Annotated in this window: 439 protein-coding genes, 5 tRNA genes, 1 other RNA gene, 8 pseudogenes and 1 other annotated feature (1 of these 454 cut by a window edge); of the genes and pseudogenes, 240 read left to right on the top strand and 213 right to left on the bottom strand. The window is 53.4% G+C overall.

Annotation, left to right across the window (positions count from 1 at the left end; translation table 11 throughout):
* From ACMYSL_RS14130 to narI, 6 genes are all read left to right on the top strand, one after another.
* Window positions 1-506: the 3' portion of a TetR family transcriptional regulator gene (locus ACMYSL_RS14130; RefSeq protein WP_181486150.1), read on the top strand. Its footprint begins 70 nt before the window's first position; 506 of the gene's 576 nt are visible here — the last part of the coding sequence; the start codon falls outside the window, past its left edge; the stop codon is at window positions 504-506.
* A 188-nt stretch (window positions 507-694) separates the two neighbouring features.
* Window positions 695-2,083, top strand: a complete 1,389-nt coding sequence (locus ACMYSL_RS14125) for a NarK family nitrate/nitrite MFS transporter (RefSeq protein ID WP_304259369.1) — start codon at window positions 695-697, stop codon at window positions 2,081-2,083.
* A gap of 123 nt (window positions 2,084-2,206) precedes the next feature.
* Window positions 2,207-5,947: a nitrate reductase subunit alpha gene (locus tag ACMYSL_RS14120; RefSeq protein ID WP_434663637.1), complete on the top strand. Its 3,741-nt coding sequence runs from the start codon at window positions 2,207-2,209 to the stop codon at window positions 5,945-5,947.
* Window positions 5,944-7,488 (top strand): nitrate reductase subunit beta, encoded by a 1,545-nt coding sequence (gene narH, locus ACMYSL_RS14115; RefSeq protein WP_110276571.1) that lies wholly within the window; start codon window positions 5,944-5,946, stop codon window positions 7,486-7,488. The genes ACMYSL_RS14120 and narH overlap by 4 nt, the downstream gene beginning before the upstream one ends.
* Window positions 7,488-8,183 (top strand): nitrate reductase molybdenum cofactor assembly chaperone, encoded by a 696-nt coding sequence (gene narW / locus ACMYSL_RS14110; RefSeq protein ID WP_434663633.1) that lies wholly within the window; start codon window positions 7,488-7,490, stop codon window positions 8,181-8,183. Before narH ends, narW begins: the two co-directional genes overlap by 1 nt.
* The gene (narI, locus tag ACMYSL_RS14105) at window positions 8,180-8,860 is read left to right on the top strand and encodes a respiratory nitrate reductase subunit gamma (protein WP_142465938.1); all 681 of its coding nucleotides are present in this window, start codon (window positions 8,180-8,182) and stop codon (window positions 8,858-8,860) included. The genes narW and narI overlap by 4 nt, the downstream gene beginning before the upstream one ends.
* A gap of 139 nt (window positions 8,861-8,999) precedes the next feature.
* On the opposite strand, the gene nhoA is transcribed toward narI, so the two are convergent.
* From nhoA to ACMYSL_RS14085, 4 genes are all read right to left on the bottom strand, one after another.
* A complete protein-coding gene (gene nhoA, locus ACMYSL_RS14100) occupies window positions 9,000-9,845 on the bottom strand; it encodes an N-hydroxyarylamine O-acetyltransferase (RefSeq protein ID WP_434663630.1) in 846 nt (281 codons plus the stop codon).
* A 76-nt stretch (window positions 9,846-9,921) separates the two neighbouring features.
* Window positions 9,922-11,577 carry an ABC transporter permease gene (locus ACMYSL_RS14095; RefSeq protein ID WP_304259377.1) on the bottom strand — a complete coding sequence of 552 codons (1,656 nt, stop codon included), beginning with the start codon at window positions 11,575-11,577 and terminating at the stop codon, window positions 9,922-9,924.
* Window positions 11,578-11,878: 301 nt separating this feature from the next.
* A complete protein-coding gene (locus ACMYSL_RS14090; protein ID WP_434663627.1) occupies window positions 11,879-12,847 on the bottom strand; it encodes an ABC transporter substrate-binding protein in 969 nt (322 codons plus the stop codon).
* The gene (locus ACMYSL_RS14085; protein ID WP_434664080.1) at window positions 12,844-13,548 is read right to left on the bottom strand and encodes an ABC transporter ATP-binding protein; all 705 of its coding nucleotides are present in this window, start codon (window positions 13,546-13,548) and stop codon (window positions 12,844-12,846) included. The genes ACMYSL_RS14090 and ACMYSL_RS14085 overlap by 4 nt, the downstream gene beginning before the upstream one ends.
* 211 nt (window positions 13,549-13,759) lie before the next feature.
* On the opposite strand from ACMYSL_RS14085, the gene ACMYSL_RS14080 reads away from it, so the two are divergent.
* Complete coding sequence (locus ACMYSL_RS14080) at window positions 13,760-14,341, top strand: flavin reductase family protein (protein ID WP_110274163.1); 582 nt, start codon at window positions 13,760-13,762, stop codon at window positions 14,339-14,341.
* 276 nt (window positions 14,342-14,617) lie between these two features.
* On the opposite strand, the gene ACMYSL_RS14075 is transcribed toward ACMYSL_RS14080, so the two are convergent.
* A complete protein-coding gene (locus ACMYSL_RS14075) occupies window positions 14,618-15,598 on the bottom strand; it encodes an IS110 family transposase (RefSeq protein ID WP_434663922.1) in 981 nt (326 codons plus the stop codon).
* Between the two features lie 500 nt (window positions 15,599-16,098).
* Here ACMYSL_RS14075 and ACMYSL_RS14070 point away from each other — a divergent pair, with 500 nt between their 5' ends.
* The 3 genes from ACMYSL_RS14070 (at window position 16,099) to ACMYSL_RS14060 (ending at window position 17,619) form a co-directional block, all read left to right on the top strand.
* Window positions 16,099-16,599: a MarR family winged helix-turn-helix transcriptional regulator gene (locus tag ACMYSL_RS14070; RefSeq protein ID WP_139538247.1), complete on the top strand. Its 501-nt coding sequence runs from the start codon at window positions 16,099-16,101 to the stop codon at window positions 16,597-16,599.
* 88 nt (window positions 16,600-16,687) lie between these two features.
* Window positions 16,688-16,963: a DUF6616 family protein gene (locus tag ACMYSL_RS14065; RefSeq protein ID WP_434663625.1), complete on the top strand. Its 276-nt coding sequence runs from the start codon at window positions 16,688-16,690 to the stop codon at window positions 16,961-16,963.
* A 137-nt stretch (window positions 16,964-17,100) separates the two neighbouring features.
* The gene (locus ACMYSL_RS14060; RefSeq protein ID WP_434663622.1) at window positions 17,101-17,619 is read left to right on the top strand and encodes a ClbS/DfsB family four-helix bundle protein; all 519 of its coding nucleotides are present in this window, start codon (window positions 17,101-17,103) and stop codon (window positions 17,617-17,619) included.
* An 8-nt stretch (window positions 17,620-17,627) separates the two neighbouring features.
* Here ACMYSL_RS14060 and ACMYSL_RS14055 read toward each other — a convergent pair whose 3' ends face one another.
* Entirely contained in the window at window positions 17,628-18,452 is an 825-nt protein-coding gene (locus ACMYSL_RS14055; protein ID WP_434663620.1) for a helix-turn-helix domain-containing protein, read from the bottom strand.
* Between the two features lie 203 nt (window positions 18,453-18,655).
* On the opposite strand from ACMYSL_RS14055, the gene ACMYSL_RS14050 reads away from it, so the two are divergent.
* The 3 genes from ACMYSL_RS14050 to ACMYSL_RS14040 are packed head-to-tail and all read left to right on the top strand — an operon-like array spanning window position 18,656 to window position 23,283.
* A complete protein-coding gene (locus tag ACMYSL_RS14050) occupies window positions 18,656-20,227 on the top strand; it encodes a sugar hydrolase (RefSeq protein ID WP_434663618.1) in 1,572 nt (523 codons plus the stop codon).
* Window positions 20,228-20,252: 25 nt separating this feature from the next.
* Window positions 20,253-21,635: a glycoside-pentoside-hexuronide (GPH):cation symporter gene (locus tag ACMYSL_RS14045; protein WP_434663616.1), complete on the top strand. Its 1,383-nt coding sequence runs from the start codon at window positions 20,253-20,255 to the stop codon at window positions 21,633-21,635.
* Between the two features lie 43 nt (window positions 21,636-21,678).
* A complete protein-coding gene (locus ACMYSL_RS14040) occupies window positions 21,679-23,283 on the top strand; it encodes a carbohydrate porin (RefSeq protein ID WP_434663614.1) in 1,605 nt (534 codons plus the stop codon).
* Between the two features lie 129 nt (window positions 23,284-23,412).
* Here ACMYSL_RS14040 and pptA read toward each other — a convergent pair whose 3' ends face one another.
* Together pptA and ACMYSL_RS14030 are read right to left on the bottom strand one after the other, a co-directional pair.
* Entirely contained in the window at window positions 23,413-23,640 is a 228-nt protein-coding gene (gene pptA, locus ACMYSL_RS14035) for a tautomerase PptA (RefSeq protein ID WP_434663611.1), read from the bottom strand.
* Window positions 23,641-24,318: 678 nt separating this feature from the next.
* Entirely contained in the window at window positions 24,319-25,323 is a 1,005-nt protein-coding gene (locus ACMYSL_RS14030) for a LacI family DNA-binding transcriptional regulator (RefSeq protein WP_304259388.1), read from the bottom strand.
* 303 nt (window positions 25,324-25,626) lie between these two features.
* Here ACMYSL_RS14030 and ACMYSL_RS14025 point away from each other — a divergent pair, with 303 nt between their 5' ends.
* Window positions 25,627-26,823 (top strand): L-talarate/galactarate dehydratase, encoded by a 1,197-nt coding sequence (locus ACMYSL_RS14025; protein WP_434663608.1) that lies wholly within the window; start codon window positions 25,627-25,629, stop codon window positions 26,821-26,823.
* A 232-nt stretch (window positions 26,824-27,055) separates the two neighbouring features.
* Window positions 27,056-28,366: an MFS transporter gene (locus tag ACMYSL_RS14020; RefSeq protein WP_434663605.1), complete on the top strand. Its 1,311-nt coding sequence runs from the start codon at window positions 27,056-27,058 to the stop codon at window positions 28,364-28,366.
* Between the two features lie 64 nt (window positions 28,367-28,430).
* On the opposite strand, the gene ACMYSL_RS14015 is transcribed toward ACMYSL_RS14020, so the two are convergent.
* From ACMYSL_RS14015 to sad, 8 genes and pseudogenes are all read right to left on the bottom strand, one after another.
* A complete protein-coding gene (locus tag ACMYSL_RS14015; protein WP_182238901.1) occupies window positions 28,431-29,324 on the bottom strand; it encodes a transporter substrate-binding domain-containing protein in 894 nt (297 codons plus the stop codon).
* A complete protein-coding gene (locus tag ACMYSL_RS14010) occupies window positions 29,321-30,100 on the bottom strand; it encodes an amino acid ABC transporter ATP-binding protein (protein ID WP_182238903.1) in 780 nt (259 codons plus the stop codon). The genes ACMYSL_RS14015 and ACMYSL_RS14010 overlap by 4 nt, the downstream gene beginning before the upstream one ends.
* On the bottom strand, window positions 30,084-31,010 hold the full coding sequence (locus ACMYSL_RS14005) for an amino acid ABC transporter permease (protein WP_434663603.1): 927 nt from the start codon (window positions 31,008-31,010) through the stop codon (window positions 30,084-30,086). The genes ACMYSL_RS14010 and ACMYSL_RS14005 overlap by 17 nt, the downstream gene beginning before the upstream one ends.
* Window positions 31,011-31,019: 9 nt before the next feature.
* Window positions 31,020-31,529, bottom strand: a complete 510-nt coding sequence (locus ACMYSL_RS14000) for a GNAT family N-acetyltransferase (protein WP_182238907.1) — start codon at window positions 31,527-31,529, stop codon at window positions 31,020-31,022.
* Window positions 31,530-31,540: 11 nt separating this feature from the next.
* Window positions 31,541-33,814: pseudogene (locus ACMYSL_RS13995) on the bottom strand (NtaA/DmoA family FMN-dependent monooxygenase).
* 24 nt (window positions 33,815-33,838) lie between these two features.
* Window positions 33,839-34,960, bottom strand: a complete 1,122-nt coding sequence (locus ACMYSL_RS13990; RefSeq protein WP_434663600.1) for a M20 peptidase aminoacylase family protein — start codon at window positions 34,958-34,960, stop codon at window positions 33,839-33,841.
* Window positions 34,957-35,958: an MsnO8 family LLM class oxidoreductase gene (locus ACMYSL_RS13985; protein WP_434663598.1), complete on the bottom strand. Its 1,002-nt coding sequence runs from the start codon at window positions 35,956-35,958 to the stop codon at window positions 34,957-34,959. The genes ACMYSL_RS13990 and ACMYSL_RS13985 overlap by 4 nt, the downstream gene beginning before the upstream one ends.
* A 238-nt stretch (window positions 35,959-36,196) precedes the next feature.
* Complete coding sequence (sad, locus tag ACMYSL_RS13980) at window positions 36,197-37,582, bottom strand: succinate-semialdehyde dehydrogenase (RefSeq protein ID WP_304259404.1); 1,386 nt, start codon at window positions 37,580-37,582, stop codon at window positions 36,197-36,199.
* 105 nt (window positions 37,583-37,687) lie between these two features.
* Between sad and ptrR the strand changes: the two genes are divergently transcribed.
* Window positions 37,688-38,566: a putrescine utilization regulator PtrR gene (ptrR, locus tag ACMYSL_RS13975; protein ID WP_142513863.1), complete on the top strand. Its 879-nt coding sequence runs from the start codon at window positions 37,688-37,690 to the stop codon at window positions 38,564-38,566.
* Here the strand turns inward: ptrR and ACMYSL_RS13970 are convergent.
* Window positions 38,520-39,002 (bottom strand): GNAT family N-acetyltransferase, encoded by a 483-nt coding sequence (locus ACMYSL_RS13970; RefSeq protein ID WP_142513864.1) that lies wholly within the window; start codon window positions 39,000-39,002, stop codon window positions 38,520-38,522. The genes ptrR and ACMYSL_RS13970 overlap by 47 nt on opposite strands.
* Window positions 39,003-39,147: 145 nt before the next feature.
* Between ACMYSL_RS13970 and ACMYSL_RS13965 the strand changes: the two genes are divergently transcribed.
* Complete coding sequence (locus tag ACMYSL_RS13965; RefSeq protein ID WP_112214264.1) at window positions 39,148-40,092, top strand: L-lactate dehydrogenase; 945 nt, start codon at window positions 39,148-39,150, stop codon at window positions 40,090-40,092.
* A gap of 13 nt (window positions 40,093-40,105) precedes the next feature.
* On the opposite strand, the gene ACMYSL_RS13960 is transcribed toward ACMYSL_RS13965, so the two are convergent.
* The 3 genes from ACMYSL_RS13960 to dtnK are packed head-to-tail and all read right to left on the bottom strand — an operon-like array spanning window position 40,106 to window position 43,086.
* Window positions 40,106-40,867 carry a DeoR/GlpR family DNA-binding transcription regulator gene (locus ACMYSL_RS13960; RefSeq protein WP_434663597.1) on the bottom strand — a complete coding sequence of 254 codons (762 nt, stop codon included), beginning with the start codon at window positions 40,865-40,867 and terminating at the stop codon, window positions 40,106-40,108.
* 1 nt (window position 40,868) lies between these two features.
* The gene (locus tag ACMYSL_RS13955) at window positions 40,869-41,855 is read right to left on the bottom strand and encodes a D-threonate 4-phosphate dehydrogenase (protein WP_434663594.1); all 987 of its coding nucleotides are present in this window, start codon (window positions 41,853-41,855) and stop codon (window positions 40,869-40,871) included.
* Window positions 41,848-43,086, bottom strand: a complete 1,239-nt coding sequence (dtnK, locus tag ACMYSL_RS13950; RefSeq protein WP_434663593.1) for a D-threonate kinase — start codon at window positions 43,084-43,086, stop codon at window positions 41,848-41,850. Before dtnK ends, ACMYSL_RS13955 begins: the two co-directional genes overlap by 8 nt.
* Before the next feature lie 176 nt (window positions 43,087-43,262).
* Between dtnK and ACMYSL_RS13945 the strand changes: the two genes are divergently transcribed.
* The 6 genes from ACMYSL_RS13945 to ACMYSL_RS13920 all read left to right on the top strand — a co-directional run bounded on the left by ACMYSL_RS13945 (window position 43,263) and on the right by ACMYSL_RS13920 (window position 49,269).
* Window positions 43,263-44,408, top strand: a complete 1,146-nt coding sequence (locus ACMYSL_RS13945) for an iron-containing alcohol dehydrogenase (RefSeq protein ID WP_434663592.1) — start codon at window positions 43,263-43,265, stop codon at window positions 44,406-44,408.
* Window positions 44,409-44,427: 19 nt separating this feature from the next.
* Window positions 44,428-45,312 carry a dihydrodipicolinate synthase family protein gene (locus tag ACMYSL_RS13940; RefSeq protein WP_110274136.1) on the top strand — a complete coding sequence of 295 codons (885 nt, stop codon included), beginning with the start codon at window positions 44,428-44,430 and terminating at the stop codon, window positions 45,310-45,312.
* A gap of 225 nt (window positions 45,313-45,537) precedes the next feature.
* The gene (locus ACMYSL_RS13935) at window positions 45,538-46,299 is read left to right on the top strand and encodes a TerC family protein (protein WP_434663590.1); all 762 of its coding nucleotides are present in this window, start codon (window positions 45,538-45,540) and stop codon (window positions 46,297-46,299) included.
* Window positions 46,300-46,329: 30 nt separating this feature from the next.
* Window positions 46,330-47,505 (top strand): sialidase family protein, encoded by a 1,176-nt coding sequence (locus ACMYSL_RS13930; RefSeq protein WP_182238943.1) that lies wholly within the window; start codon window positions 46,330-46,332, stop codon window positions 47,503-47,505.
* On the top strand, window positions 47,502-47,972 hold the full coding sequence (locus ACMYSL_RS13925) for a YhcH/YjgK/YiaL family protein (protein WP_182238945.1): 471 nt from the start codon (window positions 47,502-47,504) through the stop codon (window positions 47,970-47,972). The genes ACMYSL_RS13930 and ACMYSL_RS13925 overlap by 4 nt, the downstream gene beginning before the upstream one ends.
* Window positions 47,973-47,988: 16 nt before the next feature.
* The gene (locus ACMYSL_RS13920) at window positions 47,989-49,269 is read left to right on the top strand and encodes an SLC13 family permease (RefSeq protein WP_182238947.1); all 1,281 of its coding nucleotides are present in this window, start codon (window positions 47,989-47,991) and stop codon (window positions 49,267-49,269) included.
* 278 nt (window positions 49,270-49,547) lie between these two features.
* Here ACMYSL_RS13920 and ACMYSL_RS13915 read toward each other — a convergent pair whose 3' ends face one another.
* Window positions 49,548-50,339, bottom strand: coding sequence for a PhzF family phenazine biosynthesis protein (locus tag ACMYSL_RS13915; RefSeq protein ID WP_304259424.1), 792 nt, complete (start codon window positions 50,337-50,339; stop codon window positions 49,548-49,550).
* A 205-nt stretch (window positions 50,340-50,544) separates the two neighbouring features.
* On the opposite strand from ACMYSL_RS13915, the gene ACMYSL_RS13910 reads away from it, so the two are divergent.
* Window positions 50,545-51,744: a sugar transporter gene (locus ACMYSL_RS13910; protein WP_112214275.1), complete on the top strand. Its 1,200-nt coding sequence runs from the start codon at window positions 50,545-50,547 to the stop codon at window positions 51,742-51,744.
* A 255-nt stretch (window positions 51,745-51,999) separates the two neighbouring features.
* Here ACMYSL_RS13910 and ACMYSL_RS13905 read toward each other — a convergent pair whose 3' ends face one another.
* The gene (locus tag ACMYSL_RS13905; protein ID WP_110274128.1) at window positions 52,000-52,668 is read right to left on the bottom strand and encodes a MarC family NAAT transporter; all 669 of its coding nucleotides are present in this window, start codon (window positions 52,666-52,668) and stop codon (window positions 52,000-52,002) included.
* Window positions 52,669-52,929: 261 nt separating this feature from the next.
* Between ACMYSL_RS13905 and marR the strand changes: the two genes are divergently transcribed.
* From marR to ACMYSL_RS13885, 4 genes are all read left to right on the top strand, one after another.
* The gene (gene marR / locus ACMYSL_RS13900; RefSeq protein WP_110274127.1) at window positions 52,930-53,364 is read left to right on the top strand and encodes a multiple antibiotic resistance transcriptional regulator MarR; all 435 of its coding nucleotides are present in this window, start codon (window positions 52,930-52,932) and stop codon (window positions 53,362-53,364) included.
* Window positions 53,365-53,381: 17 nt separating this feature from the next.
* Window positions 53,382-53,762 carry an MDR efflux pump AcrAB transcriptional activator MarA gene (gene marA, locus ACMYSL_RS13895; RefSeq protein WP_004102351.1) on the top strand — a complete coding sequence of 127 codons (381 nt, stop codon included), beginning with the start codon at window positions 53,382-53,384 and terminating at the stop codon, window positions 53,760-53,762.
* A gap of 30 nt (window positions 53,763-53,792) precedes the next feature.
* Window positions 53,793-54,011 carry a multiple antibiotic resistance protein MarB gene (gene marB, locus ACMYSL_RS13890; protein WP_112214277.1) on the top strand — a complete coding sequence of 73 codons (219 nt, stop codon included), beginning with the start codon at window positions 53,793-53,795 and terminating at the stop codon, window positions 54,009-54,011.
* A gap of 302 nt (window positions 54,012-54,313) precedes the next feature.
* Window positions 54,314-54,859 carry a hypothetical protein gene (locus ACMYSL_RS13885; RefSeq protein WP_434663583.1) on the top strand — a complete coding sequence of 182 codons (546 nt, stop codon included), beginning with the start codon at window positions 54,314-54,316 and terminating at the stop codon, window positions 54,857-54,859.
* Window positions 54,860-54,922: 63 nt separating this feature from the next.
* Here the strand turns inward: ACMYSL_RS13885 and eamA are convergent, their stop codons facing one another.
* Window positions 54,923-55,816, bottom strand: a complete 894-nt coding sequence (eamA, locus tag ACMYSL_RS13880; protein ID WP_434663581.1) for an O-acetylserine/cysteine exporter — start codon at window positions 55,814-55,816, stop codon at window positions 54,923-54,925.
* A gap of 193 nt (window positions 55,817-56,009) precedes the next feature.
* Between eamA and ydeE the strand changes: the two genes are divergently transcribed.
* Entirely contained in the window at window positions 56,010-57,203 is a 1,194-nt protein-coding gene (gene ydeE, locus ACMYSL_RS13875) for an efflux MFS transporter YdeE (protein ID WP_434663579.1), read from the top strand.
* Between the two features lie 117 nt (window positions 57,204-57,320).
* Window positions 57,321-57,791 carry a helix-turn-helix domain-containing protein gene (locus ACMYSL_RS13870; protein ID WP_434663576.1) on the top strand — a complete coding sequence of 157 codons (471 nt, stop codon included), beginning with the start codon at window positions 57,321-57,323 and terminating at the stop codon, window positions 57,789-57,791.
* Window positions 57,792-58,126: 335 nt separating this feature from the next.
* Here the strand turns inward: ACMYSL_RS13870 and urtE are convergent, their stop codons facing one another.
* The 7 genes from urtE to ACMYSL_RS13835 all read right to left on the bottom strand — a co-directional run bounded on the left by urtE (window position 58,127) and on the right by ACMYSL_RS13835 (window position 65,459).
* A complete protein-coding gene (urtE, locus tag ACMYSL_RS13865; RefSeq protein WP_434663574.1) occupies window positions 58,127-58,825 on the bottom strand; it encodes an urea ABC transporter ATP-binding subunit UrtE in 699 nt (232 codons plus the stop codon).
* 9 nt (window positions 58,826-58,834) lie between these two features.
* Window positions 58,835-59,632 carry an urea ABC transporter ATP-binding protein UrtD gene (gene urtD / locus ACMYSL_RS13860; RefSeq protein WP_434663572.1) on the bottom strand — a complete coding sequence of 266 codons (798 nt, stop codon included), beginning with the start codon at window positions 59,630-59,632 and terminating at the stop codon, window positions 58,835-58,837.
* Window positions 59,632-60,705, bottom strand: a complete 1,074-nt coding sequence (gene urtC, locus ACMYSL_RS13855) for an urea ABC transporter permease subunit UrtC (RefSeq protein WP_181486105.1) — start codon at window positions 60,703-60,705, stop codon at window positions 59,632-59,634. The genes urtD and urtC overlap by 1 nt, the downstream gene beginning before the upstream one ends.
* Complete coding sequence (gene urtB / locus ACMYSL_RS13850; protein WP_434663571.1) at window positions 60,705-62,279, bottom strand: urea ABC transporter permease subunit UrtB; 1,575 nt, start codon at window positions 62,277-62,279, stop codon at window positions 60,705-60,707. The genes urtC and urtB overlap by 1 nt, the downstream gene beginning before the upstream one ends.
* An 84-nt stretch (window positions 62,280-62,363) precedes the next feature.
* Window positions 62,364-63,635 (bottom strand): urea ABC transporter substrate-binding protein, encoded by a 1,272-nt coding sequence (gene urtA, locus ACMYSL_RS13845; RefSeq protein WP_110274118.1) that lies wholly within the window; start codon window positions 63,633-63,635, stop codon window positions 62,364-62,366.
* A gap of 178 nt (window positions 63,636-63,813) precedes the next feature.
* Window positions 63,814-64,917: a cobalamin-independent methionine synthase II family protein gene (locus ACMYSL_RS13840; RefSeq protein WP_434663567.1), complete on the bottom strand. Its 1,104-nt coding sequence runs from the start codon at window positions 64,915-64,917 to the stop codon at window positions 63,814-63,816.
* A gap of 149 nt (window positions 64,918-65,066) precedes the next feature.
* Complete coding sequence (locus ACMYSL_RS13835) at window positions 65,067-65,459, bottom strand: rhodanese-like domain-containing protein (RefSeq protein WP_434663566.1); 393 nt, start codon at window positions 65,457-65,459, stop codon at window positions 65,067-65,069.
* Window positions 65,460-65,526: 67 nt separating this feature from the next.
* Between ACMYSL_RS13835 and ftrA the strand changes: the two genes are divergently transcribed.
* The 7 genes from ftrA to ACMYSL_RS13800 all read left to right on the top strand — a co-directional run bounded on the left by ftrA (window position 65,527) and on the right by ACMYSL_RS13800 (window position 71,889).
* The gene (gene ftrA, locus ACMYSL_RS13830) at window positions 65,527-66,537 is read left to right on the top strand and encodes a transcriptional regulator FtrA (protein WP_434663565.1); all 1,011 of its coding nucleotides are present in this window, start codon (window positions 65,527-65,529) and stop codon (window positions 66,535-66,537) included.
* A gap of 134 nt (window positions 66,538-66,671) precedes the next feature.
* Window positions 66,672-66,767, top strand: coding sequence for a protein MgtS (gene mgtS, locus ACMYSL_RS13825; RefSeq protein WP_049089018.1), 96 nt, complete (start codon window positions 66,672-66,674; stop codon window positions 66,765-66,767).
* Window positions 66,768-67,054: 287 nt separating this feature from the next.
* On the top strand, window positions 67,055-68,086 hold the full coding sequence (locus ACMYSL_RS13820; RefSeq protein WP_434663564.1) for a hypothetical protein: 1,032 nt from the start codon (window positions 67,055-67,057) through the stop codon (window positions 68,084-68,086).
* A gap of 375 nt (window positions 68,087-68,461) precedes the next feature.
* The gene (locus ACMYSL_RS13815) at window positions 68,462-68,929 is read left to right on the top strand and encodes a DUF2846 domain-containing protein (RefSeq protein WP_434663563.1); all 468 of its coding nucleotides are present in this window, start codon (window positions 68,462-68,464) and stop codon (window positions 68,927-68,929) included.
* A gap of 345 nt (window positions 68,930-69,274) precedes the next feature.
* Window positions 69,275-69,931, top strand: a complete 657-nt coding sequence (locus ACMYSL_RS13810; RefSeq protein ID WP_434663561.1) for a hypothetical protein — start codon at window positions 69,275-69,277, stop codon at window positions 69,929-69,931.
* Between the two features lie 36 nt (window positions 69,932-69,967).
* Window positions 69,968-70,531 (top strand): hypothetical protein, encoded by a 564-nt coding sequence (locus tag ACMYSL_RS13805; protein ID WP_434663559.1) that lies wholly within the window; start codon window positions 69,968-69,970, stop codon window positions 70,529-70,531.
* Between the two features lie 44 nt (window positions 70,532-70,575).
* Entirely contained in the window at window positions 70,576-71,889 is a 1,314-nt protein-coding gene (locus ACMYSL_RS13800; protein ID WP_434663556.1) for a murein L,D-transpeptidase catalytic domain-containing protein, read from the top strand.
* A 158-nt stretch (window positions 71,890-72,047) separates the two neighbouring features.
* Here the strand turns inward: ACMYSL_RS13800 and ACMYSL_RS13795 are convergent, their stop codons facing one another.
* Window positions 72,048-72,500: a GNAT family N-acetyltransferase gene (locus tag ACMYSL_RS13795; RefSeq protein WP_434663553.1), complete on the bottom strand. Its 453-nt coding sequence runs from the start codon at window positions 72,498-72,500 to the stop codon at window positions 72,048-72,050.
* Window positions 72,501-72,879: 379 nt separating this feature from the next.
* Window positions 72,880-73,950 carry a LacI family DNA-binding transcriptional regulator gene (locus tag ACMYSL_RS13790; protein ID WP_434663550.1) on the bottom strand — a complete coding sequence of 357 codons (1,071 nt, stop codon included), beginning with the start codon at window positions 73,948-73,950 and terminating at the stop codon, window positions 72,880-72,882.
* A 207-nt stretch (window positions 73,951-74,157) separates the two neighbouring features.
* Between ACMYSL_RS13790 and ACMYSL_RS13785 the strand changes: the two genes are divergently transcribed.
* Both ACMYSL_RS13785 and ACMYSL_RS13780 read left to right on the top strand, forming a co-directional pair.
* Window positions 74,158-77,265 carry a beta-galactosidase gene (locus tag ACMYSL_RS13785; RefSeq protein ID WP_434663547.1) on the top strand — a complete coding sequence of 1,036 codons (3,108 nt, stop codon included), beginning with the start codon at window positions 74,158-74,160 and terminating at the stop codon, window positions 77,263-77,265.
* A gap of 55 nt (window positions 77,266-77,320) precedes the next feature.
* The gene (locus ACMYSL_RS13780) at window positions 77,321-78,571 is read left to right on the top strand and encodes an MFS transporter (protein ID WP_434663545.1); all 1,251 of its coding nucleotides are present in this window, start codon (window positions 77,321-77,323) and stop codon (window positions 78,569-78,571) included.
* A 53-nt stretch (window positions 78,572-78,624) separates the two neighbouring features.
* Here ACMYSL_RS13780 and ACMYSL_RS13775 read toward each other — a convergent pair whose 3' ends face one another.
* The 3 genes from ACMYSL_RS13775 to ACMYSL_RS13765 form a co-directional block, all read right to left on the bottom strand.
* A complete protein-coding gene (locus tag ACMYSL_RS13775; protein ID WP_434663542.1) occupies window positions 78,625-79,713 on the bottom strand; it encodes an AAA family ATPase in 1,089 nt (362 codons plus the stop codon).
* Between the two features lie 103 nt (window positions 79,714-79,816).
* Window positions 79,817-80,077: a hypothetical protein gene (locus ACMYSL_RS13770; protein WP_182240782.1), complete on the bottom strand. Its 261-nt coding sequence runs from the start codon at window positions 80,075-80,077 to the stop codon at window positions 79,817-79,819.
* A 28-nt stretch (window positions 80,078-80,105) separates the two neighbouring features.
* Window positions 80,106-80,360 carry a hypothetical protein gene (locus tag ACMYSL_RS13765; protein WP_182239046.1) on the bottom strand — a complete coding sequence of 85 codons (255 nt, stop codon included), beginning with the start codon at window positions 80,358-80,360 and terminating at the stop codon, window positions 80,106-80,108.
* Window positions 80,361-80,637: 277 nt separating this feature from the next.
* Between ACMYSL_RS13765 and ACMYSL_RS13760 the strand changes: the two genes are divergently transcribed.
* On the top strand, window positions 80,638-80,964 hold the full coding sequence (locus ACMYSL_RS13760) for a hypothetical protein (protein WP_434663538.1): 327 nt from the start codon (window positions 80,638-80,640) through the stop codon (window positions 80,962-80,964).
* A 108-nt stretch (window positions 80,965-81,072) separates the two neighbouring features.
* Window positions 81,073-81,345: a DUF883 family protein gene (locus ACMYSL_RS13755; RefSeq protein WP_110274104.1), complete on the top strand. Its 273-nt coding sequence runs from the start codon at window positions 81,073-81,075 to the stop codon at window positions 81,343-81,345.
* A 42-nt stretch (window positions 81,346-81,387) separates the two neighbouring features.
* On the opposite strand, the gene ACMYSL_RS13750 is transcribed toward ACMYSL_RS13755, so the two are convergent.
* Window positions 81,388-81,699, bottom strand: coding sequence for a hypothetical protein (locus tag ACMYSL_RS13750; RefSeq protein ID WP_434663535.1), 312 nt, complete (start codon window positions 81,697-81,699; stop codon window positions 81,388-81,390).
* A 209-nt stretch (window positions 81,700-81,908) separates the two neighbouring features.
* On the opposite strand from ACMYSL_RS13750, the gene ACMYSL_RS13745 reads away from it, so the two are divergent.
* Window positions 81,909-82,448 (top strand): DUF2058 domain-containing protein, encoded by a 540-nt coding sequence (locus tag ACMYSL_RS13745; RefSeq protein WP_110274102.1) that lies wholly within the window; start codon window positions 81,909-81,911, stop codon window positions 82,446-82,448.
* A 135-nt stretch (window positions 82,449-82,583) separates the two neighbouring features.
* Here the strand turns inward: ACMYSL_RS13745 and dcp are convergent, their stop codons facing one another.
* A complete protein-coding gene (gene dcp / locus ACMYSL_RS13740) occupies window positions 82,584-84,632 on the bottom strand; it encodes a peptidyl-dipeptidase Dcp (RefSeq protein ID WP_434664077.1) in 2,049 nt (682 codons plus the stop codon).
* A 160-nt stretch (window positions 84,633-84,792) separates the two neighbouring features.
* Here dcp and ydfG point away from each other — a divergent pair, with 160 nt between their 5' ends.
* The gene (gene ydfG, locus ACMYSL_RS13735; protein ID WP_112214300.1) at window positions 84,793-85,542 is read left to right on the top strand and encodes a bifunctional NADP-dependent 3-hydroxy acid dehydrogenase/3-hydroxypropionate dehydrogenase YdfG; all 750 of its coding nucleotides are present in this window, start codon (window positions 84,793-84,795) and stop codon (window positions 85,540-85,542) included.
* A gap of 88 nt (window positions 85,543-85,630) precedes the next feature.
* Entirely contained in the window at window positions 85,631-86,317 is a 687-nt protein-coding gene (locus ACMYSL_RS13730; protein ID WP_434663532.1) for a GntR family transcriptional regulator, read from the top strand.
* Window positions 86,318-86,373: 56 nt separating this feature from the next.
* Here the strand turns inward: ACMYSL_RS13730 and ACMYSL_RS13725 are convergent, their stop codons facing one another.
* The 10 genes from ACMYSL_RS13725 to ACMYSL_RS13680 all read right to left on the bottom strand — a co-directional run bounded on the left by ACMYSL_RS13725 (window position 86,374) and on the right by ACMYSL_RS13680 (window position 97,586).
* A complete protein-coding gene (locus ACMYSL_RS13725) occupies window positions 86,374-86,805 on the bottom strand; it encodes a universal stress protein (protein WP_112214301.1) in 432 nt (143 codons plus the stop codon).
* A gap of 246 nt (window positions 86,806-87,051) precedes the next feature.
* Entirely contained in the window at window positions 87,052-88,458 is a 1,407-nt protein-coding gene (gene uxaC, locus ACMYSL_RS13720; RefSeq protein WP_434663529.1) for a glucuronate isomerase, read from the bottom strand.
* Between the two features lie 89 nt (window positions 88,459-88,547).
* On the bottom strand, window positions 88,548-89,825 hold the full coding sequence (locus ACMYSL_RS13715) for a TRAP transporter large permease (protein WP_304259471.1): 1,278 nt from the start codon (window positions 89,823-89,825) through the stop codon (window positions 88,548-88,550).
* Window positions 89,816-90,295 (bottom strand): TRAP transporter small permease, encoded by a 480-nt coding sequence (locus tag ACMYSL_RS13710; RefSeq protein WP_304259473.1) that lies wholly within the window; start codon window positions 90,293-90,295, stop codon window positions 89,816-89,818. Before ACMYSL_RS13710 ends, ACMYSL_RS13715 begins: the two co-directional genes overlap by 10 nt.
* Before the next feature lie 48 nt (window positions 90,296-90,343).
* Window positions 90,344-91,327 carry a C4-dicarboxylate TRAP transporter substrate-binding protein gene (locus ACMYSL_RS13705; RefSeq protein WP_304259474.1) on the bottom strand — a complete coding sequence of 328 codons (984 nt, stop codon included), beginning with the start codon at window positions 91,325-91,327 and terminating at the stop codon, window positions 90,344-90,346.
* Between the two features lie 364 nt (window positions 91,328-91,691).
* Window positions 91,692-93,155, bottom strand: coding sequence for a mannitol dehydrogenase family protein (locus ACMYSL_RS13700; RefSeq protein WP_434663524.1), 1,464 nt, complete (start codon window positions 93,153-93,155; stop codon window positions 91,692-91,694).
* Between the two features lie 231 nt (window positions 93,156-93,386).
* Window positions 93,387-94,763 carry an MFS transporter gene (locus ACMYSL_RS13695; RefSeq protein WP_434663522.1) on the bottom strand — a complete coding sequence of 459 codons (1,377 nt, stop codon included), beginning with the start codon at window positions 94,761-94,763 and terminating at the stop codon, window positions 93,387-93,389.
* A gap of 43 nt (window positions 94,764-94,806) precedes the next feature.
* Window positions 94,807-95,826 (bottom strand): Zn-dependent oxidoreductase, encoded by a 1,020-nt coding sequence (locus tag ACMYSL_RS13690; RefSeq protein ID WP_434663519.1) that lies wholly within the window; start codon window positions 95,824-95,826, stop codon window positions 94,807-94,809.
* A gap of 10 nt (window positions 95,827-95,836) precedes the next feature.
* Window positions 95,837-97,051, bottom strand: coding sequence for a starvation-sensing protein RspA (rspA, locus tag ACMYSL_RS13685; RefSeq protein WP_182239058.1), 1,215 nt, complete (start codon window positions 97,049-97,051; stop codon window positions 95,837-95,839).
* 208 nt (window positions 97,052-97,259) lie between these two features.
* The gene (locus ACMYSL_RS13680; RefSeq protein WP_110274092.1) at window positions 97,260-97,586 is read right to left on the bottom strand and encodes a YnfA family protein; all 327 of its coding nucleotides are present in this window, start codon (window positions 97,584-97,586) and stop codon (window positions 97,260-97,262) included.
* Window positions 97,587-97,724: 138 nt separating this feature from the next.
* Here ACMYSL_RS13680 and ACMYSL_RS13675 point away from each other — a divergent pair, with 138 nt between their 5' ends.
* Window positions 97,725-98,066 (top strand): DUF1283 family protein, encoded by a 342-nt coding sequence (locus ACMYSL_RS13675; RefSeq protein ID WP_142513889.1) that lies wholly within the window; start codon window positions 97,725-97,727, stop codon window positions 98,064-98,066.
* A 67-nt stretch (window positions 98,067-98,133) separates the two neighbouring features.
* Window positions 98,134-98,694 carry a spermidine N1-acetyltransferase gene (speG, locus tag ACMYSL_RS13670; protein WP_110274090.1) on the top strand — a complete coding sequence of 187 codons (561 nt, stop codon included), beginning with the start codon at window positions 98,134-98,136 and terminating at the stop codon, window positions 98,692-98,694.
* Here speG and ACMYSL_RS13665 read toward each other — a convergent pair.
* Window positions 98,688-99,398 (bottom strand): YnfC family lipoprotein, encoded by a 711-nt coding sequence (locus ACMYSL_RS13665; protein ID WP_182239062.1) that lies wholly within the window; start codon window positions 99,396-99,398, stop codon window positions 98,688-98,690. The genes speG and ACMYSL_RS13665 overlap by 7 nt on opposite strands.
* Window positions 99,399-99,500: 102 nt before the next feature.
* On the opposite strand from ACMYSL_RS13665, the gene ACMYSL_RS13660 reads away from it, so the two are divergent.
* The 6 genes from ACMYSL_RS13660 (at window position 99,501) to clcB (ending at window position 105,913) form a co-directional block, all read left to right on the top strand.
* Entirely contained in the window at window positions 99,501-99,752 is a 252-nt protein-coding gene (locus ACMYSL_RS13660) for a DUF1161 domain-containing protein (RefSeq protein ID WP_434664075.1), read from the top strand.
* A 151-nt stretch (window positions 99,753-99,903) separates the two neighbouring features.
* Window positions 99,904-102,339, top strand: a complete 2,436-nt coding sequence (ynfE, locus tag ACMYSL_RS13655) for a selenate/tellurate reductase subunit YnfE (protein WP_304259483.1) — start codon at window positions 99,904-99,906, stop codon at window positions 102,337-102,339.
* Window positions 102,340-102,349: 10 nt separating this feature from the next.
* Window positions 102,350-102,967, top strand: a complete 618-nt coding sequence (locus tag ACMYSL_RS13650) for a DMSO/selenate family reductase complex B subunit (RefSeq protein WP_182239066.1) — start codon at window positions 102,350-102,352, stop codon at window positions 102,965-102,967.
* A 1-nt stretch (window position 102,968) separates the two neighbouring features.
* Window positions 102,969-103,826, top strand: a complete 858-nt coding sequence (locus tag ACMYSL_RS13645; RefSeq protein ID WP_434663514.1) for a DmsC/YnfH family molybdoenzyme membrane anchor subunit — start codon at window positions 102,969-102,971, stop codon at window positions 103,824-103,826.
* A 40-nt stretch (window positions 103,827-103,866) separates the two neighbouring features.
* The gene (dmsD, locus tag ACMYSL_RS13640; protein WP_434663511.1) at window positions 103,867-104,475 is read left to right on the top strand and encodes a Tat proofreading chaperone DmsD; all 609 of its coding nucleotides are present in this window, start codon (window positions 103,867-103,869) and stop codon (window positions 104,473-104,475) included.
* 142 nt (window positions 104,476-104,617) lie between these two features.
* Window positions 104,618-105,913, top strand: coding sequence for a voltage-gated ClC-type chloride channel ClcB (clcB, locus tag ACMYSL_RS13635; RefSeq protein WP_434663508.1), 1,296 nt, complete (start codon window positions 104,618-104,620; stop codon window positions 105,911-105,913).
* Here clcB and bioD read toward each other — a convergent pair.
* The 3 genes from bioD to ACMYSL_RS13620 form a co-directional block, all read right to left on the bottom strand.
* A complete protein-coding gene (bioD, locus tag ACMYSL_RS13630; protein ID WP_110274082.1) occupies window positions 105,866-106,561 on the bottom strand; it encodes a dethiobiotin synthase in 696 nt (231 codons plus the stop codon). The two genes, clcB and bioD, sit on opposite strands and share 48 nt — an antisense overlap.
* Before the next feature lie 127 nt (window positions 106,562-106,688).
* Window positions 106,689-107,909, bottom strand: coding sequence for a sugar metabolism global transcriptional regulator Mlc (gene mlc, locus ACMYSL_RS13625; RefSeq protein ID WP_110274081.1), 1,221 nt, complete (start codon window positions 107,907-107,909; stop codon window positions 106,689-106,691).
* A 124-nt stretch (window positions 107,910-108,033) separates the two neighbouring features.
* The gene (locus ACMYSL_RS13620; protein WP_182239074.1) at window positions 108,034-108,936 is read right to left on the bottom strand and encodes a LysR family transcriptional regulator; all 903 of its coding nucleotides are present in this window, start codon (window positions 108,934-108,936) and stop codon (window positions 108,034-108,036) included.
* A 118-nt stretch (window positions 108,937-109,054) separates the two neighbouring features.
* Between ACMYSL_RS13620 and ACMYSL_RS13615 the strand changes: the two genes are divergently transcribed.
* Entirely contained in the window at window positions 109,055-110,305 is a 1,251-nt protein-coding gene (locus ACMYSL_RS13615) for an MFS transporter (RefSeq protein WP_181486072.1), read from the top strand.
* A 34-nt stretch (window positions 110,306-110,339) separates the two neighbouring features.
* On the opposite strand, the gene ACMYSL_RS13610 is transcribed toward ACMYSL_RS13615, so the two are convergent.
* From ACMYSL_RS13610 to ACMYSL_RS13595, 4 genes are all read right to left on the bottom strand, one after another.
* Window positions 110,340-110,432, bottom strand: a complete 93-nt coding sequence (locus ACMYSL_RS13610; protein WP_220022287.1) for a KPN_01571 family protein — start codon at window positions 110,430-110,432, stop codon at window positions 110,340-110,342.
* 178 nt (window positions 110,433-110,610) lie between these two features.
* Window positions 110,611-111,201, bottom strand: a complete 591-nt coding sequence (locus ACMYSL_RS13605; protein ID WP_434663502.1) for a LysE family translocator — start codon at window positions 111,199-111,201, stop codon at window positions 110,611-110,613.
* A gap of 44 nt (window positions 111,202-111,245) precedes the next feature.
* Entirely contained in the window at window positions 111,246-112,085 is an 840-nt protein-coding gene (locus ACMYSL_RS13600) for an AraC family ligand binding domain-containing protein (RefSeq protein WP_434663499.1), read from the bottom strand.
* Window positions 112,086-112,174: 89 nt separating this feature from the next.
* Window positions 112,175-113,176 carry a RelA/SpoT domain-containing protein gene (locus ACMYSL_RS13595; protein ID WP_304259493.1) on the bottom strand — a complete coding sequence of 334 codons (1,002 nt, stop codon included), beginning with the start codon at window positions 113,174-113,176 and terminating at the stop codon, window positions 112,175-112,177.
* A gap of 332 nt (window positions 113,177-113,508) precedes the next feature.
* Between ACMYSL_RS13595 and ACMYSL_RS13590 the strand changes: the two genes are divergently transcribed.
* The 3 genes from ACMYSL_RS13590 (at window position 113,509) to ACMYSL_RS13580 (ending at window position 115,687) form a co-directional block, all read left to right on the top strand.
* Window positions 113,509-114,996, top strand: a complete 1,488-nt coding sequence (locus ACMYSL_RS13590) for a carboxypeptidase M32 (protein ID WP_434663494.1) — start codon at window positions 113,509-113,511, stop codon at window positions 114,994-114,996.
* 173 nt (window positions 114,997-115,169) lie between these two features.
* Window positions 115,170-115,535 carry an acid resistance repetitive basic protein Asr gene (gene asr, locus ACMYSL_RS13585; protein ID WP_110274073.1) on the top strand — a complete coding sequence of 122 codons (366 nt, stop codon included), beginning with the start codon at window positions 115,170-115,172 and terminating at the stop codon, window positions 115,533-115,535.
* A gap of 23 nt (window positions 115,536-115,558) precedes the next feature.
* Complete coding sequence (locus ACMYSL_RS13580; RefSeq protein ID WP_112214323.1) at window positions 115,559-115,687, top strand: hypothetical protein; 129 nt, start codon at window positions 115,559-115,561, stop codon at window positions 115,685-115,687.
* Here the strand turns inward: ACMYSL_RS13580 and ACMYSL_RS13575 are convergent.
* Window positions 115,681-116,289 carry a LysE family translocator gene (locus ACMYSL_RS13575; protein ID WP_434663490.1) on the bottom strand — a complete coding sequence of 203 codons (609 nt, stop codon included), beginning with the start codon at window positions 116,287-116,289 and terminating at the stop codon, window positions 115,681-115,683. The genes ACMYSL_RS13580 and ACMYSL_RS13575 overlap by 7 nt on opposite strands.
* A gap of 125 nt (window positions 116,290-116,414) precedes the next feature.
* On the opposite strand from ACMYSL_RS13575, the pseudogene ACMYSL_RS13570 reads away from it, so the two are divergent.
* Both ACMYSL_RS13570 and ACMYSL_RS13565 read left to right on the top strand, forming a co-directional pair.
* Window positions 116,415-117,283: pseudogene (locus tag ACMYSL_RS13570) on the top strand (LysR substrate-binding domain-containing protein); the annotation flags it as partial.
* Between the two features lie 562 nt (window positions 117,284-117,845).
* Complete coding sequence (locus ACMYSL_RS13565; protein WP_181486067.1) at window positions 117,846-118,658, top strand: trypsin-like serine peptidase; 813 nt, start codon at window positions 117,846-117,848, stop codon at window positions 118,656-118,658.
* Between the two features lie 4 nt (window positions 118,659-118,662).
* Here ACMYSL_RS13565 and ACMYSL_RS13560 read toward each other — a convergent pair whose 3' ends face one another.
* From ACMYSL_RS13560 to mdtJ, 3 genes are all read right to left on the bottom strand, one after another.
* Window positions 118,663-120,819, bottom strand: coding sequence for a putative bifunctional diguanylate cyclase/phosphodiesterase (locus ACMYSL_RS13560; RefSeq protein WP_434663486.1), 2,157 nt, complete (start codon window positions 120,817-120,819; stop codon window positions 118,663-118,665).
* A 105-nt stretch (window positions 120,820-120,924) separates the two neighbouring features.
* On the bottom strand, window positions 120,925-121,254 hold the full coding sequence (gene mdtI, locus ACMYSL_RS13555; protein WP_181486065.1) for a multidrug/spermidine efflux SMR transporter subunit MdtI: 330 nt from the start codon (window positions 121,252-121,254) through the stop codon (window positions 120,925-120,927).
* Window positions 121,241-121,603: a multidrug/spermidine efflux SMR transporter subunit MdtJ gene (gene mdtJ / locus ACMYSL_RS13550; protein WP_182239095.1), complete on the bottom strand. Its 363-nt coding sequence runs from the start codon at window positions 121,601-121,603 to the stop codon at window positions 121,241-121,243. The genes mdtI and mdtJ overlap by 14 nt, the downstream gene beginning before the upstream one ends.
* A 520-nt stretch (window positions 121,604-122,123) precedes the next feature.
* Between mdtJ and ACMYSL_RS13545 the strand changes: the two genes are divergently transcribed.
* From ACMYSL_RS13545 to mdcH, 9 genes are all read left to right on the top strand, one after another.
* Window positions 122,124-123,158, top strand: a complete 1,035-nt coding sequence (locus ACMYSL_RS13545) for an AI-2E family transporter (RefSeq protein ID WP_181486064.1) — start codon at window positions 122,124-122,126, stop codon at window positions 123,156-123,158.
* 452 nt (window positions 123,159-123,610) lie between these two features.
* Window positions 123,611-125,266: a malonate decarboxylase subunit alpha gene (mdcA, locus tag ACMYSL_RS13540; RefSeq protein WP_434663483.1), complete on the top strand. Its 1,656-nt coding sequence runs from the start codon at window positions 123,611-123,613 to the stop codon at window positions 125,264-125,266.
* Window positions 125,266-126,108: a triphosphoribosyl-dephospho-CoA synthase gene (locus ACMYSL_RS13535; RefSeq protein ID WP_434663480.1), complete on the top strand. Its 843-nt coding sequence runs from the start codon at window positions 125,266-125,268 to the stop codon at window positions 126,106-126,108. The genes mdcA and ACMYSL_RS13535 overlap by 1 nt, the downstream gene beginning before the upstream one ends.
* Before the next feature lie 17 nt (window positions 126,109-126,125).
* The gene (gene mdcC, locus ACMYSL_RS13530; RefSeq protein ID WP_142463105.1) at window positions 126,126-126,425 is read left to right on the top strand and encodes a malonate decarboxylase acyl carrier protein; all 300 of its coding nucleotides are present in this window, start codon (window positions 126,126-126,128) and stop codon (window positions 126,423-126,425) included.
* Entirely contained in the window at window positions 126,418-127,251 is an 834-nt protein-coding gene (locus ACMYSL_RS13525; protein ID WP_304259510.1) for a biotin-independent malonate decarboxylase subunit beta, read from the top strand. Before mdcC ends, ACMYSL_RS13525 begins: the two co-directional genes overlap by 8 nt.
* Complete coding sequence (gene mdcE / locus ACMYSL_RS13520; RefSeq protein ID WP_434663475.1) at window positions 127,251-128,051, top strand: biotin-independent malonate decarboxylase subunit gamma; 801 nt, start codon at window positions 127,251-127,253, stop codon at window positions 128,049-128,051. Before ACMYSL_RS13525 ends, mdcE begins: the two co-directional genes overlap by 1 nt.
* Before the next feature lie 130 nt (window positions 128,052-128,181).
* On the top strand, window positions 128,182-129,141 hold the full coding sequence (locus ACMYSL_RS13515) for an AEC family transporter (protein WP_434663472.1): 960 nt from the start codon (window positions 128,182-128,184) through the stop codon (window positions 129,139-129,141).
* 2 nt (window positions 129,142-129,143) lie between these two features.
* Window positions 129,144-129,764 carry a malonate decarboxylase holo-ACP synthase gene (locus tag ACMYSL_RS13510; protein WP_434663470.1) on the top strand — a complete coding sequence of 207 codons (621 nt, stop codon included), beginning with the start codon at window positions 129,144-129,146 and terminating at the stop codon, window positions 129,762-129,764.
* The gene (gene mdcH, locus ACMYSL_RS13505) at window positions 129,761-130,663 is read left to right on the top strand and encodes a malonate decarboxylase subunit epsilon (protein ID WP_434663467.1); all 903 of its coding nucleotides are present in this window, start codon (window positions 129,761-129,763) and stop codon (window positions 130,661-130,663) included. The genes ACMYSL_RS13510 and mdcH overlap by 4 nt, the downstream gene beginning before the upstream one ends.
* Here the strand turns inward: mdcH and ACMYSL_RS13500 are convergent.
* The 4 genes from ACMYSL_RS13500 to ACMYSL_RS13485 all read right to left on the bottom strand — a co-directional run bounded on the left by ACMYSL_RS13500 (window position 130,653) and on the right by ACMYSL_RS13485 (window position 135,837).
* Window positions 130,653-131,579 carry a LysR family transcriptional regulator gene (locus ACMYSL_RS13500; protein ID WP_181486056.1) on the bottom strand — a complete coding sequence of 309 codons (927 nt, stop codon included), beginning with the start codon at window positions 131,577-131,579 and terminating at the stop codon, window positions 130,653-130,655. The two genes, mdcH and ACMYSL_RS13500, sit on opposite strands and share 11 nt — an antisense overlap.
* 130 nt (window positions 131,580-131,709) lie before the next feature.
* Window positions 131,710-132,885 carry a multidrug effflux MFS transporter gene (locus ACMYSL_RS13495; RefSeq protein WP_434663462.1) on the bottom strand — a complete coding sequence of 392 codons (1,176 nt, stop codon included), beginning with the start codon at window positions 132,883-132,885 and terminating at the stop codon, window positions 131,710-131,712.
* A gap of 297 nt (window positions 132,886-133,182) precedes the next feature.
* Window positions 133,183-134,793 (bottom strand): malate dehydrogenase (quinone), encoded by a 1,611-nt coding sequence (gene mqo, locus ACMYSL_RS13490; protein ID WP_434664072.1) that lies wholly within the window; start codon window positions 134,791-134,793, stop codon window positions 133,183-133,185.
* A 303-nt stretch (window positions 134,794-135,096) separates the two neighbouring features.
* Window positions 135,097-135,837 carry an SDR family NAD(P)-dependent oxidoreductase gene (locus ACMYSL_RS13485; RefSeq protein WP_434663459.1) on the bottom strand — a complete coding sequence of 247 codons (741 nt, stop codon included), beginning with the start codon at window positions 135,835-135,837 and terminating at the stop codon, window positions 135,097-135,099.
* A gap of 107 nt (window positions 135,838-135,944) precedes the next feature.
* Between ACMYSL_RS13485 and ACMYSL_RS13480 the strand changes: the two genes are divergently transcribed.
* The 7 genes and pseudogenes from ACMYSL_RS13480 to ACMYSL_RS13450 form a co-directional block, all read left to right on the top strand.
* A complete protein-coding gene (locus ACMYSL_RS13480; protein ID WP_304259523.1) occupies window positions 135,945-136,841 on the top strand; it encodes a LysR family transcriptional regulator in 897 nt (298 codons plus the stop codon).
* Window positions 136,842-136,969: 128 nt separating this feature from the next.
* A complete protein-coding gene (locus tag ACMYSL_RS13475) occupies window positions 136,970-138,589 on the top strand; it encodes a sensor histidine kinase (protein ID WP_434663456.1) in 1,620 nt (539 codons plus the stop codon).
* The gene (gene dcuR / locus ACMYSL_RS13470; protein ID WP_434663454.1) at window positions 138,586-139,305 is read left to right on the top strand and encodes a two-component system response regulator DcuR; all 720 of its coding nucleotides are present in this window, start codon (window positions 138,586-138,588) and stop codon (window positions 139,303-139,305) included. Before ACMYSL_RS13475 ends, dcuR begins: the two co-directional genes overlap by 4 nt.
* A gap of 1,172 nt (window positions 139,306-140,477) precedes the next feature.
* On the top strand, window positions 140,478-141,800 hold the full coding sequence (gene potE / locus ACMYSL_RS13465; RefSeq protein ID WP_434663452.1) for a putrescine-ornithine antiporter: 1,323 nt from the start codon (window positions 140,478-140,480) through the stop codon (window positions 141,798-141,800).
* 11 nt (window positions 141,801-141,811) lie between these two features.
* A pseudogene (gene cadA / locus ACMYSL_RS13460) lies at window positions 141,812-143,949 on the top strand (lysine decarboxylase).
* A 123-nt stretch (window positions 143,950-144,072) separates the two neighbouring features.
* The gene (gene speF / locus ACMYSL_RS13455) at window positions 144,073-146,241 is read left to right on the top strand and encodes an ornithine decarboxylase SpeF (RefSeq protein ID WP_434663449.1); all 2,169 of its coding nucleotides are present in this window, start codon (window positions 144,073-144,075) and stop codon (window positions 146,239-146,241) included.
* A gap of 236 nt (window positions 146,242-146,477) precedes the next feature.
* Window positions 146,478-146,732 (top strand): annotated as a pseudogene (locus ACMYSL_RS13450) (IS1-like element transposase); the annotation flags it as partial.
* Between the two features lie 90 nt (window positions 146,733-146,822).
* Here the strand turns inward: ACMYSL_RS13450 and lysS are convergent.
* Window positions 146,823-148,310 (bottom strand): lysine--tRNA ligase, encoded by a 1,488-nt coding sequence (gene lysS / locus ACMYSL_RS13445; RefSeq protein WP_434664070.1) that lies wholly within the window; start codon window positions 148,308-148,310, stop codon window positions 146,823-146,825.
* A 438-nt stretch (window positions 148,311-148,748) separates the two neighbouring features.
* Window positions 148,749-149,756 (bottom strand): LacI family DNA-binding transcriptional regulator, encoded by a 1,008-nt coding sequence (locus ACMYSL_RS13440; protein ID WP_434664068.1) that lies wholly within the window; start codon window positions 149,754-149,756, stop codon window positions 148,749-148,751.
* Between the two features lie 189 nt (window positions 149,757-149,945).
* Between ACMYSL_RS13440 and ACMYSL_RS13435 the strand changes: the two genes are divergently transcribed.
* Both ACMYSL_RS13435 and ACMYSL_RS13430 read left to right on the top strand, forming a co-directional pair.
* Window positions 149,946-151,037, top strand: coding sequence for a cellulase family glycosylhydrolase (locus ACMYSL_RS13435; RefSeq protein WP_434664066.1), 1,092 nt, complete (start codon window positions 149,946-149,948; stop codon window positions 151,035-151,037).
* A gap of 59 nt (window positions 151,038-151,096) precedes the next feature.
* Window positions 151,097-152,491 carry an MFS transporter gene (locus ACMYSL_RS13430; RefSeq protein WP_434663447.1) on the top strand — a complete coding sequence of 465 codons (1,395 nt, stop codon included), beginning with the start codon at window positions 151,097-151,099 and terminating at the stop codon, window positions 152,489-152,491.
* A gap of 54 nt (window positions 152,492-152,545) precedes the next feature.
* Here the strand turns inward: ACMYSL_RS13430 and pcaC are convergent, their stop codons facing one another.
* From pcaC to ACMYSL_RS13400, 6 genes are read right to left on the bottom strand one after another with little or no spacing between them, the layout of a single operon-like run.
* Window positions 152,546-152,932 (bottom strand): 4-carboxymuconolactone decarboxylase, encoded by a 387-nt coding sequence (gene pcaC, locus ACMYSL_RS13425; RefSeq protein WP_110274039.1) that lies wholly within the window; start codon window positions 152,930-152,932, stop codon window positions 152,546-152,548.
* Complete coding sequence (pcaD, locus tag ACMYSL_RS13420; protein WP_434663444.1) at window positions 152,922-153,689, bottom strand: 3-oxoadipate enol-lactonase; 768 nt, start codon at window positions 153,687-153,689, stop codon at window positions 152,922-152,924. The genes pcaC and pcaD overlap by 11 nt, the downstream gene beginning before the upstream one ends.
* On the bottom strand, window positions 153,679-155,031 hold the full coding sequence (locus ACMYSL_RS13415; protein WP_434663441.1) for a 3-carboxy-cis,cis-muconate cycloisomerase: 1,353 nt from the start codon (window positions 155,029-155,031) through the stop codon (window positions 153,679-153,681). Before ACMYSL_RS13415 ends, pcaD begins: the two co-directional genes overlap by 11 nt.
* Before the next feature lie 9 nt (window positions 155,032-155,040).
* Entirely contained in the window at window positions 155,041-156,243 is a 1,203-nt protein-coding gene (gene pcaF / locus ACMYSL_RS13410) for a 3-oxoadipyl-CoA thiolase (protein ID WP_434664064.1), read from the bottom strand.
* A gap of 10 nt (window positions 156,244-156,253) precedes the next feature.
* The gene (locus tag ACMYSL_RS13405; protein ID WP_434663438.1) at window positions 156,254-156,910 is read right to left on the bottom strand and encodes a 3-oxoacid CoA-transferase subunit B; all 657 of its coding nucleotides are present in this window, start codon (window positions 156,908-156,910) and stop codon (window positions 156,254-156,256) included.
* A gap of 10 nt (window positions 156,911-156,920) precedes the next feature.
* The gene (locus tag ACMYSL_RS13400; RefSeq protein ID WP_181486046.1) at window positions 156,921-157,607 is read right to left on the bottom strand and encodes a 3-oxoacid CoA-transferase subunit A; all 687 of its coding nucleotides are present in this window, start codon (window positions 157,605-157,607) and stop codon (window positions 156,921-156,923) included.
* 167 nt (window positions 157,608-157,774) lie between these two features.
* Between ACMYSL_RS13400 and ACMYSL_RS13395 the strand changes: the two genes are divergently transcribed.
* Complete coding sequence (locus tag ACMYSL_RS13395) at window positions 157,775-158,581, top strand: IclR family transcriptional regulator domain-containing protein (protein WP_110274033.1); 807 nt, start codon at window positions 157,775-157,777, stop codon at window positions 158,579-158,581.
* Here the strand turns inward: ACMYSL_RS13395 and smrA are convergent.
* Window positions 158,578-159,141 carry a DNA endonuclease SmrA gene (gene smrA / locus ACMYSL_RS13390; protein WP_112214360.1) on the bottom strand — a complete coding sequence of 188 codons (564 nt, stop codon included), beginning with the start codon at window positions 159,139-159,141 and terminating at the stop codon, window positions 158,578-158,580. The two genes, ACMYSL_RS13395 and smrA, sit on opposite strands and share 4 nt — an antisense overlap.
* 166 nt (window positions 159,142-159,307) lie before the next feature.
* Here smrA and ogt point away from each other — a divergent pair, with 166 nt between their 5' ends.
* The 3 genes from ogt to uspE all read left to right on the top strand — a co-directional run bounded on the left by ogt (window position 159,308) and on the right by uspE (window position 161,861).
* Window positions 159,308-159,823 (top strand): methylated-DNA--[protein]-cysteine S-methyltransferase, encoded by a 516-nt coding sequence (gene ogt, locus ACMYSL_RS13385; protein ID WP_434663434.1) that lies wholly within the window; start codon window positions 159,308-159,310, stop codon window positions 159,821-159,823.
* A 195-nt stretch (window positions 159,824-160,018) separates the two neighbouring features.
* Window positions 160,019-160,771, top strand: coding sequence for a fumarate/nitrate reduction transcriptional regulator Fnr (fnr, locus tag ACMYSL_RS13380; protein WP_004102577.1), 753 nt, complete (start codon window positions 160,019-160,021; stop codon window positions 160,769-160,771).
* Between the two features lie 139 nt (window positions 160,772-160,910).
* On the top strand, window positions 160,911-161,861 hold the full coding sequence (gene uspE, locus ACMYSL_RS13375; protein WP_110274030.1) for a universal stress protein UspE: 951 nt from the start codon (window positions 160,911-160,913) through the stop codon (window positions 161,859-161,861).
* 127 nt (window positions 161,862-161,988) lie between these two features.
* Here uspE and ACMYSL_RS13370 read toward each other — a convergent pair whose 3' ends face one another.
* From ACMYSL_RS13370 to pntA, 3 genes are all read right to left on the bottom strand, one after another.
* Window positions 161,989-162,177, bottom strand: a complete 189-nt coding sequence (locus ACMYSL_RS13370) for a YdiH family protein (protein WP_110274029.1) — start codon at window positions 162,175-162,177, stop codon at window positions 161,989-161,991.
* Between the two features lie 149 nt (window positions 162,178-162,326).
* On the bottom strand, window positions 162,327-163,715 hold the full coding sequence (gene pntB / locus ACMYSL_RS13365; protein ID WP_112214364.1) for a Re/Si-specific NAD(P)(+) transhydrogenase subunit beta: 1,389 nt from the start codon (window positions 163,713-163,715) through the stop codon (window positions 162,327-162,329).
* A gap of 10 nt (window positions 163,716-163,725) precedes the next feature.
* Entirely contained in the window at window positions 163,726-165,255 is a 1,530-nt protein-coding gene (gene pntA / locus ACMYSL_RS13360; RefSeq protein ID WP_181486410.1) for a Re/Si-specific NAD(P)(+) transhydrogenase subunit alpha, read from the bottom strand.
* A 521-nt stretch (window positions 165,256-165,776) separates the two neighbouring features.
* Between pntA and ydgH the strand changes: the two genes are divergently transcribed.
* The 3 genes from ydgH to folM all read left to right on the top strand — a co-directional run bounded on the left by ydgH (window position 165,777) and on the right by folM (window position 169,051).
* Complete coding sequence (ydgH, locus tag ACMYSL_RS13355; RefSeq protein WP_434663428.1) at window positions 165,777-166,727, top strand: DUF1471 family protein YdgH; 951 nt, start codon at window positions 165,777-165,779, stop codon at window positions 166,725-166,727.
* Window positions 166,728-166,906: 179 nt separating this feature from the next.
* Window positions 166,907-168,289 carry an amino acid permease gene (locus ACMYSL_RS13350; RefSeq protein ID WP_434663425.1) on the top strand — a complete coding sequence of 461 codons (1,383 nt, stop codon included), beginning with the start codon at window positions 166,907-166,909 and terminating at the stop codon, window positions 168,287-168,289.
* A 36-nt stretch (window positions 168,290-168,325) separates the two neighbouring features.
* Window positions 168,326-169,051, top strand: a complete 726-nt coding sequence (gene folM, locus ACMYSL_RS13345) for a dihydromonapterin reductase (protein ID WP_434663422.1) — start codon at window positions 168,326-168,328, stop codon at window positions 169,049-169,051.
* On the opposite strand, the gene ACMYSL_RS13340 is transcribed toward folM, so the two are convergent.
* Window positions 169,048-169,383, bottom strand: a complete 336-nt coding sequence (locus ACMYSL_RS13340) for a GlpM family protein (protein ID WP_004119621.1) — start codon at window positions 169,381-169,383, stop codon at window positions 169,048-169,050. The genes folM and ACMYSL_RS13340 overlap by 4 nt on opposite strands.
* 127 nt (window positions 169,384-169,510) lie before the next feature.
* Here ACMYSL_RS13340 and rstA point away from each other — a divergent pair, with 127 nt between their 5' ends.
* The 3 genes from rstA to tus all read left to right on the top strand — a co-directional run bounded on the left by rstA (window position 169,511) and on the right by tus (window position 172,552).
* Complete coding sequence (gene rstA, locus ACMYSL_RS13335; protein WP_181486038.1) at window positions 169,511-170,227, top strand: two-component system response regulator RstA; 717 nt, start codon at window positions 169,511-169,513, stop codon at window positions 170,225-170,227.
* Between the two features lie 15 nt (window positions 170,228-170,242).
* Window positions 170,243-171,544, top strand: coding sequence for a two-component system sensor histidine kinase RstB (rstB, locus tag ACMYSL_RS13330; RefSeq protein WP_434663419.1), 1,302 nt, complete (start codon window positions 170,243-170,245; stop codon window positions 171,542-171,544).
* A gap of 75 nt (window positions 171,545-171,619) precedes the next feature.
* Window positions 171,620-172,552, top strand: coding sequence for a DNA replication terminus site-binding protein (gene tus / locus ACMYSL_RS13325; protein WP_434663416.1), 933 nt, complete (start codon window positions 171,620-171,622; stop codon window positions 172,550-172,552).
* Here the strand turns inward: tus and fumC are convergent.
* Window positions 172,542-173,942, bottom strand: a complete 1,401-nt coding sequence (gene fumC, locus ACMYSL_RS13320) for a class II fumarate hydratase (RefSeq protein ID WP_434663414.1) — start codon at window positions 173,940-173,942, stop codon at window positions 172,542-172,544. The genes tus and fumC overlap by 11 nt on opposite strands.
* Window positions 173,943-174,084: 142 nt before the next feature.
* On the bottom strand, window positions 174,085-175,731 hold the full coding sequence (gene fumA / locus ACMYSL_RS13315; RefSeq protein WP_434663411.1) for a class I fumarate hydratase FumA: 1,647 nt from the start codon (window positions 175,729-175,731) through the stop codon (window positions 174,085-174,087).
* A gap of 197 nt (window positions 175,732-175,928) precedes the next feature.
* Between fumA and manA the strand changes: the two genes are divergently transcribed.
* The 3 genes from manA to ACMYSL_RS13300 all read left to right on the top strand — a co-directional run bounded on the left by manA (window position 175,929) and on the right by ACMYSL_RS13300 (window position 180,155).
* Window positions 175,929-177,104, top strand: a complete 1,176-nt coding sequence (manA, locus tag ACMYSL_RS13310; RefSeq protein ID WP_434663409.1) for a mannose-6-phosphate isomerase — start codon at window positions 175,929-175,931, stop codon at window positions 177,102-177,104.
* 101 nt (window positions 177,105-177,205) lie between these two features.
* The gene (locus ACMYSL_RS13305; RefSeq protein ID WP_434663406.1) at window positions 177,206-178,765 is read left to right on the top strand and encodes a YdgA family protein; all 1,560 of its coding nucleotides are present in this window, start codon (window positions 177,206-177,208) and stop codon (window positions 178,763-178,765) included.
* Between the two features lie 217 nt (window positions 178,766-178,982).
* Complete coding sequence (locus ACMYSL_RS13300; RefSeq protein WP_434663403.1) at window positions 178,983-180,155, top strand: MalY/PatB family protein; 1,173 nt, start codon at window positions 178,983-178,985, stop codon at window positions 180,153-180,155.
* A 50-nt stretch (window positions 180,156-180,205) separates the two neighbouring features.
* Here ACMYSL_RS13300 and ACMYSL_RS13295 read toward each other — a convergent pair whose 3' ends face one another.
* On the bottom strand, window positions 180,206-181,234 hold the full coding sequence (locus ACMYSL_RS13295; protein ID WP_182239160.1) for a CorA family divalent cation transporter: 1,029 nt from the start codon (window positions 181,232-181,234) through the stop codon (window positions 180,206-180,208).
* A gap of 307 nt (window positions 181,235-181,541) precedes the next feature.
* Here ACMYSL_RS13295 and ydfZ point away from each other — a divergent pair, with 307 nt between their 5' ends.
* The 3 genes from ydfZ to yedF all read left to right on the top strand — a co-directional run bounded on the left by ydfZ (window position 181,542) and on the right by yedF (window position 183,514).
* A complete protein-coding gene (gene ydfZ, locus ACMYSL_RS13290; RefSeq protein WP_181486030.1) occupies window positions 181,542-181,745 on the top strand; it encodes a putative selenium delivery protein YdfZ in 204 nt (67 codons plus the stop codon).
* A gap of 327 nt (window positions 181,746-182,072) precedes the next feature.
* Complete coding sequence (yedE, locus tag ACMYSL_RS13285) at window positions 182,073-183,284, top strand: selenium metabolism membrane protein YedE/FdhT (protein ID WP_181486029.1); 1,212 nt, start codon at window positions 182,073-182,075, stop codon at window positions 183,282-183,284.
* The gene (gene yedF / locus ACMYSL_RS13280; RefSeq protein WP_110274012.1) at window positions 183,281-183,514 is read left to right on the top strand and encodes a sulfurtransferase-like selenium metabolism protein YedF; all 234 of its coding nucleotides are present in this window, start codon (window positions 183,281-183,283) and stop codon (window positions 183,512-183,514) included. The genes yedE and yedF overlap by 4 nt, the downstream gene beginning before the upstream one ends.
* Before the next feature lie 59 nt (window positions 183,515-183,573).
* Here the strand turns inward: yedF and metQ are convergent, their stop codons facing one another.
* Window positions 183,574-184,389 (bottom strand): methionine ABC transporter substrate-binding lipoprotein MetQ, encoded by an 816-nt coding sequence (gene metQ, locus ACMYSL_RS13275; protein WP_110274011.1) that lies wholly within the window; start codon window positions 184,387-184,389, stop codon window positions 183,574-183,576.
* 272 nt (window positions 184,390-184,661) lie between these two features.
* Here metQ and add point away from each other — a divergent pair, with 272 nt between their 5' ends.
* Window positions 184,662-185,663 carry an adenosine deaminase gene (gene add, locus ACMYSL_RS13270; protein WP_434663398.1) on the top strand — a complete coding sequence of 334 codons (1,002 nt, stop codon included), beginning with the start codon at window positions 184,662-184,664 and terminating at the stop codon, window positions 185,661-185,663.
* Between the two features lie 34 nt (window positions 185,664-185,697).
* Here the strand turns inward: add and ACMYSL_RS13265 are convergent, their stop codons facing one another.
* A complete protein-coding gene (locus ACMYSL_RS13265; protein WP_434663395.1) occupies window positions 185,698-186,738 on the bottom strand; it encodes an oxidoreductase in 1,041 nt (346 codons plus the stop codon).
* A 177-nt stretch (window positions 186,739-186,915) separates the two neighbouring features.
* Between ACMYSL_RS13265 and blr the strand changes: the two genes are divergently transcribed.
* The 13 genes from blr (at window position 186,916) to gstA (ending at window position 198,769) form a co-directional block, all read left to right on the top strand.
* Window positions 186,916-187,065 carry a division septum protein Blr gene (gene blr, locus ACMYSL_RS13260; protein ID WP_112214386.1) on the top strand — a complete coding sequence of 50 codons (150 nt, stop codon included), beginning with the start codon at window positions 186,916-186,918 and terminating at the stop codon, window positions 187,063-187,065.
* A gap of 103 nt (window positions 187,066-187,168) precedes the next feature.
* Window positions 187,169-188,539: a GH1 family beta-glucosidase gene (locus ACMYSL_RS13255; RefSeq protein WP_434663392.1), complete on the top strand. Its 1,371-nt coding sequence runs from the start codon at window positions 187,169-187,171 to the stop codon at window positions 188,537-188,539.
* Between the two features lie 220 nt (window positions 188,540-188,759).
* Window positions 188,760-188,975, top strand: a complete 216-nt coding sequence (gene ydgT / locus ACMYSL_RS13250; protein WP_004134363.1) for a transcription modulator YdgT — start codon at window positions 188,760-188,762, stop codon at window positions 188,973-188,975.
* An 80-nt stretch (window positions 188,976-189,055) separates the two neighbouring features.
* Complete coding sequence (locus ACMYSL_RS13245) at window positions 189,056-189,496, top strand: DUF2569 domain-containing protein (protein ID WP_434663390.1); 441 nt, start codon at window positions 189,056-189,058, stop codon at window positions 189,494-189,496.
* Between the two features lie 77 nt (window positions 189,497-189,573).
* A complete protein-coding gene (rsxA, locus tag ACMYSL_RS13240; RefSeq protein WP_110273996.1) occupies window positions 189,574-190,155 on the top strand; it encodes an electron transport complex subunit RsxA in 582 nt (193 codons plus the stop codon).
* Window positions 190,155-190,733, top strand: a complete 579-nt coding sequence (gene rsxB / locus ACMYSL_RS13235; protein ID WP_434663387.1) for an electron transport complex subunit RsxB — start codon at window positions 190,155-190,157, stop codon at window positions 190,731-190,733. The genes rsxA and rsxB overlap by 1 nt, the downstream gene beginning before the upstream one ends.
* Window positions 190,726-192,927, top strand: coding sequence for an electron transport complex subunit RsxC (gene rsxC / locus ACMYSL_RS13230; protein ID WP_434663384.1), 2,202 nt, complete (start codon window positions 190,726-190,728; stop codon window positions 192,925-192,927). The genes rsxB and rsxC overlap by 8 nt, the downstream gene beginning before the upstream one ends.
* Window positions 192,928-193,980, top strand: coding sequence for an electron transport complex subunit RsxD (gene rsxD / locus ACMYSL_RS13225; RefSeq protein WP_434663381.1), 1,053 nt, complete (start codon window positions 192,928-192,930; stop codon window positions 193,978-193,980).
* Window positions 193,981-193,990: 10 nt separating this feature from the next.
* A complete protein-coding gene (rsxG, locus tag ACMYSL_RS13220) occupies window positions 193,991-194,611 on the top strand; it encodes an electron transport complex subunit RsxG (RefSeq protein WP_304259571.1) in 621 nt (206 codons plus the stop codon).
* Window positions 194,612-194,614: 3 nt separating this feature from the next.
* The gene (locus ACMYSL_RS13215) at window positions 194,615-195,313 is read left to right on the top strand and encodes an electron transport complex subunit E (protein WP_110273991.1); all 699 of its coding nucleotides are present in this window, start codon (window positions 194,615-194,617) and stop codon (window positions 195,311-195,313) included.
* Window position 195,314: 1 nt separating this feature from the next.
* Entirely contained in the window at window positions 195,315-195,950 is a 636-nt protein-coding gene (gene nth, locus ACMYSL_RS13210) for an endonuclease III (RefSeq protein ID WP_112214393.1), read from the top strand.
* A 599-nt stretch (window positions 195,951-196,549) separates the two neighbouring features.
* On the top strand, window positions 196,550-198,055 hold the full coding sequence (gene dtpA, locus ACMYSL_RS13205) for a dipeptide/tripeptide permease DtpA (RefSeq protein WP_182239181.1): 1,506 nt from the start codon (window positions 196,550-196,552) through the stop codon (window positions 198,053-198,055).
* 108 nt (window positions 198,056-198,163) lie between these two features.
* Window positions 198,164-198,769 carry a glutathione transferase GstA gene (gene gstA / locus ACMYSL_RS13200; RefSeq protein WP_112214395.1) on the top strand — a complete coding sequence of 202 codons (606 nt, stop codon included), beginning with the start codon at window positions 198,164-198,166 and terminating at the stop codon, window positions 198,767-198,769.
* A gap of 42 nt (window positions 198,770-198,811) precedes the next feature.
* Here the strand turns inward: gstA and pdxY are convergent, their stop codons facing one another.
* The 5 genes from pdxY to anmK form a co-directional block, all read right to left on the bottom strand.
* On the bottom strand, window positions 198,812-199,672 hold the full coding sequence (gene pdxY, locus ACMYSL_RS13195) for a pyridoxal kinase PdxY (protein WP_434663376.1): 861 nt from the start codon (window positions 199,670-199,672) through the stop codon (window positions 198,812-198,814).
* 61 nt (window positions 199,673-199,733) lie between these two features.
* The gene (gene tyrS, locus ACMYSL_RS13190) at window positions 199,734-201,008 is read right to left on the bottom strand and encodes a tyrosine--tRNA ligase (protein WP_112214397.1); all 1,275 of its coding nucleotides are present in this window, start codon (window positions 201,006-201,008) and stop codon (window positions 199,734-199,736) included.
* Between the two features lie 126 nt (window positions 201,009-201,134).
* On the bottom strand, window positions 201,135-201,791 hold the full coding sequence (gene pdxH, locus ACMYSL_RS13185) for a pyridoxamine 5'-phosphate oxidase (protein ID WP_181486408.1): 657 nt from the start codon (window positions 201,789-201,791) through the stop codon (window positions 201,135-201,137).
* Window positions 201,792-201,848: 57 nt separating this feature from the next.
* Window positions 201,849-202,172 (bottom strand): C-type lysozyme inhibitor, encoded by a 324-nt coding sequence (gene mliC, locus ACMYSL_RS13180; RefSeq protein ID WP_112214429.1) that lies wholly within the window; start codon window positions 202,170-202,172, stop codon window positions 201,849-201,851.
* A gap of 92 nt (window positions 202,173-202,264) precedes the next feature.
* Window positions 202,265-203,389 (bottom strand): anhydro-N-acetylmuramic acid kinase, encoded by a 1,125-nt coding sequence (gene anmK, locus ACMYSL_RS13175; RefSeq protein ID WP_181486010.1) that lies wholly within the window; start codon window positions 203,387-203,389, stop codon window positions 202,265-202,267.
* A 268-nt stretch (window positions 203,390-203,657) separates the two neighbouring features.
* Between anmK and slyB the strand changes: the two genes are divergently transcribed.
* On the top strand, window positions 203,658-204,125 hold the full coding sequence (slyB, locus tag ACMYSL_RS13170) for an outer membrane lipoprotein SlyB (RefSeq protein WP_434663373.1): 468 nt from the start codon (window positions 203,658-203,660) through the stop codon (window positions 204,123-204,125).
* A gap of 213 nt (window positions 204,126-204,338) precedes the next feature.
* Window positions 204,339-205,266 (top strand): annotated as a pseudogene (locus ACMYSL_RS13165) (MASE4 domain-containing protein).
* A gap of 45 nt (window positions 205,267-205,311) precedes the next feature.
* On the opposite strand, the gene slyA reads toward ACMYSL_RS13165, so the two are convergent.
* Window positions 205,312-205,752: a transcriptional regulator SlyA gene (slyA, locus tag ACMYSL_RS13160; protein WP_110273982.1), complete on the bottom strand. Its 441-nt coding sequence runs from the start codon at window positions 205,750-205,752 to the stop codon at window positions 205,312-205,314.
* A 170-nt stretch (window positions 205,753-205,922) separates the two neighbouring features.
* Between slyA and ACMYSL_RS13155 the strand changes: the two genes are divergently transcribed.
* The 3 genes from ACMYSL_RS13155 to ACMYSL_RS13145 are packed head-to-tail and all read left to right on the top strand — an operon-like array spanning window position 205,923 to window position 209,090.
* Window positions 205,923-206,159 carry a DUF1656 domain-containing protein gene (locus ACMYSL_RS13155; protein WP_110273981.1) on the top strand — a complete coding sequence of 79 codons (237 nt, stop codon included), beginning with the start codon at window positions 205,923-205,925 and terminating at the stop codon, window positions 206,157-206,159.
* Between the two features lie 10 nt (window positions 206,160-206,169).
* A complete protein-coding gene (locus ACMYSL_RS13150) occupies window positions 206,170-207,066 on the top strand; it encodes an efflux RND transporter periplasmic adaptor subunit (RefSeq protein ID WP_434663368.1) in 897 nt (298 codons plus the stop codon).
* The gene (locus ACMYSL_RS13145) at window positions 207,066-209,090 is read left to right on the top strand and encodes an FUSC family protein (RefSeq protein WP_434663366.1); all 2,025 of its coding nucleotides are present in this window, start codon (window positions 207,066-207,068) and stop codon (window positions 209,088-209,090) included. The genes ACMYSL_RS13150 and ACMYSL_RS13145 overlap by 1 nt, the downstream gene beginning before the upstream one ends.
* On the opposite strand, the gene sodC is transcribed toward ACMYSL_RS13145, so the two are convergent.
* The 3 genes from sodC to ACMYSL_RS13130 are packed head-to-tail and all read right to left on the bottom strand — an operon-like array spanning window position 209,083 to window position 210,900.
* Window positions 209,083-209,604, bottom strand: a complete 522-nt coding sequence (gene sodC, locus ACMYSL_RS13140; protein ID WP_181486005.1) for a superoxide dismutase [Cu-Zn] SodC — start codon at window positions 209,602-209,604, stop codon at window positions 209,083-209,085. The genes ACMYSL_RS13145 and sodC overlap by 8 nt on opposite strands.
* Before the next feature lie 60 nt (window positions 209,605-209,664).
* Window positions 209,665-210,561: an aldo/keto reductase gene (locus tag ACMYSL_RS13135; RefSeq protein ID WP_112214405.1), complete on the bottom strand. Its 897-nt coding sequence runs from the start codon at window positions 210,559-210,561 to the stop codon at window positions 209,665-209,667.
* A 48-nt stretch (window positions 210,562-210,609) separates the two neighbouring features.
* Complete coding sequence (locus ACMYSL_RS13130; RefSeq protein WP_182240796.1) at window positions 210,610-210,900, bottom strand: DUF1289 domain-containing protein; 291 nt, start codon at window positions 210,898-210,900, stop codon at window positions 210,610-210,612.
* A 91-nt stretch (window positions 210,901-210,991) separates the two neighbouring features.
* On the opposite strand from ACMYSL_RS13130, the gene ACMYSL_RS13125 reads away from it, so the two are divergent.
* The 4 genes from ACMYSL_RS13125 (at window position 210,992) to rnt (ending at window position 213,991) form a co-directional block, all read left to right on the top strand.
* Window positions 210,992-211,591, top strand: coding sequence for a TetR/AcrR family transcriptional regulator (locus ACMYSL_RS13125; RefSeq protein WP_112214407.1), 600 nt, complete (start codon window positions 210,992-210,994; stop codon window positions 211,589-211,591).
* A 53-nt stretch (window positions 211,592-211,644) separates the two neighbouring features.
* Window positions 211,645-212,742 carry an alkene reductase gene (locus ACMYSL_RS13120; protein WP_434663364.1) on the top strand — a complete coding sequence of 366 codons (1,098 nt, stop codon included), beginning with the start codon at window positions 211,645-211,647 and terminating at the stop codon, window positions 212,740-212,742.
* A gap of 85 nt (window positions 212,743-212,827) precedes the next feature.
* Window positions 212,828-213,235 carry a lactoylglutathione lyase gene (gene gloA / locus ACMYSL_RS13115; protein ID WP_004862713.1) on the top strand — a complete coding sequence of 136 codons (408 nt, stop codon included), beginning with the start codon at window positions 212,828-212,830 and terminating at the stop codon, window positions 213,233-213,235.
* A 111-nt stretch (window positions 213,236-213,346) separates the two neighbouring features.
* Window positions 213,347-213,991 carry a ribonuclease T gene (gene rnt / locus ACMYSL_RS13110; protein WP_434663362.1) on the top strand — a complete coding sequence of 215 codons (645 nt, stop codon included), beginning with the start codon at window positions 213,347-213,349 and terminating at the stop codon, window positions 213,989-213,991.
* A gap of 54 nt (window positions 213,992-214,045) precedes the next feature.
* Here rnt and ACMYSL_RS13105 read toward each other — a convergent pair whose 3' ends face one another.
* Window positions 214,046-214,393: a Grx4 family monothiol glutaredoxin gene (locus ACMYSL_RS13105; RefSeq protein ID WP_110273973.1), complete on the bottom strand. Its 348-nt coding sequence runs from the start codon at window positions 214,391-214,393 to the stop codon at window positions 214,046-214,048.
* Between the two features lie 339 nt (window positions 214,394-214,732).
* On the opposite strand from ACMYSL_RS13105, the gene ACMYSL_RS13100 reads away from it, so the two are divergent.
* Window positions 214,733-215,617, top strand: coding sequence for a C40 family peptidase (locus ACMYSL_RS13100; RefSeq protein WP_181486001.1), 885 nt, complete (start codon window positions 214,733-214,735; stop codon window positions 215,615-215,617).
* A 247-nt stretch (window positions 215,618-215,864) separates the two neighbouring features.
* On the top strand, window positions 215,865-216,446 hold the full coding sequence (gene sodB / locus ACMYSL_RS13095; RefSeq protein ID WP_004102696.1) for a superoxide dismutase [Fe]: 582 nt from the start codon (window positions 215,865-215,867) through the stop codon (window positions 216,444-216,446).
* A 77-nt stretch (window positions 216,447-216,523) separates the two neighbouring features.
* On the opposite strand, the gene ACMYSL_RS13090 is transcribed toward sodB, so the two are convergent.
* Complete coding sequence (locus tag ACMYSL_RS13090; RefSeq protein WP_182239199.1) at window positions 216,524-217,690, bottom strand: MFS transporter; 1,167 nt, start codon at window positions 217,688-217,690, stop codon at window positions 216,524-216,526.
* Window positions 217,691-217,857: 167 nt separating this feature from the next.
* A complete protein-coding gene (locus tag ACMYSL_RS13085) occupies window positions 217,858-217,947 on the bottom strand; it encodes a YnhF family membrane protein (RefSeq protein WP_110273969.1) in 90 nt (29 codons plus the stop codon).
* 296 nt (window positions 217,948-218,243) lie between these two features.
* Here ACMYSL_RS13085 and purR point away from each other — a divergent pair, with 296 nt between their 5' ends.
* Window positions 218,244-219,269 carry an HTH-type transcriptional repressor PurR gene (gene purR, locus ACMYSL_RS13080; protein WP_110273968.1) on the top strand — a complete coding sequence of 342 codons (1,026 nt, stop codon included), beginning with the start codon at window positions 218,244-218,246 and terminating at the stop codon, window positions 219,267-219,269.
* A gap of 18 nt (window positions 219,270-219,287) precedes the next feature.
* On the opposite strand, the gene punR is transcribed toward purR, so the two are convergent.
* Complete coding sequence (gene punR, locus ACMYSL_RS13075; protein WP_304259591.1) at window positions 219,288-220,199, bottom strand: DNA-binding transcriptional activator PunR; 912 nt, start codon at window positions 220,197-220,199, stop codon at window positions 219,288-219,290.
* Between the two features lie 121 nt (window positions 220,200-220,320).
* Here punR and punC point away from each other — a divergent pair, with 121 nt between their 5' ends.
* Entirely contained in the window at window positions 220,321-221,505 is a 1,185-nt protein-coding gene (gene punC, locus ACMYSL_RS13070) for a purine nucleoside transporter PunC (RefSeq protein WP_181486406.1), read from the top strand.
* A 298-nt stretch (window positions 221,506-221,803) separates the two neighbouring features.
* Complete coding sequence (cfa, locus tag ACMYSL_RS13065) at window positions 221,804-222,952, top strand: cyclopropane fatty acyl phospholipid synthase (RefSeq protein ID WP_182239203.1); 1,149 nt, start codon at window positions 221,804-221,806, stop codon at window positions 222,950-222,952.
* 40 nt (window positions 222,953-222,992) lie between these two features.
* Here cfa and ACMYSL_RS13060 read toward each other — a convergent pair whose 3' ends face one another.
* Entirely contained in the window at window positions 222,993-223,535 is a 543-nt protein-coding gene (locus ACMYSL_RS13060) for a PadR family transcriptional regulator (RefSeq protein WP_434663357.1), read from the bottom strand.
* 216 nt (window positions 223,536-223,751) lie between these two features.
* Here ACMYSL_RS13060 and ACMYSL_RS13055 point away from each other — a divergent pair, with 216 nt between their 5' ends.
* Complete coding sequence (locus ACMYSL_RS13055; RefSeq protein ID WP_434663354.1) at window positions 223,752-224,993, top strand: L-lactate MFS transporter; 1,242 nt, start codon at window positions 223,752-223,754, stop codon at window positions 224,991-224,993.
* 18 nt (window positions 224,994-225,011) lie between these two features.
* Entirely contained in the window at window positions 225,012-226,967 is a 1,956-nt protein-coding gene (locus ACMYSL_RS13050; RefSeq protein WP_434663352.1) for an NAD(P)/FAD-dependent oxidoreductase, read from the top strand.
* A gap of 52 nt (window positions 226,968-227,019) precedes the next feature.
* Here the strand turns inward: ACMYSL_RS13050 and ACMYSL_RS13045 are convergent, their stop codons facing one another.
* The gene (locus ACMYSL_RS13045; protein ID WP_142513954.1) at window positions 227,020-227,655 is read right to left on the bottom strand and encodes a riboflavin synthase subunit alpha; all 636 of its coding nucleotides are present in this window, start codon (window positions 227,653-227,655) and stop codon (window positions 227,020-227,022) included.
* A gap of 231 nt (window positions 227,656-227,886) precedes the next feature.
* On the opposite strand from ACMYSL_RS13045, the gene mdtK reads away from it, so the two are divergent.
* From mdtK to ACMYSL_RS13025, 4 genes are all read left to right on the top strand, one after another.
* The gene (mdtK, locus tag ACMYSL_RS13040; RefSeq protein ID WP_434663348.1) at window positions 227,887-229,260 is read left to right on the top strand and encodes an MdtK family multidrug efflux MATE transporter; all 1,374 of its coding nucleotides are present in this window, start codon (window positions 227,887-227,889) and stop codon (window positions 229,258-229,260) included.
* A gap of 397 nt (window positions 229,261-229,657) precedes the next feature.
* Window positions 229,658-229,734, top strand: a tRNA-Val gene (locus tag ACMYSL_RS13035).
* 4 nt (window positions 229,735-229,738) lie between these two features.
* Window positions 229,739-229,815: transfer RNA gene (locus tag ACMYSL_RS13030), tRNA-Val, on the top strand.
* Between the two features lie 4 nt (window positions 229,816-229,819).
* A tRNA-Val gene (locus ACMYSL_RS13025) sits at window positions 229,820-229,896 on the top strand.
* Window positions 229,897-230,055: 159 nt separating this feature from the next.
* Here the strand turns inward: ACMYSL_RS13025 and ACMYSL_RS13020 are convergent.
* Both ACMYSL_RS13020 and ACMYSL_RS13015 read right to left on the bottom strand, forming a co-directional pair.
* Window positions 230,056-230,433 carry a RidA family protein gene (locus tag ACMYSL_RS13020; protein WP_304259595.1) on the bottom strand — a complete coding sequence of 126 codons (378 nt, stop codon included), beginning with the start codon at window positions 230,431-230,433 and terminating at the stop codon, window positions 230,056-230,058.
* 63 nt (window positions 230,434-230,496) lie between these two features.
* Window positions 230,497-230,988, bottom strand: a complete 492-nt coding sequence (locus ACMYSL_RS13015; protein ID WP_181486137.1) for a GNAT family N-acetyltransferase — start codon at window positions 230,986-230,988, stop codon at window positions 230,497-230,499.
* Between the two features lie 190 nt (window positions 230,989-231,178).
* On the opposite strand from ACMYSL_RS13015, the gene ACMYSL_RS13010 reads away from it, so the two are divergent.
* The 5 genes from ACMYSL_RS13010 (at window position 231,179) to ACMYSL_RS12990 (ending at window position 238,731) form a co-directional block, all read left to right on the top strand.
* Window positions 231,179-232,177, top strand: a complete 999-nt coding sequence (locus ACMYSL_RS13010; protein WP_434663345.1) for a LacI family DNA-binding transcriptional regulator — start codon at window positions 231,179-231,181, stop codon at window positions 232,175-232,177.
* 45 nt (window positions 232,178-232,222) lie between these two features.
* Window positions 232,223-233,887 (top strand): glycoside hydrolase family 13 protein, encoded by a 1,665-nt coding sequence (locus tag ACMYSL_RS13005; protein WP_434663343.1) that lies wholly within the window; start codon window positions 232,223-232,225, stop codon window positions 233,885-233,887.
* A gap of 7 nt (window positions 233,888-233,894) precedes the next feature.
* A complete protein-coding gene (locus tag ACMYSL_RS13000) occupies window positions 233,895-235,292 on the top strand; it encodes a PTS transporter subunit EIIC (RefSeq protein ID WP_434663340.1) in 1,398 nt (465 codons plus the stop codon).
* Between the two features lie 123 nt (window positions 235,293-235,415).
* The gene (locus tag ACMYSL_RS12995) at window positions 235,416-236,987 is read left to right on the top strand and encodes a carbohydrate porin (protein WP_304259603.1); all 1,572 of its coding nucleotides are present in this window, start codon (window positions 235,416-235,418) and stop codon (window positions 236,985-236,987) included.
* A gap of 133 nt (window positions 236,988-237,120) precedes the next feature.
* Window positions 237,121-238,731 (top strand): FAD-NAD(P)-binding protein, encoded by a 1,611-nt coding sequence (locus ACMYSL_RS12990; RefSeq protein WP_182239217.1) that lies wholly within the window; start codon window positions 237,121-237,123, stop codon window positions 238,729-238,731.
* Window positions 238,732-238,924: 193 nt separating this feature from the next.
* Here ACMYSL_RS12990 and ACMYSL_RS12985 read toward each other — a convergent pair whose 3' ends face one another.
* A complete protein-coding gene (locus tag ACMYSL_RS12985; RefSeq protein ID WP_182239220.1) occupies window positions 238,925-239,074 on the bottom strand; it encodes a hypothetical protein in 150 nt (49 codons plus the stop codon).
* A 407-nt stretch (window positions 239,075-239,481) separates the two neighbouring features.
* Here ACMYSL_RS12985 and ACMYSL_RS12980 point away from each other — a divergent pair, with 407 nt between their 5' ends.
* Entirely contained in the window at window positions 239,482-240,366 is an 885-nt protein-coding gene (locus ACMYSL_RS12980; protein ID WP_182239222.1) for an SDR family oxidoreductase, read from the top strand.
* A gap of 131 nt (window positions 240,367-240,497) precedes the next feature.
* Here ACMYSL_RS12980 and ACMYSL_RS12975 read toward each other — a convergent pair whose 3' ends face one another.
* On the bottom strand, window positions 240,498-241,133 hold the full coding sequence (locus tag ACMYSL_RS12975) for a carbonic anhydrase (RefSeq protein WP_110273955.1): 636 nt from the start codon (window positions 241,131-241,133) through the stop codon (window positions 240,498-240,500).
* A 235-nt stretch (window positions 241,134-241,368) separates the two neighbouring features.
* Here ACMYSL_RS12975 and ACMYSL_RS12970 point away from each other — a divergent pair, with 235 nt between their 5' ends.
* Window positions 241,369-241,998: a LysE family translocator gene (locus tag ACMYSL_RS12970; protein WP_434663335.1), complete on the top strand. Its 630-nt coding sequence runs from the start codon at window positions 241,369-241,371 to the stop codon at window positions 241,996-241,998.
* A 45-nt stretch (window positions 241,999-242,043) separates the two neighbouring features.
* On the opposite strand, the gene ACMYSL_RS12965 is transcribed toward ACMYSL_RS12970, so the two are convergent.
* A complete protein-coding gene (locus ACMYSL_RS12965) occupies window positions 242,044-242,814 on the bottom strand; it encodes a DeoR/GlpR family DNA-binding transcription regulator (RefSeq protein WP_434663332.1) in 771 nt (256 codons plus the stop codon).
* A 91-nt stretch (window positions 242,815-242,905) separates the two neighbouring features.
* Between ACMYSL_RS12965 and ACMYSL_RS12960 the strand changes: the two genes are divergently transcribed.
* From ACMYSL_RS12960 to ACMYSL_RS12950, 3 genes are read left to right on the top strand one after another with little or no spacing between them, the layout of a single operon-like run.
* Entirely contained in the window at window positions 242,906-243,289 is a 384-nt protein-coding gene (locus ACMYSL_RS12960) for a VOC family protein (RefSeq protein ID WP_181485985.1), read from the top strand.
* 30 nt (window positions 243,290-243,319) lie between these two features.
* Window positions 243,320-243,958, top strand: coding sequence for a CatA-like O-acetyltransferase, family 1 (locus ACMYSL_RS12955; RefSeq protein WP_434663330.1), 639 nt, complete (start codon window positions 243,320-243,322; stop codon window positions 243,956-243,958).
* 9 nt (window positions 243,959-243,967) lie between these two features.
* On the top strand, window positions 243,968-244,354 hold the full coding sequence (locus tag ACMYSL_RS12950) for a GFA family protein (protein WP_434664061.1): 387 nt from the start codon (window positions 243,968-243,970) through the stop codon (window positions 244,352-244,354).
* 3 nt (window positions 244,355-244,357) lie between these two features.
* Here ACMYSL_RS12950 and ACMYSL_RS12945 read toward each other — a convergent pair whose 3' ends face one another.
* From ACMYSL_RS12945 to ACMYSL_RS12890, 12 genes are all read right to left on the bottom strand, one after another.
* Window positions 244,358-244,870, bottom strand: coding sequence for a DUF1543 domain-containing protein (locus ACMYSL_RS12945; RefSeq protein ID WP_182239230.1), 513 nt, complete (start codon window positions 244,868-244,870; stop codon window positions 244,358-244,360).
* 215 nt (window positions 244,871-245,085) lie between these two features.
* Window positions 245,086-246,354 (bottom strand): PTS sugar transporter subunit IIC, encoded by a 1,269-nt coding sequence (locus ACMYSL_RS12940; RefSeq protein WP_434664060.1) that lies wholly within the window; start codon window positions 246,352-246,354, stop codon window positions 245,086-245,088.
* Window positions 246,355-246,390: 36 nt separating this feature from the next.
* A complete protein-coding gene (locus ACMYSL_RS12935) occupies window positions 246,391-247,080 on the bottom strand; it encodes a 6-phosphogluconolactonase (protein ID WP_434663328.1) in 690 nt (229 codons plus the stop codon).
* A 16-nt stretch (window positions 247,081-247,096) separates the two neighbouring features.
* Window positions 247,097-248,419 carry a 6-phospho-beta-glucosidase gene (locus ACMYSL_RS12930; protein WP_434663326.1) on the bottom strand — a complete coding sequence of 441 codons (1,323 nt, stop codon included), beginning with the start codon at window positions 248,417-248,419 and terminating at the stop codon, window positions 247,097-247,099.
* The gene (locus tag ACMYSL_RS12925) at window positions 248,416-249,171 is read right to left on the bottom strand and encodes a MurR/RpiR family transcriptional regulator (protein ID WP_182239239.1); all 756 of its coding nucleotides are present in this window, start codon (window positions 249,169-249,171) and stop codon (window positions 248,416-248,418) included. Before ACMYSL_RS12925 ends, ACMYSL_RS12930 begins: the two co-directional genes overlap by 4 nt.
* Before the next feature lie 287 nt (window positions 249,172-249,458).
* Window positions 249,459-251,864 carry a membrane-bound PQQ-dependent dehydrogenase, glucose/quinate/shikimate family gene (locus tag ACMYSL_RS12920; RefSeq protein ID WP_434663322.1) on the bottom strand — a complete coding sequence of 802 codons (2,406 nt, stop codon included), beginning with the start codon at window positions 251,862-251,864 and terminating at the stop codon, window positions 249,459-249,461.
* 402 nt (window positions 251,865-252,266) lie between these two features.
* Window positions 252,267-253,139, bottom strand: coding sequence for an AraC family transcriptional regulator (locus tag ACMYSL_RS12915; RefSeq protein ID WP_434663320.1), 873 nt, complete (start codon window positions 253,137-253,139; stop codon window positions 252,267-252,269).
* A gap of 148 nt (window positions 253,140-253,287) precedes the next feature.
* Entirely contained in the window at window positions 253,288-254,721 is a 1,434-nt protein-coding gene (locus tag ACMYSL_RS12910; RefSeq protein ID WP_434663318.1) for a sugar porter family MFS transporter, read from the bottom strand.
* Window positions 254,722-254,804: 83 nt separating this feature from the next.
* Window positions 254,805-255,437 carry a sugar phosphate isomerase/epimerase family protein gene (locus ACMYSL_RS12905; protein WP_434663315.1) on the bottom strand — a complete coding sequence of 211 codons (633 nt, stop codon included), beginning with the start codon at window positions 255,435-255,437 and terminating at the stop codon, window positions 254,805-254,807.
* Window positions 255,438-255,467: 30 nt separating this feature from the next.
* Window positions 255,468-255,746, bottom strand: coding sequence for a hypothetical protein (locus ACMYSL_RS12900; protein ID WP_434663312.1), 279 nt, complete (start codon window positions 255,744-255,746; stop codon window positions 255,468-255,470).
* A gap of 16 nt (window positions 255,747-255,762) precedes the next feature.
* Window positions 255,763-256,554: an SDR family NAD(P)-dependent oxidoreductase gene (locus ACMYSL_RS12895; protein WP_434663310.1), complete on the bottom strand. Its 792-nt coding sequence runs from the start codon at window positions 256,552-256,554 to the stop codon at window positions 255,763-255,765.
* 805 nt (window positions 256,555-257,359) lie between these two features.
* On the bottom strand, window positions 257,360-258,271 hold the full coding sequence (locus ACMYSL_RS12890; RefSeq protein WP_434663307.1) for a DUF535 family protein: 912 nt from the start codon (window positions 258,269-258,271) through the stop codon (window positions 257,360-257,362).
* A 415-nt stretch (window positions 258,272-258,686) separates the two neighbouring features.
* Between ACMYSL_RS12890 and ACMYSL_RS12885 the strand changes: the two genes are divergently transcribed.
* Both ACMYSL_RS12885 and ACMYSL_RS12880 read left to right on the top strand, forming a co-directional pair.
* Window positions 258,687-258,827: a hypothetical protein gene (locus tag ACMYSL_RS12885; RefSeq protein ID WP_004102786.1), complete on the top strand. Its 141-nt coding sequence runs from the start codon at window positions 258,687-258,689 to the stop codon at window positions 258,825-258,827.
* A gap of 280 nt (window positions 258,828-259,107) precedes the next feature.
* A complete protein-coding gene (locus ACMYSL_RS12880) occupies window positions 259,108-260,418 on the top strand; it encodes a serine dehydratase subunit alpha family protein (protein ID WP_434663304.1) in 1,311 nt (436 codons plus the stop codon).
* Window positions 260,419-260,591: 173 nt separating this feature from the next.
* Here ACMYSL_RS12880 and ACMYSL_RS12875 read toward each other — a convergent pair whose 3' ends face one another.
* From ACMYSL_RS12875 to ACMYSL_RS12860, 4 genes are all read right to left on the bottom strand, one after another.
* Window positions 260,592-261,584 (bottom strand): D-cysteine desulfhydrase, encoded by a 993-nt coding sequence (locus ACMYSL_RS12875; RefSeq protein ID WP_434663301.1) that lies wholly within the window; start codon window positions 261,582-261,584, stop codon window positions 260,592-260,594.
* Window positions 261,585-261,648: 64 nt separating this feature from the next.
* Window positions 261,649-262,035 carry a RidA family protein gene (locus tag ACMYSL_RS12870; RefSeq protein WP_181485972.1) on the bottom strand — a complete coding sequence of 129 codons (387 nt, stop codon included), beginning with the start codon at window positions 262,033-262,035 and terminating at the stop codon, window positions 261,649-261,651.
* Window positions 262,036-262,061: 26 nt separating this feature from the next.
* The gene (locus ACMYSL_RS12865; RefSeq protein WP_182239250.1) at window positions 262,062-263,480 is read right to left on the bottom strand and encodes a Na+/H+ antiporter NhaC family protein; all 1,419 of its coding nucleotides are present in this window, start codon (window positions 263,478-263,480) and stop codon (window positions 262,062-262,064) included.
* Entirely contained in the window at window positions 263,473-264,660 is a 1,188-nt protein-coding gene (locus ACMYSL_RS12860; RefSeq protein ID WP_182240800.1) for a trans-sulfuration enzyme family protein, read from the bottom strand. Before ACMYSL_RS12860 ends, ACMYSL_RS12865 begins: the two co-directional genes overlap by 8 nt.
* 493 nt (window positions 264,661-265,153) lie before the next feature.
* On the opposite strand from ACMYSL_RS12860, the gene ACMYSL_RS12855 reads away from it, so the two are divergent.
* The gene (locus tag ACMYSL_RS12855) at window positions 265,154-265,324 is read left to right on the top strand and encodes a YnfU family zinc-binding protein (RefSeq protein WP_220022285.1); all 171 of its coding nucleotides are present in this window, start codon (window positions 265,154-265,156) and stop codon (window positions 265,322-265,324) included.
* 375 nt (window positions 265,325-265,699) lie between these two features.
* Here ACMYSL_RS12855 and ACMYSL_RS12850 read toward each other — a convergent pair whose 3' ends face one another.
* Both ACMYSL_RS12850 and ACMYSL_RS12845 read right to left on the bottom strand, forming a co-directional pair.
* Window positions 265,700-266,770, bottom strand: coding sequence for an ABC transporter ATP-binding protein (locus ACMYSL_RS12850; protein WP_182239252.1), 1,071 nt, complete (start codon window positions 266,768-266,770; stop codon window positions 265,700-265,702).
* A complete protein-coding gene (locus ACMYSL_RS12845; RefSeq protein WP_182239254.1) occupies window positions 266,763-268,532 on the bottom strand; it encodes an ABC transporter permease in 1,770 nt (589 codons plus the stop codon). Before ACMYSL_RS12845 ends, ACMYSL_RS12850 begins: the two co-directional genes overlap by 8 nt.
* Before the next feature lie 119 nt (window positions 268,533-268,651).
* Between ACMYSL_RS12845 and ACMYSL_RS12840 the strand changes: the two genes are divergently transcribed.
* Complete coding sequence (locus ACMYSL_RS12840) at window positions 268,652-269,782, top strand: RNA-guided endonuclease InsQ/TnpB family protein (protein WP_434663294.1); 1,131 nt, start codon at window positions 268,652-268,654, stop codon at window positions 269,780-269,782.
* Window positions 269,783-269,900: 118 nt separating this feature from the next.
* Here the strand turns inward: ACMYSL_RS12840 and ACMYSL_RS12835 are convergent, their stop codons facing one another.
* Window positions 269,901-270,989, bottom strand: a complete 1,089-nt coding sequence (locus tag ACMYSL_RS12835; RefSeq protein WP_434663291.1) for an ABC transporter substrate-binding protein — start codon at window positions 270,987-270,989, stop codon at window positions 269,901-269,903.
* A gap of 573 nt (window positions 270,990-271,562) precedes the next feature.
* Here ACMYSL_RS12835 and ptsP (ACMYSL_RS12830) point away from each other — a divergent pair.
* Genes ptsP (ACMYSL_RS12830) through ACMYSL_RS12815 form a run of 4 tightly spaced genes read left to right on the top strand, consistent with a single transcriptional unit; the run spans window position 271,563 to window position 276,349 of the window.
* Window positions 271,563-274,064 (top strand): phosphoenolpyruvate--protein phosphotransferase, encoded by a 2,502-nt coding sequence (gene ptsP, locus ACMYSL_RS12830; RefSeq protein ID WP_434663290.1) that lies wholly within the window; start codon window positions 271,563-271,565, stop codon window positions 274,062-274,064.
* 23 nt (window positions 274,065-274,087) lie between these two features.
* Window positions 274,088-275,107, top strand: a complete 1,020-nt coding sequence (locus tag ACMYSL_RS12825; RefSeq protein WP_304259639.1) for a PTS fructose transporter subunit IIC — start codon at window positions 274,088-274,090, stop codon at window positions 275,105-275,107.
* A gap of 1 nt (window position 275,108) precedes the next feature.
* Complete coding sequence (locus ACMYSL_RS12820; RefSeq protein ID WP_434663287.1) at window positions 275,109-275,963, top strand: helix-turn-helix transcriptional regulator; 855 nt, start codon at window positions 275,109-275,111, stop codon at window positions 275,961-275,963.
* Complete coding sequence (locus ACMYSL_RS12815; RefSeq protein WP_110273933.1) at window positions 275,960-276,349, top strand: PTS fructose transporter subunit IIB; 390 nt, start codon at window positions 275,960-275,962, stop codon at window positions 276,347-276,349. The genes ACMYSL_RS12820 and ACMYSL_RS12815 overlap by 4 nt, the downstream gene beginning before the upstream one ends.
* Before the next feature lie 123 nt (window positions 276,350-276,472).
* Here the strand turns inward: ACMYSL_RS12815 and ACMYSL_RS12810 are convergent, their stop codons facing one another.
* From ACMYSL_RS12810 to ACMYSL_RS12800, 3 genes are all read right to left on the bottom strand, one after another.
* Window positions 276,473-277,213, bottom strand: coding sequence for a phosphatase (locus ACMYSL_RS12810; protein WP_434663285.1), 741 nt, complete (start codon window positions 277,211-277,213; stop codon window positions 276,473-276,475).
* Between the two features lie 180 nt (window positions 277,214-277,393).
* Entirely contained in the window at window positions 277,394-279,388 is a 1,995-nt protein-coding gene (tkt, locus tag ACMYSL_RS12805; RefSeq protein ID WP_434663283.1) for a transketolase, read from the bottom strand.
* The gene (locus tag ACMYSL_RS12800; protein ID WP_434663280.1) at window positions 279,389-280,054 is read right to left on the bottom strand and encodes an HAD-IA family hydrolase; all 666 of its coding nucleotides are present in this window, start codon (window positions 280,052-280,054) and stop codon (window positions 279,389-279,391) included.
* Window positions 280,055-280,385: 331 nt separating this feature from the next.
* Here ACMYSL_RS12800 and ptsP (ACMYSL_RS12795) point away from each other — a divergent pair, with 331 nt between their 5' ends.
* The 5 genes from ptsP (ACMYSL_RS12795) to tal all read left to right on the top strand — a co-directional run bounded on the left by ptsP (ACMYSL_RS12795) (window position 280,386) and on the right by tal (window position 286,850).
* Window positions 280,386-282,896 (top strand): phosphoenolpyruvate--protein phosphotransferase, encoded by a 2,511-nt coding sequence (ptsP, locus tag ACMYSL_RS12795; protein WP_434663278.1) that lies wholly within the window; start codon window positions 280,386-280,388, stop codon window positions 282,894-282,896.
* A 61-nt stretch (window positions 282,897-282,957) separates the two neighbouring features.
* Entirely contained in the window at window positions 282,958-283,278 is a 321-nt protein-coding gene (locus ACMYSL_RS12790) for a PTS fructose transporter subunit IIB (protein WP_181485960.1), read from the top strand.
* 170 nt (window positions 283,279-283,448) lie between these two features.
* Window positions 283,449-284,552, top strand: a complete 1,104-nt coding sequence (locus ACMYSL_RS12785; protein WP_434663275.1) for a PTS fructose transporter subunit IIC — start codon at window positions 283,449-283,451, stop codon at window positions 284,550-284,552.
* Between the two features lie 9 nt (window positions 284,553-284,561).
* Window positions 284,562-285,815: a class II D-tagatose-bisphosphate aldolase non-catalytic subunit gene (locus ACMYSL_RS12780; RefSeq protein ID WP_139537463.1), complete on the top strand. Its 1,254-nt coding sequence runs from the start codon at window positions 284,562-284,564 to the stop codon at window positions 285,813-285,815.
* Window positions 285,816-285,899: 84 nt separating this feature from the next.
* Entirely contained in the window at window positions 285,900-286,850 is a 951-nt protein-coding gene (gene tal / locus ACMYSL_RS12775) for a transaldolase (RefSeq protein WP_434663273.1), read from the top strand.
* 108 nt (window positions 286,851-286,958) lie between these two features.
* Here tal and ACMYSL_RS12770 read toward each other — a convergent pair whose 3' ends face one another.
* The 8 genes from ACMYSL_RS12770 to nqrC all read right to left on the bottom strand — a co-directional run bounded on the left by ACMYSL_RS12770 (window position 286,959) and on the right by nqrC (window position 295,513).
* Complete coding sequence (locus tag ACMYSL_RS12770; RefSeq protein ID WP_434663270.1) at window positions 286,959-287,444, bottom strand: TlpA family protein disulfide reductase; 486 nt, start codon at window positions 287,442-287,444, stop codon at window positions 286,959-286,961.
* Window positions 287,431-288,126, bottom strand: coding sequence for an ABC transporter ATP-binding protein (locus ACMYSL_RS12765; protein WP_064176584.1), 696 nt, complete (start codon window positions 288,124-288,126; stop codon window positions 287,431-287,433). Before ACMYSL_RS12765 ends, ACMYSL_RS12770 begins: the two co-directional genes overlap by 14 nt.
* 4 nt (window positions 288,127-288,130) lie before the next feature.
* On the bottom strand, window positions 288,131-289,261 hold the full coding sequence (locus ACMYSL_RS12760) for an ABC transporter permease (RefSeq protein ID WP_304259659.1): 1,131 nt from the start codon (window positions 289,259-289,261) through the stop codon (window positions 288,131-288,133).
* Entirely contained in the window at window positions 289,251-290,534 is a 1,284-nt protein-coding gene (locus ACMYSL_RS12755; RefSeq protein WP_304259661.1) for an ABC transporter permease, read from the bottom strand. The genes ACMYSL_RS12760 and ACMYSL_RS12755 overlap by 11 nt, the downstream gene beginning before the upstream one ends.
* Window positions 290,535-290,536: 2 nt before the next feature.
* Entirely contained in the window at window positions 290,537-291,916 is a 1,380-nt protein-coding gene (locus ACMYSL_RS12750; protein WP_434663266.1) for a Fe-S-containing protein, read from the bottom strand.
* Window positions 291,917-292,003: 87 nt separating this feature from the next.
* Complete coding sequence (locus ACMYSL_RS12745) at window positions 292,004-292,531, bottom strand: iron transporter (RefSeq protein WP_064176588.1); 528 nt, start codon at window positions 292,529-292,531, stop codon at window positions 292,004-292,006.
* A gap of 27 nt (window positions 292,532-292,558) precedes the next feature.
* Window positions 292,559-294,499: an FTR1 family iron permease gene (locus tag ACMYSL_RS12740; protein WP_434663263.1), complete on the bottom strand. Its 1,941-nt coding sequence runs from the start codon at window positions 294,497-294,499 to the stop codon at window positions 292,559-292,561.
* 252 nt (window positions 294,500-294,751) lie between these two features.
* Complete coding sequence (nqrC, locus tag ACMYSL_RS12735; protein WP_434663260.1) at window positions 294,752-295,513, bottom strand: NADH:ubiquinone reductase (Na(+)-transporting) subunit C; 762 nt, start codon at window positions 295,511-295,513, stop codon at window positions 294,752-294,754.
* Between the two features lie 415 nt (window positions 295,514-295,928).
* On the opposite strand from nqrC, the gene ACMYSL_RS12730 reads away from it, so the two are divergent.
* A complete protein-coding gene (locus ACMYSL_RS12730; protein WP_434663257.1) occupies window positions 295,929-296,816 on the top strand; it encodes a helix-turn-helix domain-containing protein in 888 nt (295 codons plus the stop codon).
* A 20-nt stretch (window positions 296,817-296,836) separates the two neighbouring features.
* On the opposite strand, the gene ACMYSL_RS12725 is transcribed toward ACMYSL_RS12730, so the two are convergent.
* Window positions 296,837-296,938: a small membrane protein gene (locus ACMYSL_RS12725; RefSeq protein WP_142670573.1), complete on the bottom strand. Its 102-nt coding sequence runs from the start codon at window positions 296,936-296,938 to the stop codon at window positions 296,837-296,839.
* 263 nt (window positions 296,939-297,201) lie between these two features.
* Between ACMYSL_RS12725 and ACMYSL_RS12720 the strand changes: the two genes are divergently transcribed.
* Window positions 297,202-298,284 carry a malate/lactate/ureidoglycolate dehydrogenase gene (locus ACMYSL_RS12720; protein WP_110277284.1) on the top strand — a complete coding sequence of 361 codons (1,083 nt, stop codon included), beginning with the start codon at window positions 297,202-297,204 and terminating at the stop codon, window positions 298,282-298,284.
* Window positions 298,285-298,522: 238 nt separating this feature from the next.
* The gene (gene fdhF, locus ACMYSL_RS12715; protein ID WP_182239295.1) at window positions 298,523-300,673 is read left to right on the top strand and encodes a formate dehydrogenase subunit alpha; all 2,151 of its coding nucleotides are present in this window, start codon (window positions 298,523-298,525) and stop codon (window positions 300,671-300,673) included.
* A gap of 147 nt (window positions 300,674-300,820) precedes the next feature.
* Here the strand turns inward: fdhF and ACMYSL_RS12710 are convergent, their stop codons facing one another.
* A complete protein-coding gene (locus ACMYSL_RS12710; RefSeq protein ID WP_434663254.1) occupies window positions 300,821-301,972 on the bottom strand; it encodes a M20 aminoacylase family protein in 1,152 nt (383 codons plus the stop codon).
* Between the two features lie 472 nt (window positions 301,973-302,444).
* Between ACMYSL_RS12710 and ACMYSL_RS12705 the strand changes: the two genes are divergently transcribed.
* A complete protein-coding gene (locus ACMYSL_RS12705; RefSeq protein ID WP_434663251.1) occupies window positions 302,445-303,650 on the top strand; it encodes an MFS transporter in 1,206 nt (401 codons plus the stop codon).
* A gap of 48 nt (window positions 303,651-303,698) precedes the next feature.
* On the opposite strand, the gene ACMYSL_RS12700 is transcribed toward ACMYSL_RS12705, so the two are convergent.
* The 6 genes and pseudogenes from ACMYSL_RS12700 to ACMYSL_RS12675 form a co-directional block, all read right to left on the bottom strand.
* The gene (locus ACMYSL_RS12700; protein WP_434663248.1) at window positions 303,699-304,148 is read right to left on the bottom strand and encodes a methyltransferase family protein; all 450 of its coding nucleotides are present in this window, start codon (window positions 304,146-304,148) and stop codon (window positions 303,699-303,701) included.
* A gap of 78 nt (window positions 304,149-304,226) precedes the next feature.
* Window positions 304,227-304,949, bottom strand: coding sequence for an amino acid ABC transporter ATP-binding protein (locus tag ACMYSL_RS12695; RefSeq protein ID WP_434664058.1), 723 nt, complete (start codon window positions 304,947-304,949; stop codon window positions 304,227-304,229).
* Entirely contained in the window at window positions 304,936-305,700 is a 765-nt protein-coding gene (locus tag ACMYSL_RS12690) for an amino acid ABC transporter permease (protein WP_283826540.1), read from the bottom strand. The genes ACMYSL_RS12695 and ACMYSL_RS12690 overlap by 14 nt, the downstream gene beginning before the upstream one ends.
* Before the next feature lie 65 nt (window positions 305,701-305,765).
* On the bottom strand, window positions 305,766-306,533 hold the full coding sequence (locus tag ACMYSL_RS12685) for a basic amino acid ABC transporter substrate-binding protein (RefSeq protein ID WP_182239302.1): 768 nt from the start codon (window positions 306,531-306,533) through the stop codon (window positions 305,766-305,768).
* A gap of 95 nt (window positions 306,534-306,628) precedes the next feature.
* A pseudogene (locus ACMYSL_RS12680) lies at window positions 306,629-306,976 on the bottom strand (MurR/RpiR family transcriptional regulator); the annotation flags it as partial.
* Between the two features lie 198 nt (window positions 306,977-307,174).
* Window positions 307,175-307,942, bottom strand: coding sequence for an XRE family transcriptional regulator (locus ACMYSL_RS12675; RefSeq protein ID WP_434663244.1), 768 nt, complete (start codon window positions 307,940-307,942; stop codon window positions 307,175-307,177).
* A 133-nt stretch (window positions 307,943-308,075) separates the two neighbouring features.
* Between ACMYSL_RS12675 and ACMYSL_RS12670 the strand changes: the two genes are divergently transcribed.
* The 26 genes from ACMYSL_RS12670 (at window position 308,076) to ACMYSL_RS12545 (ending at window position 320,658) form a co-directional block, all read left to right on the top strand.
* Window positions 308,076-308,333, top strand: a complete 258-nt coding sequence (locus ACMYSL_RS12670) for a helix-turn-helix domain-containing protein (protein WP_071599317.1) — start codon at window positions 308,076-308,078, stop codon at window positions 308,331-308,333.
* A 38-nt stretch (window positions 308,334-308,371) separates the two neighbouring features.
* On the top strand, window positions 308,372-310,378 hold the full coding sequence (locus ACMYSL_RS12665) for a Mu transposase C-terminal domain-containing protein (protein ID WP_434664055.1): 2,007 nt from the start codon (window positions 308,372-308,374) through the stop codon (window positions 310,376-310,378).
* A gap of 12 nt (window positions 310,379-310,390) precedes the next feature.
* Window positions 310,391-311,284: an AAA family ATPase gene (locus ACMYSL_RS12660; protein ID WP_434663241.1), complete on the top strand. Its 894-nt coding sequence runs from the start codon at window positions 310,391-310,393 to the stop codon at window positions 311,282-311,284.
* A gap of 8 nt (window positions 311,285-311,292) precedes the next feature.
* Window positions 311,293-311,511 carry a hypothetical protein gene (locus ACMYSL_RS12655; protein ID WP_434663239.1) on the top strand — a complete coding sequence of 73 codons (219 nt, stop codon included), beginning with the start codon at window positions 311,293-311,295 and terminating at the stop codon, window positions 311,509-311,511.
* A 15-nt stretch (window positions 311,512-311,526) separates the two neighbouring features.
* Window positions 311,527-311,760, top strand: coding sequence for a hypothetical protein (locus tag ACMYSL_RS12650; protein ID WP_020804713.1), 234 nt, complete (start codon window positions 311,527-311,529; stop codon window positions 311,758-311,760).
* 1 nt (window position 311,761) lies between these two features.
* Window positions 311,762-311,974: a hypothetical protein gene (locus tag ACMYSL_RS12645; RefSeq protein WP_434663236.1), complete on the top strand. Its 213-nt coding sequence runs from the start codon at window positions 311,762-311,764 to the stop codon at window positions 311,972-311,974.
* Window positions 311,946-312,584, top strand: coding sequence for a DUF3164 family protein (locus ACMYSL_RS12640; protein ID WP_434663235.1), 639 nt, complete (start codon window positions 311,946-311,948; stop codon window positions 312,582-312,584). Before ACMYSL_RS12645 ends, ACMYSL_RS12640 begins: the two co-directional genes overlap by 29 nt.
* 1 nt (window position 312,585) lies before the next feature.
* Window positions 312,586-312,774 (top strand): hypothetical protein, encoded by a 189-nt coding sequence (locus tag ACMYSL_RS12635; RefSeq protein ID WP_434663232.1) that lies wholly within the window; start codon window positions 312,586-312,588, stop codon window positions 312,772-312,774.
* A gap of 253 nt (window positions 312,775-313,027) precedes the next feature.
* The gene (locus ACMYSL_RS12630) at window positions 313,028-313,219 is read left to right on the top strand and encodes a DUF7448 domain-containing protein (protein ID WP_434663230.1); all 192 of its coding nucleotides are present in this window, start codon (window positions 313,028-313,030) and stop codon (window positions 313,217-313,219) included.
* A gap of 11 nt (window positions 313,220-313,230) precedes the next feature.
* Window positions 313,231-313,392 carry a hypothetical protein gene (locus ACMYSL_RS12625; protein WP_434663227.1) on the top strand — a complete coding sequence of 54 codons (162 nt, stop codon included), beginning with the start codon at window positions 313,231-313,233 and terminating at the stop codon, window positions 313,390-313,392.
* The gene (locus tag ACMYSL_RS12620) at window positions 313,393-313,911 is read left to right on the top strand and encodes a hypothetical protein (protein WP_434663224.1); all 519 of its coding nucleotides are present in this window, start codon (window positions 313,393-313,395) and stop codon (window positions 313,909-313,911) included. It abuts the gene before it with no gap.
* 11 nt (window positions 313,912-313,922) lie between these two features.
* Entirely contained in the window at window positions 313,923-314,147 is a 225-nt protein-coding gene (locus tag ACMYSL_RS12615) for a hypothetical protein (protein WP_049593289.1), read from the top strand.
* On the top strand, window positions 314,144-314,683 hold the full coding sequence (locus ACMYSL_RS12610; protein ID WP_434663221.1) for an HD family hydrolase: 540 nt from the start codon (window positions 314,144-314,146) through the stop codon (window positions 314,681-314,683). Before ACMYSL_RS12615 ends, ACMYSL_RS12610 begins: the two co-directional genes overlap by 4 nt.
* Before the next feature lie 55 nt (window positions 314,684-314,738).
* Window positions 314,739-315,287, top strand: a complete 549-nt coding sequence (locus tag ACMYSL_RS12605; RefSeq protein WP_434663218.1) for a hypothetical protein — start codon at window positions 314,739-314,741, stop codon at window positions 315,285-315,287.
* Window positions 315,288-315,425: 138 nt separating this feature from the next.
* Window positions 315,426-316,064, top strand: a complete 639-nt coding sequence (locus ACMYSL_RS12600) for a hypothetical protein (RefSeq protein WP_434663215.1) — start codon at window positions 315,426-315,428, stop codon at window positions 316,062-316,064.
* Window positions 316,045-316,260, top strand: a complete 216-nt coding sequence (locus ACMYSL_RS12595; protein WP_020804757.1) for a hypothetical protein — start codon at window positions 316,045-316,047, stop codon at window positions 316,258-316,260. Before ACMYSL_RS12600 ends, ACMYSL_RS12595 begins: the two co-directional genes overlap by 20 nt.
* Window positions 316,261-316,319: 59 nt before the next feature.
* Entirely contained in the window at window positions 316,320-316,796 is a 477-nt protein-coding gene (locus ACMYSL_RS12590; protein WP_434663212.1) for a gp16 family protein, read from the top strand.
* Entirely contained in the window at window positions 316,741-317,175 is a 435-nt protein-coding gene (locus tag ACMYSL_RS12585; protein ID WP_434663210.1) for a hypothetical protein, read from the top strand. The genes ACMYSL_RS12590 and ACMYSL_RS12585 overlap by 56 nt, the downstream gene beginning before the upstream one ends.
* Before the next feature lie 9 nt (window positions 317,176-317,184).
* Window positions 317,185-317,676, top strand: coding sequence for a hypothetical protein (locus ACMYSL_RS12580; protein ID WP_434663207.1), 492 nt, complete (start codon window positions 317,185-317,187; stop codon window positions 317,674-317,676).
* A gap of 81 nt (window positions 317,677-317,757) precedes the next feature.
* Complete coding sequence (locus tag ACMYSL_RS12575) at window positions 317,758-318,411, top strand: glycoside hydrolase family 19 protein (RefSeq protein WP_434663204.1); 654 nt, start codon at window positions 317,758-317,760, stop codon at window positions 318,409-318,411.
* Window positions 318,393-318,641, top strand: coding sequence for a DUF2644 domain-containing protein (locus tag ACMYSL_RS12570; protein ID WP_047935294.1), 249 nt, complete (start codon window positions 318,393-318,395; stop codon window positions 318,639-318,641). Before ACMYSL_RS12575 ends, ACMYSL_RS12570 begins: the two co-directional genes overlap by 19 nt.
* Complete coding sequence (locus tag ACMYSL_RS12565) at window positions 318,631-319,266, top strand: hypothetical protein (protein WP_434663201.1); 636 nt, start codon at window positions 318,631-318,633, stop codon at window positions 319,264-319,266. Before ACMYSL_RS12570 ends, ACMYSL_RS12565 begins: the two co-directional genes overlap by 11 nt.
* Window positions 319,263-319,508, top strand: coding sequence for a hypothetical protein (locus ACMYSL_RS12560; protein ID WP_064360196.1), 246 nt, complete (start codon window positions 319,263-319,265; stop codon window positions 319,506-319,508). Before ACMYSL_RS12565 ends, ACMYSL_RS12560 begins: the two co-directional genes overlap by 4 nt.
* Window positions 319,505-319,819 carry a hypothetical protein gene (locus ACMYSL_RS12555; RefSeq protein WP_049593300.1) on the top strand — a complete coding sequence of 105 codons (315 nt, stop codon included), beginning with the start codon at window positions 319,505-319,507 and terminating at the stop codon, window positions 319,817-319,819. Before ACMYSL_RS12560 ends, ACMYSL_RS12555 begins: the two co-directional genes overlap by 4 nt.
* A 1-nt stretch (window position 319,820) precedes the next feature.
* Window positions 319,821-320,321: a DUF1804 family protein gene (locus ACMYSL_RS12550; RefSeq protein ID WP_023158168.1), complete on the top strand. Its 501-nt coding sequence runs from the start codon at window positions 319,821-319,823 to the stop codon at window positions 320,319-320,321.
* A complete protein-coding gene (locus tag ACMYSL_RS12545) occupies window positions 320,314-320,658 on the top strand; it encodes a hypothetical protein (RefSeq protein WP_434663198.1) in 345 nt (114 codons plus the stop codon). The genes ACMYSL_RS12550 and ACMYSL_RS12545 overlap by 8 nt, the downstream gene beginning before the upstream one ends.
* On the opposite strand, the gene ACMYSL_RS12540 is transcribed toward ACMYSL_RS12545, so the two are convergent.
* The gene (locus tag ACMYSL_RS12540; RefSeq protein WP_434663195.1) at window positions 320,633-320,875 is read right to left on the bottom strand and encodes a hypothetical protein; all 243 of its coding nucleotides are present in this window, start codon (window positions 320,873-320,875) and stop codon (window positions 320,633-320,635) included. The genes ACMYSL_RS12545 and ACMYSL_RS12540 overlap by 26 nt on opposite strands.
* Window positions 320,876-320,912: 37 nt before the next feature.
* Here ACMYSL_RS12540 and ACMYSL_RS12535 point away from each other — a divergent pair, with 37 nt between their 5' ends.
* The 28 genes from ACMYSL_RS12535 to ACMYSL_RS12400 all read left to right on the top strand — a co-directional run bounded on the left by ACMYSL_RS12535 (window position 320,913) and on the right by ACMYSL_RS12400 (window position 345,910).
* Window positions 320,913-321,143: a hypothetical protein gene (locus tag ACMYSL_RS12535; RefSeq protein WP_434663192.1), complete on the top strand. Its 231-nt coding sequence runs from the start codon at window positions 320,913-320,915 to the stop codon at window positions 321,141-321,143.
* Entirely contained in the window at window positions 321,122-321,451 is a 330-nt protein-coding gene (locus ACMYSL_RS12530; protein WP_434663189.1) for a DUF6527 family protein, read from the top strand. Before ACMYSL_RS12535 ends, ACMYSL_RS12530 begins: the two co-directional genes overlap by 22 nt.
* 3 nt (window positions 321,452-321,454) lie before the next feature.
* Window positions 321,455-321,814 carry a hypothetical protein gene (locus ACMYSL_RS12525; protein ID WP_434663187.1) on the top strand — a complete coding sequence of 120 codons (360 nt, stop codon included), beginning with the start codon at window positions 321,455-321,457 and terminating at the stop codon, window positions 321,812-321,814.
* Window positions 321,815-321,818: 4 nt separating this feature from the next.
* Window positions 321,819-323,522, top strand: coding sequence for a phage terminase large subunit (gene terL / locus ACMYSL_RS12520; protein ID WP_434663184.1), 1,704 nt, complete (start codon window positions 321,819-321,821; stop codon window positions 323,520-323,522).
* Window positions 323,522-325,090, top strand: a complete 1,569-nt coding sequence (locus ACMYSL_RS12515) for a DUF935 domain-containing protein (RefSeq protein WP_434663182.1) — start codon at window positions 323,522-323,524, stop codon at window positions 325,088-325,090. The genes terL and ACMYSL_RS12515 overlap by 1 nt, the downstream gene beginning before the upstream one ends.
* Entirely contained in the window at window positions 325,083-326,354 is a 1,272-nt protein-coding gene (locus tag ACMYSL_RS12510; protein WP_434663179.1) for a phage head morphogenesis protein, read from the top strand. The genes ACMYSL_RS12515 and ACMYSL_RS12510 overlap by 8 nt, the downstream gene beginning before the upstream one ends.
* The gene (locus tag ACMYSL_RS12505; RefSeq protein ID WP_434663177.1) at window positions 326,344-326,889 is read left to right on the top strand and encodes a phage virion morphogenesis protein; all 546 of its coding nucleotides are present in this window, start codon (window positions 326,344-326,346) and stop codon (window positions 326,887-326,889) included. Before ACMYSL_RS12510 ends, ACMYSL_RS12505 begins: the two co-directional genes overlap by 11 nt.
* A 234-nt stretch (window positions 326,890-327,123) precedes the next feature.
* Window positions 327,124-328,209: a phage protease gene (locus tag ACMYSL_RS12500; RefSeq protein ID WP_434663175.1), complete on the top strand. Its 1,086-nt coding sequence runs from the start codon at window positions 327,124-327,126 to the stop codon at window positions 328,207-328,209.
* Window positions 328,202-328,597, top strand: coding sequence for a hypothetical protein (locus ACMYSL_RS12495; RefSeq protein ID WP_434663172.1), 396 nt, complete (start codon window positions 328,202-328,204; stop codon window positions 328,595-328,597). The genes ACMYSL_RS12500 and ACMYSL_RS12495 overlap by 8 nt, the downstream gene beginning before the upstream one ends.
* Before the next feature lie 11 nt (window positions 328,598-328,608).
* Window positions 328,609-329,517, top strand: coding sequence for a Mu-like prophage major head subunit gpT family protein (locus ACMYSL_RS12490; RefSeq protein ID WP_064360188.1), 909 nt, complete (start codon window positions 328,609-328,611; stop codon window positions 329,515-329,517).
* Window positions 329,518-329,874 (top strand): HI1506-related protein, encoded by a 357-nt coding sequence (locus ACMYSL_RS12485; protein WP_434663170.1) that lies wholly within the window; start codon window positions 329,518-329,520, stop codon window positions 329,872-329,874.
* A 9-nt stretch (window positions 329,875-329,883) separates the two neighbouring features.
* On the top strand, window positions 329,884-330,312 hold the full coding sequence (locus tag ACMYSL_RS12480) for a gp436 family protein (RefSeq protein ID WP_117252886.1): 429 nt from the start codon (window positions 329,884-329,886) through the stop codon (window positions 330,310-330,312).
* Complete coding sequence (locus ACMYSL_RS12475) at window positions 330,309-330,968, top strand: DUF1834 family protein (RefSeq protein WP_434663168.1); 660 nt, start codon at window positions 330,309-330,311, stop codon at window positions 330,966-330,968. The genes ACMYSL_RS12480 and ACMYSL_RS12475 overlap by 4 nt, the downstream gene beginning before the upstream one ends.
* Entirely contained in the window at window positions 330,949-331,146 is a 198-nt protein-coding gene (locus ACMYSL_RS12470; RefSeq protein ID WP_117252888.1) for a DUF2635 domain-containing protein, read from the top strand. The genes ACMYSL_RS12475 and ACMYSL_RS12470 overlap by 20 nt, the downstream gene beginning before the upstream one ends.
* Window positions 331,146-332,564 carry a phage tail sheath C-terminal domain-containing protein gene (locus tag ACMYSL_RS12465; protein ID WP_434663165.1) on the top strand — a complete coding sequence of 473 codons (1,419 nt, stop codon included), beginning with the start codon at window positions 331,146-331,148 and terminating at the stop codon, window positions 332,562-332,564. The genes ACMYSL_RS12470 and ACMYSL_RS12465 overlap by 1 nt, the downstream gene beginning before the upstream one ends.
* Before the next feature lie 11 nt (window positions 332,565-332,575).
* Entirely contained in the window at window positions 332,576-332,950 is a 375-nt protein-coding gene (locus tag ACMYSL_RS12460; protein WP_434663163.1) for a phage tail protein, read from the top strand.
* Entirely contained in the window at window positions 332,950-333,345 is a 396-nt protein-coding gene (locus ACMYSL_RS12455; RefSeq protein WP_434663160.1) for a hypothetical protein, read from the top strand. The genes ACMYSL_RS12460 and ACMYSL_RS12455 overlap by 1 nt, the downstream gene beginning before the upstream one ends.
* Window positions 333,346-333,458: 113 nt before the next feature.
* The gene (locus ACMYSL_RS12450; protein WP_434663158.1) at window positions 333,459-335,636 is read left to right on the top strand and encodes a phage tail tape measure protein; all 2,178 of its coding nucleotides are present in this window, start codon (window positions 333,459-333,461) and stop codon (window positions 335,634-335,636) included.
* Window positions 335,636-336,949, top strand: a complete 1,314-nt coding sequence (locus ACMYSL_RS12445; RefSeq protein ID WP_434663156.1) for a DNA circularization protein — start codon at window positions 335,636-335,638, stop codon at window positions 336,947-336,949. The genes ACMYSL_RS12450 and ACMYSL_RS12445 overlap by 1 nt, the downstream gene beginning before the upstream one ends.
* Window positions 336,933-338,168 (top strand): phage baseplate assembly protein, encoded by a 1,236-nt coding sequence (locus ACMYSL_RS12440; protein WP_434663154.1) that lies wholly within the window; start codon window positions 336,933-336,935, stop codon window positions 338,166-338,168. Before ACMYSL_RS12445 ends, ACMYSL_RS12440 begins: the two co-directional genes overlap by 17 nt.
* Window positions 338,152-338,733, top strand: coding sequence for a phage baseplate assembly protein V (locus tag ACMYSL_RS12435; RefSeq protein ID WP_434663152.1), 582 nt, complete (start codon window positions 338,152-338,154; stop codon window positions 338,731-338,733). The genes ACMYSL_RS12440 and ACMYSL_RS12435 overlap by 17 nt, the downstream gene beginning before the upstream one ends.
* A gap of 65 nt (window positions 338,734-338,798) precedes the next feature.
* On the top strand, window positions 338,799-339,155 hold the full coding sequence (locus ACMYSL_RS12430) for a phage GP46 family protein (protein WP_434663151.1): 357 nt from the start codon (window positions 338,799-338,801) through the stop codon (window positions 339,153-339,155).
* A complete protein-coding gene (locus tag ACMYSL_RS12425) occupies window positions 339,155-340,216 on the top strand; it encodes a baseplate J/gp47 family protein (RefSeq protein ID WP_434663149.1) in 1,062 nt (353 codons plus the stop codon). Before ACMYSL_RS12430 ends, ACMYSL_RS12425 begins: the two co-directional genes overlap by 1 nt.
* The gene (locus ACMYSL_RS12420; protein WP_434663148.1) at window positions 340,213-340,869 is read left to right on the top strand and encodes a YmfQ family protein; all 657 of its coding nucleotides are present in this window, start codon (window positions 340,213-340,215) and stop codon (window positions 340,867-340,869) included. The genes ACMYSL_RS12425 and ACMYSL_RS12420 overlap by 4 nt, the downstream gene beginning before the upstream one ends.
* A gap of 11 nt (window positions 340,870-340,880) precedes the next feature.
* On the top strand, window positions 340,881-341,624 hold the full coding sequence (locus ACMYSL_RS12415; protein ID WP_434663146.1) for a tail fiber protein: 744 nt from the start codon (window positions 340,881-340,883) through the stop codon (window positions 341,622-341,624).
* On the top strand, window positions 341,624-342,247 hold the full coding sequence (locus ACMYSL_RS12410; protein WP_434663144.1) for a tail fiber assembly protein: 624 nt from the start codon (window positions 341,624-341,626) through the stop codon (window positions 342,245-342,247). Before ACMYSL_RS12415 ends, ACMYSL_RS12410 begins: the two co-directional genes overlap by 1 nt.
* Window positions 342,240-344,525, top strand: coding sequence for a right-handed parallel beta-helix repeat-containing protein (locus ACMYSL_RS12405; protein WP_434663141.1), 2,286 nt, complete (start codon window positions 342,240-342,242; stop codon window positions 344,523-344,525). The genes ACMYSL_RS12410 and ACMYSL_RS12405 overlap by 8 nt, the downstream gene beginning before the upstream one ends.
* A 2-nt stretch (window positions 344,526-344,527) precedes the next feature.
* Window positions 344,528-345,910 carry a hypothetical protein gene (locus ACMYSL_RS12400; RefSeq protein WP_434663139.1) on the top strand — a complete coding sequence of 461 codons (1,383 nt, stop codon included), beginning with the start codon at window positions 344,528-344,530 and terminating at the stop codon, window positions 345,908-345,910.
* Window positions 345,911-346,022: 112 nt separating this feature from the next.
* On the opposite strand, the pseudogene ACMYSL_RS12395 reads toward ACMYSL_RS12400, so the two are convergent.
* The 5 genes and pseudogenes from ACMYSL_RS12395 to ACMYSL_RS12375 form a co-directional block, all read right to left on the bottom strand.
* Window positions 346,023-346,577, bottom strand: a pseudogene (locus ACMYSL_RS12395) (MurR/RpiR family transcriptional regulator); the annotation flags it as partial.
* Window positions 346,574-347,521: an ABC transporter substrate-binding protein gene (locus ACMYSL_RS12390; protein ID WP_434663137.1), complete on the bottom strand. Its 948-nt coding sequence runs from the start codon at window positions 347,519-347,521 to the stop codon at window positions 346,574-346,576. The pseudogene ACMYSL_RS12395 and the gene ACMYSL_RS12390, both read right to left, overlap by 4 nt.
* Before the next feature lie 16 nt (window positions 347,522-347,537).
* The gene (locus tag ACMYSL_RS12385) at window positions 347,538-348,590 is read right to left on the bottom strand and encodes a FecCD family ABC transporter permease (protein ID WP_434663134.1); all 1,053 of its coding nucleotides are present in this window, start codon (window positions 348,588-348,590) and stop codon (window positions 347,538-347,540) included.
* Window positions 348,587-349,612, bottom strand: coding sequence for a FecCD family ABC transporter permease (locus tag ACMYSL_RS12380; RefSeq protein ID WP_434663131.1), 1,026 nt, complete (start codon window positions 349,610-349,612; stop codon window positions 348,587-348,589). The genes ACMYSL_RS12385 and ACMYSL_RS12380 overlap by 4 nt, the downstream gene beginning before the upstream one ends.
* Window positions 349,609-350,430 carry an ABC transporter ATP-binding protein gene (locus ACMYSL_RS12375; protein WP_434663129.1) on the bottom strand — a complete coding sequence of 274 codons (822 nt, stop codon included), beginning with the start codon at window positions 350,428-350,430 and terminating at the stop codon, window positions 349,609-349,611. The genes ACMYSL_RS12380 and ACMYSL_RS12375 overlap by 4 nt, the downstream gene beginning before the upstream one ends.
* 505 nt (window positions 350,431-350,935) lie before the next feature.
* On the opposite strand from ACMYSL_RS12375, the gene ACMYSL_RS12370 reads away from it, so the two are divergent.
* Window positions 350,936-353,008, top strand: a complete 2,073-nt coding sequence (locus ACMYSL_RS12370; RefSeq protein ID WP_182240804.1) for a TonB-dependent siderophore receptor — start codon at window positions 350,936-350,938, stop codon at window positions 353,006-353,008.
* Between the two features lie 218 nt (window positions 353,009-353,226).
* Here ACMYSL_RS12370 and ACMYSL_RS12365 read toward each other — a convergent pair whose 3' ends face one another.
* The 9 genes and pseudogenes from ACMYSL_RS12365 to ACMYSL_RS12325 all read right to left on the bottom strand — a co-directional run bounded on the left by ACMYSL_RS12365 (window position 353,227) and on the right by ACMYSL_RS12325 (window position 363,976).
* Entirely contained in the window at window positions 353,227-354,960 is a 1,734-nt protein-coding gene (locus ACMYSL_RS12365) for a tetratricopeptide repeat protein (protein WP_434663126.1), read from the bottom strand.
* A gap of 14 nt (window positions 354,961-354,974) precedes the next feature.
* Window positions 354,975-356,828: a hypothetical protein gene (locus tag ACMYSL_RS12360; protein WP_434663124.1), complete on the bottom strand. Its 1,854-nt coding sequence runs from the start codon at window positions 356,826-356,828 to the stop codon at window positions 354,975-354,977.
* A 104-nt stretch (window positions 356,829-356,932) separates the two neighbouring features.
* Complete coding sequence (locus ACMYSL_RS12355; RefSeq protein WP_434663122.1) at window positions 356,933-357,721, bottom strand: ABC transporter ATP-binding protein; 789 nt, start codon at window positions 357,719-357,721, stop codon at window positions 356,933-356,935.
* Window positions 357,715-358,710: an ABC transporter permease gene (locus ACMYSL_RS12350; RefSeq protein WP_434663120.1), complete on the bottom strand. Its 996-nt coding sequence runs from the start codon at window positions 358,708-358,710 to the stop codon at window positions 357,715-357,717. The genes ACMYSL_RS12355 and ACMYSL_RS12350 overlap by 7 nt, the downstream gene beginning before the upstream one ends.
* On the bottom strand, window positions 358,691-359,728 hold the full coding sequence (locus ACMYSL_RS12345) for an ABC transporter substrate-binding protein (RefSeq protein WP_434663117.1): 1,038 nt from the start codon (window positions 359,726-359,728) through the stop codon (window positions 358,691-358,693). Before ACMYSL_RS12345 ends, ACMYSL_RS12350 begins: the two co-directional genes overlap by 20 nt.
* Window positions 359,725-360,699, bottom strand: coding sequence for an ABC transporter substrate-binding protein (locus ACMYSL_RS12340; protein ID WP_182239320.1), 975 nt, complete (start codon window positions 360,697-360,699; stop codon window positions 359,725-359,727). Before ACMYSL_RS12340 ends, ACMYSL_RS12345 begins: the two co-directional genes overlap by 4 nt.
* A gap of 11 nt (window positions 360,700-360,710) precedes the next feature.
* The gene (locus ACMYSL_RS12335) at window positions 360,711-361,799 is read right to left on the bottom strand and encodes an acyl-CoA dehydrogenase family protein (RefSeq protein WP_434664051.1); all 1,089 of its coding nucleotides are present in this window, start codon (window positions 361,797-361,799) and stop codon (window positions 360,711-360,713) included.
* Between the two features lie 34 nt (window positions 361,800-361,833).
* Window positions 361,834-362,938: pseudogene (locus ACMYSL_RS12330) on the bottom strand (LLM class flavin-dependent oxidoreductase).
* Window positions 362,939-363,082: 144 nt separating this feature from the next.
* A complete protein-coding gene (locus ACMYSL_RS12325) occupies window positions 363,083-363,976 on the bottom strand; it encodes a LysR family transcriptional regulator (protein WP_434663114.1) in 894 nt (297 codons plus the stop codon).
* Between the two features lie 107 nt (window positions 363,977-364,083).
* Between ACMYSL_RS12325 and ACMYSL_RS12320 the strand changes: the two genes are divergently transcribed.
* Together ACMYSL_RS12320 and ACMYSL_RS12315 are read left to right on the top strand one after the other, a co-directional pair.
* Complete coding sequence (locus ACMYSL_RS12320; RefSeq protein ID WP_434663112.1) at window positions 364,084-364,680, top strand: cysteine dioxygenase; 597 nt, start codon at window positions 364,084-364,086, stop codon at window positions 364,678-364,680.
* A gap of 1 nt (window position 364,681) precedes the next feature.
* Window positions 364,682-366,262, top strand: a complete 1,581-nt coding sequence (locus tag ACMYSL_RS12315) for a rhodanese homology domain-containing protein (protein ID WP_434663110.1) — start codon at window positions 364,682-364,684, stop codon at window positions 366,260-366,262.
* 132 nt (window positions 366,263-366,394) lie between these two features.
* On the opposite strand, the gene ACMYSL_RS12310 is transcribed toward ACMYSL_RS12315, so the two are convergent.
* The 9 genes from ACMYSL_RS12310 to ACMYSL_RS12270 all read right to left on the bottom strand — a co-directional run bounded on the left by ACMYSL_RS12310 (window position 366,395) and on the right by ACMYSL_RS12270 (window position 376,512).
* Window positions 366,395-367,798, bottom strand: coding sequence for a CBM96 family carbohydrate-binding protein (locus ACMYSL_RS12310; protein WP_434663108.1), 1,404 nt, complete (start codon window positions 367,796-367,798; stop codon window positions 366,395-366,397).
* Window positions 367,799-367,861: 63 nt separating this feature from the next.
* Window positions 367,862-368,617 carry a polyphenol oxidase family protein gene (locus ACMYSL_RS12305; protein ID WP_434663105.1) on the bottom strand — a complete coding sequence of 252 codons (756 nt, stop codon included), beginning with the start codon at window positions 368,615-368,617 and terminating at the stop codon, window positions 367,862-367,864.
* A 241-nt stretch (window positions 368,618-368,858) separates the two neighbouring features.
* Window positions 368,859-370,055: a 3-(3-hydroxy-phenyl)propionate transporter MhpT gene (mhpT, locus tag ACMYSL_RS12300; protein WP_434663103.1), complete on the bottom strand. Its 1,197-nt coding sequence runs from the start codon at window positions 370,053-370,055 to the stop codon at window positions 368,859-368,861.
* Between the two features lie 191 nt (window positions 370,056-370,246).
* Window positions 370,247-371,263 carry a 4-hydroxy-2-oxovalerate aldolase gene (gene mhpE, locus ACMYSL_RS12295; protein ID WP_434663101.1) on the bottom strand — a complete coding sequence of 339 codons (1,017 nt, stop codon included), beginning with the start codon at window positions 371,261-371,263 and terminating at the stop codon, window positions 370,247-370,249.
* On the bottom strand, window positions 371,260-372,210 hold the full coding sequence (gene mhpF, locus ACMYSL_RS12290; protein ID WP_434663098.1) for an acetaldehyde dehydrogenase: 951 nt from the start codon (window positions 372,208-372,210) through the stop codon (window positions 371,260-371,262). The genes mhpE and mhpF overlap by 4 nt, the downstream gene beginning before the upstream one ends.
* Window positions 372,203-373,009, bottom strand: coding sequence for a 2-keto-4-pentenoate hydratase (gene mhpD, locus ACMYSL_RS12285; RefSeq protein ID WP_434664050.1), 807 nt, complete (start codon window positions 373,007-373,009; stop codon window positions 372,203-372,205). The genes mhpF and mhpD overlap by 8 nt, the downstream gene beginning before the upstream one ends.
* A 9-nt stretch (window positions 373,010-373,018) precedes the next feature.
* Window positions 373,019-373,885 (bottom strand): 2-hydroxy-6-oxonona-2,4-dienedioate hydrolase, encoded by an 867-nt coding sequence (gene mhpC / locus ACMYSL_RS12280; RefSeq protein ID WP_304259713.1) that lies wholly within the window; start codon window positions 373,883-373,885, stop codon window positions 373,019-373,021.
* 16 nt (window positions 373,886-373,901) lie between these two features.
* Window positions 373,902-374,846, bottom strand: coding sequence for a 2,3-dihydroxyphenylpropionate/2,3-dihydroxicinnamic acid 1,2-dioxygenase (mhpB, locus tag ACMYSL_RS12275; protein WP_434663096.1), 945 nt, complete (start codon window positions 374,844-374,846; stop codon window positions 373,902-373,904).
* 1 nt (window position 374,847) lies between these two features.
* Entirely contained in the window at window positions 374,848-376,512 is a 1,665-nt protein-coding gene (locus ACMYSL_RS12270) for a bifunctional 3-(3-hydroxy-phenyl)propionate/3-hydroxycinnamic acid hydroxylase (protein ID WP_434663094.1), read from the bottom strand.
* Window positions 376,513-376,704: 192 nt separating this feature from the next.
* On the opposite strand from ACMYSL_RS12270, the gene ACMYSL_RS12265 reads away from it, so the two are divergent.
* From ACMYSL_RS12265 to ACMYSL_RS12250, 4 genes are all read left to right on the top strand, one after another.
* On the top strand, window positions 376,705-377,511 hold the full coding sequence (locus ACMYSL_RS12265; RefSeq protein WP_434663092.1) for a DNA-binding transcriptional regulator: 807 nt from the start codon (window positions 376,705-376,707) through the stop codon (window positions 377,509-377,511).
* 98 nt (window positions 377,512-377,609) lie between these two features.
* The gene (locus tag ACMYSL_RS12260; protein WP_434663089.1) at window positions 377,610-378,671 is read left to right on the top strand and encodes an ABC transporter substrate-binding protein; all 1,062 of its coding nucleotides are present in this window, start codon (window positions 377,610-377,612) and stop codon (window positions 378,669-378,671) included.
* Window positions 378,661-379,665 carry a FecCD family ABC transporter permease gene (locus ACMYSL_RS12255; protein ID WP_182239360.1) on the top strand — a complete coding sequence of 335 codons (1,005 nt, stop codon included), beginning with the start codon at window positions 378,661-378,663 and terminating at the stop codon, window positions 379,663-379,665. Before ACMYSL_RS12260 ends, ACMYSL_RS12255 begins: the two co-directional genes overlap by 11 nt.
* The gene (locus tag ACMYSL_RS12250) at window positions 379,665-380,414 is read left to right on the top strand and encodes an ABC transporter ATP-binding protein (RefSeq protein WP_434663086.1); all 750 of its coding nucleotides are present in this window, start codon (window positions 379,665-379,667) and stop codon (window positions 380,412-380,414) included. The genes ACMYSL_RS12255 and ACMYSL_RS12250 overlap by 1 nt, the downstream gene beginning before the upstream one ends.
* Here ACMYSL_RS12250 and ACMYSL_RS12245 read toward each other — a convergent pair.
* The 4 genes from ACMYSL_RS12245 to ACMYSL_RS12230 form a co-directional block, all read right to left on the bottom strand.
* Window positions 380,398-381,138: a substrate-binding domain-containing protein gene (locus ACMYSL_RS12245; RefSeq protein WP_434664047.1), complete on the bottom strand. Its 741-nt coding sequence runs from the start codon at window positions 381,136-381,138 to the stop codon at window positions 380,398-380,400. The two genes, ACMYSL_RS12250 and ACMYSL_RS12245, sit on opposite strands and share 17 nt — an antisense overlap.
* 58 nt (window positions 381,139-381,196) lie before the next feature.
* Window positions 381,197-382,033 (bottom strand): shikimate dehydrogenase family protein, encoded by an 837-nt coding sequence (locus tag ACMYSL_RS12240; protein ID WP_434663084.1) that lies wholly within the window; start codon window positions 382,031-382,033, stop codon window positions 381,197-381,199.
* Window positions 382,034-382,062: 29 nt separating this feature from the next.
* Window positions 382,063-383,382: an MFS transporter gene (locus ACMYSL_RS12235; protein WP_434663081.1), complete on the bottom strand. Its 1,320-nt coding sequence runs from the start codon at window positions 383,380-383,382 to the stop codon at window positions 382,063-382,065.
* Window positions 383,383-383,458: 76 nt separating this feature from the next.
* A complete protein-coding gene (locus ACMYSL_RS12230; protein ID WP_434663078.1) occupies window positions 383,459-385,315 on the bottom strand; it encodes a bifunctional sugar phosphate isomerase/epimerase/4-hydroxyphenylpyruvate dioxygenase family protein in 1,857 nt (618 codons plus the stop codon).
* Between the two features lie 126 nt (window positions 385,316-385,441).
* On the opposite strand from ACMYSL_RS12230, the gene ACMYSL_RS12225 reads away from it, so the two are divergent.
* On the top strand, window positions 385,442-386,080 hold the full coding sequence (locus ACMYSL_RS12225; RefSeq protein ID WP_110275752.1) for a TetR/AcrR family transcriptional regulator: 639 nt from the start codon (window positions 385,442-385,444) through the stop codon (window positions 386,078-386,080).
* A gap of 26 nt (window positions 386,081-386,106) precedes the next feature.
* Here the strand turns inward: ACMYSL_RS12225 and fumD are convergent, their stop codons facing one another.
* Entirely contained in the window at window positions 386,107-386,319 is a 213-nt protein-coding gene (gene fumD / locus ACMYSL_RS12220) for a fumarate hydratase FumD (RefSeq protein WP_110275751.1), read from the bottom strand.
* A gap of 93 nt (window positions 386,320-386,412) precedes the next feature.
* Here fumD and ynhH point away from each other — a divergent pair, with 93 nt between their 5' ends.
* The 3 genes from ynhH (at window position 386,413) to lpp (ending at window position 388,792) form a co-directional block, all read left to right on the top strand.
* Window positions 386,413-386,823, top strand: a complete 411-nt coding sequence (ynhH, locus tag ACMYSL_RS12215; protein ID WP_434663076.1) for a protein YnhH — start codon at window positions 386,413-386,415, stop codon at window positions 386,821-386,823.
* Window positions 386,824-386,830: 7 nt separating this feature from the next.
* Window positions 386,831-388,243, top strand: a complete 1,413-nt coding sequence (gene pykF, locus ACMYSL_RS12210; RefSeq protein WP_112213429.1) for a pyruvate kinase PykF — start codon at window positions 386,831-386,833, stop codon at window positions 388,241-388,243.
* 312 nt (window positions 388,244-388,555) lie between these two features.
* On the top strand, window positions 388,556-388,792 hold the full coding sequence (lpp, locus tag ACMYSL_RS12205) for a murein lipoprotein Lpp (protein ID WP_003029373.1): 237 nt from the start codon (window positions 388,556-388,558) through the stop codon (window positions 388,790-388,792).
* Between the two features lie 66 nt (window positions 388,793-388,858).
* On the opposite strand, the gene ldtE is transcribed toward lpp, so the two are convergent.
* The 8 genes from ldtE to sufA all read right to left on the bottom strand — a co-directional run bounded on the left by ldtE (window position 388,859) and on the right by sufA (window position 396,939).
* Window positions 388,859-389,842: a L,D-transpeptidase LdtE gene (ldtE, locus tag ACMYSL_RS12200; protein WP_182239370.1), complete on the bottom strand. Its 984-nt coding sequence runs from the start codon at window positions 389,840-389,842 to the stop codon at window positions 388,859-388,861.
* 291 nt (window positions 389,843-390,133) lie between these two features.
* Window positions 390,134-391,294 (bottom strand): RNA-guided endonuclease TnpB family protein, encoded by a 1,161-nt coding sequence (locus tag ACMYSL_RS12195; RefSeq protein WP_434663072.1) that lies wholly within the window; start codon window positions 391,292-391,294, stop codon window positions 390,134-390,136.
* Window positions 391,295-391,375: 81 nt separating this feature from the next.
* The gene (gene sufE / locus ACMYSL_RS12190; protein WP_434663069.1) at window positions 391,376-391,831 is read right to left on the bottom strand and encodes a cysteine desulfuration protein SufE; all 456 of its coding nucleotides are present in this window, start codon (window positions 391,829-391,831) and stop codon (window positions 391,376-391,378) included.
* A gap of 11 nt (window positions 391,832-391,842) precedes the next feature.
* A complete protein-coding gene (gene sufS / locus ACMYSL_RS12185; protein WP_434663067.1) occupies window positions 391,843-393,063 on the bottom strand; it encodes a cysteine desulfurase SufS in 1,221 nt (406 codons plus the stop codon).
* A complete protein-coding gene (gene sufD, locus ACMYSL_RS12180) occupies window positions 393,060-394,334 on the bottom strand; it encodes a Fe-S cluster assembly protein SufD (protein ID WP_434663064.1) in 1,275 nt (424 codons plus the stop codon). The genes sufS and sufD overlap by 4 nt, the downstream gene beginning before the upstream one ends.
* A complete protein-coding gene (gene sufC, locus ACMYSL_RS12175) occupies window positions 394,309-395,055 on the bottom strand; it encodes a Fe-S cluster assembly ATPase SufC (RefSeq protein ID WP_142514038.1) in 747 nt (248 codons plus the stop codon). Before sufC ends, sufD begins: the two co-directional genes overlap by 26 nt.
* Window positions 395,056-395,071: 16 nt before the next feature.
* A complete protein-coding gene (gene sufB, locus ACMYSL_RS12170) occupies window positions 395,072-396,559 on the bottom strand; it encodes a Fe-S cluster assembly protein SufB (RefSeq protein WP_304259737.1) in 1,488 nt (495 codons plus the stop codon).
* Window positions 396,560-396,561: 2 nt separating this feature from the next.
* Window positions 396,562-396,939 carry a Fe-S cluster assembly scaffold SufA gene (sufA, locus tag ACMYSL_RS12165; protein WP_181485908.1) on the bottom strand — a complete coding sequence of 126 codons (378 nt, stop codon included), beginning with the start codon at window positions 396,937-396,939 and terminating at the stop codon, window positions 396,562-396,564.
* Window positions 396,940-397,716: 777 nt separating this feature from the next.
* Between sufA and ACMYSL_RS12160 the strand changes: the two genes are divergently transcribed.
* Window positions 397,717-398,034 (top strand): hypothetical protein, encoded by a 318-nt coding sequence (locus ACMYSL_RS12160; RefSeq protein WP_434663060.1) that lies wholly within the window; start codon window positions 397,717-397,719, stop codon window positions 398,032-398,034.
* 117 nt (window positions 398,035-398,151) lie between these two features.
* Here ACMYSL_RS12160 and ACMYSL_RS12155 read toward each other — a convergent pair whose 3' ends face one another.
* Window positions 398,152-398,400: a GlsB/YeaQ/YmgE family stress response membrane protein gene (locus tag ACMYSL_RS12155; RefSeq protein ID WP_110275741.1), complete on the bottom strand. Its 249-nt coding sequence runs from the start codon at window positions 398,398-398,400 to the stop codon at window positions 398,152-398,154.
* Between the two features lie 165 nt (window positions 398,401-398,565).
* Between ACMYSL_RS12155 and ACMYSL_RS12150 the strand changes: the two genes are divergently transcribed.
* Window positions 398,566-398,754 (top strand): YegP family protein, encoded by a 189-nt coding sequence (locus tag ACMYSL_RS12150; protein WP_181485907.1) that lies wholly within the window; start codon window positions 398,566-398,568, stop codon window positions 398,752-398,754.
* Window positions 398,755-398,787: 33 nt separating this feature from the next.
* Here ACMYSL_RS12150 and menI read toward each other — a convergent pair whose 3' ends face one another.
* A complete protein-coding gene (gene menI / locus ACMYSL_RS12145; protein WP_112213422.1) occupies window positions 398,788-399,198 on the bottom strand; it encodes a 1,4-dihydroxy-2-naphthoyl-CoA hydrolase in 411 nt (136 codons plus the stop codon).
* Complete coding sequence (ydiJ, locus tag ACMYSL_RS12140) at window positions 399,195-402,251, bottom strand: D-2-hydroxyglutarate dehydrogenase YdiJ (protein ID WP_434663056.1); 3,057 nt, start codon at window positions 402,249-402,251, stop codon at window positions 399,195-399,197. Before ydiJ ends, menI begins: the two co-directional genes overlap by 4 nt.
* Window positions 402,252-402,454: 203 nt before the next feature.
* Between ydiJ and ydiK the strand changes: the two genes are divergently transcribed.
* Window positions 402,455-403,576: an AI-2E family transporter YdiK gene (gene ydiK, locus ACMYSL_RS12135; RefSeq protein WP_434663054.1), complete on the top strand. Its 1,122-nt coding sequence runs from the start codon at window positions 402,455-402,457 to the stop codon at window positions 403,574-403,576.
* Window positions 403,577-403,904: 328 nt separating this feature from the next.
* Window positions 403,905-404,012: antisense sRNA RprA (rprA, locus tag ACMYSL_RS12130), an RNA gene on the top strand.
* On the opposite strand, the gene ACMYSL_RS12125 is transcribed toward rprA, so the two are convergent.
* From ACMYSL_RS12125 to ppsA, 3 genes are all read right to left on the bottom strand, one after another.
* Window positions 404,012-406,381, bottom strand: coding sequence for a glycoside hydrolase family 3 N-terminal domain-containing protein (locus tag ACMYSL_RS12125; protein WP_434663053.1), 2,370 nt, complete (start codon window positions 406,379-406,381; stop codon window positions 404,012-404,014). The two genes, rprA and ACMYSL_RS12125, sit on opposite strands and share 1 nt — an antisense overlap.
* Window positions 406,382-406,385: 4 nt before the next feature.
* Window positions 406,386-407,783, bottom strand: coding sequence for an MFS transporter (locus ACMYSL_RS12120; RefSeq protein ID WP_434663051.1), 1,398 nt, complete (start codon window positions 407,781-407,783; stop codon window positions 406,386-406,388).
* A 238-nt stretch (window positions 407,784-408,021) separates the two neighbouring features.
* Window positions 408,022-410,400: a phosphoenolpyruvate synthase gene (gene ppsA, locus ACMYSL_RS12115; RefSeq protein WP_182239389.1), complete on the bottom strand. Its 2,379-nt coding sequence runs from the start codon at window positions 410,398-410,400 to the stop codon at window positions 408,022-408,024.
* 342 nt (window positions 410,401-410,742) lie between these two features.
* Here ppsA and ppsR point away from each other — a divergent pair, with 342 nt between their 5' ends.
* The 3 genes from ppsR to hemP all read left to right on the top strand — a co-directional run bounded on the left by ppsR (window position 410,743) and on the right by hemP (window position 413,120).
* Complete coding sequence (ppsR, locus tag ACMYSL_RS12110) at window positions 410,743-411,576, top strand: posphoenolpyruvate synthetase regulatory kinase/phosphorylase PpsR (protein WP_110275732.1); 834 nt, start codon at window positions 410,743-410,745, stop codon at window positions 411,574-411,576.
* 154 nt (window positions 411,577-411,730) lie between these two features.
* A complete protein-coding gene (gene aroH / locus ACMYSL_RS12105) occupies window positions 411,731-412,777 on the top strand; it encodes a 3-deoxy-7-phosphoheptulonate synthase AroH (RefSeq protein ID WP_304259750.1) in 1,047 nt (348 codons plus the stop codon).
* 163 nt (window positions 412,778-412,940) lie between these two features.
* Complete coding sequence (gene hemP / locus ACMYSL_RS12100; RefSeq protein ID WP_181485900.1) at window positions 412,941-413,120, top strand: hemin uptake protein HemP; 180 nt, start codon at window positions 412,941-412,943, stop codon at window positions 413,118-413,120.
* A gap of 35 nt (window positions 413,121-413,155) precedes the next feature.
* On the opposite strand, the gene selO is transcribed toward hemP, so the two are convergent.
* The 4 genes from selO to ACMYSL_RS12080 all read right to left on the bottom strand — a co-directional run bounded on the left by selO (window position 413,156) and on the right by ACMYSL_RS12080 (window position 416,559).
* Window positions 413,156-414,598: a protein adenylyltransferase SelO gene (selO, locus tag ACMYSL_RS12095; RefSeq protein ID WP_434663048.1), complete on the bottom strand. Its 1,443-nt coding sequence runs from the start codon at window positions 414,596-414,598 to the stop codon at window positions 413,156-413,158.
* Between the two features lie 114 nt (window positions 414,599-414,712).
* Window positions 414,713-415,177, bottom strand: a complete 465-nt coding sequence (locus tag ACMYSL_RS12090; protein WP_112213414.1) for an NlpC/P60 family protein — start codon at window positions 415,175-415,177, stop codon at window positions 414,713-414,715.
* 81 nt (window positions 415,178-415,258) lie between these two features.
* Window positions 415,259-416,008 carry a vitamin B12 ABC transporter ATP-binding protein BtuD gene (gene btuD / locus ACMYSL_RS12085; protein WP_182239397.1) on the bottom strand — a complete coding sequence of 250 codons (750 nt, stop codon included), beginning with the start codon at window positions 416,006-416,008 and terminating at the stop codon, window positions 415,259-415,261.
* On the bottom strand, window positions 416,008-416,559 hold the full coding sequence (locus ACMYSL_RS12080) for a glutathione peroxidase (RefSeq protein ID WP_182239399.1): 552 nt from the start codon (window positions 416,557-416,559) through the stop codon (window positions 416,008-416,010). The genes btuD and ACMYSL_RS12080 overlap by 1 nt, the downstream gene beginning before the upstream one ends.
* A gap of 223 nt (window positions 416,560-416,782) precedes the next feature.
* Between ACMYSL_RS12080 and ACMYSL_RS12075 the strand changes: the two genes are divergently transcribed.
* The gene (locus ACMYSL_RS12075; RefSeq protein ID WP_434663046.1) at window positions 416,783-417,583 is read left to right on the top strand and encodes a MetQ/NlpA family ABC transporter substrate-binding protein; all 801 of its coding nucleotides are present in this window, start codon (window positions 416,783-416,785) and stop codon (window positions 417,581-417,583) included.
* A gap of 49 nt (window positions 417,584-417,632) precedes the next feature.
* On the opposite strand, the gene btuC is transcribed toward ACMYSL_RS12075, so the two are convergent.
* From btuC to ACMYSL_RS12055, 4 genes are all read right to left on the bottom strand, one after another.
* A complete protein-coding gene (gene btuC, locus ACMYSL_RS12070) occupies window positions 417,633-418,619 on the bottom strand; it encodes a vitamin B12 ABC transporter permease BtuC (protein WP_434663043.1) in 987 nt (328 codons plus the stop codon).
* Between the two features lie 152 nt (window positions 418,620-418,771).
* A complete protein-coding gene (locus ACMYSL_RS12065) occupies window positions 418,772-420,373 on the bottom strand; it encodes a glycoside hydrolase family 43 protein (RefSeq protein ID WP_434663041.1) in 1,602 nt (533 codons plus the stop codon).
* A gap of 33 nt (window positions 420,374-420,406) precedes the next feature.
* A complete protein-coding gene (locus tag ACMYSL_RS12060) occupies window positions 420,407-421,762 on the bottom strand; it encodes a glycoside-pentoside-hexuronide (GPH):cation symporter (protein ID WP_434663038.1) in 1,356 nt (451 codons plus the stop codon).
* Window positions 421,763-422,078: 316 nt separating this feature from the next.
* Window positions 422,079-422,975, bottom strand: coding sequence for a helix-turn-helix domain-containing protein (locus ACMYSL_RS12055; RefSeq protein WP_434663036.1), 897 nt, complete (start codon window positions 422,973-422,975; stop codon window positions 422,079-422,081).
* 227 nt (window positions 422,976-423,202) lie between these two features.
* Here ACMYSL_RS12055 and ACMYSL_RS12050 point away from each other — a divergent pair, with 227 nt between their 5' ends.
* Window positions 423,203-424,228: a zinc-dependent alcohol dehydrogenase gene (locus ACMYSL_RS12050; protein ID WP_434663033.1), complete on the top strand. Its 1,026-nt coding sequence runs from the start codon at window positions 423,203-423,205 to the stop codon at window positions 424,226-424,228.
* 86 nt (window positions 424,229-424,314) lie between these two features.
* Here the strand turns inward: ACMYSL_RS12050 and ihfA are convergent, their stop codons facing one another.
* The 8 genes from ihfA to thrS form a co-directional block, all read right to left on the bottom strand.
* Complete coding sequence (gene ihfA, locus ACMYSL_RS12045; RefSeq protein ID WP_004102960.1) at window positions 424,315-424,614, bottom strand: integration host factor subunit alpha; 300 nt, start codon at window positions 424,612-424,614, stop codon at window positions 424,315-424,317.
* A 4-nt stretch (window positions 424,615-424,618) separates the two neighbouring features.
* On the bottom strand, window positions 424,619-427,006 hold the full coding sequence (pheT, locus tag ACMYSL_RS12040) for a phenylalanine--tRNA ligase subunit beta (protein ID WP_434663030.1): 2,388 nt from the start codon (window positions 427,004-427,006) through the stop codon (window positions 424,619-424,621).
* Window positions 427,007-427,021: 15 nt separating this feature from the next.
* Window positions 427,022-428,005, bottom strand: a complete 984-nt coding sequence (gene pheS / locus ACMYSL_RS12035; protein WP_181485890.1) for a phenylalanine--tRNA ligase subunit alpha — start codon at window positions 428,003-428,005, stop codon at window positions 427,022-427,024.
* Window positions 428,006-428,174: 169 nt separating this feature from the next.
* Window positions 428,175-428,300, bottom strand: a sequence feature (Phe leader region).
* On the bottom strand, window positions 428,251-428,295 hold the full coding sequence (pheM, locus tag ACMYSL_RS12030; protein ID WP_001386830.1) for a pheST operon leader peptide PheM: 45 nt from the start codon (window positions 428,293-428,295) through the stop codon (window positions 428,251-428,253). (Overlaps the previous feature by 45 nt.)
* Before the next feature lie 118 nt (window positions 428,301-428,418).
* Window positions 428,419-428,775, bottom strand: coding sequence for a 50S ribosomal protein L20 (gene rplT, locus ACMYSL_RS12025; RefSeq protein WP_004102963.1), 357 nt, complete (start codon window positions 428,773-428,775; stop codon window positions 428,419-428,421).
* A gap of 50 nt (window positions 428,776-428,825) precedes the next feature.
* Complete coding sequence (gene rpmI, locus ACMYSL_RS12020) at window positions 428,826-429,023, bottom strand: 50S ribosomal protein L35 (RefSeq protein WP_001124225.1); 198 nt, start codon at window positions 429,021-429,023, stop codon at window positions 428,826-428,828.
* Window positions 429,024-429,119: 96 nt separating this feature from the next.
* Window positions 429,120-429,662, bottom strand: coding sequence for a translation initiation factor IF-3 (gene infC / locus ACMYSL_RS12015; protein ID WP_071830666.1), 543 nt, complete (start codon window positions 429,660-429,662; stop codon window positions 429,120-429,122).
* A gap of 3 nt (window positions 429,663-429,665) precedes the next feature.
* Window positions 429,666-431,594, bottom strand: a complete 1,929-nt coding sequence (gene thrS, locus ACMYSL_RS12010) for a threonine--tRNA ligase (RefSeq protein ID WP_110275722.1) — start codon at window positions 431,592-431,594, stop codon at window positions 429,666-429,668.
* A gap of 215 nt (window positions 431,595-431,809) precedes the next feature.
* Here thrS and ACMYSL_RS12005 point away from each other — a divergent pair, with 215 nt between their 5' ends.
* On the top strand, window positions 431,810-431,956 hold the full coding sequence (locus tag ACMYSL_RS12005) for a hypothetical protein (RefSeq protein ID WP_434663027.1): 147 nt from the start codon (window positions 431,810-431,812) through the stop codon (window positions 431,954-431,956).
* A gap of 90 nt (window positions 431,957-432,046) precedes the next feature.
* On the opposite strand, the gene ACMYSL_RS12000 is transcribed toward ACMYSL_RS12005, so the two are convergent.
* Window positions 432,047-432,280, bottom strand: a complete 234-nt coding sequence (locus tag ACMYSL_RS12000; RefSeq protein WP_434663024.1) for a hypothetical protein — start codon at window positions 432,278-432,280, stop codon at window positions 432,047-432,049.
* Window positions 432,281-432,549: 269 nt separating this feature from the next.
* Window positions 432,550-433,308 (bottom strand): DUF481 domain-containing protein, encoded by a 759-nt coding sequence (locus ACMYSL_RS11995; RefSeq protein WP_110275668.1) that lies wholly within the window; start codon window positions 433,306-433,308, stop codon window positions 432,550-432,552.
* A 288-nt stretch (window positions 433,309-433,596) separates the two neighbouring features.
* Between ACMYSL_RS11995 and pfkB the strand changes: the two genes are divergently transcribed.
* From pfkB to ACMYSL_RS11980, 3 genes are all read left to right on the top strand, one after another.
* Window positions 433,597-434,529: a 6-phosphofructokinase II gene (gene pfkB / locus ACMYSL_RS11990; RefSeq protein WP_434663022.1), complete on the top strand. Its 933-nt coding sequence runs from the start codon at window positions 433,597-433,599 to the stop codon at window positions 434,527-434,529.
* A gap of 92 nt (window positions 434,530-434,621) precedes the next feature.
* On the top strand, window positions 434,622-434,906 hold the full coding sequence (ghoS, locus tag ACMYSL_RS11985; RefSeq protein ID WP_434663020.1) for a type V toxin-antitoxin system endoribonuclease antitoxin GhoS: 285 nt from the start codon (window positions 434,622-434,624) through the stop codon (window positions 434,904-434,906).
* Window positions 434,907-435,012: 106 nt separating this feature from the next.
* The gene (locus tag ACMYSL_RS11980; RefSeq protein WP_304259770.1) at window positions 435,013-435,885 is read left to right on the top strand and encodes a fructosamine kinase family protein; all 873 of its coding nucleotides are present in this window, start codon (window positions 435,013-435,015) and stop codon (window positions 435,883-435,885) included.
* Between the two features lie 12 nt (window positions 435,886-435,897).
* On the opposite strand, the gene tonB is transcribed toward ACMYSL_RS11980, so the two are convergent.
* Window positions 435,898-436,623 (bottom strand): TonB system transport protein TonB, encoded by a 726-nt coding sequence (gene tonB, locus ACMYSL_RS11975; RefSeq protein WP_112213402.1) that lies wholly within the window; start codon window positions 436,621-436,623, stop codon window positions 435,898-435,900.
* Window positions 436,624-436,834: 211 nt separating this feature from the next.
* Between tonB and ACMYSL_RS11970 the strand changes: the two genes are divergently transcribed.
* Window positions 436,835-437,131 (top strand): YciI family protein, encoded by a 297-nt coding sequence (locus tag ACMYSL_RS11970; RefSeq protein ID WP_110275659.1) that lies wholly within the window; start codon window positions 436,835-436,837, stop codon window positions 437,129-437,131.
* A 56-nt stretch (window positions 437,132-437,187) separates the two neighbouring features.
* Here ACMYSL_RS11970 and ACMYSL_RS11965 read toward each other — a convergent pair whose 3' ends face one another.
* Window positions 437,188-437,361, bottom strand: a complete 174-nt coding sequence (locus ACMYSL_RS11965) for a YciY family protein (protein ID WP_130624366.1) — start codon at window positions 437,359-437,361, stop codon at window positions 437,188-437,190.
* Window positions 437,362-437,504: 143 nt separating this feature from the next.
* On the opposite strand from ACMYSL_RS11965, the gene cls reads away from it, so the two are divergent.
* The gene (gene cls, locus ACMYSL_RS11960; RefSeq protein ID WP_181485884.1) at window positions 437,505-438,965 is read left to right on the top strand and encodes a cardiolipin synthase; all 1,461 of its coding nucleotides are present in this window, start codon (window positions 437,505-437,507) and stop codon (window positions 438,963-438,965) included.
* A gap of 34 nt (window positions 438,966-438,999) precedes the next feature.
* The gene (locus tag ACMYSL_RS11955) at window positions 439,000-439,329 is read left to right on the top strand and encodes an HI1450 family dsDNA-mimic protein (protein ID WP_110275588.1); all 330 of its coding nucleotides are present in this window, start codon (window positions 439,000-439,002) and stop codon (window positions 439,327-439,329) included.
* A 191-nt stretch (window positions 439,330-439,520) separates the two neighbouring features.
* On the opposite strand, the gene ACMYSL_RS11950 is transcribed toward ACMYSL_RS11955, so the two are convergent.
* The 7 genes from ACMYSL_RS11950 to ACMYSL_RS11920 all read right to left on the bottom strand — a co-directional run bounded on the left by ACMYSL_RS11950 (window position 439,521) and on the right by ACMYSL_RS11920 (window position 447,385).
* Window positions 439,521-440,357, bottom strand: a complete 837-nt coding sequence (locus tag ACMYSL_RS11950) for an ion transporter (RefSeq protein ID WP_182239416.1) — start codon at window positions 440,355-440,357, stop codon at window positions 439,521-439,523.
* Between the two features lie 44 nt (window positions 440,358-440,401).
* Complete coding sequence (oppF, locus tag ACMYSL_RS11945; protein ID WP_434663014.1) at window positions 440,402-441,406, bottom strand: murein tripeptide/oligopeptide ABC transporter ATP-binding protein OppF; 1,005 nt, start codon at window positions 441,404-441,406, stop codon at window positions 440,402-440,404.
* A complete protein-coding gene (locus tag ACMYSL_RS11940; protein ID WP_110275585.1) occupies window positions 441,403-442,416 on the bottom strand; it encodes an ABC transporter ATP-binding protein in 1,014 nt (337 codons plus the stop codon). The genes oppF and ACMYSL_RS11940 overlap by 4 nt, the downstream gene beginning before the upstream one ends.
* Window positions 442,417-442,427: 11 nt before the next feature.
* Window positions 442,428-443,336: an oligopeptide ABC transporter permease OppC gene (gene oppC, locus ACMYSL_RS11935; RefSeq protein ID WP_434663011.1), complete on the bottom strand. Its 909-nt coding sequence runs from the start codon at window positions 443,334-443,336 to the stop codon at window positions 442,428-442,430.
* Window positions 443,337-443,350: 14 nt separating this feature from the next.
* Complete coding sequence (oppB, locus tag ACMYSL_RS11930; protein WP_110275583.1) at window positions 443,351-444,271, bottom strand: oligopeptide ABC transporter permease OppB; 921 nt, start codon at window positions 444,269-444,271, stop codon at window positions 443,351-443,353.
* Window positions 444,272-444,355: 84 nt separating this feature from the next.
* Window positions 444,356-445,987: an oligopeptide ABC transporter substrate-binding protein OppA gene (gene oppA / locus ACMYSL_RS11925; RefSeq protein WP_182239422.1), complete on the bottom strand. Its 1,632-nt coding sequence runs from the start codon at window positions 445,985-445,987 to the stop codon at window positions 444,356-444,358.
* A 750-nt stretch (window positions 445,988-446,737) separates the two neighbouring features.
* Entirely contained in the window at window positions 446,738-447,385 is a 648-nt protein-coding gene (locus ACMYSL_RS11920; protein ID WP_110275581.1) for a YchE family NAAT transporter, read from the bottom strand.
* Between the two features lie 477 nt (window positions 447,386-447,862).
* Between ACMYSL_RS11920 and adhE the strand changes: the two genes are divergently transcribed.
* Complete coding sequence (gene adhE, locus ACMYSL_RS11915) at window positions 447,863-450,538, top strand: bifunctional acetaldehyde-CoA/alcohol dehydrogenase (protein WP_304259781.1); 2,676 nt, start codon at window positions 447,863-447,865, stop codon at window positions 450,536-450,538.
* A gap of 176 nt (window positions 450,539-450,714) precedes the next feature.
* Here the strand turns inward: adhE and tdk are convergent, their stop codons facing one another.
* Window positions 450,715-451,332, bottom strand: a complete 618-nt coding sequence (tdk, locus tag ACMYSL_RS11910) for a thymidine kinase (protein WP_110275756.1) — start codon at window positions 451,330-451,332, stop codon at window positions 450,715-450,717.
* Between the two features lie 558 nt (window positions 451,333-451,890).
* On the opposite strand from tdk, the gene hns reads away from it, so the two are divergent.
* Window positions 451,891-452,298, top strand: coding sequence for a histone-like nucleoid-structuring protein H-NS (gene hns, locus ACMYSL_RS11905; protein ID WP_041146073.1), 408 nt, complete (start codon window positions 451,891-451,893; stop codon window positions 452,296-452,298).
* Window positions 452,299-452,434: 136 nt separating this feature from the next.
* On the opposite strand, the gene galU is transcribed toward hns, so the two are convergent.
* From galU to rssA, 3 genes are all read right to left on the bottom strand, one after another.
* A complete protein-coding gene (gene galU, locus ACMYSL_RS11900) occupies window positions 452,435-453,337 on the bottom strand; it encodes a UTP--glucose-1-phosphate uridylyltransferase GalU (RefSeq protein WP_112213394.1) in 903 nt (300 codons plus the stop codon).
* Window positions 453,338-453,533: 196 nt separating this feature from the next.
* A complete protein-coding gene (gene rssB, locus ACMYSL_RS11895; RefSeq protein WP_182239426.1) occupies window positions 453,534-454,547 on the bottom strand; it encodes a two-component system response regulator RssB in 1,014 nt (337 codons plus the stop codon).
* 89 nt (window positions 454,548-454,636) lie between these two features.
* The gene (gene rssA / locus ACMYSL_RS11890) at window positions 454,637-455,536 is read right to left on the bottom strand and encodes a patatin-like phospholipase RssA (RefSeq protein WP_181485876.1); all 900 of its coding nucleotides are present in this window, start codon (window positions 455,534-455,536) and stop codon (window positions 454,637-454,639) included.
* Window positions 455,537-455,647: 111 nt separating this feature from the next.
* Between rssA and ACMYSL_RS11885 the strand changes: the two genes are divergently transcribed.
* The 4 genes from ACMYSL_RS11885 (at window position 455,648) to ACMYSL_RS11870 (ending at window position 457,356) form a co-directional block, all read left to right on the top strand.
* The gene (locus ACMYSL_RS11885; RefSeq protein WP_112213391.1) at window positions 455,648-456,106 is read left to right on the top strand and encodes a YchJ family protein; all 459 of its coding nucleotides are present in this window, start codon (window positions 455,648-455,650) and stop codon (window positions 456,104-456,106) included.
* 42 nt (window positions 456,107-456,148) lie between these two features.
* Window positions 456,149-456,991, top strand: a complete 843-nt coding sequence (purU, locus tag ACMYSL_RS11880; protein ID WP_110275575.1) for a formyltetrahydrofolate deformylase — start codon at window positions 456,149-456,151, stop codon at window positions 456,989-456,991.
* A 159-nt stretch (window positions 456,992-457,150) separates the two neighbouring features.
* Window positions 457,151-457,235 (top strand) — tRNA-Tyr (locus ACMYSL_RS11875).
* Between the two features lie 36 nt (window positions 457,236-457,271).
* Window positions 457,272-457,356: transfer RNA gene (locus ACMYSL_RS11870), tRNA-Tyr, on the top strand.
* Window positions 457,357-457,531 lie beyond the last annotated feature (175 nt).

Raw genomic sequence — 457,531 nt, 5'->3', positions numbered from 1 at the left:
GCGGACTGGGCGCGATGACCGTCCGTCAGATAGCGGCTGAAGCTGGCGTTGCCGCCGGGCAGTTGCATCACCACTTCACCTCCACTGGCGAGTTAAAAGCCCATACCTTTGTGCGCCTGATCCGAGAAATGCTCGATATGCCGCTGGTCAGCAATGATGCCAGCTGGCGCGAGCGCCTGTTTTCAATGGTCGGGAGCGATGACGGCAGGCTTGAGCCCTATATTCGCTTATGGCGCGAAGCACAGCTGCTGGCCGACAGCGACAGCGATATCAAAGGCGCATACCTGTTAACCATGAGCATGTGGCATGAAGAGACGCTGAAGATTATCCTGGGCGGAATCGAGGCGGGTGAGTTTCAGCCCAAGGACAACGCGGAAAGTATCGCCTGGCGGCTGATCGCCCTGGTCTGCGGCCTCGATGGTATTTACGCGTTGGGGATGCAGGAAATTGATGATGCCACCTTCAACCGTTATATAAACCATTATATATCAATGGAGTTATTTTAATTCAACGTTACATTCTGTAACAAATAATCCCCCCCGATTATTCGCGCGTCTTCTTATGACGCGCTTTTCTTATCTATTCTTCAATCATTACAACGGATAAAAAAACCACCTCTGCATACAGTATTTTCTTAATTTACTGTTTTTACTTATTTATTCTTTTCACTGAATACTGTTCATTCGAGGGCAATATGTCGACAGAAAATGAGAAGAAGAATCATTACCTTTTAAAAGAGTGGAAACCAGAAAACGCGGCATTCTGGGAAAATAAGGGCAAGAAAATAGCGCGGAGGAATCTTTGCATTTCCGTGGCTTGTCTGCTACTCGCCTTTTGCGTGTGGATGTTATTTAGTGCCGTCGCGGTCAATCTCAATAAAGTCGGATTTAATTTCACCACCGATCAACTCTTTTTATTAACCGCCCTGCCTTCACTTTCCGGAGCAATATTACGCGTACCCTACTCCTTTATGGTGCCTATATTTGGCGGGCGCTACTGGACGGTATTAAGCACGATTATTCTGGTGGTGCCCTGCATCTGGCTGGGAATTGCTATTCAAAATACCGCTACTCCATTTTGGGTATTTATCACCATTGCCCTGCTGTGCGGTTTTGCTGGTGCCAACTTTGCTTCCAGCATGGGAAATATCAGCTTTTTCTTTCCCAAAGCCAAACAGGGCAGCGCGCTGGGGGTGAACGGCGGGCTCGGCAACCTCGGCGTCAGCGTGATGCAGATGATTGCTCCGGCAGTGATCTTCCTGCCGATATTCGCGTTCCTCGGCGTTCACGGAGTTCCCCAGGAAGATGGCTCCATCCTCGCGCTAAGCAACGCGGCTATTGTCTGGGTACCGCTGCTGGTCATCGCCACCATTGCTGCCTGGGTGGGCATGAACGATATCGCCAGCTCAAAGGCTTCGGTTCGCGATCAGCTCCCGGTCCTGAAACGCCCGCATATGTGGCTGTTAAGCCTGTTATATCTGGCGACGTTTGGTTCTTTTATCGGCTTTTCTGCCGGCTTTGCGATGCTGGCGAAAACGCAGTTTCCGGACGTCAATATTCTTAAGCTGGCCTTCTTCGGTCCGTTTATCGGCGCGCTGGCGCGTTCATTCGGCGGCATTATCTCCGACCGTCTCGGCGGCGTCCGGGTCACCCTAATCAACTTTATCCTGATGGCGCTATTTACCGGCCTGCTGTTCCTCACCCTGCCTGGCTCCGGTTCCGGCAGCTTCCTCGCCTTTTACGTGGTGTTTATGGGGCTGTTTCTGACCGCCGGTCTCGGCAGCGGCTCCACCTTCCAGATGATCGCCGTAATTTTCCGTCAGATCACTATCGAGAGCGTTAAGAAGCGCGGCGGCAGCGACGAACAGGCCCAGCATGAAGCGGTTACCGATACCGCGGCGGCGCTCGGGTTTATCTCGGCCATCGGCGCGATTGGCGGCTTCTTTATCCCGAAAGCCTTCGGTACATCGCTGGCAATGACCGGTTCTCCGGTCGGGGCCATGAAAGTGTTCTTTGTCTTCTACGTCGTGTGTGTGCTGGTGACGTGGTTGGTCTATGGCCGACGCACACCGGCAAAAAAATAACGAGAAATTTGCCGGATGGCAGCTAACGCCTTATCCGGCCTACGGGATCGAGCGGTCTTGTAGGCCGGATAAGCCATCCGGCAATGGCACGATGCCGTACATTATCGAAGCAGGAGAAATGTCATGAGTAAACTACTGGATCGCTTTCGCTACTTTAAGCAGAAAGGCGAGACCTTTGCCAACGGTCACGGTCAGGTGTACAACACCAACCGCGACTGGGAAGATAGCTACCGTCAGCGCTGGCAGTTCGACAAGATTGTCCGCTCAACGCACGGTGTGAACTGTACGGGCTCATGCAGCTGGAAGATTTACGTTAAGAACGGGCTGGTCACCTGGGAAACCCAGCAAACCGACTACCCGCGCACCCGCCCTGACCTGCCCAACCACGAACCCCGCGGCTGCCCGCGCGGCGCAAGCTACTCCTGGTACCTTTACAGCGCTAACCGCCTGAAGTATCCGCTGGCGCGCAAGCGGCTGATCGAGCTATGGCGCGAGGCGCTGGCTCAGCATCCAGATCCGGTGATGGCCTGGGACAGCATCATGCAGGACCCGGTCAAAACCCTCAGCTACAAACAGGTGCGCGGCAAAGGCGGCTTTATCCGCTCCAGCTGGAAAGAACTGAACCAGCTGATTGCCGCCGCCAACGTCTGGACGATTAAAAACTACGGCCCGGACCGCGTCGCTGGCTTCTCGCCGATCCCGGCGATGTCGATGGTCTCTTACGCCGCCGGTACCCGTTACCTGTCGCTGCTTGGCGGTACCTGCCTGAGCTTCTACGACTGGTATTGCGATCTGCCTCCCGCATCGCCAATGACCTGGGGCGAGCAAACCGATGTCCCGGAATCCGCCGACTGGTACAACTCCAGCTACATTATCGCCTGGGGTTCCAACGTTCCGCAGACCCGTACGCCGGACGCCCACTTCTTTACCGAAGTGCGCTATAAAGGCACGAAAACCATCGCCATTACCCCGGATTATTCGGAAGTCGCCAAGCTTTGCGACCAGTGGCTGGCCCCGAAACAGGGAACCGACAGCGCGCTAGCGATGGCGATGGGCCACGTGATCCTCAAAACATTTCACCTTGATAACCCCAGTGATTACTTCCTCAATTACTGCCGCACCTATACCGATATGCCGATGCTGGTGATGCTCGACCCGCGCGAAGATGGTAGCTACGTACCGGGGCGTATGGTACGGGCCTCCGATCTGGTTGACGGGCTGGGCGAAAGCAACAATCCGGAATGGAAAACCGTGGCGTATAACCGCGCAGGCGAGCTGGTCGCGCCTAACGGTTCAATTGGCTTCCGCTGGGGTGAAAAAGGTAAATGGAACCTTGAGCAGCGGGCTGCCGGGCAAGAAACCGAATTAACGTTGTCGCTGCTGGAAAGCCATGATAGCGTCGTTTCGGTTGGTTTCCCCTACTTCGGCGGCAACGAAAATCCGCACTTTCGTAGCGTCAAACAAGATCCAGTGACGATTCATCAGCTCCCGGTCAAACAGCTGCCGCTGGCTAATGGCGAAACCGGCCTGGTGGTGAGCGTTTATGACCTGATACTTGCCAACTACGGACTCGATCGCGGCATAGAGGACGCCAACGCGGCAAAAGATTTTGCTGAAGTGAAAGCTTATACCCCGGCGTGGGCCGAGCAGATCACCGGCGTACCGCGCCAGCATATCGAGCAGATCGCCCTGGAATTCGCCGATACCGCACATAAAACCCATGGTCGGTCGATGATTATCCTCGGAGCCGGTGTCAACCACTGGTATCACATGGATATGAACTACCGCGGGATGATCAATATGCTGGTGTTCTGCGGCTGCGTTGGTCAGAGCGGCGGCGGCTGGTCGCACTACGTCGGCCAGGAGAAGCTGCGCCCGCAAACCGGCTGGCTACCGCTGGCGTTCGCCCTCGACTGGAACCGCCCGCCGCGCCAGATGAACAGCACCTCCTATTTCTACAATCACGCCTGCCAGTGGCGCTATGAAAAACTTACCGCCCAGGAGCTGCTGTCGCCGCTGGCGGACGCCAGTAAATTTAGCGGTCATTTAATCGACTTCAACGTCCGCGCCGAGCGTATGGGCTGGCTGCCCTCTGCGCCGCAGTTGGGCGTCAACCCGCTCACCATCAAACAGCAGGCCGCCGCCGCAGGTCTTTCCCCAGCCGACTTTACCGCTCAGGCGCTGAAGTCCGGCGATATCCGCTTTGCCTGCGAGCAGCCGGATAACGGCAAGAACCACCCACGTAACCTGTTTATCTGGCGCTCCAACCTGCTGGGTTCCTCCGGCAAGGGCCACGAGTATATGCTCAAATATCTGCTGGGTACCGACAGCGGGATTCAGGGCGATGAGCTAGGTGCGACCGATGACGTGAAGCCCGAAGAGGTGGAGTGGCAGACCGCCGCCATCGAGGGCAAGCTCGACCTGCTGGTGACCCTTGATTTCCGCATGTCCAGCACCTGCCTGTTCTCCGATATCGTTCTGCCGACCGCCACCTGGTACGAAAAAGACGATATGAACACCTCGGACATGCATCCGTTTATCCACCCGCTCTCCGCCGCCGTCGACCCGGCGTGGGAGGCGAAAAGCGACTGGGAAATCTATAAGGATATCGCCAAAACCTTCTCGGAAGTCTGCGTTGGTCATCTCGACAAAGAGACCGATGTGGTGCTGGTGCCGCTGCAGCACGACTCCCCGGCGGAGCTGTCGCAACCCTTTGACGTGCTCGACTGGCGCAAAGGCGAATGCGATTTAATCCCCGGTAAAACCGCCCCGTCGATTGCCGTCGTTGAACGTGACTATCCGGCCACTTACGAGCGTTTCACCTCTCTCGGCCCGCTGCTCGACAAGCTGGGCAACGGCGGCAAAGGCATTTCGTGGAACACCCAGAGCGAGGTCGATTTCCTCGGCAAGCTTAACTACGTCAAGCTCGATGGCCCGGCGAAAGGCCGCCCGCGTATTGATAGCGCCATTGACGCCTCGGAAGTGATCCTCGCCCTCGCTCCGGAAACCAACGGTCAGGTGGCGGTGAAAGCCTGGCAGGCGCTCGGCGAATTTACCGGGCGTGAACATACCCATCTGGCGCTGAATAAAGAGGATGAAAAAATCCGCTTTCGCGATATTCAGGCCCAACCGCGCAAGATTATCTCCAGCCCAACCTGGTCAGGCCTGGAAAGCGAACACGTTTCATATAACGCCAGCTACACCAACGTTCATGAACTGATCCCCTGGCGTACGCTGTCCGGTCGCCAACAGCTGTATCAGGATCACCCCTGGATGCGCGCCTTTGGTGAAAGCCTGGTGGCCTATCGCCCGCCAATCGACACCCGCAGCGTCAGCCACATGAAGGAGATCCCCCCTAACGGATTCCCGGAGAAAGCGCTTAACTTCCTGACGCCGCATCAGAAATGGGGCATCCACTCCACCTACAGTGAAAACCTGCTGATGCTGACCCTGTCGCGCGGCGGGCCGATTGTGTGGCTTAGCGAAACCGACGCCAAAGAACTGGGCATTGAGGATAACGACTGGATTGAAGCCTTTAACGCCAACGGTGCGCTCACCGCCCGTGCGGTGGTCAGCCAGCGCGTACCGCCGGGCATGACCATGATGTATCACGCTCAGGAACGCCTGATGAATATTCCGGGCTCGGAAGTCACCGGTCGGCGCGGCGGGATCCATAACTCGGTCACCCGCGTGTGTCCGAAACCGACGCATATGATCGGCGGCTATGCCCAACTGGCCTACGGTTTTAACTACTACGGCACCGTCGGCTCCAACCGCGATGAGTTCATCATGATCCGCAAAATGAAAAATATTGACTGGCTGGATGACGAAGGTCGCGATCAGGTTCAAGAGGCGAAAAAATGAAAATACGCTCACAGGTCGGCATGGTACTTAATCTCGACAAATGCATTGGCTGCCACACCTGCTCGGTCACCTGTAAAAACGTCTGGAGCAGCCGTGAAGGGATGGAGTACGCATGGTTTAACAACGTGGAAACCAAACCGGGTATCGGCTATCCGAAGAACTGGGAAGATCAGGAGGCGTGGCAAGGCGGCTGGGTTCGCAGCATTACCGGCAAGCTCACTCCGCGCCTCGGCAACCGTGTCGGCGTACTGTCTAAAATCTTTGCCAACCCGCTGATTCCGGGCATTGATGACTATTACGAGCCGTTCACTTACGACTACCAGCACCTGCACAATGCGGCTGAAGGTAAACACCTGCCCACCGCCCGCCCGCGTTCGCTGATCAGTGGCCAGCGTATGAACAAGATTGAATGGGGCCCGAACTGGGAAGAGTTGCTCGGCGGCGAGTTTGAAAAGCGTGCCCACGACCAGAACTTTGCCGCAATGCAAAAGGAGATGTACGGTCAGTTCGAAAACACCTTCATGATGTATCTCCCGCGTCTGTGCGAACACTGTCTCAACCCAAGCTGTGTCGCTACCTGCCCGAGCGGCGCCATCTACAAGCGTGAAGAAGACGGTATCGTACTGATCGACCAGGACAAATGCCGCGGCTGGCGACTGTGCATCAGCGGCTGTCCGTACAAAAAAATCTACTTTAACTGGAAGAGCGGCAAGTCGGAGAAATGCATCTTCTGCTACCCGCGTATCGAATCCGGACAACCGACGGTCTGCTCCGAAACCTGCGTCGGGCGCATCCGTTACCTCGGGGTGCTGCTGTATGACGCGGACCGCATCGAAGAAGCGGCCAGCACCGAACATGAAACCGATCTCTACGAGCGCCAGTGCGACGTGTTCCTCGATCCGCATGACCCGGCGGTGATCGAAGAGGCGTTGAAACAAGGCATTCCGCATAACGTGATTGACGCAGCGCAGAAATCCCCGGTCTACAAGCTGGCGATGGACTGGAAGCTGGCCCTACCGCTGCATCCGGAATACCGCACTCTGCCGATGGTCTGGTACGTCCCGCCGCTGTCGCCGATTCAGTCGGTGGCCGATGCGGGCGGCCTGCCGAGCAACGGCAATATTCTCCCGGCGGTGGAAAGCCTACGCATTCCGGTGCAATACCTCGCAAATCTGCTCAGTGCGGGCGATACCGGCCCGGTGCTGCGCGCCCTGAAACGCATGATGGCGATGCGTCACTACAAACGCTCCCAGACAGTGGAAGGCGTCACCGACACCCGCGCCATCGAAGAAGTCGGCTTAAGCGTGGAACAAGTTGAGGACATGTACCGCTATCTGGCGATAGCCAACTACGAAGACCGCTTTGTGATCCCAACCAGCCACCGCGAAATGGCGGAAGACGCTTTCCCGGAAAAAAACGGCTGCGGCTTCACCTTCGGCGATGGCTGCCATGGGTCGGATACCAAGTTCAACCTCTTCAACAGTCGGCGCATCGACGCCATTGACATCGGTGGCGTGCGCAAACACGGGGAGGGAGAATAATGCAGATCCTCAAAGTCATTGGTCTGCTGCTGGAGTATCCGGACGAGGTGCTGTGGGAGAACCGTGAGGAGGCGCTGACGCTGGTCAGCGCCGATGCTCCGGAGCTGCTACCTTTCGTCGGGCCGCTGCTGGCAGCGAAGCTCCTCGACCGACAGGCCGAATGGTGCGAAGTGTTCGAGCGCGGGCGTGCTACTTCGCTGCTGCTGTTCGAACACGTCCACGCCGAATCCCGCGATCGCGGCCAGGCGATGGTTGATTTAATGGGCCAGTATGAACAGGCCGGTTTGCAGCTAAACAGCCGCGAACTGCCGGACCACCTGCCACTCTATCTGGAGTATCTGAGCATCTTACCGGAGAGCGAAGCCCGCGAAGGGTTACAGAACGTCGCGCCGATTCTGGCGCTGCTCGGCGGGCGCTTGAAGCAAAGAGAGTGTGAATACTATCGGCTGTTTGACGTACTGCTGTCGCTGGCTGATAGTCAGTTAAACAGTGACAGTGTCACGAAGCAGGTGGCGGGGGAAAAGCGCGACGATACCCGCCAGGCGCTGGATGCAGTGTGGGAGGAGGAGCAGGTGAAGTTTATCGAAGATAACGCCACCGCCTGCGACAGCTCCCCAATGCAGTCTTATCAACGACGCTTTAGCCAGGACGTGGCACCACAGTATGTCGACGTCCGTGCCGGAGGCCCGAAATGATACAGTACCTTAACGTCTTCTTTTACGATATCTACCCCTACCTCTGCGGCACGGTTTTCCTGATCGGCAGCTGGCTGCGCTACGATTACGGACAGTACACCTGGCGCGCCTCGTCAAGCCAGATGCTGGATAAGCGCGGGATGGTGCTTTGGTCGAACCTGTTCCATATCGGCATTCTCGGGATCTTCTTCGGCCACTTCTTCGGCATGTTGACGCCGCATTGGGTCTATTCCTGGTTCCTGCCGATGTCGCAGAAGCAGCTGATGGCGATGATCCTTGGCGGGGTTTGCGGTGTGCTGACGTTAGTCGGCGGCATCGGGCTGCTGGTTCGTCGTCTGACGAATCCGCGCATTCGCGCCACCTCCACCACCGCGGATATCCTGATTCTGAGCATTCTGCTGATTCAGTGCGCGCTCGGCCTGACGACCATTCCGTTCTCCGCGCAGCACCCGGACGGTAGCGAAATGCTAAAACTGGTGGACTGGGCGCAGGCGGTCGTGACCTTCCACGGCGGCGCGTCGGCGCATCTTGACGGCGTGGCGTGGATTTATCGTGTCCATCTGGTGCTTGGGATGACCATCTTCCTGATATTTCCGTTCACCCGCCTGGTGCACGTCTGGAGCGCCCCGGTGGAGTATTTCACCCGCCGCTATCAGGTGGTACGTTCAAGGCGCTGAGTCTTTCCCCTCACCCCGACCCTCTCCCCAAATGCGGGGAGAGGGAGAAAGGCAGACCGGCGCAGAACGCAAACTCCACACCGTACGATCCCCTCTCCCTTCCAGGGGGAGGGTTAGGGTGAGGGTAAAACGTCAAAACCTACTTCCCCGCCTCCGGATGCGTATCAAACGCCGCCATCACCGCCGCTAAATCCGCTTCGCTAAAGCCATATTTCGCATCGTCAACACCGAGGCCGAAACGTGTTTGCAACGCTTCGTACAGCGCCGGAACGTCCGGTAAGTCCAGCTTTTCGACCACATGGTTTTTATCCCAATGGGTAAAGTGGAAATTGGTTAACGTCATCTTGCCACCGTCCGGTAAATGGCGACACATCAGCAGATGGTGACGGAAGTGCGACTGCGGCCAGTGCGCCGACCAGAAGTTGCCCATCACGTAGTCAGAAGCGTACTGACGACCCAAATCAAAATGGTACATCGACTGCCAGTGACCGTGATGGCTGAACTGCAGCGCCCATTCATCCCCTTCATAAATCAGGCGATACTCACCGTGCGGCGTGGTTTGTTCAACATCCGCCAGCAGCCGAATCGGCGCGGTCAGGGTCTGACCGCCAAAGCCGACATCGGCAATCCAACGCTCGCCCTCAACCTCCACCAGCAACAGCCGATGAGTGCGCGGCGGCATATGCGGTGGATTGGCCAGCACCACGCGCCCCAGCAGGCTGCGCACGTTAAAGCCCATCTCGCGCAGCGCCCTCTCCAGCAGACCATTTTGCTCAAAGCAGTAACCGCCACGACGGCCATGAATCAACTTATCTTCCAGCGTCCGATCGTCGAGATGCATCTCTCTGGGCAGCAACACATCCAGGTTCTCAAACGGGATCGCGCCGTTATGGTGGATATGCAGTTCACGCAAGGTGTTAATCGATACTTCAGGGGTTCCCGTCCAGCCCAGACGAGAAAAATAGGCGCTTAAAAATGGACTCATCAATGCCTCCAGCAATCGGTGTCCGACATTTATAGCCTGTTTTTTCTGCCTGACCAGCTATTTTGTGCGATCGCCTTTATTCACGCGTGCCCCGCTGCATCAGCGCCAGCGCGCTGAGCATTAAAGCCAGGCCAGTAAATAGCGTCAGGGAAGCCATTGCCATCCCCTGTCCTACCGAGCCCTGCTCAAACTGACGCCAGATAAACACCGCCACAGTTTGCGTCCCCGCCGGAGCCAGCAGCAGCGAGGTCACCAGCTCGCGGGAAGCCACGGCAAACACCATCAGCATCGCCGCCAGCAGCGCCGGAAATACCAGCGGCAGAACGATCAAACGTAGCGCCTGCAATGGCGTTGCGCCATGCACCCGCGCCGCCGGTTCAAGGTTATTACCGAGTTGGCGCAGCGCGCTGCCGACATAGCGCACCGGCCACGGCAGCAGCAGACAGCAATAAGAAAGCAGCAGCATAAACCAGGTGTTATAGGGAGAAACCGGCCAGAACGGCTGATTCCACAGCAGAATCAGCCCAACGCCGACCACCACGCCCGGCAGCGCTGCTGGCATCAGCGATAATGCATCGACAATCGCACTCCCTCTGATTTTCTGCACCAATACCAGCCAGGCAGCCAGAAGACCAATCAGGCCGACGATCAACGCTGAAGCCAGCGCCAGCGAAAGGCTGGTCCCCAGCGCTGACAGCGCATCGCCCTGCTGGGCAAACAGCGCATCGAAATGCCTGAAGGTAAAATTGTCGGCATGAATACCACCCGACAGCGTCCCCATCAGGCTGGTCAGCACCATCGATGCCCCCGGCAGCAGCACCGCCAGTCCGCCGATACCCGCCATAAACAACACCGCCGGAAGCGCCAGCCAGCCTAAATCCGCCCCGCTATTCTCTCCCGGCTTGCCGGTTACGCTGGTCACTTCTTTATCGCCGACCAGCCGCTTTTGCAGCCACCAGGCCAGCAGCGCTACCGCAATCAGCAGCAACGACAGCAGCGATGCGCCCGGCAGGTCGATAGGCCAGTCGGCGAGCTTTTTCTCTATCCCGACGGTGAGCATCACCAGCCCCGCCCGCGAACCGAGCGCCGCCGGAACGCCATACTCTTCAATGGCGAGGGTAAACGCCAGCAGCATCCCCGCAGCCAGCGCCGGAGAAAGCATCGGCAACGTGATATGCCAGAACGCCCGCCAGGCGCTGGCTCCGTGCACCCGCGCCACTATCGCCAGCCGCTGACCGCTCGCCAGCAGGCTGCGCGAGACCGCAAAATAGACCACCGGGAAGATGTTGAGGGTCATCACCAGCACGATCCCGCTGCGGCTGAACAGCAGATCGTTCAGATCCCAGCCGGTCAGCTGTTGCAGATAGCCGTTGCTTTGCAGTACCAGCATCCATGACAGCGCGGCAATATACGGTGGCGTAAGAAAGGGGATCAGAAATAGCAGATCCCACAGGCGCGGCAGCGGCAAGTTAAACAATCCGCGCAGCACGCCTAGCGGCAAACCGATAATCACGCTCATCAGCGCCACGCCGCAGGCCACCCATAGGGTGCCGCCAAGCATCGTCGGCAGCTGCGGGTCGGCAATCAGCGTCGATACGCCGCTGAACGCGCCGCCCAGCGAACCGGCGCTAAACTGGGGGAATATCGCCTGCAGGACGATAAAAAAGAGCGGTAACGCCACCAGCACCAGCAGCGCCGTTAGCGTTCCCGTCGAAATAAGTTTCTGTTTCACGGTAGTTTCCTGGAAACGATCCCCGTCTGCGATCCGATAGCCCGGACAGGCGCGCCAGCGCCGCCTCCGGGAAATGCACCGGGCCCTGATACCCTGGCTTTGTGTCTTCCCGGTGGCGCTGCGCTGACCGGGCTACGGGGTCACAGCCGTCTGCGATCCGGTAGCCCGGACAGGCGCGCCAGCGCCGCCTCCGGGAGATGCGCCGGGCCCCTGATGCCCCGGCGTTGTGTCTTCCCGGAGGCGCTACTGTATGACTGGGCTACTTTGGCCGAGCAACGTTTCGCAACCCGGGGAAATCGATTTACTGCGTGAAGAGCGAATTAAAACGTGAAAGGACCGCGCTACGTTCGCTGTTGCCATCGCTGGTGGTCGGCAGAATTTTCAGCTCATTGAGCAGCGGACGCTTAGCCTGAACATCGCTACGGGCGGGCATTAACCAGGCATCGGCGACCAGCGTCTGACCTTCCGGGGACAGGACATAGTCAACAAAAGCTTTAGCATCGTCTGCATGCTGGCTGGTTTTAAGGATCATCATTGGACGCGGCGCAATAACCGTACCGCTGGCCGGGAAAATCACCTTCAGCGATTCGCCCTGATGAATATTGCCGTAAGAAACATAGTCCACCGCGCCGAAGACCGCCGCTTTCGCCCCCTGCATCACCGGCGTCACCGCCTGGGCATTCGGCCCGCTGACCACCATGCCGTTCTTTTTCAGCTCGTCAAACAGCGCCCAGGCTTTATCACCCATGCCATTCTGTAACCCGATCAGCAAATCCAGCGACGCGCCGGAGAGCGCCGGGTCCGGCGTGGTGACTTTATCTTTGAACGCGGCTTCGGTCAGGTCGCGCCACTCTTTCGGCTCCGGGGTGCCGCTTTTGGTGTTCCAGACGATCCCCAGCGCCGAAATACCCTGAGCGACGTAATCAGCGGATTTCAGATTCGCCGGAACCTTATCGGCATTAGCGCTCTGATACGCCAGCAGCCAGCCGCGGTTATGCAAATCCTCCGCCGTGTCCCAGGAAGCGGAGATCAGCACGTCCGCCTGCGGGTTCGCCTGTTCGGCTTCAAGACGCGCCATCACCTTGCCGGTAGTGGCCTGGAAAATATTCACCTTCACCCCAGTTTTCTTCTCATAGCCGCTGGCGAGACTTTTCGCCAGAGAGCCCGGACCGGCGGTGTATACGGTCAGCGCGTGGGCGCTGGAGATCATGGTGGTCGATAACATAATCGCGAGCGCAACTCCTGTCTTAATGGTCATAACGGTTTTCATGCGGGTTCCCCTGAGGATGAAGTAACGGCGCGGACGGCAGCAATGCTGCCCGCAGATAAATGCACAATCTTGTCTGCCAGCAGCTCGGCTTCGCGACGGTCGTGGGTGACGTAGACGGCTGTAATCCCCAACTGACGCAGCAGGCGGCTCATCTCCACGCATAGCGACTCGCGCAGTTCGCTGTCAAGGTTGGAGAGCGGCTCATCAAACAGCAGCACGCGGGGTTCTGCCACAATGGCGCGGGCCAGGGCGACGCGCTGCTGCTGACCGCCGGAAAGCCCCGACGGTTTGCGGTCAGCAAAGCCGTTGAGACCGACCATCGCCAGCGCCTCCTCGACGCGCTTTTGCCGTTCGTGACGCGCTACACCGCGCATACGCAGCGGAAAAGCCACGTTCTGCGCGGCCGTCATATGCGGCCACAGAGCATAGTCCTGAAAGACCATACCGAGATCGCGCTGTTCCGGGGGCATTCCCCAGCCGGTTTTCGCCACCAGACGATCGCCGAAGTGAATTTCACCGCGGGCAGGTACGGTTAGCCCAGCGAGCAAGCGCAGCAGCGTGCTTTTGCCGCAGCCCGAAGGCCCCAGCAGCGCAACGATGCTGCCCGCGTCGATATGCAGACTGATCTGATTAAGAACGGTATGAGTGCCGAAGGCGAAGGAAACACCGTCGAGTTTGATGCCGGTAAGCGCGCGCATTATCGCCCTCCCCATTGGGAAAGCGATGCTCTGCCAGCGGTCAACATCCGCCGGGCCGCGCTCACCTGAGATAAATTCAGGGGAGCTAACATATTGTGATCCTCTTTGGGACTTAGTGCCGCCGACTATAGGGAGCCTGTATGACGTATTGATTACATTTTCATTGCGGATTAACGTGTGGTCAGGCATCAGACCCATTTACCAAGGAACGCATATGAGCCGTTTTCGCCACGTGGAACTCCAGTACGCCAGTCGCCTGCTTAATCATGGCCCGACCATTCTGATAACCAGCTATGACGCCCAGTCTCAACGCCGTAACGTCATGGCCGCCGCGTGGTCGATGCCGGTGGAGTTCGCGCCGCCAAGGCTGGCTATCGTGGTGGATAAAAGCGCCTGGACGCGGGAAATTATTGAGCGCAACGGCACCTTCGGCATCGTCGTCCCGGGGGTGGAAGCCGCCAGCTGGACCTACGCGGTCGGCAGCATCAGCGGGCGCGATGAGGATAAATTTAACGCTTACGGCATTCCGGTAGTGCAAGGCCCGGAACTGGGATTACCGCTGATCGAAGAGAAATGTCTGGCGTGGATGGAGTGCCGCCTGCTGCCGCCAACGGCGGCCCAGGAGCAGTACGACACCCTGTTTGGCGAGGTGGTTTCCGCCGCTGCAGATGAGCGCGCGTTCGTCACCGGTCGCTGGCAGTTCGACGACGATAAGATCAATACGCTGCATCATCTCGGCACAGGAAATTTTGTCGCCAGCGGTCGCCACGTACAGGCTAATACCCCGGAAGAGTAAACCTTACCGACCCGCAGATTGTTGAGAACGGTAGCCCGGACAGATGCGCAGCATCGCCTCCGGGATAATTCGGCAACACCCTGCGGTCTTCCTCCCGGGGGCGGCGCAAAACGCCTGGCCCGGGCTACAGGATCGCAGACGGCTGAAGACGGGTAGATACTGTGAGCATCGGCAACCATTTTTAGTTGCGGGGCTCTCTCCGGTTTCTGGATGACAGACACACCACCGACAGCACCCTCTGGGTGCTGTTTTTCTATTCCCGCAGTCTTTTCGTCCCTACGCTACCGCTATTCCATGTTGTGACGCATCGAACGGCTCCCCTGACTTCAGCACTCCGTACGCCACCTGCGCCAGCTTGCGCATCATCGCCCCTATGATAACTTTCGCGCGTTTGCCATTCCCTTCCAGTCTCTTTCTGAACGCTTTTCCCCACGCCGTGTGATACAGCGCTGATATTGCTGGCATATATAATGCTCTGCGCAACTGAACCGGACCCGCTTTACTCATCCGGCTCGCCCGCATCACGCTACTGCCTGACTCATGCTGCACCGGCGTCAGCCCTGCATACGCGGCGAACTGCCGCGCTGTGGCAAACCTCAGCTTCAGTCCCGTATACGCCAGCAGGACCGCCGCCGTTTTCTCGCCGATACCCGGGATGCTGTTCAGCAGCTTCCGCCGTTGCTTCATATCCGGGTCGTTGTCCGTCAGGTCTTTTATCTGTTTTTCGATACGTTTCAGTTCAGCACTCAGGCACTCCAGGAGCACATCGATGCTCGCTAACTGGACCTCCGGGGCTGTTTCCTGACGGTTTTTCTCCTGCGTCTGCATCTCTGTCAGCGCCTGATGCCGTAACACCAGCGCTTTCAGGGCCCGCTCTGTCGGGTGCGGTGCCTCCCATGCTGACGGACGTTTCTCCCGGCAGAAGTGCGCCAGCATACGGGCATCGACTTTGTCGGTTTTACTGCGCAACCCTTCACTACGGGCGAAGGCGGCACTCAGGGCGGGGTTGATAATGGAGACGGTATAACCGGCATCACTCAGATACGCGGCAGCCTCTTCCATGTAGGTACTGGTGGACTCCATGCAGACATGGGCATGGTTCACATCATGGCTGCGAAGCCAGCGGACAAGCGCTTCATGTCCGGAGGGCGTATTTTCGAATTTTTTACCGCGATGCCGACCATCAGGGCGCAGGATATCAACATCGAGCTTAGCTTTGGCTACATCAATGCCGATGAAGTACAGTTCATTTTCCATAGTGAAACCAACCTTGCGAATACGGGTTACCGGTGAAAGCCGGTCCATGATACTGTCCGGTTTATCACATGAGAAAGAACGGCAGTCCGGTGCAAAGATCTACGGAACAGGCGCGAAAGCCTAAGCCCGGACACGGCATCCGGACCGCCATCAGAGAGAACTGGCCGGTTCTTTCTGATGGAGTCATCATACAAGCCCGGACAGATGTGCAGCATCGCCTCCGGGATAATTCGGCAACACCCTGCGGTCTTCCTCCCGGGGGCGGCGCAAGCGCCTGCCCGGGCTACGGGCTCGCAGACGTCTGAAGACGGGTAGCCCGGACAGATGCGCAGCATCGCCTCCGGGAAATGTCCAGGGCCGGGTAAGGCGTCAGCCGCCATCCGGCAAAAAAACAGGCTCGGCGTTCAGGCCAGGCTTGTCCTCAATCTCCACATTTTTCGCTTGATCGTCTATCGCTTCAATCATATAGTTAGGCACCATACTATATGACTAAAGCTGTTATGGAACTTGAACAAAAATACCTTTCGCTGCTGCAGGAGGCCGAGCGTCATCAGCTTGCTGACGTCGACAATATCCGCCTCTGTTTTCAAACTCTGTCGTTAGCGGCTGCCATCGACCGCGATTGCGCAACGCTGCTGGCTCCGTGGGGATTATCCGAGGGACGTTTCGTGCTGCTGTTTTTGCTCGATGCCGCAACCGACGGTCTCGCTCCCAACGTGTTGGCGGAAAAAGCAGGCGTCACCCGGGCAACCATTACCGGGCTGCTTAACGGCCTTGAGCGTGACCAGTTAATTGAGCGTCATGCCGACCCTCTTGATGGCCGGGCCATGCGCATCGCATTAACCCCTGAGGGCAAGCAGCTTATCGGCAACGTCTTCGCCCAGCACGGCCGTTGGATTGCTGGCTTATTCAGCCATCTCTCAGCGCAGGAACGCACCCAGCTATCCGAACTGTTGGCGAAAGTCGCCGCCGGTACGCTGGCAGGAAAAAGTCTCTCATGATCTGGATATCAACCCAAAGGAGTCATCCGTTATATCCCACTATTTAGTCGAACTTTATACCCCTAACCCCGCCTGGCACGCGCTGTCTGTGGAGCAGCGTCAGCAGTTTATCAATGGCATTCAGTCTGGAATGAGCGGCCTCGCGCAATGGGGCGTTGAACTCCTGACGCTGGCCCAGACCGATACCGCTATCGATAAAGCTTCCCCACACCGTTTTTTAGGGATCTGGCGTTTTCCTGACGCTCAGGCCCGCGATGCGCTGTTGGCTGGTATCGCCGCCAGCGGCTGGTATGATTATTTTGAACATATCAATGCCGCCGCGAACACCGGTAGTCTTGAAGAGCATCTGAGCGCGCTAGGTTGATTCTCTGCGCGCTTCCCCCGGGGGCGGCGCAAAGCGCCTGCCCGGGCTACCGGTTCGCAGACGTCTGAAGACGGGTAGCCCGGACAGATGCGTAGCATCGCCTCCGGGGAATCATGTCACTTAGAAAGGAACTCACTATGAGCGTACCGCAAACCCAGGATCAGCTACTGGCAGCCATCGAAAAAAACTTCGCTAAATTGGCCGATTACCTGGCACATATTCCCGAAGACAAAACGTACGAAAAGACCCTGGCTGGTCACGCGCAGGGTACGATGATGAGCGTTCGCGATCTGGTCTGCTATCTGCTGGGATGGAATGAGCTGGTGCTCAAATGGATAACTCTTGACGAAACCCGGCAACCTATCGACTTCCCGGAAACCGGCTTTAAATGGAACCAGCTCGGACTGCTGGCGCAGAAGTTCTATGCCGATTATCCATCGCTGAATTACCCTGCTCTGCTTACTGCCCTGCATCAGGCGAAACAGCAGATTGTCGCCTGCATCGAAGCGCGGGATGACAACACGCTTTACGGCCAACCGTGGTATGGCAAATGGATGCTGGGGCGGATGATCTCCTTCAACACCTCCTCACCTTATGCCAACGCCTGTGGTCGTTTGCGCAAATGGGCAAAGGAACAAAATGTGCCGTTGAAATAATCTTTGTCTCAGCGCAGCAGCCGACGCCGGTCTTCGCTGGGGGTCAGGCCAAACACTTTTTTATATAAGGTGGTGAAGTGGTTACTGTTCGCGAAACCGCATAAATAAGCTACTTCTGTAATCGTCATATCGGTTTCGCGTAATTTTACGCGGGCCGAGACTAAACGCAGGCGTTTTAAATAATTATCCGGCGTCAGCCCGGTGGCCTCTTTAATATGACGAAAAGCGGTTCGCGTGGTCAGATGAAATTTCTCCGACAATTGCTGCCAATTATGCTCTTCAAAACAGTGCTCCTGCAGCCAGGTAAGCAACTTATGTAGCTTATACTTTGTATTGCTATATTCGGCTTCTGATTCCGCATGCAAAATGGTGGTAACGAGCTGGAAAAACGCAGCTTCGCGCAGTGCGCTATTTTCAGCCTGCTGGCATTCAGCCGAGAATATTTTTTCAACCAACTCCCGGCAGATATGACGGGTATCCGGGGCCAGCCAACCGTAGCAAGAGGCCTGCTGTGCCGAGAATTTATGTAATAATGCATCAAGATGCTGTAAATATCGAAACTCAACCAGCGGATTAATTAACACATTAATCAGCTTAAGCGTCCCCAGCTCATCATAATAATGCACATCGCCCGGCTGAACGTAAAAAACATCGCCCTGTTGAATATATAAAGGCCGACCATTAATAACGTGTAAACCGTGTCCCTCTTCAACAATCACCAGTTCGGCAAACTCGTGACTATGCTCATGGCTATTATCTTCCGGATCGCTGGCGTACATCCCCAGCTTATCCTGCGGATGGGTGAAATAATACTCAACGGTCAACATCATCATTTATTAAGTCCAAAACGGCATACGGTGCAGTGGCAAGATAATGCATTTTGGCGGTCGTCACGAGCAAGATTTATGGAATTGTGATCGCCAACCTCCCCATCCCACCATCATTGCCATTTTCTCAAACGCTTTGGCATTGCCAGAGTGGTTGCCGCAGGCAGCGGCATCTTATGCTGCACTCAAATAAACACAGAGGACGCAGTATGTCACAGGCTATTCAGCATAATTCTCAGGTCAAGATGACCCGTCACCAGGATTTTTTACGCACCGCCGAGGTGCTCCGGCCCTCGCTGCGCAGCGAATTACACCCGCCTGTCGCCGTGATAGAAGCCCAGACTGACTCCCGCGCGCTATTTGGCTGGCGTGCTGAAACGGTGAGTACCCTGGAGGCCTTTTATCAGCGCGAACTGACCAGCGGCGATAGCGTCATCATCGATTTTGGCAGCCACTATGTCGGCTACCTGCATTTGCTCTGCCAGAGCGCAGGAAGCCCGCCGGATGCCCCTGCACACCTGCAACTCACCTTTGGCGAAACCCTCAGCGAAGTCTGCGAATCCTTCAGCGAATACCAGGGCTGGCTCAGCAGCAGTTGGCTACAGCAGCAGGATCTGTGGCTTGACGTACTGCCCGCAGAGATTGACCTGCCGCGCCGCTACTGCTTCCGCTACCTGAAAATCGAGGTCAAAGCGGTATCGAGTAAATTCCGCCTGCGTTTCGACCAGATACAGGTGAACGCCGTGACCTCGGCTACCCAAACTTGTCCAGCGAGCATCTCCGCCGATCCGCAACTGCGAGAGATCGACCAGATTGCCGTTCTGACTCTGCAAAACTGCATGCAGGAAGTCTTCGAAGACGGCCCTAAACGTGATCGCCGCCTGTGGCTCGGCGATTTACGCCTGCAGGCGCTGGTCAACGATGTGACTTTCTGCCGACACGACCTGGTGCGCCGCTGCCTGTACCTCTTCGCCGGACATACCCGAGAAGATGGCATGGTGTCGGCCAACGTTTTCGTCCAGCCGGATGTCATTGCTGATGACACCTTCCTGTTTGATTACTCACTGTTTTTTGTCGATGTTCTCTACAACTATCTGCAAAGCGCTGAGGATATTGCCACCACTCGCGAGTTGTGGCCCACGGCTAAGCGTCAGATCGAACTGGCGCTAACCCGCTGCGACGACTCAGGCCTTGTGCGCGATAGCGACGACTGGTGGGTATTTATCGACTGGCAAGAGTCGCTGAATAAACAGGCTTCCGCGCAAGGGGTGCTGATTTACTGCCTACAGCGTGCCATCTGGCTGGCGGAACGTTTTGAACCTGAACGGGCGGCGAGCTATCGCACCTGCCTGCAACAGCTCAAAGCGGCGGCGCTCGATAGGCTATGGGACCAAGAGCAAGGCTTTTACGTTAGCGGCGCGCAGCGACAGGTCTCGTGGGCTTCGCAAATCTGGCTGGTACTGGCGGAAGTCGGTACTCCTCAGCAGCGCCAGGAGATGATGCGTAACCTGGAGAAAAATCCCCCCGTTATTGCCATGAACACACCCTATCTGCGCCACCACTATATCGCAGCCCTCTTGCAGTGCGAGTTGCGCGATGAGGCGATTGCGCAGATCAAAGCCTACTGGGGCGCGATGGTCGATTACGGCGCTGATACCTTTTGGGAAATTTTTGACCCGGCGCGCCCTGAGTTTTCCCCTTATGGCAGCAAACTGATAAACAGTTATTGCCATGCGTGGAGCTGTACCCCGGCCTGGTTTATTCGCCAGTACGGACTTTAACAACAACGATAAGCGAGTTCATTTTATGGCAGAAACAACTTTTACCCTGTGGCGGCAGCGCGTTGGCTACGGCATCGCTGACCTCTCCTGCAACCTCGTGTGGCAGATGATTTCTCTTTATCTGATGTTCTTTTACACCGACGTGATGGGCCTTCCTGCCTATTATGTCGGCCTGATGTTCCTCGTCACGCGTCTGGTGGATGGCGTTGCCGACGTACTGATGGGACTGGTTATCGACAACACCACCACCCGCTGGGGGCGCTGTCGTCCGTACTTGTTGATTGGCGCGGTGCCTTTTGGGCTGTTGTGTATTCTGGCCTTCTACGTGCCCGATTTCGGCACCACCGGTAAGCTGATTTACGCGTTTATCACCTATCTGTGCCTGTCGTTTCTCTACACCATCGTCAACATTCCGTTCTGCGCGATGCTGCCGTTTCTGACTAACGACTCGCGGGAGCGCACGACCTTGTCGGCGGTGCGTATTCTGCTGGGATCGCTTGGGGCGACGATTGTTGCGGTCGCTACTCTCCCCCTCGTCGGCGCGTTGGGCAAAGGTAATCAGGAACACGGTTTCTTCTATACCGCGGTCATTTTCGGCGTGATTGCCACCTTTTTCCTGCTGGTGAGTTTTCGTAACGTCAAAGAAAATATCAGCATTACTCAGGAACGCATGACCTTAAAACGCGCCTGGGTCAGCCTGCGCGCCAACCGTCCGTGGTTTGTGTTCGCCATTAATATTTTCCTGATGTGGGGAGCGTTCTTCTTCCAGACCGGCGCGCTGGTTTACTTCTTCCACTACTACGTTGGCAATAACGATCTGACGGCGATCGTTGCCGGGATCTCCACTTTTGTTCCACTACTCGGCACCCTCACCGTGCCGCTGCTCGCCAGCCGCATGAAAAAACGCCATGTTTATCTGATTGCCAGCGCGATCAACCTTGTCGGGATGGGCATGATGATGGCGGCAGGCGTTAATAGCTGGGGACTGATTGCTGGTGCGGTGGTTCTGTCGCTCGGCGCAGGGCAACGCACGGCTATCTACTTTTCGATGCAGGCCGATCCGGTGGATTACGGGGTATGGAAAACCGGTATCAACACCGCCGGGATTTTAACCTCGATCAATGGCTTCCTCGGCAAAGTCGCCATGGCAGGCGCAGGGGCGATTACCGGCGTGCTGCTCTCTTCCGGCGGCTATATCGCCAACCAGGCGCAAAGCGACAGCGCGATGCTGGCGATTAAAGCCTGTTATCTCTACATTCCGGCACTGCTGATTGTTGCCTCGATGCTGTGGATTGGTCGCTTCTATCGCCTGGACGACCAGTACGAGCAGATCCGCGCCGACCTCGACGCCGGACGCCGCGCGCCGTCGGACACTTCGTCGGTATCTGGAGAAAACCACGCCCTGTAAGGCGTACAACACCGCACTACTTCTGGAAAAAATAAGGATTCAAATGCGTATCTCTTTGATTAGCGCAGCGGTTTGCTGCGCCCTTTTTTCGGCCTGGGGCGCGAGTGCAGCGCCTCTCACCATCGAACAACGGCTGACGCAACTGGAGGCCCGGCTTAATCATGCGGAGCAAGAAGCGGGAGAAGCCAACCGTCGGGCACAGCAGGCGGAACAACGCACCAGCGCCGCAGAACAGCGCGCGGCGGCAGCGGAAAAACAGGTACAGGGCCTGAGCCAGCGCACCGCAGCGACCGAGCAAAAACAGCAGGCCACCGACAAGCAGCTGGCGAAATCCAGCCTTACCGACGGCTTTGAATTTAACGCTTACGCCCGTTCCGGGATGCTGGTTGATAGCCACGGTAAAGGCGCGCGAGGTGGTCCTGGGATCTCCCCGGCCAGTTCGCTCAACGGCGATGCCCACGTTGGCCGTCTCGGCAATGAAAAAGATAACTATGTGGAGTTGAGTTTCGGCAAGAAAATGACCTTCAGCGACGGGTCATGGGCGCACTTTAAAACCATGCTCGCCGATGGCGCGACCAACCCGGACCCTTGGGTGCAGGATAACGACAGCCACCACCTTAACGTACGCCAGCTGTACGTTGAAATGGGCAACTTCGCTGATTTTTCCGGGCCGTTTAAGAGCGCCTCAATCTGGGCGGGCAAGCGATTCGACCGCGATAACTTCGATATTCACTTTACCGATAGCGACATTATGTTCCTTGGTGGTACCGGCGGCGGCATCAACGACGTGGCCTGGGGCAGCCATCTGCGCGGTGATTATTCGGTTTATGCACGTAATTTCGGCGATCTGGGCAGCGATAACTACGAAGACAACGATATTCAGAACCTGATGTTCACGGCGAACCACTTCTGGAACAACTGGCAGTTGATGACCACGGCGATGACTGCCCAGGGCAACGATGACCTGAAGGATAACACCTCGACCACCGGTAGCTATGCCCTGCGTAGCGATAATACGGCGAAGAGCGGTTATTACGCGATGCTGGCTTATCACGATAAGCAGCAGTTCTACGGCCTGGCGCCAGGGGTATCCGAAAGCGCCTTACAGTACGGCGGTGGCCTTGGGGCCGAAGCGCGTCAGCCCGGCAGCGATGGCGATCTCACCGAGAATGCAAAATCCTTGCGCTTTGCATCATACGGAATTTTGCCGCTGGGGAAAAACTGGCAGTTGGCACCATCGGTTATCGCCCAGCACAGCGAAGACCGCTACCGCGATGGCGACCGCTACGATTGGGCAACCTTCAACCTGCGGGTGTCTCAGGGGATCACCCGCAACTTTGCCCTGCTGTATGAGGCTTCCTGGCAGTATATGGACCTCAATCCAAACGGGAGAAGCTATCGTTACAATGACGGCGTGCATCAATACCAGGCGGTGAGCGGCGATTTTTATAAGCTGACATTCGCCCCGACGTTCAAAGTGGGCGATGTGTTTGATATTAAAGCGCGCCCGGAGATCCGTTTCTTCGTGACATGGATGAACTGGGATAAAGACCTTGATCGCTACGCGATTAACGACGATTTCGGCAGCAAAGGCTTTACCGCCGGTGGTAACTGGAACTTCGGCGTGCAGACGGAGATTTGGTTCTGATACAGCAGCACGGCGCCGTGTTCCTCCCGGGGGCGGCGCAAAGCGCCTGCCCGGGCTACGGGCTCACAGACAGCTGAAGACGGGTAGCCCGGACAGATGCATAGCATCGCCTCCGGGAAGGCAGCGCAGTTACATACTGTAACCCGGTTTCTTAATCAACTGCTCTATCTGCGGGGCGATTTCGCTGTCCCAGACCTGCTGCCAGTCGCTCGGTTCAATCTGTTTGAGGGCCACGCTTACCGAGCTGTCTTTACTGCTCAGATGGCGAACCAACACTTCGGTAATATCGGCAGCCAGCGCCGTTTTTTGTTCATCGTTCAGATCGCGGGGGAAACATTTAATATCTACGTGTGGCATAGCAGGCTCCTTATTGTCAGAACGATAAAGCTATCATAGCGCACATCGTTCAGTTCTCATTTTGTGCCTAAATCTACTCGTTGCGACGCAGTTCTTTTGTGATCCCCTAGTACCCCAAAGCCTGATTTTACAGACTCGAAGAACGAAGAGGCGACAAAAGGAAATAGAATGAGTTTCAAAGCGGAATCCGCCTCGCAAGATACAAAAAAGCCCTGCTGGTGAGGCAGGGCTTTTTATTTTCTACCCTCAGTATCTAAGCCAGAGACTGAGCGGTATAACGCGACATGGAACGTCCCGACAGGCTGAGTATAGCTCTGCGATGACCCATTGCCAATAAAAGACAACATCCTATAATACCCCTCGTCGGATATGCCGTACGCCAGATCGCAACTGATTCAAGCCCTGGCTGCCGGACGGGTGGTGCCGCGGGTAGTGCCCCGGTTTGGAGTGCGGCATGACGTCCCGACAAACGTACAACCAGCGTTGACAGGCAATGTTAGGGTAAGACGCTGGCATTGCGCTCCGCAAGTACGGAGAGCGGATGTAATGGACTTACTGTCTGTGATCATCGCTGTAATGGAGCTGATTCTGGCACTGCTACAGTTGATTGACCTGTTCAGATAATCAACAGGTTGAAACGCACCAAAGGGGGAATACCCCATTCCCCCTTTAACAACTCTACGCCGACTCCCGCACCACCAGGTGAAAGCCGATATCAACAATCACCTCTTCTTCTCCGCTGCCTTCGATGCGGTCGGCTAACAAAGTTGCCGCCTGCTCACCGATGGCGTGGCGGTCAACGCTGACGGTGGTAATAGCCGGACGGTTGCTGGCGGCGAAATCCAGATCGCCAAAGCCGATCACCGCCAAGTCCTCCGGTACGCGCAGACCGCGGCTTTCGGCTTCCATAATCGCCCCTTGTGCCAGGGTATCGGAACTGCAGACAATAACGTCAAACTCGCCGGAACCGAGCAGCTCAGCCAGGCCGCGGCGCCCGAGCGCCAGCGATGCCGGAAGCGGCACTTCGACCTGCGGCGCATCTTCAAAACCGTGTTTAGCCAGCCGGGCGCACAGCCCCTGTTTACGCAGGGTCGCACGCGAGTCCCCTGCCCACAGCAGTCCCGGACGGCGATAGCCTTTTTCCAGCAAATACTCGCCGATGGTCTCGCCCACTTTTTCATGGGAAAAGCCCACCAGCATATCCAGTGGCGTCGGCGTCAAATCCCAAATTTCCACCACCGGTGTGGCGGCATTAAGAATGGTTTTCTTTAGCGCCGGAGCGTGCTGGATCCCGGTCAACACCACGCCATCCGGGCGTCGCGAAAGCAGGGTTGCCACCAGCTCGGCTTCGGTCTGCCGACTGTAGCCCGCCACGCACAGCAGCATATGGTAACCGCGCGCCGCCAGGGTATCGCTCAGCGCCTGGATGGTATCGACAAACATATTGTTGTTGATTTGCGGCACCACCACCGCAACCAGCTTGCTGCGCCGTGACGCCAGGCCACCGGCCAGCGCATTGGTGATATAGCCCGTGGCCTGCACCGCCTGCATCACCTTTTCTACCGTTTTTGGCCTGACCAGCTGCGGCGTATTCAGCGCCCGACTGACCGTCATCGACGACAGCCCGGCGGTACGGGCAACATCATCCAGCGTCGGTGCACGCGTCGGTTTTCTGCTTTTCACGACTAAGTCCCCGTGTTGAGTCGTTTGTTGTGGGCATTATTGATGAAGCCCTACGCAATTGCCAGCCTGCTCCTGCGCATCCTCAATAGAATCAACGATCTGCAAAATAAAATGTTATCGCTATCATTATGCATTGTGAATATTCACAAATCTCTTTGGATCGTGATATGCATTGCATAATTTTACCATTAAGAACCGTTAATTGTGATCGTTTGTACAAATTAAAATCAACGTCGTGGCGCAAAAACAAAATCAGGATTAAAAATGTTAGCGCAAACATTTTTAATCCAAAAGGAACTTACCATGACCTCTAGCGCTAATTCCGAGTCCGTGACTTACGCCAAAGCTTCCGGCGTCAAAACCGCCGCTGAAACCGGCGATCGCATTGAACACGTCAAACTGTCGCTGGCCTTCCTGCCGCTGGCGACCCCTGTCAGCGATGCCAAGGTCCTCACCGGACGGCAAAAACCGCTGACCGAAGTGGCTATTATCATTGCCGAAATCCGCTCCCGCGACGGTTTTGAAGGGGTTGGCTTTAGCTATTCCAAGCGTGCAGGCGGCCAGGGTATTTACGCCCACGCCAAAGAGATTGCCGATAACCTGCTCGGTGAAGACCCGAACGATATCGACAAGATCTACACCAAACTGCTGTGGGCCGGTGCTTCGGTTGGTCGTAGCGGCATGGCGGTGCAGGCCATCTCCCCTATCGATATTGCGCTGTGGGATATGAAAGCCAAACGCGCCGGGCTGCCGCTGGCAAAACTGCTCGGCTCGCATCGCGATTCCGTGCAGTGCTACAACACCTCCGGCGGCTTCCTGCATACGCCGCTGGATCAGGTGCTGAAAAACGTGGCTATCTCCCGCGAGAACGGCATCGGTGGGATCAAACTAAAAGTTGGCCAGCCGAACACGGCTGAAGATATTCGACGCCTGACGGCAGTGCGCGAGGTGCTGGGCGATGATTTCCCGCTGATGGTGGACGCCAACCAGCAGTGGGATCGCGAAACCGCCATCCGTATGGGACGCAAAATGGAGCAGTTCAATCTTATCTGGATTGAAGAGCCGCTGGATGCTTACGATGTCGAAGGCCACGCGCAGCTCACCGCCGCGCTGGATACGCCAATTGCGACCGGTGAGATGCTGACCAGCTTCCGCGAGCATGAACAGCTGATCCTCGGTAATGCCAGCGACTTTGTGCAGCCGGATGCCCCACGCGTCGGCGGGATCTCTCCGTTCCTGAAAATTATGGATTTGGCAGCGAAGCATGGCCGTAAGCTGGCCCCGCACTTTGCGATGGAAGTCCACCTGCACCTTGCTGCCGCCTATCCGCTGGAGCCGTGGCTGGAGCACTTCGAGTGGCTGAACCCGCTGTTTAATGAGCAGCTTGAGCTACGCGACGGCCGGATGTGGGTTTCTGAGCGCCACGGTCTCGGCTTTACCCTGAGCGAACAGGCCCGCCGCTGGACCCAGCAAAGCTGCGAGTTTGGCAAACGCCCATAATCGATTTCCCCGGATGGCGGCGTAAACGCCTTATGCGAGCTACAGGCCCCGTAGCCCGGGCAAGGCGCATCAAGCGCCGCCCCCAGGAGAAAACAACATTTTCCCGGAGGCGATGCTGTGCATCTGTCCGGGCTACCGGTCCGCAGACGACTGAAAACCCGTAGCCCTGCTGGGGAAAAACTTCTTTTTGGCTGTACCCACAATACACAACCCTGCAAAGGAGTTGATTAAAATGCAACAGCAAATAAAACGCAGCAACGTGCGTTACGGTATATTATTATTTTTATTTCTTGCCACCGTATTTAATTATGCCGACCGGGCAACGCTGTCCGTCGTCGCGCCAATTATGAGTAAAGAGTTAGGTTTCGACCCGGAGGCGATGGGTCTGGCGTTTTCGGTATTTGGTATTTCCTACGTTATTATGCAAATACCCGGCGGCTGGCTGCTGGATAAATATGGCTCGCGTCTGGTCTACGGCTGCGCGCTGATCGGCTGGTCAGTGGTGACCATGTTCCAGGGCACTATCTTTATGTTCGCCAGCCCGCTGGTAGTACTGGTGATCCTGCGCCTGATGATGGGGGCCATCGAAGCACCGGCCTTTCCCGCCAACAGTCGCTTAAGCGTTCAGTGGTTCCCGAATAAAGAACGTGGATTCGTGACTTCGGTTTATCAAGCCGCGCAGTATATTTCGCTGGGCATTATTACGCCGTTGATGACGATTATTCTGCATAATCTAAGCTGGCACTATGTATTTTATTATATTGGCGCTATCGGCGTCGTGCTGGGGATATTCTGGCTAGTTAAAGTTAGAGACCCGCTACATCATCCAGCAATAAATCAGCAGGAGCTCGATTATATTCGTGAAGGCGGCGGCGAGCCGGAATTAGGCAGCAAAAAAACACAGCAGAAATTAACTCTTGCGCAAATTAAGAGCGTTTGCGTCAACCGCATGATGATTGGCGTCTATATCGGCCAGTTCTGCGTCACGTCGATTACCTGGTTCTTCCTCACCTGGTTTCCGACCTACCTCTACCAGGCTAAAGGCATGTCAATCCTCAAGGTTGGTTTTGTCGCCAGTATCCCGGCGATTGCCGGATTTATCGGCGGCCTGCTGGGCGGCGTGTTCTCGGACTGGTTGCTGAAGCGCGGCTACAGCCTGACCACCGCCCGCAAGCTACCGGTGATCTGCGGCATGCTGCTCTCCTGCGTGATTGTCGTCGCCAACTACACCTCTTCAGAAGTGGTGGTGATCGCCGCCATGAGCCTGGCATTCTTTGCTAAGGGCTTTGGCAACCTTGGCTGGTGCGTGCTCAGCGACACCTCGCCAAAAGAGATGCTCGGCATCGCGGGCGGCGTATTCAACATGTGCGGCAACCTGGCAAGCATCATCACCCCACTGGTGATTGGGGTGATCCTTGCTAAAACCCAGTCGTTTGATTACGCCATCCTGTACGTCGGTTCCATGGGCGTGCTGGGCCTGTTCTCCTATCTGTTTATCGTCGGGCCGTTGGACCGCCTGACCCTGACCCCGCGTACCGCTTAATTTAAGACCTGGCGAGAATTCGCCCCCGCTGTTTCGCATCACACTCCTGCGGAACAGCGGTTTTTTAGTAAGTTATCCCCGGCGGATTAACCTGCGATTGCGCCACCTCTTCGCCCTGCTCGCCCCAGCGGGCAAGCACCTTCTGGTACTCTCCGCGAGCAATAGCGCCATCCAGCGCGGCCTGAAGCGCAAAGACCAGTCCGTTGCCTTTTTTGGTAGTAGTGGCGACGTAAGCTTTTTTCGGCCCCAGCCCCACGACTTTAGTTTTGCCGCTTAGCGCCGCTTTGTAAGCCGCCACCGACTGAGGACCAAAGAACACATCCGCCCGTCCGGACTGAATATAGAGGTTGCCGGAAGCGTCATCGGTCAAGTAGACGGGCAGCGCCGGTTTGCGCCCGGCGGATTCATTTTCGGCATTCCAGCCAAGTAGAATTCGCTCTTGATTGGTCCCGGAACCGACAATCACCTTTTTGCCGGAAAGATCCGCCGGACCGTTTACACGGGCGATATCGCTGGTGGATTTCACGGAAAACGCCAGCGAGTCGACGCGGTAGGTGGCAAAATCAAACTTCTCTTTACGCTGCTCGGTCACCGCAATATTGACCAGCGCCACATCATAGCGCCCGGAGGTGATCCCCAGCGGCCAGTCCTCCCAGGCGGTGGGCACCAGCTTCAGCTTCAATCCAAGGCTCCCGGCCAGTAGCCGTGCGATATCCGGATCGCTACCGATACGCGTGCGGTTATCGCTGGCCAGCAGCGCCAGAGGCGGCGAATTGAGCGCTGAAATAGCGACCGTCAACGTTCCTGGTTCAACGAACCGATAGTTTACCGGGATCTTCGCGATTGCCTGTTCATCGCGCGTCACCGGCAGCGGCTGCTCATTGGCGCGCAGGTCGATTGCCGCCTGCGTACCAGCAGACAGGGTGAATAGTGTCAGGGCAACAAATCCATTTCTCATGCCGGTAATACCCTCGATAAAAATTGCCGCGTGCGCTGATGCTGCGGATGGTTGAGCACCTCATCGCTGCTGCCCTGCTCGACAATCTTGCCGTCGACCATAAACACCACCTGATCCGCCACTTCTTTGGCAAAGCCGATTTCATGGGTCACCACAACAAGAGTGGTACCGGAGCGCGCCAGTTTTTTAATCACATCCAGCACTTCCCCCACCAGCTCGGGATCGAGCGCGGAGGTCGGTTCATCAAACAGAATCACTCGAGGGTTGAGCGCCAGCGCGCGGGCAATGGCGATACGCTGCTGCTGACCGCCGGAAAGGTGCCGCGACCAGGCGTCGGCTTTATTGCGCAACCCAACGACATCAAGCAGTTCATAGGCGCGTTCAATGGCCTCTTTGCGGGTTACCTGTTTATGGGCGATGGGCGCTTCAATCAGGTTTTCCAGCACCGTCAGGTGCGGGAACAGATTGAAGTTCTGAAACACGTAACCGACGTTAACCCGCTGACGAAGGATATCTTTCTCTTTCAATTCATACAGCTTATCGCCTTTACGACGGTAGCCAATATAGTCGCCATCAATCTGGATAAAGCCTTCATCGACACGCTCAAGGTGATTAATCGCCCGCAACAGCGTCGATTTTCCCGAACCGGACGGCCCAAGGATCACCGTGACCGTGCCGGGTTTAATTTCCAGCGACACGTCATCGAGCGCTTTATGGCGACCGAAATATTTGCTGACGCCGGTAATGGAAATATGACCATTATGAGAGTTGGGCATGAACGGGCTCCTGCGGTTGTGGGCGACGAACGAGTTCAACGCGACGACTGCTGTGTGCGCTATTGACCGCCGAACGGCGTTCGCTGCGCGCCAGGCCGCGTTCAACCAGATACTGAATAAGCGACAGCACGCTGGTGATCACCAGATACCAGGCGGCCCCAACCATCAGCAGCGGGATCACTTCCTGAGTGCGGTTGTAGATCATCTGGATGGTATAGAACAGCTCCGGCATCGCCAGCACGTAGACCATCGCCGTTCCTTTCGCGAGGCTGATAATTTCGTTAAAACCGGCCGGTAAAATAGTGCGCAGCGCCTGCGGCAGAATAATGCGCAGGGTGCGACGGCTCGCCGGAAGCCCCAGCGCCGCCGCAGCTTCATATTGACCGTGATCGACGCCAAGGAAACCGCCGCGAATAATTTCGGCGGTGTAAGCGCTTTGTACCAGCGTGAGCCCAACCACGGCGGTAGAAAACTGCCCCAGTACGTTGATGGTTTCAAAGTTAGCCCAGCTAATGCCGGTGAACGGAATGCCAATCGACAGGGTGTCGTAGAGATAAGAGAAGTTGTAGAGAATAATCAGCACCACGATCAGCGGCAGCGAGCGGAACAGCCAGATATAACCCCAGGCGAGGCTGCTCAGCAGCCATGAACTGGAGAGTCGGGCCAGCGCCAGCAGACCGCCTAAAATCACGCTCAGCACCGTACCGAGTAAAGTCAGCAGCAGCGTCTGCCCCAGACCTTCGAGGATCACCGGGTCAAAGAACCAGCGGGCAAAGACGCCCCACTCCCAGCGCGGGTTAAAAGCAACGGACTGAATGACCACTGCCAGCGCCAGCAGCGCCAGCACCGCGCCAACCGCCCGCAGCGGATAGCGTGCGGGGACAACCTTAATCGTTTCCGGGGTATGCATATTGGCTCCTTAAGCGCTCTGGCTTAGCGCGCTGACCGCCAGCGCTTTCGTGAAGCGCAGCCGACCATCGAACGGCGGCAGGCTGTACTCTTCCGGGTCGCGATTGAGGTCAAACTGCGCCTCATAGCCCTGGCTCAGGTAGAGCCGTACCGCTTCCGGTTGACGAAAACCGGTGGTCAGGTAGATGTGGCTATAGCCTGCCAGCAGCGCCCGGCGCTCCAGCTCTTGCACAACTTTCCCCGCCAGTCCTTGCTGGCGCAGACCTCGATGGGTCCAGATCCGCTTGATTTCTGCGGTATTGGTATCTTTCGGCTTATACGCACCGGTGGCGATAATTTCGCCGTCGCGCTCCAGCACAATAAATAGCCCCTGCGGAGCCAGATACCACTCGGTAAGCTCGACTTCGGCATCACGGGAAAAATAATCACCGTAACGCGAGGCGTATTCGCCAAACAGCCCCTCAATTATCGGCTGTAGCTCCGGCGTTTCCGGAGACACATCGCGGAAGATATCGCTCATAACGCCTCCTGTTAGTCGCCAAGTCCGGCCGGGTTAATTTCAGATTGTGGAATGCTCTCCACCCCTTCGCCCCAGCGGTTCAGCACTTTGGCGTAGTCGCCGCTCTGAATTGCGCCGTTCAGCGCCGTCTGTACTGGCTCCACCAGGCCGCTGCCTTTTTTCACCGTCACCGCGATATGCGCCGCCTTCGGCCAGCCGCCGTCAACGCTGCCCACCAGTTTGGTTTTGCCGGTCAGCGCTGCTTTCCACGCGCCAATGACGTTCGGACCGAAGAACGCATCGGCTCGCCCGGATTGCAGCGCCAAAGTTTGGGCGGCATCATCTTTGGTATACACCGGGGTAAACGGCTTCAGTCCTTTCTTGACGTTTTCAGCGTTCCACGCCAGCAGGATCGCTTCCTGATTGGTGCCGGATCCGACGATGATCCGCAGCCCGGCGATATCCTCCGCTTTTTCAATTTTGTTCAGCGGGCTGGTGCTCTTCACGTAAAAGCCGAGCGAATCCTTGCGGTAGGTGGCAAAGTCGAACTTCTCTTTGCGCTCTTTGGTGACGGTAATATTGCTGACTGCGGCATCATATTTGCCGGAGGCGACGCCGAGCGGCCAGTCTTCCCATGAGGTGGGGACCACGTTCAGCTCCAGCCCGAGGCTATCGGCCACCAGGCGGGCGATATCCACCTCACTGCCGAGCAGGGTTTTGTTATCGTCGGAGAATACGGTCAACGGCGGCGAGTTCAGCGCCGCCACCGCGACGGTCAGTTTGCCCGGCACGGCCAGGTGGAGACCTTTCGGCAACTGCGCGATGGCCTGCAGATTTTTCGCCGTATGAATCGGCGTTTTGTTGGCCTCCAGGCTCACGCCGGTGCCGTTGATATTCACGTTCTGCGCCCAGGATGAGGCGCTAACGGCCAGCGCAAGCGCCAGTAATAGCGATTTTTTCTGCGTTTTCTGCATAGCGGGTGTTCTCTATTATTGTTTTTGGAATTGATTAACGGGCTCAGCCAGCCCTAAGCTTTCGCGTAGCGTGCTGCCGGGATAATCGCGCCGAAATAGCCCACGCTGCTGAAGAATCGGCACCACCTGGTCCACAAAGCGCGGGAAGGTATCCGGCGTGCCGCCCTGGATAATAAAACCGTCCGCTGCATGCTGTTCAAACCACTGTTGCAGACCATCGGCCACCTCTTCAGCGGTCCCGGCGAAACGCGGGCGCGGGCTGGCAGCCTCCAGCGCGACCTGACGCAGCGTCAGGCCTTTTTCGCGAGCGTTGCGTTTAATCTCGTCAGTGGTGCTGCGAAAGCTGTTCTGCCCGAGGTCGCCGATATCCGGGAAAACCTCATCCAGCGGATACTGGGCAAAGTCGTGGTGCTCGAAATAACGACCGAGATAATTCAGTGCATCGTCAATCGATACCAGCGCGGCGGTGGTTTGATATTGCTGCTCTACATCGTCGGCGCTATCGCCAACGATCACGCTGACGCCCTGGAAAATATGCAGCTCGTTCTCCCGGCGACCGTACGCTTCCAATTGACTTTTTACATCGCGATAAAAAGCCTGCGCTTCCGCCAGCGACTCCTGATGGGTGAAAATAGCATCAGCATGGGTTGCCGCCAGCTTTTTACCGTCATCGGAAGCACCGGCCTGAAATATAATCGGACGCCCCTGCGGGGTGCGGGCAATATTCATCGGCCCGGCAACTTTAAAGAAATCGCCGTGGTGGTCGAGAGTGTGCAGCTTATTTTTATCAAAAAACTGCCCGCTCTGTTTGTTACGCACAAAAGCATCCTGTTCCCAGGAGTCCCATAGTCCTTTCACCACCTGCAAATATTCATCGGCGATGCGATAACGCAGCGCGTGGTCCGGGTGCTGCGCACGGGAGAAGTTTTTCGCTGAGCCTTCCAGCGGCGAGGTCACCACGTTCCAGCCCGCGCGGCCGTTGCTCAGATGGTCAAGGCTGGCGAACTGGCGCGCGGTGGTAAAGGGTTCGCTGTAGGAGGTCGACAGGGTGCCGACCAGCCCTAAACGCGATGTCACCGCCGCAAGGGTGGATAATACCGTCAGCGGTTCAAAGCGATTTAAAAAATGGGGGATCGATTTTTCATTAATATATAAACCGTCGGCGACAAAAATAAAGTCGAGCTTGCCCTCTTCCGCTTTTAGCGCCGTCTGCTTAACAAAATCAAAATTAATACTGGCATCCGCCAGCGCGGCCGGATGACGCCAGGCCGACATATTTCCCGATGCACCATGTAATATGGTGCCAATGCGCAGTTGCCGTTGTTCGGACATCGTTACCTCTTCCCTTGTCAAAATCTACAGTTGCTGAAGTGCCTGTTCCGCCAGGTCGGCAAAATAGTGCGCCGCCGGGGCAATTAAACGCTCATCCGGATTAAATGCCGGATGATGGAGACCAAATTCGCTGGCGCTGCCGATGCTGACAAACGCGCCGGGGATATGCTGAAGGTAGACGGCGAAATCTTCACCGCCGAGGTGTAAATCCGCATGATGCGTGCGGTAGCCGGACTTATCGGCCACGTCGCTGGCGAAGGCAGCCCAGCGTTCGTCATTCACCAGTGCGGTCGGGCCGGAATACCAGAACACGTCGATCTGCGCCCCAAAGGCGCTGGCAAATCCGGCGGCGATTTCGCTGACCCGCGTTTTTACCCGCTGCTGCACCTCGCTGCTGTGGGTGCGCAGCGTCCCTTCCAGCTCAACGCTTTCCGGCAGCACGTTCCAGGTATTGCCACCCTGAATACGCGTCACGCTAAGCACCACCGAATCCAGAGTATTCACTTCGCGGCTGGCAACGCTTTGCAAAAGGGTCACTAACTGGCTGGCCAGCAGGATGGCGTCTTTGCCTTCATGGGGCCGTGCGGCGTGTGCGCCTTTACCGGTTACCTTAAACACAAAGCGATCGACGTTGGCGTAAAACGCGCCGCCACGGGTGGCGAATTCACCCACCGGCAGGCCCGGCTCATTATGCATACCGAAAATCGCTGATACGCCCTCCAGCACGCCCGCGCGGATCAGAGTCTTCGCACCGCCAAAGTTTTCTTCCGCTGGCTGGAATAAAATGCGCACCCTGCCCGGCAGCCGGGCTTCGCGCTCTTTGAGCAGCAGCGCCGCGCCGAGGATCACGCTGGTGTGGATATCATGTCCGCAGGCGTGCATCACTCCGGCATTTTGCGAGCGAAACGGTACGCTGGTTGCCTCTTCGATGGGCAATGCGTCGATATCGGCACGCAGAGCAATCACCTTATCACCGGAACCGACTTCGGCGACCGCGCCGGTTTTCAGGTCATAAGGCAGCAAGTTGATACCACCGCTTTGCAGCCAGTCGCGAATACGCGCGGTGGTGTCGACTTCCTGCAACGAGAGTTCCGGGTACTGGTGCAGCTCGCGCCGCCAGCGAATTAACTGCTCGTCAAAGCTCATGGCTGCACCTCCGCGCTCAGATGCGCCTGGGCCAGCAGGCGTAAGGAGTTAAGACGCGCCGCGCCGTCGGTAATAGGGGTGTCGATAATAAATTCGTCAATGTTCCAGGCGGACTGGAGCGCATCGAGCTGCGCTTTCACCTCTTCCGCGGTACCGAACAACACGGCAGATTCCCGGCGGGCAATACGCGTTGGCCTGCTGCCCGCCTGACGGGCAAACGCCACCGCCTGCGCTTCGCTGCCAACGCTCACCCGCTGGCCGTTTTCCAGCTCAACGCCCCACACTTCTACCTGTTTCGCCAGTTCGGCAGCGGTGGCGGCATCTTCAGCGACCACCACCTGGACCGCGACAATCGCCTCGCGACGGCTGAGTTCACGCCAGCGAGTCAGCACGTCGCGCAGCAGGTTTTTATCGCCGTTGAGATGAGCGGCGAAGACAAAGTTCCAGTCAAGCTGCGCCGCCAGCTGCGCGCTCTCAAGGCTGGCTCCCAGGAGAAAGCCATCGGCACGACGCGGCGGGATCGGCGTGGCGCGCACACTCTCTTCACCATCGGCATCGGTTAGCGATAGCCAGTTATCCAGTTGCGCAAGTTGATCAGCGAATGAGCCTTTTTCCTGTGGATTAAGCCCTTGTTGTAAAGCGCGAGTGGAGAGCGGCAGGCCGCCGGGTGCTTTGCCGACGCCAAGATCAACGCGCCCCGGCGCAATGGCGGCGAGCATATTGAAATTTTCCGCCACTTTGTACGGGCTGTAGTGTTGCAGCATGACGCCGCCAGAGCCGACGCGAATTTTACGGGTTTGTCCGAGGATCCAGGCGATCGCCAGCTCCGGCGACGGGCTCGCGAGCTGGTCGGTATTGTGATGTTCGGCAATCCAGAAACGATGATAGCCCCAGGCTTCCGCCTGTTGCGCAAGCGTTAATGTACGCGCCAGCGCCTGTGCTACCGTTTCCCCGGCTGCCAGCGGGCTTTTATCCAGGATACTGATTCGATAAGACATTTCGCAGGCTCATGTGAATTAACATGTCTGCATTATTAGAAGCGGTCGCGGCCGCTGAGAAACAATTTATTTACATGTACTCTGCCGGAAATTAGATATGCGGGGGTACGGAGTACCATTGGGAAAGGTCAAAAGCTCCCGGAGGCGGTGCTGGCGCACCTGTCCGGGCTACCAGTCCACAGACGGTTGTGAACCCGTAGCCCGGCTGAGCGCAGCGCGAGCCGGGGTTTTCTGGAGCTTAACGACGATCTTTCCAGACGGTTTGCACGTTGCAGAATTCGTGCAGGCCGAAGTGGGATAGCTCACGACCAAATCCGCTTTTCTTCACCCCGCCGAACGCCACGCGGGCATCGCTGGCGCAGTAGCCGTTGATAAACACTCCGCCGCACTCCAGCTCACTGGCGAAACGCTGAGCCTGCTCCTCACTGGTGGTATAAACCGTCGCAGAGAGGCCAAATTCACTATCGTTTGCCAGCGCCAGCGCGTGGTCGGCGTCTCGTGCTTCGGTGATGGTCGCCACCGGGCCAAACAGCTCCTGGCGAAAACCGGTCATCTCGGCGGTGACGTTCCCCAGCACCGTTGGCGCATAGTAATTACCCGCGCCTTCGATTTTCTCCGCACCCAGCAACAGCGTTGCGCCTTCTTTTAAGGTTGCAAGCACCTGCTCATGCAGCTCATCGCGCAGGTCGAAGCGCGCCATTGGCCCGACATAGTTCTGCTCATCGCGCGGATCGCCCATTTTCAGCGCGGCGACGGCGGCGACGAATTTCTGCGTAAAGGCGTCAGCAATCCCCGCTTCAACGATAAAGCGTTTTGCGGCGGCGCAGACCTGCCCGGTATTCTGATAACGACCAATCACCGCGGCTTTTACCGCCTCGTCGAGGTCGGCGTCGTTCAGCACGATAAACGGATCGGAGCCACCCAGCTCCAGCACGCATTTTTTCAACGCCGCGCCGGCCTGCGCGCCAATAGCCTTCCCGGCCCGCACGCTGCCGGTGACGGTCACGGCGGCAATACGCGAATCGTTAATAATCTGTGAAACGCCGTCGTTGGTAGCATTAACCCAACCAAACACGCCAGCCGGGACGCCCGCTTGTGCGAAGATCTCACCAATTATCGCCGCGCTGCCCATCACGTTCGGCGCATGTTTGAGCAAATAGCTGTTACCTGCCAGCAGAATAGGTACCGCACCGCGCAGCACCTGCCACACCGGGAAGTTCCACGGCATGATAGCCAGAATGGGACCCATCGGGCGGAATTCAATCACCGCTTTATTGTCTTCAACCAGAGTCGCTTCGGTATTAAGCATCGCCGGACCATGCTCGGCATACCAGTCGCAAAGATTGGCTGATTTAGCGACTTCGCCGCGCGCCTGGGCAATCGGCTTGCCCATCTCAAGGCTAATCATTTGCGCCAGCTCTTCAGCGCGGACACGCATCGCGCTGCCGACGTTACGCAGCGCAGCCGCGCGGTTCGCCACGCTGACGTTGCGCCACTGGCGATAACCCTGGTCCGCAAGGGCAATCGCTGAATCGACTTGCTGTTCGGTCGCCCACGGCAGAGACGACACCATTTCACCTGTCGTCGGATTCACGGAAACCGCATGAGTTGCAGATAAATTCATCGTTTTTCTCTCTGTGTTGATTGCGAAGTGACCTTATTCTGGCTTACCCTACCGTTCATTAAAAATGAATAATATTAAGCAACATTTTCACGAAAAGAGAATGCTATGGATCTGACCCAACTCGAGATGTTCAACGCCGTCGCTATTACCGGCAGCATCACTCAGGCCGCGCAGAAGGTGCATCGCGTGCCGTCTAACCTGACGACCCGTATTCGCCAACTGGAGGCAGATCTCGGCGTCGAGTTGTTTATCCGCGAAAACCAGCGCCTGCGCCTGTCGCCCGCCGGGCATAGTTTTTTACGCTATAGTCAGCAAATTCTGGCTCTCGTTGATGAGGCTCGCATGGTGGTTGCCGGGGATGAACCCCAGGGGCTGTTTTCGCTCGGATCGCTGGAAAGTACCGCCGCCGTGCGTATCCCTACTACGCTGGCGCACTTTAATCAGCGCTACCCAAAGATTCATCTTGCCCTCTCCACCGGCCCCTCCGGCACCATGATCGACGGCGTACTTGAAGGCAACCTTAGCGCGGCCTTTGTTGACGGTCCGGTGGTGCATCCGGGGCTTGAAGGGTTACCGGTGTTCCCGGAAGAGATGATGATCGTAGCACCAATGGGCCACCCGCCCATTGCTCGTGCCAGCGAAGTGAACGGAGCCAGCGTCTACGCGTTTCGCGCCAACTGTTCCTATCGACGTCATTTTGAAAGCTGGTTCCATGCCGATCGCGCCACGCCGGGTCGAATTCACGAAATGGAGTCCTATCACGGGATGCTGGCTTGCGTGATTACCGGGGCCGGGCTGGCGCTGATCCCGCGCAGCATGCTGGAGAGCATGCCGGGCCATCAGCAGGTCTCCGCCTGGCCGCTGGCCGAAGAGTGGCGCTGGCTAACGACCTGTCTGGTGTGGCGTCGCGGGGCGAAAACCCGTCAACTTGAAGCGTTTATAGAACTGCTGAACGAAGATCGACAAGCAGCAGTTTCTCCATAAAGATGCTTAACGGGTCCGGCTGATACGGCGCGAAGGCGCTGCGGGTCTGATAGCCATTACGGGTATATAACGCCACGGCCGCATGCTGATGGATGCCGGTCTCCAGACGCACGGTGTGGCACTCGCGCCGTAAAGCCTCTTCTTCCAGCGCCGCCAGCAGTTTCTCGCCAAGCTGCTGACCGCGATGGGTCGGGTCGATAAATACCCGCTTCATCTCACCAAAGCCCTCCTCCCCCAGCACAATTGCCCCACAGCCAACAGCCTGCTGTTGCGGGTCGCGGATCAGCAGCGCAATCACCGATTCAGGCGGCAGTGCGCTAAGATCTATCAGATGGTTACTTTCGGCCGGATAAAGCGCCTGCTGGTAGACGTCCAGTTGGGCGATCAAGGCGTTCAATTCCGGGTGGTTCAGCGGGGTCGCGGCGATGGTATACATAAATAAGCTCCTTTTTTAAGCGCACTGTAACGCGAGGCGTACGCTGAACCGCCATAGCTTTAACTTATAGCTCCCGCCCCCTCTTGCGCTAACCCCTTGAGGCGCAGTAATTTTGCGGCACGATGTCTGTTATCAGGAAAAAATGATGAATACCAAAGCGCGTAAGGTGATGATTATCGGGGCCGGAAACGTCGGCGCCTCTGCGGCCTATGCCCTGTTGAACCAGAATATCTGCGAGGAGCTGATCCTCGTTGATCTGAACAAAGCCCGCGCCGAAGCCCACGCCCAGGATCTCAGTGATGCAGCTGCATATATGCCGGGGATGATGACGATATCCACACGGGAGGCCGGCGACTGCGCCGATGTCGATATCGCGGTGATCACCGTTTCCGGCGGCGCGCTCAAACCGGGCCAGACGCGCCTGGACGAACTGACCAACACGGCGAAAATCGTCAAAAGTATCGTCCCGCAGATGATGAACGGCGGCTTCAACGGCATCTTTCTGATTGCCACTAATCCTTGCGACATTATCACCTGGCAGGTGTGGCAACTTTCAGGCCTGCCGCGCAGTCAGGTACTGGGCACCGGCGTCTGGCTGGATACCACCCGCCTGCGCCGGGTGCTGGCCCAGGAGCTGGACATCGGCGCGCAAAGTATCGATGCCTTTATCCTCGGCGAACATGGCGATACCCAGTTTCCGGTATGGTCGCACTCGGCGGTCTACGGTTCAGCCATCGGTGACGTTTATCAAAAACATACCGGCAAAGCGCTAGACCGGGAGCTGATTGCCGAAAAGGTGCGCAAGCTGGGGTTTGAAATTTATTCGGGTAAAGGCTGCACCGAATATGGCGTTGCCGGGACCATCGCTGAGATCTGTCGCAATATTTTCACCGGCAGCCATCGCGCTCTTGCGGTGTCGTGCATTCTTGATGGCGAGTATGGCGTGAGCGGCGCGGCAGCAGGTGTTCCTGCGGTGCTGACGCAAAGCGGCGTGCAGCAGATTATTGAGTTGCAATTAGCCGACGACGAAGCGGAGAAGTTCCGCCACTCTATTGAGGTGATTAAAGCCAATATCGCCCGTTTGCCGTAATCCGCGCTCCCGGCTAGTCGGCGATGATCAGCCGGGGATGAATATGCACTAACATCTCGCGCGTCTCTTCCGGCAGGTGATCATCAGTGATGATATCGGTTAACGAGTCAAGATGAGTGATGTTGAACAGCGACCAGGCACCGTATTTCGAGCTGTCCGCCAGCAGAATTCGCCGCCGGGCGTTGGCGATTAAATCGCGCTTGAGCGCCGCTTTTTCTTCCGTTGGCGAAGTGACGCCCTTCTCCAGATCCCAGCCATTGCAGCTGACAAAAGCCAGATCGGGCCAGATGTTTTGCAGCAGTCGGCGACCGTGTTCACCAATGCAGGACTGGCTGCTATCGTCAATACGCCCGCCGATAATGGTCACTTCGATTTGCTTGAATTCGGATAAAAACAGAGCGATATGCAGATCGCTGGTGATTACTCGCAGCGGCAGATGAGTTATTTGCCGAGCGAGTTCAATCATCGTCGTCCCGGCATCGAGGACAATGGCGTCCCCGGCCTTGACTAACGCCGCCGCCGCGCTGGCGATGGCGTATTTTTCCTGCTGGCTACGCTGGGATTTTTCCTGCGTCGTCGGCTGGGAAGGAATAAACCGGTTAAGGGTCACGCCGCCATGAGTACGGCTAATCACCCCTTCCTGATCGAGTTTAATCAGATCGCGGCGAATCGTGGCTGGCGATGCGTTGGTCACCGCTACGAGCTGATCCACTGTCACCAGATTATGGCTCTTCAGATAATCCATAATCTGCTCTAACCGGTTATATCCCTTCATGTTATTCCTGTGCTATTTGCATGGCGAGCTCAATAGAGGTAGCCATGCTGTCAGACTTAGCTTTACCTGTCCAGGCAATATCAAACGCCGTGCCATGGTCTGCGGATGTACGAATAAACGGCAGTCCGGCAGTGATATTCACCCCATCATAAAATCCGAGCAGTTTTAGCGGAATGTGCCCCTGATCGTGATACATCGCCACCACCATATCAAACAGTCCTTCGTGGCACTGCATAAATACCGTATCCGGCGGGCACGGGCCGGTCACGTTCAACCCTTTGGCTTTCATCGCTTCAACGGCCGGGCCGACGATACGAATCTCTTCATCACCAAACAGACCATTTTCCCCAGCGTGCGGGTTAACGCCTGCGACGGCAATGCGCGGATTGCTAAAGCCAACCCGACGCAGGAAGCTATCGGCGATACCAATCACCGTTTCGACTCGCGGCTGATTAAGGGTATCGAGAAACTTGCGCAGCGCGACGTGGGTGGAAATATGGATAACTTTGAGCTTATCGGTATACAGCACCATCGCGTAATCTTTGGTCTGCGTCAGATGGGCCAGCATCTCGGTATGCCCCGGGAAATTGTGTCCTGCCAGGTGCAGCGCTTCTTTGTTCAACGGCGCGGTAGCAATTGCAAAAACCTCACCGGCCATCGCCAGTTCGGTCGCGCGCTTGATGCAACGGTAGGCCAAATCGCCCGCCTGCGCCTGCACTTCCCCGACGCGTAACCCTTCCGGGTCGGCCAGCGGTTCGTCGATAACGTTAATGGTGCCAGGGCTAAACTGTGCCTGTCCGGGATTATCAATGATTCGCAGCTCAGCGTGCGGAGTGATCTCCAGCGCCAGAACACGCCGTAGCGTCTGCGCGCAGCCCACCACCACAACGGGTGCGCCGTTCAGTTTTCCCTCCACCAGGGACTTAATAATAATTTCCGGGCCAATGCCTGCCGGGTCTCCCATCGTTACCGCAATGATGTTAGTCACTCATTTTCTCCTCAATAAAGTTCACAACCTCCAGCAGGGTGGTTTGTGTTCCGAATCCGCCTGCCTTGGTCATTACCGGCCGTTGCCAGCTACTACCCAGAAAATTGCCGTACGGCACGCACTGCGCCACGCGACCTGTAATATGAAATCCGCTGGCTCCCAGAGCCTGCGCGACGGCGATAGCCACATCACCGCCGGATAAATAGAGCGCTCCCGGCTGACTTTGCGCGATAGCCAGTTCGCTGACTCGCGCCAGATAAGCGCAAATACGCTCGCCGAGGGCGGTGCGATCAACCCCATGCCGTTGGCACAGGGCTTCAATCCCCTTTCGCGCCTCACTATCGGGACGAGTGGTCACCACACAATGATTGTTTTCGCTCAACACCGCGGCAATGCGCCGGGCATCTGCCGTTGCGTCGCCGCCAAAGGCCATCGCGACGTCGATATCAACCCGCGTTACGCGCGGATGTTCGCCAAGGAAGGCAATTTGCTGTTGAGCGATTTCACTCATCGAGCCAACGACCGCCAGCAGCGGACCGTGCGGCGCGATGGCCAGGCTTCGCGCCAGGGCGTCGCAAAGCCCGGCAGACCCCACCAGCAGCACCCTCTGCGTAGATTCCGCCACCGCCGCGATAATGGCGTCCAGTTGGGCGTTCTCTTCTGCATCCACGATCAGCACGCTTGCTGCGTTTACGGTTTGCGCCAGCGCAGCCCCCAGCGTATCGACCGTTACCCGTGAACAGCGCGCATTGCTTTGCTGTGCCACCACGGTGGCGATATCAGCACTGCTCACCGGCGTTTTCGGGTCAGTTGCAAACTCAGTCTCATCAACCGACAAGCCGTGCACATAGCACTTACCCTGCCGCGTCACCCGACCTGCCGCCGGGAAGGCAGGAGCCAGCACCGCGATCGGGCAGTTGAGCGCCGTCATTGCCGCGTCCAGTTCAGCGCCAAGATTCCCGCGGAGCGTGGAGTCGATTTTTTTTACCGTCCAGCGCGGCTGGAAACGCGGCAAAACCGCTTGTAGTAAATGCGTGACACGCCGCGCCGCCTCTTTAGCAGGCTGTGCACGGCTATCGCTATTGAGGATCAGCGCCTGCGCTTCTCCCTGATAGCTGGCGCTGAACGCCACTTCCGCCCGCATTCCAGTCTCCGCGAGGCTAACCCCTGCATCATTGGCCCCGGTAAAGTCATCTGCCAGCACCAGCACCTTGTTATCACCGCTGCCCATCGTTTTCCCTTTTCTCGCTGTTCGAAACCGTTTATGATTATATTCAATCACAATTGATTAAATGTGAGCAAGCTCAAGTTATTAAACCGCCGTATAAATTATAACTTCACCCACAATGTGAGTGACCCGAATAACGGATGATTAAATTTAATCATTCATAAGACAGGAGAAAGGAAGTGGCAACCATTAACAGCACTCTGATTAGCGGCGCGGGCGCGTTTACTGCCCTGGTTCCGTTGCTGGCAGGTAAACAGCGCATTTTGCTGATTACCGACGCCAACGTCGGCAAACTTGACGCTGCTCAGCAGATCCGCGCGATTCTGGAAGGCGAAGGACGTCAGGTACAGGTGATTGATGCGGTCCCTGCCGAGCCGAGCCAGCATGATATGGCGCAGATCCAGAACCTCGTTGGCGCAAGTCAGCCGGAGTTAGTAGTCGGTATTGGCGGAGGTAGCGTCCTCGACGTGACCAAACTGCTCTCCGTTTTGCTGCATCCTTGCTCGCCGGGGCTGGACGCGCTGCTGGCAGGTGAAAAGCCGCAGCAAAAAGTGATGTCGCTGTTAATTCCTGCCACGGCGGGCACCGGCTCCGAAGCCACGCCGAACGCGATCCTGGCGATCCCGGAACAGAACACCAAGGTGGGAATTATCTCCCCGGTTTTGCTGCCGGACTATGTTGCCCTGCTGCCGGAACTCACCACCAGCATGCCTGCGCATATCGCCTCTTCGACCGGCATTGACGCGCTGTGCCACCTGATTGAGTGCTTTACGTCAACCGTCGCTAACCCGGTCAGCGATAACGCGGCGCTAATTGGCCTGCGCAAGCTGGTACGCAATATCGAGCTTTCGGTGACCGAGCCGCAGAATCTGACCGCGAAGCTGGAAATGCTGTGGGCCTCATATTATGGCGGCGTGGCAATTAACCATGCGGGCACCCATCTGGTCCACGCCCTCTCCTATCCGCTTGGCGGCAAATACCATCTGCCGCACGGCGTGGCTAACGCTATCCTGCTGGCCCCTTGTATGAAAGTGGTGCGTCCGCACGCGGTAGCGAAGTTTGCGCAGGTCTGGGATCTGATCCCCGATGCCGACCAGACCTTCAGCGAGGAAGAGAAATCTCATGCGCTGGTTGAGTGGCTTGCCGCACTAGTAAAACGCCTGCAGCTACCAGATAACCTTGCCGCGCTGGGCGTACCGCAGGAGAGCATCGGCGAGCTGAGCGAAGCGGCGCTTAACGTCAAACGTTTAATGAATAACGCGCCGTGCAGCGTGAGCCAGGATCAGGTCCAGGCGGTTTATCGCACCCTATTTCCAGAACAATAACACCAGGGAAGAAATGAGAATGAGCAATGCAATTACTGGCGTACTGACCGCCATTGTGACCCCTTTTACCGCCGATGGCGCAGTGAATATTCCGGCGCTGAAGCAGCAGGTTCAACGTCAGCTCGCCGCAGGAAACGGTATTTTCTGCGGCGGTACCAACGGCGAGTTCTTTGTGTTGAATGAAGCGGAAAAAGTCGCCGTTGCCAAAGCCTGCGTTGAAGAAGTGGCCGGGCGCGCCCACGTGGTAGCGCATATTGGCGAAGTGTCGACTCGCGAAACTATTCGTTTAGGTAAGCAGATTGAAAAGCTCGGCGTCGATGCGGTCTCGGTGATCACGCCGTGGTTTGTGCCACTCAAGCAGGATGAGCTTATCAGCCACTACACCGCCATCGCTGACGCCCTGAGCGTTCCGGTATTTCTCTACAACATTCCGGCGCGTACTGGCAACACCATCGAACCGCAGACAGCGCGCACGCTGGCAAAACATCCGAACATTATCGGCGTCAAAGATAGCGCTGGCAGCTACGAAAGCCTGAAGGGTTTCCTTGATGCGGTGCAGGATATTGCCGATTTCGACGTGCTGAACGGTCCTGACTCGCTGATCCACCAGGGCTTCGTTGACGGCTGTTCCGCCTGTATTTCCGGGCTGGCCAACGTCGCGCCGAAAGAGATCAACGCCATCTGGGCAAACTTTAAAGCGGGTGATGTTGACGGCTCCCGTCTGGCTCAGGAGAGCGTGACAGGACTACGTACCGATCTTTATAAAGTCGCGTTCTCCCCGGCAGCAGTGAAAAAAGCACTGCAGCTGATGGGCCATGAAGTTGGCGATAGCCGCTATGCGGTCAGCTTTACGCCAGCGCAGTGTGAGCAAATTAAACAGGTTATTGCTAAATATATTTCCTGACGAAAACAGAAATAACTCCGGTGCTGTTTTAAACGAAAAGCAGCACCGACAATATTCAAGATTATATACCCTAAATAATTCGAGTTGCAGGAAGGCGGCAAGAGAGCGAATCCCCAGGAGCTTACTGGAGTAAGTGACTGGGGTGAGCGAGTGCAGCCAACGCGCATGCAGCTTGAAGTATGACGGGTATATACGATGTCTTACGTAGCGTAAGGGATATTTTTAATGTTTATATGGATGCTTGACCCAGATATATGGTTGACGCTGGTTACGCTCACCTTTCTGGAAATTATTCTCGGGGTCGATAATATTATTTTCCTCTCGCTGGTGGTGGCAAAACTTCCGCCGCATCAGCAAAATATTGCCCGTAAGTTGGGATTAAGTGGCGCGATGGTAATGCGCGTGTTATTGCTGGTGTCGATTGCCTGGCTTGCACACATTACGGTTCCGCTGTTTACCATTGCAAATTTTGTGGTGTCGGTGCGCACGATCATTTTATTTGTTGGCGGTTGTTTCCTTATTTACAAATCGTTGCAGGAGATCCGCGGCGAACTGATGCAGGAAGAAGAGTCGCACGGCGGTAGCCAGCGGCAGCTCTCACTGGCAGGCGCTATCGTGCAGATCATGCTGCTGGATATTGTCTTCAGTCTGGACTCTGTGATCACCGCTGTCGGTTTGTCACAACATATTTTCATCATGATTACCGCCGTGATTATTGCCGTGGGCATAATGATGTTCGCCGCCAAAACCATTGGTGATTTTGTCAATAATACGCCGACGATGAAAATGCTGGCATTAACCTTTTTGTTGCTGGTCGGCGCATTACTGGTTGCCGATAGCCTGGACGTCCATATTGCGAAGGGATATCTCTATTTTGCTATTTTCTTCTCCCTGACCGTAGAAACATTAAATATCGTTCGCACTAAAAAAATCATTAAGGCTTCGCAGCAGGATGAAGCTTACGACTCATTACAGCTCAATAAATAAAACCCTACTGAATAATAATGGAGTATGAATATGTCTGTAGTAACCGCAATTCGTGACGGGATGATTTGTCAGCATGAACAAGATGCGCGTGTGGAAACCGCGATGCTGCCATCATCTTGCCCGCAAAACCATGCAGCTAACCTGCTGCCGCTGCCGGACGGCTCGCTGATGTGCGTGTGGTTTGGCGGTACCCAGGAAGGCGTTGCCGATATCTCCGTTTGGGGCTCGCGCCTGCTCCCGGAAAGCCGTCAGTGGAGCGATGCGGTGAAACTGTCCACTGACGCCAGCCGCTCCGAGCAGAACCCAGTGCTGTTTCTGGCCCCGGATAACGTGCTGTGGCTGCTGTGGACCGCGCAGATCTCTGGCAACCAGGACACCGCCATCGTGCGCTACCGCCAGTCGACCGATCTGGGCCAGACCTGGGGCGAAATTGCCACCCTGCTCGACAAACCCGGCACCTTTATTCGCCAGCCGATTACGGTGCTGGAGAACGGTAACTGGCTGCTGCCGGTGTTTTATTGCCGCACTCAGCCGGGGGAAAAATGGGTTGGCAACGATGATATCAGCGCCGTCAAAATTTCCTCCGACCAGGGCAAAACCTGGCGCGACGTCGAAGTACCGCAAAGCCTCGGCTGCGTGCATATGAATATCACCGCCCTGCCAGGCGGCACGCTTGTCGCACTATTCCGCAGCCGCTGGGCCGACAATATCTACTACAGCCAGTCGGTAGACCATGGCGAAAGCTGGTCAGTACCGGAACCGACCGAGCTGCCTAACAACAACTCCTCGATCCAGGTGACCACCCTTGCCAGCGGCGAACTGGCGCTGGTGTTTAACCACATGAGCGCAGCCGGGGCGCTGGAACGTCGTGCGTCGCTTTACGATGAAATCGACGATGGCGATAACAGCCGCAAAGAGCCGGAAGTCACCAATGGCCGTACCGCTTTCTGGGGCGCACCGCGCGCACCGATGACCGTGGCTATCTCTGCCGATGGCGGTAAAACCTGGCCGTGGCAGCGTAACCTCGATGAAGGTGACGGCTACTGCATGACCAATAACTCGCTGGATAAACGTAACCGCGAGTTCTCCTACCCGAGCATTAAACAGGGCGCGGACGGTTCTCTGCACATTGCCTACACCTGGTTCCGCCAGGCGATTAAATACGTGCACGTTTCCCCGCAATGGGTGAAGGAGTCCGCCCGATGATCGTCGGAAATCTTGACGCCCTGCCGCTGGCAGGGCTTCCCCCCGCGCTGTGGCAAATATTGTCGCACCCGGACGCTTCGCTACAGGCGCTAAGCGCCAGGGAAGACGGACGCTGGCAACCGGAGGGTTGTGGCTGGTTTTGCAATATCGGCGAGGCGCATACCCAACCTGCCGCACAGCGCCACACCGAATATCACCATCAATGGGCCGATATTCAGGTGATGCTGTCAGGCTGCGAGGTGATTAACGCGGGAATGCAGGCTGTCGCATGCGATGGCGATGAAGAGCGCAAACCGGATCTGTTTATCGCCCGTGATTGCCAGCATCCGGTAGCCATCACCCTGCACGCAGGTGATTTTGCAGTCTTCCTGCCTGGCGAGCCCCATCAGGCGCTGTGCGCGGTTGACACGCCAGCAACGGTGCGCAAAGCGGTCTTTAAGGTGCCGCGCGAAATGCTGGAAGGGTAAATAAGGAGATAGAAAAATGACAATGGAAATGATTCTGGCGCTGGGCATCCTGGTGCTGATGATCGTGTTGATCATGTCGGACAAGATGGCCTTTGGCGCACCACCGCTGCTCGCCTGTCTTTTACTGGTGGTGACCGGGCTATCAAACGTTCAGCAGGCCTTTGCCGGTTTTGTGAACTCAAGTGTGATTATGATCGCCGGGTTTATGGTGGTGATGGCGGCGCTCCAGAAAACGCGCCTCATCGGCAACGTGAAATCCTCAATGGTCAGCCTGGTCAATAAAGGCAGCTACAAGAGCTATGCGCTGCTGCTGGTGATTGTGATGATTGGCGCGAGCCTGGCGGGTACCGGTTCAACCGGCTACTACGTGCTGATTCTGTCGCTGGTTTCGACAATCCCCTACAGTAAAAAGCTGCCGACCTCAAAGCTGATGATGCCGTTGGGTTTTGCGACCAACCATCCATTAATCCCGATTAACGTCGCGCTGCTGTTTGGCGTCACCGCCACGGTGCTGCAAACTGCGGGTTTCACCGCAGAAATTTCGATGGTGAAATTCGCGCTGGTGAATCTGGTGATGTCGCTGGCGTTTCTGGCCTGGTGCCTGATCTCGTATCGTTTTTTACCCGATCACCCGATTGCCGATGCGTCTGAGGAAGCGATGTCGGTACGGGAAGAGGAAGCCGTCACCCTGCCCGCGTGGAAAGAGTACTGTACCGTGGGGGCATTTGCCATCAGCGTTGTCGGTATGATGCTGATGAATCAGTTGGGTAATATCGCCTATGTGGTTCCGGGTCTTGCCGCCGCTTTTGTGATGATGATTAACGTCGTCGACTTCAAAGAGGTGCGCGATCATATGGGCGCGCCGGTTATTCTGATGATGGCGGGGGTTATCGGCGTCGCCGATGCGCTGGCCGGCACCGGCTTTACGGCGATGGTGGGTGATGCGGTAGCAGGCGTTCTCGGCGCTAACGTTTCGCCGTTCCTGTTTATTTTTATCTTTGCGCTGCTGACCAGTACATGTTCCACATTTACCGGCTCCAACATGGGTTCGGTGTATATCTTCGCGCCCATTGCTATCGCCGCCTGTACCAGCCTCGGCCTCAACCCGACCGCTGCCGCCATCGCGGTAGTCATTTCGGGCTGGAACGGCGGCTATATGCCAATTGACGGTATGCCGGCGATGATACTGGGAATGGGAAAATATAAGCTGCCGGAGTTCTGGATATTCTCCGTGCCAATGTACTTAATTCGTATTCTGGCATTATGCATCGGCGCTATCGTGATATTTCCAATGTAATTATCAAATAAGAGCAGTTGTCGTATGACCCGCTAGTGGCTCTGGTTTTTCGTTGAGTACGCAGCACTCTTTTGCCCGTACCCCCTACGGACACGGGATCGGCATAATTTTTTTGCCGATCCCGCATTATTTTCATCACCCGTATTCGCTTATACCCTAAATAATTCGAGTTGCAGGAAGGCGGCAAGAGAGTGAATCCCGATGAGCTTACTCTGGTAAGTGATTCGGGTGAGCGAGCGCAGCCAACACATCTGCAGCTTGAAGTATGACGGGTATATTTAGCGCAGCGTTATGGTGCCGATTAAATAGGTTGTCGCCTGGCCGCCAATCAGCACCCGGTCACCCTGCCACTGGCAGCGTAGATCGCCGCCGCGAGCGGATACCTGCCGCGCCTGCATCTCCGTTTTACCAAGCTTCTCGCCCCAATACGGGATCAACATGCTATGCGTCGAGCCGGTCACCGGGTCTTCCCACAGCGACTCCCCCGGGCAGAAGAAGCGGCTGACAAAATCATACTCATCATCTGCGGCGCTAATACAAATCATTTTACCCAAGCGCTGAAGCTGGTGCATATCCGGTTGTACCGCTTCTACCTGCTGACGATCGCGTAAGATCACCAGGTAATCGCGAGCCACGCGTACTTCCTGCGCTTCGCTTAGCCCCAGACCGGCAAGCAGGTCCGCTGGCGGCTGTTCGACGACCGTCGTCGCCCATGCCGGAAAATCAAGCGTCAGCCAGTCGCCGCTGCGCGTCACGCGAAGCTCGCCAACGAAACGGGTACTAAAGATAATCGTCGATGACGGATAGTCGAGGTACTCAAAGATGACGTGCGAAGCCGCCAGCGTCGCATGGCCACAGAGATTAATTTCGTGCAAGGTGGTAAACCAACGCAGCTCATATCCTTCATCAGTACGAACAAAAAACGCGGTTTCCGACTGATTGTGCTGCTGAGCCATTTTCAACAACGTTTCGTCCGGCAACCATTCGGTGAGCGGGCAAACTGCCGCCGCGTTGCCGCCAAAGTTGTGGTCGCTGAACGCATCGACCAGATAAAAGTTAATTTCCTGCATTATTCTGCCCTTTCATTTTTTTTACTTATCGATAACATGACATAAATGCAGTAAATGCACACGTTCTATAGAGAAATTAATCTGTTAGCGCCTTTTACCCTACCAAAACAAAAATGAGACACGCGTCACAAAATGATTGTATTTTCAGCAGCAATCGTTTTAAGATCGTGCCACTTCTTTCCTCTTAGTAACCAGCCCTGAACTTATGATTACAGACACGGTTTCACGCAAGGTCGCGTGGCTTCGCGTAGTCACGCTTGCGATTGCGGCATTTATCTTTAATACCACCGAGTTCGCGCCCGTGGGCCTGCTGTCGGATATCGCCGACAGTTTTGGCATGGAAACGGCACAGGTCGGGATCATGCTGACCATCTACGCCTGGGTCGTCGGCCTGATGTCGCTGCCCTTTATGCTGTTGACCAGCAAGATGGAGCGCCGTCGTCTGCTGGTTGGCCTGTTTATTCTGTTTATTGCCAGCCACGTGCTGTCGTTTCTGGCATGGAACTTTAACGTTCTGGTCATCAGCCGTATCGGCATCGCTTTCGCCCATGCGGTGTTCTGGTCAATTACCTCGGCGCTGGCTATCCGTATGGCCCCTGCAGGTAAACGCGCTCAGGCCTTGAGTCTGATTGCCACCGGTACCGCGCTGGCGATGGTCTTTGGTATCCCGATTGGGCGCATAGTGGGGCAATATTTTGGCTGGCGTACCACCTTCCTGGTGATTGGTGTGGGCGCGCTGATAACCATGGCTTGCCTGATTAAACTGCTGCCAAAACTGCCGAGCGAGCATTCCGGTTCGTTAAAAAGTCTGCCGGTACTGTTCCGTCGTCCGGCGCTGCTCAGCATTTATTTACTGACGGTGATTGTGGTGACCGCGCACTACACCGCCTACAGCTATATTGAACCGTTTATTCAGACGGTCGCCGGTTTAAGCGGTAACTTTGCCACCGTGCTGCTGCTGACCCTGGGCGGCGCGGGCATTGTCGGCAGTATTCTGTTTGGTAAGCTCGGCAACCGCCATGCATCCGGCTTGATTAACGCCGCAATTGGCCTGCTGTTGGCGTGTCTGTTGCTGCTGTTGCCGGCATCGCATAATGCCAATCACCTGATGCTGCTCAGCGTCTTCTGGGGCGTGGCAATCATGATTATCGGCCTTGGAATGCAGGTAAAAGTGCTGGCGCTGGCACCAGATGCCACCGACGTGGCAATGTCGCTGTTCTCGGGGATCTTTAATATCGGTATCGGCGCGGGCGCGCTGGTCGGCAGCCAGGTCAGTACTCATCTGTCGATGGCGTCGATTGGTTACGTCGGCGCAATCCCAGCCCTCGTGGCTCTGGTGTGGGCAGTGATGATTTTCCGCCGCTGGCCGGTCTCACTGGAAGATCAGCAGCCACATCACTCCTGATTATTTGAGTAAAAAAAGCCTGCCGATCGCTAGAAAGGCAGGCTTTTTTACGTCTTCAGATCGTGCCGAACCCCCTGCTGTGTGACATAAGGTTAGAGTCCAGCCTGTTTTGGTTACTGTTCTCGCATTTTTGTCGGGTGGCGGCTGGCGCCTTACCCGACCTACGAAAACCAAATCCGGCGCAGATCTGTAGGCCCGGTAAGGCGCTAGCCGCCACCGGGCAATTCAAGAAGGCAGATTTTTTTACGTCTTCCGTCAGGCGTGATAAGTAGAGACGATCTCCAGCACGCCATTAATAATAAACTGCACGCCCATACAGACCAACAGGAAGCCCATCAGGCGGGAGATAGCCTCGATGCCGCCCTTACCCACCAGACGCATAATCGCCCCGGAGCTGCGCAGGCAGCCCCACAGAATGAGTCCGACCAGCGCAAACGTCACCGGCGGCGCCACCATCACCACCCAATCAGGAAAGTTAGCGCCGTGCTTTACCGTCGACGCAGAGCTGATGATCATCGCAATGGTCCCCGGACCTGCTGTACTTGGCATCGCCAGCGGGACAAAAGCAATGTTAGCCGTCGGTTCGTCTTCCAGCTCTTCTGATTTCAGCTTGGCTTCCATCGAATGGTGCGCTTTCTGCTGTGGGAACAGCATGCGGAAACCGATAAAGGCGACGATCAGTCCCCCGGCAATACGCAGTCCAGGAATCGATATTCCGAAGGTGTTCATCACCACCTGTCCGGCATACCATGCCACGATCAGAATAGCGAACACATAGACAGAGGCCATCAGCGACTGACGGTTACGCTCGGCATTGTTCATGTTCCCGGCAAGGCCAAGGAATAGCGCCACGGTAGTCAGCGGGTTTGCTAGCGGTAGGATCACGACCAGCCCCAGGCCTATCGCTTTAAAGAGATCCATCATAGAAAATTAAGGTCCTGTAAGTGTTGGATTATCAAAAAATGACGCGCCCTGAGTATATCGTTTGCCGCCAGGTTGTTGCCAGTTTCCCGCAGAACGCATTCATCAATCAGTAAAATCATAAGACAGCAATGTTAAATAGAGTGACCTGAGTCACAACGATTCGTTTTAGCAAATCGTGGCATCGGCCAATCAATCAGTTTGACTTATATTTGCCTAGGCAATAATATCCCCAGCAACTAAGTCATTGCCTGGGCAACCATTGTGAAAAGTACGAGCGACCTGTTTAACGAAATGATCCCCCTTGGTCGCTTGATCCAGATGGTTAACCAGCAGAAAGATCGCCTGCTCAACGACTACCTCTCACCGATGGATATTACGTCCACCCAGTTTCGGGTGCTCTGTTCCATTCGTTGCGAAGTGTGTATTACCCCCGTTGAGCTGAAAACCGTGCTCTCGGTCGACCCAGGCGCAATGACGCGCATGCTTGACCGCCTGGTCTGTAAAGGCTGGATTGAACGGTTACCCAACCCCACTGACAAGCGCGGCGTGCTGGTGCAGCTAACAGCAGACGGCGCAGCCCTTTGTGAGCATTGTCATCAGGTTGTGGGTCAGAAATTGCACCAGGAACTAACAAAAAATCTGTCGGCAGATGAAGTGGTCACTCTTGAGTATTTGCTCAAAAAAGTTCTGCCGTAATAAGAAGAGGTAAGATGATGTCCAGACGTAATAACGACGCCATCACTATCCATAGTATTTTGTCGTGGATTGAGGATAACCTGGAATCGCCCCTGTCGCTGGAGAAGGTTTCAGAGCGCTCAGGTTACTCCAAGTGGCACCTGCAAAGAATGTTTAAGAAAGAGACCGGTCACTCGCTGGGCCAGTATATCCGCAGCCGTAAGCTGACTGAAATTGCGCAGAAGCTCAAGCAAAGCAACGAGCCGATTTTGTATCTGGCCGAGCGTTATGGCTTTGAATCGCAGCAAACGCTGACGCGGACTTTCAAAAACTATTTCGATGTGCCGCCTCACCAGTATCGCATTACCAATGTACCGGGCGAGTCACGGTACCTGCTTCCACTAAATAACTGTTGTTAATCGCCTGCAAAAAGACGTATTGAGGAAATCATGAAATTATTCGCTTCCGCCGCCATCGTGCTATTGGCGCTGGTCTCCAGCCAGAGTTTCGCGGAGCAAACCACCACTCCGGTTCGTCACAACAATCGGGATGCGATGATTATTCCTTCCGAACATAATGATTCGCCGTTTGATTTCAATCACATGGCTTCGGGCAGTGATAAATCAGATGAATTAGGCGTGCCGTATTACAACCAGCAAGGCCTGTAAAATCCCTTTTAGCCCCGGCAACGGGGCTTTTTTTTATCCCCGCGCACAAGAAAACCACATCCCGCCACTTCACTCAACGTCCTGATCAGAAAACTATCGCCCATATATAAGTGAGCATTATCGTCCACCGACGATATAGCAGGATAATTTATCGCTAAATCCGAATTTGTAGCGATAGCGTACTTTGAGCAGTTTTTTTGCTATTTAACCTACCGATCGGTTTGTAAAATAGTCTGCGTGCAAGTTGATAATAATGAATAGAAAAATTCACCGCCTAACCTACTGATTCAACAGGGTTCCCAATGAGATGGATTAATTTTATTACAGGGCGAAATTTAAACGCGTTAATTGGTTACTTTAAATCCCCCAATCCAACTGACGTAACAGAACACGCACTTAACGAAATATGGCTTAGACAGAGGATGGTAAATCCCCTTCCTGTTGTCGCGGTAATGATGTTATTACTTTTTTCATTTTTGCTGCCATTTCAGATGGGACTTTATGCCTTTGTTCTTCCACCAGCCATCTGGGTCTCAATCCTGTTCCCACCGGTCTTCATCGTTTTACTGGTGGTGATTTTTGCCATGAAATCAATAATTAAAGGCAGAAAATGGGCGGTCACTGCATTCAAATATCTGTTTTTTATCAACTGTTTATTGTTCTTAGCATCATTATGCCTATCTTTTCATGCAGATAATATTCACGGAAAAATAATCATACTTATTGCCGGAATGTTGCTGTGGTGCAGGGTTTTACTCAACAGCCGTTCTTTCTCAACGACAGTAAAATTCTTTATTCATAAAAAATTGGCCTGGAAAGCGATTAAAGAAGTATCAAGCCAGATATAGCTGTCACCGCCGTTTTGCCGGATAACGCCTTATCCGGCTTACAAATTCGACTGTTTCCTCAGATTACGCCATGCCCGGACGCACGATCCGCAGGCCAAACACGTTGATATACAGCCCGGCCATAATTAGCACCGCACCCAGCAGTTGCAGACCGTTTAGCGTCTCGCCAAGCAGCAGCGCGGCGCTGGCCATTCCGACCACTGGCACCAGCAGCGACAGCGGCGCCACGCGCCAGGTTTCATAGCGTCCGAGTAGCGAACCCCAGATCCCATAGCCAACAATGGTGGCGATAAACGCCAGATACAGCAGCGAGAGGATCGTCAGCAGATCGATATGCAGCAGACTTGCCGCCATCACCTGAGGGCCGTCGAGGAGCCACGATGCCAGCATAAACGGCAGCACCGGGATCAGCGCGCTCCACACCACCAGCGACATAATCGGCGGTCTGCTCTCGTGCGACATGATTTTCTTGTTAAAAATATTGCCGCAGGCCCAGCTCAGCGCCGCCGCCAGCGTCAGCATAAAACCCACCAACGGCACATGCTGGCCGCCAAGGCTGGCTTCCACCAGCACCAGCACACCAAAAATCGCCAGTGCGATCCCCGCTACCTGTTTACCCTGCAACCGTTCACCGAAGACAAATGCCCCGAGAATAATGGTGAAGAAAGCCTGAGCTTGCAGCACCAGCGATGCCAGCCCGGCAGGCATGCCGAGGTTAATGGCGCAAAACAGGAAGGCAAACTGACCGAAGCTTATCGTCAGGCCATAGCCCAGCAGCAGGCGCAGCGGAATTTTCGGCCGGGCGACAAACAGCAAGGCAGGGAACGCCACCAATAAAAAACGCAGTCCGGCAAGCATCAGCGGCGGCATGTTATGCAGCCCCATCTTGATCACCACGAAATTCAGCCCCCATACCACGACCACCAGCAATGCCAGCAGCCCGTCTTTACGCGTCATAACCTGCCTCGGTTGTTATTGGAATTTTTGTGAACAAAATCAAAGTACCGAATAATTCGCCCGACGCATAGATCATTAATTTCGGTAGGGCCCTGGTGCCCTTTTCATCACCGAAGGGAACTATACAAGCCTCGGTTAGCGTGCTATTTGTGATCGGGACAACAAAAATAACATCACATCAGGCAAGGAAAAAATGATACCGACACTCAGGCGCTCAACCGCAGCGCTGCTGGCTTCGTCATTGCTGTTAACTATTGGTCGTGGCGCAACGTTACCTTTTATGACTATCTACCTCACCCGCCAGTACCAACTGGAGGTAGATAAAATCGGCTATGCGCTGTCGACTGCATTGATCGTCGGCGTGTTGTTCAGTATGGGTTTTGGTATCCTGGCCGATAAGTTCGACAAAAAGCGTTATATGACCATCGCCGTACTGGCGTTTATTGGCGGCTTTGTGGCGATCCCATTGGTTAATAGCGTTGCGCTGGTCGTGTTTTTCTTCGCGCTGATTAACTGCGCCTACTCGGTGTTCTCTACCGTGCTGAAAGCCTGGTTCGCCGACGTGCTGTCGCCGGAAAAGAAGGCGCAGATTTTTTCGCTCAACTATACCTTTCTCAATATCGGCTGGACCGTTGGACCGCCGATAGGCACCCTGCTGGTGATGCACAGCATTAATCTGCCTTTCTGGCTGGCGGCGGGATGCGCGGCGCTGCCGCTGGTATTCATTCAGCTGTTTGTACAGCGTACAACGGCGGCAATTGCTCATGATAACGCCATCCAGTGGTCGCCTTCAGTGCTGCTACGTGACCGGGCGCTGCTGTGGTTTACCCTTTCCGGCCTGCTGGCCTCCTTCGTTGGCGGCTCTTTTGCTTCCTGTATTTCCCAGTACGTGCTGGTCGTTGCTGATAGCGATTTCGCCGAGAAAGTGGTTGCTGTGGTGCTGCCGGTCAACGCCGCCGTGGTAGTGGCGCTACAGTACGCGGTTGGGCGTCGCCTGACCGCCCGCAATATTCGTCCGCTAATGACGTTTGGTACGGTGTGCTTTGTGCTTGGACTTGGCGGCTTTGTGATTTCTGGTAATAGCCTGCTGCTGTGGGGCGTTTCAGCTGCGGTCTTTACACTCGGTGAAGTCATATATGCGCCGGGCGAGTATATGCTTATCGATAACATCGCCCCGGCGGGTATGAAGGCCAGCTACTTTTCTGCTCAATCACTGGGCTGGCTGGGGGCGGCTTTTAACCCGATGCTGACTGGCACCATTCTAACCCACCTGCCGCACTGGTCGCTGTTTGTGATTTTGATGGTGGCGATTGTCGCCGCATGGTTGATGATTTTCCGCGGCATGAACGTGCGCCCGTGGAACGGAAACGCGGTCGCCAGCGCGTAAACCCAGGCACCGCGCGGCTGTCAGGTTGCTGTCGTGTCTCTGTCGGGTTCCGATCGTGGTGCCCGACAACCTTATAGATAACACTCCGTCTCAGGTTTTCACCCGGAGATAGAAATAATGAACAGCAATAATCAGGTTAAACAATTGCGTTTGCAGCGCGCCTGGTCACAAGAGCAGCTTGCCGAACTTACCGGGCTCAGCGTGCGGACCATTCAGCGTATTGAGAACGGTGATCGTCCAGGTCTGGAAACGCTGAGCGCTCTCGCGGCGGTATTTGAAGTGAACGTCGTCGAGATTAGCGGCGATTCATCTGCAGGGCATGAAGAGTCGCTGGATTTACGCATTGAAGAAGCTAAAGAGCGCGTTGAGCGAGAGAGTCGGTTTTATCGATCGCTGACGGTGGCGGTGGTGGTCTGCGCTCTGCTGGCAGTGCTGAACTGGCTCACCGGTTCCGAGAGCTACTGGTCCGCGTGGGTGGCGATTATCTGGGGGGCGCTGCTGGTGGTCAAAGGGTTGCGCTTGTTTGTGTTTGGCGAATGGATCAAGAACTGGCGGCAGGCGCGCTTGCAGCGGCTGTTGCGCAAGTAGCCTTTTGAACGACTCTGCGCGCTTTTCCCGGGGACGGCGCTTAACGCGCCTTGCCTTGGCTACGGGTTCGTGCGGGATGGGATTTGGTAGCCCGGACAGATGCGCAGCATCGCCTCCGGGAAATTCGCCAATCCTCTGCGCGGTTTCCCCGGGGGCGGCGCTCGACGCGCCTTGCCCGGGCTACGGGTCCGTGCGGGATGGGGTTTGGTAGCCAGGACAGATGCGCAGCATCGCCTCCGGGAAATGCACCAATCCTCTGCGCGGTTTCCCCGATGGCGGTGCTCGACGCGCCTTGCCCGGGCTACGGGTTCGTGCGGTTTGGTATCCGGGAATGACTAAATGGTGACCATTCCGCGCACGCCTTCGGCTTCCATATCGCTGCCGTTACCCTGCTGGATAATCGCTCCACGTGACATCACCAGGTAGCGGTCCGCCAGCCCGGCGGCAAAATCATAGAACTGCTCAACCAACAGAATCGCCATATCGCCGCGATTCGCTAGCTGGCGGATCACCTCGCCAATCTCCTTAATCACCGACGGCTGAATACCTTCCGTCGGCTCATCAAGGATCAGCAACTGCGGTCTGCTGGCCAGCGCACGACCAATCGCCAGCTGTTGCTGTTGACCGCCGGAAAGATCCCCTCCACGCCGCTGCTTCATGGTTTTCAGTACCGGAAACAGCTGATAAATCTCTTCCGGCACCGTCCGCGCGTCGCGAGCGGGAAAGCGCGATAGCCCCATCAGCAGGTTCTCTTCTACCGTCAGGCGCGGAAAAATCTCGCGCCCTTGCGGAACGTAAGCGATCCCAGACTGCACTCGCTGATGCGGCTTGCGCTGGGTGATATTTTTCTCCTGCCACAGCACTTCGCCGCTACGCGCCGGAATAAGCCCCATCAGACACTTCAGCAAGGTGGTTTTTCCCACTCCGTTGCGCCCAAGAAGGCAGGTAATCTCTCCCTGACGAGCGGAAAAATCCACGCCGCGCAGAATATGGCTGCCGCCATAGTATTGATGTAACTGATTAACCTGTAGCATCCGCGCTCCTTAGCGTCCGAGATAAACTTCTATCACCTGTTCGTTGGCCTGCACTTCACGCAGCGACCCTTCCGCCAGCACCTGCCCCTGATGGAGCACCGTCACCCGGTCGGCGATGGTCTCGACAAACCCCATATCATGCTCGACCACCATCAGCGAATGCTGCCCGGCCAGGGTGCGGAACAGCTCGGCGGTATACTCCGTTTCGGCGTCGGTCATCCCGGCGGCGGGTTCGTCCAGCAGCAACAGATGCGGCTCCTGGACCAGCAGCATACCGATCTCAAGAAACTGCTTTTGGCCATGCGACAGCAGCCCGGCCGGTCGGGAACGTTCACCCTCCAGCCGCAGCAGGCGCAAGGTTTCGCTGATTCGATCAGTTTGCTCGCTGTTCAGGCGCGCCCGCAGGCTGGCCCACACCGACTTATCGCCCTTCATCGCCAGCTCGAGGTTTTCCGCGACCGTCAGCGCCTCAAACACCGTCGGTTTCTGAAACTTACGTCCAATGCCCTGACGGGCGATGGCGATGGGATCGAGGGTCATTAAATCTACCGATTGATCGTAAAGCGCCCTGCCGCTCTGCGGGCGGGTTTTGCCGGTGATCACGTCCATTAACGTGGTTTTCCCGGCACCGTTAGGGCCAATCACGCAGCGCAGTTCACCCACGCCAATTTGCAGCGACAGATTAGTCAGCGCCTGAAAACCGTCAAAGTTGACGTTAATCTCTTCCAGTTGCAAAACCGGGTCGGTTTGCTCACGGAATCTGTCCGTCGGCAATTGACGGGTAAAAAGTCCTTCTTCCGGTTGCATCAGCGGTCTCCTTTACGCAGCAGGCCAATCACTCCGCGCGGTAAAAACAGGGTCACGATAATAAAAATCAGCCCAAGAAAGAGCTGCCAGTATTCCGGCATCGCCACGGTAAAGTAGCTTTTCGCGCCGTTGACCAGCCCTGCGCCGAGTACCGGGCCAATTAAGGTCCCGCGGCCTCCCAACGCCACCCAAATCGCCGCTTCAATAGAGTTGGTTGGCGACATTTCGCTGGGGTTGATAATCCCGACCTGCGGCACGTATAGCGCGCCCGCCAGGCCGCACAGCACCGCCGACAGCGTCCACACCAAAAGCTTAAATCCGCGTGGGTCGTAGCCGCAGAACATCAGGCGGTTTTCGGCATCGCGCACCGCCGTCAGTACCCGACCAAATTTGCTTTGTGCCAATACATAGCCAATCCACAGGGTGAGCAACAGCAGCAGTACCGTCGCCATAAACAGCGCCGCCCGGGTGCTGATAGCGGTGACGGGGAAACCGAGCAGCGTGGTAAAGCCGGTAAAACCGTTATTACCGCCAAAACCGGTTTCGTTACGGAAAAACAGCAGCATCCCGGCGTAGGTCAGCGCCTGGGTCATTATTGAAAAATAGACCCCTTTGATTTTCGAGCGGAAGGCAAACCAGCCGAAAACCAGCGCTAATAAACCGGGTACCAGCACCACCAGCAGCATTGCCCAGGCAAAATGTTGAGTGCCCCACCAGAACCACGGCAGTTCGCTCCACGATAAAAACGACATAAAGGCTGGCAGCCCGTCACCCGCCGCCTGGCGCATCAGGTACATACCCATCGCGTAGCCGCCGAGGGCAAAAAAGATCCCATGGCCGAGGGAGAGCATTCCGGCGTAGCCCCAGACTAAATCCAGCGCCACGGCGACAACCGCGTAGCAGAGGATTTTACCGGTGAGCGTCAGCAGCCAGGTGGAAACCGCCAGCGGATGTGTGGCGGGCAGTAGTGCCAGAAACGGCATACTTAGCAGGCCCAGCAATAACAGAACACCGAGCCATCGCAGCGGGCGCGGCGCTTTGCGCGCCAGCGTTAAGGTAATGGGTTGGCTCATCAGTCAATAACCCTCCCTTTGAGAGCGAACAGTCCCTGTGGACGTTTCTGAATAAACAGGATAATCATCACCAGGATCAGGATTTTGCCCAGCACCGCGCCCATCTGCGGTTCGAGGATTTTGTTAAAGATCCCAAGGCCAAACGCCGCCGCCACGCTCCCGGCCAGCTGTCCGACGCCGCCGAGCACCACCACGAGGAACGAATCGATAATATAGCCCTGACCGAGTTCCGGCCCGACGTTGCCGAGCTGCGACAGCGCCACGCCGCCCAGTCCGGCGATGCCGGAGCCAAGACCAAACGCCAGCATATCCACGCGTCCGGTAGGCACCCCACAGCAGGCCGCCATCGCGCGGTTTTGCGTCACCGCGCGCACGTTCATTCCCAATCGCGTTTTATTCAACGTCAGCCAGGTGAACAGCAGCACCAGCAGCACGAAAGCCAGTACCGCCAGCCGGTTCCACGGCAGGATAAGGTTTGGTAAAACCTGCACGCCGCCGGAGAGCCACGCCGGGTTAGCCACTTCAACGTTCTGCGCACCAAACAGCATCCGCACCAGTTGGATCAGCATCAGGCTGATACCCCAGGTGGCGAGCAGCGTCTCCAGCGGGCGTCCGTAAAGATGGCGGATAACGGTACGCTCGAGCACCATGCCAATGCCGCCAGTCACCATAAACGCGACCGGCAGCGCAATCAGCGGATAAAAAGCCAGCCACTGCGGGGCCAGCTGCGCCAGCGCCTGTTGAACCAGCCAGCAGCTGTAAGCGCCAATCATCAGCATCTCCCCGTGAGCCATATTGATGACCCCCAGCAGACCATAGGTGATCGCCAGGCCAAGTGCGGCAAGCAGTAAAACAGAGCCCAGCGACAGCCCCATAAACGCCTGACCAAGAAGATCGCCCAGCAGCAAGCGATGCTGGATTTTGCTCAGGCTCTCCTGCGCCGCCGCGCGAATCGCCGGGTTGGGTTCATGTTGTGAGTCGGTCAGAGGCGTCAGCAGTGCCTGGGTTTCCGGATCGCCAGAATGACCAAGCAGTTCAATAGCCGCCAGCCTCTGTGCAGGCTGCGGACTGGCAAGCTGCAGGCGAGCAAGCGCAATTTCCAGCTGCGATTTCACCGTGCTGTCGCTTTCCACCGTCAGACGCTGCTGTAAAAGACCCGCCATCTCTGGCGTCGCTTCGCGCTGGAGCGTTTTTACCGCCGCGGCTCTTTCCGTGACGTTGTCACTTACCAGTAGATGAGTCGCCAGCGCGCTGGCTGCCAGATTACGCAGGCGGTTGGTCAGGCGTACGGGCTTTGTTATACCGACAGGAGTTGTGGCCGCACCCAACGCAAGCAGGTTTTCGCCCTGCTTGCTGAAAGCGTGACCGCTATTATCTGATTGTAATGTTTCACTTTTCAGCGCCCGTAGCAGCGGTAAACGTGGCGCTTGCGGTGCGGCGGCCCACTGTTCAAGCAGTTGGGCCTGCTGGCTGCGGTTGGCGGCTACGAAATCGTCGGCGTCCGCTGCCTGCGCTCGCCACGGTATCAATACCATCAGCAGCGCGAAGTAACTCATGAGGCGCAATGCGTTCATGGTCGTTCTCCTTTCTCGGGAAATCCGGGCACCGGGCCCGGACGACAGAATCCATCACCCCGGCGCTGTGCCGGGGTTTAACGCTTAGTTGCTGGCGCTTTTTATCGGGTGATCGGGCTTCTTATCGTTACCGGCGATCCACGGGCTCCACGGCTGAGCGCGTACCGGCTCTTCGGTCTGCCAGACCACGTTAAACTGGCCGTTGCTTTCGATTTCGCCAATCATCACCGGTTTGTGCAGATGGTGATTGGTGGCGTCCATGGTCAACGTAAAGCCCGACGGCGCTTTGAAGGTCTGACCGGCCATCGCTTCGCGAACCTTGTCGACATCGGTGGTGCCCGCTTTGGTCACCGCCTGCGCCCACATATGCAGCCCAACCCAGGTCGCTTCCATCGGGTCGTTGGTCACCACGGTGTCGGCATTCGGCAGCTTGTGCGCTTTGGCGTAAGCACGATAATCGGCAACGAACTGTTGGTTGGTTGGGTTATCTACGGATTCGAAGTAGTTCCACGCCGCGAGGTTGCCCACCAGCGGTTTAGTGTCAATGCCGCGCAGCTCTTCCTCGCCGACGGAGAACGCCACCACCGGAACATCAGTCGCTTTCAGCCCCTGGTTAGCCAGCTCTTTATAGAACGGGACGTTGGAATCGCCGTTAATGGTGGAGACCACTGCCGTTTTGCCGCCAGCGGAGAATTTCTTAATGTTGGCGACGATGGTCTGGTAATCGCTATAGCCGAATGGGGTGTAGACCTCTTCGATATCTTTATCCTGAATACCTTTGGCATGCAGGAAGGCGCGGAGAATTTTGTTGGTCGTGCGCGGGTAGACGTAGTCGGTGCCCAGCAGGAAGAAGCGTTTTGCCCCACCGCCGTCTTCGCTCAGCAGATATTCCACCGCCGGGATCGCTTGTTGGTTTGGCGCCGCGCCGGTGTAGAAGACGTTTGGCGACATCTCTTCGCCTTCATACTGCACCGGGTAGAACAGCAGGCCGTTCAGCTCTTCGAACACCGGCAGAACCGATTTACGCGACACCGAGGTCCAGCAACCGAACACCGCAGCGACCTTATCCTGCGTCAGCAGCTGACGCGCTTTTTCAGCAAACAGCGGCCAGTTTGACGCCGGATCTACTACCACCGGCTCCAGCTTTTTCCCCAACACGCCACCTTTGGCATTGATGTCGTCGATAGCCATCAGGGCGACATCTTTTAGCGGAGTTTCGGAAATCGCCATCGTCCCGGAGAGCGAATGCATAATCCCGACTTTAATGGTGTCGGCGGCATAAACCTGGAAAGAGATGCCCATGCTGATCACAGAGGCGGAGAGTGCAAAAGCTTTTAATAATGTTCGACGCTGCATGTATTTCACTCCTGAATAGCGCAAAGACAAAAAATGAATTAACGACTGACAGGAAGTGATAAGGCAAAAACGGTGCCAGGTTGTTCAGTGGCCTTAAAACGCGGCGGGAGACGTGGGGAGGGAAAAATAATGGGCAGCGCTGCCTCAAAATAGTGCAGCGCTGCGCTAAGAAGAGAAATTACCAGACCTGTTCGGCAATATCAGTAACCAGACGGACTTTATCCCACTGCTGAGCCTCAGTCAGGGAATTCCCCTCTTCGGTGGAAGCAAAACCGCACTGTGGACTGAGGCAAATCTGCGCCAGCGGGACGAATTGCGCCGCTTCCTGTAAGCGTGCTTTCACGCCCTCCGGGTTTTCAAGTTCACCGTTTTTGGTGGTGATCAGCCCCAGCACGACCTGTTGATGACCGGGACGAATAAAGCGCAGCGGCGCGAAATCGCCGGAACGGTCGTTATCGTATTCGAGGAAAAAGGCATCGATATTGACGCCGCCAAATAGCACTTCCGCCACCGGCTCGTAGCCGCCTTCGGAGATCCACGTCGAGCGGAAGTTACCGCGACACACGTGCAGCCCGATAGTCAGATCCTCCGGCTTTCCTTCCAGGGCCTTATTCAGGACACGAGCGTAGGTGCGCGCCAGTTCGTCCGGGTCTTCACCGCGATCGCGAACCTGTTGACGCTGTTCATCGGAGCACAGATAGGCCCAGACGGTATCATCCAACTGCAAATAGCGGCAGCCCGCATCGTAGAAGGCACGGATCGCATCGCGCCAAGTGGTTGCCAGGTCATCGAAATAGTCGGCGAGGTCTGGGTAGACGGAGGCGTCGATATCTTTGCGCCCGCCGCGAAAATGCAACACGCTTGGGCTGGGAATGGTCATTTTCGGCTGCGCGTTGCCGCTGATGCTTTTCAGGTAACGGAAGTCTTCCAGCATCGGATGGTCGCCAAAGGCCAGTTTGCCTGTAACGCGAACCCCGTGCGCTTTAGTCTGTACCCCATTGAACTGGATGCCTTTTTCAGAATCGTAGCGCTCAACCCCCTGTAAGCCGTCGAAGAAATCAAAGTGCCACCATGCGCGACGGAACTCACCGTCGGTCACCACATGCAGGCCGCACTCGCACTGCTGTTGCACCAGATGGCGAATGGCCTCATTTTCAACCTGACGCAGTTGCTGCGCATCAATGGTGCCAGCGCTGAGCTGCTGACGGGCCTGTTTAATGGCGTCCGGGCGTAAAAAGCTGCCGACGATATCTGCGCGGAACGGGGCCTGATGACGTTGCATGGTGTCTCCTTAGCAGTGGGCAAGGTTAGTTGCCCACCGTGATAGTTTATTATTTGAATATTTAGACTTCTGGATGGCTATATGTCCAGATACTGTCATGCACGCAGCGCATCGGCAAACGAGAATAATTCATGTCACATGAAATAAATTCATTTTGCGAACGGCAATCCTTCATCTTCCCAGCCGGTCAGGCCGCCGAGCATCATTTTGACCGGACGCCCCAGCAGTGCCAGCTTCATCGCCGCGGCATCTGCCCCGTTGCAGTGCGGACCGGCGCAGTAAACCACAAACAGCGTCTCTTCAGGCCACTGCGCCATTCGGGCCTCATCTATCTGCCGATGGGGCAAATGCAGCGCGCCGGGAAGATGGCGGCGGGCAAACGTCTCTTCACTCCCAACCACGTGCAGCAGCACGAAGTCAGGTGCGCCGTCGCATATCGCGCTGTAAACATCGGCGCAGTCGGTCTCAAGACTGAGCTTATGACGAAACCAGGCGGCAGCGTCGGTGGAACTGGCAGGGGCAATTGCGGTTACAACACTCATGGCATCTTCTCCTTGTCTGTGATACCACTACTTTAATTAACCTCCAGCACGACATCTGCCGCTCACCATGACTGAAAACGTTGAAATCATGACAACCTCATCCGTGACGTTGTCACGCCACCGGGTAATTACCCTCGCCTATGACGGGTTATGTACCTTTGAATTTGGCGTCGCGGTAGAAATCTTCGGCCTGTCTCGCCCGGAGATGGGCGAACGCTGGTATCAATTTGCCGTGGCTGCCGTCGATGAAGGCGAACTGCGGGCTACCGGTGGGATTCGTCTGATGACCGATGGCGGCATGGCATTGTTAAACGAGGCGGATACCATCGTGGTGCCCGGCTGGCGCGGTATCGACGCCCCCGTTCCGCCTGCGCTGTGCGAAGCACTGGTCACGGCACATAAACGAGGCTGTCGGATCATTTCTATTTGCTCCGGAGTTTTTGTTCTGGCCGCCGCCGGGTTGCTTAACGGACGCAAGGCCACAACCCACTGGCGCTATACCGAGCAGCTCCGCGCACGATTTCCGCTGATTGAGGTGATCGACGATGTGCTGTACGTCGGCGCAGAGGGAGTGATGACGTCCGCAGGAAGCGCTGCGGGCATCGATCTGTGTTTACATCTGGTACGGGACGATTTTGGTATCGAAGCGGCGAATACCGTCGCGCGGCGTTTAGTGGTTTCCCCTCATCGCGACGGCGGCCAGGCGCAACAGATTGTGCGTCCGGTAGCCAAAGCGCGAGAGAGCCAGCGGCTGGGGCAACTATTCGATTTTCTGCATCAGAATCTCGCCGGCAGCCACACCGTAGCCTCGCTGGCGGAAAAAGCCGGTATGGGGCCGCGCACATTTTTACGTCGTTTTGAAAATGCCACCGGCAAAACCCCTGCCCGCTGGCTGCTTGATGAGCGCCTGCTGCGCGCTACGCAGCATTTGACTCACAGCCGACTGAGCGTTGAGCAGATTGCCGAGCTTTGCGGTTTTTCCAATGCCAGTACCCTGCGCCACCATTTCCGCCAACAGTTTGCGCTTAGTCCGCTGCAGTACAGGAAGAAGTCGCTCGCTGACAGGAAAGTGGTGTAACCCTTCCTCAAATAGTCACTCCCGGCAATTTGTTAAGCGTTTGTTTAGAATGGCCGGGTTATGATGTATCCAACAACCGTAAACCTGTTCAATGAGGACAACTTAGCGCAAAGCAAAACTAATGGAGGTTAATCATGCTGGGAAATATGCATGTATTTATGGCAGTTCTGGGAACCATTGTGTTCTTTGGATTTCTTGCCGCGTATCTAAGCCACAAATGGGACGACTGATGAACACCGATACTCCCCACCCGTAAACGCCCCCTGCTGCTGATGCACCAGGGGGCGTTCTGTTTTCTGGGCTTTGAAATCACATAGTTAGATTCTCTGCGAAAAACTCAATATTTTACCGTTTAGCCTGCGCTTGAACTTCTAAAGCTGCGTGTCTGCTGGCCTGGATTATCTGTACTCAAAAATTTAACCAGATATGCCATATAGTGAATAATAACCTCTCTATACTATTCAGCGGAGAGCTGAGTGAAAAACGCTCAACCTTCCACTTCCTGATGTGATTCCCGGTGACGACTCTACACAGTGGATACCGCTACTATGAACAAACGTATATTCATTACGACCCGCTACCCTGTCAGCGCACAACACGCGCGCCCCCCATCGAGTTCCTGGATCAAATAGTCGATACCTTAGATGCTTTACCTGATGATGTTTTCGCTGAAAATAAGCTTCATGATATCTACGCAGTAATGAAAGGTGCGCTAGGGCCATATACCAGCCTCGCTCACCGAAAAGCCGTCATGTGTGAGGTACTTCGCGTACAGGCGGGTTTTGAATCCGACTGGCGCTGGGGTGCAGGTGTTGATAAGAAAAATCATCGTTCCCTGTCTCACATTGAGAGCGAAGAAGCCGGAGCTTTTCAGGTATCATTTGACAGTATTGGTGGTCGACATTCCGCGTTGTTTGACTTTGCCAAACAGCGCGGTATAGACACGGCTGAAACGTTCATTACAAAAATGAAAGAAGACCACGATTTGGCAGTAGAGTATTGCGCGCGATTGTTGCGCATCAACACCACCTGGTGCGGCACGATAAAAGACCCCAGCAAGGTTATCTCACATGTGCGGCGTGATGCAGTGGAAGAATTCCAGACATTTCTCTCGCTCAAAACACCTCCTCAGGCGATGTTCGCTAAGAATACTGTGCTGCTCAGCGACAAAGAAAAAATTATCGAAGTGATGAATATTGTCCGGACCCCGTCCCGTTATGACAAGGTTCAGGAAATCGCGGCGATTGAGCTCTTTAAATTAGCCCATGAGCACTGGCCGCATGATGGTTGTGCGCTAAACCTCTCCAATCTATTACAAGAAGGGAACATAGCCGTTCCCGATATTATGCAGGCGTTAGCTTTGGGCAATTATCTGCACGATCATCGACAATGGACAACCATTCCTGTTGGTCAACAGCAGCCAGGCGATGTGGGTTCCACCTGCGGACCGACGGCTCACCATGGTTATGATCATATTTATCTGGTTCTGGAGCGTATTGATGACGATAAAATGATTATTGCCGATAATCAAAAACCAGTACCCACATGAGCGCTTCGCCAGCGGAAAAGGCAGAACCCCAACGAAATTCTTTTTGCGCCCAGCCTGACGAAACAAGGCAAAGACTTGCTCTAAGTCTTTGCCTGCCAGAATGATAATGCATCGGCCAAAGCGTTTACCCTGATGAGCAGAAGCGATGGCAATTCCTGGCGAATACTCCCGTTTTATAGAACTGCACTGCAATAATCCCCGTTCAGAATACTCTGCGAGCACCCACCAGTATGTGGCCATTCTCAGCCCTCAATTATGTCCTATCTGACACCTGGCCCTTATGTTTACAATTTGTTACGCGGCATTTCAGTGGTGACATACTTATAAAATAAGATTATCCTTGCTCTGCTGTTTTTTTAACTCATTGAGAATCCTATGAATAAAATAATCCTTACAGCTGTTATTCTTTCTTCAATGCTTCTTGGCGGTTGCGCCTCGGTCCCTTTAGCCAGCAATACTGAAAACACAACGGCCAAATCGTTTCCTACACCGGAAAACGGCAAAGCCGGTCTCTACATATACAGGGACAGCTTTGTCGGCAAAGCGTTAAAAAAAGATGTTTATATTGATGGGCGCTGCGTCGGAGAAACCGCCGACAAAGTCTTTTTCTATCAGCAAATATCGACAGGTCAACCGCATGTGCTGGGGACAGAATCCGAGTTTTCCCCAAATAATCTGACGCTCAATGCCACCCCTGGGAAGAACTATTTTGTTCGCCAGTACATTAAAATGGGCGTATTCGTTGGTGGGGCCGGGCTGGAACAGGTTCCTGAAAGCGAAGGTATGCGCGTTGTTTCCAAACCGGAAGTTAAGCTAGCCGTACCGGGCAAGTGCAATAACTAATCGGTTGCAATGGTTTACCACGGACATCCAGTCCGCGTCGCGGCTGGATGTTATTTCACATAAGTCGGGATTTCCAAAGTTAGTAGGCGCGACTGCGCTTTAGATCAATGACTCCATGGAAAGGACTATTTTATTCTTTTATTATCTCTTTATCTAACACAAGACCCTTACTTAGAAATAAAGCAATGGCATTAAATTTTTTTCCTCTCTTTGGAGTGGTCTCCAGGCTGGTAACCATTGGCATGGTTTAAGGGGCCAATCTATACTGCTATTGATCGATGAGTTAACAATACTGATTTAGTGAATTCCATATACATGTTATCTCCACCCATTACAGGAGTGTGTATGTTCTATTTTCGGATAAACAGAGTCAGAATTTTAGATAATCATAAAAATGCATTTCTCTTTTTTGGCGATGGTTATGCACAAGTCAAATTAATCAGTTTTATTACTTCAGACTCTGACATCCCAATACTTGATGCCTGGTATGCAGAAAAAAATGAGGAGATAAAAAAACAACTACTTATACAAGCAGTACAACAGGTAGCATCAGCGCGAGTATTTAATGAAGTAGATAACGTCAGAGATAACTCCGTCCTGACGTTTGGTGATACTGGATATGTACTTTATTCTACCCCCAACATCCCGGAGAACTTTAACTGGTGTCTGACGGTAATTAAAGATGATAAAAATATCAATGATATTGGAATGCGGCTGGAATCAGTCATTACACAGCCCGACTTTGATACTTTTGCTACAAATTTAGGCACAATTATTCTTGGGACAGTCAATCCCGCTTTTGCAGCTGGCGTTATAATTGCGAAATTTTTAACGAATGTCGTTGCCACCACACTAAAAAACAACCCCGACGATCAGTTAGGGCTGCTCTATATGTCACTCAATAAGCAAGAACACTATCGCTATGGAGAACGCAAACGCGACGGGATCCCCGACCTTAGTGGTAATATACGTGTAGATTACTCGATCTTTGCATTCAAATAATAATTAAATCTATATTTATTGGTGAGGAGTATATTTATGTTTTTGTTAAAAAGACACGCATCAGCATATGCAATCACGTTACTCTTATTTTCTACTGCAGTTCAAGCGCAAGTCCCTGCCTCTGATGGGGTAAAAACCAGTATGGCTTTTATTTATATATTACTTTTTATCGTTATTTTTGGTGCGCTGATTTCTATTTTAGTCATCCGCAATTCTCTACCTAAAGAGTGGTCGTTGGCCGATGCGCTTTCTGAAGATGTTGATTTACCGGTTATCAATGAAGTTACGGTGACAGCAGGAGGTACGACTACAGTGACAAAATCTCCTCTTTATGACGCTGCTGGCAAACCTGTTCTGGCTCCGGTAATGAAAGCCAGTTCGAGCCGACTCATCGCGCTGATGGGTACGATAGTCATTTTGTTTATGTTTATCGGTTTTGGCGTTTTAATATTACTGGACTTTGGCAAAAACGGAAAAATATCCAACTCGGGTTCTGTCAGTGAAATTATTAAATTTTTGGTTGCTGGCATGACGTTATTTGCCCCTTATCTGGTGAACAAATTCGCTTCTCTGTTTCAGGGCTTAACGACGAATAAATAAACAACCAGACACCTGTAGCATAAAAATGAATGAAGGTGAATATTATGTTTACGAAAAGCAAAATTGAGTCACTGCAATTAGCATTAAAATCATTAGAACTTTATAATGGTGATATTGATGGCATCGTTGGCCCACTGACGCTGGCAGCAACTCAAAAATTTGAAGCGTTTATGGTTGAAAAACCATTCATGGGTAAACCTATGACCGAAGAACCGATACCCAACATCACAAAGATCGATAACGTTATCGATCAACTCGGTTCAAATATTGATGAAGCGCTGATATTTACTTTAAAAAATGAAGGGGGCTATACTAATCATCCAGCAGATCAAGGAGGGGCGACGAATAAAGGTATCATACTTAGTGAGTTATCAGAGCATCTAGGAAGAAAAGACGTCACGGAGGAAGAACTTAAAAGCATCAGTATTAAAGCAATTACTGCTATTTACAAAAAAAATTATTGGGATGTATTAAATTTAGATAAAGTATTAGATCAAAGCATTGCTACCGCACTATTTGATATGGGTGTGTTATGTGGTGCGGGGACCGCATTAAGGCTTTGCCAGGAAATATTAAATATCAACATAACCAAAATAATGGACAGACAAACTCTGGATGCCCTCAATAAACTTCCTGATGACAAGTTCATTCCTTTATTTGCCAATAAAAACATTGAATTGTTTAAAAAAATTGTCGCTAATAAACCATCTCAGAATGTCTTCCTTAAAGGGTGGATAAACAGAGCCAACCGGCTTAATTCACTGATTGATAACGATAGTATAGACGTAAGCGTACCTTCATTAATATCCGGCAGCACCATCGGCGAGGGATTATATGCGCTAGCAGATAGTGTAAGCATTCCGCACAATGACATTAAGAAAATGATTGACTGGCAAATGCAAAATAATTCTGTATCCAACCCTCGATACTGGGTTGTATTCAAAATAAAAGAACACTCTAAAACCCAAAGAATGCATATCTTTGATCGCACCGACAATACGGTTCAAAGTGTTTATGCAGTACACGGGACAGGCAGCGATCCAAATAACGATGGGCTAGCAACCATTTTTTCAAATACACCGGATTCACACCAAAGTTCGTTAGGACTCTATAAGACACTAAGCACCTATACGATGGCAAAGCATGGTAGAGCATTGAGGCTGGAAGGTCTTGAGGAGAGTAATAATAATGCCTACACGCGAGGCATTGTCTTTCATGGGGTCCCCTATGCTGATGAAGAATACGTGAACAAAAATGGTCGTTGCGGGCGATCCTACGGTTGCCCCGCCGTCGCGTATGACATTGTTCAATCCTTAATTGATAAACTCAAAGGAGGCTCGCTGCTATTGATATCCTGAACAGAAGGTACGATGACTACGTTGCCGCCGGTTACAACCGGCATCTGGCACGGTAAAATTGGTGGAAAGATCAGCAGTACCTTCCCGATATCTATGTGCAGGTACTGTCGATCTGAACGCTGCCACTGCGTAACGGATTGCCATTGCTTCAAAACATCTCAAAGATTGTTATCGAGAGTTCGCGTATACCCCTGCTCACGCAGGCGAATCAGGCTCTCCTCGCTGGCGCATACCATTCCCGTCGTGAGCAGCTCAAAACCAAAGCGGCGATAGAAGTCTATTTTATCCACAACCGCGTAGATAAAGGTTTTACCAAACGGCTTCAGTTCATTGCTGACCGCCTGCATCAGCTGCTGCCCGTATCCTTTTCCCTGACAGCGTGGAACAACCGCAACATCCGCCAGATAGCTGCACCAGGTCAGGTCGCTAATGGCTCTCGCCACCGCAATCAGCTGCCCATTTTCATAACCAAACCAGCAAAAAGTACTGTGGCGAAAGGCCCGCTCAACTAATGCGACATCTCTTTGATTAAGACCTGCGGCGGCGATAATATCCGCGACTGCATGCCAGTCCACCTGCTCCAGATGCGCTTTACCGACCAGTTTCATCATCACTTTGTCCCCCGGTTTATCCGCATCCAGAGTAGAGCATCTATGCCTAACCTGACAAAGATTTCACTCGCTTCCTCGTCAACAGCATTTTATGCTACTAAAAAAACTATAACCCTCGGGAATTTGTTAACCACTGACATGAAAAACAGCGCATTTATGCTTCTGAAAGGACGAAATATCACCTAATCACAGCATTAAATAAAATATACTCTTGCCCGTTGGCCAGAAAACGGGCAAAAAAAAACCGCCAGGTTATTGGCGGTAAATAAATGCTTGCATGGATAGATTGTTTTTACGTTCAGAGCATTAATCACTCTGCCTACGTCTTTTCATTACGCTATCACACGTTTCTTCAATGAAAGCTAAACGAAGCCGTTGCTCAAAGTTTTTCCACCAGCGTTTTTATTTGCGCGATTAACTGCACCTTCTCATCTTTCGCCTCAACCGCGCAAGGCCAGGTTGAGTGGCGGATGATCAACCGCGTGGGGAGCAGTTCGCGGATCCTTAACTGTGGGGAGGCCATCAACTGGATCAACAGCTCGACCGCCCTTCTTCCCAGTACATTAAAATCCTGTGCGACGGTGGTGAGCGGTGGCTGGAAGTAGAGGCTATCCGCCGTATCATCGTAGCCGGTAACGGAAATTGCCTGGCTACCGGTGCGATTAAGCTGCGCCAGAGCGCTCAGCACCCCGAGCGCCATCTGATCGTTTGCCACCACGATCGCGCTGATACTGGGATGCTGATGCAGCAGTTCAAAGGTTTTATTCCAGCCGCTGGCTGCGCTCCAGTCGCCAAACACCGTCACCGCATTGCTAACCCCCAGCCGGTGTAGCGCCTCGCGCCAGCTGCTCAAGCGCATCCGTGCCGAGACCGAACTCTCCGGCCCGGCGAGTAATCCGAACTCGCGATGTCCTGAGTCCCACAGATGGCGCACGCAGGCTCCGCAGCCGTCGCGGTGATCGAAGCGCACGCAACACACATCAGTGTCCGGCGAAACGTCAAGGAACAGGCAGGAAATATCCGGGTTCTCCTCTACCAGCCGCTCCGCCAGGCTGCTTTCCAGCGGCAAGCTGATAATCGCTCCGCGAATGTGCTGGGCACGAAACTCATTCAACCGCGCCTGCAGTGACGAATAATCGATCTGCGCCGGCATCGCAATCGACACCTCCAGCTGATGTGAACCGGCATAACTTTTTACCGCCGCGGCGATTTGCGAAGGCGCGTGCAGGGTCAACGAAGCGGTAATGAGGCCAATCGACGGCGCGGATTTTCCCGCCAGCAGCTGCGCAGAGCGGTTCGGCACATAGTGCAACGCCTGCATCGCGCGGATCACTTTGTCGCGGGTGCGTTCAGAAACCACCTCCGGATTATTCAGTACCCGAGAAACCGTCTGCTGAGAAACCCCGGCCTCGCGGGCCACATCTTCTAACGTTGCCAAACGGCGCTGCATCGCCCGCTCCTTCTGCCTGAAAACCTAAATGTCGTTCGCTAACATTTTATGTTTAAAAGACGACAAGAATCAGCCATTTTTCTGGCATTTCGTGATCGCCAGTAGGTTTCAATTTCGCCAATATTGCGGCCTAAATGAAAATATCTGATAACGAAACCATTCTTGTCTAGCGAATGACATTTTCTCACTTATCCGTCAGGTATGTGTATGCAACAACATAACTCTATCTCTACCGCAGGACCGACGTTTAATGAAGTAATTGCCCGGGAAGACTGGCAAAACCAGACCATTACTCACCTCAACCGCTTAGCGGCCCACCCAACTTTCGCCAGCTGGCGCGATACCGGCGCAGCGCGGGATAACCAGCTTTCGGCAAGCCGTCGTCTGCTTGATGGTCAGTGGCAGTTTTCTTACGTTCACAGCCCGTTCGATGTGGATGCCAGCTGGATCAATGACGATCTGCCGGACTGCCGCAGTACTCCGGTGCCGTCGAACTGGCAAATGGAAGGCTACGACGCTCCTATCTATACTAACGTCCGCTACCCTATCGATACGACGCCGCCGCGCGTCCCTGACGAGAACCCCACTGGCTGCTACTCGCGGACCTTTAGCGTCGATGAACACTGGCAGGCCGAAGGTCAGACGCAGATTATCTTCGATGGCGTCAACTCGGCGTTTCATCTGTGGTGCAACGGCAAATGGGTCGGTTACTCGCAGGACAGTCGCCTGCCCGCCGCCTTCGATCTCAGCCCGTATCTGCAGGCGGGCGAAAACCGCATCTGCGTCATGGTGATGCGCTGGAGCGCGGGAACCTGGCTTGAAGATCAGGATATGTGGCGGATGAGTGGGATATTCCGCTCGGTGTGGCTGTTACATAAACCGGCGCTGCACCTCAGCGATGTTCAGCTCACTCCGCAGTTGGATGCGTTGTATCGCGATGCCGAGCTGCTGGTCAATTTAAGCGTCGCTGCGCCGGTACAGCAACTGGAAGATCTGACGGTGAAGGTTGAACTGTGGGATGACGCTCGCCTGGTCGCCAGCCACCAGCAATTGCCGGGCTCGCCGATGATTGATGAGCGCGGAAACTACGCCGAGCGCGCGGCGATCCGTCTGCAGGTTGAACGCCCGGTGCTGTGGAGCGCGGAGACGCCGAACTGCTACCGGGCGGTCGTTTCGCTGTGGCGCGGCGATGAGCTGATTGAAGCTGAAGCTTGGGATATCGGTTTTCGTCGTGTCGAAATCAATAACGGTCTGCTGCTGCTGAACGGCAAAGCACTGCTCATCCGCGGCGTCAACCGCCACGAGCATCACCACCAGCGCGGCCAGGTGGTGACCGAAGAGGACATGGTGCAGGACATTCTGCTGATGAAGCAGAATAACTTTAACGCTGCGCGCTGCTCCCACTACCCTAACGCTCCGCGCTGGTATGAGTTATGCAACCGCTACGGCCTGTACGTGGTCGACGAAGCCAATATCGAAACCCACGGCATGGTGCCGATGAATCGCCTTTCCGACGATCCGTCCTGGCTGCCGGCCTACAACGCCCGCGTCAGCCGGATGCTGCAAAGCAATCGTAACCATCCGTCAATTATTATCTGGTCGCTGGGAAATGAATCCGGCGGCGGCAGCAACCACGAAGCGATGTATTACTGGCTGAAACGCAACGATCCCTCACGCCCGGTGCAATATGAAGGCGGCGGCGCCGACAGCAGCACAACCGATATTATCTGCCCGATGTACGCCCGCGTTGAGCGTGACCAGTTGATTCCAACTGTGCCCAAATGGGGGATCAAAAAATGGATCAGCCTGCCGGGCGAGCAGCGTCCGCTGATCCTCTGCGAGTACGCCCACGCGATGGGCAACAGCCTGGGTAACTTTGCCGATTACTGGCAGGCGTTTCGCGACTACCCGCGCCTGCAGGGCGGCTTTATCTGGGACTGGGCCGATCAGGCCATTAGCAAAACCTTCGACGACGGCAGCGTGGGCTGGGCCTACGGCGGCGATTTTGGCGATAAACAGAACGATCGCCAGTTCTGTATGAATGGTCTGGTGTTCCCGGATCGCCGCGCGCATCCTTCATTAATTGAAGCTAAGCATGCACAGCAGTTTTTCCAGTTTACCCTGCTGGCGCAAAGCCCGCTGCGTATCAGTATCAGCAGCGAATATCTGTTCCGTACTACCGATAACGAAGAGCTGCGCTGGCAGGTTCAGGCGGCAGGTGAAACCTTTGCCGAGGGCAGCATGAAGCTCGATCTTGCGCCCGAAGGCCAGAGCGAGCTGACACTATGCGAGAACCTGGTGCTGCCTGCCGGTGCTGAAGAGGTGTGGCTGATGCTGGAAGTGGTCCAGCCGCAGGCCACCGCCTGGTCCGACGCCGGACATCGCGTCGCCTGGCAGCAATTCCCACTCGCCGCCCCGCTGGCCTTACGCGCCCCTGCTTCTGAGGGTACTGCACCTGTGCTGGGCAGCAGCGACAGCGCCTGGACTGTACGCAGTGGATCGCAACAATGGACTATCGACCGGGAAAGCGGTCTGCTGAGCCACTGGCAGGTAGACGGCGTGGAAAAGCTACTGACGCCGCTGCGTGACCAGTTCGTGCGCGCACCGCTGGATAACGATATTGGCGTTAGCGAAGTGGAACGCATCGATCCTAACGCCTGGGTTGAACGCTGGAAAAGCGCCGGTCTCTACAATCTTAGCGCCCGCTGCGTGCAGTGCGAGGCACAAAGTCTGGCCCATCAAGTGGTGATCGATAGCCGCTGGCACTATTTGCGCGGCGAAGAAGTGGTGATCGTCAGCCACTGGCGGATGACGTTTGATGCTGAGGGTAAGCTGCATCTGGCGGTTGATGGCGAACGCGCTGGCACCCTGCCACCGCTGCCGCGCGTCGGGCTGAATTTCCAGGTCCCGGACCAGCATCAGCCTGTCTCCTGGCTGGGTTACGGCCCGCATGAGAACTACCCGGATCGCCGCGCCAGCGCCTGTTTCTCCCGCTGGCAGCTGCCGCTGGAAGAGATGAGCACAGCGTATATTTTCCCAACCGAAAACGGTCTGCGTTGTGATAACAAGGCGCTGGACTGGGGCCGCTGGCATGTGGCGGGTAACTTCCACTTCTCAGTACAACCCTACAGTACCGCGCAGTTAACAGAAACGGACCACTGGCACTGGATGAAGCCGGAAGACGGCGTCTGGATCACCCTCGATGGCCAGCATATGGGCATCGGCGGCGATGACTCCTGGACGCCAAGCGTACTACAGCAATGGCTGCTGCTTGAGACACAATGGCAATATCAGTTAACGATTCACTTCCAATAATAATCGGGGGCGAAAGCCCCCAACCTTACAGGCATAATAAGATGGAATATTCACAATGAAACTCTCTGAACTCGCGCCCCGAGAACGGTATAACTTCTTTTACTTTATGCTGTTCTTTTTCTTCTACTATTTCATTATGTCGGCTTACTTTCCCTTTTTCCCGGTGTGGCTGGCGGAAGTTAACCATTTAACCAAAACCGAAACGGGGATCGTCTTCTCCTCAATTTCGCTCTTCGCCATTATCTTCCAGCCTATATTTGGCTTGATTTCAGATAAGCTTGGGCTGCGTAAGCATCTGCTGTGGACCATCACAGTTTTATTAATTCTGTTCGCGCCATTCTTTATTTTCGTCCTCTCGCCGCTATTGCAAATGAATATCATCGCGGGCGCGCTGGCGGGCGGGATTTACCTGGGGGTCGTATTCTCCAGCGGCTCCGGGGCAGTAGAAGCCTATATTGAACGCGTCAGCCGCGCTAACCGTTTTGAATACGGTAAGGTTCGCGTTTCCGGCTGTATCGGCTGGGCGCTATGCGCATCAATCACCGGCATTTTATTTGGTATTGATCCCAATATTACTTTCTGGATCGCCTCCGGTTTTGCGCTGATCCTTGGCGTGCTGCTGTGGGTATCAAAACCGGAAAGCAGCAATAGCGCTGAGGTTATCGACGCGCTGGGCGCTAATCGCCAGGCCTTCTCCATGCGCACCGCCGCGGAGCTGCTGCGGATGCCACGTTTCTGGGGCTTCATCATTTATGTCGTTGGCGTCGCCAGCGTCTATGACGTCTTCGACCAGCAGTTCGCCAACTTCTTTAAAGGCTTCTTCTCCAGCCCGCAACGTGGGACCGAAATCTTTGGCTTCGTCACCACTGGCGGGGAACTACTTAATGCACTAATCATGTTCTGCGCACCGGCTATTGTTAACCGAATTGGTGCCAAGAATGCCCTGTTGACCGCCGGACTGATTATGTCAGTGCGTATTTTAGGATCGTCTTTTGCTACCTCGGCGGTGGAAGTGGTTATCTTAAAAATGCTGCATATGTTTGAAGTTCCGTTCCTGCTGGTGGGCACCTTTAAATATATCTCGTCGGCCTTTAACCCAAAACTCTCTGCCACGCTGTTCCTGATTGGTTTTAATTTATCGAAACAGCTTTCAGGCGTTGTGCTGTCAGCGTGGGTTGGACGGATGTACGATACCGTTGGCTTCCATCAGGCTTATCTGATCCTCGGCTGTATTACCCTGAGCTTTACGGTTATCTCACTATTTACCCTGAAAGGTAGCAAAACGCTCCTCCCGGCAGCGGCATAAAATAGATGCCGCCGGAAATAACCCGGCGGCATTTAGAATGCAAATAGCCAATATTACTCAATAATTCGCGTCTCTCCATCGCTATTTTCCAGCGCATAAATTCGCGCGTCGGCCATTGAGGAAATCAATTCGGAAAGCTCGGCAGAATGGCTGGTCAACCAGATTTGGCTATAGCGAGACGCTTCAACAATTAATCTGGCAAGAGCCGGAAACATCTGGTGGTGCAGGCTGTTTTCCGGTTCATTGATCGCCAGAAATGCCGGTGGACGAGGGCTCAATAACGCCACCGCCAGGCACAGGAAACGCAGCGTGCCGTCGGACATCTCGGAGGCCAGTAAAGGCCGGTAAACACCGTTACGCCGCATCTTCATTGAGAAACGTGAATTCTCATTCTCACAATAGAATGTGCATTGCGGAAAGGCCTCGGCGAGGATCTCATGCAGCAGTTCCTCCGCGCCGATTTCCACAATAGTCTGAAAGGCGGCAGCAAGATTATGCCCATTGCTATCAAGCACCGGCGAGCGGTAGCCGACCGCCGGTTGGCGTAGCGGCGAATGCCTGCCAATATTGAACTCGTGATAAAAACGCCAGCGTCGCATGGTCTCCCTAACCCGCGAGACCTCCGGAAAGCGATGCGGTTCACCCAATTGACCAAAGATGGATTCGTTCTCATAAATAGTATCGGTGAAGGTACTTTTTTCGCCGTTAACATCTACCAGAAACGCGGCCTGATTTTTGCGCTGTAGCACACGCGATGAAGGTCGTCGGGAAAAGCCCGCCAGCCAGATAGACTCCTCTTTGACAATCGGGTCCAGCACAAACTGGGTCGGATAAGGCAGTTTTTCCGGAAAGCCGACCTGCAACTCATAGTCGAACTCATCGGTCAGACAGGCAATCTGCAACCGTCGCGGAAAGCGGTCCGTTGGCGCATTCGGCCCTGACCACATAATATTTTCCAGGCCGCCCTCATCACTGATATAGCCGGAAAATTGTCCGTCAGCGGAGGCGGTTAGCAGATGAATAGCTTTGTAGATATTGGACTTGCCGCAGCCGTTGGGGCCGAAAACAATGTTCAGCGCACCCAGCTCCAGCTCGATATCCCTGACCGATCTGAAGTTTTTAATGCGGATGTGGTTAATCATAGCGTTTCCGAAGCGTGCAAAGGCGTATCGCTATACTGTATCGGAGGCGGGAGGAAAACGAAACATGACCCGACCGGACGACAGATAGCCGTCCGGCATCGGATCAACTGAAGAGCTTTTTCATGCCGCGAGTCAACGCCACTCTCTTGAGTTTATCCGTATCCTCATGGCTCTCACTGAAAACGCCGAAAAAGTAGCGCTCATCATCGATAGTTTGCGACACAATCCGATAGCTCAGCGGCTGACCGGATTTTGCGCCGTACTGCGCCGGCGTGACGGAAACTTCTGTCGCGGTATCGGCGACGCTGACCAGCAGGCCATCTCCTTTACCCCCTACCAGCATGACCTTAATTAACGGGTGCACCATGTCCCTCCCGGGTTGAGGTCAATGATTAGTTTTCGATAGCCACTGGCTGACAGTTTGCAGCGGGGCCGTCATGACCTGGTTTGCCATTTGCCGGAGCAGGCCGAGCCCCCTCTTTTCCGACAACGGGCGGTAGCGGCACGCCCTCTTTGTCCACCGCAGGCGGCGCTTTCTGACAGGTTGTTGTTTTCGCCGCGTCCGCGCCCCAGGCAGGCGTGGACAGATTCAGCAACGCCACGGGAGCAAGCAGTAACGCAACCTTCAGTACATTCTTATAGTTCATACCGACCTTGAGTAAAAAAATAAATTTCTTATGCTGAGCTAAACGCTGATTATTAGTAGCAAAAGCTGACAAATGATGAAGGAAAAAAGAGGAATTGTGAATCTCAATAGCTCTTATTTATCAGTCATCGCTTTGGAAGAAAGCAAGTTATGTGGATTTTATTACTCAGAATAGTCTCAATCAATTGAAATATCTGGAAAACCACTAATTCTGGCGAAGGCTTTATGGCGAGGTTGTTTCCTATACTAAAGCGGAAAACAACAACCAGGGTTATGTAATGAAGAAACACTATCTGATGCTTTTTCTGGCAGGGACTGCGCTATTGCAGGGCTGCTCGGCTTTTGACAAGCACCATGGCGTTAACTGGGGTGAAGGTACCTGCCCGGCGCCTGCGGCAAATGAGCTCAGCGAATCTAAACAACTGATTATGGAAGATGGCAAAACGCTAAAATGCCAGATTCGTCCTTACGTCAGCAATATGGAGTGCCAGGGTATCACCGATAAAACCAACGCCGATGGCGTTGTCTGCCAGAACGGACTTGGGCAATCGATTATGTTTATCTTTGACGACAAAGGCGTGTTGAAAAAGCACGGCAGCGTGTAACTCATCCGGTCTTTGGAAAAATCCTGGAATACAGCCGTAGCGGCCTGTGCATTTGAACTTCTTCCGTCAGCCACTAGACTTGAATGAGTCAAACGAAAGGAGAATCACATGTCATCACAAGATTATGAAAACGACGCGCAAAATCTGGCGGACAAGGTCGGTAACAAAGTCAACGAAATTGCCGGGGAAGCCCAACAGCAATTTGGTGATGCGGTAGATTCGCCTAAGCATCAGTTGAAAGGCGCAGCGCGTAAATACGCCGCCCAGGCGTCAGATGCGGTCTCCGAAGTTTCGGAGCGAGTCAAAGAAAACCCGCTTACCGGATTGCTGGCCGCCGGTGCCATCGGGCTGGTCATTGGTTTACTGGCTGGACGTAAGTAAGATTAAGGCCTTCGGGCCTTAATTTTTAGTGCTTTACCCCACTCAAATCGCCAAGACGTTCGCCACATCAAACTGAAAGACATAGGGATCGGACAGGAGCTGGAATTGCTCATCATCAGGGTAGGTTACCGCCACATGGTAATTCTCACCAGCGAACGCTTTGACCGCATCCAGATCCTCCCAGTAAGTCGCCAGAAAGAAATGTTCCCATTCTCCCTGAGTTTCTCGCCTGACAAACGCTCCCGCGTTTCCAGGGATACCCGCCGAATGTTGCACGCCGGTTGCCTGCAAATGGTCTGCAAACGCTTCACCAAAATCAACAGGAACACAGCCGTGCCAGGTTCTGACAATCATCTTCGACCTCCATAAAAAACCGCTAAAGATGCATTTATAACAAAAATAAACCACTTCATGTGATTTTTTATGCACTCCATGTCTGTACTGGATGATTCACCAGGTCCACCTCGTTCTGACCGTATCGCAACGTCATCCCCGCGCACTGACACATCAGCTAAAATTACAGGTATAATCGCAAAAATTTTTCAACGGGTTTAGAAGCGAAGATGACAAAACTCACCTTACAAGAACAGATGCTAAAAGCAGGGCTAGTAACCAGCAAAAAGATGGCTAAAGTCCAGAGAACAGCGAAGAAATCACGAGTTCAGGCTCGCGAAGCAAGAGAGGCTGTGGAAGAAAATAAAAAAGCGCAGCTTGAGCGTGATAAACAGCTAAGCGAACAACAAAAACAAGCTGTTTTATCTAAAGAGTATAAAGCTCAGGTGAAGCAGCTCATTGAAATGAACAAAATCGTCATTGCAAAAGGCAATATTGATTTTAACTTCACGGATAACAACTTAATTAAAAAAGTTGTTGTGGATAAGACAACGCAAACTCAGCTGATTAACGGCCGTCTCGCCATCGCGCGTTTGGTTATTGATGGCAGTGGCGAGAGTGAATACGCAATTATCCCCGCGATCGTGGCCGATAAAATCGCGCAGCGAGATGCGAACAGTATTGTTTTAAACAGCGCGCTGAGTCAGGAAGAGCAGGATGAAGATGATCCGTATGCTGATTTTAAAGTGCCCGACGATTTAATGTGGTAATTCACATTTTGCCAATGTTTATCAGAGGAAATAGCCCTGCCCGGAGTTTCAAACGATAAACAAACCGATTTTTTGTTACTGTTCTCGCATTTCTGCCGGGTGGCGGCTAGCGCCTTACCCGGCTTACAAAACCGACTATAAAACGTTCAGCCCGCGATTTTCCAGCATCGGTTCGATTTTAGGATCGTGCCCGCGCCACTGCCGATACAGTTCAGCTAAATCAGTGCTATTGCCGCGCGACAAAATCGCCTCGCGGAAGCGCTGACCGTTTTCGCGGGTTAAACCGCCCTGCTCAACGAACCACTGATAGCCATCGTCCGCCAGCATCTGTGTCCATAGGTAGGCGTAATAGCCTGCGGCGTAGCCGCCGCCGAAAATATGCGAAAAATAGCTGCTGCGATAACGCGGCGGCACGGCGGAAAGATCCATATTCTCCGCTTGCAGCGCCGTCGCTTCGAAGGTATCAACATCCTGCGGCAGCGTTTCCGTCGACACGCTGTGCCAGTGCATATCCAGCAGCGCCGCCGCGAGCAGCTCGCTCATGTCGTAACCTTTATTAAACTTCGCCGCCCGGAACATGCTATCACGTAACGCTTCCGGCATGGCTTCACCGGTTTGATGATGCCGCGCATAGTGGGCGAATACCTGCGGTTCGCTGGCCCAGTGTTCAAAAATCTGTGACGGGAACTCAACAAAATCACGCGGCGTATTCGTGCCTGAGAGGCTGGCATAACGCTGGCTGGCAAACAGGCCGTGCAGCGTGTGACCAAACTCGTGGAATAACGTAATCACCTCATCCCACGACAGCAATGCGCTGTGGCCAGCCTTGGGTTTCTGATAGTTACAGACGTTGTAGATGACCGGATGCTGCGCGCGCAAAGTTGATTGCTCAACAAAAACGCCCATCCACGCCCCGCCGCTTTTGCTATCGCGGGCGAAAAAATCACCATAAAACAGCGCAATCCCCTCACCGTTCGCGTCAAAAATTTCCCATACCTGCACATCTGGGTGATAAACCGGAATATCAAAACGCTCAACAAAGCGGATGCCAAACAGCTGAGAAGCGGCCCAGAATACGCCGTCGCGCAGGACGCGGTCGAGGGCGAAATACGGCTTTAGCTGCGCTTCGTCGATAGAAAACTTCGCCCGACGCACCTGCTCGCCATAGTAGAGCCAGTCCCAGGCTGCAGCCTGAAAATCGCCGCCTTCATTATCGACAACCTGCTGAATATCCGCCAGCTCCTGCTCGGCTCTGGCTCGCGCCGCAGGTGCTATCCGCCGCATAAAGGCAAAGGCCTGCTCAGGGGTTCTTGCCATCTGGTCAGCCATCGACCAGCTCGCATAATCAGCGGTCCCAAGCAGTTGCGCTTTACGGGCCCGGATCTCCGCGAGCCGCAATACCAGCTCGCGGGTATCATTGGCATCGCCTTTTTGGTTACGCGTCCAACCCGCAGCGAACAGGTTTTCTCGCGTCTGCCTGTCCTGCAGGGAAAGCAGCGCGGGTTGCTGAGTCGTATTAAGCAGCGCAAGCAGCCAGCGATCGTTTAAGCCTTTCTCCTGCGCCGCTTCTGCCGCTGCGCTTATTTCATCCTCACTGAGCCCTTCCAACTGATGGGCGTAATCTACCACCAGACCACCGGACTTCACCGCCCCCAACAGACGTTGCTGAAACTGACTTTGCAGGGTCGCAGCTTCCGTATTCAGCGCCCGCAGCACCGTTTTTTGCTCTTCTGCCAACGTTGCGCCTGCGAGGGTGAAACGTTGCCAGGTCACCTCCAGCAAACGCATGGATTCAGCGTCCAGAGAGAGAGAATCACGCTGTTGCCAAACCTGTTTCACACGCTCAAACAGCGCCTCATTGAGCCAGATATTGTTGCCCAGTTCAGCCAGTTCGGCAGAAAACTGCTCATCCAGTTCCTGAATTATCGGGTTGGTATCCGCTCCAGCCATAGCAAAGAAGACGCTTGTCACCCGCGCCAGCAGCTGCCCGCTCTGCTCCAGAGCCACCAGCGTATTGGTAAAATCCGCCGGAGCCGGGTTATTAACGATCGCGCTAATCTCTTCACGTTGACGCCGTACGCCTTCATCAAAGGCCGGGCGGTAATGGCTATCTGAAATCAAATCAAAACGCGGCGCCTGGTAAGGTAGCAGGCTGACGCTTAAAAAAGGGTTGTTGTCCAACATCATCATCTCCTGAACACGATTATCCTGTAAGATTAGGCAACTCATTGATTGATCGCAATGATTTCCCCGCTCGTCAAATGTTGTCCGACGATTTCCATTACCCGTCGCCGATATCGCGTGCTATGGTATAAAGACACAAAAAGCGTTGAGGAACAGTAAGATGATTATCCTGGTTACCGGAGCAACAGCAGGTTTTGGTGAAAGTATTACTCGCCGTTTTGTCGCTAACGGTCACAAAGTCATTGCCACCGGGCGTCGCGAAGAGCGCCTGAAGACGCTGAAGGATGAGCTGGGCGAGAGCATTTATACCGCGCAGTTGGACGTGCGTAATCGTGCGGCTATCGAAGAGATGATCGCCGGGCTGCCCGCGGAGTGGCAAGCCATTGACGTTCTGGTTAATAACGCCGGACTGGCGCTGGGGCTCGAACCCGCACACAAAGCCAGCGTTGAAGACTGGGAAGATATGATTGACACCAACAATAAAGGGCTGGTGTACATGACCCGTGCGGTTCTGCCTGGCATGGTTGAACGTAACCGCGGTCATATCGTCAACATCGGTTCAGTCGCTGGTAGCTGGCCTTATGCTGGCGGTAACGTTTACGGCGCGACGAAGGCTTTTGTTCGCCAGTTTAGTCTGAATCTGCGCGCCGATCTTCACGGCACCGCCGTTCGCGTGACCGATATTGAACCCGGTCTGGTAGGCGGAACAGAATTTTCTAATGTGCGCTTTAAAGGTGATGACGCCAAAGCGGACAAAGCTTATGAGAATACGCAAGCCCTGACGCCGGAAGATGTAACCGAAGCGGTCTGGTGGGTCGCAACCCTGCCGAAACACGTCAATATCAACACCCTTGAAATGATGCCAGTCAGCCAAAGTTTTGCCGGTCTAAACGTTCATCGTCAGGGCTAAGCTCAACGACCCGGTCAGCAGACCGGGTCTGGGCTGGAAAGCAAAAAACGCGTAAAATAGCGCAAAATTCCATTTAAAAGTAAGCACAATGGCCGCAGAATCCCAACTGAATCCGACACAGCCTGTAAACCAGCAAATTTATCGTATCCTTCGTCGGGATATCGTCCATTGCCTGATCCCGCCCGGCACCCCACTGTCCGAAAAGGAAGTTTCCGTACGCTTTGACGTTTCTCGTCAGCCGGTGCGCGAAGCCTTTATTAAACTGGCGGAAAACGGCCTGATTCAGATCCGCCCACAGCGCGGCAGCTATGTGAACAAGATTTCCCTCTCGCAGGTGCGTAATGGGTGTTTTGTCCGCCAGGCCATTGAATGCGCTGTGGTGCGACGCGCCGCCGGGATGGTGAATGAGGAACAGCTCTATCAGCTTGAGCAAAATCTCAATCAGCAGCGTGCGGCGGTCGAACGCCAACAGTTAAATGATTTCTTTCAGCTGGATGATGAATTTCACCAGAAGCTCTCGCAAATTGCCGACTGCCAATTAGCCTGGGATACCGTCGAAAATATTAAAGCCACCATTGACCGGGTGCGTTACATGAGTCTCGATCACGTCACTCCTCCCGATATGATGCTGCGCCAGCATTATGATATTTTCCAGCCGCTGGTCGCCCGTAACCCGGATGCCGTAGAAAAAGCGATGAGCCTGCATCTGCAGGAAATTAGTGAGTCCGTCCTGCTTGTACGTCAGGAAAATAGCGACTGGTTCAGCGAAGAGTAAAAATATAGATAGCGGCAGAGTCTCTCACCTGCCGCCAAATGTTCAGGCTATCGATGCTATCTAATCACCAGAACCGGTATTTTTGCGTAGCGAATAATCGACTCGGCGTTGGATCCCAACAGATGAGTAGAAATGCCCGGTTTACGCGAGCCAATCACAATCACGTCATAGTCATCATTACTGCCGATCGCTAAGATTTCATCACGCACGTTACCAAACACGACCCGGGAGTGAATGCGTTCAGCAGGAATTGAGAACAGACGGGACAGCGACTTCATCTTTTTCTCTGACTCTTCCCGCATATATGCTTCAAATTTACGAATATCGGCTGCGAAACCGCGCAGAACTGAGCTACTGCTGTTTGGCAATACGTTCAGCAGCGTGATTTCACCTTCATCCGCTGAGGCCAAAAACTCCGCATGGCGAACGGCTTTGTCACTTAAATCCATTTCAAAAACGTCTACGGGCAACAATATTTTTTTGTACATAGTCCGTTCTCCTTTTCTCAAGAAACTAAATAATTTAAGCCATCATGCCATATTTATCACAACGGGAGAACAATACATCCGCCAAATAAATATTTAATTCATTAAAATAAATATAAATTATATATATTTAGCTGTGGATAGCTAAAGTTATGTGTATTCAACGATCTGGATCAATTTTTACGCTAATGGTTGATTTGCATTAACCGATAATCGAGGGCGCTCCCCTCACCTGCTGACGCTAAAAAATCAGAATCTGAAGTAACACTCGGCATTATCATGACAAATACTTCTGACCATCCGGGATAAAATCTCCTGATCGTCAGGCACTTCTCCGCGGGCAACCCATTCACCAATAAGGTTACAAACAATTCGTCGGAAATAGTCGTGACGGGTATAAGAGACAAAACTACGCGAATCCGTAAGCATACCGACAAAATGCATCAGCAACCCCTGATCAGCCAGCGTATTTAACTGGTTCTCCATACCGCGACGGGTGTCGTTAAACCACCAGCCGGAACCCAACTGCAAAGGCGATTTCACACCATTATCCGCCGTCTGAAAGTTGGCCATCGTCGAGGCGACAATATCGTTATCATTGGCGTTAAGATTGTAGAAAATGATTTTTGGTAATGCATTATTGCGTGCCAGAGCGTCGAGAAACTGGTTCAGATGTACCGCAAGCAGAGACTGATCCATTATCGAATCAAACCCTTTATTTTGCCCTAAGCGTGAGAACATCATACTGTTGTTATCACGAATCGCCCCGAAATGGATTTGCATCGCCCAATCACGCTGCTTGTAATGGCGAGCTAAAAGAAGATAGATCGCACTGTTTAAACTCGTCTGTTCATCTGTGGTTAGTTTTTTTCCTTGCCGTTTTCTGCAAAAAATTGACTCTACTTCTGACTGCGTTGCGCAATTCCAGCAAATAAACTGCGGCCCATGATCGGAAATACGGCAGCCGACCCGATGGAAATGGTCAATACGCTGACCTATAGCTTTATCAAAATCATTAAACGTTTTGATGGCAAAACCGCTGACCTGCGAGAATCTGTCGATAAACAAGCTAAAAGCATGGGTATCAGCGACGAAAAGCTCATCGGGACGAAAAGTCGGTAATACTTTCACTTCAAAGTTGGACTCATTCTTTAACTGCTGATGGAAGTGCAAAGAGTCGAGAAGCGAATCCGTGGTGCAGAGAACTTCAACATTTGACCGCTTAATGAGTTCTCGAGGTGAAAACTCTTTTTGTCCAATGAGCGCATTGCAGTGCGCCATGATTCTCTGCCAGTTCTGGCTGTTTAGCGTTTCTTCACAACCGAAATAGGCGTGCAGCTCAAGATGCGTCCAGTGATATAACGGATTGCCAAAGCAGGATTCGACCGTCAACGCCCATGCGCGGAATTTTTCATCTGCGCTGGCATCGCCAGTAATATATCGTTCATCAATACCGTTGGCGCGCATCGCTCGCCATTTATAGTGATCGCTCGCTAGCCATAGATCTGTTATATGGTTGAAAGGTTTATTTTCATAAATATCTCTGGCATCAAGGTGACAATGATAATCAATAATCGGCAACGATTTTGCCACCTCATTGTAAAGTTTCACACCGGGTGCATTGTTGATCATAAACGAAGCGTTAACTAGCGGCATACATAACCTCAAATAATATAAAATGTAAGACCGTAAATACTCAATTTACGGTCTTATCCTGTGTTATATGATATTGATGCAATCAAGATTTACATCAGCGCCTGTGGCAGGAATAAAGTAATAGAGGGAAAGATCACCAGCATCGCAATGAATACAAAGAATGCGAGCAGATAAGGAATTGAAGCTCTGACAAACGCGACCGTACTGCAGTTTAAGATCCCGCAAACGGTATACATACAGATCCCCACCGGGGGCGTATTGGCTCCCAATAGGGTGAGCACCACAAAAACCAAACCGAAATGTATCGGATCAAATCCAGCCTCAACCGCGATGGGTAATAGAATGGGGGTCAGGAGCAATATAATAACGCTACCATCAAACAACATCCCCGCAACCGCAATTAAAGCCAATAGCAGAACCAGAATACCATAAGGATTTTCCGTAATCTGGATAATGGCCTCGGCGAGCTGCTGCGGAATTTGATCGAGAATAGTGATATGCCCGAGAATCGCCGCAGACATAATCAGCAGCATAACGACGCCGATATCGCTAATGGTTTCCTTCAGAACTTCCCATAGCGTGGCGTTATCAAGGGCTTTATAGACATAGCGGCCAATAACAAAGGCGTATAAAACAATAAACGCGCCTGCTTCCGTGGTAGTAAAAATACCCAACCGGATGACAACAATTAAAACAACCGGAAACATGAGTGCCCAGAAGCTGTTTTTAAAACTCAGCCAAACCTCTTTCCTGTTTGGTAACGAAGTCATTTCCGGCTTAATACTCATGCGCCGGGCAAGAATATAGTTTGTCACCATAATAATGATAGTTAGCAGCAATCCCGGAAAAATCCCGGCAATAAACAGTTTTCCAATGGAAACGTTGCCGACAAAACCATACAAGATCAGCAGGATACTCGGTGGAATGGTCGCCGTAATCAACGAACTAAACGCAATAACCACGGCACTAAACGCTTTCGGATATCCGCGAGCGACCATCGGTAAACCCAAGACGCGCGCCTGCATCGCCGCGTCTGCGGTCGCTGAACCAGAAACGCCCCCCAGCAAGCACGCCAAAAGCACGTTGATCTGCGCCAGACCACCGACCATCCATCCCGAGATGATGCGGGCAAAATCGAGTAGACGATGGGTAACACCTGATTTATTTAGTAAATTCCCAACAAGGAGAAATAATGGTGTTGCCAGAATAGGAAAAGATTGAGTCGGCGCAGAAAATTTTTGAAAAGCAATACCGACTGGCAAAAAATCAGCGGTAAAAAAATAGCTCAGGCTGGATATCGCAATAACCATCCCTACCGGCATGCCAACAATCAATAACACCACAAACAGGGCTACGGTTAAGAGCATATCTCGACCTCATTTTTTTGCTGTTTTTCCTGACAACCGCCGAATAAAAACTCCAGCGAGGTAAAAAGCATGAGAAGACATCCAGTAGGTACTGCGCTATTCAACCAGGCCAGAGATAACTCAGTAACTGGCAGAACCTGAAGATGTGTGGTGATAACGAAGTTAAAACCGTACCAGACGCCGCATAATAAAAAGCCAAGAATAATAATTTCATTCCCCCACAAACATACTCTTTTTAATTTTTGCGGGAAAAAATTGACTACGGCATCAATACCAATATGGCGGCGAACCTGGAAAGCGTAATCAATAGCAAACATACTGATCCACGCGAAAATTACCATAGCAATTTCTAACGACCAAATAAGAGGATGACCGATAGCTCGTCCCACGCCCCCGGCAAGAATAATGATAACGATCGCAACCAAGCCAATACGCGCAAATGCGAGTTCAAACTGGCGAAAAACTTTCATTTTTAACCTCAATGCTGCGAACGGGGGCTATTCACCCCCGAGATAATTTTAGTTAATAACGCTTTTTACCTGTTCAAGTGCAGATTCCAGACCCAGTTTTTTTGGAACATAGGCGCAGGCATCAACAAAAGGCTTAACATCAACTTCAGAAATCGTTATTCCTTTGCTCGCCATATCCGCCAGCATGTTGTCTCCGGCGGCAATGGTATTATCGGAAGCGATATCGCCGTTCTTCTGTGCCTCTTCTTTCAGGATTGTCTGCTGTTCAGGCGTTAACGTGGATAACCATTTTTCTGAAACAATAATGCCGGTCATTAAATGTATATGGTTTGTTTTAGTGATGAATTTTGTAATTTCATACAATTTAGAACCATATACCGCAGTGGGTTGCGCCTCAGCAGCATCAACGACGCCAGTTTGAATAGATGAATAAATTTCAGACCAGGATAGAGGCGTTGGCGCGCCTCCCATACACTTAATCGTTTCAATGGTTACCGGTGCTTCCAGTGCACGAACTCTCACGCCGGATAAATCTTCAGGTTTCTGTACTGGTTTCTGCGTCACCAGCATACGAGCTCCCTGATACCAGTTAAATGATAGAGGTGTGAGTCCTGAATTCTTCGCCATTTTTTCACTCCATTGAGCAAAAACAGGGCTATTAATAAAGGTTTTAATCGTCTGGTAATCTTTAAAAACAAAAGGAGCGGGAATAATAGCCATTTCTGGCACAAATTGCGCCAGACGGGCACCATCAACGATAACACCAACGTTGCTTCCCGCCTGAGCATGCTGTAACAGCTCGTTATCAGCCCCAAGCTGCCCGCTCGAAAACAGTTTTATTTTAATATCACCATTAGTGCGCGACTCAACGTTTTTCTTAAAGGACTGCAATCCCTTGTAGATAGGGTCATCAGGAGATAAAGAGGTACTTACGTTTAGTGATTCCGCCCCGCTACATACGCCAACGATCAATAACGGCAGTACACAGACTGTTTTGGCCAACCATTTGCATTTATTATTTAAATCACGCATTCCTGCACCTTTTCTGATTGATTAGATATCGTTCCATGCCAATTTACCAGCAATCATCACGCGGAATTTAATCATCAGACCTACTACCATACAAGTGATCGTCATTAAAAAACCATCAAAGATCACACTAATATAGACATGTATTTAATACGCTAATCAAGAAGGGTTTTGGAATAAGAGTGATGAATTAATTAATCATATAGTGTGAGCATAAATATTATTTAACACTCTCTGCAGAGTCTTTGTTCCGCATCTGATGAAAGCAGAGCCGGAGTTAAAATCAATAATGGGAAATTCAGGCAGGATACATCATAGGATTGCGAGGGATAATGCCGCCAGTAAGGCGGCATCAGAATGGAGAAATTTAGTTGGCCTGGGCCCACGCACCAACAGTGGCTTTTGCGCCGTTCTTTTGCAGTGCTAAATAGGCGTTAGTGACCGCATTTACGAAGCGGCCTTCCTGTACCAGAGTCTGACCGAAAATGGCCTCAATACCCAGCAATGCCTTCACTCGTCCTTCACCTTCTTCGCTGTTGCGCACGGTCCCGGCAATCACCGGCAGCAACGGGTCAGAAATTTCAATTGCCTGTCCCTGGTCATCAACGCCGCTGACGTAGCGCATCCAGCCCGCAACGCCCATCGCCAGCAGAGTAAAGTCGCTGCCATGTGCCAGATGCCAACGAATCGAATCCAGCATGCGCTGTGGCAGCTTCTGACTACCGTCCATCGCTATCTGCCAGGTGCGGTGCTGCAACGCCGGATTGCTGTAACGGTCGATAAGTAAACCTGCGTAACGCGCTAGATCTACGTCCTGTACTTTCAGCGTCGGAGCCTGTTCATTCAGCATCAGCGCATGCGCGGCACGGCGATAGTTGTCGTCCAGCATACAGTCATTAATATGCTGATAACCGGCCAGATAACCCAGGTAAGCCAGGAAGGAGTGGCTACCGTTGAGCATACGCAGCTTCATTTCCTCAAACGGCAGCACGTCAGATACCAGTTCAGCGCCCGCCTTTTCCCATTCCGGACGACCGGCAACAAAGTTATCCTCAATAACCCACTGGCGAAACGGTTCACAGGCGACCCCAGCAGGATCGTGCACGCCGGTGAGTTGTTCAATTTTGTCCAACGTATCCGCTGTAACAGCCGGGACGATGCGGTCAACCATCGTGGATGGAAAAGTAACATTGTGCACGATCCATTCAGCGAGATCGGCATCAACTGCACGGGCATAGGCACAAACAACATTACGCATCACGTGGCCGTTTTCCGGCATATTATCGCAGGACATGACGGTAAATGCGGCCAGCCCAGCCGCCTTACGTCGTGCCAAAGCTTCCACAACCACACCCGGCGCTGATTTTGGCTGATGCGGGTTTTGCAAGTCGGCGACAATCAGCGGGTGATCCAGCTGTAGTTCACCGCTCGCTGGGGAGTGGCAGTAACCTTTTTCAGTAATGGTCAATGAGACAATGGCGACCTGCGGTTCACACATTTTCGCCAGCACGCTTTCCAGACCATCCACCTGGGCGTGCATTGCCTGCTTCACCACGCCGACAACGCGAGCAGTCCAGGCATCCGCCGACATCTCGGCGACGGTATACAGCAAATCCTGCTGTTGCAGGTCGGCAATCTGTTGCTCGCCGCCGATTAAATTCACTTCGGTATAACCCCAGTCGCTGTCGTGTTCTGTTGCCAGAATATCGGCATATACCGCCTGGTGGGCGCGATGGAATGCGCCAAAGCCCAGGTGGACGATACGCGGAACGAGCCGGTTGCGATCGTAAGAAGGCAGCGTGGCATTAGCTGTTAAAAGCGTGTTTTCCATGGTGACTCTCATTTTATGATGTTCAAAAATCCATTCTCAATGAGAATGGCTCAGTGATATAAACCATCTCATATGATTGGTATAACACCTTTGATTTTCATCAACTACCATACAAGAAGATAACATCGTTATATATTCAGCATATTTGCATGAAGGGATAGAAAATGCCGGGCTAAAAGCCCGGCAGGTTATTAATTTACAACTATCATCAAGGTGCGGACTCTATGGAACTCAAATATATTGCCCGTTGCCTACCGTTTTTTTCTCCGGCGTACAATCTGCAGCATCATTGAGCAAACTCAAATCACGGTCGCGGACTTCTGGCATCAGAATGGCAGAAATTAAACCAATGATTGAATAACAAACTAGCATAATAACGATGGGCATCCATGAGCCGGTCATATTACAGAAAATACCAGCCAGTACGGGACCAAAGCCTACGGCAACTAAACCGCCAGCCTCTTTCGAAATCGCCATACGGGTAAAGCGATTACGGGAACCAAACAGTTCGGCCATGGTAATATTTTCCAGAGCAAACAGACCTAACACCGCCACATTATGAATCACAATCAATGACGCCATAATAGTGCTTGCGCTATAGCTCTTATCTACAATTATCGACAGCATCGGGTAAGCCAGAATAATCGCCGAGATATTGATGATAATGTAAGGTACGCGACGACCTATTTTATCTGATAGCCACCCCAGGAAAGGAATAGTGATAAAGCCAATAACCGAGCTAATCATTAATGCGTCAGTTGGTATACCTTTATCAAACAATAACGTTTGTACCAGATAACCTGCGAGGAATGTTTGCAGTAAGCCGGAGTTACCCGCTTGCCCAAAGCGCAGACCCGTCGCCAGCCAGAAGGACTTACTTTTCAGCATCGCACCGAGGGTGTTCTCACTAGCCGCAGCCTCTTCCTGCAAAACATTTTCTTCACTAACCTTTTCAAATACCGGGCTTTCTTTCAGGTTCAGACGTAACCAGATAGCAAAAATCATCACCACAACGCTTGCCAGGAACGGAATACGCCATCCCCACGCGACGAGCTGTTCGCGGTCCAGTACGAAGAACATGACCGCCCAGATGGCCGTGGCGCTTAACGTTCCGCAGTTGGTTCCCATCGCGACCAGCGAAGAGATAATGCCGCGCTTACCTTTTGGCGCATATTCTGCCAGCATGGTGCCCGCTCCGGAAATTTCAGCCCCGGCGCCTAATCCCTGAACGATACGTAAAGTGACCAGTAATACCGGCGCTAATATACCGACCTGAGCGTAGGTTGGCAGAACGCCAATCAGGGTGGTACAAATCCCCATCATGGTGATAGTAATAAACAGGACTTTTTTACGCCCTATGCTGTCACCCATCTTACCAAAAAAGAATGCCCCGACGATTCGTGCAATATACCCTGCGCCATAAGTCCCCATTGCCAGAATAAGCGCCATGGCAGCAGATTGTTCAGGGAAAAATATTTCATGAAAAACCAGCGCCGCGCCAAGAGAATAGAGCTGGAAGTCCATAAACTCCAGCGCGGTACCTAACCAACCAGATACGGCTGCACGAATGAGATCTGATGTTGTTCTCTCATTTTTAACTGTAGTCATAATGATTATCTCTAATTGTAGGATATAGAGTCCGCACTCGTAATTATTGCCCGAAGGTTAATAAAACCTTACAGCAACGTTTTCTGTCATTCTCAAAAAGTTCCAGTGCATCAACAACACGTTGATACTCAAATTCGTGAGTGATCAGCTCCTCTGGATTAATTAGCCCTTGCTCTAACCAATCAATTACCACCGGGAATTTATTGGCATTCAGGCGTGACGAGAAAATAGATAACTCTTTCCCGGTAATGCCTTGTTGAACAACCTGAGAGGGTTCTGTTGAGAATCCCATCAACACAATTCTTGCCGCCGGTGAGGCTAACGTGACGGCTTCTTGCAAAATCGTCGGATGACAGGCGGCGTCAATAATCAGCGTCGGCTGTATTCCCTTCTCTTTCAGCGTTTCGGGTAACGGCTTCTCGCCATTATTGATAACCCAATCCGCTCCGTTGCGCTGCGCCATCTGCAGACGCTCATCAATCCGGTCAACCACGATCACCTGCTTAACGCGGTACACCCGTTTCAGTACCTGGATAGTCGTCAGGCCCATCGGCCCAGCCCCGTAAACCAGCGCAACATCCTGGTCAGTTGGCGAGACATGTCCGGTAACATTAGCCGCAATAGTGAAAGGTTCAATCATCACCGCATGTCGGTCAGAAACCGTATCCGGTACCAACCAGGCATTTTTAGCCGGCACGACGGCGTACTCGCTAAAACCGCCATCCCGATGAACGCCCAGCACCACTAAAGAGGTACACACGTTCGGTTTTCCCACTGAGCAAGGATAGCAATGACCGCAGCTAATCACCGGGTCAACGCTGACGCGCTGGCCAACGGCTTTATCAGTGACACCTTCACCAACCGCATCAATCTCGCCGAAAAATTCATGCCCTATCACGCGCGGATATTTAGCAAATGGGTTGTGCCCGCGATAAATATGGCTATCAGAACCGCATATTCCCGCCAGTTTCACTTTGACCCGCACTTCCCCTGCCGCAGGTTGCGGAATTGGACGCTCTTCAATCACTAACTCGTTAGGTTGACGAATCACAATACTTTTCATTTCTTTCTCCTCACCAGTTCCACAACGTGCCGTCTTCCAGACGGGCTACCGGCAAATAAGCGGGTTCATAGGGATATTTCGCTGCCAGCTTTTCATCAAACTCAATGCCCAGGCCCGGTTTTTCACCCGGATGCATATAGCCATTATCAAACGTCCAGCTATGCGGGAAGACTTCCAGCATTTGCTCGGAATAGCCCATATATTCCTGCACGCCAAAGTTCGGCACCCACAGGTCGAAATGCAGCGCTGCGGCCATACAAACTGGCGACAGATCCGACGGCCCGTGTGAACCGGTGCGCACTTGATAGAGCGAAGCAAAATCGGCAATGCGGCGCATACCCGTAATCCCACCGGCGTGAGTAATGGTGGTGCGGATATAGTCGATCAATTGTTCTTCAATCAACTGCTTACAATCCCAAATGCTGTTAAAGACTTCCCCAACTGCAATCGGTGTGACGGTATGCTGACGAATTAAGCGGAAGCACTCCTGGTTCTCTGCCGGGGTCGGATCTTCCATCCAGAACAGGCGATAGTCTTCGATACTTTTACCAAAGCGCGCCGCTTCAATCGGCGTCAGGCGGTGGTGCATGTCATGGAGTAAATGCTCGTTAAAACCAAACTTCTCGCGCACGGCAGCAAATAGCTGCGGCGTAAAATCGAGGTATTTTTCTGTCGACCACAGCTGCTCTTCCGGCCACTGCCCTTTGGTAGCTGGTTCGTAGGCCTGCCCTTTGCCTTTCGCCATGCCGTAGGTGGTTTTCATACCCGGCACACCGCACTGCACGCGAATGGCCTTGAATCCCATCTCCTGGTGGCGAGCATAATCATCGAGTACTTCATCAATGGAGTGACCCGTGGTGTGGCAGTAAACCATGACCCCTTCCCGCGATGCCCCGCCCAGCAGCTGATACAAAGGCATGCCTGCTGCTTTTGCTTTAATGTCCCACAGGGCCATATCGACGGCGGAAATGGCCGACATCGTCACCGGACCGCGACGCCAGTACGCGCCTTTATAGAAAAACTGCCAGATGTCTTCAATACGATGCGCATCACGCCCTACCAGCTGCGGACAAAGGTGATCGCGCAGATACGATGCGACTGGCAGCTCACGGCCGTTTAGCGTGGCGTCACCGTAGCCGACAATTCCGTCATCGGTGGTGATTTTAAGGGTGACAAAGTTACGTCCTGGACAAGTGACGAAAACTTCAGCGGCAACGATCTTCATCTCATCTTCCTTACATCTATGCGGTTAGTGAATAAAATTAAAACATCAGACCTACTACCATACAAGTATGACGATCAAAAAGAATGCGTTCGATCACATTATCTCGGTTGCCAAAATGGGATCTCAAAAGGCGGGAATGAATTAAGATGGGGAAAAAACAATCCGGACCAATGCGGGTTTGGTCCGGATGATTAACTCAAGGCGATCGCTATGCTCGTCCCCATCCTGCCACAATGATTAGCATCCCGCACAGCGCAATCAGCGCCCCTGCCCAGTCGTAATGACTCAGTTTTACGCCATCAACGAAACGTAGCCAGAGCAGCGCCGTACAGACATAAACACCGCCGTAAGCCGCATAGACGCGTCCGCTGGCTTCCGGATGCAGCGTCAACAGCCAGACAAACAGCGTCAGCGCCAAAGCTGTCGGAATCAACAGTAACGGGCTTGCCCCACGTTTCAGCCATAGCCAGGGTAAATAGCAGCCGATGATTTCACACAGGGCGGTAGCAAAGAAAAGTAATGTTGTTTTTAGCATTTAAAGATTCGTAAAGGGGACAATGAATTAATCCATTCTACGCAATAATGCCCCATAACCAGGTCTGTTTTGTCGGGTATGCCGTCGAAAAGAGATGTAGTAAACTCAGACTAAGGGGATCACTTAAAGGAAATCGTGATGAATATGACATTGAACAAACGCTGGTGCCTGACCGCTATGCTGGCGCTGAGCGCGGTAATCTTTACCGCATCGTCATTTGCCAAAACTGACAAGCTGGTGATTGAATCCGGCGATAGCGCGCAAAGCCGCCAGCAGGCCGCGATGGAAAAAGAACAGTGGAACGACACCCGTTCTTTACGCCAGAAGGTCAACACGCGTACCGAGAAAGAGTGGGACAAAGCCGACGTGGCTTTTGATGCTCAGGACAACTGCCAGAAGAGCGCGAACGTTAACGCGTACTGGGAACCCAACACCCTACGCTGCCTTGATCGCCGCACTGGCCGTACCGTAGCACCGTAATTTATGGCGCCTGCGGGCGCCATAATTCATACAACTGCGCAATAACTCACAGGTATTAGGTATTCCCATGACTGACGCTCATCACGTCAAACTTCGCCCACTCGAGCGCGAAGACTTACGCTTTGTCCACCAGCTCGATAATAACGCCAGCGTTATGCGCTACTGGTTTGAAGAGCCTTATGAAGCCTTTGTCGAACTTTCTGATCTGTACGATAAACATATTCACGACCAGAGCGAACGCCGCTTTGTCATTGAATGCGACGGTGAAAAAGCCGGCCTGGTGGAACTGGTGGAAATCAATCACGTTCACCGCCGTGCGGAGTTCCAGATAATCATCTCCCCGGATTATCAGGGGAAAGGTCTGGCAACCCGCGCTGCGAAGCTCGCAATGGACTACGGCTTTATGGTGCTCAACCTCTATAAGCTGTATCTCATTGTTGATAAAGAGAATGAAAAGGCAATTCACATTTACCGCAAGCTCGGTTTCATAGTGGAAGGTGAACTCATTCATGAATTCTTCATCAACGGCGAATATCGCAATACTATCCGCATGTGTCTGTTCCAGCACCAGTACCTGACCGAGCACAAAGCACCAGGTCAGACGTTGCTCAAGCCGACGGCTCAGTAATACTCGATGGTGTTTTTGATAGTGTAGTGGTAAGTCAGCGGTGGCTGGACGCTGTTATCGACCATCTGCTGCTCGCAGCGAGTCGGGTTGTAATAATCATCGTATTCGCAGGTCTGCTGTACGCTGCCGACCGGATTATCATCTGAAACCAATACAGCGCTATAGTTCAACTTCTGACGTGAGTCGGCTGAAGGTGTCAGCGTTACCGCATAACGCGCATCTTTAGCCGTCGTGGTTTTCCCCAGCGGAAAACCCTCGCTATCATAGCGATAAGAGGTCGTTGTTTTTTTACCCATTGACGTTACGATAAAACCATTATCATCCATCTCCCACTTCATCCCTTCAGACACCATTTCAGCCAGTTGGCATTTCCCCTGCAAGCGTAGGCGTTTTTCATGAGTTTCAGAATCAAGGTAGTAATTCGCATCCAGCAACCACGCCCCTCCGGTGTTCTCTTCACGATTATCCAGAGCGATAAGATCAAAGCACCCTTCGTTTGACAAACGCGCTCTCACCTCTTTAATCGCTTTATCATGTTCATCAAACAGCGTCTGAGTAAACTCCTTCACCGGCCCGCGCAGCGGATCGAACTCAAATTCGTTAGAAAAACTCGCCATTTCCGGCGTAAACGCTTGTGGCGCTGCCTTTTCATCGCAGGCGCTAAGCGCCCATACCGCCGATACCAGCAAAAACAGTCTTTTCACGCGCGATTCCTTTTGTGCATAGTGCAATCATATTAGCAAATACAATTGTTTACACCACGTCTGCTATGCTTAAATCTGGATAACGTCAATAAGGAGTTTATGATGAAATTATCACCCTGGCTATGCGCGGCTCTGCTGCTGGGTTCAGCATCCGCTTTGGCAGCACCCGACTCATGCGAGCGGGTTAAAAACGATATTCAGCAAAAAATCATCAATAACGGTGTCCCTGAATCAGGGTTTAGCCTCGCGATTGTCCCGAACGATCAAATCGATCAACCCGGAGCGCAGGTTGTCGGCCACTGCGCCAATGATACTTTTAAAATTATCTACACCCGCGACAGCGACTCGCAGTAACCTCCCGCCGTTATGTTGTAAAGGGTCTTATCCCTCGGTTGACCGGGGATAAGATCTTCCTAACCCCTTTTAAGTATTATTTCTCACTCCACGCCACCCTATTACGGCGGCGTCGTCCCTACACCATTATAACAAGATCATGGAGTGAGCTATGTCTAACCAGGAATATCCCGGCGGCCTCAGCCGTCGAACGCTAATAAAATCATCCGCCCTTGGCTCGCTGGCTCTTGCGGCTGGCAGTCTATCGTTACCTTTTAGCCTGCGTACCGCCGCCGCTGCGGTTCAACAGGCTACCCAGAGCGAAGAACGTATTGTCTGGGGCGCCTGCTCGGTCAACTGCGGCAGCCGCTGCGCCCTGCGTTCGCACGTACGCGATGACGAAGTTGTCTGGGTAGAAACCGATAATACCGGGCCGGATGTTTATGGCGATCATCAGGTTCGCGCCTGCCTGCGCGGCCGCTCTATTCGTCGCCGCATTAATCATCCTGACCGCCTCAATTACCCGATGAAACGCGTCGGTAAACGCGGCGAAGGTAAGTTTGAGCGTATTAGTTGGGAAGAAGCGCTGGATACGATTGCCGATAACCTCAAAAGGGTCGTCAACGATTACGGCAACGAAGCAGTTTATCTCAATTACGCCACCGGCATCGTCGGCGGCAATATGACCCGTTCCTCTCCTGCAGCCTCTCCCGTAAAACGCCTGATGAACTGCTACGGCGGTTCACTGAATCTGTACGGCTCATATAGCACCGCTCAGATTTCCTGTGCGATGCCCTACACATACGGCAGCAATGACGGCAACAGCACCTCCGATATTGAAAACAGCAAACTGGTGGTCATGTTCGGCAATAACCCAGCGGAAACCCGCATGAGCGGCGGCGGCATTACCTATTATTTAGAGCAGGCACGCGAGCGTTCAAACGCGCGAATGATCGTTATTGACCCGCGTTACACCGACACCGCCGCCGGTCGTGAGGATGAGTGGATCCCCATTCGTCCCGGTACCGATGCCGCGCTGGTGGCAGGCATCGCCTGGGTGCTGATTAACGAAGGCCTGGTCGACCAGCCGTTTCTCGATGAATATTGTGTCGGTTACGATGAAAAAACGCTTCCGGCAGATGCCCCGGCAAACGGACATTACAAAGCGTATATTCTTGGCACAGGCGATGACGGCATGGCCAAAACCCCACAGTGGGCCTCACGTATCACCGGCATTCCCGTTGACCGCATTGTGAAACTGGCCCGGGAAATCGGCAGCACCAAACCAGCTTATATTTGCCAGGGCTGGGGGCCGCAGCGCCAGGCCAACGGCGAGTTGGCATCCCGCGCCATAGCCATGCTAGCGATACTCACCGGTAACGTCGGTATTAACGGCGGCAACAGCGGGGGGAGAGAATCTACCTATACCATCACCATTGAACGCCTGCCGGTGTTGGAGAATCCGGTTAAAACCGCCATCTCCTGCTTTAGCTGGACCGATGCCATCGATCGTGGCGCAGAGATGACCGCCACTCGCGACGGCGTGCGCGGTAAAGAGAAGCTGGATGTACCGATTAAATTCTTCTGGAACTACGCCGGTAACACCATCATCAACCAGCACTCTGACATCAACAAAACCCATGAGATCCTGCAGGACGAAAGTAAGTGCGAGATGATCGTGGTTATCGAAAACTTTATGACTTCGTCGGCTAAATACGCCGATATCCTGCTGCCGGACCTGATGACCGTTGAGCAGGAAGATATTATTCCCAACGACTACGCCGGTAATATGGGTTACCTCATCTTCAGTCAACCAGTCACTTCAGCCAAGTTTGAACGCAAACCCATCTACTGGATCCTCTGTGAAATCGCGAAACGCTTAGGCGATGATGTTTATCAGAAATTTACCGAAGGCCGTACCCAGGAGCAGTGGTTACAGCATCTGTACGGCAAAATGCTGGCAAAAGACCCGGCTCTGCCGAGCTATGACGAGTTGAAACAAATGGGCATCTACAAGCGCAAAGACCCTAACGGACACTTCGTCGCTTATCGTGATTTCCGCAAAGACCCGCTTGCAAATCCGTTGAAAACCCCATCGGGTAAAATCGAAATTTACTCCAGCCGACTGGCAGATATCGCTGCCAAATGGCAACTGGAAAAGGATGAAACCATCAGCCCGCTGCCAGTCTATGCCTCCACCTTCGAAGGCTGGGATGACCCACTGCGTGATAAATTTCCGCTGCAAATGTTCGGTTTTCACTACAAAGCGCGTACCCACTCCAGCTACGGCAATATCGATGTGCTACAGGCCGCCTGCCGTCAGGAGGTATGGCTTAACCCGCTGGATGCCGAAAAGCGCGGCATTAAGAACGGCGATATAGTGCGCGTATTCAACGCTCGCGGTGAGCTGCGGATCCCGGCCAAAGTAACCCCGCGCATCATGCCCGGCGTGTCGGCAATGGGCCAGGGCGCATGGCATGATGCCAACATGAGTGGCGATCGCGTCGATCACGGTGCCTGTATCAATACGATCACTACCCATCGCCCATCGCCGCTGGCTAAAGGCAATCCGCAGCATACCAATCTGGTCGAAATCGAGAAGGTTTAAGGAGTAAACCATGAGTACACAGTATGGATTTTTTATCGATTCCGCCCGCTGCACCGGCTGCAAAACCTGCGAGCTGGCCTGTAAGGATTATAAAAACTTAACCCCGGACGTCAGCTTTCGCCGCATTTATGAATACGCAGGTGGCGACTGGCAGGAGGATAACGGCGTCTGGAATCAAAACGTCTTCGCCTATTATCTCTCGATCGCTTGTAATCACTGCGAAGATCCGGCCTGTACTAAGGTCTGTCCCAGCGGCGCAATGCACAAACGCGATGACGGGTTTGTGGTGGTGGATGAAGAGGTTTGTATCGGTTGCCGTTATTGCCATATGGCCTGTCCGTACGGCGCGCCGCAGTACAACGCGGCGAAAGGTCATATGACCAAATGCGACGGCTGCCACACCCGGGTTGCCGAAGGCAAAAAACCTATTTGCGTCGAGTCTTGTCCATTGCGGGCGCTCGATTTTGGACCTATTGAAGAACTGCGCCAAAAACATGGCCAACTTGCCGCCGTCGCACCGCTGCCGTCGGCACACTTCACCAGGCCGAGTATCGTTATCAAACCGAACGCCAATGCGCGTCCGTGTGGCGATACCACCGGCTATCTGGCTAATCCAAAGGAGGTGTAAAATGGGAAATGGATGGCATGAATGGCCGCTAGTACTGTTTACCGTGCTGGGGCAAAGCGTCGCAGGGGCGATTATCGTCGCCGGACTTGGCTGGCTATCATTAAACAACAACTCTGAAGCTCAGCAGCGCCTGGTGCGCAGTATGTTTTTTATCTGGCTGCTGATGGGAATTGGCTTTCTCGCTTCGGTCATTCACCTCGGTTCACCACTGCGGGCATTTAACTCGCTTAACCGCGTTGGCTCATCGGCATTGAGTAACGAAATCGCCAGCGGTGCGCTGTTCTTCGCCGTGGGTGGAATCTGGTGGCTGCTCAATATTCTCGGAAAAATGCCGCGAATATTAACTAAGGCCTGGCTGCTGCTGACCATGCTGCTCGGCTGCCTTTTCGTGCTTGAGATGACTCTGGTATACCAGATTGATACCGTACCAACCTGGTACAATGGCTACACCACTGCCTCATTCTTTCTGACGATGGTGCTGTGCGGCCCACTGTTCGCAGCCTTGCTGCTGCGCATCGCCAACGTACCTTTTAATGGCAGAGTGTTCGCCTCAATGAGCGCCCTGGCGCTGTTGGCCAGCCTGGCGGTGGTGATTTTACAAAACACCGAACTGGCGGAGATCCACAGTTCAGTCCAGCAGGCCAGCGCCCTGTTACCGGATTATGGCTGGCTGCAAATCCTGCGCTTAGTACTGCTGACGCTGGGCCTCGGCTGCTGGATTTGCCCGCTGGCAAGACGCAAAAACCCGCATGTCGCCAGTCTGGTGCTTGGTTTGATTCTGGTTTTGCTCGGTGAGTTCATCGGGCGCGGCCTGTTTTATGGTCTGCATATGACCGTCGGTACGGCGATTGCCGGTTAATAAATGGGTGCTGCCGCACCCAGCGCAGTAAGGAACAAGTATGATGCAACCGCAAGACCGCGACGCCGTCGCCCTTAGCGCCCGTACGCTGGGCGCATTGTTTTCCTTTGCTCCGGATAGCCCGCAGGCCGCCCCGCTGATCGCCGCTTTTCGCGACGGTAGCTGGCAGGCTGAGTGGCCTTATGCTGTCGCCGATACGCTGACGACGCAGTTCTCGACGGCTGACGATGAACCGTTGCCGCAAGCCTGGCAACGCTTATTTATCGGTCCGTGGGCGCTGCCTGCACCGCCCTGGGGCTCCGTGTGGCTGGACAAAGAAAGCGTGCTGTTCGGCGATTCAACGCTGGCGCTACGCGAGTGGATGCGCGCGAATGGCATCAGTCTGGCAGAGCAGCGTTCTGAACCGGAAGATGGCTTCGGTACTTTGCTGCTGCTGGCCGCCTGGCTCTGCGAGTCAGGTCAGGATGAGGCATTTACGCAGTTGCTTGCCTGGCATCTGCTACCGTGGTCAGGCCGTTTTCTCAGCGTGTTTATCGCTGATGGCGGAAATCCGTTTTATCAGGCGCTGGGCCAGCTGGCGCTAGCAACGCTCGCTCAATGGCAAGAACACTTACCCTGCGCGGTCGCTGAAAAACCGCTCTATCGGTAATCCTCCGCGCCATGCCTGCCCCACAGTCATGGCGCAACAAGTGACGCTGTCACTTAAAAACCAACGTAAGCACTTATAGCTTTTGCGTATATCCTTATTTCCAATCACAATAAACCATAATTTCCACTACCCGTACCCTCTGATGCACCGTCTGCATAGTTATCCTGATGTCCAGGTCATGTTTCGTCGCCTGTTAATTGCCACGTTAGTCGGCATCTTTGCCGCACTAGCGGTCGCCCTGTTTCGCCATGCCATGGCGGGCCTGGAAAGCCTGTTTCTCAGCAATGACAGCGGCAGCCTGGTTAATGCTGCCCAATCACTCCCTTGGTGGCGGCGGCTGTTGACGCCTGCACTTGGCGGGATGGCTGCGGGATGCCTGCTTTGGCTCTGGCAACGCCGCACGGTTGAGCGCCCTCATGCGCCAACCGACTACATGGAAGCTCTGGAAACCGGGGACGGTGTGTTTGATACGCCAGCCAGTCTGGTGAAATCGCTGGCTTCACTGCTGGTGGTCGCCACCGGCAGCGCCATTGGTCGCGAGGGGGCGATGATCCTGCTGGCGGCGCTGGCGGCTTCGCTGTTTGCCCGCCGTTTTACGCCAAAAGACGAGTGGAAGTTATGGGTCGCCTGCGGTGCCGCCGCCGGGATGGCGAGCGCCTATCACGCGCCGCTGGCCGGCAGCCTGTTTATCGCCGAGATATTATTCGGCACCCTGATGCTGGCCTCGCTTGGCCCGGTAGTAATTGCCGCCGTCGTTGCCCTGTTGCTGACCAATCTGATGAACGGTGGGTCAGCGCCGCTTTATCACGTTGAATTCCACGACACCCTGCGCGCCACGCATTATGCTCTGATGCTGGCAACCGGCCTGTTGGCTGGGCTATGCGGGCCGCTCTTTATCTGGCTGATGAGCTTCAGCCATCAATGTTTTGTTCGCCTTCGCCTGACTCCTCCGTGGCAGTTGGCGCTGGGAGGCATCATCGTCGGTCTGCTGTCGCTGATCACCCCAGCAGTCTGGGGGAACGGCTATAGCGTGGTGCAAAGCTATCTTCTGTCGCCACCGCTGTTTAGTGCCGTGATTATCGTCTTTGTGTGCAAGCTGCTGGCGGTGCTGGCAAGCAGCGGTTCCGGCGCTCCGGGCGGCGTATTTACGCCAACGCTGTTTGTTGGGCTGGGAATTGGCATGCTGTTCGCCAGCTTTATGGGGCTATGGCTGCACGATTATCAGGAAATAGCGATTATGATTGGTTTAACCGGCATGGCGACATTTCTGGCAGCCACGACCCATGCGCCAATTATGTCTACATTGATGATTTGTGAGATGACCGGGCAGTATGTATTACTCCCCGGCTTACTGATTGCCAGCGTACTGGCATCAGTGCTGTCGCGGACGTTACGCCGTGACTCTATCTACCGCCATCACCTCGCCGAGCATCGATAAATCAATATACTGGCTCAGCTCGCGCTGCTCGGCGCGCGGTAAATAAGGCAGCTCGCCAATAAGCGGCCCCGGCAGTTTTTTGCTCAGCACGTCGATGATTTCAGCATAGTGCGCCAGACCGGGGTTGATACGGTTGGCCACCCAGCCAATCAGCGGCAAACCATCATTGGCAATGGCCTGCGCAGTCAGCAGGGCGTGGTTGATGCAGCCTTCCTGAATACCCACCACCATCAATACCGGAAGCTGTTCCTGCACCACCCACTCTGAGAGCGGACGCAAGTCGTTCATCAGGCTGCGCCAGCCGCCGGTGCCTTCGACCACCACGTGATCGACCTGACCGCTCAGGCGCTGGAGGCCATCCGACAGCAGACTGTAGTTAATTGGGCAGCTATGCGCCACGCTGCTTTCATCTTCGCTTAACGCGATGGGATTGACAGCGTCATACGGCAGCACGAGCGAAGAAACGCTCTGTAAAACCAGCGCGTCTTTGTTCCGCAGTCCGTCCGGCGTCTCTTTGCTGCCCTTCGCCACAGGCTTGTACCCGGCCACGCTTTTGCCGCTGGCAGCAAGTGCCTGCAACAGCGCACGGGAGACCACCGTCTTCCCGACAGCAGTGTCAGTACCTGTTATGAAGAAACGCTTAAACATCACTAGCCCCACAGTTATGTTGATGAAAAATACAGGAGAGAAATAGTCAACTGTGGAAAAAGTCTACGCGAAGCTGCCAAAGTCCAGCTTGAGATAGCGCAATTTTTGGTGTGAATATGAAAAAATGTTAACCCTGTAACAGTCGTATCAGCAACGATCCGTTATAGAGCGCATCTTTGACCAGAGCCGCGCCAGCCATCGTTCCCCGGTTAGAAAACTGGGTGCTTTCTACCGCAATATGGCGACTGTAGGCCGGTAGCGACTGTTGCCGAATACAATCAGAAATTGCCGGAAACAAGATATCCGCGGCCAGGTTAAAGGGGGAGCCAATGAGGATTTTTTGCGGGTTAAAAAGGTTCACCATGATTGCCAGAATCCGCCCGACGTGGTTCCCGACGCCGCTGATAATATCCCGCGCCAGCAGGTCCCCCTGCAGCGCGGCCTGACATAACCATTCAACGCTCAACGGCTGCTGATGCAACATTGAGCTCATCGATTTAGCCATCCGAACCTGTGCCAGTTCGAGCACGCTTTCGACGCTGGCGATGGTTTCCAGGCAGCCATGGTTACCGCAGTAGCAGCGTTTTCCGTACGGATCGACCTGAGTATGGCCGATTTCCACCAAGCTGCTGCTGCCCGCATGTAGCAGGCGGCCATCGGTGATGACTCCAGCACCAACGTTATGGTCGATAACCACCTGAATGACGTCCCGTGCCCCTCTCGACGCGCCAAACAGCGACTCAGCCATGGTCCATGCGCTGATATCATGCTGAATGTAGACCGAGACCCCGGTATGGTTAGATAAGATCTCGCCAAGCGGCATATCTTTAACATCATCATAAAACGGCATCCGGTGGATGATGCCGTTTTCAGTATCGATAATTCCCGGCATGGTGATGGCAATAGCGGTTAATCGTTCCAGCTTTTTTTGATGACGAATAAAAAACTGATCAACATGATCGAGTACGCGCGTCGCAAAAGGCTGAACATGCTGTAACGCCAGCTCAAGCTGCTCTTCCACCACCAGCTTGCTGCTTAAATCACGCAGGGCGAGATGGATTTCGCCGCGGTTAATGCGGATGGAGAGATAGTGCCAGGCTTCCGTTTCCACCATTAACCCAACGGCGGGACGCCCACGGCTGCCGGGGTCCTGGATTTCGGTTTCCTGCACCAGGTGCGCTTCCAGCATTTCACGCACGATTTTGGTGATACTGGCAGGTGCCAACTGCGCGAAGCGCGAGAGGTCGATACGCGACACCGGGCCAAGCTGATCAATCAGGCGATATACCGCGCCTGCGTTGGTCTGCTTTATTTGATCGATATGGCCTGGCTGACTGTCCGCTACCACCGTTGACTCCCTTTATTTTCGCGCTTCGAAATAAACTGAGGGCTATGGTGAAGCACTTCAATGCTTCACGTCAAATTTTTACTTAGCCTTGTGATTTACCGCACATTTCTAGATGGTTTTTGTCCTAAAAATCTAATGTGGCGCTGGCGAGAAGCGACTCACGAAAGCGCTGCGCCGCCTGTCCCTGCTCGTGATGCTTCGACCACACCAACCACATTTCAGATACCGCGTCCTGCTCCTCAATGGGTAACCAGCGCATTTCCGACAGTTGAACCCGCCTGAACGATGCGGGCAGAATTGACACGCCAAGCCCGGCGGCGACCAGTCCAATAATGGTCATCGCCTCACCCACCTCTTGAGTGATAACCGGCGTTAAGCCATAGCGGCGCATCAGCCCGAGAATATCGTCGTACAACCCGGTTCCTACGTGAGGATCAAAAAACACAAACGGTTCCCGAGCCAGCTCCCGCAGGCTGACGCTCGGTTGGCTTGCCAGGGGATGGTCGCGCGGAACCATGGCCAGCAGCGGCTCGCGCAGCACCCTTTCCCAGGCCAACGTATCCGGCAACTGGGTATTGCGCATCAGCCCCAGATCGAGCGTTCCCTCGTTAAGGGGCACGATTTGTTCCCGGGTGTTGGTTTCCCGGGTCTGGATATGCACATCCGGATAGCGGCGGCGAAAAGTCGACAGCGTGTCGGATACCGCCTTAATAAAGGGAGCCGATGAGGTAAAACCGATTCGCAGCTCACCGGTTTCACCATGGTGTAAACGGGCGGCACGGGCGGCGGCTTCGTCAACCTGGGTAAGAATCTGTCGGCTATCAGCCAAAAACTGCTTCCCTGCTTCCGTCAGGCTGACGCTGCGGTTAGTACGGGCAAACAGACGCGCGCCAATCTGCTGTTCAAGGATTTGAATCTGCTGGCTAAGCGGCGGCTGGGAGATATTCAAACGCGCCGCCGCATGACCGAAATGTAGCTCTTCGGCAACGGCAATAAAGTAGCGCAGGTGACGCAGTTCGATATTCATATTTAAAACGTCTTATTTGAGATTATTAATATATTAGACAGAATATTTACATTTTCATACCCTTTACTGGTGACCTGCGAGGCCACTTAACTCTCTGTTTATCAGCAAGGATTTTTCCGTGAGTCGTACAACTACCGCTGACATCGTGCCGGCAAGCGACGTCAGCGACGCTATCGTTCCCCAGCCAAATCAGTTTATTAAACGCGGCACCCCGCAATTTATTCGTGTTACTCTCGCGCTCTTTTCTGCCGGACTGGCGACCTTTGCGCTGCTCTATTGCGTGCAGCCAATTCTGCCAGTGCTCTCCAGCGAGTTCGGCGTTTCACCGGCCAGCAGTAGTATTTCGCTGTCGATTTCAACAGCCATGCTGGCGGTCGGTCTGCTGTTTACCGGCCCGCTTTCCGACGCCATTGGTCGCAAACAGGTGATGGTTACCGCGCTGGTGCTGGCCTCGTGCTGCTCTCTGCTGTCGACGATGATGTCAAGCTGGCACGGAATTCTGATTATGCGCGCATTGATCGGCTTATCGCTAAGCGGCGTGGCGGCGGTCGGTATGACTTATCTGAGTGAAGAGATTCATCCCAGCGTTGTGGCGTTCTCAATGGGGTTGTATATCAGCGGTAACTCCATTGGCGGCATGAGCGGCCGCTTGTTGACCGGGGTGTTCACCGATTTCTTCGGCTGGCGCATCGCGCTGGCGGTGATTAGCTGTTTTGCCCTCGCCGCGGCGATCATGTTCTGGCGCATCCTGCCGGAATCGCGCCATTTTCGTCCGACCTCGCTGCGGCCGAAATCGCTGCTGATTAACTTCCGCCTGCACTGGCGCGATCGCGGCCTGCCGCTGCTGTTTCTCGAAGGTTTTTTGCTGATGGGGTCGTTCGTCACTCTGTTTAACTATATCGGCTACCGCCTGATGCTCTCGCCGTGGTCGCTGAGCCAGGCGGTCGTTGGCCTGCTGTCGGTGGCCTATCTGACCGGCACCTGGAGCTCGCCGAAAGCCGGGGCCATGACGGTACGCTATGGTCGCGGCCCGGTGATGTTGTTCTCCACAGCGGTGATGCTCGGCGGCCTGCTGCTGACCCTGTTCTCATCGCTATGGCTGATTTTTATTGGCATGCTGCTGTTCTCCGCCGGGTTCTTCGCCGCGCATTCGGTCGCCAGCAGTTGGATAGGCCCGCGGGCCCGACGCGCGCGCGGTCAGGCATCATCGCTCTATTTATTTAGCTACTATCTGGGTTCCAGTATGGCGGGTACATTGGGTGGGGTTTTCTGGCATAACTACGGCTGGAACGGCGTCGGCGGGTTTATCGCGTTGATGTTAATAGCAGCACTTCTGACCGGCGCGTGTTTACACAAACGTCTGAAATAAAACGTCTTAACGTGGCCTGAACGGGCCACGTTGCTCACCACATTCCCAGAACCGACGACATACCCATTAACTCTCTGAGAGCATCAACGGAAAGCAGTGCGATAAACAGCCAGGTAAACGGATTCATAATCAACCCCGCATCAGCAGCCAGCGCCTTTGATGAGTTTAGCCGCTGGCCAGAGAAAGAGTCTGCTATTTTGCGCACATTTGGATTATTTCGACCTAAACATAAAATACGCAACCGATTAATCAATACATAATGCTGATTTTGGTGGCTAACGGCGTTTAAGGTTGCGCAAGAATGGTTATTTCAGCATTCCCGCCCAGGCGGAGAGCAGCAAAAGCAGCGCCATAGTGCGCTGGAAACCCACCAACCCACGATCGGTACGAAACATCCGATTGACCACCTGCCCAAGCCACGCCCACGCCACCAGACAAACTAGCGATATCAATAAAAACCACAGCGCCATCAGCGCAATCACTGGCAGCGGATGCTGGCCCGTTGGTGCAAACAGACTCACCACCGCCAGCGCCATCATCCAGGTTTTCGGATTCACCACTTGTAACAACGCCGCCGCGCGAGCGGTAAAACGCTTTTGCGTCCCGCAAGCTAAATCTGGCGGCGACGCGCTAAAGAGCTGCCAACTGAGCCAGCTCAGCCATAAAGCCCCGGTCCAGCTCATTATCTGCCGCACCAGCGGATACTGGTGCAAAAGCTCCCCAGCTCCAGCTCCCGATATCATCACAATCAGACTGGCCGAGACGCATGCGCCAATTACCGCTGATAGCGTGGCCTTCACGCCATAACGCTGGCTGTTGGCCAGAATCAAAATATTGGTCGGCCCAGGGGTGATAGAGGCAACAAAGGCAAATAACAGATACGGCAGCAGATCCACAGGTAGCTCCTTTTATAAGGCAAGCGACTACTTTGCGGATATTTTCAGGAAACGTCTGGAAGGTTTGTGCACAGGCGACGGTAATGCGCCGGAGTCAGCCGATATGAGCGCAGAAACCAGCGCCCGAGATGGCTCTGGTCAGCAAAACCCAGCGTGGCGGCAACGTTCACCGGCAACTCACCGCAGGCTAATAGCTGTCGCGCCTTAGCCAGCCGCAGTTGAATAAGCCATGCGTGAGGCGCAAGGTTGAACTCACGCTTAAAGCAGCGCGTCAGGGTGAACCTGTCGGTGCCCGTCTCGCGGGCCAAATCGGAAAGGCCAATATTTTCCCCCACATGAGCATACAGATAATCTCTCGCCCGATGAGCCACTGCCGCACTTTGGATATGCGAGGGCAATTTTTTGCGCCAGTGGCAATGCGCCGTGAGCTGGGACAGCAAGCTGTCCATGCAGCTCTGCTGGACAATGCGCAGCTCATTGCCGTGCAGGGTATTAAAGGTTTCGCCGATCGCGCGCACCAGCTGCGGTTCGCGAGTCAACGTGCGGGCAAAATGCAGCGAATAGCTTCCGGGAACCGATTCATACAGTCCTTGCAGAGTATCGGTCAGCCATTTTTCATCAAGATAAAAGGTCAGATAGGTGAATCCGCCAACGATCGGGGCATCGCCATCATGGATTTCGCCCGGTTCCAGTAAAAAAGCATCACCCGGATGGCTGCGATGGCGTTCACGGCGGCAGGAAAACTGCTGAGTACCGGACAGAGTGATCCCCACCAGATAGCTGTCGTGCCAGTGTGGATCATAGGCGTGGCCTTCAAAATGCGCCTTAATCGTTTCAATTCCCGAGTCTGCGTGCTGTCGCAGCTCCAGCCAGTCATGAGTCATACACTCCTCCACTTTACCGCAGCATTGACGATCCTTTCGGCGTTGTCTGGAAGATTTGTGCACCACGCCTTGCGCCGCCTCATTTTGCGCTATTGCACTATCTTCAGTAACTCGGTGGTGAACTGACTAATATCAATCTGATAGGCCGGATAGGCTTCCTGTAATTTGCTGAAGTCACCCACATTGACCATGATGGTGGTGAGCCCTTTCGCCTCATTTTGTTGATACAGGGCCATCGCATCCAGTTTCTCAAATTCGGTGAATAAAACGGTATCGACCTGCATCACTTTGCCTGCAGGCGTCACAGAGATCACCGCGCTATCTATACCGGTGTAATCATCAAGGATGTGCGGCGATGAGATAGTAAAAGACATCAACTTGGTATAGACGGAAAGCTCGGACTCCAGCGCCCTGAGAGCATTGATGTTACCTGGCAATTCCGCCGTAACAATCCCGGCATCCTTGCAGTAAAGGATTTCACTAAATAGCCTGAAAAACTCCAGCCAGCGAGGGTCCGCCTGCTGCGGACTGGTCTTAAGTTTTGTGCCTTCAAACAAGTCAACAATTTCAATGGCGGTTGACCAGACATGTTGTAATTTTGTGCGAAACTGCACTTCAACATCAAACCCTCCGCAGGAATAAATTCGATGAATTCCGCGATATCCGGTGGTTTTGGGGGCAATTAAATAGTCTCTTGTTCGCTTAACGATCGCCCCGTCGATATCCGTTCGATAGATTTCGGCCTCAACCAAATCATCATAGCTATCCATAATCACGCGGCAGCCCGCAATATCGCTCATCTGGCTCACGTTGATGGTCGTGGAGGTCATGCCATCCAGAGAGGGACGGGATAATTTATCCAGAATAGTGGGGAAACGTTTTAACCTTGACGTGACTTGCCCCACGCCAAACTGCTCCAGGGCGCTACGAATATGCCTCATCGGTCGATCGTGTGCCGCCCGGTATTCCTGAATGATAACGATGTCCTTTTCAGAGGCAGTACCTTTGCGAATACGTCTGCCGGCTTTTTCAATTTGACTACGGGAATGCTTAAGGATGAATTCACCATCCTGAAATGCGCTATCGGGCATGATTTTATCGTTAATTGGCTACATGAAGTGGATCACTTTCCCACATCCGAAACCGTCATCAAAACAAAGATTTCACTTGTACATATGATTTCGCACGTCCCGTGCCCATAGGGCCTCTGCCAGTGAAGGATTACAATGGTGTAAAGTCGATATATACCCTAAATAATTCGAGTTGCTTAAAGGCGGCAAGAGAGTGAGTCCCCAGGAGCATAGATAAACTATGCGACTGGGGTGAGCGAGCGTAGCCAACACATAAGCAACTTGAAGTATGACGGGTATACTCTTCATACTTCAACTCCTTCAGATAACTGATAACAAGCGAGAATCCCGATATGAATAACGCATCAAACTATCATCAGCTGACTCGCACCTTTCAGCGTCTTTCACGCTTCTCGCATCTCTCCGCCATCGCTGGCTGGGATATGTTCGCCATGATGCCGCCCGGCGGCAGCGCAGCGCGTGGTGAAGCGCTGGCTGAACTCGGCGTTTTGCAGCATCAAATTTTGACCGATAAAAAAGTAGGCGAATGGCTACGCAATGCCCGCCAGGAAGAGCTGAATGATGTAGAACAGGCGAATCTGCGCGAAATGACGCGCCAGTACGAACAGGCGGCGCTGCTGCCCGAAAGCCTGGTTGAAGCCAAATCGCTGGCAGGTAGCCGCTGCGAACACGCCTGGCGCAGCCAGCGCCCGGCAAACGACTGGCAGGGATTTGCCGAAAACCTGCGCGAAGTCGTCAAGCTCAGCCGCGAAGAAGCGCAAATCCGCTCCGCAGCTAAAGGCTGCTCCCGCTATGATGCGCTGCTGGATATTTTCGAGCCGGATATGACCAGCGCGCGGCTGGACGTCCTGTTCGCCGACCTCAAATCCTGGCTTCCTTCTTTACTGGCTAACGTTGTTGAGAAGCAGGCGCAGATGCCGCTCATCGAACCGCAGGGGCCGTTCCCCGTCGCCGACCAACGTGAGCTGGGGCTGGAAGCGATGCGCGTGCTAGGGTTTGATTTTGACGGCGGACGCCTGGACATCAGCGCCCACCCGTTCTGCGGCGGCGTCCCCCAGGATGTGCGCATCACCACGCGTTACAACGAAAACGACCTGCTCAGCGCGCTGTTTGGCGTGATCCACGAAACCGGCCACGCGCGCTACGAACAAAATCTGCCGCGTAACTGGCTCGATCAGCCTATCGCCCTCGCCCGTTCGACGGCAATCCATGAATCACAAAGCCTGTTTTTCGAAATGCAGTTGGGCCGTAGCGAGGCATTCCTGCAACGGCTGCTGCCAACGGTACGCCAGTACTTTGGTGAGCAACCGGCCTTCAATCGCGATAACTTCATTGCGTGGAACCAGCGCGTCAAGCCGGGCTTTATCCGCGTTGACGCCGATGAAGTGAGCTATCCGGCACACGTTATTCTGCGTTACGAAATCGAACGCGCATTGATTGATGGCGATATTGAAGTGGAGGATATTCCGGCGCTGTGGGATGAAAAAATGCAGCACTGGCTGGGTCTTTCCACTACCGGTAACTACCGTGATGGCTGTATGCAGGATATCCACTGGACCGACGGCGGCTTTGGCTACTTCCCGTCCTACACTCTGGGCGCAATGTACGCCGCGCAGCTGATGGCTTGTGCCAAACGGGCGCTACCGCAGTTGGAAAGCGACATCGCCAACGGCAATTTTAGCGCCCTGTTCGACTGGCTGCGGCAGAATATCTGGCAGCACGGCAGCCGCTTCAGTACCTCTCAGCTGATTCAACATGCCACCGGGGAAGATCTCAATAGCGCCTTTTTCCGCCAGCACCTGACCTCGCGGTACCTGTAAAAGCAGCGGCGTCGGTCTCCCCGACGCCTTATTCCGTCTTGGTTCAGAGGCGTTGTACATACCGTTACACGCCGAAACCAAACACTCACGGAAACCTCGATAAGACAAGCATATAGTTCTTTCAACGGCCCCGCAGTGGGGTTGAAACAAGAAACCTTTTCGAGGATATCAGAATGAAAAAAGTATTAGCTCTGGTCGTTGCCGCTGCAATGGGTCTGTCTTCTGTTGCTTTCGCTGCCGATGCTGCCACCACCACTCCGGCTCCGGCTGCTGCAACCCACAGCACCACCGCGAAAACCACGCATCACAAAAAACACCACAAAGCCGCTGCCAAACCGGCCGCAGAGCAGAAAGCTCAGGCTGCTAAGAAACACAAAAAAGCAGAAGCCAAACCCGCTGCTGCCCAGAAAGCCCAGGCCGCTAAAAAACACAAAAAAGCCGCCACTAAACCTGTAGCTCAGAAAGCACAGGCAGCTAAAAAGCACCACAAAACGACCAAACACAATACCGCTAAACCTGCTGCACAACCGGCTGCTTAATCTCCCCGGTTAGGCTGTTTGATATGATATCGGCGCTGCTTCAGCGCCGTTTTTTTCTGGAGAGCACCATGCTGCGGCGCTATCGTTTTGAGCTCATCCTGATATTACTGATTATCTGCGCGCTGATCGCCAGCCGCTTTTTCCTCTATTGAACCGTTAGCTGCCAGAGGTTATAGCCCAGGCCATATAGGGCCAAAAACAACAAGAAAAGCGCCGATACCGTGGTCAACTTCCTCGCATAGTGCGCCATTAACCAGCGACGAATCGCCAGAATATAGAGCGACAGTACGCTCAGGTCGATAATCACCCACACCATCGTTAACAGCCCCAGACTCAAACCGATACTGGCGGTGATATGAATAAACTGCGGAAAAAAAGCGGCAAAAAAGAGAATATCTTTCGGGTTGCTTAGTGCCGTCACAAACCCTGCCATCACCCCACTCCGCTTCACCGATACGCTCCCTGATACCCCACGCTCCCGCAACATACCCAACGCAAGCTTGATGATATACAGCGACCCGGCAATCGCCAGCAGCGTCAACGCTCGTGGATCTAACGCCACCAGCCCCGTCAGCATCGCGGCTGCCGCGGCAATCAATACTAACGAAGCCAGATTTCCCCCGACCATTGTGCGTACCGCGCTGGCATACCCTTCGCGCGCCGCGGCTCCGGTGACCAATAACACCACAGGCCCCGGCGTGGCAATCAGCGCCAGTACCGTCAGGCAGTAGGCTGCAAGCAATGAAAAATCCATGAACTGAACTCACTATTCAATGATAAAGACGCTATATTCCGCCTTGATTTTAGAGTTGAAAAACGACAAATAGTGAGCTTCAATGTGAGTTTTACTCAATATAGAGAGTAATAGTCGATGTCGATGCCGCCGCGCTACACGTCACGCCCGGAGCCGTAAGTCGCCATGTCAGCACCCTGGAAGCGTGGTTTGAGTGCCAGCTCTTTTTTCGCCATGGACCAAAAGTCACGGTTACCGACGCAGGACAGCAGCTGGCGAAAGCATTAGAAGAGAGTTTCTCGGCGATTGACCGGGCCTGTCAGACCCTGCGCCGTCAGGCGGGAAAGCTACGGCTGAAAGCGCCGTCCACCCTCACCATGCGCTGGTTACTGGACGTTCTGCAACAGTTTCGCCAGCAGCATCAGCGCCCGGAAGTCGAAATGAGTAGCCTGTGGATGGACCGGGACTGCGTCGATTTTGCTCAGGAACCGTTTGACTGCGCGATCCTGCTCGGCGACGGTAATTTTGGCGACGATAATGTCTGTAGTCTGCTGTTTGCCGAATGGCTCATCCCGCTTTGCGCACCGGGGATGCAACAAAAGGCCCTGCAGGATTTAGCCACCTGCACGCTGATTCACCCTTCGACCGATCGTCGGGACTGGCGGCGGTGGCTACAATATTGCGGGCAACAACAACAGCCGAATATTAGTCAGGGCTTAGTTTTTGATACCCTGGAACAAGGCACCATGGCAGCCATGAGCGGCCATGGCGTCAGTATTGGCGATCTGCTGCTCAATCTACCGGCGATCCGCGCCGGACTGCTGGCGCTGCCCTTTTCGACAGCCGTTGCCACCGGCGAGGGATACTATCTGGTGTGGCCCAAAAACACGCTTAACTCACAGCCCATCGCATTGCTACACGACTTTTTGCATCAGCATGTTCCCGAGTCTCTCCCTGACAGTATCACTCGCCAGGGGCAAGCGCCTGTTTACAAGACATGAACCGCCGTGACCAGCAGATAGCCCGTGGTGCCCCAAATCATGGCGGACACCAGAGAAACGTAAACTAATGCGCGAATACCTTGTTTAGACATAGACCCTCCCGTACATCGGGTAATGAGAGATTGCAGATATCATCGCCGGGACAACATCTCTATTTGCTCAACAAGGTGATAGCAATAACAACGTTTTGGGTGAGAAAATGTTTCGCTTTGAAAGTAATTGAGAAACAGGTAAAGAAGTATTTGTTCTTTTATAGATAGCTCTTGTTTAACCAGTAACATCGCCTTCTGGAACACTCACCTTAAGAAAAATCTGCAGTAAGAAAGCTTTTTACCCCGCGCAGGATGCTGTACGTTCGGATACACGATTTATGTTGCTTCCGCCCCCTGTTTCTGCGGAAATAACGCAGCAGAAAATCGATGTTAACCGTTTGAAATTACGCTATTCGCCTACGTAAAAAAGACTGTTTTTTCTGCTTTTACGGGCGTTAGGGCTTCATTAAAATTATTCTTAACTTTCATAAACTTAAATCTGCTGCTACTTTCAATATACATAATTAACTCCCCAGAGAGTGATATGCGTAGAGACGTACTGTTATTACTGTGTTCATTTTGTCTATTTCCCGCGCTAGCTCAGGCTGATGATGATGGCATGAGTGCAAAAGATATTAAGACGCTGTTTTTCGGTCATGATGATCGTAAACCGGTGAATAACCCCACAGATACACCGTGGGACGCTATCGGGCAACTGGAAACCGCCAGCGGCAACCTCTGCACCGCCACGCTGATTGCGCCCAATCTGGCGCTGACCGCCGGGCACTGCCTGCTTACGCCGCCCAAAGGCAAGCCGGATAAACCCGTTGCGCTGCGCTTCATCTCGCGTAAAGGGGGATGGGTGTATGAAATTCACGGTATTGAAGGCCGGGTTGACCCATCGCTGGGTAAACGGTTGAAGGCCGACGGCGATGGCTGGATAGTGCCCTCCGCGGCAGCACCGTGGGATTTTGGCCTTATCATGCTGCGCTATGCCCCCTCAGGAATTACGCCGATACCCATTTTTAGCGGCAATAAGGCCGATTTGACCGCCGCGCTGAAGACCGCTGAACGCAAAGTCACGCAGTCCGGCTATCCGGAAGATCATCTGGATAATCTCTACACTCATGAAGATTGTGTGGTGACCGGTTGGGCGCAGACGTCGGTGCTGTCGCATCAGTGCGACACCTTACCGGGCGATAGCGGTTCCCCGCTGCTGCTGAAAACCGACGCGGGTTGGCAGGTTATTGCGGTACAGAGTTCGGCTCCGGGACCTAAAGATCGCTGGCGGGCGGATAATCGAGCCATATCGGTGACCGGTTTTCGCGACAAACTGGAAACTCTGGCCGCCCAATAAGCGGTCAGCCCTGCTGCTGGCGCAGCTGTAGTAAAGAAGCGACGGGCATCGGCTCGCTGAAATAGAACCCCTGCAATCTGTCGCATCCGGCACGACGCAGCAGCGCCAGCTGTTGCTGATTTTCAACGCCTTCCGCCACTACCGTAATGCCTAGCGCCCCGGCAATACGCACGGTACCGCGTACCAGCTCCGCCGCCTGGGTATCGACATCCACCAGCCCGGCCAGCGATTTATCAATTTTGAGGCTGTCAAAGCTGAAGCTGCGTAAATAACCGATGCTTGAGTATCCGGTACCGAAATCATCCAGCGCCACCGCAATGCCCAGCGATTTTAAATTCTCAATCGCCGCTCTCGCGCGATCGGGATTTTCCAGAACATAGCTCTCGGTGATCTCAAGCTGTAATCGGCGGGCTGGGAAATGGCAGCGTCCAAGCACCTGTACCACTCGCGACTCAAATTCCGGGTCACGGAACTGCGCCGGTGAAATATTCACCGACAGCAGCAGGTCACCCATCGGCTGCAGGTCACAGCAGGCGCGATAGAGGACAAACTGGCCGAGGGCGTAGATCAGGCCGCTGCTCTCAGCAATACCGATAAACGCATCCGGCGGCAGCGCCCCCTGAGGGCGTCGCGGCCAACGCAACAGCGCTTCCACCCCTTCCATCACCAGCGTGTCGGCGTTGACTATCGGCTGATACCAGACGTCAAACTCTTCATTTTCCAGCCCCTGGCGGATGCCGTTTTCGATATTGAGCTGATATTGCCGCGCGTCGCTAAGCGCTTCGTCATACCAGGTTGTGCGCCCTTTGCCGGTTTTCTTCGAGTGGTACATGGCAATATCGGCACGACGAAACAGCTCGGTACTGGAACAGGTCGCCGGAACGCCGCTGGCGATACCGATACTGGCGCTGATATAGATTTTGCGATCGTTTAAGGTGACGGGGGCTTTCAGCATTTCCAGCACCGCCCAGGCAAATGCCGACGCCTGATTGACCGCCAGCTCCCCGCTGATTGTCATCGCGAACTCATCGCCGCCCATCCGCGCCAGCATCCCGCCAGAAGGAACGCGCTCCCGCAATTCTTTCGCAATATAGGTGATCAGCGCATCGCCAACATCATGGCCATAATTGTCATTGACGTCTTTGAAGCCATCGAGGTCGATAAATACCACGCTTTGCGTTTCATGCTGCGATTTTTCACAGACCTGATTAAGCCGCTCGATCAGCGCCCGACGGTTGGGCAAGCGGCTGAGCCAGTCGGTCATGGCGATATTGCGCGCCAGCTTTTCGCCGCGCGCCAGCTTGTACAGCCCAAGGCTACTAAAGAGAATAAACAGTAGGATCAACCCCGCCGCTACCGCAGCAATCAGCCGAATGCTGTTCGATGCCGCTCGCGATGCCTCTGCGCCAGGAAGCCGGGGCTGCCAGCTCAGGTAGCCGACGATTTCCCCGGACTGAGTAAGCAACGGGATGCTGTACTCACCGCCGGTCAGCGTGACATGTAGATTACGAATCTGAAACGTATCCCCCAGGCGTTCGAGCATTTGCGGGTTGATATGGCGGGTGATTACCAGGTAGCGGCGGGTGTCATCATAAACCTGCAAACGCCCGACCGTTGGGCGAATCAGGCCGATACCCACAAAGGCAATCCCCGCGCGAGTGCGTGTAATCCCGGCAAAGGCGCTTTTACCGCTGCGTAGCTCTCCAGCATGTTGCGTAATAAGCGTCTGGAAACCGCTGCCTAAAAATTGCGTATCCTGCTCAGTAAAGGACTGGCTGCGGAACGATCCCCACAGTACGTGGTGGTTCTGGTCCAGCACGAAAGTGCCGTCATAGAGATTATTAATTTTAAAGCCCGACCCCCATGAATTGTAGAGCCATTTCGGATCGAGTTTAGTGGCATAGGCCTGAGTGACCGCGTCGTCCCAGATAGAATTATCCAGCACCAGGGACAGCACGCGGTTGACCGAGGTCTGTACTGCGCCATTCACCGATAGCACCGAGCGATGCTTGTCGATTTCGTTGGCTTTAAGGCCTATCAGATGTTGAGAGAGATAGAGTAGAGAAATAACAGACACGATTAAGCCGACCCCGGCGAGGACGATCATGACGGAAAGCGTTCTGGCGGAGGGAATATTGCGCCAACCTAACGAGTGAATCATGTTCTGTCCTCATCACGGCCAGCCGGGAGATACGCCGAACTGGCTCTTTTTAAAGCGTAATACAGAGAACAGATTTTGCTGCCCGCATTCGCGAGCAGCATCACATCAGGCAAGTTTAATTAATACCATGCCTGCCACCAGCAGGATAAGTCCGGCCCAGCCTTTATAATTCAGACGTTGACCAAACAGCACCCAACCAGCAGCAATGGTTGCCGCAATGCCGAAACCGCCCCACAGCGCGTAGGCCACCGACAGGTCAATCCCCTTAACCGCCTGCGAAAGCGCGCTAAACGCGCCAAGGACCGCAGCCAGCGACATTACGCCGTAGAATTTACGCCGGAACCCGTCGGAAAACTTCAGAAAAACGTTCGCGATGATTTCCAGCACAATCGCCAGCGCCAGCCAGGCGCCGTGAACCCACTCAAACTGTTGCATGAGTTCTCTCCTTGCGCTGTTTCACCGTTTTTTGCGTCCCGGACTTGATTAATACGATCCCGGCGACCAGGGTGACCAGGCCAGCAATTTTTATCGCCGATAGCGTCTCATCAAACAACAGCACGCTGAAAATAGTGATCAGTAAAATACCGATCCCTTCCCATAGGGCGTAGGCTACGCCAAGGGCGATTTTTTTGACCGCGAAGGCCAGAAAAATATATGAAAGGGCAATCATCACCAGCATCAAAATAAAGCCAGTATGTCCACCGCTTACGCTAGCCCATTTCATCGATAGCGTGCCGGTAATTTCAGCAACGATAGCTAAAGCTAATAAAATCCAATAAAACATGATCCCTTCTCCTGCTTGAGAATATAATCCACAGCGGCTTACTCGAGTAAACCGGAAAAATTCTGACGTTATTTTAGCCGTGCGCAGCGCGCCAGCTCAGGCAGAGAGAAGAAGACTAAAGCGCCGAGCGCCAGTGCTGCTCGCCAAGAAAACGGGAGTGAGAGAGGGAAACTGCAGGGTGATAAGAAATAAACATCCTGAACTGATTGTCCATAAAATTACAATTATCCGCGCTATTGCTTCTCATCATTTGCGGATGAAAATTGTCCTCGGTAGTTATACACAAGCCGATTTGTACCATAATGCTACATTTAACTCAAAGTCTTTGCAGTTCTTTACCTTGGGTATTTTATTTTGATTAGTTTTTTCTGATAAAAATCGACATTATGATATCGTTCTGGCAATTCTTTATTAATGGGTCGCGTTTTTCTTTCTAGCAGATGCAACGCGTTGAGACGCCGACTTTGCCAGCGTCTACAATAAACACACATTAGAGCTCATTTTTCTCGCAGGGAGCGGTATGGCCAAACCCATCATCACGCTTAACGGCTTAAAAATGGTCATCATGCTCGGCATGATGGTTATCATCCTGACCGGCATTCGCTTCGCGGCGGATATCATCGTCCCTTTCGTGCTGGCACTGTTTCTGGCGGTAGTGATTAACCCACTGGTTCAGCTTATGGTGCGCTGTCGGGTGCCGAGAGTGCTGGCCATTTCACTGCTGGTGGGCCTGATTGTCCTGCTTGCCGTCGTACTGCTGGCTTCGCTGGGGACTTCTCTCAATGAGCTGGCGCGTACCCTGCCGCAGTATCGCAACTATCTCTATGAACCGATGCAGACCATTGCGCCGTGGCTACAGCGCTTCGGCTTTACCGTTTCGGTGGTTGAGCTTAATAAATATATTGACCCTAACGCAGTAATGACTCTGGTCACCAGTCTGCTCACTCAGCTTTCAAACGCGATGTCCTCTATCTTCCTGCTGCTGCTGACGGTGGTGTTTATGCTGCTGGAAGTCCCGCAGCTACCCGCCAAGTTGCAACAGCTGATGTCGCGACCGGTGGAAGGCATGGGGGCGATTCAGCGCGCCCTCGACAGCGTCTCCCACTACCTGGTGTTAAAAACCGCCATCAGTCTGGTAACCGGCCTGGTGGTCTGGGGAATGCTGGTGCTGCTCGATGTGCGTTTTGCCTTTATGTGGGGACTGTTAGCTTTCGCGCTGAATTACATTCCTAATATTGGTTCGGTACTCGCGGCAATCCCGCCGATTTTGCAGGTGCTGGTGTTTGGTGGTTTGTACGACGCGCTGGTGGTTCTGGCGGGCTATCTGATTATCAACCTGGTGTTCGGTAACATCCTCGAACCGCGCATTATGGGCCGTGGACTGGGGTTATCAACGCTGGTGGTATTCCTGTCGTTAATTTTCTGGGGCTGGCTGCTGGGACCGGTAGGAATGCTGTTATCGGTGCCGCTGACGATTATCGTCAAAATCGCCCTCGAGCAGACGGTCGCCGGGCAAAGTATTGCCTTTCTGCTGAGTGATTTGAGTAAAAACTAACGACATTGCACGCGCTTTCCCCGGAGGCGATGCTGGCGCATCTGTCCGGGCTACCAGCCCGCAGACGGCGGTGAACCTGTAGCCCGGTCAGCGCAGCGCCACCAGGAAGCAGCAGCGCCAATGCATCAGCTCCAGCACATTCCGCTTGACGCACCTGTCCGCAAACGGCAGTGAACCCGTAGCCCGGTCAGCGCAGCGCCACCGGGAAGCAGCAGCGCCAATGCAACAGTCCCTAAACCATGCCGACTCGGGTTCTTTTTATACTCATCCCCCCTGCTCGTAGACCAATCATTCACCTTCATTATTGATCGCCATCACATCTCTCACCCGCCAATTATTACTCTTACGCTAACAATTCGCCGCCAGCCTTAATTGATGCCTGCCACGTCGGGACGCACACTTACTCCCACACCAGGACAATCAAAACGATTTGTCGAATCAGGAGGTTAACAATGAGTGCCGAACAAACGACCGGACGGGTCTGGAACCGTCGCCGGACGGAAAAACAGCGGCGACTGGCCGAGGCTAAGATCTCAGGTAAAGTCATTCCCACCGACCAGCTGGTTGCGGTTCTGGAACATTTGCTGGCTCCCGGCGACCGGGTGGTGCTGGAAGGCAACAACCAGAAACAGGCCGATTTCCTCTCGCGGATGCTGGCGGAAGTCAACCCGCAAAAAATCCACGACCTGCATATGATTATGCCGAGCGTCGGGCGCAGCGAGCATCTGGATCTCTTCGAAAAAGGCATCGCCCGCAAGCTCGATTTCTCCTTCTCCGGCACCCAAAGCCTGCGTATTTCGCAGCTGCTGGAAGATGGTCTGCTGGAAATTGGCGCGATCCACACCTATATCGAACTTTATTCCCGCCTGTACGTCGACCTGTCGCCGAACGTCGCACTGATTGCCGGTTTCAAAGCCGACCGCAAAGGTAATCTCTACACCGGGGCAAGTACCGAAGATACTCCGGCGCTGGTTGAAGCCGCCGCTTTCCATGACGGCATCGTCATTGCGCAGGTTAACGAACTGGTCGACGACGAATGCGACCTGCCGCGCGTCGATATCCCCGGTTCGTGGATTGACTACGTCGTTGTCGCCGATAAACCGTTCTTTATCGAACCGCTGTTTACCCGCGACCCGCGCCTGATTAAGCAAGAACATATTCTGATGGCGATGATGGCGATTAAAGGCATCTACGCTGAGCATCAGGTGCAGTCACTGAACCACGGCATCGGCTTTAACACCGCTGCCATCGAACTGCTGCTGCCCACCTACGGCGAGCAGCTCGGCCTGAAGGGCAAAATCTGTAAACACTGGACCCTGAACCCGCATCCGACGCTGATCCCGGCGATTGAGAGCGGCTGGGTGGAGAGCGTGCACTGCTTCGGCGGCGAACTGGGGATGGAAGAGTACATCCGCGCCCGCCCTGACGTGTTCTTTACCGGCGCAGATGGCTCCATGCGATCCAACCGCGCCTTCTGCCAGCTGGCAGGCCAGTACGCGGTGGATATGTTTATCGGCTCGACGCTCCAGGTGGATGGCTACGCCAACTCCTCAACCGTCACCCGTGGGCGTCTTTCCGGCTTCGGCGGCGCGCCGAATATGGGCCATGACCCGCACGGTCGTCGTCATGCCACCCCGGCCTGGCTGAATATGATTACCGAACCGGACCCAATGCAGCGCGGCAAAAAGCTGGTGGTGCAGATGGTGGAAACCTTCCAGGCGGGCGTAAAACCCACCTTCGTAGAAAAATTGGATGCCATTGAAGTGGCGAAAACCTCCGGAATGCCGCTGGCGCCAGTAATGATTTACGGCGATGACGTCACCCATGTGCTGACCGAAGAAGGCATCGCTTATCTCTATCGCGCGGAAAGTCTTGAGGAGCGCCGGGCGATGGTCGCTGCGGTGGCCGGGATCACCGATATCGGCCTCGGCGTTGACGCCAAACGCGTAGCCGACCTACGCCGCAGCGGAAAAGTCGTTTACCCGGAAGATATCGGTATTCGCCGTAGCGACGCCACCCGTTCGTTGCTGGCCGCTGGTAGCGTCGCCGACCTGGTGGAATGGTCCGACGGCCTGTACAACCCACCGGCAAAATTCCGGAGCTGGTAATGAAAAACCTCTCTCCCCAACTCGCAGAAACCCGGGCCCAGCGTCTGGCACAAATCGCCAGCGACTGCCTGATCGACGAAGCGCGCCTTAGCCCAAAACCGGGCCTGGTTGATAGCCGTGGCAACGGCGCGCATCAGGACCTGAATCTGGCGCTAATGGAACGCTCGGCCCACAGCCTGACACCGACTTTTCACGCGCTGGCGCAGCAAAGCTGGCTGCGCCCGGTTGATATCGCCCTGCGCGAGACCGTGGGTCGTCTGGGCCGTGAAGGCGAAGCGCAGATGATGCAGGCGACGGCGGGGGTCAACACCCATCGCGGCGCTATCTGGGCCCTTGGCCTGCTGGTCAGCGCAACGGCCATGCTGGGGGGAAAAGGTCATTCACAGAGAATCGCGGAAACTGCCGCCGCCCTCGCCCGTTTGCCGGACGCGTGCGCGCCGAAGACCTTCAGTAAAGGTCTGCGCGCCAGCCGCCGCTGGCAGGTGCCGGGTGCGCGTGAAGAGGCGCAGTGCGCTTTTCCGCACATCACCACCCTGGCGCTGCCGCAGCTACTGCGCAGCCGGGCGCAGGGGGCCAGCGAAGAGCAAGCCCGCCTCGACGCGCTGATAGCGATTATGACTTCGCTCAGCGATACCTGCGTGCTCTCCCGCGCCGGAATGGCGGGACTTGACGCCATGCAGCAAGGCGCTGCCGAGGTGCTAACCGCCGGAGGATGTGCGACAGCTGCGGGCCGAGCCGCTCTGGCGCGACTTGATGCCCAGATGCTGGCGCAGAACGCCTCGCCGGGTGGCGCTGCGGATCTGCTTGCCGCCACCCTGTTTCTCGACCGGGTTTCCGCCTAACGCATTCAGAGGATGTTATGGAACAGATCAAATTGTCATTTCCTGCCAACCGCGCCCTCAGCGGCAAAGCGCTGGCAGGCGTTGTAGGCTCCGGGGATATGGAAGTGCTCTATACCGCCGGACAGAGCGACACGCTCAACGTAGAAATCACCACCTCGGTGGACAACAGCCAGGCGCGCTGGAACGCGCTGTTCGACCGCCTGAACCTGGTTAACGGCCTGCCCGGCGGGCTGCTGGTTATCCACGATTTCGGCGCCACGCCGGGCGTGGCGCGTATCCGTATTGAACAGGTTTTTGAGGAGGTGGCCCATGCGTAACGATCGCAGCTTTATCGAATTACGTGCCCGCGAACGCGCCCGCATCCTGCTGGACGACGGTAGCTATCGCGAGCTGCTCGACCCGTTCGAAGGCGTCATGTCGCCGTGGCTGGGCGCGCAGGGTATCGTCCCGCAGTCCGATGACGGCATGGTGGTAGCGAAAGGTACCATTAACGGTCAACCCGCGGTGGTTATCGCCATCGAAGGAACCTTCCAGGGCGGCAGCATGGGCGAAGTCTCCGGCGCGAAAATGGCCGCGGCGCTTGAACTAGCGGCGGAAGATAACCGCAACGGTATCCCCACCCAGGCGGTGCTGTGTCTGGAAACCGGCGGCGTGCGTCTTCAGGAGGCCAACCTGGGCCTTGCCGCTATCGCCGATATTCATGCCGCGATTGTCGACCTGCGTCGCTACACCCCGGTGGTCGGTATTATCACCGGCACCGTCGGCTGCTTCGGTGGGATGTCCATCGCCGCAGCGCTGTGCAGCTACCTGATTGTCACTCGCGAAGCGCGCCTGGGGCTCAACGGGCCACAGGTTATCGAACAGGAAGCAGGCATTGAAGAGTATGACTCCCGCGACCGTCCATTTATCTGGAGCATGACCGGCGGCGAAATTCGCTACGCCAGCGGCCTGGTGGATGCGCTGGTAGGTGACGGCATCAACGCGGTGAAAACGGCAATGAACGAGGCGATTGCCCAGGGCGTACCGACCCAGCATCGCAGCGACAAATATGATGATTTCCTGACCCGTTTGACCCACTTCGATACCCGCCAGCAGGCGGATACCGCGCAGATCAAACAGCTATTCGCCCGGGAGGAGAAATAATGAGTCAGTTCACTAATCGCGCCGCGCTGTGGCTAAACCAGCTGGCACCGAATGCCCCGCTGATGAGCGGTCTGTGCCCGTCAGTACAGGTTGCCGATGCCGATTTTAACGGCGAGTCCGTGCGTTTTATCGCCGTGGTGCCGGATGCTAATAACCACTACCCACGCGCCGCTCAGGGCGAAGTTGGCCTGCTCGAAGGCTGGACGCTGGCGAAAGTGGTTAACGAAACTATCGACGCCGATGCGGATAACCCGGTGAAGCGCCCAATCATTGCGGTTATCGATGTGCCCAGCCAGGCCTATGGTCGCCGCGAAGAGGCCTTCGGTATTCATCAGGCGCTGGCCGGTGCGGCAGGTGCTTATGCCAAAGCGCGTCTTGCTGGTCATCCGGTGATTGGCCTGATTGTCGGCAAAGCGATGTCCGGGGCGTTTCTGGCCCACGGCTACCAGGCCAACCGCCTGATCGCCTTTAACGACAGCGGCGTGCTGGTTCATGCTATGGGCAAAGAGTCTGCCGCGCGGATCACCCTGCGTACTGTTGAGGCGCTGGAGAAACTGGCGGCAACTATTCCGCCGATGGCCTATGACGTCAGCAACTACGCAACGCTCGGCCTGCTCTCCGCCCTGCTCGATATCAGTAATCCGGATGCCCCAGACGCTCGCGATCTGGCTCTGGTCACCGCCACCCTGCGCGACGCCATCGCTGACGCCCGCCAGGATGCCACCCTGAAGTGCCGCCTGGGCGCGGAGAACCGTCGTAGTTCCCAACAGGTGCGTGAACGCATGCGCGCCAGCTGGTAGTCAGTCCCAAGTAAAAGAAAACCTGCCGGAAGCGGCCACCCAAAGGCACTTATCGAGTGTCTTTGGGGAGAGACTGCTTTTAGAAATTATAACAATCGCGCCAGTACTCTATTCTATTTACAGGTGATTTATGACTTATGTGATTATTCATGCTCTTGCGCCGATTTTTGTCATCATGCTGCTGGGCTTCTGGGCCGGTAAGGCCAAAATGGTCGATAACAAAAACGTCTCGCTGCTCAACATTTTCGTGATGGATTTCGCCCTGCCCGCGACGCTGTTCAGCGCCACGGTACAGACGCCGTGGGGCGGCATCGTCGCCCAATCACCGCTGGTGCTGGTGCTCACCGGCGCGATGTGGATTACCTACGCGGCCATCTACTTCCTCGCCACCCGCGTCTTTAAGCGCTCACCGCAGGATGCCGCCGTGCTGACCCTGACCGTGGCGCTGCCTAACTACGCTGCGCTCGGCCTGCCGATTCTTGGCAGCGTGCTCGGCGAAGGTGCGTCAACCTCGCTCTCGGTCGCCGTGTCTATTGCCTGCGGTTCGGTATTGATGACGCCGTTCTGTCTGCTGATTCTGGAACGTGAAAAAGCGCTGGCAGCCGGAGAAAACAGCGGTTCAACGCTGGCGATGCTGCCGGTATTGATGTGGCGTTCGGTGAAAAAACCAATTGTCTGGGGCCCGCTGCTGGGGGTAGTACTTTCCGCCATCGGTATCAAAATGCCGGACCTGCTGCTCTCCTCCATTAAACCGCTGGGCCTGGCGGCAACCGCCGCAGCGCTGTTCCTGACCGGGGTGATCCTGTCGGCGCGTAAGCTGCAGCTCAATACGCTGATCGCCACATCGACCATCGTCAAACTGCTGGTGCAACCGTTTATTGCCTGGGGTCTGGTGATGCTGCTCGGTCTGCATGGCTCCATCGCCATCACCGCGATTCTGATGATTGCCCTGGCGGCCGGTTTCTTCGGCGTGGTGTTCGGTAACCGCTTTGGCGTGCAGTCGCCGGATGCGGAAGCTGTGCTGCTGTTAAGCTCGGTTCTGTGTATCCTGTCGCTGCCGCTGTTTATCACTTTAACTTCAGGGATCTAACGATGTCATCAACGCCGCGTCCTCACGATTTAGTCTGGTTGAATCATGCCCGTGCGCTGGAGGCCACCGAGGAACTCTGGGTCGCCCAGCACTGGCGAGTCAGCCTGCCTGTGGTGGTCCGACGCGACGTTGATGCCGATGCCCGCATTCCGGTGGGCGTGCGGGGTATGAAGCGCGAACAGCGGGCGGCGGGCTGGGTACGGATGGAGAATATCGTTCGTACCATCAGCCCGGAAACGCTCGCCGACCGCCAGCTGCTTCTGCGCTCGCCGTTTGTCTCTCAGCCGCCGCTACAGGCGGCTATTTCACTGACCCTGCACGACTGGCCGTGGCGTTGGGGCATTACCGGCAGCACCGGCTACGCGCTGGCCACCGAAATTCCCGTTCTCCACGCCACCAGCGATCTGGATCTACTCATTCGCGCCCCGCAGCCTGTGGCCCGCGAGGCATTGCTCGAATGGCAATCCCGCGTCGCCCAGTTGCCCTGCCGGGCGGATACCCAGGTTGAAACGCCAGCCGGAGCTTTCGCACTTAACGAGTGGCTGCGCGATGGCCGCGCCCTGCTGAAAACGTCCCACGGCGCGCGTCTTACCAAGACGCCGTGGAACAGGGAGGAAGCATGAAAATTCTCTTTACCTTTCCCGGTCAGGGAAACCAGCATCCAGGTATGCTCGCCGCTATCCCCGACCGTCAGAATATTATGGCTGAAGCGCGCGCCGTGCTTGGCGATGAAGTCGACATTTTAGATAGCGCCGCCGCGTTACAACATACCCGCGCGGTGCAGTTGTGCCTGTTAATTACCGGTGTTGCCTGGGCGCGGGAGCTTCAGCGCCAGGGCGTAAACCCGGACATGGTCAGCGGCCTGTCGATCGGCGCTTTCCCGGCAGCGGTGATTGCCGATGCGCTGGACTTCGCCGACGCCCTGCGTCTGGTGGTGCTACGCGGCGATTTAATGGAGCAAGCTTATCCTCACGGCTACGGGCTTACCGCCATTATGGGCCTGACGCTCGACAGCGTAGAAAAGCTGATTGCCGACAGCGAGCTTTATATCGCCAACCTTAACGCCGAAACGCAGATAGTGATTGCCGGGCGCGACGAAGAGATGGCGCGAGTGGCACAGCTGGCGCTGAAGGCGGGGGCCAGCAAAGCGCAGCGGCTGGCGGTCAGCGTACCGTCGCACTGCGCGCTGCTGGATAAACCGGCGGCTGAGCTGGCGAAGGCCTTTTCTGCCATCACGCTCAAGCGCCCACGCTGCGCGTATTTGAGCGGCTCCACGGCGCGCGTGCTCTGGGACCCGCGGAAAATCGCCGACGATCTGGCGCTGAATATGGCGCGTACCGTGCGCTGGCAGGAGGCGATGGTCGCCGCCGATGAGCGCGAAGCGCGGCTGGCAATTGAGATGCCGCCGGGCGGCGTTCTGACCTGTCTCACCCGCCAGGCGGGCTGGCAAGGAGAGAGCATTTCGCTGGAGCGCAGCGGCATGGAAGTCGCTCGTCACCTGGCTATCCGGCTTAATGGCTAAGGCTGCGGGCGTACATGCGCCCTTCTGCCGCCAGCGCCAGCAGGTCGGCGTCGCGTTCGCGATGATGTGAATAGACAATCGAAATCAGCTGGCGCATCTGATATGGCTCCGCCAGCTTCAACAACTGTACGTCGTTTTCATAGACTTTTTTCATGCGTCCCGGCAGCAGCGCAAACCCCACCCCTGCCTGCACCAGGCTAATCATTGAAAAGATATCGTTAACCCGGGTGACAATTTCCGGCTCAAATCCGGCTACCTGAAACGCATCCTGAAAGCCCGCATAGGTGGCAAACCCTTCCGCCAGCGAGACAAACTTACGCTCAGCGTAATCGCGCAGCTCGGCAGGTTGGCTGGTATCCAGTTGCTCCGTTGCCGGGGCAGCGAGGAAAATATCATCCTCGAACAGCGGGACCACATCAAAAGCGGAGTTGCTGAACTCACCTTCGTTGGTGGCAATCAGAATCGCATCCAGCGCATCATCTTCCAGCATATCCAGCAGCATCTGATTCGAGCCCATAGTGAGATCCAGCTCCAGCTCAGGACGGCGCAGCTTCATGCCCATAATAATGCGCGGCACGGTTTCCAGCGTCAGGGAGTAAAGCGTACCGATGCGCAGCCGCCCCTGTCCAACGCCCGCCACTTTGCGCGTTGCTTCCAGTCCCCGAGTCATCAGACTCATCACGTCCTGGCAGTATTCAAGCAGCGTCCACGCCGCCGGGAGCGGTAACAGATTCCGTCCTTTATGGATAAAAAGCGGACAGCCGACCCCCTCTTCCAGGGTGTGCAACGCCCGATGAACGCTGACGCCGCTCAGCTGCATCGCCTCTGCGGTTCTGGCGATATTGCCCTTTACCATAAACATCATAAAAACCGACAGCTTGCGGAAGGTGATCTCCTGATTAATGTCGTCTTTCATTGCATTGCGCCCCGCATTTCGGTCTTCATTAGCATTTTCTTTTGTGATTTCAAGACAGTATAAACGCAATTAACGATTGAAGTATTAGCCGAAACAGGGATAAACCTGCAGGGATATCGATTAGTGCAATTTATCGGTTTCGCCAGGCCAGCAGCAGGCTGGCAAGGGTAAAGGCTGCCATGATCCACGCCATCGTCCATGGCGTACCGTCACGCAGCCACGCCAGCAGTAACGAAGATATAATCCCGCTGCCGTACTGCAATGAGCCAATCAGCGCGGAGGCCGAGCCAGCAAACGCCCCTGCCTCATCCAGCGCCGCGGCGGTAGAGGTGGCGGCAATCACCCCGTTCATCGAGAAAAAGAGGAACACGCTGGCCACTATCAGACCAATACCGCCAATTTGCAGCCTGACGCCCGTCGCCAGTATCACGACGGCTAGCGCGGCAACCGCCAGCGATATTTTCAGCAGCGAGCTCAGGGCGTGGCGCTGAACCAGACGGCGGTTTACCACGCTCATCGCCATAACCCCAATAATATTCACCGCGAACAGCCAGCCGTAATGCTGCGGCGCAACGCCGTAGTAACGAATATAGACATCCGGCGAACCGGTAATAAAGGCATAGGCGGCGACGTAGAAAAAGGTCAGGCTCAGGGTGTAGCGCATAAAAGTCGCATTTTTCAATAGCTGTCCATAATTGCGAAATGCCCCCAGCATTGAGCCCTGCTGACGACGTTCCGGCGGCAGGGTTTCCGGCAGCCAGCGCAGCGCGATAAACATCAGCGCGCCAATCACTGCCAACAGCCAGAAGATAGCGTGCCAACTGGTGACTTTAATCATCTGCCCGCCGATTAGCGGCCCGGCAATCGGCGCAATAGCCATCACGATAGTTAAGGTTGAAAGCATCTGCGCCGCCCGGCTGCGGGCAAAGAGATCGCGCACCATCGCCCGCGCCAGCATTGGTCCGGTGCAGGCTCCCAGCGCCTGGAAGACGCGCCAGAAGACAATTTGATCGATAGTGGTCGACAGCGCACAGCCAGCAGAACCAATAATAAACAGTACCATGCCGATAAACAGCGGCGTTCGTCGTCCGAGGCGGTCGCTAATTGGGCCCCAAACCAGCTGCGCCAGGGCGAAACCAATCAGAAAACCGGTAATGGTCAGTTCGGCATCGCCCTGTAATTCGGCAGCCATCACCGGCATCGCCGGCAGGTAGATATCCGTTGAGAGCGAGGTGAACGCCATCAGCCCGCTGAGAATCAGAATAAACAGCGGCCCGCTGGCGGCACGCGTTTGCGGTGAAGTCATTATTATTTCCGTTGAGGAGAGGGATTGCGATGAAGAGAGTGAGGAGTTTAACGGGAAAGGCGCGCGGGATAATCCCTGCGAGGGGGATTGAGGTTATGAGTGAGATTCATTAATCGTGGGAGTCGAGTCGCCAACTTGTTTGGGTTACCGTGCTCGCCTTTCTGTCGGGCGGCGGCTAGCGCCTTGCCCGACCTACAAAACCCAAACCCGGTGCCTTGTCCAATCTACGACACCCGAACTCATCCCGTAGGCCCGGTAAGGCGCTAGCCGCCACCGGGCAATTTCACAGGCGTGGGCTTAGAGTGCCATATCGTGCTGCGGCGACGCTTCCGCCTTCGGCTCTGCCGGTTTTGCGGTCATGACCGGCGCGGCGGCATTCATCTCGATCACCGGCGGTTTGGTCAACTGCAATGCAGCAGCGGTGTCATTCCAAACCTGCTGAGTCAGCGCAACGTTGCCGTTCAGCTTCTGACCGTAGCTTGGGACGATATCGCGAATGCGGCTCTGCCATTCCGGGGAGTTAAACTGCTCCGGGAACATCTGCTTAATCACATTCAGGGTGATTGGCGCGGCGGTTGAAGCGCCCGGCGATGCACCCAGCAGCGCGGAGATGGTTTTCTGCTGATCGACCACCACTTCCGTACCCAACTTCAGCACGCCGCCCTTTTCTGCATCTTTCTTGATGATCTGCACGCGCTGGCCGGCCTGAATCAGCTTCCAGTCCTCTTTACGTGCACTTGGGTAATACTCTCTCAACGCCGCAAAGCGGTCATCATCACTCAACATAACCTGGCTAATCAGGTATTTCACCAGGTCGAAGTTGTCCAGACCAACGTGAGTCATCGGCAGCACGTTATCGGTGGTGGTGGTGCTCAGCAGATCCAGGAACGAGCCGTTTTTAAGGAACTTGGTTGAGAAGGTGGCGAATGGCCCAAACAGCACCACGCGCTTGCCGTCGAGGAAACGGGCATCAAGATGCGGTACCGACATCGGCGGTGCGCCCACCGAGGCCTGACCATAGACTTTTTGCTGATGCTCTTTGGTCACTGCCGGATTTTCGGTCATCAGGAAGGAGCCACCCACCGGGAAACCGGCGTAGTTATCCGCTTCCGGAATACCGGTTTTTTGCAGTAATTTCAGCGCGCCGCCGCCAGCGCCGATAAAGACGTATTTAGCATCGATCGCCTGCTCTTCGCCACTATTCACATTTTTAATCGTCACATGCCATGAATTATCGGCATTACGTTTAAAATCGGTCACTTCAGACGAAGTTTGCAGCGTGAAGTTGTTATTTTTCTTCAGGCTGCCAATCAGCTGGCGGGTTATTTCCCCATAGTTAACGTCGGTACCCACCGGCGTCCATGTCGCCGCGACTCTTTGCTGCGGATCGCGACCTTCCATAACCAGCGGCGCCCATTGCTTTATTTGCTCGTGATCGGTGGAGAATTTCATCCCCTGGAATAAAGTGGTTTGCTGCAAGGCGGTATAACGTTTTTGCAGATAATCCACGTTATCACCCCAGACGAAACTCATATGCGGGGTGGAATTAATAAATGCATGCGGATCGTGCAAAATGCCGCGTTTGACCTGCGCCGTCCAGAACTGACGGGAGATCATAAACTGCTCGTTAATATCCAGCGCTTTGCTGACGTCGATAGAGCCATCCGGGCGTTCCGGCGTGTAGTTCAGCTCCATGTTAGCGGAGTGCCCGGTCCCGGCGTTGTTCCAGCCGTTCGAGGACTCCAGCGCAACGCCATCTAACTTCTCAACCATCACCTGTTTCCACTCCGGCTGTAATTCGTGCAGCCAGGTCCCCAGCGACGCGCTCATAATGCCGCCGCCAATCAACAGGAAATCGGTTTTTTTCGAGGTATCGTCATTTGCATATGTCGCCGAACTGACGAACATCGCTAATGCGGTCATAGATATAATCGTATTTTTATTTGCAGGCATAATAGAGATATCACATAGCACAAGTGTAATAAGAGGGTGCATATTAACGCACTTTTACTTTATTTTAAAATATCATTTACACTTTCGCACACATAGTCAATTATTATTAACCTGGTTTTTTAACTTAAAAAAGCAAACCAGAGATTAGGCGAAGGAATATTTAACAGCAAAAACCGTCATCACGGAGAAATATATTGCTTTATATACCCCAAATAATTCGAGTTGCAGAAAGGCGGCGACGCAGGGACAAATGAAGACTCAGTACATCGCCAGTCCACCATCGACAAAATATTGGCTTCCGGTGACGAACGATGCCGCATCAGAGAGAAGAAATAGCGCCACTTCTGCCGCTTCTTCCGCCGTGCCCTGGCGGTTAAGCGCCAGCCGACTCACCACCGATGTTTCAAATTCGCGGCGAAAGTCCTGGCTCATAAAATGGCGAAAGTCGGTATCTATCGGCCCGGGAACCAGAGTATTGACGCGGATGTTTTGTGGCCCCAGCGCCGATGCCCAGCATCGAGTCAGCGAAATTAGCGCCCCTTTCGTCGCTGAATAGAGACTTGCCGCTGCCGCCCCCTCATAAGCCGACGTCGATGCTGTCACAATAACCGAGGCCCCTGCGTTAAGCGCTCCGGCAAGCGCCGCCAATTGCAGTACCGGCCCGCGCACGTTGGCCGCCATCATGCTGTCAAAGCTATGCGCATTAACCTGCGCGGGTTCGCCGACGCCAGCATAGCCGGCATTCAACCACAAGCCATCCAGTCTGCCAAAATCCTCAGCCTCGCGAGCCAGCACCTCGCCTGTCGTCGGGTCGCTGGCGTCGTTATAGACCACCCGCGCCCGGTCGGAAAGCTGCCTGCACAGTGCCTCCAGTCGTTGCGGATCGCGCCCCGTCGCCAGAACATACCCCCCTTCACTATCAATCATCTTTGCCCCGGCAAGCCCGATACCGCTTGTCGCTCCGGTGACTAAAATTCGTTTCGCCGTAAATCTCGCCATTGCTGATCGCTCCTGATGGTTAATGACACTCAACGGGATGGTAACCAGCAGGGGTATGTTTGATAATAGAACAATTATCAACAGGACTATTTGGGAAAACCGACATAATGCGAGGAAGTGATTTTGCTGAATTAAGAGCCTTCGCGATGGTCGTTGAGCAAGGCAGTTTCACCCGAGCCGCCGCACATCTTGGCATCACGACCTCTACCTTAAGCGCAACAATACGGCGACTCGAAGAGCGTATCGGCGTGCGCTTGCTGCACCGGACCACGCGCAGCGTCGCGCCAAGCGAAGCAGGTAAACGCATGATGCAGCGGCTCGCTCCGGCGCTAGCGGGCCTCCAGGAAGCGGTTACCGATGCGCAAACTATCGATAATCCCGCAGGCCGTTTGCGGCTCAATGTTTCACGGGTCGCCGCCATTCATTATCTGTCCCCGCTGCTCGGCGGCTTTATTCAGCGCTATCCCAATATTGAGCTGGATATTGTCACCGACGATTGCCTGATTGATATCGTCTCAGCCGGGTTCGATGCCGGAATTCGTCTGGGCGAGAAGCTCCATCAGGATATGATTGCCGTCAGGCTAAGCGGCGACCTTGAGATGAAAGTGGTCGCCTCGCCGCACTATCTGGCGCAGGCTCCACGGCCCCACAAACCGCAGGATTTATTGCAACATCGGTGTTTGACCTATCGGCGGCCCAGCGATGGCAGCGTTTATCGCTGGGAGTTTCAACGTGACAATGAAAGTTGTGAAATCGCGGTCAAAGGGCCAATTGTGGTCGATGAGCCGGAGATGCTCACCCCCATCGCACTGGCGGGAGTGGGAATCGCTTACCAGTTTGCTCATCAGGTTGACGGCTGGTTAGCGACAGGGCAGCTGGTTCAGCTCCTACCTGAATGGACGCCCGCCTTCCCCGGCTTTTACGTTTACTATCCGAGCCGTAAGCAAATGGCGTCGCCGCTGCGGGCATTTGTCGATTATCTGCGGGTTGAATGCGGCAAATAAGCCATAGTGGATTTGCCCGATATACACCAACTGCTCGCTCGCAATATATTTTGCTTTTATTACACAGTTTTATGAAAGCCTTTCGTTCAGCGATAATACCACTCTATGAGTTTTACCCTGAGGTCGGAATGAACAAACTAGCTCAGCAGGCTTCGCCCGCGCGTAAACGCCCAATGAATATGAAGCTGAGCACTGCCGTGACCTTAATGATTGGCAGCGTGATTGGCTCGGTGCTGATTCTGGTTTATGCCCTGTGGTTTATGCAGATCAGCGGCGCGACGCGCGACGGTGTGAAAGAGACGGCGCTGGCGGTGGCGCGAACGCTGGCCGATACCCCCGAAGTCAAACGTGGATTGGCCTTGTCGCCGCAAAATAATATCATCCAGCCGCTGGCGCTGGCGGCCACCAAACGCAATGGGCTGCTGTTTGCCGTAGTCACCAATATGGACGGCATCCGCTATTCGCACCCCAATAGCCAGATTATCGGTCAACCTTTCATTGGCGATGACATTCTGCCAACGCTAAAAGGTCGAGAGAACGTTGCCGTTAACCACGGCGTACTGGCCCCGGCGCTGCGGGTTTTTACGCCTGTTTTTGACGATAACCACCGGCAAATTGGCGTGGTGGCGATTGGCATTTCGCTGAGCAAAGTTGATCAGCAAATCGCTACCAGCCGCCGGGATGTGATATTGACCGTGCTGTTCAGCGCGCTGGTTTGCGCCATTGGTACCTGGAGTCTGGTTCGCGGTCTGAAGCGCGTTCTGTTGGGCCTGGAGCCGCAGGAGATATCCAACCAGTTTCAGCAGCGCCAGGCGATGCTGCACTCGTTAAAAGAGGGCGTCGTGGCGGTAGATGCTGGCGGCCAGGTCACGCTGATTAACCCCGCCGCGCGCGATATCCTGTTTAACGGCCCTAATAATGACATCACCGATACGCCGCTGCTGGCGGACTTGCAGGAGGTGCTGCAAACCGGAGAACCCATTTACGATCGGGAGCTTGGCTGTAACGGTCTTCTGCTGATCAGCAACACCGTTGCGGTGCGCAGCCAGGATGACGTGGTCGGCGCAATCAGCACCTTCCGTGATAAAACCGAAGTCAGCCAACTACTTCAGCGCCTCGATGGGATGGTGAATTACGTTGACGCCCTGCGCACCACCTCACATGAATTTATGAATAAACTGCACGTAATTCTCGGCCTGCTGAATATAAAGAGTTACGACAAGCTGGAAGAGTACGTGCTGCACACCGCCCACGCTTATCAGGCGGATATTGGTGAAATCCAGAACCGCATTAAATCGCCGGTCGTCGCGGGCTTTCTAATCGGCAAAATTCAGCATGCCAGGGAGCGCGGTTTTACCCTCACGCTTGCCGAAGAGAGCCTGGTGCCGGACAGCCCGAATGAAAAACAGGTAACCGTGCTGATCACCGTGCTGGGCAATTTAATCCAGAACGCGCTCGATGCTATGAGCGGCCAGGCCGAGGGCGAAGTCAGCCTGCTGTTACACTATCAGAACGGCTGGTTGAGCGGCGAAGTCAGCGATGATGGCCCCGGTATTCCACAGGCGATTATTGATGATATTTTTAATAAAGGATTCTCCACCAAAGGCGAGAATCGCGGCGTCGGGCTGTTTCTTGCCAGCCAGCAGCTTCACGAACTGGGCGGCACGTTGGCCGTCGAGTCCGAACCCGGCGTGTTTACCCAATTTTTTGTTCATCTTCCCTGGGATAGTAAGAGGAAAAGCGCGTGATAAATGTATTAATTGTTGACGATGATGCCATGGTAGCCGAACTGAACCGCCTGTACGTAGCGCGCGTCAGCGGCTTTCGCTGCAGCGGCACGGCGTCAACGCTGAGTAAAGCCAGGGAGATGATTGACGATAAGGATCTGGAGATAGACCTGGTCCTGCTGGATGTGTATATGCAGCAGGATAGCGGCCTGGATCTGCTGCCCACCATTCGCGCCTCGGGCCGGGCCATCGATGTGATTATGATTACTTCCGCCGCCGACGCCACAACGGTGCAGACGTCTATGCACTATGGCGTAGTCGACTATCTGATCAAACCCTTTCAGTTCCCGCGTTTTGAAGAAGCACTGACCGCGTGGCGCGAAAAGCGCAAGCTGATGACCGGCCAACCCTGGTACGAACAAGCAGATGTCGATCGGCTGCTGCACGGCAGCGCGCCGGAAGCCACCGATGCGCGTAAGCTGCCAAAAGGCTTAACCTCCCAGACGCTGCGCACCCTTTGCCAGTGGATCGATGCGCACCCGGACATTGAGTTTTCCACCGACGAACTGGCGGCAGCGGTGAGTATTTCTCGGGTATCTTGCCGTAAGTATCTGATTTGGCTGGCGAAAATTAACATTCTGTATACCAGCATTCACTACGGCGCCACCGGGCGTCCGGTGTATCGCTATCATCTGATCACCGAGCAATACGGCCTGCTTAAGCAATACTGTCAGTAAGAACCTATCTCATTAGGGCTATTTTGCTTGCCACTTTGAACCTGGGCAGTGCTCAGAATCCTCACGTACTACGTGTACGCTCCGGTTCTTCCGCGCTGTCCGTGTCCAAACTGCCTGCGCCAATAACGCCTACTGGGATAGGCTCTAAGCCGGTAGTTGTCAGGCGCATAGCTGACCCAAGGGCCCGACGGCAAAACCGCCGGGCTATTCCCTTCCTCCAGCCAGTCCCTCAACTTCATCGAAAAAACAAAACTACGGTTACCCCCCCTTTCCTCGCGAATTTCGTGCGCAAGCTCAATTACCCAGGCTTATCCGCCATTCAGCATAATCCTTCATTGCCATATGGAGGATATGGTTTTACTTACGACAATTTATTGCCGGACACGCCCTGAGGTGAAAATCAATAAATTGAAATCAACACCAATAAATCGGCATCAATATGCTTAGAAAAAATAATGATCGATACGACAAAATTAAAAATAAATTATTTTAAAATGCGTCAATAAAACAGCGTCATTAGCAATAAAATAGCGTCAATGATTTTTTTGATAGCGTGAAAATAGCGCAACAGTGTAATTTTTAGTCGATATTTGAAATTTTCACTTACACATAAACAATGAAATGCATTCATTTCATATTGATATTTAAAAAGAGATTATAAAACTGCGCACATGCTTCCAGATTTAACACTTGAATGATTGGTGACTCTTATCACGGAATCCATTATCTTTGCTTTTATAATGCTGACCACTGATACCAACCGAGCGTTAATTATGGAAAACAATAGCCGGCACATGCCGCATATACGAAGGGTGACGCATATAATGATGCCTTCCCATCGGGATTATTTTGACTTTCACTTCTTTCAGTATCGTTAAATAACACTCCGCTAACATAGTGCCTGAGTGAATATCCTCTATGGGATATTTATCTGGGTGGCTATTGTCATAAAAGTTGACCCTTCTCGAACAGAATACTATCGGCAGGAAATTTCTCTTGCAGAATAGTGACGTTTGACAGGTGTTTATTTCATTCCCTGATTAACAGCTTACGGTATCAAAAGATAGCCATTATTCCCTGAGAAAATATGCAACTGGGCAGTAAACACGACATCGTTAAAAACGATGGAACATGTTTTGCCTGCGTATATCGATTATATAATTGAGGTAAAAATGAGTAAATCTAGCACCAATAAAATGGGTGTCACTCAACTAACAATCTTGACAGCCGTTAACATGATGGGCTCTGGTATTATCATGTTGCCAACAAAGTTAGCTGAAGTTGGCACAATGTCTATTCTGTCCTGGCTGGTGACCGCCGTCGGTTCTTTGGCTTTAGCTTATGCATTTTCGAAATGTGGCCTGTTAAGTAATAAATCCGGAGGCATGGGGGGATATGCAGAATATGCCTTTGGGAAATCAGGTAATTTTATTGCGAACTACACCTATGCGATTAGCCTGTTGATTGCAAATATTGCGATTGCTATTTCAGCAGTGGGCTACGGCAGCGATCTGCTGGGGGTAGTGTTATCACCAGTGGGAATTTGTATCGCAACGATTGTGATTTTATGGATAACCACCATTTGTAATTTTGGCGGTCCAAAAATTACCGGTCGAATTGGTTCTGTCACCGTCTGGGGCGTGATTATCCCTGTCGTTGGCCTGAGCCTTTTTGGTTGGTTTTGGTTCCATCCGTCACTCTATGCCGAAGCCTGGAACCCGCGCCATGAGAGCTTCTTCGCTGGGGTATCAACCTCTATCTCTATGACATTATGGGCATTTCTTGGTCTGGAATCAGCCTGTGCCAATATGGATGCGGTTGAAAACCCACAAAAAAACGTACCGATTGCCGTATTCGGCGGCACTTTAGTCTGTGCGATCGTTTATATTCTCTCGACTAACGTTATCGCCGGGATCGTCCCCAATGCCGATCTATTACATTCAACAGCACCTTTCGGTTTAGCCTTCGCGACTATTTTCACTTCAGGCGTGGGTAAAGTGATTATGGCGCTAATGACTATTGCCTGTATCGGCTCTCTTCTTGGCTGGCAGTTCACCGTTGCCCAGGTGTTTAAATCCTCTTCGGACATTGGCTATTTCCCGAAAGTATTCTCTAAAGTCAGCAAAACGGATGCGCCGATCGCCGGTATGATTATTCTCGGCATCATTCAAACTGTCCTTGCCTTAATGACCATTAGCCCTTCATTAAACGAACAATTTAATAACCTGGTGAACCTGGCCGTTGTCACAAACTTAGTCCCTTATGTGCTGTCGATGGCGGCATTAATCCCGATGCAGCGCCTCGCTAAAGCCCATGGCAAGCAGGTTAAATTTAACAACATTATTGCTTTTGTGGGGACAGTTTATAGCTTCTACGCGCTCTATGCGTCCGGGTCTGATGCCATGTTAATGGGAGCATTAGTGACCTTTGCCGGCTGGACGTTCTGGGGCATGTTTGTCAAAGAGCAAGAATCTGAATCTGTAATTGCCAAATAAAGGAAGTTGTCATGAATGTTATTGCCATACTGAATCACATGGGCGTTTATTTTAAAGAAGAGCCCATCAGAGAACTCCACAGGGCTTTAGAGCGGAGTGATTTTAAAGTCGTGTATCCCAACGATGCTGATGATTTACTGAAGCTTATCGAAAACAATTCCAGACTGTGCGGGGTCATTTTTGATTGGGATATTTACAGTCTGGATTTGTGCGAAAAAATTAGCGCAATGAATGAACATTTGCCGCTATATGCCTTCGCTAATAAACATTCAACGCTGGATGTCACATTGAATGAACTGCGCCTCAACATCCAATTTTTTGAGTATGCATTGGGTATGGCTGATGAGATCTCGCAAAAAATGAAAATGGGGACTGATGAGTATATCGACAAGATCCTGCCGCCGTTGACCAAAGCGTTGTTTAATTACGTTCGCGAAGGTAAATACACGTTCTGTACGCCTGGACATATGGGAGGAACCGCCTTCCAGAAATCACCCGTGGGTAGTCTGTTTTATGACTTCTTTGGTTCGAACACCATGAAGTCCGATATCTCGATTTCCGTTTCTGAATTGGGATCGCTGCTCGATCACTCCGGCCCGCATAAAGAAGCTGAAGAGTATATTGCGCGAACGTTTAATGCAGAACGTAGCTATATGGTGACCAACGGCACCTCGACCGCCAATAAAATTGTTGGGATGTACGCAGCGCCCGCACAGAGCACCATACTCATCGATCGTAATTGCCACAAATCGCTAACGCATCTGATGATGATGAGCGATGTCACACCTATCTATTTTCGCCCGACGCGCAATGCCTACGGCATCCTCGGAGGGATCCCGCAAAGCGAATTTAGCCGCGAAACCATAGCTCAGCGCGTTAAAAACACACCGAATGCCAGCTGGCCGGTGCACGCCGTAGTGACCAACTCAACCTACGACGGTCTGCTCTATAACACGGATTTCATTAAGAAAAATCTCGATGTAAAATCCATCCACTTTGACTCAGCCTAGGTGCCCTACACCAATTTCAGCCCTATCTATTCTGGGTTGCGCGGGATGAGCGGCGAGCGCGTAGAAGGCAAAATCATTTATGAAACCCAATCAACGCACAAACTGTTAGCCGCTTTCTCCCAGGCATCGATGATCCATATAAAAGGTGATTTTAACGAAGAAACCTTCAGCGAAGCCTACATGATGCACACATCGACCTCGCCGCATTATGGGATTGTTGCGTCAATTGAAACCTCTGCCGCCATGATGAAGGGCAATGCGGGTAAACGCTTGATTGATGATTCGATTGCGCGGGCGATCCGCTTTCGTAAGGAGATCAAAAAGCTGCGTTCACAGTCGGAAGGCTGGTTCTTTGATGTCTGGCAACCGGATGACATTAGTGAAGAGTGCTGCTGGAAACTGGATGCGAAAGATAGCTGGCATGGTTTCAAAAACATCGACAGCGAACATATGTACCTTGACCCTATCAAGGTCACGTTGCTCACGCCAGGGATGAATGGTGATGGAACCATGGCTGAGATGGGAATCCCGGCGTCGATCGTTTCGAAGTACCTTGATGAGCACGGTATTATTGTCGAAAAAACGGGCCCCTATAATCTCTTGTTCCTGTTCAGTATCGGTATTGATAAAACCAAAGCGCTGAGCCTGCTGCGCGCCCTGACCGATTTCAAACGCGCCTATGATTTAAACTTGCGGGTGAAAAACATCCTCCCCTCTTTATATCAGGAAGCGCCGCGTTTTACGAAGAAATGCGTATTCAGGAACTGGCGCAAAATATTCACCAGCTTATCAAGAAACATAATTTGCCAGATTTAATGTTCCATGCTTTTGAAGTCCTACCAGAAATGATGATTAATCCTCACGGTGCTTTCCAGCTTGAGCTTAATGGCCTAACCGAGGAGGTTTATCTGGAGGAGATGATTGGGCGAATTAACGCCAATATGATTTTGCCATACCCTCCGGGCGTTCCGCTGGTCATGCCTGGGGAGATGCTGACCGAAGAGAGTCGTCCGGTGCTGGAGTTCCTGCAGATGCTGTGCGAAATCGGGGCGCATTACCCTGGTTTTGAAACCGATATCCACGGAGCCTATCGACAAAGCGATGGCCGCTATACGGTAAAAGTATTAAAGCCACAATAAATATCTAATTAACCCCGGCGCAGGGGAAATTAATAGTTTGCACAAGGGGCTATATAGGCTCACCGGCTTACTGTTGCCTTTTGTCTGCGCCAGGGATACTTTCCATTAATTATCGAGTCTATTATGAGTAAATTTAATAATAAAATTGCAGTGAGCTCAGATATCGTCTCCTGTTTTACCAGCGAGCGAGATGTATGCGATGTACATAATACCGATTTTACCGATGTATCCGCCGTGGTGTTATCGGTTAAAGATGCGACAAACGGTATTTTGCGGACGGTAGAAGCCTGCGGATTTGGGCTGCCGGTGTTTGTTGCCACCTGCTGCGAAGATGACTTGCCCGCCAATATTCTCCCACGGGTGACGGGCGTTTTCGAACTGTGTGACGCCAACAGCGAATATTATGGTAAGCAGCTTGAGTCGGCGGCTGAACGCTATGAGAGCGAATTATTACCGCCGTTCTTTGGCCGGCTGGTCGATTATGTGAGTAAAGGCTACGCAGCATTCGATTGCCCTGGCCACCAGGGCGGCCAGTTCTATCGTCGTCATCCTGCCGGTCGCCAGTTCTTCGACTGGTTTGGCGAAAATCTTTTCCGTTCCGATCTGTGTAATGCTGACGTGGCGCTGGGCGACCTGCTGATCCACGAAGGTGCCGCCTGCGCGGCGCAACAGCATGCGGCGAAAGTGTTCAACGCTGACAAAACCTATTTCGTGCTTAACGGTACCTCGTCCTCTAATAAAGTGGTGCTGAATGCATTGCTGGCACAGGGCGATCTGGTGCTTTTCGATCGTAACAACCATAAATCTAACCACCACGGCGCGCTGCTGCAGGCCGGGGCAACGCCGGTGTATCTGGAAACGGCGCGTAATCCATTTGGCTTTATCGGTGGTATTGACTCCCCCTGCTTTGATGAAAAATATCTGCGCAAACTGGTGAACGAGGTCGCGCCGGAGCGCACTAACGAACAGCGTCCGTTCCGTCTGGCGATTATTCAGCTGGGTACCTACGACGGCACCATCTATAACGCCCGTCAGGTGGTCGATAAGATTGGTCACCTGTGCGACTACATCTTGTTTGACTCCGCGTGGGTCGGCTACGAGCAGTTTATTCCCATGATGAAAGACTGTTCGCCATTGCTACTGGATCTCAACGAGAACGATCCGGGCATTCTGGTGACCCAGTCGGTACACAAACAGCAGGCCGGCTTCTCTCAAACCTCGCAGATCCACAAAAAAGATAGTCATATCAAAGGGCAGCTGCGTTACGTTAGCCATAAACGCATGAATAATGCGTTTATGATGCACGCCTCCACCAGCCCGTTCTATCCGCTATTCGCCGCCCTTGATGTCAACGCCAAAATGCACGCAGGTGACAGCGGCAAACGCCTGTGGCTGGACTGCGTGAAGTTTGGGATCGAAGCTCGCAAGCTGATTATGAACCTGTGTCAGCACATCCGTCCGTTTGTGCCGCCGATGGTTGATGGCAAAAAATGGCAGGATTACGACACCGATGTGATGGCCGGCGATCTGCGCTTCTTTAACTTCATTCCCGGCCAGAAATGGCACGCCTTTGAAGGTTATGCGCAAGATCAGTACTTCGTTGATCCCTGCAAGTTAATGCTGACGACACCGGGGATTAATACAGAAACCGGCAGGTACGAATCCTTTGGCGTACCGGCGACAATTCTGGCGAATTTCCTGCGTGAAAACGGTATCGTCCCGGAAAAATGCGATCTCAACTCGATTCTGTTCCTGCTGACCCCGGCGGAAGATATGGCCAAAATGCGTCATCTGGTGGCGCAGATTGCTCGCTTCGAACGCCTGCTGGAAGAGGATGCTCCGGTGTCAGAGGTTTTACCGGCGCTGTATGCCAATCACGAAGAACGCTATCGCGGCTATACCCTGCGCCAACTGTGCCAGGAAATGCACAACCTTTACGTCAGCTACGATGTGAAGCAATTGCAAAAAGAGATGTTCCGCAAAAAGTATTTCCCTCGGGTCGCGATGAATCCGCAGCAGGCTAATATGGAGTTTGTTCGCGGTAACGTGGAGCTAGTCGCGCTGAAAGATATTGAAGGCCAAATTGCCGCCGAAGGCGCCCTGCCTTATCCGCCAGGGGTGCTATGCGTGGTGCCGGGTGAAATTTGGGGTGGTCCGGTTCAACGTTATTTCCTCGCACTGGAAGAAGGCATTAACCTGCTGCCGGGCTTCGCACCTGAACTACAGGGGGTTTATATCCAGGAAGATGCCGATGGTTATAAACGTGCCTACGGACATGTCATTAAATCATAAATACATATACCTCTCTTCGAAGAGGTCAGATTGCTGACAAAGTTCGTTCTTGTGGAATTGCCCGGTGGCGGCTAGCGCCTTACCGGGCCTACGGAAAGTGCATAACTTGATGGTGTTGGTGGTTTTGTAGGTCGGGTAAGGCGTCAGGTGCCACCCGACAAGAATACGGCACCTTATCTAAATCAAGTTTGTCATCAATCTCAGAGGTTTTTGATATTAACCGTGAGAACAGCTCAATGGCGAATAGTGAAATAGTCTGCCCACGCTGCCATCAAGCCAACTGTGTGACGAATAACGGGCACTCAGCGTCGGGTGTCCAGCGCTATCGTTGCAAGTATTGCCGAAAAACATTTCAGCTTGATTTTCGTTATAACGCCTCGAAACCAGGCATCCGTCAGGCGATAGTCGATATGGCAACGCAAGGAACGGGGTGCCGGGCAACGGCAAGATCGCTGCATATTGGCCTTAATACCGTTTTGCGGCATCTGAAAAATGCGCCTCACTCTGATGATGCGGAAAGTTGAACAACATAATGAGTAAAAGCCAAACCCACAAATGTGGGTTTGGCTTTTATCGGACGCTTATTTGATCGGACGAAGCGCAGGGAAGAGAATCACATCGCGGATCGTGTGTGAATTGGTAAATAACATCACCATTCTGTCAATACCAATACCTAAACCTGCGGTTGGCGGCAGGCCGTATTCTAGTGCAGTCACGTAATCTTCATCGTAGAACATCGCTTCATCATCGCCCGCGTCTTTAGCGGCAACCTGCTCGTTAAAGCGTTCAGCCTGATCTTCAGCATCATTCAACTCGGAAAATCCATTGCCGATTTCCCGACCACCAATAAAGAATTCGAAGCGGTCGGTAAACTGCGGATTAATATCATTACGGCGTGCGAGAGGCGATATTTCCGCAGGATATTCCGTAATAAACGTCTGCTGAATAAGGTGCGCTTCCGCCACTTCATCGAAAATTTCCGCGATAATGCGCCCGGTTCCCCAGCTTTCCTCTATCTCAATACCCAGAGACTCCGCAATCGCTCTGGTCTTGCTGTCATCGCCAAGATCGTTAATATCCGTTTCCGGGCGGAATTTTTTGATGGCCTCGCGCATGGTCATTTTTGCAAATGGCTTACCAAAATCAAAATCCTGGGAACCATACTCCACAATGGGTGAGCCAAGCACTTCAATCGCCACGGTGCGGAACAACGACTCTGTCAACGTAATCAGGTCCTGGTAATCGGCATGCGCCATATAGAGTTCCATCATCGTAAACTCTGGATTATGCCGCGGTGAAATGCCTTCATTACGAAAGTTACGGTTGATCTCAAAAACCCGCTCCATGCCGCCAACCACCAGACGTTTAAGATAAAGCTCAGGGGAGATACGCAGGTATATATCAATATCCAGCGCATTATGATGAGTGATAAACGGACGGGCGGAAGCACCGCCAGGGATAACCTGCATCATTGGCGTTTCAACTTCAATGAAGCCATGCTCCAGCATAAAATTACGGGTGGTGGCTAAAATATTTGACCGCAGCTGGAATGTACGTCGGGATTCAGGGTTGGCAATCAGATCAAGATAGCGTTGACGATAGCGAGTTTCCTGATCGGCCAGACCGTGATATTTATCCGGCAGCGGGCGCAATGCCTTCGTTAATAAACGAATCTCGGTGCACTCAATGGTTAACTCACCGGTTTTTGTTTTAAAAAGCCGACCGCGAGCGCCCAGAATATCGCCTAAATCCCATTTTTTAAAATGGTCGTTATAGATGTCTTCAGAGATGTTGTCGCTGGAAACATAGAGCTGAATATTCCCCCCCATATCCTGCAGGGTCACGAAAGAGGCCTTCCCCATAATCCGCTGCGTCATCATTCGCCCCGCAACGCTGACTTCAAACTCTAAAGCCTCAAGTTCCTCTTTCGCCACATCATCGTAGCTATTATGCAGTTCAAGGGAAATCGCGTCGCGACGGAAGTCGTTAGGGAAAGCGACACCCTGCTTACGCAGGTGGACAAGTTTTTCGCGCCGATTAGCCAACTCGTTATTAAGTTCAATATCCATTGAGTCATTTAAATTAAGGTTGTTGGACAGAGTTTCCATATAAATTCCTTCTCACTATTATCGAGAGTCAGTGGTTGAGCGCGTTAGTAAAAATTAAAGTCTTGCATTAGCAACAAAATAATTACCATGCTTTTTATTTTATGTCCACACCACGGCCTCTCATCATTTTGCATAAAAAGCCAGACCAGGTATGAGGCCTTTTATTTTTCCATTACAAAATCACACATTTAGATATATGTTTTTTAATAAAAACAGGCTCTCGATCAAAATTTAAACACACCCTGCAATTTATTTCTTGAAATTAAAAACAAATCATTTGAGGAAATCAATAAATTGGTATCAAAGAATGCGATAAATATAAATATTTTTATTATGGGGATGTAACGAAATAAAAATTGAATATTGCCAGATGCCGTCTCATGACGGCCTCTGTTGGTGTCAACGCTGGCTCGATTTCCGTGTTTTCAGCCGCCCGGCAAGCGTCACGTGGGTTGCGGCATCTTCCTCGTTACACAAATACTCAACGGCCAGACGTCCCAGTTCACTGTAGGGCAACTGAATACTGGTCAGGGGCGGGGTGAGCTGTTCAGAAATTTTCTGGTCGTCATAACCCGCCACCAGAATATCCTCAGGGATCGCGATGCCCTGCATTGCCAGCGCCTGATAGCAACCAATCGTCAGCCAGTCGCTGGCGCAAAAAATAGCATCGGGACGTGTTTCCAGCGCCAGCAGCTTGAGCGTGGCCTGGTGCGACTCGCTGAACTGCCAGTTGGTTTCACAAATCCACTCATTCTGCACGGCGATCCCCACCTGCTCCAGCGCCGCACGCCATCCAGCCAGACGCTGTTTTGTCGCTTCCATCCATCCTTCGCCAGTAATATGCGCCACCCGCTGCGCCCCCTGGCTAATTAGATGGCGCGTCACCTGAAACGCGTTGGCATAGTCGTCCGGAACAAAGGACGGCAGCAGCGGGGAATCCGGATCGCGCTGGTTAAGCAGCACTAGCGGCAGTTCAGTACACTCGCGAAACTGCGACATATCGCTAACGGTGGTCACCGGAGAGGCAAGAATAATACCCACGCAGTTGCGCTTTTCCAGCTGGCGAATAATGTTGATTGCCAGTTCGGCATCATCACCATATTCATACACCGTCAGCAGGATTTCATTGCGCCACGCCGCCTCGCGAGCCTGGCTTATGGCATCAATGAACGGATCGTAACTCTGCAATGAGCTGATGAGCAGGGCTATCTCTTGTTGATTACGCGGAGAGTGAATCGCCGGTAAGCGGTCATAACCCAGCGATGTCGCCACCTCAATCACCCGCTGACGGGTCTCTTCGCTAAGTTTAATATTGCGCGACTGATTGAGCACCAACGATACCGTTGCCTGGGAAACCCCGGCGGTTCTGGCGATGTCGTTCATCGTCACTTTGGTTTTGCGTTTCATCATCCCTTCCCTTCGCATACAGAACCAACATCATAACCGCAGTTTGCGCCAGCTGCGCTCTCGCTCACGTTTCTTTGCCTTGATCCCACCAGGATTGTGACTCGCTTCGCTTTTTTTTACTTCGCTATTTGCTCATTTATACGTCAACTAATATTTATTAGCTAATTATTATCAGCAAGCGAGGCGATGATGAAACAACAATGGACACCTGAACAGGCACAGACGTGGTATCAGCAACAGGGTTGGCTATGTGGCTTTAACTACCTGCCATCAACGGCGGTGAACTGGACGGATATCTGGCAGGCGAAAACCTTTGACGCACCAACAATTGACCGCGAGCTTGGCTGGGCGGCGCAGGCGGGTTACAACTCTCTGCGCATCAACCTGCCATTTATCGTCTGGCAGCACGATCGCGACGGGCTCATAGCGCGTATCGACCAGTTTCTGACGCTGGCCGATGAGCGCGGGTTTAGCACCATGCTGACATTGATGGATGATTGCGGTTTCTCCGGCGATGAGCCTTACCTTGGGCCGCAGAAAGCGCCGGAGCCGGGGAAGCACAACAGCCAGGCGGCCGCCAGTCCGGGGCGGGAAATCGTCTGTAACCGCGATGCCTGGCCTGAAGTCGAATGTTACGTACGTGATATCGTGCGCCAGTTCCGCGACGACCGCCGCGTGCTGCTTTGGGATCTGTATAACGAGCCGGGCAACCGGGGGATTTTTTCCACTGGCACCGTCGAAGTGTTGTATGACGAAAAACTGGAGCATTACGCCCTCGAACTCATGCAGGCGGCGTTTCGCTGGGTGCGGGAAGAAGATCCGACGCAGCCACTCACCGTCTGCGCATGGAAACTGCCGGACGAAGTCGAAGGCGAGGTGTTCTATCAACATCCTTTAGACCAGACTGCGCTGGCATTATCTGATGTGATCAGCTTTCACGCCTATACCAATACCGCACGCATGGTGGCCATCATCCACCAGCTCGAACAGCACGGACGGCCGCTGTTCTGCACCGAGTGGCTGGCGCGCCATGTCGGCAGCCTGATTGAAGAGCAGCTCCCGCTAATGCATGCCGCTAATATTGCCCCCTATCAGTGGGGGCTGGTGCGCGGAAAAACCCAGACCTGGCTGCCATGGCCGGTGGTGATGAAAAACTCACCGGACTACTGTCGCCTGTGGTTCCATGACGTTTTTGACGAAAACGGCATTCCGTTTGCCAAAGCCGAAATGGCGCTGGTGCGTAAACTCAGCCGGATTGGCCTGCATCCGAATAAAGCATAAAAAATATTATCTCTACAGACGCCCTGACCCAATGCGGCCGGGGCGTGAGGGAACACACGATGGCAAGCACCATGAAAATACCTTCTCGCGAGTTATGGTCCTATTTTGGCTATGGTTTAGGTCAGTGTTTTAGCTTTGGTTTAGTGGGTTCGTTTATTAACTATTTTTATACTGACGTGCTGGGGATCTCCGCCCTCGTGGCGAGCACCATATTTTTGATCGCCCGCGCCTGGGATGCAGTTCACGACCCGCTGTTCGCCAGTATCATGGATACGTTAAACAGTCGCTTCGGTAAGTTTCGTCACTTCCTGCTGATCGCACCGCTGTTAATCACCGGCGTCACCCTGCTCGCGTTTTACAAAATAGAAGCCGATCTCACCACTAAGATCCTTTATGCCGGGGTGACCTACATACTGTGGGGCACGCTGTACGCCATTTCCGATATTCCGTTCTGGTCGATGTCATCGGTGATGACTAACGATTCCGGTCAGCGTACCCGCGCGGTGACCGCCGCCATGCTCGGGGTTAACGCCGGTATCGCCTGTGCTAATATTTTCTTCCCCAAACTGGCGGCCTTCTTCGCCCAGTACAGCAATGACAAAGGCTATTTTATGGCTGCGCTGGTGATGATGCTGGTGGGTCTGCCGCTGATGTTAAACGGATTCTTTCAGATCAAAGAGCGCGTACCGCCAAGCCCGGAAAAGGTCACCATTCGCGATACCTTCCGCAACCTGCGTCACAATAAGCCGCTGTTTATTATTCTGCTGTCGTTTTTCTTTTGCGTCTTTCATAACGTGGCGAACGGCATTTATATCTACTTCTTTATCTACAATCTTGGCGATGGCAGCCTGCAAATGGCGATAGGCGTGATGGGGATTGCCGCCGCCGTCATCTGCCTGATTGCCCCGCTTCTCACCCGTCATATGCAAAAACGTCAGCTGTTTATGATCCTTTGCGCGCTGGATATTGTGGTTCGCGTGGTGATGTGGTTTATCGGCTATCAGCACGTGGCGATGCTGTTCTTATTGCTTGGCCTGAGCACGCTGTTTGTCATGATGAGCAACATTCTGACTTCATCGATGATTGCCGACACCATCGAATACGCTGAATATCATACCCATCGACGCTGCGCGGCGATCACCTTTTCCGGCCAGACGTTCACCGGAAAAATGTCCGTCGCAGTGGGTGGCGGCCTGATTGGCATCTGGCTGACGATGATAGGTTATATTCCGCAAGCACAAAGCCAGAGCGATAGCGTGCTGAATGGCCTGTTCTTCGGGATTTGCCTGCTCCCGGCAATCGGGTCGTTGATTCGCCTGCTGTGCATGTCCCGCTTTACCTTCACGGAAGAAAAGCACGCAGAGATTTGCCGCCTGCTGGCGCTGCGCCGCCAGAGTGCGGAGGTGGATGACGCGGAGCAAACTGTTGAAACACATCCGGCATCAGTAAACTAAGGCTCTTTCCCCGCCAGGCATGGTGTAATCCATCACGCCTGGCGGGGATTGTTATCAGGACCCGCTATCCATCTCATCAAACACCTGCTGCGCCAGATGCATTGTGGCGTTAGCTGCGGGCAGGCCGCAGTAGAGCGCGGAGTGCATAATCAGCTCTTTTAACTCGTCGCGGGTGACGCCGTTATTAAACGCCGCGCGCAGATGCATTTTCAGCTCAGCTTCGCGGTTCAGGGCAATCAGCATCGCGATGGTAATCATGCTGCGGGTGTGGTGATCGAGGCCCGGACGGGTCCAGGTCTCACCCCAGGCGTAGCGGGTGATAAAATCCTGAAACTCCTCATTGAGCGGCGTCAGTTTTTGCAGGGTTTTATCAACATGGGTATCGCCAAGTACCTTGCGGCGCACTGCCATTCCCTGTTGATAACGCTGTTTATCTTCCATGCTGTTCTCCCAGGAAAAAGCCCAGCAACCCGGCGCTGAACGCCTTCGGTGCTTCGATATTAGATAAATGAGACGCTGCCAGCACCACCACCTGTGAGGCGGGGATCTGCTGATGCAGGAAGTTGGCGTCCGCCACTGTGGTGACAGGGTCACTTTCCCCGGCAATAATCAAAACGGGTAGCGGAATTTGCGCCACTTCGGCGCGAAGGTCGGCCGCCGCCAGCGCCTCGCAGCAGTCCGCATAACCTTCTGCATTGCTATGGGTCAGTTGATGGCACAGGGCTTCCACCACTTCCGGCGTCTTCTGGCGAAATTCGTGGGTAAACCAGCGATCCGCCGATCCGGCAGCCACAACGTCCATCCCCTCCTGACGAACCGCGCGGGCACGCGACAGCCAGCCCGACTGATCGCCAATTCGTGCTGCGGTATTGGCGACGACCAGGCCATAAAAGCGTTCAGGCGCAAAACGCCCCAGCCACAGCCCGGTCAGCCCACCCATAGAAATACCGCAGAACCAGGCTTTGTCGATATTAAGATGATCGAGCAGCGCTATTACATCTTCACCAAGCTGCGCCAGCGTCACTTTGCCGCTTTTACGGGTTGCGCCATGACCGTGGGTGTCGTAGCGCAGGACGCGAAAATGCTGAGTTAGCGCCGCGAGCTGCGGCTGCCACATCGCCCGGGTGGTCCCCAGAGAATTGGAGAGTACGATGACCGGCGCACCGTCCGGCCCGTCAATCTGATAATCAACCTTCATTACGTTGCTCCTTATAGCGCGCCATCACCTGACGCACGAAGAGTTCATCGCTGCCGGTCGCCGTTGCCGGGTCCAGCAGTTGGGTTAAGCGGCTGGTGGAAAGATGCTCACCGACCAAGGGATCGTTATCCAGCACGCTCAGCAGCGAACGAGATTCATCCATCGCCTGACGACACCAGGCCTCAACCCGATGATGGGCCTCGGCTTTACCGATAAACTCCGCCAGCGCCAGGGTGACCGCTTCCGCCATAATCAGGCCATGGGTGATATCAAGGTTGGCGCGCATCTTATGCGCAAACACCTGCATTTCACGCACCAGTGCTTCGCTTTGCGCCATCGCGCCGCCGACGAGGGTGATCAGATCCGGCAGCGTTTCCCACTCCGCCTGCCATCCGCCCAGCGCGCGCTCATGCTGCTGAATCTGACAGGCATACAGCGTTGCCACCAGTCCGGGCGTGCGTTGAGCGGCAGTCAAGATTGCCGCGCAGGAGATGGGATTACGTTTGTGCGGCATGGTCGATGAACCGCCGCGACCTTCGGCGACCGGTTCAGAGACTTCGGCAACTTCGGTTTGCATCAGCAGGGAAAAATCATTGGCGAATTTACCAAGAGTGCCGCAAACACCCGCGTACCACGCCCCCACTTCTAACAATCGATCGCGCTGGCTGTGCCATGGGGTATCGGGAAGGTTCAGGTCGAGCGTTTTTGCCAGCGCAGCGGCAACCTGTGGCGCTTGCGCTTTGAGCGAGTCAAGCGTGCCAGCGGCACCGCCAAATTGCAGCACCAGCACCCTTGATCGCATTTCACGCAGACGTATCTGCCAGCGCAGCAGCGCGTCGAGCGTTCCCGCTAGCTTCAGGCCAAAGGTCACCGGCAGCGCATGCTGCATCCAGGTACGCCCGGGCATCACCGTATGCTGATGTCGCTCGGCCTGGCTGGCCAGCGCATCAAGCAGGCGTTGTAAGAGCGCGTCCGTTTCCGCCAGCACGCCGCGCAGTTGCAGGATCAAGCCGGTATCAATTGCGTCCTGACTGGTTGCTCCCCAATGGACATAGCGCGCAGCCGATTCGTCCTGAGCTTTTACCCGCGCGGTGAGCTGTTTTACCAGCGGGATGGCGAGGTTGCCCGCGCTGGCTGCGGCCTGTCCCAAAGCCGCAAAGTCGATTTGCTGATGCTGGCATGATTCGATAATCGGGTTAAGCGCCGCCTGCGGCACCAGCCCGCACTCGGCCTGAGCCTGGGCCAGCGCGGCTTCAAAATCCAGCATACCCTGCACCCGCTGCGCATCGCTGAACCAGGCGGTCAGCGGACTGGTGCGCATCATCGGGGTCAACAAACTCATTATGGCTCCTTAAACGCGTTCAATAATCAGCGCGATCCCCTGACCGACGCCGATACACATGGTGCACAGCGCATAGCGCCCGCCGGTTCGCCGCAGCTGATACGCCGCAGTCATCGCCAGACGCCCACCTGAAGCCCCCAGCGGATGGCCCAGCGCAATGGCGCCGCCGTTTGGGTTTACGTGCGCAGCATCGTCAGGCAACCCCAGATCGCGCGTCACCGCCAGCGCCTGGGCGGCGAAGGCTTCATTCAGCTCAATGACGTCCATTTGCCCAAGGGTCAGGCCGGTTTGTGCCAGAACCTTACGCACCGCCGGTGCCGGGCCAAACCCCATAATGCGCGGCGCAACCCCCGCCGTCGCCACGCCGACCACACGGGCCAGCGGCTGTAAATCATTCGCCGTAAGCGCCTGCTCGCTGGCGAGCAATAGCGCACAGGCACCGTCGTTAACCCCGGAGGCGTTACCCGCCGTGACCGAGCCATCAGCACGCACGACGCCGCGTAGTTTCGCCAGCGCCTCTGCACTAGTGCCGCGCGGGTGTTCATCCTGGGTAAATAGCAGCGCTTCACCCTTTCGCTGCGGGACCGAAACGGCGATCAGCTCATCGGCAAAGCGTCCAGCTGCTTGCGCAGCCGCCGTGCGCAGCTGGCTACGCAGCGCAAACGCGTCCTGATCGGCGCGCGAAACGGCAAAATCACCCGCCACGTTTTCCGCGGTTTCCGGCATTGAATCAACGCCATACAACGCTTTCATCTGCGGGTTGATAAAGCGCCAGCCGATGGTGGTATCTTCCATCTGCATCGATCGGCTAAAGGCGCTTTCCGCCTTGCCCATCACAAACGGCGCTCGCGACATGCTTTCGACGCCACCGGCAATCATCAGTTGAGTTTCGCCGCTTTTAATCGCGCGCGCTGCGATGCCGATCGCATCAAGGCTGGAACCACACAAGCGATTAACGGTACTGCCCGGCACGCTTGCCGGCAGCCCGGCCAGCAGCAGCGCCATGCGGGCAACGTTGCGGTTATCTTCCCCGGCCTGGTTGGCGCAGCCGTAAATCACATCATCAATACGCGCCGGGTCAAGGCCTGGGTTACGTTCCAGCAGCGCTTTTAGCGGCAGCGCCGCCAGATCGTCGGCGCGCATTGTCGCCAGCCTACCACCAAAACGACCGAACGGCGTACGCACCGCATCGCAGATAAATGCCTGATTCATCATAGGTTCCTTACGCGCTTTCCGCCAGTTGCTCGAAAGTCAGCGTCACCGGAGTGATGCGCTGCAGTTCTTCAAAAGAGAGGCCGTTAAAGATTTCCCGCACCACCGGGCCGTTCTCACTGATATCGATCACCGCCAGATCGGTATAGATGCGGCTGACGCAGCCAACGCCGGTCAGCGGATAGGTGCAGTGTTCGACCAGTTTGCATTCGCCATCGCGGGTCAGGTGATCCATCATCACGAAGACCTGACGCGCGCCGATAGCCAGATCCATCGCGCCGCCGACGGCGGGAATGGCATCGGGCGCCCCGGTGCTCCAGTTCGCCAGATCGCCGCGGGCGGAGACCTGATAGGCTCCAAGGACGCAGATATCCAGGTGGCCTCCGCGCATCATGGCGAAGGAGTCACCATGGTGGAAATAGCAACCGCCCTGAAGCAGAGTCACATACTCTTTCCCGGCGTTAATCAACTCCGGGTCCTCTTCCCCCGGCTGCGGTTTCGGCCCCATCCCGAGCAGACCGTTTTCGCTGTGCAGGAACACCTCTTTATCCGCCGGAAGATAGTTAGCAATACGGGTCGGCAGGCCGATGCCCAGATTGACATAAGCGCCTTCAGGAATATCGCGGGCCACGCGCTGGGCCATCTCATCGCGATTCAGTTTTTGCATAATGGGTTCCTCAGGCGCTTTTGGCAGCAATCAGGTTTTCCAGGGAATAGACACGCTGGACAAAAATGCCCGGCGTGATAACGCTTTCCGGGTCGAGGTCCCCCAGGGCGACCAGTTGCGAGACTTCCACAATGGTGGTTTGCGCGGCGGTCGCCATAATCGGACCGAAGTTACGCGCCGCTTTGCGATAAACCAGGTTGCCCCAGCGATCGCCCTGATGGGCTTTAATCAACGCGAAATCTGCTTTGATGGGATATTCAAGAACGTAATGACGGCCGTCGATCTCGCGGGTCTCTTTACCCTCAGCCAACGGCGTACCGTAACCCGTAGGAGTAAATACCGCACCGAGACCGGCTCCTGCCGCCTGAATGCGTGCCGCCAGATTTCCCTGCGGTACCAGCTCCAGCTCCACTTTGCCGCGGCGATAGAGATCATCAAAAATCTGTGAATCAACCTGGCGAGGGAACGAGCAAATCATCTTGCGCACCCGCCCGGCTTTCAGTAACGCCGCCAGGCCCACTTCGCCGTTACCCGCGTTATTGTTAATGATGGTTAAATCACGGGCCCCCTGTTCTATCAGAGCATCTATCAGGTACGTCGGCTGACCGGCGGGGCCAAAACCGCCAATCATAATGGTCGCCCCGTCGTGGATCCCAGCGATGGCATCACTTAGCGTCGACACACTTTTATCAATCATCAGGTCGCTCCTATATGTGCGGTAATCGCACTTTTATTCGTTGTTCGCACAAAATGTGACCCGCTTAACGATGTTGGTCAAGGGCGATAATCGAAATATGGTGCGATAATCGAACATCGTATATCTTTAGCGAAAGAATGTGATCGATGGCAAATACGGAGACGAAAATGGAGAAACATCCAGACGATTTACTGACGGGCGATAGCGATCCGTTTAAGGGCGATCCGAACTTTATGGCTTCGTTGGCGCGCGGGCTGGAAGTGATTCAGGCCTTCACCCCACAGCGTCCACTGCTGTCCATCTCGCAAATCAGCCAGAAGACCGGCATTCCGCGTGCGGCAGTGCGTCGCTGCCTGTATACCCTGAGCAAATTAGGTTTTGTTTACGCCGAGGATGGCAAAAATTTCCAGCTGCGCCCGAGGATTCTGGCTCTGGGGCACGCCTGGCTGGCCTCCACGCCGCTGGCGCGATCCGCGCAGCCGGTACTGAAGCATTTAAGCGAAATGCTTAATGAGTCCTGCTCTATCGCGACGCTTGATGGCGACGACATTCTCTATATTGCCCGCGCTTCCAGTTCACGAATTATGACCATTGATTTGGATATCGGTAGCCGCCTTCCCGCGTGGGCGACTTCGATGGGACGGGTACTGTTGAGTCATCAACCGGAAGAAAAGCTCAACGATATGCTGGGCCGGGTGACAATGATTCGCTATACCCCGCAAACCGTCGATTCGGTAGCGAAACTGCGTGCTGAACTTAAACGCGTTCATCAACAAGGCTACGCGCTTAACGATCAGGAGCTGGAAATGGGGCTACGCTCGCTGGCGGTGCCGCTGTTTAACCCGCAGGGGCAAATTCAGGCGGCGCTTAACGTCGGCGTTCATGCCGGGCAGGTTTCAACGCGTGAGATGCTGGAAAGAGTTTTGCCCGAGCTGCAAAAAGCGGCCCGGGAGCTGACGTTACTGATGCGCTAGCGGCTGCGTTTGGCGTGGCGCTCCCAGTTTTCCTGTTTTGCCTCGGCAGATTTGCGTAGAGCAACATAGCACGCGCCGCTGCCGCCGTGGTGCCCTAACGCGGTACAAAAGGCCTGAACCTCCGGGAGTTCCACCAGCCAGCGCGCCAGGTAACTACGAATGATATTGGCGTGAGCATTATCATCGCGCCCTTTGCCATGAACGATCAGCAAATTGCGCAGCCCCTCCTTCTGCGCCTGAATCACAAAGGCGAACAGCAGTTGTCGGCACTGTTCAACCGGCTGACGCAGTAGATTCAGGCTCGCCTGCTGGCTATATTTGCCGCGTCGCAGTTTATCCAGCACCCCGGATTGCAGCCCTTCGCGCTTAAACTCCAGCGCGGTGGCTAACGGCACAATATCGAGATAGCCGGTGGTGAGACAGTTATCGAGCTGCAGGGTGTCTACCCGTTGTACGGGGCGAGCGTTACGCTCGGGATGCCAGTGAACGTCGTTGTTGCGCTTCAGAGGCTGTACGTCCTCCATAGCGCCAAGAAATAGGGATTTGTCGTCAAGATTCATGCGCGTTCCTCCAGCTACCACCGGGGATTACTATAGCGGCGACGCCCTGCGCCCTCAATCCGTTTACGTTGTTTTACCGCCAGAGATGTTTATCTTTTGGAGGTATAGTTGCCCGCGCGGGCCGCGTGGTATCTTGTTGGCCTAATACAAGGGAAGAGGAATAACGATGCTGACGCTGCTGCAGGACAAAATCGATACCCCAATGGGGCCGCTGTGGATCATTTGCGACGAGCAATATCAACTACGCGCCGTGGAGTGGGAAGAGCATAGCGATCGCATGGAGCAACTGCTGGATCTGCACTATCGCCACGAAGGTTACCAACGCGTTGCCGCCACAAATCCGGGTGATTTAAGCCGTAAGCTCGCCGACTATTTTGCAGGCGATCTGAGCATTATCGACACCCTTCCTACCGCTACCGCAGGCACGCCGTTTCAACGTGAAGTCTGGAAAGCGCTGCGCACCATACCCTGCGGTCAGGTCATGCACTACGGCCAGCTCGCGGAAACGCTGGGTCGGTCTGGTGCTGCGCGCGCGGTCGGTGCCGCGAACGGATCCAATCCAATCAGTATTGTGGTGCCCTGCCATCGCGTTATCGGGCGCAACGGCACCATGACCGGATACGCTGGCGGCGTACAACGAAAAGAGTGGTTATTGCGCCACGAGGGGTATTTGCTTCTTTGACCGTATGTGCCTTTTCTGGAATCTTCCGGTAATTTTACAATCCCATACGTTCCAACAACTCATTCGTAATCAAGTAGATAAGAGGGATAATTGATTTACCCTCTTAATATTACGTGTTTCAGAGGTTCGAGGCTTACCTGCTCACCAAAAAGATGTTAAAATTGACCAATATCAATTAAAAGCCTGAGCAGACCTATGATCCCGGAAAAGCGAATTATACGACGCATTCAGTCTGGCGGTTGTGCAATCCATTGCCAGGATTGCAGCATCAGCCAGCTTTGCATCCCTTTTACTCTGAACGAGCATGAGCTTGATCAGCTTGATAACATCATCGAGCGGAAAAAGCCTATCCAGAAAGGACAGACCTTGTTCAAAGCCGGTGATGAGCTGAAATCGCTGTATGCAATTCGTTCTGGCACAATCAAGAGTTACACCATCACTGAACAGGGTGATGAGCAAATTACCGGTTTTCACCTGGCGGGCGATCTGGTGGGTTTTGACGCCATCGGCACCGGCCACCACCCGAGCTTTGCTCAGGCCCTGGAAACCTCAATGGTCTGCGAAATTCCTTTCGAAACCCTGGACGATCTTTCCGGTAAAATGCCGAATCTGCGCCAGCAGATGATGCGTCTGATGAGCGGCGAGATCAAAGGCGATCAGGACATGATCCTGCTGCTTTCCAAAAAGAACGCAGAAGAGCGCCTGGCGGCCTTTATCTATAATCTCTCCCGTCGCTTCGCTCAACGTGGTTTCTCCCCGCGTGAGTTCCGTCTGACCATGACCCGTGGCGATATCGGTAACTATCTGGGTCTGACGGTGGAAACCATTAGCCGCCTGCTGGGGCGTTTCCAGAAAAGCGGTATGCTGGCGGTCAAAGGCAAATATATCACCATTGAAAATAGCGACCTGCTGGCACAACTTGCCGGTCAGGCCCGCAACGTCGCCTGATAACTCTTCTGTCACTGGGCCAGATCGCGAATTTTTTTCTAATTTGTTGATCTGGCCAGGCACATCCCCTGTTTCATTTCATCCATATAGGTTATCTTTTTAATTACGAACTGTGGTTACAGTTGTAAGGAGACCCTGTATGGCAAAGTATCAGAACATGCTGGTAGTAATTGACCCCAATCAGGACGACCAGCCTGCATTGCGGCGTGCGGTGTATCTGCACCAAAGGATTGGTGGACGCATCAAAGCCTTTTTGCCGATCTATGATTTTTCCTATGAGATGACCACCCTGCTGTCCCCTGATGAACGCACGGCCATGCGCCAGGGCGTTATCAGCCAGCGTAGCGCCTGGATCCGCGAGCAGGCCAAATTTTATATTGATTCCGGTATTCCCATCGACATCAAAGTGGTGTGGCACAACCGTCCCTTTGAGGCCATTATTCAGGAAATCATCAGCGATAAGCATGATTTAGTCCTGAAGATGGCGCACCAGCACGACCGGCTGGAAGCGGTTATTTTCACCCCAACAGACTGGCATCTGCTGCGCAAATGTCCATGTCCGGTGTGGATGGTTAAAGATCAGCCATGGCCGGAAGGGGGTAAAGCGCTGGTGGCGGTCAACCTCGCCAGCGAAGAGAATTACCACAACGCGCTCAATGAGAAGCTGGTAAGAGAAACAATTGAACTGGCGGAACAGGTTAACCATACCGAGGTCCATCTGGTGGGCGCTTATCCGGTAACACCAATCAATATCGCGATTGAACTGCCTGATTTTGACCCCAGTATCTATAACGACGCCATTCGCGGTCAGCATCTGCTGGCGATGAAAGCGTTACGCCAAAAATTCAGCATTGATGAAAGCCGCACCCACGTTGAGAAAGGTCTACCTGAAGAGGTGATTCCCGACCTGTCTGAGCATCTGCAGGCAGGGATTGTGGTGCTGGGTACCATCGGGCGCACCGGGTTATCGGCGGCCTTCCTCGGCAATACTGCCGAACAGGTTATCGATCACCTGCGCTGCGACCTGCTGGCGCTGAAACCGGATCAGTACCAGACGCCGGTTGAACTGGATGACGACGAAGACGATTAGCCAGCGCTTAAATAGACTGTAATAAAAACTATCCCCTGCCTGCGCGGGGGATTTTTTTATGTTCAAGGCAAAAATAAAGGGCCCTTTATGGCCCCTGTCATCAACAGCAAATGCCGGTAACGAAACGTTAGTGGATACCTAAACGCCAGGCGTGATCGATCTCTTCTTTAAGCTCCATGGATGAGAGCGCCATCAAGTCGGCAAACTCCAGCTCCAGCAGTTTTAGCTTTTTCAGGTACTGCGCAGGGGTTAAAACGGTGGGGTCACGACGCAGAAATTCGATGGCCAATTGAGTGGGTGTTAACTCGGTATCCATAATATCCTCAGTTTGGTGGGAAAACGAACTGAGTATAACACCGCGGACTGACTATTTTATGAGCAATTAATGGCTTCATCATGCATATGAAAAAGCCGTCTCAGAAGAGACGGCTTAAGAAGTAAACGTTTTAAATTAAACGCTTTACATTACAAAGATTTGAGAATTGCATCGACGCTGGCTTTGGCATCGCCAAACAGCATGTGGGTATTTTCTTTAAAGAATAGCGGGTTCTGTACGCCAGCGTAGCCGGTGTTCATCGAACGCTTAAAGACAATCACATTCTGCGCTTTCCACACTTCCAGCACCGGCATACCGGCGATCGGGCTGTTTGGATCGTCCAGCGCGGCCGGGTTAACGGTGTCGTTCGCGCCGATAACCAGCACGGTGTCGGTATCGGAGAAGTCATCATTGATTTCATCCATCTCCAGCACCACGTCGTAAGGCACTTTCGCTTCAGCCAGCAGCACGTTCATGTGACCAGGCAAACGCCCGGCTACCGGGTGAATACCAAAGCGCACTTTGATCCCGCGCGCGCGCAGTCTCTCAGTGATTTCCGCTACCGGATACTGTGCCTGCGCTACCGCCATGCCGTAGCCTGGGGTGATGATCACCGAGTGCGACTCTTTCAGCATTTCTGCCGTTTCTTCAGCACTGATTTCGCGATGTTCGCCCACTTCTTCATCACCGCTGGCAGCCGTACCATCGGTACCGAAACCACCTGCGATCACGCTGAAGAACGAACGGTTCATCGCCTTACACATGATGTAAGACAGAATCGCACCGGAAGAACCGACCAGCGCACCGGTCACAATCAGCAGGTCGTTGCTGAGCATAAAGCCCGCCGCCGCTGCCGCCCAACCGGAGTAGGAGTTCAGCATTGAAACCACGACCGGCATATCTGCACCGCCGATAGAGGCCACCAGGTGCCAGCCAAATGCCAGCGCGATAACGGTCATCACCAGCAGACACAGAACCTGCATGCCTACGCTGTCGGTACGAACAAACACCACCAGCAGCAGGAAAGAAACCACCAGCGCCGCCAGGTTCAGCTTGTGGCGATTCGGCAGCATCAGCGGCTTGGAGGACATCTTGCCGCACAGCTTGCCAAACGCGACAACGGAACCGGTAAAGGTCACCGCACCGATGAAGATGCCGAGGAACACTTCGGTCAGATGAATATTGACCAGAATCTGTTCCATGCCGGTTTCATGCTGCAGGTAGCTGTTAAAGCCTACCAGCACCGCCGCCAGACCTACGAAGCTGTGCAGAATCGCCACCAGCTCCGGCATTTCGGTCATTTCAACTTTCTTCGCCAGACGAATACCAATGGCGCCACCGATAACCATCGCCAGCAGGATCCACGCGACGTTGCTGCTGTCCGGCCCCAAAATGGTCGCCACCAGCGCAATCGCCATCCCGGCAACACCGTAGTAGTTGCCCTGCTGAGAGGTTTCGTGTTTAGACAGCCCTGCCAGGCTAAAAATAAACAGGATCGCGGCAACAATGTATGCAGCTGTAACTAATCCACCAGACATTTGTTACCCCTTATCCTTTGCGGAACATTTTCAGCATGCGCTGAGTGACGGTGAAACCACCAAAAATATTAATGCTGGCGATCAGCACCGCGATAAAGCTCAGGAAGCTAACCCAGCCGCCGTGGCCTATCTGTAGTAATGCTCCGACGACGATGATGCCTGAAATAGCATTTGTCACCGACATCAGCGGCGTGTGCAGCGCATGAGAAACGTTCCACACGACGTAGTAACCCACCACGCAGGAGAGAGCAAAAACGGTAAAGTGGCCGAGGAACTCTTTCGGCGCCACGCTTGCCAGCCAGCCAAACAGGATAATCGCCAGCGCCATCAGCGCATACTTGCGCCACGGTGAGCTCGGTTTCGCCTCAGCTTTTGGTGCTTCAACCTTCTTCGCTGCCGCCTGCGGTTGAGCAGAAACCTGAATGGGCGGTGCGGGCCAGGTGACTTCACCCTCGCGAACCACGGTAACGCCGCGGATAACGACATCATCAAAATCGATAACGACATTGCCGTCTTTCTCTTTGCATAGCAGTTTAAGCAGGTTGACGAGGTTGGTGCCGTACAGCTGTGAGGACTGAGTCGGTAAACGGCCCGGCAGGTCGGTATAGCCGATGATCTTCACGCCGTTAGCGGTCGTTACCACTTGACCCGATACGGTGTATTCACAGTTACCGCCGTTTTGCGACGCCAAATCGACCACCACGCTGCCAGGTTTCATGGAGTCAACCATTTCGCGGGTAATCAGCTTCGGTGCGGGTTTGCCCGGAATCAGCGCCGTGGTCACGATGATATCAACGTCTTTCGCCTGGGCGGCAAACAACGCCATCTCAGCTTTGATAAAGGCTTCAGACATAACTTTGGCATAGCCATCGCCGCTGCCCGCTTCCTCTTTAAAATCCAGCTCCAGGAACTCGGCGCCCATACTCTGCACCTGTTCTTTGACTTCCGGACGGGTATCGAACGCGCGGACGATCGCGCCGAGGCTGTTTGCAGCACCAATGGCCGCCAGACCCGCAACCCCTGCCCCGATAACCATCACCTTGGCGGGAGGAACTTTACCGGCTGCGGTGATCTGCCCGGTAAAGAAGCGACCAAACTGGTGAGCGGCTTCGACAATCGCACGATAACCGGCGATGTTAGCCATTGAACTTAACGCATCCAGCGACTGGGCGCGGGAAATACGCGGCACCGAGTCCATTGCCATCACGTTAATGTTACGCGCCGCCAGTTTTTCCATCAGCTGCGGGTTTTGCGCAGGCCAGATGAAACTGATCAGCGTCGTGCCGGGGTTAAGCAGCTGGATCTCATCGTCATCCGGCGCGTTAACTTTCAGAATGACATCTGACTGCCACACGTCATTACCGCTAACAATCTCTGCCCCGGCCTCGACAAAAGCCTCGTCGTCGAAACTGGCCAGTTTACCGGCGCCGCTTTCTACCGCGACGTTAAACCCGAGTTTCAGCAGTTGCTCCACCGTTTTCGGCGTGGCGGCTGCCCGGGTTTCCTGGGCTAGTCTCTCTTTTGGTACACCAATACGCATAGTTTTCCCTTCCATCGGTTTTTGATGATGGTTTACTTTTCTCACAAACGACCGTCCGGTGGCGAAAGAAAGCGCGACCTGACATATGTCTGAAAAAATGAAACAGTAACAAACTTTTTATAACCTACTGAAAATACCGATTGTGATCTACAGCGATAAAACAGAAATTTTGATTTTATTGGTAAAACTCACGGCTAACCGTGTCAGGCAGCAATATTTACCTCATTTTTACGCCAACACCTGATAATTCGCCTGGATGATGGGTTAATTCGCCATTTATTACCATCCGGAACATCACATTAACATTACGTTAACTTATGAAAGTGATATGGATTATCGATTTTGCTGGTCAAGCGGCTGTTTTTTCCACATATCGAAAAATGTTATATTTCTGCACTATACGTTTCGGGCGACAACTGAAAATTGACGCAGACAGTCACTTACGATAAATGCAATAATCAAACGTTTTCAGTCAACAACAATACCAGTACATGGTTTGCGCAAGGCAAAGGATTATTTTTATGAAGCTTAAGAACTCACTCCTGGCGTCTGCTCTTCTGGCTACGACCGCGTTGTCTGCGCATGCAGCGACCGAGCTGACTCCAGAGCAGGCGGCAGCGCTGAAACCCTACGACCGCGTAGTGGTCACAGGCCGTTTTAACGCCATCGGCGACGCGGTGCAGGCCGTTTCCCGTAAAGCGGACAAAGAAGGCGCAGCTTCCTTTTATGTTGTCGACACGTCTGATTTCGGCAGCGGCGGCAATTTGCGCGTAACGGCAGATTTCTATAAAGAAAACGCCCCGCAGGCCGACGCGCCAAAAAATCGCATTATCAACGGCGTCATGGAATTGCCTAAAGACCAGGCCGTTGAGCTGGAACCGTTTGATACCGTCACCGTCCAGGGCTTCTACCGCAGCCAGCCGGAAGTCAACGACGCGATCACCAAAGCGGCGAAAGCCAAAGGCGCAGCCTCATTCTTTATCGTGCGCCAGGTTGATGCTAACCAGGGCGGCAACCAGCGTATTACTGCTTACATCTACAAAGCTGATGCCAAAAAACGCGTTCTGCAAAGCGCAGATGCCATTCCTGCAGATTCAGAAGCCGGTCGCGCAGCGCTGGCTGAAGGCGGCGACGCAGCCAAAAAAGTTGAAATCCCAGGCGTTGCTACCACCGCAGCCGTGGGTTCAGGTACCGGCGTAGGTCGCTTCTTTGAAACGCAATCCTCTAAAGGTGGGCGTTACACTGTCACGCTGCCGGATGGAACTAAAGTTGAAGAAGTGAACAAAATCACCGCCGCACAGATGGTTCCTTATGACAGCATCAAGTTCACCGGCAACTACGGTAACATGACTGAAATCTCTTACCAGACGGCAAAACGCGCAGCGAAGAAAGGCGCGAAGTACTATCACATCACCCGTCAGTGGCAGGAACGTGGTGGCAACATCACCATCAGCGCCGACCTGTACAAATAACAGTTCCCCGACTGAACAAAAAGGCGACGCTTTGTCGCCTTTTTGCTTTTTTTCATTTCTCTCCATTGCATGCATACAAAACACTCCGTAAAATCCCGCGCCTTAGCGCAATCCTCCATTTTTATGCGATTTCGCAAAATAAATATTCTTAGCTTTATGGTTATCACCTCGGGAATGCAATGGATAAGAAACTGGGCCTTAGCGCCCTGACCGCGTTGGTACTCAGCTCGATGCTGGGTGCAGGTGTATTCAGTTTGCCGCAGAACATGGCGGCCGTCGCCAGCCCTTCCGCTCTGCTTATCGGCTGGGCGATTACTGGTGTGGGAATTCTGTTTCTCGCCTTCGCCATGCTGCTGCTGACCCGAATTCGCCCCGAACTCGACGGCGGCATTTTTACCTACGCCCGCGAAGGTTTCGGTGAGCTGATTGGCTTCTGTTCTGCATGGGGCTACTGGCTGTGCGCGGTTATCGCTAATGTTTCCTACCTGGTTATCGTTTTCTCCGCCCTAAGCTTCTTTACCGATACCCCAGAACTGCGCCTGTTTGGCGATGGCAACACCTGGCAGTCAATCGTGGGGGCATCCGTACTGCTGTGGGTGGTGCATTTCCTCATTCTGCGCGGGGTGCAGACGGCAGCGGGTATCAACCTGGCCGCAACGCTCGCTAAGCTATTGCCGCTGGGCGCGTTTGTCGCGTTGGCCGCCATCGCGTTTCGCCTGGAGACTTTCCGCCTCGATTTTAGCGGCCTGGCGCTAGGCGTACCGGTGTGGGAGCAGGTGAAAAACACCATGCTGATCACCTTGTGGGTGTTCATCGGCGTTGAAGGCGCGGTAGTGGTTTCCGCCCGCGCTCGCAATAAACAGGACGTAGGACGCGCCACGCTGCTGGCGGTGCTGTCGGCACTGGCAGTGTATTTGCTGGTGACGCTGCTCTCTTTGGGCGTGGTTCCGCGCGCTGAACTGGCGGAAATTCGTAATCCCTCGATGGCCGGGTTGATGGTCAAAATGATGGGGTCATGGGGCGAGATTGTTATCGCCGCAGGGCTGATTATCTCAGTTTGCGGGGCGTATCTGAGCTGGACAATTATGGCAGCGGAAGTCCCATTTCTGGCGGCAACGCATAAAGCGTTCCCGCGCCTCTTCGCGCGACAGAATAAAAATAACGCACCGTCGGCTTCGTTGTGGCTCACCAATATCAGCGTGCAGGTTTCACTGGTGTTGATCTGGCTCACCGGGTCGGATTACAACACGCTACTGACTATCGCTTCCGAGATGATTCTGGTCCCCTATTTTCTCGTTGGCGCGTTTCTGCTGAAGATTGCGGTCCGCCCACTGCATAAGGCTGTAGGTGTCGGAGCCTGCATTTATGGCTTATGGTTATTATATGCGTCCGGCCCTGTGCATTTGCTGATGTCGGTGATACTTTACGCCCCGGGTCTTCTGGTTTTCCTGTATGCCCGTCGTACACACCAGCACGATCGCTCGCTCAAACGCCGTGAATTGGCATTAATTGGTTTTTTGCTGGTTGCCGCCGTACCGGCAACGTGGATGCTGGTGGGGTAAGCGGTTGCCCTGCCGCTGAACTCAAAGGAGATACCCATGGCTGAAATCCAGCCCCGCCCGATGCTGATAACAGGCGGAGGTCGTCGTATTGGCCTCGCCCTGGCCCACCATTTTTTGACACAACAACAGCCCGTTATCATCAGCTACCGCACGTACTATCCGGCTATCGACGCTCTGCGTGAAGCCGGGGCTATCTGTTTACATGCGGATTTCAGCACCGACGAAAGCATTCTGGCTTTCGCTGAAGAGGTGAAAGCGCACGCCAGCAGCGGTCTGCGAGCCATCATTCATAACGCCAGCGGCTGGATGGCGGAAAAGCCGGGAATTGCGTTAACCACGGTGCTTGCCAGCATGATGCAAATTCACGTCAACGCGCCCTACCTGCTTAACCATGCGCTGGAATGCCTGCTGAGCGGTCACGGCCATGCTGCCAGCGATATTATTCACATCACTGATTACGTCGTGGAACGCGGCAGCGATAAACATATTGCCTACGCCGCCAGTAAGGCCGCGCTGGATAACATGAGCCGCTCGTTTGCCCGCAAGCTGGCACCGGAAATTAAAGTCAACGCCATTGCCCCATCGCTTATCCTGTTTAATGAAGGCGACGATGCAGAGTACCGTCGACAGGCGCTGGACAAATCGCTGATGAAAATTGCCCCGGGCGAAAAAGAGATTATCGACCTTATCGAATATCTATTCAGTAGTCGCTATGTGACTGGCCGCTCATTCGCCGTCGACGGCGGCCGTCATCTGCGTTAGTGAAAGCGGCTCCAGCCGATAATTAACAGCCACGCGCAAAGACTCCAGCACACGACAGCGCCTGCCAGAGCAAACGGCAGGCGCATCACCCCGGTGAAATACCACAGCGAAAGCAGATAGATAAAGTACGGAATGATTGACCACATGCCGAACACAATGGTAGTCCGCAGCGCTTCAATGCCCCGTTCGCTGGCGACGATATAGTGTGCAATCAGCGCGAAGGTAGGAAAGAGTGGAATTAACCCGGCAATATAGTAATTTTTCGTTTTGGACAGTACGCCGATCAGGACAACCACCAGCGCCCCAAGCAGCGCTTTAATCAACAACCCCATTCCTTTTGCCTTAACATTTAAACAACAAGTACCCGCAGCATAACGGAAGAACATTTGTTTATAAAAGAGTAATGGCAGGTAAATTAATCGCAGTGTATGTTAGCCCTTTTACATATACGCATAAAATATGAATAAAATCGTTTATGTTGAGGATGAGCCGGAAGTTGGTGCGCTCATCGCCGCTTATCTGGGAAAACACGATATGGATGTCATCGTGGAGCCGCGTGGAGACCGGGCGGAAGAAGTCATCGCTCGAGAAAAGCCGGATCTGGTGCTGCTGGATATCATGTTACCTGGTAAAGACGGCATGACGCTGTGCCGGGATTTACGCGGCCAGTGGCAGGGCCCAATCGTGCTGCTGACCTCTCTTGACAGCGATATGAACCATATTTTATCGCTCGAAATGGGTGCCAGCGATTATATTCTGAAAACCACTCCACCCGCCGTACTGTTGGCTCGTTTGCGCCTGCATCTGCGTCAACATATCACCACACCAGCAGGCGGAGCGCCCTCCTCGCTCACGCCGCATAAAGCCATCACGTTTGGATCCCTGAGCATTGACCCGGTCAATCGCCAGGTGATGTTGAGCGGCGAAAGTATCGCGCTGTCCACGGCAGACTTCGATCTACTGTGGGAACTGGCAACCCATGCTGGACAAATTATGGACCGCGACGCTCTGTTGAAAAACCTGCGCGGCGTGACCTACGACGGAATGGACCGCAGCGTTGATGTTGCTATCTCGCGGTTGCGCAAAAAGCTTCTCGATAACGCGACTGAGCCGTATCGCATCAAGACGGTGCGCAATAAAGGCTATCTGTTCGCCCCGCACGCCTGGGATAATTAATTTACGGGTCTGGCTATGAAAAAGCTGTTTGTGCAGTTTTACCTGCTGCTGTTCGTTTGTTTCCTGGTGATGACCATGATGGTCGGTCTGGTGTACAAATTCACCGCCGAGCGCGCAGGCCGTCAGTCGCTGGACGACCTGATGAAAAGCTCGCTGTATCTGATGCGTAGCGAGCTGCGGGAGATCCCACCTCGCGACTGGAGCAAAACCCTCAAAGAACTGGACCTGAATCTTTCCTTCGACCTGCATATCGAACCAATCAGCAAATTTAAGCTCTCGGAAAATTCGATGCAGCATCTGCGCGCCGGGGATATTGTCGCCCTCGATGACCAGTACACTTTTATCCAGCGAATTCCGCGCAGTCACTATGTCCTTTCTGTTGGCCCGGTGCCCTATCTCTATTTTCTGCACGAGATGCGGCTACTGGATATCGCGCTGATGGCTTTTATCGCTATCTCGCTGGCCTTCCCGGTATTTATCTGGATGCGCCCCCACTGGCAGGACATGCTGCGTATCGAGACCGCCGCCCAGCGCTTTGGTGAAGGACATCTGACCGAGCGGATTCATTTTGACAGCATGTCCAGCTTTGAGCGTCTGGGCGTGGCGTTTAACCAGATGGCCGATAACATCAATGCGCTCATTGCCAGCAAGAAACAACTGATTGACGGTATCGCTCATGAACTGCGCACACCGCTGGTTCGTCTGCGCTATCGCCTGGAGATGAGCGAGAATCTGACTGAAGCGGAATCGCTGGCGCTAAACCGCGATATTGGTCAACTGGAAGCCTTAATTGAGGAGCTGTTGACCTACGCCCGTCTTGACCGCCCGCAAAACGAACTGAAGCTCACCACCCCCAACTTCCCGGCGTGGATCAGCGCTCACATTGAAGACATTCAGATGGTTAACCCACAGCGCGAGGTGGCGTTGAGCAAGATCATCCCCGGAAATTATGGCGCGCTGGATATGCGCCTGATGGAACGCGTGCTGGATAATCTGGTCAACAATGCCCTGCGCTACAGTCACCAACGGATTCAAGTGAGCCTAACGCTAGAAGGCTCGCGTGCGACGTTGTGGGTAGAAGACGATGGTCCGGGAATTGCGCCTGATGAACGGGAGCGGGTTTTTGAGCCGTTTGTCCGCCTCGACCCCAGCCGAGACCGCGCCACCGGCGGCTGCGGTCTCGGCCTGGCTATCGTGCACAGTATCGCCCAGGCGATGGCCGGAGAGGTTCATTGCGACGCCAGTCCATTGGGCGGAGCAAGTTTCTGTTTTAGCTGGCCTATCTACCACCAGTTGCCTGATTTTACCTCTACCTGATTAGCCCTTGCGCAGATGCCGAGGCCTGCGTATAGTTAAAAAGACATCTAGTATGTTGTAACTAAGGTGGAAAATATGGCTAGCTATGACCTTGTTGACCGTTTGAACGACACCTTTCGTCAGTTGGAGCGAGAACTCCTGGCGCTGCGGCAGTCCCTGAGTGCTTGCCGCCTGCTGGCCGCCCGGGTATTTGAGCTACCGCCGGTGAGCAAAGATGCCGAACACCAGCCGCTGGACGCGATCAATGTGGTTCAGCATACCGGCAAAGCTGCGCTGGAGATGGCGCTCAGCCACTATAGCCACCTGTTTATCCAGCAGCAGTCGGAAAGTCGCAGCAGTAAGGCTGCCGTGCGTTTGCCAGGGGCAATTTGTCTGCAAACCTCTATCAATGAGCAGGCTGAATTATTGCGCCAAATCGCCCATATCAACGCCCTCAAAGCGACCTTCGAGAAGATTGTCACCATTGATTCCGGACTCCCCAGCGCCGCGCGCTTCGAGTGGGTCCATCGCCATCTTCCGGGCCTGATTACCCTCAGCGCCTACCGCACGCTGACGCCGTTGCGTGACCCGAGCACCATCCGTTTCGGATGGGCCAATAAGCATGTAATTAAAAACCTGACCCGCGATCAGGTGCTGGTGCAACTGGAGAAAAGCCTGCAATCACCGCGCGCGGTTCCACCGTGGACTCGCGAACAGTGGCAAAGCAAGCTGGAACGGGAGTATCAGGATATTGCCGCCCTGCCGCAGCGGGCAAAGCTTAAGATCAAACGGCCGGTGAAAGTGCAGCCCATCGCCCGGGTCTGGTATACCGGGGAGCAAAAGCAGGTGCAATACGCCTGCCCCGGGCCACTGATTACGCTGATATCCGGCACCAAAGGCGTGAGCGTGCCGGACCTGGGGGAGTTGCTGAACTATGATGCCGATAACGTGCAGTACCGCTATAAACCGCAGGCACAGTCGCTCAGGTTATTGATCCCGAGGCTGCACCTGTGGCTGGCTAGCGAGTAGCCATACTGCCGACCATCTCTTCAGGTCGTACCCAGCTATCGAACTCAGCTTCCGTCAGGTAGCCGAGCGCCAGCGCGGAAGCTTTCAGGGTGAGCCCCTCTTTATGCGCTTTTTTAGCGATTTCCGCCGCCTTGTCATAGCCGATATGGGTGTTGAGCGCTGTCACCAGCATCAGCGACTCATTGAGTAACTGGCTGATGCGCTCGCGCTCAGGCTCGATCCCTACCGCACAGTGTTCGTTAAAGCTCTCTATGCCGTCGGCCAGCAGGCGTACGGATTGCAGGAAGTTATGGACAACCATCGGGCGATAAACGTTAAGCTCGAAGTTACCCGACGCGCCGCCGATATTCACCGCCACATCGTTACCCATCACCTGACAGCACAGCATGGTCAGGGCTTCACACTGGGTCGGGTTGACCTTACCTGGCATAATCGACGATCCCGGTTCATTTTCCGGGATGGAGATTTCCCCAATCCCGCAGCGAGGACCGGATGCCAGCCAACGCACATCGTTGGCGATTTTCATCAGCGAGGCGGCCAGACCTTTTAGCGCCCCATGAGCATGTACCAGCGCATCAACGGTCGCCAGCGCTTCAAATTTATTCGGCGCGGTAACAAATGGCTGACCGCTGGTGCTCGCCAGTTCCGCCGCGACCCGCACCGCATATTCCGGATGCGTGTTCAGCCCGGTTCCGACCGCCGTCCCGCCCAACGCCAGTTCCGCCAGATGCGGCAGGCTGTGGTCGATGTGCTTGAGGTTGTGTTCAAGCATCGCCACCCAGCCGGAGATCTCCTGGCCGAGGGTCAGCGGCGTGGCGTCCTGTAGATGAGTACGGCCAATTTTGACAATATCGTTGAAGGCAACGGATTTATCGTGGAGGGTCTTTTTCAGCACATTAAGCTGTGGGATCAGCTTTACGCGTAGTGCAATAATAGCCGCCACGTGCATCGCCGTCGGGAAAACGTCGTTGGAACTTTGGCTTTTATTGACGTCATCGTTAGGGTGAACTTTACGCTCCATCCCACGCACGCCGCCGAGCAGTTCACTGGCACGGTTAGCCAGCACCTCGTTCATATTCATATTACTCTGGGTGCCGGAACCCGTTTGCCAGATAGCCAGCGGAAACTCGTCGGGATGCATGCCCGCCAGCACTTCATCAGCGGCCCGAATAATGGCATCAGCTTTCTCTGCCGCCAGCAGGCCGAGGTCGTGGTTCACTTTCGCCGCCGCGCGTTTGGTCAGCGCCAGCGCATAGATAAGCTCGCCCGGCATTTTTTCCGTCGAGATGCGGAAATGTTCCAGCGAGCGCTGGGTTTGCGCGCCCCATAGTTTTTCAGCGGGCACGTCAATGGCGCCCATTGAGTCTTTTTCACTGCGATGCGTTGTCATTACTTTCTCCTTGAATTCAAAGTGTGTAATAGCGACAAAGCTCACTTGCTTAAAGCGTTAAGTATTGGACAGTTTTATAAGTTGTTTTGGTGGTTCGTGCCGCTAAGCGGCATAAAAAAACCGCCCCTGAGGGCGGCTGAGATCATTTCACACAGCGGGTGCATTGCGAACTCTGGATCTGCTGGAAGAAGTCATTGCCTTTGTCATCGACCAGGATAAACGCCGGGAAGTCTTCCACTTCAATTTTCCAGATAGCTTCCATCCCCAGCTCCGGGTAGGCCACGCACTCCAGGCTGCGGATGCTCTGCTGCGCCAGCACCGCCGCCGGCCCGCCGATGCTGCCAAGATAGAACCCACCGTGCTTGTGACAGGCATCGGTGACTTGCTGGCTACGGTTGCCTTTCGCCAGCATGATCTTACTCGCACCGTGCGCTTGCAGCAGGTCAACGTAAGAGTCCATACGGCCTGCGGTAGTTGGACCGAGGGAGCCGGAAGCATAACCGTCCGGCGTTTTTGCCGGTCCCGCATAGTAAATCGGGTGATCTTTCACGTACTGCGGCAGCTCATCGCCGTTATCGATAATTTCTTTCAACTTCGCGTGGGCGATATCACGCGCCACGATAATGGTGCCGCTCAGCGACAGGCGGGTCGACACCGGATACTGCGACAGCAGTGCCAGTATGTCGCTCATCGGCTGGTTCAGGTTGACCTTAACCGCTTCGCCCTCACCGGCCTGGCGCAGATGCTCGGGAATAAATTTCCCCGGATTGCTCTCCAGTTTCTCCAGCCAGATCCCCTCGCGGTTGATCTTCGCTTTGATATTGCGATCCGCCGAGCAGGACACGCCCATCCCCACCGGGCAGGATGCGCCGTGACGCGGCAGACGTACAACGCGGATATCGTGAGCGAAGTATTTGCCGCCGAACTGCGCACCGAGGCCGAGGTTCTGCGCTTCCAGCAGCAACTCTTGCTCCAGTTGAATATCGCGGAAAGCCTGACCGTGCTCGTTGCCCTCAGTCGGCAAACCATCGTAGTACTTGGTTGAGGCCAGCTTTACGGTTTTCAGCGTAGATTCCGCCGAGGTGCCGCCAATGACAAAGGCAATATGGTACGGCGGACAGGCAGCGGTTCCCAGGGTACGCATCTTCTCGACGAGATAGTTTTTCAACTTCGCCGGGGTGATCAGCGCCTTGGTTTCCTGATACAGATAGGTTTTGTTCGCCGAGCCGCCGCCTTTAGCAATGCAGAGGAATTTATACTCCTCGCCATCGGTGGCGTAGAGGTCAATTTGCGCAGGCAGGTTAGTGCCGGTGTTCACTTCTTTATACATATCCAGCGCGGCGTTCTGCGAATAACGCAGGTTATCCTGGATATAGGTGTTATAGACCCCCTGCGCCAGCGCCGCTTCATCGCCGCCGCCGGTCCACACGCGTTGACCTTTTTTGCCGGTGATAATCGCGGTGCCGGTATCCTGGCAGGTCGGCAGCACGCCTTTAGCGGCGATGTCCGAGTTGCGCAGGAACTGTAGCGCCACGTATTTATCGTTTTCGCTGGCTTCAGGGTCGTTGAGGATATCGGCGACCTGCTGCTGATGAGCCGGGCGAAGCATAAAGGAGGCGTCGTGGAAAGCGTGTTGTGCCAGTAGCGTTAGCGCCTGAGGTTCAACTTTCAGGACTTCCTGGCCGGCGAATTCGGCGACGGAGACGTAATCACTGCTGAGGAGGTAGTACTCGGTATCGTCCTTTTTCAGTGGAAAAGGATCCTGATATACAAACGGTTTATTCGACATTGTGCTCTCACTTACTGCTTGGCTGATTATATTTCAGGCAGACACTCCATTTGCCCGTAGAAAAGCGAGTCGATCGATTTTACACAATTTCTTAACAAAAACTGAGACCAGGACGACTTTTTCTTCGCGCCGGTTGCTTATCGGGCGTTTGCTGGTTTAATAGAGCCATTACTATCAAGTGGAAACAGGGATTGAGAATGCAAAAGCTCATCAACTCAGTGCAAAACTACGCCTGGGGAAGTCATACCGCCTTAACCGAACTTTATGGGATCGCCAACCCGAGCAATCTGCCGATGGCAGAACTGTGGATGGGTGCGCATCCGAAGAGCAGCTCGCAGATTCTGGATAACGCCGGTACTCCGCGCTCGCTGCGTGAAGTGATTGAAGGCGATAAAACCGCCCTGCTCGGCGCGAAAGTGGCAGAGCGTTTCGGCGAGCTACCGTTCCTGTTTAAAGTCTTGTGTGCCGCACAGCCGCTATCTATTCAGGTTCATCCGAACAAACAGGCCTCCGAAATTGGTTTCGCCAAAGAGAACGCAGCCGGGATCCCGCTTGATGCCGCCGAGCGTAACTATAAAGATCCAAACCACAAGCCGGAGCTGGTTTTTGCCCTGACGCCGTTCCTCGCCATGAACGCCTTCCGCGAATTTGCCGATATCGTCAATCTGCTGCAGCCGGTAGCCGATGCCCATCCGGCCATTGCCCAGTTTCTTGCGCAGCCGGACGGCGAACATCTGAGCCGGCTATTTGCCAGCCTGCTGAATATGAAAGGCGATGAGAAAGCGCACGCCTTAAGCGTCTTGCAGGCCGTGCTGGACAGCGAGCAGGGAGAACCGTGGCAGACGATTCGCCTGATCGCCGAGTTCTACCCGGACGATAGCGGCCTCTTCTCTCCGCTGCTGCTCAACGTAGTGAAGCTGAACCCAGGCGAAGCGATGTTCCTGTTTGCGGAAACCCCGCACGCCTACCTGCAGGGCGTGGCGCTGGAGGTGATGGCTAACTCGGACAACGTTCTGCGCGCGGGCCTGACGCCGAAGTACATTGATATTCCAGAGCTGGTCGCTAACGTTAAATTTACAGCCAAACCTGCGGGTGAGCTGCTGACTCAGCCAGTGACCCACGGCGCGGAGCTGGATTTCCCGATCCCGGTCGATGATTTCGCCTTCTCTCTGCACGACCTGTCTGCGCAGGCGTCAACCATCGCCCAGGATAGCGCGGCGATTCTGTTCTGCGTTGAGGGTGAAGCAGTTATCACTAAAGGCGAGCAGAGCCTGACGCTGACCGCGGGTGAATCGGCGTTTGTTGCCTGTAACGAATCGCCAGTACAGGTTAGCGGCACCGGTCGCGTAGCGCGCGTGTTCAATAAGCTCTAGTAAGTTACTGAACTTTTTAGCCACAGTTGCTAGACTTTCACCCATCATGACAACACAATCAGGCGGCCCGATCCGCCTGGTTTCATTTATGGACAAATGCTATGAAAAAATCGCTGATCGCAGCAGGAGTTATCATCGCGTTGGGCGTCGTCTGGACCGGCGGCTCCTGGTACACCGGAAAGCAATTGGAGAGTCGTATTGCCGATATGGTGCAACAGGCCAATGCTCAGTTACAAAGCAGCGCACCGCAGGCAGGCGTTGAGCTGACTTATCAGGACTACCAACGCGGTCTGTTCAGCAGCCATTTACAGCTGGTGGTTAAACCGATTGCCGGTAAAGAGACCCGCTGGCTTGCTGCCGGACAATCGTTGGTCTTTGACGAAGTCGTCGATCACGGCCCCTTCCCGCTGGCCTCACTGAAAAACTTTAACCTCGCGCCATCGATGGCCTCCGTCAAAACCACGTTAGTCAATAACGACGCCAGTAAGGCGCTGTTCGACATCGCGAAAGGCGAAACGCCGTTTACCATCGATACCCGCATCGCCTACAGCGGCGATAATCAGTCCGCGATTGTGCTCAATCCACTGGATTACGCGAAAGGCGATGAGAAGGTGACTTTCAGCGGCGGGCAGTTCCAACTGGATTCTGACCGCGAAGGTAAAACCATCAATCTGAGCGGCGAAGCGGGCAGCGGGCAGATCAACGCGGTTAACGAGTACAATCAGAAGATTCAGGTCATCTTTAATAACCTGAAAACCGATGGCACCACCGAGATGGCCAGCTTCAACGAGCGCATTGGCAAACAAGCCATCTCGCTGGAAAAACTGTCAATTGGCGTTGAAGGCAAAGAGCTGGCACTGTTTGAAGGGATGAAAGTCGACGGCAATTCCACGCTGACCGCCGACGGGAAAGGCATTAATAGCCAGCTGGATTACACCGTCAACAGCCTGAAGCTGCAAAATCAGGATATTGGTAGCGGCAGGCTGACCCTGAAACTGGATAATATTGATGGCCAGGCTTTCCACGAATTCAGCCAAAAATATAACGCCGAAGCGCAGGCGCTGATGGCAAACCCGCAGTTGGCGCAGAACCCGGAGCTGTACCAGCAGGCGCTGACGCAAACCTTCTTTAGCACGCTGCCGATGATGCTCAAAGGTAATCCTTCGCTGACCATCGCACCGCTGAGCTGGCGTAATGCAAAAGGCGAAACGACGCTCAATTTCTCCATTCTGTTGCAAGACCCATCGCAAAACACAACACCGCCGCAGACTCTGGCCGATGAAGTGGATCGTAGCGTCAAGTCTCTCGACGGCAAGCTGGTGATCCCTGTGGATATGGCAACCGCCTTTATGACCCAAATTGCCGGGCTTGAAGGCTATCAGCCCGCAGACGCCGCCAAACTGGCTGACCAGCAGGTGAAAGGCCTGGCGGCGATGGGCCAGATGTTCCGCATCACCACCATGGAAGATAACGCCATCACCTCCAGCCTGCAGTACGCTGACGGTCAGGTGACGCTCAACGGTCAGAAAATGCCGCTGGATGAGTTTGCCGGCATGTTTGGCTTAGAGCTTCCTGCTGTGTCGGAACCGGCACCGCAGGAAACCCTGCCACAAGAAACCACTCCGCAAGAGGTGGTTCCGCCAGCCGCCCCGCAGCAGTAAACAACAAATAGCCCCTTACGAGGGGCTATTTCACATTACTGACACTGTCGCATTTGAGAAATCCGTCACCTGCATCACCGGTAAATCAGCGTAAAATGCTGCGGCGATTCCGTCAGCTCTGAAAGCGAATCCAGAGGGCTATTTGATAAATGCCGTTGAGGCTTAAGTTCCGCTCCCCCTTCGTTACCGAAGGGAGACTCTGATTAAGGAAGTTCAGATGTTTGATTTTTCAACGCCGGTTGACCGTCACGGCACCTGGTGTACGCAATGGGATTACGTTGCCGACCGCTTCGGTACCGCCGACTTGCTACCATTTACTATCTCGGATATGGATTTTGCCACCGCCCCCTGCATTCTGGATGCCGTTAGCAAGCGTCTGGCGCACGGCGTTTTTGGCTATAGTCGCTGGAAAAATGATGAATTTCTTAGCGCAGTGAGCCACTGGTTCGCCAGCCGTTTTCATAGTCCAATCAACCGTGAAGCCATTGTTTACGGGCCGTCAGTTATCTACATGGTGGCGGAGATGATTCGCCAATGGTCCGAGCCTGGCGACGGTATCGTGGTGCATACGCCAGCTTATGACGCGTTTTATAAGACTATTGAAGGCAACCAGCGGCGCATTGCCCCGGCTCCGCTAACGCTCGACAACGGCCAATGGCGTTGTGATATGGCCGAATTTGAGCAGATACTGGCTCAACCACGTAATACGGTCCTGCTGCTATGCAGTCCCCAAAACCCAACCGGCAAAGTCTGGACCCGCGAAGAGCTGGAAACCATGGCGCATCTGTGCGAAAAGCATGGCGTGAAGGTGATAAGCGACGAAATCCATATGGATATGGTGTGGGCTGAACATCAGCATACCCCATGGTGCGATGTCGCTCGCGGCCCGTGGGCGCTGTTCACTTCCGGATCAAAAAGCTTCAATATTCCGGCTTTTACCGGTGCATACGGGTTAATTGACGATAGCACCACACGTGAAAGCTATTTACAGGCGCTCAAGAACCGCGACGGTCTCTCTTCCCCTTCCGTTCCGGCGCTGATCGCCCATGTTGCCGCCTATCGTGAAGGGGCTGCCTGGCTTGACGCTCTGCGCGAGTATCTGCAAGAAAACCTGCGCTACATCGCCCATGAACTCAATCTCGCTTTCCCCGAGCTAAGCTGGCAGCCGCCGCAGGCAACCTATCTGGCGTGGATTGACCTGCGTCCGCTGGGCGTTGATGATCAGGCTTTGCAAAAAGCGTTAATTGAAGAGCAGAAAGTGGCCATTATGCCCGGCTACACTTACGGTGATGAAGGAAAGGGTTTTGTCCGCCTGAATGCGGGTTGCCCACGCGAGAAGCTAGAAAAAGGCGTTCAGGGGCTGATTGCCGCCCTGCGCTCGCTGCGCTGACCGCCCATCAAACTACGAAAACGGTAGCGGTCAACCCGCTACCGCTGTCGTTAAAGCTCATCCCGCCGCCGAAAAGCCAAATATCCGGCTCCAATAGTAAATACGGCGACAATCACCACCAGCCAAATAAAACCATGATGGTTGGTCGATAGCGGTATTCCACCGACGTTCATTCCAAAAAAGCCCGCGACGATATTAATTGGCAACGCAAGCACGGTAATCACCGTCAGGGTGTAGAGCGTGCGGTTGCTTTGTTCGAGCTGTCTGGCGCTGATCTCCTCCTGTAGCAAGCTGATCCGCTCAATCAATCCAGAAAGATCGTTCAGCACCACGGTAAACTCTTCGGTGAACTGGCGAAACTCCTGCACCACTGAGCGGTCGATCCACGCCGGGGGACGGTTAAGTAAGCGGAACATCGCCGCCGGTTCGGGCGCTAACAGACGCTGAAAGCGCAGCAGCATTCGCCGCAGACGCGCCAGATCGGCGCGATTACGCTGGACATGATTACTTAGCAAGCGCTCTTCAATCACATCCACATGCTGGCTGGCCTGACGAACCACCTGCTCGAGAACTTCTTCTTGCTCTTCCAGCAAAAAAGCAAGCAGTTCGGTCGATGAATTCACTTTGAGGGTTTGCAAGCGCGGGAGCATCCATTCAATAAAGCGCAGCGGCTTATAGCGGGCGGTCACCACCAGCTTCTGGCTGCAATATAACCACAGCGTCGAGGTTTCCGAGCCGGTATCCTTGGGATGAAAAATGACATCGTTCAGAACGGCATACAAATTTTCGCCCTGCCGTTCAATCCTCGTGGTGTGGGAACCGCCACGGATCTCTTCAAAGAAAAAGTCTGCCACGGTAAACTGACTTTTGAGCCACTTCTCAGCGGTTGCATGATTGAGATTCAGATGCAGCCAGACAAAATCATTTTCCTTATCCAGTTGTTGATATTGGGTGCAAACCTCATTTGAGGTGATCCGCAGGGGTAAACTACCTTCACGAAAGACATATCCGTGCACTAAGCCGGATACTTCCATATCAAAATCAGGCTTTAACATCTTACTGGTGACGTCTTGACTCATATATCCCTCAGGATCCTCAGTGAGCGCTAATTAAGCCCGAAGAAGCTTATCTTTCGCTATTATCCAGCCCCTGACAAGTGTAATAATCCGTTCATAAAACAGTAACCCAAATGAAATACTTCTTTATTGTTTAGCACCATACCCCCTGGGAATAATCAGACTTTAAATTTAACCATTCCACCCCATTATATTTTTAGCGAAAAACCGTTCATTATTTTGACAAAACTCAAAAAAAAACCTTCCCCGAAGGTGTATTAAAATGCCGTTTTAACCATCCCGTCAAAATAGACTTAGAAAGGAGGAAACCATGAAAACTTACGATCGTAACCGTAACGCTATCTCGACAGGCAGCATGGTTATGGTAGCCGACAATGGCGCGACGGGCGTTATTAAGGCCATTCACGGGAGCGGCAAAACGGCAGAGCAGCTCCGTCGCTCAGATTGCGTGGAAATTGAAGGCCATGAGGGATTATATTGCCCGCTGGGCCTCGTTCGCCTCGGATTCAATTAATACAAGAATAAGCTGACAATCCATCATCACCTCGATAAAGCAGTGGATAGCCGCTTGTAAAAGGCCACAACGCGTGGCCTTTTACCTTCATATCATCGCCTCACTTTGATCCCGTCGAGAGTTTTAACTGCTCAAACGGCGTATTATTGCGCCTCTCCAACCCGCTACGGGTAATATACCCGTCATACTTCAAGTTGCATGTTCGTTGGCTACGTTCGTTCACCCCTGTCACTTACTTAAGTAAGCTCCCGGGGATTCACTTACTTGCCGCCTGCCTGCAACTCGAATTATTTAGGGTATAAACCTTCTGAGTTCAGAGGCATTTTCATGACATGGCAACAATTCAAACAAGCGTGGCTGATTAAGTTCTGGTCACCCGTTCCCGCAGTTATCGCCGCCGGCATTCTCTCTACCTACTACTTCGGTATTACCGGTACCTTCTGGGCGGTCACCGGCGAATTTACTCGCTGGGGCGGACAGTTACTGCAACTGGTTGGCGTACACAGCGAACAGTGGGGCTACTACAAACTGATTCATCTTGAGGGAACACCACTAACCCGTATCGACGGCATGATGATTATCGGCATGTTCGGCGGCTGCTTCGCCGCAGCGTTGTGGGCCAACAACGTTAAGCTACGCTTCCCGCGCAGCCGGGTTCGTATTCTCCAGGCTATCGCCGGGGGGATCATCGCCGGTTTCGGCGCGCGTCTGGCGATGGGTTGTAATCTGGCAGCATTCTTCACCGGCATTCCGCAGTTTTCTCTGCATGCCTGGTTCTTTGCCATCGCTACCGCCATCGGCACCTGGTTCGGTGCGCGCTTTACCTTGCTACCTATTTTTCGCATTCCGGTGAAGATGCAAAAGGTCTCTAGCGCGTCGCCTTTAACGCAAAAGCCAGATCAGGCGCGACGTCGTTTCCGCCTTGGGATGCTGGTTTTTTTCGCCATGATCGCCTGGGGACTGCTGACGGCTGCGAATCAACCTAAGCTCGGTCTGGCCATGCTGTTCGGCGTTGGATTTGGCCTGCTGATTGAACGTGCGCAGATCTGCTTTACTTCCGCTTTCCGCGATATGTGGATCACCGGGCGTACCAATATGGCGAAGGCGATTATTTTCGGTATGGCCGCCAGCGCTATTGGGATTTTTAGCTACGTGCAGCTTGGCATGGAGCCGAAAATTATGTGGGCGGGCCCTAATGCGGTCATCGGCGGCCTGCTGTTTGGCTTCGGCATCGTGCTGGCGGGCGGCTGTGAAACCGGCTGGATGTACCGTGCTGTTGAGGGACAGGTGCATTTCTGGTGGGTCGGATTGGGCAACGTTATTGGCTCAACTATCCTTGCATATTACTGGGATGGGCTATCACCGGTGCTGGCAACCAACTGGGATAAAATCAATCTATTAGCGACATTTGGCCCCTTCGGCGGCCTGCTGGTAACCTATCTTCTGCTGCTTATCGCGCTAATTTTGGTCATCGCCTGGGAGAAACACTTTTTCCGCCGCAAGTCCCTCGCCGCCGCGTCCATTAAGGAGACAGCATGAAAACTATCGTTCCTGATTATCGCCTCGATATGGTGGGCGAACCCTGCCCCTATCCGGCAATCGCCACTCTGGAAGCCCTGCCTTCGTTAAAGAAAGGCGAAATTCTGGAAGTGGTTAGCGACTGTCCGCAGTCGATTAACAATATCCCGCTGGATGCGAAAAATCATGGCTACACCGTGCTTGATATTCAGCAGGACGGGCCAACCATTCGTTATTTAATTCAAAAATAGGCGCGAGCCAACAGGCCCGGCGGCGCCTAACTCCTTACCGGGCCTGGTATTTCACAGGATTACCAGCCCTTAACCGCATCCCCTTTATAAAGCTCCTCTGCCGCAGCGGCGACCTCATCGCTTTGATAGGCTTTAACCAGGTTTTTCACCTTTTCACTGTCTTTGTTTTCGATACGACTGGCGAAGATGTTGACGTAAGGCGAATCTTTGCTTTCGACAAACAGGCCATTGCGCGACGGTGACAGCCCCACCTGGCTTGAGAAGGTGGTATTGATGATCGCCATCGTTATCTGCTGGTCGTCCAGCGCGCGGGTTAGCTGCGGGGCCTCAATTTCAACAATCTTCAGATTTTTCGGGTTGCTGATAATATCCAGCGAGGTCGGCAACAGCCCGACGCCATCTTTAAGCGTAATCAGCCCCTGTTTTTGCAGCAGAAGCAGCGCACGTCCAAGGTTGGTTGGGTCATTAGGCACCGCGACCTGTGCGCCATCTTGCAGCTGGGCGACCGAATTTATTTTCTTCGAGTAGGCGGCTATCGGATAAACAAACGTCGTCCCCACTTCAACCAGTTTGTAACCGCGCTCCTGAATTTGCTTATCCAGATAGGGCTTGTGCTGGAAAGCATTAGCATCCAGGTCACCGTTGTTGAGCGCCTCGTTGGGAAGAACGAAATCATTAAACGTCACGACTTCAACATCGAGATTGTATTTCTCTTTTGCGACTTTTTGCGCCACCGCCCACACTTCCTGGTCAACGCCCGCGCTAATCCCCACTTTGACGTGATTGGGGTCCTGCTCAGAAGGTTTGCAGCCGCTCAGCAACAGTGCACTTGCCACAGCCAGAGATACCGTAATTTTTTTTAACGTGAAAACCATATTCCCAGGGTCCTTTTTAAAATAGCCTGCCACTCATTGCAGGAAAACTAGTGCCGGAGACTATAAAAAATCTCACTGACAAAATTAAAGACTGATTAACTATGATTAATAGCGTTTTGCTATGAACGCTACCATCGCCCATGCACTGAAAAGGGTAATCCTCCCTGCTTTTTCTCTTTTCCATTGATTTATTCGGTATTTTTCAGAGCTTTTAACCGTTTATCGCTCTGATGTACAATAGTGCGCACTTTAACTAAAAAAAGAGTGCGACCATGATTGATTCAACTTTGCCACTAACCGACATTCACCGCCACCTTGATGGCAATATCCGGGCCCAAACCATCCTCGATCTTGGCCGTCAGTTCAATCTTTCTCTTCCAGCAAACACTCTTGATACCCTGCGCCCGCACGTACAGGTCACCAGCAATGAACCTGACCTGGTGAGTTTTCTCTCTAAGCTGGATTGGGGCGTAAAAGTGCTGGCCTCGCTGGAAGCCTGCCGCCGCGTTGCTTACGAAAACCTCGAAGATGCTGCGCGAAATGGCCTGCACTATGTTGAACTGCGCTTCTCCCCGCGCTATATGGCAATGACGCACCAGCTGCCAGTTGCAGGGGTGGTAGAAGCGGTCATCGCCGGCGTGAAAGAAGGCAGCCGCGATTTTAACGTTGAAGCGCGTCTGATCGGTATTCTGAGCCGCACCTTCGGTGAAGCTGCGTGTCAGGAAGAGCTGGAAGCCCTGCTTACCCACCGCGACGGCATTACTGCCCTCGACCTCGCCGGAGATGAACTCGGTTTTCCTGGCAATCTGTTTATGGACCACTTCAGCCGCGCCCGCGATGCGGGTTGGCGCATTACCGTGCACGCGGGAGAAGCCGCAGGCCCGGAAAGCATCTGGCAGGCGATTCGTGAGCTGGGCGCGGAACGTATCGGTCACGGCGTAAAAGCGGTACAAGATCTGGCGCTGATGGATTATCTTGCCGCGCAGCGTATCGGTATTGAGTCCTGCCTGACGTCAAATATCCAGACCAGTACCGTGCCCTCACTGGCCCAGCATCCGCTGAAAACGTTCCTGGAACATGGCGTGCTGGCCTGTATTAACACTGACGACCCGGCCGTACAGGGCGTTGATATTATCCACGAATATACCGTCGCGGCCCCTGCTGCAGGCCTGAGTCGCGAGCAAATTCGTCAGGCGCAGGTGAATGGTCTGGAACTCGCTTTTTTAAGCCCACAGGAAAAAGCAGCACTGATTGCGCGCGTACAGCAGGCATAATCTTTGGCCCGGTCTGGGTTGCCGGGCTTTTTTATCAAGACAGAGTTAGGGTCGCCCGATGTCTGGCCGACTCCAGACCCAGTTCGATCAACTCCATAATCTGGATAGCCTGGCCCGCCGGGACCGGGTTGTCGCCGCTTCCGTTAAGAGCATCGCGAATCGCCGCATAGTAAGCCGGATAATTGCCCGGCAGCGTTAACCACGACTCTTCGCTCCGCTCTTCACCTTCAACTCGCGTCAGTAAACCATCGCGCATATCGTATCCCCAGTCTTCCTGTGGCAAACGATCGCCGCCCTTCAACCGCTCTTCCTGCGGATCGAGGCCGTATTTCACATAGCTCCCACGCGAACCGTGAATGATATAGCGCGCTGTTTCCGCCGCAGCCAGCAGCGTACCGTGCAGCACTACACGACGCTGCGGGTAGGCCAAAACAGCATGGAAATAGTCGGTGGACTGCGAGCCCGGGCGTAATTGCGCCAGATCGACATTCATACTAACGGGAAGGCCAAACAGGTTGACCACCTGATCAAGAAGATGTGGACCCAGATCGTACCAGATGCCGCTGCCCGGACCGCCTTGCTCGCGCCAGCGATTGCGCACCTGCGGCCGGTAGCGGTCAAAATGGGATTCGAAATAACCTACCTCGCCGAGCAGACCTTCGTTAATCAACGCTTTAACGGTAAGAAAATCGCTGTCCCAGCGGCGATTGTGAAACACCGATAGCAAGCGTCCTTCTCTCTTCGCAATCACATCCAGCTCGCGAGCTTGTGACAACGTCACGGTAAAGGGCTTATCAACGACCACATGCTTGCCCGCCTCCAGCGCAGCCTTCGCCAGCGGGAAATGGGTATCGTTTGGCGTCGGGATCACAATCAGATCGAGGGTTGGGTCACTAAAGAGTTGTCCCGGTTCGGAAACCACCTTTACTACGGGCCAATCGGCAAGCACTTTGCTTTCGTCGCTGCTGGATACAGCCGCCAGCGTCATTCCCGGCGTGCCGCTAATTAATGGCGCATGAAAGGTTTTGCTCGCATAACCGTAACCGATTAATCCAACCCGGATAGCGTCACTCATCTTGCAACTCCTTTAATGAGAAATAACGTCGTTATACTCACTATAGGTCTCAGGCCATTATTTATGGGAATAATTGATCGTTTTTACGCCAGTTGCGCAACTGAAGCCAGGTAACGCTTGCGTTGCTTCAGTCATTTAGTAACATTTCAGCCTGGTTTGATTATTTGCTTTAGAGTTATGGAAAACGTTTTTAATCGTATTGTTGAACTTATTGGCTGGATTGTTTTGGGCGTTTCGGCCCTGCTTTTAGTTATCGCCCATCATATTGATAACTACCAGTCTCCACCGTCTATTGATGTTGTTCAGACGAAGCCGCTGTCTAAATAAACAGTGACCCGCTTCGCAACTGTGCAACCGGTTTCAGAAACCGGTTGCACAGTTTCACATGCTTTCATTACACTCACCTTATCATTCGATAAGGAGTTTCTTCATGGCCGGATTTCCGCAACACTTTTTATGGGGCGCCGCTACCGCAGCTTATCAGGTTGAAGGCGGACACGATGCCGATGGCAAAGGCCCTTCTATTTGGGATATTTATTCCCACCTCCCGGGCACCACTTTTCAGGGCACAACCGGTGATATCGCCGTCGATCATTACCATCGCTTTCGCGAAGACGTCGCTCTCATGGCGGAAATGGGCTTGCAGAGCTATCGCTTCTCTATTTCATGGCCTCGCCTGCTGCCCAACGGCCGCGGTGAAGTTAACGAAGCGGGTATTCAATTTTATAGCGATCTGATTGATGAACTGCTGGCGCATAATATTGAACCGATGATAACCCTCTATCACTGGGATTTGCCGCAGGCATTGCAGGATGAAGGCGGCTGGGAAGCGCGCAGCACGGCAGAGGCTTTCGCTGAGTATGCCCGCCTCTGTTACGAACGTTTTGGCTCCCGCGTGAAACTGTGGGCCACCTTTAACGAAACCATCGTCTTTATCGGCCACGGCTACATTAACGGCCTCCACCCACCCGCCGTCCGTGATCCGGCGCGCGCCATTCAGGCCTGTCATCACGTCTTTATTGCCCATGCGCTGGCTATCAAAGCTTTTCGTGAAATGGGCGTTGAAGGCGAGATTGGCTTCGTTAACGTCCTGCAACCTCACACCTCGCTAACCGACAACGAAGAAGATAAGCGTGCGACCGAGATGGCAGACGCTATCCACACCCACTGGCTTTACGATCCGGTCTTAAAAGGCTGCTACCCCGAAGCGCTGCTGCAACAAACCCAAGCGCTCTGGGGCGTCCCGGCGTTTGCGGCTGGCGACGATGCCCTGCTGCGAGAGAACCGTTGTGACTTTATCGGCCTTAACTACTATCGCCGTGAAACCGTATCGGCGCAGCCTCCTGAAGAGCCGACCGGCGGCGAGCCTGGGGTTGATGGGCTCTTTTACTTCGTGCGCAACCCGCAAAGCACCTATACCGAATGGGGCTGGGAGATTTGGCCGCAGGGGTTAACCGACGGTATCATGATGGTTAAAGAGCGCTATGGTGATATTCCGATTTATATTACTGAGAACGGACTGGGCGCAATAGACCCGATTATTGATGGCGAGGTCGTTGACGACCCGCGCATTGACTATCTCAGCAGCCATATTAATGCGCTGGAAAATGCGCTGGCGCTCGGTGCTGACGTGCGCGGCTACTACCCCTGGTCCTTTATCGACCTTTTAAGCTGGCTTAACGGCTATAAAAAGCAGTACGGGTTCGTCTATGTCGATCACCAGCAAAACTTGGCGCGTAAACGAAAAAAGAGTTTTTTCTGGTACCAAAACGTTATTGCCAGCCGAGGCGAACAGCGTTAATCTTCTCTCCCAGGCGCCTTCCGGCGCCTGATTCAGTTCTGGAATATTCTTAAATTTTCTTTGTATTACGCCGGGAACGCCGTCTGTTCTTGTCATAAGTATTTACAACCGAAATAATTCCTTACAGCCTGAGAAAGTAAATGCTTGTTGGTTGAGAACAGGTTTACTGAAAGCTGGTAATATTCGACTTATTTATTCCGATTATAAAATGGATACGCAAATGACCGTTCAGGACTACTTATTAAAATTCCGTAAAATCAGTTCGCTGGAAAGTCTGGAAAAACTTTTTGACCACCTTAACTATTCCCTGACCGATAACGAAGAGATCGTCAACATGTATCGCGCTGCCGACCATCGCCGGGCGGAGCTGGTTTCCGGCGGTAAATTGTTCAACATCGGTGAAGTCCCTAAGTCCGTCTGGCGCTACGTGCAATAAAGACTGTAATCATTCACGCCAGTTGCTTATACTTCCCGCCCTGCTTTTATTTATAACTGGCGTTGAATTCGGGAGTAATAATGTCCTCTGACTCTGTGGAACGTATTGGCGGATGGCTTCTGGCGCCGTTGGCATGGCTGCTGGTTGCTCTACTTAGCGCCTCATTGTCGCTACTTCTTTTTACTCATGCCCTGATGTCTTCCCAGACTTATACATTGCTGACTAATATGAGTCCTGAGCACCTTGCCCTGTGGATTGCGTCCTTAGCGTTCTCGATTGCTATGTGGTACTACACGCTTTGGCTGACCATCGCCTTTTTCAAGCGGCGCAAAGGTGTACCAAAACATTACATTATCTGGTTATTGATAACGCTCCTGTTGGCGATAAAAGCCTTTGCCTTTTCTCCGATTTCGGACGTCCTGGCACTGCGCCAGCTTCTGTTCCCTCTTCTCGCGGCTGCGCTGCTGGCGCCTTACTTCAGGCGTTCTGAGCGGGTTAAACGAACCTTTGTGAATCCGTAATAACCACACAGTTAACCTGTTGTCGCGTGTATCGATTTATTCGATAATAGACGGCTTTTTCTATTTCAGGTCGAATAATGGCTGATTATTTACTGCTCTTTGTGGGTACTGTCCTCGTTAACAACTTCGTGCTGGTGAAGTTCCTTGGATTGTGCCCGTTTATGGGGGTTTCCAAAAAACTGGAAGCCGCTATGGGGATGGGGCTCGCTACCACATTTGTGATGACGCTGGCCTCTATTTGCGCCTGGCTAATTGATACCTGGATCCTCATCCCGCTGAACCTGGTCTACCTGCGCACGCTGGCCTTTATCCTGGTCATCGCCGTTGTCGTGCAATTCACCGAGATGGTGGTGCGTAAGACCAGTCCGGCGTTGTATCGCCTGTTAGGTATTTTCTTACCGCTGATCACCACCAACTGCGCGGTGCTCGGTGTGGCGCTGCTGAACATTAACCTTGGGCATAACTTCCTGCAGTCGGCACTGTACGGCTTTGCCGCCGCAGTCGGCTTTTCGCTGGTTATGGTCCTTTTCGCCTCCATTCGCGAGCGTCTGGTGGTTGCGGATGTCCCCGCGCCGTTTCGCGGTAACGCCATTGCGTTAGTCACCGCAGGTTTGATGTCGCTGGCATTTATGGGCTTTAGTGGTTTGGTGAAGTTGTAATGAACGCTGTCTGGATAGCCGTTGTCGCCATCAGCCTGCTTGGGCTGATTTTCGGCTTAATTCTGGGCTACGCCTCCCGCCGCTTTGAGGTGGAAGATGACCCGGTAGTTGAAAAAATTGACGCCCTGCTCCCGCAGAGCCAGTGTGGCCAGTGTGGCTACCCCGGCTGTCGTCCCTATGCGGAAGCAGTGGGCACGCAAGGTGAGAAAATCAACTGCTGCGCCCCCGGCGGCGAAGCGGTGATGCTCAAAATTGCCGAGCTGTTGAACGTCGACCCGCAGCCCACTGACGGCGATGTGCAAGAGCTGGTGCCGGTACGGATGCTGGCGGTGATCGATGAAGCAAATTGCATCGGCTGCACGAAATGCATCCAGGCCTGTCCTGTCGATGCCATCGTCGGTGCCACCCGTGCCATGCATACGGTGATGAGCGACCTCTGTACCGGCTGTAATCTTTGCGTCGCGCCATGTCCGACCCAATGTATTGAGCTGCGCCCGGTCGCCGCGACGACAGAAACCTGGAAATGGGATCTTCAAACCATTCCGGTACGCATTATTCCTGTGGAACAACATGTTTAAGTTATTTTCCGCTTTTCGAAAAGACAAAGTCTGGGATTTCAACGGCGGTATTCATCCGCCGGAAATGAAAACCCAGTCCAACGGCACCCCGCTGCGTCAGGTCCCACTGCCGCAGCGGTTGGTTATTCCGCTGAAACAGCATATTGGCGCCGAAGGGGAGCTGTGCGTTCAGCCGGGCGATCGCGTCCTGCGCGGCCAGCCGTTGACGCGCGGCTGGGGCAGAATGCTGCCGGTTCACGCGCCGACCTCCGGCACCGTAACGGCCATCGCTCCGCACTCCACCGCTCATCCGTCCGCACTGGCGGAAATGAGCGTCATTATTGATGCCGACGGTGAAGACCGCTGGATTGAGCGCGACGGCTGGAACGACTACCAGAATAAATCACGTGAAGACCTCATTGAGCGCATTCACCAGTTTGGCGTGGCCGGACTGGGCGGTGCCGGTTTCCCGACCGGGACGAAATTGCGCGGTGGCGGCGACAAAATCGACACCTTAATCATTAACGCTGCCGAGTGTGAACCCTATATCACCGCCGACGATCGCCTGATGCAGGATTGCGCAGCGCAGATCGTTGACGGTATTCGTATCCTTGCCCATATCCTGCAACCGAGCCAGGTGCTGATCGGCATCGAAGATAATAAACCGCAGGCAATTTCAATGCTGCGCGCGGTATTAGCCGATACCCACGGTATTGCGCTGCGTGTGATCCCAACGAAATATCCGTCTGGCGGCGCTAAGCAACTGACGCAAATCCTGACCGGGAAACAGGTTCCCCACGGCGGACGTTCATCTGATATCGGCGTTTTGATGCAAAACGTGGGTACCGCCTATGCGGTAAAACGCGCGGTGATCGACGGCGAGCCGTTGACAGAGCGTGTGGTCACGCTAACCGGTGAAGCAGTTTCGCGTCCGGGTAACGTCTGGGCACGACTGGGTACCCCGGTCAGCCATCTGCTTAAAGACGCCGGTTTCTGCCCGAGCGCTGAGCCAATGGTGATTATGGGCGGCCCGCTAATGGGCTTCACCCTGCCGTGGCTTGATGTGCCGGTGGTAAAAATCACCAACTGTCTGCTGGCCCCGTCGGCAACGGAAATGGGCGAGCCGGAAGAGGAAAAAGGCTGCATTCGCTGTAGCGCCTGCGCCGACGCCTGTCCTGCCGATCTGCTGCCACAACAGTTGTACTGGTTTAGTAAAGGTCAGCAGCACGACAAAGCAACCGGTCACAACCTCGCAGATTGTATCGAATGCGGTGCCTGCGCCTGGGTTTGCCCAAGCAATATCCCACTGGTGCAGTATTTCCGTCAGGAAAAAGCCGAGATCTACGCGATTGCTCAGGAAGAGAAGCGCGCCGCAGAAGCGAAAGCGCGTTTTGAAGCGCGTCAGACTCGCCTGGAGCGGGATAAGGCCGCACGTCAGGAGCGTCATAAACAAGCTGCGGTACAACCGGCGGTGCAAGATCAGGATGCCATTAACGCCGCCCTGGCACGCGTTCGTGAAAAACAACGTGATGCCGCCCAGCCGATTATCGTGCTGGCTGGCGCCAAACCGGATAATAGCGAGGCTATCGCCGCTCGCGAAGCTCGCAAGGCCGAGGCACGCGCCCGAAAAGCTGAACAGAATAGCGCTGCGGTTGAATCCGCCGTTGAGCAACCCGCCGCCGCCGATCCACGTAAAGCCGCCGTCGAAGCCGCTATCGCCCGCGCTAAAGCCCGCAAAGCTGAACAGCAGGCAGCACCAGCAGAACCTGTCGTCGCAGAGCAGCCAACAGCCACAGCGGTTGACCCGCGCAAAGCCGCGGTTGAAGCCGCTATCGCCCGCGCCAAAGCCCGCAAAGCTGAACAGCAGGCGGTTCCGGCTGAGCCTGTCGTCGCGGAGCAGCCAACAGTCGCAGCGGTTGACCCACGCAAAGCTGCGGTTGAAGCCGCTATCGCCCGCGCCAAAGCCCGCAAAGCTGAACAGCAGGCAGTTCCGGCTGAGCCTGTCGTCGCAGAGCAGCCAACAGCCGCAGCGGTTGACCCACGCAAAGCAGCGGTTGAAGCCGCTATCGCCCGTGCTAAGGCCCGCAAAGCCGAACAACAACAAGCAGTTCCCCCGTCGGCAGCCAATGACGATGCCCGTAAAGCGGCCGTCGCTGAAGCAATCGCCCGCGTTCAGGCCCGGAAAGCATCCCGGCAGGCAGTTAACGAGGATTAAATGGTTTTCAGAATCGCAAGTTCCCCTTATACCCACAACCAGCGCCAGACCTCGCGGATTATGCTGTTGGTGCTGCTCGCCGCCGTTCCCGGCATTGTGGTTCAAACCTGGTTTTTCGGCTGGGGCACCGTGCTGCAAATTATTCTTGCATCCTTGACGGCATGGGGAGCGGAAGCCGCCATCCTTAAGCTGCGTAAACAAAATATTCCCGCGATCCTCGCCGATAACTCGGCGCTACTGACCGGCCTGCTGCTGGCCGTCAGCATTCCGCCATTTGCCCCGTGGTGGATGGTCGTACTGGGCACCGCTTTCGCGGTGATTATCGCCAAACAGCTGTACGGTGGTTTGGGGCATAACCCTTTTAACCCGGCGATGATTGGCTACGTGGTGCTGCTTATCTCCTTCCCGGTGCAGATGACCTCCTGGCTTCCACCGCATGAGATTGCGGCTAACGTCCCTGGATTTAGTGATGCGCTGCGGGTGATTTTTACCGGCCAAACCGCGGCTGGCGGCGATATGAACAGCCTGCGCATAGGAATCGACGGTATCAGCCAGGCAACACCGCTGGACACGTTCAAAACGTCACTGCATGCCGGCCATGGGGTGAACGAGATCCTGCAATACCCTATCTACGGTGGCGCACTGGCTGGTCTCGGCTGGCAGTGGGTTAACATGGCTTATCTGGCGGGCGGTCTGTTCCTGTTGTGGCAAAAAGCCATTCGCTGGCATATCCCGGTCAGTTTCCTGCTGAGCCTGACCGTTTGCGCCGCTTTGGGATGGATATTCTCACCAGAGAGCCTCGCCTCGCCGCAGATCCATCTGCTGTCCGGCGCGACGATGCTCGGCGCATTCTTTATTCTGACCGACCCGGTGACCGCCTCCACCACCAACCGCGGACGCCTGATCTTCGGCGCGCTGGCGGGCCTGCTGGTCTGGCTGATTCGCAGCTTCGGTGGCTATCCGGATGGCGTCGCCTTTGCCGTCCTGCTGGCAAATATTACCGTTCCACTGATCGACTATTACACGCGTCCGCGCGCGTATGGCCACCGCTGAGGACCCGAACATGTTACAAAGCATGCGCAAACACGGCATTACGCTGGCACTCTTTGCTGCGGGCTCCACCGGACTGACGGCGGCCATCAATGAGCTAACCAAAAGTACCATTGAGGACCAGGCCGCCCTGCAGCAAAAAGCCCTATTCGACCAGGTTATGCCGGCCAATCTTTATAACAATGATTTGCTGAAAAGCTGTTATCTGGTTACCGCGCCAGAGTTGGGCAAAGGTCAGCATAAAGTGTGGATTGCTGAAAACAACGAGCAGCCGATTGCCGCAGTGATGGAAGCTACCGCGCCGGACGGCTATTCCGGGGCCATTCAGCTACTAGTCGCCGCCGATTTTAAAGGTACCGTGCTGGGTACCCGCGTCACAGAGCACCACGAGACGCCAGGCCTGGGCGATAAAATTGAGCTCAGAATTTCTGACTGGATCACCCTCTTTGCCGGTAAAGTTATTCACGGGCAAAGCGATAGTCACTGGGCCGTGAAAAAAGACGGTGGTGATTTCGATCAGTTTACCGGGGCCACGATTACCCCGCGAGCTGTGGTTAACGCCGTTAAGCGTGCGGGTTTATACGCACAAACGCTGCCTGCGCAGATTCCCACATTCACCGCCTGTGGAGACTAGACCATGAGCGAAGTAAAAGACGTTATTGTTCAGGGGTTGTGGAAAAACAACTCCGCGCTGGTTCAACTGCTGGGGATGTGTCCCCTGCTGGCCGTGACCTCTACCGCTACCAACGCCCTGGGGCTTGGGCTGGCGACGACCCTGGTGCTCACGCTGACCAACCTGACGATTTCCAGCCTGCGCCGCTGGACGCCTGCGGAGATCCGTATTCCGATTTACGTGATGATCATTGCCTCGGTAGTGAGCGTCGTGCAGATGCTGATCAACGCCTACGCCTTTGGGCTGTATCAGTCGCTGGGGATCTTTATCCCGCTTATCGTGACCAACTGTATCGTCGTTGGACGTGCGGAAGCCTTTGCCGCCCGAAAAGGCCCGGCGCTGTCGGCGTTGGATGGGTTTTCCATCGGCATGGGGGCAACATGTGCCATGTTTGTCCTTGGCTCGATGCGCGAAATTATCGGTAACGGTACCTTATTTGACGGTGCAGATAGCCTGCTGGGTAGCTGGGCTAAAGTGCTGCGCATTGAAGTATTTCATACTGATACACCGTTTCTGCTGGCGATGCTGCCGCCGGGCGCATTTATTGGCCTTGGGATGATGCTGGCGCTAAAATACCTCATCGATGAACGTAGCAAACAGCGCAAAGCAAAAGCGGCAGAAGCCGAAATTATTGCGCCGTCTGATGTGACGGGAAAAGCTTAGGATGAATAAAAGTAAACGCCTGGAGATCCTCACCAGGCTCAGGGATAACGACCCGCACCCTACCACGGAGCTGAACTTCAATTCTCCGTTCGAATTATTAATCGCCGTGTTGCTCTCAGCACAGGCTACCGACGTCAGCGTCAACAAAGCGACGGCAAAGCTTTATCCAGTAGCCAACACGCCAGCCGCGATGCTGGAGCTGGGCGTTGACGGCGTTAAGTCGTATATCAAAACAATCGGTTTGTTTAACAGCAAAGCGGAAAACGTCATTAAAACCTGTCGGCTACTGCTTGAACTGCATAACGGCGAAGTACCGGAAGACCGAGCCGCGCTGGAAGCCCTGCCCGGCGTTGGGCGTAAAACCGCCAACGTCGTGCTTAATACCGCCTTCGGCTGGCCGACAATCGCCGTTGATACGCATATCTTCCGCGTTTGCAATCGGACACAATTTGCTCCCGGTAAAAACGTTGAACAAGTCGAAGAAAAGTTGTTGAAGGTAGTTCCTGCCGAATTCAAAGTAGACTGTCACCACTGGTTTATTCTGCACGGTCGCTACACCTGCATCGCTCGCAAACCGCGCTGCGGTTCTTGCCTGATCGAGGACCTTTGCGAGTTTAAAGAGAAGGTTTATCCTTAACGAAATTCAGGGCCATAACCCAACCTGTGGTTATGACCCTGTTTAATCACTCATTTCCCCGTCATTAACGCCATAGTTTCGCCTATGTACTGGCTGATTATTCGGCGATATAACTACTAGCCAGGTTATTCATTTTTTTCAGAGTCAAAATTTCTATACATTTGTGATCCAGGTCACTTATCAATGCTTTTGTTAATTTACTGTTAATGTATTAATGCGTAAATCTGCTTATTCAAATACCCTTACCTTAAATGCCAACACAATACCCCATCAATTTTTAGGATTATGGGCTATATGACTGGATGCAAGCGTTAACAGCAGAACATATTGCCATTATGCGATAAATTTCGGATCCCAGCAGATAAAAACGCTTTCATTGGTCAAACGATGAAATTTAACTCTGCATAACATTTGAATAGGCGGTGTATTATAACGCACGGGATATGTGTAACAGATTATTGCAAAGCTATTGCCTGATGAGACAGGATAGTGAACATTACTTGCCGTTTTCCCTCCAGAATAACTATAAAGGCGGCGGTCTTCTAAGATTGCGCCCCGAACACCCCCCGTTAATATGGGATGTAAAAAAAGAGGTATTTGTGTCTACTGCAAACAATAAACCAACAGAAAGCGTCAGTTTGAACGCTTTCAAACAACCACGCGCGTTCTATCTCATCTTCTCCATTGAGTTATGGGAGCGTTTTGGTTTCTACGGCCTGCAAGGGATCATGGCCGTTTACCTGGTAAAACAGCTGGGTATGTCAGAAGCGGACTCTATCACTCTGTTCTCCTCCTTTAGTGCCCTGGTATACGGTCTGGTGGCTATCGGCGGCTGGTTGGGCGACAAAGTACTGGGCACTAAACGCGTCATTATGCTCGGTGCCATCGTTCTGGCTATCGGTTACGCTCTTGTCGCCTGGTCCGGGCACGATGCTTCTATCGTTTATATGGGTATGGCGACTATCGCCGTCGGTAACGGCCTGTTTAAAGCCAACCCGTCCTCCCTGCTCTCTACCTGCTATGACAAGAACGACCCGCGTCTGGACGGTGCATTTACCATGTACTATATGTCCGTCAATATCGGCTCCTTCTTCTCTATGCTGGCCACGCCATGGCTGGCGGCAAAATTTGGCTGGAGCGTGGCGTTTGCGCTGAGCTTCGTAGGCCTGGTGATCACCATCATCAACTTTGCTTTCTGCCAGCGTTGGGTGAAACAGTACGGCTCTAAACCTGACTTCGAACCGGTAAATGTCGGCAAACTGCTGGCGACTATCGTCGGTGTAGTGGTTCTGGTAGCGATCGCCACCTGGCTGCTGCACAACCAGGGTATTGCACGTATGGCGCTGGGCGTCGTCGCTCTGGGTATCATCTTTATCTTCGCTAAAGAAGCCTTTGCAATGCAGGGCGCCGCGCGGCGTAAAATGGTGGTGGCATTCATTCTGATGCTGCAGGCAATTATCTTCTTCGTCCTGTATAGCCAGATGCCAACTTCTCTGAACTTCTTTGCGATTCGTAACGTTGAACACTCGCTGCTGGGCATCGCGTTCGAGCCTGAACAGTATCAGGCGCTGAACCCATTCTGGATCATTATCGGTAGTCCGATTCTGGCCGCTATTTATAACAAAATGGGCGATACCTTACCGATGCCGATGAAGTTCGCTATTGGTATGGTTCTGTGCTCTGGCGCGTTCCTCGTGCTGCCGCTGGGCGCTAAGTTCGCCAGCGATGCTGGTATCGTTAACGTCAGCTGGCTGGTTATCAGCTACGGCCTGCAGAGTATTGGTGAACTGATGATTTCCGGTCTCGGCCTGGCCATGGTTGCACAGCTGGTTCCACAGCGTCTGATGGGCTTCATCATGGGTAGTTGGTTCCTGACAACCGCTGGCGCTAACCTCATCGGCGGCTATGTCGCGAATATGATGGCAGTACCAGAAAACGTGACTGACCCGCTGATGTCTCTGGAAGTGTACGGTCGCGTGTTCCTGCATATTGGTGTAGCAACCGGCGTTATCGCTATCCTGATGCTGCTGACGGCACCGAAGCTGAACCGCATGACCCTGGATGACGACAAAACAGCGAAAGCCAGCGATACCGCTACTGCTTAAGCTATCCGGGAAAACCCAAAAATTTAAACCGCTAACGCTCTGTTAGCGGTTTTTTTTTACCCCTGAGCGGACTAACATACAGAAAACCGTAGCCACGAGGAGTTATCGATGAAACTGTTCTACAAATCCGGCGCTTGTTCTCTTGCTTCGCATATCGCGCTGCGCGAAAGCGGGCTGGATTTCACCTTGCAGGGCGTTGACGTCATGAAAAAACGCCTCGAAAACGGGGATGATTATCTGCAGATCAACCCGAAGGGGCAGGTTCCGGCGCTGCTGCTGGATGATGATGTGCTGCTGACTGAAGGCGTGGCTATCATGCAATATATCGCGGATCGCGTGCCTGACCGCCAGCTACTGGCCCCGGTGGGTTCCATTGCCCGTTATCAGACGCTGGAATGGTTAAACTATGTGGCGACAGAGCTGCATAAGGGCTTTACCCCGCTATTCCGCCCGGATACGCCGGAGGATTTCAAACCCATCGCTCGCGCGCAGCTAGATAAAAAAATGCAGTATGTTGATGAGTGCCTGCAGGATAAAGAGTGGCTTAACGGGCACCGCTTCAGCATCGCCGACGGCTATCTGTTCACCGTGCTTCGCTGGGCGTATGCCGTGAAGCTGGATATGGAAGGTTATAGCAACATTTCGGCCTGGATGAAGCATGTTGCCGCGCGCCCTGCCGTCGCCGCGGCGTTGGAAGCCGAAGGCCTGAAGTAAGGCAAATACTTGCCCGACGCTCGTCGGGCAAGCTCTTCAGGCTTAAAGCTGCGTGGCGCTAAAGTAATGCTCCGGCTGAGCGATACGATCCTGCGCCGCCACCACCTGAAGCTCATACTCCTGCATATTTTTTGTCGCCAGCATGATTTCATAGACTGCCGCGGTAACATGCTCCAGCGCATCGCGCAGATTAGCCCCTTGCAACAGTTTAACCAGCAGCAAACCGCTGGTGACATCGCCTACGCCCACCGGCTGACGCATGCCAAAATCCACCAACGGACGGCTGATGTGCCATGCTTCATCTGCAGTGACCAGCAGCATTTCAAAACGATCCATGCTCAAACCAGCACGCGAGAGGTGCTTGACCAGCACCACTTCCGGCCCCTGAACAATCAGCTCGCGCGCGGCAACAACCGCTTCGCTGACGTTAGCCACTGGATGCCCGCAAAGGATCTCCAGTTCAACCAGGTTTGGCGCAATAATATCGCTCGCCGGTAGCGCATAACGCACGTGAAACTCCGCTACGCCAGGTGCTACGATACACCCCTTTTCAGGATGTCCCATGACCGGGTCGCAAAAATACTTTGCTGCCGGATTGGCAGCTTTGACCTGGCGCACAATACCGAGAATGTGTTCGCCCTGTTCGGCAGACCCCAGATAACCGCTTAGCACAGCATCACAGCGCTGCAGTTGGTTAATATCGGCGATACCCTGAACAATTTCCGTTAGGTGCGCTGGCGGCATCACGCATCCGGTCCATTTTCCGTACTGAGTATGGTTGGAGAATTGGACGGTATTAAGCGGCCAGACGTTAACGCCAAGACGACGCATCGGAAATTCAGCGGCGCTATTGCCGGCATGGCCAAACACAACGTGAGACTGGATGGCGAGGATATTCTTCATCTTGATTACCTGACAGCAAAAAATAAGGGGCGTGGTTTCCCACGCCCCTGCCTTTACGCAATTACTTCCAGCAGACCAGACAGTAATTTTTCTTACCGCGGCGCAGCAAGGTGTAGCGACCAAACAAAATATCACTGTCCTGGAAGAAATATTCCGGGTCAGACTGTTTTTCACCGTTGATAGTTACCGCATTTGAGGCGATGGTTTTACGCGCCTGACCACGAGACGGCTGCAGGTCAGAATCCACCAGCGCCTGCATCAGGTCAGCACCTTTTTCCATTTCGATCATCGGCACGCCATCCTGCGCCAGCTGTTCGAAATCAGCTTCGCTCAGGTCACTCAAATTACCATTAAACAGGCTTTCAGTGATGCGTTTTGCCGCTACCAGACCTTCTTCACCGTGAACCAAACGCGTGACAAGCTCTGCCAGCACATACTGGGCACGAGGCGCTTTACCGCTATTTTTGTCTTCTTCTTCAAGGGCATTGATCTCGGCAATGTCCATAAAGGTGAAGAACTTCAGGAAGCGATAAACGTCTGCATCCGCAGTGTTGATCCAGAACTGGTAGAACTTGTACGGGCTAGTTTTCTTCGGATCCAGCCATACTGCACCGCCTTCGGTTTTACCGAATTTAGTGCCGTCAGCTTTGGTGATCAGCGGAACGGTCAGACCGAATACCTGGTTCTGGTGCAGACGGCGGGTCAGGTCGATACCAGAGGTAATGTTACCCCACTGGTCGGAACCGCCGATCTGCAGCGCCACGCCGTGCAGTTCGTTCAGGCAGGCAAAATCATAACCCTGCAGCAGGTTGTAGGAGAACTCGGTAAAAGAGATACCCTGATCGTCACGGTTCAAACGCTGCTTGACCGCTTCTTTGTTGATCATCTGATTAACAGAGAAGTGCTTGCCGATATCACGCAGGAAAGTCAGCACGTTCATGCCGCCAAACCAGTCATAGTTATTCGCGGCAATGGCGGAGTTATCGCCACAATCAAAATCGAGGAAAGGCGCGACCTGTTTGCGGATTTTATCGACCCACTCCTGCACGGTGTCTGCGGTGTTCAGTTTACGCTCGGCGGCTTTGAAGCTCGGGTCGCCAATCAGACCCGTTGCACCACCAACCAGCGCAACAGGCTTGTGGCCTGCCTGCTGAAAGCGTTTCAGGCATAACAATGGAACAAGATGCCCCAAGTGCAAGCTGTCGGCGGTTGGGTCGAAGCCGCAATAGAGCGCGATCGGGCCTTGCGCCAGTCGCTCTGCTAACGCTTCCTCGTCCGTCACCTGGGCTACCAGCCCCCGCTCTTGCAATTGTTTAATCAAGTTACTGCTTGCCATCAAATTCTCCATGTATAAAACGACTGCACCTTTGCCGGTACACGACTTTTCGCCAGACGCGAAAAGTACATAGAATAAAGCGCCGGGCCACGTAGCACCAGCGCTTAACACAACATTTTGCGTCCTTTATGGCGCCAGGCGGTCGATTTGCCAGCTGCTGTTTTGTCGTTGGTAGAGAAAACGGTCGTGCAGGCGATGCTCTCCGCCCTGCCAGAACTCCATCTGCTCAATGCTGACGCGGAATCCACCCCAGAAGCTCGGCAACGGCACTTCGCCCTGCTGGAACTTTTGCTTCAGTTCAAGGAATTTGCTCTCGAGGATACCGCGAGCCGAAATGCGGCTAGATTGCTGTGACACCCAGGCACCAATCTGGCTATCGCGTGGCCGGCTGTGGAAATACTTCACCACTTCCAGCGTCGAGAGACGCTCAGCTTTGCCAATAACCATCACCTGGCGCTCCAGCATGTGCCATGGAAAAAGCAGGCTGATACGGGGATTTTTTTCAATCTGGTGCGCTTTGCGACTGCCAAGGTTGGTGTAGAACACCAGACCTCGTTCATCGTAATGCTTCAGCAAAACGATGCGCTGGTAAGGCTGCAAGTTTTCATCAACGGTCGCGACAACCATTGCCGTAGGATCGGCAAGTTTCGCGTCACAAGCCTGACGCAACCAACGTTCAAATAGCGCCAAAGGTTCGGCGGGAAGGTCGTGGCGACGCAGGCCACCACGGATATACTCACGGCGCAGATGCGCGATTTGCTGCAATTCGTCGTTATCAGACATGGCAATCGAGAAAGTAGTCAAAGGGTGGCGTCATTGTGCGCCCCCAGGACTGAAATCTCAACGTTTGGCGGCCTGTAGCTGGCAGTTTTCCAGCACAACGCTGTCGCGTTTATAGACGGTTGCGCTATCGCCTTTAGACCAGAAAACGTAAACGCCATCGGTATAGCGAGCGCCGGATGCTGATAACCCCTGCGGCAAATTCAGCTGCTGGTTATCGTAAATAAAGCTGACCTGCTGGCGGGTATTATTCAGATGGACGGTCAACGGCTTCTGGTCACATTGATACTCCAGCGTGTCCGTATTCATCCGCTCGACAAACTGGTTGTAGTAGCTACAGCCCGCGAGCATAAAAGGTACAGCAAGGATAAGAATTTTTTTCATCAGTTTGCCTTCGACTTTCCCGGTCCAGGAGAGCATTACGCCCTCCTTCAACGATATCCAGTTTACAAATAAATACCGGCGAGTGATTTCAGTTAACTCCGATTCTGCGGTGGATTTGCCGGAAAAATAGCGCCCAGCACAGAGGCTTGCGAAGCACCGGTAACGGAAGGCAGGTTTCCCGGTAATCCGGCGAGGGTGCGCCATGCCAGCCACGCGAAAGCTAATGCCTCCATATCATCGCCGCTGATCCCCGCCTCATCGGTGGTTGACACTTCGGTTCCCGGCAGCAGCGCCGCCAGACGCGCCATCAACAGCGGGTTACGCGCTCCGCCACCGCATACCAACAGGCGCTCACAACCGCCGCTGAGCAGCACCTGTTCACTGATGCTCACAGCGGTCAGTTCCGTCAGCGTAGTCTGGACATCCTGAGCACGCAGTCCCGGATACCGCGCTAAATGCTGCGCCAGCCAGCCGTAGTTAAAGTATTCACGCCCGGTACTCTTCGGTGCGGGCAAAGCAAACCACGGATCGCTTAACATATCCTGCAGCAGCGGGAGCAAAACTCTCCCCTCGCTGGCCCATTGCGCGTCTTTGTCATAGGGCTTGCCGCACTGACGCCAAATCCAGGCATCCATGAGCATATTGCCAGGGCCTGTATCGTAGCCGCGTACCGGTTGTCCCGGCACCAGCAAAGAGAGGTTGGCGATGCCGCCAATGTTGAGAATCATGCGTCGCTCAACCGGGTGCGCCAGCAACGCATGGTGGAATGCAGGAACCAACGGCGCCCCCTGCCCGCCAAGCGCCATATCGCGGCGGCGAAAATCCCCTACCACCGTCACCCCGGTGTGCGCGGCAATCTGGTTATTATCACCAATTTGCATAGTATGCGGCGCATCACCGCCAGGCTCATGCCACACCGTCTGACCGTGACAGCCAATGGCGATGATTTCCGATGCCTGCAAATTCTCCTGACGCATCAGCGCCAGAACCGCATCGGCAAACAGCCGCCCGAGGCGCGTATCAAGCCGACCCAGTTGCGACAGCGTCAACTGCTGTCCCTGACAGATAGCCAGAATCTCTTCTTTAATAGCAATGGGGATGGGATACGTCAGGCTGGCCTGCTGAGCGACCAGGTTTTCATTAATTGCTGCGAGAACAACATCAACACCATCAAGACTGGTGCCGGACATTACGCCGATAAAGCGACCTGATTTCATACGCTTTCCTTCATTCCATGACTCTCGTATATCCACACTCCACCATAAACGGGGGGGCAATGCTATGCTGCTATAATATTTTTTAACAATACAAGTAGTGCGATTGTCCTTAGCGTAAAGAACTTATGTTTAGTTTAGGTTGAGACGACTCTGATTATTATTTTTTGTATAGTCCACGCATCTGCTATGCCAGCAGACGCTTAAATGCCATATAATTGGCTACAAGGAAGTTCAATAGAACGCTTCTTGGTGAACAGGAGATTCATAAATGATTTTACGTGCTTTGGCTGTCTCGATGATTGGTTTTACACTTGCAGGCTGTGTCAGCAGCAGCGGCCTGTCCGGTGACGTTTACTCCGCATCTGAAGCCAAACAGGTCCAAAGCGTGACCTACGGCACCATCGTGCACACCCGCGCAGTTCAGATTCAGGGCGGTGATGAGAGCAATGCGATCGGTGCAATCGGCGGTGCGGTATTGGGTGGCTTCCTGGGTAACACCATCGGTGGCGGTACGGGTCGTTCGCTGGCAACGGCGGCAGGCGCGGTCGCAGGTGGCGTTGCAGGCCAGGGTGTGCAGGGTGCGATGAACAAAACCCAGGGCGTTGAGCTGGAAATTCGCAAAGATGACGGCAACACCATCATGGTGGTACAGAAACAGGGCAGCACCCCGTTCTCAGTCGGTCAGCGCGTAGCCATTGCCGGCAGCGGCAGCCAGGTTACTGTTTCCCCGCGCTAAAAGTGCTTATGCGGTCCTCTCGGGCCGCATTTTATATAAAAAGCATTGCTTACCAAAATATATAAACCCAGAAAATACATTTAGATTTTATTCTTATATTCCTTCTGCTGTTTGCGCCTGCTCAATAAATCAAACTCGCCAATCCGTTATTTTTCCCTAACCATTTGCGACAACCTGTCGTTTTACATTGCCTTTTATTGAGGGATGCAGCCTATGCCTTTTCATCTGAAGCGTTTATCTCATCGTATATTTCTTTATGTCCTTGCTTGCATTATTTCTATTACTGCGATTAATTTTCAGGCTGGCTCATTAATTCATCGTATCTCTACAACATCGCCAACGCTGTTTCCTGTCCTGACTATTTCATTGATGAGTTTCCATCTTACCATTGCCTGTTTTATGGCAATGAAATATCTCTGCGATGAAAAAATTGTACCTGACCCCCATCGCCTTCGCTTTCTGCTGCTCGGCCCTGTTGATGTTGGGAACGCTGAGCAGCTACCCAGACTGGCTACTTTGCGGTCAGGGGCGTGCCGTTAATCAAAACGATGCGCTGATTTTTTATTTTTTTCGCAACGTCATGATGGCAGTATTATTCACCACCTCAACTATCTTATATTGTTTCCGTCATAGAACAATCAACTCATGGAAAACTCATGTTATAGTGCTCATCGGTTGCATTTTTTTCATCAGCGTAATACTGACGCTATCCTGGGTTCACTCCAGCCATTCGCCGTGGCTGAATATAGACTTTATTGATAATTTAACCTTTACCTTTACACCGCTGTGGCATAGCCGAATTGGTTTGGTGTTAATTATCATCTGGTCATTAACGCTGATCTTACTTATTTACGTGACGCAACTGCGTAATATATTCTGGTACAGCGGTGCATTCTTCTGTAGCGCCTATATCTTTACGTTAATGATGCTACTTTCTTCAGCGAGCAGTAGTAACCACTCCTGGAGCCAAGCTCGCCTTTTTGGAACGAGCGGAACTACCGGAAAGAATGACCATCAGTATGGGGGTCTTCACCACGCAGAACACTGGCATTTCAGCAGAGGGTGCGTTCGACGCGCAGATGAAGCGATGTATGAAGCCAAAAATAACGGCCGCAATCGCGTTGTCGTTTGGCATGAATAATGTGAATAAAAAGGAGGCCTTGAAACTACTCAAGGCCTCACAAGGTCAATCTTTTGCCTGGAGATCGAGGATATTGTGTTCAAGTTTACGAATCAAATTGAGCAACGTTTCCACTTCTTGTGCGGAAACACCTGCCAGAATTTCATCACGCGTTTTGCCGATCACCTCTTCCATTTCGTTGATCAGCGGCTCGGCTTTTTCCGTAAGCTTGATACGTTTTGCCCGCCGATCGTTTGCGCAAGTCTGGCGAGAAATAAGACCTTTCTCCTCCAGTTGGTCAAGCGTGCGGACCAGCGATGGCTGTTCGATACCAATGGCTTTCGCCAGCTGAATCTGCGACTGTTCAGGCGGCAGCTGATGAATGTTATGCAGAGTGACCCAGTGTGTCTGCGTTAACTCCAGAGGTTTCAGGCGATGGTCGATTAGCGCGCGCCAAACGCGTACCAAACGTGCCAGATCAGAACCAAGTGGCGATTCCAATTTCATCTCCTTATAATTAGCTTGCTAAGTTATTATACTGATTTTAGAATAGTGTGCAGCATTTAAATTATCAAAACAAATGAATTACCTGATTCACTAAAATCAAGACAATGATTTACAATGTGAATAATCGCATAACCTGAACATTTCTCCTGCAACGGCAAGGATTTTTGCTTGTGAAACTGAGTCTCAACACTGCCGGATTGTCGCTCCAGGACCTGATATTTGGCGCTTCCGTCTACTTCCCCCCTATCTTTAAAGCTGTCCTGTTGGGCTTCTTTATCTGGTTGATGATTCACCGTCAGCTTCGCGACTGGATGTACGCAGGTGAGATTTGGCATCCCCTGCTAATGGACCTGTCCCTGTTTGCGCTCTCTGTCTGTCTGGCGCTGGTTTTACTGACTGCCTGGTAACATTCATTCCATGAAGAAACTAAAATACCTATCCACTTTATTGGTCGTCGCGCTGGCCATCATTGCCGCCTGGCTGGTCTGGAATTACTACACCCAATCCCCCTGGACCCGCGACGGAAAGGTTCGCGCCGAACAGGTGGGTGTAACCCCACAGGTTTCCGGTAGCATCCTGCAGCTAAACGTTCGCGACAACCAGTTGGTTAAAGCCGGGGATGTCCTGTTCAGAATTGACGATACGCCCTATAAAATTGCCGTTCTCAACGCCCAGGCACAGTTAGCCAAAGCAAAAGCTGAAGTGGCGAAAGCCAAAGCTGAACAGAAGAAAGCGGCGAGCGATGCCAACCGTCGGCGTAATTTGTCGCAGAATTTTATCTCGGCGGAAGATCTGGAAAATGCCAATACCGCCCTTAATACCGCAAATACCAATCTTGAGGCTATAAAAGCCGTGGTTGACGTCGCGCAGGCCAGCCTTAATCACGCTCAGTGGCAACTCACACAAACTGAAATTAAAGCCCCGGTGGATGGCTGGGTGACCAACCTGTCAACTCGCGTTGGCGACTACGCCTCCGTGGGTCATCCGGTTTTTGCTCTCGTTGATAGTCACTCTTTTTACGTGGTCGGCTATTTTGAAGAAACCAAGCTGCGCAATATCCGTCCGGGCGATAGTGCACAAATCATCCTCTACAGCAGCAAACAAAAGTTACAGGGTCACGTAGGTAGTATCGGTCGTGCGATTGTCGATCAAAGCGTTGCAAGCGGAGGCGGTCTGGTTGCAGACATTAAGCCAAATATTCCATGGGTCCGCCTGGCCCAGCGCGTCCCGGTGCGTATTGAGTTTGACAGCTTACCATCGGATACCACGCTGGTTTCCGGTACCACCTGTACCGTCGCCATTGGCCCACAGTAATGAAGCTGCAGGCCCTGACGTGGCGCTCGCTCCCGTGGATTAAGGCCAGCCGTCCGCAGTGGCGCTATGCTCTGCGTAACGGGATCGCGATGTGCCTGGCGCTCAGCATCGCCTATTGGCTGAATCTCGATGAGCCCTATTGGGCGATGACTTCTGCCGCCGTCGTGAGCTTTCCAACGGTCGGCGGCGTGATCAGTAAAAGCTTCGGACGCATTGCGGGTAGCCTGCTCGGCGCCTGCGCGGCGTTGCTGCTGGCCGGACATACCCTAAACGATCCCTGGCTGTTTCTGTTTAGCATTTCGGCGTGGATAGCGCTCTGTACCTGGGCCTGCGCAATGTATACCAACAACGTTGCCTACGCCTTCCAGCTCGCCGGTTATACCTGCGCCATCATCGCCTTTCCGGTTATCAATATCACTGATGCTAACGAACTGTGGACCATCGCCCAGTCGCGGGTCTGTGAAGTGATCGTGGGTATTCTTTGCGGCGGTCTGATGATGATGATTTTACCGAGTACCTCGGATGGTACGACGCTACTGACCGCCCTGAAGAACATGCATGCCCGGCTGTTAGAGCACGCCAGCATGTTGTGGGTTCCGGAAACCACTGATGCGATCCGCACCGCACATGAAAGTGTGATTGGGCAAATTCTGACCATGAATCTGCTGCGTATTCAGGCGTTCTGGAGCCACTATCGCTTTCGTCGGCAAAATCCACTGCTCAACTACCTGCTGCATCAGCAATTGCGAATGACCAGCGTGATTTCAAGCCTGCGGCGAATGCTGCTCAACTGGCCTGCGGCACCCGCCAACACCCGGGAGGTTCTGGAAGCGTTGCTGAACGAGTTGACCCATTCAGGGACCGACAGCTATAGCATCGCGAAGCTCATCGCCCCCCTGGCGCCCCCCGCCGATGCGGACTATCGTCATATCGCCTTCTGGAAGCGTCTGCGCTATTTTTGCCGCCTCTATCTGGAGAGTAGCCGATGGATTAAGCGCATCGAAAACGCCACCGTGGTGACCGAATTTAACGTTCCCTCAGCACCTGCGTTGACTCGCCATACCGATCAAGCTGAAGCGCTGTGGAACGGTGTACGTACGTTTTTCGCGCTGGTGATGGTGGGAGCCTGGGGAATTAGCACCCAATGGCAGGCCTGTGCCGCCGCCCTGACCCTGGCGGCCATCTGCTGCGTGCTCTACTCAGTGTCACCTTCGCCGTTTAAGTCATTAACGCTTTTAATGCGCACGCTGGTCCTGCTCTCGCTGTTCAGCTTCGTGGTTAAATTCGGTTTGATGGTGCAGATAACCGATTTATGGCAATTTCTGCTGTTTCTGTTCCCGCTCCTGACGACCATGCAACTGCTTAAATTACAGATGCCCAAATTCTCCGGACTCTGGGGACAACTGATTGTCTTTATGGGTTCATTTATCGCGGTGACCAATCCACCGGTCTATGATTACGCTTCATTTCTCAACGATAATTTGGGCAAAATCATCGGAGTAGGTCTTGCCTGGCTGGCCTTCGCAATCATCAGTCCGGGTTCAGACGCGCGTAAAAGCCGCCGGCACATTCGGGCGTTACGGCGTCACTTTGTCGACCAATTAAGCCGCCGCCCGCAGCATAGCGAACACGAATTTGAATCGCTGGTTTATCATCACATCAGCCAACTCAGCAACAGCCAGGATGCGCTGGCACGCCGCTGGCTGCTGCGTTGGGGCGTAGTGTTGCTCAACTGCTCCCACGTGGTCTGGCAGCTTCGCGAATGGGAAACACGCTCCGACCCGCTCTCGCAGGTACGCGATTTGTGTATTAGCCTGCTGCGCGACGTGATGAGCGAACGCGGCGTGCAGCAGCGACCGCTCGCTTCAACGCTTCAGGAATTGCAGCGAATTTGCGACGCGCTCAATCACCACCACCAGCCCGCGGCAAGAGAGCTGGCGGCGGTTATCTGGCGACTGTGGTGCGCGCTATCGCAGCTTGAGCAGGCGCCGATTGCCGGAACGATTACCGAAAGAGCTACTTGATGACGCCGCAGGCAAAACGCTCGCCACCTCCGCCGAGGGGCTGCGGGCTGTCAGACATGTTATCGCCGCCCACGTGAATCATCAGCGCCTTTCCTTTCACCTCATCAAGCGTTTTTAACCGCGGAGCCACGACGGATTGTGTTGCTTTGCCATCGCTATTGACTACCAGGAAAGGCAGGTCGCCAAGATGACCTGCGCCATCCGGGCCCTCATGTTTCCCAGTATTATGTGGATCAAAATGTCCCCCAGCAGCACCGGCGGCGACAGCTTTGCCATCTTTGATTGCGGGCTGACAACTGGCGTTGGCATGAAGATGAAAGCCATGCTCACCGGGAGGCAGCGCTTTAAGATCGGGCGTAAACTCCAGCCCTTTATCCGTTTCGCTGATTTTGATGTTGCCAATAGCCTGTCCCACGCTCTGGCTGGTCACAAGATTGATATCGACATTTTCACTTGCCGCCTGCACGCCCATACTGGCGGCAAGGGTAAAGAGTGCGAGAATACATCGTTGCATAACACCTCCGAAATGGCTGTATCACTGACAAGTGTAGGCCATTACGGAGGAGAGAGAGGTTTAAGGAACGTCGTAGCCCAGAGCCGCTTTACGGATGCGGAACCACTGCTGGCGAGTCATATTGAGCTTCTCAGCCACCAGCGCAGAGCGCACGCGCTCAATCTTTCCAGAGCCAATAATCGGCAGCGGCTGCGAAGGCAAGCGCAGGATCCAGGCATATACCACCTGCTCAATGCTTTCGGCATTCAGTTCCTGGGCCACGCGGGCCAGTTCATCACGCAGCGGTTGGAAGCTTTCTTCGTTAAACAAGCGACCGCCGCCGAGGCAGGACCAGGCCATTGGTCGGATGCGCAGTTGCTGCAGCTGATCCAGCGTACCATCAAGCAACAGCGGCTGATGAACCGGAGAAATTTCCACCTGATTGGTCGCCAGGGTAAACGGCAGGCGCGACTGTAGCAGAGTAAACTGAGCTGGCGTGAAGTTAGAGACGCCAAAGTGGCGTACTTTACCGCTGTGATGCAGCGCCAGGAAGGCTTCCGCAACCTCGTCAGCATTCATCAACGGGTCCGGGCGATGAATCAGCAGCAGGTCGAGATGATCGGTGGCCAGATTACGCAGCGATTGTTCCGCGCTCTGCACAATATGGTCGCGGTCGGTAATATAGTGGCCGATGGTGTTTTCTGCCCGCGCCCGGGTGGCGATCCCGCATTTAGTGACGATTTCCATCCGGCTACGCAGATGCGGGGCCAGCTTCAACGCCTCGCCAAACGCCGCCTCACACCGGTAATCACCATAAATATCGGCGTGATCAATGGTCGTGATACCCAGATCCAGGTGTTGCTCAACAAAGCCAACCAGCTCTTTAGCGGACATATTCCAGTCCATCAGACGCCAGTAGCCCATCACAAAACGAGAGAATTCCGGCCCCTGCGGAGCCATAGCAATACGCTGAACCATAACAGCTTCCTCAACAAAAAAGTGTTCTGAGTATACGCAGTTTCGTGCTTAAAACAGTGAGGGTTGCTGCGGTTCTTCCGCACTATCCTGTTTGGTTGCGCGTAATTTGCGCAGCCAGCGTTGCCGGCATAGACGCAATACATCCTGCTTTTGCACATCGCTCATTTTTTGCCAGTTAAAACGCTCATCACGGCTGCGCAGGCAACCCCGACAGTAGCCGCGTTCATCTGACTGACAAATCCCCCGGCACGGACTTTGTACCGGAAAGAACTCCAGTTGTTCAGCCACTTCGCCTCTCCTGCCATCTTTCTCTTTCTTTATTGAAGACGTTTCACTCATCATTCGCAAATTTTGTTCACCAGCCTCTGCGCCAGGCGGCATTTTTAATAATCGCTTGCATTAGACCAATCGGTCTATTACAGTGAGCCCCATGAACAAGCACAGTGAATGCACTACCCGCGAACATATCCTGGTCACCGGCGAGCAGCTCTGCATGCAGCGGGGCTTTACCGGTATGGGCCTGAGCGAATTATTGAAAACAGCAGAAGTGCCGAAAGGTTCTTTCTACCACTACTTCCGCTCAAAAGAAGCGTATGGCGTGGCCCTGCTTGAATATCATTACGCCGGATATCTTCAGCGCCTGGTCGAGCATTTCGACCACGGCGAGGGGAACTATCGCGACCGTCTGCTGGCCTACTACCAGCATACGCTGACCCAGTTTTGCCAACAGGGTATTATCAGCGGTTGTCTGACGGTGAAGCTGTCGGCAGAAGTGTGCGATCTGTCGGAAGACATGCGTACTGCGATGGATAAAGGTGCCAGCCAGATTATCGTTCTGTTGGGTGATGCCCTGGAGAAAGGCCGTCAGGAAGGCAGTCTGATGTTCGCTGGCGATGCGTTGACTCTGTCCCAGGTGCTTTACTCTCTGTGGCTGGGGGCCAATTTGCAGGCCAAGATTACCCGTAGCGCAACGCCGCTGGAAAGCGCCCTTGCCCACGCTAAAAATATTATTGCTGCGCCTGCCGTTTAACAGGCGTTTTTATTTAACCAGTTTCAAGACGACCGGTCTACTCAGGAGTCATTATGTCAGAATCTAAGTTGTTTACCCCATTGAAAGTCGGTGCGGTCACCGTACCTAACCGCGTATTCATGGCTCCGCTGACGCGTCTGCGTAGCATTGAACCAGGCGATATTCCAACCCCTCTGATGGGCGAATACTACCGTCAGCGCGCCAGCTCCGGCTTGATTATTTCCGAAGCTACGCAGATCTCCGCTCAGGCGAAAGGCTATGCTGGCGCCCCTGGCCTGCACAGCCCGGAACAGATTGCGGCGTGGACGAAAATCACCGCTGGTGTACATGCCGAAAACGGTCACATTGCCGTTCAGCTGTGGCACACCGGACGCATTTCGCATAACAGCATCCAGCCTGGCGGCCAGGCACCGGTTGCGCCATCAGCGATTAGCGCCGGTACCCGTACTTCGCTGCGCGATGAGCACGGCCACGCGATTCGTGTTGATACCTCTATGCCACGCGCACTTGAAATCGATGAGATCCCCGGGATCGTTGATGATTTCCGTCAGGCGGTCGGTAACGCTCGCGATGCCGGTTTTGACCTTGTCGAACTGCACTCCGCGCACGGTTACCTGCTGCACCAGTTCCTTTCCCCGACCTCTAACCATCGTACCGACCAGTACGGCGGCAGCGTTGAAAATCGCGCGCGTCTGGTTCTGGAAGTCGTTGATGCGGTGAGCAAAGAGTGGAGCGCCGACCGTATCGGTATTCGCGTCTCGCCAATCGGTAGCTTCCAGAACGTCGACAACGGACCGGACGAAGAAGCCGATGCGCTGTATCTGATTGAAGAGCTGGCTAAACGCGGTATTGCCTACCTGCATATGTCCGAACCGGACTGGGCAGGCGGCCAACCGTATAGCGATGAATTCCGCCAGAAAGTGCGCGACCGTTTCCCTGGCGCAATTATCGGTGCAGGCGCGTATACGGTAGAAAAAGCCAATGACCTGATCGGCAAAGGCCTGATTGATGCCGTCGCTTTTGGTCGGGACTATATCGCCAACCCGGATCTGGTTGCGCGTTTACAGAAAAAAGTCGCACTAAATGAACAGCGCCCGGAAAGCTTCTACGGCGGCGGCGCGGAAGGCTATACCGATTATCCTACTCTGTAATCCCTCCATTGCATTGATAGCGGCGGGTTATCGCCGCTATACTTAACGCTCTGATGTATCAAAAATAAACTGCATAGGGGACATTATGCGCTTACTTCACACCATGCTGCGCGTTGGCGACCTGCAACGTTCGATTGAGTTTTACACCAACGTGCTGGGCATGAAGTTGCTGCGTACCAGCGAAAACACTGAGTACAAATACTCACTGGCATTCGTGGGTTACGGCGAAGAAAGCGATACCGCCGTTATCGAGCTGACCTACAACTGGGGCGTTGATAAATACGATCTCGGCAGCGCCTACGGCCACATCGCGCTAAGCGTTGATAACGCGGCTGAAGCCTGTGAGCGTATTCGCCAGAACGGTGGCAACGTGACGCGTGAAGCGGGTCCGGTCAAAGGCGGCACCACGGTTATCGCTTTTGTCGAAGATCCGGATGGTTACAAAATTGAACTGATTGAAGAGAAAGATGCCGGCAAAGGCCTCGGCAACTAATCTGCTTCGGGCGTCCATCGGCGGCGCCCGCTGTTTTATCCCCCTTCCTGCTGCAAGCGGTGGCAAAATTTGCCATAATGCGCGCTACTTTTTTCCAGCTAAGAGAATCTGATGTCCGAGAACGCTCAACTTAATGGTCTGTGCGACCGTTTTCGCGGTTTCTATCCTGTGGTAATTGATGTTGAAACCGCGGGATTTAATGCCAAAACCGACGCCCTGCTGGAGATCGCCGCTATTACGTTGAAAATGGATGAGCAAGGCTGGCTGATGCCGGACGAAACGCTGCATTTTCATGTTGAACCTTTCGAGGGTGCCAACCTGCAGCCTGAAGCTCTGGCCTTTAACGGGATTAACCCGAACGATCCTGAGCGCGGCGCGGTGAGCGAATATGATGCCCTGCACGCGATTTTCAAAATGATCCGCAAAGGGATGAAAGAGAGCGATTGTAGCCGTGCCATTATGGTCGCCCATAACGCCACATTCGATCATGGTTTTACCATGGCGGCTGCCGAGCGCGCGAGCCTGAAGCGCAACCCTTTCCACCCGTTCGTGACATTCGATACGGCGGCACTAAGCGGGCTTGCGCTCGGCCAGACGGTGTTGTCGAAAGCCTGCATCGCCGCGGGTATGGCATTTGATGGCACCCAAGCGCACTCGGCGCTTTACGATACCGAACAAACCGCGCAGCTGTTTTGCGAAATCGTCAATCGTTGGAAACGACTTGGCGGCTGGCCGTTACCGGTAGCCGAAGAATAGTAGAGACAAAAAAAGCGACTCCACCAGAAGTCGCTTTTTTATTGGCAGCAAAAATTACTCTGCTTTCGGCTCGTCAGTCTTGTACTTAGCGGCCGTTTCTTTGATCAACGTTTGCAGTTCGCCGCGCTGATACATCTCAATAATGATGTCGCAACCGCCAACCAGTTCGCCATCAACCCACAGTTGCGGGAAAGTCGGCCAGTTTGCGTATTTCGGCAGCTCTGCGCGGATGTCCGGGTTCTGCAGAATGTCGACGTAAGCAAAACGTTCGCCACAGGCAGACAGCGCCTGCACGGCCTGGGCGGAGAAACCGCAGCTTGGCAGTTTCGGGGACCCTTTCATGTACAGCAGGATTGGGTTTTCAGCGATTTGATGTTGGATTTTTTCTAAAGTCGTGCTCATTGTCTTGCTTCCTTAAACTTCTCTACGGCAGTAATTTGTCATTGTAGCGTCCTGAACGCAGGACCGATAATAACATTTTTGTCACTCTTCACATTTTATCTTCTGTGCCCAGAAGTTGCCTCAAAAATATCATTTTATCGTCTGACGCAAGAGTGTGTTGCTCATTTTTCATGCGACATGGTTATTGTCTGACGTATTTTTTTGCAATCGTTAACCAAACGACACTTTAGATACAAAAGAATATTAACTCTCAGGGTTTTTATGCTTTAGAATCGATGCAGTTTGTCATTCATCGTCAGGCATCTGTATATGTCTGTAATTTAATCAGGGGATTGCTCAGTGGCGCGTCTTAACAAAATCGCGATTTCGCTCTGTGCATTACTTATTACGTCGATCTCATTTACGCCGCTGGCGCATGCTTCCGGGCATACGCACGCTTCGGCTACGCCAAAAGCGCATCCGGCCAAAGGCACTACCGCAGAGCGTAAGAAAAAAGCAGCCAGTTCCAAAAGTAAAACCACCGCTAAAACCTCCAGCAAGAAAACATCGACCGCCAGCCGCGCAAAAGCCCCTACCCGCACAACCGCCTCAAGCCAAACCGCGCTTAACCGTCAGGTTGCCGGTGCAAGCAAAAAATGCGTATTGCGCAAAGGCTACAAAAAGCAGTGCGCTAGCTCGACAAAATCGGTAGCAGAAAGCAAAGTCGCCAGAGCAAGCGTGCAGAAAAAGTGCGTCGTGCGCAAAGGCTATAAAACCCGCTGTAAACCTGTCGCTGATGAGCCTCAGTTGACCATCGCCGATGCGCATAAAGCTCGGGTACAAAAGGCGCAAAGCACCGCCATGTCGAAGTTAATGGATCAGATTGGCAAACCTTATCGCTGGGGTGGTACTTCGCCGCGAACCGGGTTTGATTGCAGCGGTCTGGTCTATTATGCCTATAAAGATCTGGTAAAAATTCACATCCCGCGTACCGCTAATGAAATGTATCATCTGCGCGATGCCCGCCCGGTCGATCGCGGTGAGCTGCAAAGCGGTGATTTAGTCTTCTTCCGCACCCGTGGGCGCGGTACCGCCGATCACGTTGGTGTCTATGTCGGCAACGGTAAATTTATCCAGTCCCCGCGCACCGGTCGCGATATTCAAATAACCTCGCTGAGTGAAGATTACTGGGAACGCCATTACGTTGGCGCGCGCCGCGTCATGACGCCAAAAACCATTCGCTAATTCTGCCTCGTCGCTTCTGCGGCGGGGTAACACTCTCTTTTGCCACATCTTTTAATTTGCTACTATTACCTTGCGTAATACATGGTTATTGCGCGAACTATACCCAAAATAATTCCAGTTGTATCAAGGCGGCAACTAAGCGCATCCCCGGGAGCGTACAAATAGTACGTGACCGGGGTAAGTGCAGGCAGCCAACAAAGATGCGGCTGGAAGTATGAAGGGTATAACTATAAAAAGGAGAGTAGCAATGTCGTTCGAATTACCTGCATTACCATATGCAAAAGACGCCCTCGCGCCGCACATTTCCGCAGAAACCCTGGAATACCATTACGGTAAACACCACCAGGCCTACGTCACCAATCTCAACAACCTGATCAAAGGCACCGCGTTTGAAGGCAAGACCTTAGAAGAAATCGTTCGCTCTTCCGATGGCGGCGTTTTTAACAACGCAGCTCAGGTCTGGAACCACACCTTCTACTGGAACTGCCTGGCACCAAACGCTGGCGGCGAACCTGAAGGTGAACTGGCGGCAGCTATCGCTAAATCCTTCGGCAGCTTTGCTGATTTCAAAGCAAAATTCACCGATGCGGCAGCGAAAAACTTTGGTGCTGGCTGGACCTGGCTGGTGAAAAATGCTGATGGTAGCCTGGCGATTGTTTCCACCAGCAACGCCGGTACGCCGCTGACCAGCGACGCAACCCCGCTGCTGACCGTGGATGTCTGGGAACACGCTTACTACATCGACTACCGTAATGCGCGTCCGAACTATCTGGAACACTTCTGGGCGCTGGTGAACTGGAAATTTGTGGCGGCCAATCTGGCGGCATAAAAGCAAACCGCAGAAGGATTGCGCCTTCTGCGGTTATTTTTCACTTCACTCACAATTCACATACTTTTCATGAACGATTAGTGGTTAGCAAAAGCCTCTTCCGGCTGCGACCGACCGCTGAAAAACACCAGCAGTAGCGCAACGCCCGCAATGATCGCTCCCATCACTGGGACGAATGCATAGCCCAGCCCACCAGATATCACCGCACCACCGGCGGCTGCGCCTAACGCGTTACCGAGGTTGAAAGCGCCGATATTAACCGATGATGACAGCCCGGGAGCTTCGTGAGCCACGCGCATCACGCGCATCTGCAGTGGCGGAACTACCGCAAAAGTCGCGGCACCCCAGACAACCATACTTATAGCAGCACCAATTTGTGACTGGGCCAGCAGCGGGATCGCCAGCATGATCACCATCAACAGCAGCAGAAAGCCCTTCAACGTCCCGGAAACCGAGCGGTCGGCAAACTTACCGCCAAGGTAGTTACCCAGCGAGAAGCCTACGCCAATCAGTACCAACATCGCGGTCACAAACAGTGGCGATGCGTTAGTGATGCTGTGCAGGACCGGTGATATATAGGTGTAAAGCGTAAACATCGCCCCTGCCCCCAGAACGGTGGTCAGCAGCGCTGACAGCACCTGCGGGCGCATCAGTACTGAAAGTTCCTGCTTAACATCAGGCCGCTCACCCGCGCTTCCTTTTGGCAGGGAAAACCACAGGCTGACCATCGCCACCACGCCGAGACCCGCCGTTGCAAGGAACGACATTCGCCAGCCGATAGTTTCCCCCAACCAGGTCGCCGCCGGAACGCCGCCAATGTTGGCAATTGTCAGCCCCATAAACATGGTCGCCACGGCGCTGGCCTGCTTATGCTTCGGCACTACGCTCGCCGCCACCACCGAGCCGAGCCCAAAAAAAGCGCCGTGATTGAGGCTGGTGATAATGCGCGACAGCAGTAGCGTGGTGTAATCCGGTGCAATTGAAGAGAGCACGTTACCAAGAGTAAAAATCGCCATCAGGAAAATCAGCGCATTTCTGCGCGCGCGGTGCGAAAGCAGTAGAGTCATCAGCGGCGCGCCAACCATCACCCCAATGGCATAGGCACTAATAAGCATTCCCGCAGCCGGAATAGAGACATCCACGCCTTTGGCGATAACCGGTAGTAGCCCCATCGGGGAGAACTCGGTAGTACCGATACCGAAGGCACCGATCGCCAGAGCGAGCAGGGGAAAGTTGATTTTCATTCAATGACTCCATCGGGCCGTCTTCAGCGACGGCATCTCATCAGAAGCCAAAAGCATGACATCAATCACAGAAAAACAAAAGTAAACGAAATGGCAAAAGATTTTTGCGAAATTGATAATAATGGCGGAAAAAGAAAAGGGAGAACGATGTCTCCCTCATATTGGAATTAGTGCAGTATGGCGGTCAGCCCTGCGGCGACAATCAAACCCAGAACAATAATCGTCGTTGTCAGCGAAAACTTTAAATCTGTATCCATCAATTTTTCCCCTTGATTATCCCCACATGAAAAGTGAGCTTGCTCATTTTTACATAGATTAGCGCAAATATCTTCCGAGATTTAGAGGGATGCACATTTTTGCTCTTCCCCTTTGCCCCAAGATCGGACAAAATCCCACGCTAATTTGAAAGCGTATCGGCCATTGACCCCTTCCTGTCGTTCTGTGTCGTTTTCCCGACGTGATGCAATGTTCAATTTTGGCATCAGGGTGTGTACAGGCAAACGTTTACGTACCGATTAACGGGCGATCAGGTCAAGGTCTGGAGTGAGAAGTAATGGCAACTATTAAAGATGTAGCGAAGCGCGCAAACGTTTCCACTACAACAGTATCACATGTAATTAACAAAACGCGTTTCGTTGCGGAAGAGACACGCAACGCTGTGTGGGCTGCGATTAAAGAACTGCACTACTCCCCCAGCGCCGTTGCTCGCAGCCTGAAGGTTAATCACACTAAGTCTATCGGATTGCTGGCGACCAGCAGCGAAGCGGCCTATTTTGCCGAAATTATCGAATCCGTTGAGAAAAGTTGCTTCCAGAAGGGCTATACCCTGATTCTCGGCAACGCATGGAACGATCCGGAGAAACAGCGCGCCTACCTGTCAATGATGGCGCAGAAGCGCGTGGACGGCCTGCTGGTGATGTGTTCTGAGTATCCTGAGTCGGTACTGAGCATGCTGGAAGAATATCGCCATATTCCGATGGTCGTGATGGACTGGGGTGAAGCAAAAGCCGACTTCACCGACTCGGTTATCGATAACGCCTTCGAAGGGGGTTATATCGCCGGGCGCTATCTGGTGGAACGCGGTCATCGCGAAATTGGCGTGATCCCCGGCCCGCTTGAGCGGAACACCGGTGCCGGCCGCCTGGCGGGCTTTATGAAAGCGATGGAAGAAGCGCAGATCAACGTTCCTGAAAACTGGGTCGTGCAAGGTGATTTCGAGCCGGAATCCGGCTACCGCGCGATGCAGCAAATCCTCAGCCAACACCATCGCCCGACGGCGATTTTCTGCGGCGGGGATATCATGGCGATGGGCGCTATTTGTGCAGCAGATGAAATGGGTCTGCGCGTGCCGCAGGATATTTCGCTGATCGGTTATGACAATGTGCGCAACGCCCGCTACTTCAGCCCGGCGCTGACCACCATCCATCAGCCAAAAGATTCTCTGGGCGAAGCGGCCTTCAACATGCTGCTGGACCGCATCGTCAACAAGCGCGAAATTTCCCAGTCTATTGAAGTACATCCGCGCCTGGTCGAACGTCGATCCGTGGCCGACGGTCCGTTTGTCGATTATCGCCGTTAATTCTCCTCGCGGCGCCGGCTATTCCGGCGCCCGCAGCCACTCCCTGTTCAGCGTTTCACTGTCGCCAAGGTAATCCAGCAGCCACATCAGCGCCGGTGAAGCATCGCTTTGTTGCCACGTCAGGCAGCAGGCCGCATCAGGGAATGGGTTTTCCAGCGCCAGCGCCGTCCATTCTCCGCTATCAATTCGCGGCTGTGCAAAATGCTTTGGCACCATGCCAACACACAACCCTGCGCTGAGGCAAGTCGCGGAAGCGTCCCAGTCCGGTACCACCACCCTCTTCTGATTATCCAGCAGCCACGTCGTGCGTTTCGGTAGCGAGCGTGAAGTATCTTCCCGTACCAGCGACGGCCAGTTGCGCAACACATCGTCGCTTAACGGGCCGTCTATTTTCGCCAAAGGATGATCGCTGGCCACCACGCAATCCCAACTCAGCATCCCCATATCGCGAAACGCATAGCGCCCACCGACGGGAATAGAGCGCGTCGCGCCGATAGCTAATTCCACGCGGCCATCAGCTAACGCATCCCAGACGCCGTTGAATACCTCCTGAAAGACAATCAGTTCAACGTCATCAAAATGACGATAGAAATCAACGATCATTTGCCGCATGCGCGCCGGTTTGACGATGTCATCGACGGCAATGGATAGCTGCCCGCGCCAACCGTTGGCTATCTGCTGGCACTGCTGGCGAGTGATCTGCATTTTTTTGATAACAGAGCGCCCTTCCTGCAAAAACCAGACCCCGGCCGGGGTTAATTCGACATCACGGTGACGACGTTCAAAGAGCGGAACCGCCAGCCACTCTTCCAACTGACGCACGGTATAACTCACCGCTGAAGGTACGCGGTGTAGCTCCTGCGCCGCTGCGCTAAAACTGCCGTTACGCGCAACAGCATCAACCACCTCAAGTGAGTATTCTGACCACATATTCTGCCTACAAAATTTTTGAATCCACCTGACAAATATTAGCGTTTCACAAGCCCGAATGCACTCCCTACACTCTGCCGCACCGTACCTGCATCAATAACAAGAGAATTTTATGCAACAATTGCAACAACCTGGGAAAGGATTTTTAGTCTGGCTGGCCGGGCTCAGCGTGCTCGGCTTTCTGGCCACCGATATGTATCTGCCGGCTTTCGCCGCGATCCAACAAGATCTCAACACTTCAGCGGCTTCAGTCAGCGCCAGCCTGAGCTTGTTCCTGGCAGGCTTTGCCATTGGACAGCTTTTTTGGGGGCCGCTCTCCGACCGTTACGGACGCAAGCCGGTACTGCTAAGCGGCCTGGCCATTTTCGCAATCGGCTGTCTGGGGATGCTTTGGGTGCAAGATGCCACGCTGATGCTGGCGCTGCGCTTCATTCAGGCGATTGGCGTTTGCGCCGCCGCCGTGACCTGGCAAGCGATGGTGACCGATTACTACCCAGCCCATCGCACAAACCGTATTTTTGCCGCCATTATGCCACTGGTGGGCTTGTCTCCAGCACTGGCGCCGCTGCTCGGTAGCTGGCTGCTGGTTCATTTCGAATGGCAGGCTATTTTCGCCGTTCTGTTCGCGATAACCCTGTTGCTCATGCTGCCGGCCTTGCGCCTGAAAGCGGCGAAAAAGACGGTTGTCGGCACCCAGCAGAAGCTGACTTTCCTTGCCCTACTACGCTCGCGCGAATACAGCGGCAACGTGCTGATTTATGCCGCCTGCTCCGCCAGCTTTTTCGCATGGTTGACCGGCTCGCCATTTATTCTTCACGAGATGGGGTACAGCCCGACCGTTATCGGCCTGAGCTACGTTCCGCAAACTATCGCGTTTCTGGTTGGCGGTTACGGCTGCCGTGCGGCTTTACAAAAATGGTCAGGGCAGCAGATCCTGCCGTGGCTGCTGGTGATTTTCTCCATCAGCGTTGCCGCTACCTGGCTGGTAGGTTTGCAGGCTAACGCCACGCTTGTCGGATTAATGATTCCGTTCTGTGCAATGGCGGTGGTAAATGGCGGTATTTATCCTATCGTCGTTGCTCAGGCGCTGAAGCCGTTCCCGCAGGCGACCGGTCGCGCCGCAGCTTTGCAAAATACCTTACAGTTGGGTCTTTGCTTTATCGCCAGCTTGCTGGTTTCTACGCTGATAGCGACACCGCTGCAAACCACCACCAGCGTGATGCTTATCTCCATTGTGCTGGCCGGTATCGGTTACCGTATGCAGTACAAGGCCACCGCGTTGGCAACAGAATCGTCACATGCTTAAGGTAATCTTCAGATAGTGTTAAGGTCCAGTAATTAGCTTGCTAACATATTTTTATTGAAAGCCTGTTTTTAGCGGCCTATACTGGATCCGGCATCACATAAATAGAAAGATTAATTGATTTAACGGGAGCAGGATGCGTCCCGTTTCTCCATGGAAGGCCTTTCGGCAAGGGTTATCTCCCTTCCTCTGTTCTACGTCGGATAGCAGCCTCACGGATTGTCCGTGAGATTTCTCACAAAGCCAGAAAAGCGTCTACGCTGTTTTAAGGTTCTGATCACTTGGGCGTGATGGAGAAGCTATGAGTTCATCGTGTATAGAAGAAGTAAGCGTACCAAATGATGATTGGTACCGGATTGTCGCTGAATTATTAGGCCGTGCGGGCATCGAAATTAACGGTCCTGCCCCCTCCGATCTGCGGATTAAAAACCCCCTCTTTTTTAAGCGCGTTTTACAAGAAGGGTCGCTGGGATTGGGAGAGAGCTATATGGACGGCTGGTGGGATTGCGAGCGGCTGGATTTATTTTTCCACAAGGTCTTACGCGCCGGACTGGAAAATCAACTTCCCCACCATTTTAAAGATACCCTTCGCATCGCGGGCGCTCGCTTATTCAATTTGCAAAGTAAAAAAAGGTCCTGGATAGTCGGCAAAGAACATTACGACTTAGGTAACGATCTTTTCAGCCGCATGCTCGACCCTTTTATGCAATATTCCTGCGGATACTGGAAAGATGCGCAGAATCTGGAAGATGCACAGCAGGCAAAATTAGATCTGATCTGTCAAAAGCTGCAGCTTGAACCCGGAATGCGGGTGCTGGATATTGGCTGCGGCTGGGGTGGTCTGGCTTACTATATGGCTAAAAACTACCAGGTCAGCGTTGTTGGTGTCACTATTTCAGCCGAACAGCAAAAGATGGCCCAGCAGCGTTGTGAAGGGCTGGACGTAACAATTCTGCTTCAGGACTATCGCGATTTGCATGATAGTTTTGACCGCATTGTTTCCGTTGGTATGTTTGAACATGTCGGGCCTAAAAATTACGACACCTATTTTGACGTGGTGGATCGTAATTTAAAAGCTGACGGTCGTTTCCTGCTGCACACAATCGGCTCGAAAAAAACCGATCATAGCGTCGACCCGTGGATTAATAAATATATCTTCCCCAACGGTTGTCTGCCGTCGGTACGCCACATCGCACAGGCCAGTGAAACGCATTTCGTGATGGAAGATTGGCATAATTTCGGTGCCGATTATGACACCACGCTAATGGCATGGTATGAGCGTTTCCTCAATAGCTGGCCGGAAATCGCTGACAACTATTCGGAAAGATTCAAACGTATGTTTAGCTATTACCTGAATGCCTGTGCTGGTGCTTTTCGCGCCCGCGATATTCAGCTCTGGCAGGTGGTTTTTTCTCGCGGTGTCGAGCACGGCCTGCGCGTGGCTCGCTAATCGCTGTCCCTCCTGCGCCGCTGGCGCAGGGATTTCTTTTTTACTCACCGCGACGGCAGTAACCAATGCATTTATCAATCCAGCCTAGAACGCTTTCCTGACGACATATCGCCCCCTCAAGCACAATAAAATCACCAAACCTGTCGCTCTCAAGAGGCGGAACCTGCGGGTACTGCTCCATCGTTTTTTGCAACACATTCAGCCTTTCAAGGTGTTGAATACGCTGGTTTTCCAGCAGATGGATACGGGTGTCTAAATCCAGATAGTGGGAAAAATACATGCGAACCCGAAAAACGTCTTTCGCCGTTTTTTCGATGGGCTCGTCTTTATGCAACCATTTCAGCAGTTCATCTCGCCCGGCTTCGGTAATGCTGTACTTCTTTTTTTCCAGAATATCGCCACTGATTTCAATGTCATACGTCACCAGGCCGTCGTTAAACATGCTCTTCAACTCACCATAAATCTGGCTGTGCTTAGCGTGCCAGAACTTTGCCAGTTCATGATTAAACGCCTTACTGATGTCATAGCCGGTCAGTGCCGTGCGATTAAGTAGGCCAAGAATGGCATAGGTTAAAACTCTCATTGCGCCTCACCTGTCGACTGTCTGCGCGCAGTATATCACGCCTCTCGATCCACTTTTCGTCTTCATCCCTCGTGATAATCATGTCAATTAAAACATGTAAACATTGACATGATTATATGTGTGGTTTAGCGTTTCTTCAGGATTATTACACTCAGCATCTGTTAATAAAATATTGATTTTGTTGCTGAAAAGAAAAATTAAAACTGAGGATTAAACATGGACTACTCAAGGAAAAGATGGCGGATTCTGATAGCCAGCTGTTTTATCAACCTGTGCGTCGGTTCGATGTACGCATGGAGTATTTTTGCCGCGCCGATGGCGGACTACCTCTCACAACTTCACGATACCAACATCACTTCAGCGAATCTGGCTATCGTTTTCGTCATCTGTAACTCCGTCGGCCCGATCACGATGATCACGGGTGGAAAAATCAACGATACGCTCGGCCCCCGGCTGGTGATTTTTATCGGTGGGCTCATGTTTGGCGGTGGAATGATACTTTGCGGCTTCGCCTCACAAATTAGCCACCTGATATGGGCCTACGGTATTTTAACCGGACTGGGATTAGGGATGGTGTACGGTGCGACGATCAGCACCTGTATCAAATTTTTCCCTGATAAACGCGGTTTCGTCGGCGGCATGACCACCGCGCTGTTTGGCATCAGTTCGGTCATCATTCCCCCTATCGCGGCGCTGATCACCGCAGAGGCAGGGATTTTGTCCGCTTTTAAAATCATCGGTCTGGCCTTCGCCGTCATCGTCTGCATCTGCGCTTTCGTCATCGATAAATGCCCCAATGGTTTTATTCCTGATGGCTGGCAACCGCCGCAAAGTGCACGTCCAGGCGCACAGCAAAACAACAAAAACTGGCGTCAAATGATGTCCAGCCTCAACTTTTATCTGATGCTCATGATGCTGACCTGCGGTGCTGTCGCCGGCTTAATGTGCATTTCGCTGGCTTCCCCGCTGGCAAAATTAATGGTCGGGATGTCTACAGCTGCCGCGACCCTCGCCGTTTCCGTTCTCGCACTTTTCAACGTGCTGGGTCGGGTACTCGCAGGCATCATTTCGGACAAAATAGGTCGCGTTAATACCCTTATGCTGGCCTGTATTCTCTCTATTCCAGGTTTGTTCGCACTCTACTGCACCGGCATCGGTGATGATGTGCTGTTTTACACCGGCATCTCCATTATCGGCCTCTGTTTCGGCGCATTTATGGGGGTTTTTCCCGGCTTTACCGCCGATCAATTCGGTGCACAGCACAACAGCGTGAACTTCGGCATCATGTTCTGCGGTTTTGCTATTGCCGGTTATGCAGGACCGACCATCATGACCTCGACGTTTGCCGTCACCCATGGCTACCACAGCGCCTTTCCTATCGGTATTGCATTTAGCGTCGCCGCTATGGCGCTCGCCTTCATTTTTCGCCTGATCAATAAAAACGCTCAGCTTAAATAAATTCCGGAGAATTAATACATGACTATCGCCAGAAAATACCCCCATCTCTGCCAGCCAATCAAAATCGGCAATGTCTATTTCAGAAACCGTATGTTTGGCGCTCCCATGGGAGGGACCGATATTACAGCTGACTGCACCATTGGCCCGGCGTCCACAGCATTCTATGAAAACCGCGCTAAAGGCGGCGTCGCCAACGTTACCGTCAGCGAGCTGGTTGTTCATCCGCAGACTGAAGGCTCCCATATGTATCACCTGGATCTGCAAACCCCCGGTTCTCTGGCCAGCTTCACCTATACTGCCGACGCCATCCGCCGTCATGGCGCTATCGCCAGCGTTGAGCTATCGCATTCCGGCCAGTACGCGGGAACGTATCTGACGGATAAGAATAAGAAAGAAGGTCTGTACCAGTGGGGTCCGAGCCAGGGAACGCGTCCTGACGGGCGGGAGGTGCATGAGCTAACGCAAGACCTGATTCAGGAAATCGCCGCGGCTTATGGTGAAAAAGCTGCATTGGCTAAAAGAGCCGGGTTCGAGATGGTGATGGTACACGGCGGGCACGGCTGGCTCATTAATCAGTTTCTTTCGCCGTGGTTTAACCATCGCACCGACAACTATGGCGGCTCACGGGAAAATCGGGTTCGCTTCGCGATTGAGGTACTGCAAAGCGTGCGTCACGCAGTGGGCAAAGGCTTCCCCATCGAATTTCGCATGAGCGGTTCTGAACTGTTCGACGGCGGATATGATTTGCAGGAAGGTATTGAGATAGCAAAATTACTGGAGAGCTACGTTGATATTCTTCACGTCTCAGCCGGGACCTATCAGCGCGGGTTTGGCGTAACTCATCCTTCAATGTTTTTACCCCACGGCAGTAACGTCTATTTGGCCGCTGAAATTAAAAAACATGTGAAGGTACCCGTCGCCACCGTAGGTGGCTTAAACGATCCGCAAATGATGGAAGAGATCATCGCTTCAGGTAAAGCGGATATTGTGGAGATGGCCCGCGCCCTGCTGGCGGACCCCGAATTACCCCAGAAAGTCATGAGCAATCGCGATGAGACGATTATTCACTGCCTGCGCTGCTTTACCTGCATGGCAGAACGGGCGGAAACCTCCACCCGACGCTGCACCGTTAACCCGTTGATTGGACGAGAGAGCGATGGCCTGGAAATCCAGCCTGCTGCGCAGAAAAAACGCGTTCTGGTGGTCGGCGCAGGTCCTGGCGGATTACAAGCAGCCTGGACAGCGGCAAGACGTGGACATGAAGTCATTCTCTGCGAGCAAAATGATGAGGTTGGCGGGATCCTCATTGGTGAACAGGCTATCCCCTTCAAATATGAAATGTATCAACTGGGCGTGACGCTGGGTAGGCTCTGCGCCAATTCAGGAGTAGACATCCGCTTAAATACCCCCGTTACCCAGGCCATTGCGGATGAGATTAACCCCGATGCGCTGATTATTGCTGCCGGGTCAGCGCCGAACGTTCCGCCAATCAAGGGCATCAATAATGACAACGTGGTGCTGATCAATCATTACCATCTTCAGCATCATGCGCTTGCCGATGAGGTGATTGTGTTAGGTGGCGGTCTGGCTGGTTGTGAAGTAGCAATTCATCTTGCGCGTCAGAATAAGCGGGTGAAACTGGTGGAGATGAACGATTCGCTCTCCCCTGATGCCAACATTCGTCACCGCCCGCTGTTACTGGAGGAAATAGCCAAATCCGGCATTGAGGTTTTCTGCCAGCATCGGGCGCAGGAAATCACCGCTGATGGCGTGATATGTAGCGACAAGAGCGGCAACAGTGTGAACATCGCCGGAAAAAGCGTGATTTGCGCTCTCGGGCAACGCGCGCGTCATGAAGTTATCGAACAACTACGCGACTGTGCTCCGTGGGTTACTCAGGTGGGGGATTGTGTGAAGGTATCAACGATTACTACCGCGATATATCAAGGCCACCACGCGGCGATGGATATTTGATTTCAATGATCTAAAACGACAGCCGGCCACGTCAACCGGGCTGTCGAATAAATTACTCCGCCGCCGCTTTCAGCGCGGCGTCTTTTGCTGCCAACACGCGCTCAACGGTATCAATGACCGCCTGAGTCTGCGGATCAATCTCAATATTGACCCGGTCGCCCAGTTTTTTCGCGCCAAGCGTTGTACGTTGCAGCGTCTCGGGAATCAAATGCACGCAAAAACGTGTTGGCGTCACTTCACCCACGGTGAGGCTAATCCCATCAACACCGATATATCCTTTATAGAGGATATATTTCATCAGCGTTGGGTCCTGGACCTTAAACCAAATCTGGCGATTATTTTCCGATGTTAGAATTTTCACCACTTCCGCAGTAGTCATAATATGACCGGACATCAGGTGGCCGCCAATTTCATCGCTGAATTTTGCCGCCCGCTCAACGTTCACACAATCGCCTTCACGGATCGCGCCCAGGTTGGTTATACGCAGCGTCTCTTTCATCAGGTCAAAACTCACCCGCGGGCCGTTAATTTCGGTGACGGTCAAACAACAGCCATTGTGCGCCACTGACGCCCCGGTTTCGAGCCCCGCAAGCATATGCTCAGGCAACTCCACCACATGGGTACGAAAATTGGGTTTTTCGTCTATGGACACCACCTTCGCGGTCCCCTGCACAATACCGGTAAACATATTTTGCTCCTGTATAAATTCGTGACGGTATCATTACCGTTTTAGGCTATGCGGAACAATAACAGGTGGCAAAACAGGTTGCCAGCGCACAACGTGCACTGGGATTTTTTCACTGGCTAAATGGCTAATCCTCGCTACAATAGTCTGGCAAATCCCTCTGCTTTTTTCTTCTTGCTGCCATATTGGGCGGCTTTTTTAGTCTTAAAATAACAACAAGATAAAGGTGTTCACGTGCAGAAGTACTTTATTGAAGCGCGTCAGTTATTAGCACTGGCTATACCCGTTATTCTGGCTCAGGTTGCCCAGACCTCTATGGGCTTCGTCGATACCGTTATGGCAGGCGGCTATAGCGCCACCGATATGGCGGCGGTCGCCATTGGTACCTCGATTTGGTTACCGGCGATCCTCTTCGGCCACGGCCTGCTGCTGGCCCTGACCCCGGTCATTGCCCAATTGAATGGTTCTGGTCGTCGCGACCGCATTGCCCATCAGGTACGCCAGGGATTCTGGCTGGCTGGCTTCGTCTCTGTTCTGGTGATGGTTGTACTGTGGAACGCCGGTTACATCATCAGTTCGATGCATAACATCGATCCGGCGCTGGCAGATAAAGCCGTTGGCTATCTGCGCGCGCTGCTGTGGGGTACACCGGGCTATCTCTTCTTCCAGGTCGCACGTAACCAGTGCGAAGGCCTGGCAAAAACCAAACCTGGAATGGTCATGGGGTTTATCGGCCTGCTGGTCAACATTCCGGTTAACTACATCTTTATCTACGGTCACTTCGGGATGCCGGAACTTGGCGGCGTTGGCTGCGGCGTCGCAACAGCTTCGGTTTACTGGGTGATGTTTTTCAGCATGATCTCCTGGGTTCGCCGGGCACGCTCAATGCGTGATATTCGCAACCCAGAGCCGTTCAGCAAACCAGATTTCGAAGTCATCAAGCGACTGGTACAACTGGGTCTGCCAATTGCGCTGGCGCTGTTTTTTGAAGTGACTCTGTTCGCCGTCGTCGCGCTGCTGGTCTCCCCTCTGGGCATTGTCGACGTGGCCGGACACCAGATAGCCCTTAACTTCAGCTCGCTGATGTTCGTTCTGCCTCTGTCTCTCGCGGCGGCAGTGACCATTCGCGTAGGCTTCCGCCTTGGTCAGGGCTCAACCCTGGAAGCGCAAACGTCAGCCAGAACCGGCGTTGGCGTCGGGGTGTGCATGGCGGTCATCACGGCAGTTTTTACTGTCCTGATGCGTAAGCAAATCGCGCTGTTGTATAACGACAACCCTGAGGTCATCACGCTGGCTTCCCAGTTGATGCTATTAGCCGCGATCTACCAGATTTCCGACTCGATTCAGGTCATTGGCAGCGGGATCCTGCGTGGCTATAAAGACACGCGTTCCATCTTCTTTATCACCTTTACCGCATACTGGGTGCTGGGGCTGCCAAGCGGCTATCTGCTGGCATTAACCGATATTGTGGTTCCGCGCATGGGCCCTGCAGGCTTCTGGTGCGGATTTATTATCGGTTTAACCTCTGCGGCCATCATGATGATGCTGCGTATGCGCTTTTTGCAACGTCAGCCTTCCAGCGTGATTTTGCAGCGCGCAGCGCGCTAATCCGATCTATACCCTAAATAATTCGAGTTGCTTAAAGGCGGCAAGGGAGTGAGTCCCCAGGAGCATAGATAACTATGCGACTGGGGCGAGCGACAAATCTGCCGGGAGCAGATTTGAACGTCGCTTGCGACGGCCCGTAAGGGCGAGGCCCATGGATGGGCCGAGTAATCCGTAGCCAACACATAAGCAGCTTGAAGTATGACGGGTATATGACAACGGCGCTGATTGAGCGCCATTGTCCGTAATCGACGAAGAAATCTTCTTTTGCATCAGTAAAATATAAGCAACATGGATAAAACTTCTGCGATCGCGTGAAATCTGGAAGAAAAGTGACGTTTGCCTCTTGCCACAACCCCTCCCTGTCGCTAATATGCGTCCCCGTTGCCACTGCAACATTGCGTTCATAGCTCAGTTGGTTAGAGCACCACCTTGACATGGTGGGGGTCGTTGGTTCGAGTCCAATTGAACGCACCATAATGCGTTTATAGCTCAGTTGGTTAGAGCACCACCTTGACATGGTGGGGGTCGTTGGTTCGAGTCCAATTAAACGCACCATAATGCGTCTGTAGCTCAGTTGGTTAGAGCACCACCTTGACATGGTGGGGGTCGATGGTTCGAGTCCATTCAGACGCACCATTTTATTTTCCGGTTGTTCCCTCTCTTCTTCATCCCGATTTTACTTCAGTATTCTCATCATCGTGCCTGACAAAACCGATTGATTCGTCAGTTTGCCTCTACATTCGGCAAAAGCCTATCAAGCCAAACGGCTATTGCCGTCCGGCGATAAGCAATAAGTCAGAGGCCGAATACAGTCTCAATTTCTATCTTGAGATCGGGTGAAAAAAGGCGGCTAACTTCAACCAGAGAACTGGCAGGCAAGTTGGCGCCGTAATGTCGGTAGAGCACTTCACGCAACTCGTCGATCTCTTCAAAAGAAGTAATGAATATGGTCACCTTAATCAGGGCTGAAAAATCCGTGCCTTCGGCGCTGGCGATTTTTCCAATCTGGCTGAAGATCTCTTCAGCCTGTCCGGCAATGCCTGAACGCTGCGCAACCGTGCCAAACGCGGTCAGCCCTGAAATATAGAGCGTGTTACCATGCCTTACTGAGTGGACATAGGGAGCCTTAACCTCACCCAATTGCGGATAATTCTTCCGTTCTACCATACCCATACTGACACCCTTATTGAGGGGAACCAGCCCCCCTGTTGCGGCTTAACGTCTGTGTAGTTTCTTTTACAGCTCCATCATCATCTCATGCCAGGCCATGCCGCCATGATCGGACTCAGAAGGTTTGATATAGCGGTAGCCAAAATGCGCGTAAAGATCGACATGCCGGTCTTTGCACATTAAATGGATAGTTTGCTTGTTCATGGCTTTCATGCGAGAGACAAATTCGCGCATCATGAGCGATGAATAGCCTTGCCCCTGAAAATCTGGATCTAACACCACCGACATAATGACCACATTTGGTGCCGCGGGGTCGTGCCCAATAAGCTCTTTGAACTCTTCATCCGACATCACCACGTCCCAGGCGCAGCCCGCATTGATAAATCCAATCACTTCGCCGTCCAGTTCCATGCACATAAAACCTTCCGGGTAACGATTAATACGGGTGGCGATTTTTTCCCGGGTCGCGGCCTCATCGCCTTCATAGGCGGTGATTTCTATCGTATAGCAGCGATCAACATCGGCGGGCGTCGCCTGGCGAAAGATGGGTGTAGACATCGTTTTTCCTTTTCATCATCCATTTTGTGACCCACATAATACACCTTTTAAGTCGCCCTCACGCACGCGGGCAAGCTTCTTGCACCCTGCCATTTTATTGTGAACCAGATCATATTTTCTAAAAATACGGTTGACTTAGATGACGTCCAAAAATATTTTACACCCATGTGATATCGATTTCATAAAAACCATGGCAACCATAAAAGACGTAGCGGAAAAAGCAGGCTTATCGGTAACGACGGTTTCTCGTTTCCTGAACAATCATCCTTATATCTCTGAAGATAAAAAGGAAAAAATCCTCGCGGCGATGAAGGCGTTGGATTATGAGCCGAGCACCGTCGCACAGCAGATGCGCGGCGTGAAAACCCACCGGATTGGCATACTGATCTCACGGATAACCAACCCCTATTTTGCCAGCCTGGTCGATGCTCTCGAGGTGACCGCACGCAAGCATGGCTATTCAGTGCTGATCGTGCAAAACCATGACAGCGCAGGGGAAGAGGAAAGCTGTCTCGATCTGCTGAAGAAAAAGATTATTGATGGTCTTATTTTATGTGCCGTTGAGAACGATAAAAACGTCATCGAGCAATATCAGAAATATGGCCCTATTCTGCTGTGCAACACCAGCATTGATGACACCAGCCTGCCGGTTGTTAAGGTGGATGATGAACTGGCAACCTACAATGCGGTCAGCTGGCTGCTCAACAAAGGTTATCAAAAAATCGCCTACTCTACGGGCGGGAGCTTTGAGCAAAAAGGGCACGGTAGCAGACGAAACCGTGGCTTTATTACCGCTATGCAAAGCGCACATCAGCCAATTCACGATCATCTTATTTTCCGCCATCTTCATACTTACCGCGACGGGCGGCATCTGGCTGAGCAAATCCTGAAAATGGATAAAAGCGAGCGCCCTGATGCTATTTTTACCGGTAGCGATGAAGTTGCCTGCGGATTGATTTCCGCGCTTTCAGCCAAAGGGGTCAGCATTCCCGGTGAACTGGCGGTTATGGGCTTTGATAATTTACCCATTGCCGAGATGATCCCTATTCCGCTAACCACTATCAGCCAGCCCATTGAACAGCTAGGCCGAATTTCCGTAGAACGCCTGCTGGCGATGATTAACCACGCTCAATATCGCTATGACGAAGAAGATTTGCAGTCTGAATTAATCATCAGGGCATCCGCTTAATTTTTTTATCGCAACATGGTATCGATTTCATACCAAGGAGAAGCTATGAACCAGCCGCAACAGACCGCATGGTGGAAAGAATCCGTCATTTATCAGGTTTACCCAAAAAGTTTTTATGACAGTAATAACGACGGTATCGGCGATATCAAAGGTATTATTGCCAAACTGCCTTATCTCAAGAAATTAGGTATTACCATGATTTGGGTCTCGCCCTTTTATCAGTCACCGATGGCGGACAATGGTTATGATATTGCCGACTACTATGCGGTGAACCCTGATTTGGGCCAAATGCAGGATGTTGACGACCTGATCAAGCAGGCGTCAGAAATGGGAATACAGGTAATGATCGACCTGGTGGTCAACCACACCAGCGACGAACATCCCTGGTTCCAGGCGGCCCTTGCTGACCCTCAATCAAAATATCGTGATTACTACATTTTCAAACCCGCCGTTGCGGGGGGCGCGCCGAATAACTGGCGCTCCATCTTCGGCGGCAGCGCATGGGAAAAAGTTGCGGGCGAAGAGACCTGGTATCTTCACGTTTTCCATAAAAAACAGCCGGACCTGAACTGGGAAAATCCTCAACTGCGTGATGAAATCTACTCCATGGTCAACTGGTGGCTGGATAAAGGCATTGCCGGGTTTCGTATTGACGCAATTACGTTTATTAAAAAAGATCAGGACTACGGTTCTTTGCCTGCCGATGGCGTTGATGGCCTGGCATCCATCAAAAGTAAATCACGTAATCGACCGGGGATTGAGCAATTTCTCAATGAGCTGAAAGAAAAAACGTTCAACCGCCACCGCTGCGTAACCGTGGGCGAAGCGCCGGGCGTCCCTCTGGATGAGTACGACAGCTATATTGGCCCCAATGGCTACTTCAATATGATCTTTGATTTCCACGCTGCGGATATCGATGTCGAAAACGGTTCAGAGTGGTTTAAACAGCGCGACTGGCGTATTGGCGAATTCAGAGAAGCGCTGTTTGCCAGCCAGCGGGCATTTTGCCAGACCGGCTGGGGAACGACGTTTATTGAAAACCATGACCAGCCGCGCGCGCTGTCAAAACTCATCCGCGACGTTGAGTATCAAAACGCGATCGGCGCCAAGGCGCTGGCCGGTATGTATTTTTTCATGCAGGGAACGCCGTTTATTTACCAGGGCCAGGAGCTGGGGATGAAAAACTTCCAGCGCACGAGCATTGATGAATTTGATGATATTTCAAGCCTGGATAACTACCATCGCTCTTTGGCGGAAGGTTTTACCTGCGAACAGGCTTTAGGCTTTATCAACCAGCGCTCAAGGGATAACTCACGAACCCCCTTCCCGTGGTCCGATGGCGTTAACGCTGGCTTTAACCTGGGCGCGAAGCCCTGGCTGCCTTTCTCCGCACCTGACTTTAGCGTCAATGCGCAAAGCCAAGCTGCTGATGAACATTCCGTTTTCTCTTTTTATCAAAAGATGATCGACTTAAGAAATAAGCGCTACCCGCAAGCGCTTATCTACGGTTCATTCGCGGCGATTGAAAACGTAGACGACAGCATCGTGGCCTATGAACGGAAAACGGACACCCAACGCTTTGTCTCTATCACTAATTTAAGTGCCCAACACCTGCCTTTTACGCTTCCGGCGGGCGAAGTGATCCTCAATAATTACGCCAATATTGGCGCAACCCTGCAACCCTATCAGACCATTCTCGTGAAGGAATGAGTTAAAGATGAACAAATATAAAAATATTGCCATCGAAATTGTTAATACCATTGGCAAGGAGAACATTGCCTCCGCGACGCACTGCGCCACTCGCTTACGTTTGCAGGTGAAAGATCGGCAAAAAATTGATGATGAAAAAATCCGCAACATCAGCGAAGTGAAAGGCGTTTTTTATAATTCGGGTCAGTATCAGATAATCCTTGGTACCGGCATTGTGAATAAAGTCTACCAGGAGTTCGTTAACGAATATCAGGTCGCCGAAGTCAGCAAAGATGAGATGACGAAGCAAAGCACGGGGCGCTTACAGCGAGGGATACGCAATTTATCCGACGTCTTTGTGCCGATAGTACCGGTGCTTGGGGCAACCGGTCTGTTCCTTGGCCTGAAGGGCGTTATCTTTAATGACACGGTGCAGGCCTGGTTTGGCGGCAGCGTCGCGGATATTCCCGTGGCCCTGCAAACGCTGACCACGGTGCTTTGCGATACCGCCTTTGCCTTTCTTGCGGCATTTATCTGCTGGTCGGCGTTTAAGAAGTTTGGCGGAACGCCGATTATCGGCTTTTTGATCGGCCTGATGCTGGTCTCCCCCGCACTACCGAACGCCTACGACGTAGCGTATGGCAACAGCAGCCCTATTTATGTTTTTGGCTTTATTCCGCTGGTGGGTTATCAGGGGTCGATTCTGACCGCGCTCATCACCGGTATTATCGGCGCGAAACTGGAAATATTTTTCCGCCGGGTGATGCCTAATTCTATGGATCTTATTTTTACACCCTTTATTGTCATTCTGATCGCGGTCGCCATCGCCTTATTAATTCTAGGGCCGCTGGTACATGGCTTTGAACATTATGCGGTAATGGCCATCCAGCAATTTTTGACATTACCGGCGGGTATTGGCGGATTGTTAATTGGTTTTATCTATCCGATTGCGGTGATGACCGGGATGCATCATATGTTCATTATGATTGAAACTTCGCTGATTGCGGGTACTGGCTTCAATCCATTAATTACCGTTTGCGCGATGTACGGTTTTGCCAACGCCGCCGTGTGTCTGGCTATTTCGTTAAAATCCAAAAATGTCGCGTTTAAAACCGCGGGTATTTCTGCCACTATTACCCAGCTACTCGGCGTTTCTGAACCCGCGTTGTTCGGGATTGTAATGCAGTCCGGACTCCGCGCAATTATCGTAATGTTAACCAGCTCTGCGCTGGGTGGAATGGTCCTCTCTTTACTGTCGATAAAAGCCAACTCCTACGGCCTGGCGGTTCTGCTGTCGCCATTAATGTATTTGTATGACCGTTATCAGTTTATTTCCTATATTACCGTCGGAGTCGCCGTATTTATCTTCGCCTTCATAATGACGTTCGTTTTTGTCAGTGCGAATAAAACCACGAAAAAGTCTTAGGGGATAACAAAGCCCAATTATTAATTTAACAAGCAGTTAAACAATCCATTTTCAATGGCACAGTAATATGTGCTCTGCCCCCCTGTGTTCAGAGCACCGCTTCCTCCTGTACAGGTATTAATAATGAAAGCCTATATGCTTACGCTCTGTGCACTGGCTTTGCCAGCGCCTGCCCTTGCGACGGATACAACCTTAAGTGAAATTAACGCCCGACTGGAAAAGCTTGAGGCGGAATTAAAGCAGTCGCGAATACAATTACAAGATGCCAGCAGAAAAATTGATAATGCGGAAAAAAGAGCCGCCAGAGCCGAGCAAAATGCCGCTCGCGCAGAAGGGCGATTGCAAGCCGTTGAACAAAAAACCGATGCAGACCTTGCGTTAATCAAAAGTCAGTCAGCCGCTAGCACAGAAAAAAAAGACGATCGCTCGGAAATAACATTTGGCGGCTATGCGAGAACGGGGATATTGACCAGCAAAGGTACCACCAGCACCGTCGGCCCTTCTCTGACGCCAGCGGGAAGCACCGGGGGAAGCGTTGGTCGCCTTGGCAACGAATCCGACACCTACGTCACTGCTGACATCAACTATCGGCGTAAATATGACAATAATAGCCAGCTGCGTTATTACATGAAAATTGCCGAATGGGATAAAACCTATAATACCGACAGTTCATTTAATGGTCAGATGAACGTGCGTCAGGCGTTTGTGGAAATGAGCGACATGCCCTCGTTCAGCGGCGCATTCAAAAATGCCACGCTATGGGCCGGGAAACGTGAAGACCGGGATAATTTCGATATTCACTGGCTCGACTCCGACATGATGAATTTAATCGGTACCGGGGCCGGAATTTATGATGTGAACTTCTGGGGCGATATTAAGACCAACCTGGCGGTTTACGGACGTAACTTCAATGATATTGATACGATGGAGAACGTTGAATATAACAACATGACCGGGGCTGATAACACCTATATTCAGAATTATACCTTCTCGCTCAATAACCGCCTGGATAACTGGCAGTGGATGGTCAACGGTCTTTACTCGCAGGATAACGATAAGCGGATTAACGACGGACTGGCCACAGATAAAGCCGCCTCGCGTGGCTTTAACACCATGCTGGCTTATCATGGCGACAGTTTCTATGGCCTGCGCCCCGGCCTGACTAAAACGGTGCTGCTTTATGGCCGCGCGCTAGGTGCGGAAGTGCGCGGGCCGGGTTCCGACGGCTACCTGATTGACCCGGCCTGGACGGTGAAATTTGCCTCTTACGGCATTACTTCGCTCACCGATAGCCTGAGCCTCGCGCCCCTGGTCGTCGCTCAGAGCAGTAATAATCGCTATATCGATTCCGACCATTACGACTGGGTGACGCTTAATGCCAGAGTGATCCAGCAAATTAACCAAAACTTCGCGCTGCAATATGAGACCAGCTATCAATATATGGATATCGATCCGAAAGGCTTTAACGGCAATAAAGCCGCCAGCGGCAGTTATTACAAGCTCACCTTTGCCCCGACCTTTAAAATGCAGAACGTGACGGACTTTTTTGAACGCCCGGAAATTCGCTTCTTTGCGACATGGATGACCTGGGATAAATCGCTGGATAATTACTCTTCCACCGATACCTTCGGCAGCGCTGGCTACCATGGCGCCGGGACGCTCTTCTTCGGCGCTCAGCTCGAAACGTGGTTCTAAAATCGGCTCCTCTTCTGACTAAACTTCGGAAGAGGAGTCTCTGAATTGGCCTCTATCACCATTTTCGACCACACTAAATCTGCGTAAGGACAGCGAATCTATGTAACATCAACACAACAGCGGGTCATTCCAGATGAAAAAAATTGCCATCATCGGCGCGGGGCCTACCGGAATTTATACCCTGTTTGCACTCCTTAAACACCACGAACCGCTGGACGTATCGATTTATGAGCAAGCCCATGAAGCGGGCGTGGGCATGCCCTACAGTGATGAAGAAAACTCACGCATGATGCTGGCGAATATCGCCAGCATTGAGATCCCGCCTATTCTGTGCACCTACATCGAGTGGCTAAAAGCCCAGGACAAGGCGCACCTTGCGCGCTATGGCGTAGATTATGACGCTTTGCATGATCGTCAATTTTTGCCGCGTATCCTGCTAGGCGAATACTTTCGCGACCAGTTTATTGGGCTGGTTGCGCAAGCTAAAGAACGAGGCTTTCGGGTGCAGGTTCATGAATCCTGCGCTGTCACCGACCTGCAGGCCACCGCGCAAGGCGTCAGGCTGTGGGCCGAAGGCGAGCAAACAGCAGACGTTTTCAGTCTCGCAGTAATCGCCACCGGCCACGTGTGGCCTGCGCAAGAGGAGTCGACCCGAACTTATTTTCCCAGCCCGTGGTCTGGCCTGATGGAAGCCAACATTCCGCCCTGTCGGGTGGGGATTATGGGCACCTCGCTCAGCGGGATTGATGCAGCAATGGCCGTCGTCGTTCAGCATGGCAGATTTACTGATTCGGACGATGGAGCGCTGACCTTCAGGCTGGATGATGACAGCAAGGCGCTCAATATTGTGTTGATGTCCCGCTCCGGCATTCTGCCCGAAGCCGATTTTTACTGCCCTATTCCCTGGGAGCCACTGCATATCGTCAGCGAAAGTGCGATCGAAAAAGAGATCGCAGCGGGTGCCGACGGCTTACTCGACCGGGTATTTCAGTTGATGGCGCAGGAAATCAAACTGGCCGACCCGTGCTGGAGCGAGAACATCGCCCTTAACGCGCTGGACGCCGACAGCTTCAGCGAGGCGTGGTTTCAAAAACGCCAGCAGCGCAATCCATTTCACTGGGCGCGGGCGAATCTCGACGAAGTTGAACGTCATAAGCGAGAGCGTTATACCGTGCCCTGGCGCTACGTTATTTTGCGGCTACACGAAGCCGTTCAGGAGATGGTTCCGCATCTCAACGATCGGGACCGCGAGCGCTTCAGCCGGGGCCTCGCCCGGGTGTTTATTGACTGTTACGCCGCCATTCCCTCCGAGTCTATTCGCCGGCTACTGGCGCTGCGCGAAGCCGGCATCATCAGCATTCTCGCTCTGGGGGCGGATTATGAGTTATCAGTTGAGCAAGATAAAACGCAGATTATTAGCCACGATAACCGCTATATCTATGATGTGTTTATCGATGCGCGGGGGCAGAAACCTCTCAAAACTACCGATCTCCCCTTTCCACATTTAAGAAAGCAATTACTGGCGACCGGCGATGATATTCCCGACGTCGGGGACGACTACACCTTGCAGGAACCGGCTGAGGTGCGTGGGCGCATTGCGTTTGGCGCAATCCCCTGGTTGATGCATGACCAGCCGTTTGTCCAGGGCATCACCGCCTGTGCAGAAATCGGCACGGCGATAGCAAAAGCAATATCGCAACCGGCGAGCCGCTCACGCAGGCGTTTGCCGTTGATTGACCTTTAATTTATCCGCCGTCGGAGGACGGCGGCTTTTGGTTAGGGTAATAGAGGTAGCAACCCGGAAACAACTGGCACCAGGCTTGTAAAACACAAATCAAACCTGCTGATATTTGTGCTTTACAGGCCGGGCGAGGGGCAGCCACCTGACAACAATAGGCACACTATCTCAAACAAGTGAGTTCATCAGCCTCGGCGGATTAGCGCTTTTCAGGCCGGGGATGATAAGGATCTTTTTTATGATCTTCGCTGTCGTCTCTTTTGCGTGGGATTTCCCCCTGCTCGCGCGGGTCTTCTTTCGCCGGATGCCGCCCCTGCTTATCGGGATCGGCTGGATTGTGAACAGACATAGGTTTCTCCTGTATGCGCTATCGCCTCGGGACCACTTTTATTTCCCGCAGTCCCCCGATTAATATTCAGTTTGTCTCATAAAGTCTGATCGCTAATATCTATTTTCACAACTGCAATAATTCGCGAATCGTCCGAGAATAATATTATTCATTTCACTCTTAGCGGCTTAAATATATCCAACCCCTGATAAAACCCGACCTGAATATTCCATGCAGCTTCGATAGAATAGTCCTAAAATTCACAACACCTCTGCGCCGTCACAATTCAAAAAAATTTCCCGGCAATCAGTGAATTACCGTCAATCATTCAGTGAATTAACAAAATGAAAGCGTTCATTTATTCACCACTTGAGTTTTATGCGCTGCCTGAGGGCCTATCCTTAACCCTTTACCACGAGGAGGTCAGTATGAGCGACGACGCTAAAAATACCGCGAAGTATCCCCGTCCCCCCTTTATTGAGCAGCCACAATCGCCGCCGGGTTTAGCCGAAGAGATGAAACCAGCGCCGGACCACGGCGAATTGAGCTATGTCGGATCCGAACGCCTGGCGGGTAAACGAGCGCTAATTACCGGCGGTGATTCCGGGATTGGCCGGGCGGTGGCTATCGCCTTTGCCCGAGAAGGCGCGGATGTCGCGATAAACTACCTGCCGGAGGAAGAATCTGACGCTGAAACCGTCATCGCCCTGATCCAGGCTGAAGGACGCAAAGCCGTGCCCATTCCTGGTGATATTCGCAGCGAATCTTTCTGTGAAGCCCTGGTGGAGCAAGCCGCCAGCGAACTCGGTGGGCTGGATATTCTGGTCAATAACGCCGGACGCCAGCAGTATTGTGAATCGCTGGAAGATCTCTCAACTGAGGATTTTGACGCCACCTTTAAAACCAACGTCTATGCGGCCTTCTGGATAACCAAAGCAGCCCTGCGTCACCTTAAAAAACACAGCGCCATTATTAATACCTCATCAGTGCAGGCCTTTAAGCCAAGCCCCATTCTGCTGGATTATGCGCAAACTAAAGCCAGCCTGGTGGCATTTACCAAATCTCTCGCTAAGCAGCTGGGTCCGAAAGGGATTCGGGTCAATGCCGTTGCGCCCGGTCCTTACTGGACGGTGCTGCAATCCAGCGGCGGGCAGCCTGATGAGAAGGTGCGCCAGTTTGGTGCCGATACCCCTCTGGGTCGCCCTGGCCAGCCGGTGGAGATTGCCCCGTTGTACGTCACCCTCGCCTCTGACGCCTGTTCCTTCACTTCCGGCCAGGTCTGGTGCTCGGACGGCGGCGACGGCGTGCTATAAGCCGGATGCAATGGAGCGCTCACGAAGCAGCGCTCCGTTATGGATACGCAGAAAAAATGAAGTTTGACAGGCAAGGGATACCGAACAGGAAGGCGTGACTCACAGGGCCTCCGTGCCCTGAAAAGAGAGATTTACTCGAAGAAAACGTCCGGATTTTCCGACAGCGAAACGAAGTTTTTGCTGTTTTTATCCAGCGCACGAATATCACCGCTTTCAATATCGTAGAACCAGCCGTGCAGACGCAGGGTATTGTCGCGCAGGCCAACGGCGACCGACGGATGGGTTTTGATATTATTCAACTGGGCGATGACGTTTTCCTGCACCATCCCATTCACCTTATCGGTCTCATTCGCCCAGGTCTTTTTATCAACCACCGCTTTGGCCGCATCGGAATAATGCAACCAATGGGAAACTGCGGGCATCGTATCCAGACACTGACAGGTCGCGATCGCTTTCATCGCTCCGCAGTTGGAGTGGCCGCAAATTACAATATCGGTCACGCCCAGGGCGACGACAGCGTACTCGATAGTGGCGGAAACCCCACCCGGCTCCGGTCCGAAAGAGGGAACGATATTACCGGCATTTCGAATAACAAACAGCTGTCCCGGATCCTGCTGAGTCACCAGCTCCGGCACCAGGCGGCTATCCGAACAGGAGATGAACAGCGCTTTGGGATTCTGGCTGGACGCCAGGCTGCGGAAGAGCTCTTTACGTTGCGGGAAGATCTCTTTTTGGAAGTTGAGGAAGCCCTCAATGATATGTTGCATAGCAGTGTCTCTTTTCTCTGTTTTAATGACGATATGACAAAGATCACATTTAGCCAGTGTATCACTGAAGAGCAGAATGGGAATCGTTATTCGAAAATGGCCTTAAGAACGCACTCAAATTGCCGATACAAAGCGTGGTGACATTGCGGCAAAGATTGTTTATTTTTTCACTAGAAAACAATTATGAGCGAAGGTCATTGATGACTTCGGCACTAAACATTAATCGGGAGCGTTTATGTTTTTATCCAGCCTGATGGCCATTGCCGCGGTCCTTATCGTGGGCGTGATAAGCCCGGGACCGAGCTTTATTTACGTCGCCCGCAATGCGGTGGCCCGTTCACGCCTTCATGGCCTGGTCACCGCGCTGGGGACCGGTACCGGCGCAGCTATCTTTTCGATTATGGCAATGATGGGTTTACAGAAGTTTTTGACGGCGGTACCAGAGATGTTTATCGGCCTGAAGGTTGCCGGTGGCCTGTATCTGTTGTGGTTAGGCTATAAAATCTATCGCGGCGCAGCGCAGCCGATGGACTTCGCCGCCGGGGGCATGGCTGCAGAACAGTCGCTGTTGAAAACCTTCCGCGACGGTCTTTATACCCAGCTCAGCAACCCGAAAACGGCGCTGGTCTTCGCCTCTATTTTTACCGCCCTGCTGCCAGAGCACATCCCGGTAGCCTTTTACTATATCGTACCGCTGATGAGCTTTCTGATTGATGTCAGCTGGTATTCACTGGTGGCTCTGGTGCTCTCTTCCGCCCGGCCGCGCAGCGTCTATCTGCGTCTGAAGCACAAAATCGATATCGTCACCGCCACGGTATTGGGTGCGCTGGGATTGCGCCTGATAGCGGCTTCGCTGTCGAAATAACCTCATGGCCCGAGCGCACTCGCCGCTCGGGCTAGCGCTTCCCGCTTAAACGGTGTAAATACGAATATCGTGCTCGCGGAACGCATCGCTATATTCACGACTGACATTCTCTTCCACCACCAGCACATCAATGTCGCCGCTTTCGACCACCACAAAGCGCGCCACCGCGGGGATCTTATCCGAAGTCAGGCCCACGATGATTTCGCTGCACTGCTTAATAACCGCTTTTTTAAACTCACAGTCGGGAAAATCAAATCCCGTGAGACCAGACTCCGGAGCCATAGCGCAGCCGCCGATAAAGCCCTGATCAAACAACATCCCCTGGACCTGCGCCACGGCGGATGCCCCCACGCAGCCGCCGGTAGCCCGTTGGATCTGGCCGCCCAGCATCACCACGTCATACAGCGGTTTCTTGAGCAGCACCGCGGCGATCTCCGGAGAATTGGTCACTACCGTTAGCGCCAGCTCAACAGGCAGCGCCTCCGCCATCGCCAGATTAGTGGTGCCGGTGTCGATAAAAATGCAGCCGCCGGGCTTAACCAGCCTTGCGCACTTCTGCGCGATCCTGCTTTTTATCGCCGTATTCTTATCCTTGCGCTCGCTGTAGTCACCCGACTCAGGCAGAGTCATAACCGCCCCACCGTAAACCTTCTTGCAAAAACCCTCTTTGCTAAGTTCATGTAAATCACGGCGAATTGTGTGTTCTGATACGCTCAGGCGGCTGGCCAGCTCAGCGCAAACCACCCTACCGTTTTCTTGCAGGATCTGGCAAATCAACGCTTGTCGTTGTTTAGGGAAAGCAGCATAATCGAGCACAATAACTCCTGGTAAATCTTTATCGAGCAACAAAGTGCATGATCGTGCATTCTGTCCCTGACTGTCAACACACCGTGTGAAGAGGTTTGAAATGAAAATTGCCCATATCGCCCTATGGACCCGCCAGCTTGAGCAACAGGCCCGTTTTTGGGTGTCGTTTTTTGAAGGCGAAATAAATGAAAAGTATTGCAGCCAGACTAACCTCGGGTTTGAATCTTACTTTGTCAAAATCGGTGATGATATAGCCATTGAACTGATGACCAAACCGGGTCTGAGCGAGCTGAAACCGGATAATAACCACACCGGTTGGGTTCATCTGGCGATAAGCGTTGACGGCGCGCAGAGAGTCGATGCGCTGGCTAAACGCGCCGAAGCGCAAGGTATCCTGGTCTCTGCTCCGCGTACTACCGGCGACGGTTATTACGAAGCGGTTATCAAAGACCCTGATGGCAACCTGATTGAAATCGTCGCATAGTGTGGGACAAATGCTAAAAAGGAGATGCCCGTGGCCAACTATCGCGTGATCGATAAACAAAGCTGGCCGCGAAAAGATCATTTTGATTTTTATCGCGGTTTTGCCAATCCCAGTTTTAACCTCTGCGTGCCCTTAGAAGCACAGCGGTTATACGAGTGCGCAAAAGACCGCGACGTCTCTTTCTTCCAACTGGCACTCTACGCGCTGGTTCGCGCGGCAAACGGGGTACCACAGCTTAAACAGCGCCTGCTGGGCGACGATATTATCGAATATGATGAACTGGCGGTGATGACGCCGGTGATGACTGCTCAGGAAGGGTTCCGCCAGGTATGGTGCGACAACGCCGCCGATTTTAGCACCTTCAGCCGGGCAGCGACCCCGAGCATTAATGCCGCCAAACACACCGCTCCGGCTCCGCTCATTGTCAAAGGCGAGAACTTTTTCTGCGCCAGCTGCCTGCCGTGGCTGCATTTCAGCGCGATTACCCACGCTGAATACTATGTTGGCGCGGCGGTTCCCGCCCTCACCTGGGGTAAGCTAAAAAACGGCATCATCCCGGTAGCAGGCAAGTTTAATCATGCTTTTGTCGACGGCCTGCACGCCAGCCGCTTCTTCGCACGAGTAGAAGAAGGCTTTGCTGAACCCGACACGCTGTGGCAGCCACAATAGAGGGATATGATGAGCAAAACGCTAACCGGCGGCTGCCTGTGCGGCTATATTCGCTTCAGCGCCGTTAACCCAGTCAGCCCGCACAGCTGTTCTTGCGATATGTGTCAGAAACATACCGGTGCTCAGACGGCAGTGTGGCTGGAGTTCACAGCCAAAGACGTCAACTGGACCGGCGATGGCGGCGCGCCAGCAACATGGCGCTCGTCACAGAACACCTGCCGCGCCTTTTGCCCGCGTTGCGGCAGTTCACTGGGGGCCATTGATGACGGCCCGGTTATCGCCCTGCTGACCGGCGCGTTCGACCAGCCTGATGATAAAACCTTTGCCCCTGAGTTCCACTCATTTGAGGACATGAAGCCGTCATGGTGGCGGCAGATATGCCCTGATGCCGAATAATGATTAACCGGCTACCAGGCCAATCGGCTGGTAGCCCTGCCATTCTGGTTTCGGAGCCACACCTTTGGCGTTGGGCGTGAGATGGAGATACCAGTCGCCAACCTTTTCCAACAGTAGGCAATCATCCACTTCTTTAAGATTGTCTTTATGCTGCTGATCGACACCACAAAGCAGCTTTTGCAACGCTTTGTGCTTCGCGTCTTTCACATCATGTGCGACAAAAAGATCGAATTCATGTAACTCCGCCAGCGTGTCCGGGCGATAGCCACCAGCATTCACAAAAAATAACTTCACATCACTGGATGACGGTTCTTTTGCCAGCGTCACGTCATAACCATCAGCCCAGCTAATACGGCTGTAGCCATCAACATGAATTTTATCCGCATCACCAAACCACGCCTGACGTAACGCAGGCCAGGCCGCCTCCGGCGTCTCTGCCACCACAAACTGAATATCATGCACTTCAATATTCGATTTCCCTGCATTGCCGCCAACATAAAACATAAACAAGTTCACATTACGCTCCCTGGGCCATTCACCTTCGTTATGTACAATACTATATAGCGTTTTCTACGCGTATCCTACTTGTATCACTGGTTTCAGGGGAGAAGTAAAAAGTAACTTAGTGCCTCATAAGGGACAATATGGTGAATAAAACGCTAATAGAAGGTCTGTGCTGTGCGGTTCAGCCCGCTCCCCGGCTCAGCATTGCCTGAGCCGGGATTTATAATTTAAACCTGCGCCTCTTCACACTGGCTCTCTTCGTGAAGGTATTGTTTATCCAGCACCTTGATGAACGGTAAATAGATAGCAGTGGCGATAACCAGATTAACCGCTTGTAACACTACGCCTGAAATACCGGTAGTCAGAAAGCCGGAAATAAATATTGGCGTAGTCCAGGGAATAGAAATACCGGAAGTCGGCGGCACCCAACCTATCGCGATAACAATATACGTCAGCGTACAAAGGACAATCGGCGTGACCAGGAACGGAATCAGCATCAGCGGATTCAGTACTATCGGCAAACCGAAAATAATCGGTTCATTGATGTTAAATATCGCTGCCGGAGCCGCAAGTTTCGACAGCTGCTTTAATCGCGTACTTTTGGCAACCAGCCAAATAGCGATCAGCAATGCGCCGGTAAACCCCGTCCCGCCAGCAATTAAATATACATCTCTGAACTGCTGAGTGATGATATTGGTGGCCGCTAATCCCCCCTGCGTCTGCGCCAGATTTTGTGCGCTGAGCGTTTGCCAAATCGGCCCCATCACCGAGGTCACAATCGAATCACCATGAATCCCAAAGAACCAAAACAGGCTAATCAACATCTCGGCAATCAATTGTGAAAAAATCGAGTTGCCCAGATATAACAGCGGTTCTTGCAGCATCACGCTGATAAATTTGCCCGGCGTGCCAAAATGCGTAGCTTCAAACAGCACCTTGACGATTATCCAGAACAGCAGAACAATCAGAATAGGCACCAGCGATTTAAACGACTTAGCAATTTCAGACGGTACGCTCGCGGGCATCTTAATAGTAAAAGTTCTGTTTTCAAGAAACTCGATCATCTTGATGGTGACCACCGTGACGATAATCCCTAAAAACATCGACTCAGAGCTAAAATCGACCAGCGCATACGCAGCTGAAACAATTTCACCTGAATCGATGGTAATACTCCCTGGCGACATTAAGAAAAAGATAGCGATTGGCAAAATAGCGGTGCTTTGGCTCAGCTTGAGCTTTTCAACCAGTTCTTTTGAAAACGTCACAATCACTAATAGCGTCATCAATCCATAGCTGGCATTAATACCGTAATTGAGTTTATCTAACGTCCCCTTCCCTAATAGCGAAGTCATAAATTCGCTATAACCCGGGACAGGGAAATTGGTCAGTAAAAGAAAAAAGGAACCGACAATCAAAAAAGGTATCAGAGCAATGAATGCACTTTTTAGTGCCGACAAATAGATGTTTGACGATATTTTCTCAGCTAATGGCAACATCCTTTGTTCGAGTAAAGAGGTTATGCTCATAGGCAGTTATCCTTGCAGATCTTTTGTAATATAGTAATGAACCTGAGGGAATTTTTTAATATAAACGGCGGGTATATTGGTATTGAGTGCATCACCATTGACAATATCCTGATAGACGCCTTTTTTGTTTTCGTTGTTAATAATCACAATCACTTTTTTAGCTTTAACGATCTTATTCAGGCCCACGGTGATGCCTTCGGTCAGGGTCACATCGCCAGAAAAATATTTGCTACTGGCGACCTTAATGGTGATGTCATCCAGTTCGGTCTGCAGATAGTCTGCATCAAACGTCACGCCGGGTTCGTTCAAGCCAATGTGCCCGTTCATTCCCACACCCAGAATGACATAATCAAATTCCTGCTCCTCCAGAGCCGCGTTATACATGGCGATATTCTGTTCCATCGCGGCAAAAGGATCGAAATGCACCAACTTCACCGGATGCTGGCACTTATGTACAAAATCCGCGTTAATCATGCTCAGACAACTACCGTCCAGATCGCTTGGGACGTTGACCCACTCGTCGAGAGCAAAAAAAGTATGGTCTTTGGCAATAGTGGTTGCTGCCAGGGCATCATATATCCAACACGGCGTACTTCCTGACGGAATCAAGATACGTGAATTCGGCTTAAGCTCGGCTAACTCGCTAACTACCTGCGCGGCAAGCGCAGGGTTATTGCTAAAGGTTGTTGTTTTCATCAGAAAGCTCCCGCGATTAAAGTGATTCAATTTTTTTGGCGAACAGCGGTAAATACTTTTTATTGGCCAGCAGCATCTCTTTGACTAATTCAATGCCGCGGTTATCGCTTGAGCATAAGGGGTTAAATACAAACGCAGATATGAGTGTGGAGTAATCGCCAGTCGCCGCGGCCTTAACCACCTGAGCCTCATAATCTTTCATCATTGAAACAATCCCTTTGGCTGGCGAAGGAATTTCGCCGGTACAAATCGGTATTGGTCCGTTGCGGGTCAGCACGCAATTCACTTCAACCACCGCATCGAACGGTAAATTGGTGATGGCGCCATTATTACGCACGTTGACCGCCTGGATGCTTTTATCATCCAGATAAATAGCCCGAATGACATTTAATGCGGCAGTGGAATAGAGCGCCCCACCTCTGGCCTCCAGCTCTTTAGGTTTCTCCTGCAAGGATTCGTCACTGTATTTTTTAAACAGTTCAGTTTCAATATTTTTAACCACTTCTCCACGCGACAGTTCAGCCGCATTCTGCTCAGCAAGCAGCTCTTCCGTTTTGATGTAATACTTCAAATATGAAGAGGGAATAAGATTAGTGGCGGATAACAACTCGTGATTAAACTGCTCGTTATTCACGTTTTTGAAGCCAAGTTCGTCAACATCAGAAGCGTTCATAATATCAATCACTTTATCAATGCACTCTTCGCCTTTATGAAGAATTTTGGTGATAAAGTTCATGTGATTGGAACCTTTAAACTCAACGTATAGATCATCCACATTGACGTTCAGCAGCTCGGCGACTTTATGCGTCATATTGATAGGGCCATTACACAGCCCGATAACCCGATGATTGTTACTGTATTTCAGGACGGCTTCCGTGACCATTGAGGCAGGATTGGTGAAGTTAATCAGCCAGGCGTCAGGGCAGATTTCCTTCATCTCGTTAGCAATCTCAATGATCACCGGGATGGTGCGCAAGGCTTTAAACATACCGCCCGCGCCGTTCGTTTCCTGACCAATGAAACCGTATGACTTCGGTAGCGCTTCATCAATGATTCTGGCGTCGATGCCCCCTACGCGTAGTTGCGTAATGACGAAATCAGCGCCTAGCAGCGCCGCTTTACGATCGAATGTCTGGGTGACTTCAATCGCTAAACCGACTTTCGCCAGCATCCGTTGGGTCAGTTGGAAAATGATATTCATTTTCTCTTTCCCCATCTCCACATCAACGAAGTCAATATGCGAAATAGGGAGTTGCGCATGATTTTTTATCACCCCTTCAATCAATTCCGGCGTATAGCTACTCCCTGCCCCAATCACCACCAGCTTAACTTTTTTCATGAGTCTTCTACCTTAGAATTGAATTTTAGCGACACTTTCCTGACGTTTGATAAATGGAAAAGCATGATATCGACGATCGCTACCTGAATCGGGTAGCTAATATTTTCAAATACGCTGTCTTTTATAATCGCGTTTTTATAGATCAATACGGCATCGGCCTGACGAGCTAGCGTAGAATTTTGCCGACTGGTGATCGCCGCTACCTTGACCCCATGTTTTCTGGCGTTAGACATTATCTCGTCTAACATCTCCGACTCACCGCTATTTGACACAATTAACACGCAGTCGTCAGGGGTAAGAAAGCGGCTACGCACGTTGCAATTGGTATAATCCGTTTCGTTAAGAATATTAAAACCGAGCACCATCAGGTTATAGCTGACGTAGCGGGCAACGCTGTCCGACGTCCCGTATCCCCAGGTAATAATCGTATTGCAGCCGCATAAAAAATCACAAAATGCTTGTACTTTTTTCTCTGAGACCCGGGTTAAGGCATCCTGTACTTCCTGCATATACTGACTAACAAATGCATGATGCTGCTGGGAGCTATTGGACATCGAGAAAGCATCACGAATATCAACCTTAAACTCCTGATAGTTGTTGAAGCCTAATTTTTTCACCAGTTTTGAAATTGACGGCGCGGTGGTATATACGCGCTCCGCCAGCTCATGAATTCGCATTTCATAAACGTCTGCGGGGTTCTCCTGACAGAATTTGTAAATTCTAAGCTCATTGCTGGTTAAATCTTTGCGCATGAGGTGTACCTCTACGTAAATGCTGAGCGTGCACAGCATTGGCTTTCGAAAAAAATCTTAACAAGTTAATGTCGGAAATAGATTTTATGTTTTAGAAATTAATTTCCGTGATCCAGGTTATAAATTTCCTTAAGAAGACTTTTCCTGTCACCGTTTTACAGGCAGGGAGATCGCTGAAATTGCGTTCAGTAGCCTGTGCAACAAGCACAAAAAATCCGCAAACGGGTTAACGTTTGCGGATTCTGACTTCACCATGAGGTGGTTCAGTGATTTATAACCGGTAAGCGCTACTCTTCCAGCGCGTAAGCGATAATATCATCACCAACGTCCGGCGAGTGGCTGGCGCCGCCTGCGGAGATCACCACATACTCTTTCCCGGTCTTCGGTGACTTATAGATAAGCGGAGCCGCCACGGCACCTACCGGCAGACGGGCGCGCCACAGCTCTTTACCGGTCGAGGAATCCAGCGCGCGCAGGTAGTTATCCTGAGTCCCGGCAAAGAACACCAGCCCGGAAGCGGTTGAAGTCGGGCCACCCAGCGTTGGCATACCCAATGGGATATGCAGGTGCGTTTTCAGGCCCAGAGGACCGGTATCCTCAACCGACCCCATCGGCACCTGCCACATCAACTGACGGGTGTTGAGGTCAATCGCGCTCATGGTGCCAAACGGCGGCGTATTGCACGGCACGCCCAGCGCCGATTGCAAAATGTCGATCCGCACGCCGCCGTAAGGCCCGGCAACCTGCGGACGCACGGTGCCCATAAAGCCCGGAACTTCGTCGGTGGAGACTTTATATTTCGCCATATCCTCCTGACGCACCAGCGACATTCTCAGAGGCATCCGCATGTCGTTGACGAACAGCGTACCGGTGCGCTCATCGATGGTGATACCACCCCAGTTCATACCGCCCAGCAGACTAGGCCATTCAATATAGGGCTTCTCTGACGGCGGAGTGTACATCCCCAGATACGTCGATTCTTTGAAGTCGATACGGCACATCAACTGATCAAACGGCGTGACGCCCCACATCGATTTCTCGGTCAGCGGCTCAACGCCCAACTGCGGCATTCCGGTGGAGAACGGTTGAGTCGCCGAGAGATGCTCACCTTCTGCGCCATCGTGAGCAACAGGCAGCTCTTCCACGCGGGTCACCGGCTTACCCGTCCGACGATCAAGGACGTAAATCTGCCCGGTTTTGGTCGTCTGGATCAGAACCGGAATCTCTTCGCCCTTGTCGTTTTTCATATGGAACAGCACCGGCTGCGATGGCAGGTCATAGTCCCAGATATCGTGATGCACGGTCTGGAAGACCCACTTTGTCTCCCCGGTGCTGGCATCCACCGCCACGACGGATGAGCCGTATTTCTCTTTAGCCTCGTTGCGATCGCCGCCCCAGTAATCTGGCGGGCCGTTACCGGTTGGTAGATAAATCAGGTTCAGCTCTTTATCAAAACCCGGTACCGTCCAGACGTTCGGCGTTTCGAGGGTGTAGACACGACCTTTTTCCGGGTCGGTAATGTTTTCCGGCTGGCCCACGTCCCAGGCCCAGACCACTTTACCGGTACGCACGTCAAATGCGCGCACCACGCCAGACGGCTCGCCGTGAACAATATCGCGCACCCAGCCGCCAAGCACCGCAATGTGCCCCATGATCACCGGCGTTGAGGTCGGGTGATAGCGCTTGCTGTTTTCGGTATTGTCCATGCCCTGTTTCAGATCAACGCTGCCGTGGTCGCCAAAGTCATCGCACAGTTCGCCGGTTTTGGCGTTCAGCGCGATCAAGCGTGCATCAACGGTAGAGATCAGAATACGTTGCGGGCACTGTTGCAACGCCGGACTGGACTTCTCTTCCACACTCAGCGAATCGTCGCTCTGCACATCGTAATAACCCACGCCGCGGCAGGTCACGTGTTCAGCAGTCTGCGCCTGCGGGTCAAAACGCCAGCGCGGTTTGCCGGTATCCGCATCCAGCGCGGTGACAACGTTTAGCGGCGTGCAAGAGTACAGCGTGTCGCCAATTTGCAGCGGAGTATTTTCATCGACGCCAATCCCGGCACCGGTAAGACGCCGTCCGGTATGCGCGGTCCAGGCCACCTTCAGGTTTTTGACGTTCTCCGGGGTGATGTCATCGTACGGCGCGAAGCGGGTACCGGACGCATCGCGACCAAAGAATTCCCAGTTATCGCTTTTCGACGCCAGCGTTGGCGTTTTGTCATTGCTCGCTTTTACCACCCCGTTATGAATGCCACCGTGCGGGTAAAACGCCGACACCAGCGTCGCCAGCAGTGCGAGGAAAATCGCCGACGCGCTCCAGTTGGCGTAGCGCACCCGAGCGCGTTTCACCGGCAGCGTGGTCGCTAGCCACAGCGCCAACATCAGCATCAGCGCCGGAACCACCAGGCGTGGGATCAGGCCCCAGTAGCTGAACTGCACTTCATACAGTGCCCAGCACAGGGTTAACAGGAAAGTCAGAATAGCGAAAGGGAGAACATATTTACTGCGGGTGATAAAGCCGACGGCGATAAGCAGATAAGCCACACCGGCTAGCAGATACCAGGCGCTACCGCCAAGAGAGAGGAGTTTGCCGCCCCAGATAGTGAAAAAAAGCCCTATGCCAAAGCTTAGGAGTACAAAGAGTAACCGGTAGACGGTGAAGAAAATCCCTCTCCCGCTACCTTGTCGTTCGTCCATATTTCATCCCATACGACGTCAGTCGAAAAAACCAAAACATTTATTTTAAACAGTGCCTTATCGAGATGATAAAAGCACAGACCGCATATCATGTTGGTTGGACGCTCCAGACCAGAGCGAAGAACGTAAGAAATCATATGCATTTGTAAATGTTATGTAAAATTATACAGCATTAAATGTTTAAAATTTTTTAATTTATAAAAGTAAGTTGATAGGATGTGGAGTTATAACAGCAGATCGAGAGCGCGGGGTTTGCCGCAGTGGTGATCCAGGCGGCGCAGATTAGTCTGTTTACGAGATCATCTTTTCCAGTACTACATGAGCCATTTTCCAGCAAATAACTCAGCAGACAGCATAGCATCAATCCCGATTTCTGACGTAATACAGGTTTAAGTGCTTCCTTTATCTCATGACCTCCGTACCACCGCCCCATAGATGCTTATATTTGCTGGGAGGCATACCAACAACTTGTTTAAATATTCTATGAAAATTATGTACATTTTCGTAACCGACCATACCGGAAATGTCGCTGACGCTATGGTCACTGCTTAATAAAAGTGATTGTGCCTCCCCTATCCGACGGCGAATAAGATACTGTTTAGGTGAGTGACCGGTATAAGCCTTAAAACTATGGCTCAGATAAAAACGATTCATCCCCATCTCGTCGGTCATAGTTTCGAGACTAATATTATTCATATAGTGCTCATCGATAAAGCGCTTTACGCGCAGGCCAAGGCTCATTTCCGGTGTCCCCATTTGTCGCTCCTGCGTCATAAATAAATTTCGACACAAAATCGTTATTGCATTCAAAAGACTCTGAGCAATGGCACTGTAGTTCGATTTTTTCTGATAACACTGAATAGCTAAAGTTTCAAAGAGCATTTTCAGACTGGTATCTTGCTCTGCGGATGAAACTACCGCGTCCTGAAGATTATCAATAAGATGGTTATCAGGAAGCCCGGCCAAACGCAATCCCTTAATTCCGCAACTGTATATCAGAGAGTCCGGACTAAGATGCGGCCTTTCCTCATGCACCACACCCTCATTAAAAACCATGATATCCCCTTGTCGCGCCAGATAGACGCGATCTCCGATACTATAATCCCCGCTTCCTCTAGCAATATACATTAACTCCATGCGCTCATTATGCTTATGCATCACCCTGGGAATCGCCGACTCCTCTCCTTCGGTTTTACAAACAAAAAGGAGTCGTGGCAGATGTCCGGAAACAAATTCAGGGTAATTAATATGTTCATCAAGACAATACATCATCATATTTGTTTGCGCCCTTTAGTCATACGATCATGTGAATCAAGCCCGGTCGTTTCTCAAACCAATGTCCCATACTTATCAATGAATAACCAGTTCTAAAACGGGTACAGCATCGCCCCGTTTTCTATAGTCGCGGCGCTATTAATCTACCTTATTTATGACTTTGACCGGCAATATCCGCAGGGCGGCCGATCGCAGCCTCATGATCATATTCACGGAACATGACTTCAATCTCCTCAAGGGTTTTTCCTTTCGTTTCCGGAAAGAATTTTTTCATAAAGACAATCGCCACCACACCAATACAAGCAAAGGCCAGAAAGGTCCCTGATAAACCAAATCCTTCTAGCATCATGGGGAACGTGAGACCAATAAAAAAATTGGTCATCCAGAAGAAAAAGACGCTGACGCCCATCCCTGCACCACGCATACGCAGAGGGAAGATCTCGGACAGAGTGACCCATAAGACCGGACCAATGGCACCCTGCATAAATGCAAGAAAAATAACGGTAAGGGTCAAAACAACATACGGCAACAAGGGATGATTACCCAACAATGACGTAGCAACTGAAATAAGCAAGAGTATGCTGGTCGTCCCTGTTAGGCCTGTAAGCATCATTGGGCGACGACCCACTTTATCTAACAACCAAATTCCCGCAAATGTTGATAAAACAGAGATCAAACCAAAGGCTGTATTACCAATCAAAGCAGCCGACGTTTCCAGTCCCGCATCACGTAAAATCTCGGTACCAAAATACATGATAGAATTGATACCCGTTGTTTGTGAAAATACGCCTACAGCAATGCCGATGATCAGAATACGGCGAACCCAGGGAGTATTGAGTTCACTCCAATGGAATTTATTACGACCGGAGACTTCCTCTACTGCCTTTTGAATATTATAAAGCTCAATCTCTGCAGTATAAGGGTCGCGGATTTTATTCAGAACGGCAATTGCCTGCTGATTTTTTCCTTTCGCCACCAACCAACGCGGGCTTTCTGGCATCTTCAACATCCCGAAGAAAAGGCAAAGCGCCGGAAGCATAGCTAATGAAATCATATATCGCCAGACATGCTCATTCTCGCCTAATGTAATACCAAGAACCGCATTGGTCACAAACGCAATTAGCACGCCGCCGCAGATCATTAGTTCATTCCACGTCACCATCCGCCCGCGGCTGTGCGCTGGGGCCATTTCTGCCAGATACGTAGGCACCGTGACGGATGCACCACCAACGGCAAAACCTAAGGCAAAACGGCTAATCATCATGGTAATAATATCTGGCGAAAGCGAACATCCTAACGTTGAAAAGAAAAAAAGCACTGCTAAAAAAATAATATTCTTCCGCCTGCCAACATAATCAGATAGCTTTCCACCCAATACACCACCAATTGCGGCCCCCATTAATAAAGCGCTGGTGATTAATCCTGTGGTCAATGATGTTAAGCCCAGACTTTTCGCCATATAGGGTAAAGCACCATTAATGACCCCGACATCATAACCAAATAGCAATCCGCCAAAGGTGGCAATGACAATAATTTTTCGCATATAAGATTTATGCTTACTCTGTTCTGCCTGGTTAAACATAAGAATAATTCCTGATATGTAGGGTAAATTATCGGAGCAGAGAGTTTCCTCTCTGCTTAATACCGGGCAAAATCCATAAGAAATTAGAAACGCACGGGTAATGCTTCTTTTAACACTTGGGTCGCTTTCATTAAGGCAGTCAGTGGATCCATCGTGAGATCTTCATTCTCCAACGTCACATTGCCTTTAAATCCTCCCATACTCAAAACGGAGAAAAACTCTTTCCACCACGAAACATCATGCCCATGACCCAACCCAACATAGTTCCATGAGCGCTCCGCTGTCCGGTCAAAAAATTTAGTTTCAAAGGTGCCGTTAATCTCAGCCATCCCTCGCTCTATACGCGTATCTTTGGCGTGAACATGATAAACCGCATCCCCCAAAAATCTTGCCGCTCGAATAGGATCGCCCCCCATCCACAGAAGATGGCTGGGATCAAAGTTCATACCCACCATCACTCCCACCTCTGCACGCAACTTCATAAGCGTTTCGGGGTTATAAACCAGGTGTGAAGCATGGTTTTCAATGGCGATTCTTTCTATCCCATGTTCAGATGCTTGTTTAACCATACGTTGCCAATACGGTAAGGCTACATCGTTCCATTGCCATTCAAGAATTTGCATATTCTCTAACGGCCAACAGGTTGTTATCCAGTTAGGCGTCGTTTCTTCAGGACCGCCCCCCGGTAGCCCTGACATCATCACGATCTCTTTCACATCAAGAAGCTCAGCCAGACGGAACGTTTTTTACACCACATCATGGTGCCGTCTGCCGGTTTCCCCCGGAGCCAACTGGTTGCCTGAACAGTTCAGAGCGCAGATGCTTATCTGATGTTCTTCCAAAACCGTACGCATTTCTTCGCGCGCGACAGCGCTGGATAATAATTTTTCCAGATTGAGATGCGGTGCCTGGGACCAGTTCCCGGTAGCCAGTTCTAATGTCTGAAAACCCAATCCCGCAGCCGTTTTCACCATTTCATTAAATGGTATATAACCGAGACAATCGGTAACTAAACCTAATTTCATAGCACCTCCGTTAAAATTAAATAATCGTTTTTCCACCAGCAATAGTCATCGATGTTCCGGTGATATAATTCGCCCCATCGCTGCTGAGAAATAACATAAACTCGGCGATCTCTTCTGCTTTAGCCAAACGCTGCATCGGCACCTGAGCCATAAGCTGTTTCTCATATTCATCCGGAGACTTACCCTCTACAAGACTTCTTTTTTGTAAAACCTCACGTAGCATTTCGGTATCAACATAACCGGGGCAAACGCTATTCACGGAGATACCGTACTCCGCCAATTCCAGAGCATGAACCTGAGTTAAAGCATTTAATCCTGCTTTAGAAGCACAGTATGGACCATTACCAACCTCCCCTATTTTGGACGCCTGGGAGGAAACAGAAACGATCTTGCCATTCTTCACACCCTGTTCGATCATGTTCCTGGCGACCATGGTACTGAGTAAAAAAATAGATTTGAGGTTGACATTAAATACGCGTTGCCACTCATCCTCTGTCAAATCTTTAAGTAATTTAGAGACTGAAATCCCAGCACAGTTAGCCAGAACGTCTACTTTTTTATATTTTGCTTCAATTTTCAAAAAAGCAGCATTCAGCTCTGCGGCTGATGCAACATTGACAGCCAGTGGCAAAACGCTAACGCCATAAGACTCAACCTCATGGGCCACCCGCTCAATCGCTTCTTTATCTAAATCAATTAATACAACATCGGCACCACATGCAGCGTATTTAATCGCTACAGCTTTACCGATACCACGTGCGGCTCCTGTTACGACACATACTTTTCCGGTCAAATCTTTATTGTTCATACTGATTCTCACTTAAATAATTGAAAATAACACTTGAGTTAGTCGCAATCTTAGTTTTGCGTCACTGCAATTAACTTATGAGATATAAATAATGCAGAAAAAAGCGTTGCGTCAATTAACAAGAATAGAAATGAGAAGAACTTCACAACTAAATATTAAAAACCACTAAGTTAAGCAAATTAAGTGATAAGCATCACCTTAAAGCAAAAAATGACACTTGAAATTATTAACTTAGCGCGCTCGCAAGAATATCATTTAGCGATTCACATGTTCAATGCGCAAGTTTTAATACTCCGCGAATGAATGCCGACTGTTTATTTAACATATGAGTACTGACGAAATGAGCGGTTAAAATGGAATTGAATTCAGCGATAAAATTATTGCTGATGAGCCTGTGATAACCTCAAATCGCAATGAAGCCATTCATAATGGTATAAAAATTAAAGAGTTACCTAAAACCATGTATATTGAGTGGTTTGTTTCCATTTCGCATATCAACCTAATCGTCCCCTTCTTTTCCTGTTGACAATATCCGGAATCAGGGATAGAGCTTAAGGGATTACACATCATAACGGATGGCATATTACACCAACTCAATCTATTGTACCCAAAGGCCCCTTTTACTGATGTAAAACTGAAAATACAGCAAGATTTCATACTCTAGCGAAATTGCGTCCCACGTCTTCAGCAAATTCTGTTTTAATATAGGCATTTTATAATCGCGGATTTCCAGGAAGATAAGATGCCTTTGATGTTAAATTCTGCTTTACACTCTAATTGCCGGCAAGCAATCAATTTCCTACGATTAACCGACGTTGTGGTTCACGCCAATCTCGCGTAGTGAAGTGGCAAGATCCATCTGCGCCAGCTCTTTCAAGCCTTCTCGCTTGATAAACTGACTACGATGCTTGCTCTTGACCTCTTCCAGGCTTTTCTTTATCTCAGTCGGCGGTAATTTATACCAGCCGCGATGATGCTTCACGCCGCCTATTTCCAGCCACAGCTCAGAATAGCTGGTTTTTACTCTGTCACACTTAACATGGTAATGGCTGTCGATAGCATAAATGTCGTTGATATTATAATGAGCTAAAAAACCGTACAGCAGAGTGATAATTAAATTTTTCGGTCGAGTACCATAAAGTTCTTTGGTCAGTACTTTGACCTCTTCATTATCAATATCTTTCCCTCCCTGGATACCGCCGATATAGGCACGGCCATCTTCGGTACAGGAAAAACAGATGCTGTAAACGCGTTTATCGTCCAGGAACATTAATAGCATCAGTTCCCCTTCTTCCTGAAAAGGCGACGCCAGCAGCTTCACTTCAATACTGGATCCGTTTTTCAGGGGAATGGCGATCATCGAACGACCAAACGCCGCCACATCATACAGCTGCGGCAATACCTCAGGGCGGAAGGTTTTCTCTATAAAATTCAAAGCACCATAAGCGATGTCGAGCTTCGCCCTTTTTGACATTTTCTTGTTTAGATAAGCTTTAAAAGGTTTATCCTCAAAGCTAACCAGCCCCTGCGTTGCACCGGTTAATTTAGAACAAGCGTATTTTTCACATAGAGCCTGATACTCCTTGTATTTACCTCCGGTTAAAGGTATCTCTCTGCATTTACGTAATACCTTTTTATATTTGAGTTTAACATGACAAATGACTTTATTATTTTTCCGCCATTCTTTGATGGCGGCTACTGCTGTTGTCGATACCATTGACTAAGATCCATAGATACATCCATAACCGCAGCGATATTAACATAATCCCCGCAAGTCAATGTTTAAACCAACATTCGTTGTCGTTTCGTTTAATAAAAATACCCGTCATACTTCAAGCTGCATGTGCGTTGGCTGCGCTCACTCACCCCAGTCACTTACTTTAGTAAGCTCCTGGGGATTCGCTCCCTTGCCGCCTTCCTGCAACTCGAATTATTTAGAGTATAGTATTCTAATAATTGATATCTGGTTATCAATTATCATTGGCGATCGTCCTACTATTTTATCCGTTGAAACCGCATCAAATAGCGCCAGCGCTTACCGGTATGTGCTGTCCACTCTCATGCCGGGTGCATCCGCTGACCGATTTACCTATACTTGCTTACGGTCAAAACTGAACTTAAATGGGTAACTCATGGAAATTGATCTCGACAACCTGGTTTTTAGCGGCCTGGAAGAAGCGCAAGAACGTAACGCTGAACGCCTTGAAGATGCTGACAAAAAAGCCCAGGCAATCGTTGCCGACGACGACTGCGGCGATGCCTGCAAAATCTAATTGCAAAACCGGCAGCCCTGCCGGTTTTTTTATCTCCCCTATCGCCGATCGGACACGGTAAAAAAACTTCTATTGTTCGCCAATAAGAAGAAAAATTTCCTCCGAATCCTCTGTTTTACAGACTTAACTAGCAACTTTTTTCTCTGCCGAGTGCGCTAATATTCCCACTATCGTTCCTGCCGGTCGCATTGACAAACGCGGCCCACAGGCGCACATCAACGTCGAGAAATCACGCCATCGCTCGACTCTCACTTTTCTGTACCGACCCAGAGGCTCAGTCATGTCACACCGGGAAAGCCGCGTTAAATGGAATATCTTCATTAATGCTCTGAAACAGGAAGTTAAACCCGCTTTAGGCTGCACCGAACCGGTCTCGGTCGCCCTCGCATGCGCCGTCGCGGCGCAGCAGCTGTCCGGCGCGATTGTGCGTATCGAAGCTGCGGTATCACCGAATTTAATGAAAAATGGTATGGGCGTGACTATCCCAGGTACCGGAATGACCGGTCTGCCCATTGCGGCCGCCCTGGGCGCTATCGCCGGCGATCCTCAGGCGAAGCTCGAAGTGCTGAAAAGAGCCACCCAACGGGAAATTGATGCCGCCAGAGCGTTATTAGAAGTCGGAGCCGTGCGCGTGGTATTGCAGGATCCCTGTGATGAAATACTCTACGTTCGCGCCAGGGTCTACGCCGGGGATCAGCACGCTACGGTCACCATTGTTGGCGACCACACCAACGTAGTTTCGATTGAAAAAATGGGTCAGCCTTTGTTTATCAAAGACGAAAGCCAGGTCAGTGACGACATCATCAATCCGCTGGAACAGCTCGCCCACAGTTCACTGCGCGACATTTATGACTTCATTAGCGTCGTTCCTTGCGAAGAGCTCGACTTTATTCTCGACGCCGGCTCAATGAACAACGCCCTGTCGAAGAAAGGTCTGTCTAAAGACTGGGGCTTGCACATCGGCCCAACGCTCAAACGCCAGGTCGATAAGGGCCTCGTTTCCGACGACATTTTTACCGAGATCCTCTACCGAACCAGCGCCGCTTCAGATGCAAGAATGGGCGGCGCGACGCTACCGGCAATGACAAATTCCGGCTCCGGCAACCAGGGGATCACCGCCACCATGCCGGTGGTGGTGGCAGCAGAGCGTCTCAATGCCAGCCCGCAGCAGTTGGCCCGCGCGCTGGCGCTTTCACATCTGGTGGCTATCTATATCCATTGCAAACTCCCGAGGCTGTCGGCGCTGTGCGCGACCACCACCGCCGGTATGGGTGCTGCGGCGGGGATTATCTGGTTAATGGACGGTAACTTTGACAACATCGCCATGGCAGTGAATAACATGATTGGCGACGTCAGCGGCATGATTTGCGATGGCGCTTCCAGCAGTTGTTCAATGAAAGTATCGACCAGTATCTCTTCTGCCTGGAAAGCCATTTTGCTGGCGCTGGATAACTCGGTGGTCTCGGGGAATGACGGAATTGTTGAGCGCGACGTGGAAAATTCCATCCGCAATCTTTGTGATATCGCCGGACGCGCCATGCAGCATACCGACCGGCAAATCATCGAAATCATGGCGCATAAGCGTTATTAGTCCCCCCACACAGACCAACGGTAACGTATAAGATTTTGTAGGCCGGGCAAGGCGTCAGCCGCCGCCCGGCAAAAAAGCCCCCTCTGCCGTTATATCTCCCCAGGCTCTAACGTAAAAAAACCACCCTGGCCCGTAGGCATCAGGGTGGTTCGAACTCATGTTTAAAATGCTGGCTAAACGTGAGGATGATAGGCAAACAGCGCCGGGGCACCGCCGGTATGAATAAACATCACCGGCCCGTTACCGGCGAACCGCGACCTTTTCACGCCATCAATCAAACCAGCCATTGCCTTGCCGGTATAAACAGGATCTAACATGATCCCTTCCAGCCGCGCCAGCAACTCCACCGCGTGCATCCCCTCAGTATTCGGCATCCCGTAACGCGGTGCGAAATACTCATCCCATAGCGTCAACGGCGACAGTGACTCGATCTTCAACATAGCGGATAACTCGCGCTGCAGCTTCTCAACCTTAGGCTGCTGATCGCCAACCAGGCGAGAAACCGTGACCCCTACGACCTCCATATCAGGCTGGCTGTGAGCAAAACCCACCGCCAGCCCGGCATGCGTCCCCGCGCTCCCTGATGGCACCACGACGGATTGAACATTGAGGCTCAGCTGGTCGCACTGTTCAACGATTTCTAAAGCGCAATCAACGTAGCCCAATGAACCCAGCGCATTCGAGCCGCCAACGGGAACGATATAGGGTTTCGCACCTTTTGCCGAAAGCTGGTCGCTAAGCGCCTGCAACTGCGCATCCGGGTCATTAAGCTCATCAACCATTTCAACCTGGCAGCCCATCAGACTAAACAACAGATGGTTACCGTTGTAGAGATAGTTGGATTCTGTGGTTTGAATCGGGTTTTCGAGCAGCGCCACGCATTTTAGCCCCAGATGCGCCGCCACTGCTGCGGTCTGGCGTACATGATTGGATTGAATCGCCCCGGCAGTCACCAACGTGTCGCAACCTTTGCTAATGGCATCTGCCGCCAGAAACTCCAGTTTTCTGAGCTTGTTGCCGCCCATGCCAAGGTGCGAAACATCATCGCGTTTAATATAGATATCGCGCTGCAAATATTCCGACAGGCGCTTCAGATGCTGAACAGGCGTAACGCCACCGACCAACTCTACGCGCGGTAACGTATTCAAAAACTCTTTTACGGACATAGACGCTTTCCTTTCTCAAAAAAACGGCGGCCATCAGCCGCCGTAGAGTCTTATTGATGCTCGATTAGCTCTGAGAGGCCACGGCCTCAATTTCTACTTTGACGTCTTTTGGCAACCGGGCGACTTCCACGCAAGAACGCGCCGGGAAAGAGGCATTGCGCTGAGTGAAAAATTCAGCATAGGCATTATTAATCGCGGCAAACTCGTTCAGGTCTTTGACAAAAATAGTGACCTTGCAAATATCACCAACCGTAAGCCCACCGGCCTCGATAATCGCCTGAACATTCTCCAGGCTCTGGCGGGTTTGACCTTCAGCGCACTCAGGAATATTTCCGGTTTGCGGATTAATCGGCAACTGACCCGAAGTAAAAATGAAATTACCGGTTCGCGCCCCCTGAATATAAGGGCCAATCGCTTCCGGAGCCTGTTCAGTCGTAATAATCTTAGTCATCGTCAATCCTTAAATCATGTTTAGTGTTAGAGGGTAAACCCAACAATTAAATAGACAATTAGCGCCAGACCTCCCGTCACCAGCGCATAAGGCATCTGGGTACGGATATGTTCAATGTGGTCGCAGTTGGTCGCCATCGATGCGACGATAGCGTCACTGGAGATAGGTGAAGTCATGTCGCCGAAAATTGAACCGGAAATAGCCGCGCCGATCATAAAGTGCGGATCAATACCTAATGACACGCCCAGTTGAACGCCAATCGGGATCATAATCGCGAAGGTTCCCCAGGAGGTGCCCGTCGCCAGCGACATTACCGCTGCAATCAGGAAGATAAAGCCAATCGAGAAACCGGATGGAATAACGCCGGAGGTAATCGAGGCAATATACTGCCCGGTGTTCAGCTCCGCCGAAATATGCCCCATCAGGAAGGCCAGAATCATAATTGAGCTAATTTTGACCATGCTGGCATAGCCGATATACAGCTCTTTGAAAAAGTTCTCAACGTTGAGAATGCCGCGCACTCTGAACCAGACAAAAGAGACCACGGTACCGAACATCACGCCGGAATAGACCGACATGGAACCACTGCCTTTGGAAAATTGTCCATCACCGGTGATATACAGCACCACTGGCACCATTAATACGGTGGATAGAATCGGAATAAAGAAGTTAAGCATTGAATTACATGCCGGGTGATCAATAACCGGGTCCGCTTCATCTTCCCCCTGATCCTGCTCTATTTCCGTCAGGGTGGTTTCAAACTTCACTTCCGCCTTTTTCATGGGTCCCCAGCTACAGCCGGAGAGGATGTAAAAGAGTACCGAGGCTAATGAAAACCAGGCCATCGTATTCCAGACCATTGAGCTGGCCAGCACTTCAAAAGGCTCACCGGTCAGATAGCCCTGCGCAATCTGTACGCCGATAACCCCCATCATTGCCGCCCCCCAGCCATTGATCATCACCGATGAACAGACCGAGACGCAGGACGTCTGGATAATATAGGACATCTTTTCCGGCGAGACTTTATAGCGCCGGGCAAGGTTTTTAGTCGAGGCACCGGCAATAAGCTGGTTAATCGAACTTTCGATAAAAATTAACGATGTGACCACCATCGCCAGCAGCTGAACCGACTTCTTATTGGTGACAAAATCGTTTTTCTCCGAGAGAAATTGCACCAGTTTGCGCACGCCGCCGGTGACGACGATCAGCCGCATAATGCCGCCGATCATCACCATAAAAATAATCGTTCGCGCATTACCTGCGGACGCAAAGGTTTCGATAATCCCGTTCAGGGTACCGCCAACGCCTTGAATAATACTGTGGTTAATCACCGCATAGCCGACAAAAATACCGGTCAGCAGTGAGAGGATCACCTGGCGGGTCAGGATTGCCAGAATAATGGTGACCAGCGGAGTAATGATCGTCCAGATGCCATAGTCATGCATGATGGTTATCCTGTTTGATGTCCATACCGGCGAAGGCGATGTCCAGGTCCTGAATTAAGTCATCAACATGTTCAATGCCGACGGAAAAACGCAGCGTGGTGTCATAAACGCCAATAGCCTCGCGCTCTTCTTTTGACATCGCCCCATGCGACATGGAGGCCGAATGATTAATCATGCTCTCCACGCCGCCCAGCGACTCCGCCAGCACAAAATAATGCAGACCACTGATAAATTGCTTCAGGCTCTGAATGTCGCCTTTTAAGGTCGCCGTCACTACCGCGCCGCCTGAACGCATTTGCTTCTTACATAGCGGGTATTGCGGGTGTGACGGCAGGCCTGGGTAATAAACACTGGCAATCGCCGGGTGGTTTTCGAGATATTCTGCAATTCGCAACGCGTTACTGCACTGACGTTCCATGCGCAGATCCAGCGTTTTCATGCCACGTAGTGCGAGATAGGCATCAAAAGGCGAAGCAATTGAGCCGATAGTGGTTTTGATAAAGTCGAGCCGTCCTGCTAATGCTTCATTATTGGTGATCACCGCACCGCCAATTAAATCTGAGTGTCCCCCGATATATTTACTGGTGGAGAGCATTACCATATCCGCCCCCATCTCGAGCGGTTTATGATTCCAGGCGCTGGCAAAAGTATTATCGACACAGGTGAGGATTGCGTGTTCTTTGGCAATGCGACAAACCTTATCAATATCAACCAACTCAAGTAGTGGATTGGTCGGCGTTTCGATCCAGATTAAAGCCGTATTCTCTTGAATACTATTAACCAGGCTCACCTCATCATTAAGGTCGACATAGGAAATAGTCGCCCCGGTAGTTAATGTTTTCAGTTTTTCAAACAGTCGCCAGGTGCCGCCATATACGCCTTTCATCGCGATAATATGCGCATCCTTCGGCAGTAACTCCATAACAATGTTCGTTGCCGCCATTCCAGACGCGGTGGCGGTAGCATAAATGCCTGCTTCCAGTTCCGCGAGCGCTGACTCATAAGCTGTGCGTGTTGGGTTAGAAACGCGGGAATAGCAAAAATCGCCGCCTTCATAAAGATTAGGTTGAATAAAAGAGCTGGCGGTCACAATCGGGGTAAATATAGCGTTGTTTACCGGATCGGATTGATTTCCAGCATGAACAGCCAGGGTTGCAATATCTATAGTTCTATTTTTCATAGGGTACACTCAAACTATTATTAGTCATAAAATATCGTGAGCTTATATTTTTTTGGTTAGCAAAGTCGGCGTATAAAACAGCAGCCAAAACTTCGTTTAATGGCCAGATAATAGATGGCCATTTCATCATCAACATAGTGATTTGCATCCTTCAACCACAGTTAAAATGTATATTAGGCGGGGAAGAAAATCTTACCTATTTTCCCTCTAATCAGACGAATATGGAGAAAATTGTTCTCTGATCGCAAACACATGATATCACTAACACCCTGATAAATAACACGTCTATTTTAAAGGGTGATATAAATCACAAAAAATTGGGGGAAATTTTACTCTTTTGCAACGTCCTGTACGTAAAAACTATTTCTGTCATCAATTGATCACAGCGCAAGCCGCACAATCGAATGAAACCACCGTTGCGTCAGAGAATCAGTTAGAGCTATCTACGTGCAAATGAGGTATGGTCTTAACCCCATAGATCAGGAAATATCATATGTCAGAACGCAAAGACTCTAAAACTCGCCGTAATTATCTCGTAAAATGCAACTGCCCTAACTGCTCCCAGGATTCAGAACACAGCTTCAGCCGAGTACAAAAAGGTGCTCAACTCATTTGCCCCTACTGCCATAAACTTTTCCAGTCTTCAGCAAGAACCGCCGCTTAATTTATCCCTTGCCAACTACCGATCAAGACGCGTGATTGAGCAATAGTCAGACAACACAGATGACGCTTTTTACGCTATTTTGGCAAAGAGAAAACCCGCAAGCGCGGGTTTGAGACTGATGATAAACCAGGTTTAAAAGATTGTGCTCGCGTTTCTGCCGGGCGGCGGCTGACGCCTTGCCCGGCCTACAAAACCCAAAATATCAATAAATTGTGCGTTTTTCGTAGGCCCGGTAAGGCGCTAGCCGCCACCGGGCAATTCCAGCCAGGTGCACTTTGTCAGCAATCTGAAACCCGCAAGCGCGGGTTTTATTTCGGTTTGATAAGGGTTAGCAGGAAACATCTCTGTCCCTCCTGAGATCAGCATTTAAGCCTCTCAGCCCTTAGGGAAAATCCATAAATCATTAACGGGCAGCGAGAGATGACAATGATCGGCATCGCGCAGGGCGCTGCCGTAGGCGCGAATGGCAAAATCATCGCCTTTAGTGCGGAACAGATACTCCCAACGATCGCCGAGATACATGCTGGTCAGCAGCGGCAGCGCCAGCATATTGTCATCGGGCGATGACGCCAGGCGTAAGCGTTCAACACGGATCACCGCCGTCGCCTCCTCACCCACCCTGACGCCCTCTCCCGCCATCCCCCACAGCGCCCAGCTGGCCCCTTCAATTCGTGCCCGACCGTTCTCAAGATCGGTAATTTTGCCATGCAGACGGTTGTTGCTGCCCATAAACTCGGCGGCGAATAACGTTGTCGGGTTACCGTACATCTCCTGCGGCGTCCCCTGCTGCTCAATCACCCCGTTATTAAGCAGCAAAATGCGATCGGAAATCGCCATCGCCTCATTCTGATCGTGAGTGACCATCAGCGCCGACAGCCCCAGCTTCACAATCAGTTCGCGCAGGAAAACCCGCGCCTCTTCACGCAGCTTGGCGTCGAGATTCGACAGAGGTTCATCCAGCAGGATCACCGGCGGGTTGTACACCAGCGCCCGGCCTATCGCCACGCGCTGCTGCTGACCACCGGAGAGCTGATGCGGATGGCGATTGCCGAGATGGCCGAGCCCCAACTGATCAAGCACCGCCTGCACCCGCTGTTTTATCTCTTCATTCGCCACCTTGCGCAGCTTCAGCGGATAGGCAACATTTTCAAACACCGTCTTATGCGGCCACAGCGCGTAGGACTGAAACACCAGCCCCAGATTGCGCTCCTCCGCCGGGATTTCGCTGCGTGGATTGCCGTCATACACCCGGGTTTTGCCAATGGTAATCATCCCACTGGTCGGCTTCTCCAGGCCGGCGACCGCCCGCAGCAGCGTGGTTTTACCACTACCCGATGGCCCGAGCAACGAGACCACCTCTCCCCGCTTAAGCTCCATTGACACACCTTTCAGCACCGGATTATCGCCGTAGGTCAAGTGCAGATTTTCTACCGATAATTCAATCATGTAATTTCACTCCAAAGCGCAGGGCGATACCCAGACCGACGACCACCAGCAGGATATTAATAAAAGAGAGTGCGGCAACGATATCGATAGCCCCCGCCGCCCACAGCGACACCAGCATTGAGCCGATGGTTTCGGTTCCCGGCGAGAGCAGATAGACCCCGGTAGAATATTCTCGCTCGAAGATCAGAAACATCAGCAGCCAGGAGCCGATCAGGCCGTAACGCGAGAGCGGTACCGTAACATGACGGGTAATCTGCCCGCGCGATGCACCAGTACTGCGCGCGGCCTCCTCCAGCTCCGGAGCCACCTGCAGCAACGTCGAGGAGATCAGGCGCAGCCCGTAGGCCATCCACACCACGGTATAGGCCAGCCAGACGCTGAAAATGGTATTACGCAACGCGCGCAATTGGACAATCAGATGTTCGCGCAGCCAGTCGGCGACCGGCAGCACGGAGAGCCAACCGTTTTTCAGCGACTGATCCAACCACATCGGCAGAAACAAAAATACCCACAGAAACGCCAGTCCGGCCAGCAGGCCCGGCACCGCGCGTGGCACCAGCACGCTGTAGTCGAGAAAGCGCGTCACGTTGTCCGGCTTACGGTGCATCGCAATACCAACGAACAGGTAGCAGACCACCGCCAGCGCCCCGCCAATCACGCCAATCGCCATTGAGTTAACGATGGCGCGCAGCAGGTTCGGCTGCTGCCAGATATTGCGGAACGTCGCCAGCGACAGCTCGTCCCACAGCGAAACGCCCAGACCCCAGTTCGAAATAAACGCCCGTAGCGCAACGCCAATCAGCGGCACGCCGATGGTCACCGTCAACCACGCCACCACCACAATCCCGGCGACCCAACGCCATTTTCCCAGCGGAAGCGCGCGGGCCTGCGAGGCTTTCCCCTTCATGGTGACGAAGCGGTTAGCGGTTCGCATCAGGCGGCGCTGCAGCATCACCAGCGGAATGGTGATGCAAATGAGCACCACCGCCACCGCTGCCATCAGGTGGTAAGAAGGCGTTCCCAGCTTGTTGGTGAGCTTATAAAGATAGGTCGCCAGCACCATGTTGCCTTCCGGATCGCCCAACACCAGCATCAGGCCGAACACTTCCAGACCGAGGAAAAATAGCAGTACGCAGGCGTAGAGAATTGACGGACGCACCATCGGCAGGCTCACCGAGGTCATCACCTGTAACGGCGATGCGCCAACCGTCCGCGCGGCCTCCTCCACATCCGACCCAACGCTGCGCAGCGCCGAAGAGATATAGAGATAAGCATGGGGAACGTGAGTCAGCCCGGCGATCACGACGATGCTGAACATGGAGTAGATATTCCACGGCACGAAGCCTATCAGTCGTTCGGCCCACTGTGAGAAGAAGCCCACCGGCCCGGCCGCCACCACGTAACCAAAGCCCAGCACCATCGGTGAAACGAAAATAGGCACCAGAATCAGCGGTTCAATAAGCCGTCGTCCGGGCAAATCGGTGCGCACCATTAAAAAAGCCAGGATCCCGCCAAGCGGGATCGCGATGATCACCAGGCCAAAGGCGAGAATAAAACCGGACTTCAGCGCCAGATAAAAATCCGGGTCGGTGAAGATAAATTCAAAAGCTTCGAGGCTGAATTCTTTCGAGCGTGCAAAAAATGGGGCTGAAAGAAAACTCTGTACCACGATAAATAACAGCGGGACATAAATCGCCAGTGCCGTAATCAATACGACGATGCCGCGCGGCAGCCCCTGCCATTTTCGGCGCAATATATTCATCAAATAGCCCTCTGGAGACCTCGCCCAATGCGGGCGGGGAGGAAAGAGGAAGCTAACCCTATTTTGGATTTACCTGTATACATTTACAGCCCCACAGATTCGTGTATATGATGTGAAGTATGAAACGCGCATATAAATTTCGATTCTATCCAACCGCCGAACCGGCTGAGCTTCTGGCCCGGACGTTCGGCTGTGTGCGTTTTGTCTACAATTCAATCCTTCGCTGGCGCACTGATGCGTACAACGAGCGGCAGGAGAAAATAGGTTATGCCCTGGCCAGTGCCCGGTTAACGGCACTGAAAAAAGAGCCGGAATTTACCTGGCTCAATGATGTTTCCTGCGTGCCATTACAGCAGTCTTTACGCCACCAACAGACCGCCTTTGTGAACTTCTTCGCCGGGCGTGCTGCATACCCGACATTCAAAAGTAAGCGCCATAAGCAGGCCGCGGAATTAACCGCCAGCGCATTCAAATACCGTGATGGCAGGTTGTATATAGCTAAGAGTAAAGCGCCGTTAGACGTGCGCTGGAGCCGTGAATTGCCGTCTGCTCCGTCTACCGTCACCCTTTCCAGAGATGCAGCCGGACGGTACTTCGTCGCCTGCCTCTGCGAGTTTGAGCCCGTATCACTGCCGATCACCGCTAAAACGGTCGGCATTGATGTCGGTTTAAAAGATTTGTTCGTCACCGATAGCGGATTTAAATCCGGCAATCCCCGCCATACTGCTAAATACGCGGCCCGCCTGGCGCTGCTCCAGCGTCGTTTAAGCAAAAAAGCCAAAGATTCAAAGAACCGTGCCAAAGCCCGCTTAAAGGTGGCCCGACTCCACGCGAAAATAACCGATTGCCGTCTGGATGCCCTGCACAAAGCATCCCGCAAACTGATAAACGAGAACCAGGTTGTTTGCGTCGAATCCCTCAAAGTGAAGAACATGCTCCGCAACCCGTCGCTGTCCAGAGCGATAGCAGACGCAGGCTGGGGTGAATTTACGCGCCAGCTCCGGTACAAAGGCGAATGGGCCGGGCGTTCGGTGGTCGCAATCGACCCGTTTTTCCCGTCCTCAAAACGCTGTAGCTGTTGCGGATATATCATGCAAAAAATGCCTCTTGATGTTCGTAAATGGCACTGCCCAGAATGTGGCGCAGACCATAATCGTGACGTTAATGCGGCGCGTAATATCAAAGCTGCCGGGCTGGCAGTGTTAGCCCACGGAGAGCCTGTAAATCCTGAATCGCATAAAGCGGCTTAGGTTCGGCTCTGTGAAGTGGGAATCCTCGCCGTTTACGGCGGGGAGTAGTCAAATGCGATCCCTTAGACCTGCCGGGCATTAAACGGGCTGCACAAAAAAGAAATACAGCCCTGGAGGGTTATTTCGCCGCGGCGCTACGCCATTGTTTGATAAATTCCAGACGTTGTTTCGGCTCAAGGTATTCCAGTAACGTTTCATCTACCGGAATCGGCTTCAGCGCGCTGCCGAGCATTTTGGTCATGCCATCAATATCATTTTTACCTTCGATATCATTGCGCAGAGACGGAATATCCGCCTGATTTGCCAGGATACTTTGTCCTTTTTCCGACAGCACATAATCGAACCACAATTTCGCCGCATTGGGATGGCCAGCTTCTGCGGTAATAAACGATACCCGGGAGAGCACCAGCACATAATCTTTCGGGTATGAGATACCGAGTGAAGGGTCGGTTTTCGCGCGCGCCTCTGCGTACGAGCCGAGTATGTTGTAGCCAATCAGGTTCTCACCGGAGGAGACGCGCTCCATCATCGTGCCGGTGGACGACTGTACGGTCAGCCCACCCTTAGCGATCCCGGCCAGGTCGTTAAAGTAGTTAGCGTCAGCCTTGCTGTCCTGGACCGCCAACATAAAACCCAGTCCCGATTTTTCGATATCGTAAGTGGTGACTTTGCCTTTGAATTTATCGGCCTGACCGGCGATAAGCTTCGCCAGCGCGGTATGCGAGTCCGGCGCATCAGCTTCTGGGATCAGGCGTTTGTTATAGATGAACACCACCGGTTCGTAAGTAGTCCCGTAAGCTTTCTGCTGCCACACCGCCCATTTCGGCAGCTTAGCCTGCTCGGGCGAGGCGTACTCTTCGGCGTAATCGGTGGCGAGTTTCAACGCCGTATCCATTGAAGAGCTCCAGACCACGTCGCCGCTGCCGCCGCCCGCTGCCTGTTCGCTGATATAACGGTTGTATAGTTCGGTACTGTTCATATCGTTATATTCAACTTTAATACCGGGATATTGCGCTTCAAATCCTTTAATTAGCGGGCCTGCAGCCTTAGTATCCGTCGTTGAATAGATGACAACTTTGCCTTCTTTGATCCCTGCATCCACCACTTTTTGATAATCTGCCGGGTAGCCCTGCGGGAGCTCCGCCAGCGCCGGGCAGGACAATATTGTCGTCAGTGAAATCACTAACCCACCAATTTTCATATACATAAATTTAACCTTTAGCGAATATTATTAAACACAAATTTAACATATAGCGGGACACCAGGAGCCTGCAACGCCGGGGGCTGTTTTTTTATGACTTTTGTGACGCTGGCGTAATTTAAATAAAGATTCGTGAGATATCGCAGATTAGATAAAGGCTACCGCGCGGGAATATTAAGAAAAGATTAAGTTTGTTGAGTTTCAATCACAATATTTAGGCTGGCCAAAGGGGGAATACGTAATATTTTATTTTTCTGCCGTGATGAAATAGCCGACCATCGAGGACAAATAAAACCCTGCCCCCTCTTACTACCGGGTGCGCAAGCTCATCCCTGAACTGCAAATTTGTGACTCATCTCGCAAACTCATCGTAAAAAAGAGAAACAAAAAAACAACATAAATCAATGAAATAAAAGAACCGATCGCCGAGCATAAATATGACAAAAGTCACAAAATCACAATCAGGTCACTATTTTTAAGTAAAGGTGACTTTTTTACTATGTCATCACCAGTACGAACAGGGAAAGATAGCGGGATCCAGCAGTTCATTGTCGTGCACGAAAGCGCTCAGGAGTCGAAATGGCGGTGGTCCTAACTTATATATGCGAGCTAAGTGAAGGTATACACGCCAGGCCTGCTGGATACATCGCGCGATTATGTCATTTATTCCAGGCCACTATCGACTGGGAGAACACCCGCACCGGCCTCCAGGCCAACGCGAAAAGCGCCCTTTCGCTGATAGCTACCGACACGCTGTTAAATGACGAATGCCGTATCTCACTGAGCGGCAATGATGAACAGAACGCCGCCGCACAGCTTCACGCTCTGCTTTGCGACCTGCCGACATTTAGCCTTGCACCTGAACCGGTGACCAGCCTGGGCTATCTGCCCCGCTGCCTGCGGGAGCTGAACCCGCAGGTTATTCAGGGAACCCGCATAAATAAAGGCGCGGCGATCGCCAAACCAAGGGTAGTACAAAGCCTCACGTTCGCCGACATCATCGCGCGAAATCCGGGCCACGTTGATCGCCTTGAAGATGAAACGGCCCGACTTATCGCTGGTTTAGACGCTTTGCGCGCAGAGAAAGAGACGGCTCTTGGACAAACCCACGGCGTTGAACGCGAGCTTATCGAAGCCCATCTCTCGCTAATTACCGACATGACCTTTTGGGATAAGGCGATCGGTTATCTTAATAACAATATCAATGCCTGGTCCGCCATCGCCCAGGCGGCTCTCGATTTTTGCCACATGCTTGAGCGCTCATCCAGCCATTATATTCAGGAGCGAACGCTGGATATCCTCGACATCGCTACGCAGCTTATTTGCACGTTGTATGGCGAACAGGCGCTGGCACACTCGCAGCTCACGCTCAACGAACCAGCCATTGTGTTCGCCAACCACCTGACTCCCAGCCAGTTTCTGGCTCTCGACAGAAACCGGATCGTCGGTCTGGTGTTATCGTCCACGGGAAAAACATCGCACACGGCGATCCTGGCCCGTGCATTGAGTATTCCAACCCTGACCGATATCGATATGTCGTCGCTCAAGCTTGAGCCTGAGCGGCAGATAATTATTGATGGCGAGCCCGGAATTCTGATTACCCATCCGGATGAGAAGACGCTGCGCTATTACCGCCAGGAAATTGCCGTGCAGCAGGCCATGCAGCAGTTATTACGGGCAAACGCTTCAACGCCGGCACAGACTGGCGACGGGCAGCACATTGAGATCGCGGCGAACATTGCCAGCCTCGCCGAAGCGCAGGCCGCCTTTGATAATGGCGCACAAAGCATCGGGCTGTTTCGCACTGAGATAACCTTTATGGGCCGCGATACGCCCCCCACCTGCAAGGAGCTGGCCGACCTTTACACACAGGTGGTGATTCTGGCTGCGGGTAAAACGGTTATCTTTCGCACTTTTGACATCGGCGGTGATAAGCCCGTCGACTACCTTAGCAGCGACAAAGAAAAGAATCCGTTTCTCGGTTTCCGGGCAGTGCGTACCTATCCGCACTATCGCGACCTTTTCGCCGCCCAGTTGAAGGCGATTCTTATCGCATCGGCGGCAGGTCAGGCCAAAATCATGTTGCCGATGATTACGCAAGTTGAAGAACTTCTCTGGTGCCGGGAGGTACTGGAGTCGGTCAAGCAGGAGATGCGCGGTGAAGGACAGGCATTCGATGAAGCGATCGCGCTCGGTATCATGCTGGAAGTTCCCTCGGTGCTGTTCGCAATGGCGGAAATGGCCGAACACGCCGATTTTTTCAGCGTTGGCAGTAACGACCTGACGCAGTACTTTTTCGCTGCCGACCGGGGAAATGCTCATGTGAAGAGCCTCTACGACAGCTACGCGCCGCCTTTTTTACGCGCCCTGCAGTTTGCGGTCAGCGAGGCCCATCGCGCCGGTAAACCGATCGGACTTTGCGGCGAACTGGCCGCCGACGCCCCCATTCTCCCCCTGCTCATCGGTATCGGTTTTGATGAATTGAGTATGAACTGTGCCGCAATCCCAAGGATTAAAAATGCTCTCAGAAAGCTTAATGTTGCCGATTGCCAGACGCTAACGCAAACCCTGCTCGCGAGCCAACGCGCAGACCAGGTCAAAGCCATACTGCAAAGCTCGGGCGGCGGAGCGGCGAAAAAACCGCTTCTGTCACCGGAGATGATCCTGTGGGATATTGACGCCGCCGATAAAAACGAAGCGATCAAAATGATGGTCGATAACCTGTGGCTGCGTGAGCGTACCGATGAGCGGGACAGGCTATGTGACGACATCTGGGCCCGGGAAGTGCCTTTTCCCACCGTTGTCGGCTCGGGGTTTGCCATCCCCCACGCCCAAACGGATCACATCCACGACTCTGCTATTAGCGTCGCGACGCTTAAGCAGCCGATAGCCTGGGGCGGCGTGATGGTAGATACCCTGTTTATGCTGACGATCAGCAATTCCGCGCAGGACAATGAGCACATGAAATATTTCTCCACCCTGGCGCGCATGCTGATGAATGATGAGTTTGTCAGTCTGGTCAAAGAAATGAAAAGCCCAAAAGCACTCTACAACCTGATATCCAGAACTCTGGCCTTCTGATCACCAAACGTTATGAGGCTGACATGTTAAAACTATTAAAAAATACCAAGCGGCATTTCATGACCGGCGTGTCGTACATGATCCCATTCGTGGTGGCCGGAGGCGTGCTGCTGGCGCTGGCGGTAATGTTCAACGGTGAAGCCGCCGTGCCGGATCGCGGATTTTTGAAAGCGATGTCGCAAATTGGGATGGCGGGATTAACCCTGTTCATCCCCATTCTGTCGGGTTTTATCGCTTATTCAATGGTCGATAAACCGGGCATCGCGCCGGGTGCTATCGGCGGGTTAATGGCGTATCAAATGGGCGCTGGATTTTTAGGCGGCATGCTTTCTGGGATTATTGCCGGACTGGTGGTCTACCTCCTGCTTAATCTGATTGCCCGGCTCAATATTCCCCATTTCCTGCGCATGATATTGCCGATTTTTATTATTCCACTGATTGGTACGTTCGTGACCGGAATGGCGGTTTATTACATTATCGGCGACCCGATTGCTGGGGTCATGAAGTGGCTTAGCGTCTGGCTTGGCAATATGCAGGGGGCCTCGTTCATTATTCTCGGTACCATTCTGGGCTGTATGATTGCCGTCGATATGGGCGGGCCAATGAACAAAACCGCCTTTTTCTTTGCCGTCGCCCTGATCTCGACCAATCCGCAGCTGATGGCCGCGGTGGCCGCCGCCGACTGCACGCCGCCGCTGGGGCTGGCGCTGGCGACCTTTCTGTTTAAAGACATTTTTAATGATGTAGAGCGGGAAGCCGGGAAGCCCGCGGTGATTATGGGTTTTGTCGGCATCACCGAAGGTGCGATCCCGTTTGCGGCAGCGGATCCGGTACGGGTGATCCCGGCGATTATGCTCGGCAGCGCGGTCGCCGCCGTCCTTTCTTTATGGTTTGGGGCAACCAACGCCGCCCCGTGGGGCGGGCTGATTGTATTACCGGTGGTCAGTAACCATTTTGGCTATATCGTTTCGGTGATCGCCGGGACCATCACGACCGCAGTTGCGGTCAAGGTCTTAAAGACCGTTATTAAACCACGGGCATAATATGGCTACGTTTATTCAATCGATCCTCAGTGAATTCAGTAACCAGTGCGCCACCAACGAGAGCGTGCTGGTGGCCAACGGCAACGCGCAGGCCCCGGCGATGGCCTATCATCTGCACGTGCCGCGCATCGAGCTGACGGTAAAAGGGGCGCTCAGCATGCTGCTGCCGAAAGGGGCGGACAGAATCGTTAAATATGAACGCCCGGTTGGTACGATTACCTATATTCCCGCCAACAGCTGGAACTCACCGCAGTGGGAAAGCCCGGTTATTTGCATGTCGATTGTTTTCTGGAAGCAGGATGTCGGTTTTAGCATCAGCAACTGGGACGGTTCGCAGTTTAAAGAAGTGGAGAAATATAACCTGCAAAACTCCAGCAGTTCGGTTCGCGACCGCCTGCTTGAGCTGGCCGAATCCCTGGCGTGGGCACAGGACAATACCGGCGAGACCTTTTCCCATATCGTCTATGCACTGCTTAACGACCTGCTATACCAAATTACCGATGGCCTGAATAATCCGCGAGGCCCCTTTTCGCTACTGGATGAAATTAAAGGCCATATTGATAGCCACTACCATACGGACATTAGTCGGGAGAGCGTCGCCGAGACCTTTAATATCTCCCCCGGCTATCTGTCGCGTCTGTTTTCGAAGGAGTCAGACGTGAAATTCAATGAATATCTCAAGTTAGCCCGCATCTCGCGTTCAAAAGCGCTGCTAACCAATACCAATCTGAAAATAAACGAGGTTTCAGAGAAGTGCGGTTTTACTGATACCAACTATTTCTGCAAGGTATTTCGCGATATTAACGACTGTACGCCGCTTGAGTACCGGCGCAAAAATAAGGGAGCAAGCATATGACCACTCGTGCAGGAAGAGATGAGATTCAGCCCTTCTCCAGCGAACGGAATCTGCATATTGTGGCGGTGACCGCATGCGCGACCGGCGTGGCGCACACCTATATGGCCGCGGAGCAACTGGAGAAACTCGCGAAGCAGTATCGCTTTGCGATCAAAATAGAGACTCAGGGCGTGCTGGGGCTCAAGAACCCCATTACCGATAAAGATATTTTCGAATCAGAGCTCGCAATTATTGCCTCCGACATTACGATCGATAACCCCTCACGTTTTGACGGCTGTCGTATTCTGAACGTCTGCATTAACTCATTGCTGCTCAAACCGGCGGAGGTTATCGCCGCCATTCGCAAGTCTTTAAATCTGCCGCGAGGCAACGTTATTGACCTGTAGAAGGTGTTCCCGGAGGCGGTGCCGTGCACCTGTTCAGGCTACAACCGCCCCAACTTCAAAACCGCACAGCACGCCGTACTCCCTCTCCCTTTTTAAGGGTGAGGGTTTAACCCACAAGGCTTTTCATCCCGGCAGCGCATAAAGCGCATCAATCCGCTCCCCACCGCGCTGCTCAAGAAACGCCAGCACCTGACGCACGGAGGTGTTCAGCACTCTTGATGGCGGAAAATCCACCTCCGCCAGCAGATGCTGACAGGCGCTGAAATCCCCCAGCGAAAATGCGCTGTGTGAATCGCTACCCAACGAGAGAAGTCCGCCGCTGTCGCGCACGGCGGCGACAATTTTGCGACAGTTCCCCTCACTGCCCTGACGCGACAGGACAAAAGAGGCGTTATTCACCTCCAGAGCCACGTCGCAGGCTTTGGCGGCGGCCACCACCGCCGGGATATCAATCGGATACTCCGGGTTACCAGGGTGGCTAATAATGTGTACCTTCCCACTCGCTATCACGGCAATCAGCGCATCGGTATTGGTGCTGATATCCGCAGGCGCAAACACCTGCTTGTGGAATCCGGCAATCACTAAATCCAGCGACGCGCGCATTTTGTCGCTGCAATCGGTCTCGCCGCCGGATTTAATATTGGCCTCGATACCGCGCAGGATCCCGACCCCATCAACCACCCGCGGCAGTACGCGCAAATTATTGAAGTGGAACGGATGCGGCGCATCAACCATCTCCGGGCCATGGTCGGTGATGGCGATCAGGCGAATATGGTTACGCACCGCTGCGGCAATATAATCATGCACCGTGCTGTAGGCGTGGGTGCTGGCCAGGGTATGCATATGAAGATCGACGGGATACATGTTATCTCTCCCTTAATGAAAAGCGGCCCCTTAGCGTATATCCCCGTCATACTTCAAGTTGCTTGTGCGTTGGCTTTCCTCGCTCACCCCAGTCACTTACTAGAGTAAGCTCCTGGGGATTCACTGCGTCGCCGCCTTCCTGCAACTCGAATTATTTAGGGTATAAGGGGCCGTCAAAGATTAAGCCAGCAGCGCTTTTGCCTGCTGCAACACCGCCTCAACGGTAATACCGAACGCCTGATAAAGCTGTTCCGCCGGAGCGGACTCACCGTAGCTCTGCATACCGATAATCGCGCCGTTCAGCCCGACATATTTAAACCAGTAATCCGCGATACCGGCTTCCACTGCCACGCGAGCGGTAACCGCTTTCGGCAACACCGCTTCACGATACGCCGCATCCTGTGTATCGAAGACATCGGTGGACGGCATCGAGACCACCCGAGCCTTCACGCCTTCAGCCGTCAGTTGTTGATATGCAGCCATTGCCAGCTCAACTTCGGAACCGGTCGCGATAAGAATCAGCTGTGGTTGCCCGTCACAATCCTTCAGTATATAGCCGCCGCGCGCGATATCCTGCACCTGCTGCCAGGTCCGTTCCTGCTGGGTCAGGTTTTGCCGGGAGAAAATCAGCGCCGTCGGGCCATCCTGCCGCTCAACGCCATACTTCCACGCTACCGCCGATTCCACCTGATCGCAGGGTCGCCAGGTGCTGAGGTTCGGCGTCAGGCGCAATGAAGCAATCTGTTCGACCGGCTGATGGGTCGGGCCATCTTCGCCCAGGCCAATGGAGTCATGGGTATAAACCATCACCTGGCGCTGCTTCATCAGCGCCGCCATGCGCACCGCGTTGCGCGCGTATTCGACAAACATCAGGAACGTCGAGGTATACGGCAGGAAGCCGCCATGCAGCGCAATACCGTTGGCGATGGCGGTCATACCGAACTCGCGCACGCCATAGTGGATGTAGTTCCCGGCGGGCTCTTCGTTAATCGCTTTAGACCCGGACCACAAGGTCAGGTTTGATGGAGCCAAATCCGCGGAGCCGCCGAGGAATTCCGGCAACAGCGGACCAAAGGCTTCAATCGCATTCTGCGAGGCTTTGCGGCTGGCGATTTTCGCCGGTTTGGCCTGTAATTTTTCAATAAACGCCTGCGCCTTGCTGGCAAATTCTGCTGGCAGTTGCCCCTTCATTCTGCGGGTATATTCGCCAGCCAGCTCGGGGAAGGCTTGAGCGTAGGCGGCAAACTTCTCGTTCCATGCATCCTCCTTCGCCTGCCCTGATTGGCGAGCATCCCACTGCGCGGCTATCTCAGAAGGAATAACAAACGGCGGATGCGGCCAGCCCAGCGCCTCACGCGTCGCCGCCACCTCGGCCTCGCCCAGCGGCGCGCCGTGAACCTCATGGGTACCCGCTTTCTGCGGCGAGCCAAAACCAATCACCGTCTTGCAGATAATTAACGTTGGCATGGAGGTAATCGACTTTGCGACATCAATCGCGGCGCGGATGGATTCAGGGTCGTGCCCATCGACTCCGCGCACAACGTGCCAGCCGTAGGCCTCGAAGCGTTTAGCGGTATCATCGGTGAACCATCCCTCAACGTGGCCATCGATAGAGATGCCGTTATCGTCGTAGAACGCCACCAGCTTGCCGAGCTTCAACGTCCCCGCCAGAGAGCACACTTCATGTGAAATGCCCTCCATCATGCAGCCGTCGCCCATAAAGGCATATGTGAAGTGATCGACGATTTCATGGCCCGGACGGTTAAATTGCGCCGCGAGGGTTTTCTCGGCAATCGCCATGCCGACCGCGTTGGCGATCCCCTGGCCCAATGGCCCGGTGGTGGTTTCCACGCCAGGGGTGTAGCCGACTTCCGGGTGGCCCGGCGTTTTCGAATGCAGCTGACGGAAGTTTTTCAGCTCATCGATTGGCAGATCGTAGCCGGTAAGGTGCAGCAGGCTGTAGATCAGCATCGAGCCGTGACCGTTGGAGAGCACAAAACGGTCGCGGTTGGCCCATGCGGGGTTAGTCGGGTTGTGGTTGAGAAAATCTCGCCACAGCACCTCGGCAATATCCGCCATTCCCATAGGGGCACCCGGATGGCCTGAGTTCGCCCGCTGCACGGCATCAACGCTCAGCATACGGATGGCATTGGCCAGGGTTTTTCGTGATGACATTTAAAACTCCCTCTGAATCTTAAGGAAAAAATCCGCCTCACCCTTTCGCGTTGCGCTCAGGTCAAGGTAGTTATCAATGGTTTGCCAGGTATCGATATCGTGAACCACCGACTGACGGGTCAACACTTCAACCACTACGCATCCCGCATGGGTGGCGGAAAGCAGACCGGCAGTGGAATCTTCAAAAGCGAGGCAGTTAGCGGGAGAAAGACCGAGTCGGGCTGCACCCGTCAGGAATGGCTCGGGATGCGGCTTGCCGTGGTGAATATCTTCGCTGGTCACCAGTACCGGCGGAAACGGAAAACCGGCCTGGCGGATCCGTGCCGAGGCCACCTTCATCGACCCGGAAGTCACAATGGCCCAGGGAGCCTGCAACTGCTCCAGCTGGCGGAGAAAATCAATCGCACCGTTCACTGCGGTAATGCCGTCAGTATTGCGCGCTTCAAACTCTTCCAACGCGAGAAATTCATCAATGATGGTTTGTTCGCTGGCATCGGGCATAAAGTGGCGCAGCGTGCTCAGGGCGGGTTTACCGTGGAGATAATGGCATACCGCCCTCGGCTCCAGGCCTTTTTTAGTCGCCCATAAACTCCAGGAAGCCTCAACGAAATCCAGCGAGTTCACCAGCGTTCCGTCTAAATCCAGTAATACTCCACGAAAATGCATCGTATCTACCACGGCAAAATAAATGAGTGTGTTTTATTTTTACTCCATTACCCCACAACCATTAAATAGAAAGAAAAGCACTTTAATAGCAAATACGTTACCGACCTTCGATCGTTAATAAGAGTGTGATAACTATCACAAGAGATTTTACACGCTAAATTTATGACTGCGATCACAAAATAACAACCGAGCTTTTTTATTCGAGCAAAGGTCACTTTTTTTCTATTCAAAGCAGAGCGAGAACGATGAAGGATATAAAACATGAAACGCAGGCATTAATACCTGCTCAAAAAATTAATTAGCTTTCGCTTAAAGATTCTCGGGAGTGACAATGTCAGAGATAATAACGTATCAATGTAATCTGAAGGATGGTATTCACGCCCGACCGGCGGGGCATATCGAACGACTGTGTAATACTTTTCAATCTGCGGTGTGCTGGAATAATATTCGCAGCGGAATGTCAGGCAATGGCAAAAGCGCGCTTTCTATTGTCGCCACCGATACCTTACTCAGCGACGCCTGTGAAATTACAATCAGCGGAAAAGATGCGGCAAACGCGGCTCAACAGCTGAGTGCGCTGCTCAAAAAACTCCCCTCTTTCGAAGTCAGCCAGGTGGAAGAAACAACAGCGCCAGCAGGCTATCTCCCACGCTCTCTACGGGAAACCCAGCTCAGTTTTATTCAGGGTTCACGCATCAGCGGCGGTGTGGCCATTGCCAGACCCATCCGTATTCAGAGCCTGTCACTGGATGAAATGCTGGCGCGTAACCCCGGCGGTGAATATTCCGCTGAGCACCAGCAGCGTATTTTTATGGCAGGTTTAGAAACGCTCAAACATGATAAGCAGACCGCGCTGGAAACCCAAAAAGGCGTTGAGCATGATATCCTGCAAGCGCATTTATCAATAATTACCGACGCAACTTTCCAGAGCCATATCTCCACCGCGATTGCGGGCGGAGAAAATACCTGGGATGCGGTCATTAAGGCTGCCATAGCGTTCTGTGAAATTCTTAATCGCTCATCAAGCAAATATATTAAAGAGCGGACCCTTGACGTTCTTGATATTACAGGTCAATTACTCACGTCGATTTATGGCGCTGGCGTATTACCACAAAACAGCCTTGAATTAACACAGCCATCGATTATTCTGGCCAATAGCCTGACGCCGAGTCAGTTCCTCGGCATCAATAAAGAGTATCTTGCCGGAATGGTCTTATCCGCCACCGGTAAAACATCTCACACCGCTATTCTGGCCCGTTCGCTTGGTATCCCAACCCTGACGGATATCGATTTTGCAGCTCTGGCGTTGAATGCAGAGAATGACATCATCATCGATGGTAACCCGGCTATTTTGATTACCGCACCGGATGAAAAAGTCCTGCGCTATTACCGCAACGAAATCACCGTGCAGCAGACCATGCAACAGCAGATGCTGGCTAACGTCCGCCAATCAGCGATGACCCGCGATAACCATAGCATCGAAATCGCCGCCAACATTGCCAGCCTGGCGGAAGCCGAAGCCGCGTTCAACAACGGTGCTGAAGGTATTGGGCTGTTCCGTACCGAAATGTCCTTTATGGATCGTGAAACCGCACCGGACTACTGCGAGCTGGCTGAGCTCTACGGCCAGGTGATGCAGCTCGCCGAAGGGAAGCCGGTGATATTTCGCACCTTCGATATCGGCGGCGACAAACCCGTCGACTATATGAACCTCGGTGAAGAGGAAAATCCGTTTCTCGGCTTCCGGGCGGTACGCACCTATCCGCACTATCGCGACCTTTTTGCCATGCAGCTCAAGGCCATCCTCAGCGCCTCGGCATTTGGCAATGCCAAAATCATGATCCCAATGATCGCTAACGTTGATGAAGTTATCTGGTGCCGTGAAGTGCTGGAGGAGGTGAAAAGCGCGATGCGCAGCGAGGGATTGGCGTTCAACGATGAGATTTCGCTCGGCGTGATGCTGGAAGTGCCCTCCGTCATCTTCGCAATTCGTGAGATAGCCGAATACGCGGACTTCTTCAGCGTCGGCAGTAACGACCTGACGCAGTACTTTTTTGCCGCCGACCGGGGAAACACCCAGGTTGAGGCGGTGTACGACAACTATGCCTCGGCATTCCTGCGCGCCATGCAGTATGCCGCCGATGAAGTCCATCGTGCTGGCAAATGGATTGGCATCTGCGGGGAGCTGGGCGCCAGCAAAGATTTTCTGCCGCTGTTCGTCGGCATGGGCTTTGACGAACTTAGCATGAGCGGCACCTCGATTCCGGGCGTCAAACATGCGCTGCGGGAGCTGAGTTTCGCTAAATGCCAGCGGCTAGCGCAGGATATCGTGGCGTTAAAACGCTCTGCTGAGGTCAAATCCGCGCTGCGTTCACCAGACGTAAAAACGGTCAGCAAAATGCCGATCCTCGCCCCGGAGTTCATTCTCTGTGATCTGGAAGCCAGTGATAAAAACGAGGTTATCAAAAAGATGACCGACAATCTGTGGCTGCACCATCGCACCGATAATCGGGATCAACTCAGCGACGACATCTGGGCGCGCGAGGACTCATTCTCCACCGCCGTGGGCTATGGCTTCGCCATTCCGCACACCAAGTCGGACCATATTCACTACTCCACTATCAGTATGGCGACCCTGGCGACGCCCATTATGTGGGGCGATCAGGAGGTCGAAACCGTGTTTATGCTGACGGTGAGTAAATCCGCCGACCCTAATGAGCATATGAAATATTTCTCTACGCTTGCCAGAAAGCTAATGAAAGAGGATTTCCGCAATGAAATAAAACAGGCCGAAAACGTCACCGTACTCTACAACCTGATGGCCAATACTCTGGCCGTATGAAATCAGGAAATTATTAAGCCATATTTAAAATTACAGCCAAATAAAAAATCAGGAGTCACTCATGAAAATTGTCGGAGTCGCAGCATGCATTACCGGAGTCGCCCACACCTATATGGCCCAGGAAGCGATTGAGCAGGAGTGTAAAAAAAGAGGTTATGACGTCAAAGTCGAAACCCAGGGCGGTATGGGGATTGAAAATGAATTAAGCGAAGATGAGATTGCCGAAGCCGATGTGGTTATTCTGGCGATTGCCATCGGTATTGAAGGCGTCGAACGCTTTGAAGAAAAAGAAGACGCCGGACTGGTTATTTCGCTCAACCCGGCGGAAGTGGTTCGCGATCCGGCGGCGATTATTGACAGAGCCGAGAAGCTGGTTAAATAAATCAAACCGCCGATGCGAATTTATTTCGGCATTCGCCATCGGTGAATAAAAACGTTAATTAAATTTCTGCAAACGCTGTATTTCAATTATGACGCAAAAGCGCCCGGGGATGACTACGCCCGTATACCGTGGTCATCCCATAAAAATACAGAGTATCGGGAGGATAAAAAATGTCGGAAAAAGCAAAAGCCATTAAGGATGATTTAGTTAAAGCGTTTAGCACCGGCGTGTCATATATGATGCCGGTGGTGGTAGTCGGCGGCATCTGTCTGGCGCTGTCGCTGATTGGCGGCGAGCCGGTTGCGGGCAAAGGCATGGTCGTCACCAATCCATTCTTATTAAACCTTGGCGCTATCGGCAGCGCCGGGCTGGGAATGATGATCCCGGTGCTAGCGGCCTATATTTCCTACTCTATCGCCGGTAAGCCGGGGCTGACGCCAGGCTTAATCACTGGTTTTATGGCCAGCACACCGCTAGGCGCGGACCACGTGGTAACCGGTTTTCTCGGCGCAATGCTGCTCGGTATTCTCAGCGGCTACGTCGCTAAGTGGATAAAAACCTGGAAGGTTGGCAAAGTGCTGATGCCGGTCATGCCGATCATGATTATTCCCATCGTCTCAAGCGTTATTGTCGGCATGCTCTATCTGTACGTGCTGATTGGGCCTATCGGTTTTGCCATGAAATGGCTGGTTTCCATGCTCTCTAATATGCAGGGAAGCAGCGGCGTCGTATTAGGTTTAATTCTCGGTGCCATGGCGGCCTTTGATATGGGCGGACCGGTCAATAAAACCGCCACGGCATTTACCCTCGCCTTAATGGCAGAAGGTATTTATGGCCCTAACGGCGCTTACCGTATTGCCTGCGCTATTCCACCGCTCGGCATTGCCCTCTCGACTTTTATTTCCCAGCGTAAATGGGCTGAAGATGAAAGAAGAATGGGCACCTCTGCTGCCTTTATGGGATTAATTGGCATTACCGAAGGGGCGATTCCTTTCGCCGTTAAAAACCTGAAGACCGTTCTGCCATCAATTATTATCGGTAGCGCCGTCGGTGCCGGTCTGGCTATGGTTCACGGCGTCGAATCTATGGTTCCCCACGGTGGATTAATTGCCATTGCTGGCGTCAATAAAGCACCAATGTGGTACGTCATCGATATGCTTATCGGCGTTATTGTCACCGCCATCTGTCTGCATATTCTGCGCCCCAACATTAGCGAGCCGGCAAAAAAAGAGTCGGCTAAAAAAACAATCACTTCTGATATGAATAAAGTCTGAGGAGTTATCATGAAAAACACAATGAAACAGTACGTCGATTATATTGTTAACGGTGGCAAGTCTACGATGCTGGGAATTGGCCCAATGTCTCCGGCGTTAATTCAGGCCTGTTTTGAGCTGGGTAAAGAAAAAGATCTGCCGCTGATGTTTATTGCCAGCCGCAACCAGGTTGATGCCGATGAGTTTGGCGCGGGTTACGTTAATAACTGGGATCAGTTCCGCTTTGCTGCCGACCTGAAAGCGATGGCGGAAAAAGTCGGCTTCGACGGCGATTACTTCCTCTGCCGCGACCACGGCGGCCCATGGCAGCGTGATAAAGAGCGTAAAGATCATATTCCGGAAGCCGAAGCGATGAAGCTGGCCCGCCGCTCTTATCAGATTGATATGGACGCCGGTTTCGACCTGCTGCATATCGACCCGACGAAAGACCCGTATGTTGTTGGTAAAGTTATTGATATCGAACTTGTTCTGAGCCGCACCGTTGAGCTGATTCGCTTCTGCGAAGAGTACCGTAAGGCCAATAACCTGAAAGAGTTCTTCTATGAAGTCGGTACCGAAGAGACCAACGGCGGCCTGACCGACGTCAGCGCCTATGAAGGGTTTATTATCGAGCTGAATAAGCGTCTGGCCGCTGAATCGCTGCCGCAGCCGCTGTTTATCGTCGGTCAAACCGGCACTCTGACCCGTCTGACCAAGAACGTTGGCCACTTTAATGATAAGCAGTCCGCAGAGCTTTCGGCTATCAGCACCCGCCACGGCGTGGGCCTGAAAGAGCATAACGGCGACTACCTGCCGGATGAAATTCTACTGAAGCATCCGGGTCTGGGCATCACCGCGATGAACGTCGCCCCGGCCTACGGCACCATTGAAACCCGCGCTTATCTGAAGCTGGCGGAAGTCGAGAAAGATCTGGCGGCGAAAGGCTTTATCAAGTCAGCGTCTGATTTAAAAACCGTCCTGACCCGCGAGTGCGTGCTGAGCCACAAGTGGGAAAAATGGATGACCGATGAACATAAAAACAAGTCCGAAGAGCAAATCTTTAACGAGCCAGAATTGTTGAAAGAGATTCTTGAACTCAGCGGCCACTACAACTACGAAAAACCGGATGTTGTCAAAGAGATGCAAACCATGTTTGCCAATCTGAAGTCGTTTGGCGTCGAGCCTGAGCGTTACGTGGTCAATAAAATTAAAGATATGATCCAGAACGAAGCCGAATGCTTCAATATGCCAGGCCTGACCTCCCGCGTCGCGCAGGCAAAATAATCCCCCATCCAACCAACAATAAGGAGCGGGCCTTGCCTTCTCCTTGTTGTTTCCAGCCCTATAATTGAAAAACAGGTCATAGCGATGAATCAGCTTGAACAGCTAAAGCAGCGGACAACCATTGTTGCCGACAGCGGGGACATTGACAGCATTATGGCTTATCAGCCTGAAGATGCGACCACCAACCCTTCGCTTATCTATAAGGCAGCGCAGCTTCCGCAGTACCAAAAACTGGTGAAGGATGCCGTCGCGGCGGTGAAGTCTCGCCAGAATGGAAAAGCGGTACAGCCTGCGGATATTGCCGATTATCTGGCGGTAAGTATCGGGGTGCTGATCCTGAAAAGCGTTCCGGGACGTATTTCAACCGAAGTGGATGCTCGCCTCTCGTTTGATACTCAGGCCAGCATAGCTAAAGCGCGGGAAATCATTGCGCTGTATGAAGAGAAAGGGATCGGTAAAGATCGGGTTTTAATTAAGCTCGCTGCCACCTGGCAAGGGATCCGCGCGGCAGAAACGCTGGAAAAAGAGGGTATCCAGTGCAACCTGACGCTACTGTTCTCCTTTGCCCAGGCCAGAGCTTGCGCCGATGCCGGGGTTTTCCTGATTTCCCCATTTGTCGGTCGCATCTACGACTGGTACAAGAAAAACAACCCTGATACCACCTTCACCGTCGAGAACGATCCGGGCGTCGAATCGGTACAGAAGATCTATCGCTTCTATAAAATGCACGGTTACCGGACGGTGGTGATGGGGGCCAGCTTCCGCACGCCAGAACAGGTACTGGCGCTTAACGGCTGCGACCGTCTGACCGTTTCCCCGGCACTGCTGGCGCAATTGCAGCAAACTCAGGGGCCGGTACCCGCGCCGTTGACGTATGAAGGTGAGGTTCAGGCGAAGCCCGCCGCAATGAGTGAAGCGGAGTTTTATTGGGCGCATCATCAGGATGCGATGGCGGTGGAGAAGCTCGCCGAAGGTATTCGCCTGTTTGCCGTGGACCAGAACAGCCTTGAGGCGCTACTGAGCCAGTATCTGTAAGTGAGACATCCCGGGTGGCGGCTGACGCCTTACCCGGGCTACCACTATTTTCCCGGAGGCGGCGCTAACGCGCCTGTCCGGGCTACAAGACTGCTCGCGCGGGGGAAACTATTTTTGCGCCAGCTGGCTAAACACCATCTGTAACTCCTCGGGCTTGCGCAGGCCCTGATGCAAATCCAGCACCGTGCCATGGCTATCAATCAATATTGACGTTGGGGTGCCGATAACCTGATAGCGCTCCTGGGTCATTTTGAGCTGGTCGCGCAGCACCGGATAGCTGATGCCATGTTTAGCTAACAGCGGCGCGATATCGACTGATTCCGGGTCGGTATTGACGCCCACCACCACCAGCTTATCCGGCCAGCGCTGGCTGAGCGCTTGTAAGGTATCCATCTCCGCCAGGCAGCCACCGCAGCTTGATGACCAGAAATTGAGATACACCGCCTTGCCCTGCCAGCGCTCTAGGCTGGCCGATTCCCCCTGCAAATCAAACGCCGCCAGCGCGGGTGCCGCCTCGCCGCGCGCCAGCTTTTCCTCTTTGCAGCCGCCGAGCAGCACCAGCAGCAGGACAAGCATCACTTTAGGCATGCGCATGATGATTCACCTCTTCTCCCAGATACTTTCCGTGCTGCAAACGCACGATGCGATCGGCGAACTGCCCCAGCGCCGGGTTGTGGGTCACCATCACAATGGTGCGCCCCTGGCGGTGCAAATCGGTCAGCAGATCCAGTACCCGCTGTTCGTTCTCTTCATCGAGGTTACCGGTTGGCTCATCGGCAAAAATAACCGGTGGCTCGTTAACCAGCGCCCGGGCAATGCAGACGCGCTGCTGCTCACCGCCGGAAAGCTGGCTCGGTAGATGGGTAACACGATGCTCAAGGCCGACCTGAGCCAGCACCGCTCTGGCGGCAGCTTCATCCACCACGCTGTGGTAATGCTGCGCCAGCATGATATTTTCCAGCGCCGTCAGAAACGGGATCAGGTGGAACTGCTGGAACACAAGGCCAATTTTCTGCGCGCGAAAGCGCCTGCGCCCCTCTTCGTCCAGCGCCGCCGCGTCGGTTCCGTCGAGGATCACCTGCCCTTCGCTGGCGGTATCCAGACAGGTGAGAATATTCATCAGCGTCGTTTTACCGGAACCAGACGCCCCCATAATAGCGACAAACTCGCCGCGGGCGATGCGCAGGTTGATATCTTCCAGCGCGGTTACTTCCCCGAACCGCTTATATAAATGACGCGTTTCAATCGCCATCTGACGCAAAGACGTGACGGTCATGGCGTTACTCTCCTTTCAACACTTTCGCAGGTTCGACGCTCACCGCGCGCCGCACCGGAACAATGGCCGCCAGCAGGGCGACCAGTAAAGACAGAATCAGGGTAATCGGCAGCACCGGCAGGCGCAGCGAGATACTGGCGTTAAACACCGTTAATCCCAGCAGCTGCGCCAGCAGATAGCCCAGCACCCAACCGCAAACCACCGCCGCAAAAGTGATAATGCTGGTCTCCAGTAACATCTGGCGGATGATATCGCCGTTGCTGGCCCCCAGCGCTTTTTGCAGGGCAAACTCGCGGGCGCGTTCACCGACAATCGCCATCAGGGTGGTGTTCACGCACAGGGATGAGAGCGCGAGGATAACTATCGATACCAGTCCCATCAGCCCCTTAATTTTCTCCAGCACCTGCCCTTCAGATGCCGATACTTTACGCACTGGACGAATCTCAAGGTCAGGGTATTGCCGCTGTAACTGGCTGGCGTAGCTCTCCACCTGACCGAGGTCATTGCTGACGCTAAGCAGCCCGTGGCTGATAACACCGGGCTTTTGCAGCCATGACTGCGCTACGTCGAGGCTGACAATCAGCATATTGTCGGTCGCGTCCCCGGCTTCAACGATGCCCTTAATCAGCAGTTTCTTGCGCCGACTATGGTCCACCAGCGTCACGCTATCGCCAATATTCAGCGCCAGACGCTGCGCCAGCTTCACGCCAATCATCGCGTTGCGATCGTCAAAGCTAACGCCGATCCAGCTGCCGTTGACCTGCCAGTAGGGCACCAGTTTTTGCAGCGACTCAAACCACACGCCGACCATCACCACTTTTTCCAGCTCGGTGCGCGCGGTACCGTAGAGCCAAGGGCTGGCGCCGTGAATCAGTCCACCCGGTGCGCCGTCAAGAATCGCCTGCAGCTCCGGCTGCGGCATGCTGGTGCCATGGCCCGGACCAATGTAGAAGTTCGCGCCAAAGGTGCGCAACTCCTCGCTCATTTTGCTATTAATGTCGAACCACACGGCGGAAAGCGCCGTGACGATGGTCGCGCCGACCGCCAGCGCGGCAAATACCACGCTGACCCGCTGCATACGCAGCCGCAGCGCCCGCCACACTAATAGCCACAGCATGTCGCGCTTAGCGGCCATACAGCACCTCCACAGGATAAAGACGGGCAATACGCCGCGCCGGGAACCAGGTACCGATTAACGCAATCAGCACCGCAATCACCAGCACGCAGGGCACCACCACCCAGGCAAAATTAAGCGGCGTATCAAACAGCATCAGGCCAATAGCCTTCGCTAACCCCCATCCGGCGATGCAGCCAAATGCTCCACCGGCCAGGCCACCCAGCGCCGCCTCAAGATAGAACAGCAGCAGAATTTGCCACTGCCGCGCGCCCAGCGCTTTCATCAGGCCAATCTCTTTGGCGCGTTCCATAATGGTGCTGGTCATCAATGAGGCGATGCCCATCGCGGCGGCGGCCAGCGCGGCTAAAGTTACCACGCCCATTAACAGCTGAATTTTATCGATAACCACGCCTTCCGAAGCGGCAACCTGCCAGACCGGACGCACTTCCGCCCCGGAAATCGCCTCCTCAAGCTGGTGGGCGATAGACGACACATAGGCGGTGCAGTACCACAGATCGTACTCTTCGGCATTAAGCGCTTCGAGATCCTCTCGCGCCCGACGCGACAGTTCGTTTTCCGGCACCGTCAGCGCCGACACGCGGATCGCCTGTACTTTCCCCGGTAGCCCCAGCAGTTGCTGCACCACGCTAAGCGGCATGACCAGCTGGTTATCTTCATCGCCGCCGCTGGATAAAATACCGCTCACCTGCACGTTTACCACGTTATCCGCGACCTTTAACGCCAGGCGATCGCCGGGCTTCCAGCCGTAGTTTCGCGCCAACGCGTGGCCGACCAGGGTTTGCGGTGTCTCACCGACCGGCTCCTGCGGCCATTCGCCGCTCACCTGCCAGAACGGGCTGACCGTCCGCTGCCCGGTTTCGTATCCCTCCTCATCCGGGATAGCGACCGGCTGGCTGAAAAAGGTTCCCAGCACGCGGATATCATGGCCATCCACGCTCACTTCGCCGCCGAGCATCGGGGCGAAGCCAACAATGTTGTTGCGCCAGAAGATATCTTTGATATTCGGCAGCTCGGATTCATCCAGAAAATCGTCGCTGGCCAACGGGTTGCTTTGCTCGCTAAACAGCGCGGGCAGCGCCGCCTGCCCTGCAGGCTCAATCAGAATGTTAGCGCCGTAGGATTTCAGCTCGCGGGACATCTTGTCGCCGATGTCGATAGAGACTGCCAGCAGCGCCGAGATCAGGCTGGTCGCCAGAAACACGGTCAATACCGCCAGCGCTTTACGCCGCAGATTGCGCCCCCATGACTGGTAGATCATTCGCCACAGCATCGCTACTCCTCCTTCACTGCGTCAGGAACAAACTGCTCTGGCGCATTGCGGAAACGGTCATAGTTCGCTTCTGATGAGAAGAACCAGGTTTTACCGCCATAGCTGTATTTGAAGTCGGCACTGGTATTGGTCAGCGTTGAACCATCCACCGGGTCGGTCACTTTAATTGTCAGGACGGTAGAGAAATAGTTTCCCCCCACGGCCAGCGCCGCGCCGGGTATCGTCAGCTCTTTGTCATCGTTGCGCCAGTCGTCGATCGGCACCGGGTTGCATCCACCGGGTTTGCCAATGGAAGGAATAAAGATGTGCACGCCGCAGGCAACGCAAATCACCTGATTGCCTTCCATCACATAGCCCTGATCGCCGCACAGCAGGCAGGCGTCGAACACCACGCCTAAACGCAGTTTGTCGGGATAGCGGTTAATGATAAAAAAGCGGATCGCTTTGCCGTCATCCGCCACCCAGACGAAGCGATGCAGTTTGCCATCGCGCACCTGTTCAACCGGGATATGCACCAGGCCGTCGGCGGCCAACGTGACCGGCTGCGCCTCGGATAAGCGCGGCGGCTGTGAAGCCACCAGATCCCACCATAGCTGGCCGCCGATAATCGCCAGCGCGCAGCAAATAGTCGTGAGCCACAGCCGGGTTGCTCCACGGCGTTCGGCCAGCGCCAGACGGCGGGAGATTGGCTCTTCCGTCGCTTTTACCTTGCGGTAATAGCGGCGCAGCGCCGGGATCCAGAACAGGCACATTAACAGCAGTACCGCGGCGGCGGCCCAGTTATACATCGCCGCATTGTTAGTCACTTTGGCGACGAAGCTCAGCAGAGGCTTCAGCAGCGGCACCACCTGTAGCTTCATCAACAGCAGCAGCAAATTCCCGCTCAGCGGCAGCCACAACAGGACCATCAGCAGCAGGGTCAGCGGCCAGTAGAACCCGCGCATCCGGCGCAGGAGCATGGCGCAGAGCGCACACGCCAAGCACAAAAGCGCGAACGCCAGCACCAGCGCGGTCAGATTCAGCAGCAGATCGGTATTCAGCACGTGCGTGGAGGTCAGGCCGCCGAGGTTCGGGTCAAGCGCCCAATGGCGGGCCGCACCAAAGGTCAGGATCCATTGCCACAGATAGCGAACCCGCGGCGTTGACCACCAGAAGCTCAGCAAAAATAGCAGTGAAACGAGAATTTCAGCACCAACGAAAAGAAGCTCCAGCGACTGGCTCGGGCGAATAAACAGCCCGGCGAACAGTCCGCCAGCCAGCGCGGTGAGCAGCGTCCAGACCAGCGGGCGCAGTGCAGGAGGGTTGCCGCGGCCCCAGAGTACGGCGGAGAGCAGCGCAATGCAGAAAAAGACCTGTAGCGTCGTGACGAAAAAATAGCTCATGACTTCAACTCAGTACGGCGGATGAAAAATACGCCGCAGGATGACCCGTCGACCATCCTGCGTAATAGCGCTCGCGTTTAATGACGCTTAGTTCAGACCGACATACTTAAACTCATAGCTCACATCAAACGGCTTCCACCAACGACCGACGCCGGTTTCGCTATCGGTATGACGGTGCATCCCGGCTTTTGACGGCGGGTCAATGTGGTAGGTCACTTTGTAGTTACCAACGCCCATCATCTTGATATTCGCACCGTAGTGCGGGCCATCGCTCGCCACCATCGGCATAAAGGTGCCTTCTTGTTTTTCGCCAGTGTCGCTATTGACCAGGGTATAGGCGATGGTCAGATAAGGGATCCATTCACCTGCGCCAAAACCATTTTTACCGCCTTCAACAGCATGAATATCGGCTTCCAGATGGATATCCGATTTCGCTGCCGGCAAACCCATACCGCGCGGTTCCATATCGATCGGCTGCAGGTAAACCGCAGCGATCTCCATCTCATTCATGGTGACAGGTTCACCAGCCGGATACTCTTTAAAGGCCAGCGCCGCAGGTGCGGTGAAAATGCTGGCTACGGTTGCGCTGATAATCAGGGTCTTCTTAATGGTCATCTGACTCATCCTCTCGTCTTAAAATGATTAGGAACTTGTTTTTATGGTCTCACCTGGTGCCTGGCGGCGGCGCATGATCCATAGCGCCACCAGCGCCGCGATCAGCAATACAATCTGCGGCAATAGCGTTTCCACGTAGGGGTAAATCCCCAGCCAGCTGATTTCGGGCATCCCGTTAATCAACGTTGGCTGGAATAGTTTGCCCTCCACCAGTTCCAGTACCCCTTTACCGGCGAAAACAAACGCCATCAGGTACATAAAACCGCCGGTGAACATGAAGAAGGGTTTAAGCGGTAGTCGAACCACCGAGTAGCGCATGATGAGCCAGGCAATGAGCAGTACCACGCAGCCGATAACAAACCCGGCACCGATGGCAAGATGACCCGGCAGCCCCTGGGCATCACCAATCAGGGCGTAGTAGAACAGTACCGTTTCGGCACCTTCGCGGTAGACCGCGAGGAAGCTGGTTAGCCACAGCCCTACCAGCGATCCGCGCGACAGCGAATGGGAGAGTTTGCCCTCAAGCCAGGCTTTCCAGTGGCGGGCTTCGACCTTCGACAGCAGCCAGTAGCTCATAAAGAACAGCATCACCACGGCAATCAGCATGGTGATCCCCTCCAGCAGCTCCCGGCTGGCGCCAGAGTTGGTAAACAGCAGTTGGAAGATAAACGCCGTCGCCACGCTGGCCACCAGCGCGACAATCACCGACTGGCGAATCAGCGGCAGCTTGTCGTGATGGTTGTTTTTAACCAGATAGGCCACGATAGCCGCCACAATCAGCAACGCTTCCAGCCCTTCGCGCACGATGATCATCAGGCTGTAGAGCAGCAGGCTCCATTGGGTCTCTTCGCCCTCGCCCAGCATAGCCACCGCTTTTTGCAGGTCCTGCTCCAGCGCAGCGGCTTCGGCAACCAGCTTTTCCTGCGGCTGGTTGGCCTTCATCAGGCTAACCATGCGGGTAAAGTGCGCTTCAAGGGAGGTTTTAAACGCCGAGTCGCGGGAGCCGATTTTGTTCTCCATTCCGGTGGCTTCGAAACGGTCAAAATAGGTGTCCTGGACATCGAGAATCGCATCCTGCCCTTCCCCGTTCTGATAGCGCACCAGAGCAGCATTGATGCTTTGGTTAATCCCGGCAGCGACGCTCGCCCAATCCGCCCGGGCTCCCGTATCCTCGATCTGTGTGGCGTTGCCTGCGCTAGCCGGAGCGCTTACCGGCTGATCGTCACGGGTGGTTGGCAGACCTGGCAGAATATCTTCCAGATCCTGCAATAACGTGGTGACCTGATACGAAACGTCGTTCAGGCGGTCCGGCTGGGAGGTCAGGGTAATCAGCGCGGTAAACTGCTGGTTGATGGCGGCGGCCTCTTTCGCCGAGCGATTCTGACGTACCGAGGTTTCCATTTCGGAGTTTTTGAAGCCTTGATAGTGCGCCTGCTGCACCTGCTGGCTGGCCTGCGCATAGTTACCGGCCTGATACTCCGTCACCGCCTGCGCCAGCATATCGTCAATAATGCGGAAGCTATCCTGCCAGTGCAGCGCAATGTCATCGCGCGACAGCGCGGTATGCTGCTCTTCCGCCACCAGCCGATGCCCGCCGTCCAGTATCGGCTCCACCTCACGCAGCGCCTGCTTCAGCCCGTCGATCCGCGCCTGAACTTCGCTCTGCGGTTTGCCCTCGCCGATCATGCGCCGGATCTCACCGAAGGTACTCTCCATTTCGTAGCTTTTCCGCGCCGAAATGTTAATGCGGATTGGCCCTTCGAGGTTTTCAAACACTTCAAAGTAGGCCATTTGCACCTCGCGGCGCGCTTCGGTATTTTTTTGCTGCTGATAAAATTCGGCTGTCTTATCAAGACGTTGCTCGATATCCTCGATATACGGCGCATAGTGGGTCTGCGCCATCGCGCACGCGCTGCCGAACACGAGGCTAAACAACATCAGCAGCAGGAAAGAACGAGGAACAGCCATGACGCATCCCATTAGAGTTAATGATAATGATTATCGTTGTCATTTTTACTCGTAATGTACATGACCTGGATCATGAAAATGTCAAACTGTGACAATTTGTGTAAAATGTTGCAAAGAACTAAATATTTATAACTCTGGGTTATTAGGCGGGCATAGAGGCTTTCCTATCGCGGAATAACGGAATCAGATGCATAAAAAAACCGGTGCTGTATTCACACCGGTTGTTTGAGGGATATTTTGCGGGATTTATTTTTAACGATTTAATATTTCAGGGTTTTGCTGTAGCCGCTGAAGAAACTTACCGTATCCCTGCTCACCCGCCCAGTAATTAATACTCTTCTCGACGCCGGTTGAAGTCAGGGTCGCGCCGCTAATTCCATCCACCGTATAGTCATCATGCTGGCCGGGATTATTCTGAATAACCTTTAGCACCGGCTGGCCGTTATTATCGCGTATTTTCTTGCCTGGCCATTGGCTACGCCAGTCCGGGTCTTCGACTCTTGCACCCAGCAGCGGCGTTTCATTCTGCTGGTAATACAACAGGTCTTTTACCGTTCGGCCATCGGTCTCAAGGGCGATTAAGGCATACATCATCGACTTCGCGCCTTTGCCGTAAACCGGAAGTATAACTTGCTGAATTTCATTATTATTATCTCGAACAACGTAAACCTCACCCAGCGAACAGCGCTGGCGGATTTGCGCCGGATCGCGTGACGCAGCCAGTTCGACACAGCGTTTTTTCACGTTGCTCTCTGCTCCCATAGCCAACAACTGACCGTTATCAAGATTTACCTGACGCACCGCCACGCGTTGTTGATAGAGCGATTTCAGCGCCTGCGGATCGCGTTGCCCATTACGCGTTAAACCAGCAACCTGGAGAACCGCGGCTTCTGTTTCCGCGTTTTCGGGTACGGCAAAATTGTCTTTGGACAGTAAAAACCAGGCGGCAACAATTGCAAAAATAAGAATACAAAAAACCATCAAAACTAAAACAATAATTTTACCTTTACGCATGCGCTCATCTTTCCCATCAGTTGGCATCTGTAATATAGAGTGCAACCATTCCCATTCTTTTGTCTAGCCCTCCAGACAATACGCATTTGCTTGATTTGATATTTCGTGACAATCAAAATTATGCTTAAAAATATTAACCCTATTTTTTACATATATAAAAATAATCTTTCTTGCAGGCAATTTATTAGAAAAACTAATAGTCATAAAACTCGTTGCATGCCGGGCACCTGAGAAATGTAAAAAAACGCCTGACCTCTGGTTTTCTTTAAGATTAATCTTATAATCGACAGATAAAAACAACCCACCTGCAACCGTCACCTTGGGATAAGAGACAACTATGTCCAGACCTACGGCGCTGTACGTTCCACATGTTTTAAGCGCAGCGGATATCGCCCCCGAAGAGCGCTATAAGAGATTGTCGCAGAACATTAACTGCTACGGTATTGAAGTAGTTAACAACCGGCGGCCGGAAGAGATTATTGCCACTCATAAAACTATCTCCGGCGTTAACGGAGATTATTGTAGTGCGATGGGTTCAAAAAACGAAACGATATTCGACCCGCACCAGACAACGGAATCTTCGATTTATATTTCACTGATCGTTCAGGGCAACCAAATCATTCGCGGTCGTAAAGAGTCCGCCAGCTCACAGGTGAATCAGGGAACGTTAATTGTTCACCAACGCAACGACTATTATCATTATCAATGTAATGATGTAAAACAGCTCTACGTTATTCCCCGCAGCGATAAAATAAACGAAGTATTCAGTGGGAAATTAAACAGCCCAATGATCTCTTTAGAAAATCATCATCTGGCAGGATTTTTGAAATCACATATGCAGTTACTGGATGCGCAGTCTGCCATTCTGTCAACAAAAGAGACGGCAACCGTCGTTGATGGATTGCATAATATGGCTTTAATCATGCTTGCCGATGTCGCTAAAGAGAGAGGCTTATTTTCCCCAGGCAAGCTAAGCCATCTATTTAATGGCGCTAAGTCTTTCATTATGCAGAACTATCATCAACAGAGCTTATCACCAGATATGCTGACGCAAACGCTACGCTGCTCGCGCGCCAGTCTCGACAGAGCCTTTAATGAACAGAATACATCGGTGATGGCATTAATCAGAGACATACGTTTAGAGGCTGCGCGAGAGATGCTGGAAAATAACCTGCAGCTTCGAATTGAGCAGATTTCCTGGGTTTGCGGTTTTGTCAGCCATCCATTATTTGGCAAGCAGTTCCGCGAAAAATATCACGTATCACCGAAAGTCTGGCGAGACAATTATAATAAGGCGAGTTAACTCGCCTCTCGATATCAAAATTATCGCTGGCGGAAAGGCCGAAAGCGTTTGGCCCGGCGCTCTTTAATATAGCTTAGCAAGCTATATACCGATATTCCCAGCAGTAAAATAGCGATGGTCATCAGAAAAAATGCACTGATATTCATTGTTGCGCTCTCTTTTATATCCCTATCATGTTCGACAGGTAAGATTTATTATGAGATTTTAATAATAATGATTCTTAACAGCACAACCAGACTTCCGGGCCTCAATTCTGTTCTCTGCCCCTCAGCAACTCTCTTTACATACCAGGCTCAAACCTTGATCTTCTCCGACGTACAGAGCAGCATGGAAGCGCAAACATCATAAAACAACAATACCGCAACCCAAAAACAGGAGAAAATCAGTGCAGACAGGACATCGCTTCCAGGCTACGGACCTGCATCAATTTGTTAAAACGCTGTTCACTCATATGGGCAGTACTCCCACCGAAGCCTCCCTCGTTGCCGACCATCTGATTGCCGCTAACCTTGCCGGTCATGATTCCCACGGCGTAGGCATGATCCCAAGCTATGTACGTTCCCACGCGCTGGGTTGTCTTCAGCTCAACCGCCATGCCAGCGTGATGAAGGATGCAGGCGCGGTCGTCACCCTTGATGGTAACGGTGGGTTCGGTCAGGTAGTGGCTCATGAAGCCATGCAGATGGGCATCGAAAAAGCGAAACAGCACGGCATGGCTGCCGTCGCACTGCGTAACGCGCACCACATAGGCCGCATCGGCTACTGGGCAGAACAGTGCGCCGCCGCCGGAATGATCTCTATTCACTTCGTGAACGTTGTCGGCAACATTATGGTCGCGCCGTTCCGTGGCAAAGACAGCCGCTTCGGTACCAACCCGCTGTGCGTGGTGTTCCCGCGCGAAGGCCATCCCCCGCTGTTGCTGGATTACGCCACCAGCGCTATCGCCTTTGGTAAGACCCGCGTCGCATGGCACAAAGGCGTTCCGGTACCGCCCGGTTCATTGATAGACGCTCAGGGCGTTCCCACCACCGACCCGGCGGTTATGCAGACCTCGCCGCTCGGCGCGCTGTTGACCTTTGCCGAGCATAAAGGCTACGCGCTGGCGACGTTGTGTGAAGTGATCGGCGGCGCGGTATCCGGTGGCAAAACCTCGCATAAGGAGAATCTACAAGCCAGCGTAGACGCTATTTTCAACTGTATGACCACCATCATTCTCAGCCCGGAAGCATTCGACGCGCCAGATATGCAGCGTGAGACCGAGGCGTTTATCGACTGGTGCAAACAGTCACCGCATGATGAAAATACACCGATTCTGGCACCGGGCGAGTGGGAAGAAGCCAACCGTCAGGAACGTCTGGCGCAGGGTATTCCACTGGATGCCGGGAGCTGGCAGGCGATTTGCGCCGCCGCCGAGGAAGTCGGGTTACCCGCAGAGACTCTCGCGCAGCTACGGCTTAAGCTGGCCTGACCCGTCCCTTCATGACGCCCAACCAGGCGTCATGTCATCGTCATTAGTGTCGACATCATCATCACCCTCGCCTGCCCAGCCCTCTATTCCCTATGAAATCATAACGTTAAGTTTTGGCACAGTGTATGCATAACGCTCCCGTCCTCTGCCGATGCGCTGGCAGAGGACGCCCTGACAAAGGCGGGCCGGGCCCGGTCTGTCCGTTGTTGTTTATTCTCTGTTAACAGGTCTGTTACTGATGAAAAAAATCACGAGCGTTTGCCCTTACTGCGGGGCCGGTTGCAAACTTAAGCTGGTCGTCGATAACAATAAAATTATCCGCGCCGAAGCGGCCGATGGTGTGACTAACCAAAATCAGCTATGCCTCAAAGGCTACTACGGCTGGGACTTCCTCAACGATACGCAACTGCTGACGCCACGCCTGCAACAACCGATGATTCGCTACCAGAAAGGCGGTAAATTCACCCCGGTCAGCTGGGATGAAGCTATCCGCTATACGGCGAAAAAACTGCGTGAAATAAAAGAAAAACATGGTCCGCGCGCCATTATGACCACCGGCTCATCCCGTGGTACCGGCAATGAAACCAACTATGTGATGCAAAAGTTCGCCCGCGGAGTGCTCAACACCAATAACGTTGACTGCTGCGCCCGCGTCTGCCACGGCCCGTCGGTGGCCGGTCTTCAGTTGGCGCTCGGCAACGGCGCGATGAGCAACTCAATTAGCGATATTGAAAACTCAAAATGCCTGCTGGTATTTGGCTATAACTGCGCCGATTCCCACCCTATCGTTGCCCGTCGGGTGATTAAAGCGCGCGAAAACGGCGCGAAAATCATCGTCTGCGACCCGCGCCGTATCGAAACCGCCCGCATCGCCGACCGCCACCTCCAGCTCAACAATGGCAGTAATATGGCGCTGGTTAACGCCTTCGCCCACGTGCTGTTGGAAGAGAATCTGTATAACCATGATTATGTCGAGCGTTATACCGAAGGACTAGACGCCTATCGTGAAATGGTCAAAGACTACTCTCCCGAGGCTGTCGAAGAGATAGTCGGCGTTTCGGCGCTTGAGATTCGCCAGGCAATGCGCATGTTTGCCGCCGCACCTTCTGCCACCATTATGTGGGGCATGGGCGTGACCCAGTTTGGTCAGGCGGTGGATGTGGTCAGAGGGCTGGCGAGCCTCGCGCTGTTAACCGGCAACCTCGGACGCGCTAACGTCGGCGTGGGACCTGTGCGCGGGCAAAACAACGTCCAGGGCGCCTGTGATATGGGCGTGTTACCGAATATGTTCCCTGGCTATCAGGATGTCACCGATGCCGATGCCCGCGCTAAATTCGCCAAAGCCTGGGGTATTGATCCCGCGCTGATGGACGACAAAGTTGGGACCCGCATCACCGAGGTGCCGCATAAAGCGCTGACCGGCGAGATCAAAGCCTACTACATCATGGGCGAAGACCCGCTACAGACCGAGGCCGATCTGGGCCTGGTGCGCAAAGGTATCGAAGCGCTCGATTTTGTGGTGGTGCAGGATATCTTTATGACCAAAACTGCAGAAATCGCTGATGTGCTGCTGCCCGCCACCTCCTGGGGCGAACATGGCGGCGTCTTTACCTGCGCCGACCGCGGTTTTCAGCGCTTCGAACAGGCGATTATTGCCACCGGTAACGTTAAGCGCGACTGGGAAATCATCAGTCTGTTGGCCAGCGAAATGGGCTACCCGATGCATTACGACAATAACCAGCAGATCTGGGACGAAATGCGCGAACTGTGCCCGCTGTTCTATGGCGTCACTTATGAAAAAATGGGCGATATGAACCACGTACAGTGGCCTTGCCCAACGCTGGATCACCCCGGCACGCCGTGGCTGTATAAGGGCAATCAGTTCGATACGCCAACCGGAAAGGGTCAGCTGTTTGCCGCACCGTGGCGAGCGCCCGCGGAGATACCGGATGCAGAGTATCCGCTGGTGCTGTGCACCGTACGCGAGGTCGGGCATTACTCCTGCCGTTCGATGACCGGTAACTGTGCGGCGTTGCAGTCGCTCGCCGATGAACCGGGCCGGGTGCAAATCAACCGCGCCGACGCACAGCGTCTGGGGATTGCCGATCAACAGCTGGTGTGGGTCAGTTCCCGACGCGGCAAGGTAATTACCCGCGCCGACATCAGCGACCGCATTAATCTCGGGGCCGTGTATATGACCTATCAGTGGTGGGTGGGCGCCTGTAATGAATTAACTCAGGACAATCTCGACCCAATCTCGAAGACGCCGGAAACCAAATATTGTGCGGTGAAGGTGGAAGCGATTGAGGATCAGCGCTGGGCCGAGCAGTACGCCTGGACAAGCTACAGCGAGATGAAAGCCCGCCTGAAAGCGGCGGTTAACGTGTAAAACGGTGCAGGGAGAAGTACGCATCTCCCTGCGTATTTCGCCCTGGTGCCGGGCGGCGGCTAACGCCTTGCCCGGCCTACGGGATCGCAGACGGCTAAGGACGTGTAGCCCGGACAGGTGCGCAGCAACGCCTCCGGGAAACGCATCTTAAGCCAGCAGCTTTTCTACCAGCGCCGTCCACAGCGCTACGCCGTGCGGAATCAGTTCATCATTGAAATCATACCCGGCATTGTGCAGCGGCTTCGAGGCCGTCTCGCCGTCGGTGCCTATCCAAAAATAGGCTCCTGGACAGGCTTCCAGCATGCAGGCAAAATCCTCCGACGCCATGGATGGGTTTCCATTCCAGCTCACCGCCGAATCACCCAGCAGCGCGGTCGCCACATCGCGAACTTTTTGCGCTTGGGCAGGATCGTTAGTCGTCACCGGATAACCCGGATACCAGGAGATCTCCCCTTCGACGTCAGAGACCTGCGGCTGAGCGGCGACATAGCTCTCAATCAGCCCCCTCACCCGCTCGCGCACCTGGTTGTTCAGGCAGCGAAAGGTCCCGCGCAGCACCACTTTATCCGGCAGAACGTTAATCGCCTCACCGCCGGCAATCTGGGTGATGCTTACCACCGTAGATTCCTGCGGTGAAAGGCGGCGCGAAGGAATCGTTTGCAGCGCCATAATCAACTGCGCCGCGGCGACAATCGGGTCCGCCCCACGCTCCGGCATCGCCGCATGACAGCTTTTACCCGTCAGGGTGATTTCAAACGCATCGAGCGAGGCCATCATCGCCCCGCTGTTAATCGCCACCTGACCCAACGCAATGCCCGGCCAGTTATGCAGCGCGTAGATGCCGTCCATCGGGAACAGGTCGAACAACCCTTCTTCCACCATTTTACGCGCGCCGCCCAGATTCTCCTCGGCGGGCTGAAACACAAAGTGGACGGTGCCGCTAAAGCGGCGGGTTTGCGCCAGATGCGCGGCTGCCGCCAGCAGCATTGCGCTATGTCCATCGTGCCCACAGGCGTGCATCACGCCTGGATTGCGCGATTTATAGCTAACATCGCCCAGTTCGGTTATCGGCAGCGCGTCCATATCCGCCCGCAGTCCAATTACCGGACCAGGGCCATTCTCCAGCGTCGCCACCACGCCGGTACCCGCCAGCCCGGTATGAACCTGAAGTCCAAATGAAGTGAGTAATTCAGCAATACGCCGCGAGGTTTCCTGCTCCTGGTATCCCAGTTCAGGGCAAGTATGAAAATCACGTCGCCAGCGGATGGCCTCGGCGATCAGTGAAGGGGATACTGCCATGTCTTACTCCTTTCCTGCACAGCATCAGCGCTGAACCAGTGTTTTATTCAATAATTTGCGGTTATATACCCTAAATAATTCGAGTTGCAGGACAAGGCACTTGTGCCTTGAACAGCGCTTGCGCTGGCCCCGGAGGGGCGAGGCCACAGGCCGAGTAACGCGGCGACGCAGTGAATCCCCAGGAGCTTACTAAAGTAAGTGACTGGGGTGAGTGAGTGCAGCCAACGCACATGCAGCTTGAAGTATGACGGGTATAGGTTACCGACGATCCTATTGGTTATATCCTTTCGCCCGCGCGCTGACAACATTCAGCAAACCCTGAGCCCATGCGCATTAGCGAGGCATCCCGTCAGAGCCGCCTTTTTTGGCAGTCATATCAACGGTGACAGAAGGCGTGCGATTAATTATTATGCAGCTATACTGGCCTTTCGCCGAATAATTCACTCTTCAGACTTCCGTTATCGGGAATAAAATGTTCAACCCAGACCAGAGTCGCCTTGCCCCCACGCTGGCGATGATCATGGCCGCTTCACTAGTGGGATTTATCACCGGCTATACGGTGCCTTTAATCAGTCTTGAGCTGGCGCAGCAGCAGATTGATACCGTCTACGTTGGCCTGCTGGCCGCGCTACCGCCAGCGGGGATGATGATCTCCTCCTTCCTCTCACCTGCGCTGTGCCGACGCTTTGAGATGGGGATGCTGCTGGCCGCCAGCCTGGTGGTGCTCGCAGTCTCCACGGTAGCCTCCTGCCTGAGCTTTGATATTGCACATCTTCTGCTGCCGCGACTGCTGACCGGTATGGCTTCTGGGGTAATTATCGTTCTCGGGGAGAGCTGGATAACCGGCGGCGCGGCGGGCAAAAATCGGGCAACCTTAACCGGGATTTACGCCTCTGCCTTCACCGGCTGTCAGCTGGCTGGGCCATTATTGATTTCCGCCGGGCCAGACTATCAGCCGTGGGCGCTGTTGGTCATTGGCGGCATCACCGTGGCCTGCCTGCTGATGCTGCGTCACTTGCCGACAGGTAGCCGCGAACGACTCGCCGAACACGCCAGCTGGCGCAGCCTTGGCGCTTTTTTACCGGTACTGGCTTCCGGTGTGTTCTGCTTTGCGTTCTTTGATGCCAGCATTCTGGCGCTGCTGCCGCTGTACGGTATGGATAAAGGGCTAAATGAAGTGATGGCGGTGCTGCTGGTCACGGTAGTCCTGACCGGCGATGCCCTGTTCCAGGCACCATTAGGTTGGATTGCCGACCGCTTCGGCATCCGCCGCGTGCATTTAACCTGCGCGGTAGTCTTCTGCCTCGCCCTGCTGGCCTTACCGTTCCTGCTGGCATCAAATATTCAGCTTATTGTTGGCTGTATAATTCTGGGGGCCGCGGCGGGCGCACTCTATACGCTATCGCTGGTTCGCGCCGGGAAAACCTTCTCCGGACAGAAGCTGATAATGATCAACGCTCTGCTGGGGTTTTTCTGGTCTGCGGGCAGCGTCGCGGGTCCGGTGGTCAGCAGCCTGCTGATTAGCGTCGCGGGCTATGATGGTCTGGTGATGACGCTGTTTGCCAGCGGCGCGCTGTTCCTGCTGATTCAGTGCTTCGGCAAAAGCGAAAAAGCGCTGCTGGCGGATGCGCGTGAACGCGAAGAAGAGATGGATGATATTAGCGAAGTCGCACGGTAGTTTTTATCTCCGGGCTTCGAAAATCAGCGACTGTCGGAGCTGGTAATCCTACAACCAGCGCCGCACTTTACGCGCATACTCCGGCCACTGACGAGGAAAGAGACGAGCCATTTCCGCTTCTTCCGGGCGGATATGCAGCACGGTCAGCAAATAGATCAACAACGGTAGCGTCAGCAACAGTAGCGGTTTGCCGCTGAGAATAATCAGGGCCAGCTGTACGCCAGTCATCGCCAGATAGATTGGATTGCGCGAATAGCGAAACCAGCCGTCGGTCATCAGGGTCGTGGTCTCTTGCGCTCGAAGCGGATTCAGGGTGGTACGGTGGGTGCGAAACTGGCGCAGCGTTCCGAGGATGATAACCGCGCTAATGATAAGAGGGATTAGCGCAAGGCCGAAATAGAGTGGCCGCCACGCCCAGAACTCGCGCCCGGCAATCAACAGATCGAAAAGCACAAACAGCAGCAGTAAAACCGGCGGGACGAACACCTTCCTTAACATCAGCGCACTCCATGGAATGAGCAACAAATCATTCGGATTGTTCCCCGGCGGCATAGCGCACGCCGGGGCTGAAAGCCATTACAGCACTTTACTCAAAAACTCAGCGGTACGCGGGTTTACTGGCGCGCTAAAGATCTGCGCCGGTTTGCCCTCTTCCTGAATAATACCCTGGTCGATAAAGATAACCCGGTCGGCCACTTCGCGGGCAAAGCCCATTTCGTGAGTCACAATAACCATGGTCATCCCTTCGCTGGCGAGATTTTTCATCACCTCCAGCACGTCGCCCACCAGCTCCGGATCCAGCGCCGAGGTGGGTTCATCGAACAGCATGATCGACGGCTTCATCGCCAGCGCGCGGGCAATCGCCACGCGCTGCTGCTGACCACCGGAAAGGCTAGAAGGCCAGGCGTCGCGCTTGTCGCTCAGCCCTACCTTCGCCAGCAGCTCTTCCGCCAGATGTACCGCCTCGGCCCGCGCCATACCGCGCAGGTTCATCGGCGCCATAATCAGGTTTTCCAGCACCGTTTTATGCGGGAACAGATTGAAACGCTGAAACACCATACCGACGCTTTCGCGCATCTTATTAATGTCAGTGGCGCGATCGTGGGCGGCAAAACCGTTCACCTCAACTTCGCCTTCGCTGACGGTTTCCAGCGCGTTCATGCAGCGCAGAAAGGTACTTTTTCCCGAACCCGACGGACCAACAATGCAGACCACTTCCTGCGGTTTGATATCACAGCTGATGCCGCGCAGAACGTGGCTGTCGCCGAAGCGCTTGTGCAGATTATTAATGTGAATCACTTTTGCCAAACCTCTTTTCCAGACGGTTAACCAGCTGCGCCAGCAGGAAAGTAATAACCCAGTAAACCAGAGAGATGGTCAGGTAGGGTTCCCAGTAGGTGGCGTAAGCGCCGGAAACGGTACGCGCGGCGTAGGCCAGGTCCGCCAGGCCGATGGCTGAAGCCAGCGAGGAGTCTTTAACAATGGCGATGGCGTTGTTACCCAGTGGCGGCAGAATGCGGCGAAACGCCTGCGGCAGAATGACCTGACGCATGGTTTTCCACCACGGCATTCCCAGCGCGCGGGAGGCTTCCATCTGTCCTTTATCGATAGACTGGATACCGGCGCGGAAGATTTCGGAAACATAGGCCCCGGCATTGAGCGTTATCGCCACGACGCAGGAGAGAAACGCGCCGTAGTTGGAGCGCAGCTCGCGGGCAAAATCGGCGCTCATCATGCCGCTGGTGACCAGCAGCCCATCGCGCGGATTGATAAACAGCGGCACCAGTGCGAAGTGAACCACCATGATTTGCACAAACAGCGGCGTGCCGCGAAACGCGCTGACGTAAAAGCGTACCGGAAACTGCACTAGGTAACGCAGAACGTATTTCCATACCCCGTGCTCGGCTTTCGCCATTCGCCCCAGCCCGAGGGTCAGCCCCCACAGGGTGCCGAGGATCACGCAGATAATGGTACATTTAATGGTCATCAAGGCACCGTCCATAAACAGCGGACCGTACTCCTCGATAATCTCCCAACGGAATCCCGTCATAACCCTTCCCTAAAAAATACGGCTATCGTTAATGTCGATAGCCGTGATGAAAAAAAAAATGCAGATTATTGCGCTGGCAGCGTCGGTACGTTCTCGTCAAACCAGGTTTTATAGATTTTGGCGTAGGTGCCGTCAGCAACGATTTTCTGTAAACCGGCGTTGATTTTCGCCTGCAGTTCGCTGTTGCCTTTCGCTACCGCGATGCCGAAATACTGGCGTTCAAATTTGGCGTCTGGCACCAGTTTGAACTGCTTCTCCGGGTGCTGCTTGATGTAGTATTTCACCACGCCGACATCGCCTACCGCCGCGCTCACGCCGTCTTCAAACAGCTCTTGCAGCATCAGCGGGGTATTATCAAAGCGCTTGATCGAAGTGCTGTTTTTACCCAGTACGTCGGAAACCACGATATCGCCGGTACTGGAGTTCACCACCCCGACTTTCTCGCTTTTCAGCGCTTCCAGTGAAGTGACTTTAGAGTCTGCAGGAACCACGATGGACTGTTCAGCCGGGAAATACGGGGCGGAGAAATCGACCATCTGCTTGCGCTTATCGGTGATGGTGATCCCGGAGATAATAATGTCGCGGTCGCCGGTGCCCAGGGTGGCGAAGATCCCTTCCCACGGGGTGTTAATCAGTTTGATATCAAAACCTTCCGCTTTCGCAATCGCTTTGATGATGTCGATATCAAAACCTTCCAGCTGTTTCTGGCTGTTTTCAAACTCAAACGGACGATAGGTCCCGCCGGAGCCGACCACGTAAGTTTGCTGGGCCGCCTGAGCGGTACCGATCAGCGCTGCCATCAGGCAGCACGCTTTCATCCAATTCTTAACCATAACAACTCCGTTTTATGCATTTATTTTGCATAAAAATACACAGAGTCAGCAGGGCATGCAACCGGAAACCTTCCCGGCGGTGAATTATCTTTTGATTAGCCTCGTTTACCGCCGGATTTACCAATAGCCCGATGCAATTCATTGATCCGCTTCATCGATTTTACCGTCCTTTGCGGCGCGGTAGAGGCCACCGACAACACGATCATCTCCAGGCACACCAGCACCGTACCATGTAGCGGCACTCGGCCATTGTCGTCGCCGCGCGGCACGTCGATCACCACCTGCGCCTCCTGGCTAAAGCGGGAGTCCACCGCCTGGGTGAGCAGAATCGTCGGGATCCCCAGCCGCCGCGCTTCACGCAGGGTGGTCATTCCCTCCCGGTGCGGCGATTTTTGCCCCATCATAATCAGCACATCGCCGCGTTGCAGGCTAATGAGCTGCTCGGTGTGGGGAGGTGATCGTTTATGCATGGTTGGATCGTCGCCGAGAAAACAGCGAGAAGCCTTACGGGACAAGGCTTAGAGCCGGACTAGCCGTTTCTGCACGGCTGGTCGGGAAATGAGATTTTTTAGAGATTTATGCGTTAACTTCTGCACTATTATGGATTGTTAGTGTTAGTTCTTAATAGTGTTTTATAGCTTTTAAACAACTCTCCCGTACCAAACAACTTTTCCCACAACGTCAAAATCTGAAGGGATGTTATTTAAATTTATCGTGAATGGCTTGTATGCAGGATTAGTGCTAGTCACGAAAAGCTCCGAGCCTGGTAAGCGCTGGACTCTTTTTACTATAAGCTGACCATCAAGGCGCAGCACATAAATGCCTTCTCTTGGATCTTTATCACCATGATTTACAAGTATAATATCCTTGTCATTAAGTACTCCTTCCATCGAATCACCTACAACGCTGATTACAGATAGTTTCGTTGGGTCCGCCTTTAAATGGTTAACGATCCAATATCTTCGAAAAGACACTGTGAACATCGGCGTTTCATCATCATTCCAGGCACCATATCCAGCAGCTGCAGCTACGTTGTAGCGCGGGACAAACACAAACTCGCCTAAGTCAACATCATTTCCATGAACATCCAGGACTCCGCTAGCTGCTGGAACCGTTTGTAGTTCCGTTCCTGTTAGAACAGGGCTGTTTTGCCCGGTAGCAAGCCATTCAATGCCTACGCCTGCGGTCTTGGACAAAATAACCAAATTATCAAGTGTAGGCTGAGTCGTCCCTGTGAAGTACTTATGCATAGCTCCGTAACTGATGCCGCAATCTATCGCGAACTGTCGAATGCTCTTATCGCCTATCGCTATACGCAACCTTTCCCCGAAAGTGGTTCCTTTTTGATTATCCAATAAAGGATCCATAGTGCCTTTTTTACCGTTTGGATCCTTTTCTGTGTAAGTCATTGATACCTCCTAGTTGTAACGCATTTAAATGATAGTGGTCACATCAATCACAAAAGGAACCAAAAAAGCTTGATGTTTTCCTTTTAGTGATCAACACTGTTATTACAGTTAGTAACACAGATGAGTTATTACTATGTATAAACGGATAGAGTCTCAGAAATGCGCTTTAAATGGAACCACTTCATGCGATTGGCATCGAGCGGACATCATTGCTGAGTTACGTAAAAAAGGGACCACATTGGCTTCTTTATCTCGTAACTCAGGATTAAACGCGCGTACCTTGAACAATGCACTGGACCGTCGTTATCCCAAAGGTGAGCGGATCATTGCGTCAGCTATTGGTGTTGAGCCTTCTGAAATCTGGCCATCGAGATATGGTGAGGTGGCATGATGTGGTCAACGGTCGCTGAGCTTACAGGTTGCAATGGGATGCCTGCTACAGAACGGGGTTGCCGTAAATACCTTGATAACCTCGCTGCAAAAGTTCCTGATGTCCGCCGGAAACGTGTAGGTACAAAGGCGTTTGAATATCACATCGATTTTTTGCCTGCTAACACTCAGGAGGAAATAAAAAATCGTTATTACAACTCTCTGCTTTCAGAAAAGACAGTATCTACAAAAGTAGTCAGTACGCGACCGCGTTCAGATACAGCAACAAAGAAAAATATTTCGCTTATACGTCAATGTCCTGCGCTGCTTGATCGTGAGGTTAATTCATTAACCGAGAAGCAAAAGCAGATCGCCGATGCTCGTGCAGCTTTGGCTCTGGAGGTTGAGAAGCTCCGGGGTGCAGGAATGTCACGCACTGCGGCCGTTAATTTTGTTTCTATGGGGTCGCGTAAAGGGACGTTGCCCGAGCATTTGATGAACTCCGCTGAGCTGGCCAATGCCCGTAAAGGCAGCAGCCGCGCCGGCGTCGGTACCCGCAGCCTGCAGGAATGGGTCAGCGTTTTTGAGTCAACAAAACCAGGTATCGAGCGTATGGCCATGTTGGCTCCCGGTCATCTTAAAGCGAAGAAGCCGGAGCAGATTAAGTGGCTTCCTGACTTTCTGGCGCACTGGCGTAGTCGCAAAGGCCCTTGTCTTACTGAGGCGTACCGAGATTTTAAAGCCGAATGGACAGCCATCTATGCTGACCAGCCGGCAATGATTGCGGCATGCCCCTCCTATGACGCGGTTCGCCGGGCGATGGAGAAGCTGCCGCGCCGAGAGAAAGCGCGTGGCCGCGTCAGTGGTTCTGCTGCGCTGGCTTTTGAATGCTTCCAGAAACGTGACTGGTCGCAAATGCCGGTTAATGGTTGCTGGATTGCGGACGGTAAGTCGCTGGAAATGAAGGTCGCCCACCCCGATCATGGCCGTCCGTTCACACCCGAGCTGACCCTGATTATTGATGGCCGGACACGCTTTGTCGTTGGCTGGAGCCTGGCATTATCTGAAAGCGTTATCGCGGTGGCCGACGCTTACCGTTACGCCATGCGCCACTTTGGTAAGCCACTGTTCGTGTACTCCGATAACGGTGGTGGTGAAACCAACAAAACGCTTGATGCTGACGTGACTGGTATTTTCAGCCGCCTGGGTATTGAGCACCCGACCAGCATACCCGGACGTCCTCAGTCTCGCGGGATCATCGAGCGTCTGAACAAAGGGATACCGCGCCGTGTGGCCATGCAGTTTGACACCTTCAGCGGCGACAGCGCCGACCGTGAGCATGCGCGTATTACCGCTCGTGCTATTCAGTCGGCCGTCAAGGCGCAGGAGAACGGCCGCGAACTAACACCAGTACAGCGTACTGCTTTGGGGAAACTCCCTTCGTGGCAGCAGCTGCTTGACGCCATCGCTGAGGAAGTGGACGTCTACAACAATACCCACGAACACAGCGAACTGCCCAGGCGCAACGGTAAGCATCTGACGCCAGCAGCGTACCGCCGGGCCGTTCTTGAGCTCGAAGGTGATGAAACAGAGTATCTGACCGACGTCGAACTGCGAGAAGCGTTCATGCCCGAAATGGTGCGCACCGCGCAGCGTGGCTGGCTTCGTCTGTTCAATAACGATTATTTCTCTGAAGAGTTGATCCAGGTAGACAGCGAAGATGTGCGCGTGGCCTTCGATATCCACGACCCGCAGTCCGTCATCGTGCGCCGGATGGATGGTTCTTATGTCTGTACTGCAATCTGGAATGGCAATAAACGTGCAGCGATTCCGGTCAGTGCAATGGATGTGGCCGTTGAGAAACGCCGTCAGCGTCGTATGAAACGCGTTGAAGATAAAGTTCAGGAGATCGAAGCCGAGGGCCGCTCTGTGTTGCCGGGGCAACGATTCGATGACCTGGGAAGTTTCATCCCTGCTGAATATACCGTTGTGAAAGAAGAAGAACCTTATTTCTTCCTTGAGACTGACCGCGATGAATATCTGAAAAAAATCGGTAATACCCGGTAAGAGAGAGAAAATATGAGCATACATGTTGAACTGAATGACCTGATGACCCGCAAAGGCTACAGCCAGACTCAGGTAGCCCGCGCAATTGGCAAAAGTACCGCCACCATTAATCAATACCTGCAGGGGAAATATGCCGGTGATGTTCCCGCTATTGATAAGCTGGCTCGTAGCTTTATTAACCGTGAAGTAGAAAAAGAGAAATCGCAGCGTATTACCGCCAGCTTTATTCCCACCATCACTTCCCGCAAAGGAATGGAAGTTATCCGCCTGGCTCATCTTGATGGCGATCTTAACGTTATCTATGGCGCAGCCGGGCTTGGCAAAACCATGATGTTACGTGAGTACGCTGCACAGCATCGTGATGCGTTGCTTATTGAAGCAGACCCGGGGTATACCGCCCGCGTGGTCCTGGAAGAACTCTGTGGCCTGCTGGGGCTAAGCAAGCGTGGCAACATGCACGAACTCAGTGAAGCCTGTATTGCTGCGTTACGCGAGTCTGGTCGCATTCTGATGGTGGATGAAGCGGAAAACCTGCCATACCGGGCGCTTGAGACTCTGCGACGTATCCATGATAAATCTGGAATTGGCCTTGTTCTCGCAGGAATGCACCGCCTGATTATTAACCTGAAGGGTAAGCGCGGTGAGTACCAGCAGTTATATAGCCGTGTTGGCCTGGCTTTCTGCATCGGTGATTCACTGCCGCAGGACGATATTAGCGATATTGCGATCAGCATGCTGCCTGATGCCAGTAAGGCCGATGTGAATGATGCCCTGTTTAAAGCCAGCAACGGAAATGCCCGTCGTTTGTTCAAGTTAGTTCGCGGTGTCAACCGCCACAGTGAGATCAGTGGTAATGCCGTCAGCGCTGGCGCGGTACGTAAGTTTGCTGAAATGCTGATTAATTAGGGGGAGCTATGGCAAAAATTGAAATATCTGTAACCCGAAAAGGGAAAGGCATAGATGTCCAGTGCCGCATGATTAAAGACGATTCTGACTCAGAACTGGTTAAGAAAGCAGCCCGGGTTATTCTGGTTTCACTCGGCGGTTTTATCCATTCAATTCTGAGAAAAATGTTAGGAACAGTTAAAGATTTATCGACTGTTCCAGTGAAAGGCAATGATTCATTTCATTAATTTTCAGGAGTCACTATGTGCCGTTTACCTATTAACGATCCAAAAATGATGGCCCCGATTAATCGTCTTATGCGCGGTGGCCTGCAGGTTCTGGACATTAACACCCGATTCCGCCGCCCGATTGTAGAAGTTGACCGCCCGTTTGAGGCGTGGCGCGGAAAGGAAGTCGAGATTACCGAGCGCAAGGACGGTAAAAGCTCACAGGTCAAAATGCTTATCTGGCGCGGGATGCATGTTATCTGGAGGTAGTATGGCTGAAATTGTTTTTACGGTTAAGGAAGTCAGGGGGGAAGTTCATTTATCCGCAATTATATCGGCTGAAAAAACGGATTCCCGTTTGGTTAAAGATACATCCAATATTATTGCACCGTTAATGCTGGCTTGCGCCAGTGCTGAAATAGCAAAGTTTTTTCAACATTTAAATGAGGCAAATCATGAATATTCAACAAAAGCAATTTACTGAAAAAACCGCACCTGAAGGTTACTGGGTTGATGCTAAAGATGCATTTATCCCTGTAAAACTGCTGAAGCCTATTGACCTGGCCCGGGATACGCTGGTTGGCGAGATCGTAACTAAAGCTATCGAGCTGAATAAGCTGATGAAGGAATTTAAAGAAAGTTCGTTTGGCGATATCGGGGCGTTCGTCGACCTTTCCGCTAACGAATATGGCGTTAAGCTGGGCGGCAAAAAAGGCAACGTTACGCTCTATAGCTTTGATGGCCGCTATCTGATTCAGCGGGCTATGGCTGACCGTATCGCCTTTGATGAGCGTATGCAGGCCGCGAAGAGCCTCATTGACGAATGCCTTGCTGACTGGACTGAGGATGCTCGCCCGGAGCTGAAAGTATTTATCAGCCGCGCATTCTCGACTGATAAAGCCGGTAATGTTTCCACGGGCGCGGTGCTGAACCTTCGTCGTTATGATATCGACGATCCACGCTGGCATAAGGCGATGGATGCTATCGGCGAATCCTTACAGGTTATCGCGACAAGCTCTTATATTCGTATTTACGAACGTATTGGTGACACTGACCAGTACACTCCAATTGCTCTGAATATGGCGACGGTGTGATATGAAAGCGAAAGAATTTAACCGCAAATATCAACCGGGAATGGTCTTCTGGCATCAACGCCCAAATGAAATAGAGCGTCGGGCCGTAAGAACTGTTGCAGCGGCTATGGATTTGAAATCGGCGACAATTGTGGAAATTAACGTAGAGCCCTGGCTTGCAAACGTGAACTCACTTACGCGTCAGGATTAATTAAACCTTAAATATTTTTTAAATGGCGTAATGCGTCAGGGGATGCTTACGCCTGAAATGAGGGTAAGACTATGTCGGTTACCGTAATTAACGAAATGCTGGGTAAGGTTTTTGTTTCGGCCGAAAAAAAACGATGACGGAACGGAACTTAAATTTTTCGAAAATAACTGGGTTGATTCTTTCACTTTTTACCATGTAGATGATTGCTGTGAAAGCGTCTGGATTGAGGATATTGAGGGCGAACTGAGCGACCTTGAAGACTCCCCCCTTACTTGAAGCTGAGGTAGTCAGTAATCAAGAAGAAACTAATTCTGGCTCCAGAACGTGGACTTTTTTCAAGTTCGGAACAGCGAAAGGGCATGTGGTCGTTCGCTGGTGCGGTGAAAGTAATGGTTATTATTCAGAAAGCGTGTCTCTGAAAATCACCAGACGAATTGACTTTTAAAGGTGAATAAAATGAAAGCATTGTCATTTTACGATCGGATCATGCTCAATCCTTACCTTCGTCCGGTGACCTTAACTTTATGCGTTTTATTTTGCATCGCTGTATGGGGCGTAGGTATTCACTACAGCCTGAAAATGATTGAGCTGTTATTAACCTTATTTAAGGGGGCCTAAATGGGCTTTTATAAAACATCGACAAAAGCAGCGCTTGACGCGTGGGACAATGAAATTCGTCAACGTGCAGAGTTGAAAGAGAAAGCACTTGAGTTTGCAAAAAAATTCGGCGGCAAACCGGTATTTTGCGGTAATGCTACAAACTTCCACTTTCACGGTCTGTCATTCGATGCTGCGCCATTGATTGGCCATAGCAGTTTATGGACGCTCTCCCGTTCGCAGAATGGTTACACCCGCGAACCACGAGGTAAGACCCGCATTCCCCGCGAGCGCCGCGAGGAACATCTACAGCTGCTGGACGCATGGAGTGAGGGTCGTCCCACGGAAAGAATCTCAAGGGAGCCTTACTGGAAAGCGCTGGGCCTTGAATGGGGAATGTTGATCCTGTGTGGCATTACCCACTACCGGGTCGGGGATGTGATTTATTTCAAAACCGACGCCAGACCATCCCCGGATTCCGGTGCAATCGAAATTGTTGAATCGGAATTTAAAGCTGCTGAAAAAACACTGGGCTCATAAAGGGGGCGATTATGGCTGGATATCTCTGTGTTTCAGGGTGTGAAGTTCAGGATATGGGTAGTAAGCGTATTTATCACCTTAACGATAACTCCGTTGTAATTGAGCATCCCGATTACCCAGGAAAGACACGATTTCAATTTTATACCCGTAGCGGTCAGTCAATCCGTAAACCGGCTGATAAAACCGCAATGAAACAGGCCGTAGAACGTCACAAAAAACGCTGGAGATTAGCATGAATACTGAAAACCGTTTTATTACCACCTGGACAGGTCAGCACTTTTATTTTTGCAATTCAGGCGCTGACGTTATTTATATTGATGATATCGCCCAGGCTCTTTCTAATCTGTGTCGCTTTACCGGCCATCTGGATGAGTTCTATAGCGTCGCTCAGCATTCCGTGCTGGCAAGCTATCTTGTGCCGTCTGAGTTTGCGCTTGAAGCTCTACTGCATGATGCCAGTGAGGCTTACTGCAATGATATTGCTGCGCCGCTGAAAGTGTTGCTGCCTGATTATCGCGGTATTGAGAAATGGGTTGAGGGTTTAATCAGCCAGAAGTTTGGCCTTCCCGAAACTATGAGCCCGGAAGTTAAACGCGCTGACCTCATCATGCTGGCCACAGAACGCCGCGACCTGTTTATTGAAGACGATTCTGAATGGGCCATTCTCAGGGGCATTCAGCCTACGGATGAATTTACCATCAGCCCGATGTTACCCCGTCAGGCACGAAAACTCTTTATCGATCGCTGGCTCGAACTCAAGCCAGGACATTGATAAAAAAATTTGCATAACCGGTCTATTAATCATTCGAAATAATGAGGTGATTATCATGATTAAAAAAGATAAAAGCCATGTAAGCAAATGGCACTCTGGATTAAAAGGAAAACTGTGGAGCAGTAGAGAAGTAGCCTATTTAATCGAACATGGTAACAGCAAGCCATTAATGGATTTATCAGCAGAATTAGAGCGCAGCTATCATTCGATAAAGGGAATGCGCCACAAGTTGGGGTTAGGCAAGCGTAAAAGTTATCGTTTCTGGACTAAGCAAGAAATAGATTTCCTCAAGTGTAATGCAGGGAAGATGGTTTGCAGAGATATCGCGAAAAATTTAGGGCGTAGTCTGCAATCTGTAAAAGGTAAGGCTGAATACATGAGACTCAGCCTTATATGCATCGGAGAAAATCACCCTTGCGCCATTCACAGTGATGAGGATGTATTGCTTTGCCGCGAACTTCATGCTGCCGGAATGAGTGTAAAACTTATTGCTGAAAAAATGGAAATATCGCTAGGGGCCGTTCTGGCTATTGTATATGGCCACCGCATGACGCAGCAAGACCGGATCCTGTTCGAGCTGGACAGAATGGACGCCAGAAGATGAACAAAAAGCTTATGAGTGAAGCATCCCGGTTTCAGTCATCGTCTGAACGCGCATCGTTCTGGCGATGGATTATCGGCACATTAAGTGCCGCTCTGATTCTTTCCGTTATTTTTAATTTATTCTGATGGAGTCAAAATAATGACCAGCAAATTAACTAGAGAGTGGGTGCAGGAAGCAATTTCTGACATCCAAACCAGACGCAATAACGGCTCTATAAGTTGGGATGACGAGCGTGAAAATATACTGAAAACGTTTGAAATAGCTTTGGCCGCAATGGGCAGCGAGTCGCCCTACACCGTTCAGCCGCCATCATCTGATCTGGCCGTCGAGCAAAATTTCCGCGATGCGATGGAGGGTATCGAACATATCCGCCGAGCGCTGGAGGAGACATTTGGCGGCCTGCACGGGACCCATAGTGAGCCTGAAATCCTGGTGGACTGCAAACAGATAGTTGACGCTATCTATGCTGCTTACAGGTCTGCCGGTAACGCCGATTCTGGTAGTCCGTCTGGCAGGGTCATCAGCATCCGGCATAAGGAGTATGCTCACCTGGAGGATGGCCAAATCTCATCTCACTTATGGCTTGAGGCATCGCCGCAGCCTGCTGATCTTCAGACCAGCTCGCTGGTAATGTGGGTCAAGCGCCTTTCCCTGTCACTTCGTTCGGCATGCCCTGATAACAAATTACCCAAAGCGGCGATGGGTTATCTGCAAAAAAACGGTCTCATCAGCATTGCTGATTGCCTTCGGGGGAACAATGAAGAACCTCCTGCGTAATATGACTGCCGGTAATTTTAACCGGCGTTATCCGGTCGGCTCCCGGTTTCGGTATTACATCGTTCCCGGGATGCCTGAAGTGGAAGAAGTCGTCACCACCTCAGAAGCCTGGCATGTACGTAACGGCCGGCTGGTCGTCCGGGTGGAAGGGAAAATCGGGGGCGTGTCGGTCAACAAACTTGAACCCATTCAGTGAGTCATTCTTGCAGGCACTTTGCGGAGTGCCTGCCGTAATGGCAACCAACAGGAGGTAATATGTCCACTCCAGCAAAACGCGGCCTTATCGGGGCCATCAAAGCCGGTCAGGCTCATCTGGGCTGGGATGACGCGACATATCGCGCTGTTCTGGCCCGTATGTGTAACGGCAAAACCTCATCCACAAAGTGTTCCCTCGACGAGCTGCAGGCCGTGCGTGAATACATGCATGAGCAGGGCTTCCCCCGCCAGTCAGCCCGTCATGGCAAGCGGCCAAATGTGGCCCGTTCACGCAAAACGATGCTCAGCAAAATTGAAGCTTTGCTTGCAGATGCAAAACGCCCGTGGAATTATGCCGAGAAAATGTGCGATCATATGTTCCAGGTCAAGCGCGTGGAATGGTTAACGGATGAACAGTTAACCAAGCTGATGCAGGCGCTGGTCATCGACGCAAAACGGCGTAAGAAACGGGAGACAACCGATGAATCTGCAACAGGTAACAGAGCTACTGCCCCCGGTAGTCATTCAGATAGCTGACCTCATCGGCTTCCCGGCCACCGAGCGCCTGCTGTCTGCGTTCGGTGGCACCACCTTCCCGATTGGTAAAGGTCTCCGCGCTCTCGGTGCTCAACGTGCCGCACTCCTCCGCGATACCATCGGTGACCATAACGCCCAGATATTGTTTAAAAACTTTGGCGGGTTCCCGCTTTATCTGCCCCGTTGCGAGCTGGCATTACGCGAGTTGCGTAACCTGCAGTTCCTGGCAGACTTCGACGAGGCCAGCCGGAGCGGTGTTTCTTCGTTAATGGCCATGACGTTACTGTGTCCGAAATACGGATTTGGCGATCGCACCGGCTGGCGTCTACTGGCGCAGCGGAAAAATGCGAATGAATACAATCAAGACTCGTTGTTTTAAAGAGGATTTATGAAATATATAGCTTTACTTCTTCTTGTTACGAGCTCTTGTTCAGTTGCAAAAATGGTGTCCAATGCGAAGGCAGTTGAAACCTATCAAATGCAGTTAGAACAAACTAAAAAAATGCTGAATGAGGTTCAGCAAACGCTTATAGCATCTGATGCAGTGATCACGATGTACAAAAATCTTGGATACACAACACCAGAAGTTAGAGCGATGAGCCGACATTTGATAATTCTTGGAGAGGATATCCAGCATTTTTATGGTGATGTATCGCTTAATCCAACACCATTTAATGCTTGTACTTTTGTCCCCTCAGTTGCCTATAATTTCTGGTCGCAGAGATTAAGCAGTGTTTCTAAAGACGATCCCGAAGCTCTAAAGGTTGCTGCAAATCAATACATAAAGCAGGCAAATGATTGTGTGTATGCAATAAACAATCCTCCACCAAAAGAGATTGAAGAAAGCGAACAGCTTCAAATCATTGATGTTACGCCATAACCCACTGACACCCGTCAATCTGATTTCCTGATCTCCCTCCCGCGATACTGACATCACCTTAACTCCCTGTGGTGTCAGTACATGAATCTCAACGACTTCCAGCGTGCCGCCGGCATTACGCAACAGCGAGCGCAGCAATGGCTTGATCCGCTGAATGCGGCCATGGCCGAATTCTTTATCAATACCCCGTTGCGTCAGGCTGGCTTTATCGCGCAGCTCGGCCATGAAAGCACCCGTTTTGCCGTCATCAGCGAAAACCTGAACTACCGTGATGCTGCGCGTCTGGCGATGATTTTCCGCTCTGACTTCGACCGCAACAAAAACCGCAAGATTGATCCGGCTGAGCTGGAGTTTGCCCGGGGCTTTGTCGGTAAACCGCAGGCCACAGCTAACTTTGTCTATGCCAACCAGGGCGGGAACGGCCCGGAATCCTCCGGCGACGGCTGGCGTTATCGTGGTCGTGGCTTAATTCAGGTTACCCTCAAAAACAACTATCGGGCCTGCGGGCAGGCGCTGGGGCTGGACCTGTTGAACAATCCCGACCTGTTACTTGAACCGGTGAATGCCGCCCGTTCTGCCGCCTGGTTCTGGTATCAGCACGGCTGTAATGCGCCGGCGGATGCGGCCAACGTGGTCGAAGTTACGCGCAAAATTAACCCCGCGCTGGTTGGTCTTAACGACCGCGCCATGCTCTTCGAGAAAGCCCGGAGGGCGTTATGTCCCTCAAAGAACTGATTTCTAACCCGTCTGGCCGGCTCAGCACCAGCGACACTATTACGTTTTTTACTTTTCTGGTCACGTCCGCGATCGTCATCTGGTACGGCTACAGCCTGCAGCTGCAGGAGTGGATGTTTACCGCCTACATCGTCGCGTGGGCGGGCCATAACATCGGGTCAAAACTGGTGGCCATGAAGCGCGATCAGCCTGCCGCCCCGACGAACGGAGGTACCCCCGATGGTCAGTAAGCTCTGGACGCTGATAAAACCGCTGCTCCCCTGGCTGGTTGCTGTCGCGCTGATTCTGTTTGCGGGGATATGGATTGGTATTCAGGTATGTGCCAGCCAGATGCGGGGTGACGTACAGACGGCAAACAACGCGACGGCCACCGTTCAGAAGGCGTTCGACGATTACAAGATTGAGCGCGAAAAAACGGATGCCGATAAGGCCAGACAGAACCAGTCGCAGTTGCAGGCTCAGGTAAATCTCGCCGAACACTACCGGCAGCAGGCGGACAAATTATCCGGGGAGCTGCTGGCCAAAGGCAAAGCACTGACGATCGCACAGCAAAAACTGAAGGAAAAAATCGATGAACTCACGCGTAAAGATGGCGATAGCTGGACTGGTATCGGCCCTCGCGCTCTGTGCCTGTACGAGCAAAACCTCGGCTATCCAGCCGGACCCGGTTGCAGTCAATATCTGTCAACAGCCGACGGCAGAAATGCTGGATATTCCGGCGATGCCGACAGCGCCGGCGGCGGACTCTCTCCCCGGGGAATCCTCGGCCACAGCAACGGCTACGGCGAATGGTGCCAGCTCATCCGCAACAAACTGAACACCATCCGCCAGCTCTACGGTAAGGAGCCACAATGAACCCAGACCAGCTTTACCAGTTACTTCTCGGTCTTGTCACGTTGTTCGGCGGTATCTGGATCCGCCGACTGCAGCTCGATATCCGCGATCTGGAAGAATCGGTTGACCGTATCAGAACCGAATACCAGCGCCGGGACGATGCCTCGCGTGATTACAGCCTGGTATCGGACAATATCCGGGACATCAAGAACTCACTTAACCGCATCCTCGACAAACTGGACAAGAAGGCAGACCGGACATGAAGGCCAGACAAAAGCGGCGGCAGCGTCGTATTACCACAGCAAACGTGACGCCGTCGGTCAGGCTGGCCAGCGATGACCCGTTAATGCTTCTGCAGCAGTTGCTGACGGAACAGCGCCGGCCGTTCTCCCCCGACATCATGCCGGAGCTGGAGAAAATCTCCGGGGCGGTGATGCGTATCGATCGGCGTATTGATGCGATGGAAAGCCGGGTTATCCGTCAGGGTGCTATCTCCGGCGGGCTGACCGGGGCGCTGTCGGGCGGGCTGGTCGTGACGACCATTTCCTTAATCAAGGCCAAGATGGGGTTCTGATATGGCGCATCCGCCCGAGACAAGGGAAAAAGTACGGCGGCTTTATATTCAGAGCCAGCTATCACTGCAGATCGTTTCTTCGCAATGCGGCGTCAGTTTTGCGACGGCCGCCCGCTGGAAGAAAGACGCGCAGGACAGCGGCGACGACTGGGACAAGCTCCGTGCCGCGAACGTGCTGGCGGGTAATGGTATGGAGGACGTCGGCCGGGCCATCCTGATGGGGTTGCTGGTCCAGTATCAGACCACCATTGAACAGCTCAACGTTGATTCACAATTGCCGCCACAGGCCCGCGTTGAGTTGCTGGCCAGTCTCAGTGATGCCTTTAACAAAGCGACCGTCGCCAGCAAGCGCGTGCTGCCGGAGACGTCGCAACTGGCCACGGCGATGGAGGTCATCACTATGCTGTCCACCTTCATCAGTGAACACTACCCGAAGCATATGGAAGCCTTTGTCCAGGTGCTGGAACCCTTTGGTAATGAGGTACAAAAACACTATGGCTGATCATAACTGGCGGGAAAGTCTGGCCCGGTCTCACCGACAGGGCTTTGTTACAGCACGCTACATCGACCCACGGCAGCTTAAGTCCGTGCAGAAAGCATTACGTTCACTCAGTAAAGGAGTTTCCATTATGCCCATTCCCTCAACGGAAAAATTACCCGAGCCTTGCGCGCGTCGTGAATCACTGCGTCAGCGCATTATCTGCGCGATTCAGGCTGAATTCGGTGAAGAAGAAATGTACCAGATACTGTTTGTTGAGGCGATGTGGCTGGCAATGCAGTCAGTCTGCGGCCCCGCAGAGGCCGCAGCTGTTATCAGAGAGAGTCAGATTCATCCGTGACTTTTGAGGCGACCACATCAAAGAGCCATGCATAGCATTTGCGGTAATTGTCAGGTCCAGAGTCCTTTTGGGGCGGGGCCTGATTCATTTCGGCGACTCTAAGTTCGTAAGACATCTTCATCGTTCCCTTCCCAAATTCCGGGAAGGTGGATTCGAAAAGAGATGCCGTAATACGGGCAACCTCGATGCGCTGGTCAATAGTGAGTTTTTGTTTCATGGGGCAGGTTTTCCCTTTGAGTTGAGGAGTAACGATTATGGCTGACAAATTAATCCAAGTTAATAGCCGTATCAGCGTGATGGCCAGTCAAGTGGCTTATATCATCGCGCCGGAATTTAAAGATTACATCGAAGTTCATTTGCTCGATGGCCGCGTTGAAGTTATGGAGTGTTCCCGCAACCGCTGGAATGATAAAGACCGCTTTGAAACGGCTGTTAACGACGCTTTAAAGGGGGGGAATAAATCATGTTTATTTCCGCCGTTGTGAAAAATGTGTCTCACGATCGCCTGTCTTTCATCTGCCCGGGCTGCGGTTTCTCCCATCAGGTGACCATTGGCCAGGGCGACGGCCCGCGCTGGGACTGGAACCATGATTATGTTCGCCCGACTTTCAACCCCAGCATCCTGGTGACCTGGGAAGAGCCGAGCGATAACCCGGCGCATTTTGATGACCGGACTAAAGACCAGCATCGTGTCTGCCACAGCTTTGTGCGCGACGGTCATATCCAGTATCTGGCTGACTGTACGCACGAACTGGCGGCGCAGACACTTCCGTTACCCCGCATTGAGGACTGACCGATGAAATTTTTACTGAGCCTGCTTATCGATGCGATCGTTGCGGTGTCGCTGGCCATGGGCGTTTTGTGGGCCGACGAACGGTTACTGAATATCGGCTATTTTGCCGGGTGGTTCGTCGGGGTTGTTAACCTTTTGGGGCTGATGAGCCCGAACGGCCAGGTAGTATTTGCGCGCGAATATGAACATCGTTCATTGTCCCGGCGTTGCTATGACGTCCTGACAGATGTGGCGTTCATCGTGTTTGCCATCTGGTCCGGGTGGTTCGTGATGTGTGCCGTTTATGCCCTGCAGGCAGCGGGTAAAGCGGAGCTGATCGCTAAGCTGGAGCGCAAATTAGCCGCGCCGGCGGTACCGGAGTAACCCTGTGACGCGTAAAAAGAATGTCTCCCTGAACAAAAAGGAGTTTGAGGCCCAGCTCAACGAGCTGGCCGCATCGCTGCGCCGGTCCATCGAGGCGGAACAGGTCGGCTTTGACCCGTCTCAGGAGGCCGTCAATCAGCGCCGTGAGGCGGTCAGGGATCCGGTTAACGGCTTCCGTTACTTCGTACAGAACTACTTCCCGCACTATATCCGCCATAAAGATGAGTCGGAGCTGCATAAGTTCCTGTTTCAGCGTCTGCCTGAAATCGTTAGCGCGACCGTCAGTCAGCAGGACGCCATCGCCGCTCCCCGTGGTGAGGCCAAATCGACCATCGTCAGCCAGCTCTTTGTTCTGTGGTGCATCATTCTTGGGCTGAAAAAATACCCGGTCATCATCATGGACAGTATCGACCAGGCGTATCCGATGCTGGAAGCGATCAAGGCCGAGCTCTGCTGGAACCCGCGGCTGAAGATGGACTTTTCCGACGCCTGCGGCGCGGGCCGCGTCTGGCAGATGGGTACCATTTTGACAGCGACCGATATCAAGGTGCAGGTTGCCGGTAGCGGTAAAAAGCTGCGCGGCCTGCGTCATGGCCCGTATCGTCCCGATCTGGCTGTACTCGATGATATTGAAAACGATGAGCTGGTCCGCAACCCGGACCAGCGCGACAAGCTGGATAACTGGCTGAAAAAGACCGTTCTGCCGCTGGGTGGCGCGGGGGCTAAATTCGATGTTATCTACATCGGGACTATTCTGCATTACGACTCGGTGCTGTCACGCACCCTGAAAAATCCCATTTGGCGCAAGAAGCGATTTAAAGCCCTTATCACCTGGCCGTCAGACATGACGCTGTGGGATAAGTGGGAAGAAGTCCTGCGTAACAATGACGACGACGGCGAGCTGCTGGCCCGGGCGTTCTACGATGAGCACAGGGACGCGATGGAAGCCGGCGCGGTGGTTTCCTGGTCAGCGCGTCCACTCTATGCCCTGATGTTGATCCGCGCACGTGACGGCCACAGCACTTTTGACAGTGAGTACCAGAATGACCCGGTCAGCGGCGATGATGCGCCGTTTGCCACCTGCATCAACTTCTGGGTTAACCGACTTAACGAATGGTCGTTCTTCGGCAGTATCGACCCCAGTCTGGGTAAGAACGGTAAATCGCGCGACCCCTCGGCGATTATGGTCGGTGGATTTAACCGGATGACCGGCATCCTTGACGTCGTCGAGGCCCGCATTAAAAAGCGTCTGCCAAGCGTCATTATCAGTGACACCATTGAGTTGCAGCGCCAGTACGGTTGCCTGTGCTGGTCGGTTGAAGCCGTCCAGTTCCAGGAGTTCCTGCGCACCGAGCTGGTCCGCCAGTCAGCGGAGCTGGGGGTTCCGGTTCCGGCGATGCCGGTGATACCGCATGCCGACAAAATCCTGCGTATCGAGTCCCTGCAGCCGTGGATGTTTAACGGGCTGATTCGCCTGCATCCGAGCCAGGTCACGCTGATTGAGCAGCTTCGTCATTTTCCCAAAGCCGACCATGATGATGGCCCGGATGCGCTGCATATGCTCTGGGCGCTGTGTAACTCCTTTGGGACGCGTGACGGTTTCCGCCAGGTCCCGCGCCGGCAGGACGATGACCGCGATGATGACAACAGACGCACAGATTCGAAGCGCCCGCGCAGCCGCTCGCGCTTCAGTAACGGAGGATGGTAATGAGCAAAATCGTTGACCAGTGGGGTCGCCCGTTTGACAAGGCGGTGACAAAAGCCCCGCAGACCGCACGGATGATACAGCTGAACAGCACCTACCCGGCGCATCCTTCCCGGGGGCTGACGATTCGCCATCTGCCCCGGATACTGCAGGAAGCCGAGCAGGGTTATCTTTCCGCGCAGGCAGACCTTTTTGACGATATGGTCGAAAAAGACGGCCATATCTTTTCAGAGATGGCCAAGCGCAAGAATGCGCTGCTGGGGCTGGACTGGAGCATCGAACCGCGCCGCAACGCGACAGCGGAAGAGAAGAACCTCGCGGCGATGGTTCAGGAGTGGTTCGATACACTGGATAACCTGGAGGATATCATCCTGCAGGCGGCCGATGCGATCGGGCATGGCTTCAGCTGTCAGGAGCTGGAGTGGGATATGGAAGAGAACGTCTGGCTTCCGTCTGAAGCGCATCTGCGGCCGCATCGCTGGTTCCAGGCACGGCCCGACAGGGGCGATGAAATCCGTCTGAACAATGGCAGCATCGACGGCGAAGAGCTGGCACCGTTCGGCTGGATGGTTCACCGACATAACGCCAAAACCGGCTTTACCGGCCAGTCCGGGCTGTATCGTGTGCTGGTCTGGCCTTACCTCTTCAAGAACTTCTCCCTGCGTGATATGGCGGAGTTTCTGGAGATTTACGGCCTGCCGGCGCGGGTCGGGACGTATATGGCCGGGGCCACCGATGCAGACAAAGACGCGCTCTTTGACTGCCTGGTGCAGCTTGGCCATAACGCTGCCGGCATTATTCCGATGGGCACTACCATTGATTTCAAGGCTGCCGCATCCGGTCAGCCGGATCCATTCGTGGCAATGATTGACTGGTGCGAGCGCACCGAATCAAAAGTGATCCTCGGGGCAACCCTCACCAGCCAGGCCGATGGCAAGACCTCCACCAATGCGCTGGGTAACGTCCATAACGACGTCCGCCACGATATCCTGGTCGCGGATGCCCGCCAGCTGGAGGGTTTCTTCCGCAACATGATTGATATGTTGCTGCGGATTAACGGGTATGAGGTTTCGCGCCGCAAGCTGCCTAAACTGGTATTTGATACCCGGGATATCGAAGATATCGAAACCTTCTCTGCCGGGGTGAAAAACCTGGTGGAATCGGGTGTGAAAACCATTCCGGCATCCTGGGTGCATACAAAGCTGGGTATCCCGGTTCCCCAGAAAGATGAGGCCGTACTGGAGGCACCGGCCCAGACCGGCACACCGTTACCCGTTGCACTGAGTCAGCGATTCCGGCGGATTGCTGCCCTGACCACCGCCGCAGAGCTGTCAGACCCGGCGCAGGAGGCGCTGGATAACGGCCGTCCGGTGCCGGAGAAGATCGCCGCCGCCATGCAGAACCTCATCGCGCCGCTGGTCGCTGCACTGCAGGATGGCCGCCTGCCTGATGAGGCCATGGATATCATTGCCGGCAGTTACCCGGACCTGGACGACAGCGAGCTGGTGACCCTGCTGGAGCAGGCGCTGTTTGTCGCGGACGTATGGGGGCGGCTGAATTCCGATGCCTGACAGCGTTGACCTGAGCTATGCGATTGGCCTGAAACCCGCTCAGGCCATCGAGTATTTCCAGTCCAAAGGTTACACCATCGGCTTTAACTGGCATGAGGTGGAAGCCCGGGCGCACGCGACGGCGTTCACCGTCGCCGGCATTCTGCGCCAGGATATTCTGCAGGACGTGCGTGCCGGCCTGCAGGATTCACTGGATAACGGGCTGACGCTGGAACAGTTCCGCCGGCAGATGACGCAGAAGCTGACGCAGAAAGGCTGGCTGGCCGATAAGGCGAAGCTGGTCGCCGATGAGGATGGCGTACTGGAGGGCAAGCAGTTAACCCCGCGCCGGCTACGCACCATCTTTGAAACCAATATGCAGTCGTCCTATGGTGCCGGCCGCTACGCCCAGCAGATGGAGAATGCCGCCGACCGCCCGTACTGGACGCGCGTGGCGGTCATGGACCTGCGCACACGGCCCGCACACGCGGCGCTGAACGGACTGACGGCCCGCTATGACGATCCCATCTGGCAGTTTGCCTATCCGCCCGATGGCTGGGGATGCCGCTGCCGCGTCCGGGCACGTTCGCAAAACGATATCGACAGCAAAAGCATCTCCGTCTGGTCGAGCGAGGGGCATCTGGAAACCGTGCAGCAGGCATGGGGGCCGCAGGATACCCGCGAGGTGCAGGCGTTCCGCTACAACGGCCAGCTCTATACCCCTGATGCCGGCTTTGGCCATAATCCGGGTCAGGGCTGGCTGGCGGGTCTCGGTCAACGCCTGATGGACCGCTCAACCACAGCACCACCACAGATGGCCGCGCTGGCTGTTCAGCACACACTTTCGGAGCCGCAGCTGCTTGACGCGCTCACATCCGACATGCGCCGCTTCGTGAACCAGTCGCTGCTGCGTGAGCCAGCCGGTGCTTTCCGTCATGCCGGCGCACTCAGCACCCGCACGCTCGATGCGCTGGCCGGTCGTGGCCGTATGCCCGACGCCGCAGTGATGACGGTGACCGACAGCGCGGTGGTACAGTCACCCGGGCCGCTCTGGGAGCTGTTGCCGGCACAGCTGCGCCAGCCTGCAGCGGTTCTGGCTGATGGTGACGATCTGCTTTATGTCATCCGCAATGGCGAGTCACTCCACCAGGTGCGGGCCGTTCCCGGGCAGAACGCTGCCGGCTACGAGCTGCAGTTACCGGACGGCGGCGAGTCCCTGACGCCGGCCTCCCTGCAGTCGCTGGCTGAGTTACCGTTACTGGAGGGTTCGTTTGATGGCTTATAACATCGTTTTTGACGTTACTGACTTTGAGCGCTCGTTAGGCGAGCTGATCAACAAATTCGAGAAACGCGCGCCGCTGATGAAGATGCTGGCCGGTCTGATGGAAGACTCGGTCCAGGAGAACTTCGAGGTGGAAGGCCGGCCAAAATGGCAGCACTGGAAAAGCAATGCCTACTGGGCGCAGCGCCGGGGCGGTAAAATACTCCAGCGCTCAGGGCGACTGGCGGCGAGCATCACGGCTTACAGTGACAATGATATGGCGACGGTCGGGACCAATGTGGTCTACGCCGGCATTCACCAGTCAGGGGGGAAGATTAATATCCCTGCCCGCAGCCAGCAGGCGTACTACCGCCAGAACAAGGACGGCACCCTGAATAACAAGTTCGCCCGCAAGAGCAAAGCCAACTACAGCGAGTGGCATACCATCCCGGCGTATGAGATCAAGATAACCGCGCGTCCTTTCCTGCATCTGACTGAATCTGACGTCACCGATATGGAAGAGAAAGCGACGGATTATTTCAGTCAGATCTACCGTTAACCAGCGAAACCCGAAAACGCGCTGTAACGCATCACAGGGCGTTCTCTATCCTTCAGGGCGACGGAACTACCTTAACAGGGTGTTCAGACGTTTTTAAAAGCGGTTTAAAAACGTTTAGCGCTATTGCCCTGCACCGGGACAGAGTGACATGATGTTCCCGCCATCCCCTCCTTTATATACCCACTGACATCCTTCAGTCTGTTGCGCCGAAAATATCCCTGTAATGTCGGCGTCATGAAAACTCGTATCGCGTCACTCTCACAGGTAATCAACGCCGCCACTCGCGGCGTTATCCAGTTGTTACCGGCCGGCACCTTCCGTGCCGGCGACGGTCGCCCGGCTGAATGCCCTGACGGCTGGTTTATTGACGGCACTATCGCAGCCGCGCTCATCGCAGCGGCTGACGCCCGCCAGACCCCCTATGTCATCGACTACGAACACCAGACCCTGCGATCGGCGAAGAACGGTCTGCCGGCTCCGGCTTCCGGCTGGTTCAAAAAACTGGAGTGGCGCGAGGGTGTGGGTCTGTTCGCGGTCGATGTCGAATGGACTGACGCAGCCGCCGCCGCTATCGACGCCGGCGAATACAAATTTATTTCCCCTGTATTTCTTTACGACGCGACTGGTCTGGTCACCACGTTAATCAACGCGGCCCTGACCAATACGCCCGCCCTGGACGGTATGGATGAGGCAATGCTTGCCGCTGCTTCCCTCCTGGCCGCCACTTCAACTGAGGACACAACGATGGATGAATTGCTGGAACAGCTCCGCTGGTTCCTGGGTCTGCCGCTTTCGTCAACGGAAGCCGACATTCTCAACGAGCTGCAGAAGCTCATTAACAAAATTAAGGCTTCGGACAGCCAGGCTGCCGCCGGTCTTGCCTGGATTAACGGACTGGAAGCCAGCGTCGCTGCGCTGACGTCTCAGGTTGAAACCCCTGACCCGGTCCTCTGGGTCTCCGTTGAAGTTATGAATCAGGCGATCGAGCAGGCCCGCGCATCCGGTGAAGAGCAAATTGCTCAGCTGACGCTGCAGCAGTCCACCGACCTGATTCAGGCAGCATTGTCTGACGGTCGTCTGCTGCCGGCGCAGAAAGGCTGGGCGGAGGCGCTGGCCAAATCCAGCCCCGACAAACTCCGCGATCATCTGAGTAAACAGACCCGTATAGCGGCGCTCACCACCACCCAGACCGGTGGACGTCCGCCGGCTGGCCTGCCGTCCAGAACCGTCGATGCGCCGGAAGATGAGCTGAATCCGGCGGTGCTCAGCATGATGGGCCTTGATCCGAACGATTTTAAAGAGGGAAACAGCAATGTCTGATCGTAACACTCCCTGGCGTAATGGCGAGCTGGTCGCCGTGCCGGTGGCTGCGGCCACGATGATTTATGGCGGGCATATGGTCGGCCTGAATGCCAGCGGCCTCGCCGTTCCTGCTGCCGCCACGGCTTCCCTGACCATTTTAGGCGTCTCCGATGAGTACGCTGATAACACCGCCGGCGCGGCCGGGGCGACGTCGGTGATGGTCCGTCGCGGTAAAGCTTGGAAGCTGACCAACCTGTCCGGGGATGCCGTCACCCAGGCGGATGTCGGTAAATCCTGCTATGTCGCCGACAGCATCACCGTGGCAAAAACCAGCAATACCGATGCACGACCGGTGGCCGGTACCGTTATTGCCGTCGAATCTGACGGCGTCTGGGTTGAAATTTAAGGAGATCAGCCGTGATTGTTAACAAGCAGAACCTGAAAACCATCTTTACCGGTCTTAAGAAGACCTTCCAGAATGCGTTTGATCAGACCCCCAACGACTGGCAGCAGATTGCGATGGTCGTGCCGTCTGGCACCAAAGAAGAGAACTACGCCTGGCTGTCGCGCTTCCCGAAAATGCGTGAATGGTTGGGTGAAAAAGTAGTGAAAGCCCTTGAGGCGTTTAACTACACCATCCGTAACAAGGACTGGGAAGCGACTATCGAGGTCGATCGCAACGATGTCGAAGATGACACCATGCTGGGCTATGCGCAGCAGGCTCAGGGTGCGGGACAGTCTGCCGCAGAGCTGCCAGCCGATATCATCGGGCGACTGCTGAGCGGCGGGTTCACCAACCTCTGTTATGACGGGCAGTACTTCTTCGATACGGATCACCCGGTCGGTAAAGGGTCTGCCTCCAATAAAGGGACCAAAGCGCTATCGGCCGCGACGTTCGCCGCCGCTCAGGCGTCCTTCGGGGCCGCCCGTGCGGCGATGCGTAACTTCAAGGATGACGAAGGTGAAAGCCTGCGCATCCAGCCAGGACTGCTGGTTGTCCCGCCGGCACTGGAGGATATCGCCAATTATCTGATGACGGCCGATCGCTTCCCGGACAACACGCCGAACATCTACAAGGGAACAGCAAAGGTCCTGGTGTGGCCAGGGCTGGCAACCGACACCGAGTGGTACCTGTTTGACGTGACCAAACCGGTCAAGCCGCTGGTATATCAGGAACGTAAGAAGCCGGTGTTTGTCGAGCAGACCAACCTGGACAGCGACGACGTCTTCCTGATGAAGAAGTACAAATTTGGTGCCGAGGCCCGCTCTAACGGCGGCTATGGCTTCTGGCAGATGGGTTTTGGTTCAACCGGGGTGGATGCATAAATGCCTGAAATTACGATTACAGCAAAGCGCGACGGCTTCCGTCGCTGTGGTGTGGCACACCGTGATGTGCCTGTGACCTGGCCGGATGGCAGTTTTACCGAAGAACAGATCGCCATCCTGCGTGCCGAGCCGGCGCTGGTCGTGCATACCGGCGCGATCAGCGGCGATGACGACAAGCTGAAGGCCGCACTGGAACGCATTCAGGAGCTGGAGACCCAGCTGGAGGACGTGACCACTGACCGCGATCGTCTGCAGGCTGCGCTGGCACTTCAGACGGCGAGCCTGTCACCGGAGGCGAAGGGTAACGCTGCTGACGATACTGCAGCGGCTGAGTCTTCGGCTAAAGCGAAAAAGTAAGGAGCTGCTATGTACGCCACCCGGGCCGATATGGTCCTGCAGTTTGGCGAGGGGGAGTGTATCTCCCTCTCCGACAGGGATTTCACCGGTCAGATTGATGATGCTGTGCTTAACGGTGGCCTTCAACGGGCCTCCGCCGAAATCGACAGCTACCTGTCCGGCCGTTATCCGGTGCCTTGGCCAGATACGCCCGGGATCCTCGTGGATAAATGTTGCGACATCGCCCGGTACAAGCTGACCGGGGCGGAGACGCAGAACACCGAAGAGATCAGGGAGCGTTATGAACGTGCGATTCGTTATCTGGAGCAGGTTGCTAAGGGAAATATCACACTTGGCCGTCTGCCAGACGGTTCAGTGGCTCAGGGCGGGAGTCTGTCCCGCTTTTCCTCGAATGGCCGGGTTTTCGGGCGCGATGAGACGGGTGGAGGTGCATTTTGATTATCACGCAAATCGAATCCGCCATTATCGACAGGCTCACCCGGGGGCTCGGCAAACTGGTCCGCGAGGTGCATTCCTACAGTGGCGAACTCGATGGCGATCCTGCTGAGGTAGTGCGCCAGTTGCCGGGCGTCTGGGTCACCTTTGGCGGTATTCAGGGTACCGAGCTGCTCAGCACCACCCGTAATAAGTGGCGCGATACCGGGCGATTTGTGGTCATCGCCGGGTCGCGTAACGTGCGAAGCGACCAGGCAACCCGCCACGGCGGCCCGTCATCCGACGAGGTGGGTTCTTACCAGCTGGTGTATGCCATCCGTCGGCTGCTGGCGCGGCAGGATTTGGGGTTACCTATTGACCATCTGATGCCTGGCAAGGTGCGCACACTGTTTAACACGCAGGTACAAAAAGCCGCGATGTCCGTCTTTGCCTGTGAGTTTGACACCCGGTTTGATTCGGCATCACTGGAGAACGGGCGGTTTCCTCTGGCACCGGCAGACCTGCCGCCCGGTCATCCTGACCAGATTTTTGGCGAGTATGGCGGTGCCAGCAGCGAGGATGACCCGGCCTGGCTGACCACCGATTTGCAGTATTTCCTGAACGGCCGGGAGCCGTTCGCAGCAGAGGACATTATTCATCATGAAAGTGAAAGCCCGTGAGGGAATCCGGGTACCGCGCGAGGATAACGCCCGCCGGTACATCGAGCAGGAGCCCGTCGAGGTTCCTGAAAGCACCTACTATCAGCGCCGCCTGAATGATGGCGACCTGGTAAAAGCGACGGAGGCGACCGTTGATGTGACGGCCGCTGCAGCAACGACCGGCAAAGGAACTAAATAATGTCCAGCCCGAACATTTCTTTCGACAATATCCCGTCGAGCATCCGCAAGCCGGGGCAGTATTTCGAGTTCAACACGCGACTTGCGGTACGCACGTTGCCGGCGAATGCGCAGAAGGTGCTGATTGTCGCCCCGATGCTCGCCAGCGGTAGCCTTGATCCGCTTGTGGCCACCAGTGTCTTCAGCGCCGATGAAGCGGCGGTGTACTTCGGTTACGGTTCCGTTGCGCATCTGATGGTGGTGGCGGCCATCAATACCTATGCCTATCTCGATCTGACGGTCATTGGCATCAACGATGCCGTCGCCGGAAATGCCGCTGCCGGTACGCTGACCCTTACCGGGCCGGCCAGTTCGCAGGGTGTGGTCAGCCTGTGGGTGGGAAACACCCGCGTGGATGTGGCCGTCAGTGCGGCCGACACGGAAACGGTCATCGCCGCCGCCATGAAAACGGCGATCGACAATCAGCCGGAGCTGCCCGTCACCGCTGCTGTCGCCGCCGGCGTTCTCACGCTGACCGCGAAGAACAAAGGCGCGGCCGGCAATGGTATTCGTTTGCGTGCGCAGACCACCGCCAGCGGGACCACCACGGCGGTGGCAGCAATGGCCGGCGGGGATATTGACCCGGATATTGCACCGGCGCTGGCGAACGTCGTGGCTGCCGGTCACAACATCATCATCAGCCCGTTCTCCACCCAGACCACGCTGACGACGCTGCGTACCCATCTGGATTTTGTTTCCGGTCCAATGGAGCAGCGCGGCGCGATCGGCGTTGCTGGCTGGCCGGGAACGCTTGCTGCCGGGACCACGCTGGCGTCACAGCTCAACGGCGGGCGCATCACGCTGGGCTGGCATAACGGTTCCGTCATGCTGCCGGCAGAGATTGCGGCGGCTTATGGTGCACGTATTGCCAGCGAAGAAGACCCGGCCCGGCCGTTGAATACCCTGACGCTGGCGCTGGATGTGACAGACCTCGCCAGTCGTCCGGGACGAACCGAGCAGGAAAGCGCCCTGCATAACGGCCTGGTGCCGTTTGAGGTGGGGGCCGGTGAGACCGTGCAGATCGTCCGGGCCATCACGACCTACACCCGTAACGCCAGCGGCGTCGATGATGTGTCCCTGCTGGACCTGACCACCATCCGCACCCTGGATTACGTGCGTAAGGCATGCCGCGAGCGTATTGCGCTGCGGTTCCCGCGCAGCAAGCTCTCCACCCGCACGCCTCCACTGGTGAAAAGCGAGCTCTACGACGTGCTGCTGAAGCTGGAAGAACTTGAGATTATTGAAAACGTTGAGGCGAACAAGGACAAGCTGATTGTTGAGCGCGACAGCCAGGACAACAATCGCCTTAACGCCCGTATCCCGGCGGACGTGGTAAACGGCCTGCATGTGTTTGCCGGTGTCATCGACCTGTATTTATAAGGAGTTTTTAAATGGCACTTGAAGAATATGTGGGTGCGATCGTCCTCTACGTGGATGGTATGGAAATTGAGGTGACCGATATTCGTCCTCAGACGAACACCGGCCGCAAGCTGGTGAAGACCATGAACCGCACCGGCCGCGCCAAAGGGTATGCAAAAGGCATCGCCGAGCATTCATTGCAGATCACCGTCGTGATGCCGAAAAACGTCGCGCAGCCGGACTGGGATGAAATGGTCGGGTCCAAACTGACCACCATGGATATGGACGGCAATCCGCTGTACTCCTATCTGGACTGCTTCACCACCCAGACCGGTGAACAGTACAGCGTGGACAACGAAGCCCGTCGCGATCTCACCATTCAGTCACTGCGTAAGGTACAAGGCTAATGAAAGCATCAGGACAACTGCTCTACGGCGTCCCTCATGGTGACGTCATTCATTATGACTACACCGTGACCCTGCCGGTCATGAGGCATACCGTCAAGGCACTGGCTTCAACTATGGAGGCTCTGGGGGAAACCGATACGCCAGCGGCGTATGTTCACTACCGAGTAGCATTGCTGGCAGAAGTTATTGAATCTCTTGGCACCTTAAGTAGGGACGATATTACTGTGGATTTCCTTCTGGATAATCTCACAGAAGAGGATCTGGATATCCTTGATGCAGAGCTGGCCGGGCTTAAAAAAAAGCGGATGCTTGCTCAGAAAAGCTCACCGGCCTCCGGCGAGCAACCCTCATCCTCGGACGATTCGGCATCAGCGCCGACCGCATCGAAGGCATGACCGTCAGCGAGCTAACTCGCTGGCTGAACGACCTCGACGGGCTGCATGGCAGGAAGCCAACAGCCCGTGCACCTCATGTACGTTCCCGCAGGAAAAAGAAGGGGAAAAGGTAAATGCGCTCACTACAGCTTGCCATGACCCTGCTTGCCAGAGATCAGGGTTCTAAGGTACTGCGCCAGGCGTTATCTGATATTTTCAAACAGATTAACACCAATAAAAAGGCCGATGAAGATGCCGCCCGTACCCGTGAGCAGTCAACGCAGAGCGGTATCCGGGCCTCCCGCACCTTACAGCAGGAATATCAGAGGGCTGCGAGTGCCCGCTCAACATTAGGCATCCGTTCCGAGCGTGATATTCAGCGCGAGATAGCGCAAACACAGGGTGCTTATAATCGCCTGCTACGCACCGGCATGCTCACCGCCAATGAACAGACCCGCGCCTTTCGGGCGATGACCAATCAGGTTGCGCAACTGCGTACTGAGCTTAACGGTGCCGGTCAGTCAATGTCCCGGATGGAACGTGCCCGTATGTGGGGTGGAAATCTGACGGCGATCGCCGGGGGCGTTACTGCAGCGGCCATGATTATTAAAGACCCCGTACAACGGCAAATGGCTTATGAAGATAAAAATGCAGACATTGCCAACACCGGCTACAACCAATTGCCTCCCGAAGATCGTCTGAAAAAAATTCCGGTATTAAATGCGGCCATCAGGACAGCCGTCAGATTCGGTGGCGGTTTACCTGAGCAGGCTCAGGGTACCTTGCAATCATTGTTTGCCGGTGGTCAGGTCAGCAATGAAGTTGCTATGGGAATTTTGCCAGATGTTATGCGCTATTCAACAGCATCAGGCGCTAATCCCGAAGACCTGGCTAAGATTGCTTCTGCAGCTATCGCTAACTTTGGGATCAAGCCTGAAGAAATCCCAATGCTTTTCGACAAGTTGATACGTTCAGGGGAGAACGGTAGCTATGAGCTGGCCGATATGGCTCGCTCCATGCCAACCACTATGACCAAGGCTAAGTCGATTGGTATGTCTGGCCTTGCGGACGTCGATAAACTTGCAGCCTGGTATCAGGCGAACTCACTTACAGCGGGTGATAACAGTCAGGCCGCAACAAACGTCAATGCATATCTTGATAAAATCACCAGCGCCGACACTCAGAATGCGATGAAAAACTATAAATTCCGGGTGAATGGTAAAGTAATGAACTACACCGATTACCTGGCCCAACAGCGCATGAATGGCGTCAGTACTCCTGATGCGTTTATGGGCGCGGTCTCGGGAATCGTGTCGCAAGATAAGCGGGTACAGTCTCTCAGGGCGGATGCAAAGAAATATAAGGGCACAGACCGGGAAAAAGAGATTAACGCGGCGCTGGACGTCGTAGTCGCCTCAATCATTTCGAAAATAGTTGCTGATCAGCAAGCGCAGATGGGACTCAAAACCAGCATTCTGTACAAGGACTATATTAAAGAACAGCAAGCGGGAACCAGGGATGCCGAAGGTTCAGGTGCAGCTTCATTTAAAGTGAAGGCGTCCACGAATGCCTTCAAATCACAACAACTTGAGTCTGAGAAAGTGTTTGCTGAACAGGACGCCATGAAGCCCCTGGCAGATCTTTATGGAGATTTATCAACCAAACTTGTTGATTATGCCAAAGAGTACCCTCAATTAACCACTGCCCTGTCAGGTGCCACTACAGGCATTAAAGCAATGACGGCTGCTGCGGTCGCCTTTGCCACGCTCAATTTTCTCACCGGCGGTAAAGTCATCCCATCGTCCTCTCCGGTGCCACCTGGAAAATTACCGACAGGAGGTTCTGGTCCATGGGGATGGGGGGCTAAATTGTTTGGCGCAGGAATGTCTGCAACAGCAATCGCGACGTTCACCACCCGTGACGAAGACGAGGAAATTACTAATGGGCCGGCCAAATGGTCTGCCTTACGGTCCCGTTACAGTCAGGAGCGTATCGATAAAGCGAGAAAGCTTTATCAGCCCTGGTATCAGATTGGCAAGGGGTATGCCAGTGAGAACGAAGAGTGGTTATCCCGTCTGGATAAGGATGAGGCTAACGGCACGGTGCCTTCCTGGTGGACACCACCAACAGACATTCGCATTCCACAGTCGGTGAACGGCTACCCGGTACCACCGTTCGCCCAAACGCCGGCGCAGCAGCCGCCCATCAATATTACCACCAAACTTGAACTGGATGGCCGGGTCATTGCTGAGGCTGTGAATGAGGTTAACAACCAGTCAGCCATCCGTGGCCCGCAGGGAGGACCGCACTGATGGCATGGGAAACAGACCTGCAGGACGCCAGCTTCCGGGGTGTCGCCTTCGATATCATCAACACCCGCGACAGCATGCAGCGCGATATCGCCCAGCACGAATACCCGTACCGAGACGGAGCAAATATTGATGATCTCGGCGCTAAACCTCGCAGCCTGCAGTGTCAGGCGGTTTTCTTTGGTGACGACTACGAGAGCCGACTGCAGACGTTTATGGCGGCCCTCTATACACGTGGTCCGGGCGAGCTGATACACCCGGTGTTCGGGGTCATGCCGGACATGCTGTGCTACGTTTACCAGGTGAATCACGAGGCCGAGAACCCCGACTACTGCACCGTTGATCTGCAGTTCCTGCAGGATGGTCTGGATGTCGAGTTCTTTGTACGCGAGTGGCCACTCAGCCAGGCTGATGCCATCTTTAACCAGGCTCAGGGGATCCTCGATAACGCCGCGACGCTGCTGGATAACGCCATGAAGCCGCTACGAACGGCGCGGCAGTATCTGGCCCGGGCCAAAGCGCTGGGCGTGACGGCGCTGAATATGGTTGCGGTTCTGCGCGGCGATATCACCGGGTTTATCAGCAGCACCACCGATTTTGTGAATTTCCCGTCGGCCTTTATGAACGATATTCAGTCGGCCCTTAGCCTGCAGAGCTCAGCGGCGATGAGCTCCATCAGCAGCGACTCTGCCGTCTATGCGTCAGCGCCGGCCGTGGTCATCGCGGACTGGGCTGCGGTAAAAACACAGGCCGATGAAGTGGCCGCACTGCCGGCGGGTCTGGTCACCGGTGATGTAACGGCATCAGTCGAAATGCCGGCGAACGTGACCACCAGTGATATCCGCGAGCTCATCGCCATGACCATGATTAGCGTGGCCATCGAGCTGGCACAGCAGGCGTCAGACCTTCTTAGTGATGAGACCATTACGGCCTCGCTCAGTCCCGATGATATCAGCCTGATCGCCGGTGACGCCCGTCAGGCGGTACAGAACGCCATCGACAGCGTGCGCAGTACCTGGGCGGCGGAGATGGAAAACGTCAGCAGTTCAGCGACGTCGATCGCCCTGCAGTATCAGCCGGTGATTGATGGCCTGCGCGATACTGCGCTGTCCCTGCAGTCGATGGCTGTGGCCCTGATTAATGCCCGGCCGCCGATGATTCAGCGCACGGTGGCCAGCGCCACGAACCTGCACCTGCTGGCGCACCTTTGGTACGGCGACTACACCCGAGCCGGCGAGCTGAAGCTCCTTAATCCGTCCCTCCGGGACCCTAATCACATCATCCCGGGGGACGTGCTGAATGGCTACGCAGAATAAACAGGCCGCGCAGGATATCGACCTCGATAAAGTCTCTGTGATCGTCGGTGGTAAGGTGCATTCCGACTGGTCCGGCTATGGTATCGACAGCGACTTTCTTATCCCCGCCGATGCCTGGTCGATGCGTCTCGGTCTGCCTGCCGGCATCTTCCCTGAAGGCGTGGCCCGGGGCGTTCCTGTTCAGGTTCGCGTCGGGCCGGATGTGGTGATGTCCGGGCGCATAGACCGGGTTTCCCGAACCGTCAGTCGGGATCAGGTATCGCTGTCCGTCACCGGCCGTGACGGTGCGGCCATCCTGGTGGACTGCGCATCACCTTTGCTGACCAGCCGTCAGGCCAACCTGGAAGAAGTCATCGCCCAGGTCGTGCGGCCGCTGGGTATTAAAAACATCGAGCTGCACGCCGAGAGCTCGATCCGCAATGACAAAATCACCACCGAACCGGGCGAGCGGGCATGGGATATCCTGCTGCGGGCCTGTGCCGGTCGCGGGCTCTGGCCGTGGTTCCGGCCTGATGGCACGCTGGTCATCGGTGGCCCGGATTATACGGCTGCGCCGGTGGCCACACTGGTAATGCGCCGTTCGGGCAAGGGCAATAACCTGCTCAGCCTCACCGATGAAAGCAGCATGGAGCGCAGTTACTCGCGGCTCACCGTGCTGGCGCAGGGGCATGCACATTCGACTAACAACAAGAAAGAACTGGGGATAGTTGATGTTGACAGTGTGGCTACTGCGACTGTAGCAGAAGATGATGACACCGCGATCGAGATGGAAACCGGCATCGCCGAGACCGGACAGCATGGTCTGCAGTTTATCGTTGAGGATCCGACGGTCACGTATTACCGGCCGCAGGTGGTGGTTATGCATGACGCCGATGACCTGGACCAGGTCCGCTACCGCGCCCGCAAGATGATGGCCGATGCCCGCCTGGAGGGTTACAGCCTGATTGCCCGGGTTCAGGGCCACCGTACCAGCGACGGCGTGTTATGGGAGCCCGGGCAGCGCATCCACGTTATCAGCGAGCCTCACGGCATCGATGCCGTCTATTTTCTGATGGGGCGGGAGTTCACCGGCGGACGTCCGGGCGGTGCGGTGACCACGCTCAGGCTGAAAGAAGACGGTGTGTGGATACCCGACGCATGGCCGAAGAAGAAAAAGGCCCGCAAGGGACGGAAAAAGAAAAAACAGGAGACAGCGATAATCGATGTGGAACCAGGTTGATTTACGTATTCGCGCTGCGCTGCGTGGTATTCGTCTCGCGTTCAGGGGGCGTTTAACGCGTGTTAAAAACGATTTAACCATCCAGCAGGTGCAGCTTAAAGGGCTCGCCGGCGAGCAGCTGCAGGACGCCGAACTGTTCCAGCACTTCGGGTTTACCAGTTGCCCGCCTGCCGGCACTCAGTGTATCGTGCTCCCCATCGGCGGCCAGACGTCGCATTCGATCATCATCGCCACCGAGAATGGTGCGTATCGCCTGCAGGTGGCGAGCGGTGAAGTGGCCATCTACTCTGAAGAAGGCGCTTTTGTGCATATCAAAAAGGGCCGCATTGTCGATGTGGAGTGCGACGAGTACCACGTAAAGACAAAAAAATATACCGTGGAGGCAGAGGACTATGGCGTCACCGCCACCGCCGGCGCGAATTTTGAGACCCCACTGCTCAAAACCAGCGACCAGCTGGCCGACGGCAAATCGACCCTCGATGCGATGCGCGAGACCTATGACGACCATGACCACGATCATGGTGGCGATGCCGGCACCACGGATAAACCGAACCAGCCCATGTAACCCCCTCAATACCCACTGACACCTGTCTGTCTGTTCGTATCCGTCCGCGCTGTCATCATGGCAGCGTGGACAGACTATTAGACCCGACAACCGGCGACTACGCCGGCACGAGCACCAGCACCCTGGCTAACGCAGTGTATCTGCGTCTGACCATCCCGCTCGGCTCGTGGTGGGCGCAGCCGGCTGTCGGTTCAAAGCTTTACCTGCTGAGGAGAGAGAAAGATGTAACCCGTGTACATAAACTCGCTCGCCAGTACGCCGAAGAGGCGCTGGCACCGCTGACGGCCGATACGGATGGCCGGGCAAAAAGTATCACAGTAGAAACCGTTCAGGGGGAGCCGGGCTGGCTCCTTTTATTGATCACCGTTATTCAGGCCGATGGTATTACCGTCCCCTTTAAGCATTTTGTGAGGGTTATTTAATGCCGTTTATCACGCCGACGTTTGACGATATCCGCAGCGATATTCTGCGCGATATTAAAAACCTGAATACAGACGCGGATATAGGCGTTGATAGCGACTTATATATCCGGGCCAGCGCAGTAGCCAGCGTGGCCACCGGTATTTATCAGTATCAGGGCTGGATAGTTCGCCAGATATTTCCCGACACCGCCGATACCGAGTTTCTCGAATGGCATGCCCGCACGCGCGGCTTGTATCGCAAGTCAGCCACCACGGCCAGCGGTACCCTTACGGTCACCGGCGAACCCGGCGCGACGGCAGCGGCTGGCTACAGTGTGACGCGCGGTAGCCTGACGTATACCACCACAGCGGCGATCACGCTTGATGTCGAGGGTAACGCCACGGTGGCAGCGAGCTATTCCACTGCCGGCGCTGCCGGTAATACCACGGCTATCACGACAGGCACGTTTACCAGCACGCCGACAGGATTCGACAGCACCGTTATTATCGGGATTATGTCCGGGGGAACTGACCAGGAATCGGATACCGAGCTGCTGGACCGTCTGCTTGACATTATTCGTCGCGCACCAGCTGGCGGGAATAAGTACGATTACCGCCGCTGGGCGATGTCTGTGGATGGCGTCACGGCCGCTTATGTATATCCTCTGCGGCGCGGGCTGGGTACTGTTGACGTAGTTATTACCTCGGCCGACGGTTTACCCTCCGCCGAAATTATTGCCGCCACGCAGGCATATATTGACGATGTACGTCCGGTAACAGCGAAGAACTGCCTGGTACTGGGGCCGACGATTAAAACGATAGACCTCGTTATTCAGGTTTCGCTTGATGGTGTGACAATTGATGTGGCGCGTGAAAACATTATTTCTACGCTGACCGACTATATCAATAAATTACCGCCGGGTGAGCCGTTTATTCGCTCTCAGGCCGAGATGCTGATTTCTATCGTGACCGGTGTCGTTGACCGCGTCATCGTCTCGCCGACGTCGAACGTATTTCCTGACGTCAGTGAAACCGTCGTGGAATGGATCCGTGTCGGCAGCATCGAGGTATCGCAGCTATGAGCAATGCGAAGAACCTCTTATCCCTGTTACTGCCGCCGGTTGCCTATGATACGCAGCAACCAGCCTTATCTGTTGAGTTATCGGCAGAAGGTAACGCATTCGATGCAACGGATGAATCCGCAAATAATGCACTGAACGCTGTTGCGCCTTTTTTTGCTGATAACCTGCTGACAGACTGGGAGCGTGTTTTAGACGTCACGCCTAATGAGGATGACGGGTATCAACAGCGTCTCGATCGCGTCTTGATTAAATTGTCAGAAACTGGTGGTTTAAGTATTCCGTATTTTATCACCATGGCCAGCAGGATTGGCTACACCATCACCATTGATGAATTACAGCCCTTCAGGGTCGGTTCAAGTCGTTGCGGTGACACGCTATATATCGACGATATTATTTTTACGTGGCGGGTAAATGTCTATGGGTTAGAAGTTCCTCTTTATTATTTCCGCGCCGGGACTTCCCGCGTTGGCGAACGGCTCATGACGCTGGGTGATAAAGTTCTTGAAACGACATTCAATGAATTAAAGCCCGCACATACCCTTTGTTATTTCCTCTACGAATCCGAAATGACCTGGCCGCTTTATCTGGATGGCTCATTTGCGCTGGATGGCGAGCAGCCAATGACCGGGTACGTAGAAAAAACCACCGATTAACGGAGTATTATATGCAAAGCCTGATGCCTCCGGTTGATGCACCAAATAATGAATTCAGCGACGGTAATCCCTCGCTGGGGACGTTAGGAACCATTGTCAGAGCGCTTTTCCTGAATAATGTGCAGGATGCCATTCGTTCTGTACAGCGTGAATTATTGTCAATCCTGGCTGCTGCAAATATCAACCCAGATGGCGACAGTAATACGCAGGTATTGCAGGCCATTAATAAAATCATGGTGGATTCAAATATGTCGGTACCTTACGGCATACCACTGCCATGGCCAACCAGTACACCACCGACGGGATATTTAATCTGCAACGGTGCGTCATTCAGCACAGTGACCTATCCGAATCTGGCTGCGGTTTATACTGGCGGCTCGTTACCTGATTTACGGGGCCAGACTATTAAAGGGTTACCGGCCTCTGGCCGTGCGCTGCTCAGTCTTGAAGCTGACGGAAACAAAACGCATACCCATGGAGCATCCGCGACAGAGACTGACCTGGGCACAAAAACAACCAGCCTCGAAAACGAACACGATCACGGATGGGGGGCCGGGATGCAGAAACAAGGTGGCAGCGACCAGGAGGTCGGTGGCAATGGCGGTACTGGATTCGGGCGGACCTCTGTGCAACCACCGCATTCACACACACTTTATATCGGCCCACACGGTCACACTATCACCATTGATGCGTCCGGTAATTCCGAAACCACGGTTAAAAACATGGCATTTCATTATATTGTGAGGGCGGCGTGATGAGCGGCGATATTAAAGCAGTATTTGACAGCAATTTGTTTGCAACTCAGGCGGGTACCGTTCAGGTATTTCATTTTGATATGACTTCCCGCGAGTTTATCGGTACCGAGGAAGTATATATTCATGTTGGTGTTGGCCTGCCTGCATTTTCATGCCTGGAAGAACCACTGGTACAAACTGAATATCAGGTTGCTGTTCGTTCTGAAGATAATTCGTCCTGGTCTGTTACCGATGATTATCGCGGTATCACCGTCTATGACATTCAGACGCTGGCCAGCCACGTTATTACCGAGCCCGGCCCCATACCCGATACTGTAACGACCTTTGCACCATCAACCCCATATGACAAATGGGACGGTTCTGCCTGGGTAACAGATGCAGATGCACTGCATGCGGCTGATGTTGCTGTTGCTGATTCGCAGAAAAAAGCGGCGATTGCTCAGGTATCGGATGATATTTCCATTCTTCAGGATGCTGTCACTCTCAATATGGCCACCGATGAAGAAAAAGTCCGACTTACTTCTATGCAGGCATATCGTGTGCTACTTAACCGGGTAGATACGTCGCTTGCCCCTGATATTAGCTGGCCGGTTCTTACAAACCCGGAGGGTGATCATGTCTAATTTACCTGAAACACTCGCTTGGGAGTCTGCTATTCATCAGTTGGAGGAATCCGACCGGGCTAAAGCTGGTCCTGGTGGGGTTTTAAATATCCCGTCAACTCAACTAGCGAACAGAACTGCGTGGTTGAGGGCTCAAATCGAATCAATAAGGGATTATCGAGAAAATACATTTTATATAACGGATGGTGACCCCGATGGAACAATTGCCGGTCTCTCTGCTACAGCCTTCGGTGAGATCTTTCGTGTTTCTCAAGGACCTGATGCCGAATTCTCATTTATTTACTACTTAAATAAAAATGGTGTGGCGCTTGCAGTCGCAAGATTACCAGGTAGCGCATCCATTGAAGAGCTTAAAACTCAAATTAACTACGACACAGTTCAGATCCTCAAAACCTCCAGTGATGAAGAGGGTAATGTTTATCTTCTTCTCGATGAGTTTGGAGAGCTCTTTATTGCGAGCCTCGGCCCGGTTTCAGTTCAGGAAAAATTCAGAAAACTTGATGCTTTAATTCGTAAAGACCTGGCTTCTAACCTGCATGAGTTTCATGACAAAAATGCAAATGTTCCCGCCTTTATTGATGAGTTAGGCGATTTGTATATAACTGGTATTGGTTCCTTTTCTGTTGCACAAAAAATCAGGGCCATTGAGTCATCGATCATCAACAATGATGAACAGGACATAGCACACCAGTACGATTTCAATGGCCGCCTCATTTCATTTCAGGATGCGTACGGTGAATTGTTCGTGCCTGGGCTTGATAAGTCGGTTCAGGAGTCGATAAAGGGTATCAGGGAGAATTACCAGCGTGACCGGGCGCCGCATATCCGCCGCCTGACGGATGCGCAGAACCGGGCGCTTGAATTTACTGATGAGGATGGAAGTTATTATCTGAAGGGGTTTGGTGGGAAATCTCTGGAGGAACATTTTAACTCGCTTAAAAAGCGCGTTAACACGCTGTATAAGGCGAAAGCGATTTTTGATGCCTGGCTGGACTTTGGTATTGACTGGAACGGTAACGAATCCGTCTCCCTGCAGCTGCAGACCGCAGTCAACCAGGTAAGCAAGTTGCCATATGGTGGCGAAATCGTTTTTCGCCCTGGCGTGTATCGCCTGCATACCTATATCACTGCGAAACCTAACGTGACGATCCGCTGCGTTCCAGGCGCGGTATTCATGCCGATGCTGGCAAATGCCGCGTTTTATTACCGTTCGCCGCAGGAAATCTACCTCGAAAACTTTAACCTGATTGATGTCGAGATCGACGGTTCTGAACAACACTCGCCATCCTATGACGTGGGGGCAAAAGGCACATACCTGCAGTATTTCCGGCAGTGCATGTTCCTGCGCTGTAACGTTCACGACACCGGGGCCACCGGCATCGGGAATGATTATCCCGACAGGTCGTTTGTTCTGGATTGCCAGACGGATAACTGCGGCCGCCTGGCGCCTGATGGTAGCGGTGGTGCGTCAGGAATTGGGATCGGCCTGGGGGCTATTCAGGATGAGGCCCTGATAGTGGCTCGCACCATTAACCGCAACAGCAAAAACTTCGGCATTTTCTTTGAGCAGCAGCGCCTGTCGGGGCCAGGTCAGCCTTACGTTTCCCGGCAGATTATCGTATCCGATGCCGTGTGTACCGGAAACGGGCATGGATTTGGCGACTGTGGTGCTTCCGGCCTGGTGGTGGTCAACGGACAGTTCAACGATAACCTGAAAACCGGTATCAGCATTGACGCAGGAACGCTGGCTAACAATGGTATCGCCCCGCGCCCGGGGGCGAACGGCCTGATGCAGAACTGCCAGGTAGAGCGCAACGGGGTGACCGGCCTGCATTACGACTCGACCAAAATTCAGGCCGATGGCGGCTATTCATTCTCCGACATGCACATCAACGATAACGTCCAGGATGCGATTTTAATCGAGGCTGGCGCTAACACCCTGGCGGATGTTCGCTTCGACAATATGGATATCAAAAATAACGGTCGTTATCCGGTGAATGTTGCCAGCGGCACCTTTACCGACCTCGACTTCACGAATCTGCGCATGCTGCGAAACGGCGGCGATAGCGCGTTTAAGCTGGACGGCAATATTACGCGGGGCTCGATTCATGGCTGTAAGCTGCGCTCGCAGAATGGCGCTGCAGCGATTACCGGCGCAGGGACTATCAGCCATTTCGACATCGCCGAAAACCAGTACACCGACACCAACAGCAACCCCATCAATCTCACCGGCACACTGACTAACGTCACCTACGGCCGCAACCCAGGACTGGAGTAATTATGTCTTTAAAAACCGTATCCAATATGATTTATCAGGGTGATATCGCTGACCTGCCGCCGCTGACGGCTCCGATGCCGCGAGGTGGCGTTTATTATGCCGACCTGGTGAACAGCCTCTTTGTCAGCAAGCCGGATTCGAATTTCTCGAAGAACCGCAACTACGCCACGGCCCTCTCTTTCACCCGTACTACGCTGGCATCCTTTATCAGTGCGGCCGGGAATCTCGAATATGCAGCGGTCAATACACCGCGCATCGATCGCCATCCTGCGACCAGAAAGATTTTGGGTATGCGGGTGGAAAACTCTGCGACGAACTATGCACTGAGTGCGCTCGATCAGACCGCCGCGAACTATGTGCCGTCGGGCCTGACGGTATCCGCGTCAGCTGCCGGATGGTGTACCCTGACCGAAAGCACCATGAATGAAGCGCATCTGCTCATGGATAACCAGAGTACGATCGATGCAACCCTGTATAACGCCGTTTCCTTGTTTGCTAAAGCCGGTACCGCACAGTACCTGCAGATTCAGGTCCTGGGGGCGGGCGCTCAGGCATTCGCTAACTTTGACGTACGCAACCAGAAGGTAACAAAAATGGGCCGTCTCGCTGTCCGGGCCAATATCTTCCAGGGATTCAATGACAGCGCACGGTGTGTGTTGTGTGTGAAAGGGAGCGGGAATACTGTTGGCTCGGTAAAATACAGCCTGATTAACGATCCGCTGGCTGAGCCGGATGTTGCTTACGTCGGAAGCGCTCGGACCATGCAGGTCAGCCAGATGCAGATCGAGAAAAACACGTATCACGCCAGCTCCGCGTTCTTTCCAGACGGAGCGGTCGGCGGCACAGCCAGCGCGAACCGTCAGGCAGACGCCGCCCGCCTGCTGGATATCCCCGCGGGGGTGAAATCCAGCTTTTCCATGTTCGTGAAGGGGGTGATGACACCCGCACAGCTCGGTAATGCAGGCGGCAACATCCTGTTTTCTTTGCTGAACAACACGGCGCTGAAATACGTTGGTTTCGGTCTGGGCGCGGCTGACAGCTCCAATGCGTTCCAGTCACTGGCTGCGCATAACATTAACGCCGGTAGCACGCTGGCGGGCATTCCGTTTACAGGGAAAATGTTTTCACAGTATGGCGAATATGCGCTGATGATCACCCTGAACAACGGCGTTCTCAAGGTCTATTCTGGTATGACTGATAACCCGGAAACTCTGCTGACCGGATGTCCGGCATTTGATTACGTCATGCTGGGCAGAAACAGCTCGGTTTCTGGCTCTACAGTGTCAAACTCAGGTTTCTGGGGCGGCTGGCTGCAGAAAGCTGTACTGTTTGATTCGGCGCTGAGTGACGCCGATATGATTGCGCAGTTTGACCTGCTTTCTTAAGTGGGATAGGTCTGTATATTTTTAAGTGATTATTTTTGCACTGTGCGTAATTCTAATTACTCACAGTGCATTTTTTTATGCTTTTCCGTGCAAAAAAAAATGCCGCGCTACACTCGGCGAGGCTAAATCCGGTACGGTTCATCACATACGAAGGCAGGCCAATGCGGCTCAGCAGCCTGGCGGTATATTCGGCGAGAATACCCGACGCACCGATACCGAAGATGCCCACCTGACGCGCATCACTCAGCAGCGCTACTGCCTGAGCCACCGCCGCGCGGTTATCAGGACGCGACAGCACCGCGCAGGCCCGCTGGTGCCCTTCGAGCACGAAATCGATACTCGAATTCACATCGCTGGACAGCGCGCCCACCGTCGAGATCATTTTTTCTGACGAGGTCGCCGACGGACCAAACCAGCGCTCCATGGTCTGTTTAAGCTCACGCAGACCGGCAAAACCCAGCGCCTGAATCGCCCGTACCACCGTGGCATCCGAGGTATTCGTCGCGGTAGCGATCTCCATGGCCGTGCGCTCCAGCACCACTTCACGGTTGTCATTGATATAGCTGACCACCGCCAGCAGGCGTGGCGACAGCTGATGCGCGCGGGCGCGAAAACGCTCGCCAAACAGGTCAACCCGCCCTTTCTCTCTCTTCACCGGCGTTTTCATTTCAGTCCCTCGGGCAAAGGGCGTCCGGCAATATGCGACTGAACCTGGGCGACCATCAGCGTCAGTGCGGCAAACGAGTTCGAAATAACATCTTCACGCGGCAGCAGAATATAGCGCCCGGTACGACAAGCGCGCATAAAATCACACCAGCCCGGCATCACGCCTTCCATCGCCTGTAGCTCATCCTGCGGCTTGCCGCCGGTATCCGAGCGCCAGGTGGCGAATACGAAATCGGCATCCAGCTCCGGTAGCTGTTCGGCACTCACGTCAATGCGCTGGCCATCAGGTATCTTGTCAATCAGCGGCGGGAAGCGGAATCCGGCATCGCGCAGCACGCGTCCCAAGGCATGATAAGAGTGATGCACGGTAACCTTGCCGTTATTGGCCTGAATCACCGACACGACAATCTTTTGCGTATCCACCGTCGCCTTCAACTGCGTAATCTGCTCCTGATAGCGGCGTTCGAGGATCGCCAATCGCGGCTGGGTACCGGTCAACTGCGCCAGCTTGCTATAAATGCGCGGCGCGCTGCCCTGCAGGTGGTCAATGCTCACCGTCGGGGCAATCTTCTCCAGTTGTTCAACCGAAACGTGGCGGCTGTTCTCGGTGATAATCAAATCCGGCTTTGCGGCGGCGACGGCTTCAAGGTCGATATCCGCCGTGCCGATAAACTGAATCGCGCTGTTATCGAAATCAATCCCGGTTAACTGCGCGCTGGAGCGGAGAAAATGGCTGCCGTCAGGACGAGTCCGTCCGTGGCTGGCGACCGGCGGCACCCCAAGCTCGATCAGCGGAATGGTGATATCCAGATCGTGCATCGACACAATGCGCTGTGGGTGCAGCGGGACGGTCACCGTCCGGCCTAAGTCATCAGTAAATGTTTGCGTATCGGCCGCCGTGGCGACGCCCGCCATTAAGACCAGCAGAGAAATGAACCAGCGCATAGCAATCCTTTTTGATTTACAAGGCGTCACGACGACGCCAAAGCAGCACAATAAAAAACGGGCAGCCGACCAGGGCAATCACAATTCCCGCCGGAATTTGTAGCGGAGCAAAAGCCAGGCGCCCCAGGGTATCGGTCACTAACACCAGCAGTGCGCCAATCAACGCGCTGCCGCTGAGCAGCGCTACCTGGCCGCCGCGCAGTAAAAAACGCGCCATATGCGGTGCCATCAGGCCCACAAAACCCAGGCTGCCGACGCAGGAGACGCTGGCGGAAGTCAGCAGTACCGGCGCGAAAAAGCGCAGCAGCGTCAGTTGTTGCAAACGCACACCGAGGCCGATGGCGGTCCGGTCGCCCAGCAGCGCCGCATCAGCGGCCCGGGCGGTAAGAAACAGAATCAGCGCCCCCGGCAGCGCCCAGCAAAAAGCCACAACCAGCAGCGGCCAGGTCGCCGCGTGCAGGCTGCCCGCCAGCCAGATCATCGCCGTCTGCACGTCACGCACATCGGCGGTGGTCATGAAAATGCCAACCGCCGCCGCCAGCGTCCACGACACGCCGATACCGATCAGAATAAATCGCGGCCGCGAGCAGTCGCGGGCCAGCAGCAGAACCAGCAGCGCCACCAGCACACCGCCGAGCATCCCCGCCAGCGGCCGCCAGACGAATCCCACCGCCGGGAAGAACAGCACCAGCGCCAGCACCACGATGCTGGCCCCCTCTTTCACCCCGATAAGCCCGGGATCCGCCAGGCCGTTGCGGGTAATACTCTGCATCGCCGCCCCGGCCAGGCCGAGCATCGCCCCGCACAACAACGCCATAAATAGCCTCGGCAGGCGGATATCAAACAAAATAAAGCGTTGCTGCTCCGCCACGTTTTCCGGAGCCAGCAGCGCCTGGAGCAACGTCCCGGAGGGCATAGGGAAGCTGCCGCGCGTCAGACCGAATAGCGCCAACAGCAGGATCGCCAGCAACAACCCGCCAGCGATTCTCAGCGCCACCGGGCGCAGCAGCAACCGATAAGAACCCGCAGCAAATGGACGAAACCCGGCGCGATGGACGGCGCTTTTCATTTAAAAAACCTCGCGGCGATAAAAATAAACACCGGCGCGCCGACCAGCGCGGTCATCGCACCGGTGGCCAACTCCTGAGGAGCCACCAGCGTGCGGGCGGCGATGTCCGCCAACACCAGCACCAACGCACCGACCGGAGCGGCCAGCGGCAGCGCCAGGCGAATATCTTCAGTCACCAGACGACGCACCACGTGCGGTACCACCAGGCCAACAAAACCAATCGGCCCGGCTACCGCCACCGCCGAGCCGCAAAGCAGCGCGATGGCGGCAAGCCCCAGCAGGCGGGTCTGCACTATCTTCACCCCCAGCCCCAGCGCAACCTTATCGCCCAGCGCCAGCACGTTCAGACGCGGCGCCAGCACCAGCGCAATCGTCAGTCCCGCCAGCGCAGGGATCAGCGCAGAGCGCAACGTTTGCCAGCTAAGACCAGCAAGATCGCCCGCCAGCCAGGTGCGCATCGCCAGCAGCGTTTGTTCATCAAGGATCAGAATCGCCGCCGTCACCGCTGAGGCAAACGCCGACAGCGCTACCCCGCACAGGGTAATGCGCAGCGGCGTCGCCCCACCGCGCCCTGACGACGATAGCAGCATCACGCCGCCAAACAGCAGCGCCGCCCCGCAGGCGGCGGTCAGCGGCCTGGCTAACGCCACGCCGCCGAGGCTAATTCCCAGCGCCGAAGTTACCACTACCGCCAGCGAGGCCCCGGCGTTCAGGCCGAGAATATGCGGCTCGCCAAGCGGGTTGCGAATCACGGTTTGCAGCAGCAGCCCCGCTACGCCAAGCGCCGCGCCGGTCAGCAGCGCTGCCGCCAGGCGCACCAGGCGTAAATCAACAATAATGCGGTGATCGAAGTTGCGCGGATCGTAATGAAAAAGCGCCTGAATCACCGTTTGCGGCGCAATCCAGCGCGCACCCAGCCCGAGATGCACCAGCGAACCGCCGAGCAGCAGCAGACTCAGCAGTACCAGCGCCAGCCGGGGTCGGGATTGTCGGCGATGCAGGGACAGCGCGGAGGCGCTCATAAATCCCTCTCCTCGCGAACGCGAAACGGCATAAAAAAAGGCTTACCGGTCTGCGGATTGACTGACATCTGCACGTCAACGTCAAAGACGGTTTTAATCAGCTCCGGCGTACAGGTTTCTCCTTCGTCGATCACCCCGGCGATCTGCCCTTTTTTGAGAAACACCAGCATGTCGGCGTAGTTCACCGCAAAGTTCAGGTCGTGTAGGACGGTCACTACGGTGCGACCATGTTCGCGGGTTAAGGTTTGCAGCAGTTCGAGGATATCGACCTGATAGCGCAGGTCGAGCCAGGTGGTGGGTTCATCCAGCAGGATAGTCGCCGTTTGCTGCGCCAGCGCCATCGCAATCCAGCAGCGCTGACGCTGGCCGCCGGAGAGGCTGTCGACCGGTAAATGGGCAAATTCGGCGGTGCCGGTAAGCCGGAGCGCCTCTTCAACCGCCCGTTCATCGGCGTCGGACCACTGACGCATCAGCCCCTGCCAGGGATAGCGACCGCGCGAAACCAGCTCAAAGACCGTTAGCCCTTCGGGCGTCAGCGGCGATTGCGGCAAAATACCCAACCGGCGGGAAACCTCCCGGGTCGGCATCTGGTGAATCACCTCACCGTCCAGGCGCACGCAGCCGCCCAGCGGCTTGAGCATCCGGGCGATAGTCGACAGTAGCGTCGATTTACCGGAGCCGTTGGCCCCGGCCAGTACCGTCATTTTCCCATGGGGGATGGTCAGATGAATATTATCGACAATTAACGTCTGGCCATATCCGGCCGACAGGGAATCGAGAACGATCCCCTGCTCTGCAGGCAACACCCGCTGTGGCATAACTCACTCCTGCGCCGCAACGGCGTGGCGCTAACCCGCACGTTCCGCACTCAAACAAAAATAAATCTCATTCTCTTTTGATCATGCGGGGGATGAATGTAGTAGTCAATACCCCATCGTTACGGAAGAAACGCCAGGTTACTACCAAAAACCACACGCGAACAAAGAGATTTAATAATCAATAAAAACAAATGATTAATTCAAACTCACCTTCTCAATTCAGCGCTAAAATATTGATTATTGCTGCTGGCGATTTTTTATCTTACATAACATTTACTACTACATTTCTTCGTGGTTGAATGATTCTCAATTACATATCTGGACGCATTTTAAAAGCGGTTACAGATAGATTTATTTTTCAGGGCAATGATTTTATTGGCTTTACCTCTCCGCAAAGGCGAGGTTCGTTCACGAGAAACAGAAAATGATTCCATTAAATGTCCCTTTTTCGGCATTAAAAGGGCGTGCGCTTTTTTCACTGATTTTTTTGACCTCACCGGGATTATTGGCGGCAGAAAATAGCGCCGATAAAACAAAGAAAACCGCCGACGAGACGATTACGGTGGTAGCTGACGGCGCGCAGCAGAACGCCACTAGCGGCTATCAGCCGGTCAGTACCTCAACCGCCACGCTGACCTCGATGCCGATGCTGGATATTCCGCAGGTGGTCAATACCGTGAGCGATAAAGTGCTGGAAGATCAGCACGTCACCAATCTTGATGAGGCGTTGTATAACGTCGCTAACGTCGTACAAACCAATACGTTAGGCGGCACCCAGGACGCCTTTAGCCGCCGCGGGTTCGGTTCTAACCGCGATGGTTCAATCATGACTAACGGATTGCGCACCGTACTGCCGCGCAGCTTTACCGCCGCCACCGAGCGGGTCGAAGTGCTGAAAGGCCCGGCCTCAACGCTATACGGTATTCTCGACCCCGGCGGCTTGATAAACGTCGTCACCAAGCGCCCGGAGCGCACCTTCGGCGGCTCCGTTTCCGCCACTTCCACCAGCTTTGGCGGCGGCACCGGTCAGTTTGACGTAACTGGCCCCATTGAAGGGACGCAGCTGGCGTACCGGGTGATTGGCGAATATCAGAATGAAGACTACTGGCGCAATTTCGGTAAAGAGAAGAGCAGCTTTATTAACCCTTCCCTGACCTGGTTCGGCGAGCGGGCGACGGTAAACGTTTCCTATTCACACCGTAACTACAGCACCCCGTTCGATCGCGGCACCATCTTCGATCTGAACACCGGTCATGCGGTTAACGTCGATCGCAAAACGCGTTTTGATGAACCATTTAACATTACCGACGGTTATTCCGACCTCGCGCAGCTGAATGCGGAATATCGTCTTAATGACGCCTGGACCGCGCGCTTTGACTACAGCTACAGCCAGGATCACTACAACGATAATCAGGCTCGCGTGATGGCCTACGATTCAGCGACCGGAGACCTGACCCGCCGCGTCGACGCCACCCACGGTTCAACGCAGAAAATGCACTCCACGCGGGCGGATTTGCAGGGCAACGTGGTGATAGGAGGTTTCTATAACGAGATCCTCACCGGCCTGGCGTACGAGAATTACGATCTGCTGCGTACCGATATGATCCGCTGTAAGAACGTGAAAGGGTTCAATATCTATAACCCGGTCTACGGCACGGTCGACAAGTGCTCCAGCGTTTCGGCATCCGATAGTGACCAGCGCATTCAGCAGGAGAGCTATGCGGGCTACGTTCAGGATGCGCTCTATCTGACCGATAAGTGGATAGCCGTCGCCGGGGTGCGCTATCAGTATTACACCCAGTACGCGGGTAAAGGCCGTCCGTTTAACGTCAACACCGACAGCAGCGACCAGAAATGGACGCCGAAAGTTGGCCTGGTGTATAAGCTGACGCCGACAATCTCGCTGTTCGGTAACGTGGCACAGTCGTTTATGCCGCAGTCCTCTATCGCCAGCTATATCGGTAACCTGCCGCCGGAAGAGTCCACTTCCTACGAATTAGGCGCGAAGTTTGAGCTGTTCAGCGGCGTTACTGCCAATATCGCGCTGTTCGATATTGATAAGCGTAACGTCCTCTATACCGAAGCGGTGGGCGATGAAACCATCGCGAAAACCGCCGGTAAAGTCCGCTCGCGCGGCGTGGAAGTGGATGTGGCCGGGTCGTTGACCGATAACCTTAGCGTCATCGCCAGCTACGGTTATACCGACGCGAAAGTTACCGATGACCCGGATTATCAGGGCAAACCGCTGCCGAACGTGCCGAAGCACACCGGTTCGCTGTTCCTGAGCTATGACATTCATAACGTCTACGACAGCAATACCCTGACGGTCGGCGGCGGCGGTCGGGCAGTCAGTAAGCGTTCCGGCACCAACGGCGCGGATTATTATCTGCAGGGCTATGCGGTAGCGGATGTGTTCGCGGCCTATAAGATGAAGCTGCAATATCCGGTCACTCTGCAGGTTAACGTGAAGAACCTGTTCGATAAGACGTATTACACGTCATCTATCGGCACCAATAACCTCGGTAACCAAATTGGCGACCCGCGCGAAGTCCAGTTTACGGTGAAAATGGATTTTTAAGTTGATAGCGTTCCCCGGTAGTCCAATTAGGCTACCGGGGAAAACAGGGTTACAGATTGTTGACACGGTGTCGCCTCTGGAATCGCCCGGTGGCGGCTAACGCCTTACCGGGCCTACAAAAAATGCGCGACCTGATGATATTGTGGTATTTGTAGGCCGGGCAAGGCACCAGCCGCCGCCCGGCAGAAATGCGAGCACTGTGTCTAAAATCAGTCTCGTTAGCGTTTTGTCTTCAGAGCAGCCGCGTTCTCATACAGCGTCTGAATGATCTGCTGCTGTTCAGCCGTCGGCTTGATGTCCAGTGAATGGAAAATCTTACCCACCTGATACAGCTGCTCGTTCCCGGAAGCATCTTTAAAGGTTATTGGGACCTGAGTGGTCAGCTTATTCAGCGTAAAAGTGAGATGCTGGATACACACCGGCGTGCTGGTGACGCAGAGATTTTGCAACAGCGTCAGGTTTAAACTATCAATTCTGTCTTCCTGCACCATTAGCTCGCGCGCTTTATCCCACTCTTTCGCCCGCATATAAAAATCGATCACGGTATAGGATTCAAAATCCGGAACATGCTCATGCAGAACCCGCCGGGCATTAACGGTGTCGTTGGCATAGCTGTAAAATTCAGCAAGCGTTTGATAGGGCCGCGCCATTCTTCTACCCGGATTATTTTTCGCTTCAGCGAGATAAATTGCTTCCGCATTCGCCGCAAGTTTTTGTCCTTCCGGTGAGCGCCACATCTCCATCAGACCTTTAGCAATCTCCTTTGTCGCTCTCTCCCATTGGTCAAAACTCTGCCCCTGTGATTCAGCGATAAGCGTATTTAAGAATTTATCCGCCAGCGCATCTTGTTTACGCTCATAAAGGTACTGCAACGCCTGCATTTTATATTCGTAGCAATAATTATTGTCGTAGCAGGCATATTCCGGCGCGGTCATTAATTTTTCCACTCGTTGTTCGAGCAGATCTTTTTCACCAATACTATGCAACAGTCGGATCAGATTCAGCTCCTCCAGCGGTTTTGGCTCGAAAGCAAACGCTTTATCAATCTGGGCGATTCTTTCCGATAACGCGACTGAATAAAACAACCTCAGACCATTATTTTTATAAAACGCCAGCAGCCCCGGCAATGAGTGTTCATAATAACTACCGCTATCCCCGGTCGCCTTAGTTAACCGTTCAGATAGGGCAATAGCTTTATCTTTATTACCGGCAAAAGCATACAGGTTAAGCAAATCGATATATTGCTCATAGTAGGCTACTTCAGCGTTTTCCCTTTTAGCAATAATCGCATCCAGCATCGCCAGGGCTTTATCGGCGTACACCGTGGCGTTGGGAATATCATTTTTCGCCTGATAACTCTTCGCGATAATCACCAGCATTTTGAGCTGCGAGGGCAGCGATACCGCTTCGGCGCCATAGTTTTTTTCATATAGCGCGGCTGCCTGATCGGGGTCAGATTGATAAGCGGTTAAAACAACAGGGAAGTAATACGCTTTAATCGTCGCATTAGATTTACTCAGCAGCGCCAGGGCTGGTTCCGGCTGCTTATTCTTGACCCAGGCGTTGATATAGCTTTCATAAGAGGTCATTGAGGAAGGTTGCTTCAGGCCGATTTTGCTTAAAAACGCCAGCCCCGCTTCCGGCGAATCGTTTTCGGCAAGCCAGCTGGCAGAGAAATTCAGCGCGAACTTTGCCTCTTTCGATTGTGTGTCCAGCCTCTTCAATAATGCATCGGCCCTCTCCATCGGGCCGTACATAAACATTTCTCTTTGCAGTTCAAACCACGGGCCTTGTGAAGAGAAAGTGGAATTGTCAGACAGCGGCACCGCCTTTTCAAGCTTGCGTTCAACAACGGAATAAACATCCGGCTGTTGCTGACTTTGCGCCATGACATGGGTTGAAAACAGCGTAGCCAGGGTTAATAGCGACAGTTGAGATAATTTAGTTTTCATTCTAATAATTCCTTTTAGTTTTGATTTTCCGTCTTCTTGTACTGTCTGAGCGCTTCAACGGCTTCTTTCATCCCTCCCTGCTTAGCCGCTTTTTCTAACCATGCCATTCCAGCGGCAGAGTCGGTACAAGTCAGGAGATATTTTCCCAGTTCAAACTGCGCGGCGGCATCGCCCTGATTGGCTCGGTTAGTTATTTCTGTGGGTTTGTACAACGCCGCCAGTTGCTCATTTTTACGATAGCAGCGGATAACGCTGACGCCATCTTGATCGTAGGTTTCTTCAGTACCGTGCATATCGCCATCAACATAAGGTACGGCGCTTAATAATTTCCCCGTGCGATCGTTAAATTCTTTTTTCATGCCATTTTTAATATCATCGACATAGTCAACTTCTTCCGTCATCTTCCCTGTATTTAAGCTCCAGCGACGGTCGGGTCCATTCTTTTTATCCGCTTTATACGTCGTGGTGAACTGTAACTTGCCGCGTTCATCCCAGTACTTAGATTCACCGTCAAGCTTGCCATCTTTATAGGGATAAAGTGACTTAGGCTGGCCATTTTCCCGCCACTCTTCGGCGTTGCCATCTTTGACATCATGCTTATAGCTGACTGACGTATTCAACTGACCATTGGCAAACCACTCTTTTGCCACTCCATCTCTACGGCCTTCACTATCAAAGAGTACTTCCTGTTTTAATTGACCGTTCTCATACCAGCTTTTTTTCGCCAGCTGTTTGCCATCTTTATAGGTTGAGGTCGATAACAGCTTCCCTTCTTCGCTGTACTCCTCACTAACGCCATCGTCATTGCCGCGGTCATTTTTATGAGAAATTAAGCGAACCTGCCCTGAAGGAAAATAGATAATTTTCTCGCCGACGACCTTACCCTGGCGGTAAGTTGATTTTTCTTTGATTTTGCCATCAGTGAAATACTCGAACGCCGGGCCTTCCAGATGTTGATTCAGATAGCTGTGCTGCTGCTTAATACTGCCATCCTCATAGTAATGAGGGCATTCACCGTCTGCAATTTTATTGTCAACAAACTGACGCAGACTCTCTATCGCGCCATTTTTATAATATGTAATATACTCTCCATTGATTAAACCATTGGCGAATACTGCTGTTTCGGCCTTTTTACCCTCTTCATCATAATATGCGTCATAACGGCCTTGCAGATTGCCTTCATTATTATAATTAGCGGTACCGCTGACGTTTCCACTCTTATACCAGGATTTCAACGCACCGATGAATCTTTGTTGTTTAAATGACTCTTCGTCGGTATACCCCTCAACAGCCATCCGCTTTTTCTGTAAAGATTCGGCGTTATCCTCCTGGGGTTCAATATACCAGCCGACCACTTTCCACAGTTTTTTCTCTTTATCAAAGGGAAGAGGAAGTTCAACAAACAACTCAGCCCTGCGCTTCACCGTGGCTTTGATCTCTCCATCCAACCAAATATAGGGCGCTCGTTTCATATACTCTGCACCGCACAGCGCCTCGGTACATATTTCAATACTGGTCAACATCGATGCCCCTTCGCCATCGCATTGATCGACGGTGAAATAGAAATAGCGATCGTCCAGAATGGACGGCATCAGGCTGCGAATTTTTTCAGCGTACGCCTTAAGGGTTAAACCGAATGATTGAGGACGGGCTGAAAGCGTATCCCGGTTACAGGGTGTCTTACTTTTAAAATAGAAGCGATCGGCTAACAGCAGCTTCATATCTTTACCGATAGCGGTTTTACCAATATCAACCTTATCTATTTGCGCAATGAATGTTATAGGTTCAGATTTTTCCGTAGAGAGCGGCTGTAAATAGGATATTGAGGGGTGGGCCATACAAATAATGGCGATAGTTATCTTTCGCAAAACTTATTCCTTGTCTTGGATATTTTTACGGAAAGATATTACAAGCAATTACAGGAGTAAAGCCGCATACCATTACCGGGCCACACAGACCCGGTATCAACAACTTACCAATCCTCTTCCTGGCCGAGAATACGTAAAATATCCTGGCGATACTGCAACAGCTGCGGATTATCGCGATGGCGAGGAAACTCAAGCGGGAGCGAGAACTCAGCGATAATTCTTCCCGGACGCGGCGACATCACCAGCACCCGCTCACACAGCAGCAGCGCCTCTTCGATATCGTGGGTCACCAGCAGGCTAGTATAGCCCTGCTGCTGCCATAGGGCGATCAGCTCCCGCTGCATGCTGATGCGGGTGAGCGAATCGAGTTTTCCCAGCGGTTCGTCTAATAACAGCAGGCGCGGTTCATTTAACAACGCGCGCGCCAGCGCCGCACGCTGCGCCATCCCGCCGGAAAGCTGGCGCGGCCAGGCCTCGCTAAACGCCTCAAGCCCCATCCGTGAAATCAGCGCGTCGGCCTTCGGCTCAAGCCCCTTCTTGCCCTGCGCCTGCGGCCCCAGCAGCACGTTTTGCCGTACCGTCAGCCACGGGTAGAGCGTCGGGTCCTGAAACACCAGAATTCGCTCGGGCCCCGGTCCGTCCATTGCCGCCTCATCAATCTGAATGTGCCCACTCTGTTGCGCCTCCAGTCCCGCCAGCAGTCGCAACAGGGTCGATTTACCGCAGCCTGACGGCCCAAGCAGCGCGACGCTCTCTCCGGGCCGCAGCTGAAGACTGATATTCTCCAGCACCGGAACCGTTTGTTTGCCAAGCGTAAAAGCATGATGAAGATGGCTAATCGATACCGTTGCCCCGGTAGATATCGCCTGAGAATTTAGCGTCACGGTTACCATTTCATCCCTCCCCGCTGCCAGCTCAGCAGCCTGTCGCGAACCATAAACAGCCCGCTAATCAGACCGGAGCACAACAACGCCATCACCAGCAGCGCCGCGTACATATTGGGATACGCCGCCCAGCCCTGCGCCCATTGCAGATAAAAGCCGATCCCGGATTTTACCCCCACCATTTCAGCGACAATCAGCACCGAAAACGACGCGCCAAGGCCCATAAACAGGCCGACAAACACGTTTGGTAACGCGGCGGGGATCGCTACTCGCAGGATCAGAAAGCGCTGGCTGGCCCCCAGAGTACGCGCCACGTCATACCATGCCCTATCGATGCCGATCACCCCGGACCAGGTCAGCACGGTCACCGGAAACCAGGTGCTGAGCGCAATCAGAAAAACGCTGGCGCCGAAGCTCGAAGGGAAAATAAACAGGCACAGCGGCAACAGCGCGGTGGACGGCACCGGCCCCAGCAGGCGCAAAACCGGATGCACCCAGTAGCCGATACGCTGAGACCAGCCGATCGCCAGACCGCTGATAAAACCGCAGCTGGTGCCGAGCAGCACGCCAAGCCCGAGCAGCCCCAGCGAATGCAGAAGGCTGTCAAGCAGGCGCGGCCAGTCATCGTGCAGCACTTCAATCAGCGCCTGCGGCGGCGCGAAAAACGGTACCGGCAGAAACGCCGTCTTCGCCGTCAGCCCTTCCCATATAGCAAACAGCACCGGCAGCAGCGCCAGCCATTTCCCGGCATGTTGCAACCGCGCGCCCCGCTGCCGCCAGTAGCGGTAGCTCAGCGCCAGCAGCAGTAATCCCCCGCCGACGGTGAACTGAGCCAGCGCCCAACCTTCGCTAAACGGCCAGCGCCGCCCGACATCCGGCCAGGCGAGAGTAAAAAAGCCGCCCAGCAGCCACAATACGCCAGCCAGCAGGCCTTCATTCCACAGCGGCCTGCCGCGGGTCGGGCGCGACAGCACCCGTTCAGGCGAAAACGTTGACATAAATACTCTCCGCAAACTGATGAGGATCGGTCCCCGGCTTGATCACCTGCACCCGCTGAAGATCCACCGCATACTGCGTCAGCTCTTTGACAAACGCCTCGCCCACCGCATGATGACCGTGCCCCTGCCCGTGAAGGATCCCGCTGACCTCCGCTTCATTGGTATTCAGCGCATGGGCCAGGAAGGATTGCGCCACGCTTTCCGGGTGTTCAGCGGCGTAGCTGTGTGCTTCAAGAATCGCCTGAGTGAGCGCGGCGGCGGCAGGTTTGTGATCTCGCGCCAGAGTACCGCTGACGCCCAGCACGCAGCAGCTCAGGTTGGCGTAATCGCCGGTCATATTGCTGGCGATAAGCTGATATTTACCGGTTTCCAGCAGGCGATAGCTAAATGGTTCGCTGCCGCTAATGGCGGCGATTTCGCGTTTATCCAGCGCGACGCTGAGCAGATCGGCGGGATAGACTTTCCACTGCACGTCGCTTATTGGGTCGATGCCGTGGCGCTTAAGTAAAATGGCGAAGAAATTTTTGTCCGGCCCGGCCATATCGGTAACGCCGATGGTTTGCCCTTTCAGGCTCTCCAGGCCGCCAAACGGCGAGTTTTTCGCCGTCAGCAGGTTCAGACAGCCACCGTGGGTTCCGGCGGTCAACTTGACGTCGAAGCCCTGTTCCAGCGCCTTCAGCCAGCGTAGCGCCATGCCAACCCCGGCGTCGGCCTTGCCGGTGGCAATCGCCTCCAGCAGCACGTCCGTTGAGTTGCCGAAGTTAACGAACTCAACGTCGAGATTGTATTTACTGAAAATCTTCTGCTGCTCCGCGACGGCAACCGGCGCGAGGCACACCGCGCTTTTGTTTATCGCCAGCTTGATTTTGTACGGCTGTGCCAGACGCAGTGCCGGATGCTCGTCGCTGCTCGCCATCGCCGCCATATCGTGAGCCCATAACGGCAGCGATGCCCCCGCCAGCGCCACGCCGCCAGTTAATTGTAAAAAGCGACGACGGGAAAAACCGGAACGCATCATGGCGCGACCTCCGCATGAGCCTGCGCGGCAGGCACGCTAAAACCGTTATCAAATGTCGGCGTGACGTCGAGCTTTGCGCGGATCAGGCCGTTGGCGAGGTAGAAATCCGCCGTTGATTGCTGCTGGGCGACCGTTTGCGAATCCAGGCGCAGCCACTGCGACTGACGATTGGCAAACTGCGCGCGGGCGATATCCGCCGGGAAGCGGATAATTTCCCCCAGCGTTTTACCGTAGCTATCAAGGTTGGCGTAGGCCCAGCGCTCGGCTCCGGCCAGGCGATTGAGATAATCTTGTAGCGCCGCGCGTTTTTGCGGATCGTTCAGCGCATCATCGGTGGCAGCAAGGAAAGTGTTGCCCGGCAGCAGCCCTTTGCCGCTCACCAGAATCTGCCCCTCGGCGGTCTTGACCAGTTGAGTGGTGTACGGCTCCCAGGTCGCCCAGGCATCTACCGAACCGTTAAGCAGCGCCACTTTGGCATCCACCGGCCCGAGAAACACCCACTGCACCTCTTTGGGCGAAATGCCCGCCTGCTCCAGCGCTTTCAGCGCCACGAAATGACCAATCGACCCTTTACCGGTGGCAATACGCTTGCCTTTTAAATCCGCCGCGCTTTTCAGCGGGCTGCCGGGAGAGACCAGCACTGCGGTCCCCGCTGGATTGCTTTTATCAACGGCGATGGCTTTGACCGGCGCGCCGTTCGCCAGCGCGAACAGCAGCGGCGCATCGCCGATAATCCCCACGTCCACCGCACCGGCGTTCAACGCTTCCGCCAGCGGCGCAGCGGCAGGAAACTCGGCCCACTTAATGTCGTACGAGAGATTTTGCAGCGCGTTGGCGGCTTCCAGCTGCGAACGCATGCCGCCTTTTTGATCGGCGATGCGTAGAGTGATTCGCTCCTGAGCCGCCGCATAGCCGCTCAGGGCCAACAGCATCGCCGCCCCGGCTAAACGGGTGAATTTAGGTATGCGCATATGAATTATCCTTATTTTTGAAAAGCGTATTTGCCTGCCGCCAGCCACGCGCTGTCGCTCTGCGGGGTATGTACCCGCCCGCACAGCACGTTGCGATAGTGGCGTTCCAGAGGGTTTTGCCGACTCAGACCATGATTGCCGGTCAGCTCCAGCGCCAGGTTCACCGCCTGAATGGCGTTGTCGGTAATGGTGACTTTTGCCAGATTCGCCTCGATGGCGGAAAAATCCAGCGCTGCGGCCTTTTCCAGCAAGCTGCGATTCACCAGCAGCAGCCCGTCAATCTGCCCGACCTTTTCCTGCACTCGCGGCAGGCTGGAAAGCGGCTGCCCGAGGTTTCCCGGAATACGCGCACTCAGCCATGCCACCAGCCAGTCGCGGGCGGCGCGGGCGATGCTGTCGTAAATCGCCGTCAGCAGCGCCGTGTGGCGGTTGGCAAACAGGCGAAACTGCTCGGCATCCGGCGCGGGGGGCGCATCGACTGGCCATACGTCCACCGCATTCTCTGCAGACACCTGCACATTTTTCAGAATGACTTCATGACTGCCGGTTGCCCGCATTCCGGCGTGATCCCAGCTTTTCACCACGGTGATGCCGTCACTATCGCGGGGTACCAGCCAGGTACCGACCAGCGGCGTACTGTCGTCACTGCGACCCCAGAGCGCCAGCCAGTTCAGGCCTTCGATGCCGGTGGTATAGATTTTGTGGCCACTAATTCGCCAGCCCTCCGCGCTGCGGCTCGCCACGGTTTTCGGCAGGCCGCCGCGTGCCGGAGATCCCAGCTCCGGCTCCACGCGCAGGCTATTAATCAACCCGCCCCGCTCAACGGCATCCTGAAAAACCTGCTGGCGCAGCGGCTCGGCCCAGTTTTCATTTTCCGCCAGCCGCAAGTGATGCAGATACTGCATGCAGACGATCAGCGCCGTCGCCGGTTCACCCCAGGCAATGGCGGCGATAGCCTGCTGAAGACGCGCTAAGTCGGCTCCCGATCCGCCATATTGTCGCAGCACGGCAAGGCTTAAAAAGCCGCGCTGGCGCAAACGTTCGATATTGTGATGAGGAAATTCACCGCTGGCGTCGAGGCTGGCCGCCTGCTCTGCCATTAGCTGGCGGATCTCCGTCAGCCGCCGCGACCAATCATCGAATGCGGAATCGGTCACGATGCGCGCTCCGCCACGGAGCGCAAAGCGGCTTTTTCACGGGTTATCGGCAGCAGCGCTTTCCCGTACTCCTGCGCATCGTTGAGCGGATCGAATCCGCGGATCAGGAAGTTGCGCACGCCAAGGTCGTAGTAGTCGAGCAGCGCGTCGGCAACCTGTTCAGGCGTGCCCACCAGCGCGGTGGAGTTGTGACCGCCGCCGACCAGTTGGGCGATCCCGGTCCACAGGCGTTTATCCACCACCTTGCCCTGCGCCGCCGTCGCCCGCAGGCGCTGCGCGCCGACGCTATCGGGCTTGGCTTTGAAACCGCCTTCAGTCTGCGCCGCACGTTCGGTGGCGACGTGCAAAATATGCTCGGCCTTTTCCCAGGCTTCGGCTTCGGTGTCGGCGATAATCGGGCGGAAAGAGACGCTGAAGTCGATCTCACGCTGATGTTTCGCCGCCTCGGCCCGCACGCGCCGGATGGTTTCATCGGTTTGTGCCAGCGATTCTCCCCACAGGGCGAAAACATTGGCGTGCTTTCCGGCCACGGCAATGGCCGCTTCCGACGAGCCGCCGAAATATAAGGGGATATGCGACTTTTGCAGCGGGCGGATCGCCGACCAGGCCTGTTCCGCCTGATAAAAATCATTGGCGATATCCACCGGTTGTTCGGCGGTCCAGACCTTGCGGAGGGTATCGAGGAAGGCATCGGTACGGGCATAGCGCTGGTCATGATCGAGATAGTCACCGTCGCGGCGCTGCTCGGCATCGTTACCGCCGCTGATGATATGCACCGCCAGGCGTCCACCCAGCAGGTGTTCAAGGGTAGCGAATTTACGCGCCGCAAGAGTTGGCGAGACAAAACCGGGGCGATGCGCCAGCAGGAAGCTGATGTTTTGCGTCGACAGCCCGGCCAGCGCGGTCACCAGAAATCCATCGGGTTGATCGGACCAGTGCCCGACCAGCAAGCGGTCGAACCCGGCAGCCTCGTGGGTTTGCGCAAAGCGCACGATGTAGTCGCGGTCAAAAATCGGGCCAACCGGGGCGATGGTTTCCGACGACAGGCGATGACCGATCATGCCGAGAAACTGAATGCTCATACAGAACTCCTTGTATCAGGATAACGAATGGGCCGCAGCGGCGGCGCGTTTTCATTACCCTATACACAGGCTCTTAATGAACAAAATGCATTTTTATCATATCTTAATATGCGATATAAGCATTTAAAAAATTACATATATCTTTCATGCAGATACATTAAGTTGCTGAACGACCTTAGCGGCAAAAAAAGTCAGCGGCTGGCTCAGGTTAGCCAGATTTTGCGCATTAACCAACCACAGATGTACCTCGGGCTGAAAATCCTCAAGCGTTAGTACCGTCACTTCATCGCGCCAAGGACTGGCGGCCAGCGCAGCGCGCGGTACCAGGCCCAGTCCCAGCCCTTGAGCCACCAGGCTAATTTGCAACTGGGCACCGGCGGTTTCCACATTCAGCGCTAAACGCAGCCCTTGCGATTGCAGCTCACGGATCAGCCCCGCCCGCAGGCCGCAGCCGTCGGGATTCAGCACCCAGCCTTTCTCCGCGCAGTCCCGCAGCGCTCCGGCATGCAGACGCCAGCTTTTCGCCGCAATCACCACGATATCCAGCGGGCAAAGCAGCCGCCCGCAGTAGCCCTCAGCAAAGCTCAGTTGCTCAGGCCCCATCGCCAACACCCCATCCAGTTCGACGCTCTCCAGCCGCCTTTGCAACAGCCCGCTCCAGCCGCAGGTGACCTGTGGTTGCAGGGCGGGAAACTGCTGGCGCAGCGCGGCCAGCGCCGGTTGCAGCGCAATTTCCGCCACGCTTTGCGGCACCCCGAGACGCAGGATGCCGTGCGGCTCAGCCTCAGGGTCGAGCAGGCCATACAGTTTTTTAGTTTCCCGCTTGATGCTCAGACATTGCTCATAAACCCGGTGCCCGGCGGCGGTCAGGGTAAGCGGTCGGGTCTGGCGCTCCAGCAGCGTCACGTTCAGGGTTTGCTCCAGACGCTGGAGGCGGCGGGTAATCGCCGATTGGGTAATACCAAGATATTCTGCGGCCTGATTCAGGGAGGAAAACTGCACGGTGGCCAGCAGAGCGTCGATGTCGTCGATGCGCATAGCGTCCTTAATGTTAATTTTGCATATTAATATATGCGGAAATTGCATTTTAATTATATTAACGCCTTTGCTAGCGTAAAGACCAGTCCCGACAACAGGAAGCGATCATGACCGCACCGCGAGTGGAAAAATTACGCCAGTTTATTCAAGACGTTGATGCCCTGCATCGCGATTTTACCGATGAGCCCGCCCTGCTGGATGCCGTAGCCCGTCGTCTGGCGACGCTGGTGAAAAAAGATGACTGGCTGCCGGAGGAGTACACGCTGCCGCATCCCCACCGCTATCAGCAGTATCTGCTGCACGCCGACTCCGGGCAGCGTTTTTCCATTGTGAGTTTCGTCTGGGGGCCGGGGCAATCGACGCCGATTCACGATCACCGGGTGTGGGGAGCCATCGGTATGCTGCGCGGCGCGGAGGAGAATCAGCGCTACCGCCTGGACCAGCACGGTCAGCCGGTGTCCAGCGGCCTTGCCGAGCGCCTCTCCCCCGGCGAGGTGGAAAAGGTCTCTTCCCGCGACGGCGACATTCACCGGGTAAGCAACGCGCTGACGGACAGTGTCTCTATCAGCATTCACGTCTACGGCGGCAATATCGGCGGCGTCAGGCGCGCGGTTTATACCGAGGAAGGCCTCGTTAAACCGTTTGTTTCCGGCTACTCCAATCGCCACTTACCCAATATCTGGGATCTCTCTAAGGATAATTAATATGCCTGATTACTCTTATCGCCCGGCGGCACAGCTGCGCCAGGCGCTGCTTGACGGCGCGGAGCTGGCGCTGATCGACCTTCGCGAAGAGGCGGAGTTCGCCCGCAATCATCCGCTGTTTGCCGCTAACCTGCCGCTAAGCAAGCTGGAGCTGGAAATTTTCCGTCGCGTACCGCGCCTGACGACGCCGATTACCTTGTATGACAACGGCGAAGGCCTGGCGGAACTGGCCGTTGAGCGTCTGCATAGCTGGGGATATCAGGATGTTAGCCTGCTGGAGGGCGGTCTACAGGGCTGGCAGCGCAGCGGCGGAGAGCTGTTTCAGGACGTCAATTCACCGAGCAAAGCCTTCGGCGAACTGGTGGAAAGCAAGCGGCATACGCCCTCGCTGAGCGCCGAAGAAGTGAAAGACCTAATCAACGGTCAGCAGGAGGTGGTTATCGTCGACGCGCGCCGCTTCGATGAGTATCAAACTATGAATATTCCCGGCAGCATCAGCGTGCCCGGCGCAGAGCTGGCGCTGCGTATTGAGGGGCTGCTCCCTTCGCCGCAGACCACGGTTATCGTCAACTGCGCGGGACGCACCCGCAGCATTATCGGTACGCAGTCGTTACGTAACGCCGGTTTGCCCAATCCGGTCTACGCGCTGCGTAACGGCACCATCGGCTGGACCTTAGCCGGGCTTGAACTCGAACACGGTCAGCAGCGGCGCTACGATACAGATTTTCACGCCTCAGCCGAACGCGTGGCGCAGGTGAAACAGCTAGCCGAGCGCGCGGGTGTGATTTTTATCGATAGTGACACCGTTAAGCGCTGGCAGCGGCAGCCCGAACGTACCACGTATCTATTCGATGTACGCAGCCCGGAAGAGTACGCGACGGGCCATCTGCCGCAGAGCGTGAGCGCTCCCGGCGGGCAACTGGTGCAGGAAACCGATCATTTCGCCAGCGTTCGCGGGGCGCGGATTGTACTCATTGCCGATGATGAGATTCGTGCGCCGATAACCGCTTCCTGGCTGGCGCAGATGGGCTGGGAGGTTGCAGTATTAAACGATGTGCGGCGGGATGATTTTAACGAGCGCGGAACCCCAGCCATCAGCGTCCCTCCGGGACCGCAGGTGGAGGAGATTTCGCCGCAGCAGCTGGCGGAACAGCTACGGGAGCCGGGTACCGTGGTGCTGGATTTCACCACCAGCGCCAACTATGTCGCCCGACATATTCCTGGCGCGTACTGGCTGGTACGCTCGCAGCTGCGCCAGGCGCTGGAGACAACCCCCTCAGCTAAACGTTACGTTGTCACCTGTGGCAGCAGCCTGCTGGCAAGATACGCGGTGCCGGAAGTGGCGGCATTAACCGGTAAACCGGTACAGCTATTGAACGGCGGAACGCTGGCGTGGATTAGCGCTGGCCTGGCGCTGGAGCATGGTGAGACGCATCTGGCGACGCCGCGTAGCGATCGCTATCGCCGTCCGTATGAAGGAACCGATAACTCCCCTGCGGCAATGCAGGCCTACCTCGACTGGGAGTTCGGCCTGGTTGAACAGCTGGCACGCGATGGCACGCACGGGTTTAAGGTATTGTAAGTCGGGAATAAACACTTCCCCGGAGGCGGTGCTGCGCACCTGTCCGGGCTACAAAACCGCACGAATCCGTAGCCCGGGCAAGGCGCTTCTTTTCCGCGCCGCCCCCGGGAATGCCTCGGTGCTCGCTCGTTATCAGATCTCCGGCGTGGTTTTAAAACCGGTCAGCATCAGCATTGGCTCCTGCTGCGCGAAAGCCGGGTCGAAATGGTAGCTGTTGCCCTGACGGTCGCCGCCAATATACCAGGAGATCTCGGTTTTTCCTTCCGCCAGCGCCTTACGCACCGCTTTATCAACGTTCACCATCCGGTATTCCCGCGATGAATTGAGATATAACGAGGCATCAGAGCTGTAGTTGCAGGACGGACGATGGTTCCAGGTCACGCTATCTGCGCTCCAGTCGTTGCTCGCCGGATAGAAGAAGATCTGATCCGCACCGTTGGTTTCCACTTTACCGCCGTAAATCCGCACCTGATATTTAAACAGTGAGGCGTCCTGACCCTGCGGCAGCGGCGGGATCTGGAATTTCACCAGCGTCATGGTTTCCGGATTATGCGTGCGACCACCGTTCTTCCAGTTATCGCTCACCACCAGATTTTCTGGCGCAGCATGCGTAGCGGTCGGTTCAGTGCTGTCTACCAGCGCGTTCTCTTCCACCGTCGTGAAACCATAAGGCACCGCGCTCCCGCAATCGATCCCCTTATTCATGCAGCGTTCGGTCATATAGTGCGCCCCTTCCACCGTCCAGCCGTTCATAAAATCAGCATGGGCGGAGTAAATGCTGCCCCAATGTTCTTCACGTATATCACCGTTCATTACCGGGTCCATCGACAGTTCAACTTTCGCCGTGTCGAGGGATTTGATCTGCGGCAAGACGTAGGCAATGTTCATATTCACCGTCGGCATTTTGACCGGATAAGCGGTCGGGCAGGCGCCATTTACATCGTACGCCGCGTTGCTGTGCCCATGGGTTGGCTTCAGGTTGACGCCATCCCAGCAGTTAGGGAACTGAATACCGATATTAAACTGTACCGCATCGCCGCCCTTACGCAGCCCACAAACCTCTCCGGCTTTGTTGCTGTAGCCTTTGCCGTTAGCGCACAGAAAAGTGATGCGCGAACTGGGTGCCGAACCATGATGATCGCCCGCCAGCAGTTCGAGGCCCGCCGGGAACGGATGCAGCGGATGTTGTTCCACTTTGGTGGTCTGGTAATAGGTTTTCTGGTAGGCCGGGGTGACGATTTGGCCATCCGGTAGCTTCATCGACGGTGCCCAGTAGGCAGAGCTGTCGGCTTTGTTATCGCAGGTGGTTTCCGGCTGGTCGCGCAGCGTCTGGTAAGTAGACACCGCATCGGTATGGGTGTTGCCGAAAAAGTCATGCCACATGGCCTGGTTCGGCTTACCGAACATCATAATAGCGTCATCGCCGAGCGTATGGTGATACGCACAGACCACGTGAGCCTGTGGGCCGGCATGAGCGGAAAAAGCGCTGGCGGCCAGCAGCGGGGCGAGACTTAAAGCGAACGAGTTCAATTTCATTTTGCAATCCTCCTTGTTTGAAGGAGTGCAGAGATAGCAAACGCCCGCCGATGTTACACATCATCAATCATCATTTCGTCTCATCAACTCATCATCGCCCGGCTCGCGCATGATCCAGGAATACTGGAACGACTTCTCTGCCGGCGTATGGGTGCGGCGGCGAAACGACCCCAACGACTGCGGCGTACAGTAGGTGCAGCTTCCCAGCCACTCCATATTTTCATCAGGCACGCCCACATTGCGCAGTAGCAGTTCGGCAAAAACCCGCAGATCAAACCATAAATTATCGCTGCAGGTCGCTTTCGCCCGAGCCCCCTCAGACGAGGCCTGATGAGGCCGAAAAATACGTTCACGATGGCGTTTTGCCAGTTCGCCCGCAGGCATTGCCAGCAGCGCCTGATAAAAATCTGACGAAACTTCGTAGCAGCAGGGATGAATATGCGGCCCGCTCACCACCACCAGCTCTTGGGGAGAAACCTGATAACGCCGAAACAGCGCGAGGCTATTTTCGATGATCCCGCTGGCCGCGCCGCGCCAGCCCGCGTGGACGCTGCAGATATAGCGCCCGTCTCGCGAAGCCATCAGCAGTGGCAGGCAATCGGCGGTCACCACCCCCATCTTCTGCCCTTTGACGGCGGTAAACATCGCGTCGGCAAGGGGTCGCTCCGCCTGCGGCGCCTGATAGTGATGTACGACGTTGCCGTGAACCAGCTTGACCGGTGCCATTTCGCCGTAGGGAAAGGCGGCAGTTTCATGAACATCGAGAAAGGCGTAGCGGATGCCGGGGATATCGCTCAATAAGCGGGATGTAAAAGACATGATGCCCGAAAGAATCAATGGATGATGATTTAACGTATGCCAAAGTGGGTGGATGCGCAAGGTAAGGTATCCTGCGAGCGACTTCCCCTCACCCTAACCCTCTCCCCAAAGGGGCGAGGGAACGGTTTTGAGCGCCTTTTTATTATGGCGCTCCCTCGACTACAAGCAACAAGCTTCTGCGGACCGGTACCCCGGGCAAGGTGCAGCTTTTCCGCGCCGCCCCGGGAACCTCTCTGTTCTATCAGGCCAGCGCCGCGCGCTTTTGTCGGCTCATCAGCCAGAACACCGCCGCACCTGCCAGCAAAATTCCGGGAGCCGAAGCCGCCATCACGCCGAGGGTGCCAGTGCCCAGTGCGAGCATTTTTCCCGCCAGCAGCGGGCCGCTCATTGCCCCTAAACGCCCTATCGCCACCGCAGTCCCCACCCCGGTCGCGCGGATTTCGGTGCGATAAAACAGCGGCGCCAGTGCATACAGCACACTCTGCCCGCCTGTGGCGAACAGTCCGGCAACAAATCCCGAGAATAGCATCGCGCCAAGAGACGATGCGGTGCCCAGCGCCAGCAGCGACGCCAGCATGCCGGTGTAAATCAGCAGCGACATCCACAGCGGGCTGAGCTTATCCATCAGCGCCCCCAACAGCAGCGTGCCGCTGGCGGCACCGAACTGGAGAACAAACATCACGCCCGCCGCCTCGCTGGCGCTGAAACCCTGGCCGACTAACAGCATCGGCAGCCAGTTAATCAGCATATACACCACCAGCAGCGTGAAGAAATAACACAGCCACAGCAGCAACGTGGCGGCGGCGTTACCCGGCGCGAGCAGCGTACGCAACGGCACGCCTTCTACGCTGCGCCGAAAGACCGGCGATTCCGGCAGCCAGCGCATCAGTAATGGCACCAGCAGCAGCGGGACGACACCGCCAACCCAGAATACCGTTTGCCAAGCCGAAGCGAGGCCGAAAAAGCCCAGCGCCGCCGCCAGCGCTGCGCCAATCGGCACGCCGCAGTACATCAGGCTCACCGCCCTGCCGCGAAAGCGCGGACCGGCGGCCTCGGAAGTTAAAGCAATCAGATTGGGTAGGGCCGCGCCCAGCCCAACGCCGGTCAACAGCCGGGCCAGCAGCAGCGTCGGGTAATTCCACGCCAGAGCGGTGGCGATGGAGAACAGGCCAAAGAGCAGAACCGAGCCCAGCAGAATACGCTTGCGCCCATAACGATCCGCCAGAATGCCGCCCACCAGCGCGCCGGGCAGCAGGCCGAAGATCCCGGCGCTAAAAATCCAGCCCATCTGCATTTTATCCAGCGCGAACGCTTGCGCCATGCCGACGGCGGCAATCCCCGCAGCCTGCAGATCCAGCCCTTCCATCAGGGCCACCATAAAACAGAGCCCGACGGTTAACATCAGGCGTGAATTGCTTGCAGTCGTGGTTTGGGTCATAGGGTACCTTTGCGATATCCGGATAATCGGAGCAGGTGAATGGCGGCTGATACGTTGCCAGCCGCGCATTGAGACTGATGACAAACCCTAAAAAGAGCACGGACGATCCTCCCCTCTCCCCGAAGGGGAGAGGGAGAAAAACGAACCCTCATTCGCTTTTAAGCACATTTGCCATCAGCCGAGCATTTCTTCTATTTATTACGATTAAGCAGGTCCAGCGCGACGTCGACGATCATATCTTCCTGACCGCCAACCATCCGCCGCTTGCCGAGTTCGACGAGAATATCCACCGCGCTCAGGCCGTAGCGCGCCGCCGCCACTTCGCTATGGCGCAGGAAGCTCGAGTACACCCCGGCATAGCCCAGCGCCAGCGTTTCGCGGTCAACGCGCACCGGACGGTCCTGTAGCGGGCGCACCAGCTCATCGGCGGCGTTCATTAAGGCGTAAAGATCGGTACCGTGGTTCCAGCCGAGTTTGTCGGCGGCGGCGATAAACACCTCCAGCGGCGCGTTGCCTGCTCCGGCCCCCATCCCTGCCAGGCTGGCGTCGATGCGGTCGCAACCCTCTTCCATCGCGGCGATGGAGTTGGCAACGCCGAGGCTCAGGTTATGATGCGCGTGCATCCCGGTGGCGGTTTCCGGCTTCAGTACCGCCTTAAGGGCGCGAAAGCGATCGCGAATGTCGTTCATATTCATCGCCCCACCGGAATCGACCACGTAGATACAGGTCGCGCCGTAGGATTCCATCTTCAGCGCCTGCTGTGCCAACTGCTCCGGAGTGGTCATATGGCTCATCATCAGGAAGCCAACGGTGTCCATGCCCAGCTCGCGAGCGAAGGCGATATGCTGTGCCGAGACGTCAGCTTCGGTGCAGTGAGTTGCGACCCGCACCACCCGCGCCCCGGCCTGATACGCGTTTTTCAGGTCGTGGAGAGTACCGATACCGGGTAGCAGTAAAGTGGCAATTTTCGCCTGGCTGACCGACTCCGCCGCCGCTTCAATCCACTCGAGGTCACTGTGCGCGCCGAATCCGTAGTTGAAGCTGGAGCCTTGCAGGCCGTCGCCGTGCGCCACTTCTATTGAATCGACCCCCGCGCTATCCAGCGCCCGGGCAATCTGGCGGACATTATCCAGTGAATACTGATGGCGAATAGCATGCATCCCGTCGCGCAGGGTCACGTCTGAAATATAGAGTTTTTTACCGTTCATACTATTTCTCCCGCTGCGCCGTTCATTGCCTGGGCCATTTTCTCCGCCGTTGCCAGCGCCGCCGAAGTCATAATATCGAGGTTACCCGCGTAGGCTGGCAGGTAGTGCGCTGCCCCTTCGACTTCGAGGTAAACCGATGTTTTCAGGCCGGAGAAGCGGCCAACGCCCGGCAGGTTCACCGGCTTATCTTCCGGGATCACTTCAAACTGCACCTGCTGTTTCAGGCGGTAGCCCGGCACATAGGCCTGCACCGCCGCCGCCATCGCCTCGATTGAGGCGGCGATCTCCTGCTGCGACGCCATTTCGCTTAACACATAAACGGTGTCGCGCATCATCAGCGGCGGCTCCGCCGGGTTCAGCACGATAATCGCTTTGCCCTTCGCCGCGCCGCCGACTTTTTCAATGGCCTGTGAGGTGGTTTCGGTAAATTCATCAATATTGGCTCGCGTCCCCGGACCGGCGGATTTGCTGGCAATAGAGGCAATGATTTCCGCGTAGTGCACTTTCGCTACCCGTGAAACCGCCGCCACCATCGGGATGGTCGCCTGGCCGCCGCAGGTCACCATATTGACGTTGCCCTGTTGCAGATTGGCATCAAGGTTGACCACCGGTACGCAGTACGGACCGATAGCCGCCGGGGTCAGGTCGATAACGCGAATTCCCGGTTTGGCTTCGCGCAGCGCGGCGTCGTTTTTCACGTGCGCCCCGGCGCTGGTGGCGTCGAAAACAAAATCAATGTCGGCAAATTCCGCCATCTGCATCAGACCGCCGACACCTTTATGGGTGGTGGCGACGCCCATGCGCCGGGCGCGGGCCAGGCCGTCGGATTCCGGGTCGATGCCAACCATCACCGCCATCTCCAGATGCTGCCCGTGGCGCAGAATTTTAATCATCAAATCGGTACCGATATTGCCGGAGCCGATAATCGCGACTTTACGTTTACGCATGACTGCCTTCCTCTCCGGCGACAAAACTAGCCGCCACTGAACCTAAACCCTCAATATGGGCTTCAAAACGATCGCCGGCGTTAATCGCCACCATCGGCCCCAGCGCACCCGTCAGCACGATATCGCCCGCCCGCAGCGGCTCGCCAAGGCTGGCCATTTTGCGCGCCAGCCATACCGCCGCGTTCAGTGGATGACCGAGGCACTCGATACCGCGTCCGCTGGAGACTTCCTCCTGATTGCGGGTCATGCGCATGGTGCAGTTTTTCAGATCCAGCCCCTCCGGTCGGCACGCCGGGCTGCCGATCACGTAGACGCCGCAGGAAGCGTTGTCAGCTACCGTATCAACGAAACCAATCGACCAGTCGCGAATGCGGCTGCCAACCACTTCCAGCGCGGGCAGCACCCAGTCGATAGCGGCGTACAGCTCATCAAAGGTGGTGTCGGCATGCGGCAGATCGTGTTTAAGTACGAGAGCGATTTCGGCCTCCACTTTCGGCTGCAAAACACGGGAGAAAGGCACATTGGCGTTATCGCCGTAGCACATGTCGGCAAACAGGGTGCCGAAGTCCGGCTGGTCAACGCCCAGCTGTTGTTGCACTTTGGGATGGGTCAGTCCGACCTTGCGCCCCACTACCCGGCGCCCCCTGGCGACGTGGTGCTGGACGTTGAGCCGCTGGATGGCGTAGGCGGCTTCGGCGTTGTCGACGCCAATAATATCGCGCAACGGTTCAATCGCCTGCCCTTGGGTTTCGGCCTCGCGCAGCCGCTGTGCCAGTTGTTCAAGAGATAACGTAGTCATCATGATTCCTTAGGTCCGCGCCAGAAAATCGAGCACCAGCTGGTTGAAGCTCTCCGCGTGTTCCCACTGCGCCCAGTGGCCGCAGTCGCGATAGATATGCAGTTCAGAGCCGTTAATGCCTGCCAGCAGACGCAGCCCGGCGTCCATCGGTACAAAGCGGTCGTTACGCCCCCAAACGATCAAGGTCCGGGCGCTGATTTCGCCAAGGCGCGGGCTGAAGTCCGGGAACTGCTTCGGATTGGCCTCCAGGCTTTTGACAAAGTTGTCCAGATGATCCCGCCGCGACAGCATATTGTTGAGGCGCGCTTCAAACAGCGCTTCGGTCAGATCGCGGGTATCGAAAACGAAGATATTCATCATCTTTTTCAGATTTTCGATAGTCGGTTCGCGGTACAGGCCGTTGAGCAGCTTGATCCCTTCCGTCGGCATCGGCGTAAACAGGCTCATGCCGCCGGTTCCGCCGCCCATCAGTACCAGTTTACCGACGCGTTCCGGCCAGCTCAGAGTAAAAGCCACCGCGCTGTGGCCGCCCATAGAGTTGCCCAGCAGATGTACTTTGCTGATATCCAGTTGGTCAACGACGCTTTTCAGCACCCGGGCGTTGAGATCAGAACGGGAACCACCGTTGATGATAGAGTCGCTTTTCCCCCAGCCGGGGCAGTCCAGCAGAATCACCCGGTAGCCCGCCTCGACCAGCGGATCGATATTGCGGCTGAAGTTAGCCCAGCCGGTAGCGCCGGGGCCGGAGCCGTGCAGCAGGACCACGGTTTCATCGCCCTGACCGCAGTCGTTAAAGTGAATGCGTAAGGTTTTTCCGTCCTCTTCAACGTTGAGGAAACGACTGGTAGCGGCTTCTGTTTGTGGTTGATAGCTCATATGTTCTCCCTTTTATTCAGTTCTGCGTGGCGGCACTCAGCGAGCCAAATCCGGCAATCCACTCGGGGATGGGTCGGTAGTAGCGGCCTTCGCTGCGCCAGTTGCCAAAAGCGGATAGCGCAGCAAAGGCGGCTACCCAGGTTTTAATTTCGTGCGTCGATTTACCCGCCATCGCCGACAGCTCTTCGTTACTCACGGCATCCAGCTCCGCCAGCCGCCCCTGCTCCAGCAGGCTCATAAAGCGGTTGTCCCAGCCAGGATTGAGCGGAAAGAGCGAATTCTGGTCATCGATAAACTGCTTCGCTGCGCTGATCACCCGCTGCTGGCGCAGCTCGCGCTCGTCCGGCGGCAGCTGTTTGCCGCTGCCCAGCAGCCGGTCACGCATATGCGCATCAGCCTTCGCCAGCTCCGGGACCGGCGGCTGGTGCGAAAGCCCGCCGGAACCGAGGATCAGTACGCGTTTATTAAGAGTGGTGAGAAAGCGACCTATGGCTTCGCCCAGCATCCGGGTGCGCTGAAAGCCCGGTAGCGGCGTCGCCACGCCGTTGATAAACACCGGCAGAACCGGCAGCTTATCCAGCCCGCCAAGCAGAAACTCCAGCGGTTGTGCAAAGCCGTGGTCCACCTGCATGCAATAAGAGACCGCCAGGTCGATACCGTCTTTCATTACCGCGTGAGCGCAGGCCTCCGCCAGCGCCGTCGGCACCGGTAGCTCGCCGCTGGCGCTGGCGAAATCGCCAATAGAGGTTGCGCCAATGCCTAAGCAGAACGGTGGCATCACGTCGTAGAAAAAGCCGTTGTAGTGATCGGGGGCAAACAGCACCACCAGTTCCGGGTCGAAGGCGGCAATTCGCGCCCTGGCGTCAGCAATCACGCCGTTGACCTCGTCCAGCACCGCCTGCTCCGGGTCAACATAGCCCACCAGCGGGGTATGCGAGAGACAGTGAAGATAAGCATTCATATCAGGCCACCTGTTCAATCGTTGTTGCGGGTTGCGCGGATGCCAGCTGCATTTTGCTCGCCAGCGCATCAAGTTTATTGCCCAGGGTTTGCGGTATCGCCACGGTGGCGACGAAGCGGTCCGGACGCACAACGGCGATGGCGGTATCGTGCTGCGCAAACCAGCTTTTCAGGCGATTTTGCGTGTCGCCGAGGCGAATGACGCCGGGCACGTTGTCCTGGTCGCAATGAATCTGTACCTCCGGCACCACCTGGATAAAACGCACTCCGGCGGCGCGCCAGCGGGAAATCTGCTTGTCGCTCAGCCCCCATTGCGGGTTACAGCCCCAGCCGATAATGGCGAAGTTCGCGCCAATCACCTCGTCCAGCAGCGTGACCTGGCCATTTTCAAGCGTGACCTTCGGCTGGATAAACATCTTGCCGACCGGGGAATTTTTGCCTTCGCCTTCCGCCAGCAGCGCGCCATCTTGATACTGCGGCATCGGCTTGAAGCGCATTTCGAGGAAGTAGCGTTTGACCGGCGGCAGGTAGTTGAGCAGCCAGGTAACGCCATCGCGTACCGCGCCATGCCAGCGTTTCGGCGGCGCCAGGACGTTACCGGCGGTGACCGACAGGTCGATCATCGCTTTCGCGTGGTCCCGGCGCTCCTGCTGGTAACTATCGAGCAGCGACTCTCCGGCCTGGCCGTTCACCACCAGCGCCAGCTTCCACGCCAGATTGAAGGCATCGCGCATGCCGCTGTTGTAACCCTGTCCCTGCCAGACCGGCATGATGTGCGCGGCGTCGCCCGCCAGCAGTATGCGATCCACGCGAAAGCGTTCGGCGATGCGCGCGTTATGGGTATAGACGCGCTGGCGGATCAGCTCGACGTTATCCGGGTCCGGCAGCACCTTGCTCAGCAGCTTGCGCATATTGTCCGGCTCGCTCAACTGGGCCTCGGTTTCACCAGGCATCACCATAAATTCAAAGCGACGTACCCCGTGCGGCAGCGCGGCGGAGACGTACGGGCGCACCGGGTCGCAGCACAGATAGACATGCGGAGTGGCAAGCGGGTCGTTAGCGATATCGATAACAATCCACTGATTCGGCGCGGTTTTCCCTTCAAAGGGAATATTCAGCGCGCGGCGAATAATGCTGGCACCGCCGTCGCAGGCTACCAGCCAGTCGGCGCGTACGGTTTCGTGCTCACCATTGCTGCCGTGTAGGTTTAACGTGACACCGTCACTATCCTGACTGAAGGCTTCAACTTCGCGGGAAAACAAGCAGCGCACGTGGGGGAAGCGGCTCAGGCCGTCATACATCACCCCATCCACCTGCGGCTGAATAAAAGCGTTACGCCGCGACCAGCCAAACTCGTCGGTCATCGGCTGAATATCGGCGAAGCAGCGCCCTTTCGGAGTCAGAAAGCGCATGGCGTGCCACGGCGTGGTGTGCGGCAGTACGTTGTCCACCAGTCCGACAGCCTGCATCGCCCGCAGCGCCTCATCGTCGATACCAATGGCGCGGGGGTAATCGATCAGTGAATCCAGTTTCTCAATCAGCAGCACGCTGACGCCCATTTGCCCCAGGTAGTTGGCGATCATCAGACCAACAGGGCCAGCACCGGCAATCGCCACCTGGGCGGTATGCTGCACGACCGGTTGGATATCAGGATTAGATGTTGTCATTTCAAAACCTCACGCTTCGGTCAAATTACCGCTATCTGGAAAACATCAACAACGCGGCAATTTGTTAATTAAATGTGAATATATTTTTATAGTGAGGTCAGTATAGAGTTGCGAAATTGCGCTACAATCAAAACATCATCCGATGTGCACCAAGTGCACATGACTGTTTAAAATGATTTTTATCGAGGCGATATGAGCGAAAATTCGTCAGCGGATTACAAGACGGTACGCGGATTAAGCCGCGGGTTATTGTTATTAAATTTGTTAAATAAATTCGACGGAGGCGCGACGGTCGGCACCCTGGCTGAGTTTAGCGGCTTGCATCGCACCACCGTCAGGCGGCTGCTGGAAACGCTACAGGATGAGGGATATGTTCGCCGCAGCCGCTCGGATGACAGCTTTCGATTGACGATTAAAGTTCGGCAATTAAGTGAGGGATTTCGTGACGAGCATTGGATTTCTGCCCTCGCCACGCCGCTGCTTGGTGAGCTTTTGCGGGAGGTTTTATGGCCCACCGACATCACGACTCTTGATGTGGATGCCATGGTGGTACGCGAAACCACCCACCGCTTCAGCCGGCTTTCCTTTCACCGGGCGATGGTAGGCCGCCGCCTGCCGCTGCTGCTGACCGCCTCCGGATTAACCTGGCTGGCCTTCGCGCCGGAACACGAACGAAGCCCAATCATCGAGATGCTGGCCGCACGCCCGGAAGCGGAGTACCAGCTGGCGCGGGAGCCGGAAAAGCTGGCCGCCATTCTCGAACGCACCCGGCACAACGGTTATGGCGAAAACTTTCGCGGCTGGCAGCAGGAGGAGAAAATTGCCTCGATTGCGGTGCCCGTCCGCCGCCAGCAGCGGGTTGTCGGCTGCCTGAACCTGGTATATATGGCCCAGGCAATGACCATTGAACAGGCAGCACAGAAGTATCTCGCCTCGTTACAAAAAGTGGCTAGCCAGCTCGAAGAACGTATGGCCGATGAAGAAGTTTTTTACGAATAACCCTGTCCTGAAGGGGTAAATGGCCTGCTAGCAATTGCGATCGGCGTCGCTATGTACTCTAATACATAGCGATTCCCTTTACGCAACTGAGCCATTCCATGTCAAAACAACCGCGTTTTTTATTGGCGCTGACGCTGCTAAGCGCCAGTCTGTTCGCCGGTCAGGCCTTTGCTGACCGCATCGTCACCGACCAGTTAGGCCGCGAGGTCACCCTCCCCGACCACGTCACCCGCGCCGTGGTGCTTCAGCACCAGACCTTAAACCTGCTGGTGCAGCTTAACGCCGCTGACGATATCGTCGGCGTGATGAGCAGTTGGAAAAAACAGCTCGGCCCGCAGTTTGCCCGCTTTATGCCGGGCATTGAGAAACTGCCGATGCCGGGCGATCTGACTCAGGTCAATATCGAAAGCCTGCTGGCTCTGCATCCGCAGGTGGTGTTTGTCGCCAACTATGCGCCACAGGCGATGATCCAGCAGATTCAAAACGCCGGGATCCCGGTGGTGGCCGTCTCGCTGCGCCAGGATGCCGCTGGTGAGAAAAACAAAATGAACCCGACGATGGCCGATGAAGAGCAGGCCTACAACGAGGGCCTGAAACAGGGTATCCGCCTGATTGGCGATGTGGTTGATCGTAAAACTCAGGCTGAAGATCTGATTAACTACACCTTTAGCGCACGGGAAAAAGCCAACGCACCGGTTGCCGATATTCCGGAAAACCAGCGGGTACGGGTGTATATGGCCAATCCGGACCTCAATACCTACGGTTCGGGTAAGTATACCGGCCTGATGATGACGCACGCCGGGGCGCTGAACGTGGCTGCCGCCAGCGTGAAAGGCGCACGTCAGGTGTCGCTGGAGCAGGTGCTGCAGTGGAACCCGGAGGTGATTTTTGTCCAGGACCGCTACCCGGAGGTGGTCAAACAGATCCAGAACGACCCGCAGTGGCAAAGCATTGACGCGGTGAAGAACCACCGCGTGTGGCTGATGCCGGAATACGCCAAAGCCTGGGGCTACCCGATGCCGGAAGCGCTGGCTATTGGCGAACTGTGGATGGCGAAAAAGCTCTACCCGTCCCGCTATAACAACGTCGATGTTGATGCGAAAGCGCAGGATTACTATCAGCGTTTCTATCGCGTGAAGTGGACACCGGATGCTCAGTAATCGCCACCCGGCCCTGGTACAATGCACCCTCGCGCTGGTTACGCTGTTAATTGCCGTCGCTTCAATCTGTTTTGGTCAATACCCGTTAAGCCTGGCGGAAGTTTTCCGCCAGCTGGCGCATCTTTCGCCCGTTGACGGCGTGGCCGGACAGGTGGTCTGGTCGGTGAGGCTGCCAAGGATCGTGATGGCGCTGCTGGCCGGCGGCGCGCTGGGGCTGTGCGGAGCCACGTTGCAAGGCGTGTTCCAGAATCCGCTGGTGGATCCGCATATCATCGGCGTCACCTCCGGCTCCGCTTTTGGCGGTACGCTGGCGATTCTGCTGGGGCTCAATACCCTGCTGATGATGACCTCAACCTTTTTCTTCGGTCTTGCCGCGCTGATTCTGGTGTACCTGATTGCCGCACTTCAGGGGCGGGAAAGCACGCTGGTGCTGATCCTCTCAGGGATTATTCTCAGCGGCTTTTTTGCCGCGCTGGTGAGCCTGATGCAGTACCTGGCCGATACCGAAGAAACGCTGCCAAACATTGTTTTCTGGCTGCTGGGTAGTTTTGCCACTGCCAACTGGCACAAAGTGCTGATGATGGCAATTCCAGTGGGCTGCGCGGCGGCAGTGCTCTTTAAGCTGCGCTGGCGGATTAATCTGCTGGCGCTGGAGGACAAAGACGCTCGCGGGCTGGGGGTTTCCGTTACCGCTCTGCGCCGTGGCGTGCTGGTGTGCTGCGCGGTGCTGGTGGCTTCCCAGGTGGCGGTGAGCGGCAGCATTGCGTGGGTCGGACTGGTTATTCCGCATCTGGCGCGGCTGCTGGTGGGGGCCGATCATCGGCGTCTTCTGCCGACCGCCTTCTGGCTTGGCGGCGGTTTTATGATTGTCGTCGATGACCTTGCCCGCACGTTAACCCAGGCCGAGATCCCTATTGGCATTATTACTGCCCTGCTTGGCGCACCGCTGTTCACTTATCTGCTGGTACATTCACGGCGCAGAGGGGCATTCTGATGACGCTTTCCTTGCGTTTAACCGATCTGTTATATGGTCATAGCCAGCCGCTGTTTACTCCGTTGAGTTTACAGTGCCGTTCCGGCGATATCTGGGCGGTGCTCGGCGCAAACGGGCGCGGTAAAAGCACCCTGCTTGATACCCTGACTGGGGTACTGACGCCGCTCGGCGGTCAGTTTACCTGTGAGGGCGGTATCGGCATCGTGCCACAATCTTTTCGCCCGACCTTTAGCTGGCAGGTGCGCGATGTAGTGCTGATGGGGCGAGCCCGCCATGTCAATCTGTTCGCTCAGCCGTCAGCGGAAGATGAGGGCCAGGTGCAGGAGGCGCTGATGCAGCTCGGCATCGCGCCGCTGGCCGGTAAGGTGTTTCGTTCGCTGTCCGGCGGCCAGCAGCAGCTGGTGCTGATCGCCAGAGCGCTGGTGGGAGCCAGCCAGAATATCCTGCTGGATGAGCCCTGCTCAGCGTTGGATCTGGCCAACCAGCAGGTGGTACTGCAATTAATCAGCGACCTCGCCCATCGCCAGCGGCGCACGGTGGTGTTTACCACTCACGACCCGACCCATGCTCTGCAGGTAGCGAGCCATACGCTGCTCCTGCTGCCTGATGGAGAATGGCTGGCAGGCGAATCCACCAACGTGCTGACGGAAGAGAACCTTCAGCGCGCCTATGGTTTGCCGGTGCGCAAAATCAATCATCCCGGATCGGCGGTTCCGCTGCTGGCCCCGCAGTTTACGATTCATCGTTGATAGCTAAAAAACCAGCGTTTTTCAGGAAGCGCTGGCCCTCCACGCCGAGGATAAAGCGGCACAACAGTCGCGCCCCGGCACTCTGTTCAATCTGCGCCAGCTGATAGTCGCAGCGAATATTCCACGACGGCGGTATGGCCAGGGTACGCAGGTCATCGCACGCCGTCATCTGCGTAGCGTAATGCGCATAGCCAATAAACAGATCGGTTAAGTTTTCGCGAATCAGCCACGCTCCGGCGGTTTCACCGACAGGTATGGTCAGAGAGTCTCGTCCCCCTACCAGTTGCTGCGCGCGAGCCGTAATGGCGCCACCCACGCCGGGGCAACGTTGTTCAATCAGGGAAAAAAGCTGCCAGGTATAGTCACCCGACGGGTCGCAGCCCGGTGTTGACGTCGCCAGGCGCAAGACCGGGTCGCTGAGAAGCGCCAGCCAGTCCCGCTCGTCGGTTTCCACGCTGCGCCTGGCGGTCAGCATAAGCTGATTACGGGCAAATAAGTGGCACTCTCCGGCCAGCCCGGCCTGACGCAGCGCCTGTGGATGTTGAGTGTTGGCTGAAGCGAAAACGGAGCAGGGTTCCCCGGCCTCAATGCGCTCGCGCAGCAGGCCTGCAGGTCCAAAATGAACATCGACCGGGATGCCGGTTTGCTGCTGAAAGCGTGCCAGCAGCGGGATAAAAGCCCTTTTCAGGCTTCCCGCCGCCAGCAGCGTTAAAGAGATGGTCATCATAACAATCGCTATATATTAATAAATATAGCGACATATTAACTGGATCCAGCCCGTTTCAGTAACGAATTTCCGCCAGCTCTCGCAGCTGTTCCGGAGTTGCCACCGGCAGGTTGAAGAAGCGCAGATAAGCCGGGATCATCTCAAACAGCATATCGGTACCGCGCTGGATTGGGCATCCCGCCGCCTGTGCCGCCAGCAATAATGGCGTGAACTCCTGGGCCATCACCACTTCGCCGACAAAGGTTCCCGGCGTCAGACGTTGTGGATCCAGCGGCAGCGGATCGCCCTCTTTCATTCCCAGCGGCGTCGCGTTAACCACCAGATCGTGCCCCTGCGGGTCGCGCTGCATCAGGGTAATATCCAGCTGAGGATAGCGCGCAAGCAGACGCTCAGCCAGCGCTTCAGCAGTCTGCGAACGAGCGTCGTACAGCGTCAGCGCGCTAACGCCCGCCGCCGCCAGCGAAGCGGCAATGGCCGAGCCTACGCCGCCGCTACCAACCACCAGCGCTCGCGCTCCTTGTGTCACGAAACCTTTACGCTGAATGCCAAGAACAAATCCATCGCCATCAAACATATCGCCGCTCAGGCTGCCGTCGGCTTCAAGGCGAATCGCGTTACAGGCCCCGGCAATCGCCGCCGTCGGGCTAATATGCTGGACCAGCTCGCAGGTGGCGATTTTGTGCGGCATAGTGACCAGCGCGCCGATAATATTGGTCATCTTAAATAGCGTCGGCACAAAGGCGGCATAATCCTCTGGCTTCACGCCCATCGGCACCACTTTGACGTCAACCTGCTGATGAGCAAACCACGGGTTATAAATCATCGGCGCTTTAAATTTAGCGGTCGGGTAGCCCAGATGCGCTATCAGCCGCGTATTACCACTAATCACCATCCCCTGCTCCTTTAGTTACTGCAAAAATATTACTGCGAAAGTTCGATACGTTTAACGTCGCCCAAAATAAACAGATAGGCCGCTACGCCCAGCAGCGCCGCGCCGCCAACATAGATAAGCGCGTAAAAGAAGTTACCCGAGGCGGCCACAATGAAACCGATGACCAGCGGCGTGAGGATCCCGGCGAGATTAGCGCAGAAGTTAAATAATCCACCGGTCAGGCCACCGAGCCCCTTTGGCGCGATATCAGAAATTAACGTCCAGCCCAGACCGACCATTCCCTGACCAAAGAAGGCGAACGACATCACCAGGATGACCGCCAGATCGCTGGTCAGCCAGTTGGCGGAAATAATGGTACTCGCCATCAGCAGACCGGCAACGATAGGCAGCTTGCGTCCAAGGTTTGCCGAGCCGGTAGCTTTCAGCAATTTGTCCGAAACCCAACCGCCGAACATCACGCCGCCCGCCGCCGCGAGAAACGGCATGATGGCGAAGAAGCCAACTTTGATCCACGGCATATGGCGTTCGGTCGCCAGATAGGTCGGGAACCAGGTGAGGAAGAACACCAGTACCGTATTACCGGCGAACTGCCCGATGCTGGCGCCGAGAATCTGCCGTTTAGCCAGCAGCTGGCGAATCAGTGGCCAGCTAAACGCCGTGTGTTGTTCCGCTCCGGTCGTCATCCCGCCGCCGTTGACGATATGCTCGCGCTCCTGCTGATTAAGATGCTTATCCTCATGCGGCTCGCGATAGCAGCGCCACCACACCAGCGCAAACATTACGCCGACCGCACCCACGCTGATAAACAGCGCGCGCCAGCCGAAGCTGCCCATAATCCAGAACAGCAGCGGTGAAAAGCAGGCCAGCCCGAGATATTCGCCGACGGTATAAACCGCCGTCGCTTTTGCACGCTCCTGCTGCGGGAACCAGGCGCTCACCACCCGACTGTTCACCGGGAAACAGGGCGCTTCGCTGACGCCAAGACCAAAGCGGCACAGCAGCAGCGTTTTCAGGCCCACCGCCATACCGTGGAACATGGTAAATAGCGACCACAGGGTCAACGCCAGAAAATAGGTAATTTTGTTGCCAAAGCGGTCCAGAAAGATCCCGCCGGGGATCTGCGCCAGCGCGTAGGTCCAGGCAAAAGCGGAGAAGACGATCCCCATCACCGCGGCATCGATACCCAGTTCGGCGGTCAGCTGCGGTGCGGCAATCCCCAACACCGTACGGTCGAGATAATTGATCATTGTGCCGACGGCCAGCAGCGCAAGAATGCCGATACGCCGCCGGGAAGGTCGCACGCCGTTGGCTGCGCCCGCCGTCGCCTGATTTTGGCTATAAGAGTTCATAGTCGTTTCCTGTCATAGAGTACAGATACGTGTTGTTATTGTGTTTGTGCTGTTGCGTTGTGAACCATCTGCTACATTACTCGGTGTACTGCATTGCTGACAAGCGTACCGCTGCGTTTACAGCACCATAAAGTGCGTAACCCTCGCGTCGCTCAGTCAATTCAAAGAAAAAACGTCCTGCGGAGAAGGGACGGGTGTAGAGATGCAGAAATTCGCCGCCGCTGCCATCGCGGTCATAGAGAATTTGCAGGCGCTTTAGCAGGTTAACGCGATCGCTCTCACCAAAACGGGCCAGCAGATCCTCGTAGTAGTTCGCTGGGATCGGTAGCGCGTTGACGGAGACCTGCGGCAGCCTTTCAAGCGTGGCGGGTAAATCACGGCAGGCAAAGGCCGCGTGCTGTAAACCCGCGCCCTGATAGCAGGCTACCGAGCGGGCAATCTGCGTGGCGCGACTTTGCGAGATATTTAATGCGAGACGAATATCGCCCTGCGGACTGCGCACCGCCAGGCTGCGCACCAGCCCGTACGGGTCCGGCAGAGTTTGTTCATGCTCAAGGCTGAAGCCAAATACGGTGCGGAAAAAGATAATCCAGTTATCGCGGCTGTCCGCCTCCATCCCCAGCGCCAGGTGATCGATCCCGAGGTAATCGTCGCGCAGAGGCAGGTCGGCGCACAGATGGAAATCACGGGTGTAAATATCATCACCCATCTCAATCAGATAAATCAGGCTGCCGTCCGGGGCGCAAATCGCCGGGATCGGGCTTTCATTCGGCCCTGCGTCTCCCTGCCAGGTGGCATACCCGTATGCGCGGGCGCGCTCGACAATCGCCTCACTCTGGCTGACGCGCAGCGCCATCGCGCACAATGACACCCCATGGCGCTGGTGAAAATGATCGGCCCAGCTGTGCGGTTGCGCGTTGACGACCACCCGGGCCCCGCCGTTACGCCAGAGGGAGACGCGTTTTGAGCGATGCGTTCCCTCTTCGGCAAAACCAAGCTGCGCCAACCGTTGTCCCAGCCCTTTAGCCTCCGCCGGATTCGCGGCGAACTCGATAAACTCCAGCCCGGCGTATTCAGGAAGTTCGGGAGGTGCGAACAACGGTGCGCTGCTCTGCGGTAACCGCTGGCGGGTCTGCTCTTCCAGCCACAGCAAAGAACGATAGCCATCTTTCGCCGTCACATTGTTGGGCGAGGCGCGGAAGCTATCATTGAAAATCTCCAGCGACCACGGGCCGCGATAGCCACAGCGGGTTAGCGCGCAGGCGAAATCCACCAGCGGCAACTGCCCCTGACCGGGGAAGCAGCGGAAATGACGGCTCCATTCCAGAATATCCATCTTCATCAGCGGCGCGTCGGCCATCTGCACAAAGGTGATTTTCTCTGCCGGGACTTCCGGCAGACGCTGGAGCGTATCGCCGCGCGCCAGAACATGGAAGCTGTCGAGCACAATGCCCAGCGCCGGGCTGTCAACACTTTTGACCCGCTCCCAGGCCTGATGCCAGCGGTTGACGTGCGTACCCCAGGCTAGCGCCTCATAGCCAATAGCTATGCCCTCTTGCTCCGCCAGTTCAGCCAGCGCACGCAGGTCAGCGACCTGTAGCTCAACGTCGGCGGAACAATCCGGCTGGACGTTGCTGCACAGCAACATAGTGTCGCAGCCCAGTTCATGCATTAGCGCGAATTTGCGCTTTGCACGTTCCAGATTCGCTTCGAACTGACTGCGGCTGGCGCCTTCAAAATCACGAAAGGGTTGAAAAAGCGTGATTTTTAGCCCTAAATCAGCTGCCAGATGACGGATATCGCTCGGCGTACCCGTATAATAGAGCAGATCGTTTTCGAAGATTTCGACGCCCTGATAGCCCGCCGCGGCAATCGCGTGCAGCTTTTCGGGTAAGGTGCCGGAGATGGAGACGGTAGCGATTGAGCGCAGCATAGAGTCCTCGTGTCATTAGCTGACCTAAGACCTGAATATGTATCATTTGGTTCAATCGCGCCATGGTAGGTTGCCAAATTGTGATCGATATGTGTATTTTTTGCATCTTATTAAAAAGGAGCCGTTATGTCCGCCGTTGCTCACGATGAAGCACAATCCCTCAAAGAGCGGATCTTTGCCGCTGCCATTACCGTTTTCGCCGAACATGGATTGTCAGGTGCGCGAATGGAACAGATCGCCACCGAAGCGCAGACCACGAAAAGGATGGTGGTTTATTACTTCAAGACCAAAGAGCAGCTCTATCAGGCGGTGCTCCAGCACATCTATGCACGTATTCGCGAAACCGAGCAGCAGCTTGGGCTGGAAAACGTGCCGCCGGTCGAGGCGCTGGTGCAACTGGTGAAGTGGAGCGTACGCTATCACGCTACGCACGCCGACTATATGCGGGTGATCTGTATGGAAAATATGCAGCGCGGGAAATGGCTAAAAAATTCCGGTCAGTTAAAACCGCTAAACCGCACCGCCCTGTCGATTCTTGAAGACATACTTCAGCGCGGCCAGCAGCAAGGGGTGTTTCAGGCAGGACTGGAAGCGCGCGATGTGCATCGGCTGATCAGCAGCTTTAGCTTTTATCAGGTATCAAACTTTTATACCTTCAGCAGCCTGTATCTCGACGATCCGTTGCCGGAAATTGATGATGAAGCGATGGTCACACATCACTGCGATATTGCCGTCAAAGCGGTGGTTCGCTTCGTGATTTCCTGAAGCGAAAAGGCAGCGCGCAGGAACGGCTAGTTTCCTGAAAGAGCATGGACAACTTTCGCCATCGCTTCCTGCGTCAGTTCGGAACGCTGAACATGAGAGTTAGCCAGAGCGGTGCGCAGGACGCCGGCGATAACGATATGTTTCGGCTCCTGGCCCAAATCTCGCATTTCAAGCACGACTTTGCCGACTACACGACACATTTCCTGGTACAGTTCGTCGTCTTTCGCTTTATTTCCCATTGTATTTGGCTCACAAATTTTCATTATCAATCAAATCATTATTGATATATTTTCTGGATAAATCAAACCAGTGCCGCTTTTGCTGACCAGCAGATGATTTTCTCTGCAAAACTTGTGAATAAATCCGCGTTTTCGCGCTATTTATCTTGTCACCAGGTGAAAAAATGTGTTGCGCAAAATCATAGGATTAGTTTGCTTTTTGTTAAGTACATGACTATAGAAATGAAACATGGTTTTCATTTTCTTTTTTGGATTTGGCAACGTATAATGCCCAACAAATTCGTATTGAATGGTTTCAGCGCATTGGATTGCATGACTAAACGCATAACACATTGCCTCTTTTCATGGGCTGAACCGCCAGCACACTTTCTTCTGCACGCTCTATTGTTGTCACCTATCCTTAGAGCGTGGCATAGCAACTTTCGTAATACAGGTTTAACTCCATGGCAGTGCGCCCACGGAGTGAGAATCCCCTATCCTTATCCTTCACAACTTAAAGACTAAAACTGTCATGAAAAAGACCAAAATTGTTTGCACCATCGGTCCGAAAACCGAATCTGAAGAGATGTTAACCAAAATGCTGGACGCGGGCATGAACGTCATGCGTCTGAACTTCTCTCACGGTGACTATGCGGAACACGGTCAGCGCATCCAGAACCTGCGCAATGTGATGAGTAAAACCGGTAAGAAAGCGGCTATCCTGCTGGATACCAAAGGTCCGGAAATTCGTACCATTAAGCTGGAAGGCGGTAACGACGTTTCCCTGAAAGCCGGTCAGACTTTCACCTTCACCACCGATAAATCCGTTGTCGGTAATAACGATATCGTTGCTGTGACCTATGAAGGTTTCACCAGCGACCTGAGCGTTGGCAACACCGTGCTGGTAGACGATGGTCTGATCGGTATGGAAGTCACCGCAATCGAAGGTAACAAAGTTGTCTGTAAAGTACTGAACAACGGCGACCTCGGCGAGAACAAAGGCGTTAACCTGCCGGGCGTTTCCATCGCCCTGCCGGCCCTGGCTGAAAAAGACAAACAAGATCTGATCTTCGGTTGCGAGCAAGGCGTTGACTTTGTTGCTGCTTCCTTTATCCGTAAACGTTCTGACGTCGTTGAAATCCGTGAGCACCTGAAAGCCCACGGCGGCGAGAAGATCCAGATCATCTCCAAGATCGAAAACCAGGAAGGCCTGAACAACTTCGACGAAATTCTCGAAGCGTCTGATGGCATCATGGTTGCACGTGGCGACCTGGGCGTAGAGATCCCGGTAGAAGAAGTTATCTTCGCTCAGAAGATGATGATCGAGAAATGTATCCGCGCGCGTAAAGTGGTTATCACCGCGACTCAGATGCTGGATTCCATGATCAAAAACCCGCGTCCGACCCGTGCAGAAGCAGGCGACGTGGCTAACGCCATCCTGGACGGTACCGATGCAGTGATGCTGTCCGGTGAATCCGCAAAAGGTAAATACCCGCTGGAAGCAGTCACCATCATGGCGACCATCTGCGAACGTACCGACCGCGTGATGACCAGCCGTCTGGAGTTCAACAACGACAACCGTAAGCTGCGCATCACCGAAGCGGTTTGCCGCGGTGCGGTTGAAACAGCTGAAAAACTGGAAGCGCCGCTGATTGTTGTCGCGACCCAGGGCGGTAAATCTGCACGTGCCGTACGTAAATACTTCCCGGATGCGACCATCCTGGCGCTGACCACCAACGAAACGACTGCGCGTCAGCTGGTGCTGACCAAAGGTGTTGTGGCGCAGCTGGTAGAAGATATTTCTTCTACTGATGCTTTCTATATCCAGGGTAAAGAGCTGGCGCTGCAAAGCGGCCTGGCACGCAAAGGTGACGTAGTTGTTATGGTTTCCGGCGCGTTAGTCCCAAGCGGAACCACCAATACCGCTTCTGTGCACGTGCTGTAATAATTTACAGGTTAATTAGTATTTCCTTTAAAAGCGCCTCTTCGGGGCGCTTTTTTTTATTTTAGTACTAGCTACTATTAATAAAAATGCAAATCGGAATTTACTATTTAACCAGAGATTATCTAAGATGAATCCGATGGAAGCGTGCTGTTTTCACACACGTTTTTAAACTAAAGCGACGATTTCGATGCTTCTTTGAGCGAACGATCAAAAATAAGTGCATTCAAGTAAAAAAATATTCTCATCACAAAAAAGTTTGTGTAATACTTGTAACGCTACATGGAGATTAACTCAATCTAGAGGGTATTAATAATGAATCGTACTAAACTGGTACTGGGCGCGGTAATCCTGGGTTCTACTCTGCTGGCTGGTTGCTCCAGCAATGCTAAAATCGATCAGCTGTCTTCTGACGTTCAGACTCTGAACGCTAAAGTTGACCAGCTGAGCAACGACGTGAACGCAATGCGTTCCGACGTTCAGGCTGCTAAAGATGACGCAGCACGCGCTAACCAGCGTCTGGACAACGCAGCTACTAAATACCGTAAGTAATAGTATCTGTGTAATAAAAATGGCGCACATTGTGCGCCATTTTTTTTGCTTTGCTTTTCGCCCCGCCTACTGCGTTCTTTTCGCTTCATCCACCGGCGCATTTTGTACCGACAACGTTGAGGTCGCGTTCTCACTACCTGATACCGCCACCGGATACCCTGCTCGTCTGGTCAGCGCGCGCTTAAGTAACGCCTCATCTACCGCTTTATCGCCAGCAAACTGATGAAATTCCGCAGGGTGCGTATAGGCCATCGTCTGCGTATTGCTACCTTCATCAGATGTTAACGGACGATGAACTTCAACATAGCGTTTGCCGTCAGGCTCTACGGCGAACTTCACTGGCTGATTGATAATGCGCACCGGCGTGCCGCTTTTCACCTGACTGAATAAAGACTGAATATCCGCGGCATTCATTCGCATACATCCTGAGCTGACGCGTAACCCCACGCTGTCCGGCGCATTAGTGCCATGAATAAGATACTCGCCGTTACCGTACGCCAGACGCAGCGCATAGCGTCCTAACGGGTTATACGGCCCTGCAGGCACTACCGGCGGCAACTTAATTCCTTTCTCCAGCGAGCGGGCTCGTATGCCCGCCGTCGGCGTCCAGGTCGGATTAGGGATTTTCTGTCCAATACGGGTAGTCATCTCCGGCGTTTCCAGCCCCTGTTGGCCAATTCCCAGCGGATAAACCTGCACCTGATTCACGCCCGGCGGGAAGTAGTAAAGGCGCAGTTCAGCCAGGTTGACGACAATCCCCTCTCGCGGTACGTCAGGCAGCAGCATTTGCGAGGGAATCAGCACCTGAGTGCCCGGCTTAGGCTGCACCGGCGCGATAGTATCGTTCGCTTCAAGGATCAGCATCGCCGCCGTGTCAAAACGACGGGCTATCGCCTGTAGATTGCGGTCGTCCTCCTGCACTGTCCAGGACTGGTTTTCACCAATCAGGCGGCTATTGGCTGGGGGAAGTGGGTAATCAACGGCCCAGGCAGCGTGTGACGCGCTGAGGGCGCTCAGAAGGGCTATGGTAATGAGGGACGCGCGTTTCATACTGAGATTCCTTCTTTCGCTGATAAAACACCAGGCCTGTATACTGACGAGAAGCGAACTCCCGTCGCGCATAACAGAATAAAATGAGACTGATGACAAACCCGTTTTAAACACAGTGCTCGCATTTTTGCCGGGTGGCGGCTAGCCGCCTTAACCGGTCTACAAAACCCATAATATCATCAGGCTATGAGTTTTCCGTAGGCCCGTGCAAGCGAAGCGCCACGGATATGAATCTACCTGTTTTATTCTAGGTGACTACTCCACGCCGTAAACGGCGAGGCTTCCCACTTCTCAGGCTGCCACTGGCATAACGCCAGACTGACACAAGCCTCGATGGGCTTTGACGACAAGTCCTGCCGCCATTAATTCTGTGATGCCCTTGTGCTGGATGTTGATCGCCGCGTTGATATCGCGGTCATGGTGAATATTACAGCCAGGGCAAGTCCATTCGCGTACTTTCAGCGGCATTTCCGCCATCTTATGTCCGCAACAATGGCACGTTTTCGAGCTGGCGAACCACTGATCCAGTCTGACCAGGTGAACCCCTGCCGACTCCGCTTTGTAGGCGAGTTTTGCCACAAACCCGGACCAGGCCACATCTCCGATATGACGGGCAAGGCGACGATTTTTCATCATGTTTGCCGACTTCAGTGTTTCCACAATCACCGCTTGGTTTTCGTCGATAATTCGTCTGGAAAGTTTGTGCTGGAAATCCGCGCGGGCACTGGCTACCCGCTCATGCTGCGCGGCAAGGCGTAAGCGCGCCTTACGGCGGTTTGCGCTCCCCAATTTCTTACGGGACAGCGCCTTACTGTCGCGGCGTAAACGGCGGTATACGTTGACCAGATGGCGAGGGTTAGCCACTTTTCCGCCATCATTGCCAATCAAATAGTGCGACAGCCCCAAATCATAGCCCACCACGGTGGTGATATAAGTCGGCTTTACTGCCGCTTCCTGCCCATCGTCAGCGAGTATTGAGGCGTAGTATTTGCCCGCCGCGTTGCGGGTGATGGTGATGCTGGAAACCTTACCAACAATCTCACGGTGAACCTTCGCCCGGACCGGTGAGATTTTCGGCAACTGGATAGCGTCAGTGAGGACCTTTCCGTTGGGATGGTAGCTGGATTGTCTGCCGTGCTTGCGTTTGAAAGTGGGGAATTTAGCCCGCTTCTGAAAGAAATTAGCAAATGCCCTGTCCAGATTGATCACCGCTTGCTGTAGCGCCAGGGAGTCGTAATCTTTGAGCCAGTTATAGCGGCGGGATTTTTTCGCCACCGCCAGCAACGGCTTTATATCGCGTGTTGGTTTGAGAGAAATACCGTGACGCTGGTACATGTGGCGGCTGATATGCAGGGCTTTATTGTACGCGAACCGAACCGCGCCGAACTGCGCATTTAAGAATGCAGCCTGTTCGTCGGTCGGGTAAATGCGTACTTTAGTCGCTCGCTTCATCTCAATACCGTCAGAAAATTAGTGGTTATTTATACAGTATTTTTGTGGGTGAATTTTGATGTAAAACAACGTTAGCGCCCCTTATATCCCCGCCCGCATTGGACGAGGGTTTACGGGACATTTGCTAAGAATTGCCGCTTTCGCGCTAATTGCGCGGATCATGGCTTCCAGTCCTTGCGACCGGGATGGAGTGAGGTGCTGCGTCAGGGCCATTTTTTCGAACCACGGACGCACGTCAAAAGCGGTGATATCTTTGGCGGTCATCTGATCATAAAGAATAAACACCACTGCGATAAGCCCTTTCACGATCGCCGCGTCGCTGTCGCCACGCAGGGTAATCGCGCCGGTCTCATCCTGCGCCATCACGATCCACACCTGGCTTTGACAGCCCTGAATGATGTTCTGCGCGATGTGCTCTTCCGGGCTCATTGGTGCCAGGCGCTGGCCCAGTTCAATAATGTAGAGATACTTCTCTTCCCAGTTTGCGCAACGGTTAAAGTTGCGCAGCAGTTTGTCTTTGTCCGGTAAAGCCGCCATGGTTGCTTCCTTTAGCTCAATAATTTGTGGACTCGCTGCAGCCCAGCCACCAGCCTGTCCACTTCTTCCGTAGTATTGTACATCGCCAGCGACGCACGACACATGGCCGGAACACCGTAGAACGCCATTAACGGCATCGCGCAGTGATGACCGGTCCGCACCGCAATCCCATAGTTATCGAGGAAACTGCCGACGTCGTAGGCGTGATGCTTACCGAGATTAAAGGCAATCACCCCCAGACGGTTTTCCGGGCCGTAAAGGGTTAAATCCGGCACGCTCTTCAGCGCCTGTAGCGCATAGCGCATCAAGGTTTGTTCATATTCAGCGATATGCTCCAACCCGAGCGCGCTAACATAATCCAGCGCCGCGCCAAGGCCGATAATACCGCCGGTATTCGGCGTTCCCGCCTCGAAGCGCCATGGCGCTTTTGCCCAGGTGGTGCCTTCCGTCAGGCTCACGGTGGCAATCATCGACCCGCCGCCTTCCCACGGCGGCATCTCCTGCAATATTTCCTGCTTAACATAGAGCACGCCTGTTCCGGTTGGACCGTACAGCTTGTGCGCGGAAAAGGCGTAAAAATCACAATCCAAGGCCTGCATATCTACCGGATGATGCATCACCGCCTGTGCGCCATCGACCAGCACTTTAGCCCCATGCTGATGAGCCAAAGCAATCAGAGCCGAAATGGGGTTTTCGGTGCCCAGCACATTCGAAACCTGGGTGATAGCCAGCAGGCGGGTCCGTTCGTCAAACAGACCTGGGATCGCGTCCAGTTGCAGAGTACCGTCCTGATTGAGCGGGATCACCCGCAGCTGCGCCCCGACTCTGGCGCACAGCATCTGCCACGGCACAATGTTGGCGTGATGCTCCATTGCGCTGACGATAATATTGTCGCCAGCGCCGACGTTGGCACTCCCCCAGCTGTTCGCCACCAGATTAATCGCCTCGGTGGTACCGCGAACAAACACCAGCTCTTCCGCTGAGCGGGCGTTCAGGAAAGTTGCCGCTTGCTGGCGAACCTGTTCCATTCGCGCCGTCGCTTCCGCGCTGAGCGTATGAATACCGCGATGCACCGCCGCATAGCCGTGGCGGTAAAACTCTGCTTCAGCATTAATCACCGCTTCCGGCTTCTGCGCGCTGGCGGCGCTATCGAGATAGGCCAGCGGTTGGCCGTTAACCTCACGATTGAGCAGCGGGAAATCCGCACGCACCCGTTCCACTGAAAATGTCATGCCATACCTCCCGGCAAACGCTGGCCAATACGCGCCAGGATCTGTTGCCTGAGCGCCTCATCGCCGATAGCTTCCGTTAGCTCTGCGGCAAAGGCGTAAAGAATCATCTGCTGCGCCGCCTGCTGGGTGATACCGCGCGAGCGCAGGTAAAACAGCTGCTCATCGTCTATGCGGCCGATGGTCGCGCCGTGGCTACATTTAACGTCATCGGCGTAAATCTCCAGCTGCGGTTTGGTGTCCACTTCGGACAAACGCCCCAGTAGCAGGTTGTTGTTGGTCATTTGGCCATCGGTTTTAATGGCATGCTGTGCCACGTTGATCAGGCCATTAAACACCGCGCGACCTTTGTCGTTGACGATGGTTTTATGCAACTGGCGGCTGTTGCAATATCCCACCTTGTGGTCAAGCCAGGTGCGGCTGTCACACACTTCGTTGTTGACCGGCATCACCAGTGAGTTAATGCGCAGGTTGCTGTTTTCACCGTTCAGCTGCGTGCTGGTGTGGTGTCGCAGCACCGAAGCGCCTAGCAGAAAGCTGCTGCTGAAAGCCGAGGCATCGCGCCCGAGCGCCAGGTCGTTATGCGCAAAGTGGTAGCTCTGTGCGTTCTCAAAGGCCAGCTTGATGTGCTGGAGATGAGCGTTATCTGCCACCGACATAGTCATCCTCGCGCCGGTAAAGTGGCGTTCGTCGTTCAGGCTCAGGTAGTGTTCGATGATCGTCGCTTGCGCGCCGCTCTCCAGCTCCAGATGATGCCGATAGTGAGCGGTGTTCATCTCATCGTTCGCCAGTCCGTGAGTCAGATGCATGATTACCAGCGGCTTTTGCGGGCGCTGGTTACGCTTGACGCGGATGTGAGTGACGGTTGACGCCAGGCTTTCGGTGAGGTGCAGAAACACCTCTGGCTGCACGGCATCGGGTAGCGCCTGGCGCTGGTTATCCACGCTGACATCGTAGCCACTGGCGGCCAGATCATCGCTTAAGCTTGCGCTAAACTGGCCGTCGACAAACACCAGACGCCAGACATCGATGGGCAGTGCCAGAGTATCCCGTTGCGCAGGAGTCAGCGCCTCCGGCTGAGCCGTCACAAAGGTCTGGTTGAGCAATGCGTCCAGCGGCGTATATTTCCAGTTTTCATGCGTACGCGACGGCAAGCCCAGACGCAGCAGTTGCTGCAGGTGCTGGTGCGCCTGCGGGCTGCGCTGCTCGCTCTGCGCTTCAAACAGATGATGCCACTGTTGCAGCGCGTTACTGCTGTTCGGTAAGCCAGCCATAGCCCTGCTCCTCCAGTTGTTTGACCAGAGTAAAATCGCCGGATTTCACAATCCGTCCCTGGTACAGCACGTGGACGTAATCAGGCTTGATGTAGTCGAGAATACGCTGATAGTGGGTGACGATAATAAATGAACGTTTGCCGTCGCGCAGAGAGTTGACGCCGTCAGAGACTATCTTCAGGGCGTCGATGTCCAACCCGGAATCCGACTCATCCAGAATGCACAGTTCAGGTTCCAGCACCGCCATCTGCAGGATATCGTTGCGCTTTTTCTCGCCGCCGGAGAAGCCGACGTTGACCGAGCGGGTCAGCAGATCTTCCGGCATCTTCAGCAGCTTAATTTTCTCTTCCATCAGATCCTGGAAGTCAAAACGGTCGAGCTGCTCCTGGCCGCGGTAGCTGCGCACAGCGTTAAGCGCGGTTTGCAGGAAAAACTGATTGCTGACGCCAGGGATCTCTACCGGGTACTGGAAGGCCATAAAGATGCCTTCACCCGCGCGATCTTCAGGGGCTAGTTCCAGCAGATCTTTGCCTTTAAACTCCACGCTGCCGCCGGTGACTTCATAGTCTTCACGCCCGGCGAGCGTTGCCGAGAGCGTACTTTTGCCGGAACCATTTGGCCCCATAATCGCATGCACTTCGCCAGGGCGAACGTCCAGATTCAGTCCGCGCAGGATCTCTTTATCTTCAACGGCGACCTGCAAATTTTTAATACTTAACATCTTATTTCCTTTGTTATCAGCCGACGCTGTGTTCAAGACTAATCGCCAGCAATTTCTGCGCTTCAACGGCAAATTCCAGCGGTAGCTCTGAGAAGACGTCCTTACAGAAACCATTGACGATCATTGAAATCGCATCGTCTTCGCTGATCCCGCGCTGTAGACAGTAGAACAGCTGGTCTTCACCAATACGCGACGTGGTGGCTTCATGCTCTAACTGAGCGCTGTTGTTGCGACACTCCACATACGGGAAGGTATGCGCCCCGCTATCCGGGCCAATCAGCATGGAGTCGCATTGGGTAAAGTTGCGCGCGTTGGTCGCCGTCGGCATGATTTTCACCAGGCCGCGATAACTATTCTGACTATGACCGGCGGAAATCCCCTTCGAGATAATCGTCGAACGCGTGTTTTTGCCGATATGGATCATTTTGGTGCCGGTATCCGCTTGCTGGTGACCGCTGGTCAGCGCCACCGAGAAGAATTCACCGATGGAGTTGTCACCGCGCAGAATGCAGCTTGGGTACTTCCAGGTGATCGCCGAGCCGGTTTCCGACTGGGTCCAGGACATTTTGCTGTTTTCGCCTTCGCACAGGGCACGCTTGGTGACGAAGTTAAGGATCCCGCCAGTGTTGTTGTCGCCGGGGAACCAGTTTTGCACCGTGGAGTACTTCACCTCGGCGTCTTTATGAATGATGACTTCGACCACCGCCGCGTGCAGTTGGTAGCTATCGCGTACCGGCGCCGAGCAGCCTTCAATATAGCTGACGTAGCTACCTTCATCGGCCACCAGAATCGTGCGTTCGAACTGGCCGGTTTTCTCGGCGTTAATGCGGAAGTAGGTCGAGAGCTCCATCGGGCAGCGCACGCCTTTCGGCACGTAGATAAAGGTGCCATCGGATGCGACCGCCGCGTTAAGGGCGGCAAAGAAGTTGTCATTGCCGGGCACCACGGTACCGAGATATTTTTTCACCAGCTCCGGGTGATCGTGGATAGCCTCGCCGAAGGAACAGAAAATAATCCCCTGCTCCGCCAGCTTTTCGCGGTAGGTGGTCGCCACCGAGACTGAGTCAAAAATGGCATCGACGGCCACTTCTCGCCCTTCGCGTACCGGTACGCCGAGCAGGTTAAACGCCTCTTCCACTTCACTGGTCAGAAACGCGCTGGAGCCTGTTTGCTGTGTGGCTCCAGGCTCGGAGGCGCAGGTATCATCGCAGTTGCCGCAGGAGGGCGCTGAGTAATAGCTGTAATCCTGATAGTTCAGCTTGTCGTAGTGCGCTTTCAGCCAATGCGGTTCTTCCATCTCCTGCCAGGCTTTAAACGCATTAAGACGAAACTCCAGCATCCATTCTGGCTCATTGCGGCGTGCAGAAATCGCCCGAACCACCTCTTCATTTATGCCTTTTGCCAGCTCATCAGTTTGTAGCTGGGTGAAAAAGCCTTCTTTATAGTTGAGTGGCCCGCCGCTCCAGGTTTTGACATCGTCAGTTGCTTCAGTATTACGAGACATAGTTACTCCGCCTGAACGCCAAAACTTTCACCACAGCCACATTCGTGCTGGGCTTTTGGATTATGAAATTTAAAGATCTGATTTAAGCCTTCGCGAACGTAATCGAGCTCGGTACCATCGATAAACGGCATGGCCTGCAGCGGCGCCCACAGCTTTGCACCGTCAAGCTCAAACAGCAGGTCGTCTTTCGCCGGTTCGGCGATAAGTTCGAGAACGTAACCAAAACCAGCGCAACCGCTGGTTTTTACGCCTAAACGCAGCCCCTGCATTTCGGGCTGCTTACGGACCAGATCGCGAATATGAGCAGCGGCAGCTGGGGTCATCACCAGCCCGCGCCAGCTAAAATCGTCGGGATTAAATGTTCCTGCATGTGATTCCATCGCTCTACCTCATAGGTTGACGCCATCAGGGCATATCGCTATGTTAGTGATAATGATTATCACTTCAACCCATCTGGAGAAGGGGTATTCCTTCATCAGGCTCTTTTTTTGTACTTTTTATAAGCATAGACCCTGTTCCCCGCGTTTTCAGCCCATCATTTTTTGTTTTAATAGATTGAAAAATAATAAGTTATTTATTAACAGGCGGAGTGCTGAGGCGCAATGGAAAAGATGTATCGAAAATACCGATTTTTGAAATAGAAAAAGAGTCGTTCTGCTGATTACCCCGATGAGTCAAATCAGCTGCTTAGCCCCCAGTTCTCGACTCGCAGTGAGTGAGCGAAAAACGAACAATTCTCATACTAGTTCAAAGCAAATACATTCATGCAATAGATTCTATTCATTTTCATTATAAGTACTCCTGTTTCACAGAAATAAAGATTTATTTGCCAAAAGCTAGCTCGTGTAAAATGAGCTGCTAAATTTTCTTCATCTTTAAACGCAATGTCACAATGCTGACTTATCAGGAACGTATGTAGTACTGAATTATGGATATAGAAACAGATGTAATGTCGATGTGTATGGTCGTATTGTTAATTATAAGCGTTTTGCTCGATTAACCTCTTCCCCCCTATAAATCCGTGAGCCTCGCCGTCATCGGCAAGGCCTTCACATTCGTTAAGAAATAAGGAGATTCATAGGATTCGCCCGCCGTGGGATTGTTTGCCAAAAGCGTAGCCTCTATGCTTTTATCCACAAACTCACGAGGTGATAAAAATGAAAAAAGCAATCATTGCACTTTTCGCAATTGTTTCGATTACAGCCGCCAGCGCTTTTGCAGCAGATAAAGCAGAGGCTCCCGTACCGACAGCCAATAATGCAGGCCATCCGCCGTTTGAACTCACTCAGGGCCACGGTCCGATGCCGTTTCCCCCTTTACCGCCGCAAAAGCCGGTATTATTCTCCGCAACAGTAGCAACCGATAACCCGGTTGAAACCATTAATAAACTCACACCGCTTATTCCTGCCAGCAAAGCTAAACATTATGAAGTTCGCGTGGAAGTCGTGCCTGTACCTGATATTCCGGGCCTGTAAGCCCATAGCTCCGCCATGGATTTATCAGCCAGTCAGGTGATTTAAAACGATTAAAAAAGGCTGCCGACAATGGCGGCAGCCTCTTCATTTTATGACTCAGTTCGTGCGGCGGAATAATTAGCTCTTAATCTTCCTGTAGATAAACAGTACAACCAGCGCACCGATTACCGCCACGATAAAGCTACCAAAATTAAACCCGTCCACCTTGCCAAAACCGAAGAAGGTGCTGATCCAGCCACCGACTACAGCACCGATGACACCGAGAATTACGGTAACGATAAAACCGCCGCCGTCTTTCCCCGGCATAATCCACTTGGCTAAAATACCGGCAATAAGCCCAAAAATAATCCAGGAAATGATACCCATAGCTAACTCCGTCCTCTTTGTTACCTTGCAAATCTTTGGTATCTAAAATATTAGCATATATATTACGAAGTTTTTATGATTTTATATTTATCATGTGAATGCTTGTCATATGAGAGATGATGGTCTACAGATTATGGCGTGGGTAACTCATATAAGGAGTGAAGAATGGGCTATTACGTCATTAAAAAATCGGAAAAGAACGTCTCTCAACCCTGGTATTTTGTGCTAAAGGCGGACAATCACGAAACGATCGCCTCCAGTGAAATGTACTCATCTAAGGAGGCTGCGAAAAAGGGGATTGCTTCAGTGCAGAAGAATGGCGCAAGTGAAATCATTAAAGACGAGACGCAGTAAAGTTCAGGGGGGAAATGCTCCCCCCTGATTACCTTATATCACTGCCGTGGTGAGCCGCGAAGAGCAGCAAAGACGCCCCTGCTCATCAGAGATTTCGATTTGCCAGACCTGATGGCGAGAGCCAACGTGCAGTGCCCGGCACACGCCGCGAACTCTGCCGCTGCGCACCGAACGAATATGGTTGGCATTGACCTCCAGCCCCACCACTTTCTGCTCTCCTTCGCTACACAAATAGCCGGCCACCGAGCCTAACGTTTCGGCTAATACCACCGACGCGCCGCCGTGCAGTAGCCCAAATGGCTGATGGGTGCGACCGTCTACCGGCATCGTCGCCTCGAGCGAGTCATCGGTAATTGCTTCAAACTGAATATCCAGCAGGCCGACCATATTGCCGTCACCCATCGCGTTCAGCTGTTCCAGCGTGCTTTGACGTTTCCAAATCATCCAATAATCTCCAGTAACGCCTGCAGCGGGTGACGGACACCGCTACCTTCAATACGCTTCACCTGGCTACGGCACGAATAGCCGGTAACCAGACAGCGGTTACGCGGTAGACGCTGCATTGCCTGCTGCCAGGAAAGCGCGTAGATAGCCAGCGAGTTGGCGTGATTCTTCACTTCATGACCGTAAGTCCCGGCCATGCCGCAGCAGCCGACATTAACGTTTTCCAGCTTCGCACCGAAGCGCGCAAAAATATCTGCCCACTGTTTGGTCGACGCAGGAAGCGCCGTCACCTCGGTACAGTGGCCAAACAGATACCACGACTCGCCGCCCTGATCCTGCACGGCAGTCGCCGACAGCGCCTGCGGCAGCCACTCATGCACCAGCATCACGCGAAAATCACCGCGTTTATCGCCCAGCACCTGGTTGTATTCATCGCGATAGCAGAGCACCAGCGCCGGATCGACACCGACCATTGGCATGCCTAGCTGAGCCACGCGGTTGAGGAAATCAGCAGTTTTCTGCGCGGTGCGCGCAAAGCGCGTCAGGAAACCTTTAATATGCTGCGCCTTGCCGTTTGGCGAGAACGGCAACAGTACCGGCTGATAACCGACCTTTTCGACCAGACGGACAAAATCGGCCACCACCTGCGCATCGTAATAACTGGTAAACGGATCCTGGACCACCAGCACCATCTTCGCTTTCTGCTCGGCGCTCAGTCTTTCCAACTGTTCCAGCGTCGTATTTACCGAGCGATGGCCAACCATCTGCTGTTTCAGCGAGGGCGTCGAGAGCAGCGGTAAATCCACCATGCCGATATGCTTTTCCGACAGCTTGCGTATCCACGGCTGGTTAATAAAGAAGTTGAAGGTCTTCGGCGCATGCGCCATCAGCGGCGCATAGGATTCAACGGTTGCCACCAGATGATCGCGAACCGGGCGCAGGTAACGGCTGTGATAGAGCTGCAGGAAGCGTGAACGGAACTCCGGGACGTCGATTTTTATCGGGCACTGGGTCGAGCAGGCTTTACAGGCCAGACAGCCGGACATTGCCTCTTTAACCTCATGCGAGAAATCGTACTCTCCTTTGCGCGCATGCCAGCTGTTGCGGGTGCGTTCGACCAGGGTTCGCAGGCTGGCACGTTTTTCCGGCAGATCGTTTTCCAGTTGGTTAGGATCGATACCGCGATCCGCCAGCAGACGTAGCCACTCGCGCACCAGCGTCGCCCGACCTTTCGGCGAATGGATACGGTGGTTGCTGACCTTCATCGAAGGACACATCGGGCTTTTGGCATCGAAGTTGAAGCACAGGCCGTTGCCGTTGCACTCCATCGCACTGCGCCACGAGCTGCGCACCGCGACAGGGATCTGCCTGTCGAAAGTACCGCGCTTAACCGCATCCACTTTCATCATCGGCGCATCAACGCCCTCCGGTGGGCAGATTTTCCCGGGATTAAGGCGGTTGTCCGGGTCAAACGCGGCTTTAATCTTGCGCAATTCGCTAAACAGCTCTTCACCAAAGAATGCCGGACTGTACTCGGCGCGGAACCCCTTGCCGTGTTCCCCCCACAGCAGGCCGCCGTACCTGGCGGTTAACGCCACCACCTCGTCAGAGATGCGCTTCATCAGCATCTCTTGCTGCGGGTCGCACATATCCAGCGCCGGGCGCACGTGCAGCACGCCAGCATCGACATGGCCAAACATGCCGTAGCTCAGGCCATGACCGTCAAGCAGCGCGCGGAATTCAACAATATAGTCCGCCAGATGTTCCGGCGGCACGCAGGTATCTTCAGCGAAAGGTATCGGTTTAGCCGCCCCTTTGGCGTTCCCCAGCAGCCCGACCGCTTTTTTACGCATCGCATAGATGCGCTCCACGCCGTCGAGTTCATTACAAACCTGCCAGCCAATGACGCCCGCTTCGTTGCGCGAAATCAGCTTATCCAGACGCTGACACAACGTCGTCACCTGGCGGTCAATCATCTCGGCGTCATCACCGGCAAATTCGACGATATTCAATCCCAGCATCTCTTTATCCGGGACATCGGTGATCAGTTCGCTGACCGAGTGCCAGACAATATCTTCCCGCGCCAGATTGAGCACTTTCGAGTCGACGGTTTCCACCGATAGCGCCTTCGCCTCAACCATAAACGGCGCGTTGCGCAGCGCTGAGTTAAACGAATCGTATTTAATATTAACCAGACGGCGCACTTTCGGCAGACGGGTGATATCCAGCCGCGCCTCTGTGATAAACGCCAGCGTCCCTTCTGAACCCGTCAGAATGCGGGTTAGATCGAATTCGCTCATCTCGTCATTAAAGACGTGGCGCAAATCGTAGCCCGTCAGGAATCGGTTAAGTTTGGGGAATTTATCGATAACCAGCTGCCGCTGCGCTTTACAGCGCTGATAAACCGTACGGTAAATACGCCCGATTGCCGACTGTTCAGCGCTCAGGGTTTCCGCCAGCGCCACGGGAATCTGCTGGGTATCAAGAATATCACCGCCGATCAGCACCGAACGCACGCCGAGAACGTGATCGGAGGTTTTGCCATAGACCAGCGAGCCCTGCCCGGAGGCATCGGTATTGATCATCCCGCCAAGCGTGGCGCGGTTGCTGGTCGACAGCTCCGGCGCAAAAAAGTAGCCGTAGGGTTTAAGATATTGATTAAGTTGGTCTTTAATAACCCCGGCTTCCACTCGCACCCAACCCTCTTCAGGATTGATTTCAATAATGCGGTTCATGTAGCGGGACATATCGACGATGATGCCCGCGTTTAGCGCCTGACCGTTAGTGCCGGTGCCGCCGCCGCGTGGCGTAAAGATCAGCGTTTTAAAACGCTCTTCCGCCGCCACTCTTGCCAGCAGCGCAACGTCTGCCGTGGAACGGGGGAATAAAATCGCATCCGGCAACAGTTGATATACACTGTTATCAGTCGCCATGGTTAGCCTGTCGGCATAACTTGTGGCGGTATCACCGGTAAAACCTTGTTGCTCCAGTACCTGCAAAAAATTCAGCACCAGTTGAACGACACCTGGCGCTTGAGAAATTTGTGGGATCATGACGCTCGACCCTGCCTGACTATGTTGTGTTGTAAGTGATTAAACGTTTGCGTTGTGCACTCAACTTTTTATCACATTTTTTTCATATGCGCCCGCCAGAATTAAGCGCAAAATCAGGCGCGCGAACTTATTGATATTATTATCAGTATATGGAATTACGCTGCGTCAGCCTTTTGACGCGACTGCAAAGGTAAAATTTCACTATGATTAACCCCAATCAGCCCCGGGACATACCGCAAGTTCTGCTGTCGGTGCTGTTTTTGTCCCTGATTATTATTTCCTGCCTGTGGGTTGTGCAGCCATTTATCCTGTCATTTGCCTGGGCCGGCACTGTGGTTATCGCCACCTGGCCAGTACTTTTGCGCCTGCAGCGCCTGCTTTTTGGCAAACGCTCTCTGGCCGTGCTGGTCATGACGCTGCTGCTCTTTTTACTGTTCGTTATCCCTATCGCGCTGCTGGTCAACAGCCTGGTAGATAACAGCGCGCCGCTTATTAAAGTGGTCACCAGCGGCAACTTTACCCCGCCCGATCTGGCGTGGCTGAACAGTATTCCTCTGATTGGCGATAAGCTGTATACCGGCTGGCATAATTTGCTGGAGATGGGGGGAACGGCAATTATGACCAAAATTCGCCCCTACCTTGGCACCACTACCACCTGGTTTGTCGGCCAGGCGGCACATATCGGCAAGCTGTTGGTTTATTGCGGCCTGATGCTGCTGTTTAGCGCCCTGTTGTACTGGCGCGGCGAACAGGTAGCCTATGGATTCCGCCACTTTGCTACTCGTCTGGCGGCAAAACGCGGCGATGCGGCAGTGATACTCGCAGGTCAGGCGATTCGCGCCGTGGCGCTGGGAGTAGTGGTGACCGCGCTGGTTCAGGCGGTACTGGGCGGTATTGGTCTTGCCATCAGCGGCGTGCCCTACGCCGCGCTGCTCACCGTGGTGATGATTTTTACTTGTCTGGTACAACTGGGGCCGTTACTGGTTCTTGTGCCGTCAATTATCTGGCTGTACTGGACCGGGGATACCACCTGGGGCACCGTACTGCTGGTATGGAGCTGCGTGGTGGGCACGATGGATAACTTTATCCGCCCAATGCTGATTCGGATGGGCGCAGACCTGCCGATGATTCTCATCCTGTCCGGCGTTATCGGTGGTCTGGTGGCGTTTGGTATGATTGGCCTGTTTATTGGCCCGGTGCTGCTGGCCGTCTCCTGGCGTCTGTACGATGCATGGGTCAACGAAGCGCCACCGCCGCCGAAAGATCCTGACCTGGTGCTGGAAGAACTCAGCGAGCTGAATACGCGAGCCCCTCTGGATAAATAGAGCGAAAAGGCGGGGAAACTCGCCTTTAAGACTGATGACAAACCTGGTTTAGATATTGTGCTCGTATTCTTGCCGGACGGCGGCTGACGCCTTGTCCGGCCTACAAAACCCATAATATCAACAAAATTACGCATTTTTCACAGGCCCGGTAAGGCGCTAGCCGTCACCGGGCAATGCCGCTTAAACTTAAATAAAACTGATACATCGCACACAGCAATCCCCTTCCCTCAAGCCATTTGACACATTTACTTCGCAGATTCTTTACCTCAATTTAACTATTGAGAGGAATCTGATCGACGCAAAAAATCTCTGTGCCTACTATTAGCTCACGGTTATGAATCAACACATTGATTTATAAGCATGGAAATCCCCTGAGTGAAACAACGAATTGCTGTGTGTAGTCTTTGCCCATCTCCCACGATGGGCATTTTTTTGTCAGCTCACTTCGCAACGGCTCATCATGCGCCAGTCCCGTGGTAGCTCGCGAACCTCACCATTCACCGTTACGGTTGCCGTCCCGCGAATGTCTGCGGAGGATGCGCCAATCTGCAGTTCAAACTCTCCCGGCTCGACAATTCGCTGACCGTCACGACGGGTGAAGTTGAGCATATCTACCGGCAAATAGAAGCTCAGCGTTGCCGTTTCGCCAGGATCGAGCGTCACACGCTGGAAGGCTTTTAGCTCCTGGAGCGGGCGCACCATCGAGGCGACATTATCGCGAACGTAGAGCTGAACCACCTCGCTACCGCGGCGTTCTCCGCTGTTGCGCACGGCAACCTGCACGGCGATTTCCCCCTCCACGTTAACCTCCTGCGCCAGCAAATGTGGTTCGGCGTAATCGAACGTCGTCCAGCTTTGCCCGTAGCCGAACGGGTAACGTGAGCCAAAGTGAAACGCAAACGGCGTACCGCCGCTTTTCAGCTTATGGTTGTAGTAATAGGGCATCGCACCGGCGCTTTTCGGTACGCTGACCACCAGGCGTCCCTGCGGTTCGGCGCGACCAGTTAACACATCGGCAATCGCCCAGCCACCTTCCTGACCCGGTGCCCATGCCATAAGCAAACCAGCGATGCTGTCCTCCAGCCCCTGTAGGTTATAAGGTCGCCCGCCGGTCATCACCACAATAACGGGTTTACCGGTGCCGACCAGCGCTTCAAGGAGTTGCTGCTGAACGCCCGGCAGATTCAGGCTGTCGGTATCGGAACCTTCACCCACTGTGCCGCTCTGGAACAGACCCGCCAGGTCACCCACGCAGGCCACGACGACATCACTTTCCCGGGCGGCGCTTACCGCATCTGGGATCAGGCTGACGTCCAGCGAGACCGGTGATTGCTGCATCGGTTTGCCGCCGCTATCGCCAGGGAATACCGGCGCACCGGCCATCCGCTGTTCAATAATATGGCAGCCCTTAGCGTAGCTGACCTGCTCCTCGCCAAGATACTGCCGCAAAGCAGCTAGCGGCGTAGTCACCTGCGAGACCTCATCCACCATATCGCTGATAATCAAGTGCACCGGGAAGCTGTAACCGCTCAGTAGCGCCAGAGGATCGTCGGCGGTGGGACCTACCACCGCCACCTTCGGCTTACCCGACAATGGTATCGCGCCCCGGTTTTCCAGTAGCGTCAGCGAGCGTGTCGCAACATCGCGCGCCGCCTGACGGGCGCTTGCCGATTGCAGCACAATACCCATCACGTCGGTATAGGGGTGTTCAAATAACCCAAGGCGGAATTTCTCGGTCAGAGTGCGGGCGACAATCTCATCAATTTTCGCCATAGTCATTAACCCGCGCTCCAGCGCCTCGCGCAGGTGACGTGCGCAATCATCTTTCGGCAATTCCACATCAAGACCGGCATTGAATGCCAGCGCTGCGGATTCCGCTGCATCGTGTGAGATACCGTGATGCTGATGCAGCAGACTGACGCCGCCGTAGTCGGCAACGATAATGCCGTCAAAGCCCCACTGCTCGCGCAGAACGGTGGTCAGCAGGAAGCTATCGCTGTGGCCCGGCTGGTTATCGATATCATGATAGGCTGGCATCACCGAACCGGCATTGGCCAGCTTCACCGCCATCTCGAACGGCAGCAGGAAGGTATCGTTAAGTTCGCAAAAACCAAGGTGTACCGGAGCATGGTTGCGTGCGCCCTCGCTAAACGAGTGCCCGACGTAATGCTTGAGCGTCGCCAGCAGATCGCGTTTTTCACTTTGTAAGCCATTGACGTAGGCGCAGGCCATGACCCCAACCAGCCACGGATCTTCGCCAAAGGTCTCTTCGGTCCGTCCCCAGCGCACATCGCGAGAGACGTCCAGCACCGGAGCCAGCCCCTGTTTACAGCCGGTCGAACGGGCTTCAGCGCCAATTTCCCGCGCCGCGCGCTCGACTAACTCAGGGTCCCAGGTTGAACCGTAGTTTAACGATGAGGGGAACAGCGTCGCATCTTTGCACAGCAGCCCAACCAGACACTCTTCATGAAACAGCGCCGGAATACCCAGCCGGGTCTCTTCAATCAGCATTTTTTGCAGGCGATTCGCCGCCCGCACGCCGCTCTGCGCATCCACAATATGTGTCCCCAAGGGACGAGTGATTTGCCCGACGCCAAGTTTCAGCCTTTCCGCCAATGAAGTCTGCTCACTGACGCCAGCGAATTCATCGCTCATATCGCTGCGCTCACGGTGATCGCCATTTTCCGCCAACACCAGCCAGTACGCGTGCATCTGGGCAAATTTTTCTTCGGTCGTCATTCGCGACAATAAATCCGCAACGCGTTCCGCGATAGGGCGATGAGCATCCTTATAAATCACAGTCATGTTATTACTCCTGTAGGGCTGAATTCAGCGTCGGCTGCGCTGTTTCTTGCGCGTGCGCTTCACGTTTATGGGCCAGTTCACGGGCGATGCTGTCTGCCGTACGGCTGTTGAGTTTGTAGAGCATCAGCAGAAGCGCCATGGCGATAAACAGTACCGATGGCACCAGAGTGAAAAGCGCATTGATGGTGTTTAACACCGTGGTGGATTGATTGAGCGCATTGGGGGCATAGTTCACCATTCCCAGCACCCAGCCGACGACGGCACCGCCAAGCGCGAGGCCGAATTTAATGGCGAATAGCGCGGTAGAAAACACCAGACCATCGAGACGTCGTCCACTGCGATGTTCTTCGTAATCCACCACATCAGAGAACATAGTCCATTGCAGCGGCGTGGTGAGATTTTGAATAAAGCCAAAGATGACGTTGAGGCTCAATATTAACCACAATTGATTGGCGGGAATAAAGAAAATAGCCGCTGCAAAAACAACGTAAGTAATAATTGTCCACTGATAGGAACGTACGCGGTCAAATTTCCCGAGCAGGCGCGCAGATAATAATGCGCCGAGCAGCGCCGCAATCATCCCGGTAACGATAAATGTGAAGACCATATCCGGGCGCTGCATCACATATTTGACGTAATACATGGTTGCCGAGCCGCGCGTCACCACCGCGGTAAGTAATAAAATATTGAAGATAAAAACGATGCGCCACTGACTATTTCCCGCTAACAGCTTAAGGTCTTTTAATAACGAACCTGAGCTGTCGCCCTGCGGGGTATATCGCTCCCGGGTCAGGAAAAAACAGCTAAAGAAAAGCACGATGCCGAGGATACCCATCAGGCTCATGGCATAAAAATAGCCTTTTTGCGCATCACCCTGTCCCAGATGGGCGACCAGCGGCAGCGCAATCACGGTGACAATCAGCCCGCCAATAAACGACAGCGCAAAGCGCCACGACTGGAGCGAGTGACGCTCGTGCGGGTCCATCGTTAACGCGCCGGGCATAGCGCAATAAGGCACGTTAATCGCCGAATAGATAAAGCTTAAAATAGCGTAAGTGACACAGGCGTAAACGATTTTTGCCGTTGGTCCAACATCAGGAACGTAGAAAGTAATAATACAACTCACGCCAAACGGAATGGCGAACCACAATAGCCAGGGGCGAAACCGCCCGTGCCGGGTACGGGTTCTGTCGACCAGGGCGCCAATACAGGGATCGACCACCGCATCAATAACCCTGACGACCAAAAACATCGTCCCCATGATTGCGGCAGGTAAACCAAAAACATCAGTGTAGAAATAAGCCAGAAAAAGCGTGGCCGTTTGCCACACCAGCGCGCTGGCCATATCGCCAAGACCATAACCTATTTTATCTTTTGTAGTGAGTACCGAGGAAAGTGTCATTATTATTATCCTGTACACAATAGAAGAGGTATTTCAGGAAGTGGTTATCATGATTTTTGATAACGTTGTGTCAGTATTAGTAATAAACAGAGAAGGGACAATTGTAGAAATTAACTGTCGGATTACGGTATTTTGTTTTTTTCGTTTTATGTGACTGAGCGCAAATAAGCGGTGCGGGTGAGCGAAAACAAAAAAATCCCCGCCATTACTGACGGGGATGACATATTTTAGCGAAAATTTACTTATTCAGTTCAGCCAGGCCAAGCCAGGTTTGCACCACGGTATCTGGGTTCAGAGACAGGCTATCAATCCCCTCTTCCATCAGCCACGCGGCAAAATCTTCGTGGTCAGACGGGCCCTGCCCGCAGATACCCACGTATTTGCCCTGCTTCTTCGCCGCGCGAATCGCCATCGACAGCAGCGCTTTCACCGCTTCGTTACGCTCATCGAACAGCTCAGAGACCACACCGGAGTCACGGTCCAGACCCAGCGCCAGCTGCGTCATATCGTTGGAACCGATAGAGAAACCGTCGAAGTATTCGAGGAACTGGTCAGCCAGCAGCGCATTTGATGGGATTTCACACATCATAATCAGCTTCAGGCCATTTTCGCCGCGCTTGAGGCCCTGGCGTTCCAGCTCTTCAACCACTGCTTTCGCCTGCGCCACGGTGCGGACAAACGGCACCATGATTTCGACGTTAGTCAGGCCCATATCGTTACGAACGCGTTTTACCGCGTCACACTCCAGCGCAAAGCAGTCGCGGAAGCTTTCGGAAACGTAACGACCGGCTCCACGGAAGCCCAGCATCGGGTTCTCTTCTTCCGGCTCATAACGCTCACCGCCGACCAGGTTGGCGTATTCGTTAGATTTAAAGTCGGAGAGACGCACAATCACTCGTTTCGGGTAGAATGCCGCGCCAAGCGTCGAGATCCCCTCAGTCAGACGACCAACGTAGAACTCTTTCGGCGAGTCGTAGCCTTTCATTAGCTCGCGGATTTCGTTCTGCAAAGCTGGTTCCTGATCGTCAAACTCCAGCAACGCACGCGGGTGCACACCAATCATACGGTTGATGATGAATTCCAGACGCGCCAGGCCCACGCCTTCATTCGGCAAGCAAGCGAAGTCGAAGGCCCTGTCCGGGTTGCCGACGTTCATCATGATCTTCAGCGGCAGATCCGGCATTTCGCCAACGCTGGAGCTCTTAATGCTGAAGTCGAGGATTTCGGCATAGACGTAGCCAGTATCGCCTTCCGCACAGGAAACAGTGACGTTCTGGTTTTCCTCAATGCGATCGGTCGCATCGCCGCAGCCCACTACCGCCGGGATCCCCAGCTCACGGGCGATAATCGCCGCGTGACAAGTACGCCCGCCACGGTTGGTGACGATCGCCGCCGCTTTCTTCATGATCGGCTCCCAATCCGGGTCGGTCATGTCGGTGACCAGCACGTCACCAGGCTCAATGCGGTTCATTTCACTGATATCGTGAATAACTTTTACTGGACCCGCACCAATACGGTGGCCGATGGCACGCCCTTCGGAAACAATCTGCCCCTGTGCATGGAGGGTATAACGCTCCATCACCTGGCCGCGCGAACGCACGGTTTCCGGTCGGGCCTGCACGATAAACAGCTTACCGGTGTGGCCATCTTTCGCCCATTCGATATCCATCGGACGGTTGTAGTGTTTCTCGATCTGCACCGCTTGTTTCGCCAGCTCCTGCACTTCCTCGTCGGTTAACGAGAAAACGTCGCGCTGCGCCTGCGGAACATCTTCAATACGCACCTGTTTCCCGTGTTCCTGGGTCGGGGCGTAAATCATGCGGATCTTTTTCGACCCCATGGTGCGACGCACAATGGCCGGGCGACCCGCTTCCAGCGTCGGCTTATGCACATAGAATTCATCCGGGTTCACCGCGCCCTGCACGACCATTTCGCCGAGGCCCCAGGCGGAGGTGATAAACACCACCTGATCAAAGCCGGACTCGGTATCAATGGAGAACATCACGCCGGATGAGGCGAGATCGGAGCGCACCATTCTCTGCACCCCGGCGGAGAGCGCCACGCCGCGGTGATCGTAACCCTGATGCACGCGGTAGGAGATTGCGCGATCGTTAAACAGCGAAGCAAAGACGTGCTTCACCGCGACGAGCACGGCGTCAAAGCCCTGCACGTTGAGGAATGTCTCTTGCTGCCCGGCGAAGGAGGCATCCGGCATATCTTCAGCGGTCGCGGAGGAGCGAACGGCAAAAGAAGCCTCAGCGTCATCAGCGGACAGCTGGGTATAGGCATCGCGAATCGCATTTTCCAGTTCACTCTGGAACGGCGTATCAATGATCCATTGACGGATCTGTGCGCCCGCTTTCGCTAATGCGGAAACGTCGTCAATGTCGGTTTCATCCAGCAGTGCGTAAATGCGCTGGTTAACACCGCTTTGGTCCAGGAACTGATCAAAAGCATCAGCGGTGGTGGCAAACCCGTTCGGTACGGAAACACCCATACCAGAAAGATTCGTAATCATTTCACCCAGGGAGGCATTTTTGCCTCCAACCCTGTCTACATCATTCATGCCGAGTTGGTTATACCAAAGCACCAGCGGTGACGAGCCATTGTTGGACATCGAGACAATCCTTTTGTGATTTAATACCAGTGATAAATAATTCACGATCGACTACGGGATTTATCCTGACATATTTACGCGGCTTAAAAAAACGGTGAATCGTTCAAGCAAATTATTTTTTCGTTTTTAGGATTCTTTTCCGGATATAGCTAACCTAATGATTCTTCAATAATCTGGTGGATTTTGATACAAAAGATACGCAGTTGCGAAAAATGAACAGGGCTTTTCATTAAAAATAAAAATAGCGTTTCACTTTTTAAATATGAGACAAAGCCTGGAGCGATATGCTTAAATTTAATATCAGCTTTCAGCTAATTAAACTCTTTATACCGGATGGTCAAAATGGAAAGTGCTGTAGATCGCCACGTGTTTTATATTTCCGACGGTACCGCCATTACGGCAGAAGTGCTGGGTCATGCGGTCATGTCGCAATTCCCGGTCGCCATTAGCAGCGTGACCCTGCCGTTTGTCGAAAATATCAGCCGCGCGCGCGCCGTGAAGGAGCAAATTGACGCGATTTTTCAACAAACCGGTATCCGTCCGCTGGTGTTCTACTCCATCGTTATTCCGGAAATTCGCGACATCATCATGCAAAGTGAAGGATTTTGTCAGGACATCGTTCAGGCGCTGGTGGCCCCGCTGCAGCAGGAATTACGTCTCGACCCGTCGCCGATCGCTCATCGCACCCATGGTTTAACGCCGGGTAATCTGAATAAGTACGATGCGCGTATCGCCGCTATCGATTACACCCTTGCGCACGATGACGGGATTTCACTGCGCAACCTCGACCAGGCTCAGGTGATCCTTCTTGGCGTTTCGCGCTGTGGGAAAACGCCCACCAGCCTGTATCTGGCGATGCAATACGGTATTCGCGCCGCCAACTACCCGTTTATCGCCGATGATATGGACAATCTGATTCTTCCCGCATCGTTAAAACCGCTACAGCACAAACTATTCGGCCTAACTATCAATCCAGAACGTCTGGCGGCTATCCGTGAAGAGCGACGGGAAAATAGCCGCTATGCTTCCATGCGCCAGTGTCGGATGGAAGTAACCGAAGTTGAAGCGCTGTATCGCAAAAACAAGATACCTTGCCTGAACAGTACCAATTACTCCGTGGAAGAAATCGCCACTAAAATCATGGACATTATGGGGCTAAGCCGCAGAATGTACTAACAAGCTAGTACATTATCAAAAATTTGTTTATGCTATCACCCGTGGCCCATACAGGATCATGCCCTGCTCTTGCAATAAGCAGGGATTGGTTTATCGTGATGCGCATCACTTCCCGGCATTTTCGCCGCGGAAGAAACAGATTTTTGAGACCCCAATGAATAAAACAGACGAATTGCGTACCGCGCGCATTGAAAGCCTGGTAACGCCCGCGGAACTGGCGCAACGGCACCCTGTGTCTGCCGATGTTGCAGCACACGTCTCCGCTTCACGCCGCCGAATCGAGAGGATCCTCAACGGTGAAGATCGCCGCCTGCTGGTGGTGATTGGCCCATGTTCCATTCACGATACTGATGCGGCGATGGAGTATGCGCACCGCCTGCAAGGAATGCGCGAACGTTACCAGCCACAGCTGGAAATCGTGATGCGCACCTACTTTGAAAAACCGCGCACGGTGGTTGGCTGGAAGGGGTTGATTTCCGATCCTGACCTGAACGGCAGCTATCGGGTCAATCATGGCCTTGAGCTGGCCCGCAGCCTGCTGTTGCAGGTGAACGAGCTGGGCGTGCCGACCGCCACCGAATTTCTCGATATGGTGACCGGGCAGTTTATTGCCGACCTGATTAGCTGGGGCGCTATCGGCGCGCGCACCACCGAGAGCCAAATTCACCGCGAAATGGCCTCGGCGCTCTCCTGCCCGGTAGGATTTAAGAACGGTACCGATGGCAATACGCGTATTGCCGTTGACGCCATTCGCGCTTCCCGCGCCAGTCATATGTTCCTGTCGCCAGATAAACAGGGGCAGATGACCATCTACCAGACCAGCGGCAATCCTTATGGTCATATCATTATGCGTGGCGGGAAACAGCCTAACTACCACGCCGCCGATATCGCCGCTGCCGGGGATGTGCTGGCAGAATTCAGTTTGCCGCAGCAGTTGGTGGTTGATTTTAGCCACGGGAATTGCCAGAAACAGCATCGCCGTCAGTTGGACGTCTGCGCCGACATCTGCCAGCAGATCCGCGCGGGATCAACAGCCATCGCCGGGATCATGGCCGAAAGCTTCCTTCAGGAAGGCACGCAGAAGGTTATCCCCGGCCAGCCGCTGACCAGGGGACAATCGATTACCGACCCTTGCCTGAGCTGGGAAGATAGCGAACGTCTGCTTGCGGAACTAGCCGCAGCAACCGCAACCCGCCTTTAGCCCTTCTCCCTACCACATTCGTGGTGGGGATATTTTCTAAGCCCCCGACAACAAACCTGCCAAATATGGTATTCCTGTAAAAAATACTTGCCGTGAAAATCAACATTATTGATAATGATAATCATTGTTGCTTTGATTTTTATTTTTGAGTGCTATGACGCGTATGGATAACACTGCCACAGCAGAAAAAACAAAAGACAATGCCCCTTACCCCGTTTCCACGGACAGGCAGATAAACAGCCAAACGTTATTAGGTAGCGAAGGACGGGTGGTTATCGAACACGGCGGTCAGCGTTATTTACTGCGCCAGACCAATGCGGGCAAGCTGATCCTGACCAAATAATTATCCCCGCCGATGACGGCAGGGATAACGATTTACTAGCTGGAACAGCTCACTTCAAGACGCCTCCCCCAGTCTGGCGGACGGTTAATATAATCATCCGTTCGATCAGCAAAGGGCTGAGATAATGCGTTATGCAGACGTTCCAGCTCGCTCATGTCACCCTGCTCCGCTTGTTCTATCGCGCGCTGTGCCAGCCAGTTACGCAGTACAATTGCCGGGTTTACGCTGTTCATATGCGCCTGCCGCTGTGCATCCTCAATCTGCTCATCGCGCAGACGCGCACGATAGTCGGTAAACCAGCTATCAAAAGCGGTACGGTCGATAAACTCATCGCGTAGCGGCGAGGCAGCGCTAGCCTGTTCGCTCACACTCAGCATACGGAAGGTTCGGGTATAGTCGCTACCCTCACGCTCCATCAGCGCAAACAGTCCATCAACCAGCTCGTTATCGCCTTTTTGCTGGGTAAACAGCCCCAGCTTATCGCGCATACGGCGACCGTACGCCGTCAGCAGTGCGTGCTGGTAACCATCCAGCACGGTATTTAATGCCTCAGCGCTGATGAAAGGTGACAGCGTTTGCGCCAGCCGTTGCAGATTCCATAGCCCCACCGCTGGCTGATTATCAAAGCTATAGCGCCCCTGATAATCAGAATGATTGCAGATAAAGCCCGGCTGGAAGTCATCAAGAAAACCGTATGGCCCGTAGTCCATCGTCAGCCCCAGAATCGACATATTATCGGTATTCATCACCCCGTGGGCGAAGCCGACAGTTTGCCAGTTAGCGATCATTTCCGCTGTTCGCGTGACAACGTCACTAACCCATAAAACATACTTATCGGCTTCGTCTTGCAGATGCGGCCAGTAATGGCGAATCGCAAAGTCTGCAAGTAGCTGAACTTTTTGCGGCTCACGGCGATAGTAAAAGTGCTCAAAATGGCCAAAACGCAGATGGCTTTCCGCGATGCGCATCAGCATCGCACCCTGTTCAACGGTTTCCCGATACACCGGCGTGTCGCTGGTCACTATTGCCAGCGCACGAGTGGTGGGAATGCCCAGCGCATGCATCGCTTCCGAGGCCAGGCCTTCGCGAATCGTCGAGCGCAATACCGCCCGCCCGTCGCCCATTCGCGAATAGGGAGTGAGTCCGGCACCTTTCAAATGCCAGTCAAAGCGTCGACCATCGGAGAGTTGCTGTTCGCCAAGCAAAATCCCGCGCCCATCACCAAGCTGTCCGGCCCAGGAACCGAACTGATGACCGCTGTAAACCTGCGCCAGCGGCGACATCCCCGGCAGCAGGGTTTCGCCACCCCATACGCCAGCGCCCCGATCTGGTTTGAATAACGAATCAGGAATGCCCAGCGTTCGCGCCAGTGATGCGTTGTGCCAGACAAGCCGCGCATTCTCCAGCGGAGTCGGTGTTAATGCAGTATAAAAATCCGGCAGTTCATCACGCCAGTGGGTAGTAAAAGACAGGGCCATAGTACCTCCTGTCTCCAGTGTAGTGCTTTCAACAAATTATTAACACGGAGGGATTTCAGGGGTATTGCGATGAAAAAGGGAAACTGGCGCTTCCCTTTGGCTAATTGACCAACGTTAAATCCTTCGCGCCTGCCAGAATTTCTTATGCCAGTACACGTTATCCAGTGATGAACGCGTCACGCCCTGGCTGGTTGAGGCGTGGATAAACTGATTATCCGTGTCATAAATACCGACGTGCAAGCCGCTCTCTCCGGAGCCCGTCTTGAAAAAGACCAGATCGCCGGGCAGCAATTCGCTCTTATCAATCTTAGTGCCTATTTCCGCCTGTTCGCGGGTTTCGCGCGGCAACTGCAACGCGAATTTATCGCGAAAAGTCATCAGCACAAAACCGGAGCAATCAACACCGCGCGGCGACATTCCGCCATAACGATACGGCGCTCCCCGCCAGTTTCTTAACTGCTCATTGAGGTTGGCGACAACGGTAATAGAATCTGCAAGCCGCGGATTTGGCGGCGGCGCCCGATGGCTACTACAACCCGCCAGAAATAGCGCTACAAACAACACGAACCAGAAACGCATCTCAGACGATTCCTCTGTTCCCTATCTTATTGTCAGAATAATTTAGCTTGTTTAGCAATTCGCTGGCAAGGCTACTGCGTGCTACTGTGACGCAACGAGCATAAGATGACCCGCCACCTCCACTCTTTGAAACGCCATCGCATAGGCGGCGGTTAAATTCTCTTCGCTCAGCACCTCGGATGTGCTGCCGCAGGCGATAGTTTCCCCCTGACGGATAAGCCAGGAGCTCTGGGCATGGCGGAGGGTATGATTGAGGTCGTGACTGCTCATGACGATCGCAATACCTGAAGCACAAAGTTCACTTAATACCCGATCGAGCGCGGCCTGCTGCGCCACGTCGAGGCTATTCATCGGTTCATCCAACAGTAACAGCTGTCCGGCAGGATTGGCCTGGCGATGGATTTGCAATATTACCGCCGCCAGACGCACACGCTGCCACTCTCCGCCCGAAATATGATTCACCTGGCGTCCGAGCTTATCGCTCAGACCCAGTTTTTCTGCGATGGTCTTCAGGAGCGCGTTTTGCGTCTCGTTTTGCAGATGCAGCGACAGATAGTGCCAGACCGGCATCGCGAAGGGCGGCATCTGGTGCTGGCTGAGATAGGCACGATGACGCGCCAGTTCCTGCGCTGGCCAGTCGTTCAGCGGGCGCTCATTGAGCGTCACCTGCCCGGGGCCAGTGGTGAGACCCGCCATTCGCGCCAGCAGCGTGCTTTTTCCCGCGCCGTTTGGCCCCACCAGGTGAATAATCTCTCCGGGTCGGACATCCGCGGTAAATGGCGCCAGCCGCCCCGCCTCCTCTACATCCTGTAGCTGCATCAAAAACGGCATTATTTGGCTAAAGCTCCTTTAATCGCGGCCACCAGCTGCGGGGAGTCCGGCGTCATATCTGGTGAGAAACGGCCGATAACCTGACCGTCGCGACCAATCAGGAATTTTTCAAAGTTCCACAGGATGTCATCTACATACAGCGGCGCCCGGCCTTTACTGGCCATTCGCTCATAGAAACCGCTGCCTTCCGGTGCGATGGCTTGCGGGGCGGCATCGACCAGCTTCTGATACAAAGGCGCACGATGTTCGCCGTTGACGTCAATCTTGCTGAACATCGGGAAAGTGACGCCGTAAGTGGTGCTACAGAACGTTTTAATCTCTTCTTCGCTGCCCGGCTCTTGCCCCAGGAATTGGTTACATGGAAAGCCCAGCACGCTAAAACCTTCGCTTTCGAGATCTTTTTGCAAAGTTTCCAGCTGCTCATATTGCGGCGTCAGGCCACATTTTGACGCAACGTTGACGATCAGCAGCACTTTGCCTGCATAAGGCGCAAGCGTTGTTTTCTCACCATCAATGGTGGTGACTTCAGTATTGAGAATATCGTGTTGCATAGCCTTCCCTCAGTGAATTAAACCGGTTTCTGCGTGGTGATCCCTATCTACTGTAGCGGATTCAGACCGCGTCATTCTACTTTGAATCGCCCTGGAGTGTCTCTTGATGTAACAGCCCTGACAACATGAATTCATCTCAACAAGGAGACAGAGCAATTCAGTGTACAGTGATAAATGGATGTAATAGTATTTCGTTAATTGTTAATTTGAGAGAGTTTTATTGATGAAAAAGATGTTTAGCACGGCGTTAATTGCCGCCTCCGTGGCGCTACTCTCGGCCTGTTCGCCAGATGAAGATAATATAGTTAAAGTGGCGATTAACACCGGTCCGGATGAGGCTATCTGGAAAGTGGTTGAGCAAGTCGCAAAAGACAAATACAACCTTGATGTTGAGGTTATCTCGTTTAATGATTACGTCCTGCCTAACGAAGCCTTAAACAATAAAGATGTCGATGCTAACGCTTTCCAGACGCTGCCTTATCTGGAGGCGCAGTCAAAAGAGCGCGGCTACAAGTTTGCGATTGTCGGTAAAACTTTTGTCTTCCCGATTGCCGCTTACTCAAAGAAAATCAAGAACATCAACGAACTGCCTAACGGCGCAACGGTGTCAATTTCTAACGAAACCACCACTCTGGGCCGCAGCCTGCTGCTGCTCCAGGCGCAAGGCTTAATCAAGCTGAAAGACGGTGTCGGTTACCTGCCAACGGCTCTGGATATTATCGATAATCCAAAACAGCTGAAAATTGTCGAGGTTGATACGCCGCAACTAACCCGTACGTTGGATGACCCGAACGTTGCGCTGTCGATTATTAATACCAACTTCTCTGCGCAGGCTGGTTTATCCGCCGCCCGCGATGGTTTATTTATGGAAGGCCCGGACTCTCCGTACGTCAACGCCATTGTTTCGCGCGAAGATAATAAAGACAGCAAAAAGGTTCAGGAGCTGAAAGAAGCCTTCCAGACCAAAGAAGTCGCAGATAAGGCAGCGGAAGTCTACAAGGGCGATGCCATTAAAGGCTGGTAATATTCTCGACTTAATGCAGGCGCTGTGGCAATACAGCGCCTGTATTGCCCTACTGCGGGCGGCCTGATTTTAACAATAACCAGATAAATACCGGCGCGCCCAGCGTCGCGGTGACCACGCCGATGGGCAGTTCCGCCGCCGACAGCGCCAGACGTGCGACAATATCCGCCCCCAGTAATGCGCTGGCTCCGGCTAACATACAGGCCGGAAGCAAAACACGATGATCGCTTAAACCGCATAAACGCAGAATGTGCGGAATGACCAGGCCAATAAAACCAATCGCCCCGGCCAGCGCTACGCTAACCCCCACCAGCCAGCCGGTAGCCACCACCAACACTTTGCGCCATAGCCACAGCGGCAATCCCAGTTGTCGCGCGGACACCTCGCCCAGCGCCAGCAGATTGAGCGGTTGCGATTGCAAGCACACCCAGCCCAGCACCGGCAACAGCGCCAGCATTAGCCACAACTGCTGCCAGTCAACGCCGCCAAAGCCGCCCATCATCCAATACATCAACTGACGAAGATCGAAAGAGGTAGAAAAATAGACAGCCCAGGTCATCAGTGCACTACAGATGATACCTAGCGCGACACCCGCCAACAGCAACCGACTGGTGGACAAGTGCCGCCTGGCGAAGCGCAGCAAAATAAAGGTGATGGCCAGCGCGCCAAGAATCGCGCATAGCCCCAACACCCAACCAGGAAGCAACCCTTTCCCCAGCAGCACAGCGGCAATCAGGCCAACCCCAGCCCCATTGGATACGCCCAGCAGCCCCGGCTCCGCTAGCGGGTTTTCAAACAGCGCCTGCATTATCGCCCCCGAAAGCGCCAGCGCAGCCCCTACCAGCAGGACGGCAAGGGTTCGCGGCAGGCGAATTTGCCAGATAAACAACTCACCTTTGGCGCTGAACCATTCGGCAGGACCGATCCATTGATCGCCAGCACATAGACTAACGGACGACGTCACCAGCAGCAGCAAGGTTAATGCGATAAGCCAACGCCGACTGCGGCGCTGTTGAATTTGAGCAAAGGTCAGCATAGGTTCCGTAACACAGGAGAGAGATGTGGTTGATTTTACGGTGGACATTCATCAGAGAAAAGAGAAACGGCCCTAAACCCGAAATTAGTTTCAGTGAAAAGTCCAGCTGGCTGCATCTACTGCAGTCTCAGCTGGATAAACTATTCAGGCTATTAATCGCTAAGCGGGGTACAGGAAAAATAGTCAAAATCAGCGCAAATTTTCTCGCCAGTAAAATCCTGACAACACATTCCAATAAATGCGCCGGTAAAACGCTCGATCATCCTCTCTTTAAAATATTCATCGGAGAGCTTGCTGTACTCCACGTAATCCCCCACCGGGAACCACGTTTTTTCATCCAGCGAATAGTAAAACCAGGCCGCATCGCCTTTTACGCAAACCTTAAGATAAACATAGCCTTCACGGGCAATTTTAATTCCATCACCAGTTAACATACTGAAGTTATTGAGGTCGTTAACCATCAGATTAACGGTTCGTTCTCCATTGTCATTACAGGATATATTCAAATAGATAAAGTTGGTGGTGTCGTAAAAACAAACTAAGCCCGCCATCTGGTGAAATGAGCGTGGATTAAAGTCGACGCAGGTCTGGGCGGTGAACATATAGTCAGTCTGTCGTCTCGCTAACAAGCTCTGATAATGGTGTGAACTCAACGACTCGCGTCCGCGTAACCTGAGCCAGCCTTTTCTCTCTTTGAGCGTACACATATCTTCATTCAGCGGAATTCGTAACGACTGATAATGCAAAGGAAGCTCAGGTAAATCAAAATCATCCCTTGCAGGTTGCTCGTCCCATGCGCGTTCATTGAGGTTTGTCTGTACCTCAATTTCCGGCGTCGTCTTGCCGTTCGCCAGTCTTAACCAACCCTCATCATTCCAGTAGACTCGCTGAATGGCCGTTTCCCGCCCCATCGGGCTACGCCCTTTTGACGGTAGAGGTCTTCCACAAAGATGCACAATAAACCATTCGCCGATACTGTTTTCAAAAAGATCCGCGTGCCCCACTCGCTGCAGAGACAAACGGCAATCGTAACGCGAAGTCATCATCTGACCAATTGGGTCAGTTTCATATGGCCCAAAAAGATCACGTGAACGCGCCAGGGTAACACCGTGATCATAGAATGTGCCGCCTTCCGCCGTCAGTAGGTAAAACCAACCGTTAGCTTCGTAGATATGCGGCCCTTCTGTGATGCCCAAGGTCGTACCCGAGTATATTTTCCGGCATTCGCCAACAAGCCGGTGTTCCTCGGCGTCATACTGCTGAATGATAATTCCATTCCACTTTGGAAAATTGGGCCTACCGCCGTCCATATGGCTCATCTCCATGCTCACCAGCCATTTTGTACCGTCGCTGTGGTGGAAGAGAGATGGGTCGATTCCGCGGCTGTGGAGTGAATGAGGTTCAGACCACGCCCCCTCAATATTTTCCGTAGTCACAATATAGTTATTTGGATCCCAGAAACGCCCGGCTACATTTTTCACATCAGTGAAAATTAGATAAAAGCGTCCATTATGATGGCTCAGACAAGGAGCATACACACCACCGGAATCCGGGTTACCAAGCATATCCAACTGCGATTTTCGGTTCAATGGATATGAGACCAGCTTCCAGTTTTTAAGGTCATAGGATTTATAAATACAAACGCCAGGGAACCATTCAAATGTTGAGGTGGCGATATAATATGCCTCACCGACTCTAATAATTGAAGGATCTGGATTAAACCCGGGGATAATGGGATTCGTAATAACGGTCATGCATAACTCCTTGTGATATTTCTTGTAAACCCATTAATGACTGATTTGTTCATTTTCCGTAGAAAGCATTGCCACAGTATTGTTATCAGCATCGGTATTGCGGTATTTTTTCAGAATTAATATTAAGCTTAGAACCATTACCGCAGGGATAATGGTAAAAAGCAGACGCACAACCAGGATCGCTGAATCCGTTTGGACCGGTGCATTGCCAACATAACCACCTAATGTCAACAACCAGCCAATGATCGCACCTCCAACAGCAATACCAATTTTGATGGCAAAAATATTGGTAGAAAAGACCAGGCCGCTAAGGGATTTACCCGCTTTCTTTTCCAGATTATCAATAATGTCGCTTAACAAACTCCACTGCAAAGGCGAAGCGCTGGCATCAAGAAAGTGAACCGCAGCGATCATTATGCAGGCCACGATGACATAATTAGCGGGGATAAAGAAAAGCATAGCCATGATAAAGGCCTGCATTATGATTGTTACCTTGTAGGCCGCTAGCCGTTCAAATTTACCATACAGAATGGAGGTAAACATGGAGCCAATAAATTTTACGCCTAAAATTGTTGATAGCACAATACTGACTAAATCCGGACGCAGTAAATAGTAATTCACAAAATATATTGCGCCACCGGTTTTAAGAATTGCGGCAATTAGGTTAACGACGTTAAGGCTAAAGATACAACGCCAGTTCACGTCTTTAATCAGAATATTCAATTCGTTATAAATTCCACTAAATTTCTGGTTTTGATCAACTTCCTTAATGTAGCGTTCCTTCGTCATAGCAAAGCACAGGAGGAACAGAATAGTGCTCAAACCGCCCATGAGTACCATGCCATAAAAGTAGCCTTTCTGCAGATTACCATCGCCCAGCACCTTGGTCAGTGATAACGCAACGGAGGAGACGATAATCCCGCCAAGGGCCGCAAAGGCAAATCGATACGACTGCATAGACACACGTTCTTTCGCATCATTGGAGATGTTATTAATCATCGCGCAGTAAGGGATATTCACTAGAGAATAAAAAAGAGACAATATGGTATATGATATATAGGCATAAATAATTTTACCGATTTCACCAAGATCCGGCGTGTAAAATGTCAAAGCACCAAAAATTCCGAAAGGCAATGAAAACCACAGCAAGTACGGCCTGAACTGACCGAATTTCGTTCGCGTATGGTCAGCTAAATAGCCGACATAAACATCAGCAAACGCATCGAAAACCCGAACAAGGAGAAACATCGTTCCCATATGAAACGCGCTCAGTCCATATACATCTGTATAGAAATAGGCCATAAACAACATGATAGTTTGCCAGATGATATTCGATGCCCCATCACCCAATCCATAGCCAACTTTTTCTTTAAATCCTATTTTATTCATAGAGACACCTTTATTTACACGAGACATTAGAAATATTGTAATAACAAGCAATTATTCTCGTAATAAAAGTAGACTTAGATGCATTTGAAAAATATATTCTTTAAGTGGCTTTATATAATTTTTTTGCGCATACAGAGAAACATCGATCACACTTAGAAAAAAACATCCCATAAGCCGTATCTTATAACCCAGGCTGATAATTCCTTCTGTATCATTGAAAGCTTTTATCCTAACCCGATCGCCTTGTACTCATTTGCATTATTCTTTCACCTCACCACAATACCTAAACCATTAATGTGAAAGCACTGCCGCTCATTCAGCTTAGTGCATCATAGCTTGTTGATAGTTGCCTCGAAGTTCGACTGTTAATCCTGAATCTCTTGGGCGTCACACCAACAATTTTCTTAAACTGGAAGCAATAGTAAGCGCTATCCGTAAATTCACATTGATATGCTATCTCCGTAATATTTAACTCAGTATTTGTTAAGAGACTGGCAGACATAGCAATTTTCTTCCTTACCAGATACTCTTTAAAACTGACCTGCATAATCTTTTTGAACGTTCTTGAGAAGTGGCTGGGCGATAGACCAACGGACGCCGACGCCTCATCCAAAGTCATGTTGAAGGACGTCCTGGTTTCCATTTCGATGATAAAATTGATAATATTTTCGAAAGATGTGCCATTTTCACTTTCTGCCGACACCAGCTCTGCATGAGAAGCGTGGCTAAGCACTGTATTTAATAGCAGAATCATCACCGGGTTGACGTCTTGAACTGAATGAGGCGCTTCGTGTATCTCAGCAAACCATTTAAAAATAAACTGTAATCGTTCAGCTTCCCGCTCGTTAAGCTGTATCACAACGCCAACCTGCGATCCTATCATTGGGAAAGGATACTTTAATTTACTTAGTATGGCATTATCATACTGTAATAAAAAACGCTCATGATCGGCAGTAAAATTCAGTTCCATATCATGCAACATCAGTGGACTAACGTAAACTAACGTATTATTTTTAATGGCAAATTTTTCATTACCAAGGCTGTAACTACCCTGAGCTTTGTGGAACCACATAACCTCATGTTCAAGATGCATATGGGGTTGTATATATACCCCTTCGTCCGGTACCCCCTCTCGCGCACGAAGCATGTAATCCACGCCTGGCTTGGTGTCTATTTTTTCAAAAAAGTGATCTGCATTCCACATGGTGAGCATAAAAATTATATAAACCCCGCTAAAAACTACATTATCAAGCAACGTATGGGTTAAAAATTATATTGAAGAGTAAAGTAGTTTTATCGCGATGTATATAGCAATGTGTATTGAGAATGTTTGGCTTGTCAGCGATAAATAATTGAGCGCTATGAAATTCTTTATCTTCGCCCGCAAAAGTTAGTGGGCATTATTCATATTTGAAACATCAATTAAATTAAGGATAATCTATGCTACAGCAAGTCATGACTAAGCCTAAACATATTGAATTTAGAAAGATCGCCATGCCAAAAGCCCAAAAAGGACAAATCCTTGTTAAAGTAATGAATATTGGTATCTGTGGCTCAGATATTCACGTTTATCACGGACAGCACCCTTTCACGACATATCCGGTGACTCAAGGACATGAAGTCTCTGCACAAATTATGGCGCTGGGCGAAGGTGTATCCGGGTTTGAGGTTGGCGCAAAAGTCACGATTCAGCCACAAATCGTTTGCGGTGAATGCTATCCATGCCGACACGGGAAATATAACCTCTGCGAAGAACTTAAAGTGATGGGATTTCAGTCAACCGGAACCGCCTCTGAGTACTTTATCGTAGACGCGGGGAAAGTCACGCTGCTGCCAGAGGAGATGAGTTACGAAGAAGGTGCCATGATTGAACCGCTGGCTGTGGCGGTCCATGCCATCCGACAGGCTGGAGATATACGCGGCAAAAAGATTGCAGTCATTGGAGCCGGTCCTATTGGTAATCTGGTTGCACAGACGGCGTTTGGCATGGGCGCAGCAGCCGTTATGCTCACCGACATTAGCGACCTACGGCTTGAAAAAGCCAAAGAATGCGGAATTGTTGACGTCGTTAACACCAAAAACAACGACTTTGGCGAATCGATGCTGCAGATATTTGGGCCAGACAAGGCCGATGTCATCTACGAGTGTGCAGGCACCAATATCACCATAGGACAGGCAATAAAAAACGCCAGAAAAGGCAGTACAATCATTCTTGTTGCGGTGTTCTCTGGCCCCGCGCAGGTCGATTTGGCAATCCTGAATGACCATGAACTGGACCTGAATACATCGATGATGTACCGGAATGAGGATTATGTAGAAGCTATTCGTCTGGTTAACGAAGGTAAAGTAAAACTAAACCCATTGATAACCAAAAAATTTGCTTTTAGAGATTACGGGGAAGCTTATCAATACATCGACAGCAACCGTGAAACGACAATGAAAGTCATCATTGATGTTCAGGAATAACATCATCACTACGCCTACCACACGATGGCTCACTCTCGCGCTAGCAAGAAAAAAGGCCGCATAGCGGCCTTTTTAGTTAGTTCAGATTATTTGTCTCTGGGTGACGCATTTTCGACACGGCTTTTAAGTTTCTGACCGGGTCTGAAAGTCACCACTCGCCGGGCTGTAATAGGAATATCTTCACCCGTTTTCGGGTTACGGCCCGGGCGTTGGTTCTTATCACGCAAATCGAAGTTGCCAAACCCCGAGAGTTTTACCTGCTCTCCGTTTTCCAGAGCACGGCGAACCTCTTCGAAAAACAACTCTACCAGCTCTTTGGCATCCCGCTTGCTAAGCCCAAGCTTATCAAACAGATATTCTGACATTTCAGCTTTTGTAAGCGCCATAGGTTCAATCCCTCAATGATGCCTGGAATCGCTCTTTCAATGCCTCTACACATTTGGCGACGGTAGCGGCAATCTCCTCTTCTTCGAGTGTACGGCTGGTATCCTGAAGGATTAGACTAATCGCAAGGCTCTTAAAGCCTTCCGACACGCCTTTACCGCGGTACACGTCAAATAAGTTTACGCCAACTACCTGATTTACGCCAACTTTCTTACATTCGGCTAAAACATCGGCTGCTGGTACGTTTTCCGCAACAACAACAGCGATATCACGACGGTTAGCCGGGAAGCGAGAAATTTCGCGCGCCTGAGGCACCACGCGGTCTGCGAGCTTGTTCCACTCCAGTTCGAAGACCAAAGTGCGACCGTTCAGATCCAGTTTACGTTCCAGCTCCGGGTGAACAACCCCAATGAAACCAATACGTTCACCTTTCAGATAAATCGCTGCGGACTGCCCCGGATGAAGCGCAGTATTGGCTTCGATACGGAATTCGATGTCAGATAATTTACCAGTCAGGTCAAGAACTGACTCAAGGTCGCCTTTTAAATCATAGAAGTCGACGCTTTCTTTTGCCTGGTTCCAGTGCTCTTCATAACGGTTGCCGCAAATAACACCTGCCAGCATTACGTCCTGACGAATCCCCAACGGAGCCTGAGTATCAGGTACAAAACGTAAACCGCTTTCAAAGATGCGTACACGGCTCTGCTGACGGTTTTGGTTGTACACCACCGTACCCAGAAGGCCAGTCCACAATGACAGGCGCATCGCCGACATTTCACTGGAGATCGGGCTCGGCAGAATCAGCGCCTCTTCACCAGCGTGAATCAATTGCTGCACTTTTGGGTCGACGAAGCTATAGGTAATAACTTCCTGGTAGCCCTTGTCATTGAGCAACATTTTCACGCGCTTAAGCGACAGATCCGCCTCGCGGTGGGTGCCCATGATCAGGCCTGCCTGGACCGGCTCATCAGGAATATTGTTATAGCCATAAACGCGAGCGACTTCTTCGACCAGGTCCTCTTCGATCTCCATGTCGAAACGCCAGCTCGGTGCAACGGCTCTCCACTCGTCCTGACCTTCTGTCACTTCGCAGCCCAGACGACGAAGAATATCGCTCACCTGCGCATCATCAACGTGATGGCCAATCAGACGATCCAGTTTGCTGCGACGAAGCGTAATAGTGGCAGGTTTCGGCAGCGTCGCTTCATTGGTAACATCAATGATCGGACCCGCTTCACCACCGCAGATATCCATCAGCAGACGGGTCGCACGTTCTATTGCCTTATACTGCAGCGCAGAATCCACACCACGCTCATAGCGGTGAGATGCATCGGTATGCAGGCCATGGCGACGCGCGCGACCGGTAATAGAGAGCGGGCTGAAGAAGGCACACTCCAGCAAAACGTTTTGCGTTTCGTCATTCACGCCAGAGTGTTCACCACCGAAAATGCCGCCCATTGCCAGCGCTTTCTGATGGTCAGCGATAACCAGAGTATCGGTATCCAGCTTCGCTTCAGAGCCATCCAGAAGAACCAGCGTCTCCCCTTCATGCGCCATACGTACGACAATCCCACCTTCAATGCGGTCTTTGTCGAATGCATGCATCGGCTGACCCAGTTCAAGCAGCACATAGTTGGTGACGTCAACCACAGCATCGATAGAGCGGATACCGCAGCGGCGCAGCTTTTCCTTCATCCACAACGGAGTCGGTGCTTTAACATTGATGCCTTTCACTACGCGGCCCAGATAGCGCGGGCATGCATCCGGCGCATCAACCTGAATGGGCAAAACATCATCAACAGTCGCCGCAACCGGAGTGATTTCCGGAGCATTCAGCGGAGCTTTGTTGAGCACGGCCACATCGCGAGCAACACCAATAATACCCAGGCAGTCGGCACGGTTCGGCGTAACGCTGATTTCGATGGTGTTATCGTCCAGCTTCAGGTATTCACGGATGTCGGTACCCAGCGGCGCATCAGCAGGCAATTCGATAATGCCGCTATGATCGTCGGAAATACCCAGCTCGGAGAAAGAACACAGCATACCTTCAGAAGGCTCGCCGCGCAGTTTCGCCGCTTTAATTTTAAAATCACCCGGCAGTACGGCGCCGATGGTTGCAACCGCAACCTTCAGACCCTGACGACAGTTCGGCGCACCGCAGACGATGTCCAGCAGACGTTCGCCGCCAACGTTGATTTTCGTTACGCGCAGTTTGTCAGCATTAGGGTGCTGAGCGCATTCAACCACTTCACCCACGACAACGCCGTTGAAGCTTCCCGCGACCGGCTCAACACCGTCAACTTCGAGGCCTGCCATGGTTATCTGGTCCGACAGCGCTTCGCTGTCGATGGCCGGGTTAACCCACTCGCGTAACCACAGTTCACTGAATTTCATTGTTCTGTCCTGCCCTTATTTAAACTGTTTGAGGAAACGCAGATCGTTTTCGAAGAATGCGCGTAAGTCGGTTACGCCGTAGCGCAGCATAGTCAGACGCTCCATACCCATACCGAAGGCAAAGCCGGAATAGATTTCCGGATCAATGCCAACGTTGCGCAGTACGTTCGGGTGCACCATGCCGCAGCCGAGCACTTCCAGCCATTTACCATTTTTCCCCATGACGTCAACTTCAGCTGAAGGCTCTGTGAACGGGAAGTAGGACGGACGAAAACGAATCTGCAAATCTTCTTCAAAGAAGTTACGCAGGAAATCGTGGAGCGTTCCCTTCAGGTTGGTGAAGCTGATGTTAGTGTCAACAATCAGGCCTTCCATCTGGTGGAACATTGGGGTGTGAGTCTGATCGTAGTCGTTACGATATACGCGCCCTGGCGCAATGATGCGGATTGGCGGCTGCTGATTCGCCATGGTGCGAATCTGCACGCCTGAAGTTTGAGTACGCAGGAGGCGCGTAGCATCAAACCAGAAAGTGTCGTGGTCAGCACGCGCCGGATGGTGGCCAGGAATATTCAGCGCATCGAAGTTATGGTAGTCATCTTCGATTTCCGGACCGGTCGCGACGGTAAAGCCGAGCTCACCGAAGAAACTTTCAATACGGTCGATGGTACGGGTAACCGGGTGCAGGCCACCGTTCTCGATACGACGCCCCGGCAGAGAGACATCAATGGTCTCCGCGGCCAGACGCGCGTTAAGCGCAGCGCCTTCGAGGTCAGCTTTACGCGCGTTAAGCGCCTGCTGGACCTGCTCTTTGGCTTCGTTGATAACCGCACCGGCTGCCGGGCGCTCTTCAGCAGGCAGCTCACGCAGGGTCGTCATCTGAAGGGTCAATTGCCCTTTCTTACCCAAATATTCCACGCGGACGTTGTCCAGCGCAGCAACATCTGATGCCTCGTTAATGGCTGCCTTCGCACTGGCAACCAGCTCTGCGAGATGTGACATGGTTTTCCTCATTATGTCGGTGCAGACACCGGTTATGGTTATTATTTTGCTCTCACTATTTCGAGTGACAGGTAGTGGGTAAATCCGTATCTACCGCAGATTGCTCCAGTTGGATCGCACGAGTTAATTCACCTACCTGCAGCTTGAAATAGAATGAGCCAGTTCATATACGAAAAAAGCCTCCACAGTGGGAGGCTTTCTGGCGCTGTTTTCCGTTTCTTCTTTCACGCGCTAGCCTCCTGAGTTCAGGTGCTAAAGTAAAAAAAGAAGCGGAAAATAGCAGCATTCATGCTTGCATTACCTTGTCTGGTACGAAACGGAAGACCTGTATTGAAAAGCTTACGACAATAAAAGTCAATGTATTGATAGTGTTGAAACGAAAAGAGGGAGACAAGCTCCCTCTTTCAACTGGCTTATGCCAGAGCTGCTTTCGCTTTTTCGACCAGAGCGGTGAACGCTAATTTGTCGAATACTGCGATGTCAGCCAGGATCTTACGGTCGATTTCAACAGAGGCTTTTTTCAGGCCGTTGATGAATTTGCTGTAAGAAATACCGTTCTGACGTGCTGCTGCGTTGATACGCGCAATCCACAGTTGACGGAACTGACGCTTTTTCTGACGACGGTCACGATAAGCGTACTGACCAGCTTTGATAACAGCCTGGAAGGCAACGCGGTATACGCGAGAACGCGCACCGTAGTAGCCTTTAGCTTGTTTCAAAATTTTCTTGTGACGTGCACGGGCAACTACACCACGTTTTACGCGAGCCATATGTGCTCTCCTGTATCTATTCTAATTAAAAAGTTAAAAGGGTTAACGACTTATGCGTACGGCAGGCACGCGATTACCAGGCCCAGATCGCCTTTGGAAACCATGGCTTTCGGACGCAGGTGACGTTTACGCTTGGTAGCTTTTTTGGTCAGAATGTGACGCAGGTTAGCGTGCTTGTGCTTAAAACCACCTTTACCGGTTTTTTTGAAGCGCTTAGCAGCACCGCGTACGGTCTTAATTTTTGGCATTTTAATAACTTCCACTTCGCATTGTTAATAAACGAAACGTAGGCGAACAACACCTGCGGAACCCGTGGGTTCCACTGGCATTGCTACTTGAAGGCCTTACTGTTTCTTCTTAGGAGCGAGCACCATGATCATCTGGCGGCCTTCGATCTTCGTTGGGAAGGATTCGACTACTGCCAGTTCACTCAGATCGTCACGGACGCGCGTAAGCACTTCCATACCAATCTGCTGGTGAGCCATCTCACGACCGCGGAAACGCAGCGTGATCTTAGCTTTATCACCCTCTTCCAGAAAGCGAACCAGGCTGCGGAGTTTTACCTGGTAGTCGCCATCATCGGTACCAGGTCGGAATTTAATTTCCTTAACCTGGATAACTTTTTGTTTTTTCTTCTGTTCCTTAGAAGACTTACTCTTTTCATAAAGGAACTTGCCGTAGTCCATAATACGACAAACTGGCGGTTCGGCGTTAGGGCTGATTTCAACTAAATCTACTCCAGCTTCTTCAGCTTTTTCGATAGCTTCTCTCAGACTCACAATACCCAAAGCTTCGCCTTCCAGACCTGTTAAGCGAACTTCCAGGGCGCGAATCTCGCCATTGATACGATTCGGACGTGCCGTTTGAACTCGTTTTCCGCCTTTAATACCTTATTCCTCCAGTTGTTTTAGACTGCGGCTGCGAATCTCTTGTTGCAGCTTCTCGATAACTTCATTTACGTCCAGGCTGCCCAAGTCTTTGCCACGACGGGTACGCACGGCAACTTTGCCTGCTTCTACCTCTTTGTCGCCACAGACCAACATGTAAGGGACACGACGTAAAGTGTGCTCGCGGATTTTAAAGCCAATCTTCTCATTTCTCAAGTCTGCTTTTACGCGAATGCCCGCATTTTGTAGTTTACGAGTCAATTCGTTGACATATTCAGCCTGAGAATCGGTGATATTCATCACCACAACCTGCACAGGTGCAATCCAGGTTGGGAAGAAACCAGCGAACTCTTCGGTCAGGATGCCAATAAAGCGCTCCAGCGACCCCAGAATTGCGCGGTGAATCATCACAGGTACCTGACGTTCGTTGCTTTCGCCTACATAGGAGGCGCTCAGACGAGCCGGCAGGGAGAAGTCTAGCTGTATAGTACCGCACTGCCATGCACGATCGAGGCAGTCATAAAGGGTAAATTCAATTTTCGGGCCGTAGAATGCCCCTTCACCCAGTTGATACTCAAACGGGATGTTATTCTCTTCCAGCGCAACGGCCAGATCCGCTTCCGCACGATCCCACGTTTCATCACTGCCGATACGTTTTTCCGGACGCGTTGAAAGTTTGACGACAATTTTGTCGAAGCCGAAAGTGCTGTACATATCATAGACTAAACGAATGCAAGCATTGACTTCATCACGCACCTGATCTTCGGTACAGAAGATATGGGCATCATCTTGAGTAAAGCCGCGTACGCGCATTAAGCCATGCAACGCGCCTGACGGTTCGTTACGGTGACAGCTACCGAATTCTGCCATACGCAGCGGCAGATCGCGGTAAGACTTCAACCCCTGGTTGAAGATCTGCACGTGGCCTGGGCAGTTCATCGGCTTAATGCAATATTCACGGTTCTCAGAAGAGGTTGTGAACATCGCATCTTTGTAGTTGTCCCAGTGGCCGGTTTTTTCCCACAGCACACGGTCCATCATGAACGGACCTTTAACTTCCTGATACTGGTACTCCTTCAGCTTGGAACGCACGAAAGTTTCCAGTTCACGGAAGATAGTCCAGCCGTCGTTGTGCCAGAACACCATACCCGGTGCTTCTTCCTGCATATGATACAGATCGAGCTGCTTACCAATTTTACGGTGATCACGCTTGGCTGCTTCTTCCAGACGCTGCAGATAAGCATTCAGCGCCTTTTTATCTGCCCATGCGGTTCCGTAGATACGTTGCAACATCTTATTGTTGCTATCACCACGCCAGTAGGCACCAGCAGTCTTCATCAGCTTGAAGTGATGGCAGAAACGCATGTTCGGCACGTGCGGGCCACGACACATGTCGACATATTCTTCGTGATGGTATAAGCCAGGCTTATCATCATGAGCAATGTTTTCATCAAGAATCGAAACTTTGTAGTTTTCGCCACGCTTCACGAAGGTTTCACGCGCTTCATGCCAGCTGACTTTCTTCTTGATGACGTCGTAGTTTTTCTCAGCGAGCTCGTGCATACGTTTTTCGAGCGCGTCGATATCTTCCTGGGTCAGGGTATGGTCCAGATCGACATCATAGTAGAAACCATTGTCGACAACCGGGCCGATCGCCATTTTGGTATTTGGCCACAGCTGTTTAATTGCGTGCCCTAAAAGGTGCGCACAGGAGTGACGAATAATCTCAATACCATCTTCATCTTTCGCGGTGATAATAGACAGAGTTGCATCGTTTTCAATTGGGTCACAAGCATCAACCAGCTCGCCGTTTACACGACCAGCTATAGTGGCTTTCGCCAGACCCGGACCGATATCCAGAGCAACATCCATCGGACTCACAGCATGATCAAAATGGCGTTGACTGCCATCAGGAAGCGTAATTACAGGCATTTCATGTCCTTATTTGCAGTGGTGCCCCACACGAAAGAGCACATACAAAACAATATAATCATAATTATCAACAAGTTCAGACCCGGTTCCCGCTTCACTCTGCGAAATATGCGCACGACCGTTTACCGAATCGTACCCACCCGCAGTCGCCTGTTGATAACACCGACTGTTAGTTTACACATCATTACTGTGTGATTAAAGTCGCATGAGACTAAATGGTTATTGTTGATGGAAAAACAAGAGGTGACAGCCCAAAAAAACGCACGCTATTTGATTTGATGATATGCGAAAAAAGAAACGGTATTGGTATGATAAAAACCAAGTGTGATAATGAAAATTTAACACAACAAATGGATGTTTAACAAAAAATGCGGAAAGCAAAACCGGTACATCATTACCCGGCTTGCTGCTTTACGAAATAATGAAATATAAATGATGTGTTAGATGAAATATCAGGACCACTCACCGGCAACAAGCTTATGCACATCAAAAGCATCATTCATTGACTGACCCGTTGATTGGGAACCTGGAGCAATATTGGAGCCCGCTTCAACGTCAGCCGCTTTAGCAATGCCAACTTGAGTATGGTCGTTATTGGCTGGCTGTGGAGCCGTGTTAGCAGCAAATGCGCCAAAAGATAGCGTGCACAGCATCACAGCCGCGATTGCGATTTTGTTATTTTTCATGATAGTGATTCTCTTATTTGTTTCAGCTAATTGAACGGAGGCATTATCTCCGTCAGTGCTAAACAGTATAGATCCAGATCACATTCTTGTCCGACTAAATATTTATCTTTTCGTGTCAAATTAACTGCATATTTGTCAACAAAAAGACAATTATGAGGAAATTATGAAGGCAATTTCTTTTTATAAAAAATAAAACGAAAGGCCAAAAATAATAATGTCACTTATTGCTAAATTTAAAACAATCAGGCCGGTATACCCGGCCTGAAATATTACATTTTATAACCGAGCGACAGGGTAGTACGTCTATCGGTGTGCGCTGGCGCAGAGGACGGCGGTTCAGAGTTCCAGGTCAGGTTATAGGCTACTTTAAGAGCAAAATGTGCATTGATAGCAACATTTAACGCGCTTTCCGTGTTGAGTGTCGTATCTTCAGAGCCGAAAACTGAAACACCCTGTGTAAATTTGGTGGTATCGGTCATCTGCCACGCATAGGTACCAGAAGCATAGCCCAGCGGCTGAGTGTCGTTGTCACCATCGGTATACTCGTCATAACGTACGCCAGGACCAAATTCAAAACGCAGGCTGTGTACCGGGCCATTGAGGATTTGCCGACCATAACCCGCGGTGAGCACATCACGCTGCTGATAACCATTATAACGATCCGTCAACCAGCTCGCCTGGCCAAAAATATAATTCTGATCGGTCAGGTTATAACGACTACGCCCGCCTACCGCGTACTTTTCCGAAGAGCGTTGATCGTTTGACGATGTGTTGCTGGCATTCCCCCAAAGTGACCACGCTGTAGTATTACCATACCAGGTCAAAGTAGAGTCCGCAGTCATTGAGGAACTTTTCGTATTGCCGGACTGCGCCAGATAACCAGCGTTAACAGTACCTTCGAAAGGTTTTTTGGCAGTGGAAGGGTCATCCATGACAGTAAAAACGGAATCATCGGCCATTGCGCATGTAGATGCAAAGAGCCCCCCCGCCAGCATTGCCGCTGCGGGTACTGTCTTCAAAAGCTTCATTTAATTTAAAGTCCGTACAACATAAAAGGAGACCTGGATGGTCCCGGGAGCTTTCGCGAGGATCGCTGATTGCCGCTCCTGGAAAGGGGCTAAATTATAAAAAAGCACGATTAACTTAGCAATCAATTACTATTTCATTTTTTGTATAAGAGGCTTCTCAAAACAATTTTTATTTCATAAAGATAAAAAGAGATGCTGGTGCAAATGTCACTCGTTACTTTCCCTGCCCTCCTTTAAGTGCCATGCTTAAAAACAGAGCAGCTAAACTCGTATTATGGAGGAAATTGGATGACCAAAATCTATACGCTCACATTAGCCCCTTCGCTCGACAGCGCAACTCAGACCCCGCAAATCTACCCGGAAGGCAAACTACGCTGTAGCGCTCCCGTTTTCGAACCTGGCGGCGGCGGGATAAACGTTGCGCGAGCCATTACTTTTCTTGGCGGCAGCGCTACCGCAATATTCCCCGTCGGCGGCGCCACGGGGGAACATCTCACCGCCCTGCTGACCGATGAACATGTTCCAGTAGAGACAGTTGAAACGCATGACTGGACGCGACAAAATCTTCATGTGCATGTGAATACCAGCGGTGAACAGTATCGTTTCGTCATGCCAGGAGCCGCGTTAACCCAGGAAGAGTTCCATCGTCTGGAAGAAAAAGTTCTCGCCATCTCACCCGGATCCCTGCTGGTTATCAGCGGCAGTCTGCCACCAGGCATCAGCGTCGAAAGCCTGACAAAGCTGGTCAAAAACGCTCAAAAACATGGGCTGCGCTGTATTATCGATAGCTCCGGCGAAGCCCTCGCCGCCTCCCTCGATGTTGGCAACATTGAATTGGTTAAGCCGAACCAGAAAGAATTGAGCGCCCTCGTCCAACGAGATCTCAACCAACCAGATGATGTACGTAAGGCGGCCCAGGAGTTAATTCGCACCGGCAAGGCTCTTCGCGTTGTGGTCTCTTTGGGGCCGCAGGGTGCGTTGGGCGTAGATGCCAGCGGCAGCGTGCAGGTCGTACCGCCACCGATGAAAAGCCAGAGCACCGTCGGCGCCGGAGACAGTATGGTCGGCGCAATGACCCTGCGACTGGCGGAAGATGCCACTCTTGAAGATATGGTGCGTTTTGGCGTTGCTGCCGGTAGCGCCGCAACGATTAACCAAGGAACTCGTCTTTGCTCGCTGGAGAATACGCAAAAAATCTACAACTATTTGCGCGGTCAGTAAACGCCTGCACTCCCTCTAAGTCTCCAGAGGGAGTCGCCAAATTATCATGATGGTCTATGCTAAAAATTTCATGAATAACAATAGGGTGAAAAATGAGTAGCGAAATTATTGCCTGGGTCATCACAGCACGCTTTCACGAACAGACGTTAACTGAAATTAACGAACTGAGTAATCACCTCACCCGAGCCGGATTTACCCTTGTTCTGAACGATGATGAAGGCGCTCCACACGAACTAGGGACCAATACTTTTGGCCTTCTTTCACCGCAGAACGCAGAAGAGGTCAAAGCTTTAAGCGCCGGTTTAGCCGAAACCGCCCTGGGAAGACCTATCGAAATAACCGTCACCACATTTGATCAGTGGTTGAAAGCTCAATAAGTGCGATTAGCGCAGTAGAAACCGTCAGTTGTGCGTCAGTTCGAATTTTACACCGAGGTTATGCGCTAACCTTATGAAATGGTGGAAAACATAGGGGAGAGACAGCATGTGGCAAGCTATCAGCAATTTGTTAAGCGATTGGCACACTGAAGCAGCTGAAATCGAACTGCGAAACGAACTACCTGGTGGAGAAATCCATGCAGCCTGGCATTTACGCTTTGGTGGGCGAGATTACTTCGTAAAATGTGATGAACGGGAGCTTTTGCCCATCTTCACCGCCGAAGCAGATCAGCTTGAGCTGCTGTCACGAAGTAAAACCGTTAGCGTACCGCAGGTTTTTGCTGTCGGCAGCGACCGGGATTACAGTTTCCTGGTGATGGAATATCTCCCTCCCCGGCCACTGGATGCGCATAATGCTTTCCTGTTAGGTCAACAAATCGCGCATTTACATCAATGGAGCGATCAGCCGCAGTTTGGTCTCGATTTTGATAACGATCTTTCTACCACCCCACAGCCAAACGCGTGGCAGCGCCGCTGGTCTACTTTCTTTGCTGAGCAGCGCATTGGCTGGCAGTTGGAGTTAGCCGCCGAAAAAGGTCTGCATTTTGGCGATATTGATACTCTCGTCGACACTGTACAACAGCGGCTGAGCAATCATCAGCCACAGCCATCATTACTTCACGGTGATTTATGGTCTGGTAATTGTGCGCTAGGGCCGAATGGACCTTATATTTTCGACCCGGCCTGCTATTGGGGCGACAGAGAGTGCGATCTGGCTATGCTGCCGTTACATGTTGAACAACCACCGCAAATTTACGACGGCTATCAATCCGTTTCACCGCTGCCGTCCGGCTTTCTCGAACGTCAACCCATCTACCAGCTATATACATTGCTGAACCGGGCGATTCTGTTTGGTGGACAACATTTAGTCACGGCGCAGAAAGCGCTTGATGACGTATTAATGGAAAAGGCCCCTTAAGGGGCCTCACTCTTAGCTAATCTTCACGCCTTTCAGACGGAACTGAATGGTCATGGTGATGCCAGTACCCGGTTTACCTGCTTCATAGCGCCATTTACGTAAAGCGCTCTTCACTTCACGCTCAAACATATTAGCTGGCTGAGCGGAGAGGATCTGCACGTTATCCACACGACCGTCCGGCGTAACATCAAATTTAACGCGAACATCACCCTCAATGCGCAGCGCCTGGGCACGAGCTGGATAGGTCGGTTCTCCGCGGCTTAACGCTCGTGGACCGGTCGGGGCCGTAACGGTTGGTTTAGCGGTCGCGGTCGATGTACTTGGTGCCGTGCGCGCTGGTGCCGTATTTGAGTTTTCAAACGGCGATGCAGGGCGCGTTTCCGCTGGTTTCACATCACGCTTTGGCTGCTCAACCTTTTTTTCCGGCTTCGGTTTTGGTTTTGGCTTCGGCTTGGGTTTATGGATCACAACCGGTGCCTCTTTTGGCGGTTCAGGCACCACTTCCGGTTCAGGCTCTGGCTCAACTACGGGTTCAACCACCGGTTGCGCCGCCTGAGGCGGTTCCAGATCGGCCGGGGCCACCATTGTAATTTCGATAGGCTGCGAAGGCGAAGGTCGTTCAATAACCTGATGTACCGAAGTATACAGCAACGCCGCTACAACACCTCCGTGGATAACCACGGACAGTAGCGTAGGCCACGGAAAGCGGCGAGGTAAATCAAGGGTCATTGCGCTCATAGTCGTTTCTGTTGAAAAATGATGCCCCGATTTTAAATGCAAATAGCAATCATATTCAACTAGGGTTGTTATCTTGCATCAAAATTTGCCCCCTTTTCTGACAAAAAGGCGCCAGAGCATGGCAATCTAAGGGTCGTGCGCATCTTTGCATTGCAGTCAACGACGGTTTCACTTAACGTGATTCGCCAATTTATTAATAAGGAGCCATGCCGTGCTTTACGTTATCTACGCTGAAGATATCGCCGACTCTCTGGAAAAACGATCGTCGGTACGTCCCGCGCACCTGGCGCGTTTACAACTATTACATGATGAAGGTCGTTTGCTGACCGCTGGCCCAATGCCTGCTGTAGACAGTAATGAACCTGGCGTGGCTGGCTTTACCGGTTCAACGGTTATTGCAGAATTTGAATCACTGGAAGCGGCGCAATCATGGGCCAATGATGACCCGTATATCGCTGCCGGGGTTTATCAGAAAGTGTCCGTTAAGCCTTTCAAAAAGGTATTCTGAAACAAGACCCTGACCAAAAACAGAGGCACCGCGAGCGGTGCCTTTTGTTTCGACTCTCAAAACTCAGAGAAAGTGAACAGCAGGGAATGACGTTGCCGTTTCACCAGCTCTTTTCTGATGGAGAGGATGCGCATATTGCGACGCGATTGGCCTTCCAGCCAGCGTGTTTTACGGCGACTCACCTGTCTTAGCATGCGCCAGCGCCCTACTTCCGTTCTACTACGCTTCATTGCTACTACTCTACGAGTGAAAACAGCCAGCATTATAGACCGATGAATCTGGGTGACCAACGCTTTCGCTGCGTTTTTATTTGCCAGATTGATGTTGATGCGTAAACTCATGACATAAAGTCATTCAAAAGGATTTTTCATCTATGACAACCTTTTACACAGTGGTTAACTGGCTGGTCATACTCGGTTACTGGCTGCTGATCGCTGGTGTAACATTACGCATACTAATGAAAAGACGTGCAGTTCCGTCAGCAATGGCGTGGTTGCTGATCATCTACATCCTTCCGCTTGTGGGAATCATTGCCTATCTCTCGTTTGGCGAGCTGCATCTGGGTAAACGCCGCGCTGAGCGCGCTCGCGCAATGTGGCCTTCGACGGCCAAATGGTTAAAAGATCTCAAAGCCTGCAAACATATCTTTGCCGATGATAATAGCCCGGTCGCCGAATCGTTATTCCAACTCTGCGAGCGCCGCCAGGGCATCGCTGGCGTTAAAGGCAACCAGCTTCAGCTACTCACCGAATCAGATGACGTTATGCAGGCGCTTATCCGCGACATTCAGCTTGCTCGTCACAATATTGAGATGGTGTTCTATATCTGGCAGCCCGGTGGTATGGCCGATAAAGTCGCGGAATCGTTAATGGCAGCGGCTCGACGCGGCGTACACTGCCGTTTAATGCTCGACTCCGCGGGTAGCGTGGCTTTTTTCCGCAGCCCGTGGGCCGCCATGATGCGCAATGCGGGGATTGAGGTTGTCGAAGCGCTGAAGGTAAACCTGATGCGCGTCTTTCTACGTCGTATGGACCTGCGTCAACATCGCAAAATGGTCATGATCGATAACTATATTGCTTATACCGGCAGTATGAATCTGGTTGACCCTCGTTTCTTTAAACAAGACTCCGGCGTGGGTCAATGGATTGACCTGATGGCGAGAATGGAAGGCCCGGTGGCAACAGCCATGGGCATCGTCTATTCCTGCGACTGGGAAATTGAGACCGGAAAACGAATTTTACCACCACCGCCAGACGTCAATATCATGCCGTTCGAAGAGGCCAGCGGGCATACAATTCATACCATCGCTTCCGGCCCGGGTTTCCCGGAAGACTTGATTCATCAGGCTCTGTTGACCGCCGCCTATGCAGCCAAAGAGCATTTGATCATGACCACTCCCTACTTTGTGCCCAGTGACGATCTGCTGCATGCTATCTGTACTGCCGCACAACGCGGTGTCGATGTCAGCATCATTTTGCCACGCAAGAACGATTCGCTGCTGGTCGGCTGGGCCAGCCGCGCTTTCTTTAGTGAACTGCTGGCGGCAGGGGTGAAGATTTACCAATTTGAAGGCGGACTGCTGCATACCAAAAGCGTATTAGTTGACGGCGAACTCAGTCTGGTCGGTACCGTGAATCTCGACATGCGCAGCCTGTGGCTTAACTTCGAAATTACGCTGGTGATCGACGATGCCGGATTTGGTAGCGATCTGGCGGCAGTTCAGGACGACTATATCTCCCGCTCGCGCCTGCTGGACGCCCGGTTGTGGTTAAAACGTCCGCTGTGGCAACGAATCGCCGAGCGACTGTTTTACTTCTTCAGTCCGTTGCTGTAAAACGTGCCAATCAGATGTTTAATGGGTAGCAATCATGGATATGGATTTAAACAATCGCCTGACCGAAGACGAAACGCTTGAACAAGCTTACGATATCTTCCTGGAACTGGCTGTCGACAACCTCGACCCGGCAGATGTCATTCTGTTCAACCTACAATTTGAAGAACGCGGCGGTGCCGAGCTGTTTGACCCGGCTCCTGATTGGGAAGAACACGTCGATTTTGACCTCAACCCGGATTTTTTTGCCGAAGTGGTGATTGGCCTGGCCGATACCGATGGCGGTGATATTAACGATATCTTTGCCCGTGTGCTGCTGTGTCGCGAAAAAGACCACAAGATTTGCCATATTCTGTGGCGTGAATAAGCATCATCTCAAACACGTAGCAATATATACCCGTCATACTTCAAGTTGCATGTGTGTTGGCTGCGTCAGCTCACCCCAGTCACTTACCACAGTAAGCTCCTGGGGATTCTCTTCCTTGCCGCCTTCCTGCAACTCGAATTATTTAGGGTATAGAAGAAACCTGCCCGTTTCACCGCGGCAGGTTTTTTTATTTAATCAGGTAACTCACTTCCGCAGGCATTGCAATAACGGGCATTTTTATCATGCGTATTGTGCCGACATTTCGGACACACGCGCTGAGTGCGGCGGTTCTGAAATGCGGTAGTCATATGGGTGGTAATCAAACCAGTTGGAATCGCAATAATAGAGTAGCCGATTAAGATAAGTATCGATGCCAGAATGCGCCCCACCGGCGTATGCGGGGTGATATCGCCATACCCCACCGTCGTTATCGTCACAATCGCCCAGTAGACCGACGCATTCAGCGTGGTAAAGCCATATTTTGGCCCTTCAATCAGATACATCAGCGAGCCAAAAATAACCATCACAATGGCGATAAACGAATAAAAAAGAATCAATTGATGGCGAGCGCTAACGATAGCGGCCCAGAAAATATTCAGCGACGGCATAAATCGCAGCAGTTTAAGAATACGCAACGCGCGGATAGCGCGCATCGCCCGCCAGGCAAACACATATTCAATGCTGATTTCAGGCCACAGCCACATAACGTAGAGCGGCAAGATCGTCGCCAGATCGATAATTCCCCAAAAGCTGAAAATATACTTTATTGGGTTGGGCCAACTGACGATACGCAGAAAATATTCGAGGGTAAAAACAGCCGTCACAAAAAACTCGAGCCAGACGAAAATATGCCATTCGTCTAAAGTCAGATGATATTGCGTACCCAATCCGGACTCAATAAAAATCACCAGCACGCTGAGCAGCGCAAAAACGCCGCAAAGGCCTTCAAAATGGCGACCAGTGCGTCGGTTTTGATCGAAAAGTAAATGGTACAGCCGCAAACGTGCGGCATGAATATTGACAGCCACGTTAACCTCACAAAAAAAGGGCTGACCTGCGTCAGCCCCAGAGATTATAACGGGTCTACCTTCAGGCAGGAAACTGCATGTCGAAAACTGCCTTCCAGCACCGGTCGCGTTTTCGCGCATTCCGGCCCGGCAAGCGGACAGCGCGTACGAAATACGCAGCCCGAGGGCGGGTTAATCGGCGACGGTAATTCCCCTTCCAGCAGTTGGATAGTCTTGTTTCTTTCCAAATCAGGGTCAGGAACCGGCACCGCCGACATCAGCGCTTTGGTATAAGGATGCAGCGGATTATGGTACACCTCATCGTAAGTGCCCAACTCCACGGCATGCCCCAGATACATCACCAGCACGCGGTCAGAAATATGCTTGACTACCGCCAGATCGTGAGCGATGAAAATCAGCGAAAGACCCATTTCACGCTGCAACTGCTGAAGAAGATTCACTACCTGCGCCTGAATTGACACGTCCAATGCCGAAACCGGCTCATCACAGATAATTAACTTAGGCTCAAGGATCAGCGCGCGCGCAATGCCGATACGTTGGCACTGACCACCGGAGAATTCGTGCGGATAGCGGTTAATCAGGTTTGGCAGCAGCCCCACTTTCATCATCATCGTTTTAACCCGGTCGCGAACTTCCTGACGCGGCATTTTCGGATGATAAGTACGCAGCGGCTCGGCAATGATTTCCCCGATAGTCATTCGCGGGTTCAGCGACGCCAGCGGATCCTGGAAGATCATCTGAATATCGCTACGCACATCGCGCCACTCATCAGGTTTCATTCCCAGCAGATCTTTGCCCAGCCAGGCAACCTTACCGTCAGTCGCTTTCACCAGACCTATAATGGCTCGCGCAAAGGTTGATTTTCCGCAACCTGACTCCCCGACCACGCCCAGCGTTTCACCCTCGTACAGACGCAAGGTTACGCCATCTACCGCCTTGAGCGTTTTTGACGGCTGCCAGAACCACTGTTTACCGTCTTTAATATCAAAGTGCACTTTCAGGTCGGCAATTTCGAGCAGGACTTTTCTTTGTTCCGTTACGGCGTTCATAGCAAATCCCCCACCGGTTGAAAGCAGGCACGCAGGCGGCCTGGCGCAAACTCCTCAAGAGGCGGAGCGCTATTACAAATCTCCATTGCATGCGGGCAACGTGGCTGGAACGGACAGCCCTTCGGCAAGCGCAGAAGGTTCGGCGGGTTGCCCGGAATGGTCAACAAGGCGTCACCTTCGGCATCCAGACGCGGAACCGCATTCAGCAGACCAATTGAATAAGGGTGCGACGGATGATAAAAGACGTCGCGCGCCTGACCATATTCCATGGTGCGGCCAGCATACATCACCAGCACCTTATCGCAGATCCCCGCCACTACGCCGAGATCGTGGGTAATCATAATGATCGCGGTATTGAACTCGCGCTTGAGTTCATTCAGCAACGTCATAATTTGTGCCTGCACGGTCACATCCAGCGCCGTTGTCGGCTCATCGGCTATCAACAGCTTAGGCCGACACAGCAGCGCCATCGCTATCATAACGCGCTGGCGCATCCCGCCGGAAAACTCGTGTGGATACATTTTCATCCGTTTACGCGCTTCCGGCATTTTGACCGCATCCAGCATTTTAACCGACTCTTCAAACGCTTCGGCTTTGCTCATCGCTTTATGCAGCATCAGGACTTCCATCAGCTGTTCGCCTACCCGCATATACGGATTGAGCGACGTCATCGGGTCCTGAAAAATCATTGAGATCTGCTCGGCGCGTAGCTTATTCAGCTCACGTTCCGGAAGGTTCAGGATCTGCTTACCGTTAAAGGTCGCTGAACCGCCAATGCGACCATTTGCCGCCAGCAGGCCCATCAGCGCAAAAGCGGTTTGCGACTTACCGGAACCGGACTCACCCACGATGCCTAAGGTTTCCCCTGCCCGTAGATTAAAGTTGAGATCGTTGACCGCAGTAACATCGCCATCGGGAGTGCCAAAGGTGACGCGAAGGTCTTTAACATCCAGAAGCAGGCTGGATTGTTGTGCTACCTGCGGCGCTTTTGCCGTTTCAATCGTACTCATGACGGCGCTCCTTAGCGGTCTTTCGGGTCGAGGGCATCACGCAAGCCATCGCCGATAAAGTTAAAACAAAATAGCGTTACCACCAGGAAACCGGCAGGGAACAGCAGCAGCCATGGCGATACTTCCATCGAGTTCGCGCCATCGCTGAGCAACGCGCCCCAGCTGCTTAGCGGCTCCTGGGTACCCAGACCAAGGAAGCTCAGGAAGGATTCGAACAGGATCATGCTCGGGACCAGCAACGAGGCATACACCACCACCACGCCAAGCACGTTCGGCACAATATGGCGGATAACAATGTTACCTGTTGAGACTCCACCGACCTGCGCAGCTTCAATAAACTCTTTGCGCTTCAGGCTCAGGGTCTGGCCGCGAACGATACGCGCCATATCCAGCCAGGAGACCATCCCAATGGCGACGAAAATGAGCAAAATATTCTGGCCAAAGAAGGTCACCAGCAGAATGACGAAGAACATAAACGGGAAAGAGTTGAGGATTTCCAGCAGACGCATCATCACCGAGTCCACTTTGCCGCCCAAATAACCGGAAAGCGAGCCGTAAAGCGTGCCAAGAATCACCGCCACCAGCGCCGCAGCGACGCCGACCATTAATGAAATACGCCCGCCGATCGCCACACGCACCAACAGGTCGCGGCCAGACGAGTCGGTACCGAAGTAGTGAGCAGACTCCATATCAGGCGCGCTGGACATCATGCCCCAATCGGTATCGTAGTAGGAGAACTGCGACACCATCGGGGCGATGGTGACAAACAGCGCGATAATTACCAACACGATCAAGCTGGCAACAGCAGCACGGTTATGCATAAAGCGGCGGCGGGCGTCCTGCCAGAGGCTGCGCCCTTCGACTTCCAGCTTTTCACTGAAGTTTTCCAGCGCCTCGTTGTTTCTCTTACTTAACATCATGGCGAACCCCAGCGTTAATAACGAATCTTCGGATCGATAACGGCATACAGCACGTCAACAACCGCGTTAAACAGAATGGTCAATGCGCCAACCAGAATGGTCAGGCTGAGCACTAGCGAATAATCGCGGTTCAGCGCGCCGTTGACGAACAGTTGGCCAATACCCGGCAGACCATAAATGGTTTCGATAACCATCGAGCCAGTAATAATGCCGACGAAGGCAGGTCCCATATAGGAAAGTACTGGTAACAGTGCGGGTTTTAGGGCGTGACGTAGAATGATGCGGCGCATCGGTAAGCCTTTTGCCCGCGCGGTACGGATGAAATTAGAGTGCAGGACTTCAATCATCGAGCCGCGAGTGATACGCGCAATACTGGCGATATAGGCCAGCGACAGTGCGACCATAGGCAAAATCATGTATTGCAGCGCCCCGCCGTTCCAACCACCACCCGGCAGCCAATGCAGAGTAATAGCAAATATCATCACCAGTAAGGGCGCGACTACGAAACTGGGTATCACGACCCCGGTCATTGCCACCCCCATCACAGCGAAGTCCCATTTCGTATTCTGTTTTAGCGCCGCAATAACTCCGGCAGTGACGCCAAGAATTACCGCCAGGAAAAATGCGGCAAAACCTAATTTGGCAGACACCGGGAAGCTGGAAGCCACCAGATCGTTTACCGAATAATCTTTATATTTAAAGGAAGGACCGAAATCACCATGCGCCAGTTGCTTCAGGTAATTGAAATACTGGGTCATGATGGGGTCGTTTAAATGATATTTTGCTTCAATATTCGCCATGACTTCCGGTGGCAGCGTACGTTCACCGGTAAAAGGACTACCCGGCGCAAGACGCATCATAAAGAAGGAGATTGTAATTAGAATAAATAGCGTCGGAATCGCTTCCAGACAGCGACGAAAGATAAATTTTAACATTGCCCGTACCTTCTGGCCTGTGCCTATCGAGTGCGATGAATTCAGACACGGTGGGGCAAGCGCTGCCTGCCCCACGATTTGCCATTAATGTTTGATAATATAAAGGTTCTTAACGTAGATATTATCTAACGGGTCTTTACCTGTGTAGCCGCCGACCCAAGGTTTAACCAGGCGGGCGTTGACATAATAGAAGACCGGGACGATGACGGAGTCTTTGTCCAGCTGCTGCTCAGATTGTGCATAGAGGTCTGCACGTTTCGCTTCATCACTGGTTTTCAGCGTTTCAGCAATAATCTTGTCAAAAGCCGGACTCTTATAATGCGAGGTGTTGTTTGAGCTGTCGCTCAGCATGGTGTTCAGGAAGGATGTCGGTTCGTTATAGTCCGCACACCAGCCGGCGCGCGCAATATCAAAGGTGCCCTGATGGCGATTATCGAGGAATGTTTTCCACTCCTGATTCTCCAGCTTCACGTTCGCGCCCAGATTTTTCTTCCAGATAGACGCGACGGCAATAGCCAGTTTTTTATGCAGATCGGAAGTGTTATAGAGCAGGTTAAAGGTCAGCGGTTTATCAGCGGTATAACCTGCTTCGGCGAGTAATTTTTTCGCTTCTTCATTACGTTTTTCCTGCGACCACTTGAACCACTCAGGTTCAACCAGTTTCATACCATCGGTATATGGTGGGGTGTAGCTATAGGCTGGCAGATCGCCCTGATTTTTTACTTTATTGACAATAATGTCGCGATCCAAAGCCATTTTCAGTGCGGTTCGTACACGAACATCGGTAAACGGTGCTTTCTGATTATTGATTTCGTAGTAATAGGTGCACAGATACGGATCGACGTGAACTTCTTGCGGGATCTCTTTTTTCAGCTTCTGGAACAGTTCGATCGGCATGTTGTTATAGGTCATGTCGATTTCACCGCTACGGTAGCGGTTTACGTCTGTAACTTCAGAAGAGATCGGCAGATAGGTGACCTGATTAATCACGGTTTTGGCGTTATCCCAATAATTGGTATTACGCTCCAGCACAATACGCTCGTTGACTACCCAATCTTTTAATTTATATGCGCCGTTGCTAACGATATTGGCAGGTTGGGTCCATTTCTCACCAAACTTCTCAATCGCGGCTTTAGGTACTGGAGAGACGGATGGGTGAACGAGAAGTTTATAAAAGTAGGGTACGGGTTCGCTGAGTGTAACTTCGAAAGTATGATCATCCAGCGCTTTTACGCCCAGATCGGTCGCTGGTTTTTTGCCGCCGATAATTTCGTCAACGTTGGCCACATGACCATATTGTAGGTAGCTTGCATAAGGAGATGCTGTTTTCGGGTCAGCCAGGCGCTGCCAGCTATAAACGAAATCTTGTGCCGTAACCGGCGTGCCGTCAGACCACTTTGCATCTTTTCGCAGATGGAAGGTCCAGACTTTAAAATCTTTGTTGTCCCATTTTTCCGCAGCACCAGCAACCGGATGACCGTCAAGGTCGCTTACCAGCAGTCCCTCAAATAAGTCCCGGCTGATATTAGATTCCGGCACACCTTCAATTTTGTGCGGATCAAGAGACTGGACTTCGGATCCATTGTTGCGCACTAGCGTTTGTTTATCCGCCAGCTGTACTCCTGCGGGTACATCTGCCGCTATGGCTGCGTTAACGGTAATTAGCGCAGATAATACGCCTGCGGCTACCAGGCTTTTTTTCGTGATGATGGTCATGTGTTTGTTACTCCACTCATTATAATTACTGGCTATATAACCAGCCTGCTTTTCTCTTTTAGGATTCTGTACAGTGCAGGAGTTTATGCTGCTGTCAGATTGTACTGCTTGCTATCACCGACTTATTTTATTACGACCGCTCAAACGGCAGTCTTGACGTCGATTCTTCCCCTCCCTGTCCGGAGGCGGTTTTAAATCGCAATGAGTTAGTTAATAAAAATTCTCATTTAAGTTTATATTCTGCTAAAGATCACGCCGGAAAGTACCAAAAGGCCTTCTCGTCCGCCAATGCAATTTGCAAATATGTTACCGGATTCTCTTTTATGATCTCCCGGAAGGCAGAGCATAAAATTCCCCCTGTAAAGAAAAAGTTATAAAACCATTATCTATCATGTGCATACGAAAAAATTACTGTTTTACATACCGAGCAATACTGAGAAGGTGCTTTTTTGTACGAAAAATTAACAATTGTTTATTATTTAGCACATTCATCTGCCTCATCGGTGAATTTACTAATATCATTTCAATTATCTGACGGCAAGCACCAGACAATGATGTGACGAAAATAACAGTAACTAATGTGAGTGGATAGCGAGGGGAATGGCAGGATAAGTTCGTAACAGACTGATAAAAAACAAAAATGTGATTATATTAAAAAAAGTTATTTTACGTGTTCATATAACGTTTTTTGATATGCTTTGCTAATAATTAAGCAACCGCGGGGTTTTGCCCCGCGTGCAGAAGCGCAGATTAATTCACTAGCCCAGGGAAGAGTGCTTTTATCCCGGTGACAATAAACTCGATCCCGAGGGCCATAAGTAGCAGCCCCATAATACGGGTAATCACGTTAATTCCCGTTTGCCCCAACAGGCGAACCAGCCAGGGGGCCATACGGAAAATCCCCCAGCAGCATAAAGCGAAAAGCGCAATTGCGACCGAAAAGCCCAAGAAATGCGCAACGCTATGATAACGCGTACCCCAGACGATCGTTGAACTGATAGCCCCCGGTCCGGCCATCAGAGGCAATGCCAGCGGTACCACACCGATACTCTCGCGGATCGCCGTTTCTGACTTCTCTTGTTTGTTCTGCTTATCCTCACCGAGCTTGCCGCTAATCATCGACATCGCAATAGTGACAACCAGAATCCCACCAGCAATACGGAAAGAATCGATGGAAATACCAAAGACCTGCAGAATACCATCCCCCAGAAACAATGAGGTCAGCAGGATAATGGCGACAGAAAGGTTAGCCGTCAGATTGGTCTTGTTACGTATCGCCGCCGTCTGATAACTGGTCATGCTAATAAAGACAGGGATGATGCCCACCGGGTTTACCAGCGCGAATAGCCCGATGAAAAATTTGAAATAAGCTGAAAAATCAAACAACGGTTGAATCACAGTGCGCTCCGCAGCATCATTAAAAATGGCTGTTGACAGTTGCCAGCATAAAATATCCGCGAAAAGATACGCTGTTTAATAGCATAATTCATCTCAATTATGCATAAGGTCATAATAAAGCTCGGATGTTATTTATTTGTTTCCATAATGCTATTTATTCATTCAATTAGCATACCGAATCATTACACATGCCCTGAAAGGTCAAAAAACGAACAGCTGAAAGGTATCAGCTTCGTCGATTATTGATGTAGATCACATAATTTGTACTCAGAAGTGAGTAACCTTGTTTACACACAACAGGGAGGGAAAACAGCGGTACCTGAAAGAAAAAACCAGAGCTTTTTTAGTTAATCAATGAAGTCAGAAGCGAAAAATTCTTTACATTAACATTTAGATGCAAGCTGTTAACAGCCTGTCTATACTGTCGAATCGAGCTACTGATTTACTAAAAAAGTTTAACATTATCAGGAGAGCATTATGGCTGTTACTAATATCGCAGAGCTTAACGCACTTGTAGAGCGCGTAAAAAAGGCCCAGCGTGAATATGCCAGTTTCACTCAAGAACAAGTCGATAAAATCTTCCGCGCCGCCGCACTGGCCGCCGCAGACGCTCGAATCCCTCTCGCTAAGATGGCCGTCGCCGAATCCGGCATGGGTATCGTCGAAGACAAAGTGATTAAAAACCACTTCGCTTCTGAATACATCTATAACGCATACAAAGATGAAAAAACCTGCGGTGTGCTGTCTGAAGACGACACCTTCGGTACTATCACTATCGCTGAACCTATCGGCATTATCTGCGGCATCGTCCCGACAACTAACCCGACTTCAACCGCTATCTTTAAATCGCTGATTAGCCTGAAGACCCGTAACGCCATCATTTTTTCTCCGCATCCGCGTGCTAAAGAAGCCACTAACAAAGCGGCTGATATCGTTCTGCAGGCCGCAATCGCTGCCGGTGCGCCGAAAGACCTGATTGGTTGGATTGATCAACCTTCCGTTGAACTGTCCAACGCACTGATGCATCACCCTGACATTAACCTGATTCTCGCGACCGGCGGTCCGGGCATGGTTAAAGCGGCATACAGCTCCGGCAAACCGGCAATCGGCGTTGGCGCAGGTAACACCCCTGTTGTTATCGACGAAACCGCTGATGTTAAGCGTGCTGTCGCTTCTGTACTGATGTCTAAAACCTTCGACAACGGCGTAATTTGTGCTTCCGAGCAGTCCGTTGTTGTTGTTGATTCCGCATACGATGCAGTTCGTGAACGTTTCGCCAGCCACGGCGGCTACCTGCTGCAGGGCAAAGAGCTGAAAGCTGTTCAGGACATTATCCTGAAAAATGGCGCGCTGAACGCCGCTATCGTTGGTCAGCCGGCGTATAAAATCGCTGAACTGGCTGGTTTCACCGTACCGGTTGCCACCAAGATTCTGATTGGTGAAGTTACCGATGTTGATGAAAGCGAGCCGTTTGCACACGAAAAATTGTCTCCGACCCTGGCAATGTACCGTGCGAAGAATTTCGAAGACGCTGTTGTTAAAGCTGAAAAACTGGTGGCAATGGGCGGTATCGGTCATACCTCTTGCCTGTACACCGACCAGGACAACCAGCCAGAACGTGTTGCTTTCTTCGGCCAGATGATGAAAACCGCGCGTATCCTGATCAACACTCCGGCTTCTCAGGGTGGTATCGGCGACCTGTACAACTTTAAACTCGCACCTTCCCTGACTCTGGGTTGTGGTTCATGGGGTGGTAACTCCATCTCTGAAAACGTTGGTCCTAAGCACCTGATCAACAAGAAAACCGTTGCTAAGCGAGCTGAAAACATGTTGTGGCACAAACTTCCGAAATCTATCTACTTCCGTCGTGGCTCATTGCCAATCGCGCTGGATGAAGTGATTACTGATGGTCACAAACGCGCGCTGATCGTGACCGACCGCTTCCTGTTCAACAACGGCTATGCAGACCAGATCACTTCTGTACTGAAAGCTGCTGGCGTTGAAACTGACGTGTTCTTCGAAGTTGAAGCTGACCCGACTCTGACCATCGTTCGTAAAGGTGCAGAGCTGGCGAACTCGTTCAAGCCAGACGTGATCATCGCGCTGGGCGGCGGTTCCCCGATGGACGCAGCAAAAATCATGTGGGTTATGTACGAGCATCCAGAAACTCACTTCGAAGAACTGGCGCTGCGCTTTATGGACATCCGTAAACGTATCTACAAGTTCCCGAAAATGGGCGTCAAAGCCAAAATGGTGGCGATCACCACCACTTCCGGTACCGGTTCTGAAGTCACTCCGTTTGCGGTTGTTACCGACGATGCAACAGGTCAGAAATATCCGCTGGCAGACTACGCGCTGACTCCAGACATGGCAATTGTCGATGCCAACTTGGTTATGGATATGCCGAAATCACTGTGTGCATTCGGTGGTCTGGATGCGGTAACTCACGCCCTGGAAGCTTATGTTTCCGTACTGGCTTCTGAGTTCTCCGACGGTCAGGCTCTGCAAGCGTTGAAACTGCTGAAAGAAAACTTGCCAGCGTCCTACCATGAAGGTTCTAAGAACCCGGTAGCACGTGAGCGTGTACACAGTGCAGCAACTATCGCCGGTATTGCGTTTGCTAACGCCTTCCTGGGTGTATGTCACTCCATGGCGCACAAACTGGGTTCACAGTTCCACATTCCTCACGGTCTGGCGAACGCCCTGCTGATCAGCAACGTTATTCGTTATAACGCGAACGACAATCCGACTAAACAGACTGCATTTAGCCAGTACGACCGCCCGCAGGCTCGTCGTCGTTACGCTGAAATCGCGGACCATCTGGGCCTGAGCGCACCGGGTGACCGTACCGCAGCGAAAATCGAAAAACTGCTTGGCTGGTTGGATGAAATTAAAGCTGACCTGGGTATTCCTAAGTCTATCCGTGAAGCTGGTGTGCAGGAAGCTGACTTCCTGGCCCACGTAGATAAGCTGTCTGAAGATGCATTCGATGACCAGTGCACCGGCGCTAACCCGCGTTACCCGCTGATCGCTGAGCTGAAACAGATTCTGCTGGATACTTTCTACGGTCGTAATTACGTCGAAGGCGAAACTGCAGAGAAGAAAGAAGCCGCACCAGCTAAAGCTGAGAAAAAAGCGAAGAAATCTTCTTAATCTGACAGCAGTTTAGAAAGCAATCATCAGCCCCATCCCTGGATGGGGCTTTTTTGTATCTGTCACTCAGCAGCGCACAAATCGCCTCAGGCAACAGGAGTGATTAGTCGAAGGATGAGTAGCGCTGACATAAAAAAGGCGCCGAGAGAGCGCCTGAGAAGGATTAGCGGTGGGGTTTAGTAAGGGTGCTGTTTGTTCTGCACAAAGGTTAAAGAACCTTCACTTAACGCCTCTTTGTAATGCTTGCGGCAAACGGAAACATAGCGCTCATTACCGCCGATCACCACCTGTTCACCTTCATTGTATGGCCGCCCTTCTTGATCCAATCGCAGAACCATACTTGCCTTGCGGCCACAAAAGCAGATGGTTTTTAATTCAACCAATTTATCGGACCATGCCAGCAAATATTGACTGCCAATAAACAATTCGCCACGAAAATCCGTACGCAAGCCATAGCACAACACGGGAATATCAAGTTCGTCGACGACTTCTGACAACTCATGTACCTGCTCACGGGTCAAGAACTGGCTTTCATCTACTAATACGCAGTGAATAGGCTGACGCGCATGTTCACCTGCAATGTCAGAAAATAATGAAGTTTGAGTATTATACAATCGTGCTGGCGATGAGAGACCAATTCTTGAACTCACCTTCCCGGAACCAAAGCGATCGTCTATCTCCGCCGTATAAACCACGGTACGCATCCCTCGCTCCTGGTAATTGTAGGAAGACTGTAACAGAGCGGTAGACTTACCTGCATTCATTGCAGAATAGTAGAAATAAAGTTGTGCCATCGGCTGCGTGACCCCAATCAATGTGTTTTATCGCAGCCAAATTGTATCATATATTCTCCTTCTATCTGCCCCTTCAGGGCGGGTATTGCGATCAATGTTAAGCCTGCGGATACCTAAAAGATTAAGCATTTTAATAGAAGGACGTGTCTGCTATTCGTACGATCAGGGACACGACGACTTACGGTGCCATTGTCCTTTTGTGCTTATCCGTGTTCCTGCAGGGAGGCTATAACGGACCTGGACAAGTGTTTTATATTAAACATCACCGCAACCACTGAGCTAATACCGAAGATGATATTTATCCATGCGAAGTATAACTTTACTCGCTGAGAATCAGAAAAAGCATACTATCTCAGGGTTTTAGCTTATGGATGCAGCTTTGCTATAAGCAGTAAAGATGTGAACTCACCCGGAAAAATTAACTTAAATTAATTAATTCTCGAGACAAATAACAACTTATTTTGACTTCCTTACATTCTCCCCTATTGCACATCTGATTTTATCGCTCTATTATTAGTCCAACAAACCACCCCACAATATAAGTTTGAGATTACTACAATGAGCGAAGCACTTAAAATTTTGAACAACATCCGTACTCTTCGTGCGCAGGCAAGAGAATGCACACTTGAAACGCTCGAAGAAATGCTGGAAAAATTAGAAGTCGTCGTTAACGAACGTCGCGAAGAAGAAAGCGCTGCTGCTGCGGAAATTGAAGAACGCACCCGTAAACTGCAGCAATACCGTGAAATGCTGATTGCTGATGGTATTGATCCGAATGAACTGCTGAGCACCATGGCAGCTGTTAAAGCGGGTACTAAAGCCAAACGCGCAGCACGTCCGGCTAAATATAGCTACGTTGACGAAAACGGCGAAACTAAAACCTGGACTGGTCAGGGTCGTACTCCGGCAGTGATCAAGAAAGCGATGGATGAGCAGGGTAAATCTCTGGACGATTTCCTGCTGTAATAAGCTCTCGTATCCGTTTAAAAATCCCGCTCCGGCGGGATTTTTTTTATCTCTTAATCCAACATACGCCGTACGGGCATAAAAAAACCGGGAAACGAAATCGCTCCCCGGCTTCTTGTAGTACTACAGATAACGATTACTTCGCGACTGCTTTTTCCAGCCAGGTTTTAAATTCTGCGCCCAGTGACTTGTGGCGAACGCCATATTCAACAAAAGCTTGCATATAACCCAGTTTATTACCGCAGTCATGACTCACGCCTTTCATATGATAGGCTTCGACCGTTTCTTTTTCGATCAGCATATCAATGGCATCAGTCAGCTGAATTTCATCACCGGCTCCTGGAGGCGTTTTTGCCAGCAGCGGCCAAATATCCGCGCTCAGCACGTAACGACCAACAACGGCCAGATTGGACGGCGCAACGTCCGCTTTTGGCTTTTCGACTACACCAACCATCGGAACGCTCTCGCCCGGCTGCAGAGGCTGGCCTTTGCAGTCAACAACGCCGTATGCAGTCACGTCTGCAACGGGTTCAACCATGATTTGACTGGCCCCAGTCTCATCAAAACGAGCAATCATTTCCGCCAGGTTATCGCAGGACAGATCGGATTCAAATTCATCCAGAATAACGTCTGGCAAAATAACCGCGACTGGCTCATCGCCAACAACAGGATGGGCACACAGCACAGCATGACCCAGACCTTTAGCCAGCCCCTGACGGACCTGCATAATGGTAACGTGCGGCGGACAAATAGATTGAACTTCTTCCAACAGCTGGCGTTTTACACGTTTTTCCAGCATCGCTTCCAGTTCAAAACTGGTATCAAAATGGTTTTCGATAGAGTTTTTGGAGGAGTGCGTGACCAGAACAATTTCAGTAATCCCGGCAGCGATACATTCGTTAACAACATATTGAATTAAAGGCTTGTCTACCAACGGCAGCATTTCTTTAGGAATAGCCTTAGTTGCAGGCAACATCCGGGTACCTAATCCCGCAACCGGGATTACAGCTTTTCTTACTTTTGAATTAAGCGCAGCCATTGAAATCTCCTGGACTGTTCGTTTTTTAAACTTTTCGTTAATAAATATCGTCGAGTATATCAGCCTGCTCAGCTAAACCTGGTCTGAAAAGGATTGGATATCCCCGAATTAGGATTTTTACGCATTAAACCCGGCGATAGTACCACCGCAAAAGATCGTGCGGTAACCCCGGCAGAGTTAAAATAAACACAATTGCTCATTCCGCAGACAACATAAGGCGTAAACGTCCACCTGCCCCCCAAATTTGGCACTGCCATGATGTACAGCGTTGACTTATTTGGTTGAGATATGCATTACCTAACGTTCCTAACGGAACCCCGTTACTAATCTGAATTTGGTGCTCGCCTGTATTCAGCGTGCCATTCAAACCAGCAGAAACTAAAATCAAATTTTTCAATCCGCTGTGGTAATACCCTACTAATAATGGGAATTGCCCTGGCAAATTTGCCTGACGGAGCAATTGATTAACCTGTTTTAGCAGACTTCCCATCTCCGGCAAGCGCTGCCCCTGATGAGCTAACTGCTCTTGCAGCAGTCCATTAAACAGTGCACGCAGCAATAAGGCTGCAAGAACCCCATTATCCCCCGCACGTGTGACATCCAGGCAATAAAACGCCAGATCGTTTTCTGATAACGGTGCAATATCGAGAACAAGTCCAGGTTTATCAGCCGACATAAGTTGGCGATAGTGAATACGGCAATGAGACATCTCCTGTTGAACAGGAGGCTGAAGCTCCTGCAGCAGCCTCGATGCCGCTTTCGGGTCACTGACTAGCGCATCCCAGTCCTCAAATAACCGCTCTTCCTCCTCCACTCGTGAATTGAACATGTTGGGATAGAGGCAGGCATAGACCGTTTCCTTCAGGCGCTCAAAATCTCTTACTGGTTTTAGCAGGATATCCTGTACGCCAAGGCGCAGCGCTTTAGCAATATCCGCCATATTTTCCGTGGCTGATATCATCAGAATCGGCAGCTGTTCACCCTGATTGCGCAGATGTTCAACTAGCTGCAGGCCATTCATACGCGGCATCGAAATATCACAAATCATCAGATCAGGTTTTGAATCGGCCATTTTTTGAAGCGCATCCACCCCATCCTCCGCCTGTACGATAGTCGCACCAAGCGAAGTTAACCAGGTGTGCAAAAGAGAGCGGAAAACGGGTTCGTCTTCAACTATCAGAATCTGTTTACCCGCCAATGGCTGCGTCATGATCTCTCCTCTGGCTGACGATAATGTAATAGTGGCATGCTATTCACGCTATCGCCTGTCAGAATTTACTTAAGTCGGTGTTAAATGCGCTACGCGGGGGTACGCACCAAAGGTAATAGTTCATCCATTTTCTTTTCAACCGCCAGATGACCAGCTGCTATAGCTTCACCGGCTCGATGAAAATCAAGAGTGGAGATTTGCGGGCAAAAGGGTTGTATCAGAATATCCGGCGGATCGCCCGCCATGCGATTTCGCTTAAGGCGATTTTCCAGCACCTGAATAGAAGTGGACATGATCTCCATAGCCGTTGGCGTCACCGTCGCCCGGCGCGAAGTCATGCGCGTCAACCGAGAGCGTATACGAGAATGCCAGGAGAAGTCTTCCTCCTCTTCCGGGCGTCGCGCCTCCATGGATAACAAATCTTGCTGCATCAGATGCGCGTCGTGCTGCAAATCAACGGCAATCACAATATCTGCGCCCATTGCGCGAGCCAGGGACACCGGCACGGGATTGACAACCGCACCATCCACCAGCCAGTAACCATTATGCATCACTGGCGACATCAGGCCGGGCATACTGCAAGAGGCGCGTACCGCAAGATGCAGATCCCCCTCAGTAAACCACAATTCACGACCAGTGCTTAAATTGGTGGTGACGGCCGCAAATCGACGTTCGCAGCATTCAATTTCAGTGGTGGGCATTAGCTGCCGATATTGACTGAACACACGCTCGCCGCGCAGCAATCCGCCGCGTTGCCAGGAGAGATCCATTAACTTCAGAACGTCCCAATTACTAAAGGAGCATACCCATTTCTCCAGTGCAGGAAGTCGGTTGCAAGCGTAGGCTGCGCCTACCAGCGACCCAATAGAACATCCCGCGATGACATCAACGTCTATACCTGCACGCTGTAATGCGTTGATCACACCAATGTGCGACCACCCTCGTGCGGCTCCTGCCCCTAATGCCAGACCAACTTTAAGCTTTCTCATTATTACCGAAACATATCCTTCCACTCCGGGCATGGCATCATCGCCACCGCTCAGTTAACATAAGCACTTTAGCGTAACAACGCTGTTTTTCTCTTTTCCATGGAGGCCGTTTTGTCGCAATTATGCCCCTGTGGCAGCGCTCTGGAGTATAGCTCATGTTGTCAGCGTTATCTGGCTGGCACACAGCTTGCGCCGGATCCGTCACAGCTGATGCGATCCCGCTACAGCGCATTTGTCATGAAAGATGCCGACTATCTGATCAAAACATGGCACCCCTCCTGTCAGGCGCAACAGTTTCGCGCAGACCTGGAGAACGGATTTACCCGAACCCAATGGCAAGGTTTAACCCTCTTTGCCACCGATACTGGCCGCAGTCCTGATGAAGGCTTCGTCAGCTTTATCGCTCGTTTTACTGACGATAACCGCTCCGGGGCTATTATTGAACGATCCAGATTCTTAAAAGAAAACGGACAGTGGTACTATATTGACGGCACACGACCGCTCATTGGTCGAAATGACCCCTGCCCTTGCGGTTCAGGTAAAAAATTTAAAAAATGTTGCGGCCAATAAGCCAGCAGCAGAAATAGCAAACACTACAGGATTTTCCCCGCGATGCATTCACTACAACGTAAAGTACTACGCACTATTTGCCCTGATCAGAAAGGCCTCATCGCGCGTATCACTAATATCTGCTACAAGCACGAACTGAACATCGTGCAAAACAACGAATTCGTTGATCATCGGACCGGTCGTTTCTTTATGCGTACCGAACTTGAAGGCATTTTCAATGATTCCATTCTGCTGGCAGACCTCGACAGCGCTCTGCCAGAAGGCTCGATTCGTGAGCTGAATCCAGCAGGCCGTCGCCGTGTCGTGATTCTGGTGACCAAAGAGGCGCACTGCCTCGGCGATCTGCTGATGAAAGCCAACTATGGCGGGCTGGACGTAGAAATTGCCGCCGTTATCGGCAACCATGAAACGCTGCGCACTTTGGTTGAACGATTTGATATTCCCTTCCAGTTGGTAAGCCATGAAGGTTTAACCCGCGAAGAGCACGATAAGCAAATGGGCGATGCCATTGCCGCTCTTGAGCCAGATTACGTCGTACTGGCAAAATATATGCGCGTGCTGACCCCGGAATTCGTCTCTCGCTTTCCAAATAAAATCATTAATATCCACCACTCGTTCCTGCCAGCCTTTATTGGCGCACGTCCTTACCATCAGGCATACGATCGCGGCGTGAAGATTATTGGCGCGACCGCGCACTACGTGAACGATAATCTCGATGAAGGTCCAATCATTATGCAGGACGTGATTCACGTGGATCACACCTATACCGCAGAAGATATGATGCGTGCGGGTCGTGACGTCGAGAAGAATGTGTTGAGCCGTGCTTTATATCAGGTTCTGGCGCAGCGGGTATTCGTTTACGGCAATCGGACGATTATTCTTTAATCGATAATGAAATTAGCTGGTTAGCTTTGCGACTTTACGCGTAAAAATCAGGCAACCAGTTTGTTTTTATCAAAGGAATACTTTACAGCGGCGCGTCATTTGATATGATGCGCCCCGCTTCCCGAGAAGGAAGCAGGCCAGTATTATGCATTACCCCGTGGTGGGGTTCCCGAGCGGCCAAAGGGAGCAGACTGTAAATCTGCCGTCATCGACTTCGAAGGTTCGAATCCTTCCCCCACCACCATCTCAAAGCGTTACCTCTACAATATGAATTACCCCTGGTGGGGTTCCCGAGCGGCCAAAGGGAGCAGACTGTAAATCTGCCGTCATCGACTTCGAAGGTTCGAATCCTTCCCCCACCACCATCTTCTCTCGGTAGTATCTCCTTCGATTAAAAATTCAAATCTCTCTCAGTTATTTCTGTTATTCCTCTAGCGCTATCTTGCCTCTCTGCCATATATATCCCGGCGGCGCTGCGCTTGGCCGGCTACAAATGCGTTGATGTTCTTGTAGCCCGGCCAAGCGCAGCGCCGCCGGGGA

The sequence above is a fragment of the Klebsiella sp. MISC125 genome (assembly GCF_051131775.1).
In the GTDB taxonomy this organism is placed as follows: domain Bacteria; phylum Pseudomonadota; class Gammaproteobacteria; order Enterobacterales; family Enterobacteriaceae; genus Klebsiella.
The sequence above is the reverse complement of the archived record's forward strand: the minus strand, read 5'-3'. Positions and strand labels throughout refer to the sequence as shown.

Bases quoted from the DNA above. Each gene is read 5' to 3' on its own strand.
- ACMYSL_RS14125 (WP_304259369.1), top strand. From the start codon at position 695: ATGTCGACAGAAAATGAGAAGAAGAATCATTACCTTTTAAAAGAGTGG.
- ACMYSL_RS14120 (WP_434663637.1), top strand. From the start codon at position 2,207: ATGAGTAAACTACTGGATCGCTTTCGCTACTTTAAGCAGAAAGGCGAG.
- narH (WP_110276571.1), top strand. From the start codon at position 5,944: ATGAAAATACGCTCACAGGTCGGCATGGTACTTAATCTCGACAAATGC.
- narW (WP_434663633.1), top strand. From the start codon at position 7,488: ATGCAGATCCTCAAAGTCATTGGTCTGCTGCTGGAGTATCCGGACGAG.
- narI (WP_142465938.1), top strand. From the start codon at position 8,180: ATGATACAGTACCTTAACGTCTTCTTTTACGATATCTACCCCTACCTC.
- nhoA (WP_434663630.1), bottom strand. From the start codon at position 9,845: ATGAGTCCATTTTTAAGCGCCTATTTTTCTCGTCTGGGCTGGACGGGA.
- ACMYSL_RS14090 (WP_434663627.1), bottom strand. From the start codon at position 12,847: ATGAAAACCGTTATGACCATTAAGACAGGAGTTGCGCTCGCGATTATG.
- ACMYSL_RS14080 (WP_110274163.1), top strand. From the start codon at position 13,760: ATGAGCCGTTTTCGCCACGTGGAACTCCAGTACGCCAGTCGCCTGCTT.
- ACMYSL_RS14075 (WP_434663922.1), bottom strand. From the start codon at position 15,598: ATGGAAAATGAACTGTACTTCATCGGCATTGATGTAGCCAAAGCTAAG.
- ACMYSL_RS14070 (WP_139538247.1), top strand. From the start codon at position 16,099: ATGGAACTTGAACAAAAATACCTTTCGCTGCTGCAGGAGGCCGAGCGT.
- ACMYSL_RS14060 (WP_434663622.1), top strand. From the start codon at position 17,101: ATGAGCGTACCGCAAACCCAGGATCAGCTACTGGCAGCCATCGAAAAA.
- ACMYSL_RS14055 (WP_434663620.1), bottom strand. From the start codon at position 18,452: ATGATGATGTTGACCGTTGAGTATTATTTCACCCATCCGCAGGATAAG.
- ACMYSL_RS14050 (WP_434663618.1), top strand. From the start codon at position 18,656: ATGTCACAGGCTATTCAGCATAATTCTCAGGTCAAGATGACCCGTCAC.
- ACMYSL_RS14045 (WP_434663616.1), top strand. From the start codon at position 20,253: ATGGCAGAAACAACTTTTACCCTGTGGCGGCAGCGCGTTGGCTACGGC.
- ACMYSL_RS14040 (WP_434663614.1), top strand. From the start codon at position 21,679: ATGCGTATCTCTTTGATTAGCGCAGCGGTTTGCTGCGCCCTTTTTTCG.
- pptA (WP_434663611.1), bottom strand. From the start codon at position 23,640: ATGCCACACGTAGATATTAAATGTTTCCCCCGCGATCTGAACGATGAA.
- ACMYSL_RS14025 (WP_434663608.1), top strand. From the start codon at position 25,627: ATGACCTCTAGCGCTAATTCCGAGTCCGTGACTTACGCCAAAGCTTCC.
- ACMYSL_RS14020 (WP_434663605.1), top strand. From the start codon at position 27,056: ATGCAACAGCAAATAAAACGCAGCAACGTGCGTTACGGTATATTATTA.
- ACMYSL_RS14015 (WP_182238901.1), bottom strand. From the start codon at position 29,324: ATGAGAAATGGATTTGTTGCCCTGACACTATTCACCCTGTCTGCTGGT.
- ACMYSL_RS14010 (WP_182238903.1), bottom strand. From the start codon at position 30,100: ATGCCCAACTCTCATAATGGTCATATTTCCATTACCGGCGTCAGCAAA.
- ACMYSL_RS14005 (WP_434663603.1), bottom strand. From the start codon at position 31,010: ATGCATACCCCGGAAACGATTAAGGTTGTCCCCGCACGCTATCCGCTG.
- ACMYSL_RS14000 (WP_182238907.1), bottom strand. From the start codon at position 31,529: ATGAGCGATATCTTCCGCGATGTGTCTCCGGAAACGCCGGAGCTACAG.
- ACMYSL_RS13990 (WP_434663600.1), bottom strand. From the start codon at position 34,960: ATGAGCTTTGACGAGCAGTTAATTCGCTGGCGGCGCGAGCTGCACCAG.
- ACMYSL_RS13985 (WP_434663598.1), bottom strand. From the start codon at position 35,958: ATGTCTTATCGAATCAGTATCCTGGATAAAAGCCCGCTGGCAGCCGGG.
- sad (WP_304259404.1), bottom strand. From the start codon at position 37,582: ATGAATTTATCTGCAACTCATGCGGTTTCCGTGAATCCGACGACAGGT.
- ptrR (WP_142513863.1), top strand. From the start codon at position 37,688: ATGGATCTGACCCAACTCGAGATGTTCAACGCCGTCGCTATTACCGGC.
- ACMYSL_RS13970 (WP_142513864.1), bottom strand. From the start codon at position 39,002: ATGTATACCATCGCCGCGACCCCGCTGAACCACCCGGAATTGAACGCC.
- ACMYSL_RS13965 (WP_112214264.1), top strand. From the start codon at position 39,148: ATGAATACCAAAGCGCGTAAGGTGATGATTATCGGGGCCGGAAACGTC.
- ACMYSL_RS13960 (WP_434663597.1), bottom strand. From the start codon at position 40,867: ATGAAGGGATATAACCGGTTAGAGCAGATTATGGATTATCTGAAGAGC.
- dtnK (WP_434663593.1), bottom strand. From the start codon at position 43,086: ATGGGCAGCGGTGATAACAAGGTGCTGGTGCTGGCAGATGACTTTACC.
- ACMYSL_RS13940 (WP_110274136.1), top strand. From the start codon at position 44,428: ATGAGCAATGCAATTACTGGCGTACTGACCGCCATTGTGACCCCTTTT.
- ACMYSL_RS13935 (WP_434663590.1), top strand. From the start codon at position 45,538: ATGTTTATATGGATGCTTGACCCAGATATATGGTTGACGCTGGTTACG.
- ACMYSL_RS13930 (WP_182238943.1), top strand. From the start codon at position 46,330: ATGTCTGTAGTAACCGCAATTCGTGACGGGATGATTTGTCAGCATGAA.
- ACMYSL_RS13925 (WP_182238945.1), top strand. From the start codon at position 47,502: ATGATCGTCGGAAATCTTGACGCCCTGCCGCTGGCAGGGCTTCCCCCC.
- ACMYSL_RS13920 (WP_182238947.1), top strand. From the start codon at position 47,989: ATGACAATGGAAATGATTCTGGCGCTGGGCATCCTGGTGCTGATGATC.
- ACMYSL_RS13915 (WP_304259424.1), bottom strand. From the start codon at position 50,339: ATGCAGGAAATTAACTTTTATCTGGTCGATGCGTTCAGCGACCACAAC.
- ACMYSL_RS13910 (WP_112214275.1), top strand. From the start codon at position 50,545: ATGATTACAGACACGGTTTCACGCAAGGTCGCGTGGCTTCGCGTAGTC.
- ACMYSL_RS13905 (WP_110274128.1), bottom strand. From the start codon at position 52,668: ATGATGGATCTCTTTAAAGCGATAGGCCTGGGGCTGGTCGTGATCCTA.
- marA (WP_004102351.1), top strand. From the start codon at position 53,382: ATGTCCAGACGTAATAACGACGCCATCACTATCCATAGTATTTTGTCG.
- marB (WP_112214277.1), top strand. From the start codon at position 53,793: ATGAAATTATTCGCTTCCGCCGCCATCGTGCTATTGGCGCTGGTCTCC.
- ACMYSL_RS13885 (WP_434663583.1), top strand. From the start codon at position 54,314: ATGAGATGGATTAATTTTATTACAGGGCGAAATTTAAACGCGTTAATT.
- eamA (WP_434663581.1), bottom strand. From the start codon at position 55,816: ATGACGCGTAAAGACGGGCTGCTGGCATTGCTGGTGGTCGTGGTATGG.
- ydeE (WP_434663579.1), top strand. From the start codon at position 56,010: ATGATACCGACACTCAGGCGCTCAACCGCAGCGCTGCTGGCTTCGTCA.
- ACMYSL_RS13870 (WP_434663576.1), top strand. From the start codon at position 57,321: ATGAACAGCAATAATCAGGTTAAACAATTGCGTTTGCAGCGCGCCTGG.
- urtE (WP_434663574.1), bottom strand. From the start codon at position 58,825: ATGCTACAGGTTAATCAGTTACATCAATACTATGGCGGCAGCCATATT.
- urtD (WP_434663572.1), bottom strand. From the start codon at position 59,632: ATGCAACCGGAAGAAGGACTTTTTACCCGTCAATTGCCGACGGACAGA.
- urtC (WP_181486105.1), bottom strand. From the start codon at position 60,705: ATGAGCCAACCCATTACCTTAACGCTGGCGCGCAAAGCGCCGCGCCCG.
- urtB (WP_434663571.1), bottom strand. From the start codon at position 62,279: ATGAACGCATTGCGCCTCATGAGTTACTTCGCGCTGCTGATGGTATTG.
- urtA (WP_110274118.1), bottom strand. From the start codon at position 63,635: ATGCAGCGTCGAACATTATTAAAAGCTTTTGCACTCTCCGCCTCTGTG.
- ACMYSL_RS13840 (WP_434663567.1), bottom strand. From the start codon at position 64,917: ATGCAACGTCATCAGGCCCCGTTCCGCGCAGATATCGTCGGCAGCTTT.
- ACMYSL_RS13835 (WP_434663566.1), bottom strand. From the start codon at position 65,459: ATGAGTGTTGTAACCGCAATTGCCCCTGCCAGTTCCACCGACGCTGCC.
- ftrA (WP_434663565.1), top strand. From the start codon at position 65,527: ATGACTGAAAACGTTGAAATCATGACAACCTCATCCGTGACGTTGTCA.
- mgtS (WP_049089018.1), top strand. From the start codon at position 66,672: ATGCTGGGAAATATGCATGTATTTATGGCAGTTCTGGGAACCATTGTG.
- ACMYSL_RS13815 (WP_434663563.1), top strand. From the start codon at position 68,462: ATGAATAAAATAATCCTTACAGCTGTTATTCTTTCTTCAATGCTTCTT.
- ACMYSL_RS13810 (WP_434663561.1), top strand. From the start codon at position 69,275: ATGTTCTATTTTCGGATAAACAGAGTCAGAATTTTAGATAATCATAAA.
- ACMYSL_RS13805 (WP_434663559.1), top strand. From the start codon at position 69,968: ATGTTTTTGTTAAAAAGACACGCATCAGCATATGCAATCACGTTACTC.
- ACMYSL_RS13800 (WP_434663556.1), top strand. From the start codon at position 70,576: ATGTTTACGAAAAGCAAAATTGAGTCACTGCAATTAGCATTAAAATCA.
- ACMYSL_RS13795 (WP_434663553.1), bottom strand. From the start codon at position 72,500: ATGATGAAACTGGTCGGTAAAGCGCATCTGGAGCAGGTGGACTGGCAT.
- ACMYSL_RS13790 (WP_434663550.1), bottom strand. From the start codon at position 73,950: ATGCAGCGCCGTTTGGCAACGTTAGAAGATGTGGCCCGCGAGGCCGGG.
- ACMYSL_RS13785 (WP_434663547.1), top strand. From the start codon at position 74,158: ATGCAACAACATAACTCTATCTCTACCGCAGGACCGACGTTTAATGAA.
- ACMYSL_RS13780 (WP_434663545.1), top strand. From the start codon at position 77,321: ATGAAACTCTCTGAACTCGCGCCCCGAGAACGGTATAACTTCTTTTAC.
- ACMYSL_RS13775 (WP_434663542.1), bottom strand. From the start codon at position 79,713: ATGATTAACCACATCCGCATTAAAAACTTCAGATCGGTCAGGGATATC.
- ACMYSL_RS13765 (WP_182239046.1), bottom strand. From the start codon at position 80,360: ATGAACTATAAGAATGTACTGAAGGTTGCGTTACTGCTTGCTCCCGTG.
- ACMYSL_RS13760 (WP_434663538.1), top strand. From the start codon at position 80,638: ATGAAGAAACACTATCTGATGCTTTTTCTGGCAGGGACTGCGCTATTG.
- ACMYSL_RS13755 (WP_110274104.1), top strand. From the start codon at position 81,073: ATGTCATCACAAGATTATGAAAACGACGCGCAAAATCTGGCGGACAAG.
- ACMYSL_RS13750 (WP_434663535.1), bottom strand. From the start codon at position 81,699: ATGATTGTCAGAACCTGGCACGGCTGTGTTCCTGTTGATTTTGGTGAA.
- ACMYSL_RS13745 (WP_110274102.1), top strand. From the start codon at position 81,909: ATGACAAAACTCACCTTACAAGAACAGATGCTAAAAGCAGGGCTAGTA.
- dcp (WP_434664077.1), bottom strand. From the start codon at position 84,632: ATGTTGGACAACAACCCTTTTTTAAGCGTCAGCCTGCTACCTTACCAG.
- ydfG (WP_112214300.1), top strand. From the start codon at position 84,793: ATGATTATCCTGGTTACCGGAGCAACAGCAGGTTTTGGTGAAAGTATT.
- ACMYSL_RS13730 (WP_434663532.1), top strand. From the start codon at position 85,631: ATGGCCGCAGAATCCCAACTGAATCCGACACAGCCTGTAAACCAGCAA.
- ACMYSL_RS13725 (WP_112214301.1), bottom strand. From the start codon at position 86,805: ATGTACAAAAAAATATTGTTGCCCGTAGACGTTTTTGAAATGGATTTA.
- uxaC (WP_434663529.1), bottom strand. From the start codon at position 88,458: ATGCCGCTAGTTAACGCTTCGTTTATGATCAACAATGCACCCGGTGTG.
- ACMYSL_RS13715 (WP_304259471.1), bottom strand. From the start codon at position 89,825: ATGCTCTTAACCGTAGCCCTGTTTGTGGTGTTATTGATTGTTGGCATG.
- ACMYSL_RS13710 (WP_304259473.1), bottom strand. From the start codon at position 90,295: ATGAAAGTTTTTCGCCAGTTTGAACTCGCATTTGCGCGTATTGGCTTG.
- ACMYSL_RS13705 (WP_304259474.1), bottom strand. From the start codon at position 91,327: ATGCGTGATTTAAATAATAAATGCAAATGGTTGGCCAAAACAGTCTGT.
- ACMYSL_RS13700 (WP_434663524.1), bottom strand. From the start codon at position 93,155: ATGGAAAACACGCTTTTAACAGCTAATGCCACGCTGCCTTCTTACGAT.
- ACMYSL_RS13695 (WP_434663522.1), bottom strand. From the start codon at position 94,763: ATGACTACAGTTAAAAATGAGAGAACAACATCAGATCTCATTCGTGCA.
- ACMYSL_RS13690 (WP_434663519.1), bottom strand. From the start codon at position 95,826: ATGAAAAGTATTGTGATTCGTCAACCTAACGAGTTAGTGATTGAAGAG.
- rspA (WP_182239058.1), bottom strand. From the start codon at position 97,051: ATGAAGATCGTTGCCGCTGAAGTTTTCGTCACTTGTCCAGGACGTAAC.
- ACMYSL_RS13680 (WP_110274092.1), bottom strand. From the start codon at position 97,586: ATGCTAAAAACAACATTACTTTTCTTTGCTACCGCCCTGTGTGAAATC.
- ACMYSL_RS13675 (WP_142513889.1), top strand. From the start codon at position 97,725: ATGAATATGACATTGAACAAACGCTGGTGCCTGACCGCTATGCTGGCG.
- speG (WP_110274090.1), top strand. From the start codon at position 98,134: ATGACTGACGCTCATCACGTCAAACTTCGCCCACTCGAGCGCGAAGAC.
- ACMYSL_RS13660 (WP_434664075.1), top strand. From the start codon at position 99,501: ATGAAATTATCACCCTGGCTATGCGCGGCTCTGCTGCTGGGTTCAGCA.
- ynfE (WP_304259483.1), top strand. From the start codon at position 99,904: ATGTCTAACCAGGAATATCCCGGCGGCCTCAGCCGTCGAACGCTAATA.
- ACMYSL_RS13650 (WP_182239066.1), top strand. From the start codon at position 102,350: ATGAGTACACAGTATGGATTTTTTATCGATTCCGCCCGCTGCACCGGC.
- ACMYSL_RS13645 (WP_434663514.1), top strand. From the start codon at position 102,969: ATGGGAAATGGATGGCATGAATGGCCGCTAGTACTGTTTACCGTGCTG.
- dmsD (WP_434663511.1), top strand. From the start codon at position 103,867: ATGATGCAACCGCAAGACCGCGACGCCGTCGCCCTTAGCGCCCGTACG.
- clcB (WP_434663508.1), top strand. From the start codon at position 104,618: ATGCACCGTCTGCATAGTTATCCTGATGTCCAGGTCATGTTTCGTCGC.
- bioD (WP_110274082.1), bottom strand. From the start codon at position 106,561: ATGTTTAAGCGTTTCTTCATAACAGGTACTGACACTGCTGTCGGGAAG.
- ACMYSL_RS13620 (WP_182239074.1), bottom strand. From the start codon at position 108,936: ATGAATATCGAACTGCGTCACCTGCGCTACTTTATTGCCGTTGCCGAA.
- ACMYSL_RS13610 (WP_220022287.1), bottom strand. From the start codon at position 110,432: ATGAATCCGTTTACCTGGCTGTTTATCGCACTGCTTTCCGTTGATGCT.
- ACMYSL_RS13600 (WP_434663499.1), bottom strand. From the start codon at position 112,085: ATGACTCATGACTGGCTGGAGCTGCGACAGCACGCAGACTCGGGAATT.
- ACMYSL_RS13595 (WP_304259493.1), bottom strand. From the start codon at position 113,176: ATGCCCGATAGCGCATTTCAGGATGGTGAATTCATCCTTAAGCATTCC.
- ACMYSL_RS13590 (WP_434663494.1), top strand. From the start codon at position 113,509: ATGAATAACGCATCAAACTATCATCAGCTGACTCGCACCTTTCAGCGT.
- asr (WP_110274073.1), top strand. From the start codon at position 115,170: ATGAAAAAAGTATTAGCTCTGGTCGTTGCCGCTGCAATGGGTCTGTCT.
- ACMYSL_RS13580 (WP_112214323.1), top strand. From the start codon at position 115,559: ATGATATCGGCGCTGCTTCAGCGCCGTTTTTTTCTGGAGAGCACCATG.
- ACMYSL_RS13575 (WP_434663490.1), bottom strand. From the start codon at position 116,289: ATGGATTTTTCATTGCTTGCAGCCTACTGCCTGACGGTACTGGCGCTG.
- ACMYSL_RS13565 (WP_181486067.1), top strand. From the start codon at position 117,846: ATGCGTAGAGACGTACTGTTATTACTGTGTTCATTTTGTCTATTTCCC.
- ACMYSL_RS13560 (WP_434663486.1), bottom strand. From the start codon at position 120,819: ATGATTCACTCGTTAGGTTGGCGCAATATTCCCTCCGCCAGAACGCTT.
- mdtI (WP_181486065.1), bottom strand. From the start codon at position 121,254: ATGCAACAGTTTGAGTGGGTTCACGGCGCCTGGCTGGCGCTGGCGATT.
- mdtJ (WP_182239095.1), bottom strand. From the start codon at position 121,603: ATGTTTTATTGGATTTTATTAGCTTTAGCTATCGTTGCTGAAATTACC.
- ACMYSL_RS13545 (WP_181486064.1), top strand. From the start codon at position 122,124: ATGGCCAAACCCATCATCACGCTTAACGGCTTAAAAATGGTCATCATG.
- mdcA (WP_434663483.1), top strand. From the start codon at position 123,611: ATGAGTGCCGAACAAACGACCGGACGGGTCTGGAACCGTCGCCGGACG.
- ACMYSL_RS13535 (WP_434663480.1), top strand. From the start codon at position 125,266: ATGAAAAACCTCTCTCCCCAACTCGCAGAAACCCGGGCCCAGCGTCTG.
- mdcC (WP_142463105.1), top strand. From the start codon at position 126,126: ATGGAACAGATCAAATTGTCATTTCCTGCCAACCGCGCCCTCAGCGGC.
- ACMYSL_RS13525 (WP_304259510.1), top strand. From the start codon at position 126,418: ATGCGTAACGATCGCAGCTTTATCGAATTACGTGCCCGCGAACGCGCC.
- mdcE (WP_434663475.1), top strand. From the start codon at position 127,251: ATGAGTCAGTTCACTAATCGCGCCGCGCTGTGGCTAAACCAGCTGGCA.
- ACMYSL_RS13515 (WP_434663472.1), top strand. From the start codon at position 128,182: ATGACTTATGTGATTATTCATGCTCTTGCGCCGATTTTTGTCATCATG.
- ACMYSL_RS13510 (WP_434663470.1), top strand. From the start codon at position 129,144: ATGTCATCAACGCCGCGTCCTCACGATTTAGTCTGGTTGAATCATGCC.
- mdcH (WP_434663467.1), top strand. From the start codon at position 129,761: ATGAAAATTCTCTTTACCTTTCCCGGTCAGGGAAACCAGCATCCAGGT.
- ACMYSL_RS13500 (WP_181486056.1), bottom strand. From the start codon at position 131,579: ATGAAAGACGACATTAATCAGGAGATCACCTTCCGCAAGCTGTCGGTT.
- ACMYSL_RS13495 (WP_434663462.1), bottom strand. From the start codon at position 132,885: ATGACTTCACCGCAAACGCGTGCCGCCAGCGGGCCGCTGTTTATTCTG.
- mqo (WP_434664072.1), bottom strand. From the start codon at position 134,793: ATGTTCGTCAGTTCGGCGACATATGCAAATGACGATACCTCGAAAAAA.
- ACMYSL_RS13485 (WP_434663459.1), bottom strand. From the start codon at position 135,837: ATGGCGAGATTTACGGCGAAACGAATTTTAGTCACCGGAGCGACAAGC.
- ACMYSL_RS13480 (WP_304259523.1), top strand. From the start codon at position 135,945: ATGCGAGGAAGTGATTTTGCTGAATTAAGAGCCTTCGCGATGGTCGTT.
- ACMYSL_RS13475 (WP_434663456.1), top strand. From the start codon at position 136,970: ATGAACAAACTAGCTCAGCAGGCTTCGCCCGCGCGTAAACGCCCAATG.
- potE (WP_434663452.1), top strand. From the start codon at position 140,478: ATGAGTAAATCTAGCACCAATAAAATGGGTGTCACTCAACTAACAATC.
- speF (WP_434663449.1), top strand. From the start codon at position 144,073: ATGAGTAAATTTAATAATAAAATTGCAGTGAGCTCAGATATCGTCTCC.
- lysS (WP_434664070.1), bottom strand. From the start codon at position 148,310: ATGGATATTGAACTTAATAACGAGTTGGCTAATCGGCGCGAAAAACTT.
- ACMYSL_RS13440 (WP_434664068.1), bottom strand. From the start codon at position 149,756: ATGAAACGCAAAACCAAAGTGACGATGAACGACATCGCCAGAACCGCC.
- ACMYSL_RS13435 (WP_434664066.1), top strand. From the start codon at position 149,946: ATGAAACAACAATGGACACCTGAACAGGCACAGACGTGGTATCAGCAA.
- ACMYSL_RS13430 (WP_434663447.1), top strand. From the start codon at position 151,097: ATGGCAAGCACCATGAAAATACCTTCTCGCGAGTTATGGTCCTATTTT.
- pcaC (WP_110274039.1), bottom strand. From the start codon at position 152,932: ATGGAAGATAAACAGCGTTATCAACAGGGAATGGCAGTGCGCCGCAAG.
- pcaD (WP_434663444.1), bottom strand. From the start codon at position 153,689: ATGAAGGTTGATTATCAGATTGACGGGCCGGACGGTGCGCCGGTCATC.
- ACMYSL_RS13415 (WP_434663441.1), bottom strand. From the start codon at position 155,031: ATGAGTTTGTTGACCCCGATGATGCGCACCAGTCCGCTGACCGCCTGG.
- pcaF (WP_434664064.1), bottom strand. From the start codon at position 156,243: ATGAATCAGGCATTTATCTGCGATGCGGTGCGTACGCCGTTCGGTCGT.
- ACMYSL_RS13405 (WP_434663438.1), bottom strand. From the start codon at position 156,910: ATGCAAAAACTGAATCGCGATGAGATGGCCCAGCGCGTGGCCCGCGAT.
- ACMYSL_RS13400 (WP_181486046.1), bottom strand. From the start codon at position 157,607: ATGATTGATAAAAGTGTGTCGACGCTAAGTGATGCCATCGCTGGGATC.
- ACMYSL_RS13395 (WP_110274033.1), top strand. From the start codon at position 157,775: ATGGAGAAACATCCAGACGATTTACTGACGGGCGATAGCGATCCGTTT.
- smrA (WP_112214360.1), bottom strand. From the start codon at position 159,141: ATGAATCTTGACGACAAATCCCTATTTCTTGGCGCTATGGAGGACGTA.
- ogt (WP_434663434.1), top strand. From the start codon at position 159,308: ATGCTGACGCTGCTGCAGGACAAAATCGATACCCCAATGGGGCCGCTG.
- fnr (WP_004102577.1), top strand. From the start codon at position 160,019: ATGATCCCGGAAAAGCGAATTATACGACGCATTCAGTCTGGCGGTTGT.
- uspE (WP_110274030.1), top strand. From the start codon at position 160,911: ATGGCAAAGTATCAGAACATGCTGGTAGTAATTGACCCCAATCAGGAC.
- ACMYSL_RS13370 (WP_110274029.1), bottom strand. From the start codon at position 162,177: ATGGATACCGAGTTAACACCCACTCAATTGGCCATCGAATTTCTGCGT.
- pntB (WP_112214364.1), bottom strand. From the start codon at position 163,715: ATGTCTGGTGGATTAGTTACAGCTGCATACATTGTTGCCGCGATCCTG.
- pntA (WP_181486410.1), bottom strand. From the start codon at position 165,255: ATGCGTATTGGTGTACCAAAAGAGAGACTAGCCCAGGAAACCCGGGCA.
- ydgH (WP_434663428.1), top strand. From the start codon at position 165,777: ATGAAGCTTAAGAACTCACTCCTGGCGTCTGCTCTTCTGGCTACGACC.
- ACMYSL_RS13350 (WP_434663425.1), top strand. From the start codon at position 166,907: ATGGATAAGAAACTGGGCCTTAGCGCCCTGACCGCGTTGGTACTCAGC.
- folM (WP_434663422.1), top strand. From the start codon at position 168,326: ATGGCTGAAATCCAGCCCCGCCCGATGCTGATAACAGGCGGAGGTCGT.
- ACMYSL_RS13340 (WP_004119621.1), bottom strand. From the start codon at position 169,383: ATGGGGTTGTTGATTAAAGCGCTGCTTGGGGCGCTGGTGGTTGTCCTG.
- rstA (WP_181486038.1), top strand. From the start codon at position 169,511: ATGAATAAAATCGTTTATGTTGAGGATGAGCCGGAAGTTGGTGCGCTC.
- rstB (WP_434663419.1), top strand. From the start codon at position 170,243: ATGAAAAAGCTGTTTGTGCAGTTTTACCTGCTGCTGTTCGTTTGTTTC.
- tus (WP_434663416.1), top strand. From the start codon at position 171,620: ATGGCTAGCTATGACCTTGTTGACCGTTTGAACGACACCTTTCGTCAG.
- fumC (WP_434663414.1), bottom strand. From the start codon at position 173,942: ATGACAACGCATCGCAGTGAAAAAGACTCAATGGGCGCCATTGACGTG.
- fumA (WP_434663411.1), bottom strand. From the start codon at position 175,731: ATGTCGAATAAACCGTTTGTATATCAGGATCCTTTTCCACTGAAAAAG.
- manA (WP_434663409.1), top strand. From the start codon at position 175,929: ATGCAAAAGCTCATCAACTCAGTGCAAAACTACGCCTGGGGAAGTCAT.
- ACMYSL_RS13305 (WP_434663406.1), top strand. From the start codon at position 177,206: ATGAAAAAATCGCTGATCGCAGCAGGAGTTATCATCGCGTTGGGCGTC.
- ACMYSL_RS13300 (WP_434663403.1), top strand. From the start codon at position 178,983: ATGTTTGATTTTTCAACGCCGGTTGACCGTCACGGCACCTGGTGTACG.
- ACMYSL_RS13295 (WP_182239160.1), bottom strand. From the start codon at position 181,234: ATGAGTCAAGACGTCACCAGTAAGATGTTAAAGCCTGATTTTGATATG.
- ydfZ (WP_181486030.1), top strand. From the start codon at position 181,542: ATGAAAACTTACGATCGTAACCGTAACGCTATCTCGACAGGCAGCATG.
- yedE (WP_181486029.1), top strand. From the start codon at position 182,073: ATGACATGGCAACAATTCAAACAAGCGTGGCTGATTAAGTTCTGGTCA.
- yedF (WP_110274012.1), top strand. From the start codon at position 183,281: ATGAAAACTATCGTTCCTGATTATCGCCTCGATATGGTGGGCGAACCC.
- metQ (WP_110274011.1), bottom strand. From the start codon at position 184,389: ATGGTTTTCACGTTAAAAAAAATTACGGTATCTCTGGCTGTGGCAAGT.
- add (WP_434663398.1), top strand. From the start codon at position 184,662: ATGATTGATTCAACTTTGCCACTAACCGACATTCACCGCCACCTTGAT.
- ACMYSL_RS13265 (WP_434663395.1), bottom strand. From the start codon at position 186,738: ATGAGTGACGCTATCCGGGTTGGATTAATCGGTTACGGTTATGCGAGC.
- blr (WP_112214386.1), top strand. From the start codon at position 186,916: ATGGAAAACGTTTTTAATCGTATTGTTGAACTTATTGGCTGGATTGTT.
- ACMYSL_RS13255 (WP_434663392.1), top strand. From the start codon at position 187,169: ATGGCCGGATTTCCGCAACACTTTTTATGGGGCGCCGCTACCGCAGCT.
- ydgT (WP_004134363.1), top strand. From the start codon at position 188,760: ATGACCGTTCAGGACTACTTATTAAAATTCCGTAAAATCAGTTCGCTG.
- ACMYSL_RS13245 (WP_434663390.1), top strand. From the start codon at position 189,056: ATGTCCTCTGACTCTGTGGAACGTATTGGCGGATGGCTTCTGGCGCCG.
- rsxA (WP_110273996.1), top strand. From the start codon at position 189,574: ATGGCTGATTATTTACTGCTCTTTGTGGGTACTGTCCTCGTTAACAAC.
- rsxB (WP_434663387.1), top strand. From the start codon at position 190,155: ATGAACGCTGTCTGGATAGCCGTTGTCGCCATCAGCCTGCTTGGGCTG.
- rsxC (WP_434663384.1), top strand. From the start codon at position 190,726: ATGTTTAAGTTATTTTCCGCTTTTCGAAAAGACAAAGTCTGGGATTTC.
- rsxD (WP_434663381.1), top strand. From the start codon at position 192,928: ATGGTTTTCAGAATCGCAAGTTCCCCTTATACCCACAACCAGCGCCAG.
- rsxG (WP_304259571.1), top strand. From the start codon at position 193,991: ATGTTACAAAGCATGCGCAAACACGGCATTACGCTGGCACTCTTTGCT.
- ACMYSL_RS13215 (WP_110273991.1), top strand. From the start codon at position 194,615: ATGAGCGAAGTAAAAGACGTTATTGTTCAGGGGTTGTGGAAAAACAAC.
- nth (WP_112214393.1), top strand. From the start codon at position 195,315: ATGAATAAAAGTAAACGCCTGGAGATCCTCACCAGGCTCAGGGATAAC.
- gstA (WP_112214395.1), top strand. From the start codon at position 198,164: ATGAAACTGTTCTACAAATCCGGCGCTTGTTCTCTTGCTTCGCATATC.
- pdxY (WP_434663376.1), bottom strand. From the start codon at position 199,672: ATGAAGAATATCCTCGCCATCCAGTCTCACGTTGTGTTTGGCCATGCC.
- tyrS (WP_112214397.1), bottom strand. From the start codon at position 201,008: ATGGCAAGCAGTAACTTGATTAAACAATTGCAAGAGCGGGGGCTGGTA.
- pdxH (WP_181486408.1), bottom strand. From the start codon at position 201,791: ATGTCTGATAACGACGAATTGCAGCAAATCGCGCATCTGCGCCGTGAG.
- mliC (WP_112214429.1), bottom strand. From the start codon at position 202,172: ATGAAAAAAATTCTTATCCTTGCTGTACCTTTTATGCTCGCGGGCTGT.
- anmK (WP_181486010.1), bottom strand. From the start codon at position 203,389: ATGAAATCAGGTCGCTTTATCGGCGTAATGTCCGGCACCAGTCTTGAT.
- slyB (WP_434663373.1), top strand. From the start codon at position 203,658: ATGATTTTACGTGCTTTGGCTGTCTCGATGATTGGTTTTACACTTGCA.
- slyA (WP_110273982.1), bottom strand. From the start codon at position 205,752: ATGAAATTGGAATCGCCACTTGGTTCTGATCTGGCACGTTTGGTACGC.
- ACMYSL_RS13150 (WP_434663368.1), top strand. From the start codon at position 206,170: ATGAAGAAACTAAAATACCTATCCACTTTATTGGTCGTCGCGCTGGCC.
- ACMYSL_RS13145 (WP_434663366.1), top strand. From the start codon at position 207,066: ATGAAGCTGCAGGCCCTGACGTGGCGCTCGCTCCCGTGGATTAAGGCC.
- sodC (WP_181486005.1), bottom strand. From the start codon at position 209,604: ATGCAACGATGTATTCTCGCACTCTTTACCCTTGCCGCCAGTATGGGC.
- ACMYSL_RS13135 (WP_112214405.1), bottom strand. From the start codon at position 210,561: ATGGTTCAGCGTATTGCTATGGCTCCGCAGGGGCCGGAATTCTCTCGT.
- ACMYSL_RS13130 (WP_182240796.1), bottom strand. From the start codon at position 210,900: ATGAGTGAAACGTCTTCAATAAAGAAAGAGAAAGATGGCAGGAGAGGC.
- ACMYSL_RS13125 (WP_112214407.1), top strand. From the start codon at position 210,992: ATGAACAAGCACAGTGAATGCACTACCCGCGAACATATCCTGGTCACC.
- ACMYSL_RS13120 (WP_434663364.1), top strand. From the start codon at position 211,645: ATGTCAGAATCTAAGTTGTTTACCCCATTGAAAGTCGGTGCGGTCACC.
- gloA (WP_004862713.1), top strand. From the start codon at position 212,828: ATGCGCTTACTTCACACCATGCTGCGCGTTGGCGACCTGCAACGTTCG.
- rnt (WP_434663362.1), top strand. From the start codon at position 213,347: ATGTCCGAGAACGCTCAACTTAATGGTCTGTGCGACCGTTTTCGCGGT.
- ACMYSL_RS13105 (WP_110273973.1), bottom strand. From the start codon at position 214,393: ATGAGCACGACTTTAGAAAAAATCCAACATCAAATCGCTGAAAACCCA.
- sodB (WP_004102696.1), top strand. From the start codon at position 215,865: ATGTCGTTCGAATTACCTGCATTACCATATGCAAAAGACGCCCTCGCG.
- ACMYSL_RS13090 (WP_182239199.1), bottom strand. From the start codon at position 217,690: ATGAAAATCAACTTTCCCCTGCTCGCTCTGGCGATCGGTGCCTTCGGT.
- ACMYSL_RS13085 (WP_110273969.1), bottom strand. From the start codon at position 217,947: ATGGATACAGATTTAAAGTTTTCGCTGACAACGACGATTATTGTTCTG.
- purR (WP_110273968.1), top strand. From the start codon at position 218,244: ATGGCAACTATTAAAGATGTAGCGAAGCGCGCAAACGTTTCCACTACA.
- punR (WP_304259591.1), bottom strand. From the start codon at position 220,199: ATGTGGTCAGAATACTCACTTGAGGTGGTTGATGCTGTTGCGCGTAAC.
- cfa (WP_182239203.1), top strand. From the start codon at position 221,804: ATGAGTTCATCGTGTATAGAAGAAGTAAGCGTACCAAATGATGATTGG.
- ACMYSL_RS13060 (WP_434663357.1), bottom strand. From the start codon at position 223,535: ATGAGAGTTTTAACCTATGCCATTCTTGGCCTACTTAATCGCACGGCA.
- ACMYSL_RS13055 (WP_434663354.1), top strand. From the start codon at position 223,752: ATGGACTACTCAAGGAAAAGATGGCGGATTCTGATAGCCAGCTGTTTT.
- ACMYSL_RS13050 (WP_434663352.1), top strand. From the start codon at position 225,012: ATGACTATCGCCAGAAAATACCCCCATCTCTGCCAGCCAATCAAAATC.
- ACMYSL_RS13045 (WP_142513954.1), bottom strand. From the start codon at position 227,655: ATGTTTACCGGTATTGTGCAGGGGACCGCGAAGGTGGTGTCCATAGAC.
- ACMYSL_RS13020 (WP_304259595.1), bottom strand. From the start codon at position 230,433: ATGGGTATGGTAGAACGGAAGAATTATCCGCAATTGGGTGAGGTTAAG.
- ACMYSL_RS13015 (WP_181486137.1), bottom strand. From the start codon at position 230,988: ATGTCTACACCCATCTTTCGCCAGGCGACGCCCGCCGATGTTGATCGC.
- ACMYSL_RS13010 (WP_434663345.1), top strand. From the start codon at position 231,179: ATGGCAACCATAAAAGACGTAGCGGAAAAAGCAGGCTTATCGGTAACG.
- ACMYSL_RS13005 (WP_434663343.1), top strand. From the start codon at position 232,223: ATGAACCAGCCGCAACAGACCGCATGGTGGAAAGAATCCGTCATTTAT.
- ACMYSL_RS13000 (WP_434663340.1), top strand. From the start codon at position 233,895: ATGAACAAATATAAAAATATTGCCATCGAAATTGTTAATACCATTGGC.
- ACMYSL_RS12995 (WP_304259603.1), top strand. From the start codon at position 235,416: ATGAAAGCCTATATGCTTACGCTCTGTGCACTGGCTTTGCCAGCGCCT.
- ACMYSL_RS12990 (WP_182239217.1), top strand. From the start codon at position 237,121: ATGAAAAAAATTGCCATCATCGGCGCGGGGCCTACCGGAATTTATACC.
- ACMYSL_RS12985 (WP_182239220.1), bottom strand. From the start codon at position 239,074: ATGTCTGTTCACAATCCAGCCGATCCCGATAAGCAGGGGCGGCATCCG.
- ACMYSL_RS12980 (WP_182239222.1), top strand. From the start codon at position 239,482: ATGAGCGACGACGCTAAAAATACCGCGAAGTATCCCCGTCCCCCCTTT.
- ACMYSL_RS12975 (WP_110273955.1), bottom strand. From the start codon at position 241,133: ATGCAACATATCATTGAGGGCTTCCTCAACTTCCAAAAAGAGATCTTC.
- ACMYSL_RS12970 (WP_434663335.1), top strand. From the start codon at position 241,369: ATGTTTTTATCCAGCCTGATGGCCATTGCCGCGGTCCTTATCGTGGGC.
- ACMYSL_RS12960 (WP_181485985.1), top strand. From the start codon at position 242,906: ATGAAAATTGCCCATATCGCCCTATGGACCCGCCAGCTTGAGCAACAG.
- ACMYSL_RS12950 (WP_434664061.1), top strand. From the start codon at position 243,968: ATGAGCAAAACGCTAACCGGCGGCTGCCTGTGCGGCTATATTCGCTTC.
- ACMYSL_RS12940 (WP_434664060.1), bottom strand. From the start codon at position 246,354: ATGTTGCCATTAGCTGAGAAAATATCGTCAAACATCTATTTGTCGGCA.
- ACMYSL_RS12935 (WP_434663328.1), bottom strand. From the start codon at position 247,080: ATGAAAACAACAACCTTTAGCAATAACCCTGCGCTTGCCGCGCAGGTA.
- ACMYSL_RS12930 (WP_434663326.1), bottom strand. From the start codon at position 248,419: ATGAAAAAAGTTAAGCTGGTGGTGATTGGGGCAGGGAGTAGCTATACG.
- ACMYSL_RS12925 (WP_182239239.1), bottom strand. From the start codon at position 249,171: ATGCGCAAAGATTTAACCAGCAATGAGCTTAGAATTTACAAATTCTGT.
- ACMYSL_RS12920 (WP_434663322.1), bottom strand. From the start codon at position 251,864: ATGGACGAACGACAAGGTAGCGGGAGAGGGATTTTCTTCACCGTCTAC.
- ACMYSL_RS12915 (WP_434663320.1), bottom strand. From the start codon at position 253,139: ATGATGATGTATTGTCTTGATGAACATATTAATTACCCTGAATTTGTT.
- ACMYSL_RS12910 (WP_434663318.1), bottom strand. From the start codon at position 254,721: ATGTTTAACCAGGCAGAACAGAGTAAGCATAAATCTTATATGCGAAAA.
- ACMYSL_RS12900 (WP_434663312.1), bottom strand. From the start codon at position 255,746: ATGAAATTAGGTTTAGTTACCGATTGTCTCGGTTATATACCATTTAAT.
- ACMYSL_RS12895 (WP_434663310.1), bottom strand. From the start codon at position 256,554: ATGAACAATAAAGATTTGACCGGAAAAGTATGTGTCGTAACAGGAGCC.
- ACMYSL_RS12890 (WP_434663307.1), bottom strand. From the start codon at position 258,271: ATGGTATCGACAACAGCAGTAGCCGCCATCAAAGAATGGCGGAAAAAT.
- ACMYSL_RS12885 (WP_004102786.1), top strand. From the start codon at position 258,687: ATGGAAATTGATCTCGACAACCTGGTTTTTAGCGGCCTGGAAGAAGCG.
- ACMYSL_RS12880 (WP_434663304.1), top strand. From the start codon at position 259,108: ATGTCACACCGGGAAAGCCGCGTTAAATGGAATATCTTCATTAATGCT.
- ACMYSL_RS12875 (WP_434663301.1), bottom strand. From the start codon at position 261,584: ATGTCCGTAAAAGAGTTTTTGAATACGTTACCGCGCGTAGAGTTGGTC.
- ACMYSL_RS12870 (WP_181485972.1), bottom strand. From the start codon at position 262,035: ATGACTAAGATTATTACGACTGAACAGGCTCCGGAAGCGATTGGCCCT.
- ACMYSL_RS12865 (WP_182239250.1), bottom strand. From the start codon at position 263,480: ATGCATGACTATGGCATCTGGACGATCATTACTCCGCTGGTCACCATT.
- ACMYSL_RS12860 (WP_182240800.1), bottom strand. From the start codon at position 264,660: ATGAAAAATAGAACTATAGATATTGCAACCCTGGCTGTTCATGCTGGA.
- ACMYSL_RS12855 (WP_220022285.1), top strand. From the start codon at position 265,154: ATGTCAGAACGCAAAGACTCTAAAACTCGCCGTAATTATCTCGTAAAA.
- ACMYSL_RS12850 (WP_182239252.1), bottom strand. From the start codon at position 266,770: ATGATTGAATTATCGGTAGAAAATCTGCACTTGACCTACGGCGATAAT.
- ACMYSL_RS12845 (WP_182239254.1), bottom strand. From the start codon at position 268,532: ATGAATATATTGCGCCGAAAATGGCAGGGGCTGCCGCGCGGCATCGTC.
- ACMYSL_RS12840 (WP_434663294.1), top strand. From the start codon at position 268,652: ATGAAACGCGCATATAAATTTCGATTCTATCCAACCGCCGAACCGGCT.
- ACMYSL_RS12835 (WP_434663291.1), bottom strand. From the start codon at position 270,989: ATGTATATGAAAATTGGTGGGTTAGTGATTTCACTGACGACAATATTG.
- ptsP (WP_434663290.1), top strand. From the start codon at position 271,563: ATGGCGGTGGTCCTAACTTATATATGCGAGCTAAGTGAAGGTATACAC.
- ACMYSL_RS12825 (WP_304259639.1), top strand. From the start codon at position 274,088: ATGTTAAAACTATTAAAAAATACCAAGCGGCATTTCATGACCGGCGTG.
- ACMYSL_RS12820 (WP_434663287.1), top strand. From the start codon at position 275,109: ATGGCTACGTTTATTCAATCGATCCTCAGTGAATTCAGTAACCAGTGC.
- ACMYSL_RS12815 (WP_110273933.1), top strand. From the start codon at position 275,960: ATGACCACTCGTGCAGGAAGAGATGAGATTCAGCCCTTCTCCAGCGAA.
- ACMYSL_RS12810 (WP_434663285.1), bottom strand. From the start codon at position 277,213: ATGTATCCCGTCGATCTTCATATGCATACCCTGGCCAGCACCCACGCC.
- tkt (WP_434663283.1), bottom strand. From the start codon at position 279,388: ATGTCATCACGAAAAACCCTGGCCAATGCCATCCGTATGCTGAGCGTT.
- ACMYSL_RS12800 (WP_434663280.1), bottom strand. From the start codon at position 280,054: ATGCATTTTCGTGGAGTATTACTGGATTTAGACGGAACGCTGGTGAAC.
- ptsP (WP_434663278.1), top strand. From the start codon at position 280,386: ATGTCAGAGATAATAACGTATCAATGTAATCTGAAGGATGGTATTCAC.
- ACMYSL_RS12790 (WP_181485960.1), top strand. From the start codon at position 282,958: ATGAAAATTGTCGGAGTCGCAGCATGCATTACCGGAGTCGCCCACACC.
- ACMYSL_RS12785 (WP_434663275.1), top strand. From the start codon at position 283,449: ATGTCGGAAAAAGCAAAAGCCATTAAGGATGATTTAGTTAAAGCGTTT.
- ACMYSL_RS12780 (WP_139537463.1), top strand. From the start codon at position 284,562: ATGAAAAACACAATGAAACAGTACGTCGATTATATTGTTAACGGTGGC.
- tal (WP_434663273.1), top strand. From the start codon at position 285,900: ATGAATCAGCTTGAACAGCTAAAGCAGCGGACAACCATTGTTGCCGAC.
- ACMYSL_RS12770 (WP_434663270.1), bottom strand. From the start codon at position 287,444: ATGCGCATGCCTAAAGTGATGCTTGTCCTGCTGCTGGTGCTGCTCGGC.
- ACMYSL_RS12765 (WP_064176584.1), bottom strand. From the start codon at position 288,126: ATGACCGTCACGTCTTTGCGTCAGATGGCGATTGAAACGCGTCATTTA.
- ACMYSL_RS12760 (WP_304259659.1), bottom strand. From the start codon at position 289,261: ATGGCCGCTAAGCGCGACATGCTGTGGCTATTAGTGTGGCGGGCGCTG.
- ACMYSL_RS12755 (WP_304259661.1), bottom strand. From the start codon at position 290,534: ATGCTGTGGCGAATGATCTACCAGTCATGGGGGCGCAATCTGCGGCGT.
- ACMYSL_RS12750 (WP_434663266.1), bottom strand. From the start codon at position 291,916: ATGAGCTATTTTTTCGTCACGACGCTACAGGTCTTTTTCTGCATTGCG.
- ACMYSL_RS12745 (WP_064176588.1), bottom strand. From the start codon at position 292,531: ATGACCATTAAGAAGACCCTGATTATCAGCGCAACCGTAGCCAGCATT.
- ACMYSL_RS12740 (WP_434663263.1), bottom strand. From the start codon at position 294,499: ATGGCTGTTCCTCGTTCTTTCCTGCTGCTGATGTTGTTTAGCCTCGTG.
- nqrC (WP_434663260.1), bottom strand. From the start codon at position 295,513: ATGCGTAAAGGTAAAATTATTGTTTTAGTTTTGATGGTTTTTTGTATT.
- ACMYSL_RS12725 (WP_142670573.1), bottom strand. From the start codon at position 296,938: ATGACCATCGCTATTTTACTGCTGGGAATATCGGTATATAGCTTGCTA.
- fdhF (WP_182239295.1), top strand. From the start codon at position 298,523: ATGAAAAAAATCACGAGCGTTTGCCCTTACTGCGGGGCCGGTTGCAAA.
- ACMYSL_RS12710 (WP_434663254.1), bottom strand. From the start codon at position 301,972: ATGGCAGTATCCCCTTCACTGATCGCCGAGGCCATCCGCTGGCGACGT.
- ACMYSL_RS12705 (WP_434663251.1), top strand. From the start codon at position 302,445: ATGTTCAACCCAGACCAGAGTCGCCTTGCCCCCACGCTGGCGATGATC.
- ACMYSL_RS12700 (WP_434663248.1), bottom strand. From the start codon at position 304,148: ATGTTAAGGAAGGTGTTCGTCCCGCCGGTTTTACTGCTGCTGTTTGTG.
- ACMYSL_RS12690 (WP_283826540.1), bottom strand. From the start codon at position 305,700: ATGACGGGATTCCGTTGGGAGATTATCGAGGAGTACGGTCCGCTGTTT.
- ACMYSL_RS12685 (WP_182239302.1), bottom strand. From the start codon at position 306,533: ATGGTTAAGAATTGGATGAAAGCGTGCTGCCTGATGGCAGCGCTGATC.
- ACMYSL_RS12675 (WP_434663244.1), bottom strand. From the start codon at position 307,942: ATGACTTACACAGAAAAGGATCCAAACGGTAAAAAAGGCACTATGGAT.
- ACMYSL_RS12670 (WP_071599317.1), top strand. From the start codon at position 308,076: ATGTATAAACGGATAGAGTCTCAGAAATGCGCTTTAAATGGAACCACT.
- ACMYSL_RS12665 (WP_434664055.1), top strand. From the start codon at position 308,372: ATGCCTGCTACAGAACGGGGTTGCCGTAAATACCTTGATAACCTCGCT.
- ACMYSL_RS12660 (WP_434663241.1), top strand. From the start codon at position 310,391: ATGAGCATACATGTTGAACTGAATGACCTGATGACCCGCAAAGGCTAC.
- ACMYSL_RS12655 (WP_434663239.1), top strand. From the start codon at position 311,293: ATGGCAAAAATTGAAATATCTGTAACCCGAAAAGGGAAAGGCATAGAT.
- ACMYSL_RS12650 (WP_020804713.1), top strand. From the start codon at position 311,527: ATGTGCCGTTTACCTATTAACGATCCAAAAATGATGGCCCCGATTAAT.
- ACMYSL_RS12645 (WP_434663236.1), top strand. From the start codon at position 311,762: ATGGCTGAAATTGTTTTTACGGTTAAGGAAGTCAGGGGGGAAGTTCAT.
- ACMYSL_RS12640 (WP_434663235.1), top strand. From the start codon at position 311,946: ATGAATATTCAACAAAAGCAATTTACTGAAAAAACCGCACCTGAAGGT.
- ACMYSL_RS12635 (WP_434663232.1), top strand. From the start codon at position 312,586: ATGAAAGCGAAAGAATTTAACCGCAAATATCAACCGGGAATGGTCTTC.
- ACMYSL_RS12625 (WP_434663227.1), top strand. From the start codon at position 313,231: ATGAAAGCATTGTCATTTTACGATCGGATCATGCTCAATCCTTACCTT.
- ACMYSL_RS12620 (WP_434663224.1), top strand. From the start codon at position 313,393: ATGGGCTTTTATAAAACATCGACAAAAGCAGCGCTTGACGCGTGGGAC.
- ACMYSL_RS12615 (WP_049593289.1), top strand. From the start codon at position 313,923: ATGGCTGGATATCTCTGTGTTTCAGGGTGTGAAGTTCAGGATATGGGT.
- ACMYSL_RS12610 (WP_434663221.1), top strand. From the start codon at position 314,144: ATGAATACTGAAAACCGTTTTATTACCACCTGGACAGGTCAGCACTTT.
- ACMYSL_RS12605 (WP_434663218.1), top strand. From the start codon at position 314,739: ATGATTAAAAAAGATAAAAGCCATGTAAGCAAATGGCACTCTGGATTA.
- ACMYSL_RS12600 (WP_434663215.1), top strand. From the start codon at position 315,426: ATGACCAGCAAATTAACTAGAGAGTGGGTGCAGGAAGCAATTTCTGAC.
- ACMYSL_RS12595 (WP_020804757.1), top strand. From the start codon at position 316,045: ATGAAGAACCTCCTGCGTAATATGACTGCCGGTAATTTTAACCGGCGT.
- ACMYSL_RS12590 (WP_434663212.1), top strand. From the start codon at position 316,320: ATGTCCACTCCAGCAAAACGCGGCCTTATCGGGGCCATCAAAGCCGGT.
- ACMYSL_RS12585 (WP_434663210.1), top strand. From the start codon at position 316,741: ATGAATCTGCAACAGGTAACAGAGCTACTGCCCCCGGTAGTCATTCAG.
- ACMYSL_RS12580 (WP_434663207.1), top strand. From the start codon at position 317,185: ATGAAATATATAGCTTTACTTCTTCTTGTTACGAGCTCTTGTTCAGTT.
- ACMYSL_RS12575 (WP_434663204.1), top strand. From the start codon at position 317,758: ATGAATCTCAACGACTTCCAGCGTGCCGCCGGCATTACGCAACAGCGA.
- ACMYSL_RS12570 (WP_047935294.1), top strand. From the start codon at position 318,393: ATGTCCCTCAAAGAACTGATTTCTAACCCGTCTGGCCGGCTCAGCACC.
- ACMYSL_RS12565 (WP_434663201.1), top strand. From the start codon at position 318,631: ATGGTCAGTAAGCTCTGGACGCTGATAAAACCGCTGCTCCCCTGGCTG.
- ACMYSL_RS12560 (WP_064360196.1), top strand. From the start codon at position 319,263: ATGAACCCAGACCAGCTTTACCAGTTACTTCTCGGTCTTGTCACGTTG.
- ACMYSL_RS12555 (WP_049593300.1), top strand. From the start codon at position 319,505: ATGAAGGCCAGACAAAAGCGGCGGCAGCGTCGTATTACCACAGCAAAC.
- ACMYSL_RS12550 (WP_023158168.1), top strand. From the start codon at position 319,821: ATGGCGCATCCGCCCGAGACAAGGGAAAAAGTACGGCGGCTTTATATT.
- ACMYSL_RS12545 (WP_434663198.1), top strand. From the start codon at position 320,314: ATGGCTGATCATAACTGGCGGGAAAGTCTGGCCCGGTCTCACCGACAG.
- ACMYSL_RS12540 (WP_434663195.1), bottom strand. From the start codon at position 320,875: ATGAAACAAAAACTCACTATTGACCAGCGCATCGAGGTTGCCCGTATT.
- ACMYSL_RS12535 (WP_434663192.1), top strand. From the start codon at position 320,913: ATGGCTGACAAATTAATCCAAGTTAATAGCCGTATCAGCGTGATGGCC.
- ACMYSL_RS12530 (WP_434663189.1), top strand. From the start codon at position 321,122: ATGTTTATTTCCGCCGTTGTGAAAAATGTGTCTCACGATCGCCTGTCT.
- ACMYSL_RS12525 (WP_434663187.1), top strand. From the start codon at position 321,455: ATGAAATTTTTACTGAGCCTGCTTATCGATGCGATCGTTGCGGTGTCG.
- ACMYSL_RS12515 (WP_434663182.1), top strand. From the start codon at position 323,522: ATGAGCAAAATCGTTGACCAGTGGGGTCGCCCGTTTGACAAGGCGGTG.
- ACMYSL_RS12510 (WP_434663179.1), top strand. From the start codon at position 325,083: ATGCCTGACAGCGTTGACCTGAGCTATGCGATTGGCCTGAAACCCGCT.
- ACMYSL_RS12505 (WP_434663177.1), top strand. From the start codon at position 326,344: ATGGCTTATAACATCGTTTTTGACGTTACTGACTTTGAGCGCTCGTTA.
- ACMYSL_RS12500 (WP_434663175.1), top strand. From the start codon at position 327,124: ATGAAAACTCGTATCGCGTCACTCTCACAGGTAATCAACGCCGCCACT.
- ACMYSL_RS12495 (WP_434663172.1), top strand. From the start codon at position 328,202: ATGTCTGATCGTAACACTCCCTGGCGTAATGGCGAGCTGGTCGCCGTG.
- ACMYSL_RS12485 (WP_434663170.1), top strand. From the start codon at position 329,518: ATGCCTGAAATTACGATTACAGCAAAGCGCGACGGCTTCCGTCGCTGT.
- ACMYSL_RS12480 (WP_117252886.1), top strand. From the start codon at position 329,884: ATGTACGCCACCCGGGCCGATATGGTCCTGCAGTTTGGCGAGGGGGAG.
- ACMYSL_RS12470 (WP_117252888.1), top strand. From the start codon at position 330,949: ATGAAAGTGAAAGCCCGTGAGGGAATCCGGGTACCGCGCGAGGATAAC.
- ACMYSL_RS12465 (WP_434663165.1), top strand. From the start codon at position 331,146: ATGTCCAGCCCGAACATTTCTTTCGACAATATCCCGTCGAGCATCCGC.
- ACMYSL_RS12460 (WP_434663163.1), top strand. From the start codon at position 332,576: ATGGCACTTGAAGAATATGTGGGTGCGATCGTCCTCTACGTGGATGGT.
- ACMYSL_RS12455 (WP_434663160.1), top strand. From the start codon at position 332,950: ATGAAAGCATCAGGACAACTGCTCTACGGCGTCCCTCATGGTGACGTC.
- ACMYSL_RS12450 (WP_434663158.1), top strand. From the start codon at position 333,459: ATGCGCTCACTACAGCTTGCCATGACCCTGCTTGCCAGAGATCAGGGT.
- ACMYSL_RS12445 (WP_434663156.1), top strand. From the start codon at position 335,636: ATGGCATGGGAAACAGACCTGCAGGACGCCAGCTTCCGGGGTGTCGCC.
- ACMYSL_RS12440 (WP_434663154.1), top strand. From the start codon at position 336,933: ATGGCTACGCAGAATAAACAGGCCGCGCAGGATATCGACCTCGATAAA.
- ACMYSL_RS12435 (WP_434663152.1), top strand. From the start codon at position 338,152: ATGTGGAACCAGGTTGATTTACGTATTCGCGCTGCGCTGCGTGGTATT.
- ACMYSL_RS12425 (WP_434663149.1), top strand. From the start codon at position 339,155: ATGCCGTTTATCACGCCGACGTTTGACGATATCCGCAGCGATATTCTG.
- ACMYSL_RS12420 (WP_434663148.1), top strand. From the start codon at position 340,213: ATGAGCAATGCGAAGAACCTCTTATCCCTGTTACTGCCGCCGGTTGCC.
- ACMYSL_RS12415 (WP_434663146.1), top strand. From the start codon at position 340,881: ATGCAAAGCCTGATGCCTCCGGTTGATGCACCAAATAATGAATTCAGC.
- ACMYSL_RS12410 (WP_434663144.1), top strand. From the start codon at position 341,624: ATGAGCGGCGATATTAAAGCAGTATTTGACAGCAATTTGTTTGCAACT.
- ACMYSL_RS12405 (WP_434663141.1), top strand. From the start codon at position 342,240: ATGTCTAATTTACCTGAAACACTCGCTTGGGAGTCTGCTATTCATCAG.
- ACMYSL_RS12400 (WP_434663139.1), top strand. From the start codon at position 344,528: ATGTCTTTAAAAACCGTATCCAATATGATTTATCAGGGTGATATCGCT.
- ACMYSL_RS12390 (WP_434663137.1), bottom strand. From the start codon at position 347,521: ATGCGCTGGTTCATTTCTCTGCTGGTCTTAATGGCGGGCGTCGCCACG.
- ACMYSL_RS12385 (WP_434663134.1), bottom strand. From the start codon at position 348,590: ATGAAAAGCGCCGTCCATCGCGCCGGGTTTCGTCCATTTGCTGCGGGT.
- ACMYSL_RS12380 (WP_434663131.1), bottom strand. From the start codon at position 349,612: ATGAGCGCCTCCGCGCTGTCCCTGCATCGCCGACAATCCCGACCCCGG.
- ACMYSL_RS12375 (WP_434663129.1), bottom strand. From the start codon at position 350,430: ATGCCACAGCGGGTGTTGCCTGCAGAGCAGGGGATCGTTCTCGATTCC.
- ACMYSL_RS12365 (WP_434663126.1), bottom strand. From the start codon at position 354,960: ATGAAAACTAAATTATCTCAACTGTCGCTATTAACCCTGGCTACGCTG.
- ACMYSL_RS12355 (WP_434663122.1), bottom strand. From the start codon at position 357,721: ATGGTAACCGTGACGCTAAATTCTCAGGCGATATCTACCGGGGCAACG.
- ACMYSL_RS12350 (WP_434663120.1), bottom strand. From the start codon at position 358,710: ATGTCAACGTTTTCGCCTGAACGGGTGCTGTCGCGCCCGACCCGCGGC.
- ACMYSL_RS12345 (WP_434663117.1), bottom strand. From the start codon at position 359,728: ATGATGCGTTCCGGTTTTTCCCGTCGTCGCTTTTTACAATTAACTGGC.
- ACMYSL_RS12340 (WP_182239320.1), bottom strand. From the start codon at position 360,699: ATGCGCATACCTAAATTCACCCGTTTAGCCGGGGCGGCGATGCTGTTG.
- ACMYSL_RS12335 (WP_434664051.1), bottom strand. From the start codon at position 361,799: ATGGCAGAGCAGGCGGCCAGCCTCGACGCCAGCGGTGAATTTCCTCAT.
- ACMYSL_RS12325 (WP_434663114.1), bottom strand. From the start codon at position 363,976: ATGCGCATCGACGACATCGACGCTCTGCTGGCCACCGTGCAGTTTTCC.
- ACMYSL_RS12320 (WP_434663112.1), top strand. From the start codon at position 364,084: ATGACCGCACCGCGAGTGGAAAAATTACGCCAGTTTATTCAAGACGTT.
- ACMYSL_RS12315 (WP_434663110.1), top strand. From the start codon at position 364,682: ATGCCTGATTACTCTTATCGCCCGGCGGCACAGCTGCGCCAGGCGCTG.
- ACMYSL_RS12310 (WP_434663108.1), bottom strand. From the start codon at position 367,798: ATGAAATTGAACTCGTTCGCTTTAAGTCTCGCCCCGCTGCTGGCCGCC.
- ACMYSL_RS12305 (WP_434663105.1), bottom strand. From the start codon at position 368,617: ATGTCTTTTACATCCCGCTTATTGAGCGATATCCCCGGCATCCGCTAC.
- mhpT (WP_434663103.1), bottom strand. From the start codon at position 370,055: ATGACCCAAACCACGACTGCAAGCAATTCACGCCTGATGTTAACCGTC.
- mhpE (WP_434663101.1), bottom strand. From the start codon at position 371,263: ATGAACGGTAAAAAACTCTATATTTCAGACGTGACCCTGCGCGACGGG.
- mhpF (WP_434663098.1), bottom strand. From the start codon at position 372,210: ATGCGTAAACGTAAAGTCGCGATTATCGGCTCCGGCAATATCGGTACC.
- mhpD (WP_434664050.1), bottom strand. From the start codon at position 373,009: ATGACTACGTTATCTCTTGAACAACTGGCACAGCGGCTGCGCGAGGCC.
- mhpC (WP_304259713.1), bottom strand. From the start codon at position 373,885: ATGAGCTATCAACCACAAACAGAAGCCGCTACCAGTCGTTTCCTCAAC.
- mhpB (WP_434663096.1), bottom strand. From the start codon at position 374,846: ATGAATGCTTATCTTCACTGTCTCTCGCATACCCCGCTGGTGGGCTAT.
- ACMYSL_RS12270 (WP_434663094.1), bottom strand. From the start codon at position 376,512: ATGACAACATCTAATCCTGATATCCAACCGGTCGTGCAGCATACCGCC.
- ACMYSL_RS12265 (WP_434663092.1), top strand. From the start codon at position 376,705: ATGAGCGAAAATTCGTCAGCGGATTACAAGACGGTACGCGGATTAAGC.
- ACMYSL_RS12260 (WP_434663089.1), top strand. From the start codon at position 377,610: ATGTCAAAACAACCGCGTTTTTTATTGGCGCTGACGCTGCTAAGCGCC.
- ACMYSL_RS12255 (WP_182239360.1), top strand. From the start codon at position 378,661: ATGCTCAGTAATCGCCACCCGGCCCTGGTACAATGCACCCTCGCGCTG.
- ACMYSL_RS12250 (WP_434663086.1), top strand. From the start codon at position 379,665: ATGACGCTTTCCTTGCGTTTAACCGATCTGTTATATGGTCATAGCCAG.
- ACMYSL_RS12245 (WP_434664047.1), bottom strand. From the start codon at position 381,138: ATGACCATCTCTTTAACGCTGCTGGCGGCGGGAAGCCTGAAAAGGGCT.
- ACMYSL_RS12240 (WP_434663084.1), bottom strand. From the start codon at position 382,033: ATGGTGATTAGTGGTAATACGCGGCTGATAGCGCATCTGGGCTACCCG.
- ACMYSL_RS12235 (WP_434663081.1), bottom strand. From the start codon at position 383,382: ATGAACTCTTATAGCCAAAATCAGGCGACGGCGGGCGCAGCCAACGGC.
- ACMYSL_RS12230 (WP_434663078.1), bottom strand. From the start codon at position 385,315: ATGCTGCGCTCAATCGCTACCGTCTCCATCTCCGGCACCTTACCCGAA.
- ACMYSL_RS12225 (WP_110275752.1), top strand. From the start codon at position 385,442: ATGTCCGCCGTTGCTCACGATGAAGCACAATCCCTCAAAGAGCGGATC.
- fumD (WP_110275751.1), bottom strand. From the start codon at position 386,319: ATGGGAAATAAAGCGAAAGACGACGAACTGTACCAGGAAATGTGTCGT.
- ynhH (WP_434663076.1), top strand. From the start codon at position 386,413: ATGATTTTCTCTGCAAAACTTGTGAATAAATCCGCGTTTTCGCGCTAT.
- pykF (WP_112213429.1), top strand. From the start codon at position 386,831: ATGAAAAAGACCAAAATTGTTTGCACCATCGGTCCGAAAACCGAATCT.
- lpp (WP_003029373.1), top strand. From the start codon at position 388,556: ATGAATCGTACTAAACTGGTACTGGGCGCGGTAATCCTGGGTTCTACT.
- ldtE (WP_182239370.1), bottom strand. From the start codon at position 389,842: ATGAAACGCGCGTCCCTCATTACCATAGCCCTTCTGAGCGCCCTCAGC.
- ACMYSL_RS12195 (WP_434663072.1), bottom strand. From the start codon at position 391,294: ATGAAGCGAGCGACTAAAGTACGCATTTACCCGACCGACGAACAGGCT.
- sufE (WP_434663069.1), bottom strand. From the start codon at position 391,831: ATGGCGGCTTTACCGGACAAAGACAAACTGCTGCGCAACTTTAACCGT.
- sufS (WP_434663067.1), bottom strand. From the start codon at position 393,063: ATGACATTTTCAGTGGAACGGGTGCGTGCGGATTTCCCGCTGCTCAAT.
- sufD (WP_434663064.1), bottom strand. From the start codon at position 394,334: ATGGCTGGCTTACCGAACAGCAGTAACGCGCTGCAACAGTGGCATCAT.
- sufC (WP_142514038.1), bottom strand. From the start codon at position 395,055: ATGTTAAGTATTAAAAATTTGCAGGTCGCCGTTGAAGATAAAGAGATC.
- sufB (WP_304259737.1), bottom strand. From the start codon at position 396,559: ATGTCTCGTAATACTGAAGCAACTGACGATGTCAAAACCTGGAGCGGC.
- sufA (WP_181485908.1), bottom strand. From the start codon at position 396,939: ATGGAATCACATGCAGGAACATTTAATCCCGACGATTTTAGCTGGCGC.
- ACMYSL_RS12160 (WP_434663060.1), top strand. From the start codon at position 397,717: ATGAAAAAAGCAATCATTGCACTTTTCGCAATTGTTTCGATTACAGCC.
- ACMYSL_RS12155 (WP_110275741.1), bottom strand. From the start codon at position 398,400: ATGGGTATCATTTCCTGGATTATTTTTGGGCTTATTGCCGGTATTTTA.
- ACMYSL_RS12150 (WP_181485907.1), top strand. From the start codon at position 398,566: ATGGGCTATTACGTCATTAAAAAATCGGAAAAGAACGTCTCTCAACCC.
- menI (WP_112213422.1), bottom strand. From the start codon at position 399,198: ATGATTTGGAAACGTCAAAGCACGCTGGAACAGCTGAACGCGATGGGT.
- ydiJ (WP_434663056.1), bottom strand. From the start codon at position 402,251: ATGATCCCACAAATTTCTCAAGCGCCAGGTGTCGTTCAACTGGTGCTG.
- ydiK (WP_434663054.1), top strand. From the start codon at position 402,455: ATGATTAACCCCAATCAGCCCCGGGACATACCGCAAGTTCTGCTGTCG.
- ACMYSL_RS12125 (WP_434663053.1), bottom strand. From the start codon at position 406,381: ATGACTGTGATTTATAAGGATGCTCATCGCCCTATCGCGGAACGCGTT.
- ACMYSL_RS12120 (WP_434663051.1), bottom strand. From the start codon at position 407,783: ATGACACTTTCCTCGGTACTCACTACAAAAGATAAAATAGGTTATGGT.
- ppsA (WP_182239389.1), bottom strand. From the start codon at position 410,400: ATGTCCAACAATGGCTCGTCACCGCTGGTGCTTTGGTATAACCAACTC.
- ppsR (WP_110275732.1), top strand. From the start codon at position 410,743: ATGGAAAGTGCTGTAGATCGCCACGTGTTTTATATTTCCGACGGTACC.
- aroH (WP_304259750.1), top strand. From the start codon at position 411,731: ATGAATAAAACAGACGAATTGCGTACCGCGCGCATTGAAAGCCTGGTA.
- hemP (WP_181485900.1), top strand. From the start codon at position 412,941: ATGGATAACACTGCCACAGCAGAAAAAACAAAAGACAATGCCCCTTAC.
- selO (WP_434663048.1), bottom strand. From the start codon at position 414,598: ATGGCCCTGTCTTTTACTACCCACTGGCGTGATGAACTGCCGGATTTT.
- ACMYSL_RS12090 (WP_112213414.1), bottom strand. From the start codon at position 415,177: ATGCGTTTCTGGTTCGTGTTGTTTGTAGCGCTATTTCTGGCGGGTTGT.
- btuD (WP_182239397.1), bottom strand. From the start codon at position 416,008: ATGCCGTTTTTGATGCAGCTACAGGATGTAGAGGAGGCGGGGCGGCTG.
- ACMYSL_RS12080 (WP_182239399.1), bottom strand. From the start codon at position 416,559: ATGCAACACGATATTCTCAATACTGAAGTCACCACCATTGATGGTGAG.
- ACMYSL_RS12075 (WP_434663046.1), top strand. From the start codon at position 416,783: ATGAAAAAGATGTTTAGCACGGCGTTAATTGCCGCCTCCGTGGCGCTA.
- btuC (WP_434663043.1), bottom strand. From the start codon at position 418,619: ATGCTGACCTTTGCTCAAATTCAACAGCGCCGCAGTCGGCGTTGGCTT.
- ACMYSL_RS12065 (WP_434663041.1), bottom strand. From the start codon at position 420,373: ATGACCGTTATTACGAATCCCATTATCCCCGGGTTTAATCCAGATCCT.
- ACMYSL_RS12060 (WP_434663038.1), bottom strand. From the start codon at position 421,762: ATGAATAAAATAGGATTTAAAGAAAAAGTTGGCTATGGATTGGGTGAT.
- ACMYSL_RS12055 (WP_434663036.1), bottom strand. From the start codon at position 422,975: ATGCTCACCATGTGGAATGCAGATCACTTTTTTGAAAAAATAGACACC.
- ACMYSL_RS12050 (WP_434663033.1), top strand. From the start codon at position 423,203: ATGCTACAGCAAGTCATGACTAAGCCTAAACATATTGAATTTAGAAAG.
- ihfA (WP_004102960.1), bottom strand. From the start codon at position 424,614: ATGGCGCTTACAAAAGCTGAAATGTCAGAATATCTGTTTGATAAGCTT.
- pheT (WP_434663030.1), bottom strand. From the start codon at position 427,006: ATGAAATTCAGTGAACTGTGGTTACGCGAGTGGGTTAACCCGGCCATC.
- pheS (WP_181485890.1), bottom strand. From the start codon at position 428,005: ATGTCACATCTCGCAGAGCTGGTTGCCAGTGCGAAGGCAGCCATTAAC.
- rplT (WP_004102963.1), bottom strand. From the start codon at position 428,775: ATGGCTCGCGTAAAACGTGGTGTAGTTGCCCGTGCACGTCACAAGAAA.
- rpmI (WP_001124225.1), bottom strand. From the start codon at position 429,023: ATGCCAAAAATTAAGACCGTACGCGGTGCTGCTAAGCGCTTCAAAAAA.
- thrS (WP_110275722.1), bottom strand. From the start codon at position 431,594: ATGCCTGTAATTACGCTTCCTGATGGCAGTCAACGCCATTTTGATCAT.
- ACMYSL_RS12005 (WP_434663027.1), top strand. From the start codon at position 431,810: ATGGTTATTGTTGATGGAAAAACAAGAGGTGACAGCCCAAAAAAACGC.
- ACMYSL_RS12000 (WP_434663024.1), bottom strand. From the start codon at position 432,280: ATGAAAAATAACAAAATCGCAATCGCGGCTGTGATGCTGTGCACGCTA.
- ACMYSL_RS11995 (WP_110275668.1), bottom strand. From the start codon at position 433,308: ATGAAGCTTTTGAAGACAGTACCCGCAGCGGCAATGCTGGCGGGGGGG.
- pfkB (WP_434663022.1), top strand. From the start codon at position 433,597: ATGACCAAAATCTATACGCTCACATTAGCCCCTTCGCTCGACAGCGCA.
- ghoS (WP_434663020.1), top strand. From the start codon at position 434,622: ATGAGTAGCGAAATTATTGCCTGGGTCATCACAGCACGCTTTCACGAA.
- ACMYSL_RS11980 (WP_304259770.1), top strand. From the start codon at position 435,013: ATGTGGCAAGCTATCAGCAATTTGTTAAGCGATTGGCACACTGAAGCA.
- tonB (WP_112213402.1), bottom strand. From the start codon at position 436,623: ATGAGCGCAATGACCCTTGATTTACCTCGCCGCTTTCCGTGGCCTACG.
- ACMYSL_RS11965 (WP_130624366.1), bottom strand. From the start codon at position 437,361: ATGAAGCGTAGTAGAACGGAAGTAGGGCGCTGGCGCATGCTAAGACAG.
- cls (WP_181485884.1), top strand. From the start codon at position 437,505: ATGACAACCTTTTACACAGTGGTTAACTGGCTGGTCATACTCGGTTAC.
- ACMYSL_RS11955 (WP_110275588.1), top strand. From the start codon at position 439,000: ATGGATATGGATTTAAACAATCGCCTGACCGAAGACGAAACGCTTGAA.
- oppF (WP_434663014.1), bottom strand. From the start codon at position 441,406: ATGAACGCCGTAACGGAACAAAGAAAAGTCCTGCTCGAAATTGCCGAC.
- ACMYSL_RS11940 (WP_110275585.1), bottom strand. From the start codon at position 442,416: ATGAGTACGATTGAAACGGCAAAAGCGCCGCAGGTAGCACAACAATCC.
- oppC (WP_434663011.1), bottom strand. From the start codon at position 443,336: ATGATGTTAAGTAAGAGAAACAACGAGGCGCTGGAAAACTTCAGTGAA.
- oppB (WP_110275583.1), bottom strand. From the start codon at position 444,271: ATGTTAAAATTTATCTTTCGTCGCTGTCTGGAAGCGATTCCGACGCTA.
- oppA (WP_182239422.1), bottom strand. From the start codon at position 445,987: ATGACCATCATCACGAAAAAAAGCCTGGTAGCCGCAGGCGTATTATCT.
- adhE (WP_304259781.1), top strand. From the start codon at position 447,863: ATGGCTGTTACTAATATCGCAGAGCTTAACGCACTTGTAGAGCGCGTA.
- tdk (WP_110275756.1), bottom strand. From the start codon at position 451,332: ATGGCACAACTTTATTTCTACTATTCTGCAATGAATGCAGGTAAGTCT.
- hns (WP_041146073.1), top strand. From the start codon at position 451,891: ATGAGCGAAGCACTTAAAATTTTGAACAACATCCGTACTCTTCGTGCG.
- galU (WP_112213394.1), bottom strand. From the start codon at position 453,337: ATGGCTGCGCTTAATTCAAAAGTAAGAAAAGCTGTAATCCCGGTTGCG.
- rssB (WP_182239426.1), bottom strand. From the start codon at position 454,547: ATGACGCAGCCATTGGCGGGTAAACAGATTCTGATAGTTGAAGACGAA.
- rssA (WP_181485876.1), bottom strand. From the start codon at position 455,536: ATGAGAAAGCTTAAAGTTGGTCTGGCATTAGGGGCAGGAGCCGCACGA.
- purU (WP_110275575.1), top strand. From the start codon at position 456,149: ATGCATTCACTACAACGTAAAGTACTACGCACTATTTGCCCTGATCAG.